This window comes from Arthrobacter sp. BF1 (genome assembly GCF_056680215.1).
In genome coordinates this window covers 227,868-680,045 of the sequence record NZ_CM155271.1, presented here as the reverse complement: position 1 = coordinate 680,045, position 452,178 = coordinate 227,868, and the positions used below count along the sequence as shown (strand labels likewise).

Genomic DNA, 452,178 nt, shown 5'->3' with positions numbered 1-452,178 from the left:
GCCTCAAGGCTTGGATAAAATCAAGGTTCAACGCTCAGTCGACCGATGCCCCGGCGTCCGTGGGGCCGACAGAGCCCCAGGCGAGCAGAGAGGCCAGCCATGGACTTCACCCAGTCCGCTGAACATCAACTCGACCCCTTTCCCCACTACGAACGAATGCGGGAAACTGCACCGGTCTTTTACGACGAACAATCGGGAAGTTGGCACGTCTTCCGGTACGACGACGTTCAGCGGGCACTGTCCGAATATGCAACATTCTCGTCCCACATGGGCGGTGACGATGCATCCGGTACCGGCCAGCTGTTCGCCTCGAGCCTGATCGCCACCGATCCCCCAAGGCACCGTCAGCTACGCTCCCTGGTCACCCAGGCGTTCACGCCCAAAGCCGTGGACGCGCTGGCTCCCCGCATCGCCGGGCTCACGGACGAGCTGCTGGAGGGGATCGCGACCCGCGGCAGCGCAGACCTGATTAAGGAACTGGCGTACCCGTTGCCGGTCATAGTGATCTCTGAACTCATGGGCATCCCCGCCCAGGACCGTGAGCGCTTCAAACACTGGTCCGATGTAATTGTCAGCCAAACACGGACCGGTTCTGCCAGTGAGGATCACTCCGCCACAAACACAGAGATGACGGAGTACTTCCTGGCCCTGATCGACCAACGAAGGAGCCGGCCCGGCAAGGATCTGATCAGCACCCTCCTGTCCGCGGAGATTGACGGCCAAAAACTGACGGTGCCCGAACTGCTCGGGTTTTGCGCTTTGCTGCTCGTCGCCGGCAATGAGACCACCACCAATCTGATCGGCAACGCCGTCCTGTGCCTGGCTGAGTCGCCGGGCACCCTGGACCGCCTCGTGAGGGAGCCAGCCCTGCTTCCCCAGACCATCGAAGAAGTGCTGCGCTTTCGGTCGCCGGTCCAGTCCATGTACCGGGTAACGGTCGCGGAGACAACCCTGGGAGGCGCCTTGGTTCCCGCCGGCGCACCGATCGTGGCTTGGATTGGCTCCGCCAACCGCGACGAGCGGCAGTTCCAACGGCCTGCTGAGTTCGACGTCGACCGCGGCCAGAACCGGCATCTGGCGTTCGGCCACGGCGTTCACTTTTGCCTCGGTGCGCCGTTGGCCCGGCTCGAAGCCCGGATCGCACTGGAGGCCCTGCTGTCCCGCTTGCCCGGGCTTTCGCTGGCCCGGGGAGCGCACCTGGAACGGATGGAAAGCACCATCATCTATGGGTTGAAGGCACTCCCGGTAAGTTGGCAGCCGGCCTGACCGGCCACGGACGGCAGGACTCAGAGGGCGGCGAACCTTCAGTTCGGTTCTGATAGGAAGCCAGCGAAAAACCCCTAGAAACCAAAGGTTCCAGGGGTTTTTCGCTGGTTAGGCTGTGTGCGCTAAGGAGCGCTGCTGGCTAGGACACGGCTTAGGGTTCCACCACGACGGCCGGCGAACCCTCGTTGAGCGGGTCGGCCCTGTTGGAGGGGGCCACCACTCCGAACTCGTAGCCCTCGGCCCGCAGGGCGTCGATGGTTTTGGCCAAGTAGGTCCACTGCGACGACGGGCAGGACAAGACGTCCTCGGCGTCGTGGAGCAGGATGATCGCGCCGGGTGCAGCCTCGGACATCACGTACTTTTGGACGCCAGCCGCGCCGGGGCATTCAAAGTCGCCGGGTTGGCCGATGTGCCAGCGCCAGAGAATTCCGCCGGTCATGCCGATGGTCTTGAGGTAGTTCAGAGAGTAGGAGGTGCTGTTGCCGAACGGGAAGCGCATGAGCTTGGGCGCCTCGCCGGTGGCGGCTTTGATGGCGTCGTTGGTGCGGTCGATCTGCTGCTTCTGATTGGACTGGCTAATTTCCGGGAAGTTGGCGTGATCCCAGGAATGGTTGCCGATCACGTGACCCTCAGCCTTGATCCGGCGGACAAGGTCAGGGTATTGCTGCGCGTGGGAGCCCTCGAGGAAGAACGTCGCCTTGACGCCTTTCTGCTTGAGGACGTCCAGGACGAACGCGGTGCGCTGGGCGGAGGGCCCGTCGTCGAAGGTCAGGCCAACCAGCGGCTTGTCGGCGGCCTGCGCCGCTACGGCGGGGCCACCGGCCAGCAAGGCGAAGGCCAGGCTCGCGGCGGCCAGGGCCGTTACGGCAAATTTGCTCTTGCTCATGATGCTCATCTTCCTTTCTTCAAGATGGTCCTCAACTTTGCTAGATGAGCACCTTGGGCGCCGCTGAGACGACGTAGACAGCAACTCTGTCGGCATGCCCGGCGGGGCATGGGCGGCGCAGGGCACCTGGGGACGTCAACCCCGAAGTCGGGGTTCCCAGGAGGGCTGCAGCGCTTTCAAGTTGCCGATCCTGTATGTTTATCTGGCTAACGGGTGGAAGCCCGTCGCCATCCCACAGTCGCACGCTTCCATCCAAGGGAAACCTCTGTGGGTACCCCTAACTTCCGGATTAGGTACCCGCTCTGGGTGATCCAGAACTGGAGAGTAGGGTCATCGGCGCACCAGTGCCGAATGACGAAGCATTCGGGTGTGCCCGCGGGCAAAATCGAGTACCGCCTACTCGTGCGTTCACCCTGGCCAGCCCGTAGCGTCCATTACATGTCCTGGGGGACGTTGATAGGTGTGTCGACGCTCGGGGGAAAATTATGGACGCCAATGCTTTACCGCTACTGGATCGGGCAGTTCTGCAAAAGCTGCGGGACGGGCTCAACGACGAAGACATCTGCAAACACTTCGTCCTCAACTTCATCGCGCTGTTGCCCGACAGGGCTGAAAAAGTGCGCCTCACCCTGACGACAGGAGATTTGAGGGGCGCACTGGACGCGGTCCTGAGCCTCAAGTCGTCCAGCCAAATGGTGGGCGCGGAACGCCTCGCAGAGTTTGCGACCGATCTGGAGCACTCCCTCCGCGTTGACACCCACCACGCTGAGCCGGCCAGGCTGTTGCCCCAGTTGGCGGCCGCCAACATCGCACGGATCACTAAATGCGGCCGACAGACCACGGACCTGCTGCAGAAGTACGTTGCGTAACCCGGCGACGACCCGCAGTGCGGTGCTGGAGCCGTTACCGCGCTGATCGACCCGTTTATGGTTTCGAGCTACTTCCTAAGGGCGCCACATGCATCCCCTGACCTTGATCTGTATCGTCCTTGGTGCGGCAGTACTCTGGGTGGTAATCATCTCCAGCCTGCTTGGCCTGCTCGGCCGTGCTGAACGCCGGTCAGGGCTGCGGGCTCCACATCGGAGTGCCCACGGCACCGGGAGGAGAAGCATGCACAGAGGCCCGGGAAGACTGAAGGTACGCCATCGAAGGCCTCGGCGGGTACCGGCGCGCCCCTGAAGCAGGGCGATGGTCAGGCATCAATCGGGGCTGGCGTCTGTGGAAGAGTGGCGGTATGAATCCAGCGTCCCCCGGGGCACGGTCCAGCCTCGTCTTCATCCACGGCGGCGGAGTGGGACCTTGGATGTGGGAGGTTCAGACAGCCTACTTCTCCCGTGATTACACCGTCCTTACCCCAACCCTTCCGGGGCATCACCTGCGCGGCCGAAGCTCCTTTACCTCGCACGCCGACGCAGCGGAGGCCGTTGCGCACGAGGTCGGACTCCAGGACCGCAGCCCCGTCACGGCGATTGGCTTTTCGTTGGGCGGACAGACAGCGATCCAATTGGCGGCGTCCCATCCCCACCATGTGGAACGCCTGGTGGTGGTCAGTTCCCTGATGAGCCCTTGGCGAGGTTCAGGTACCCTTGGCCTCATCGCGGCAGCCTCCGCCCCGTTGTCCCAAAACCGCCGCTTCGCCCGCGCCCAGGCAGCCCAACTCGAACTCCCCACAGCGAGGTTTGAGGACTATTACGCTCTGTCCAAGGCCATCTCCGCCTCAACGCTTCGCCGTTTGATTCAGGCCAATTTCTCGTTCGCGGTGCCTGAAAAAGTGCTGGATTCCACGCGGCCCGTATTGCTCATGGCCGGCAACAAGGAAGAGACCCGGCTCCTTCGCGGCATGGAATACTTCCAGTCTAAGTTCCGGAACAGCTCCCTCCAGATCCATGAGGGCGCTGGTCACGGAATGCCATTTGCCCAGTCCGAGCTGTTCAACACATCCCTCAACCGCTGGCTCGAAACTACTCGCACAGCCTGACCGCGCGGGCCGAGCCAAATGGACCCGGCCACGCTTACAAAGCAGTCTCAGCCGGCAGGGACCACAAGCTCTATGGACGGGACCTCCGACGGGCCGCCGCATTGGGCCGAGCCGCCCACGCGCTTCCACTCAAGGAGGGCCTCCTTCCCGGTCAGCACCTCTCCCGTGGCCGTCAGGGCCTTGGCCGTCACGTGGTCCGGGGAACTCAGGTTGACGGTGAACCGCCAAGTGTCAGCGTCGATCTGTTCAGCGTAGAAAGGCGCCATCGATGGCCGAGCCTCCGGCGTAACAGGAGCTGTGGGATCCAATGGCATGGTGGAGACAACACGTGGCGCTGCGGTCCCGGGCTCCGGGAACAGCTCTGAGCACGACCCATCGACGCACAACTGCACTGTTCCCACGCGGGAGACGTCGCCTGCCAGCTCCACCGTGACGGCGTTGACCCAACCGATCGCTGGACAGGCGTTTACGCAACCGGCCACCGGTAGACAAACCGCCGACAGCAGCACCGCCGGCCGCACAACGAGCCCCCACACTCTCCTCATGCGGCCAGTCTAGGCGGTGCGCATACCCCGGACGGCCGCGGGCTCCACCTATGATGGCGTGCATGGATGACAAGGCGCTCACAGCCATCGCGCTGGATCTGTACGCCCTGCCATTCGACGAGTTCATGGCAGCCAGGACAGCGGCAGCCAAGGCTGCCACCGGTTCCGGGAAGGAACTCCCCGCCGCCGTCAAGGCCCTGCCGAAACCCTCAGTGGCGGCTTGGGCCGTCAACATGATGGCGGTTCACGAGTCCGCGGTACTCGCGCAGCTCTCCGACCTCGGCCAGCGGATGCGCGCCGCGCAGTCCTCTTTGGATGCCGGTGCCCTCCGTGAACTGGCGCGGGCGCGCCGCGCCCTGCTCAGTGACGCCGTCGAGACAGCCCGTTCGGTCGCGGAACGCCACGGACGTGCCATCAGCGCAACCATCGCAACCGACGTCGAGCGGACTCTGGGTGCGCTGATCACGGACGAAGGGGCCGCCGCCGCCGTCCAAAGCGGGCTGCTGGTCCAGACACTGTCCGCCGACGGCGTGGACACCGTGGACCTTGACGGCGCCCTGGCAGTTCCCGGCGCAGTGCCGGCGCCACGCGTTGCCCCACCGCACACCACCTCCCCATCCGGTGCGGCTGCACCAAAGCAGGGAGAACAGAAGGACCGGACGACGGCGGCAGGTACCGCCCGTCAGCCTGCTGACCAGCCGCGCCTCAGGGCTGTCCGGGAGACCCCGCGGCCGGCGTCCCCTTCCGCTTTGGAGAAGGCCAAGGCCGTTTTGGCCAACGCTAAGGCAGCGGAGGAGGAGGCTGCCAGGCTCGCAACGGAACGGCGGGAGCAGCTGGCGGAAACGGAGGAAGAAGTCGCCGAGCTGACCCGCGAAACCCGGGACCTCCGTGAACGGCTCAAGACCGCCGAGGAACGGTTGGACAGTGCCCGGAAGTGGCTGTCCACTGCCACGGCCGAAGCAAAGCAGACGGCAAGGGCGGCCGAAAAAACACAGCGTTCAGCCGTGCTCGCCCAGGAGCGCGTACTCCGGCTGGGCAACACGCAGGACTGATGACCGGTGATTGTCAGACCCTGGTTGCAGACTGGATTTATGGAAAACAAACTCGCTCACGAATTTCACGTCACGTACTTCGACGCCGACTGTGGCCGGATTCGCCATGAAAGTTTCGACTCCCGGATGGAGGCCGAGCGTTTCGCCAGCCGGCACTGCGCCGGCGAGGAATCCTGGGCCGTCATCGACGAAATCGCCCTGGAACAGGTTCGCATCGCCGCCTGAGGCTTTCCGGCTCGCTCTAGCCGGAAAGAGTCTCCGGCCGGCCACCGGCGGCGTCCTCCGAGAGGCGGCGCTCGGCGTCGGCCACCTGCTCAAACACCGATTCCGCGCGGCGGCGCACTGAAGCTGCCCCCACCGGGACAGGCCCGACGGCGAGCCGCAGCATGGCGGCAGCCTCGGCAGTGGTGGCCAGCGAGTTGCCTGCTTTGGACAGCGACCGGTGGACACCGGCCAGCGCCCCCGGAATGTCGAGCCCGTCGCTGGGCGACCGCCGCTGGGCCTCCACGCAGACCACGCGCACACGTTCCAGAAGCCCGGTCAGCTCATTGGCGATCTCCACCAGTTCGGCGTAAAGCCGATCGTCTTCCACACCCTCAAGCACCTGGTGATAGCGGTCCAGTCCCCGGTGGAAGCGGTCGTGAGCGCGGCGCCACAGGCCCTTGCCGAGCTCGGCGTCATCCTTGCGCCCTTGGCGGGCGGCCGTAAAGAATCCCACGAAGAACCTAGAGGTACTGTCCGGGGCCGTGGTCAGGGTCCTCCGGCTGGCCCGGCGTGGCTGCGCCGGGTCGCTGCCCTGCCGTGGCCCGCTGCGGCTCCCCGTTCTCCCCGATGACTACGCCCGGGGCAATCATGGTGCCCGGCGGCAACTGCTTCAGCTGCATCTGCGCAACGGCATGCTCGCGCGCGGCGTGCTGGGCAGCGATGGCTGTCTGGATGCCGTGGAAGAGGCCCTCCAGCCACCCCACCAGCTGGGCCTGGGCGATCCGGAGCTCGGCGTCCGACGGCGTGGCATCATCCGGGAAGGGAAGGCTGATCCGTTCCAGCTCCGCCACCAGCTCCGGGGCCAGCCCGTCCTCCAGTTCCTTGATGGAACGCTCGTGGATCTCCGCCAGGCGGCCGCGTGCGGCGTCGTCCAGCGGGGCTGACTTAACTTCTTCCAGGAGCTGCCGGATCATGGTGCCGATCCGCATCACTTTCGCAGGCTCGTCCACCAGGTCCTGCAGGTTGCTGCCCTTGGCTCCAGCCTTCGTGCCGGCAGCCGCCGGGCCGGTGGGGACCGGCCCGTCAGCGGCTGGCCCGGCCGGGCCGCCGTTGTCGAGGGTAGTGCCCTCAACCGGGATGTCGTCAGGCTGAGTGTCGTTCGGATCGCTCATGCGTTCATACTCTCACGCGCCGGTGCCGCCCGGTCCAGTCGATGACGCCGCAGGGCAGGCGCCGAAGCCGGCCAGCCGGAGATGGCTGGCCGGCTTCAACGGGCGGGCGGGATTCAACTGGCCGGCCGGTTTCAGCAGCACCGGCCCTGCGGGTTGGCGTCCTGACGGTCCGTGTGGTCCCGCCAAAACTCGCGCTCCGTCAGGGGCGGCTCCTGGTGTCCGGACGCACGGTAGTGCTCGAGGTACTTGGCGTACGCATCCGCCCCGAGTACGCCGCCCAGGTACCGGGCAAAGCCCCGGAATCCGGTGGCGACTGCGGCCAGGCCGGCGTTCATCAGTTGTGACCCGCCCTTTCAAACCGGAGCTCGGCCGGCAGCTTGTTCCATTCGGCCTGCAGTTCCTTTTCGGCCGGTGTGGGAATCAGCCCGGCCGGAGCGAAGACGCGGGACGGACGTGCCGGGTCCTCGTTGTCCTCGTTGGGGATGCCGGCCTGCTGGTTCCGGAAGGCCCGGATGGTTGCTACAACGGCCATGGCGATCACGATGATGCTCAGCACCACGAAGATCACCGACAGCCAGCCCTGGATGGCGGTGTTGCGCACCACTGCTTCCATGGCGGCAACACTCTTGGCCGTACCGAACTCCGTCTTGCCGTCAGCGAGTGCCTTGCTGAACGCCGCGTTGTTGGCGAAATAGCCGACGGCGGGCGTGGACGAGAAGATCTTCTGGTAGCTCGCGGTGATGGTCACCACCGCCGCAAACGCGAGCGGCACCGCAACGATCCACAGGTACTTGAACGATCCGCGCTTGGCCACAATGGCCAGGCACACAGACAGCGCAATGGCCGCCAGCAGCTGGTTGGCGATACCGAACAGCGGGAACAGCGTATTGATTCCGCCGAGGGGGTCCGTCACGCCCATCAGGAGCACCAGCCCCCAAGCGGCTACCATGACGGCGGTGCACAGCCACGCACCGGGACGCCATGAGTGCTCCTTGAACTTCGGGGCAAAGTTACCGATGGAATCCTGCAGCATAAAGCGCGCCACCCGCGTTCCGGCGTCGACTGCGGTGAGGATGAACAGCGCCTCGAACATGATGGCGAAGTGGTACCAGAACGCCATCATTGCCGTGCCGCCGACGAACTGCTGCATGATGTGGGCGAGGCCCACCGCAAGGGTGGGTGCGCCGCCGGTGCGGGAGACGATGCTTTCTTCGCCGACGTTCTTTGCCGTCTCGGCAAGCAACTCCGGGCCGATGTTCACGCCGGACAGTCCAAGGCTGTTGACCCAAGCGGCCGCTGTTTCCACCGTTCCGCCGGTGAGCGCGGCGGGCGAGTTCATGGCGAAATAGAGCCCGCGGTCAATGGAGATGGCCGCAACCAGGGCCATGATGGCCACAAAGGACTCCATGAGCATGCCGCCGTAGCCGATGAAGCGCGTCTGCCGTTCCTTTTCCACCAGCTTGGGCGTGGTGCCGGACGAAATCAGGGCATGGAAACCGGACAGGGCACCGCAGGCGATGGTGACAAACAGGAAGGGGAACAACGCACCGGGGAAAACAGGCCCGTTGTCCCGGCTTGCGAACTCACTGAAGGCCGGGACAGTGATCTCCGGGCGGACCACAATGATGGCCAGCGCGAGCATCACGATCACGCCGATCTTCATGAACGTGGACAGGTAGTCGCGCGGTGCCAGCAGCAGCCAGACCGGAAGGATGGCGGCGATAAATCCGTACACAATGAGTCCCCAGGCAATGGTGACCTTGTCCAGGGTGAAGAACGCGGCACCCCATTCGGTATTGGCCACCAGGCCACCGCCAATGATGGCAGCCATCAGCAGCACAAAGCCGATCAGGGATACTTCCATGATCTTGCCGGGGCGGAGGAACCGGAGGTAAACGCCCATAAAAAGGGCGATCGGGATAGTCATGCCCACCGAGAAGACACCCCAGGGGCTTTCCGCCAGGGCGTTGACCACCACAAGCGCCAGGATGGCGACGATGATGACCATGATCAGAAGTGTGGCTATCAGAGCGGCCGTGCCGCCGATGACGCCGAGCTCTTCGCGGGCCATCTGGCCCAGGGAGCGGCCGCCGCGGCGCATGGAGAAGAACAGGACCACGTAGTCCTGCACCGCACCGGCCAGGACAACGCCGATGATGATCCAGATTGTGCCGGGAAGGTAGCCCATCTGGGCGGCGAGGATAGGACCGACCAGCGGGCCGGCTCCGGCAATGGCGGCAAAGTGGTGGCCGAACAGGACGTTGCGGTCCGTCCGGACATAGTCTTTTCCGTCAGCCTTGTACTCAGCCGGTGTGGCGCGGCGGTCATCGGGTTTGGTGATGTACTGCTCGATCACCTTGGAGTAGAAGCGGTAACCGATCAGATAGGTGCAGACCGAGGCGAACACGAACCAGATGGCGTTGACGGTCTCGCCACGGATGATGGCCACCATGAACCAGGCCACACCACCGAGCAGTGCGATGGCTGCCCAGAGTGCGATCTTCGCCGGCGTCCATTTCCTGTCTTCAGCCTCGGCGACTGCCGCGTCCACCGCGGTGGGCGGAAGTTCTGAATTGGCGGTCAGCGGTCCGCCCCGTTTCCCTGAACCTACTGGTTCCTCAGGCCTGGTGGCCATGTCTCCTCCTCGAGAATTCCTGCTTCTATCGGTTGCTCCAAGGCACCCTACCAACGCGGCATTGCCGCGAAGGCGGCCCCATGCCAGCGCCGTGTGTCCGTGCGGTGAACGGCAGGCTGGAGGCGCTCAGTGACAGACCTCTTGCCTCTTACCGTAGGCCTGCCCCTGCCATTGCAAAAGACCCAACTCTGTAACGGAATGCGGCCGCCGTCCGCCGCGGCAGTCGCTCAGGTTCCCGCTTCGCGGCGTGCCACCGGCAGCTTCGCGCGCGTAAACAGCCAGGCCAGGGCGGCGGCGGTCAGCGGCACCGCCACCAACAGGGCAACCAGTTGCAGCCAGGGCACGACGGCGGTACGCGCCATCCCCGTGGCGGTCACCAGCAGGAGGGCCGGGATGGTCCCGGCAACGCTTCCAAGCACGGTTCCGAGGCCTGCGGTCATCAGCGCCTGGGAACCCGCGAGCGCCTTGCGCAACCGCGGGGCGGCGCCCACGCCGGCAAGCGTCACGTGGTCCTTGCGCGAATCGGCCATGGACAGTCCCGTGGTGATGCCGGCGGCGCTGAGGGTGATCAGCGCCCCCAGGCCCACGATGGACCAGAGGATCAGTGAGGCGTCCCGCTCGGCGCCGCGCTCGACATTCATCGACCCGAACCTGTCCGCATAGAGGCCGGCGATGGCCGCGGAGACTTTATCGGTCCGGGCAGCATCAGGGTAGGCGCTGAGCTGGACCAGCAGGGCGCCGTCGTCCACCCGCATGCCGGCCGCAGCAGCAGCTTCCGGAGACAGTATCCCGTAGTACGGAACATCGACCTCAGGTTCCAGCACCGCCGCAGCCACCTCCGTCCGCCCTGTCTCCTGATAGCCCTGGAAGGCTCCGGTAGCGGGGTTGCCGGGCACGGGGTTACGCACATCCTGCGCCACCACGGACACGCGCCCGTCGCGGACGAACACCGGATTGCTCACCACCATCCCGCCGGCTGCCAGCACGTCACGCGCTTCTGCGGTGGGCGACGTGCCGAACAGCCTTTCCACGTCCTCCGCCGTTCCGACAACGATGGAGTCCATGCGTCCCTGGTACTCATGCGGGCGCATCGGTCCATGGCAGCGCCAGTCATCCGGATCGAGGACGCGCTGGCCGGCGGTCACGGGGCACTGGTTGCCTTCAGGAGTGGCCAGTGAGTACTGCAGGCAGCTCGACGTCAGCGTCTGGGCAGGTCCCGCGTCAGCAACTTCGGGACGCATGTCGCAGTTCCGGATGGCAGCGGTGCGCAGCACCCGCGTCCATTCGACGGTGTCCACGGCGTTGTCCAGGGCGGACACCACGGCGGCCGGGTCAATCCGAACAGAATCCTGCTCGGTTCCGTCAGCCAAAGGAGGTTGCCACACGGACAGCGGCAGGATCGCCTGGTTCTTCAAGGCGGACCACTGGTGGTTCTGCTCGTCGTTCGCTTGCTGGCTGGCTGCCAGGACCATTCCGGCGCTGGCGAGGGTGGCGGCCGCAAGGACAGCGGCAACCGCCGGCACCGTCCGGCTGCGGTTACGCGATGAGTCCCGGGCCGCCATGCGCGCAGCCAGCGGGAGCCGTCCGGCCCTCCCCGCCAGAAGGACCACCAGCTTGCCGGTCAGCAGGGCCAGGGACGTTACCGCCAGTAAGGCGCCTCCCACCAGGAGCCAGGCGATGAGCGGCGTCCTTGAAGCAAAAACGTCAGGGTCTTCACTGGTCACGGCAACCCACGTGCCGCCCGCGAGCGCCGCAGCGGCCACGCCCAGCAGGACAACGCCCGCTACCGTGGATCCTTTGCCCGCCGGGGCCGGGGCCCGCCCGGATTTCAGCGCGCCCAGGACAGCCTGGCGTGCCACCTGCCGCGCCGGAGCCAACGCGGCCAGCAGGCAGGCGGCAAAGCCCATGGCCATGACCAGTACGGTCAGCAGCGCGTCAGGATGGAAGCCCGGGAAGCGGACCGACCCGTTCAGGCGCGCCACACCGACCACCACGGCGGCCGCAGCCAGTCCCACGGCAGCGCCGGCCGCCACGCCGATGCCGCCAAGCCACAGGCCTGCGGCCATCACCACCGAGCGGATGGTGGGGGCCTCGGCCCCCGTTGCTGCAAGGAGTGCCAACTCCCGGACTTGTCCTTTGGCCCCCACGGCGAACGCGGCTCCCGCCAGCAGTCCAACCTCCAGCAGTGCCAGGGCACCCAGGAGGGCCCCGCCCGCGTAAGCAGCCAACGGGATGGACATGTTCGGCTGGGCACCTTGGCTCTCCGGTGGGAGCTGGTCCACCGGCGGCGGATTCAACACCACGGACCGGGAGAGCACAGTGACTCCGACGGCGTTGGCTTCCAGGACCTGGTTCCAGGTGACAGGTTCCGATCCCACCAGGTAATACATCGTGGATTCAGCTGCCGGTGCGGTTGGTGCCGAGTTCTTCGGGCCCGGCGGACCCTGGATGACCGCGCGGCCCTGGCCGGGCTTGAGGTAGACGATGGGGTTGTTGTCCGAATACCCGGCACCGCGCAGCGTTCCGACCGCAGCGAACGTCCCGGCCGACGTCTGCAGCTCCTCTCCAAGTTCGAGCCCGAAGCGGTCCAACAGCCCCGGCGAGACGAGCATCTCGGCATCGTTCCCGGGCGCCCTGCCCTCCAGAAGGGTGTACTTTCCTTCGAAGGCCGGTGCCAGGGCGTCCACCGCCCGGCCCAGCACGCGCAGGTCCGCCGCACCCTGGGCGGCGGTGAGGTCGAGGGGGGCTTCGGTAAGCACCTCGTAGCCGGCCGGAAGGGCGTCCTGTGGATCACTCGGCGTGAAGCCCGGTTTGGTGTCCCAGTTGTCCGTGATGATGCGCAACTCCTCAACCGGGTCCTGGACCATGACCCCGTTTGTCATGGGCATGGGCCGGAACCGCGCCTGGGTGTTGCCGAGCTGGTACTGCACACGTTCAGCGGCAGTCTCCTGAGTGCTCTGGACCAGTGTGAGCGCGCCGGTCATGGCGGCAACGGGCAGCATGATGAGCAGGATGATCAGCAGTGAGCGCCCTTTATGAAGGCGGATATCGCGCCGCGCCATCCGCACCGCTACACGGAAAGCCTGCTGCCGCCCGCCAGGCGCCGGGGTGAGACGGAGCGCCACGTCAGGAACCGGCCTGCGCGAGCAGCACGGCGGGATCGTGCATGGCAGCTGCCTGGTCCACGATCCGGCCATCCCTGAGGAAAACCACCCGGTCGGCCCAGGCGGCATGACGGGCCTCATGGGTCACCAGCATCACGGCCGCCCCGGCATCGGCGCGTCCGCGGAGCACCTCCATCACGCCGTGGCCGGTGGTGGAATCCAGTGCTCCGGTGGGCTCGTCGGCCAGGATCAGCCGGCGGTCGCCCACGATTGCCCGGGCGATGGCCACCCGCTGCCGCTGTCCGCCGGACATCTGATCCATAAACCGGTCCGCCAGTTCCGGAATGCCTACTTGCCGCAGCGCGTCCAGGGCCTGGCGTTGTGCCTTCCGGGCTGCGGTCCCGTCCAACTCCAGCGGCAGCGCCACGTTTTCGGCGGCAGTCAGGGTGGGCACCAGGTTGAAGTCCTGGAAGACATAGCCGACGGCGCGGCGGCGCAGCCGTGCGAGCTCGTTAAGTCCCAGCCCGCCCAGGGGCGTCGACTCGACAAAGACGCCGCCCGACGTCGGCCGGTCCAATCCCCCGGCGAGCGCCAGGAGGGAGGATTTTCCGGAACCGGACGGTCCCATGACCGCGACGAACTCGCCAGCGCTGATGGTGAGGTCCACCTCGCGCAGCGCGGCGACCGCCGTCGTTCCTTCCCCGAATGTCCTGCTGACCTTGGCGAGCTCCAGGACCTGCAGCGGCCCCCGGACGTTCATCGCCGCGTCTCCGCAGTGAGCGGGGCAGCCTCTTCCGTGGTGACCCCGTTGGACGATTTACGTGTGATTCCCTGGCCGTTGGCGCCTTGGCCTGCGGCCTGCGCCTGCTGCACCATCCGCGCTTCGCACAGATCCAGCCAGCGGACCTCCGCTTCCGTCTGGAAGATGAGCGAATCGAGCACCAATAACCAGGCGGTGTCCGCCGCCCGCTGGGTGGCGGCCGTGTCCCGCCGGGACTTGGTGTAGTCCTGAAGCGCCCGGATGGAGGCCACCCGCTGGGCCTGGATGACGGCCTGCACATCCACGCCGGGCAGGGTCACCGCGAGCGCGAGTTTGATGGCGAGTTCGTTGCGGGGCGGGTTGGCGCGTTCCACGGGGGCGGCGAACCAGCCCTGCACCTCGGCTTTTCCGGCCGCGGTGATGCTGTAGACCACGTGGCCTTCGCCGTCGCCGCCGTCGTTGCTGACCAAGCCGTCACGTTCCAGGCGGTCCAGGGTGGTGTAGACCTGCCCGATGTTCAGCGGCCAGGTGGCTCCGGTGCGGTTCTCGAACTCAACCCGCAGCTGGTAGCCGTAACGCGGCTGGTCCTGCAGCAGGGCGAGGAGGCTGTGGCGGATGGACATGTGTCTCCTGGCGGGGGCATCAGCATCGGCAGGCACAAACCCCCAAGCGTTGTGCATACCGCGTATGGCTTGAGCCTAGTGCGGCCTGCCCGCTAAGGCAATACTCAGTATTTACCGCTTTTGAGTGGCTGGCACGCTACATCACCAGCAGGATCTTGCCCACGTGGTCGCCGCTGTCGAAGTACCGATGGGCCTCGCTAACCTGGTCCAACGGAAAGGTCTTGGCCACCAGCGGGCGGATCCTGCCGTCGGCGATCAGCGGCCATACGGACTCGCGGACAGCATTCATAATGGCGCCCTTCTCCTCGACCGGACGCGGTCGCAGCGCGGTGGCCACAACGGCAGCGCGCTTCCGCAGAAGCTGGCCGAGATCGAGCTCCCCCTTGACCCCGCCCTGCAGTCCAATGACCACCAGCCGGCCGTAGTCAGCGAGCGCATCAACGTTTTGCGCCAGGTACTTTGCCCCCACCACGTCGAGGATGACGTCCGCCCCCTTGCCGCCGTTCTGGCGGCGCAGGCTGTCGGGAAAGTCCTCCTCGGTGTAATTGATGGCGATGTCCGCGCCCAGGAAGGCCTTGGCCGTGCCTACTTTCTCATCCGTCCCCGCGGTGGCGGCCACCTTGGCGCCGAAGGCCTTAGCCAGCTGGATGGCCATGGTGCCGATTCCGCCGGTTGCGCCGTGGATCAGGACCGTTTCGCCCGCCTGCAGCTGGGCCGTCATGATCAGGTTTGAATACACCGTGGCTGCCACCTCCGGCAGGGATGCGGCGGTGACCAGATCAACGCCGTCGGGGATCCTCAGGACCTGCTCCGCAGGCGCGGCAACCTTTTCCGCGTAACCTCCGCCAGCCAGCAGGGCCACCACCTTGTCCCCCACCGAGAATGCTTTGGTGACGCCCGGTCCGAACCCCGCGATCCGGCCGGAAACTTCGAGCCCGGGGATCTCGGACGCGCCGGGCGGCGGCGGATAAAATCCCCTTCGCTGCTGCACGTCTGCCCGGTTCAGGCCTGCGGCGACGACGTCGATCAGCACTTCGCCCTGCCCGGGGACCGGATCGTCCACTTCGCGGACTTCCAGCACCTCCGGACCACCAGGTTCTGCAATGTAGACGGCTTTCATGGCCACTCCCGTTTTCTAGCTGATTCGTGCCCCGGAACCAGTCTGCACCGGACGCACGGCAGACTCTGTTTTGTTGCAGCCAACTGCCTATGAAACACTACTCGTTAGGGAAGGTTGTCCGAGCGGCCGAAGGAGCTAGTCTTGAAAACTAGTGTGCGGTAACCCCGTACCAAGAGTTCGAATCTCTTACCTTCCGCGATAGGAACCCCGGTTTGCCAGTAATGGCGGGCCGGGGTTCCGTCGTTTCCGGGCCATCGTGCCCCGGCAGCGCCCCACCATTGAAAGTGTCGGGGCCCCGGCATAGGGTCATTTCTGTTGCCACCCCTTCCAACGAAAGAGTCCACTATGCCTGCACCCGAGATCACCCCCGGCGCACCCTGCTGGATTGACCTGATGACGTCAGACATCGCCAAAGCCCGCCAGTTCTATGGCGGACTGTTCGGCTGGGAGTACCAGACCGGAGACGAGGAGACGTACGGCGGCTACACCACCGCCCGGAAGAACGGCAAGATGGTGGCCGGGCTGATGCAAAAGGACGCGGAACAGGCCGGGATGCCCGATATGTGGTCCACGTACCTCCGCTCGGATGACGCCGCGGCCACCGCCGAAGCTGTCACGGCCAACGGCGGCCAGGTTTACATGCCGCCCATGGATGTCCCGGAACAGGGTCACATGGCTATCTTCGGCGACGCCTCGGGCGCAGCGGTTGGCGTATGGCAGCCCCGCGAGATGAGGGGCTATGAACTGGTTGCGGAGCCTGGCGCTGCCGCGTGGCATGAGCTTCACACCAAGGACTACGACGCCGCCGTGAAGTTCTACCAAAACGTCTTCAAGTGGGAAACGGATGTCATGAGCGACACTCCGGACTTCAGGTACACCACCTTGGGCACGGGGGATTCTGCCAAGGCGGGCATTATGGACGCCTCCGGCTACCTGCCGGCGGAGGTACCGTCCAACTGGCAGGTTTACTTCAACGTGGAAGACACCGACGCCTCGATCGAGAAGGCCGTTTCATTGGGAGCCACGGTGCTTGACGGCCCCGAGGACTCGCCCTTCGGACGCCTGGCCATGCTGGCCGACCCCACGGGAGCGATCTTCAAAATCATTGCATAAGTAAATTTCCTGGAAAAAATGCCGACCGGGCAGCTCACATCAAGCTACCGGCCGGTATTCTTTGTGATGACCGACACCTGGGGGTGATCGGTCACCTTTTCAACCTTGCAACCCAACACAGCAAACAGCGCTACACGGGGAATCAACCTTGTGTTCATCCGGTGCTGTTTTGCTGTGCCGGACACCACCTGACCAGGAGCGGAGTCCGGTTTCCCTGTCCGTAGGACCAACCCGGGCACATTCCATCGGGTCCCCCATCCGGGGACACCCCTATGAAAGTAAGAGCGGATGCAAAACACACCTTGGAAATTAGCGCTGGGCACCGCGCTGTCGGTGGGGCTCGTCGCAGCCCCGCTGGCAACGCTGTCCGCCGCCGCGGAAGTCTCAGCAGAGGTCTCAGCTGCTGCAGGCACCTCCCCCGTTGTGATCAACGAGGCCTACCTCAGCGGCGGCAGCGCCGGTGCGGCCTACAAGAACAAGTTCATTGAGCTGTACAACACCTCTGACGCACCGGTCTCCCTGGACGGCTGGTCGGTCCAGTACCGTTCCGATACCGGCACGGCGGCCCCCACGGGAGTATCTCCCCTGACCGGATCCATCCCGGCCAAGGGACACTTCCTGATCAAGGGCGGCTCCAACAGCAGCACCTCACCGGCACCGGACCTGCCGTCAGCCGACGTCAATGCCAGTAGCTTCAACCCGTCAGGCACCAAAGGGACCGTTATCCTGGCCAAGCAGGCCACGGCCCTGACCGGCCTGGCCACCGGCTCCGTCATCGATGCGCCCGGCGTCGCGGACCTGCTCGGGTACGGCATCTCGAACACCTTCGAAACCAAAGCCGCCACGGCGCCGTCGGCCAACACCGACGTCAAAAGCCTGAACCGCACCAACTTCGCGGACAGCAACAACAACTCCGCGGACTTCACGCTCAGCCCCACCATCACGCCGCAGGGCTCCGGGCCGGTGGATCCCCCTGTCGATCCCCCTGTCGACCCGGGCACCCCCAGCCTGAAGACCATCGCTGAGATCCAGGGCACCGGCGTCGACAGCCCGCTGACCGGAGCCACCGTCACCACCACAGGCAAGGTCACGGCAGTCTTCCCCACAGGCGGCCTGAACGGCTACTACGTCCAGACCGCAGGCACCGGCGGTGACCTGACGGCCACCAACCATGCCGCCTCAGACGGCATCTTTGTTTACTCGCCCGCCACCGCGGCTTCCGTCCAAACCGGAGATTACGTCCAGGTCACCGGCGCCGTCAGCGAGTACTTCGGCATGACACAACTCAATGTCACCGCCGCCGCGGGTCTCACCAGGCTCACCGAGGCCGCCCCCGAGGTCAAGCCCACCGCCTTCGTTCTGCCGGCCAACGAGACCTTCCGGGAATCCCTCGAAGGAATGCTGCTGGCACCGCAGGGACCGTTCACCGTCACGGACAACTACTCGCTCAACCAGTACGGTGAGGTTGGCCTGGCCGGCGGGACCACCACCCTGGTCCAGCCCACCGCCGTCGCGCCCTACGGTTCGGCCGAGTACAACGCAGCCGTGGCGGACAACGCCGCCCGCGGCATCAAGCTCGACGACGGATCCAGCACCAACTTCCTCAAGGACGCCACCACCAAAGCCCAGGTGCTTCCGTACCTGACCGCCACGGACCCCGTCCGCGTCGGTTCTCCGGTGACGTTCAAGACAAACGTGGTGCTCGGCTACGGCAACGACTCCTGGAAGTTCCAGCCGCTGACCCACCTCACCGAGGCCAACAAAGAAACAGTCCAGCCGGCCAGCTTCGGCGCCACGCGCACCGACGCGCCGGCCAACGTGGGCGGCAACCTGAAGATCGCCTCCTTCAACGTGTTGAACTACTTCCCCACCACGGGCGATACGCTCACCGGGTGCAAGTTCTACACCGACCGCGCCGGCAATCCGATCACCGTCCAGAGCGGCTGCGACGCCCGCGGTGCGGCAAACGCGGAGAACCTCAAGCGCCAGCAGGACAAGATCGTCGCCGCCATCTCCAAGTCCGGCGCCGACATCGTGTCCCTCATGGAAGTTGAAAACTCCGCGCAGTTCGGCAAGAACCGTGACGACGCCCTCGCCAAACTGGTAGACGCCCTCAACGTTGAAACCCCCGGCATCTGGGACTACGTGCGCACACCCGCCAACGCTCCCCCGCTGGCCGATGAAGACATGATCCGCACCGCCTTCATTTTCAAAAAAGCCGGCGCGGAGCCGGTGGGTGAGTCAATCATCCTGAACGACACCACCGCCTTCGCCAGCGCCCGCAAGCCGCTCGCTCAGGCCTTCAAGCCCGTCGGCACAGCGGATGACAAGACGTTCATCGCCATCGCCAACCACTTCAAGTCCAAGGGTTCGCCTCCTCCGGCCAACCCAGGCGACACGGACAAGGGACAGGGCGCCTCCAACCTCGCCCGCACGGCCCAGGCGCAGTCCCTGCTGGCATTCTCCGACGAACTGCAGAAGTCCAAGGGCACCGACAAGGTGTTCCTGATCGGCGATTTCAACTCCTACGCACACGAAGACCCGATGAACGTCTTCCGTGCCGCCGGCTACGTCAACCAGGACGAAAAGGCCAAAAACGCCGACGGCTCCGCGAAGCACTCCTACCTCTTCGGCGGCCTGGTGGGCTCCCTGGACCACATCCTCGCCTCCCCGGCCGCCAATGCGGTGGTCACCGGCGCGGACATCTGGAACATCAACTCCGTGGAATCCGTGGCGCTGGAGTACAGCCGCTTCAACAACAACGTCACCAACTACTACGCACCGGACCAGTTCCGTGCCAGCGACCACGACCCCGTGGTGGTGGGCCTGGACCTTCCCACCACACCGGCAAGCGTTGACCTGAACTTCCTGGGCATCAACGATTTCCACGGCCGCATCGATGCCAACACCGTGCAGTTCGCGGGAACCATCGAGCAGCTGCGCGCCAAGGCAGCCCCCGGCGCAACTGCTTTCCTGTCCGCAGGCGACAATATTGGCGCCTCGCTGTTCGCCTCGGCAGTTGCCAAGGACCAGCCCACCATCGACGTCCTCAACGCCCTGGAGCTGAAAGCCTCCGCCGTGGGCAACCACGAGTTCGACGGCGGCTGGGCAGACCTGCGCGACCGCGTCATCGCGGGCGGCGCCAACGCGAAGTTCCCCTACCTGGGCGCGAACGTCTACGCCAAGGGCACCGAGAATCCGGTACTGCCGGAATACACCGTGCTGGACATGAACGGCGTCAAGGTTGCCGTCATCGGCACCGTCACCCAGGAGGTCCCCTCCCTGGTGAGCCCCGGGGGAATCGCCGACCTGGACTTTGGCGACCCGGTCGAGGCCATCAACCGTGCAGCCGCCAAGATCACGGCGGAGAACCTCGCCGATGTGATCATTGTTGAAAACCACGACGGCGCCGGTTCGGGAACGGCGGACGGCGCCACCCTGGAACAGGAACTCGCAGCCGGCGGCCCGTTCGCCAAGCTGGTCAACGAGACGTCCGCCGACGTGGACGCCATCTTCACCGGCCACACGCACAAGGAATACGCCTGGGATGCCCCGGTTCCGGGCCAGGCAGGCAAGACCCGCCCGATCGTCCAGACCGGAAGCTACGGCGAGAACGTCGGCCAGATCCAGCTGACAGTGGACACCGCCAGCAAAAACGTCATCGCCTACAAGGCCGGCAACGTCAAGCGCACCACTGACGCCGTTGGCACCCTGGTTGGCGCCTACCCACGGGTCGCTGCTGTCGATGCCATCGTCAAGAAGGCGCTGGCTGATGCCGCCGAGGTGGGCAACCAGCCGGTCGGTTCGGTCACCAAGGACATCACCACGGCGTTCACCCCGGATCCCGCGGGCGGTCCGGCCAAACGCGATGACCGCGGCAGCGAATCCACGCTGGGCAACCTCGTGGCCGACTCACTCGTGGACGCGCTGAAGGACACGAGCCTCGGGGGCGCCGAAATCGGCGTCGTCAACGCGGGCGGCCTCCGCAATGAGCTGTACTACGCCCCGGACGGCACCATCACCTATGCCGAGGCAAATGCAGTGCTGCCGTTCGTGAACAACCTGTGGACCACGTCGCTGACCGGTGCACAGTTCAAGAACCTGTTGGAGCAGCAGTGGCAGACCAATGCTGACGGGACGGTTGCCAGCCGCGCCTACCTGCAGTTGGGCCTGTCCAAGAACGTCAACTACACCTACGACGCAGCCCGCGCCGCCGGTGACCGGATCACCTCGATCCGGGTGGGCGGCACCCTGATCGACCCCGCGAAGTCCTACCGCGTGGGCACGTTCAGCTTCCTGGCCCAGGGTGGAGACAACTTCCGGATTTTCAAGGAAGGCGTCAACACCAAGGACTCCGGACTGATCGACCGCGACGCGTGGATCAAGTACCTGCAGGCGCAGAGCCCGGTTTCCCCGGACTTCGCCCGCCGCTCCGTAGCCACGGTTAACACCACGGCCGCCGAGGTCAAGTCCGGGGACGCCATCACGCTGACGGTCTCCAAACTGGACCTGACGTCGCTGGGCAGCCCGGTGAACACCTCGGTGCGCGCCGAGTTCACCGACGCCGCGGGAACGGTGACCGGGCTCGGCAGCGTGCCCGTGACCGCCGGCGCGGCCACCGTGGAACTGAAGGTTCCGGCTGGCGCGGCCGCGGGAACGGGCACCCTGGTGCTCACCGCCGTCGAGTCCGGCACAGTGGTCAGGACTGACGTCAAGGTCGCTGCGAGTGTCCCGGCGCAGCCGGTCTGCACGGCACCGGTCAAGCCCGGGCGGCCCGGCGACCTCGTAGGCCAGATGAACTATGGCCAGGCCATGTCTGCCTACCGCCACTGCCTGAAGGATCTGAAGGGCTAAACCTTCGAACTGAGAACCAACGCGGGGTCACTTCGCGCCCATTCCGGAGAGGAATTCGGGCGTAAAGTGACCCCGCGTTGGTTTAAGCCTCAGACGCCCAGGACGGCCTGCGCGATTTCGTCGGCGTCGCGGAGGGTCCGCTGACCGCTGGCATAGGCGGGTCCGCCGGGCTGCGCCGCTTCCGCGGCAATGGCCGTGCCCCACTGGGCGGCGGAAAGCTGAAGGCCCAGGACGTACAGCCCGTCAGTTACGGAGCCGTTGGCCGCAACGGGACGGTAGGGATGTGGCCTGACGTCCAGGCCGGTCGCCTCTACCGGCGCACCTTCCGCCGTCATCATCAGCCTGGGACGCACCATCCCGTCGTCGAGGAGCTGCTGCAGGAGCGGTGAATCGTTGGCAGCAACCCGGTTTGCGGGCGCCAGGGCCTCGACCATCGTTGTGGCCGTTACCGGCGGACTGCCAACCCACGGCGAGACGGCAGTGAACCGGCGTGCCCGGCGGTCCACGCTGAACCGGGGGTCGGGGCCCACAAAGCTGACCACTCCCGCGCGCGCCAGCGCGGCCAGCTGCTCGGCACGCAGGGCAGGGGGTCCGCTGGCCAGGCCCTCCACAAAGGACTCAAACCAGCCACGAAGGCCGGCGACCCAGGACTCATCGGTGATGCCGCCGTCGGCCACTGCCGTCTTCAGCACCGCGCGCCCGCGATGGAGCGCCCCGATAGCCATCTTGACCGGGTCCTCCTCACCGAGCGCAGAGCGGCGGGCGTCGTCCTGGAGGTAATCGACGACGGCGGCATCCAGTTCCGCACGGGATGCGAACGAACGGCCTGCCAGCGGGGAGGCAAGGCCCAGCAGGTCCAGCCGGTGACGCGGCCCGACATGAACGGCCAGCACGCTCTCCACGGCGTCTTCCCAGTTGGTTGAGCTGTGGGCGTGCGGCCGCATGGCCTCATCCAGGGCAGCCAGGAACGCCGGCGCATCCGGGACGGCGCCCGGCTGCGAGCGCACCAGGGTGGAGTAGTAGGCCCAGAGCGTGTCGCGGTGCAGGAGCGGCCAAAGGTCGTGATCGAACCCCGGGAGGATTCCGGCGGCTGCGAACCGTTCCAGCGCGGCCTCAGTAAGGTACCGCAACGTGACCGACGACGGGTAGTAGCCGTCCAGCGCGGCTTTGGCACGGTAGGGGGTACCCCTGCGGGAGGCGGCAACGATCAGGGGTTCCTTGCCTGAGGGCTGGTACTCAAGCCGGGCGCCGGCGTCGATGAACTTACCGCCCCGGCCCTCGGTGAGCTGGCCCATGGCGTCGAAGAAGTTCAGGCCCATGCCGCGGACCAGGACAGGTTCCCCGGCCGGAATCGCGGACCAGTCCACGTCGGCGGGCACGGCCGGCGGGAAGTACCGCAGGCCCAGCTGCCCGGCCGACGACTGGAGTTCACGCTGCTCGAGGTTGAGCCTGGACGGGATATGCCCGAGGGCGAGGACCACGGAGTCGACCGTGAGCGAACCGCCGGCGGCGAGCCCGACGTCGAACGGGCCGCTGTCCGCCGGCCCGGCGTCTGCCGTTCCCTCGCCCGGTCCCTTCGCGTTTTCCGCGGGGCGCACCGACACTGCGTCCGTTTCGTGGAAGCCGACGCTGACGCCGTCGGGCAGCCTTGTGAGCAGGTCCTCCACGGTGCAGCGCAGGTAGCGGCCGTAGAGTGCGCGGCTCGGAAAGTCACGGGATTCGAGGGCGGCCAGCTCGGCCAGCTCGTCCGGCGTCAGGGCGGGCGACGGGTCATTCTGCTGGTGGGCGCGCCAGCGGTCGAACGTGGTGCCGGCCAGGGGCGCGGCGAGCCGGGGTTCCTCAGGAATCACAGTCGGATAGAAAGACTGGGTGTTCATGAGGTACAGCCGGGACTGCCCGGGCTGCCAGACGTGCCCCGGGCCCGCCGGGTAAGGGTCAATGACGTCGATGTGGACGGGCACGGGCCCGGCCAGGGCGGCAGCATGGGCGAGCAGGCGCTCCAGAACGCTGGTACCCCGGGGACCTGCGCCGATGATGGCTACCCGGATGCTCGTCGATTTACCCACGGCATCCAGAGTATCCGCCTGAGCCCCGGCCCCTTGACTTGCTTGCTGGGCGAAGGGTTGTTTGGATGGGGCGCATGACCACCACAGCAGCTGATCAAGCGCCCGGTTCATCGTCCGCTTCCACCCCCTCACACCCCGGAACTACCTCCCCGGCGGTTGCCCCGGAGCCACCTGATGAGAACGTCTGGCTGGAGGAAATCTACGGAGAGGAACCGCTGGCCTGGGTCCGGGAGCAGAACGCCCGCACCGAGGACCTCCTGGAGGACGCGGACTACGCCGCCCTCGAGGGGAGCATTCTCGAAGTGCTGGACTCCACGGACCGGATCGCCATGGTGGGCAAGCGCGGCGAGTGGTACTACAACTTCTGGAAGGACCGGGCGAACCCGAAGGGGCTGTGGCGTCGCACCACGTGGGAGAGCTATCTGACCGATTCCCCCGAGTGGGATGTCCTGTTGGATGTGGACGCGCTGGCCGCCGCCGAAGACGTCGAGTGGGTGTTCCACGGGGCCACGTTCCTGCGCCCGGCTGAGGGGGAACGTTACCGCCAGGCACTGGTGGCGCTGTCCCCTGACGGCGGTGACGCCAACCGCTACCGCGAGTTCGACGTCGACACGCGCACCTTTGTGGACCCTGCCGCCGGCGGTTTTGACCTTCCGACGGCGAAGGGCAACGTCTCGTGGCTGGATGCGGACACCCTGTTGGTCGCCTCCACCGCCGAGGGGCTGCCCCGCACCGCTTCCTCCTATGCCCGGACGGCCGTCACCCTGCACCGCGGCGAAACCCTTGCTGCTGCGCCGCGTTTATTCGAGGTACCCGAAGACCACATGATGGCCGTGGTGGCGCACGATTCCACGCCCGGCTTCGAACGCACCTTCGCCGTGGACTACGCCGACTTCTACAACCGCAGCACCTTCGTCCGGTACGGCGACGAGTGGATCCGGATCGATGCCCCGACTGACGTGAACCTCAGCGTCCACCGCGAGTGGCTCCTGTTCAGGCCACAGCAGGACTGGGTCCTGGACGGTAAGACCTACCCCGCCGGCTCCTTGCTGGCTGCCCGGTTCGACGACTACCTCGCCGGGTCGCGGGAGCTGTTGGTGCTGTTCGCCCCGGACGCGCACACGTCGCTGCAGTCCTGGAGCTGGACGCGGAACTTCCTGCTGCTGAACCTCCTGCGCGACGTCTCGTCCGAAATCCGGGTGCTGGATCCTGCCGCGCCGTCCGCTTCCGGGCCCGCTGACGCTGATGGTTCTGCTTCTGCCGGTTCTGCTTCCGGCGCCTGGGCTTCCTCCCTGCTGGACGCCTGCCCGCCGCTGCACGACGTCAACGCCTACGCGGTGGACGATGAAGATGAAGGCCCGGCCGACGGCGGTGCGGGCGACGACTTCTGGCTGGTCGCCACCGGCTTCACCACGCCCAGCACCCTGATGCGCGGAACGCTGGAGCGGGCTGTTTCCGGGGGCGGCGGCGAGGCGGCCGCTGCTTCCGGAAGTGCCGGTGTGGTGAGCCGGCACGCCCAAGCGAAGGCGTCGCCGTCGTTCTTTGATGACGCCAGCTACGAAGTGCAGCAGCACTTCGCCGTGTCCGCGGACGGCACGCGCGTTCCCTACTTCCAGGTGGCCGCCCGCGGCCTGGTCCTGGATGGCCAGAACCCGACGCAGCTCTCCGGGTATGGCGGCTTTGAAGTCTCCCGCACCCCGGCCTACAGCGGGACCGTGGGCAGGGCCTGGCTGGAGCGGAGGACTACCACTACCGGCGCCGCAGGCGAGACGCAGCACTCCCGCGGCGGTGTCTATGTAGTGGCCAACATCCGCGGCGGCGGCGAATACGGACCGGGCTGGCACCGGGCCGCCTTGAAGGAGAACCGGCACCGGGCCTTCGAGGACTTCGCGGCCGTGGCCCGGCACCTCGTTTCCCGCGGCGTGACCTCGAGGGAGCGGCTTGGCTGTGTGGGCGGGTCCAACGGCGGGCTGCTGGTGGGCAACATGCTCACGAGTTACCCGGAGCTGTTTGGGGCAGTTTCCTGTGGCGTCCCGCTGTTGGACATGCGGCGCTACACCAAACTCTCCGCCGGGCACTCGTGGATCGCAGAATACGGTGACCCGGACGTGCCGGCGGAATGGGAGTACATCAGGACATTTTCGCCGTACCACTTGCTCAAGGACGGCGTGGAGTACCCCGAAACGTTCATCTGGACTGCCACGTCCGACGATAGGGTGGGCCCCGTCCAGGCCAGGAAGATGGCCGCCCGCATGGAGGCCATGGGCATCCGGAACGTCTGGTTCCACGAGGCGCTGGAGGGTGGCCACGCCGGCGCGTCGGATAACCGGCAGGCCGCCGCGCTCCAGGCGCGGAGCCAGCACTTCCTGTGGCGTGCCCTGGCTGGCGGCTGATGTCCGGGTTGTCGGTGCGCCGGGCAGTACCTGCAGACGTGGAACGGCTGGCCGACGTTCACATCCGCTGCTGGCAGGGGACGAACCGCGGCATGCTGTCCCGCCGGTCCACAGCAACGCGGGGTCACTTTACGCCCGATAACCAGCCTTTTATTGGCGTGGAGTGACCCCGCGGTGGCCGTTTTGCGCTCAGTGGCCGGTTCTGCGTATCCTTGGTGGGCTAGGAATAGCAATTGGAGACGTGCCAGAGCGGCCGAATGGGCTTCACTGCTAATGAAGTGTGGGGCACAACTCCACCGGGGGTTCAAATCCCCCCGTCTCCGCGTTTGGCCCCGGTCCTGGACCGGGGCCTTTTGCGTACCCAGACTCGTGCGCCTCCGCCCCCTCTCCCCCATGTAGGTAGCAGCACATGCTCTTATGAGCCGTCATTACGACATGTGCTGCTACCTACATGGGCCCGTGCGAGCCGACGGTGGCAGGATGGTGGAATGCCATTAAGCAGCGCCCCGACCGCCGAGACCGGCACAAGCCCCGCGTGGAATCCCCGGCTGGCGCTGTTGGTTGCCGCCACGTTCTTTATGGAATTCCTCGACGGCACCATCCTCACCACAGCCATCCCCAACATCGCAACCGACTTTGGCGTGCCCGCCGCCGACGTGAACATCACCATGACCGCTTACCTCATGACCGTGGCGATGGGAATCCCCTTGAGCGGTTGGCTCGCCGAACGGGTCGGTGCCCGGAAGGTCTTCTGCCTGGCGATCACTCTCTTTACCCTCGCGTCCCTGGCCTGCGCGCTGAGCCCCGACCTGACCGTGCTGACCATCAGCCGGATCGCGCAGGGCGCCGGCGGGGCCATGATGGTTCCGGTGGGTACGCTCCTGGTGCTCCGAGGCACACCCAAATCCGAACTGCTGCGGGCAACGGCCTTCCTGGTGTGGCCGGCACTGCTGGCACCGGTGCTCGCTCCGCTCGTGGGCGGCGCGCTGACCACGTATCTCTCCTGGCACTGGATCTTCCTCATCAACCTGCCGCTTGGGGCAGCCGCCTTCATCACGGCGCTGAAGATTGTGCCAGCCGTTTCCGGCGATCCACACCGCAGACTGGACTGGCTGGGGCTGGTCCTGACCACCGCGGGAGTGGGAGCCCTGGTAGTTGGCTTGGAGCTGGCAACGGCACATCCCGACGGTCCGTGGGCCGCAATCTCGGCTGTGGCCGGGCTGGCTGCCCTCGCCTGCGCGGTGCTGTGGATGCGACGAGCCAAACACCCGCTCTTTGATCTGTCGGTATTTCGTACCCGGACTTTTCGGGCGATGGCCACCGGCGGGTTTGTTTACCGCCTGACCATCAGCTCCGTTCCTTTCCTGCTGCCGCTGATGTTCCAGACCGGCTTCGGTTGGTCACCACTGCACGCGGGCATCATGGTGGCCGCTGTGTTCATCGGCAATATCGGCATCAAACCGGCCACCACGCCACTGATCCGCCGTTTTGGTTTCCGGGCCATGCTGGTCCTGGGCTCCTTGGCGTCCGCCGTGACCTTCGCGCTATGCGCCCTGCTTACCCCGGACACCCCACAGGCCCTGATCTTCGCCCTGCTGGTCTGCAGCGGGGCCTTCCGCTCCATCGGGTTCTCTGCGTACGCCTCTGTGCAGTATGCGGACATCGTGCCTGCCCAGCTCACGTCGGCCAACTCAGTGTCCGCGACGCTGGTTCAGCTGGCCGCCGGCTCCGGTATCGCCGTTGGGGCGCTGCTGATCCGCGTCTTTGACGGTGTGACGGTCTTTGATGCGGATGCGGCCGGTCCGTTCCGTGGTGCGTTCCTGACCATGGCGGTCCTCATGCTCTTCAGCACCGCAGACAGCCTGTCCCTGCACCGGCACGCCGGCGCAGAAGTAAGCCGTCCCGAGGTCAGCCCGCCTGACCAAGCACCAGCGGAAGAACAGCCCCCGCCCCGGCCTGGCGCAGGGCACGTCCGGCCACGGTGAGGCTCCACCGGCTGTCCACCAGATCGTCGATCAGCATCACGCCCTGGCCACGCAATGACGCCATGGCCGCCTCCAGCTCGGGCCCCACCACCAGCCGGTCCCAGACCCCCGCCAGCCGGTAGGCGCTGTTGCCGCCGCGGCTTCCCGTAGGTCCGCCGTGGCCAAGGGACAGCTCGCCAAGGTACGGCATCCGGCCGATTTCCGAGATCCCCTGCGCGAGGGACCGGACCAGTTCGGGCTTGCTCCGGGAGGGCATGCTGACGATCCCAGCCGGCCTGCCCGCACCGCTCCAGCCCGGGTTGCGGCTATCGCCGGTTGCCCATTCGCGCAGCACCTGGACACAGGCCTGCAGCAGGGCTGGATCCACCGGACGGTCCGGGGCCCCGGCGGCGAAAAGTTCCCGCAGCGCACCGCCCCAACCCAAGTCAGTCAGCCTCGCCAGGATGCGGCCGTTGGCCATTCCTTCGTCCGCCTTGATCTTGCCCTTGACCGGAACGCCCAGGCGATCCATGCCGCTGGGCCACTGCAGCCGCGCCTCCAGGACGCCGCCGGCCCGGCTCAGTGTCTGGCCTGCGGCAGCCGTGGCGTCAGCGGCAATGTCCGCCGGGAACCAACGGCCCGCGCAGTTGTCGCACCGCCCGCAGGCGTGCGCCGTCTCGTCGTCAAGGACCGACGTAATGTACTCCATCCGGCACCCCGCAGTGTCCTGGTAAATCACCATGGAGTCCTGCTCATCCACCCGGGCCTCCGCGATCCGGCTGTAGCGCTCGGCGTCATACACCCAAGGCATGCCCGTGGAACGCCATCCGCCGCCGACACGCTCCACCGCGCCATCCACGGCCAACACCTTCAACAGCAGCTCCAGCGGCGTGCGGCGGAGGTCAACGCGTGCTTCCAAGGCAACCGTGGACACCGCGGTGCCGGCCCCAGCCAGGGCGGTCAAAACGGCCGTGGCCTTCTCCTCCGACGGCATGGACGCAGTAGCGAAGTATTGCCAGATATCGCGGTCTTCGGAGCCGGGCAGCAAGAGCACATCGGCGTTCGCCGCGCCACGGCCCGCACGACCCACCTGCTGGTAATAGGCCACCGGGGAGGACGGTGCGCCAAGGTGAACCACGAAGCCCAGGTCCGGCTTGTCGAAGCCCATGCCGAGTGCCGACGTGGCCACCAGCGCCTTGACCTGGTTGTCCTTAAGCAGCTGCTCGGCACGCTCCCGGTCCGCGGGATCGGTCCGGCCTGTGTAGGCCTGTACCTCGTGGCCTGCTTCGGCGAGGAGCCGCGCCGTGTCCTCCGCAGCCGAAACGGTGAGCGTGTAGATGATCCCGCTGCCCGGCAGATCGGCGAGATGGGTCAGAAGCCAACCCAGGCGTTGACGCGAGTCCGGCAGGGCGAGGACGCCTAACCGGAGTGAATCCCGGCCCAGGGTGCCGCGGATGGTCAGGACACCGGCGCCGAGCTGTTCTTCGATGTCGTGGACCACGCGCGAGTTGGCCGTGGCCGTGGTGGCCAGGACAGGAACCGAGTCCGGCAGCTGGGTGATCAGATCCGCGATGCGCCGGTAATCCGGCCGGAAATCGTGGCCCCAGTCGGAGATGCAGTGGGCCTCGTCAATGACCAACAGGCCAGTGCGCCGGATGAGCTCCGGCAGTTGGTTCTCGCGGAAGGAGGGATTCGTAAGCCTTTCCGGCGATACCAGCAGGACGTCCACTTCGTCAGCGGCAAGCTGTTCCCGCACGGTGTCCCACTCCAGCTGGTTCGCCGAGTTGATGGCCACGGCGCGCACACCGGCGCGGGCGGCGGCGGCCACCTGGTCCCGCATCAGGGCAAGCAGCGGCGAAACGATGAGTGTTGGCCCGGCGCCACGGCGCCGGAGCAGCAGTGACGCCACGAAGTACACAGCCGATTTTCCCCAACCGGTGCGCTGGACCACCAAGGCCCTCCGGCCGCCGTCGACCAGTGCCTCAATCGCTTCAAACTGGCCGTCATGGAACGCTGCTTCCGGATGCCCCACGAGTTCCCGGAGGACCTCCAGTGCCTGGATCTTGGTGGTGGACGGCGAATCGGGGGAAGCGGAAAGAAGGGCGGCGTTCTGGGTATCGACCATTGATTCAGTATCCCAGCACCCACCGACGCCCAGATCCCCTGATTTCCTTATGTGGACAACACCACATGTCCGGATGCAGTGACGTGGAGCCCTGCCGTCACGTGGCCCGGCGCTCACTGGTCCTCAACAGGCACCTGTGCACTTCAACGTAAGATAAGACCCGTGACTAGCGAACAGACAAAGACTTTTGACCTCTCGGCATCCTTCAAGGCCTACGACGTCCGGGGCATCGTGGGCGAATCCATCACCGCCGAAATCGTCGAAGCCGTAGGTGCCGCGTTCGTCGATGTCCTCGAACTCGAAGGACAGACCGTCCTGGTGGGCGGCGACATGCGCCCCTCCTCCCCCGAGTTCGCCAAGGCCTTTGCCGACGGCGCCGCCACCCGGGGCGCCAACGTTCAGCTCCTTGACCTCATCTCCACCGATGAGCTCTACTACGCTTGCGGCTCCCTCAACGCGGCGGGTGCCACCTTTACCGCGAGCCACAACCCCGCCGAGTACAACGGCATCAAGATGGCCAAGGCCGGCGCACAGCCCATCTCCTCCGAATCGGGACTCAAGGAGATCCAGGCCCTCGCAGAGGAGTACCTGAACACCGGCCACATCCCTGCCGCCGCCACGCGCGGCCGGATCGGCGTGCACGATGTCCTGAAGGGCTACTCGGAGTATCTCCGCGGGCTGGTGGACCTGTCCGGCTCCCGTCCGCTCAAGGTTGTAGTGGATGCAGGCAACGGCATGGCCGGCCTCACCACCCCCGCGGTCCTGGGCGACGCCCTCCTGCCGAAGCTGCCGTTCGACATCATTCCCCTCTACTTTGAGCTGGACGGTTCGTTCCCCAACCACCCGGCGAACCCCCTGGAGCCGGAGAACCTCCGCGACCTGCAGGCCGCGGTCATCAAACACGGCGCCGATATCGGCCTGGCCTTCGACGGCGATGCTGACCGCTGCTTCGTCATCGACGAAAAGGGCGAACCCGTATCGCCGTCGGCCATTACCGGCATGGTGGCGCGCCGCGAAATCGCCCGCGCCCAGGCGCAGGGCGAGGTGACGCCCACCATCATCCACAACCTGCTCACCTCGCGCGCGGTGCCGGAACTGGTGGCGAACGACGGCGGCCGCGCAGTCCGCACCCGCGTGGGCCACTCCTTCATCAAGGCAGTCATGGCCGAGGAAGGTGCCGTCTTCGGCGGCGAGCACTCCGCGCACTTCTACTTCCGCGACTTCTGGAACGCAGACACCGGAATGCTGGCGGCAATGCACGTGCTTGCGGCGCTGGGCGAGCAGAACGGCCCGCTGTCCGAACTCGGCCGGGAGTACGAGCCCTACGTCTCCTCCGGTGAAATCAACTCCGAAATCGAGGACAAGGCCGGAGCCGTGGACCGGGTCAAGGCAGATTTTGCTGCTGAGGACATCATCGTGGACAGCATGGACGGAAGCACGTTCACGGCCAATGACGGAAGCTACTGGTTCAACCTGCGCCCGTCCAACACTGAGCCGTTCCTCCGGCTTAACGTGGAGGCCACGGACCGGCAGCTGATGGAACGCGTGCGCGACCGCGTGCTGGCCAATGTCCGGCGCTAAACCCCCGGCGCCCCGCGAAGCTGCCCACGAAGCCGCGGGCAGCCAGATGGCGCCGTCATGGCGGGATTCGGTTCCGGAGGCCAGCGCCGCAGATCTTGAGAACCTGATGGGCACCGGACTTGGCGCCGCCCAGGAACAGCTCCAGCGCAACGGCGGGTTCCTGCCGTTCGCGCTGGTGGTGGAGAACGACGGCGAGGTCCGGCTCATGGCCGTTACCCCGGCGGATGCCGCGGCAGGCTCGGACGGCGACTTCGACGCCGATGCAATGATCAGCGACCTCACTGAACTGCTCCGCCAACACCGGGCTGATTTCCGCGCCGCCGCGGTGGTCTGCGACATCACGCTGGTCGAGGAGGATTCGGACGCCATCCACGTTGCCGCGGAGCACCGCGACGGGTCGGTCTTCGCCGCCGTCCTCCCGTACGCTGCCACCCCGGCCAGCGGCGAATTGGACTTTGGCCAGCTCGCCGCCGACACCAACGAGCCCGCCATCTGGGTGGACTAGACCGCGGCGGATGGTCATGAAAATCAATGCCTTCGCCGACGTCAGCCTCCGGGCGCTGATGGTCCTGGCCGCTGCCCCGGAGGCCACCCTCCTCACCACGCAGAACATTGCCGATGCTGTGGCCACGCCTTACAACCATGTCAGCAAGGCCATGGCCAAGCTGCGGGCCCTTGGCCTGATCGACGTGGAACGGGGCAGGAGCGGCGGCTCGCGGCTCAGCTCGGCCGGCCGCCTGGTCACGGTGGGCCAGGTCCTGCGGGCGCTGAACACGCGCACCGACGCCGCCGACTGCGTGTCCCCAAACGGCAACTGCCCGCTGATTAATGAATGCAGGCTCCGCGCCGCCCTGGCCCGCGCCCGCGAGGCCTTCTACCGGGAACTGGACACGGTGGTCGTGGCCGATCTGCCCGGATCCAGGCAGATGGCCCCCGTCTTCCAGATGATCGGCCTGCGCCCCGGCCTCCAAACCGAGATCGTGCCCGCGCTGTAGCCGGCCTTCCATGGCTAGGCCCGGGGCCTCATTCCGGAGCAAACCGGCACATGACGCCCGATTTGATTTCACATTTCTACAGGGTGTAGAACTTGAGGTATCAATACAGGCATTTCAAATGCACGTATTATCTGACCGGGCGAAGGCCCCGGTCACCTATCTCAGGAGTACAAATGCTCTCGGACAAAGCCCGCCCCGTCATTGAGGCCACCCTGCCGCTGGTCGGTTCGCGGATCGGCGCCATCACCCCCAAGTTTTATGCCCGTCTGTTCGCTGCCCACCCCGAACTGCTCGACGGCCTGTTCAGCCGCTCCAATCAGCGCTCTGGCGACCAGCAACAGGCCCTCGCCGGAAGCATCGCCGCTTTCGCCACGCACCTGGTCAACAATCCGGGCACGCTGCCCGAAACCGTCCTCTCCAGGATCGCCCACCGGCACGCCTCCCTCGGCATCACCGAGCCCCAGTACCAGGTGGTCTATGAGCACCTCTTCGCAGCCCTTGCAGAGGACCTTGCGGAGGTCATCACGCCGGAAATCGCCGAGGCCTGGACCGAGGTGTACTGGCTGATGGCAGATGCCCTGATCAAGCTGGAAAAGGGCCTCTACGCCGCGCAGGCGAACGGCAAGATGTGGGCTCCCTGGCGGGTAGCCGCCAAGGCTGTGGCCGGCGCCGGCTCCATGACCTTCACGCTCGAACCCGCGGACGACACCCCCATCACCCCGGCACTGCCGGGCCAGTATGTCAGCGTCAAGGTGGTCCTGCCGGACGGCCTTCGGCAGGTGCGGCAGTACTCACTGTCCGGCGAGGCCGGTACCAGCCGCAGTTTCACCACCAAGCTTGACGACGGCGGCGAGGTCTCCCCCGTGCTCCACAACAGCGTTAAGGTGGGCGACGTCCTGGACATCTCCAACCCCTACGGCGAGATCACCCTCAAAGAGGGCGACGGCCCGGTGGTCTTGGCCTCGGCCGGCATTGGCTGCACTCCCACCGCATCCATCCTGCGCTCCCTCGCCGAAGCCGGTTCGGAGCGGCAAGTCCTGGTACTGCACGCGGAAAGCACCCTGGATAGTTGGGCGCTGCGCGGCCAGATGACGGACGACGTCGAACGCCTGGACGGTGCCGAGCTGCAGCTGTGGCTGGAGCAGCCGGTGGAGGGCACCAAGGAAGGCTTTATGTCCCTGCGCGAGGTGGATCTCCCGGCGAATGCCTCGCTCTACCTGTGCGGCCCGCTGCCTTTCATGAAGAACATTCGCAACGAGGCGATCAACGCGGGCATTCCGGCCACGTCCATCCACTACGAGGTCTTCGGCCCGGACATCTGGCTCGCCAGCTAAATCCATTGCTCCGTACGTGTCGCTTTGAGGGTTGAAAACGACGAGTACGGAGCACTCGATGACGACGGCGGCCCCGCACCTTATCGAAAAGGTGCGGGGGCGCCGTCGTTATGAATTTACAATTCCCAGCTAACGGCTAGTGAGCCGCCATGCGTTCCTTCAGGGCGTCGAGCTCGGCGCGCAGGGCCTCCGGAAGGGAGTCACCGAATTTCGCGTACCACTCCTCGATCGAGGCCAGCTCGGCATCCCACTCCTCGCGGTCGACGCGTACAGCATCTTCCACATGGGCGTGGGTGAGGTCCAGGCCGGTGAGGTCCAGCGAGTGGCCCGCCGGGACGAAACCGATGGGTGTTTCGATGGCGTCAGCCTTACCCTCGAGGCGCTCGATGGCCCACTTGAGAACGCGGGCATTGTCGCCAAAGCCCGGCCATGCGAAACCGCCGTCGGCCGTGCGGCGGAACCAGTTGACCAGGAAGATGTGCGGGAGACGCTCCGGGTTGGCTTTGCCCGAGACACTGATCCAGTGCTTCATGTAGTCGCCGGCGTCGTAGCCGATGAACGGCAGCATGGCCATCGGGTCGCGGCGGAGCACACCGACCTGGCCGGCAGCGGCAGCCGTGGTCTCCGAGGAGAGCGTGGAGCCCATGAAGATGCCGTTGGTCCAGCTGCGGGCCTGGGTGACCAGGGGAACCGTGGTCTTGCGTCGGCCGCCGAAGAGGATGGCCGAGAGCTCTACCCCGTCGGGGCTGTAGTACTCCTCAGCCAGCATGTCGATCTGTGAGATCGGCGTGCAGAAGCGTGAGTTCGGATGGGCGGCGGGCTGGTCCGAATCCGGGGTCCACGAGTTGCCCTGCCAATCCGTCAGGTGCGCGGGGACCTCGTCGGTCATGCCTTCCCACCACACGCCGCCGTCGTCCGTGAGGGCGACGTTGGTGAAGATGCTGTGGCCCTTGGCGATGGCGCGCATGGCGTTGGGGTTGGTCCCCCAGCCGGTGCCCGGTGCTACGCCGAAAAGGCCCGCCTCCGGGTTGGTGGCGCGCAGCTCGCCTTCCTTGCCGATCCGCATCCAGGTGATGTCGTCGCCCAGGGTTTCGACTTTCCAGCCTTCGATGGTGGGGTCCAGCAGAGCGAGGTTGGTCTTGCCGCAGGCGGAGGGGAAGGCCGCGGAGATGTAGTAGTTCTTCTTCTCCGGCGAGGTGAGCTTAAGGATGAGCATGTGCTCGGCCAGCCAGCCTTCGTCGCGGGCCATCACGGAAGCGATGCGCAGGGCGTAGCACTTCTTGCCCAGCAGTGCGTTTCCGCCGTAGCCGGAGCCAAAGGACCAGATGGAGCGCTCCTCGGGGAAGTGCACGATCCACTTGTCCGGGTTGCACGGCCATGGCACATCGGCCTGGCCCGCTTCGAGCGGCGCGCCCAAGGAGTGCAGGGCCGGTACAAAGAATGCGTTCGTCGAGGTGATCTTGTCCAGCACCTCGGTGCCGATGTTGGCCATGATGCGCATGGAAGCGACTACGTACGCACTGTCGGTGATCTCGACGCCGAACTTGGGATCCTCGGCGTCGAGGTGGCCCATCACGAACGGGATGACGTACATGGTGCGGCCGCGCATGGAGCCGGCGAAGAGTCCGCGCAGCTTCTGCTTCATCTCGGCCGGAGCCATCCAGTTGTTGGTGAAGCCGGCGTCGCGTTCCTTCTCGGAGCAGATGAAGGTCTGCTCCTCAACCCGGGCTACGTCGGCCGGATCAGAGAATGCCGCGAAGGAATTGGGGAAAGTCTCCGGGTTCAGCCGCGTCAGGGTGCCGGCCGCGACGAGCTCGTCGGTGAGACGAGTGTTCTCCTCCTCGGATCCGTCAACCCAGTAGATGCGGTCCGGCTGAGTAAGTTCTGCAACCTCGTCGACCCATGCCAGCAGTGCGGCATGCGTGGTGGGTGCTTTTTCAAGCAACGGTTTCTGCGCCAGATCGCCCATTACGGTTCCCTTCCTCGGGTTCATCGGTGTGTCCTAAATGTTATTGGCCGCCTCGGGGTCACTGGCGATGTCCGTTATGCACGTTTCTGCTCCTTTGGGATGGAAACCGCGCAAATTCAAGGAATACCTGTCCAAATCGATGGAATTAAGTGACAAAGGTCACGTAGACCGGTCTAGTCAGCTATATTACATGGCTCCCGATTTGGCACGAGGGCCCAGCCTCGCGTAAAGTAATTCGAGGTTCGGGGAGCGAGATACTCCGCGAAACAGAATATGCGCCCATAGCTCAGCTGGATAGAGCGTCTGTCTACGGAACAGAAGGCCGGGGGTTCGAATCCCTCTGGGCGCACAGAATAAAGGTCCGCACCGGTTCGCCGGCGCGGACCTTTTGCTTTAACGGCTTGGCAGCCCACCGGCCCTGCCCCACCGTCGGGGGCCGGGCGTAGGCTGGAGAAATGACGCCCCCAACCGTTGAACGGGAATTTGATGTCGTAATCATTGGCGCGGGCGCCGTGGGCGAAAACGTTGCGGACAGGGCAGTCCAGGGTGGACTCACCGTGGTGGTGATCGAGGCCGAACTGGTGGGCGGCGAATGTTCCTACTGGGCCTGCATGCCGTCCAAAGCGCTGCTCCGTTCAGGCACGGCCCTTCACGGTGCGCAGACCGTGCCAGGCGCGGAGGAAGCGGTCACCCGCACGCTGGACGCTGCGGCAGTACTCAAGCGCCGCGACTATTTCACCGCCAACTGGCAGGACGACGGCGCCGTGAAATGGCTGGACGACACCGGCATCGAACTCATCCGCGGTCGCGGCCGGCTCACCGGGCTCCGCGCGGTGGAAGTAGCCGGGCTGGATGGCAACACCTACCAGCTCAAGGCCCGTCACGCCGTTGTACTGGCCACCGGCTCCACCCCGAACAAACCGCCCATCAAAGGACTGGCAGAAGTGAAGGTCTGGGGCACCCGGGAGGCCACGTCGGCCAAGGAAATCCCGGAACGGCTGGCCGTCCTCGGCGGCGGCGTGGCCGGCGCCGAACTGGCCCAGGCCTTCGCCCGCCTGGGCGCGGAAGTGACGTTGGTGGCGAGGAGCGGGCTCCTGGGCAGCTTCCCGGCCGAAGCCAGCAGCCTCGTGGCCGCGGGACTTCGGGCGGACGGAGTGGAGATTCGCCTCGGCACGTCCACGGATAGCATCCACGAGAACGACGACGGCACCTTCACCCTGAGCCTGCGTGACCGGACAGCCGGCGAGCAGAGCACCGTGACAGCGGACAAGGTCCTGGTCTCCACCGGCAGGCATCCGGCCCTAGGAGGCCTGGGCCTGGAAAGCATGGGCTTCGAGGCCCAGGACGGGCAGCCGCTCCAGCTCGCCACCGACTCCACTGGCCTAGTCCAGGGCTTGGACGGAACGCAGTCCTGGCTCTACGCGGTGGGAGACGCCGCCGGCAAGAACTACTTCACCCACCAGGGCAAATACGAGGCCCGGGCCACCGGTGACGCCATTGCCGCCCGCGCCAAGGGCGAACTGGAGGGCGCTCCGGCAGCCTGGAGCCGCTACGCCCAGACGGCCAACCACCACGCCGTGCCCAGTGTGGTGTTCACCGATCCGGAGCTGGCCGCCGTCGGACGCACGGTGGAGCAGGCAAGGAAGGACGGCTACAACGCCTCGTCCGTGGAGCTGCCCATCGCGGTATCGGGGTCATCGCTGCACTCAGAGCACTACGCCGGCTGGGCGCAACTGGTGGTCGACGAGGATCGCGGGGTCATCTTGGGCGCCACTTTCGCGGGACCGGATGTGGGCGAACTGCTCCATGCCGCCACGATCGCCGTGGTGGGCGAGGTCCCGCTTGACCGGCTGTGGCATGCGGTGCCGTCATTTCCGACGATCAGCGAGGTATGGCTGCGGTTGCTGGAGAAGTACGGCCTGTAGCTTATTTGAACTGACCAGTCAGTTCGGTTAGGATGAGTGCAGACATACGTCGTCGAAAGGTCATCCTTGCTATTTGTCCAGCAGCTCCATGTGAAGGGGCGGCGCGACGATCTGCTCCCGCCCACCTCCCTGCGCGCCAGCCGGGGCGAGCTGCTCCTGGTGGCAGCGGATCGGCAGGACCAGCGGACCGCCCTCGCCCTGACCATCAGTGGCCGGATGAAGCCCAGCGGCGGCAAGATCACGTGGGCCGGCAACTCCCGCACCAGGGCCCTTCGCCTCGCCAGCGCACTGGTCGATTCCCCCGGCGTGAACGAACCGGAGCAGCACCTCAGCGTGCGCGACCTCGTGACCGAGGACCTCGCACTGGTCCCCCGGCGCTACCGCGGCGCGCTCCTCAGCAAACCCTGGCTCAAGGTCAACAGGTTTGAGGACATCGCGGATCTGTGGACCGAGCAGCTGCCCGCCGGCAAACGAATGGAGCTGCTAACGGCCTTGGCGCTGGCCAACCCGCACACGGATCTCCTGGTGGTCGACTCCCCGGACAGGCACAGCGCCAGCGCTGCGGACTGGCTGCCGCGGCTTGAAGCGCTGGCGTACGACGGCGGCCGGCCACTCGCCGTCGTCGCTACCGTCACTGCCCTCCCGGACTCGTGGACGGGACCGTCCGCCGTGATCGGCAACGCGGCCCTGCGGCCGGACGAAACCCCCGCCGCCCCGGCACCTGCCCTGGCTGACGACGAAACAGAAGCCCTTCTACGCGAAACCGAGGACGCCAAGTGACCGTGCTGCGGCTGGCCCGTTCCGAGCTCAAGCGGATGACCGGCGGGTTACTGCCGAAGCTGACCATCCTTGCCCTGATCATGGTGCCGCTCCTGTACGGCGCCGTGTACTTGTACGCCAACTGGAACCCCTACGGGAACCTGAACCAGATCGACGCAGCCCTGGTGGTGGAAGACGCCGGAGCCACATCGGGCGACGGCACCGAACTCCACGCCGGCGAGGACGTGGCCCGCGGGCTGGTCGACGGCCATGTCTTCAACTGGAAGCCGGTCAGCAGTGCCGCAGAGGCCGACGATGGCGTCAGCAGCGGCAAGTACGCGTTTGCACTGAAGATCCCCAGGGACTTCTCCACCAACCTGGTCTCACCGGGCAGCTTCGATTCAGCCAGCCAGGCGATGCTGAACGTCACCACCAACGATGCCAACAACTACCTGCTGAGCACCATCGTGGACAAGCTGACCACCTCGGTTCACAGCACCGTGGCCAAGGAGGTGGGCGAAGAAACCGCAAACCAGCTCCTCACGGGCTTCGGCACCATCCATGCACAGATGCTCAAGGCAGGAGACGGGGCCGGACAGCTGGCCGACGGCATCGCCACCCTCCGCGACGGGGCCACCACCCTGCACACAGGCACTACTGAACTCAGCACCGGGGCCGGGGAGCTCTACGCCGGACAACTGAAACTGCGTGACGGCGCCAACCAGCTGACCGACGGCGCCGGGAAGCTCAGCAGCGGCCTCACCCTCCTGAAGGACAAGACCGCCACTCTCCCCACGGATACCCAGACGCTGGCCAACGGGGCCGCGAGCGTGGCTGCAGGGAACGCGCAGCTGAACACCAAGGTCCAGAACGTCGTCACCCAACTCGATGCCGCGGACCAGGGCCTGCGGGCACGGGTGATCGAATCGAACACCCGCCTCATCGCCGCAGCAGTGATCACGCAGGAGCAGGCGAACAGCATTCTGGCCGATTTCGATGCCGCAGCCGCCTCCAGTCCGGTGGCCGCGGCGAAAGCCACCATCCAGACAGATGCCGCCCAGGTCCAGCAGCTGGCAGACGGCGCCACGGCCGTGAGTGTGGGCGCCGCCCAGCTCGCCGCGGCCACGCCGGCCTTGAAAGACGCCGTGGTACAGGCCTCGGCCGGCGCCGACCAGCTCCACACTGGCGCGGCTACGCTGGCCACCGGCCAGCAGACCGCGCTCGACGGTGCAGGCCGTTTGGCGGAGGGTGCCAAGGCGGTCGACGCCGGTGCGGGGCAGCTTGAGGCCGGTGCCGTTACGGCCGCTGACGGGTCGCGAACGCTCGCTACCGAGATTGCCCGGGGTGCGGGCCAGGTGCCCAACCCCGACGATGCGCAAAAGAACAGCCTCTCGCAGGTGATCGCCGATCCTGTTGCAGTCAGCAACGTCTCGCAGGCCAAAGCGGGCTCCTACGGTGCGGGGCTGGCGCCCTTCTTCCTCACCCTCGCACTGTGGATCGGCATCTTTATGCTGGTCCAGGCCATGCGGCCCATCACCCAGCGGGCCTTGGCGTCGAACGCCCCGTCCTGGAAAATCGCCGTGGGCGGCTGGCTTCCGTTCCTGGCCGTCTCCGCAGTCCAGGCCACGCTCCTGACCTTGGTGGTGGACCTGGCACTGGGCCTGAACCCGGCACATCCGGTCCTGATGTGGCTGTTCATGCTGGCCGCGGCGATGGCGTTCAGCGCCATCATCCAGGGCGTGGTGGCTTTGCTGGGGTCGCCCGGCAAGCTGGTGGTGCTGATCCTGTTGGTGCTGCAGCTCGTATCCTCGGGCGGAACGTTCCCGTGGCAGACCACCCCGCAGCCGCTGCACGTGGTGCACGAGGTCCTCCCGATGGGCTACGTGGTCACCGGCATGCGGCACCTCATCTATGGTGCGGACTTGTCCATGATTGTGCCCACTGTCCTGGGGCTGGTCGGCTACACGCTGCTGGGCGCCGCGATGTCCACCTTCGCGGTCCGGAAGCACAAATACTGGACGCTCAAGACGCTCAAGCCCGAGATCGCCGTATGAGCGCCGTGATGTCCGGCCATGGTGCGGCGGAGAAGAAACTCCGCCCGGCCCGGACCAACGCCACCCGGCAAAAGCTGTTCGACGCCTCCATGGAGCTGATCGGTGAGCGGGGTGCTGCCGGTGTGACCGTGGACGAGATCGCCGCCGCGGCGGGCGTTTCCAAAGGCACCGTCTATTACAACTTCGGCAGCAAGTCCGACCTGATCGCGCAGTTGCTGCGGCATGGCGTGGACATCTTGAAGGCGCGCCTGCTCAGCGCGTCCGGTGGTCCCGGCGCCGGCGGCGCCCCCGGCGCTGCGGGCGGCCCCGCCGTTGACCCCCTGGTGGCCATGGAGGCAATGATCGGGCAGGCCATGGACTTCATGGCTGACTACCCGTCCTTCGCGAGGCTGTGGGTCAGCGAGAACTGGCGCACTCCCAGCGTGTGGCGGGATACCTTTGCCGTGCTCAGGACCGAGCTCCTGACCGTCATCGGCGACGCGATCGAGTCCGTGGCGGCCGCCCACCCCGTCGACGGAACCATCTCGCGCGGCAGCCTGGAGACGGCAATCTTCGGTGCCTGCTTTGTGGTGGGCCTGGACCGGGTAACCTACAACCCGGAGCGGAGCCGTGACCAAAGCGTTGCAGCAATCATGGCGATCATGCGCGGCTACGTGCTGAAGTAACTCCACCCTCGGGGATGATTGATCCCATGCGCCACATGGGTATCAGCGGAAAGTTCGCCCTCATCACGGCTGTCGCCGCACTGGGCATGCTGGTGCTGACTGCCATCACGCTCGAGGAAGCCGTGATGGTCACGTTTTTGGGGCTCGTGGCCGTGGCCTACGTTGCCGCGGTGACCGAAGTCCTGCTGCGGCGCCGCCATGTTGCCCTGGTGGCCACGGGCGTGGGCAGCAGCCTGACCATCGCTTTCTCGCTGGCTTTCCTCAGCACCTGGGAGCTGGCCTTCGTGGATCAGTCGACCATCATAGGGACGCCGCTTCCCACCGACGATCCTGACAATTATTTCTTCTGGGCCGCCGCCTCAGCCGTCGCTACGGTGCTGGTCCTGTTTCTGGGCGTGGCCTGGCCCTCAGGACGTCGGCTCGGAGCCGGGAGCCGGGCGGCGGCCGGTGGTGGCCGGAAGCGCCCGCCGTCGCAGGGCCGGCCTGCAGCCCGGGGTGCGTCGGCCGGGCGCACGCCTGCACCCCGGAACACGGGTACCCGCAGCACCGGGGCAACCGCTCAGCGCGGCTCCGGCTCCCGCGCGCCTGCCCGGCTGCCGGCGGGGGCAGCCAAGCGGCCGTCGTCGTCCGCATCCCCGGCGCGCAAGCCGGCACCCAGACCGGCGCCGCTGGCGGCACCCACGTCCGGCGCCAAAACCACGTCCCGGCGCTGACGCGGCCTGCCTCCTCCGGTGAGTACCGCCGTCGCCACCCCGCCCAGGAGCAGTGCGCCGCCAGCCAGTTCGGCCGGCGTCGGCACCTCCGCCAGTACCAGCCACGCAGCGCTCATGCCAACCACGGGCACCAGCAGCGTGAAGGGAACAACGGCCGACGACGGGTAGCGGGCAAGCAGCCGGTTCCAGATTCCATACCCCACCAACGACCCGAAAATCGCCGTGTACAGCGCGCTGGCGATGGTGACCGGCTGCAGGTGGGCCAGCGTGCCGAGCACGGCGTCGGGCCCATCCACCAGGAGCGAAAGACCTGCAAGTGGCAACGGAACCACGGCCCCGGACCAGACCACCAGGCCCAGCCCTGAGGCTGCCTTGGCCTGGCGTGCGATGACGTTCCCGGCGGCCCAGGACAGCGCCGCGCCCAGCACAATGATCAGCGGCAGCAGGGGCGCCACGGCACTGCGGCCCACGGCCACCACGGCCAGCCCGGCGACGCCAAGAATCACGCCGAACAGCTGGCTGCGGCTGGGGCGCTCCCCCAGGAACCCGGCCGACAGGAGAACCGTCAGCAGCACCTGCGCCTGGAGCACCAGCGAGGCAAGGCCAGCCGGCATGCCAAGGGCCATGGCCAGATACAGGAGGCCAAACTGGCCGGCACTCATAAAGAGCCCGACGCCGATGATCGCCTTCCAGCTCACATCCGGCTTCCGGATAAAGAAGATCAAGGGGAAGACCACCAGGACGAACCGCATGGCGACAAACAGGAGCGGCGGCACCTCGCCGGCATCGGCATGCAAACCCATGTCGATCGCCACGAAGTTCACGCCCCAAAGGACGGCGACCAGCAGGGCCAGGAGGGAGTGTCGGAGGTTCACCGTCCAACTCTGCCAGACTCCAGCGCGTCAGTGGGCCCGGGGAACCTTGAATTTGGTGATCCGGGCGTCCTGGCCGTCGAGTTCGGCCCAGGACTTTTCAGTTTCCAGCACTGTCAGGGCGCTGGTGGGGTAGCGCGTGGCTGCATCCATGTAGGCGTCATGGTTTGAGTCCCGTGATGCCAGATGCATGGCGAGATCCTGGACGCCGGGCATGTGCGAGATGAGCATCAGCGTGGTGACGGTGTCCGGCACATGGTTGACCACGGTGAGCATGCGCAGCGCGGAGGCGGCATACAGGCCATCCTCAAGTTTCGGCGTCGGGGCCTTATCCCCCAACTCCGCGCATACCCACGTGCACGTCTGCCTGGTGCGCAGGGCGCTGGAGCACAGGATGAAGTCGGGCAGGATGCCGTGCTTGACCAGCCATCTACCGGCCAGCGGTGCCTCCCGGTGCCCGCGCTCCTCCAGCGGCCGTTCATGATCCGCAACCCCGCCGGGCCAGTCAGCCTTGGCATGGCGCATGATCACCAAGCGTTTGATGTGGTGGTCACTCATCCCCCAAGCCTAACGCCCAAAAACACCAGCCGCGGAGGCCAAAAAGTAGCCGCAAAGGCCAATACTCACGTGCGTCGCTAAGGCTAGATCGAGTATTCGGGAGCGGCCCAAACCACAACTTCGGGGTGCTCGTAGAAGCGGTAGCCCTGGCCCCGGACGGTGCGCACGGTGTTGGCGAGGCGGCCGAGCTTGGAGCGGAGGCGGCGGATGTGGACGTCGATGGTGCGCTCGTTGGGGACTTCCTCGGCGTTGCGCCACAGGCCTTCGAGCAGTTCATCGCGGCCAACGGTGCGGGTGCCGTTCTCGACGAGGTAGTTGAGGAGTTCGAATTCCTTGAAGGTCAGGTTCAGGGATTCGCCGTCGAGGTGGACTTCGCGGCGGGCCAGGTCGATGAGGACGCCGGAGGGGCGGGGCTCCGCGGCCTGCTGCAGCCGTGCAGTTTCGGTGCGTTTCTGGGCGTTGACGGTCGGGTCACCGAAGGTGGAACGGACGACGTCGAGCGCGGAACCGGGGGTGCCGGCCGGGGCCATGGCCACGGCAGCGTAGCTTTCGGCACCGGTCACGAGGGACTGTGCGTAGGCGCGGATTTCCTGGGCAAGCTTGGCGATGGAGGTCCCGGCAGCCGCCGCGGTTTCCTCGTCGATGCCCATGTAGAGGACGAATCCACGGGCAAGGTTGTCGTTCGCGGCAGGCCGGGCGGTGTTGTTCCCTGCTATGACCGGCGTCGGCGCGGTGAAAGGTGCAGATTCAGAGGGCTGCACGGCGCGGAGCTGGCCGTAGGAGTTGGGATTGTAGCCCTGGGGCACGTAGCCGGGAGCGGGAAACCCGGTTCCGCCGGCGGCCGGCGCGAACGCCTGGCGGGTACCAAACCCTTGACGGAGCCCGGAAGCCTGGCTGGGCTTACCTGCGTTACGGACGGAGATGTGGACGTATCCGGATGCAACTGACATGAATGCTTACCTCAATGTGAATGGCCGTCATTGCGGCTCGAGTGCTGGGTTCCCGCAAGGAGAAATCTGGGAGGGGGCGCCCGACTCTGGACTAGGGGAGGCGAATGCCTAAGAACTTCGTGGGGTCTGAAGGTCAGGCGTGCATTCGACAACAGCGCATGTCGGCAGCAACGGATGTGCTGGGCCAATATTCTGCGGCTGCAGGTGCTGTTGAGTTCTTGTTCACAATTCAAAGTGTGCAACGTAACAATGAAAACTTGCAAGTAACAAAGGCCCCATTCGTCCGCATTCTGAGACAAACGGACGAGAATGTGCCCCGTATCACAATTCGGCGAGTTGGCATCTGGGTTATTCAAATTCGCGGCTGGCGGCCTCACATGCGCCTGCGGAAGAATATTATTCGATAAGCTGGTCATTCCTGGAATCTGCGGAGACTTCATGCGCTTGACGTAGAATCAGCGCATCGACGGGGTTACGTTGTCCAATCACCCGGAAAATTTGTCTTAGGCGGGCACGATTTATCGAGCGCCGGCGCTCGTCTTGCCGGCCGGGGGTTTTCCGCCCGGCACGGTCAATAGTCAGGGGACGATTGTCCAGCTCGCTACGCTGAGAGTCACAGCTCGCACACAGGAACCACAAAGCGTGGGCTAACCGAAAGATCAGAGAGTTGTCCCATGGCCACTTCGCACTCCATGACCAACAACCTTCCGCAGCTGACCCACCCGGACGGCTCCCCTATCCGCGCCCTGGTGGTGGATGACGAACCGAGCCTTTCGGAGCTCATGAGCATGGGGCTGCGCATGGCCGGCTGGTCCGTTGCCGTGGCTGCGGACGGCCCGGAGGCCGTCAAGCTTGCCAAGGAGTTCCGCCCGGACGTCCTGGTGCTGGACGTCATGCTGCCAGGGTTCGACGGCGTTGAGCTGCTGGGCAGGATCCGCGCCTTTGCGCCTGAGGTGCCAGCCCTTTTCCTCACTGCCAAGGACGCTGTCCAGGACCGGATCGTCGGCCTGGCGGCCGGCGGGGATGATTACGTCACCAAGCCCTTCAGCATGGAAGAGGTGCTGCTGCGGTTGCACCGGCTGGTCCAGCGGTCCGGGGTGGCTGCCATGGACACGGCCGAGCTGGTGGTGGGCGATCTTGTCCTCAACGTCGATACGCGCGAAGTCACACGCGCCGGGGACGACCTGCAGCTCACGGCAACCCAGTTCGAGCTGCTCCGGTACCTGATGGAGAACCCCAAGCGCGTGATCAGCAAAGCCCAGATCCTGGACCGAGTGTGGAACTACGACTTCGGCGGCCAGGCGAACATCGTGGAACTCTACATTTCCTACCTGCGCAAAAAGGTGGACGCGGTGCACCCGCCCATGATCCATACCGTGCGGGGTGCCGGCTACGTCATCAAGCCCGCCGAATAGCGCGGCAGGCCATGTCCGCGCAACAAGTTACCCCGCATCCGGGCCGCAGCTGGCTGAAACCAGCCACCTGGCACCTGCGCACCCGCCTGATCCTGCTGGCCATGGCCCTGCTGGTGGCAATCTGCGGTGCGGTGGGACTGTTCAGTTATGCCTCGATGGATTCCTTTCTCACGAGGCAGCTGGATCAGCAGCTGAGCCAGGCAGCCAACCGCTCGAACGATCCCGGCCGGCCCCAGGGTGGAGGTGGCTTCAACGGTAGGGACCCGCTCGATGCCCGGGGGCAGAGCGTGGGAACACTCAATGCGCGCATCTTGAACGGCCAGATCAACAGCGGCGGTTACCTGGACTCGGACGCTACGCGCTCTGCGCTCAGCACGGAAGATAAGCAGGCCCTGCTCGCGCTGGCCCGAAACGGCAATCCTGTGGACCGCCAGCTGTCCAACGGGGATTACCGGATTGTGGCCGTGGAAACGGGCTTCGGTGACGTTTTGGTCACGGGACTTCCGTTGGATGCCAAGGAAAGCACCCTGGCGTCACTTGTATGGACCTTCGTGTTTGTTTCCCTTGGCGGGCTGTTGCTGATCGGTCTGGCGGGGACGGTGCTCATCCGGCGCACCATGCAGCCGCTGGAGCAGCTTTCCGAGGTTGCGACACGGGTGGCGCGGCTTCCGCTGGACGCCGGCGAGGTGGCACTGGCCGTGCGCGTCCCGCCGTCGAACGCCAACCCCGGAACCGAGGTGGGCAGCGTCGGCCATGCCCTGAATCTGATGTTGGACAACGTTTCCAGCGCACTTGAGGCGCGTCAACGAAGCGAAACCAAGGTGCGGCAGTTCGTCGCGGACGCCTCCCATGAACTGCGGACTCCCCTGACGGCCATCCGCGGCTACACGGAGCTGATGCGGATGACGGAGAACTTCACCCCGGACGGCAGGAAGTCGCTCGCGAGGGTGCAGAGCCAGTCCGAGCGCATGACCACACTCGTGGAGGATCTGCTCCTGCTGGCCCGGCTGGACGAGGGGCAAGCCCTGAAACTCGGCGAGGTTGACCTGACGCAGCTCGTGATCGAGGCGGTCAGCGATGAGAAGGTGATAGCCCCGGACCATAACTGGCATCTGGAACTCCCCGACGAGCCGCTCTCAGTCAACGGCGATGCGTCGAAGCTGCGCCAAGTGCTGGTCAACCTGCTTTCCAACGCGCGCAAGCACACGGCGCCGGGGACCACCGTGGTCACCAGCGTGCGGACGTCAGAGGACGGCCGCGCTGTGGTGACCGTGACGGACGACGGCGCGGGCATCCCACCCGAATTCGTAGACCACGCTTTCGCCCGCTTCGCCCGCGCAGACGCAGCCCGCAAAAGCACGGCGCCGGGTTCCGGCGCCGGGGCCGCAGAAGGCACCAGCGGCCTGGGCCTGTCCATCGTGCAGTCCATTGTTGAGGCGCACGGGGGCACAGTGGAGGTGACGTCGAAACCCGGCTGCACCCAGTTCGCGCTCCACCTCCCCACTGGAGTCGGCGCACCGCAAGCCAACACGCCGACGTCGTGATGCTCGTTACCAAAATGTGACTTAAGCGCCACGCTCCTGTACCGTCGATAGAGTGCGGATCCCGTTCGGGCCGCACATCCGGATGACGCCAAGCTCTGCCGCTTCCCGGATTCCCGATCGATCGAGGCAGAGGCGGGGGACCCAGAGTCCCGGACCCAAGTGTCCTTGGGGTGAAGCCAGCACGTGATGTTTCCGTGTGGCCGGATGCCCTCATCCGAACCCGACAGCTAACTCCGCAGGTGTGAGAGGCGATCCATCATGTCTGAATCCAAGGTAGAAACACGCCCGCATAACGGGTCAAACAAACTTCGCAACCGAATTCCCTCCCTGGGACAGCGCGTTGCCGTGCTCGGCACAGCGTGCGCCCTCCTGATCGGGCTGGGTGCAGCGGGCCAGGCGTCCGAATCCGGCAGCCTCACAGCGGTCAGCGACACCCAGAAAATGTCCACTGCCGAGATCGAGTCGCCACTGACGATGGAAAAGGCCGAGATGCAGGCCAAGTCTGTGCCGGCACCTGCGGCTCCTGAAATCAGCGTTGCCCCGCAGGCCGCCGAGCCCGCACCGGCCCCCGTTCCGGCACCGGCCCCCGCACCCGAGGCCGCACCGGCCCCCGCGCCGGAGCCTGCTCCTGTTGTGGCCGTCAACGACCCCGCCGGTGCCCAGGCCTACGCCGCCGGCCAGCTGGCCAGCTACGGCTGGGCCCCGGACCAGATGCAGTGCCTGCAGACGCTGTGGACCAAGGAATCCGACTGGACCACCACGGCGACCAACGCCAGCAGCGGTGCGTATGGCATCGTCCAATCGCTGCCCGCCGAGAAGATGGCGAGCGCCGGCGCGGACTACCTCACCAACTACCGCACGCAGATCAACTGGGGCCTGAATTACATCCAGGAGCGTTACCAGTCGCCGTGCGGCGCGCTGAACTTCCACCTGTCGAACAACTGGTACTAAACCCGGTTCTCCCCGGATCCGTACCGCAGCAGGCCCTGAGTCCCCCCGGTTCAGGGCCTGCTGCTGTGTCCGGATGAATTAGCTTTGGGACTCGCGGCCCGGAATGTACTGCACGGCCCACTTGTTTCCGTCGGGATCCGCAAAGTAGACAAAGTGGCCCCAGTCCTGGACATCCACGTCACTCACGTCCACCCCGTTGCTCTTGAGGTGGTGGTGGGCGGCCTGGATGTCGCTGACTACCATCTGCAGGCTGGGGGCGGTGCCCGGCGGGGCGTCATTGAGACCCTCGCCAATGCAGATCGAGCAGGCGGAGCCGGGCGGTGTCAGCTGGACAAAGCGGATCCCGTCGCCGGGCCGCTCGTCGTAGTCAGCGTTGAAGCCCACCTTGTTGACGTAGAAATCCTTGGCGCGGTCCACGTCGGATACAGGGACAAAGACAAGTTCGAGTTTCCAGTCCATTCGCACAGGCTAGCGGCGGGCTCCTGAATCCGGAAGGCCCCGTTGCCCTTGCGCCCGGGAATCTAACCGGCGATGCCGTAGAGGCGGTCTCCTGCATCGCCGAGTCCCGGCACAATGTATGACTTCTCGTTGAGCTTTTCGTCGATGGAGGCCAGGACAATGGTGACGTTGGCGTCAGCAAGTTCTTCTTCCAGCTTCGCCAGGCCTTCCGGCGCGGCCAGGAGGCAGATGCAGGTGACATCCGAGGCGCCGCGCTTAAAGAGGAATTTGATGGCTTCGCGCAGGGTGCCGCCGGTGGCCAGCATGGGGTCCAGGACAAAGATCTGCCGGTCGGTGAGGTCCTCCGGCAGGCGTTCGGCGTAGGTGATGATGTCCAGCGTTTCCTCGTCGCGGGCCATGCCCAGGAAACCCACCTCGGCTGTGGGGACCAGTTTGGTCATGCCCTCGAGCATGCCAAGGCCGGCGCGCAGGATGGGAACCACCAGCGGCGTGGGCTTGGTGAAGGCGGTGCCCACGGTGGTGCTAACCGGCGTTTCGATGGTCACATCCTGGGTGCGCACATCGCGGGTGGCCTCGTACGCGAGCAGTGTCACCAGCTCTTCCGTCAGCATCCGGAAGACCGGAGACGGGGTGTTTTTGTCCCGCAGGACGGTGAGCTTATGGGCGACCAGCGGGTGGTCCACAACAAGAGTGCGCATGGGTCAAAACTATCATCCGGGCAGGGCGGCCCTGCCCGGAATCAGCTGGGCTGATCGTCCCGGATGGCGTGGTGCTCGAATGTGGGTGCCGGACCGGCGTGCTCGCGTTTCCGGAGTACATGGAAAAGCCGATGGGCCAGGATCACTATTCCCACCCAGGCGAGCCCGAGGAACCAGCCGGCCATAACGTCGGTCATCCAGTGGTGGCCCAGGAAAACGCGGCTCAGGCCCATGGCGATGATGAAGACCACGCCGGCAGCGATGGCGGTGATGCGCGCCCAGGTCATCTCAAACTGGAGGCACATGATGTAGACAAGAACACCAATCACCACCGTGGTGTTGAGCGTGTGGCCGCTGGGGAACGAGGGCGACGTCTCGTACGGCGGGACCGCATCGGCGTGGTCCGGCCGAGTGCGGCCAACCAGGCGCTTGCCCACCGTCGTCGCCGTTGTGGAAACCGCCGCGGCACCGCCCACCAGGATGATGGGGCGCCAGGTCCGGCTCAGGAACGTGAGCCATGCCGTCAGGATGCTGGCCAGGATGGGCATGCCGATGCCCCCGCCGATATTGGTGAACGCCGTGACGCCCGCATCCAGCCCGGGGTTCCGCAGGCTCTCAGCCAACCCGAGCGCCGGCTGGTCCAAGGAGGTCAGTCCTGCGTCGTCCACCACACTGTCGTAGACCTCGGCACCGAGCAGCGCCATGATGACCACCAGCACGCCACCCACCAGCATGGTGATCCACAGGGCGGCGTACGGTTTGAACCATTGGCCTACACGGGCCCTGAATGTATTAACATCCACGAGTTCCTCCTGCGTCAGTGGGTGGCAAGGACGGATATCCCTCGAAACTATCATTGAGCCATGGCGCCCGGCGAAAAGAAACACAGCGAGTGGATGGGCCTTGCCCTCGACGAAGCCCGTCTGGCTCTGGCCACGGAGGACGTGCCCATCGGTGCAGTGGTCATAGGGCCCGACGGCGGCGTGCTGGGTTCGGGACGGAACCAGCGGGAAGAGCTGGGTGACCCCACCGCCCACGCGGAGGTGGTGGCCATCCGCCAGGCGGCCGGGAAGCTGCGTGCCCTCTCGAAGCGTGATGGCGGCGCCGGGGACGGCTGGCGGCTGGCAGACTGCACGCTCGTGGTCACTTTGGAGCCGTGTGCCATGTGCGCCGGCGCGGTGGTACTGGCCAGGATTCCGCGGGTGGTTTTCGGGGCCTGGGATGAGAAAGCCGGCGCGGCCGGTTCGGTGTTCGATGTCCTCCGCGAGCGCCGGCTCAATCATTGGGTGGAGGTCTACGGCGGCGTCAGGGAAGACGAGTGCGGGGCCCTGCTGAAGGATTTCTTCGCCGCCCACCGCGGCAAGCTATAGCTCACCGAGGATGGCCGCCACGTTCTGCGCTGTGGTGTCCCAGCCTGGCAAATTTTCCCGGGCCTCGAGCGCAGCGGTCTGCCAACCTGCACGGAGCGTGCGGTCCGACAACCACTCCCGGATGGCCGCCGCAAGAATCTCCGGCTCGCGGCTTTCACCGCCGGCAAGCACGACGGCGGTTCCCGGCAGGACCGGCCCGGCGCCCATCCCCAGCGCCTCCACGGCTCCGGTGGCGGCCCGGACGATGACCGGGATTCCGCGGGCCAGCGATTCCGTCACCACCAAACCGAACGCTTCGGCCCGTGACACAAGCACGCTCAGGTCCGCCAGGTTCCATTCATCCGCCAAAGCGTTTCCGGTGAGCTCGCCAGTTAGCCGGATCCTGCTGTCCAGTCCGTGCGAGCTGATCGCCGCCCGGACCTGCGCCGCGTAGGCGGGATCGGCGCTTTCCGTACCCACCAGTGATGCCGTCCACGCCAGATCCTGGAGCTTGGCGAGCGCTTCCACCACCAGCAGCTGGCACTTGTTGGGGAGCAGCGCGGCTACCGAGACGATGTGCGCGGGGTCCGAGCCGGCAGCCACTGGCGCGGAATCCGTACCGGGCAGGGCAACCCGGCTGGTCTCAATGCCGTGCCGTTCCCTGACGTGGTCCGCGGCCGACGTACTGCTGCAGATCACGCCGGCGGCTGCCTGCAGCGCCCGCCGTTCGCCGTCGACATGACCGGGGAACGGCATGTGGAGCAGGATCCAGGCGCCGTTCCCCGCGGCCGCGGCAGCCTCCAGTTCGGCAGGGGCGCCGCAGGCGATGAGCCCGTCCACCACCGTGACCGTGGCTGACTGGTTCCCCGCCCCTGGTTCGCCGAGGCCCAGCAGGCTGGCCAGCCGCCGTCGTTCACTGATGCCGGCGTCCGGCCAGTCCCCCTTCGCCGCGACCACCTTAACGTCGACGCCCAAAGCCCGCAACCCCTCGGTGAGGCGTGCGTTGTAGACGTTGCCGCCTGAGTTGTGGCTGACGTTGCCGGGGACCAGGAACCTGACGCGCACGGTCAGGCGGAGAAGTCGAGGGCGTACGTAGCCCAGGCGTCAGGGTTTTCGCGCAGGGTGACGTCGATGCCGGCCAGCTCGCGGCCGTCAGCATCGTCCTTGATCTTGCCCGCCACCGCCTGGGCGATGTATTCGGCCAGCGCCTCGGTGGTGCTGAGCTTGCCGGCGAAGTCCGGGTGCTCATCGAGGTTGGTGTAATTGAGTCCCGCCAGGACCCCTTCGATGATGCCGCCGGCGGCTCCGATGTCCAGCACAATCGCATCGTTGTTCAAAGCACGACGCCGGAACGTCACCTCCGCCACGAACGTGGCCCCGTGCAGGGCCTGGGCGGGGCCGAAGACCTCGCGCGGAAGGCTGTGGGCGATCATGAAGTGGCGGCGGATGGTCAGGCTGAACACGGGCTACGTCCTGTCTTTGGGTCTGGGCTACTGGATTCTTCAGCGTGGGGGTATTCGATCACGTGGCACAGGGCTTCGAGTTTTCCATTGGCGAGGCTCTGCACCACGTCCGGCAGGTCTGCGAAGGGCGACGCCCCGGTGAGGAAGGCGTCAAAAACAGGGTCCGCCAGGAGCGATACAGCCAGACTCAGGCGGTCGGCGGTGGTCCGCCGGTGCCTTCGCGCCCGGGCCACAACGCCCACCTGGCTGGCCCTGATGGAGAGCCGGCGGGCATGGAAGTCCTCCCCGAGCGGCAGGGTGACGTCGCGGTTGGCGTACCAGGACATTTCGATGACATCGGCCTCGTCGCCGGCCAGTTGCAGGCATCGTTCCAAGCCTTCCTGGGACGCGGAGCAGTGGAACACGATGTCGCAGTCCGCTTCGGCATCATCCGGGTGGGCGAATTCCACGCCCAGCTTGTCCGCCAGTTGCTTCCGTTTCGGGTCCAGATCCACGAGTTGCAGGCGGGCCAGCGGGAACGTGCGCAGGAGCGTGGCCACCATCCCGCCCACCAGCCCGGCACCCACGACGGCGATCCTGTCCCCCAGCCTCGGCCCGGCTTCCCAGAGTGCATTGATGGCTGTCTCCACGGTCCCGGTCAGCACGGCGCGGCGGGCGGGGACGCCGTCGGGAATTCTGGTCAGCGCGGCGGCGCCGATGACGTAACGGTCCTGATGCGGATTCAGGCAGAAGACCTTTTGGCCCTTCCAGTCATCGGGGCCCTGTTCAACGATGCCGACAGAAAGGTAGCCGAACTTCACCGGAGAGGGAAACGAGCCCTCCTGGTGTGGCGCGCGCATGGCCTCAGCCACCCGCGGCGGCACGGAGCAGGTGTGAACCACAATTTCCGTGCCTTTGCTGATGCCGGAGTAGAGGGTACGGACCAGCACTTCGCCGGGTCCCGGTGCGCGCAGCGGCTCGTCCCGGAGTTCACCCTGTTCCGGCCCGGTGGTCCAATAGGCCGTTGCCTGAGCTGCTTGAGGAGTCACTGCATCTGAAGTAGTCATCTTGCTTACGAACCTATCCGGTCTGACATGGGCGATGAAAGTCTGGTGCCAGCACGCGCAGGCACCGATCAGTTCCCGCCAGCGGACCGCCGGCCGTTTTGGGGATGTGCGCCTTGCTCCGGTACCCTAGTCAGGTTGGTGACGTGTCCGAGCGGCCGAAGGTGCAACACTCGAAATGTTGTTTGGTGTCAAAGCCAACGTGGGTTCAAATCCCACCGTCACCGCCAAGTGAGAAGGCGTCTACATCGTTGATAATCCAGCGAAGTAGGCGCCTTCGCTTTTTGTAATTTGGTCCCGTGAGGCAGTACGGCGCCCAGGTCCGGGCAATGAAGATCGAGCATAGGCCCCTGTTTTTCCTTCGACCTGAGACGTACCCTTGGCGGAACCCGAGCCTTGGACGGCGGGTTCTGAGGAAGTGGGAAGGGTGAACTTACGAGATGACACTCAAAGAAGAGTGGGATCGGCTTGATTCCAAGACGCGTCAGTGGCTTTTGAATAACCCGGGATGTGTGATGGTGCCTCGCACCGTCGCTGCAACGATTATGCGGAATTCCGCCGGGCACATTGAAGTCGACGGGCATGGCCAGATGAGCCTTTCCCGTGAGGACCTCGATTTCATTCGGGACAAGGGGACTGGCCGGGACGCGGAGCCGGTTAGCGAGGAATTCCGGTTCTTCGATGCGGCTCAACCCCGAGAGCACATTTAGACGGCCGGTGCGGCGCCAGCTGACGCAGCGGTCTGCGCCGTCTGACGTCGCATCCGGCCAGTGCCAAGATGGCTGATGGCCTACTTTTCCTCGTCACCCGAGGGGAAGTAGGCCTATCGCCATGCCTGGAAGCCACGGATGTTAGTGATCCCCCTCAGCAGCCGCCATCTTCTTGGCGTTCTTCTCGGCGTCCTTCTCGGCGCGCAGAGCCTCCGTCTCGTGTTGTTCCTCGGCCTTCTCCTTGTGGATGAGCTGTGCGAAGAGCTTCTCCATCTCCTTGGCCACGCCCGCGGCTGAAGCCGGGTTCTGCCCGGTCACCAGCCGGTCATCAACCACCACCATCTCCTCGAAGACACCAGCCGAGACGTGGGTGGCACCCTGTTCCTCAAGCCGGTCAGCCAAGAAGAACGGGATGACCTTGTCCTTCCCCGCGGCAATCTCCTCGTCATTGGTGAAGGCGGCCACCTTCCGGCCCTCGACGAGGCGAAGCCCGTTCTCCAATTCCACGTTCAGCAGCCCCGCCGGCCCGTGGCAGACCGCGCCCACCAATCCGCCGGCGTTGTAGACGCTGGCAACGAGGTTCTGCAGGCCTTCGCTGTCCGGGAAGTCCCACATGGTGCCGTGGCCACCGACGAGGTAGACGGCGTCGTACTGTCCGGGATCAACGACGTCGACGCGGGCAGTGTTGTATAGCCCGGCGCGCGTGGTTTCGTCCGTCGTGAAGGCGACCTGGATGGGATCTTCCGAGTCCACCTCATCACGCGGGGGCTGGCCGCCCTTGATGGATGCGAAGTCGACGAAATGCCCGGAATCCTTGAAGACCTTCCAGGGGTGTGCTGCCTCGGCCACGTTGTAGCCGGTCTTCTCTCCGGTATCGCCGATCTCGGAAACGCTGGTCAGTACCATGAGGATTTTCTTCATGAAGTTCTCCTATCGTCCGATTCCCACCCTACGCCAGCCCGATTCAGCAGACCTGGGCTCCACCTCACCCTCGCCCGTTGCCTTGATCCCCGTCAAACGAGGACGATGTGATCATGGCTCGCCGCACAGTGCCCTTCGGGGGCTCCTCGCCGCCTCCAGCGGATGCAGTTGTGCTCGACCTGCCTTTTCGAGGAAGTTGGCGGGTGGAGAACAGTCCCGCACGCCGTGTGCCGAGTCATGGCACCTACGCTTTCGGGACTTCCCACGCGATCGACTTCGTCGCAGTCAATGATGCCGGCAGGTCCGCGCCCCGCACGTGGCGCTCCCTCGTCGCTGCGGAACGCCCTGAAGTATTCATCGGCTTCGGGCAACCGATTCTCGCGCCCTTGTCAGGGACCGTGATCGCTGTCCTTGACGGCCAGCCGGATCATGACGGACGCCGCTCACAGCTGACCCTTGTGCCGTACATGCTGGGCCAGGCAGAACGGATCCGGGCCGGCGTTGCGGCCGTGGCTGGAAATCACGTCGTAATCGCCGCAGATACCGACGGCACCTTTGTGCTGCTCGCCCATCTGCGCCACGGCACAGTCCAGGTGCGCACGGGGCAGTCAGTGAAGGCGGGCGATCCCGTCGGCCAATGCGGTAACTCCGGCAACAGCACCGAGCCGCACGTGCATGTCCAGGTAACTGATTCGACTGACTGGCAACGGGCTCGCGGCGTGCCCCTTGCCTTCCGTGGCCGTGACGGGACAGTGTGGGTTCCCGGGGAGTCTGAAATCGTCAAGACCTGATCCGGGCGATTACCGCCGCATGAGGACGCTGGCCAGGATCGGTCCTCCGCTGTACGTCGAGGACCTCAAAACCTGCCCCGACGAGCCTGGCAGCCATGCCGTCAGTGGACCAGAAGTAGGCGGTGGTCACCGCATGGGGAAAGACTTCGCCGTCCGTGCCCTCAAAGAACCCCACGAGGAGAGTTCCGCCAGGAGCAAGGCAGCGTCCGGACTCCCCCAGGGCGGTCTGAAGATCCTCTGGCTGGAGGTGGATGAGGGAGTACCAGGCGAGGATCCCGCCGATCTGCCCGTCGTGGATCCCGAGGTCGGTGAATGACGCGACCCGGAACATCGTGTCCGGGAACCGGGCCTCGGCCGCCTGTATGAACGCGGGCACGAGGTCGACTCCCTCAACATCGGCGCCCAGCCTCGCCAGGAAATCGGTCCAATGCCCCGGGCCGCAGCCAGCGTCGATAACGCGCCCCCGTAGCGACTCCGCCCAACCCGCTATGAACCGCTGGTCTTGCTTGCTCGCCTGGTCAACCGATCCGAACAGCCCGATGTATTCCGGCGCGCGCTTGGTATAGGCATCACGGACCTCGGCCTCTGTCATCAGCTTCGAGCCTACGTGCCCGGTCCCGAAAGGGAACCGTTGACCGACTTCTCGGTGCGTACGTACTGTTGAGCACCACCATCCGCCCCGCGGAGCCACCCAGGAGAACACCATGCATGGTGAAGACAAAAGCGAAGTCCTCTGGCTGCCCGCACCCGAGGACCAGGACTATCCGAACGCGTCCAGCTACCTGTCCCTGCTTGGTGCGGACGACGTCGTCCGCTCTGTTGTTTCGGCGCTGCGGGACGCCCCGATCGAGCACCGCAAGGCCAAGGACATCCTTCGGGCAGCCCGGTTGGTGTTGCTGCCTCCGGACAACGCCCATGTGGCTTCGGACCTGAAGAAGATCAGGGACGGCAAACGGCTCTCACCCATCCTGATGGTCCGCGGCGACCTGGCCGCCGGCGTTCCCGCCCAGGTAGCGGACGGCTACCACCGGGTCTGCGCCAGCTACTACACGGATGAGAACACGGACATCCCGCTCAAACTTGCGTATCTTCCCCGGTAACGGCTGCCCGCAGCCACACCGCATTCGCGGGACGCCAGACAGAGACAGCCAGTCACAGAACGCCAGCAGAGGAGGCCCGTGTCATTCCTTCAGCTTTCGCTGATCGCCGCCGTCGCCCTCCTCGGCCCGCTGCTCGCGCTACCTCAAAAGTGGCACCTTCCCGTGGTGCTCGGGCAACTGCTGGCGGGGATAGCCATCGGACGGACAGGGCTGGGGCTGGTGGATCCCACGGACCCCACATTCACCTTCGTGGCCGACGTCGGATTCGCCCTCATCATGTTTGTTGCGGGCTCTCACGTTCCCGTCCGGGACAAGGCAATCCGCCCTGCCCTCGGCGCGGGCGCCCTTCGGGCAGGCATAGCCGCAGGGCTCGCCGCCGCCGTCGGAATCCTTATCGCCCTGCTTTTCGGCACCGGGCATGCACCCCTGTACGTGGTCCTGCTGGCGTCCTCGTCAGCAGCACTCGTGCTGCCCATCATCGACTCCCTGCGGCTGTCCGGGCCCAAGGTGCTGACCACCACGGCGCAGGTGGCCATCGCCGACATCGCCTGCATTGTGGCGCTTCCGCTCGCCGTCGACCCGCCAAACGCCGGGAGGGCGGCCGTCGGGGCCGCCGCCGTGGCCGGCTGCGCGGTGGTCCTTTACTTTGTCCTCCGCGCCCTGGAGACCAGCGGCACGCGGGCCCGGCTGCACGACGTCTCCGAGGACCGGAAGTTCGCCCTCGAACTGCGCATCCAGCTGGCCCTGCTGTTCGCGCTGGCAGGGCTTGCTGTAGCAGGGCACGTCTCCATCATGCTGGCCGGGTTTTCCTTCGGCCTGGTGGTCGCCGCCGTCGGCGAGCCGCGACGCCTGGCGCACCAACTATTTGCTGTCAGCGACGGATTTCTTGGGCCGGTGTTCTTCGTCTGGCTGGGCGCGTCACTGGATTTGCGTGCCTTGACGGGCAGCCCACGGATGATCCTGCTGGGGGTGTGTCTGGGCCTCGGGACGCTGCTGGTGCATGGAAGCCTGCGGCTCCTGGGCCAACCGCTGCCGCTGGCGATCCTGACGGCATCGCAACTCGGTGTCCCGGTGGCCGCGGCCACCATCGGATCACAATTGCACCTGCTGGAGCCCGGCGAAGCTTCGGCCATGATTCTGGGGGCGCTCATCAGCATCGGAGCCAGTGCCGCCGCCGGCTCCCAGGCGGCACGGGCGTTCGGGAAGGGCATGCCGCCAACTCCCCGTGGTGCAAGCCCGCACCCACCAAAGAACGCGCTGTAGCTCAGAGCTTGTCGGTCTTGTCATCTCCCCGGTGCCCGCCGCCGCGGAGGTTTTCCTGGACCTTCCCGAAGAGATCCTTGATGGTGGATTCGGTGTTTGTGAGCATGTCCGGCTGCAAATACACGTGCTGGCTGCCCGGGAGGCTGTAGCTGGACTGCAGGCCGCCGCTTCCTTCCACGCCGCGCAGGGCGATGGTGACTCCGCCTTCCTTCCGTGCGATGGCTGCGATCTTGCCGAAAACCAAAGTGAATTCGTCCGGTTCAAAGCTGACAGTTTGCCCAACATGGGTTCGGTTGAGTTCGCTGGCCAGAACGGCTTTCTCGTTGCCAGTCCCTGAGTAGTTCATGGTGTGTCTCCTGAGATTGTCGGCGACTTACGCGAGCAGTTTAGCCCGGCCCCCTGACGCGGTACATAGCCCCGCCTCCCACCGACAGGCGGGACGGGCTTGGGGCCCGGCGCGTGCCCTGCAAGACTGGACCCGAAGCCAGCAGCGACCTTCCAGGAGCACACATGACGCCGGAGCACCGCACCCCCTCTCACCGGAACCGCCTCACCGAACTGTTCGGCACGGAGATTCCGGTAGTCCTTGGCCCCTTCGGCGGGGTGTCCTCCGTGGAACTCACGGCAGCAGTGAGCGACGGCGGCGGGCTGGGTTCCTACGGCCTGTACGGCTTGAGTGCCGACGCCATCCGTGACACCGCCGCCCAGCTCAGGAAGGCGACCGCGAAGCCGTTCGCCCTCAACCTTTGGGTCCCCACCGGTGACGAAACAACATCACTGTCCCAAGCGGACTTCACCAACTACAGGGAAACCCTGAAGCCCTACTTCGAGGAAGTGGGCCTGCCCCTTCCGGAGATGCCCGACCGGTACATGCCCGACTACGACGAGCAGGTGACGGCCACGCTGGAGGCGGGTCCCGCCGTCGTCAGTTTTGTCTTTGGGGTGCCGGCTCCCGAACTCGTGGAGGAGGCCCACCGGCGCGGGATCGTGGTTGTGGGCACCGCCACCACCGTGGCCGAAGCCGTAGCACTGGAAGCCGGCGGCGTAGATGCCGTGGTGGCCAGCGGCATGGAATCCGGCGGCCACCGGGTCTCGTTCCTCAACCCCGCGGAAGAGTCGCTTATCGGCACCTTCGCGCTGGTCCCGCAGGTGGCGGACGCCGTCACGATTCCGGTGATCGCGGCGGGCGGCATCGTGGACCGCCGCGGCTACGCCGCCGCACGGGCGCTCGGCGCCGACGCGGTGCAGGTGGGCACAGCCTTCCTGGCCACCCGGGAATCCGCAGCCGTCCCCGCGTACCGCGCCATCCTGCACAGCCCTGCCGCGAGCGAAACCGTGCTGACGCGCGTCCTCAGCGGACGGCTGGCCCGCGGCATCCCCAACCGCATCATCCGCGAACTCTCCGCAGCCGCAGGAACCGCACCGTTCCCGGCCCAGAATTGGCTGACCGGCCGTTTCCGGCCCCAGGCGGCAGCACAGGGAAACACAGAGCTGATGTCGCTCTGGGCAGGCCAGGCCGCGCCCCTGATCCGCCACGAGTCCGCCGCTGACGTCCTGGCCGAACTTCTCGCCGGCAGCCCAGTTTTGTAAGCTCAATACGTCCGCGGAGATCCCGCGGGCAAACGCGGGGAACCGCGCCCTTGGACCGGAGGCACATCCTTGGCGAAAAAGACCGGCAGGTCCAAGACCAGAAGCAAGAACCAGCGGCACCTCAAGGCAGTGCCGCAGGCTCCCAAAATGCCGCTGCAGTTGGTCCTGAACCATCGGGCCGTTGATTCGATGGCTGTCGAGTTCATTCAGTGGCACGGGACCGAGTCCCCCGACCCGGCCGATGCCTTCGAATGCCTCGAACTGGTCAAACTCTTCCTGACGGCCCAGCACACAATCGAAGGTTCAAGCTCTGCCACGGAGATTCCCGGCAAAAGCGTTGAGCCCGCGGTGGGATCGGTCATTGCGGCGTTGGACCCGGAGCAAGCTGAGGACGCCCTGGACGACTTCTACTTCGCCCTGCACTCTTTCGCCCACTTCCTCAAGGTGACCGGCCGTTGGACAGGCACGGAAGACGCCTATGAGGAACTCCATTCGGTGCTGGGACGCGGCATCAGCGCAGCAGCCTCCAGTCTTCCGGACATCCTGGTCCCCCAGCTCAGCGAGGAGGAGCAGGACGCCGCATTCAACAGCATGCCCCTGATCAAGCGGGCGTCCTCCCTCCTGGACTGGCTGGGCACCGGCAAGGAAGTCACGGCCACCGGTGCCCTGCGGCTCAAGGACATCGAGGCGGCCGCTGCAGCGGTGGCGGTGCAGGCGAGTGGGAAACGCGGCGCGCGGACCGCCGGGTCCCGCGACGAGCTCAAGGTTTCCGGCCAGCCGGACGCGCCCCTTGAAGTGAGCACCATGTTCGACGTACCGGTGCTCCGTGAGATCTGGACGGCACTGGTCGGAGCCGGCCTCATCACACTCAGTTCCACCCGCGCCGTACCCGGCCCCGCAGCGACCGCCTGGAACAGCACGGCGGTGAAGGAACGGGTGGATATGCGTCGGATGCTTTCCGTGGTCCTTCTGGTCCGGGTCCTCAGCGATTCGGACGACGCCTGGGACCGGGAAGCTGTCTCCGAGACGCTGTGCACCATCTTGGCCTACGGAACGACAGATGATCCGGTGCCCGTGGCGCAGCTCGAGAGCCTGGCCGCGATGGACGCCGACGGACCCTTCCTCGATGACGCCGGCCTTGCCGATCCGGAGCTCGCCGAGAGCGGCCTGGAAGAGATCTATGCATCATTCGCAGCCCTGGAGGCACAGAACCGGCTCTCCCTGTTTGCTGAATTGGGGCTGGTGGAGGCCACGACCGACTACCGCATTCCCCCGGTGGCCGTCCAGTGCGTGGATCTGGCCTTGGGTTTCCTGAATCCCGCTGACGAACCAGCCGACGGCCCGGAGCCCGAGTCCAACGTCATCCCCCTGCCTGCCCCGTCCCAAAGAGGTGGTACGGGCAATCCCCGATAGAATCTGAACGTCGCCCCGCAGCACCTGCAGGGCCTGCCGCGCGCCGACGCCTCAATCGGCGCACCGACACAAGGGAGGTTCCAGTGCGCACTCATCATGCCCTGGCCCCCTTTCATTTCCTCCGCGCGGCGTCGCTCTCCACGGCGGCTCTCACCCTTGCGGCCGGGGCCCACGTGCTGGCCGGCGGCGGCGGGCTCCCCGCCCCGGGCATCCTGCTCGCCGTACTGGCTCTCTCAGTCCTGGCGGCCACCACGGCCACCCGGCTGAAGCTGAATTTCGCCGCGATGATCGCCCTGCTGGGAGCCGGACAGTTTGCCCTGCACGAAGTTTTTACGGTGTTCAGCACTCCCGTGCTTACTTCCCACCCGCCGGCAGCCGCCCACCACCTGTCCTCAGCGGCGATGCCCGCCCTCGACGCCGCCGCGCACGTCCACGCCCTGGCCAGCCCCACGAGCATCCTGATGCTTGCGACCCATGCACTGGCAACCGCCGCGTGTGCACTCCTGCTTGCCAAAGGTGAGGCCGCCCTCTGGGCCCTCGCAGCCTGGCTCAGGCCCCTCGGCCGGCTCCCCGAAGCAGTAACGCCCGACGCCGGCACCCCCCGGGCGGTGCCCCACCCCCCTGCGGTTCTCCCCCACCGCCCCTGGCGGAACCTCAGGCCGGACAGCCGACGCGGCCCGCCTTCCGCCGTCGTACTTCCCTGACCCGGCCCGAACCGGACTTCACCGGCCGGCGGGCCTTACCCCGTACTTCCGCATGCCTGAACCTGGCATGCGTCCGAAAGGCACACCCATGAACACCACCGCACTGCGCCGTACCCTCACCCCGGCAGCCGCCGTTGCCGGCGCCGCCGTCCTCCTGCTGACCGCCGCCACCGGCGCGTCCGCCCATGTAGGCGTCAGCCCGGACAAAACCGCGGCCAACTCCTATGCACTGCTGACCTTCGGCATCCCGCACGGTTGCGAAGAGTCGAGCACCACCAAGGTGGCCATCACGCTGCCGGCCGAACTCAACGACGCCCAGCCCACGGTCAACCCCAACTGGACCGTGGAAAAGGTGACTGAGCAGCTCGCGGAGCCCAAGAAACTGGCCGACGGTTCGTCCATCACCAAACGCACCAGCCAGATCGTCTACACGGCCAAGGCGCCGCTGGCGCACGAACTGCGGGACGCCCTGGTGCTCTCCGTGAAGCTGCCCGATGCGGCCGGCACCACGCTCTATTTCCCTACCCTGCAGAGCTGCGAGACGGGGCAGACTGACTGGTCGGAGATCGCCAAGGACGGCCAGGACCCGCACTCCCTGAGGGCGCCGGCACCGTCCATCACCGTCACCGAGGCGGCGGACGCCCACGCCGCGGCGTCCCATACAGCCTCGACTACTGGCGCCGGCACCGAGCAGGCGGCCGCCGTGGCGGACAGCGGTGCAGACGCCCGCAGCTGGGCAGGTCTCGCCGCCGGGCTGGGCGGACTGGTGCTGGGCGGTGTGGCTTTCGCACGCAGCAGCTCGAAGCGCAAGGCTGAGTCCGCTCCGTAATGTTGCGGAGTTTGGTGCCCGGATCATCACGATCCGGGCATCAAATCCTTCCGCCGCCCCGTGGCATCGTTGACTCGGGTCACGGCAACAACAAAGGTTATGGCATGACGTCTCAGCGCATTTCACAAGGGTTTTTGATTACGACGGCGGTCGCCGCGGCAGCACTGATGCTCACCGCGTGCGGTGCAGGCCAAGCGCAGCCGCAGGGATCATCGGCACCCGGCACCGACTCAGCCAGCCCCGCCCCGACCTCGGCGGCTCCGACCGCGTCCCAGTCGCCGACGTCGTTAGCGACCACTGGTTCGGCCGGCCCCTCACTCTGCAAGGCTGCCACCCTGTCCGCCGCCACCGACGCCACCGGCGGCGGGGCTGCCGGCAGCGTCTACATGAGCCTTACCCTGACCAACACTGGCACTGAGCCGTGCGTCCTGAAGGGATTCCCCGGGGTCTCCCTCGCTGCGGACGCCAACGGCGAGCCCATCGGTGCCCCGGCGAAACGCGACGAGTCAACGCCCGTTGCGGATGTCCTGCTGGCGCCCGGCCAGGGCGGCAAGGCCGTGCTCCGCTACACCCACGCAGAAAACTACCCGGACTGCACCCTGACGCCCGCGGCCGGCTACCGGATCTATCCGCCTGAGGACACTGCATCCCTCTTCCTGGCCCAGCCCACCCAGGCCTGCAGCAATGCAGCCATTGAGCTGCTGACCATCGGAGCGTTCCAGCCGGCCTAGGCTCTGGGCGTATCAGGCGGTGATAAGTACACTTGGCTTCCATGACGTCCCTCTGGCTGGACCGCGAAAAGACCTTCAGTTCTGACCCTTTCCAGGCCGGCACAAAGTACGACACCGTAGTGGCCGGCGCCGGGCTGACCGGCCTGGTCACGGCGTTGCTGCTTGCCCGGTCCGGGCAGCGGGTCCTGGTGCTGGAAGCCCGGTACCCGGGTGCCGTGACAACGGGGAACACCACGGCCAAGGTCAGCCTCCTGCAGGGAACCGTCCTGGGCTCGTTGTCCCGCCAGTATTCGGACAAACAGGTCCAGGCGTACGTCGAGGCGAACCGTGAGGGGCAGGCGTGGCTGCTGCGCTACCTCGACGAGAACGCCCTGCCGTACCAGCGCCGGGACGCCTACACTTATGCCACCACCGGTGACGGGGCCGAGCGGCTCCGCGAGGAACTGATCGCGGCAACCACGGCGGGACTCAACGTGGAGTACGTGCTCGACGCCGGCGTCCCCTTCCCCATCCAGGGCGCCCTGATGCTGGCAGGCCAGGCCCAGATCAATCCCATGGACGTTGTGGACGCCCTGCTGGTGGACGTCCGCGCCCGCGGCGGCCGCGTGGCGGGCGGGGTGCGGCTGCAGGATGTCACCGGGCGGGGCCCCTTGACGGTCCAAACGGATCAGGGCAGCGTCATGGCTGACCACGTTGTTCTGGCCACCGGGACACCGGTCCTGGACCGGGGCCTCTACTTCGCGAAACTGAAGCCGCACCGCTCCTACGCCGCAGCGTTTGAGCTGCCGCAGGGCCTGACGCCGCCGCCGGGAATGTACCTCTCCGCCGAAGAGCCCACGCATTCCCTCCGCGACTACGAAGCGGACGGCCGCAGGCTCCTGCTGGTGGGCGGGCACGGGCACCATGTGGGCCGGACGACGTCGGAAAAGGCCCACCTTTCGGGGCTGCTCGACTGGGCCGGCACCCACTTCCCCGGCGCCACGGCCACCCACACCTGGTCGGCCCAGGACTACCAGGCCACCAACCTCATGCCGTTCTTTGGCAAGCTGCCGCGGGGCCGGGGCAAAATCCTTTTCGGCACCGGCTATAACAAGTGGGGCATGACCAACGCCGTGGCGGTTGCACTCGGCATCTCGGCCGACATCCTGGGCGGAAAGCTCCCCTGGGCCGACACCATCCATCACCGCATCACATCGCCCGCCGGCGCCTACTCGGCCGTGGCCCTCAACGCCAAGGTGGCTGCCAACCTCGCCACCGGCTGGGTGAAGCTCGCCTCCGACGATGCGCCACCGCCCGACGGCGCGGGGACGGTGTACCGCGACGGTGCCCGTCCGGTGGCGGTCTCCACGGTCGGGGGAACCACGTGCAGGCTCTCCGCCGTCTGCACGCACCTTGGTGGGATTGTGCACTGGAACGACAGCGAACGGACGTGGGACTGCCCGCTCCATGGCTCCCGCTTCAGCAGCGACGGGCAGCTCCTGGAAGGCCCTGCCACCAAGAATCTTCCGCCGGCAGGGAGGGGTTGATTCGCTCTGAGGGAGGGCCCGGCAATCCTGTCGGTGGGGTAGGGCATGATGGAGGAATGCAGGAGCAGCAACCGCCGGTAGCGGGCCCGGGTGCCTTTACCGGCACTCCCATGGACCGGTTCAGCCGGCCCACCCGGGACTGGTTCCTCGGCGCCTTTGTGGAGCCAACGCCTGCCCAGGACGGCGCCTGGAATGCCATCTCGTCAGGTTCGCATGCCCTGGTGGTGGCGCCCACCGGCTCCGGAAAGACCCTCGCCGCTTTCCTGTGGGCCCTGGACCGGCTGCTGGTTTCGGCTCCTGCCCCTGAGCCTGAACTGCCCGGCCTGGAAACAGCCCCGGCCGCCAAAGGCAGGCCTGCCAAAGGAAGGCGGCCGCGGCCACCCAAACGCAAGACGCGTGTCCTGTACATCTCACCGTTGAAAGCCCTCGGGGTGGACGTTGAGCGGAACCTGCGCGCGCCGCTGATCGGCATCACCCAGACGGCCAAGCGTTTGGGGCTGCCTGCCCCGCTCATCACGGTGGGGGTCCGGTCCGGTGACACCACCGCGGCGGACCGCCGTTCGCTGCTGAGCAACCCGCCGGACATCCTGATCACCACGCCGGAATCGCTGTTCCTGATGCTCACATCGAAGGCAAGGGAAACCCTCACCGAGGTGGACACCATCATCGTTGACGAGGTCCATGCCGTCGCGGGCACCAAACGGGGAGCCCACCTGGCGGTGTCACTGGAACGGCTCGACGCCCTCCTGCCCAAGCCCGCCCAGCGGATCGGCCTGTCAGCAACGGTGGAGCCGCGGGAGCTCGTGGCCCAGTTCCTGGCGGGTTCCGCTCCGGTGGAAGTGGTGGCGCCTCCTTCGCGGAAGACCTGGGACCTGACCGTTTCCGTGCCGGTGGAGGACATGTCCGACCTTCAGGGCGCGGCGGGCGCCTTCGATTCCGGGCCGGCTTCGGGGCTGCAGCCGCAGGCCTCAATCTGGCCGCACGTCGAGGAAAAAATCGTTGACCTGGTCCTGGCCAACCAGTCCACCATCGTGTTTGCCAACTCGCGCCGCCTTGCTGAGCGGCTCACTGCACGCCTTAACGAGATCTACGCCGAACGTCAGCTCGTGGCAGCCGGGGGTGGTTGGGATTCGCCGGGCGCTGCTGCCGCTGACCATGGACCGTCCGGTCTCCCGGCCTCCACGGCAACGCCAGCCCACATGATGGCGCAGGCCGGCAGCACCGCGGGAGCCGATCCCCTGTTGGCCCGCGCCCACCACGGGTCAGTCTCCAAGGACCAGCGGGCCATGATCGAGGATGACCTGAAGTCCGGCCGGCTGCGCTGTGTGGTGGCCACCTCGTCCCTGGAGCTGGGCATCGACATGGGAGCCGTGGACCTCGTGGTGCAGGTGGAGTCCCCGCCGTCGGTGGCCAGCGGCCTGCAGCGCGTGGGCCGGGCAGGCCACCAGGTCGGCGAAATCTCCCAGGGTGTGCTCTTTCCCAAGCACCGTGCGGACCTGGTCCACACCGCCATCACGGTGGAGCGGATGCTCGAGGGAAAGATCGAGCGGCTTTTTGTCCCCGCCAATCCGTTGGACATCCTGGCCCAGCAGACCGTTGCCGCCACCGCCCTGGGCAGCATCGATGTGGAGGAATGGTTCGCCACGGTCCGGCGGTCAGCGCCGTTCGCCTCCCTCCCCCGTTCTGCCTTCGAGGCGACGCTCGATCTCCTGGCGGGGCGCTATCCCTCCGACGAGTTCGCCGAACTGCGGCCGCGGATCATCTGGGACCGCAATGCCGGCACCATCGAAGGCCGGCCCGGCGCCCAGCGGCTGGCCGTCACCTCCGGCGGGACCATCCCGGACCGGGGGCTGTTCGGCGTCTACATCATCGGCACCGAGGTTGAAGGCTCGGCCTCGCCTTCCGGTGACGGCAAAACGTCAACCCCCTCGCCGGCGAAAGGCGGGCGCCGCGTGGGTGAACTGGACGAAGAGATGGTCTACGAGTCCCGGGTTGGAGACATCTTCGCCCTCGGCGCCACCAGCTGGAAAATCGAGGACATCACCCACGACCGCGTCCTGGTCTCGCCCGCCTTCGGCCAGCCCGGCAAGCTTCCGTTCTGGAAAGGCGACTCGCTGGGCAGGCCGGTGGACCTGGGCCGCGCCCTGGGTGCGTTCGTCCGCGAACTCTCGGCGTCCGACGTCGGCCCTGCCACCGAGCGCTGTACGGCCAGCGGGCTGGACGCCTTCGCCGCGAACAACCTCATCCAGTACCTGAGCGAGCAGAAGCTTGCCACGGACGTTGTCCCCAGCGACACCACCCTGGTGGTGGAACGGTTCCACGATGAACTGGGCGACTGGCGGGTCATTCTCCACAGCCCGTTCGGCATGCCCGTGCACGCGCCGTGGGCACTGGCCGTTGGGCAGCGGCTCCACCAGCGGTATGGCCTGGACGGCTCCGCGATGGCTGCGGACGACGGCATTGTGCTGCGCGTCCCCATGATGGAAGACGAACCGCCCGGGGCCGAACTGTTCCTCTTCGATCCCGAGGAACTTGAGCAAATTGTCACCGCGGAAGTGGGCGGCAGCGCCCTGTTTGCCTCGAGATTCCGGGAGTGCGCCGCCCGTGCCCTGCTGCTGCCCCGCCAGACGCCGGGCAAGCGGCAGCCGCTGTGGCAGCAGCGCCAGCGGTCAGCACAACTGCTCGATGTCGCGCGGAAATATCCCACGTTTCCCATCGTGCTGGAGACTGTTCGCGAGTGCCTTCAGGACGTGTACGACCTCCCGGCGCTGAAGGACATCGCCGCCTCCGTGGAACGCCGCGAGCTGAGGATCGTCGAAACCACCACGCAGCAGCCGTCGCCGTTCGCCAAGTCCCTGCTGTTCGGGTACGTGGCGCAGTTCCTGTACGAAGGTGACTCGCCGCTTGCCGAACGCCGCGCGGCGGCCCTGGCACTGGACTCCACGTTGCTCAATGAGCTGCTCGGGCGGGTGGAACTCCGCGAACTGCTCGACGCGAAAGTCATCGACGCCACCGAACTCGAACTCCAGCGGCTTGCCCCGGACCGCCGCGCCCGCGGCATGGAAGGCGTGGCGGACCTGCTCCGGCTGCTCGGCCCGCTGACACCCGAGGAAGTCGCCGCCCGGCTGGACCCGGAAATTGAAGCAGCCGCAACCGCGGTGGTTGAACCAGCCCCGCTGGTTGAGCCCGCCCTGGAGGGGGAGGCTGGCCCGGAGGGTGAGGAAACCCCGGTCGTTGCGCCGGTCGAGACCCCGCATGCCGATACCGCCCTGGCCGCTACCCACCTCGCGGCACTGCAACGGGCCACACGCGCCATCAAGGTAAACATCGGCGGGGCTGAGCGCTATGCCGCCGTCGAGGACGCAGCCCGCCTCCGCGACGCCATTGGCGTGCCGCTGCCCATGGGCGTGCCGCTTGCTTTCATCGAACCCCTCGCTGACCCGCTCGGCGATCTCGTTTCCCGGTATGCCCGCACGCACGGACCGTTCACCGCGATGGAAGCCGCGGCACGGCTGGGCCTCGGCGTCGCCGTAGTCGGCACGGCGCTGAAGCGGCTCGCGGCCGACGGCCGTGTGGTGGAAGGCGAGTTCCGCCCGCACGTCACGCCGCCGGAAGCGCCCGCAGCCGGACCGGACAGCCGGTCAACGCCTGTCCTCCAAGAACAACGGCAGGAAATGCAACAACCGGCCACCACCAGCGAGTGGTGCGACGCCGAAGTGCTCCGGAAGCTCCGGCGTCGTTCGCTGGCCGCACTGCGCGCCGAGGTGGAACCGGTGGACACCGCCGCCTACGGGCGTTTCCTCCCCGCGTGGCAACACATCCGCATCCCCGGCTCCGGGCGCGGGCAGCCGTCCCTGCGCGGTCTGGATGGAATTGTCACCGCAATCGACCAGCTGTCCGGCGTGCCGATTCCCGCTTCGGCGTGGGAGCCGCTGGTGCTGGCGAGCCGGGTCTCGAACTACCAGCCCGCCATGCTGGACGAACTCATGGCCGCCGGAGAGGTCCTCTGGTCCGGGGCTGGCGCCCTCCCCGGCAATGATGGCTGGGTGAGCATGCATCTGGCCGATTCCGCCGACCTGACGCTGAACCCTGCCATCGAGTACGAGCCAGGGGACGCGCAACAGCGTTTGCTCGACCACCTTCGAAACAACGGCGGCGGCTATTTCTTCCGCCAACTGACGGACGTCGCAGGCGGCATGGACTCCGTCCTGAGCGACCAGGACGTGGTTTCGGCGTTGTGGGATCTGGCCTGGGCCGGCCGCATCACCGGCGACACGTTCGCGCCGGTCCGTGCCCTCATCGCCGGCGGCCATACCGCCCACCGGCAGGTGGCTCGGGCACCCCGGGCACGTGCACCGCGGCTGAGCAGGCTGGGCCGCTCCCACGGCACCGGCCTCTTGGGATCCTCGGGGTTGGGTTCGCCCGGCCTCGGCGGCGGGCGGTACGGCTCCTCGGGCGGAATTGCGGCCACCCCGCCGCTGGCCGCCGGACGGTGGTCGGCACTGCCCTTGCCTGAACTGGATGCCACCATCCATGCCCGAGCCACGGCGGAATTGCTGCTGGACCGCTACGGCGTGGTGACGCGGGGATCGGTGATGGCGGAGCAGATCCTGGGCGGTTTTGGCCTGATGTACAAAGTGCTGGCCCGGCTGGAAGAGGCCGGCCGCTGCCGGCGCGGGTACTTCATAGAGCACCTCGGTGCCGCCCAGTTCGCCGTCCCGGCCACCGTGGACAGGCTGCGCTCCTATTCCGAGGACAGCCAGCTGGCCAAGCCCGAACCTGTTGCCCTGGCACTTGCGGCCACCGACCCGGCCAACCCGTACGGTGCAGCCCTGGCCTGGCCGGCTCTCAACGAAGAAGCGGGTACCGGCCACCGGCCCGGCCGGAAAGCCGGTGCCCTGGTGGTCCTGGTGGACGGTGCCCTGATCCTTTATGTGGAGCGCGGCGGCAAGACCCTGCTGGCCTTCAGCGATGACGAAACCATCCTCGCAGCGGCCGGCACCGCGCTGGTGGGAGTGGTTACCCGCGGCGCCGTGGACAAGCTGATCATGGAAAAAGTCAACGGCCACGACCTTCTGGACACCGCCGTCGCCAAAGCGCTCGCTGCCGCCGGCGCCTACTCCACCCCCAAGGGGCTGAGGATCCGTGCCTGAGATTCGGGGCATGGAGTTCGGGGAAGCGAGGAGCCGTGCCTGAAGGGGATTCCGTCTGGCGGGCCGCCGCCCAGCTGCACCAGGCTCTGGCCGGGCAGACGCTCACCGCGTCCGATTTTCGCGTGCCACGCTTTGCCACCCTCAACCTCGCCGGCTGGACCGTGACCGAAGTTGTGCCCCGCGGGAAACACCTCCTCATGCGGGTAGAGGGACCTGATCAGCGTAAACTCACCATCCATTCACACCTGAAAATGGAAGGCACCTGGCAGGTCTATCCGTCCGGCGGACGGTGGCGCAAACCCGGCTTCACCGCACGGTGCGTGCTGCGGACGGCGGTGGCGGACGCCGTCGGCTTTTCCTTGGGAATTGTGGAGGTGGTCCGTACCGCTGATGAGGACAAGATCGTGGGTCATCTGGGGCCGGATCTGCTCGGCCCGGACTGGGACCTGGCCGAGGCCGAACACCGGATCCGTGCGGCGCCGGACGTGCCCATCGGCGTGGCCCTCCTGGACCAGCGCAACCTGGCGGGCATCGGCAACATCTACCGCTGCGAGGCCTGCTTCCTGTCCGGCGTGCACCCGGCGACGCCCGTCTCAGGTGTCCAGGACCTCCGGACCCTCATGACGGACGCCAAACAACTGCTGGAAGCAAACCTTGGCCCCGGACGCAGGGTCACCATCCTGAATCCCCGCGGGATGCCGGTGGGACGGATGGCTGGCCGGCCGGGCTACTGGGTCTACCGGCGCGAACACCAAGCCTGCCTCAAATGCGGCACCCTCATCCGGCGGGCGGTACTGGGAAAGCTCAACGGCGAGGAAGAACGGGATATCTATTTCTGCCCGAAGTGCCAGCCGCCGGTGGACCTGCCGCTGGCGGACCAGTCGCTGGTGGACAAGCCGCTGGTGGACTAGCCGCCGGTGGCCTGGGACCGAAGTGCGTCCCTTTCCCGGGGCTCGGGCGCCACCGCTTCCTCGACGGGAGCAGGCACCATGAACCATGGCAGCAGCAGTTGGACCAGCGGCCCAATGGCAAGGGCGTAGACCACGGTGCCCACACCCACGGAACCGCCCAGCAGCCACCCGATGCCGAGAACCACCACCTCAATCAGGGTGCGGGCGATCCGCACGGACCAGCCGGTCCGCCGCGCCAGTCCCGTCATCAGGCCGTCCCTGGGGCCGGGGCCGAACCGGGCGCCGATGTAACAGGCGGTCGCAATACCGTTGAGCACCACGGCCCCGACGAGCATCGCGATCTGGCCGCCCAGGTGGGAGAACGCGGGAATCAGCGCCAGCCCCACGTCGGCGAAGACCCCCACCAGGACTGCGTTGGCCAGCGTTCCGAAGCCGGGCTTCTGCCGCAGCGGGATCCACAGCAACAGCACCAGAAAACTCGCGATGATCACCACCACGCCGATGCTGAGCCCGGTCCTGCCCGCAACGCCCTGATGGAACACATCCCAAGGGTCAAGGCCCAAGGCGGCGCGGATGAACAGAGCCAGCGATATGCCATACATAGCCAGGCCGAAAAATAGCTGGAGGAGTCTGCGGGTCAACATAACGACAACCCTGCCAGAAAACTGGCCTTGAATTACATAGCCAGTTTGAGATACTGGCTTTATGTCCGCATCGCTCAACCCGTCCTCACTGGCACGACTCCTGGCCGAGTGGCATGTCGGAGCCGCGCCCGCCTACCGCGAGCTGGCCGACGTCGTCCGCCTCCTGGTCCTCGACGGCCGGGTGGCCCTGGACACGGCGCTGCCCAGCGAGCGCGCCCTCTCCGAGGTGCTGGGCGTCAGCCGAACCACCGTGACGGCCGCGTACGCCCTCCTCCGCGACGAGGGATTCCTCAGCAGCGGGCAGGGCTCGCGGGGCCGGACCCGGATTCCACGCCTAACGCCCGTGGGATCCTCTTTGCCCGGCCATCCGGCGTCGAACACTCCAGGCCGCCCGGCAATAACGCTCAGGCACGAAGCGGCCGAACGTGAATTTGCCGTACCCGGGCTCGCGGCCCCCGGGCTTGCCGCACCCGATGGACTGATCGACCTGGCCTACGCGTCGCTGACGGCCAGCGGCGAAGTGGTGCATCGGGCGTTCGCGGCAGCCCTCACCGAGCTGCCCGCCCTCCTGCCGGGTTTCGGCTACGATGCCATTGGCCTGCTCCCTTTGCGCGAGGCTGTGGCCGCGCGCTATACCGCTGCAGGTGCGCCCACCACGGCCGAACAGATCCTGGTGACGTCGGGAGCGCAACACGCGTTGAACATCATCATCCGGGCACTGGCCGGGAGGCAGGACAAGGTGCTGGTGGAACACCCCAGCTACCCGAATGCCTTGGATGCCATCCGGGCCGCGGGCTGCCGCGCCATCCCTGTCGCGTTCACTTCAGTGCCCGACGCCGGCGCCAACGCTGAGGGGTCCCCGGGCGGTTCGCCCGCTCCGGCGTGGGACATGCACGCCCTGCGCGCCGCCATGATGCAGCAGCGTCCCACGATGGCGTACGTTGTGCCGGACTTCCACAACCCCACCGGACAGCTGATGCCGGACAGCCAGCGCCGCCAGCTGGTCCGCATGGCAGGGGACGCCGGTACTGTCCTGGTTGTTGATGAGACGCTTCGGGCGCTGAACCTCGACGGCGGCATGACCACTCCCGTGGCTGCCTTCAGTCCTGCGGTGGTAACCATTGGCTCGCTCAGCAAATCCCACTGGGCCGGTCTCCGGACGGGCTGGATTCGCGCGTCGGAAACGATGATCCAGCGGTTTGCCGCGGCTCGTTCGTCCCTGGATTTGGGCGGGCCGGTCATGGAACAGCTGGCTGCAGCCCACTTGGTCCGCGCACTGGATGAACCGCTTCCCGCGCGGCTTGGCGCCCTCCGGGACAGCCGCGCCGCCCTGCTGGAACTGCTGGCCGAACACCTCCCGGAGTGGCAAACGGAACGCCCGGCCGGCGGCCTGTCCGTCTGGTGCAGGCTGCCGGCGCCTGTCAGCACCGCGCTGACGGTCATCGCCCCGGATTTTGGCATCAGGCTGGCCGCCGGCCCACGTTTTGGCGTCGGCGGCGCCTTCGAACGCTACCTCCGGGTGCCCTTCACCCTGCCGCCGGAACAGCTGGAGACAGCAGTCCTGGCTTTGCGCTCAGCCCAGGACAGGCTCCAGGCCGCCCCTCAGCTCCGCCGCACGCTAAAGAACGCCCCGGCCGTGGCCATCGCCTGATCCTGGACACGGAGAAGGTTTGGTGACACGAAGCCGCTTACGCGTAAACCTTCGCCAGGAACCCGCTCCATGCCTTGGCTGTGGCCTCCGAATCGCCGCTCCCGCTGAAATCGTGGACCGTCATGCCCACGGGTGCGCCAAAGGCGTTGCGGCCAAAGAACCGGTACATGGCATCGGCGGTCCGAAGCCCGAGGAAGTGCTCGTTGACAAAGTCCACCTCCCCGGACAGCCGCCCGACGCCGTCGACCTCCAGCTCCAGTGCTGAACCCTGCGCGGCAGAGTCCACACCGAGTGCCTTCTTCAGCCGGTCGAATCCGTCCGGCGTCTGCGACACCGCGGGTCCCTGGATGTCCGTAAACACCACCGGGTGGCCGTCGAAGTGCGCCAGGTACTGGCCGAGCGTGTGGAGGTAGAACTCGGTGTGCTTGCTGGCGCCGTCGTACTGCTCGTCCCAGTTGTCGGCAAAGATGCCGCTGTGGACGTAGTGCAGCCTGGCGCGGCCGCCGTCGAGCGGTTCAAGGACGTGCTCCAGCTGGTTGAACCAGCCGTCAGGACCATCCATCCGGGAGACCAGATGCGTGGGGTACTCCTGCACCGTTTTGACGTCCGGCCACTGGTCCCGTGGGGAACATCCAGGCCGGGGTGCCTTTGGTCACGGCCTCCCAGACACGCTCGGGAGTGCCCGGCAGTTCTGTATCGTAGACGATCTCAAATTCACGTTTGTCAGTCATTTTCCTGCTCCTTCGCTGAAAGGGTCTTGTTAGGGGTCTTGAGTACGGGGTGAAGCGCGACGACGAGCCGGTGCTTCCGCCCGCCGGCCGCCCGGGTGCCGCCAGATGGAGTGCCGCCCGCGCTCCCCCGCGGGGCGCCGCCGTCGTGATATTTGTCCACGAGCCGGGTCACCGCAACGCCGAGTTCCTCGGCAAACGCGGCCCGGTCGGCCGCTGTGCGGAAGGTGATCTCGCCGTCGATCGCGAACGTGGCGAGCTTTTGCCGGGCCGCGGCCGCGCCGGCAATCAGCTTGCCCACCTCCTGGACCATCCGGCCTGCGAGCGCCAGGAGCCAGAAGGCGGAGAATCGGTCCGAGAACCGGTGCGGGTCAGGCGCCACCGATGCGAGCGCAACCGGGGAAATCAGGTAGGAGGCCGCCGTCGCCTGGAGGACGCGTTCGGTGACGTTTCCCTTGCGCCGCTCCTCCACGAGTTCCACCAGCCCGTGCCGCTCGAGGGCTTTGAGGTGGTAGTTGACCTTCTGCCGCGGCAGGCCCACCTTGGCGGCAAGCTGCGTGGCCGACCCCGGCTCCGCCAATTCCCGGAGGATACGCGTGCGGATGGGGTCCAGCGACGCTTCCGCCGCGGCCGGATCCTCGATCACTTCGATGTCCAACATGCTTCAAGTATGCTTACCGACAATTTTTATTGTCAAGAACTTTTTTTGCGTCGGTTGTCCGAATCGTGCGAAAGGGGCACCCGGCGGCAGCAAAGTAGAATGGACCGGTGATGCAATCCCCCCTCCCCGTGCGCGACGGCGTCAACGCCACCCGTCTGCGCCTGCCGGACGAGGGGCCGTGGACCACCGCGATGGACTACATGATGCACCGCTGGGGCCACGTCGACCCGCAGGGCATCGAGGACAGGTTCGACGCCGGCGAGATCGTGGGCGAAGGCGGCGTCCCGCTGGACCGGGCCACAAAGCTCGATGACCATACTTTCATCTGGTACTACCGCACCCTGCCGCCGGAGACACGGATCCCGGTGGACATCAGAATCCTGCACCAGGACGAGCACCTGCTGGTGGTGGACAAGCCGCACTTCCTGCCCACCACCCCCGGCGGAACCTACATCCAGGAATCGGCCCTGGTCCGGCTGCGGAACCAGCTGAACCTGCCGGACCTGATTCCCATGCACCGCCTGGACCGTATGACCGCCGGCGTGCTGCTGCTGTCCACGAATCCGGAGACACGCGGCAATTACCAGGTGCTCTTCGAGAAGCGCCAGGTGCAGAAGGAATACGAGTGCGTTTCCGCCGCCGAGCCCGCGGCCGGGTACCCCGCCGTCGATTTCCCCGTGGTGGTGCGCAACCGGATGACCAAGTCCCGCAGTTACCTGCTGGCCGAAGTGATCGACGGCGAACCGAACGCGGAGACACGGATCGAACGGTTGGAAACGTTCGACCGTGATACCCGCCGGCTTGCGCGCTACCGGCTCGAACCGCACTCCGGGAAGACGCACCAGCTCAGGGTGCACATGGCGTCGCTGGGCCTTGGCATCGTCAACGACGCCTTCTACCCGGACCTGTTGGACAAGGCTCCGGACGACTACAGCAAACCGCTGCAGCTCCTGGCCCGCGGCATCCGTTTTGTGGACCCGATCAGCAGGCAGCCCGTCGAATACCGCAGCAGGCTGGAACTCAGCGAGGCTGCTCAAACACCGCGCTGAACGAATCCTCCATCTCGGAGCTGAACAGCACGAACTCCACCCGCTCAAGTGCGCTCTCGGGATGCGAAGCACCAAACCCGGTAACGGCGTCGTGCGCTGCCTCCGCCACCTGCCGCCCCACCCAGCCGTAAACGCCGCCACCCACCGCTGGAAAAGCGATGGATGAGGCCCGCAGCGAATCCGCCAGCCGCAGGCTCTCGCTGAAGCAGGAAACCAGCAACGCCCGGTTGGTCTGCCCCGCGCGCCGGTTCGGCCCCACGGTGTGGATGACCCAGCGGGCCGGGAGCCTGAACCCGGCAGTGGCTACGGCCGCACCCACCGCGAGACCGTGCGGCAGGTCGGCGGCGCGGAGTTCGCGGCACGCGGCCAAAAGCTCGGGCCCTGCCGCCCGGTGGATAGCTCCGTCCACCCCGCCGCCGCCCAGGAGCGAGGAGTTGGCAGCGTTGACGATCGCGTCCACGCTGCGGGTGGTGATATCGGACTGGAGGATGCTGATCCGCATGCGGCCAGTTTCCCACGTGCCTGCTCCCGAATAAATGGGTGGATGGTCCGTGGGCGTCAGCTCAGAGTCCCTGCATCACCGCAGCCGAGGCACGGAGCCAGGCCTCCCGCGTTTCCGGCTGCAGCGCTTGGTAACTGAGCGGTCCGCCGGACACAAGGGAGCTGTCATAGGGAACGTCCAGGACTTCCCTGGTGAGGCTCTCGAAGTGAGCGCGCGTGCGCTGATGAAGCTGCGCGTCGGTCTGCCGTGATGGTGCGGCGAGCAGGGTCACGGCGTTGCTGACCTTGTCCTGGTAGCCGCGTTCGCGCAATCCGTCCACCAGCCAGACGGCACTGGCCACGGTGTCTTCGCGCAGCGTGGAGACGATCACCAGCTCGTCCGCCGCAGCCACGGCTGCTTCCCAGTTGGAGGACCGCATGTTGTTGCCGGTGTCCACCATGATGATCCGGTAGAAACGGCGGAGGGCCGAGTGCAGCCGGTCGAACTCACGGCTGCCGATGGTGGCAGCCCCCGCCGCGTCCTCGTCCGAGGCCAGCACATCGAACTGCGCGGACCCCTGGTAGCGCACGAACCGGTCCAGATCCCCGATCCGCCCCAGGATGGGGTCCTCGAAACGGTCCACCTCCTGCAGGAGGTCAACGGCTGTGGCGGTGTGCCCGGCCATCGGCGCCCGCCACCCCAGCGTGCCGCGTGTCTCGTTGTTGTCCCAGGCGAGGGTGTAGCCACCGCGCTGGATGCCTAGCGTTGCCGCGAGAAGCAGCGTTGCGGTGGTCTTATGCGCACCGCCCTTCGGATTGACCACAACCACGGTCTTGGGGCCATCAAGCCGGCGCTGGACATCTTTGACAGCCTGCAGGTGGGCGCGTTCCCGGCGCCCGGGTGCGGGGCTGATTGAATTGCCGGTCAGCCGCCGGATGGCACCCTGCCAGCCGGCCTCGGCCAGGGCTGAGGGGGGCGTCGGCCTGTCCGCGAGGAAATCCTGCAGGGTGGGGACGGCGTCGTCGGTTTGGGGCCAGGGCAGGGCTCCCGGCAGGCCCCCGTGCACAGACCCGGGCAGAGACCCGTGCACAGACCCGGAAGCCTCCGCTGGGGCCGGAGCCTGAAAAGCCGGCGCGTGCAAAGCCGGAGCGTGAAAATGCGACGGCGAGCGCAGCGGAGCCGGGGGGACGTTGTTGTCGGGCATGGCCGCGGGAGGAACTGAAATAGCCATGACGGACCTTCCTTTCTGTAGTGGCTTCCCCATCTGTGGTGGCTTCCCTGCCCCGGGCTGCACCGCCCGGAGGTGCCGTGGCACCACGGACTCAGGCGCCGCCGTCGAACGCAACAGGCGCCTGCCGAGGCGCTGGCAGAGGACGAGCAGGCCGGACAGCAGCCGGTACAGCAGGATGGCCAGGCCGACTATCGGCAAGGACAACATGAGGATGGACAACATGGAGAGCGCCGCAGCGGGCGGATCGCCCATCTCAACGGCGGCCGCGGCGAGCCCCGCGTGGCGCCGGATGGCGGTGGCCGTCTGCTCGATGATCGCGGGCAGGCTAACCAGCATCCAGACGAGCGATAGGAGCAGGAGCGGCACTACGGTCACCACCCACACCGTGACGATGCGGCGGGCGAATGGGCGGAGCTGGGTGACGAGCGGATCCACTGGGCGGCCCGGGATGAGGCTGAGCAGGACCGGGCGGATCCGGTTGAACAGGTCGGGGACGCCGGCGATATCGGCCAGCACGAAGTAGCCGTCAAAACGCAGCGTGGGCACCAGTTGCTGGATCATCTGGAAGTGCATCAGACCGGCCGCGAGCAGGAAGAATCCCTGGTCTGTCAGGAGGTACGCTGCGCCCAAACCGATCAGGCAGAGGCAGTTGAAGTACAACCCGCCAAGGTCGGTACGGATCCGGCCTGCCCGGCCCAGGCGGTATGAGTCAGTGACGTTGGTGAAGAACGCGGGAAAGACAAGATAAACGCCGACGCCGATCACCCCGGGCCGCGCACCACCGTACCGGCACGCTGTGGCATGCCCCAGTTCGTGGACCACCGCCGCCAGTGTCAGGAGCGCAAAGACGCCCAGCAGCAGCGCCGGGGTGAGCAGTATCTGCTCCAGGGAAGCCATAAAGTCGCTCCTGGCAATGACCATGGCATCGAGCAACACCAGCGCAGCCAGCACGGTCACCACCACTGGACCCCAATACAGCGGCGCCAGGATCGCGGCCAAGGCGTTGACTGCCTTCTCCGGAAGAAGTGTGCCTTTCAGCCGCAGCGCCAGCAGGGGGTCGGCCCGCGGCGCGGCCACAGACTCGGCCGGATCGGCGGAGTCGTCCCTCACCAGCCCCATTGGCGCGAGTCTGGTGTCGATCAGGTGACGCAGCCCGCTCACACCCAGTTCGCGGCCGTAGGCATCGCTGATCTCGCGTGCCGCGTCGTCAAGGGATTTCTCCGCCGAGATGGAAACCATCACCAGGTGGAGCATCTCCGAAAGTTGGACGATCTGCCCGTCTCCACGCTGCAGCAGGTAGCTGTGGTCCTTAAGTCCGGAGCCTTCAACCGGCCCGAGAAAAACAATCCCGGGCGCCGGGACCCAGCGATGTAGAAACGCAGCATCAGGTGTTGCTGTCACTTTCCCCGCCAACTTGTCATGTTTCCCGGGAAGGGCTTAGCCACTAGGACCAGTGGGCATGCTCCGACATTGGAGCATGCCCACCCGGTTGCAAAGATCCTGCAGGCCTACTGCTGAGCTACGAACAGGGTCTGCCAGGCCTCCGAGTTCGCCACGGAACCAATTGAAGCCGCATTGACGGCCATCGAAAGATTCACAGCGACTATGGGAGCGACGTTGATGTCGAAGAACAGCGTTTCCCGAACGGGAAGCAGTTCCAAAACCTCGGCGTCGAGTTCCACCGGTGACAGCTCGTTTGATGCCGTCATAGCACCACACCTCTCCCCCAGGTAGCCCCAGGGTTCAGTTATCGAATATCAGGCGGACTAACCTTGGCTACTGGGTGACAAAGATTGTCTGAACCGCAGCGCTATTGGCCTGTGAGAGCAACGTGGTTGCATTCAGTGCCAGCGAGGTGTTGCTCGCTACTACGTTTGCGAAATTGGTGTCCAGCCACAGGGTCTCCCGCGAAGGCAACAGCTCCACGTGCTGGCTTTCCAGCTCCTGAATTGTGAGTTCCTTCTTCATATCAATCACCCCCTTTCGAAGTCTCCCGATCAGTCAACGCGTCCGGCCGTAGTGACCCCGTTACGGCCGCGTTATTTTTGCGTTATTTCGTGAAACTATGGCGTGCAACCATTTGACTTGGGCGCCCCATCATCTATGCCTAGGATGGTCATACCGGGCAGTAATGTCCTCGGATAATTGCGAATCGCAGACAACGAAAGCAGGGCGCCCGCTCATGGCGGACATTGAAGGCACCATGGTTATCCGCGCGTGGGCGGAGCCTGCCCAAAACAACCAGGTTCGTGCTCGTTTGATCTCCAGCCGCCCTGGGGACGAGCGGGAGGTGGTGGAAGCCGCGGCCGACGAGGACCAAATCCTTTCGGCAGTCCGGCGCTGGCTCGATTCACTGCGCCCGGAAGACCACTCCGCCGGCGCAGCGGACCCTGTCAGCAGCTAGTCCACCCTCGCAGCAACGGGGTCCTCCTGACCCCGCGCACCCACGTCTTGGCCAGCAGGCCGACGCGATGCCGGGCAGTTAAACCCGCCCTACCCCACTTGGCCATCCGCCCTACCCCCGTTACTAAAATCGCTTGACATGATTATGCCAAGTGCCACGATGGTAGCTGGGGGACGCGTGGAATCCGGCCGCTGGAGAGGGAAAAGCATGACGGTGGCTCTGGCACAGGATTGGCACTTGAGTCTACTGGGGGCTTGGCGGTTGCGCTGCGGCAGCAACGCAGTGACGGTAGCTACCCGTGAGCAACGGCTGATCGCCTGTGTGGGACTTCTCGGTTGCCGCCACCGCAGTTTCCTGGCGGGCCTGCTGTGGCCGAAGAGCAGCGAAACGCAGGCCGCCGGCAACCTCCGCACCACCGTCTGGTGCATTTCCCACTCTTTTCCGCACCTTCTCCATACCGGGGCAGACACACTGGAGTTGGAGGAATCGGTCCGCGTGGACGTCGCAGCACTGCAGCGGCTTGTTGCCAGGATGCACGCCCAGCCCTGGGTCCAGGTTCCCGACGGCTACCTGGACCACCTGAGCAGGGCCGAGCTGCTGCCCGGCTGGTATGACGACTGGGTGATCTTCGAACAGGAGCGCCTGCGGCAATTGCGCCTCAGCGCGCTGGAGCTCATGGCCCGGCAGCATCTGGCGGCCGACGAACCCTCCCGGGCCGTGATCGCCGCCATTTCAGCAGTGAGTATCGAACCCCTCAGGGAATCGGCGCATCTCCTGCTTGTCCAGGCCCATCTTGCCGCCGGGAACAGGGCGGCTGCGGTCCGCGCGTACACGATGTTCGCGGGCAGACTTGAAAGCGAACTCGGCGTTACGCCATCAGGCCAGTTGAGTGATCTCGTGGCGGCGTTCCGTCCGGCCATGCACTGACTCCAGTGCCGCCGCCCGAAGTGCGGTACTTTGTGGCCATGGACTTTGGCAACGCCGACAGCTGGGGTGCGGCGATTTACTTCTGGATCATCCCCGTGGTGCTCGGCGACGCCATCTTCCCGCCCATCCCGTCCGAGATGGTGGTGATCACCGGCGGCGCCCTCTCTGCGGACGGCCGGGCCAACGTGCTCCTCGTGGCTGCCCTGGCTGCGCTGGCGTCCTGGCTCGGCGACATGGTGGTGTTCCAGCTTTTCAAGCGCCGGCTCAGCCATGTGCTCGACCGGTGGCGCTGGGGCCGGAAAGTCCACCACGGCATCCATCAAGCAATCGCCAGGGCCGGCCGATCATCCACCTACGGGACCATCATCGGTGCCCGCTTCATCCCGGGCGGACGGCTGGCGACGTCGGCGGCAGCAGGAATCGCGGATGTCTCGGTTCGCGGTTTCAGCCTCTGCGCCGGACTCGGCGCGGTCCTCTGGGCCAGCTGGCTGGTGGGTCTTGGCTATTTCACGGGTTCGGCAACCAAGCTGCCGTTCTGGGCCAGCTCCCTCATCGGCGTTGCCGTGGGGCTGGTGATCGGCGCCGCCGTCGGCGTCATTGTCACCCGCCGCCGCGGCACCCGTTCCCCCGTGGATGAGCCAGCTCCGGGCGACTGACTTACAGGCAAGTGACCTGGGTGACTGATTTACAAGGGTGCCCAGCGGCCGCGGTTGCGGCGCAGCACCATCAGTGAGCCGGTCAGCGCAACGCGTTCGACGGCGTCGCGCATCATCGCTGCCGAGTCGCGCGCCTGCTGGTTCTCACCGTGGTATTCGGTGGGCTCCACGAGGAAGCGGAGGTTCAGCTGCGGGACGCCCCCGGCGAGCTCCAGCTGGTTGGCCTCCACATGGTGACGGGTCTCCAGGGCCTCCACGGCGGCGGCCATCACGGCTTCGGGCGGGTTGCCCGGTTTCAGGCCGGTGATCTTCAGGCGGGTCTGGAACGAAGGCATGCCGTCAACCCTATCCCGGGCGCCTCCTGCCGCCGCCCCGCGGTCCCCCGCGACTTGAAACGCTCTCTCACTTAATGCGGGAAATCCACCAACGCTCTCTCACTTTCCTGAGGAAAGTGAGAGAGCGTTGGGAAAAAACCCGCATTAAGTGAGAGAGCGTCCCGGGGGGGTGGGGGGTTAGCCGGTGTTGCGCAGGCCTGCTGCCACCCCGTTGACCGTGATCAGCATGGCCCGCTGGAGGCTTTCGTCGATCTCGGCGTTGCTCATGCTTTCGCCCTCTGCGCCTTGGACGCCATCGGCGCCCTGGGCGGCCCGGATACGGCGGAGGAGCTCCACCTGCAGGTAGCTGATAGGGTCCAGGTACTGGTCGCGGACTTCCAGCGAACGCTTGAGCGTGGGCTGCGCGTCCAGGAGCACGTTCTCGCCGGTAAGGTTCTGGATTTCCGTGACCGTGAGGTCGTACTCCTCGCGGATGGCGCGGAAGATGCGGTGCAGTTCCTCGGGTACCAGCGTGGCCACGTAGTAACCGGCGATGTCCAGGTCCGTTTTGGCCAGGGTCATTTCCACGTTGGAGAGCACGGACCGGAGGAAGTGCCACTGCTCCATCATCTCCACAAGCTGGGCGGAGTGGCCGGCTTCGCGGGCCGCCTTCAGGCCCGAGCCCACGCCGAACCAGCCCGGCACGATCTGCCTGGACTGGGTCCAGCCGAATACCCACGGGATGGCACGGAGGCCGCCGAGCCCGGCCCCGGAGTCCGGGCGCTTGGAGGGGCGGGAGCCAATATTCAGCGAACCCAGCTGCTCCACCGGGGTGGAAGCCAGGAAGTAGGCGGGCAGGTCAGGATCGTCAATGAGCTTCCGGTACCGGTCGAAAGCACCATCGGAAATGGTTTCCATGACGTGCCCGTAGCGCTCGCGCTGATCGTCAGAGGTCCGCGGATCACGGTGCAGCGCCGAGGCCTGAAGGACAGCCGCGAGCGAGAGCTCAAGGTTTTCCCGGGCCAGCTCCGGCAGCGAGTACTTGTCCGAGATGACCTCGCCCTGTTCGGTGAACTTGATCTCGCCTTCCAGCACGCCGTTCGGCTGGGCCATGATGGCGTCGTACGTGGGGCCCCCGCCGCGGCCCACGGAACCTCCGCGGCCATGGAACAACCGGACCCGGACGCCGTGCTTGGCCGCGACGTCCCGCAGGTTGCGCTGCGTTTTGTGGATCTCCCACTGGCTGGTCATCACCCCGGATTCCTTGTTGGAGTCCGAGTAGCCCAGCATGATTTCCTGGACGTCGCCGCGGAGCCTGACCAGGTCGCGGTAGGACGGGACGGACAGCAGCTGGTCCACGATCTCCGCCGAGGCGCGCAGCTCCTCCACGGTTTCCAGCAGTGGAGCGAAGCCGATCTTGGCGTACGGCGATTCGCCGAACAGGTTGATCAGGCCGGCTTCCCGGGCCAGGACCGCCGCGGCCAGGACGTCGTCCGCGCCGCGGGTCATGGAGATGATGTAGGTCTCGATGACGTCCGGACCGTACGTTCGCAGGGCGCGCCGGATTTCACGGAAGACGTCGTACGTTCCGTCCGCGACGCCGTCGAGCTTGATGGGGTGGCCGGACAGCGGACGGCGGGAGGCGAGCTCGGATCCCAGCACCTCGAAGCGCTCAGGACGGCTCAGTTCGGCGTAGCGCAGGCCCGGGCCGCCGATCCGGTCCATGAGCTGGCCCACGGCGTCGTGGTGGTGGTCCGCGTGCTCGCGGATGTCCAGGGTGGCCAGGTGCAGGCCGAACGATGCGACGGCGCGGCGGACGCGCGCCAGCGCGCCGTCAGCAACGAGCGACGCCGAGTGGTTGCGGAGGGACAGTTCCAGCAGTTCCAGATCGGCCATGAGTTCCGCCGTGGAGCGGTAATCGCGGCCGTGTTCGTGAGTGGAGTCAGCGACCACGCGCTTGCCCGTGTTGATGAGTTTCGCCTTGATGCACGTGAGCTTGAGGCGGTAAGGCTCCTGGGCGTTGAGCTCCAGGACGCGGCGGTCCAGGCCCGGGAGCTTCTCCAGATCCGCCTCGATCGAATCCAGCAGGCCCTGGTCCGCGCCGGACAAGGCCGTGGAGTTGGACAGGATGGAGATCAGCTCGTCCATCATGGCGATGCTGATGCGGACCGCGTGCTGGTTCTGGATCTGCAGGATTTCCCGGGTGACGGCTGCCGTGACGTTGGGGTTGCCGTCACGGTCGCCGCCGATCCAGGAACCGAACCGGATGGGGGCGTCCTGGGCCGCGAGGCTGACGCCGTGCTCCCCAAGCAATTCCGAGAAGTCGGACAGTATTTCCGGCATGGCGTCGGTGAGGATGCCGCCCAGGTAGTAGATCGCGTTGCGGGCCTCGTCCACAGGTGTGGGGCGCACCTGGCGCAACTCGTCGGTCTGCCACATCTGGTCGATGACTTCGGACAGCTGGCGGTCCTGCCGGCGGCGAGCCGACGTGCCTTCCTTGGTGGGCTGGGCCAGCACGTCGGAGAGCTTGCGGATTTTGTCCAGCACCGAACGGCGCGAAGCCTCGGTGGGGTGGGCGGTGAAGATGGGGCGGACATCCAGCCCGTTGACCACTTCCTGGAGCCTTTCGGGCCCGGCCTGGGCGGCGATTTCGGTTACGGCCTTGGCCAGCCAGCCGTCCTTTTCCTGCCTGGTCCGCAGGGTGCGGACCCGGTGGACCTGCTCGGCGGCGTTGGCGAGGTGGAAGAAGAAGGCGAAGGCACGCACCAGGTCGGTTGCCTGCTCAATGGGCAGGGAGCCCAGCAGTTCGCGGACCTGCTCGACGACGTCGTGCGCGCTCCAGGGGCCGGTGGCATCGGCGCCGCCGCGGGCGGCTTCCTTGGATTCCTTGGTGAGGAGGCGGACCTGCTCCACCAGGTCCAGGAGTTCGGGGCCGTGCTGGCGCACCAGGGATTCACCCAGCAGGGTGGAAACGCGCCGGACGTCAGCCCTCAGTTCTGAGGCGAGATCGGTTGTGGGATTCACTGCAGTGTTAGCCATGGAAACTGTCTTTCGAGGGTTCGGGACTTGGCTCGTACACTGCGCTGGATACTGTGAGCCGCGTTACTACCATTCGATGCTACCCGCACCCGATGACGAACCGGGAATCCGTCTCAGATGATGTCCGGGCGCTTGACTTCCGGTGCAGGACAGGCTTTCTTGGGCCCATCCGTCGTCCCGTCCGGCAGAGGTGCCGGCTGGTGGGCATCCCCCGCCGGTGGCCCTGCAGCGCTGATGACGATCCGTCCCCCATAGACCCCGTCCCGGTCAAAGCCCTTGCCGGATTCGGTGGACTCGTGGCGCTGCTGCTTCTGCTCTTCCCGGGCTGCGGCGGCCTCCTGCTTAGTGGGTGCCCCGGTGGCGGGATCGATCATGCTCAGCACACTCCCCAGCGTTCCCGTGGCCCCCTTGGAATTGACGCCCCGCTTCATCAGCGACATTCCTGCCAGCGTGAACCCTACGATCAAAGCAAGGCAAGCCACCACAGTCGCCACTGCTTCCACGTTCATGCTTCCGACGTTACTCTCCGGTGCGGAATGAACAACCGCCGGTCAGGGTTGAAGCGGACAACCAGGACCCTTACGGAGGAACCATGAGCACCGCCGCAGCCGCGCAGCTGGAACGCTGGCAGCGCTTCCGCACCAACCGGAACAAAGCCCTCGCCACCCGCCACGGCTGGCTGACCCTCACCTCCTTTCAGTGGCTGGAGTCCCGGCCCGCCGGCGTCGACCTCGCCCCCGGTTTGTGGTCAACGGACGGCACGACGGCGGCGCTCACCGCCGCGGCGGAGGACGGCCTGACGCTGGTGGAAACGGGCGAGGCCGTTGACGGGACCATCACTGCCACCCTCGCCGACGAGGAATCCCTCATGTGGGTGCAGTTCGGCGGCGACGACGGGCAGCAGGTAGTGGTGGAACTGGCCATGCGCGCGGACCGGTACGCCATCCGCACCCGGGATTCGGGCTCACCGGTGCTGACCGAGTTCGACGGCGTGCCCACCTTCGACTACAACCCGGACCTGGTGATCGAGGCGGCCTACGAGCCGTATCCCGCGCCCGTGGCCATCCCGATCGGAACTGCCAATCCCTTGGTGGACGGCGTGCATTATTCGGTGGGCGAAGTAGTTTTCCGGCTCCCCGGGATTAACCACGAATACAGGCTTCACGCCGAAGAGGAGAAGCTCGGCGCCCTGACCATCACCTTCCACGACGGGACCAACGGGGACTCGACGGACGAGTGGCGGAAGGTCTCCACACCCCGGCCGCGCACTGACGCCGCCGGGAAGGCAACCGTCGTGCTGGATTTCAACCGGGCCATCAACTACCCCAGCGCGTTCACGCCGTTCGGGACCTGCCCGATGCCGGTGAAGAACAACAGCCTGGACGCGAAGATCGAAGCCGGCGAAAAGCAGCCAACCCTCGCGGACTGAGCCTGTCCGGATAGCGACGGTCCCAACCGGGTCTCAACCGCCGCATCAGACGATCGCGGATACCCCCGTGACGGCCCGGCCCACGATGAGCGTGTTGATTTCGTAGGAGCCCTCGTACGTGAAAATGGCCTCGGCGTCGGCGAAAATCTTGGCCATCCGGTAGTCGGTCACAATGCCGTTGCCGCCCAGGATGGACCGGCCCAGCGCCACCGTCTCGCGCATCCGGGCGCTGGTATAGGACTTGGCGAGGGCCACCTGGGGCATGTCTGCAGCACCCTCGTCCTGCAGCTGGGCAAGCCGGGCCATCATGCCCATGCTGGCCACAGCGTTGCCCAGCATGGTGACCAGCTGCTGCTGGATGAGCTGGAACTTCGCCAGCGGCCGGCCGAACTGCTGGCGTTCGAGGGCGTACTGCCGGGCGACGTCGAACGCCGCAAGCTGCTGCCCCACGGCCTGCCACGCCACCATGATCCGCGAGCCGCGCAGGAGCTGGTTGGTGTCCTCGAAACTGTTGATGCCGGCGAAGCGGTCGGCCTCGGCGATCTGGACGTCCTTAAACACAATGTCGGCGTTCTGCACGGTCCGCAGCGCAATCTTGTTTTCAATCCGGCTCCGGCTCACCCCCGGCAGGGAAGCATCAACAATGAACCCCCGGACCCTGCCTTCCCCGCCGGGACCTGCGGATTCGTCCCTGGCCCACACGAGCATGTAGTCGCAGAACGTCCCGTTGCCGATCCAGCGCTTGGCGCCGTTGAGCACCCAGGCATCGCCGCCGTCGTCGAGATTTCCCGTGGCGCTGGAGATGCGCCGCGCGCGGGTTTCCATCCCGCCGGCAACATCGGAACCGTGGCCGGGCTCGGTGAGCGCGAAGGCGCCGGTAATGCGCAGGCTTGATGCGTCCGCAAGCAGCCGTTCCTTTTGGCCGGCCGAGCCGAACCCGTAGAGCGACTCCACGAACAGGTCATGGTGGACCAGGAAAAAAGTGGCGATCGACGTGTCCACGCGCGTCATCTCGGCGATGACCAGGCCCGCGAAGAGGTTGCTGTAGCCGCGCTGGGCCGGTGTGCTCAGCTCCAGCGCGGCGAGCTGGGGCAGGATGTGCGCAGGAAACTCCGCCTTGTTCCACCAGTCCGAGGCGTAGGGGGCGATCTCCGTGGCCAGGAACGCCCGCAGTTCGGCCAGCTTGGCCTGTTCCGTCGGATTGAGCAGGGACTCAAAAGCGAAAAAGTCGGCGGTGGGCAGCCCGTTCATTTCGGGCCCATCCGGATGGCGCCGTCGAGCCGGATGGTTTCGCCGTTGATCATGGCGTTGTCCACGATGTGGGCGACCAGGCTGGCGTATTCGGCCGGCCGGCCAAGGCGCGACGGGTGCGGGACCTGCCGACCCAGCGAATCCTGCGCGTCCTGCGGCAGCGTTGCCATCATGGGTGTTTCGAAGATGCCCGGGGCGATGGTCACCACGCGCACCAGCGAGCGCGCCAGCTCACGGGCCAGCGGCAGGGTCATCGCGGCGACGGCCCCCTTCGAGGCGGCGTAGGCCGGCTGGCCGATCTGTCCGTCGAAGGCCGCCACGGATGCGGTGTTCACGATAACGCCACGCTCCGGACCGCCCAGTTCCGTGTTGACCGGCTCCGTCTCTACCATTGCCGCGGCCGCAAGCCGAAGGACGTTGAACGTCCCGATAAGGTTCACCTGGATGACGCGGTTGAAGACGTCCAGCGGGAGGACTCCGTCACGGCCCAGCACCTTGCCCGGCGTGGCAATGCCCGCGCAGTTGACCACGATCCGGAGCGGCCCGACGTTCACGGCGGTATCGACGGCGGCCTGCACCTCCGCTTCGTTGGTAACGTCCGCGGGAACAAACACGGCCCGTGGCCCGGCGCCGCCGGTGCCACCACCCGCGCCGCCGGCGTTCAACTCTGCGGCGTAAGCCGCCCCGGCAGACGACGGCAGGTCGATCAGCACCACCGAGGCGCCGCCGTCGAACAGTCGCTTCGCGGTGGCAGCCCCCAGGCCGGATGCCCCGCCCGTTATCAGCGCGACCGTACCCTTGACGTCCATACATCCTCCTTGATGCGGCCCCGCAGGCGTGCCGGCGGCGAGTATTAGTTAGTGAATGTTAACTGAAATACCTGTGCGCCGCACCCTCACGCAGGCTCAGGCACCTCGCCGCCAGGATCCCGCCGCCAACGCCCGCTAGGGTGGACGCATGACTTCGCCGGACACCAGCCCAGCACCCGCAGACCGGACACCCACGGACGGGACTCCCACGGACTGGCAGGCCCGCGCGAACGAGGCCGCCCGCTCGGTGACCTCGCGCTTTGGCCAGCGGCTGCTGTTCCTGCCCGGAACCCACCTCGGGGCGGTCCGCTGGCCGTCAAACCGGCTTCAGAACCTTTTCCGCCCCTGGCACTACTGGTGGCAGGCGCACTACGTGGACTGCCTGGTGGACGCCGGACGCCGCGAACTGGGCAACGGAGCCACACCGGCGGCCAGGTTCAACGGCCCCACCAACCCGAGCGCCGGCAAACTCGCCTCCAGGCTGGTCACGGGCATCAGGCTGCGCAACGTCTTCACGTTCGTCAACAGCTACTTCGACGACATGGCCTGGCTGGCACTGGCCACCCTCCGCCTGCAGAACCTGGCGGAGGAGACGCAGAAACCGGGCAGCCGGCGCAATGCCCGGGTCCGCAAAACGCTGACCCAGCAGTTCGATTCCGCCTCCACCGACGACCTGGGCGGCGGGACCTTCTGGAGTAAAAAGCGGGACTTCAAGAACACTCCGGCCACCGCACCGGTGGCGCTCTACTATGCCCGGACCGGCCAGCAGGCCAAGGCACAGCGGCTGGTGGACTGGCTCAACACCGTCCTGTTTGACCAGGCGCAAGGCCTCTACGTTGACGGGGCACGCCTCAACGCGGCCGGCGAAATCACGGTGGAGAACGCCATCTACACGTACAACCAGGGGCCGGTCCTGGGAGCCCTGCTGGAGCTTGGCGGCGAGGAGAATCTCAGCCGGGCCGCCACCGTCATCAGGGCAGTGGACAAGCACCTGACGGTCCCGGCGCCTGCAGTAGTGCCCGGCAGCCCGCCGGACACCCGCACCAGCATCCTCCGTTGCGATGGAACGGGCGACGGCGGACTCTTCACCGGGATCCTCTGCCGTTACCTGGCGCTCGCCGCCCTCGATGCCAGGCTCCCGGCGGGCGCCCGGACCACTGCTGCCGAACTTGTCCACGCGACCGCGGAGGCGTTCTGGGCGGGCCGGCGCACCCAAGGCGGGCCCATCTTCTCCATCCACGCAGCGCAGCCGGCGGACGCAACCTACCCGGCGGGCGCCGCCGTCGAACTTTCCACCCAGCTCCAGGCATGGATGGTGCTGGAAGCCGCCGCCAGTCTCAGCCGGACTTCAGCTACCGGGGCAGCGCCGGCCGCACCCTGACCGGCGCCAGCTGGGCAACCACCAGGACGGCAGTGACGGCTCCGGCAGCCATAATCGCCGCGAGCACCACGATCTGGAAGCGGCCGGCTTCCAGGGGCGAAATCCCGCCGAAAATGGCACCCACGAAGGCCCCCGGGAGGGTGACCAGGCCCGTGGTCTTGGTCTGGTCAGTGGCCGGAATGAGGGCCGCGTGAACGGAGCGGCGGGCAAGGTCCAGGGTGGACCGCCGCCGTGTAGCGCCCAGCGCCAGCCAGCCCTCCACCTCCTCCCAACGATCATGGACCATCTCCGCGAACCGCCGGCCGGCCAGGACCGCCACCGTCATCGCGTTCCCGATCACAATTCCCCCAATGGCCAAGGCGTAGCGGGGACTGAAGTCGATGGCGCCGGTGGCGAAAATGATCAGCAGCGTGGCCGCGATGCCGGCGGCCATGGAGCCGCCCACCAGTCCGAGGCGGGGCCAGCTCCAGCCCACCCGCCGGGTGGCACTGACGGTCGCCACCGTGAACATCACCACGAGGCCAACAGCAACCCATAACGGACTGGTGATGACGCCACTGAGGACAAAACTGACGGCGGCGAGCTGTACCGCTCCCCTGAGGATCGCGAGCGCTGGAGAAAACGCGGACGGCGCCCGAAATGCCAGCAGCACGGAAACTGACAGCACCGTCAGCAGGCCTACGCCCGCCAGCGTGGGCAGGAAATCCGCGAGCTCGGGCATGAGGCCAGCATAGCCAGCGTGTCCGCCTCGTAACATTTCCCCTATTAGGTCACACAAAGCTTGCATAATTCACGGACGCGTCGGTACTCTTCATTTTTAGGTAAGCCTAACCTTGGCTGCCACGAACTGAGGTGCCGCCCGCAATGACCGCAAACTACCTGATTGGCCTCCGCGAAGGCCTCGAGGCGACCCTGATCGTGGTGCTGCTGATGGCGTACCTCGTCAAAAGCGGCCGCAGGCATCTCCTTCCGCGGATGTGGACGGGCGTCGGTTTCGCCGTCGCTGTTTCCTGTGCTTTCGGCGCCCTGCTCACCTACGGCCCGCGCGGCCTGACGTTCGAAGCCCAGGAGGCCATCGGCGGCAGCCTGTCCGTGCTGGCCGTAGGGCTTGTCACGTGGATGGTGTTCTGGATGGCCAGGACCGCCCGGACACTGGGCAGCGACCTCCGCTCGCGGGTGGACGTGCAGTCCGAGGGAACAGCCTGGGGGCTCGCGGCGGTGGCGGCTGTGGCTGTGGGCCGCGAGGGCCTCGAGACTGCGCTTTTCCTGTGGGCCGCTGCACAGTCCTCCGGTTCCTCCACCTCCCCGCTGCTGGGGGCCCTGCTGGGACTGGCGACGGCGGCCGTCCTGGGCTACCTGCTCCACCGGGGAGCCCTGAAGGTCAATCTCGGGAAGTTCTTTACCTGGAGCGGGGCGGCCCTGATCGTCATTGCCGGTGGTGTCCTGGCCTATGCGGTCCACGATTTCCAGGAGGCAGGCATCCTCCCCGGGCTCCACGCCCTGGCCTTCGACGCCTCGGCTGCCGTCCCGCCGTCGTCCTGGTACGGCACCCTGCTCAAGGGAACCCTGAACTTCTCCCCTGCCACCACGTGGTTCGAAGCCGCCGCGTGGCTGCTCTACGTTCCGCCCGTTATGTACTTCTATTTCCGTTCCAACCGGCGCGCCCACATGGTCACCCCGGACCGTGCCACGGCCTCCGCAGCAGTCTCGTAACTCCCCAACCCATCGCATCACTCCCCAAAGGACCCACCCGTGCCCAACCTCTCCCTGCCCTATTTCCCCAAGCGGACTTCGGGCTATGTTGCCCTCCTTGCCGCCGCCGTGCTGCCGCTGACCCTGGCCGCCTGCACCGACAACAACGCGGCGGCCGCAGGTCCCATCAAGGTCACCAGCACGGCCGACGCCTGCACGCTGTCCAGCCAGACCACCAACAGCGGCAACATCACTTTCGCCATCCAGAATGACGGCACCCAGGTCACCGAGTTCTACCTGCTGGCGGAGGACGGCCTGCGCATCGTCGCCGAGGTCGAAAACATCGGCCCCGGCCTGACCCGCAATCTCGTGGTGACGGCACCCGCCGGCAACTACACAACGGCGTGCAAACCGGGCATGCAGGGCGACGGAATCCGCGCCGGCTTCGAGGTCACCGAGTCCGGCGACAAGCCCGCGGTTGACACCAACCTCAAGTCGCTCACGGACCAGGGCACCGCCCAGTACGCGTCCTACGTCAAGGACCAGACCGAGCAACTCGTCACCGGCACCAAGGAGTTCGCCACGGCCTACGCCGCCGGAGACGCCGCCAAGGCCCGTGAACTCTACGCCGCAACCCGCATGCATTGGGAGCGGATCGAACCCGTGGCCGAGTCCTTCGGCGACCTCGATCCCAAGCTGGACGCCCGCGAAGCCGATCTCGCGCCGGGCGAGGAATGGACCGGCTGGCACCGGGCCGAAAAGGACCTCTTCCCGCCGGCCGGCTTCCCCGCGCTAACCGCACCCGAGCGCGAAGCACTGGCAGCCCAGCTGGTAACGGACACCGAGGACCTGGCCACCCGCACCCGGACCGTTGAACTGACGGCGGACAAGCTGGGCAACGGGGCCAAGGAACTCCTCGACGAGGTGGCAACCGGCAAGGTCACCGGCGAGGAAGAGATCTGGTCCCACACCGACCTTTGGGACTTCCAGGCGAACGTTGACGGCGCCCGGATCGCGTTCGAGAACCTCCGTCCCGTCCTGGACCAGAAGAACCCGGACCTCGCAAAGTCCTTGGACACGAAGTTTGCCGCCCTCCAGGCCGAACTAAAGCAGCACGCCCGCGGTGCAGGCTTCGTCTACTACGACGAACTGAGCCAGGACCAGGTCCAGAAGCTGGCAGCCCTCGTTGACGCCCTCGGTGAACCGCTGTCCCACCTCACCGCGGCTGTTGTGCTGTGACCGGTTGCCCGTTCGGGGGCGGTGCGCACGACGCCGGGGCAGCGGGTTCCGCTGCGGTGTCACCTTCTGATGCGGCCACCAAAGCCCCTGCCGCTGCCGCTCTGTCCAACCAGGAGGCTCCGGCGTCGCGCCTGTCGCGGCGGGGATTGCTCTCCCTGGCGGGCGTCGGAGGGGCGGGCGCCCTCGCCGGCCTCGCCGCCGGGCTGCTCAGCCAGGACACGCTGGCCGCCGTTGCGGCCCCGGCACCGGCGGGAACCGGCGATGTTGTGCCGTTTCACGGGGCAACCCAGGCCGGGATCACCACTGCCGCGCAGGACCGCCTGCATATGGCCGCCTTCGATGTCATCACGGAGGACCGCGCCGCCCTCATCCAGCTCCTCAAGGAGTGGACGGCCGCCGCCGAGGCAATGACCCAAGGCCGGGAAACAGGCACCACCGGGGCCGTGAACGGCGCGTACGACGCACCTCCTGAGGACACCGGTGAGGCCTTGGGCCTGAGCGCCGGGAAGCTCACCGTGACGTTCGGTTTCGGTGCCGGGCTCTTCGAGAAGGACGGCAAGGAACGGTTTGGCCTGGCCGGCCGCCGCCCGGAAGCCCTCATCGACCTGCCCCACTTCCCGGGCGATGACCTGCAGCCCAACCGCAGCGGCGGCGACATCATCGTCCAGGCCTGCGCCGACGATCCGCAGGTGGCCGTCCACGCCATCCGCAACCTGGCCCGCATCGGATTCGGCAGAGTGCGCGTCCGATGGTCCCAGCTCGGATTCGGCCGCACCTCCTCCACGTCCCGGGAGCAGCAGACCCCGCGAAACCTGTTCGGCTTCAAGGACGGAACCAACAACCTCAAGGCCGAAGACACCGCACTGCTTCAGGACCATGTCTGGGCCGGGGCAGGCTCCCGCCCCCAGGAGGCCTGGATGCAGGGCGGCAGCTACCTGGTGGCACGCCGGATCCGGATGCACATCGAGATCTGGGACCGCACGTCGCTGCGGGAGCAGGAACAGCTGATCGGGCGGAACAAGTCCGAGGGCGCCCCGCTCTCCGGCGGGAAGGAATTCACAGCACCGGATTTCGCCATCCAGGGAAAGGACGGCGAACCCCTGATGGGCATGGATTCACACGTCCGGCTTGCCCACGCCGACCAGAACGACGGCGTGCGGATGCTCCGCCGCGGCTACAACTACACCGACGGCTCCGACGGGCTGGGGCACCTCGACGCAGGGTTGTTCTTCATCGCCTTCGTCAGGGATCCGCGCACGCACTACGTCCCCATGCAGCTGACCATGGCAAAGCAGGACACGCTGGCCCTGGAATACCTCAAGCACACGGGGTCCGCCCTGGCCGCGGTTCCGCCGGGCATCCAGCCGGGCGGGTTCGTAGGCGAGGGCCTCTTCACCTGATGGGCGGCGTGGCATGAGCACCGCTGCTAGCTTCGAGCTGAAGTAATTAGGTCACGCAACAGTGTCGTAATGCATGTGATCCTGATCACTTAAGGCCCGCAGCGCTTGGAGTCTTAGGTTTGGCTAACCTACAGTTTCTCGAGTGAGCCACCGATCCCCCGGCTCCCCAAGACCCCCGGGTCAACAGACTTTTTCCCCAGAAAGTAGCCCTCAATGAAGATCCGCAACAGCGCGCTGGCAGGCATTGCAATCGCCGCCACCGCAGCCCTCGGTCTGACCGCCTGCGGCGGCTCCACCACCCCGGCCGCCACCGGCTCCGCGTCCGCTTCTTCCGGCGCCGCCTCCGGCGAAATCACCGTGTACAACGCCCAGCACGAAAGCCTCACCCAGGAATGGGTCGACGCTTTCACGGCTGAGACCGGCGTCAAGGTGACCATGCGCCAGGGTTCGGACACCGAGCTGTCCAACCAGATCGTCCAGGAGGGTGCAGCCTCGCCGGCTGACGTGTTCCTCACCGAAAACTCCCCCGCAATGGCGCAGGTGGAGAACGCCGGCCTGTTCGCCGACGTGGACAAGGCCACCATCGAGCAGGTGCCAGCGGAGTTCCGTCCGTCCACCGGCAAGTGGACCGGCATCGCCGCCCGCTCCACCGTCCTGGTTTACGACAAGACCAAGATCAGCGAAGACCAGCTGCCCAAGTCCATGCTTGATCTGGCCAAGCCCGAGTGGAAGGGCAAGTGGGCCGCTTCACCGTCCGGCGCCGACTTCCAGGCGATCGTCGCGGCGCTGGTGGAGCTCAAGGGCGAGGCCGCCGCTGAAGAGTGGCTCAAGGGCATGAAGGAAAACTTTAAGGCCTACAAGGGCAACAGCACCGCCATGAAGGCAGTAAATGCCGGCGAAATCGATGCCGCGCTGATCTACCACTACTACTACTACGGCGACCAGGCCAAGACCGGTGAGAACTCCAACAAGGTCACGCCCTACTACTTCAAGAACCAGGACCCGGGCGCGTTCGTCTCGGTGTCCGGCGGCGGTGTGCTGAAGACCTCCAAGAACGCAGCGGCGGCGCAGGCCTTCCTGAAGTTCGTCACCGGCAAGAAGGGCCAGGAAGTCCTCAAGAACGGCACCTCGTTCGAGTACGCCATCGCCTCCGACGTGCCGGCCAACGAAAAACTCGTTCCCATCGCGGACCTGCAGGCTCCCACCGTGGACCCCGCCAAGCTCAACTCCGCCAAGGTCACCGAGCTGATGACCAAGGCAGGACTCCTGTAATTCTGTGACTTCTGATCTATCGGCTCCCCCGAAAGCGGGGGGCACGACGACGGCGGGCCGGGGCAAGCGCCCCCGCCCGCCTCTCGGCGTTTCCACGGTGTCCATCCTGGCCGTCCTGATCGCCATGTTCTCCCTGATCCCGCTCGGGTACGTCGTCTACATGACGGCCGCAACCGGGTGGGACACCGCCGTCGAACTCATCTTCCGGCCACGGGTAGGCGAGCTGCTGCTCAATACGATCCTGCTGATGCTGATCACGGTCCCGCTCTGCATCATCCTCGGCGTTGGCGGTGCCTGGCTGGTGGAACGGACGCGGCTGGGTGGCCACAGGATCTGGGCGGTGCTGTTGGCAGCGCCGCTGGCCATTCCCGCGTTTGTGAACAGCTACGCCTGGGTATCGGCCGTGCCGTCCCTGGAAGGGCTTGGCTCCGGCGTCTTGATCGCCACGCTCTCCTACTTCCCGCTGGTCTACATCCCCGCGGCGGCCACGCTCAGCCGGCTGGATCCCGCCATCGAACAGTCCGCGGCGGCGTTGGGGCTGGGCAACTGGCGGGTCTTCTTCCGGGTGGTGCTCCCGCAGTTGCGCATCGCAATGACCGGCGGCGCACTGCTGGTGGCCCTGCACCTGCTGGCCGAATACGGCGCCTTCGCGATGATCCGCTTCGACACCTTCACCACGGCGATCATGATCCAGTACCAGTCCACCTTTAACGGTACGGCGGGCAACATGCTGGCCAGCGTGCTGGTGTTCTTTTGCCTGATCCTGCTGGTGGTGGAGGTCCGCGGCCGCGGCAGCGCCCGCTATGCCCGGATTGGCTCCGGCGCACAGGCCAAAGCCTTGCGCCTGCCCCTGCACGTCTACCAGTTGCCCGCCCAGCTCGCCCTCCTTGCCCTGACGGCGCTGGCTTTCGGTCTTCCGCTGTTCCTGGTCCTGCGGTGGGTAGCCGCGGGAGGTCCGGCGGTCTGGGCTGCGCACGAGTTCCTCCCCGCACTGCTGGCCACCCTGGGCTACGGCCTGGCAGGCGCCGTGGTGACCACCGTAGTGGCCTTTCCGATGGCCTTCCTGGCGGTGCGGCACCCCAGCTGGTTCAGCAAGTCTTTGGAACTCTCCAACTACGTCACCAGCTCCCTGCCGGGAATTGTGGTGGGCCTGGCGTTTGTCACGGTCAGCATCCGGTTGGTCCCCGGCATCTACCAGAGCGCCGGGGTGCTGGTGGCCGCCTACGTCCTGCTGTTCCTGCCGCGCGCGCTGGTAAACCTGCGCGCCGGTTTGTCCCAGGCCCCGAAGGAACTCGATGAAGCCGCGCAGGCCTTGGGCAAACCGCCGCTTCAGTCCTTCATCCGGGTGACGCTGCGGCTCACCGCCCCCGCCGCGGCCGGCGGCGCTGCGCTGGTGTTCCTGGCCATCGCCAACGAGCTGACGGCCACCCTCCTGCTCTCGCCCAACGGGACCCGGACGCTGGCCACCGAATTCTGGAGCAAGAGCAGCGAAATCGACTACGCCGGCGCGGCACCGTACGCCCTGCTGATGATCCTGCTCTCCGCCCCCATGACCTACCTCCTCTTCCAGCAGTCCAAGAAAGTGGCCGGACAGTGACCGAACAATCCCCCTCCCGCCTACCGGAACCGCGGATCGCGCCGTCCGTGGAGCCTTCCACCAACAGCCACCTGCAGATTACGGATGTCACCAAGAATTTTGGTTCCCAGGCTGTGCTGAAGGGCGTCAACCTGTCCGTGGCCAAGGGCGGCACCACCGCCATCGTGGGTCCTTCCGGCTCAGGCAAAACCACGCTGCTGCGGCTCATCGCGGGCTTCGAACACCCCGCCACAGGCAGCATCTCGCTGAACGGCATCAAGGTGGCGGGCGACGGCGTCTGGCTCCCCGCCCATAAGCGCCACGTCGGGTATGTTGCCCAGGACGGCGCCCTCTTCCCGCACCTCACGGTGGGCCAGAACGTGGCCTTCGGCCTGGACCCGGCCAAGCTGGCCGGCGGCCGGCAGGCAGTGGCCGGGCGGATCAGTGAACTGCTCGAGATGGTGTCCCTGGATCCGGCCATGGCCAAACGGCGCCCGCACCAACTTTCCGGCGGCCAGCAGCAGCGTGTTGCGCTGGCCCGGGCGCTGGCCCGTGAACCCGAACTGATGCTCCTGGACGAGCCGTTCTCCGCCCTGGATGCAGGCCTCCGGGTGGCGACGCGCCGGGCGGTGGCCAAAGTGCTGAGCGAAGCCGGCGTCACCACCATCCTGGTCACCCACGACCAGGCAGAAGCGCTGTCCTTCGCGGACCAGGTGGCTGTGATGCGCGGCGGCAAACTGGCCCAGATCGGCAACCCGTTTGTGGTGTACACCCGCCCCGCCGACCGCGCCACGGCCGAATTCCTGGGCGACGCCGTCATCCTCGACGCGTGGATGGAAGGGTCCCTGGCCACGTGCTCACTGGGCGGCATCCCCGTCCGCCGGCCGCCGTCCCAGGGACGCGTGCAGCTCATGTTGCGGCCCGAACAGATCCGCATCGCCGAGGATGGACCCATCCGCGGCGTGGTGGTGGACACCGACTACTTCGGCCCCGAAACCACCGTCCGGCTCAAACTCGCCGTGCCCCCGGAGCTGGCTGATGGCAGCGACCACCGCTACCCCGGTGGCGGCGAGGTCATCACCATCCGGCACTGGAACGCCTCCATCGCCCGGCCGGGCATGGAGCTCTGCCTGCGGGTGGTTGGCGAAGCGGTCGCGTTCCCCATGGAGGACTGACCCCAACTAGGTAGCACTAACTGTCGTTTTGAGCCCTGAAAACGACAGTTAGCGCGACTTACTTGGGCAGGGCGGCCTACTTGGGCGGGGCGGCAGGGCTCAGGCGGGCTTCCTCTTCTGCGGGTACGGCGTCTCGCCGCGGGCCAGCATTTCGACAAAACCGGCAATCTTCCGCTCCCGCATGGCTGCCTGTTTCACCGAATTCGTCCTATAGATCAGGGCATACCGGTTCACGGACGTGAGGACGTCAAACATGGCCTGAGCCGCCGGGACGGCGGCGATCGCCGCGGCCAGATCCGGCGGGACCTCTGCGGTTGCCTGCCCGCCATAGGCTTTCTCCCAGCGGCCGTCTGCCTTGGCACTTTCGACGGCGGCACGCCCCGCATCGGTCATCTTGCCTTCGGCTTCCAGCCGGGCAACATGCCCAACATTCCGTGCTGACCAGGGACTCTTGGGGGTGCGGCGGGTCATGCGCTGGCTGTAGCTCCCGGCGTCGCGCTTGATGACCTGGCCGTCAATCCACCCGAAGCAGAGCGCCTCATCGAGCGCGGCGTCGTAGTCGAGCCCGGTGACACCGCCGCCCTTCTTGTGGAGGACCAGCCACACCCCCGGGCTGTCGCGGTGGTTGGCTTCCAGCCACGTCCGCCACGCGGCCGCATCCGGCACCAGCAATTCCTCAAGTTCAATCGCCATGGCCCTATTCTGCACGGTGCCAGTGGTTTCAAGAGGTGGCATGATGGCGGTAGTTGCGCTGTCCCGGATTCGAGGAGAAACCCATGCTGCGTGTCAGGCCCGTCCATTTCACCTCCCGCCCGGAAAAGTGGGAAGAACTCCTGGTCGCCTTGGGCCTGGCAAAGACAGTTGATCAGGGCCCGTGGCGGGAGTTCGACGCCGGCTCCGGTCGGCTCGCCCTGCACACCACTGCGGAGGGGCCGGAGGACGGCACCACAGCCCTGGGCGTCGAGGTGGGCGACCTAACCGAGTTTGCCCGGCGCACCGGCCTGGCTGCGGAGGAGTCCGGGAAGACCACCGCGGAACTCATCACTGCGGACCACGGCGAGTCGTGCCGCATCACCGGCGTTGACGGCTTCAGCTTCCTGGCGGACAAGGCCGCCCACGGTGCGAACTGCGCTGACGCAGACCCTGCCCTAACGGTCGTCGGCGTCTGGTTCACCACCGATCCCGGCGCGGCCGCCATGACGCTGCAGGACATCGGTGCCAGGTTCCGTCCGGTTCCGGACGCCGATGAAACGGCGGACTTTACCGCGAAGAACGGCGGCGTGCTGATGGTCCGCCCTGCATCGGGCGGCCCCCGCTCAGGCCTGGGATTTGAGTACGACGGCGATCTTGGCGCCTTACGCGCCCGGCTCACGGCGGCGGGCATTGAGGTCACCGAAACGGAGGAGGCCTTCGGCCGGACCCTGCACGTGGCCAACCCGGACGCCCCCGGATCCGCCCAGCATGCCCCTCCTACTCTCTGGATCTCGCATAAGCCAGCTGACCGGTGACATCCCGGCGCCAAACGCGCCGGTTTACGCTGAGAGCTCACCCCTCGCCGGCCGGCACGTGTCGATGGGGTAGAACTTAACCATGAATGTTCGCACTCCTGACCCCAATCCCGGCTGGCTCTCCGAGGAAGACCTCTTCGAGGCCCGCGGGAGGCTTCCCATGATCTACGTGGAGGCCGTTCCGGTCAGGCTGGATCCCCTGGGGTTCGTGAACGAGGTTGGCACGCTGCTGCAGGCCGATGAAGACGGCAACATGATCCGGTCGCTGGTGTCCGGCCGGGTGATCTACCGGGAGACCATCCGTGGCGCGCTTCTGCGCCACATGGAGAAGGACCTGGGCCCGCTCGCGTTTCCGCAGCTCCCCATCAGCCCGGTGCCCTTCACGGTGGCCGAATACTTCCCCGCTCCGTCCCACACCGGCTTCACCGACGACCGCCAACACGCCGTGTCCTTGGCCTACGTCATCCCCGTGACAGGCGAATGCGAGCCCCGCCAGGACGCCTTGGAACTGACCTGGATGACCCCCGAGGAAGTGCTCAGCCCCGGCGTGCAGCTCGAATTCAGCGGCGGCCGCGGCGCCCTGGTCCGGCAGGCGCTGGCCTTTGCCGGAGTGGGCTTCTGACGCCCGCGGGATCCCCGGCGTCCCGGACTTGGCGCGCCCTGCTTTGTAGACTGTAGGGCGGACCGCAAGAGAATTTAAGGACCCACATGACCGAAACCCCAGCCGCACGACACTACAGCGAACAGCAGGCTGGATCTCTGACTTCCGGCGATCAGCTCCTCCTGCCCGATGGTTGGCGCACCGCCGAAATCCAGCGTGTGGAACTTGAGTCAGACGATTTTGGCGCGCCTGCCCTGGTCCTGGCAAACCTGACCGGCGGCGGCACCATCCGCATCGCGGCCGGCTCCACTGTCAGGATTCTGGACACCTCCGTCAGCAATGTCGCCGTTGAGGCGGCGGCCGACGGCGTCACCCTGCTTCCGGCGGCAGCGCAAGGTCCCGGAGGGGAAAGAACCTCAGCGGAAGCGCCCGGAGGCGCGGTGACTGACGAGGACACGCAAACGCACGGCGAGGAACAGCCCGGAAAGCAGCCCCCGGTAGCCGGGGAGGCCGCACCTGCAGCACCCGCCGTCGTCGTACCTCCCCAGCCTGCCATCCCGCCCGCGGTGAGTGGCCCCTCTGCGGGGGAGCTCGCGCGTATTCCGGAGCCGCAGGGCACCCCGGAGGCTGTGGTGGAGGCTGCCGCAGAAGCCCACCCGGACGCCGTGGGGGTGCTGCTGCTGGCGGACAAGCTGGCCAAGGGAATCAACTTCAAGTCCGGCAGCTGCCTGAAGGACCTCAGCGACCTCGCCCACGAACTGTTTGTCACACTCAAGGACCCTGAGGGCGCGCTGGCGGTAGCGGACCTGCTCAACGTCCTGCCGTTCGACGGCAACCCGGGCCGGTGGGCTTCGGTGGAGGCCTCCCTCGCACTGTCCAGCTACATCTGCCGTGAGGACCGGCAGGAAGACCGCGCCGAGGTCTACGAAAAGCTGCTGCGTACGCCGGAGAACCAGGAAACGGACCCCTTCAAGGCGCGCATGAACGCCAAAGTGCGCCAGCGTTCCCTGAACGAACCCAACCTGTACGACAAAGAGATTTTCCGCTCGATCGATAACTCCAACCACGAGGCCGAGCGGGAGTGGCGGCTGCTGCGCCTGGAGTCGCTGCTCTTCCTGCGTGCCCACGGCGGGTCCGAAACGATCGGCATCGGCGAACTGCAGCGCCGCATCAGCAACGAACTCGAAGCCGTCCGCGCCTGAACCAAATGCCCCCTAGCCCGGGGCTGCGCCGGCGCTGTACATTCGGGCTATGACGAACAATCTGAGCGTGGTCGTTAATGCTGATGCGCCGCAGGTCTGGATCATGCTGCGCGAACCCGCCAAGGTGGCCCAGTGGCACGGCTGGGAGGCTGACGAGCTGGAGGCCGAAATCAACCAGATCTACTTCGGCAAAGGCGTCGTCGAGGCCCCGGACCATACGAGCCTGACCACTAACGGCGGAGACGTCTTTGACCTCAAGCCGGTGTCCGGCGGGACGTTGGTCAGTGTCACCCGGTCGGCCCTGGACCACAATTCCGAGTGGGCCGCGTGGGACGAGGACATCACCCAGGGCTGGCTGACGTTCCTCCAGCAGTTGCGGTTCGCACTGGAACACCACCCGCACGGCAACCGGCGCACCCTGTTCTTCGAAGTCCCGGGCGGATCGGGTTCCGCGATCGAGAAGCTGGGGCTGTCCGATGTTCCCAAGCCCGGCGAACCGTACCAGCTGACGCTGGCCACCGGCGAGGAGCTCGCCGGCAAGGTCTGGTACCGCAGCAACCACCAGGTGGGGCTCACCGTCCACGGCTACGCCGAGCACGGGGACGGCCTGCTGATCGTGGCGGACCAGCCTGTCATCGAGGAGATCAGGCCCGACGGCGGCGCCATAGTGATTGCCTCGACCTATGACCTCGGTGCCCACAAACTGGACTCCATCCGCTCGTCGTGGGACGGCTGGCGGACTGAGAACTACCCCACACAGAAGGCGGCCCGCTGAGGGTTCGGCGCTCTTTGCTGGCACACTGGAACCGTGCCAGCCAACCCCGCCTTCGCCCTGCCCGCTGACTCCAAGCCCGCTGACTCCGTGGCCGCCACCGCTGGCGCAGCCTTTAGGGGTCAGTCCGCCGCAACTCAGTCCCAGTTCTCCTTCACCGTAGGCACCCGCCTGGCCGAAAGCTGTGCGCCGACGGCCGCCCAGCTCGCTGAGAACGGCGGCGAGTTCCTGGGCCGCACCGGCACCATCACCACCCCGCACGGCGAGATCCGCACCCCGGCCTTCATCGCCGTCGGAACCAAAGCCACCGTCAAGTCGGTGCTGCCCGAATCCATGGCGGAGCTCGGGGCGCAGGCGCTGCTGGCCAACGCCTACCACCTGTACCTCCAGCCGGGCGCGGACATCCTGGACGAGGCCGGCGGACTGGGCGCGTTTATGAACTGGTCCGGGCCCACGTTCACGGACTCCGGCGGATTCCAGGTGATGAGCCTGGGGTCCGGGTTCAAAAAGGTGATCGATATGAAATCGGTGGACCAGTCCGGCCCCGACGACGCCGTGGCCCCCGGCAAGGAACGCCTGGCCCACATTGACGACGACGGCGTCTGGTTCAAGTCCCACCTCAACGGCGACCGCCACCGGTTCTCCCCCGAAATCTCCATGCAGGTCCAGCACCAGATCGGCGCGGACATCATGTTCGCCTTCGACGAGCTGACCACCCTGCAGAACTCCCGCGGCTACCAGGAGGAATCGCTGGAACGGACGCGGCTCTGGGCGCTGCGGTGCCTGGACGAGCACTTCCGGCTGACCGCTTCCCGGGAGGGAAAGCCTTACCAGGCCCTGTTCGGCGTCATCCAGGGCGCCCAGTATGAGGACCTCCGCCGAAAAGCATGCCAGGACCTCGGCGCAATGAACTTCGACGGCTACGGCATCGGCGGGGCGCTGGAGAAGGAGAACCTGGGCACGATTGTTCGCTGGTGCAACGAGGAACTGCCGGAGGACAAGCCACGGCACCTCCTGGGCATCTCCGAGCCGGACGACATCTTCACCGCGATCGAGAACGGCGCTGACACCTTCGACTGTGTCTCCCCCACCCGGGTGGCCCGGAACTCCGCGTTTTACACGCCCACCGGCCGGTACAACCTCTCCGGCGCCAAGTACAAGCGCGACTTCGGTCCGCTGCAGGACGGCTGCGACTGCTACGCGTGCGCCAACTACTCGCGCGCCTACATCCACCATTTGTTCAAGGCCAAGGAGATGCTCTCCGCCACGCTGATCTCCATCCACAACGAACGCTTTGTGGTGAAGATGGTGGACGATGCCCGGCTGGCCATCGAGGCCGGCACCTTCTTCGAGTTCAAGGCCGAGACCCTGGCGCAGTACTACTCCTGAGCGCTGTTCCCGGTTGCCTCGGCTATCCTGACCAAATGCTCATTGAGATCCCGGCCGCAGCAGGCCCCGCCGAAGCCCTCGTCGCCCGCCCGTCCACCGGTACCGGCCCGTTCCCGGGCGTCATCCTGTACATGGACGCCTTCGGCCTGCGTCCGCGCATCGAGGACATGGCGCAGCGCATCGCCGACTGGGGCTACGTGGTCCTGGCGCCGAACGTTTTCTACCGGGACGGGACCGCGGCGGAACTCGCACCGGGCCTGGACATGACCACTCCGGAGGGCCGCGCCGCCGCCGGCAAGGCAGCGTTCCCGCGGGTTGGGCACCTCACCACTGACAAGGCGCTGCCGGACATTGATGCGTGGGTTGAGGCACTGGCAGCGCTCGACGGCGTCGCGGCGGGTCCGATCGGCACCTTCGGCTACTGCATGGGCGCCCGGCTCGCGGTGCGTACCGCCACCGCCCACCCGGAGGTGGTGGCCGCGTGCGGCGGCTTCCACGGCGGCGGGCTCGCGAGCGACGCCCCGGACAGCCCGCACCTGGGACTCTCCAACGCGAAGGCACGGTTCGTTTTCGGCCATGCCGACCACGACCAGAGCATGGATCCGGCCGCCGTCGCCCGCTTGGGGGCTGCGCTCGATGCTGCAGGGCTGGAGGCTTCCAACGGGGTCTATGCCGGAGCACCGCACGGCTACACGATGGCGGACACTTCCATGTTCCACGCCGAGGCCACAGAACGGCACTTCACCGAACTCCGCGCACTCCTCGACGGGACGCTGAAGGGCTAACGCCGCACCCCATCAGTTGCTCCCCGATGCGGCTAAAAGTACGACGCCGGGCGGCAGCTACGCGGCGCCGGTCACCGCGGCGTCCGTCACGTCAGCGCTCGGGACGCCGTAGCTCGGTTCGCGCCTCTTGATCCAGCCGATCACCAGGGACGTCACGGGAACAAACAGGAACTCCACGAGGGTCTTGTAGACAAAGCCGACCACCACGTAGTTCACAAACATGCCGAAGTCGGTGATGCCGATGACGGAGGCGGCGATGCTGCAGAAGATCAGGGTGTCCACGAACTCGCCAGCGCCCGAGGAACCCATCAGCCGTGCCCACAGGGACTTCTCCCCGGAACGGGCTTTCATCTTCACCAGGATCCAGGAGTTGATGGTCTGACCGGCCAGAAACGCCAGAAGTGACGCCAGGACAATCTGCGGAACCGGGCCCAGGGCACCCTCCAGGGCCGCCTGCTTGCTTGCGCCGAACTCGTCGTCGAAGCCGGGCAGGGCGATGATCACCCAGTAGCAGATTGAGGCGAACACGGAGAGTGCGAACGTGGTGAAAATGGCCTTGCGTGCCACCTTGAAGCCATAAACCTCGCTGATGACATCGCCCAGGATGTAGGCCAGCGGGAAAAGGAAGAAGCCGCCGTCGGTAATGATCGGGCCGATCGCCACCCCCTTGGCCGCACCAATGTTGGAGAGGATCAGCACCACGGCCATAAAGGCCAGCATGATGCCGAAGTACGGCGAGCCGATGGATGCGTATTTCGCGGCCGTGTGCGCGGGGTTCGCGGCGGGCAGGGCGTGCGGTCCGGAGGGGGAAGGCATGGGTGTCCGTTCATAGTGGTTCGCTCGGGTTTCCGCGGCACCTGAAGATTGTGCGGAACCGGCTGTATTAGCACTGTCACGCCATTCTCCCATCCGGAACAGACCCCGGGGGTTTTGAACACGTTCAGTTCCCGGTACACTTATTTCTGAACGCGTTCAAAACGAGGAATTAAGTGGCAGTCAAGAGCGAGCAGACCCGGCAGCATCTGGCGGATGTGGCATTGCGCATGTTCCGTGAGATTGGTTTCGAGAAAACCACCATGCGGGCCATCGCGGCCGAGGCCGGTGTCTCGGTGGGCAACGCGTACTACTACTTCGCCTCCAAGGACGACCTGGTCCAGGAGCTCTACGTCCAGGTGCAGGCCGAGCATGCGGCCAAGGCGGACGAGGCCCTCGAAGGCCTGAAGGACCTGGGCAGCAGGCTGAAGGCCACACTGCACGCCGGCCTGGACGTCATGGCGCCCTACCATCGTTTCGGCGCCGACTTCGTGGCCACAGCCATCCGGCCGACATCGCCCGTGAACCCTTTCGCGGGCGAATCGACGGCGGCCCGTGAAGCCTCGCTGAGCATCTTCCGGGCGGCGGTGGAAGGCGCCAGTCCGCCTGCGCCGAAGAAGCTGCGCGCAGATCTGCCGGAACTGCTGTGGCTGGGCTACATGGGGATCGCGTTGTTCTGGGTGTACGACACCTCGGAAGGCCAGCTCCGCACCCGGAAACTCGTGGACGGAGCCGTCCCGCTGATCGCCCGGGGACTCTCGCTCGCAAAGATTCCCGGCGTCAATAAGGTGCTGGACGATGTCCTCAGCCTGAGCCGCAGTATCCGCAACTGAACATCATGGGGGAACAAATGACCAAAACACACACCGTGGTCCTCGCCGGGGCTTCGGGCTTTATCGGCAGGTACCTCCGTGCGCGCTTCGAGCGGGACGGCTGGGCGGTGCGCACCATCGGCCGCCGAGTTACGACAGGCACGGCGACGGCGGCAGGCTGGAACGACGACGGCGCCCTTACCCGGGTGCTTGACGGCACCGATCTCCTGGTGAACCTCGCCGGACGGTCGGTCCACTGCAGCTACAACGCGCGGAACAAAGCGGCCATCCTCGATTCCCGCGTTGCCACCACCTCGGCGCTTGGCCGCGCCCTGGCACACTGCGAGGCGCCGCCGTCGTCCTGGCTCAACGCCAGCACCGGCACCATCTACAGGCATGCGGACGACCGGCCCCAAACAGAGTCCGACGGCGAACTCGGCAGCGGGTTTTCCGTGGACGTGGCGCGCGCCTGGGAAGCCGCACTGGCCGCGGCGGACACACCACGCACACGAAAAATTCCGCTGCGGATCGCCATTGTCCTGGGCCCGGGCGGCGGCGCATTGCGGCCAATTGCCACGCTGGCGCGGTTTGGCCTGGGCGGGCACATGGGTCGCGGCAACCAGAAGTTCAGCTGGATCCATGTGGAAGACCTATACCGTGCCGTCCGCTTCCTGCACGCACGGACTGACATTTCCGGCCCGGTGAATGTTGCGTCCCCTGATGTGGTGGACAACCGTGAACTGATGCACATGGTCCGGCGGGCCTATGGTGCCAGGCTGGGCATTCCCACACCAGCTTGGCTACTTCGTCTGGGTGCGGTCCTGATCCGTACCGAAACCGAACTGGTATTGAAGAGCCGGTGGGTGCAGCCGCAGAAGCTGATCGACGCCGGGTTCATCTTCCGGCAGCCCGAGTTGGGGCGCGCGCTGCTCACGATTGCCAAGGGAAGACCGTGAAACGTGTGCACCGCGTGACGTTCGGACCCGGAGCGTTCCTTCTGGGCGCCGGGATCACCGTGGCGCTCTTTGGTGTTCCGCTCGGGGCGACAGGCTACGTTTTCGGAACCGCCGCGGCGCTCCTTCTCGGTATGCCACTCGCCCTCGCCACCGGAATCCTGATGCGGCCAGTCCGTGACCAGTTGCAGCATGTTGTGGCCATCGCCGGGGCAGGGCTGGTCACCGGTTTCTGCACACTTCTGTTCCTGACAGGTGGCAGCTGGTCCAGCATGTGGGGTTTGATCCCCTGGACCGGCGCCTGCGCCGCCGTCGGACGCCTGGCGGTGTTCCGCCTCGTGACCACGCATGACGGCGTGGAGCCCGAGCTCGTGATTCGCGATTCAACGGCGGCCAACACCCGGCCGTAAGCCGGCGGCATGAGGCAACCTCGGCGGAAGCTACTGCGAGGCGTCAAAGCCTATGAGCAGCCGGCGCGAGGCAGTCTCCATGTGGGACCGCATGGATGCTGTGACCGCCGAAGAATCCCGAGCCTCCAAGGCGGCGTGAATTTCTGCGTGCTCCTTCAGGGCGGCGGCCGCATGCCCCTCGTCAGTCAGCGCCCGGTCCACCCAGATTCGCAGCAGCGAGCGGATGCTCTGCAACAGTTCCTGCAGCACCTGGTTTCCGGAGGCCTCGGCTATTTCACGGTGGAAGGCTGCGTCGGCCTCCACAAAGAGGGCCAAGTCGTCAAGGTTGTCGGCCATCGTGGCCAGGTTGCCCTTCATCCTATCCAGCGCCTCGTCCGTTATCCGCTCCGCGGCGAGCTGCGCGGCCTGAACCTCCAGCCCGCTGCGCAGTTCCACCAGTTCGCGGGTCCTGGGGGCGCCGAGCATCATCCCCCAGCTCAACGTGCGGGGCAACAGTTCCGAGATTCCGTCGCGCAAGTAGGTTCCGGAGCCCGGCCGGACCACGACAATGCCGAGGATCTCAAGGGCGGCGAGGGCCTCCCGCACCGCCGACCGGCCCACTCCCAGGGACGCGGCCAGCTGGCGTTCCGCCGGAAGCCTCGTTCCGGGCGCGATGTCTCCGCTGGTGAAGTACGCAAGCAGGCGCTCAGCCACTTCCGTCACGACGGAGCCTTGGCCCACAGAGCCGAGCGCTTCGCTGATCTTGGCCGCAGACAGGGCGGAGGGGTTCATGGACACACCCCAAGCGTAACAACGGATGCCGGCCTGTCCTCCGCGAAAACCAGAAGATGTCAACCGGTTGACCAATTTAGGTTTCGGTCTTATGGTGGAACTCACACGCTTTAGCCGCCGGTTGGTGCACGGATCCTTCCCGGCCTGAGAAATGCCCCCGACTTCCAGAGCCGGATACCGGGGATTCAACATCTAGGAGTCAACGTGGACACCACACAATCGGTGGTCGAAAAATCTGCAATCAGGAAAGTGGCGATCCGGCTTGTCCCGTTCGTCGCCCTGATGTTCTTCATCAACTATCTGGACCGGACCGCCATCTCATTTGCGGGCCCCAACGGCATGAACAACGACCTGGCCCTCTCGGCAGCCCAGTTCGGCTTCGCGTCCGGCGTCTTCTTCATCGGCTACATCCTGCTTGAGATTCCCAGCAACCTGGCCCTGCACAAGTTCGGTGCCCGCCGCTGGCTCGCCCGCATCATGGTCAGCTGGGGCATCGTCTCCCTGCTGTTCACGTGGGTTGGCAACGTGGAGCAGCTCTACATCCTCCGGTTCATCCTGGGTGTGGCTGAGGCCGGCTTCTTCCCCGGCGCCATCCTGTTCCTTAGCCTCTGGGTGCCCTCCCGCCACCGCAGCAAGATCCTTGCCCTGTTCTACCTGGCCCAGCCGCTGACCACCGTGATCGGCGCCCCGCTGGCTGGCCTCCTCATCCAGCAGCATGGCCTCTTCGGCCTGGAAGGCTGGCGTGTGATGTTCTTCGGCGTCGCCATCCCTGCCATCCTCATCGGTGTCATCGCCTGGTTCTACCTGGCAGACTCCCCCGCCAAGGCCAAGTGGCTGACCCAGGACGAGAAGACCTGGCTGACCGGTGCCCTTGAAAAGGAAAAGAAGGAAACCGCTGCCAGCAACAAGCACGTCAGTGTCCGCACCGTGTTCGGCAACGGCCGCGTGTGGATGCTCTCCGCAATTTACTTCGGCTTCATCTATGGCCTGTACGCGCTTGGCTTCTTCCTGCCCACCATCATCGCGGGCTTCGAAGGCATCTACGGAGCCAAGTTCGATGTCTTCCAGAAGGGCCTGATCACCGCTATCCCGTACCTGCCGGCCGCCTTCGCCCTCTACTTCTGGTCCAAGGATGCCACCAAGCGTGGCGTCAAGACCTGGCACATTGCCCTCCCAGCCCTCATCGGCGGCCTGAGCATCCCGCTGGCCCTGTTCGCAGGCTCCCCGGCGGCCACCATTGCCGTCATCACCATCACTGCAATGTCGATCTTCGCGGCTCTGCCCAACTTCTGGACGGTACCCACACAGTTCCTCACCGGCGCCGCAGCAGCCGCAGGCATCGCCCTGATCAACACGGTGGGCAACCTCGCAGGCTTCAGCGCCGGCTACGTCACTGGCTGGCTCAAGGACTGGACCGGCAGCTACACCGTCCCCATGTTCGTCGTCGGAGGGTTCATGCTCCTGTCCTGCCTCCTCATGGTGGTGCTGAGCCGTTCCGGCAAGGTGAGCGAAGGTGTACCGGCCGAGGCGCTAGACCCCTCCGGAGCCGGACACCACGCCGAACCGTAGGCAACACACCGCAACAGACCCGGTGGCGTCTCCCTCACCCGGGGACGCCACCGCCCCAACCCGCACGCCGACTCACGACTTCCCCCATTTAGGCCCAGGAGCTTCCCCATGACCCGCCTGTTCAACGAACCCGCAGCCTTCGCTGACGAAATGATTGAAGGCTTTGTCGCCTCCCACGGACGCTGGGTCAGGCGCGTTTCCGGCGGCGTTGTCCGCAACACCAAGAGCACGCCAGAGACGGTGGCACTGGTGATCGGCGGCGGCTCCGGCCACTACCCTGCGTTCGCCGGGTTGGTGGGCCAGGGCCTGGCCCACGGTGCAGCAATGGGCAACCTGTTCGCTTCCCCCTCAGCCCAGCAGGTCTACAACGTGGCCAAGGCGTCCAACAACGGGGCAGGGGTGCTGCTGGGCTATGGCAATTACGCCGGCGACGTCCTGCACTTCAACCAGGCCCAGGACCGTCTCCGCAGGGAAGGCATTGACTGTCGCAGCATCGCCGTCACTGACGACGTCTCCTCCGCACCGCCGGCCGAACGCGTCAAGCGCCGCGGCATTGCCGGGGACCTGACCGTCTTCAAAGTCGCCGCCGCTGCAGCCGAAGCAGGCTACTCCATGGACGCGGTAGTCGAGATCGCAGAACGGGCCAATGACCGCACCCGCTCGTTCGGCGTCGCTTTCACTGGCTGCACCCTGCCGGGTGCCGACCACCCACTGTTCACCGTCCCCGAGGGCCGGATGGCCGTGGGCATGGGCATCCATGGCGAACCCGGCATCAACGAAACGGACATCCCGACGGCGGATGAGCTCGCCGAACTGCTCGTGGCCAAGCTCCTCACCGAAGTCCCGGAGGGCCTTGAGTCGCCGGGCGACACCAACAAACGCGCCCGCGTGGTCCCGATCCTCAACGGCCTCGGCAGTGTGAAATACGAAGAGCTCTTCGTCGTTTACCGCCGGGTCGCCCAGCTCCTCGACGAAGCGGGCTTGGAAGCAGTAGACCCGCAGGTGGGAGAACTGGTCACAAGCTTTGACATGGCCGGTACGTCCCTCACCCTGTTCTGGCTGGACGACGAGCTCGAGACCCTCTGGCACGCCCCCGCCGACGCCCCGGCATTCCGCCGCGGCGCGGTGACCGCCACCGCACTGGAGGCAGGCGATGCCCCTGAAGAGGCCGACGTCGAACTTTTCATCCCGGACGCCACCACCGAATCCCGCGCCGGCGCCGCACAAATCCTGACCGCGCTGCGCGCGGCGAAGGCAGTAGTGGATGCCAACGCCGACGAGCTGGGCCGCATCGACGCGATCGCCGGCGACGGCGACCACGGCATTGGCATGGAGCGCGGAGTCGGCGCCGCCGTCGACGCGGCAACAGACGCCGTCGGACGTGGCGCCGGTGCCGCAACCACCCTGTACATCGCCGGGGATGCCTGGGCGGACAAAGCAGGCGGCACCTCCGGAGCACTCTGGGGAATGGCCCTGCGTGCCATCGGTGATGCACTCGGCAACACCTACCGGCCCGACGCCAACGCCGTTGCCACCGGTGTAGCCCAGGCGGCCGCCGCGATCATGGATTTCGGCAAGGCCAAACCAGGCGACAAGACCCTGGTGGACGTCCTGGTTCCGTTCCGGGACGCCCTGACCTCCGAAGTGGTCGCCGGGAAACCCCTCACCGAAGCCTGGGGAACAGCAGCCGTAAAGGCCCAGCAGTCCGCCGACGCCACGGCCCAGCTGCTCCCGCTGATGGGCCGGGCACGCCCGCACGCCGAAAAGAGCCTCGGCACCCCCGACGCCGGAGCCGTTTCCATGGCGCTGATCATCCAGGCAATCCACAACACCCTCGTCGAGAACACCACCCTGAAGGAGAAAGCATGAGCGCCAAACTGCGCCTGATCGTCGGTTCCGACGACGCCGGCTTCGAGTACAAGGAAGCCCTGAAGTCGGATTTGGAGGCCTCCGACCTGGTCGAGTCCGTCCAGGACGTCGGGGTGGATGCGGCCAGCCACACACCGTACCCGTCCATTGCCATCGCCGCTGCCGAACTGATCGCCGCCGGCAAGGCCGACCGCGCCCTGCTGGTCTGCGGGACCGGCCTCGGCGTGGCCATCGCAGCCAACAAGGTTCCCGGCATCCGGGCCGTTACCGCGCATGACAGCTACTCGGTTGAACGCTCCATCCTGAGCAACAACGTCCAGATTCTCACGTTCGGCCAACGCGTCGTTGGCCTGGAGCTCGCCCGCCGGCTCGCCAAAGAGTGGCTCACCTACACGTTCGACGAAACCTCCGCCTCCGCCGAAAAAGTCACCCTGATTAAGGACTATGAAGGTGTCACTTCCTGCTAAAAGCTCCGACCCTCAGCGCCCCCGTGCGGTGATCGGCGTGAGCCTGAAGATGTACTTCGGCTACCAGCGCTCGGTGGATTACTGCCGCGACGTGGCAGCCATCGCGTTCGCGCACCCGGCGGTCCAGTCCGGCGACATCGAACTCTTCGTCCTGCCCACCCTCCCGGTGCTGCCCGAAGCCGCCCGCATCCTGGGAACGGCGGGAGCAGCATCCGGCGCCCAGGATATCTTCTGGGAAGACGAAGGCCCTTTCACCGGTGAGGTCGGCGGCAGGACCGTGGCCGAGCTTGGCGGACGGTACGTCGAGGTGGGCCACGCAGAACGCCGCCGGATCTTCGGCGAGGATGACAGGGTCATCGGACTGAAGACGGCCGCCGCCTACCGCAACGGCCTCACCCCCGTCCTGTGCGTCGGGGAACTGCAGCAGGGCTCGGTGGAGGAGGCCATCGCCCGTTGCTCCGCGGAAATCGACGCCGCCCTCAACCGGGCCCAGTCGCTGGGACCCGCCGGCAGGACCATCGTGGCCTACGAGCCGCAGTGGGCCATCGGCGCCCCGGAACCCGCCACACCCGAGTACATCAGCGCCGTCATCACCGGGCTGGACGCGCACCTGCGCGCCCTCCCCGGCCAGGCGGACAGCCGGGTCATCTACGGCGGCAGCGCCGGGCCCGGGCTGATCACCGCGTTGGACTCCGCCGTCGCCGGCCTCTTCCTGGGCCGTTTCGCGCACGATCCCCAGGCCCTGAAGACCATCCTGGACGAGACCGCGGCACGGCTTGCCGGGAAGCGGGTGACGGTATGAGCACCCCCGGGCAGGGCAGGATCGGAGCGGGTTCAAGAATTGGATTGAGCAGCTACGCCTTCTTCTGGCAGCTATCGGACAAAGTCTCGGAACCGCTGAGCATCCACCATGCGCTCGAGCGGACCGCGGAACTCGGCGTGGACCTCTTCCAGGTCTGCGACTACGCGCCGCTCGAAACCATGACGGACTCCGAGCTGGAAGCCGTCCGGGCCACCGCGGACCGGCTGGGGATCTTCCTTGAGCTCGGCACCAAGGGCATCCGTCCGGAGCACCTGCGCAAGTTCCTGCACATCGCCGGCATCCTGGGCTCACCCCTGCTGCGGACCATGTTCAACGTCCCGGGCCACACCCCGACAGCGGAGGAAGCGGTGGGGATCTTCAAGGAAATCCTGCCGGAGTTCGAAGCCGCCGGCGTGAAGATCGCGGTGGAAACCTATGAACAGGTGCCCACCGCCCGGATCCTGGACGTGATCCGCGGGGTGGACAGCCCGTACCTCGGCATCTGCAGCGACCCGGCCAACACGGTCGCCGCGCTGGAGATGCCGCGTGAGGTGATTGACGCCGTCGCACCCTACGTCCTGAACATGCACATCAAGGACTTCGCCTTCACCCGAAAGGACGGGTGGGTCGGCTTCACGTACGCCGGTGCACCCCTAGGCGAAGGCCTGCTCGACTACGAGTACATGGTCAGCAAATTCCAGCCCCACCAAAAAAATATCAACCAGATCGTCGAACACTGGCTGCCTTGGCAGGACACCGAGGCGGAAACCATCCGGCTCGAAAACCAGTGGACCCAGCACAGCATCGAATTCCTAAGGAGCAAGTGAAATGTCAGCAGAAAATTTGACCGTCGCCGTTATCGGAGCCGGTGGCAAGATGGGAATGCGCGTTTCCCGGAACCTCCAGAAGAGCGCCCACACCGTCTTCTACAGCGAAAACTCCCCCGCCGGCCAGGAACGCATCCAGGCTGAAGGCCGCGATATCACCGCCACTGACGATGCAGTCAAGGGCGCGGACGTGGTCATCCTCGCCGTTCCGGACACTGTCCTGGGCGTCGTGTCCGAGGGCGTCGTCCCCCAGATGAAGGCCGGGGCCATCCTGCTGACCCTGGACCCCGCCGCTGCGTACGCCGGCCTGCTGGCAAAGCGCGACGACGTCGTCCAGGCAGTTGCCCACCCCTGCCACCCGTCCGTATTCCTGGAACGCACCACCAAGGAGGAATGGGCCGACACCTTCGGCGGCGAAGGCGCTCCCCAGAACGTGGTAGCGGCCATCGACGACGACGCTTCCGAGGAGACCAAGGCAGCCGCCGAGGCCGTTATCCGGGTCATCTATGCCCCCGTCATCGACGTCCACTGGGTCACCGTCAAGCAGCTCGCCATCCTCGAGCCCACGCTGGTGGAAACCGTGGCCTGCATGATCGGCACCCTCCTGAGCGAGGCCCTGCATGAGACCGTGCACACCGCCGGCGTTCCGGAAGAAGCCGCGAAGGCCATGCTGTTCGGCCACGTCCAGATCGCCCTCACCAACGCCCTGCGCGGCTCCAACCCGTTCTCCGAGGCGTGCGAAATCGCCATCCAGTACGGCAAGGACACCATCATCAAGGACGACTGGAAGAAGATCTTCGACGACTCCGAGCTGGACGGTGTCATCGCCAAGATGCTCAAGCTGGACGCCGTCAAGCGCTGACCTGCGGACGGGAGGCAGCGCTGAGCGTCGCTGCCTCCCGCCCCGTTCTGCAGTCATCCGCGAGGACTGAACCGCCGGAGCCCGGCAACGAGATGTGCAAGTTGCCCACTTCAACGACGGCCACATGCGTCTGGGTGACGCACCGGGCATCGGCGTAGAGTTCAACGAGGAAGCCGCCGCTTCCCTTGGACCTCAAATATCTGCCGATCAACCGGCGGCTCGACGGATCGGTGCATGACTGGTGAACAACGCAACCCTAAAACCTGCTGCGGCGTTTGACGTCGTGGTGATGGGCGAGATCCTCGTTGAGGTGGCCACCGACGTCGCGTTCGCGCACGGCGTGCCCGCGCAGCTTGGCATTTCCGGGGATGCCCTCAACGTTGCCGCCGCTGCGGCGGCGGCCGGCGCCCGTGTTGGCCTGCTGTCAGTCCTGACCGACGACGACCTCGGCAAGGCCATCGCCGCACGGGTTGTTGAGCTCGGCATTTCCCCCGCCCTGCTGAGATTCCGGGCCGGCCAGCAAGGCGTCTACCTGGTGCACTGCGACCCCAACGGGCAGCGCGAGTTCTCCTACGCCCGCACGGGCAGCGTCGGATCCAGTTTGGGCCCGGACGACGTCGACCCTGCAGTGTTTTCGGCTGCCGCGGCCGTGGTGGCTAGCGGCGTCGCGTGCGCCATTTCGCCATCCTCCCGGGCGGCGGTGGTGAAGGCCGCCGGGCTGGCCCAGCGTTTTGTGTTCGATCCGAATTTCCGCCCCCGGCTCACCTCCGAGGAGGACGCGACGGCGGCACTCCTCGAGCTCGCACCGCGCACCTTCCTGGTGACGCCGTCGTTTCCCGGCGAAACCTCCGCCCTCCTGGGCTGCACCACAGCGGCCGATGCCGCGGCGAAGCTTCGCGGCCTCGGCGCCGTCAACGTGGCCGTGACATGCGGAGCAGAAGGGATCCAGCTCGAAGGCGAAGGCCAGGACAGCATGTGGATCGACTCCATTCCTGCCCCCGCGGTGGTTGACCGGACCGGGGCCGGCGACGCGTTCGTGGGCACCCTGACCGCCCGGATGGTGCTGGGCGACACCCTTCCCGCGGCTGCCCGGTATGGTGCGGCGGCGGCGTCGCTGGTAGTGGGAGGCAAGGGCGGCACGGGCCTCATTCCCACCCTGGAGCAGACCCGCGCCCACGCAGGAATAACTGGTACCGCATCATCGACACCGACCGGCTGGACGGCCTGAGAAAAGAGATCACCCATGGCTGACGCAACCAGCGTCCTGCACGTTTCCCCCGTTATTCCCGTAGTCACCATCGCCGACCCGCGGCATGCGGTTCCCGTGGCCAGGTCGCTGGCCGACGGCGGGGTGCGGATCATCGAGCTCACGCTGCGGACCGATAGCGCACTCGAATCGCTGAAGCGCATCGCCAACGAGGTCCCGGACATCCTGGTGGGCGCCGGCACCATCCTCACACCCGCCCAGGCCCACGCCGCGGTGGGAGCCGGCGCGCAGTTCCTGGTGAGCCCCGGCGTGACGCCGGCCCTGCTCGACCACATGCTGGCCCTTGGCGTCCCGATCCTGCCCGGCGTGGCCACCGTGGGCGAGGTGATGGCCCTCCTGGAACGGGGCATCACGGCCATGAAGTTCTTCCCGGCAGGCCCTGCCGGCGGCCCGGACTATCTCGCCGCCATCGGAGCACCCATCCCGCAGGTGCAGTTCTGCCCCACGGGCGGCGTCAGTTTGAACTCCGCGCCCGGGTACCTGAAGCTGGCCAATGTCTCCTGCGTGGGTGGCAGCTGGCTCACCCCGCGCGCAGCCCTGGAAGGCAGCGACTGGGCGCAGATCACCAGGCTCGCACGCGAAGCTGCCGGGCTCAGCCGGGGCTAGCTCAACGGATGCGGCGCGGCCGGCCGGTAACGCACCGCACCGCAAAAAGCCATAGCGAAAGCCTCGGGCGGAAGCTAGAGTGGGAGCCGGTCCGGTCTTCACGTAGACGGACCAGAGCCGGGAGGGAGGTGTTTTTGATGATTGCCATTGCCGTGCGCCTTCGGCGCCTCGAAACCATCAAAATAACCACCCCCGTCTCCCGCTTCCGTACCGCATAGGGCACTGCCCGCGGAATGCCGCACCCTTGGGCCTTGCCCGGGAGTGGCCGGTGCCAGGAGACTCCTTCCCGAGGTATCACAGTGAAAAATTCTTCAGGCCCCGGCCTGGCCAGTCCTGTTACGTCCACGTCCGGCAGCGCCGGCCCAACCCTTTACGGCTACAACGCCGTGGTCGCACGGCACTTCACCGAAAACCCCTTACCTGTCTGTGGCGCGGATAATCACTGCGAGCCCGGCCGCTTGGTGCGGGTTGACCGCAGCCTGGTCCTGGTTGCCGTGGGCGCGGAACTCCTGCACCTTCCCTACCCGCTGGATGCCGGCGTGCCGGTGACGGGCGACTGGGTTTGGATAGGACCGAACCGCGCGGGTGACCGGCAGATTCTCGGCATACTGCCCAGGCGTTCGGAGCTCAGCCGGAAGCGCGCCTTCGAGGACTCGTCCGCCGCTCAGGTCCTGGCGGCCAACATGGACGTGATCGGCGTGGTGGTTCCGGTCGACCGCCCGCTCACGCACAACCGTCTCGAACGGACACTCGTCGCCGCCTGGGATTCAGGCGCCGTTCCCCTGTTGATTATCACGAAAGCCGACCTGGCGAACGTGGCGGACGACGTCGTCGGGGAGGTCATCCTGCAGGCAGCAGGAGTCGACGTGGTCACCACCTCCGCGGAGAACGGGGACGGGATCGATAACCTGTTGGCCCATCTGCCGCCGCGCAGCACGCTTGTCCTATTGGGGCCCTCCGGCGCAGGTAAATCCACCTTGATCAACGCCATTGTTGGCCACAACGTACAGCACACCGGCGACGTCCGCTCCGGTGACTTCAGGGGCAAACACACCACCACCTCCCGGGAGCTTGTCCCGCTGGCTGACGGCACCGTCCTCATGGACACTCCCGGAGTCCGCGGGTTCGGGCTTTTCGACGCCGACGACGGAATGGAGCAGATGTTCGGGGACGTGGAGGAGCTCGCCGGCCTCTGCCGGTTTTCCGATTGCGCCCATCAGCAGGAACCCGGGTGCGCCGTGCAGGCCGCCCTCTCTGACGGCACACTCGAGGACCGCCGCTGGAACAACTACCGGAAGCTCCACCGCGAATTGGCCGCGCTGGCCCGCCGCAAGGATGCCGCGGCCAGCCACGCCTACCAGCGTGAGTGGCACCAAAAGGTGGTCGGCGGAGGGAAATCCCAGCGTTCTGCAGAGCGTGCCAGATCAGAGCGGGAGGAGGAACAGCGGTCAAAGCGACGGCGGCGCTGAGCGACCCGGCGCCGGATGGCAGGATGGAACCATGACTCTTGCTTCAACCGCCGCCCAGTCCCCCGCCGCTGCTCCCGCCGTCGTCCTGACGATCGCGGGATCCGAAGCCACTGGCGGCGCCGGCGCCCAGGCCGACCTGAAGACGTTCCAGGAACTGGGAGTTTTCGGCATCGCCAACCTGACCTGCATCGTCTCCTTCGACCCGAAGGACAGCTGGAACCACCGGTTTGTGCCGGTGGACCAGCAGGTGATCGCGGACCAACTGGAGGCCACGACGGCGGCATACGGTGCCGCCGCCGTGGCACCTTCAGTGGCGGGCAGGCCCGTTCTGGACACCGTCAAGGTCGGCATGCTGGGCAGCCCCGCCACCATCGGCACCGTGGCAGCCGCCCTGCAGGCGGGCGCGTTCCGCAACGTGGTGCTGGACCCGGTGCTGATCTGCAAGGGCCAGGAGCCGGGCCATGCCCTGGACACTGACCAGGCTTTGAAGGCGCACATCCTGCCGCTTGCCACGTTCGTCACGCCCAACCACTTCGAAGCGGAATCTCTGTCCGGCCTGGTGATCACCGACGTCGAATCCCTGAAAGCCGCGGCCATCCGCATCCATGAGCTCAGCGGCGCCGCGGTGCTCGCCAAGGGCGGGGTGCGGCTGGCTGGCCCGGACGCCGTCGACGTCTACTACGACGGCGAGACCCTCGAGGTCCTCAGCGCACCGAAGGTGGGCGACGTGGCCGTTTCGGGCGCCGGCTGTTCGCTGGCCGCGGCAGTGACTGCCGAGCTGGCCAAGGGCGCCACCCCGCTGGAGGCTGCCCGGACCGCCAAGGACTTCGTCACCGCCGGGATCCGCAACAGGGTCGCCTCCGGCGCCCCGTTCGATGCCCTGTGGCAGGGCGGCCCCCGCTAACTCCCCCTCCTCACCCCAGCCTGACCTGCCCCCGGACGCTCTCTCACTTAATGCGGGGTTTTCAATGACGCTCTCTCACTTTCTTAGGGAAAGTGAGAGAGCGTCGTCGGTTTTCCTGCATTAAGTGAGAGAGCGTCCGGAGCAAACGGACGACGGCGGGCCGTTCCGCACCGTGCCGCACAGCGCCGCTACCGCGGGTCGGCGACCGTTCCCATAAACAGGGGCAGGCCGGTCTCCACGTGCACGATCTGGTAATGGAACGGCCGGTCGAAGTCGATGGTCCGCTCGGGCTGCGGCGGGGCGCTGGTGGCCATGCCGTTGATCTGGGTTACCGCGGCCGCGATGGTGCCCTTTTCGGCCACCGTGATGTTGGCTGCCTGGGCGGCCTGGGTGATCATCATTTGCGGCTGGATGTTGTTGAAGTCCTCCGTGGTGCCGAGCATCTTCTCCAGGCCCAGCGATTCGAAGACCTTGCGCAGGTCAAAACTGCTCCTGTGGTCCCACCGCGGCAGCTGGATCTGCACTGATGCGGGCCGGGCGGTATCAAAGGTGTCGGCGATTTCCGCGAGCTTGTGCGCGCCGAAGGCCGCAGAGGCGGGGCGGGGCGCGGCACCGGCAGTGTCTTCGGGCAGGACCAGCCGCATCACGAAACCGTCGGCATAGGGAAGGTCCACGCCCCGCCAGCCAGCACCTTCCGCATACTTCATCTGGAGTTCGTTATGCATGGCCGGCACGTCGATTTCCTCACCGGCGGCTGTTGTGAAGGCCAGGTCAGAGGTGTCGTTCGGGTCGAACGGTGCACGCCAGGCGGCGGCAAAGTACAGGGAATTGAGCAGGCTGAACGTGTTGTCCGGATCGTACTGTGCGGGGGCTTCCTTGATCCGGCCGCCGGTGTTCCGGTTCACCCAGGCATCAATGGCGGGCTTTGTTACGCCCTCATCGCTGAAATCCACGGGATACACGCCGGTGCCATGGTGCCGGGCCAAGGTATCCAGAAAGGGCTTCCCGGTGGGCACGTCCTTGTCCACGAACAGGCCGTTGGCAGCGTGCATGACCGGCTTTCGCGGCGGGTTGTCCTCGTCCACGGCGCCGGGATCACCGTCGAACATGTCAAGCGAGCGGAGAACCGCGTTCATGGCCTCATCGCGCTTCTCCGCGGGGAATCGCAGGACGCTGTCCAGCTCAGCCGCCGTCGCGCCGGACGCTCCCGCCCGCAGCATGGCCAGGGCAATCAGCAGGCTCCCGGGCGAGGACACCACGTTCCCGTTGGAGCCGTCGCCGCCGTCGGTCAGCATCGCCTCGCCGAGGACGAAGGAGGAAGCCCGGAAGGAGCGCACTTCAGCGGCGTAGGCCGCACGGTCCACCGAAACCCGTTCGACGCCGTCGGCCGTAAGCAGTTCCGGCGGGACCGGGACCGGGGCAGGGGCCGCGCACCCGGCCACTGCCAGGACCGCTCCGAGCGCCATCATCCGCTGTAAACGAAACACTTCAATTGCCTCCCGGGGCGCACAAAGGCGAATATCCGCCTTCTCCCAGTCAAACAGCGACGGCGGCGCGAGGCGATGCCGGCAGGGTCACGCTTTGCACTCGATTTGGTCTCGCGTTTTGCTCCCGCGCGGCGGGCCGGGACGGACCCGGCGCCAGAGCGGACCGGGCGCCGGGACTCGCCGAGCTTAGCGCCGCGGGATGTTCCGCAGATTGCTCCGGGCCATGCTGACCGCTTCACCGGCACCACGGTTCAGGACCACCTTGGACATGGCGGTGGCGAAACCCAGCATCTGGGTGCCGGAGACCTTCGGCGGAAGCGAGAGGGCCTGCGGATCCGTGATCAGTTCCACCAGCGACGGACCCGGATGGGCGAACGCTGCGCGGTAGGCCCCCTCGATCTGCGCCGGATCGGCGACCCGCACGGCGTGGAACCCCAGCGCACGCGCGACGCCGGCGTAATCGGCGTCGGGGACATCCACCCCGAAATCAGGCAGCCCGTCCACCAGCATCTCGAGCTTGACCATGCCCAGCGTGGAATTGTTGAAGACCACCACGTTGACCGGCAGCTTGTGGGCGGCCACCGTGATGAGCTCACCCAGCAGCATCGACAGGCCGCCGTCGCCCGACACGGAGACCACCTGACGGCCGGGGAAGGCCAACTGGGCGCCGATCGCGTGCGGCAGGGCGTTAGCCATGGAACCGTGCAGGTATGAGCCGATCAGCCGGCGGGTGCCGAGCGGGTTGATGTAGCGGGCCGTCCAGACGTTGCACATGCCGGTATCGGCGGTGAAGATGGCATCCTCGGCCGCCACCTGGTCCAGCAGGGACGCCGCGTATTCAGGATGGATGGGCTGCTTCTTCTCCACCTTGCGGGTGTAAGCACGGACCGATTTATTCATCAGCCTGTCGTGCTTCTTCAGCATCTGGTCAAGGAACCGGCGGCTCTTTTTCGGCTTCAGCAAGGGCATCAGCGCGGCGAGCGTGGGCAACACGTCGCCGTGAACAGCGACGTCGACGTCGGTCCGCCGGCCCAGCCTGTGGGCTGCACGGTCCACCTGGGCGGTGCGGGTCTCCGGCAGGAACTGGTCGTAGGGGAAGTCCGTCCCCAACAGGATGAGCAGGTCGGCGTCCTCAATCCCTTCGGCCGCCGCACCGTAGCCCAACAGGCCGGTCATGCCGACGTCGAAGGGGTTGTTGTACTGGACGAAGTCCTTGCCTCGGAGCGAGTGGCCGATGGGCGCGTTAATGAGTTCCGCGAGGGAGATCAGTTCGTCATGGGCGCCCTCGACGCCGGCCCCGGCGAAGATCGCCACCTTCCCGGCCTCGTTGATCGCGTCGGCCAGCTCCTGCACGCTGGCGGGGTCGGGCGTCAGCGTGGCGCGCCGGAACGTGGCCGGCAGCGGCGTTTCGGCGGTCGCTTCCAGCCCTGCGATATCACCGGGGAGCGTGACGACGGCGACTCCCCCGAGGCCGAAGGCGTGCTGGATGGCGCTGTGCATGACGCGCGGTGCCTGCTCGGCAGTGCTGACCATTTCCGAATAGACCGAGCATTCGTTGAAGAGCCGGTCCGGATGGGTTTCCTGGAAGAAGCTGCTGCCGATCTGCTTGCTGGGGATGTGCGAGGCGATGGCGAGCACGGGAGCACCGGACCGGTTCGCATCGTACAGGCCGTTGATCAGGTGCAGGTTGCCCGGCCCGCAGGACCCCGCGCAGACTGCCAGTTTCCCCGTCAGCTGGGCTTCGGCCGCGGCAGCGAATGCGGCGGCTTCCTCATGGCGGACATGGACCCAGTCGATCCCGCCCTCCTTGGAGCCTCCCGTTTTCCTCACCGCATCGACGATCGGGTTCAGGCTGTCGCCCACGATCCCGTAGATTCTCTGCACGCCGGCAGCCATGAGTTGTTCGATGAGCTGGCTGGCAAGTTCCTTGGCCATGGTGCACACTCCCGCGATCAGGTTGATGGGCTGACTGGTATGGCTGACTGGTCGATGAGCCGACAGAGCCAATATAGTCCCGCCGCCTGAACCCGCGTCAGGACCCGGCCCCCGGACGCTCTCTCACTTAGCGTGGAAAAACCCGGAACGCTCGCTCACTTTCCCTAAGAAAGTGAGCGAGCGTCCGGGCAAAACACGCATTAAGTGAGAGAGCGTCCGTGGCTAGTGAGGGCGCGTGGTGGACGTACGACGGCGGGTGGCCACCCGCCGTCGTACGTCACCCGGAACTCTCCCTCACCGGAGTAAGCGCTAGGCGCTGATGGAATCCTTGTCCTTGTCTTCATCTTTGGCCGGGCGGTTCCAGGCATGGCCCTGCTCGCGGTCAAGGTGGGTGGTCTTCTTGTTCTTCAGGGCGAAGATGTAGACCACCAGGGAGATGGCAATGGCCACGGTGACGTAGGTGAAGAACAGGTCCACGCGTTCGGCCTTCTGGAACGCCGCACCGATCAGCGGAACCGTGCCGCCGAACAGCGAGTTGGCGATCGCGTAACCCAGCCCGACGCCGAGGGCGCGGATGGAGGCGGGGAACAGCTCAGCCTTCACCAGGGCGTTGATGGAGGTGTAGCCGCCAACAACCAGGAGGCCGCCGAGCATCAGGAGGAACGCGGTGAACGAGTCCTTGGTGTTGGAGAGGGTGGAGAGCAGCGGCCAGGTGAAGAGGACACCGGTGATGCCGAACCAGAGCAGGAGCGGCTTACGGCCCACCTTGTCCGAAATGATGCCGTAAACGGGCTGGAGCAGCATGAAGATGAACAGCGCCCAGAAGTTGATCACGGAGGTATCGGTCTTGGCGATGCCGGACGTATCGTTCATGAACTTCAGGATGAAGTTGGTGTAGGTGTAGAACGCCACGGTGCCGCCGAGGGTGACACCGATACAGATGAGCAACGGCTTCCAGTACTGCGTGAACAGCAGCCGCATGGTGCCGGGCTGGGCCTCGCCAGCCGCAACGGGCGCCCTGGCGGCGAGGACCTGCTCTTCAGAAACAGTTTCCTCCATCGAACGCCGCAGCCACAGGACTACCAGGGCAGCCACGCCGCCGATGGCGAACGGGATACGCCAGCCCCATTCGGTGAGATCACTCTTGGGCATCACGTTCTGCAGGATGACGAGCACCAGCAGGGCCAGCATCTGGCCGCCGATCAGGGTCACGTACTGGAAGCTGGAGAAGAAGCCGCGGCGCTTGGACGTGGCAGCCTCGGACATGTAGGTGGCGCTGGTGCCGTACTCGCCGCCCACGGAGAAACCCTGGACCAGGCGGATGAAAATCAGCATCACCAGTGCCCAGACGCCCACCTGTTGGGTGGTGGGCAGCAGCGCGATGGCGAACGAGCCCGCGGACATCATTGTCACGCTGAGGGTCAGGGCGGCCTTGCGCCCCTTCCGGTCGGCGTAGCGGCCGAAGAACCAGGCACCGATGGGACGCATCAGGAACGACGTCGAGAAGACGGCCATCGCTTCAAGGCCGGCCTGGAGGTCGTCCTTGGAGTTGAAGAAGTGGGACTGGAAGTAGGCGGCGAAGACGGTGTAGACGTAGAGGTCGTACCACTCCACCAGGTTGCCCGCGGAGCCTTTGAGGATGTTGCTCACTGCCCGGCGGGTCTGGGCGGCCTCGCTCTGGACTTCGGTTTGCTGGGTGCTCATCGCTGAACCTTCCTAAGCTGCGGCGCCGCGGCTTCCTGGCTTAATTTCCTGCTTTCCATGGCAACGTTGCCCATGGTTCCTCCTCGACTTTGACGGTCCTCCGCACACGCCGAGGGCCTCATCCAAGTTATGCGTGATGCACGGCACAACCTACGTGGCAGGCCATTTCCTAACACTTCCTTAGGTTTCGCCCGGGGCTAGGGGTAATCTCCAAAGCGGGCAGATTTCGGGTGCCCAACTGTCAGAAAGAGGAACCGCGCCATGGAACTGCTGATCGTCGAGGACGACGACGCCATGGCATCCGCACTTGCCGCGGGGGTGGTCACTGCGGGCCACAATCCCACCCGGGTTGCCCGCGGGGCTGATGCGCTGCTGGTCCACCGGAAGTTCGGCGTGATCCTGCTGGACCTGGGACTCCCGGATATGGACGGCCTCGAGGTGCTGCGGAAGCTGCGCCAGGTCACCCCGGTGCCCATCCTGATCCTGACAGCGCGCGACGACGAACGCAGCGTGGTGCTCGGGCTGCGGTCAGGAGCGGACGACTATCTCGTCAAGCCTGTGAAGCTCGTTGAGCTGCTTGCGCGCATCGAAGCGGTCACCCGCCGCGCGGGCCGCCACTTCGACACACCGCAGCGGAACATCGTGTTGGAAGACCTGGAGATTGACCTCGAGCGGCGGGTGGCGACCCGTGGATCCGTCGAGTTGCCGCTGACTGCCACAGAGTTCGACCTGCTCGCCCTCCTGGCCGGCCACGCGGGTTCGGTGGTGACCAGGGAGCAGATCCTGGACGCCCTGTGGGGGGACGCCTTCGTGGCATCCTCCCGCGCCTTGGACGTGCACCTGACCGGGCTGCGGGCAAAGCTCCAGCTGCCCGGCTTCATCATCAATGTCCGCGGCGTGGGCTACCGGATCGAGGCGGGCTCCGCATGAAGCTGCGCGTGTTGGGCATCCTGAGCGTACTGTCCATCCTCATGGTGGTCCTCGGCTCAACCGCCATCCTGGCTTCGGTCAGCCGGGAGCTGACCCAGGAACTCCAGATCAAGCGGGTGACCGCGCTTAACCGGTTCGCGCAGGTGGCCTTCGACGCCGCCGCCGGCGAGGCGGCGGGGCTCCAAACAGAAATGGACAGATACTCCGAACTCTACGGCGAGGGGGTCCTGATCCGCCTCCAGGACGAGACGCTGCGGTCCGGTGGCCTCAGCGAGGAGAGGACCGACGCCGGTGAAGCACTGGCCCGGGCAAACCTGAACCTCAGCGACACCACACTTGCACCGCTTCAGCCGTTCGGGCCTGGCTCTGAGGTGATGTCCCGGCCCTTCGGCAGCGCCAGCCAGGTCCTGGGGGCGGTGGTCCTGGAGGTGAACCTGGACCCGGCCCGGCAACAATTGCGGGAACGGTGGCTGCTGGTGGGGTTGGCGGCGGCCGCGCTTGCGGCAGTGCTGCTGTTGGCTGCGGCCAGGGTGACTGCGTGGGTGCTGCGTCCGGTCCATCGGCTGAACTCCGCGGTGACCGAACTCGAGGCCACGGGCCGGACCGGCCAGCTTCCCGAGGCCGGCCCCCCGGAGTTGCGGGAACTAAACCGCTCCTTCAGCAGGATGGCCCGGACCGTCAGCAACAGCTTGGAATCCCAGCGGCAGCTGATCGCTGACACTTCGCACGAATTGCGCAACCCGGTGGGCGCCCTTCGGCTGAGGATTGACCTGCTCCAGCTGGAACTGCAGACAGCCCGCCAGAAAGAGGCGGCTGCCGGTGTCCTGGCCGAACTTGAACATGTGGAAGGTCTCCTGGAGGGTGTTCTGAGGCTTGCGGCGGCCGAGCACCGGGTGAGTGAAGACTCTGCCCGTAGTCCGGCGGGCGCTTCCCGCGGTCCGTTGGGCGGGACGCACGCGCTCCTCGATCCGTACCCGGTCCTCCAGGATGAGACGGAACGGGCAGAACCTGCAGCACGGCGCAGCGGAGCCTCAATTTTGCTGCATACCCCACCCGAGACGGCGCTGGACATTGTTTGCAACGCCGCGGAACTCGCCCAGATGGTGGCTGAACTGATCAACAACGCCGTCAAGTACGCGCCGGGTGCCCGCATCTCAGTTGGTGCCCGGCAGCGCGACGGCATGGTGATTATCGAAGTGGGCGACGACGGTCCCGGCCTTTCCGCCGACGAACGGGCAGCAGCCACTGGCCGCTTCTGGCGCTCGCCCCGGAACCGGGGGACCCGCGGGAGCGGCCTCGGCATGACCATCGTGGACAAGCTGGCAGCGGCCAACGGCGGCCGTCTGGTACTGGCCGCCGCCTCTCCGCACGGCCTGGTGGCCCGGCTTGAGTTTCCGACGGCGCCGGGGCAAGACGGGCGCGCAGCGCAGGACGCGGCAGCCGGGGACGCCGCCGCCGGGAAGGGGCAGGATGACTGACCTCGACCGGACCCGCATCCCTCCCCGGCGGGCCGCGCTCAAAGCCGGCCTCGCAGCCGGCCTGACCGGACTGCTGCTTCCGGGGCTCAACGCGTGCACCCCGGACGACCGTCCGGACGCTGTGACCGTGGCCGGCGGCGAACCGGGTGGCTTCTACCTGGAGTTCGCCGGGCTGCTGGCGGAGTCCCTGCAACGCCACGGTGTGGCGGGCCAGGCCACCGCGCTGACCACCGGCGGCAGCCTGGATAACCTCGAATTGCTCCTCTCCGGCAAGGCAACGTTCGCTGTCGCACTCTCTGACTCGGCGGCCCAGCGCGCAGCGGCAGGCGATGCAACCGCCGTCGGAATTTCCGCCGTCGGGAAGGTCTATGAGAACTATGTCCACTGCGTTGTCCGGCGGGACAGCGGCATCCTGGACATTGCCGGGCTGGCTGGCCGGACCGTGGCTGTCGGGGAGCCCGGGTCCGGGACGTCGCTGACCACTCCGCGGCTGCTGGAGGCTGCCGGGTTAAGCTCCAGCGCGACCGGAACGGGCCCCGCAGTCGCCGCCCCGGGCACCGTCACCGTGCTGAATTTAGGGCTCAACGAGGGCCTTGGGGCACTGCAGAACGGCTCTGTCGATGCGCTGTTCTGGTCAGGCGGCGTACCCACCGCGGCCATTGCGGCTGCCCACAAAGCCGCAGGCTTGGCACTGCTGGACCTCTCCGCGCTGCTTCCGGCGCTGCGGGCGAAACACGGCCTGTTCTACGACCGCGTATTGATCCCGGCCGGCGCCTACCCTGGCATTCCGGCGGTCTGGACGGTGGGGGTGGCGAATCTCCTCCTGTGCCGGAGCGACGCGGACGCCCGCACGGTGAAGAAGACCGTGGAGATCCTGGTGGGCCATGCGGAGGAACTGGTCCCGCGCTCCAGCCTGGGCGTCCAGTTCCTCAGTCCCGATTCGCTCATCAACACACCGGGACTTTCGCTCCACCCCGCTGCAGCCGCCGCCTACCGCGACCTCCACGGGTGATGGAACGCTCTCTCACTTAATACGGAAAACCCCGGATGCTCTCTCACTTTCTCCAAGAAAGTGAGCGAGCATCCGGGAAAAACCCACATTAAGTGAGCGAGCGTCCCAGGGGGTGAGGTACGACGGCGGGTGGGCGCCCGCCGTCGTCCGGTCACCGCACCCTCGAGGCAGCGAGTGCGAAAGCGTGGTTTCCAGTCACATTAACCCTGGTTGCGGATCATGGCGCGCTGTTGCCCCGTTGGTCCCTTAGGTGGCGCCAGAAGTAGCGCCGTTTCGTCCCGTTTCGCTTCCGTTGCGCAGTGCTGGCCAAGGCCCGGAGACCGTGCTTGAGTGGGTTCCACGGTCCCGGCCGGGCACCACAGAACAGCCCCCAGAACGCACCAGAACGAACAGGAGGACCCTATGCGGGAAGCAACTATCCGCACGAAACGCGACCATACCTCCGGTGCGGCCTGTTGCCGCACGGAACGAATGTGCAGCATACCCGTCACCGGCCGCAGCCCCCTGCGCGGCACCGCCAACTAGCCGCTGACAGCTGACCGGCGCGCAGCTGGTCCCAACGCTTTCCCTCACCGGCCCGCTCCACGGGCCAGCTCTGCTGCGCCCAAAATCCGCCCTCCCGCGCCACGCCCTCACACCCCCACGCCCCGCATCGAAAGGCCAATTATGTCCTTCGCTTCATCCTCGTCTCCGCTGTCCGCCAAAAGCGGGCAGGCCACCCTGACCCGGCGCCGCGCCCTGGGCGGTCTTTTGGCCCTGCCGGCGCTCGGGCTGCTGACTGCCTGCGGGGGAACCGCCACCGCAGGCAACCCGCCAGCCAGCCGGGCCCCGCTCGCACCGCTCGCCGCAGTTGTGCCTGCCGGGACCACCATCACCGTGGGCGATCCCAGTGTGAAGGTGGCCCTGGAGCTGTCCGGCCTGATCAAGGAACTGGACTTCAAGGTGGAATTCGCCAACATCTCCGGCGGCCCGCAGACCACCGAGGCCTTCCGGGCCAATGCCCTGGACGTGGGCTCAGTGGCGGACATCCCGCCGATCCACGCCACCTGGACGGGCCTGGACGTGCGCATCATCGCGAGCGCGTTCCGGCAGGACGCCGTGAACCACCCGCTGTATGAGCTCGGCGTCGCTCCCGGAGCAGGGATTTCCTCCCTGCAGGAGCTGCGTGGCAAGAAGGTCGCCTACAGCCCGGGCCAGGCTCAGGGCGCCCTGGTGCTGCGGATCCTGGAAAAGGCCGGGCTCACCCAGAAGGACGTGAAGCTGGTGGAACTGCCCAGCACCGGCGACGTCTATGCCACGGCCCTCGCCAGCAAGCAGGTGGATGCGGCACCTCTTGGCGGCGTGCAGATCAAGCGGTACCTGTCCAAGTACCAGGCCGACGGCGGCTCCACCCTGCGCCACGGCCTGCGCGATGACCCCAGCCACCTGTACTCCCCCGCCAAGGTCCTGGACGATCCGGCCAAGGCTGCGGCGCTGGCCGCCTACGTTGACGTGTGGGGCAGCGCCAAACGCTGGGTGGAGGACCACCCGGCGGAGTGGCTGGAAGGTTACTACGTCAAAGACCAGGGACTTTCACGCGAGGACGGCCAGTACCTGATCGATGCCGCCGGCAAGGCGGACGTTCCGCTGTCCTGGACCGAAGCCATCGAGCGGCACCAGCAGACGATTGACCTGCTGGCCAGGGAGCAGAAGAAGCCCGAACTCGTGGCGGCGGACCTCTACGACAACCGCTTCGAAGCCATTGCCGGCACATCCTTCGCCGCGGCCGGAAAGGCCGGCGCGTGAGCGCGGCAACCGCGGTGCGGCGCACCGCCGTCGCGCCCCGCCACGACCCTGCACTCGCGCACCCTCAGGATGTGCGGCCCACCGGCCGCAGGCTGGGACCCGGACGACGACGGCGGCTCGCCTGGCTGCTGGGCCCGTCGGCGCTGCTGCTGCTCTGGTCAGTCGCTTCGGCAACAGGGCTGCTGGACCCCCGCATCCTGTCCGAGCCCTGGACCGTGGTGGCCACCGCCGCTGAGCTGATCGCCGACGGCCGGCTCCAGGAAAACCTGGCCATCTCCGCCCAGCGCGCCGGCCTGGGGCTGTTCTTCGGCATCGTCGTCGGCGCGGTACTGGCCCTTCTGTCCGGGCTCAGCCGCGCAGGGGAGGCGCTCATCGACGGGCCGGTCCAGATCAAACGCGCCATTCCCGGCCTTGCCCTGATTCCGCTCCTGATCCTCTGGTTCGGGATCGACGAGACCATGAAGGTCCTCACCATCACCCTTGGCGTCTTCGTCCCCATCTACCTACAGACCCACGCCGCCCTGCGCGGAATTGACCTGCGCTACGTCGAACTCGCCCAGACCGTGGGCCTGAGCCGGGCCGGCTTCATCCGCCGCGTGGTCCTCCCCGGCGCCCTTCCCGGCTTCTTCCTGGGCCTCCGGTTCGCTGTCACCGGCGCCTGGGTGTCCCTGGTGGTGGTGGAGCAGATCAACTCCACCAGCGGCATCGGCTACATGATGGAGCTCGCCCGCACCTATGGCCAGACCAACATCATCGTCCTCGGGCTCGCCGTCTACGGCATCCTTGGCCTGCTCTCCGACGGCATTGTCCGCTTCATCGAACGAAAGGCCCTCTCATGGCAGCGCACCCTGGCGGGCTGACCGCCGTCGGCTCCTCCTCCGGCACCACCCCCCTCCTGGAGGCCACCGCTGTTTCCGCTGTTTCTGTTCGTGGACTAGTCCGTGGCTTCGGGCCGAAAGGCGTCCTGAACGGCGTGGACCTGGACATCGCCGCGGGCGAGTTCGTGGCGCTGCTGGGCCCAAGCGGCTGCGGCAAAAGCACCCTGCTGCGGGCGCTCGCCGGGCTGGACCACGACGTGAAAGGCAGCGGCGTCATCACCGTCCCGGACCGCGTATCGGTGGTCTTCCAGGACTCCCGGCTCCTGCCCTGGGACAGTGTCCTCGGCAACGTCACCCTGGGGCTGCGGGATCACGACGCCGATGCCAAGGCACGCAAGGCCCTCGCCGAAGTGGGGCTGGCAGGTAGGGAAAAGGCGTGGCCGCACGAGCTGTCCGGCGGCGAGCAGCAGCGCGTGGCGCTGGCCCGCTCCCTGGTCCGCGAACCGCAACTGCTGCTGGCCGACGAACCGTTCGGCGCCCTCGACGCACTGACCCGGATCAAGATGCACGGCCTGCTCCGCGACCTCGTGGCAGCACACCGGCCCGCCGTCCTGCTGGTGACCCACGACGTGGACGAGGCCATCGCCCTGGCCGACCGGATCGTGGTCCTGGACAACGGCCGCGTGGCCACCGTCCGCAAGGTGGCGCCGGAGATTGGTTCTGCCGCCGGAAGCATTACAGACGCCGCCGGCCACGAAGCCCTGCGCCGCGACCTGCTCACCGCCCTCGGCGTCGACGTCACCGTCGCCAGCCGCTGAACTTTCCACCGACCTAAGGAGCACCATGAGTTCCCCGAATGCCAGTTCCCCTGTTTCCGGTTCCACCGCTTCCAGTTCCACCCGGCGCACCCTCCACCTCAACGCCTTCCTGATGAGCACCGGCCATCACGAGGCATCATGGCGGCTGCCCGAAACTGATCCGCACTCCAGCACCAACGTGGAGCACTACAAGCAGCTGGCCCGCACCGCCGAACGCGGCAAGCTGGACTCCATCTTCTTCGCCGACTCGCCCGTGCTCTTCGGCGAAGTGGGCCGCCGCCCGGCCGGAAAGCTTGAGCCCACGGTGCTGCTGACGGCCATCGCCGGCGCCACGGAACACATCGGCCTGATCGCCACCGCCTCCACCACGTACAACGAGCCGTTCAACCTGGCACGCCGCTTCGCCTCCGTGGACTGGGTCAGCGGCGGCCGCGCCGGCTGGAACGTGGTCACCACCGCAGGGCCGGACGCGGCGCGCAACTTCGGCGTGGACGACCAGCCCGCCCACGCAACCCGGTACGAGCGTGCCGCCGAGTTCATCGAAGTGGCCCGGAAGCTGTGGGACAGCTGGGAAGACGGCGCCGTGCTCGCGGACAAGGCCGACGGCGTCTGGGCGGATTCCGAACGGATCCGCACTATCGACCACGAAGGAAAGCACTTCAAAGTCCGCGGCCCGCTCAACGTGCCCCGCTCACCGCAGGGGCACCCGCTGATCGTCCAGGCCGGGTCGTCCGAGGACGGCAAGGACCTCGCCGCCCGGTGCGCGAGACCCTCAAGGACGCTCAGGACTTCTACCGGGACCTCAAAAACCGGGCTGCCGCCGTCGGACGTGATCCGGAGTCCATCAAAATCCTGCCGGGCATCGTCCCGGTCATCGGGTCCACGGAGGAGGAGGCGCAGGCGCTGGAACGCGAACTGGACAGGCTGATCAAGCCTGAATACGCACGGATCCAGCTCGCCAAGACCCTGAGGGTGGCGCCGGAGGATCTGCCCTTGGACCGCCAGCTGCCGGACAACCTGCCCAGCGAGGATGAGATCGAGGGGGCCAAGAGCCGGTACACGCTGATCGTCCAGCTTGCCCGCCGGGAAAAGCTCACGGTCCGGGAACTGATCGGCCGTCTGGGCGGCGGCCGCGGCCACCGGACGTTCACGGGTACACCGGTCCAGGTGGCCGATGCCATCCAGGAATGGTTCGACGGCGGCGCCGCGGACGGCTTCAACATCATGCCGCCGGTGCTGCCCTCGGGACTGGAAACGTTTGTGGACCAGGTGGTGCCCATCCTGCAGGAGCGTGGGCTGCTCCGCACCGAATACACCGGCCGCACTCTGCGCGAGCACTACGGACTGGAACGCCCGGACAACCGTTACGCCGGCGACTCCGCCACCCGGCTGGCTTCGATCGGTTCGGCATTCTGACAGGCACCCGAAGCGGCTCTCTTGATGAACGCTCTCTCACTTAACGCAGGAAAACGACCGACGCTCTCTCACTTTCCCTAAGAAGGTGATAGAGCGTCGGTCAAAAACCCGCATTAAGTGAGAGAGCGTCCTGCCTGGGTCAGCTGCCCGAGTGCGCCTGCAGGAAGCTGTACACCTCGGTCTCGTCCACGCCGGGGAACGCGCCCGGCGGCATCGCCGCCAGCAGGTGCGAGTGGGCGCGGGCCGAGGGCCAGGCGTTGCCGGCCCATTCGGACGCCAACGACGCCGGTGGCCGCTTGCAGCAGTTCGGATCCGGACACGTGGACTTCTCCCGGGCCGTGGTCTCCCGGCCGCGGAACCACTTCACGTGCTGGTACGGCACCCCGATGGACAGCGAGAACTCGCCGTTAGCCGAACGCTCCGTCCGGGCCGTGCACCAGAACGTGCCGGACGGCGTGTCCGTGTACTGGCTGTACGCGCTGAACTTGTCCGGCACGTCGAACACCGCCCGCGACGTCCACGACTTGCACGAGGGCTGGCCTTCAATGGCGCCGGTATGGTCCATCGGGAACGTCACGCCGTCGTTCTCGTAGGCCTTGTAGATGATGCCGCTCTGGTGGGTCTTCTGGAAGTGGGTGGTGATGCCCAGGTGCTGCGTGGCCAGGTTGGTGAACCGGTGCGCTGCGGTCTCGTAGGACACGGCGAAGGCATCGCGGATGTCCTCCACGGCGATTTCCTTGGCCGTCTTGGCCTTCTGCAGGAAATCCACGGTGGCTTGCTCCGGCAACAACAGCGCGGCCGCGAAATAGTTGGTGGCCACCCGTTGGGCAAGAAAGTCGCCGTAGCTTTTGGGCGTCTCATGGCCCAAAACGTAGTGGCCCAGGGCCTGGAGGAGGACGGAGCGGGGATCGTGGTCCTGCCGCTGGCTCTGGGTGAGATAAATTCTGCGGTTCTTCAAATCGGTCACTGAACGGGTGGAATGCGGCAGATCACCCACATGGTGCAGGGTGAACCCGAGGCTCTCGGCAATGTCCGCGATCACGTGCTGACTCAGCGGCCCGGAGGTGTATCCGACGCCGGCGAGCACCTTCTGCGCCTCGGCTTCGTACTCCGGAAAATAGTTGCCGCGCTCCCTCATCATGGCACGCAGTTCACCGTTCGCCCGGCGGGCTTCTTCCGGCGTCGCCACCTGCTCGTTGAGCTTGCGTTCCAGCTCGTGCAGCAGACCCACCTGGGCCTCCAGCACATCGAGCGGAAGCCGCGAGCTGATGCGGATTTTGGGCAGATTCAGCGACTCGTAGAGAGGACCGCGCTGGTAGCGTTCCAGCTCGATTTCCAGGGCCGCGCGGCGGCTCGGCGGTTCGGCGCCCAGCAGCTGATCGATGCTCACGTTCAGGGCCACGGCCAGCCCCTGCAGCAGGCTCAGTTTGGGCTCCCGCTTGCCGTTCTCGATCAGGCTCAGCTGACTCGGCGCGGTCCCGACGGCGGCACTCAGGTCATCGAGGGTGAGGCCAGCCTGCTTGCGCAGGTGGCGCACACGGCGGCCGAGGCTGATGACGTCCAATTCCGGGGACGTGGTGGACGACGGCGGTGGCGCAATTTCGCGATTCCAGCTTCCAGGGGTCATTTCTTGAGAATACGCGAAGAAATGCATTTCTTTCCACCCTTTTCCTCTATTGAAGTGTTTGGAAGTGCGGAAAAGTAGTGAACACGGAAAGAAACACCGCGCCGGAGAAGCCGGTGGGAACCGCAAAGGCGCGGTTCCCACCTACCGAATCCGGAGCTCAATCAAGGAGATCAACGATGACTGCAGCATTTGAGCCCACCCAGCAGACGCCCGCACAGCAGGCCGCCGCACTGGAGCTCGAGTGGGCCGCCAACCCCCGCTGGGAAGGTGTGACCCGTGACTACAAGGCTTCCGACGTCGTCAAGCTCCGCGGCCGTGTCTCCGAAGAGCACACGCTGGCCCGCCGCGGTGCCGAGAAGCTCTGGAAGCAGCTCACCGAAGAACACAAGACCGGAGGGTACACCAACGCCCTGGGCGCCCTGACCGGCAACCAGGCCGTGCAGCAGGTCAAGGCCGGCCTCCGCGCCATCTACCTCTCCGGTTGGCAGGTCGCAGCGGACGCGAACAACTCCGGCCACACCTACCCGGACCAGTCCCTCTACCCGGCCAACTCGGTCCCCACCGTGGTGCGCCGCATCAACAACGCCCTCCTCCGCGCCGACCAGATCGAGTTCTCCGAAGGCGTCCAGACCGTCGAGGACTGGATGGTCCCGATTGTCGCCGACGCCGAGGCCGGCTTCGGCGGCCCGCTGAACGCCTACGAACTCATGAAATCCATGATCCAGGCCGGCGCTGCGGGCGTGCACTGGGAAGACCAGCTCGCCTCCGAGAAGAAGTGCGGCCACCTCGGCGGCAAGGTGCTGATCCCCACCCAGCAGCACGTCCGCACCCTGAACGCCGCCCGCCTGGCAGCTGATGTCGCGGGCACCCCGTCGGTGGTCATCGCCCGCACCGACGCCGAGGCAGCCACCCTGATCACCTCCGACGTCGATCCCCGCGACCAGGAATTCGTCACCGGCGAACGCACCCCGGAAGGTTTCTACAAGGTCCGCAACGGCATCGAACCCTGCATCGCCCGCGCCAAGGCCTACGCCCCGTACTCCGACCTGATCTGGATGGAGACGGGCACCCCGGACCTTGAGCTGGCGAAGAAGTTCGCCGAGGCCGTCAAGGCAGACTTCCCGGACCAGATGCTCTCCTACAACTGCTCGCCGTCGTTCAACTGGCGCAAGCACCTGGACGACGCCACCATCGCGAAGTTCCAGCGTGAACTTGGCGCCATGGGCTTCACGTTCCAGTTCATCACCCTGGCCGGCTTCCACGCCCTGAACTACTCGATGTTCGACCTTGCCCACGGCTACGCCCGTGAAGGCATGAGCGCCTACGTCGAACTCCAGGAAAAGGAATTCGCCTCCGAGTCCCGCGGCTACACCGCGACCAAGCACCAGCGCGAAGTCGGCACCGGCTACTTCGACGACATTGCTACCGCGCTCAACCCGAACGCATCCACCCTCGCATTGGTCGGATCGACCGAAGAGGGCCAGTTCCACTAACAAAACTTACGACGACGGCGGCCGGGGCGGCCGGCGAACCGGACGGTTCCCGTCCGGGTCACCGACCCCCGTTCCCGGCCACCGCCGTCGACCTTTCGCTTTTTGTCTTTAAGGAGACTGAAATGAACACCTTTACCGACAGCTTCACGATCAACGGAATTACACTCACCGCGCAGCCCATTTGCCGGCAGGACGAGGTTCTTACTCCGGATGCTTTGGAGTTTGTCGCAAGGCTGCACCGGGCCACGGCAGAGCGCCGGCAGGAACTGCTGCAGGCACGCCGGACCCGCCGAGCCGAGATCGCCGCAGGCCAGGACCCGCGCTTCCTCCGCGAGACCGAGGACATCCGCAACGATCCGTCGTGGCGCGTCGCTCCCCCGGCGCCCGGCCTCGAGGACCGCCGCGTGGAAATCACCGGCCCGGTAGACCAGAAGATGACCATCAACGCCCTGAACTCCGGCGCGAAGGTCTGGCTCGCGGACATGGAAGACTCCTCCACCCCTACCTGGCGCAACGTCATCAAGGGCCAGCTGAACCTCACCGACGCCCTGGAACGCCGGATCGATTTCACCTCCCCGGAGGGCAAGGAGTACAAACTCCGCCCCGCCGGCGAACTGCCCACCATCGTGGTCCGCCCCCGCGGCTGGCACCTGCCCGAGAAGCACATGATCATCGACGGCGCCCCCGTGGCCGGCGGGATCGTGGACTTCGGCCTGTTCTTCTTCCACAACGCCCGCCGCCTCCTGGCCCAGGGCAAGGGCCCGTACTTCTACCTGCCGAAGATCGAGAACCACCTCGAAGCACGCCTGTGGAACGACATCTTCATCCTTGCGCAGGACCTGCTCGGCATCCCGCAGGGCACCATCCGCGCCACCGTGCTGATCGAGACCATCACCGCCGCATTTGAAATGGAGGAAATCCTCTACGAACTGCGCGACCACGCCTCAGGCCTGAACGCCGGGCGCTGGGACTACATCTTCTCCCTGATCAAGAACTTCCGCACCCGCGGCCCCCGGTTCGTCCTGCCGGACCGCGCCCAGGTGACCATGACCCAGCCCTTCATGCGCGCCTACACCGAACAGCTGGTCCGTGCCTGCCACAAGCGCGGCGCCATGGCCATCGGCGGGATGGCCGCCGCCGTCCCCAACCGCAAGGACGAAGCCGCCAACGCCAACGCCTTCGAGAAGGTCCGTGCCGACAAGACCCGCGAGGCCAACGACGGCTTCGACGGTTCCTGGGTGGCCCACCCGGACCTGGTGCCCGTCTGCCGCGAAGTGTTCGACTCCATCCTCGGCGAGAAGCCCAACCAGCTGGACCGCACCCGCGAGGACGTCACCCCCGATGACCGCGCCCTGATCAACGTGGCCGCCACCGAAGGCACCATCACCGAACAGGGCATCCGCAACAACATCGAAGTAGGCATCCGCTACATCGAGTCCTGGCTCCGCGGAAACGGCGCCGTCGCCATCCACAACCTCATGGAGGACGCCGCCACCGCGGAAATCTCCCGCTCCCAGCTGTGGCAGTGGATGTTCGCGTCGGCCATCACCGACCACGGCGAAATCATCACCCACCACTGGATCGAGGAGCTGCTCGACGAGGAGTTCGCCCGCCTGGAACGCTTCGACGGCGACCGCTTCGAAGACGCCCGCGACATCTTCGAAGAAGTCACCCTCAGCCAGGACTTCCCGTCCTTCCTGACCCTCCCCGCCTACGCCCGCTACCTCACCGAAGCACGCGAAAAGGCAACCAAGGAGGAGCTCGCCGCGGCCTAAGCCGCACAGATTTCCGTCCGCCGGGCAGGCATGCCCTTCGCAACAGGCACCCCCGAGATCCGGGGAGCCGGCCCGGCGACGGAACACCCCTTGAGCAGGTCCGCCGCTGGGCCCCCTCACCCGGGTGCGCCCCTCGGACGCTCTCTCACTTAACGCAAGAAAACGGCCGACGCTCTCTCACTTTCCCTAAGAAAGTGAGAGAGCGTCGGCCGTTAAGCCGCATTAAGTGAGAGAGCGTTGGAGGGGGAGGGGAGAAGAACGACGGCGGCGGGGCCCGTCAGCGCCCTTTCGGCACCAGCCGCACGGAGGCGGTGGTGCAAACGAAGAAGATTAGCGTGGACCCCAGAACCAGCAGCAGCGCCGGCGTCCAGGACCCCGTGGTGTTGTGGACGAATCCCACGAGCGGCGGCGCCACGGCAGCAAAGCAGTAACCTAGCCCCTGAACCGTGGCGGACATACGGCCGGCCGATGCCTGGTCCTTGGCCAGTTTGATGATCGCAATGAAGATCAGAGTGATGCCGCCGCCCTGGGCAATGCCACCGGAAATGGACCACAGCCACCACAGGTCCGGCGCCAGCATCAGCCCGGCGGGCACCGCCGTCCACATGAGTCCCAAGGTGACCGCCACCGTCGTCGTACTGAAGTATTTGGCGGCGAAGGGAACGCCCAGGCCACCAACGATGGCGAAGATCTGGAACAGTGAGGACCCCGCGCCTGCGGCGGAGGCGGACATGTCCAGCTCATCGTTGAGGTAGCTCGGCAGCCATGCCGTCACCGCGTAGTAGGAGAACGCCTGCCCCGTGAAGCCTGCCGTCAGGCCGGCGGTGATCCAGCCGGACCCTTTGACTGCCGGATGCACTTCCCCGCCGTTTACGGTTGCGGCTGAAGGGACAAAGGCCGCGCGTGGCCCCACCGCCAGGGTCCAGAAAACAATGGCCACCACGGCCAGGATGCCCACGGAGGCGAGGGCTACGCGCCAGCCAGCCAGCTCGGCGAGCGGCGCCGTCACCATCGAGGTCAGGAACGAACCGATGTTCAACGCTGCCGTGTAAACGCCCATGGCTGTGCCCTGCCGCATTGGCGAAAAGTCCCGGCGGATGATCAGCGGCACGGCGATGTTACCTACAGTGATGGCCAGGCCGATGATGACCGTTCCAGCGATCACCATCGCCGCACCGCCGGCTGAACGCACAATCACGCCCGCCAGCACGCCAAGGATTGTGAGGGATACGGCGAATTCCGCACCAAATTTCCGGGCAGTCAGGGACGCCAGCGAGGCTGCCACGGCGAAACACAGCACCGGGATACTCGTCAGCAGTCCGAGGACGACGGGTGAGAACCCGAGTTCGGCCTGGATCACGTCCACCACCGGCGGGACGGCCACGAAAGGTCCGCGCAGGTTCAGTGCCAGGAGGCCGATGCAGGCGAGCAGGATCCATCCCTTGGGAACCTTGGCCAGGAACTGTCCGCTCATGACGCGACCGCGGGGTATAAAAATGATTTCATCACCCCCATTGCTATCACGACTCACCATCTTGGAGTTCTCGTCCAGATAATGCGCCCTAGAATGACGGGACCTGGCATTATCTGGACAAAAACTCGCGCAGCCCGCTTCTCCGGACGAAGGAACTTCACATGCAGCAACGGCTTGCCATCCTTGACGACTACCAGGACGTGGCGCACGGCTTCGCCGACTGGTCCTCCCTGCAACAGTCCGGCGTCTCCACATCCGTCTTCCGGGAGCCGTTCCAGTCGGAGGATGCCCTCGTGGCGGCGCTTGTTGGCTTCCAGATCGTCGTGGCCATGCGGGAGCGGACCCCCTTCCCGCGTTCGGCGCTCGAGCGGCTTCCCGGCCTGAAGCTCCTGGTGACCACCGGCATGGCCAACGCCGCCATCGACGTTGCCGCAGCCGAGGAACTCGGCATCACCGTCTGCGGCACCCCGGGCTCCCCCACCGCCGCCCCCGAGCTGACGTGGGCGCTGCTGCTGGCGCTGGCCCGGAACCTTCCGGCCGAGGAGCACTCGCTGCGGGCCGGCACGTGGCAAACATCGGTCGGGATGGAACTGTCGGGCAAGACCCTGGGCGTGGTGGGCCTGGGCAAGATCGGGCGCCGGATCGCTGCCTTCGGGCAGGCGTTCGGCATGGAAGTGCTTGCGTGGAGCGAGAACCTGACCGAGGAGACCGCCGCCGACGCCGGAGCCCGGAAGGTCAGTAAGGAGGACCTTTTCAGGAATTCCGACGTCGCCACCCTCCATCTGCGGCTGTCTCCCCGTTCCGAGGGGACAGTGGGTGAGCGGGAACTGCGGCTCCTTGGCCCTGAAGGGCTGTTGGTGAACACGTCCCGCGGTCCCCTTGTTGAGCAGGACGCCCTGGTGCGCGCACTGAACGACGGCTGGATCCGGGGAGCAGCATTGGATGTGTTTGACATCGAGCCCATCCATCCGGCCCATCCACTCCTCAGCACCCCCAACACCGTGCTCTCCCCGCACCTCGGATACGTCACGCAGGAAAGTTACCGTCAGTTCTACGGAGGCGCCTTTGAGGACGTCAGAGCCTGGCTCGAAGGTTCACCGGTGCGGGTGATGACGGCACCATGAACCACCGCTGAATCCGCTTAGCCGGCCGCCTGGATGGTGGACTCGATTGCTGCAGGCGACAACACGTAATGCGTCACCATCTGGCTCGCCCCGAAGATTGCCGCCTGGTCCCCGGCCACGGATAACGCAATGCGCAGGTGGGTGGTCGCCAAGGGCAGCGAGCGCCGGTACACCACCTCGCGGACCCCTGCCATCAGATGTTCCCCGGCCTGTCCCAGGCTGCCGCCGATGACAATGACTGAGGGATTGAGCAGGTTCACCGCCATGGCCAGGACGTCTCCCACGTCGCGTCCGGACTGGCGCAGTGCCTGGATGGCCTGCAGATTGCCGTCGCTGACCAGCCTCAGAACATCGCTGCCCTTACGGGCCGGTACACCGTGGCGTTCCAGCTCCGCAGCCACGGCCGGCCCGGACGCCAGAGCCTCCAGGCATCCGTAGTTTCCGCACCGGCACAGCACGTCGTCGCCCCGGGGCACCCGGACGTGGCCCAGGTCGCCGGCCGTTCCGTTGGCGCCGCGCTGCAGCTCACCATTGCTGATGATCCCGGCGCCGATACCGGTGGCAACCTTGATGAAGAGGAAATTCTCGTGATCGGGCCAGTGCGCCGTGCGTTCACCGAGCGCCATGATGTTCACGTCGTTGTCCACGAGCACCGGGACGGGCAGGGACCGCTGGACGTAGCGGACGACGTCGAACCCATCCCACCCGGGCATGATGGGCGGCTTCACGGGGCGGCCGGTGGCGTGCTCAACAGGGCCCGGCAATCCGATTCCCACGCCGGCCAGGTCCCTGAGGCTCCGCCCCGCCTCGGCCAGGACCGCCAGTCCTTCGGCAGCAACGGTGTCCAGCACCTTTTCCGGACCTGCGGCCACATCCTGCGCCAGCCGCCGTTCGGACAGGACGTTCCCGCCCAAGTCGGTGACAGCGACGATCACGTGCGTCGCACCGACGTCGACCGCCAAAACTGAGCGGGCGGCCGGGTTGAACGCAAAGCGCGACGGCGGCCTTCCGCCGCTGGAGCTCGCCTCGCCTGCGGGGCTCACCAGGCCGGATGAGATCAGCGCGTCGATACGCGCGGCCACCGTGGACCGCGCCAGCCCGGTGGTCAGTGCCAGTTCCGCGCGGGTGCGGGCTTTGCCGTCGCGGAGCAGTTGGAAAAGGTCGCCGGCACGGGAAAAACTCCCGGCGCCGTCGGGCGCGGTGTCGGAGCCGGCGGCCACGCCAGTCTCTTTCCCGGACATTGAACTCATGAATCAGTGATAGCACGAAGGGCTTCTGCGTGTCACGCCGCCGAAAGAATGTCAGCGACTTTCCAACTTTTGCTTGACGGCCGTCAAAAGTCCTTCTACCTTGTTTGTGAGCGGTGTCACTGAAGCAGGCACCAGCGGACCACGTTCCAGCTATTACAAAGAGGTAAGCCACTTGTCGAGCCAAGCAGAGGGATCATCGGCTCTCATCGGCGTCGGAATTCTCGGCGCGGGACCTGTCACCCAGGCCATCCACCTGCCGTCCCTCGCACGCTTGGGCCACCTTCTGGAAGTCCGCCACATCATGGACGTCGACCCCCTCGTGGCGGAAGCCGTGGCCGGTCGGGTGGGAGCGAACTTCAGCACCAGCATGGAGGAGCTCCTTGCCGACCCGGCAGTGGACGTCGTGGCCATCTGCAGCCCGCACCAGTTCCACGCCGCACAGGTGATTGCCGCCTGCCGGGCCGGGAAGAAAGCCGTGTTGTGTGAAAAGCCCTTCGCCATGAGCGGTGAGGAAGCCGCCAGCATTTCAGCCGTTTCGGCTGAAACCGGTGTTCCCATCATCGTTGGAGCCATGCACACCTTCGATCCAGGCTGGCTCGGGGCAGAAGAAGCATGGGGCGACCTGCCCGGCCAGGTACACACCGTCCGGTCGTCCATCGTCCTTCCGCCCAACCCCCGCTTCGAAGACTTCGCCACTGAGATCGTGGGCCGCGTTCCCGGGCAGGCCCGCGACGTGACCGACCCGGAGGTCATGAAGGCAATGCTGACCGGCGGCGTGATGGGGCTCGCCATCCACGACCTGCCGCTGGTCCGCCGTTTTACTCCTGATTTTGCGGCGGTGGAGGTCCTGCACGCCGAAATCGTCGCTCCGTTCGGCTACGTGATCTCGCTGCGGGCCGGGAACGTCGCCATCGAACTTCGCGCGGCGATGAACGGTACCTGGGAACCTGCCTGGGAGTTTGAGGCGATCGGCGACGACGCCGCCTTGAAAATCGACTTCACGCCGTCCTACGTCCACGCCGGCTCCGCAACAGCGCGCATCAGGACAGCCGGGAAAACTACCGTCCTGGGCCCGTTCGGCCACAACGGCTACGAGGGCGAGTGGCGCAAACTCGCCGAACTGGCCTCCGGAACCGGCACACCACCGTCCGCCGAGACCTTGATCCATGACCTTGAGTTCGCTCTGGCCATCGCCCAAGCGGCCGCAGGCCGGATCGAAACAGGCCGGATTGACTCGGACCCGGTCAACGAAGATCAGGAGATCAGCGCATGAACACGCAATTGTCCGTGGCCGCGGATCCCCAGGCTGATGTGGCCGGTGGGGTGTCCGCCGTCGTTGCTTCCCTTCCTGTCTCCTTTGGTCCGGCAGCAGAGGCACCCGAGGTCGTCGCCATTTCCGGCCATGCCGGCTGGACAGCCCGGGCCGTCGACGCGATCCTCAACGGAGCCAAAGGCGTGGTGGTGTCCAGCCCGCTAGCTGAGGACACCGCCGGGCTGAGCGCAGCCGCGGAGGCTGCAGAAGCAGTTGTGGTGCTCGACCGCCAGTGGGCCGGAAACGTGGCGCTGGACTCCGCCAATGAGAAAGTGCACGGCGTCATTGGCGCGGCCCTCGGCGATGCGGTCCTGCTCGACTCGGTGGCCATCGCCGCTCCGGGCACTGAGCCGCTGCACCTCCTCGCGGATCAGTTCGCCGTCCTGGTGCAATGCGGGATTGAGGTCCGCAACGTGCGGATGGTCCAGAGCAACGGGAACGGCTACACAGTGGCCGGCGTCGTCGCGGACGGCATTCCCGTGGCTCTGCAGGGCATCCTGACGGCCGCCCTCCCCGCCACCGCCAGCCTCACCATCCTGACATCGGCCGGCCGTGCCGACGTAAGACTGCCGGACCCCGCAGCAGCGTGGCCGGCCGAAGTCCGTGCGGTCACCGCCGAAGGGGTGACGACGCTTCCCACACTGTACGAATCGTCCCACCGAACCAGCTGGTCAAGGGCCCACGCGCACATAGCTGCCGGGACAGCGGCTGCCGACCTGGCCCAGTTCACCACAGTCTTGTCCCTTCTCAGCCAACTCAACCGATAGACAGCACTACAGCACCACCGCAGTTCCATTACCGCAAGTCACTATCCGCTCACTGTCGAGAGGGGCTCGGGCATTCGTTCCGCTCCGGGCCCTGAAAGGAAACCATCGTGTCTAACAAATCCTCCATCGCATCATCCCCCCTCTCCCGGAGGGGGTTCCTGGGCCTCACCGCAGCAGCGGCCTCGGTTCCCCTCCTGGCCGCCTGCGGCGGAGGCTCCGCGTCACAGGGCGGCGGTGGCAGCGCAGGTGGAACCGTCAAATTCTGGGACATGCCATGGGCCACCCCGGCCTATAACGACGCGGCCAAGGGTATCGCCGAGGGCTTCTCTGGCGCCAACGGCACCAAGGCCTCGTACCAGACCATTCAGTGGGCCAACTTCTACCAGACGTTTTCCTCGGCCATCGCGTCCAAGACCGGACCGGCAGTATCCACCGGCGGCGGCTTCCAGGCGTTCCAGTTCGAACAGCAGGGCCAGATCGCTTACGCCGACAAGGTGATCGAAAAGCTTAAGGCCAACGGCCAGTTCGACGACTTCCTGCCGGGCGTGCTGGATCCGTTCAAATCGAGCAAGGGCTACGTCGCGGTTCCGTGGCAGCTGGACATGCGCGTGTTCTGGTACAGGAAGTCCCTCTTCGAGAAGGCGAACGTTGCCCTGCCGAAGGACTGGCCCACCCTTCTGGAAGCAGGCAAGGCGCTGAAGAAGGTCGGCGCCTTCGGCTTCACCACCGGTGCAGGCACCGGCAACAACTACGCCAACCACTCGATGATCATGATGATGGTCAACAACGGCGGCGGCGTGTTCAACAAGGACGGCGAGCTGGACCTTCTCAACGACCGCAACGTCGAGGCCATGGAATTCGTCCTGGAACTGGTGTCCAACGGCATCGTGGATCCTGCCGCGGTCAGCTACACCACGGACAACATGTCCGCGCAGTGGAAAGACGGTAAAGCCGGCTACGGCCTGTTCCAGGTGAACGTCCCGCAACGCGTGGGCGACACGTCCGGCGACCTGCTGGTGGCAGACCCCATCACCGGCCCGCACGGAGACAAAGCAACCATCGTGTTCCCGAACAACATCATGATGTACACCAACACCCCCTCGCAGGACGCCTCTGAGGAGTTCCTGGTGTACTACCTGGGGCAGCTCAAGCAGCTGTGGCAGAAGAAGCTGATGTCCGCCTTGCCCGTCTTCAAGTCCATCACCGAGATCCCCGAGTTTGCGTCCGACCCCAATAACGTCAAGATCGTCAAGGAATGGCAGCCCATCGCGAAGACCTTCGCCTCCCAGGGCAACACCCTGAACGCCAACCTCGCAGCACTCGACGGCGGACAGGCGCTGAACCAGTTCAGCCAGTCCATCATCACCGGAAAGGCGGATGCCAAGACCGCGCTGCAGACGTTCCAGTCCAGCCTCGAATCCGTTCTGAAGAAGTAGAACGGAACCAGCCATGACCAGCACCGCTGCCCAGACCGGCCTCGCCCGGGCCCGCCGGGGGGTTGCCCCCGGCGGCCCCGGGACTGTTCCCGGAAAACGCAAGAGCAAGCTCTCCGCCCAGACCACCAGGACGTTCTTTTGGCTCCTGCTCCCCTCCGTGGTCCTGCTTGTCCTGATCCACGGCTACCCGCTGATCTACGCAGCCATCCAGGCCACGCATGACGGTAACCTGCTCCAGACCGGTAACTTCGTCGGCGCCGATAACTTCGCCACCGTGCTGGCCTCACCGGCTTTCTGGAAAGCCGCCCAGTTCACGCTGTGGTTCACCATCGTGGGCGTCTTCGGGTCCTGGCTGCTGGGTCTTGGCCTGGCGCTGCTCCTGCGCACCAGGATTCCTGCCGGGAATACCTTTAAGGTCCTGCTCCTGCTGCCATGGGTGGTGCCGATCGTAGTATCTTCCACCGCCTGGAACTGGCTGGTGGCCACCCCGGATAGCCTGATCCCCTCCCTCTTCCGCAATCTTGGCCTGGGTACCCCGCTGTTCCTGGCCGACCCCACCCTGGCCTCCATAACGGTCATGGCCTTCAAAGTCTGGGTCAGCTTCCCGTTCATGATGATGATGATCTCCGCGGCCCTGGCCTCAGTGGACACCACCGTCTACGAGGCGGCGAGCATGGACGGGGCCACCCGGTGGCAACAGTTCAGCCAGATCACCCTGCCGCTGATCGCACGTTCCACGTACATCAGCTGGATCCTGATGACCATCTTCTGCGTCAACGACTTCCCCACCATCTACCTGCTCACCGGCGGCGGACCCGTTAGCGCCACCACCTCCCTGGTGGTCCTGGCCTACCGGACCGTCTTCCAGGACTTCGCCACCGGCCCCGGCGTCGCCATCGCCTTCCTCATGACCATGACGCTCGTGGTCATCTCCGTCATCCTGTACCGCCAAATCCGAAAGTCGAGCGTCGAATAATGAGCGCAGTACTTCACGCCCACCCGGAAACCGGCCCCACGCTGGGCGTCGACGCCGGCCAACCCCGCAAAGTCCTCTCCGAAGCAGGCATGCGCGGCCGCTGGTGGCGGTTCGTCCTGATCCTGGCCATCACCGCCATCGTGCTTGTTCCCATCCTGGTTACCGTAGTCCTGGCATTCACGCCCGGACCCAACAGCACCGCAACCGGCCTGACGTTTGAAAACCTCGCCAACGTGTTCTCCAAGACCCTGGCCGCGACCTGGCTGCAGAACAGCCTCATCACCACCCTGTCCACCGTGGTGGTCTCCGTAGCAGTGGCCGCCCCGGCCGGCTACGTCCTCTCCCGAGGCCGCAGCAAGGCGGTGTCGGGTTACTCCCTGCTGCTGTTTGTGATGCAGTCCCTGCCGATCATCACCTCGGTGGTGCCGCTCTTTATCCTCTTCGCCGGTATGGGGCTGGTGGACAACCTGCTCGGGATCACCATCATCTACGTGGGGTCCACCATGACCGTGGCCACCTGGATGATGGCGGCCTACTTTGACTCAATCCCCATCAGCCTCGAAGAGGCTTCCTGGATTGACGGCTGTTCCGTGTTCGGTTCCTTCACGAAGGTGGTCCTGCGCAACTCACTTCCGGGCATCCTCTCCACGGCCATTTTCGCCTTCCTGCTGGCGTGGAACGACTACCTGGTGGCCATCGTGTTCCTGCGCTCGAACGAAATCTTCACCCTGCCCATGGGCGTGCAGTCCTTCTTCCAGCAGAACGCCACCGACTGGACCTCCGTTATGGCCCTCGCCGTGGTCATGATGCTCCCACCCATCATCGTCTTCGCCACGCTGAACAAATACTTCAGCGTCGGCGGCATCGGCGGATCCCTCGCCGGCCGCTAGCCACCCGCGTACCTTTATCTGAAACCCCGCAAAGGATTACAAAATGTCATACTCCCTCCAGCTGTACACCCTGCGTCACGCAATCCAGGAAGACCTGACCGGCACCATCCGGAAGGTCGCGGAGATCGGCTTCACCCAGGTTGAGCCCTACAACTTCGTGGCCACAGCAGCAGAACTCGGAGCGGCCCTGAAGGAAAACGGCCTGACAGCACCCTCCGGCCACGCACCCCTGCTCAGCCAGGACCAGGACCAGATCTTCGCCGCAGCCAAAGGCCTGGGCATCAGCACCGTCATCGATCCGTTCCTGCCGGCCGAGCACTGGCAGAAGGCCGAGGACATCCGGGCCACCGCCGCGAAACTCAACGAAGCAGCCAAGAAGGGTGCCGAGCATGGCATCCGCGTCGGCTACCACAACCACGCCTGGGAACTGGAGTCCATCATCGAGGGCCGCACGGCGCTGGAGTACTTCGCCGATCTGCTGGATCCCGAAGTGGTCCTCGAAGTGGACACCTACTGGGTCGCCGTGGGCGGCCAGGATCCGGTCGCGGTGCTGGACCGGCTGGGCGACAAAGTGAAGTTCATCCACATCAAGGACGGCCCGCTGAACACGGACACCAAAGCGCAGCTGCCGGCCGGCAAGGGCAAGGTAGCCGTTCTGGATGTCATCGCCGCTGCCAAGTCCCTCGAAGTGGGCGTCGTGGAGTTTGACGACTACGCCGGCGACATCTTCGAAGGCATCGCCGAGAGCCTCGCCTACCTGACCGCAAACACCGCCGAAGGGGCAAAAGCATGAGCCGCGAAGCAACCAATCGCCGCGGCCCGGTAGGCGTCGGCGTCATCGGCGCCGGGAACATCAGCAAGCAGTACCTGGCCAACCTCACGGTCTTCCCCGACCTGAAAGTCCACGTCATCGCCGATCTCTTCGAGGACGCCGCAGCGGCCCGCGCCAAGGAATACGGCATCCCGGAGTGGGGGCCGCCGGAGCTCGCGCTGAACCATCCCGACGTCGAAATCATCGTTAACCTCACCATCCCGGCCGCACACGTGGAGGTGGCAACTGCCGCCGTCAACGCCGGGAAGCATGTCTGGACGGAGAAGCCGTTCTCGCTGGACCGCGAATCCGGGCTGGGGCTGCTCAAGGCCGCCGACGCCGCAGGCATCCGGCTCGGTACCGCCCCGGACACCTTCCTCGGCGCGGGCCTGCAGACCGCCCGCAGGCTGATCGAACGCGGCGACATCGGCACCCCCCTGACGGCCATGACGACGTTCCAGACGCCGGGGCCGGAGTCTTGGCACCCCAACCCGGCCTTCCTCTTCCAGTACGGCGCCGGGCCCTTGTTCGATATGGGCCCCTACTACCTCACAGCACTGGTCCAGACGTTCGGCTCCGTGCGCCGGGTGGCTGCAGTGGGCTCCAAGGCGAAGGAAGTCCGGGTCATCGGTTCCGGTCCCAAACTGGGCGAGGAGTTTACGGTTGACGTGCCCACCCATGTGTCCGCGATGGCCCAGTTCGAGAACGGCGCGTCCTCGCACAGCGTCTTCAGCTTTGAGTCCCCGCGGCAGCGTATGGGCTTCGTGGAAATCACCGGCACCGAAGCCACCATTTCGCTCCCGGATCCGAACTATTTCGACGGCGACGTGCGGCTCTGGCGTGCGGGGGACGAAGAGTGGACGGTCATCCCTGCCACCGGCCCCACGAACGGCCGCGGCATGGGCGTGCTGGACATGGCGCGGGCCATCCGGGCCGGAGTTCCACACCGCGCCACGGGCAACCTTGCCTATCACGTGCTGGACACTATGGTGTCGATTTCCGAATCCGTGGAATCGGGCACCTTTGTCGACGTCGAAAGCTCCGCCCCAACGTCCCCGGCCCTCCCCGAGGACTGGGACCCCACAGCGGCAACTCTCTAGGACTCACATCATGAACTCCCCTGACAGCACAAATGGCACCACCCGGGACGGCCCGCCCCTCGGCTTGGCGATGATCGGCTACGCGTTCATGGGCAAGGCCCACTCGAACGCGTGGCGGGACGTCGCGTCCTTCTTCGACGTCCCGGCCTTCGAGCAGAAAGTGCTCGTGGGCCGGGACGCCGGGCAGGTCGCAGCGGCCGCCTCGAAATACGGCTGGGCGGAATCCGCGACGGACTGGCGCTCGGTCCTGGAGCGGGACGACATTCACATCGTGGACATCTGCGCCCCGGGCTGGATGCACGCCGAAATCGCCGTCGCCGCGCTCGAGGCCGGCAAGCACGTCCTCGTGGAAAAGCCGCTTGCAAACACCCTGGCCGAGGCCGAGGCGATGGCTGACGCCGCCCGGGCCGCCCGGGACCGCGGCGTCCAATCGATGATCGGCTTCAACTATCGGCGGGTGCCGGCCCTGGCCCTGGCCCGCGAGCTCATCGCCGAGGGCCGGCTGGGAACGGTCCGGCACGTCCGCGCCGCATACCTGCAGGACTGGCTGGTGGACGCCGACTCCCCCATGACGTGGCGGCTGAACAAGGAAACCGCCGGGTCCGGCGCCCTGGGCGACATCGCGTCCCACGCGATCGACCAGGTCATGTTCCTGCTGGGTGGTTCCGTCACCGAAGTCTCGGGCCGGCTGCACACCTTCGTGAACAGCCGCCCCGGAGCGGACGGCCCCGAAGAAGTAACGGTCGACGACGCCGCCTGGGCCACGTTGACCCTGGACTCCGGGGCCATCGCCTCCGTCGAGGTTTCGCGCATGGCCACCGGGCAGAAGAACAGCCTGAAACTGGAGATATACGGGGACAAGGGCTCACTCCTGTTCGACCTTGAAGCCATCAACGAACTCGGCTTCCTGGACGCCACCCTGCCCGTCCGGGAACAGGGTTTCCGGCGGATCCTGGTGAACGAGCCCGAGCATCCCTACATGGACGCGTGGTGGCCCCAGGGCCACGTGATCGGCTGGGAACACACCTTCACCCACGAAATCCGGGACTTCCTCGTCGCAATCGACGGCGGCACCCCGCCGTCGCCGTCGTTCGAAGAAGGCCTGGCCGTGCAACGGGTTCTGGCCGCGATCGAAGAGTCCGCCAACGCCAAGTCCTCCATTATCCAACTCAGCACCGTACAAATCCCCGCCACTGAAGGAGCCTGACATGCCCCGCCCGTACACCCTGTTCACCGGCCAGTGGGCCGACCTCCCGTTCGAGGAAGTCGCCAAGCTTGCTTCCGGCTGGGGCTACGACGGCCTCGAAATCGCCGTCTCCGGGGACCACCTGGACGCCTGGCGCTGGGACGAACCCGGCTACGTCGAGTCCAAACTTGCCGTCCTGGCGAAGTACAACCTGAAGGTCTGGGCCATCTCCAACCACCTGAAGGGCCAGGCGGTCTGCGATGACCCCATCGACTTCCGCCACGAAGCCATCGTCGGGTCGAAGGTGTGGGGCGACGGCGACCCCGAAGGCGTCCGCCAGCGCGCGGCCGAGGAAATGAAGCACACCGCCCGGCTCGCCAAAGCCCTCGGCGTGGACACCGTGGTCGGCTTCACCGGATCATCCATCTGGCAGTACGTCGCCATGTTCCCGCCCGTCCCCGAGAAAGTGATCGAGGCCGGCTACCAGGACTTCGCGGACCGCTGGAACCCCATCCTGGACGTCTTCGACGAATGCGGCGTACGCTTCGCCCACGAGGTCCACCCCTCCGAAATCGCCTACGACTACTGGACCACCGTCCGCACCCTGGAGGCGATCGGCCACCGCGAAGCGTTCGGCCTGAACTGGGACCCCTCCCACATGATGTGGCAGGGCCTCGATCCCGTCTCGTTCATCTGGGACTTCAAAGACCGGATTTACCACGTGGACTGCAAGGACACCAAGCTCCGCCAGACCGGCCGCAACACCGTCATGGGCTCGCACCTGCCCTGGGGTGACCCGCGCCGCGGCTGGGACTTCGTCTCCGCAGGACGCGGCGACGTGCCGTGGGAGTCCTCCTTCCGGGCGCTGGCCGCGATCGGTTACAACGGCCCCATTTCCGTCGAATGGGAGGACGCCGGCATGGACCGCCTCCACGGCGCCCCCGAAGCCCTCGCCGCTCTGAAGAAGTTCGACTTCCCGCCGTCGAACACCTCCTTCGACGCCGCCTTCAGCAGCAAAGACTAGGACCAGCCGACGTGATCCGCACCCTTCAACCAGGTCAACGCTGCGAGGTGTGGATCGCGTCGGTCACCGGCCAGGCCGAGCTGCTCTACAGCACCAACGATGTGCTTTTTGAAGCACCGAACTGGACCCTGGACGGCTCCTCACTCGTCCTCAACGGGGACGGAAAGCTGTGGACCCTGGACATAGCCGGCGGCGAGCCCACGGAGGTCCCACTCAACGGCGTCCCGGACCTCAACAATGACCACGTCCTCGCGCCCGATGGCAGGCACATTTTCCTGTCGGCCAACGACGGCCACATCTACCGTGCACCGCTCGGCGGCGGTCAAACGGAGAAAATCACGGCCGACGACGGGTCCTTCCATTTCCTGCACGGCGTCAGCCCGGACGGCCGGGAAATGGCGTACGTGGATATTGCCGCGGGCGACTTTACCCAGCCCGGTCGCCTCATGACCATAGCGTCCGACGGCGGGGCTCCCGCCGGAATCGACGTCGGCAGCGGGCACTGCGACGGGCCTGAATACTCGCCGGACGGCAAATGGCTCTACCTGAATACGGAGTCCTTCACCACGGCCCCGGGCCATGCCCAACTCGCCCGGGTCCGTGTGGACGGAACCGGGTTCGAACGGCTCCTCGACTCCGGGACCGTCGACTGGTTCCCGCACCTCTCCCCTGACGTCCGCCACGCCTGCTACCTTCAGTTCCCCGGCGGAACGGAAGGACACCCCGCAGACCTGCCGGTCGCCGTCGTCCTTGTTTCCACTGACGACTGGGCCCAACCGCTTCACACGTGGCCGCTCTTCGGCGGCCAAGGTACCCTCAACGTCAACAGCTGGTCGCCGGATTCCCGGCGCTTTGCGTTTGTGGCGTATCCGCTCACCGACCCCTCAAAGGACTAAGCCCATGGCTCCAGGCAACGGCACCGCAGGCGGCAACGGCACGTCCAACGGAAAAATCCGCTGGGGAATCCTCGGCACCGGATTCATCGCCGGACTGCAAACGCAGGACCTGCGGGAGCATGGGTTCACCGTGCAGGCGGTCGGCTCCCGTTCACTGGAATCGGCCAGGACGTTCGCCGAACAGCACGCAGTGGCAGCCGCGCATGGCAGCTACGAGTCGCTCGTTGCAGACCCCGCCGTGGACGTCGTTTACATCGCCACCCCGCACCCGTTCCACCATGCGAACGCCCTGCTCGCCCTCCATGCCGGGAAGCATGTGCTTGTGGAGAAGGCATTCACCATGAATGCCCGCGAAGCGCAGGAGGTCTTTGACCTGGCCGCTTCCAAGGGACTGGTGGCGCTGGAAGCCATGTGGAGCCGCTTCCTCCCGCACATGATCCGCTTGCGTGAAATCATCGCCGACGGCGCCATCGGCGATGTCCGGAAGGTCATCGCCAGCCACAACCAAAATCTTCCCAAGGATCCCGCGCACAGGCTCAACGATCCTGCCCTGGGCGGCGGAGCGTTGCTTGACCTCGGCGTTTATCCTGTCTCCTTGGCCATCGACATCCTGGGAGCTCCGGAGACCATCCGCGCCGGCGCCTCCATGACAGCAACGGGCGTAGACCGCCAAACCGCTGCCATCTTCGAGTATGCGACGGGGCAGCAGGCCATCATTGACTGTGAACTTGATGCCGCCGGCCCCAACCGTGCAGTGGTGATCGGGACGGACGGGTGGATCGACATCGAACACACCTGGTACAACCCCACGCCATTTACCGTTTTTGATGCGCAGGGCAACGTCCTGGAGCGGTTCGACCTGCCGGTGAGCGGCCGGGGCATGCAATACCAGGCAGCGGAGCTCGAACGCCTGATCGTGTCCGGTTCCACCGCCGGCAACATCCTGCCGCCGGGCCAGAGCGTGGCGGTGATGGCGGCGATGGACGAGATCCGGCGCCAGATCGGACTGAGCTACCAGGCTGACGCCGTGGCTGGTACAAAGTGACAGTCCTGGCAGGCGGCTAGAGTTTTCTGCATGACCCACACCATCCGCAAAGCTACAACGGACGACGCCGGACTCCTCGCCGAACTCGCTGCGGTCACCTTCCCGCTGGCGTGCCCGCCGTCGTCGTCGCCGGAGGATATCGCTGCACACCTGGCCAACACCCTGAGTGAGGATCACTTCCGCAGTTACCTTGCGGACCCGGACATCACCGTTTTGGTGATCGACGACGGCGGCAGCCTGCGCGGCTACAGCCTGCTCGTCAACCGGACGGCGGCGGACCCGGATGTTGCCTCCGCCCTGACGCTCCTCCCATCCGTGGAGCTCAGCAAATGCTATGTGCACCCCGGGCATCACGGGCTGGGCGCTGCGGCGGAACTCATGCACGCCAGCCTCACGGCAGCCACGGCGTCCGGCGCTGCCGGCGTCTGGCTGGGCGTCAACAGCCAGAACGCCCGGGCCGTCCGCTTCTACGAAAAGTCGGGCTTCCGCAAAGTGGGCAGCAAGTCCTTCCGGCTGGGGACCACCGTGGAGCACGACTTCGTGATGGAACGCGAGCTGCCTCAGTAGTCACCTGCCCAGTCTCCGGCTGCCTAGTCACCGGCCTGTCCACCCAGGCCTTCGTCTAAGGCCGGCCGGGGCTCGTTGAGCAGCTTCAGTTCGGGCGGAAGGCCGTCGATACTTCCTTCCTGCCGGTTTGCGCGGATGGAAATTCTGGCATGGCCCAGGCGCACGTTGTCGGCCCTGAACTCACCCTTTTCCTCGGCCAAAATCGGTGCCAGGTGCACAACACCGCGGGTGAAATCGGGGTCGAAGCGGAGCAGGATACGGGCAAGCTGGATGGGCGCCGCCGCAGCCCAGGCCTGCGGGGAACACGCCGTCGGATAGGGCACAGGTCCCGAGTATTCGCTCCGGTCGAAGCCGCAGAACAGTTCCGGCAGTTGACCGTCGAAATGGGCGGCGGCATCAAATAGCCCCCGCGCCACCCGCTTGGCCTCAGCCACATAGCCGTAGCGCATCAGCCCCGTGGCCGCGAGGGCGGAGTCGTGCGGCCACACCGATCCGTTGTGGTAGCTCACCGGGTTGTATGCGGCCATATCGGACGCGAGCGTCCGGATACCCCAGCCCGTGAACATCTTCGGCGACATCAGCCGCTCCACCACCTGCGGCGCTTTGTCCTCGTCCACGATGCCAACCCACAGGCAGTGGCCCATGTTCGAGGTACAGGAATCCACCGGTTTCTTGTCCTTGTCCAACGCCACGGCGAAGTAGCCCTTGTCCGGCAGCCAGAATTTCTCGTTGAACGCCTTCTTCAGCGACGCGGCCCGCTCAGCCCAACGGTGTTCCGTCGCAGCGTCCCCCGCGGAGCCCGCCAGCAGCGAGCGTGCGAGGTAGGCGGCATAGACGTAGCCCTGGACTTCGCAGAGCGCGATGGGAGCCTCCGCCATCCGCCCGTCGGCAAAATTAATGCCGTCCCAGGAATCCTTCCACCCCTGGTTCACCAATCCATGCGTGTTGGGCCGGAGGTATTCCACAAAGCCGTCACCGTCGCGGTCCCCGTACTCCTCAATCCATTCAAGGGCCCGGTCTGCATGCGGCAGCAGGGAATCGATGATGTCATCGGACAGCCCCCACCTGCTGAGCTCGCCCAGCACACTGACAAACAGCGGGGTGGCATCAGCAGTGCCGTAATACGCGGTTCCCCCCAGGGAGAGGCCGGCCGTCACACCAAGGCGTACCTCGTGCGGGATGCGTCCGGGCTCTTCCTCGGAATCGTTATCGACTTTCGAGCCCTGGAGTCCCGCCAGAGTCTGGAGGGTTCCGGCCGCCAAGGTCGAGTCCACCAGCAGTGCCATATAGGAGGAAAGCAGCGAATCCCGGCCGAAGAGCGCCATAAACCAGGGCGCGCCGGCGGCAACGGCAACACGGTCGGGGTGCTCGGCGTCGAAAATCCTCAACAGCCCCAGGTCGGTTTGACTCCGCTGCAGGGTAGCCTCGATGCTGCTGTCCGCGAGGGAAAGGCGGGGTACGTTTTCTTCCCACGCCCGGTGCCGCTGAACGCCCGCCCGGTGACGGGGCAAGCCCCCTTCAGTGAAGGGTTCATTCGGGGCGGCACCGTTGATAAGGGGAACCACAATGACGCTGGTGGACCACTTGCCGCGCGCTGGGATGTGCGCGTGGAACCGAAGGGCGTCGACGGTAACTTCGGCCCGCGCGGCCCGGATCGCCGATCCTCGACGCTGTCCGTTGCGGACGGCTTCGACCAGGAGTTCTGCGCCCATGACAGTCCGGGTCAGGCTGTCCTCATTGATCGGGCGGCCGCCCTTGACGTCGAAGAGATCGGCCTGGTCCGCGTCCACCAGAAGTTCGATGTCGCAGTCAACAGCTTCCGAAGAATAGTTCTCCAGGATGATGTCGTCCTGGAGCCCGGGTCCGATGTGGCGTTCCTGACGGACCACCAGTGGACTGTCGAAGCGGCCGTCCGGCCACCGTGCGCGGCCCACGAAGGTGGCCTCATAGGCGTCCGGCCGGTGCGCGACCAGAGGCTCACGGAGCGCACCGTTGATGCGCAGGATCCACCGGGATACCACTCGGGTGTCCTGATAGAACGCCCCGCTTGTTCCTCCTTCGGAGCTCATGTCACCACTGTGGGACGAGATGCAGAAGGAAGACCCTTCCACCAGGGTTACGGCGTCGGCCCCCCCGATATCTGCTTCCGTGTCGGCATTCCAGGCAGTCATGGCAGTGCTCCTTCCTGAGGGCCGCCGAATAGGAACCGGGCCCGGTTCCGGCGCCCGGACAATGCCCCCTTCAACGATTCTGGCGGACGTAGGAAATATCGGGAACCCTTGTCTCCCGGCTCTTTTCCACGAGTTTTGCGAACAGATCCAGATGGTTGAGCACCATCTTCTCCGTGCTGAACATCTTGATTGCCCTGTCCCTGCAGTGCGATCTGTCCAGCGAGGCAGCAAGCGGAAGAAACTTATGCAGCTCTTCCGTCGGAGCCAGGTAGCCCGTTTTGCCGTCATCCACGATTTCAGGAGCAGCGCCGATAGGCGTTCCCACCACCGGAGTGCCTGTCGAGAGTGATTCGATCATGACCAGACCGAATGGTTCGGGCCATTGAATGGGATTGAGGAACGCCATCGCCTCACCCATCAGGCGGTACTTGTCCGCGTCTCCAAGCTCGCCAAGGAACTCCTCGTTGGTGCCCAGGAGCGGCTCAACTACTGAGCGGAAGTACTCGAGCTCACCCGGCTCACGCATCTTGGCTGCAATGCGCAGCGGGATGCCCGCACTGCGCGCAATGTAAATGGCTTCAACCACGCCCTTGTCCGGGCACATTCTGCCGACAAAGCAGGCATAGCCTCCGCTCCCGGAGCCAACAGGCACTCCGGAGACGTCCATGCCATGGTGGATCACCCGCGTGATGGGCACGTCGGGGACCCTGGAGGCCTGGTCACGCGAGATGGAAATGATGGCTGTGTCGGCCGCCATCGCACGGTACAAATCTGCCGACGCCGGAATGAGGGGTCCGTGAATGGTGGTCACAACAGGGGCTCTGGATCTCCTCCGGCCAACCAGCGGCCCGGCAAGGGTGTGGTCATGGATAATGTCCGCATCGCCCAAGCCGTCATAGGCCCTGATGACGTGGCTCAGCTCCGAGAGTGCCATTCCCATTTCCGCTGGTTCGGAAGGCCGCATCCCTGGTACCAAACGGGCCGGGCAGGAGCTGTCCGACGCTGCGGCGAGCAAGACATCGTGCCCGGCCGCAAGGAAACCCCGGGCAAGGGAGTCAACAACCCGCTCGATTCCCCCGTATCCGGCTGGTGGAATGGGAATCCATGGCGCTGCAATAAGTCCTATCCGCATGCTTTCCTCCGTGAGGACACATGCCACGCCCCCAGAAATGGCGAGTGAAGTGAGTTCAAAAAAGGCCGTTGCTTAACCTGCTGTTCTGACTATGACCCTGCCCGGGGTCCCATTTCAACCCCCGACGTGACAAAGCAAACACCTGGTGCCGGGAATGCCCTCGGCCCGGAGGAGGTTGTGGCCAGCATGAAGATTGAGATCTGGTCAGACGTCGCGTGTCCCTGGTGCTACATCGGCAAACGCCGGTTTGAGGCTGCCTTGGCCGAGTTCCCGCACCGCGACTCCGTGGACGTGACATGGCGCAGCTACCAGCTGGATCCCAGCCTCCCGGAGCACTACGACGGCACCGAGATTGAGTACCTGAGCAGGATCAAGGGTATGCCGCAGGCGCAGGTTGCGCAGATGTTTGAGCACGTTTCGGAGCAGGCCAAGGGCGAAGGCCTTAATTACCGCTTCGACCAGGTGGTCGTAGCCAACAGCTTCACCGCCCACCGCCTGATCCACCTGGCTGCGGAGCACGGCCAGCAGGATGCTGCCAAGGAACGCCTCCTCAGCGAGCACTTTGAGCACGGCAAGGACATCGGCAGCCAAGAGTACCTCACGGAACTTGGCCTGGCGCTGGGTTTGGACGCCGGCGCGGTGGAGGAGTTGTTCACTACGGACAAGTACGCCGACGCCGTGCGCTTCGACTTCGAGGAAGCCCGCGCCTTGGGGATCACCGGTGTGCCGTTCTTCGTCATCGACCGCAAGTTCGGGCTTTCCGGCGCCCAGCCGGCGGAAACGTTCACTGCCGCGCTCACCCAGGCCTGGCAGGAGACCAACCCGCTGGTGCTCGTCAACGCCGCGGACGGCGAAGCCTGCGGCCCGGACGGCTGCGCCGTCTGACCGCCGTCCGTCGAGGCGGTGCCCCACTTTACTGACACATCGCGATAAAGTGTCTGCATGCCCAGGATTTCGGCGGCCACCAACGCCGCGCAACGCGCCGATACGCAGCGCCGGATCCTGACGGCCTTTGGTGAACTGCTCTTTACCCATGGCCTGCCCGGGCTGACCATGACTGACGTGGCACGGCATGCCGGCGTCGGGCGGACAGCGGTCTACAACTATTACGCCGATATTGAAGAGCTGCTGATCTCCTACGCCCTGGATGAGACCGAGCGGTTCCTCGCCGAGCTGCGGGACGCCCTTGCCGCGGTGGACAATCCGGTCGAGCGGCTGGCGCTGTACGTTCGCACCCAGGTGGAGGACCTCAGCCGCCGCCACCTCCCGCCCGGACCTGCCATGGCGGCGGTGCTGTCGCCGTCGTCCTTTGCCAAACTCGCCGACCACGTGGGTGAGCTGAGTGTCATGCTTCAGGGCATCCTGCGCGACGGCATGGCGCAGGGCTACCTGCCGGAGGCTGACATCGGGCAGCAGGCACAACTGATCCACGGGACCCTGTCCTCCAGTGCCGCCCGCGGCAGCAATGAACCCGCCGAGCTTGAGGCGCGTATCGCCAGGACTGTGCGGTTCATCCAGTTAGGCGCCGGAGCCAGGTTCGACTGCGACGGCGCGCCTCTGCGCATTCGCTAGGGTGTGGGAGTCGCTGACGGAATAACGGGCCACTTTGCGTCGTCGGCGATCCGGCGGCTCTCCCGCGGGCAACTGAGCGTCCCGGGCGTCTGGTCCACCCGGTCCGCAGCGGCCAGCTCTTTGTAGTCGCCGGCAACAATCACGTCCACGCTGGCGTCGGTCCGGCCGTCCTGGAAGTAGTCGGAGCCCGGCACGTGCCGCTGGACAGTGAACGCAGCAGACTGGCCGGCCGCTCCCGACACGACGGCGGCCACCCCGCGGTAGCCCGCCTCAGTGTTTGCGACATTCCCCACCACAAACTTCCTGGCCAGCAATTCATCCGCCACGGCACGGGCCAGCCCGGGCCGGCTGGTGGAGTTGAAGACGTTGAGGTTGATTTGTTCGGGCGGGGTGTAGTCGAAGGTGGCCGAGGGACACATGGCCCGGGGCTCGTCGCTGGCCGCCGTCGACGGTAGCTTCAAATGCCCGTTGATAATGGCGAGCGCCGTGATAATGGCGCCGGCAATAAGGCCCAGCAGCAGAACCAGCACCACGCCGTGCACAACCCTGCGGCGGAGGCGGACAGGATCGTCGGGATCGCCGGCGGCTTCAAAGGTGGCCCGCAGTTCCGGACCGGTGACAACGCGGTGACCGTGCAGGATCCGGGCATCCTTGGGTTTCCTAGCCATCTATCACCAGCACGCGGGCATGGATGGCGGTGCGCTGATGCAGCGCTGTCCGGACGGCGCGGTGCAGGCCGTCCTCCAAGTACAGGGTTCCCTGGTACTGCACCACATGGGGAAAAAGGTCGCCAAAAAACGTGGAGTCCTCCGCCAGGAGCGCCTCAAGGTCCAAGGTCCGTTTAGTGGTCACCAGTTCGTCCAGGCGGACGGGGCGCGGCGGCAGCGACGCCCACTGTTTGGGCGTGGTGTAACCATGGTCGGGGTACGGGCGTCCCTCGCCCACAGCTTTGAAGATCACCCTGCAACACTAGGCACCTTGGCGGCCCATGAGAAGAGCCCCGCCCGCGCCGTTCCAAGGTTGTAGCCAAACAGTGACCATCCGTCATCCGGCCGCCTGCTTTGGGCCACGCACAGGGAGGTGCACGCCTGGACACAGGCCGCCGGCTGACACAATGGAGCCATGACTGCATCCGATTTTCCCGCGAGCTCCTCCCCCGGCGTCCGCCTGCCAGCCACCCCGCCGCTTGCCCTGCTGCTGGACGTGGACGGCCCTGTGGCGAGCCCGGTGACCCGCGACGTGCAGCCCGGCATCATCGCCGACATGGTGGCGCTGGCCAGCGCGGGGATTCCTGTCATTTTCAACACCGGCCGCTCCGATACTTTTATCCGGCAGCAGGTCATGGAGCCCATGATCGCCGCCGGCATGCCGGCCGGAACCGTCATCCATGCCATCTGTGAGAAGGGCGCCGTCTGGTTCAGCTACACCGCCGCAGGCCCCGGCCCCATCCACGTTGACCACGAACTGGCCGTGCCCAAGGCCTATGGCGATGACGTCCGCAGGCTGGTGGCGGAGGACTATTCGGCCCACATGTTCTTCGACGAGACGAAGCGGGCCATGGTGTCCGTGGAGCAGCACATCGAGGTGCCCTCCGCCGATTACCTCGCCGAGCAGAAGCTCTTCGACGCGGACGCCATGGACCTGATGGGCCGCCACGGCCTGGGTGTGGTCCGCCTTGACCATCACGTACCGAATTCCGACGACGTTGTGGACTACCGCTTTGACCCCACCATCATTTCCACCGACATTGAGTCGGTGCGGCTGGGTAAGGACCTGGGAGCCAGCCGCGCCGTGGAAATGCTGGCAGCACAGGGCATCACGCCGCAGGCTTGGCGGACCATGGGCGATTCCCGCACCGACTACGCCATGGCGGACTGGCTGCATCACCATGACCACCCCGTGAAGCACGTTGACGTCCGCCCCGCGGACGGTGTTCCGGTCAAACCCTATGACGTGCTTACCGCACGGGACCTGGGGCTTGGCAACGATGTCATCCACGACGACGCCGGCGCGGCTTTCCTGCGCAGCTGGCGGGAGGCCGTGGGCAACTGAGCCCCTGCCGTGGTGGCATTACGCCCCGCCGTAACCGCGCGTTTTGAGGCTACCGCTATCATTCAGTTAAGAACGCATACCAGTTAACCGCGACGGAGACAACCATTACAGAAACACCCGTTACAGAAGCACCTGTCCAGGACGAGATCTATTACGGCGGGCAGGCGTCGGTAGAACCGCGCACGCATGCCGAGGTAACCTCTCCGGCAGCCGAGGCGCGGCTCAAGCACCGCGAGGACGTGGTCCGGCACAAAGGCAGGTACGCCCTCATTAACCACAACCGGACCCCCTACCAGGCCATGGTTGAGGACCTGCTGTTCCTGCGCAACGTGCTGGCCGGTGCGGGCCTGGACTACCTCCTGGTCCGTGGCAACAACGACCGCCCGGTCATCGCCCTGGACTGGAAGAACCGTAAGAAGCTGCGGGCCGCACTGGTGGAAGCCTGCCGCAACGAGCCCGTTTACTCCCTGACGGTTGACGCGAAGAAGAAATCATCGGTGCTTGTGGCCGACGGTGAGCTTTCCCGCAACCGGCAGGCGCGCATCTTCCGGATCTACCGTCCCCGGGTTGAGCCTGACGGCGGCTTCGAGTTCGGTTCCTCCGCCGGCGTCCAGATTGAACTCTGGAGCTTCGACGGCAACGAGATCACCCTGCCCATCGAGAACTCCCTCACCCGGCGGACCATGCTGGCGCAGGATGCGGTCCGCGGCACCGTGGAACGGTACGGCCACTCCTGGCCGACCATTGAGAACATGTTCGCGGACCATGCAAGCGACATCAGCTTCGACATCGATCTGGTGTTCTCCTGGGTGGATGGCAGTTCCCCTGAGTACATCGCAGCCCGCCGCGCCCAGCAGAAGGATGTGGTTCTCGGCGAAGGCGATGACCACGAAGCACGTTTCCGGCAAATCAACGAACTCAAGTACGCCCTGCGTTCGGTGTACATGTTCGCACCGTGGATCCGCCGTATTTTCATCGCCACGGACTCGCCCGCCCCTGAGTGGCTCGCTGAGCATCCATCGGTGACCATTGTCCGCAGTGAGGAGTTCTTTTCGGACCCGTCAGTGCTGCCCACGCACAATTCGCAGGCGGTGGAGTGCCAGCTGCACAACATCGAGGGCCTCTCGGAGCACTTCCTGTACTCCAATGACGACATGTTCTTTGGCCGGCCCGTGGGGCCTGATCTGTTCTTCACGCCGGGTGGCATCACCAAATTCATCGAAGCCGAGACACGGATCGGACTGGGCGATAACGACGCCGAGCGCAGCGGCTTCGAAAACGCCGCACGCGTCAACCGCAAGCTGCTCTGGGACCGCTTCGGCCGGATCACCACGAGGCACCTCGAGCACACTGCCGCGCCTCTGCGGCGCAGCGTGGTGTCCACCATGGAGCACGAGTTCCCGGAGGAGTTCCAGAAGACGGCGGCCAGCAGGTTCCGCGCCGCGGACAACATCTCGGTGACCAATTCGTTCTACCACTACTACGCCCTGCTCACCGGCCGTGCCGTCACCCAGACCGCGGCCAAGGTGCGCTACGTGGACACCACCATGCGGGCCGGACTGAACTACCTGCCCAAACTGCTGGCCAAGCGGAACATGGACTTCTTCTGCCTCAACGACGGCAGCTTCCCGGAGGTCCCGGCGGACGAGCGGGCCGAGCTGGTGACCGACTTCCTGGAGAAGTACTACCCCATCAAGGCGCCCTGGGAACTCTGAAGCCGGGGACTGCGGCCGCTAGGTAGCGTAGGGCAGGGAAACCCTGGCGGGAGACCCGACCTTTGCTTTCTCCGGGATGCTCATGCCGGCAGCCGCAAGCCGCTCGGCCGTCATTTGCGGCGTGACGTGTTCCCCCACGGTGGGGGTGCTGCCCAGCGGAACCACGGAGTGGACAATGGTGTGTTCGTAGACGTGCACCAGGTTGAAGGCCTGCGCACCGTCCCTTCCGCGGGTGCCGCCGACCGCCACATTGAGGTCCTGGGTGTAGCACGTGGCCGAGGCCACGGAGACAGGAATCCCCGCGAAGGTTGCAGTGGTTGAGTAGTGCAGGTGCCCGGCGAGGATGGTCCGGACGTCCGAGTTGCGGACCACAGCGGCCAGACCGGCCTGGTCCCGCAGCTCCACCAGCACGGAAAGGTCCAGAACGGATGGGACCGGTGGATGGTGGAGCGCCAGGATGGTGCCATCGGGGGCAGGCGTCTCCAGCTCGCGGGCCAGCCACTCCAACTGCGAGGCACTCAGCTCGCCATGGTGGTAGCCCGGGACCGACGTGTCCAGGGTGATGATGCGCAGGCCGTTGATGAAGTAGCTGTGGTCCACCGGTGAATCGCTGGCCGGTTGATCCAACAGGCCGGTCCGGAAATTGGCCCGGTTGTCGTGGTTTCCCATCGCCCAGATGACACGCGCGCCCAGGTCTTCGCACGCGGGATCAACGATTGCCCGCAGCTTTGCGTAGGCCTCAGAGTGGCCTTGGTCGGCCAGGTCGCCGGTGAAGATGACTGCCTCGGGCCGCGCGCCGGAGGCCCGGACTTCGTCGAAAAGCTGGATGAGCTTGGCTTCGCTGTCAACTGCGCCGTAGAGGGGGTCCGGGCCCCCCATCAGGTGGGGGTCGCTCAGGTGGAGAAGGAAGTGGCGTGGCCGGGGATGTTCGGCCTCGATGTGCTTCATTGCTGCCTCTGTGGTCGGTGGGAAACGGCGTTTCCCTTCTACCCTTCAGTAACTATTATCAAACCAGATTTTGGGTAAATTTTGAGTAAATTACCGCGGGCAAGTTGGAAAAAGATAAAGATTTACGCAACCGAAGGATCTGATGCGGCTTCCGGTCCATCAAATTCGGCCAAGGCCTGTTCGATTGCGTCGAGAACCTCGGGTGAGTCGGGTACGACCGTGGGGGCGAAGCGTGCCACCACTTCGCCCGCACGGTTAACCAGGAACTTCTCAAAGTTCCATTTCACCAGGCCGGGCAGCACACTGGTCTTGAACTTGGTCAGCTCGGCATAGAGCGGGTGCTGGTCCTTGCCCCGCACGTTGGCCTTGGCCGTCAGGGGAAACGACACACCGAAGTTCCGCTCGCAGAACTCGGCGATCTCGCTGTCGGTACCCGGCTCCTGGCCGGCGAACTGGTTGCACGGCACCCCGAGGATCTCGAAGCCCCGGTCCCGGAACTTCTCGTACAAGTTCTCGAGGCCGGCATACTGCGGTGTCAGTCCGCACTGCGACGCCACATTCACCACCATCACCACGTTTCCCTTGAACCGGCCGAAGTCGGTCCGGGTGCCGTCGTTGAGCGTGAGCGGGATGGTGTACAGAGAGGTCACAGCGCCGTCCTTGAAAGGTTGGTCATGCACATGATTCGTTGCCAACCATCAAGAGTACGGGGGCAGGCTGGGAGTTTTCTGTCAGGGTTTCGTGGGCGCGGGCTCCGGAGTTGCGGTTTGGGCCGTTGTTTCGGTCGACGCTGCGGTGGTGCCGGGCGGCGCCGCAGCAGCCGAGCCGGTGGTTGGTGCATCCGCCGGCCGCTCCGATTCGGAGGGAGCCCGCCCTGCCGGCGACGACTGCGTAACTGGGGCGGCGGGCGGTGGCGTCGCCGGTGCCGTCGTCGGCGCAGGTGACGAAGTCGCTGCGGGCGGTGGTGTGCTCGTTGCAGGCGCTGGAGTTTCCGACACCGGCGGCGGGGCCGCGGCGGGTGTTGTCGAGGCAGGCGGCGGTGTGCTGGCGGGAGGCGCTGAGGTCGAGGCAGGCGGCGGAGTACCCGACGCCGGCGGTGTAGTCGCCGCAGGCGCCGAAGTTTCCGCGGGCGTTGCGGTACCAGATGGAGTCGACTGCGTTGCGGTACCAGATGGAGTCGACGTTGCGGTTCCGGACGGCGTTGCCGTACCCGACGGAGTCGACGTTGCGGTTCCGGACGGCGTTGCAGTACCCGACGGCGACGACGTTGCCGTACCCGACGGCGACGACGTTGCCGTACCCGACGGCGACGACGTTGCCGTACCCGACGGCGACGACGTTGCCGTACCCGACGGCGACGACGTTGCCGTACCCGACGGTGACGGCGTGGCGGAGTCCTTCCGCGCCGTCGTCGGCTCGGTACGCGCCGCGGCCGGCGGCTCCGGCAATTCGTCTTCACCGTGGAGGACCGTGTGGCTGTTGTCTGCAGCAACGGGGATGGCCCACGGCAGGGCGGTGGCCGCGTCCGCGGCCTTGCCTTCGTAACTGACCATGGCGATGTCCGCCAGCGTGTCCACCTGGCGGATCGGCAGGAGCGTCCAGTCCAGCGGACTGGTGTGTACGCCGCGGAGGATGGTCTCAAAATGCAGGTGACACCCCGTGGACCAGCCGGTGGTGCCCACCCGTGCGATGACCTGGCCCACCTGGACGGAGTCACCCGTCCGGACGGCGATGGCCTCCAAGTGGTTGTAGGTGGTGATCAGCCCGTTGCCGTGATCAATTTCCACGCGGTTTCCACCACCCCAGGGATGCCAGCCAGCCGCCCTGACCACGCCGGAGTCGGCGGCATAGACCCTGGTGCCGCAGCTCGCAGCGAAGTCCTGGCCCAGGTGGAAGTCCCCTCCCCGCCCCGAGATGGGACTGATGCGGAACCCGAAGGGCGAGCTCGGCGCGAGTATTTCCAAAGGCGCCATCAGGGAGCCTTCAGGCGGGCGGCTCAACTGGGCGGAAGCCACGTTCAGCGGAGCCTTACCGTCCTTTGCGACCGTCCTGACGATGGTGCGGCCGAAGGGGACGAGCGCCCTGCCGTCCGTCAGGATCGCGGGAGTCAAGGCCTGTGCACCCACGTTGCCGGTGGCGGCACCCGCCACGGCGCTGCCGGGTTGGAGCACTGGTACCGCGGGCAGTCCAAGGGCGAGAGAAGCTGCAACAACGGCGGCGCCGGCGGCCAGGGCCCGCAGGGCAGTCGCACAGGCGCCTGGAGACTGCTTCTCCCGGCCGGAACCCCAATGATTTCCCACTAGCTGACTCCCGGTTGGCCCGTCAGACCCCAATCCAGACGGACTTTCAATCTTATGGGACCACAAAGCCCCCGGGCTTGTGAACCCCATATCGATAGCTGCAGGGCTATTTGTGGATCTGCGGGGATCCCTCCCTCACCCGGTCATCGGCAAGAATGGTGACATGCGCAATTTCCTTAGGGAATGGCAAGGCGAACTGAAGCGCGTCTTCACTGGAAGCGCGGACGCCCTGCCTGAGTGGGTTCCCCGGCTGGCGGACGGGAACGACGCCGGCTATCACCTTCCGGGCTCAGCTGTCTGGGCGGTGCACGGGTCCATGTCCCCTATCGTCGCCGGTATACGGGCGCTGCTCATGCAGTCGCTGCACCCCGCTGCTTTGGCCGGCATCCATGAGCACTCTGACTTCCGGGCAGATCCGCTTAGGAGGCTGGCCCGGACCATCCAATGGATCTTTACGGTCACCTATGGCTCCACAGCCGCCGCTGAACAGGCTTCGGCGAGGGTCCGCCGCCTGCACGTGCCTGTCCAAGGGAGCTACAGCGACCGGCACGGCTCTGTACATTCCTATTCGGCCAACGATCCCGAGCTGGCCCGCTGGGTGCACCTCGCGTTCGTTGACGCTTTCGTCACATCCCATAAGATCTGGGGCGGCACGATCCCCGGCGGCCCTGATGCGTATGTCCGCGAATGGGCACAGGCCGGACGGCTGATGGGAGTGGAGGATCCGCCGCTGACCGAAGCTGAGATGAGGCTGCAGCTGGACAGCTACTATCGCAACGGCGAGCTGCTGGCGGACAGCCGGGTTGCGGAGACCGTCGGGTTCATCCGCAACCCGCCACTGCACCCGCTGCTGCGGCCCGGCTACCAGATCATCTTCGCCGGCGCCGTCTACAGTCTGGAGCCGCAGTACCGCCAGATGCTGGGGCTGGAGGTTCCGCGGCTGGGCCCCGTTCCGCTCCCGGTGAGGCTGACGACGAAGGTGACCCTCGGCGTCGTACATCTCGCTCTGGGGCGCGGCCCCGGACCCAGCGAGCAGGCGGCCCGGTCGCGGCTCCGCCGGCTCGGCTATCAGGGCAGCTGACAGGCCGGGGAACGCAAAAATCCCGGTCCTGACAGGGTCAGAACCGGGTTTTTGACTGGCGGAGAATGGGGGATTTGAACCCCCGAGGGCGTTAACCCAACACGCGTTCCAGGCGTGCGCCATAGGCCGCTAGGCGAATTCTCCAGCTGCTTCTGAATCAAAAGCAGATACTAGACTACCTGAACTTTCCAGCATCGCCCAATTGGGCCCAATCAGCCTCCGAGAGCGCCCGTTAACGTCAAAATGGACGCCCCCAATGCGCCCATTCCTACGGAACACCGTTGAGCTGCCGGGTCCGGCCCTCCAGCCAGGCCCCGCAGCTCACAATCTTGAGATTGCCCCAATCGGTGTACATACCCATGATCTGCCCTGCTTGCCGGATAAGCAATGAAATTGCCCCTATTTTCGCCGGCCTCTTGGCAGGATGAAGCCATGACACAGCTGCACGCCTTGGTGGCGTATGTCCCGGAGCCTCACGCAGAGGCGCTGCTCCAGGCAATCGGCGCGGCCGGCGCAGGCAGGATCGGGAACTATTCGCATTGCTCCTTTGTGGCTCCGGGCATCGGCCGGTTCACCCCGCTTGCGGGTGCCGAGCCCTTCCTCGGTGCCGTGGGATCGAGCGAGCAGGTGCCTGAACTCCGGGTCGAGTGCGTTGTGGAGGAAGAGATGCTCGACGCTGTTGTGCTGGCCCTGCGCGCCGTCCACCCCTATGAGGAACCTGCGTTTATGACCTGGCCGGTCAATGGCTGGCGACGCTGAGCACGCCAGCCGGGAGAACCGCCAAAGCCGGCCCCCTGACGCCGGTTCGAGGCAAGCCAAAAGTTCGGGTAAAGTTGTCTGCGGCCCCTCATGTGGCGTCATCCTGTTGAACTCCCCCAGGACCGGAAGGTAGCAAGGGTAAACGGGCTCTGGCGGGTGCATGGGGGGTCTTTACTATTCCCCCACAGGGCGGCAGACTGTCGGCCCGGATTGGTAGGGTTTTCACGTGACTGTTACAACCACCGCCCTTTACCGCAGATACCGTCCAGACTCCTTCGCTGACGTTATCGGGCAGGAACATGTCACGGAGCCGCTGATGACGGCCCTGCGTAAAAACCGGGTCAATCACGCCTACCTCTTCTCCGGTCCGCGCGGCTGCGGCAAGACCACCTCCGCCCGCATCCTGGCCCGCTGCCTGAACTGTGCCCAGGGCCCCACGGACACGCCCTGCGGAACCTGCCCCAGCTGTGTTGAACTTGCCCGCGGCGGTTCAGGTTCCCTTGACGTCATCGAGATTGATGCCGCCAGCCATGGCGGTGTGGACGATGCCCGTGACCTCCGCGAACGCGCAACCTACGCCCCTGTCCGTGACCGCTACAAGATCTTCATCATCGATGAGGCCCACATGGTCACCCCGGCCGGCTTCAACGCGCTCCTGAAGATCGTCGAAGAGCCGCCGGAGCACATCAAGTTCATCTTCGCCACCACGGAGCCGGACAAAGTCATCGGCACCATCCGCTCCCGCACCCACCACTACCCGTTCCGGCTGGTACCGCCCGAGCCGCTGATGGCGTACCTGGAACTGCTGTGCAACCAGGAAAACGTGCCGGTGGCCCCGGGGGTGCTGTCCCTGGTGGTCAGAGCCGGCGGCGGTTCGGTCCGGGATTCCCTGTCCGTACTGGACCAGCTCATGGCCGGCGCCGGCGCCAACGGCCTTGACTACGAACTGGCCGTGGCCCTGCTCGGTTACACCCACGCGTCACTGCTCGATGACGTCGTGGAGGCCGTAGCCGCCTCCGACGCCGCCACCGTGTTCAAGGCGGTGGACCGCGTCATCCAGACCGGCCACGATCCCCGTCGTTTCGTCGAGGACCTGCTGGAACGCTTCCGCGACCTCATCATCGTCCAGGCCATGCCCGAAAGCGCCCAGGTGATCCTGCGCGGCATGCCGGCGGACCAGATCGCCCGGCTCCAGAACCAGGCGCACAACCTGGGTGCTGCCGAGCTTTCACGCGCCGCGGACGTCACCAATACAGCGTTGACCGAGATGACCGGCGCCACCTCGCCCCGGCTGCATCTTGAGCTTCTCTGCGCGCGCATCCTGCTCCCAAGTTCGGAACAGACTGAGCGCGGAATCGCTGCCCGGATCGACCGTGTGGAGCGCCGGCTGAACTACGCCGGGAACGACGACTCCGGGGCTGCCGTTCCGGCGGTCGCACCCGTTTCGGCAGGACGCGCTCCGGCGGTCCCGGCTTCGGCCCCCGCCCAAGTGCCTCCTGCTCAGGTTGCGCCGCCTGCGGCAGCGCCGCCGGCACCCGCGCCAGCGGCCCAGGTTCAGGCGGCACCTGTTCATGCGGCGCCGGCTCAAGCAGCACCAGCCCCAGTAGCACAGGTTCAAGCGTCCCCGGCTCCCGCGGCCGCCGCATCCCCGGCACAGCCGTCTGAACCGGCAGCCTCGCCTCCCGCCCCTGCCGGGCAGCAGTCAGTTGGGGCCGGCGATGCGCGGACACCGCTGACCCCGCCGCGTGTCAGCACCAACGACTGGCCGGTGGACGAGACCTCCGGAGCCCGTCCCCAGGCGGCTGCACAGGAGCGAGCAGTGGCGCAGGAGCAGCCTGCCCCCTCCGCGCCTCCGGCTCCCGCTGGCCCGGCCACGACAGGTGACGTTGAAGTCCTGCGCCGTGCCTGGCCCGAGGTCCTTCAGACACTGTCCAAGATCAAGCGCAGCACCTGGGCCTTGGTTGAACCGAACGCGCAGGTCGGCGCCTTCGACGGCCAGGTCCTGACACTCGCTTTCACCACAACTGGCTTGGCGGGCGCGTTCGGCCGGGCTGACCACTCCGAGAACCTCCGCCAGGCGATCCACAAAACCGTGGGCATCGACTGCCAGATCACGGCTGTTGCCGGGGGCGCCAACAGCTCAGCGAGCTCTGAGCCAAACCCAAAAGCACCCGTTAGCCCGCAACCCCCGCCAAGCTCGGCGGACGTCGCCTGGGGACTGGCCCCTGCAGGCAGCCTCGCCACGTCGCCTGCCGACGCTCCGGCCAATGCTCTTTCCCCGGTTGACGCGCCAGTCCGAACCCGCGCCGCTGCCGCCGCACCTGCACCTGCGGCGGCCCCCGTGCCCGCGCCCGCCGCTGCACCTGTCCCGGCCACTGCTGCAACGCCTGCCACTGAAGCAGCCCCCGCCGCGGCCGCCGAAGCTGCACGGGACTCAGCCGCCGCCCCCGCCGCGATGAGGGTAGCCCCGACGGCTGTTGAACCGGCCGCTGCACACAAATCCGCCGTCGAGCCGTTAGCGGACGAGCCTCACCGGGAGGTGGCGCCGTCCCGGCAGGAACAGCCGCGTCCCACCGAGCCCGACGCAGGCTCCTACGCCTACTCCGACGACGACTGGGGTCCCCCACGGGACGAGGACGCTCCTCCGCTGGAGGAAGAACCGCCCATGGATTGGGATCCGTCCGCTCCGGCGGAACCGCGACGCTCGCCGTCGCAACCGGGGCCTGCAGCGGCTCCGGCCAGCAAACGGCCGGCCCGCACTGGTAGCCGGGCGGATGCCGCGGGCGATTCGCCGTCCGCCGCCACTGTTGCTGGCGGAGTCGCTCCCGCGCCCGATACGTCCCACGACCCGTGGGGCCGCGCCGTCGAGCAGGCACCGGGCGTTTGGGTAATAGGCACAGAGCCCAACATTGGGAAGAGCCCGGCAACGTCAACGCCGGACGAAGCTGCTGCCACGCCTGCACCTGCCTACGAGCCCGCCACTGCCCAGATCCCCCAAGCTGCGGTCAGTACCCAGACTGCGGTCAGCACCCAGGCTACGGTCACCACGCAGTCCGAAGCAGACGCCAGCTGGGGACTCCCGTCGGCGTCGCCCAGCCGTCCCTTGGACTACTCTGCAGCCGATGGCAATGCTGTCGATATCAATGCAGACGACCTCAGTGCAGCCGGGAGCCAGGCTTCCCCGGGCAGCCTCCCGGCGGCTCATCCCCCCGCGACGGCTGCGGAGGAGCCTCACCGCCCTGGCGTTGGGGATCGCCCTGCCGTTGAGGGTGCCGCACCCGAACCCGGCGGCCCGGGGAGTCAGACTCCGGCGCCGGACCGGGAAGCGTCTGTCCCGGAACGGGCCGAGGTCCGCGAGTACGCCATGGCATCGGCGGCGCCGGCTGCGCCTGCGGCACCAGCTGTGGCCGTGGCTGGGGCACCCGCACCCTTGCAGCCTGCCCCGGCGACGTCCGCTTCGGCGGCCCAGACACGGCAAAGTCTTTACCAGCGGCTGTCCAACAGCCCCGAGGCCGAGGCCGGCCGCGCCAAGGCTCCGGCCCGCGCGGCAGCCGCGACCTACGTCCAGGACATCCCGAGCGCGGATGACGAAACCATCGAGGAATCGGGCGTCTTTGGGCGTGCCGCCGTCGAGCGTATTCTGGGCGGGAAGCTGATCGAGGAGCGCTCCCCGGACGGAACACCGATCGTTCCCCGTTTCTAGTCACCGGATTCCAGTCACCGGCGCCACCCGGGCACTCCACTCCATTCATCATCCAAGCCAAAAGAGGAAAACGTGTACGAAGGTGCAGTCCAAGAGCTGATCGACGAGCTCGGACGCCTTCCCGGCGTAGGACCCAAGTCGGCCCAACGGCTGGCGTTCCACATCCTCGAAGCCGACCCGCAGGATATGAAACGCCTCGTCGAGGCCATCACCACGGTGAAAGAGCGCGTGAAGTTCTGCACCGTGTGCGGGAACGTCACGGAGCAGGAACTGTGCAACATCTGCCGTGATCCGCGGCGTGACCCGTCCGTGATCTGTGTGGTGGAGGAATCCAAGGACGTTCTCGCGGTGGAGCGCACCCGTTCCTTCCGGGGCCGGTACCACGTACTGGGCGGGGCCATCAATCCCATCGCAGGGGTGGGACCCGAGCAGTTGCGGATCCGCGAACTCCTGACGCGGCTGAACGACGGTGCCATCCAGGAAGTCATCATCGCCACCGACCCCAACCTCGAGGGTGAAGCGACTGCGACATACCTTGCCCGCATGCTGAAGACAATCGGCATCGCCGTCACCCGGCTCGCCTCCGGCCTGCCTGTTGGCGGCGACCTTGAGTACGCCGACGAGGTCACCCTCGGCCGCGCCTTTGAGGGCCGGCGTAACGCGCTGACCTAGACCGGCCGCCGCTGGTGAGCCCGGTGGCCGGCGGCCAGCAATGTGCCGGCGGCCCCGAACTGGATGGCGAATCCAAGCAGCGCCAACGGCATCTCTGCGCCGGTCTTCTCCGCAGCTTCGCCTTCCAGACACGGAACCTGCGTGCCTTCGGCCGCGTTCTGCAGCTCGCCCGGCAACCAGTCCAAGGCGGTCTCGGGTTCCGCCTCGCCCGCGAGCAGCGCCAGGATCACCAGCGGATTGCTTGTTGCGATCCAGAAAATCCGCTCTGTGTGGTAGACCTCGGCGATGCCACGGACCTCCCGCGAGCACCGATAGGAAGTCACGCGGCCAAAGTCATCACGTTCGATGTTGATGGCAACCAAAACCGGCTCATAGGCCCGGACGGCAGGAAACAGCGCCACTACCGCACCGATGTTGCCCAGCAAGAGCAGTCCGGCAACGGCCCAGCCCAGGATCCTGCCGCGCTGGCCCCCGAACCAGCCGGCAGCTCCGGCGCCAATTCCGCTAAAGGCCACGGACTCCCCAACCATCAGCACAAAATCCACCCCGGCGACGGCCGGCGAGGAACCGGACCAGGACGCAAGCAGCACAAGGAACCCACCCGCCACTGCCGCGAAGATTACAGCGGTAGCACTGGCCCGAGCCCAGCCCGTGAGCGGACTGTCCACCAGCAGACCGTCCGGGTTGGCCTCGGCAGCCGCGGGCACGGCGCCGGCGCGCCGGGCGCCCCACCGGACAGCCAGCACACAGCACGCCAGAACCAATGCTGCGGCGGTCAGGATGTACGTCCAGCCGTGCGACTCGGGCGGCGGGTCACCGCCCGTGACCACCGCAATCACCAGCAGCACACCGGCGCCCCAGCACACGGCAATAACGGCGGCACTCCCCCACCAGAACCTCCGCGAGCGGACAGCCAGCACTGCTGCTTCCAGTGCGCTGCCCAAGAGGAAACGGGCCTGACCGCCACCGGACGGCGTCGGGTTCCCACCGGCGTCGTCCTCGTTCCCGAAGCGAGAGTTGCCGTTGCCGATGGGTTCGTACAGGGGTTGGTCGGAGGCCGGATTTTTCTCGTCAGCCACGTGGCGCCTCCACCCTGTTGGACAGGCCCCCAAACCGGTCGGTCACCGGCGGTCCGTCCGGCACTTCCAATCGTGATCCGCCGGGGCGGACCTGTCCAGTATCCGGCTCAGGCGATGCGCGTTCCCCGCGCAAGCCTATGAGCGGGGGTGCGCAGCGAGCGCCACCCCAGCCACATCAGCAGCCCTGCAAGGACAAGCTGCAGGCCCAACCCCAGAGGCCACAAAGGCGTGGACTGCGCCAGATACCGGGGCTTGGCTTCGCCGTTTGCACACGGGAACGTGCCTTCCGGCCCTGCCATGGCGTAGCGCGCACCCTGGCTGATGGACTCGATTGCCCCCACCGGTGATGACATACCGAAAGCATTCGGCGTCCGGACCGGGTACGGGATGGCATCGGCCACCACCACGTAGGGGTTCATGGCCAGCATCCACGCCACCCGATCGGTGTGCACGGCGGGTTGTGCCCGCAGAGGCCCGGAGCACGTGTATTCGGGTTCCATGGGTGCGGGCTGCTCCTCCAGCGGCACGTAAGGCGAGTAGCTGCGGTACTGTGCCTGGTTGGCCATGATGGTGCCCTGTGAGAGCCCGGTTCCCAGCCCGAAAGCAATGAGGGAGCCGAACACCAGTCCGGCCACGGCAAGGTACGTGACCACAATGGAGAACAGCGGGCGTCCTGCGAGCGCGGAGATTCCGACGCCGATGGCACTCACCACGCCCACTTCAACCGCCAGCATCAGCAGTGCCACCACAACGTGGCCGGGCGTCATGCCGCCAAGGGCGACGCCGATAATCAGGAAGGGCGTGCTGGCCACCAGGAATGCCAGGGCGGCTGCCCAGGCGGCGAAGAATTTGCCCCACAGGATCTGCCCGGGCCGGAGCAGGGTCACCTGCAGGATGGCAAGGGTGCCGCCGGCGCGGTCGCCGTTAACGGCGTTGGCAGACAGGGCAGGCGCCACCAGCAACGCGAACAGGAGGACGAAGGCCAGCACCACTTCGAAGATCATGGACCCTGGCCCTGTCTCCGGCGGCATGAAGCCTGAATAGGATCGCTGTGCTTCGCGTTGGGCATTCCAGGCGGCCCACGTCAGCCAAGTCACCAGCCCGGTCAGGATGAACCAGATGCCCAGCATGATGTACCAGCCGCGTGAACGGAGCCGCTGCTTGAGTTCCAGGACCACCACGTCCCAAATACCGCCGAGGTAGCCGGCGCCGCGGGCGGGGGCCGGTGGGCGCTGCGTTGATTCTGTCAGTTGGCTCATCGCCGCTCCCCCTCGAGGTTCATGTACGTCTCTTCCAAGGCACCCGAGGCGGGGGCGAATGACCTGACCGCGACGCCGGCGAGCACCAGGTCGCGCAGGAGGCGGGCGGCGTCGTCGTCGTTCATCAGCATCAGGCTGACGGCCGGCCGGCGGCCGTCCTCCACCCGGAACGTCAGGCCCAGTTCGGTGAGCTTCGCGGCGAGCGCTGCGCCGTCAGTCGCCGAAATGGCGTAACGCCGGCCGGCGGCGGCCGCCTCGTCGGTGGTTTGCTGCCGGATGGTGCGTCCGCGGTTAACAAACACGGCGGCGTCGGCGATTTCGTCAAGCTCGCTGAGCACGTGGGACGAAACCACAATGGCCTTTCCTTCCGCCGCAAGCTGCCGCAGCATCACGCGCAGCTCCACCCGTGATCCCGGGTCCAGGCCGGACGCCGGCTCGTCGAGGAGCAGAACGGACGGATCGTGGATGAGGGCGCGGGCCAGGCTCAGGCGCTGCTGCTGCCCCCGGGAGAGGACCCTGGCAGGCTGGTCGGCGAGGTCGCTCAGGCGGACGCGGTCCAGCATTTCCGCGACCCGCTGCGCCATCCCGGCCTTGGGCAACTGGTAGAAGCGTGCCATCTGGGTGAGGATCTCGCGGGCTGTCAGGGACTCCCACACGCCCAGCGTGTCCGGCATCCAACCGATCCGCCCCCGCACCTCGGCACGGTGGTGCTGAGGATCAAGCCCCTCCACCGTGATGGTGCCGGAATCCGGTGCCAGCAGTGAAGCCAGCATCAGCAACAACGTCGTTTTGCCGGCCCCGTTGGGCCCGATCAGGGCGGTAACTTTTCCAGCCGGAGCATGGAGATCCATATGCTCGACGGCGTGCACCTGCCCGAAGCTGCGGCTCACCGCCGTCGCCGTAATACCGCCGGCGTCAGGGCCCCCCGGCCGCGCCGGTAAGTCCATGTCGTCCTGATTTGCTGTCATTCCCCGAGCACCTGTCCCCCACGCCGTTGCATGCATACTGACTGTCTGAGACTACGCGCGGGGGTGCCGGCGCAGTATCCGCCGGAAGGCTGAGATTCGGTCACAATTCCCTGCCCGCGGCCCGCGGCGATAAACTGGCCTGAACACGTCACGCCGTCCAGCCGCAAATGGCCGTGCCTGACCTCCCGAACTCCGATTGATCCAGTGAAGGTACGCGCATGAGTACGCCCACGTCCGAAGTGCACGCAGCCACGCAGCAGGAGCCGCTGCCCGAAGGCGGTGCCGTCACCAAACAGCTCATCGTGCAGAAGTTCGGCGGCTCGTCCGTTTCGGATGCCGACGGCGTCAAGCGCGTCGCCAAGCGCGTGGTCGACGCGCAGCGGGCCGGCAACGAAGTGGTGGTCGTCGTCTCCGCGATGGGTGACACCACCGACGAGCTGCTGGACCTCGCCGGCCAGGTCACCGACTCCGCCCCCGCCCGCGAAATGGACATGCTCCTCTCCGCCGGTGAACGCATCTCCATGGCCCTTCTGGCCATGGCCATCAACAAACTGGGCGCCTCCGCCCAGTCCTTCACCGGTTCCCAGGCCGGCATGATCACGGACGGCATCCACGGCAAGGCGCGCATCATCGACGTCGATCCGCACCGCATCCGCACGTCCCTGGACAAGGGGCACATCGCCATCGTGGCCGGGTTCCAGGGAATGAGCCGCACCACCCACGAAATCACCACACTTGGCCGCGGCGGCTCGGACACCACTGCCGTGGCTTTGGCGGCAGCGCTGGAAGCCGACGTCTGCGAAATCTACACCGACGTGGACGGCATCTACACCGCCGACCCCCGGGTGGTTCATTCTGCCCGGAAGATCGACACAATCTCCAGCGAGGAAATGCTGGAGCTTGCCGCGTCCGGCGCAAAGATCCTGCATCTGCGCTGCGTCGAATACGCGCGTAGGTTCGGCGTGCCCCTGCATGTCAGGTCCTCATTCAGCCAGAACGAAGGCACCTGGGTCATCCCCAGCGCCGAAGACAAGATCACCACTCAAGAGGGAGTTGCCTTGGAGCAGCCAATCATCTCCGGCGTCGCACATGACCGTTCCGAAGCCAAGGTCACCGTTGTGGGCGTGCCGGATATCCCCGGCAAGGCCGCCGCCATCTTCCAGGTCATCGCCGATGCCCACTCGAACATCGACATGATCGTGCAGAACGTTTCCACGCATGGCACGGGCAAGACGGACATTTCCTTCACGCTGCCCATCGTTGAGGGCGCGGAAGCGCTGGCCGCACTCAAGGCCGCGCAGCCGGAGATCGGTTTCGAGAACATCGAGTACAACGAAAAGATCGGCAAGCTGTCCCTCATCGGAGCCGGCATGCGGTCCCACCCCGGCGTCTCCGCAACATTCTTCAAGGCCCTGTCCGACGCAGGGATCAACATCAACATGATCTCGACGTCAGAGATTCGGATCTCCGTGGTCACCCACGCCGACCTTCTCGATGACGCCGTCCGCGCGATCCACAAGGCCTTCGACCTGGACAGCGAAGACGAGGCAACCGTTTACGGCGGCACCGGCCGCTAGGGGTTAATTTTCTGCGGAATCATGAGGATGTTCTGGAGGCCGGTCTCGCCGGCCACCAGAACATTTCTTTTTTAAACGGAGGCGGGGGTCAGACCATTTTGTCCATGTCTTCGCGGCGAACCGCGTAGTGATGCCCCTCGGTGTCCGTTTCCACTACGAAGTGCGACAGATCCTCGTCAGAGGCTAGTTCGAACTCGTCATGTTTGTGGACCACGGGTGCATCCGAGTCAAGACGCGTTGCCGGTCCGAAGACAAAACGGAGCCTGTCGGTCACGTTCATAAAACCAGTGAGCGCGTGTCCCATAATTTCCACCCCCTTCCCGCAATACGGGCGAAGAGCTACTGACCCCTCATGGAGTCAGTGCCCTTATTTTACGCCCGGGACCCAAAAAAGGACCCGCAGGTGCCGGTCCGGACGGAGTGGCCGTGGAGGTCAGCGCAGGGACTGGTCGCCCGGGTTCCGGGGCACCACATACGTGCTGCCGTCCGGGCGGGTGACCGTTTCCCACTGCTGGGTTTCGCGCTCACGCTGGACCAGGAGAGCCCGGTTCTCTTCGGTCATGTCATGCACCAGGGAACTGCGGTTGGCCGGCCCGAGAATAACCCGGAGCTTGCCCATGGCACGCATAAACCGCTGGGACCCGTTCGCGTTGTCCGCCGAGTTGCCTTTGCCCATGGAAGTGAACCCTTCGATAGAACGAATTTCTGAGTCCAGTGTACGCTAATAATTAGGGCACTAACTATTGGAGGACTGTGATGACGGCCATTTCTGACGCCGCGCTCCATCAGGACAACGATCTCCTGCTGGAGCAGCAACTCTGCTTTGCACTCACCGTGGCATCCAGGAGCGTGGTAGGCGCCTACAAGCCGGTCCTGGACAAGCTGGGCCTGACGCACCCGCAGTATCTCGTGATGCTTTGCCTATGGGAGTCGGCCCCGCGGACACTGCGGAACATCAGTGAAGCCCTGGCCCAAGCACCGGCAACCATCTCACCGCTTCTTCGGCGGCTTGAGGAAGCGGGCTTCGTCACGCGCCAGCGGGTGGACGGGAATGAACGCAGCCTGGCAGTGGGCCTGACTCGCGCCGGCGCCGAGCTGCGGCAGCAGGCGCTGGCAGTCCCGGGCACCATGATGAACCGGTTGGGCCTGACCCGCGAACAGGTAGGTGAGCTGCACAGCTCGATGATGGCGCTCATCGCCGCTACGGGGGCAGATCACGCGGACGCCGGCAGCGCGTAAAATGGCAGCAACCTAGGAGGGTTCATGCCTTTGCGAACAGTACGGCCGTTCTTGGCGATTCTCGCCGTGGCCGGGCTCGCCGCGTGCACGGCGACGCCCGATAACCCCGCACCATCATCCGGCAGCCCGACGGCCAGTTCATCCGCCTCCCAAAGCGCGTCAAACACCCCGTCTCCGGACACCGAGACCACCGTTCCCGCGCCGTCCCCAACGGCACTCCCGGCCCCGACGGCGGGCCCCGGCGCCGGCAACGCGGAGCTTGCCATTATGGTGAAGCCGTCCGCTACCGAGCCGGCCGTCAACTACACCCTCGTCTGCCGTGACGGAGTCCCCGCCGCGGAAAGCAAACACCCCAGCGCTGATGCCGCCTGCGCCGCTCTGAAGAACAACGCAGCCCTCCTCAGCCCCGCCCCAAGGGACGCCAAACGTGTCTGCACCGAGCAGTACGGCGGGCCGCAGACCGCAACGGTGACCGGCATTGTGGACGACACCCCCGTGGAAGCCGCTTTCGCCCTGACCAACGGCTGCGAAATAGGAGCCTGGAAAGCAGCCGAGGACGTCCTGGGTACCACCGGTGGAGCAACTTAGCCTGCTAACGGCCGATGCTTTGCACTCCCGTGAAGAAGCGCACCAGCAACGCGTCCGCCGTTACTCCGATCCTTACCTTGCCCGCCGCTCGGCGGGACGGAAACACCCCGTGGAGGACTTCCTCTTCACCTACTACACCCAGAAACCCGGCCAGCTGCTGCGCTGGCACCCGGGCGCCGGCGTCGTACTCACCGGCGAAGGTGCGGCCGTCCGCAGCGGGTGGAAGCACTACAGAACGCTCGACGACGGCGAACTCGCCGCCGCCGGGCTGCCGGCGGGGAGCGTGGCGGTCACCTTTGATCGCGGCGCCTTCTTGGCCGACCGGCGTGAGGCAGTGGCGTTCGCAGACATCATCCTCCGCGGGACCGCTACCCGGCCGGCCCAGTTCGGCTGCTTCGGGTTGCACGAATGGGCCATGGTCTACCGCCAGGACAAATTCGACCTGCGCCACGAATACCTGCAGCTGAGACTGGGCTCCGCCGGCACGGACAAGGTGGTGGAGGACAACCGCATCCGCTGCTCGCACTTCGATGCCTTCCGGTTCTACACTCCTGACGCCACCGGACTCAACGAGCTGTCACCCAGCCGCGAAAACCAGCGGCACATGGAACAGCCGGGGTGCCTGCACGCCAACATGGACCTCTACAAGTGGGCCTACAAACTGCTGCCCGCACTGCCCAGCGAGCTGGTCATGGACTGCTTCGAACTGTCCTGGCGGATCCGGACCATGGACATGCAGGCCTCGCCCTATGACCTCGAAGAGTGGGGCTACCCACCCATAGCGATCGAAACGCCCGAGGGCAAAGCTGCCTACGTGGAGCACCAGCGGGCCTTCGCGGCGGAGGCCGCTCTACTCCGCGGGCGCCTGGCAGAGGCACTGGCCCCGCTCACCGGGACTGCAACGCCGTGACCGGCACATCGGCCCCTGACCCCACGGACGGCGTGGACCTGACTATCAGGCTCCGGGAGGAACCTGATGCCGGCGAGTACGTATTCCGCCTGGTGGCAGCGGGCGGCAGGGCCTTGGACAGCTCCACCCTGCCTGCACCCGAGGCCGCGCTGGAGGCAGTGGAGCGGTTCGGCGAGGACATCTTCTTCCCCAAACCCGGGCCGCCCAAACTTTGCACCCAGCAGTACGGCGGACCTCAGGTTGCGGAAGTCACCGGAGGCTTTCACGGACGCCAGGTGCGGACGGTTTTCCGGCGGACGGACGGCTGCGAGATCGCCCGCTGGAACACTCTGTCCGCGCTGCTTGGCGGGACACCCGAAACCGGGAAATCCGGTACAACCGGATCTTCCCGGACCTGAAGCGTCCCGGCCAGCAATGCTGACCGGGACGCCCTGATGGTGCTATTTGCTTCCTCTCCCCCGCCTCAGCCGGCCGGGATCCTATCCGCGGGCGCCATCAGCGGGGCGCCCGCCGGGGGTGCCGGTGTACCGGCACCAACCTGGACGTTGACCAGGGTTTTGATGCCGTTTTCACCCAGCTTGAGGCGGGACAGGTAGGAGCCCTCCGAGAGCTTCGTCCACTTCAGCGTTGCTGCCGTCGCTGTGCCGTTCGGTGCCACGATGGGGTTCGGCGTGACCGTAAGGTTCCCGGCGTCTCCCGAGAGGGCAGCCGCCTGGACCGTTGCCGTCGCGGCACCTTTGTCCGGTGTGGAGTAAAGGTTGGCCACGATGAAGTAGGTGCCCGCCTGCGGCGACTCGAGTTCAAGGAACTCACTAGCCGACGCCGTCGCCACCTGTGTGGCCACAAGCTTGCCTGAAGCATCCGGCGCGTAAACCACCATGTCCCAGTCGACGTCGTTCGTTGCCGCCTGGATACCGATGCGTGCGAAGGTGGCGCCCGCAGGAACCGTCACGCTCAGCAGCGCGTTGTGCGCGTCATTGGTTGGCGCGTACGCACCCGGTGTCCTGGAAACGGCGGTCTGGCTCATCGGAGCCAGACCCTCCACTGCCACGGCTAGGGGATCATCGGAGCCGGACACGAGGTCCAGGGTTCCGCTGCCAGTCCCGGTGGCAGAACTGAAGGAGAAGGACGGCGCGATCCGCGCATCAACAGGCCGCACCGCGATGGGTGAGGTGACGGTCCGCGGTCCCTTCCAGGTCAATGTGCCGGTGGTGAACTTACCAACGGGCCCGCTGACGTTGCGGATGGTGAGAGTTACTTCGCGGGTTTGGCCTGCCTTGGCGAAGTTCAACGCCTTGGGTTCAACGTTGACGCTGAAGCCGGGCAGCTCCACCTGCGGCCGGTACATACCCGGAACAAGCGCGGTCAGCTGACGTTTGACCTGCACTTCACCCACCAGGCTGCCCAACGCTATCGACGGCAGGTTCAGGTCCTGGGCGGCGACCGTCCCGGCCTGCGGTGCTCCCGTAGCTACACCCTGCCCGTTCAGGAAACCCAGCCAGTCCTTGATGCCCGCGTCGTAGACCAGGCCGGGATCGAGCACACGGAGGGAGTCGATGTGGCCGGCACCGCCGTCGAACGGGTTCCGGTTGGGAGTGCCGTCAGCGTTGACCAGCGGGTAGGCGGTGGTCATCATGGCGGATTTGACCGTCGCAGGGCTCCAGCGAGGCTGCTTGCTGAGCACCAGTGCGCCGAAACCGGCGATGTGCGGTGCTGCCATGGACGTGCCTGACATAAACCCGAACTGGGCGCCCTTGTTGCCGATGGTGGAAACGCCGGCAAGGACGTTGACGCCGGGGGCGGAAATGTCCGGCTTGAGCAGGTCGCCGCCGGAAGCCAGGGTGGGGCCTCGGGACGAGAACCCGGCCACCTGCGGTGCGGGAGGCAGCGGTTCGCCGGTCAGGTCGCCCTTGACGAGACTGACCGTCAGGGCGGTATTACCGGCGAGCTTGGACTTCAGTTCCAGGCTCTCCGGGGCATTGACGTGGACCGTGGGGATGACGTGGTTGTCGGCGTCTTCCGAGCTGTTGGTGAGGTTGACCAGGATCATGCCCACCCCGCCCTTGTTCTGGATCTCAAGGCTCTTGGCCGTCCGGTCCACTACGCCGCGGTCGCAGACTACGACCTTGCCGGTCACCTTGGCCGCATCGAGGGTGCCCGGGCCGCACAGGTTCGGGTTGGCTGCACCTGCGGCTGCAGCGTCTGCAGCGACAATCACGGGCTTGTCCGTGACTTCGGTTTTCATGATGGAGGCCCCGCGGTACAGGGTTCCGTCCGAAACTTTGACTGTTCCGAGCAGTTCGCTGGGGAAGGTGGACGCCGCCACCGTGGTCAGCCACGGCGATGCATGGTTGACGGTGGAGGCGCCCGGTCCGGAGTTGCCGGCGGAGGCGGCGATGAAGACGCCGGCCGCGGCAGCATTAAGGAAGGCCAGCGCCACGGGATCAGTGGTGCTGTCCGTATTGCCTGAGATGGAGTAGTTCAGGACATCAACGCCGTCCTTGATGGCGGCGTCGATGGCTTCGACGGATGCAGAGGTGTAGCAGCCGCCGGTGGCCGGATTGTCATCTTCCCAGCAGATCTTATAGACCGAAACCTTGGCAGCGGGTGCGACGCCGGAGCTCTTGCCAAAGCTCATACCGTCAAGCACCTGCTCAACATTGGCGTTGCCGGCCGCTGTGGTGGCCGTGTGCGTGCCGTGGCTGCCTACATCCACCGGGGAGATGAGTTCCTGGGGAGCACGGTTTGCCGGCTTCACGGACTGCAGGTAAGCGTCCGCGAAGTAGCGGGCACTGAGGACCTTGGAATTGCACAGCGTCCCGTCGAACGCCGCACCGGTGCCCACACCCTTCTGGCACTCGCCTACGAAGGTGGTGCCATCCGCCTTGAGCATGGCGATCCGGCCTTCGGGAGTGCGGTACGGCACGCCCATCTGTGCGGGGCCGCTCAGCGGCTGAACCTGCTCACCTTTCAGGAACGGATTATCCGGGGCATAGCCCGAATCGATCACACCAACCACCACCCCCTTGCCAGCGTTCTCCTCGCCGCCGAACCGGGTTTCCCAGGCACCTTCCTCGCCGGTCAGCTTCAGGAAGTCGTTGGTGGTGTAGTCGGGGGCATTTTCGACGTCGGGCTCAACCGCCAGTACTTGGGCGTCCTTGGAAAGTTCGGCTGCCTGCGCTGCCGTCAGTTCTGCCGTGAACCCGTTCAGGGCCGCCGTGAACTGTTTCGACGGCGTCACACCCTGTTGGGCGGCCACGTCCTGCTGGGTTTTGCGGAGGTGCGCGTCGTAGGCCTTGTAGTTAGGGCTGCCGGCGTCAAGCTTCCGGCCGTTCTGTGGCTTGGTAGACAGCAGGCCGGGGGTCTCCCCTTCATAGGCGGCCGCGGCCTTGGCTGCCATGACCACAATGTAGCGGCCATCCTTGAAGTCACTCGCCGCAGATTTCTGTGCGGATATTGCCGTGTTCAGCCCGGCGGGCGCCGCGGTAGCGGGGCTCATCGCCATCGAGGTGAGGAGCAGCGGCAAGCCAACGGCAAATGCCGTTGCTTTCCGGAGTCCCCTGCCCCGCATGGGGCGTTTTGCAGTTGGTTTCACGAGCGACTACACCTTTCACGAGGAACGGCCGGCCACGGTGCCGGTCTGGAACAGCTGGAACGGCATATCGCATTACAGGTTTTGTAATGCTGTGACCAGCCGTTACAAACAGTACAGACTGAGAGCTGAATATGACATAGAACACATCCGTGTTTTGGGTCAATCATCCAACTTTCAAGCCGATGCCGGAAGACCGCCCGGGATCGTCGTGGATCCCCGCACTATGAGGCGCGTTGGCAGGACCAGCGGTTGTCCGGACTGGGACTGCGCACCCCGGGCAAATGCCAACAAGTTGGTGACCGCGCTTGATCCGAGTGCGTACAGCGGAGCTTCCACGGTGGTCAGCGCTGGAGAAACGAGGCCTGTTTCATAGCTGTTGTCGAAGCCCACCACGCTGATCTCGTCCGGAACGCTGATGCCCCGCTGTTGGAGAGCGCGGATGAAGCCCATTGCCATCTGGTCGTTGTAGGCGATCACGGCGGAGCTCTGGTTCTGCAGCCATTCCGGGGCCGCGTCCTCGCCACCGCGGACCGTGGGCACGCCCGGGCCCAGACGGCGTACCCCCAGTTCCAACTCTGAGGCTGCCTCACGCAGGGAACGCCAGCGCATGCCATCGGCCCACGACGCTTCGGGACCCGCAAGGTAGGCGATGCTGTGGTGGCCCAGATCCCGCAGGTGCTCGGCTGCACGCCGTATTCCGCTGGCATTGTCCGAGACCACGCTGGGCACATCAGAGACGACCCGGTTCATCACGATGGTGGGTTTCTGCCTGGCAATCATCCGGATGGCGAGGTCCGGCATCCTGGAACTCGTTAGGACAATCCCGTCCACAACAGGCAGCAGCCGCTCAATGGCGAGGCGTTCCCGCCGTTCGGATTCCTGCGTGTGCGCCAGCAGCATCACGTAACCGTTTGCCGCCGCGGCAGCCTCCGCGCCGCGGGCAATTTCGGCAAACACAGGGTTACGCATGTCCGCAATGACGAGGGCAATCACTGACCGTTTTTCGCCGGCGGGGTGCAGGTTGCCGGCTACGTGGGTGGACCTGTAACCCACCTCTGCGGCGGCGGCAAAGATGCGCTCCGCAGTGCCGTGGCTGACGCGGCCGGGACGGGCAAAGGCCCGCGAAACTGTTGAGGGGGAAACCGCGGCGGCGCGCGCCACGTCGTAAATGGTGGGCAGGCTTCGGTCCAGCAAAGGTCCACCTTCTCTCATCTTTGAGAGTCGCGGAATACGACTTACCAGATCATGCAACCGGTTGCCTGGCTATGTCAACCAGTTTGACTCGTAAGTCACCTCTATTACCGCGGGAAACGCGTCCGGGACCGGCGCTCCTTCAGTTCGAGGGAACGCCGGCCCCGGGGCCGGTTGTGCGGGAGGTCAGTCCTTGTAGCTCAGACCGAAGCCGAACACGTAGTCATCGCCCACGCCGTTGGTGTACGCGTAGTCGAACTTTGCTACTTTCCTCCCGGGGTGCGGATGGTGATGGTCTGCTGTAAGGCGACGTTGTCCGAAGAGTTGCCGACGTACACGGTGTACTCGCCGTTCGGAGTAGCCCACTTGTCGGAAGCCTCGTCCCATACCGACAACGGGTGGTTGGAGGCACCGGGGTCGATGGTCACTGTGACGCGCTGCTTTTCGCCGGGATTCAGTGTGACCTTGTCGAACCCGACCAGCCGCTTGGGCGGCTGGTTCGCGGAAGCGGGGAGGCCCAGATAGACCTGGCCTACTTCGGCACCGGCAACGTCGCCGGTGTTCTCGATGAAGAAGGACACGTCAATCTTGTGGGTCCCGTCGGTCGTCTTCGGGGTCACCACCAGCTTCGAGATCTCGAAGTCGGTGTAGGACAGGCCGTGTCCAAAGGCAAACGTCGGCTTGACGTTGTTGGCGTCGTACCAGCGGTACCCCATTTCCAGGCCCTCGCTGTAGGTAGCAGTCAGCGGCAGGGGGCCGGCGCCGTCGGGGTCAATGCCCGGGAACTGGGCAGTCTTGGCAAATGCTGCTTCGCGTTCCTGGGTGGGAAAACTGATGGGCAATTTGCCGGACGGGTTTTCGATGCCAAACAGCAGGTTGGCGACTATGTTTCCGTCCTCCTGCGCCGGGTACCAGGCTTCGAGGACGGCCGGGACGGAGTCAAGCCACGGAAGGAGAACGGGCCCGCCGTTCTTGAGGACAACAACGGTATTGGGATTCGCCGCGACGACCGCCGCCACCAAGGCATCCTGGTTGACGCCGTCGCGGACGGGGAGGGCGAGTGACGTGCGGTCAACGCCTTCACGGGAGATGTCACCAACCATCACGACGGCGACGTCGGACTTGGCTGCCAGAGCCGCGGCGGCCACGATATCACTGGCGTTGTTGTAGGTTACCGTTGCGTCTGAACCGAGCGCGCCGAGTGCATTGTTCAGCCCCTGCTCGGGAGTCACCGTGTAGGGGGAGGTCACGACGATGGCGTCGGAGGGTCCCTGGGAATTGAATTTTGCGGCACCTGCGAAGGTTGGTGCCCCGATCAGGGCCACTGAGTTGAGTGCTTCCGCCTTCAGCGGCAGGGCGCGGTTGTCGTTCTTCAACAGCACGCTGCCCTGCTCACCGATGTCCTGGATCCGCTGTCCGTTGGTGGCGAAGTCGATGGGCGTCAGGGAGTTGATCGGGTCATCAAACTGCCCCAGTTCGAACATCACCGTGAAGCGGCGGTCGAGTTGCTGGTCAATGTCGGCTTCAACGAGATCGCCGGACGCGAGCGCCGCTTTGATGAGTTCGGGGGTGAACCAGCGCGGGCTGGCGAACTCAAGGTCGAGGCCCGCCTTAATCGCCGGTGCAGTGCTGTGGGTTGCGCCGCGATCCGACATGACGTAACCCTCGAAACCGAGGTCGTCCCGTAGCCAGTCCGTCAGCAGTTCCTTGTTTTCACAGGCATAAACACCGTTCAGGTGCGGATATGAGCACATCACGGATGCGAGGTTGGCTTCCTGGATGGTCATCTCGAACGGCAGCATGTAGAGCTCGTGCATGGTCCGGTCTTCCACGATGGTGTCCATGGTGTTGCGGCCGGTCTCCTGCTCGTTCGCGGCGAAGTGCTTGGCAACCGACTGGACCCCGTGCGCCTGCACCGCGTTCACTTGGGCGACGGCCATGACGCCGGCGAGGTAAGGGTCTTCGCCGAAGTACTCGAAATTGCGGCCGGCGTTGGCCACACGGCCCAGGTTGATTCCCGGCGTGAGCAACACGTTGTGGGCACTGGCGCGGGTTTCCTGGCCGATGATGTCTCCCCACGCCGTCGAAACGTCGGGATCGAAGGACGAGGCAACCGACAAGGCGCTGGTCAGGCCGGTGGAGGTGGGGGCAACGCGGCAGTCGCCGTTGCCGAATGGGCCGTTGGTCATGCGCAGGGTGGGAATGGCGAGTTCGGGAATCCCCTCCACGTGGCGTCCCTGCGCGGAAAACTCACAGTTGGGGATGTTGGTGTTGGCGACGGGCTTCATGGCGATTTGTTGGATCTTCTGGTCGAGGTTCATCGCATCGATCAGCAGGTCCGAACGCTGCTCGGCTGACAGCGCTCTGTTCATCCACGGCAGGTCCTCAGCGGTGGCGGCAGTCGGCACTGTTAACCCCAGCGCCAATGCCGCAACCACGCCCACGCGGAGGGTTCTGCTGACCCTCTTCTGTGTGCTCGTTTTCATGTCTCATATCTCCTTTGATTGGACACCGCGGGGCGCTTGCTGGGAGTTCCCGGGGCAACTCCATTGAGTCCGCTGGGCGTTCGCCCGGTCAAGGAGTTGCCATGTGTTGCCTCACCGGATTCCTGGTGCCCCAACCGAGGCAACGCAGAGGCCCCCGAGCGGCCGGACTTTTCAGGTCCAGCCCACTCGGGGGCCCGGTGCAGCGAATCAGTGTTGCTTTAGCCCTTGGGCGTTACCTGCAGCCGATCGAAGGAAACCTGCTTGCCGTCCTGGTCCAGCACCACCACGTCGTCTCGGCCGTTCCGCACATCGGAGGACAGGATGAACTCAACGGTGTTGTCCGTGGTGGGGAAGAGCCAGCCGACACGGTAGCTCTTTTTGTTCAGGTACACGTAGTACCACTGGCCATAGTCGAGGCCCTTCAGGGTGACTTTCTGGCCGTTGTGGTACTTGTCCAGCGTGCCCAGATCGAAGGGAGCCGTTTGCTCGTCGAGGTCCTGGACGGCCAGGACCGGATCCGTCCCCGGCTGCACCGGCTTCAGGTCCAGCACCACGTCGCCCCCGCTCACAGTGGTCGAGACAGATTTCGCGCCGTTCGACGCGGAGGCTTCGAACGCGACCGCGCCGAGCTTGCCCGCCGCAATGTCATCTGCAGTCAGGACGTGCTCGAGTGTTGCCGTCACGGTGCCGCCGATAGCCAGGGCATCCTGGCTGATCGAAGCATCCGGGGCGTTAAGTCCGGTCAGTGAGACGTTACCGGCGTTGCCCACGGTGTACGTATAGATAACAGTGTCGCCTGCGCTGGCGAAGCGGTCGCCGTCGACGTCGTTCCATTCCGAGGCGACGGTGCCCGCAAGCTGGGCGTCGCGGACCTTCAGGTCCACTTCGCCCCCGTTGACCGCATACGTTCTGGTGGTCTGGCCCGCGGCGCTGACATCCCACGTGGTCTTCGGGACGAAGAAGCCCTGCTCGAATTCCTCCGCCGTCACGGTGTGGCGGGGCGTCGCGCAGGTATAGCCCTGTCCGGCGGGCAATGCGCTGTAGCGGCAGTTCCCCGGCCCGTCGGGGACGAAGGGGCTGAAGTTGCCTGCGGTGGGGACCACCTTTTCCAGGAGCGGGCTTGTGTTGTTCACGGTGAAGGCATACGGGACCGTGTCACCTGCAGCGTACGGCTGGGTGGCAAGATCACGGCCGACGTCGGCACGCGCACCGTTGATGTCAGCGGCCAGCAGTCCGTCGCGCAAGGCCACGGCAGCGCCGGTAAACGGCACATTCTTGGTGAGCGACGGCGTCGCGCTGGCTGTGATGGCAAAGCTCGCTTCCGGCACGAAGTAGCCGCGGGCGATGTCTTCGGCCGTCAGCGTGTGCTTTGCGGTGGTGCAGTTGTAGCTGGCACCGGCGGCCAGGTTGTTGAAGCGGCAGTTCGGTGCCGTCGGCGGCAGGAAGCCGGAGTCGAAGGTACCGGAAACCGGGACGGCGTTGGCGGTGACATTCCCCGTGCTCTTGACGTTCAGCGAATAGCTCAGCACCTCACCCGCCTGGTACAGGCTGGTGACGACATCGCGGGTGGGTGCCGTTCCGGTAATGGTGAGGCCAACCTGTGGGGCCACCGGAACGGTGGCGATGAACGTGAACTGCGAAACCCGGCCATCCGCCGTCGTGAATGCAGCATTAAGGCTTTGCGGTCCGCTGGCGTTCGCCGGTGCCGTCAGGGCAACGGTGACCGTGGCCGAGGCGCCGGGCGCAACATCGGGCACGGGCACCGTGGTGGCGGTCCAGCCGGAGGGGGTGTAGACCGTCGCAGTCCCGCCGGAGAGGGTGGCTGCCTCCTGGTTGGTGACGGTGACCGCTACCTGCGACGTGGCACTGGGTGCAGTGGTGACGGCGGGGACGGACAGCGGTGCGCAGGCGTAGTTCAGCCAGGCATCGTCGAATTTCGCGAACTGGATGTTGTCCGTGTAGTTGCCCTCGTACAGGACGCCAAACTTGCCGTCCTCCAGCCGGGAAACGGTGCTGTAGGCAGAGAACCCGGAGCGGACGGTCCGCACGCCGGGCCAGGTGGCGCCGTCGTCGCAGGAGATGCGGGCTGAAACGTTTTCGCGCCCGGCCTTGGAGTTGGAGTTTGTGAAGATGAGCTTCTTGGCGTCCGCCGAGCCCTGCGCAGCGGAGGGGAACATGCGGGCGATGGCGCCGTTGTTGGCCGGGTCCGGCAGTTCGGTATCCTGGGTGACGGGACCATAGGTGGCACCGCCGTCGGTGGAGATGGCCACCTTGCGGTAGCCCTGGTTGGCGTTGTCCCGGGAGTTCAGCAGGACGCGGCCGTCTGAAAGTTCAACCGTTTTGTTCTCATCCATCCGGTCACCCACGTTCGCACCCTTGTGCCAGGTGGCGCCGTGATCGTCCGAGTAGACGCTGTAGGCCTGGATTTTGTTGGTGCCGTCTGCCTGGCGGACATCGCCCGCGTACTGCTGGATAAGCCTGCCCTTGTACTGACCGTATTTGAGTTGGATGCCTTCGCCGGAGGACGCGAAGTTGGAGCGCACATCGCCGGCGACCGGGCTGGTCTTGCTGGTCCCCGGCTTGGTGACGTTGGTGATGAGGCGCGGCTGGCTCCAGGTGATTCCGCCGTCCGCGGACTCGATGACGGCCGAGGAGATGACGGTGCGGTCGGCGTCGTCATTTCCGAACTGGCTACCGCCAAAACCCTGGTCCTTGGAGAAGACGAAGAACGCGAAGACTTTGCCGGCCTCGGCGTCGTAAACGTACGAGGGATCGCTGTAGCCGTACTTTGGAGTGCTGGCGTCGCCCACCCGACCTGCGGTGATGACCTGTACGCCTCCCCAGGTCTGGCCGCCGTCAGTGCTGCGGCGCTGCACGATCGAGTTGGCGTTAGGGGCATCCGCAGCACTGCCGGGACGCCCGTCCCACGCGGCGAGGACCACATTATTGCCCAAGTACGTCAAGGCCGGGATCCGGTAGAAGAAGTTTGCCGCCGTGCGATCGGCACCAATGTTGGCCTCGGTGAAACTGCCCGGGGCCGATGCCGGATCGTTCGGCGGGATGGGCGCGGCCTGCGCGGCAACACTGGATCCTGCCAGCAGCGCCAGCGCTACCAGCCCGGCTCCTGCCGTGTGGGAGAGGCGTCTGTGTCTGCTCCGTGGGGTGAAAAATCGCAAATCCATGTCCTTTCAAGGCGCCGCGCGTCGGCGGCGGAATCGGGAGAATTTAGCCATGCGGGCGGCGGGCCTCCAAGGGATACCACGTGCCACATACGACGTCCTATGACCCTAATGTGTAGAGCGTCACATGGCTAGAGTTTCCGGAAGCAGACCAAACGAGCGCCCCGGAGGCCACGCAAAAGCGGGCGCCCCGTTGAGGGACGCCCGCTTCAAGACTTATTTTGTTTTTGGTTCCGGGCAGCCTACTGCCTGGGAGTGCGCACCACGTCGCTGATCCACTGACGGGTCTTTTCGTCCACGGGTCCGGCTACCCGGTTTTCCCGGGCCGCCCTGTCGGCTTTGATCTTCTGCATGACCATGCGGCCCAACCCGGCGAATACGGCAACGGCCATCACAGGCAACAGTACGGATTTCGATTTTTCAGCCATCCCGCCATCCTAGTGACGCTGCTTCCGCGGGGCCAGAGCCGCCGTCGTTATTTACTCCCGGGCGGACCTCCCCAGGCGATGACAGTGACGGAGCCCACCGAATACGGGGTCCAGCGCTGCGGCCGGTAGAATGGGCTTGCAAGCTCGCGGAGCGCCCGTCCTCACTGTACGAGACACTGTTTGAAGACTGTTCAAAACAGCAGGTCCCCAACACTTCCGGAACGGCGTAAGACGGCACCACTCCGCTGCGCCCTTACCCAAAGCTCACGCACAGGAGTTGCCGGATGCCCCGGATCGTTGTTGACGTCATGCCCAAGCCCGAGATTCTGGACCCGCAGGGGAAGGCGATCGTAGGTGCGCTCCCCCGTCTCGGCTTCACCAGCTTTAGCTCTGTCCGCCAGGGCAAGCGCTTCGAACTGACGGTTGACGGCGAGGTGACCGACGCAATCCTGGCCCAGGCCCGCGAAGCCGCCGAGACCCTGCTGTCCAACCCCGTGATCGAAGACGTGGTCAACGTCGAGGTCGTCGAGGCCTGAGATGACTGAACTTCCCTTGATCGGCGAGGCAATCGCCGTGGCCGCCGAGCCCCGGCTCGCCGGGGCCAAGATCGGCGTCGTCACTTTCCCCGGGACCCTGGACGACCGCGACGCCGCCCGTGCAGTCCGGCTGGCCGGCGGCACCGCAGTGCCGCTCTGGCACGCCGACACCACCCTCGGTGACGTGGACGCCGTCGTAATTCCCGGTGGCTTCTCCTACGGTGACTACCTCCGCGCGGGCGCCATCGCCCGCTTCGCGCCGCTGATGTCCAAGATCATCGACGCCGCGAACTCCGACGCCAAGCTGCCCGTGCTGGGCATCTGCAACGGCTTCCAGATCCTCACCGAGTCGCACCTGCTGCCCGGCTCCATGATCAAAAACGACCACCTGAAGTTCATGTGCCGCGATCAGGTGCTGCGGGTGGAAAACAGCAACACCGCCTGGACCCTCGATTACGAGGCCGGCCAGGAAATCACGGTGCCGCTGAAGAACCAGGACGGCCAGTACATCGCGGACGACAAAGTCCTCGACGCGCTCGAAGCCGAAGGCCGTGTGGTCTTCCGCTACGTGGGCTTCAACCCCAACGGCTCACGCCGCGACATCGCCGGCATCTCCAACGCCGCCGGCAACGTGGTGGGCCTCATGCCGCACCCGGAGCACGCGGTTGAGGTTGGCTTCGGGCCGGAATCGCTGGATGGCATCGGAGGGTCCGACACCGACGGCCTCGGTTTCTTTACCTCCGTTTTGAACAAGATTGTGGGAGGCGCCAAGTGACCACGGAAACCGGCAAGAAGTTCAACATCGACACTGTCGAGAACGCTGCCAAGACGCCGGACACCGAACTGCCCTGGGCCGAACTGGGCCTGAAGCAGAACGAGTTCGATGAGGTAGTCAAGGTCCTGGGCCGCCGCCCCACCGGCGCAGAGCTGGCTATGTACTCCGTGATGTGGAGCGAGCACTGCTCTTACAAGTCCTCGAAGAACCACCTGCGCCAGTTCGGCGACAAGGTGACCGACGAGATGAAGAAGGACATGCTGGTGGGCATCGGCGAGAACGCCGGCGTCACCAACCTGGGCGACGGCTGGGCCGTGACGTTCAAGATCGAGTCCCACAACTCGCCGTCGTTCGTTGAGCCCTACCAGGGTGCGGCCACCGGTATCGGCGGCATTGTCCGCGACATCATCTCCATGGGCGCCCGCCCGGTAGCCGTGATGGACCCGCTGCGCTTCGGCGCCATCGACCACCCGGACACGGCCCGCGTGATGCACGGTGCCGTTGCCGGCATCGGCGGCTACGGCAACTCCCTCGGCCTGCCGAACATCGGCGGCGAAATGGTGTTTGACTCCATCTACCAGGGCAACCCGCTGGTCAACGCGCTGGCTGTTGGCGTTATGCGCCACGAGGACATCCGGCTCGCCAACGCGTCGGGCAAGGGCAACAAGGTGGTCCTCTTCGGTGCACGCACCGGCGGCGACGGCATTGGCGGCGCCTCGGTGCTGGCCTCGGAGTCCTTCGACGACACCAAGCCCTCCAAGCGCCCCGCCGTGCAGGTGGGCGACCCCTTCGCCGAGAAGGTCCTGATCGAGTGCTGCCTGGAGCTGTTCAAGGGCTCCCTGGTTGAGGGTATCCAGGACCTGGGTGCCGCAGGCATCTCCTGCGCCACGTCCGAACTGGCCTCCAACGGCGACGGCGGCATGCAGGTTGAGCTGACCTCCGTGCTGCTGCGCGATCCCACGCTGACCCCGGGCGAAATCCTGATGTCCGAGTCGCAGGAACGCATGATGGCCGTGGTTACGCCGGAGAACATCGAAGCGTTCGAAGCTGTCATGGACAAGTGGGCCGTGGAGTACTCCTGGCTCGGCGAGGTCACGGACACCGGCCGCCTCATCATCACTTGGGACGGCGTAGTCATCGTGGACGTTGACCCCCGCACGGTCGCCCACGACGGCCCGGTCTACGACCGCCCGTACGCCCGCCCCTCATGGCAGGACTCGGTCCAGGCCGATTCCTTCACCGGTTCCGTGCACGACGCCGGCCGCCCCTCCGCCCCCACGGAACTGGCCGCCGCCGTCACCGAGCTCGTGGCCTCACCGAACATGTGCAGCAAGGACTGGATCACCAACCAGTACGACCGGTACGTGGGTGGCAACACAGCTCTGGCCTTCCCGGACGATGCCGGCGTGGTCCGCGTTGACGAGGAGACAGGCCTGGGCGTGGCCCTGGCCACCGACGCCAACGGCCGCTACACCTACCTTGACCCGTACTACGGCGCACAGCTGGCCTTGGCCGAGGCCTACCGCAACGTGGCCACCTCCGGTGCTGTGCCGATGGCCGTCAGTGACTGCCTGAACTTCGGCTCCCCCGAGGACCCGGACGTCATGTGGCAGCTCGCCGAAGCCATCCGCGGCCTGTCCGACGCCTGCATGGAGCTGGGCATCCCGGTCACCGGCGGCAACGTCTCGCTCTACAACCAGACCGGAACCACCCCCATCCACCCCTCCCCCGTGGTGGCGGTCCTGGGCAAACTCGACGACGTCGCCCGCCGCACGCCGTCGGGCTGGCGTGAGGACGGGATGGCCATTTACCTGCTGGGTACAACAGCGGCTGAACTGGATGGTTCGGAGTGGGCCAACATGCGCGGCCACCTTGGCGGACTTCCGCCCAAGGTTGACCTCGCCGCCGAGCGCGCGCTGGGTGAAATCCTGATCAACGCCTCCCGCGACGGCATGGTGGACTCCGCGCACGACCTCTCCGAAGGCGGCCTCGCGGCAGCACTCGTGGAGTCCTCACTGCGCTACGGCGTGGGTGCCCGGATCGCCCTGCAGGACGTCCTGGACCGCGACGGAGTTGACCTGTTCACCGCACTGTTCTCCGAGTCCCAGGGCCGCGCAATTGTTGGCGTGCCCCGCTCCGAGGAAGTCCGTTTCAAGGACATGTGCACGGCCCGCGGCTTTGCCCACGTCCGGATCGGTGTGGTGGACGCCGCGAGCAACCAGCTGGAGATCAACGGCGTGGACACCATGTCCCTCGACGCCCTCCGCGAAGCCCACGAAGGGACGCTGCCGAAGTACTTCGGCTAACCCTCATTTCCCCCTCCATCGATTGCTCCGTAACCGCCCTTTTGAACCCCCAAAAACGGCAGTTACGGAGCAATTGATGCTTAATGGCCCCTGCGCCACCCAGCCTGGACCAAAGCTGAATGGACCTTGGCCACCGCAGGCTTGGCGTCGTTCAGCATGTGCCGCTTGGAAATGCGCACTTCAGTCCAGCCCACGGCGTGGTAGTTTTCGGAGCGGGCAATGTCCCGGACGATCTGCCCTTCGTCGCCGTGGTGTTCACCTTCGTATTCGATCCCGATCCGGTACCTCCGATACGACAGGCCCGGTTCGTGATGGCGGCTGCCTCCCTCACCGATGATCGGGAGGTTGAGCTCGGGTTCCGGGAGCCCGGCTCTAACGATCGCCAGGCGAAGCAATGTCTCCTGCGGTGAGTCCGAACCCACCCGGACGAGTTTGATGGCTTCCTTGGCCTTGCGCAGGCCCCGCTTTCCCTTGTGCCTGTCGATCATTCGCTGGAGATCTGCCAGGCTGCAGAGCGGCATGTCCCTGTCCTCAAACGCCGTCCTTGGCACGCGCACACAGCTGTCCCCCATGGCCACCAACTCATCCACCGTGAGCATTTCCGCCATGTCCAGCCAGGTTCGCTCAGGAGTGGTCACGGGCACGCCTTCAACTGTGGTGACCTCGTCGATGTAGAGCTTCATGCGGTGCACAATGACATGCGGCCTGTTCAGGTGTGCCGAGCCCTCAGGCCTGATGACGTGATACATCTCTGGAGTCCCCTTCTGCTGACGGCGCGGCAGCGTGAGCGTCTCCGCCGCAGTGAGGTGCGACGCCGCGCACCGCTCATTGACTTCAATGAAGGGCCGGACTCTGGCACTCAAGGGGAGCTCCGCCGTCGGGCTTTCCGACCGAATCCCCCTACCGAGGTGTTTCAGGGATCGGTGTCGCAGCCGCCTCGGTGACACTCCGGCACGCGTCGCCTCAGCCACTGTGAACGGGTGGTCCTGGAGTTCCGCCGGCAACGGGCGAGGGGTCTTCATGAACTCATCAGAACAGAAGACGGCTGGCGCTGCAGAAGTTATCCACAGGCCTCATCGGTTGCTCCATAACGGTCGTTTTCCCGGCTCAAAACGACAGCTACGGAGCAATCGATTGGGGGGTCAATCCTCGCTGTGGAGCTCCCGCTGCCGGGCGCTGAGCAGCTCAATCTCCGGGCGGGCGGCCACTAAGCGTTCGACGGCGGTGAGCACCTCCACAACGTGCGCCCGGTCAGCTGCCACCAGGCCGGCGCCCAGCTGCGAGCGCCGGTACTGATCGTGGTCCCCCACCTCGGCCACCGACACATCAAAGCGGCGCTTCAGCTCAGCGAGCAGCGGCCTGATGACGGAGCGTTTTTCCTTGAGGCTCTGGACATCTCCCAGGAGAATGTCGAATTCAATCCAGCCGATCCACATGCCGTAATCGTATCGACTGCTCCGTAACCGCCGCTTTGGGGACTCAAAAGGGCCGTTACGGAGCAATCGATGGGGGTCAGATGGTGAGTTCCCCCATCCGGTCCCAGCCGTCGCCGTCGAGCTGGCGGCTGATGATCCGCGGTGTTTCGGCCAAGGCCTGCGGCATGTCAGCCATGGCCTGTTTGAAATGGGCGCTGTTGACGTGGTCGCCGGCAGCATCGTCCTTGAAGGCTTCCACCAGGACAAACTCGTGGGGATCGTCCACGCTGCGGGACCAGTCGAACCAGAGGTTCCCGGGCTCCTCCCGGGTTGCCTTCGTGAAACTATCCACGAGGCCGAGCCAGCGCTCGGACCAGTCGGGCTTGACCTTGAACTTAACCACAATGAAGATCATGGGTTTCCTTCCGTTGATGTTGATTGATCTACTGAGCCGTGGCCATGGCGAGCTCACAGGCGAGGATGGCCTCGCGGGCGTGCTGCTGCTGAGCCGGGGTACCGGTCTGCTCGGCCCACTGCTCCGCCAGCTGGAACTCCACCAGTGCCTGCGTGAACCGGCCGGCAGCATGCAGCATCCAGCCCAAGCTGTTGTGCAGCCCGGCCATCCAGCGGCGGGTGTGCGGGTCATGGGCGGTGGAGGCGTATTCAAGGGCACTCCGGGTCCAGGCTTCCGCATGGGCGGAGTCCGCTGCGGCGAGCATGTGCAGCGCGTCCACCGCGAGGAATTCCTCACCGAGGTGGTCCCCCAGTTCAGCGGCCTGTTCAAACAGCGGCACGGCCATGGCCGCGTGGCCGCTGTTGTTCAGGACCCGTCCGCGCTCGAGCAGGACGCGGATGCCGACGGTGGGTTCGTCCTCGCCGCCAATCGTATCCAGCAAGGCATCGGCTTCCTCGTAGCGGCCCTGCAGGCCAATGGCCCGGCCAAGTTGCGTGGCGAGTTCGGCTTTTTCGTCGGTGTTGTAAGTGGGGTCGGCAAGGGCGTCCCGAAAACGCTGCTCGGACAGTCCGGGATCCTCAAAATTCCATAGGCGGTCAAGGGTCTCTTGCTCCAGCATGTACCTTCTCCTGATCAGCTTTCACCTGCGGCGAGTTGGCGTGCCCCTTCAACGTATCGCGAAGTTACGTGCCTCTGCGCTGCCCGGGTCACCAGGCCACCCGCACGGTAGAACCGGTTGGCCGGCACGCTGAACGCGGTGATCTTCAGGAATACCCGCCCGGTGTCATCGATCTCCACCTCAAACGCCTCTTCGCCGCGCGCCGGATGTCCGGGCAGTGTTCCGTAGCCGAACCCGGCAGACTGCGGGCGGTCGCCCGGCACGGGCCGCCGCACCCACACCACTTCGCAGGGTGCATTGATGCGGAAAGGCCCGACGCCGAAGCCGCTCACCACGCGCGTTCCGGGCCGGACGACGTCGGACTCGGCACGGACGCGCAGTCCCGATCGCCGCTGCAGTTCCCACGTCAGGATCCCCTGCGCCACACGCCGGTAAACTGCCAACCCGTCGCCCAGGTAAACCTGGGAGACCAGGCAGGGGTACCCCGCCGGCGGCCGGCCATTCTCGGTGGAGCCGACACCCGGATAATCGAGCCGGCCTCCGGCAAGACGATTCTCAGTCAACGGAGCCCTCCCTGGATCCTGTCAACCGTGCCCACCCGAGCTGCTCCTGCTGCTTCCTGCTCAGCGTGGCCACCACCAGGTCGTAGGAGTCCTCCACCATGTCCCGGACCATATCGTCAGGCAAGGCTCCGTCCAGCCGGACACCGTTCCAGTGCGTCTTGTTCATGTGCCAGGCGCCGGTGATTTCGGGGTGCGCGGTGCGCAGATGCTCGGCCAGGGCAGGCTCGCACTTCAGGCTTACGGACCAGTCGTCCGCGTCCATGGCGGATGCCGCGAACATCTTCGCTTCATGCCGGGCTCCCCCGGAAACGGCGGCACGGACCTTGAACACCGACGTTTCCGGGCCGAAGGGAAAATCCTCGAAGGCACCGGGAAAGCTCAGGCAAATCTCCCGGAGGGCAGCAGCGTCCATGCCACGAGCCTACAAAGCCCAACCCGGCGGTGCTAGTCTGCGAAGATGTCACCCGATCAGGCCACCATTCCAGTTCTCGACATGAGCGCCGCCCGCCAACCGTATGGTTCGTTCAGTCCGGAATTCATTGACCAATTGCGGGACGCCGCCCACAATGTGGGGTTCTTCCAGATCACCGGCTACGGGGCCGCGCCGGGCCAGGCCGAGGAACTCCTGGCCCTCATCAAACGCTTCTTCGACCTGCCCCTCGAAGAGCGGATGAAGCTGGACAACAGGCTTTCACCGCACTTCCGCGGCTATACCCGGATGGGCACCGAAGTCACCCAGGGCAGGGCCGATGCCCGCGAGCAGATCGACTACTCACCGGAACGCGAGCCCGTCCCGGACTACCCCGCAGACCAGCCCTACTGGCTGCTGCAGGGACACAACCTGTGGCCGGATGAAGCCCTGCCGGAGCTGAAGACAGCCGCCATGGCCTGGGCAGACCTGATGTCCAGCGTCGGGATGGAACTCCTGCGCGGCATCGCGGTCTCCCTCGGCCTGCCCGAGGAGCACTTCGACGAGCCCTTCGGTGATGAACCCGCCTGGATGGGCAAGCTGGTGCACTACGTCGGCGGCGTGGTGGAAGCCGCCGGCGATCAGGGTGTGGGTTCCCACGCCGACTACGGTTTTGTCACCCTGCTGCTGCAGGACGAGGTGGGCGGCCTGGAAGTGCTGCCGCCGGGGACCACAGAATGGGCCACCGTCGAGCCCCTACCCGGAGCGCTCGTGGTGAACCTTGGCGAGATGCTGGAGGTGGCCACCGAAGGCTATCTGGCCGCCACCATCCACCGGGTCAAGGCGCCGCCGCCCGGTGTGGACCGCTACTCCGTGCCGTTTTTCTGGTCCCCGCGGCTGGACGCCGTGATCGACCCCGTGCCCCTGCCGCCGGAGCTGAAGGCGCAGGCACGCGGGCTCTCGGACGACCCCACCAACCCGATGCTCGCCTCATTTGGCCTGAACATGCTCAAGGGCAGGATGCGCGCGCACCCGGACGTTACCGAACGCCACTACCCGGAGCTGATGCAGCGCTGACCGGGCCACCGCAGTGAGCAGCCGGGCACTTGGCGGCGCGCACCGCCAAGTGTCAGAGGTTGTATTTCCAGGCCTGCTGCGCAGGGCAGACGTTCATCACCACGTCCAGGCCGGCTGCCTTCGCCCGTTCGGCGGCGGCCTCGTCAATGACGCCCAGCTGAAGCCACACAGCCTTGGCGCCGGCGGAGATCGCCTGGTCAACCACCGCGCCGACCTTCTGCGAATTCACAAAGCAGTCGACGACGTCGATGGGCTGCTTTTCCGCCGGAATGTCCTGGAGGGAGCGGTACCCGGTTTCGCCGTGCACCGGGTCCCCGGGCAGGTTCACCGGAATGATCTCCATCCCCAGCCTGTCGCGGATGAAAAGTGACGTGTCATACGCCGCGCGCCACTCATTGGTGGTCAGGCCCACGATGGCCCACCGCCCTTTGTTTCGCATAAGGCGCTCTATGACTGCAGGATCGTTGGTGTGGCCCATGCCCCAAGCCTACGCCGGTTTCTGAAAGTGCCGATTGCCGAATTTTCTACCGGCGAAAGGCCTTCCCCGGTCATGTGAACGAACATTACGCGCGGTGAGTCGCTGATTTGGATTGTTTGTTCACGTCAGGTCTAGTGGGTAGTGACCATCCCGAGCGGCCGAGAGACCTGGATCGATGAAGCCGCAGCAACCCTGGTCAGTGTGGGCCCCCACGGCGCACGCTGATAGCAAGGAAAAAGCCTTGGGTACCCGGAACTGACCACTCCGCTAAGAGGCTGGACTCCGTAGGGTGCTACTGCCAGGACCGATGGAGTGATCCTATGACTGCAGTCCTGTCTTCCGAGCGTGCCGGCGCCCATGCCGGCACTTCCTCCGCACTTCCCGTGTCCTTCCGGGGCCTGCGCCGAACCTTCGGAACCGGCGACGCCGCCCACACCGTGCTGCAGGACGTCACTTTCGACGTTGCAGCAGGAGAGGTGCTGGCCATCCTGGGCCCGTCCGGCTGCGGCAAATCAACGCTGCTGCGCGCTGCTGCCGGGCTGGATTCACCCAGCGCCGGTTCCGTCGTCATCCAGGACACCCCTGTCCAGGGCATCGATCCCCGGTGCGCCTTTGCCTTCCAGGAACCAAGGCTGCTGCCTTGGCACACTCTGCAGGCCAACGTGGCCATCGGCCTGCCCAAGGGCTGCAGCGCCAAGGAAGGCAAAGCCAAGGTCTCCAGGCTGCTTGAGCTGGTGGGACTGGACAGCTTCGCCAAGCACCGCCCCCGCGAAGTGTCGGGCGGAATGGCCCAGCGGGCCTCCCTGGCGCGGGCGCTGGCACGAAACCCCGGCGTCCTGCTGCTTGATGAGCCCTTCGGCGCGCTGGATGCACTGACCCGCATCAAGATGCAGGACCTGCTCCTTGACGTCCATCAGGCAGAGCCCACCACGGTGCTCCTGGTCACGCATGACGTTGATGAGGCCCTGCAGCTGGCCGACCGGATCATCGTCCTGGGTGCAGCCGACGACGGCCAGGGGGCCACGATCGTGCGGACCGTCGACGTCCCCGGCGACCGGCCGCGGGACCGGGCCTCGGCAGAACTCGCCGCCTTGCGCGTCTCCCTCCTGGCCAGCCTGGGCGTGGACGGGCACTAACGCCCGCCACGGCAACCCCGGCAACGAACCACCCCCGTTAATCCACTGACGCAAGCTCCGACGTCGGGCGCTAACCCGCTGCGGCCGGACTTCCGTTACTCCGCATCACCAGCGCAAAGGAAAACAATGCAGCACGCACGCCCCCTCACCCGCCGTTCCCTCCTCGGGGCAGCCGCCGTAGTAGCCGTCTCGGCCATGGCGCTGACCGGCTGCGTTGCAGGTGAGGGCTCCTCCGGCCAGGCGGCGGCCACCGGCAGCACCTCGGGCGGCACGCTGAACATCGACTTCGCCACCTACAACCCGCTCAGCCTGGTCATCAAGAACCAGGGCTGGCTGGAAGCGTCCCTCAAGGATCAGGGCGTCACCGTCAACTGGATCCAGTCGGCGGGTTCGAACAAGGCCAACGAAGCACTGCGCTCGGGCGCCATCGACGTCGGGTCAACCGCAGGTTCCGCAGCCCTCCTGGCCCGTTCCAACGGTTCGCCGATCCGCACCATCAGCATCTATTCCCAGCCGGAATGGGCGGCCCTGGTTGCCCCCGCCGGTTCAAGCATCACGTCCGTGTCCGACCTCAAAGGCAAGTCCGTGGCCGCCACCAAAGGCACCGACCCGTACTTCTTCCTCCTGCAGGCCCTCGAACAGGCCGGCCTCAAGCCCGGCGATGTGACCGTCCAGAACCTGCAGCACGCCGATGGCCGCACCGCGCTGGAGAACGGCTCGGTCCAGGCGTGGTCCGGCCTCGACCCGATCATGGCCGGTGCCGAACAGAAGGGCGCCAAGCTCTTTTACCGGAACCTGGACTTCAACACCTACGGCTTCCTCAACGCCACGGAGTCCTTCCTCAAGGACAAGCCCGAACTGGCGCAGGCCGTTGTCAATGCCTACGAAAAGGCCCGCGCCTGGGCCGCAGCCAACCCCGACCAGACGGCCCACATCCTGGCCGATGTCGCCGGGCTGGACCTGGCCGTGGCCAAGACCGTCGTGCTGGAACGCAGCAACCTGAACGTAGACGCCGCGCCCGGAGAGGCGCAGCGCAAAGTACTGGAGAAGATCGGGCCCACCTTCGTGGAAACCGGCGACGTCAAAACCCAGCAGCAGATCGACGACGCCGTGGCCTCCCTTCTCGACGACTCGCTGGTGAAGAAGGCTGATCCGTCAGCCATTAAGGGTTCCTGATGAGCAATCCGGGAAACCCCTTCCTCACCGGCAACAGTGTTGCGGATGAGCGCGCTGCAGCCGCTACCGCAGCAACGGCAGACGCCGCCCAGACGGGTGCCGTTCCGGCACCCGCTCCGGCACCGGGATGGTCTCCCGCCGGAGTCCGTTTACGGAACTGGGCGCGTCTGCCCCTTGGCCTGATCATCCCGGCAATCCTGCTGGCGGCCTGGCAGGTGGCTTCCTCCACCGGCGTTTTCAGCGTGGTTCAGCTTCCTCCCCCGGCAATGGTGCTGGGGGCGGCGGGCGAGCTGCTGGGCCGCGGTGAACTGGGCACCCACATCGCCATCTCCACGCAGCGGGTGGTGATCGGGTTCCTGATTGGCGCCGCGCTGGGCCTGATTCTGGGTGCCACCGTGGGCCTGTCAAAGATTGCCGACGCCCTGCTGGCCCCCACCATCGGCGCCCTGCGTGCCGTCCCCTCGCTGGCCTGGGTGCCGCTGCTGATCCTCTGGCTGAAGATCGGCGAGGATTCCAAGGTCACGCTGATCATCATCGGCGCCTTCTTCCCGGTGTTCACCACCGTTTCCCTGGCGCTCCGCCACGTGGACCGGAACCTCGTGGAAGCCGCCCGGGCCTTCGGGCTCAAGGGGGTCCGGCTCCTGACCACCGTGCAGCTGCCCGCAGTGGTTCCCGCCGTATTTTCCGGGCTGCGCCTGGCACTGGCGCAGGCGTGGCTGTTCCTGGTAGCGGCGGAACTGATTGCCTCCTCCATGGGGCTCGGATTCCTGCTGATCGACTCACAAAACAACGGCCGCACCGACAGGCTTTTCCTCGCCATTGTGCTGCTGGCCGTAATCGGAAAACTGACGGACGCCCTCCTCGGCCTGGCAGAGAAATGGGCGGTAAAACGATGGGCCTGAGCACCGCAGAAGCCCTGCAGCACACGCACCCCACCACCGAGGCAGAGCGCATCGTGTTCTGGGAGGACGCTGCCCGGCGCCTCGAATGGGCCGAGCCGTGGCACACAGCCCACACCTTCGAGAAGGCTGTGCGCCTCAGCGGACCGGACGTCCCCGCCGCGGACGCCGAGTACTCCGTGCCCCGCATCGAATGGTTCGCCGGCGGCCGCCTGAACGTGGCCTACAACTGCGTGGACCGCCACGTGGAGGCAGGCCGGGGCGACAAGGTGGCCCTCTACTTTGAGGGCGAGCCCGGCGACCGCCGCGCCATCACCTATGCCGAACTCCAGCGCGAAGTGTCCAAGGCCGCCAACGCCCTCCTGGACCTCGGCATCACCAAGGGCGACCGCGTGGTCATCTACCTGCCGGTCATCCCCGAAACCATCATCATCACCCTTGCCGTGGCACGGATCGGCGCCATCCACTCCCTGGTCTTCGGCGGCTTCTCCGCCGAGGCGCTGAAATTCCGCGTCGAGGACACCCAGGCCAGGCTCCTGGTCACCACCGACGGCCAGTTCCGCCGCGGCGTCGCGGTGCCCGTCAAGGACAACGCCGACGCCGCCGTCAGCGGGGACAACGCCATCGAGCACGTCCTGGTGGTCAACCGCACCACCGCCGCCGGGGACCTGGGCAGCGTCCCCATGGCTGAAGGCCGCGACGTCTGGTGGCATGACGCCGTCGGGCAGGCATCCGACGTCCACGAACCCGAAGCGTTCGACGCCGAGACACCCCTGTTCATCATGTACACCTCCGGGACCACCGGTAAGCCCAAGGGCCTGGTCCACACGTCCGGCGGCTACCTCACCCAGGCCTCCTGGAGCTACGAACACCTGTTCAGCAACCCCGATCCGGCCCTCCGCGACGCGGATGTGCACTGGTGCACGGCCGACCTCGCCTGGGTCACCGCGCACACCTACGAGATCTACGGCCCGCTCTCCAACGGCGTCACCCAGGTGATCTTTGAAGGCACCCCGAACACACCGCACCCGGGCCGGCACTTCGAAATCATCGAGCGCTACGGCGTCACGCAGTACTACACGGCACCCACCCTGGTCCGCTCCCTGATGGGCTGGTTCCCGGACGGCGTACCGGACACCTATGACCTCTCCTCCATCCGCATGCTCGGGACCGTGGGCGAGGCCGTCAACCCCGAGGCATGGCGCTGGCTGCGGCAGAACGTCGGCGCCGGCACCGCCCCCGTGGTGGACACGTGGTGGCAGTCCGAGACCGGGGCCACCATCCTCTCCCCCGCCCCCACGGACACCGAGTTCAAGCCCGGCTGCGCGGCCCGCCCGCTGCCCGGGGTCAGCACCAGGATCGTGGACGACGCCGGCAATACAGTTCCGCCGGGCGTCCAGGGATTCATTGTGGTTGACGCCTTCGGGCCGTCCATCGCGCGGACCGTCTGGGGCAACCCCCAGCGCTACCTGGACTCCTACTGGCGCCAATACGCCGAACAGGGCTGGTTCCTGGCCGGCGACGGCGCCAAGTACGACGCCGACGGCGACATCTGGATCCTGGGCCGTGTGGACGACACCCTCAATGTGTCGGGCCACCTGCTGTCCACCATCGAGATCGAGTCCGCGCTGGTGTCCCACCCGGACGTGGTGGAGGCCGGCGTCTGTCCGGTGGCTGACGCCAAAACGGGCCACGCGATAGTCGCGTTTGTCGTCCTAAAACGCGGCGTTTCCCGCGAAGTTGCCACCGACCTCCGCAACCACGTCGCGAAGGCAATCGGCCCGATCGCCAAGCCGCGCGACGTCGTCGTGGTTCCCGATGTTCCCAAAACCCGCAGCGGCAAGATCATGCGCCGGCTGCTGACCCAACTCTTTGAGGGGACCGCCCTGGGCGACACCACCTCACTCCAGAACGAGCCGGCGATAGCCGGAATCCAGGACGTCCTGCGCGAGCGGACCCTAGCAAAGGAAAATTCATGAATGACATCAGCAACGTTGCCCGTCTTTCCGAGCCGCTGAAATTCGCCTACTGGGTGCCGAACGTTTCCGGCGGCCTGGTGGTTTCCACCATCGAACAGCGGACCAGCTGGGACTTCGCCTACAACAAGAAGCTGGCGCAGATCGCCGAGAACTCAGGCTTTGAGTACGCCCTGACGCAGACCCGCTACGCCGCCTCCTACGGTGCGGACAAGCAGCACGAGGCAACCTCGTTCAGCCTCGCCCTCCTGGCCGCCACCGAGCGGCTCAAGGTCATCTCGGCCGTCCACCCGGGCATGTGGCACCCCGGCGTGCTGGCCAAATACATCATCACCGCGGACCACATCTCCAACGGCCGCGCCGCCGTCAACATCGTCTCCGGCTGGCTCAAGAACGAGTTCACCAACTTCGGCCTCGAGTGGCTGGAGCACGACGAACGCTACGTCCGCACCGAGGAGTTCATCAGGGTCCTGCGCGGCCTCTGGACCGAACAGGAATACAGCCAGTCCGGCAAGTACTACAACATCACCGACTTCACGCTGAACCCGGCCCCGGTTGACGTCCCGGGCCGGCCCCACCCGGAGATCTTCTTCGGCGGCAACTCCACAGCGGCCCAGGCCACGGCCGGCCGGGTGGCTGACTGGTACTTCTCCAACGGCAAGGACCTGGAAGGGTTCAAGGAGAACATTGCCGGCGTTGTCGCCGCTGCCGGCGAGACCCGGCGCGGCACCGAGGGCGCCCTTGCGTCCCCGCGTTTCGGTTTGAACGGCTTCGTCATCGCCCGCGATTCCGAGAAGGAAGCCCGCGACACCCTCCGCGAGATCGTGGAGAAGGCGCACAAGCCCGCAGTCCAGGGCTTCCGCGACGCCGTTCAGGAAGCCGGCGCATCCACCAAGGACGGCAAGGGCATGTGGGCCGATTCCAGCTTCGAGGACCTGGTCCAGTACAACGACGGCTTCAAGACCCAGCTGATCGGCACCCCGGAGCAGATCGCCGAACGGATCGTCGAATACAAGAAGATCGGCGTTAACCTGTTCCTCACCGGTTACCTGCACTTCCAGGAGGAGGTGGCGGCGTTCGGCCAGGACATCCTGCCGATCGTCCGCGAACTCGAAGCCGACCTTGCCCGCAAGAACGGCACCGAGCTGGAACTCTCCGGCACGCCCGCCGCTGTTTCTGAAAAGGTGGCTGTCTAATGTCTGACCGCACATTCGGTTTCCGCACCCGCGCCCTGCACGCCGGCGGCACTCCCGACGCCGAGCACGGCGCCCGCGCGGTGCCCATCTACCAGACCACGTCCTTCGTGTTCAAGGACACCCAGGACGCCGCCAACCTGTTCGCACTGCAGAAGTACGGCAACATCTACTCCCGCATCGGCAACCCCACCGTGGCTGCGTTCGAAGAGCGCATCGCCTCGCTCGAGGGCGGCATCGGCGCGGTGGCAACATCCTCCGGCATGGCCGCAGAGTTCATCACCTTCGCCGCGCTGACCCAGTCGGGTGACCACATTGTGGCCGCGTCCCAGCTGTACGGCGGCACCGTCACCCAGCTTGATGTGACGCTGCGCCGCTTCGGCGTGGACACCACGTTCGTCCCCGGCACCGACCCTGCGGACTATGCCGCGGCGGTCCAGGAAAACACCAAGGCGATCTTCGTCGAGGTGGTGGCCAACCCGTCGTCGGAAGTCCAGGACCTGGAAGGGCTGGCAAAGGTAGCGCACGACGCCGGCATCCCCCTCGTGGTCGACGCCACCTTGAGCACGCCGTACCTTGTGCGGCCCATCGAGCACGGCGCCGACATCGTGATCCACTCGGCCACCAAATTCCTCGGCGGGCACGGCACCACCCTGGGCGGTGTCATCGTTGAGAGCGGCCGGTTCAATTGGGGCAACGGCAAGTTCCCCACGATGACCGAGCCCGTGGCCTCGTACGGCAACGTCTCCTGGTGGGGCAACTTCGGCGAGTACGGCTTCCTGACCAAGCTGCGCTGCGAGCAGCTGCGCGACATCGGCCCGGCACTGTCGCCGCTCTCGGCCTTCCAGCTGCTGCAGGGCGTGGAAACCCTGCCGCAGCGCCTGGACGAGCACCTGAAGAACGCGCAGGCCGTGGCCGAATGGCTCGAAGCCGATCCCCGCGTGGCGTACGTGAACTTCTCCGGCCTGCCCTCGCACCCGCATTTCGAGCGCGCGAAGAAGTACCTGCCGCTGGGTCCCGGCTCGGTGTTCTCCTTCGGCGTGAAGGGCGGCCGGGCTGCCGGGCAGAAGTTCATCGAATCCCTGCAGCTGGCCTCGCACCTGGCCAACGTGGGCGATTCCCGCACTTTGGTCATCCACCCGGGGTCCACCACCCACCAGCAGCTGAATCCGGTCCAGCTGGAGTCCGCGGGTGTCCCCGAGGACCTGGTCCGCATTTCCGTGGGTCTGGAGGACATCGACGATATCCTGTGGGACCTGGACCAGGCCCTGACCGAGGCCTCGTCGGCCGTGGCTTCGGCTGGCGCAGCCACTGAAGAATCCACCCTCGAAGCCGATTCCTGCACGATCGGAGCACGCGCATGAGCATCGAAACCCGTACCTGGGACGGCCCTTCCGCACCGGAACGCCTGAACCTGCTGCGCTCAGCCAAGTCGATTGCGATTGTGGGCGCCTCGGACAAGCCGTCGCGTGCCAGCTACTTCGTGGCCACGTACCTGCAGTCGTCCACGCGGTACAAGGTGTACTTCGTGAATCCCGTGGTCAAGGAGATTCTCGGTGAACCCACCTACGCCTCACTGGCCGATCTTCCCGAGAGCCCGGACATCGTGGATGTGTTCCGCAAACACGACGACCTCCCGGGTGTCCTGGACGAAGCCATCGCTGCCGGCGCCAAAACCCTCTGGCTTCAGCTGGGTTCCTGGCATGAAGCCGTGGCCGCAGATGCCGAGGCCGCCGGGCTCAACGTGGTGATGGACCGCTGCGTGAAGATCGAACACGCCCGGTTCCATGGCGGCCTGCACCTGGCCGGCTTCGACACCGGCGTCATCTCCTCCCGCCGGCAGCTTCTGTCCTGACGGGAGGGTCCGTTAGCGGTTGAACTTCTTCAGCCAGATGGAACCGGGGCCGGCATCGCTGGCCCCGGTTTTTTCTTTCGCTGACGGGTCCAGGATGGCTGAGGCAAGATTCCCGACGACGGCGGGTGCTTCGGTCACGGGCTTCCCGGTCTTTTCGAGCACGTCTGCCGGGGCATCGGCTGCGCCATGCGTGGGAGCGTCCAGGACGGCCTTGTTCTGGGGGGTACCAGGACCGGTGGCGCCTGCCGCGTTCCGTGACGCGCCGCCGTCGGCCGCAGCATTACCGGCACCTGGGTTTCCTGTGGCACCGTTGCCGGCCCCTGCGTTGCCTACACCCCGATTCGCCGAATCATGGTTGGTGCTCCGCCCGGCAGCGCCGTGTTCAGGGCGCCCGGGCAGATCAGGCTCATGCCCCGCCGATCCCTGCGCGGCTGAGCTGTGTCCGGCAGGTTGCGTTTCCGTACTCCCCGGATCGGCAGACGCCGATGCGTCCTCGGCAGCACGCTCCGCTGCAGGCGCCCCGGGCAGGTCGCCGGCGGCCCTGCTGCCGTTAGGAGTCCCCGCGATGGTCCAGGCAGGCACCCAGTCCTGCAACATCTGCTGGATGGAAGGGCTGGCATGCAGTTTCGGTCCGGAAGCCGTGGCTGCCACCCCTGAGACCCCCAGCCCCATCCCGGCGATGACGGCAAGGCCCACCGCAGCAGTCCGGTGCCTGCGGCGCAGCCGATGGCGGCCAAGCTGGGTGGTCTGCGCTGAGAGGAGCGCCGCCAGTTCAGGGCGGGGTTCAGGGACCGGCCCGGACGCTAAGGCGCCCAGCGAGAGCAAGGCGGCGCAAAGCGCCGGGTCGGTTTCGCCGGCATCGAGCAGCATGTCGTCCACGGTGCTCAGCAGGTGGCTGGTTTTGGCCGTCATTGTGCCACATACTCCTTCACTGCGGACTGCTCCCGCAGCCGGACCAAAGCGCGCCGCTGCAGTTGCTTCACGGCGCCGCTGCTCTTTCCCATGACCTCCGCGGACTGCTCGACGGTCAGGCCCGCCACCAGGCGGAGGGTGAGGACCTCGCGCTGCTCGTCCGGGAGGACCCTGAGGAGGTCCTGTACCTCCTGCGGGCCGACGCGCTCCATGACTGCATCTTCGGCAGATGACTCCTCGCGCGCGTCCAGGTCGGGTTCGAACGGAAGCTCAACGGGTGCACGGCGCCGGCGCCGGTGGTCGTCCACCATCCGGGCGTGGGCCACCGAGAAGACGAAGGTCCGCAGCCCGGCCACGCCACCGGTGACCGTTTCCAGCCGCGGCAGGACGGCGAGGAACACTTCCTGCATAACAGCCTCCGGATCTTCTACCCCGCGGGCTGTGAGGTAGCCCAGGACCTGTGCTGCGTAGGTTCGGTACACAATGCTGAAGAGCTCCGGTTCCCGTGCGCGCGCGCGCAAAGCATCGTCTGTCAGCGCATCGGTCACGGACGTTGGGCCTTCGTTGGGGGGGATGGTGTTCCCGCTAACTGTACCCTCCGGTAACCAGGCTGAACCGGAGCAATGCCTGCACCTGTGAGGAACAAAAGAGCCAGTCTGAAACCTGATGGGGGACAAGTTTCAGACCGGCGCTTCATAGGGGTAATCGTTCCGGGCCTGCCAAGGGTTACGCGCTGTCACAAAAAACTTTGAAAAGTTCCCTAGGCGCTGCTGCGCACCGCATTGAAGTGGGCAAAGGCGCGGACCCGGCTGACCGGCACCTGCTGTCGGTCACATGCAGACTCGGCTGCCGCAGAAGGTACGGCCACGGACCGGGCCGGAACGGGTGCAGATGCGGCGGTGCGCTGGCCGCGGTGGGCGGCGGAAAGGTCAGTAACCAGCCCGGTTCCCGCGCACTCACGGACGGCGGCGATTCCTGCGGCGACTGCGGGCTTGTCCTCGAAAGCCCCGGAGACGGCCATTACGGTGCCGTCGGGCGCCTTCAGCCTGAACCTGAAAAGCGAATCCGAGTCGAGAAAAACTTCGAAAATCCCAGCCATAACAAAATCCTTCCGGGTCGGCGGGGGTCCCTCCAAGTGGCGTCATTGTCACAAGGCAGGCCCGGACGCGTCGTTGCGTCATCATTTCCGCGGGTCTGGTCGAACGATCTGTTGATCCGTTCACCTTATGTTAAAAGTCTCGCGGCCGCGCCGGTTGCCTCACAAGACCGACGGGGTTAACCCTGTGTAAATTGCGTCCATCCACCGCACGCAGCCACGTCCTGCCCCCGCACAACGACGGCGGCGGACCACCCAAAGGGTGACCCGCCGCCGTCGGACGTTCCGGTGTGTTAGTCGTTGATAAGGTCGTGGACCACGATGGTCTGGTCGCGGTCCGGGCCGACGCCGATCGCGGAGAAGCGGGTGCCGGAGAGCTTTTCGAGGGCCAGCACGTAGTTGCGGGCATTCTCCGGGAGGTCCTCCAGGGTGCGTGCTCCGGTGATGTCCTCGGTCCAGCCGTCGAAGTACTCAAAAATGGGCACAGCGTGGTGGAACTCGGTCTGCGTCATGGGCATTTCATCGTGGCGGACGCCGTCCACGTCGTAGGCGACGCATACCGGGATCTGCTCGATACCCGTGAGGACGTCCAACTTGGTGACGAAGTAGTCAGTGAAGCCGTTGACGCGGGAAGCATGGCGGGCCAATACGGCGTCGTACCAGCCGCAGCGGCGGGGCCGGCCGGTGTTCACGCCGAACTCGCCGCCGGTCTTCTGCAGGTACAGCCCCATCTCGTCGAAGAGTTCCGTGGGGAACGGGCCGGCGCCAACGCGGGTGGTGTAGGCCTTAATAATGCCGATGGAGCGCGAGATGCGGGTGGGGCCGATGCCCGAGCCCACGGACGCGCCGCCTGCCGTCGGGTTGGAGGACGTCACGAACGGGTAGGTGCCGTGGTCCACGTCCAGGAATGTTGCCTGGCCGCCTTCCATCAGCACCACCTTGCCCTCGTCAAGGGCGTTGTTGAGGACCAGCGTGCTGTCAATGACCAGGGGGCGCAGGCGGTCGGCGAAGGAGAGGAAGTAGCTGACGATCTCCTCCACCACAACGCTGCGGCGGTTGTAGACCTTGACCAGGAGTTCGTTCTTCTGGCGCAGGGATCCTTCCACCTTCTGGCGGAGGATGGACTCGTCGAACACGTCCTGGACGCGGATGCCCAGGCGGGCCACCTTGTCCATGTAGGCAGGGCCGATGCCGCGGCCGGTGGTACCGATGGCACGGCTGCCAAGGAAACGCTCGGTCACCTTGTCAAGCACCTGGTGGTAGGGCGCAACCAGGTGGGCGTTGGCGGAAACGCGGAGCTTGGACGTGTCAGCGCCCCGGGCCTCCAAGCCATCAATCTCTTGGAAGAGTGCCTCGAGGTTCACCACGCAGCCGTTGCCGATGATCGGAACCGCGTTGGGGCTCAGGATGCCGGCCGGAAGGAGCTTGAGCTCATACTTCTCACCGCCTACGACGACGGTGTGCCCCGCGTTGTTTCCGCCGTTCGGCTTGACGACGTAATCAACACGGCCGCCCAGAAGATCGGTTGCCTTGCCTTTTCCTTCGTCGCCCCACTGGGCTCCTACGATCACGATTGCTGGCATGGGATCCTCCCCCATTCTTTCGGGCCGGTCCCGGAGGGATTACCAGGGCTCAGCGCCGTACATGAGAACGCCCCGAATGTTCTGGTGCTGTCCGCCGGGAGGCGACGCCAACGCAAGAGTTCCGGGGCCCTTACCACCCAAGTTTAGCCGATCACAGACTTTGTCCGCCCATGAGGCCGCCCGCGGCCCTTTGTGCACACCAAAGAACCACGGGCGGGCTTCCGGGAGGCGCTACTCGCCGTCCGCTTCCTCGCCCGGACGGGAGGTCTGGGTCTCCAGGCTGTCCCAGAAGGAGGTGTCGGCGTCGGCAATCGAACCGTCCGCGATGGCGGCCGCAGTGGCAGTCAGCGTGGTCACCGTCTGCTTGATCAGGTAACCGTTGCTGCGCAGCCCCAGGGCGTAGCCGTCCAGGTAATGATCAGACATGCCCCGCATTTCGAAGAGCAGGGTGGCGATCCCGTACTCCACTGCAATGCCGTTGCGGCTGATGGTTTCGGCGCTGCCGCCCACGTACTTCCCCAGGTGGCCCCAGCCGGTGGAGTCGACGTTGTCGAAGACGACGGCGCCCAGGTGCTTGGACTTCTCCACCACGGCTGGATCGGCGTTGGGAGTGGTGGGGTAAAGGATGGACCCGGAGACAAGCTTCCCGTCACGCTCGCTTCGCGTGCCCTGGTGGTGGAGGTCGATCATGTAGTCGATCTTGTACTTGCTCATCACGTTGTTGTGCAGGGCCTGCGTTTCGGGCTGCACCTTGGCCACATGGTCACGGTTCAGGTCCACTTCCTCGGCGTTGTACCGGGTCATGTTGCGGTCACCCTTGGCCAGGTAGTCGTCCAGCGGAAAGTTGACGTCTCCCATGGCACCGTCTGCGTTGAGCATGGGAACAATCAGGATGTTCACTCCGTCGAGGACGTCCCGCGATTTTCCGGTGCCGAGGTGCTTGACGAACTGCAGGGCGCCCTCAGTGGTGAGCTGCTCGTTGCCGTGCTGCTGGGTCAGATAGAGGATGGTGGGCTTGGCCGGGTCCGAGACGTATTTCACCAAGTGAATATCCCGGCCCTTGACAGTCTGGCCGATCACTTCAAGTTCCATGGCGGGCTGGCGGGCATCCTGATCCTTCAGGAAGGAGACCATCTCGGCATAGGTTGACAGCTTTGACGTGGTGATCTGGCCGTTGCCGTCATAGTTGGGCCCCTCGCCCACGGCGTTCGCCAGCGGGGCCGGAGCGGCTAAGGCCGCGAGCGCCAAGGCTCCTGAAACGGCTATGGTCCTCATGGTTGCCAAGGATTTCATCACAGTGCGTTACCTCTTTCGAGTGCAATTAGGGTGCGACGGCCGCGACGTTTTCGTTGCGGGCCGTGACAGCAGCCAAGCAAGCTATACGAAATATGTCAACGACCTTGACAGACGCTGCTGGGGCCCCTCCAACCGGAATCGAAAGCTCCCGGGCCGGCGTTTCGTTTCGCTGGGCTTGATAGACTGATGTAGATCGACTAGGAATCGGTCCACACCACATTTCAAACCATCCCGGATTTTCCGCGCCCTACCGCGCCCATTTCCGGGGTGGCGCAGCACCGAGCCCCGCAGGAGACTTTGCACTATATGACAGCCCTGGCCCCCGAATCTTTCCGTGAACAGCTCATGAGCCGCCGTTACGAGCCCAACGTCGCCGTCGTCAACGAGCTGTGCGATTCCCTGCAGAGCGTCAAGCCCCACACTGAAGTTCCTTACGTCGACCCCATGCACGACGTTGACGAGTGCCGCATTATCAGCCTCTATTCCAACATCGGCGAGGCGGACCCGTCCGGCTTCATCACCGCCGGCGACGATGACGCCGCCACCCGGATGCTGGGAATCCAGTGGAAGCTGGGCCTGCGCCCGGAATTCGTGATGCCGTGGAACGTCCACCCGTGGCACACCCCCGGCGAGGTCAACGGCAAGTTCACCCCGGACCAGATCTCCTCCGGCCTCAAGCCGCTGCTCAAGTTCCTGGCGCTGGTCCCCCGCGCCTCGGTGATCGTGGCACACGGCACCGAAGCCAACCGCCTCGCCAACCTCCTGCTGAAGACCGAGGTGCCCATGATCTGGCGCCGTGGCCTGAAGACCTACAAGGTCCGTTCCCTCAGCGGCCGTGCATTCGCGGGAACCCCCGCCCGCCAGGAGCAGTACCTCGAGGACATGCGCGTCGCCTACGCCGACGCCATGGCCCGCACCGGTCTGGCGAAGGCTGCCAGCTAGTCCCCACCCGCTTCCTCACCTCGCAAGCTCGGTCAGGGAACCCGGCGGGCGTGGGCCCACCACCCGCTCAACCTCCGGTACGACGGCGGGCGGTCACCTTTCTTCTGAAAGGTAACCGCCCGCCGTCGTAATTTAACCCGTTGCTACTTGCCTTCGATGGCTGCTTTCGCGGCCGGGTCCGAATCGTTCAGGAACTTCTCGATGCGCTCGGGCTCCTCGGCCTCACCGATGGCCGCAGACGCACGGCCCAGCGAGTACAGCGCGCGCAGGAAGCCGCGGTTGGGCTCGTGCTCCCACGGGATGGGACCCACGCCGCGCCAGCCGTTGCGGCGCAGCGAGTCCAGGCCCCGGTGGTAGCCAACGCGGGAGTAGGCGTAGGAGTCGATGGTGCGGCCCTCCGCCCACGCTTCCTCCGCCAGCACAGCCCACAACAGCGACGATGTGGGGTGCTTCTCCACCAGGTCCAGGGCTTCCGTGCCGGCATCCAGCTGCTGATAGACGTCAGTCTCGGCAGGCAGGAGCGTGGGCTCGGGGCCCATCAGGTTCTTACGGAACTCGTCGGACATATTTAGAACGTCTTTCCGGCTGAACCGAGCTGCTTGGTTGCCTCGACGACGCGGGCGGACAGGCCGGCCTCGGCGGAGGCGCCCCAGACGCGCGGATCGTAGAGCTTCTTGTTGCCCACTTCGCCGTCGACCTTCAGCACACCGTCGTAGTTCTTGAACATGTGGTCCACCACGGGACGCGTGTATGCGTACTGGGTGTCGGTGTCGATGTTCATCTTGATCACGCCGTAGGAGACGGCGTCGGCGATTTCCTGGTCGGAGGAGCCGGAGCCGCCGTGGAACACGAGGTCGAACGGGCTGTTTTTGCCGAGCTTGGCTCCTACCTGGGCCTGGATGTCCTTGAGGATCTCCGGACGCAGCTTAACACCGCCCGGCTTGTACACACCGTGCACGTTGCCGAAGGTCAGGGCAGTGATGTAGCGGCCGTTCTCGCCGGCGCCGAGGGCTTCGATGGTGGCCAGGGCGTCCTCGACCGTGGTGTACAGCTTGTCGTTGATGGCGTTTTCCACGCCATCTTCCTCGCCGCCCACAATGCCGATTTCAACTTCGAGGATCATCTTCGCGGCGGCGGTGCGCTCCAGCAGCTCGCGCGCGGTGCTCAGGTTCTCGTTGAGCGGCTCGTGCGATCCGTCCCACATGTGCGAGTTGAAGATCGGGTTGCGGCCGGCCTTGACCTCGGCCTCCGAAGCTGCCAGCAGCGGCAGGACAAAGCCGTCCAGCTTGTCCTTGGGGCAGTGGTCGGTGTGGAGTGCGATGTTGACGTTGTAGTTTTTCGCAACTTCGCGGGCGAACGCGGCAAAGCCGAGCGAACCGGCCACCATGTCCTTGGTGGCAGCGCCGGACCAGTACGCGGCACCGCCGGTGGAGACCTGGACGATGCCATCGGACTCAGCTTCGGCGAAGCCGCGCAGTGCGGCGTTCAGCGTCTGCGAGGAGGTGACATTGACGGCCGGGAATGCATAGCCGCCGGCCTTGGCACGGTCAATCATCTCGGAGTAGATCTCTGGGGTTGCAATGGGCATGCTGACTCCTATGCTGAGTTTTCGTCTATGGGTTGTGACCCTGGAGTAGACCTCTTACGGCTAGCCACCATCCTAGCCATTTCTCTGCAGCGGCAGTGTTTCGGGTCACGCGGGCCGGTAACACTTACGCGCCGAGAGTGCATTTGACGCTAGTGTCTGGCGCCACGACCAGCACGAAGTGCGCTCTGGGCGCGATAGGCCAGGGCACTGCGGACCTTGCCAACGACGCCTGGCCGGTCGCCCTTAAGATCGTTCTTCGAAATCCGGACCTCGTGCCATCCATGGCGGGCGGCCACCTCGGCCCGGACTATGTCCCTTTGATACTGGTCCTCGCGGGCATGGTGTTCACCGTCGTATTGCAGGGCGATCCGGTGATCGGGGTACGCCGCATCGGGCCAGAGAACCGGCAGCCCGGAATCACCGCGGACGACGTAGTTCAGAACCGGTTCGGGCAGTCCTGCCGTTAGAAGGGCTAGACGCATCCTGCTTTCGGGGACGGAGTCCGCACCCACACGGATCAGCTCCAGCGCCTCGCGTGCCTTCCGGATCCCCCGCAACCCCGGATGCCGAATAATCATGTCCCGCAACTCCTGAATTCTGCATATGGACTCGCGCGGGAACGGAAAATCCTCCCCGTGACTGTTCACCAGGTAGTCCCCCGCCACTACGAGATCGTCCACGGAGTTGCGCATGGAGGCCAGGTCGAGCCACGTCCTGGCCGGTGTGGTGAGGCGGACGCCGTCGTACTCCATGACCTCATCCGGTGTCAGCGTCAGGCGGTGCCCCGCTACGTTGGCCCTGCGTGGAGCGGCGAAACCGCGGCGCCTTGCCAGGTGGATACGCCAGTCGCCTTCCTGCGGAGCAGGGACCGGTATCCCCAGCACCCGCGCGGCTGAGCAGAGCGCGAGTATGGAGGCGTCATCCACCTCCGTGTAGGCTCGCAGAGCGTGAGCACCGGATGGCTGTGCGGTCAGCGGAACCCGTATCCCGCGGGACACCGGCAGGAGATCCTTTGCCCTGGTCCGGGTGCGTGTCACGCCAGCTTTGTCCGACGTCCGCAGGGCAAAGGCCACGCCCTTGAGATGGTCTGGCAACTCAGCTTTGCGCATGCCTAATTGTTGCCCCGGCGCGCTGCCTCGCAGGAGTTATCCACAGCCTTGCGCTCGTCGGGTGCACCGAAAGCGCACTTCGCGCTGGTGCAGGGCAACTCGACCAGCGCGAAGTGCACTCTCGGCGGGATCAGACCGTCTGGTTGAACACGTGCCGGCGGATCCAGGCGTGCATGGCGATGGCCGCCGCCGAGGCCGCGTTGATGGAACGGGTGGAACCGAACTGTTCGATGGAGAGGGTGGCTAGGGCGGCGGCGTGGACTTCAGGCGTCAGCCCCGGGCCCTCCTGGCCGAACACCAGCACGCAGTCCTTGGGAAGTTCGTAGGTTTCCAGGGGCACGGAATCCGGGAAGATGTCGATACCGATGATGGCGAGCCCCTCCCCCTGCGCCCATGCCACGAAATTCTCCACGGTGGGGTGGTGGCGAACGTGCTGGTAGCGGTCGGTGACCATGGCCCCGCGGCGGTTCCACCGGCGTCGTCCGATGATGTGGACTTCCTTGGCGAGGAACGCGTTGGCGGTGCGCACCACGGTGCCGATATTCATATCGTGCTGCCAGTTTTCGATGGCGATGTGGAAGTTGTGCCGCTTGGAATCGAGGTCCGCGACGATCGCGTCGTGCTTCCAGTACCGGTACTGGTCCACCACGTTCCGCCGGTCTCCGTCCGCCAGCAGTTCATGGTCCCAATGCTCGCCTTCGGGCAGCTCACCTTCCCAGGGGCCGACGCCGACCTCCGGCTTTGGCTGGTATTCCTCCTCGGGCGGTGGCACGGGCAGCGGCGGCGTTTGGGGGTGGTCAGTCACCCTCCAACTCTAGCCGGGGTCAGCCCGCCAGCTTCCAGCGGTTGGCGCGGTAGGAGTTGGCGATCTTCTCAAGCAGGTCCGGGTTCTGATCCCAGTAGGTGGCGTGTCCGCTGACGCCCATCATCTGGGGTGTGCCCCACGGGGTCACGCTGAAAAGGTTCACGGCCTGGATGGTCTCACCGCGGGCGTTGACACAGGTGAAGCCGATGACCACTGCCTCGGTCCGGCGGAACTCACGGATTTCCGGCGCGGTGGTTTCGAAGCTGCCGGCGCACTTGTGGCCCACAAGGTGCTGCGGCAATTCGACGGCGGGCATGGCCTTGAGCTTCGCTTCAATCTCCTGAATTGCTGCATGCACCTTCGCGGGCTCCTTACCGTACTTACCCTCTTCCGCTTCGGCGAAGAAGGCGTAGGCCAAGGCGATGCCGTCCCCGTCCCGCTCCTCGGTCCCCTGCGCCTTCTGCTGCATCGGGGTGCCGGTGATCGGGTCGGTAGTGATCCCGAAGGTGTCGTCACCGGTCCAGGCGGCGAGGTACTGGAAAGACGACTCACCGGTGACAAAGCGGCTGAACAGCGGGTCGCCCTCGGCAGGAATGTTCGCCGGCCCCTGCAGCTCGTCCCAGCCCGGCGGGAGCGGGAAGGCTCCGGCAGGCACATCGCCCGCGGTACTGCCCGACGTCGGCGCCTCCGCCGGTGTTGATTCTTCCGGCGCAGCGCTTTCCGCCGCCGCATCAGACGTTGCCACGGGAGCCAGGTTGTCCGCGGCCCGGGACTTCGCGAAGGTGGGGATCACCCAGGCAAACACCGCCACGAGGACCACGATCACGGCGGCGGCAATGATGCCGAGAACGATGAGCAGGTTCTTTTTGCTGTGCGGGGGCTGCGGCGCAGGCGGCTGCGCATACGGGCCCGGCTGCTGCTGACCCGGGTACTGCTGGCCGGGGTACTGCTGGCCGGCCGGTGGCGCCTGCGCGTACTGGGGGTGCAGCAGGTTGCCCGCTGCATCCCTTGGGGGGTGGCGGGGGCGCGCTGTGGTGGTTGCTCATGGCGGTCCCTTTCAGGTGCTGGCAGGCATCCAGCGGTCCCGCGGTGCCCGGTGATTTCTGACGTCGGGGACCAGCCGGCGCAGGCCGGCACCGTGAATCACCGCGGACATCCCCCGATCCGCAGCCGATGGGCACCGTAGTGCCGGCTTCGAGCCTAGCCGACGGGCCGGGCAGCCCGGGAACGGCGCCGCCCTGAGTTTCTCCTGCCGCGCGTGTTCCGGGTCCAAAGAATGACAGACTGGACCAGGAACAGCACACATCTTGTGGAGGTAAATGTGGCAGAGGCAGACCAGGCAGTGGGAAACCCGGCGGTTTACCGCAGCGGCCAGGAGATCGAATGCTGGCTGACGGACATGGACGGCGTCCTGGTCCACGAAAACCAGGCCGTCCCGGGCGCCGCGGAACTGATCCAGCGCTGGGTGGACACGTCCAAACGCTTCCTGGTGCTGACCAACAACTCCATCTTCACGCCGCGCGACCTGGCGGCCCGGCTCCGTGCCTCCGGTCTCGAGATTCCCGAGGAGAACATCTGGACGTCGGCGCTGGCCACGGCCCAGTTCCTCAAGGACCAGGTGCGTGGTTCCGGGTCCGGGAACCGCGCGTACACCATCGGGGAAGCAGGGCTGACGACGGCGCTGCATGAGGCAGGCTTCATCCTCACCGACCAGGACCCGGACTTCGTGGTGCTCGGCGAAACCCGCACCTACTCCTTCGAAGCGATCACCATGGCTATCCGCCTGATCCTGGCCGGGGCCCGCTTTATTGCCACCAACCCTGACGCCACCCAGCCGTCCAAGGACGGACCAATGCCCGCCACGGGTGCCATCGCCGCCCTGATCACCAAGGCCACCGGGCGGGAACCGTACATTGTTGGCAAGCCGAATCCCATGATGTTCCGTTCCGCGATGAACCAGATCGATGCCCACTCCGAAACCACCGCGATGATCGGCGACCGGATGGACACCGACATCATTGCCGGCATGGAGGCCGGGCTGCACACGGTGCTGGTGCTCACCGGCATTACCCAGCGCGGCGATATTGCCGCCTACCCGTTCCGGCCCAACCAGGTGCTGAATTCCGTGGCGGACCTGAAGAACCAGATCTAGAAGACGCTCACTTTCGAGCCGCCGCGGGGCAGCGGGAAGAACTGGTCCATCAGCTTGTCCACGATGGGCCGGTAGACGAGCGGACTCCAGCCCGGGCTCGCGTGCGCCGGCAGGGCACCCTCGGTCTGCAGGTCCATGGACACCATGTGGGGCGCGAAGGCGGTGGACCACGCGCTCCTGGCCGTCTGGTAGCTGACGGTGCGGTCCTTGGTGTTGCCGATATACGCCATCCGCGCACTGCCGAGCTGGTCCACGAAGCGGTTCCCGTCGAAGTGGTAAATGTACGCCGACTCGGACTGAATCAGCACACTGGACGGCGCGATCGGGGACAACTGCTCCATGCTCTGGTCAAAAATCTGCCGCCAGGTCCGCTCGTCCTTGTGCATGACGCGCTCCCCCAGTTCGTAGCTGCCCCTCAGCACCGACGGGACCCGGAAGCCGCGCTCGTAAAGGAACACAACGCCGTCGAACCAGCTCTCGTCCAGCACATCGCTCCGGCTGTAGGGAGTGGAGTCCAGCAAAATGAACTCCACGTCCACGCCGTGGAGTTCCCGGAGCCGCCCCGCCACCTGGGTGGCTACCATGCCGCCGAAGCTGTGGCCGTAGAAGTAGAGCCTGGTGAGGTTCCTGGCGCGGACGTGTTCAATGACCGCCATGACCACCTGGTCGATATCCAGCCCCTGGTTGGAATAGCCGACGGCGGCGAGCTGGCCCCGTTTGTTCAACGACCCCCGCAGGGCGTTTAGTATCCATTGCGCCTCTTCCCAGCTGGTCTTGAAGCCCGGAAACAGGAACCAGCTGGCATTCGGATAGTATGCGTCGGCGAAGTCGTCCGGGACCTGCAGGATTCTGTTGACCCGCCGCTCCGCCTGGACCCGGCGGGTCAAGAGCATATCCGCCACGAGCACGGTTGAGGCGCCCGCTCCTGCCAGGAACCCGCGCCGTGAAAACCTCTTGAGGGCAGCGGCATCGGCAAGCAGGCGGGCTTGTTGAGACCCTGGCTGCCCTGGCTGCTCCAGCGGTTCTGCTTCCTCCCTGTACGGCACATCTCTACCGTAGCCACAGGAGAAGCCGCCCCCGCAACCCGGCTTCTCCTTGGCTGGGCGGCGGGCGGGGAATCGGGCTGGAATCGGGCGGGGGGAATGGCGTCAGCTTGCGGCTTGCCGCTCCCCTGCCGGGTTCAGGATCTCACTGAGCGGGGTTCGCCGCAGAATTTCCTGGCCGATGTCGTTGTACCGGCCAAGCAGGTCCGGGCCACCCAAGGCCTCGGGGTCGTCAAGCAGAGTAAAGACTTCGTCGCTGGCGGCGAAGAGCTCCTCGTCGGAGTATTCCTCCAGTGGGCGGATGGCCAGCGGCACCAAAGCCGGCTCGCTGCCCCCTCGCCTGCCTGTTTCAACAGCGGCCGCAAGCTCGGCCGCAAGCACATCAGTGATTTCCCGTAGCGGAACTACGGTGTTGTCGGCCGGCTGTTCAGCGTCCACGCCGGTCAGTATCAACGAGACGCCGCCGCCGAGAGTGCCGGGTGCGCCTTCCATCGTGTTCAAGTCCGTGCGAAGACCCGCCAGGGCAGTTGATTCCACCCGGGCGGCATGGGAGAGGTCCACGCTGATGTGGGACTGGATCCCCATGCTGCGGAGTCTCTGGATCATGCGGACGAGGGCTGGGCGCGATGCTTGGTTGAGGTTGCCGAGGACGTCAATCCGGACGGTGTCGGTCAGTTCGTCGCGGCTGGTGGTGGCGTTTAAGCAAGCGGTGCCATTTGAGGGGTGCTCCATAGGTACTCCAAATAAAGGGGTGTCTACGGCCGACGGCTCAACCTCCGTAAGCGTAGCCGTCGGTTGAGTCCGGCACAAGCGCAGCGGGTGGGCGTGAGCCCGCCTTGCCCTGTCCTGGCTGCTGATAGTGGGTGCGGGTGCCGGCTCCGCCCACGGAGTCCACGAGTGCTTTGGCAATATCGCGCAGCTTGGTGTTGCTGTTGCTTGAGGCGTCCGTGAGGATTTGAACGGCGGCGTCCTGGCTGCAGCGGTTTTGCGCCATCACGACGCCGAGCGCGATATCGATGATGGTGCGGGACTCCAAGGTGGCACGGAGGTTGGTGGCGTTGTCGCTGTGGACTGCGTACCGGACCGCCAACCGCAGGGCCTGGGAGATCTCCCGGGTAAAGCCCCGGGCCTTGGCTGCGGCGCGTTCGTCGAATTTATGCGGGACATCCGAATACAGGTTCAGCGCAGCCTTTGCCTCGCCCTGAAGGTTAAAAGGCAGCGAAAGCACGGAACGCAGCCCATGGGACGCCACTGCGTCCGCGTAGGCCGGGCCCCACCGGTCCTCCTCGAAGAGGTCGGGTACGTTGACTTCGCGTTGTTCCTCGGCCGCGGTGAGGCAGGGCCCCTGCGCCAGCGAGTATTGGATTTCGTCCACGTCCCGGGCATCGTCGCTGCTCCAGCCGATGGTGGCCGCCTTGCGGTCACGGAGGAGGGTTATGCCGCACAGCGCGTCATCGCCGTCGCCCGCCATCTGGTGCGCCGAAAACCTGGCCAGCTCATTGAGGAACTCCTCAAAATCCGCACTTTCCAGGATAAGGTTCTGGACCCGTTCGGTGGTGTTAAAGGGTGATTCCGGTGTGAGCATGGTGCGCATTTCTCCAGGTGGTGCGAAAGGCCTGAGAATATGATACCGACCCCTCGGCTCCTGCGCCTGCGCCCAAGCCCGACTGTTAGGAAAGTCCCAACTCATCCTTGCCGAAGGCGAACAGGTACGGCACTCCGGTCTCGGCCTCGATCTTTTCCTTGGCTCCGGTGTCACGGTCAACGATGACCGCCACGGCCACCACGTTGCCGCCTGCCTTGCGGACGCCTTCGACGGCGGTCAGCGCGGACCCGCCGGTGGTGGACGTATCCTCAAGCACCAGGACTTTGCGCCCCTCGACGGACGGGCCCTCAACCTGTCGGCCCATGCCGTAGGACTTCTGAGCCTTGCGGACCACAAAGGCGTCCACGGGACGGCCGGCATCAACCCCCGCGTGCATCACCGCGGTTCCCACGGGGTCAGCACCCATGGTCAGGCCGCCGGCACACTCAAAGTCGATCCCGGCGTCGTCAGCCAATGCCAGCATGACCTGACCCACCAATTTGGACGCTTCGTGGTGCAGCGTGATGCGGCGCAGATCGATGTAGTAGTCCGCCTCGGCACCGCTGGAGAGGATGACTTTGCCGCGGACAACGGCAAGTTCCTTGATCAGTTCAAGGAGGCGGGCACGTGCAGCGGCGGCATCAAGAGGGGAAGTCATGGTATCCAGTTTAGTGGTTTCCGGGTTTGTGACGGCGCGACCCTCTGCCTCCCGCGGCCGAGCGCGGCGTGCAAAGGCCGGTGCATGTTCGGGCCGGGGTCCGAAGGCGATCATCCGGGGCAGGAGCCGACGCGCCAGCGGAACATTCCGGACCACAAAGAGCAGGAACGGCGGGACCCCTGTCCTCTTCCCGGCGAACAATGGAACGAAGACCGCCCGGTGCATGACGCGTTGGACGGTTTGCACAACAACGGTGGGCATCCTGCGCCGCCGTTGAACTGCCGCGAGGTCCCTGACGCTCACGTGCCCCTGGAGAAGCGCGGGAGCCAGCAGGGTCGCGGCCGCGACCGCGTCCTGGATGGCAAGGTTGATCCCCACGCCTCCGGCCGGGGACATAGCGTGGGCGGCGTCGCCGATGCACAGCAGCCCATCCACGTACCACTGCCTCAGCCGGTCCAGCCGCACATCCAGCCAGTGAAGATCCTCAACCGAACGGATCGAGTCCACGCGGTCGGCCAGGTCGGGACGCAGGCCGGCAACCCGTTCCCTGAACCGTTCCACCCCCTCAGCCCGGAGCCGCGCGTCCATTCCCTTCGGGCCGAGATACCCCATCTGGTAGTAGTCGTCACGGAACAGCGCAATCATGGCTTCCCCCTGCCGGAATGCGGGGACGATACCCGCCACCGCACCCTTTTCCGAGGCATGTCGCGGAAGCCTGAACCACCAGGTGTCGAAGGGCACGGGGTACTCCTTCGGCTGCAACCCGGCGTCCCGGCGCAACACGGAATGACGCCCGTCGGCGCCCACCACCAGGTCCGCGCCGAGCCCGCCTTCCCGGCCATCACGCGTCCGGTAGCGGACGCCGGTGACGCGGCCGCCGTCGAGCATTAACGACGTGGCTTCATGTTCCATCAGGAGCGTGAACGTGGGTTCGCGCGCAGCCTCCGTGGCCAGGAAGTTCAGGAAATCCCACTGCGGCATCATGGCGATGTAGTTGTACGGGGGCTTCAACGACGCGAAATCGCCGAAGGTGACCAGGCCCGCCCCCGGGACAGGTAAGGCAACGGTGCTTAGCCGGCTCTGCGGAAGTTTGCGGAACTCGTCGCCAAGGCCCAGCTCGTCAATCAGCCGGACCGTCGAGGCATGCACGGTGTCGCCGCGGAAATCCCTCAGGAAGTCGCCGTGTTTTTCCAGGACAGTGACGTTCACGCCCGCCCGGGCCAGCAACAGCCCCAGCATCATGCCCGCCGGGCCTCCCCCTACAACAGCGCACCCCGTTCGCTCCATGCCCTAACGCTACGCCGGACAAACAAAGGCCGCACTCGCAATTGATGCGCGTGCGGCTTTTGCTGGTGCAGTTATCCGGCTAGAGCCGGGTGTCGAACGAGTCGCAGAAGACGTTCTCGTTGAACGTGCCCTGGAACTCGGACTTGCCCATGATCTTCTCGATCGTGGCCCGGATGGCTTCCACGGAATCGGCGTGCGTGTGGATGGCGGTCTTGACCATCGGCACGTCGATGAGGTGGTTGGGCTGGTTCAGCGACACCAGCACCGTGGGAACCTCGGTGACGTACCACGGGATCTCGGCCGCCATGGGGGTGGACCACTTGATGCGGATGGCCGCTTCCTGGGCAAAACCCTTGACGTTGGCGAAGACGAACGCGGCGTCATACTTGTCCGCATAGTCGCCCGTGGCTTCCTCCGAGATGACGGACATGAAGTTGATGACGGTCTCCCCCGCAGCTTCACGCTGGGCGGCCGTCTTGAACAGGTGCACCTCGAAGCCGGCCTTTTCCAGCTCGTCCTTGACCTTGTCGAGGTAGGCCAGCGGGTCCGCCCGGGTGAAGTCCGAGTCGCCGGAGATCCCGTACAGGCGGATCCGTTTGTGCGTTTCCGGCGTGATGGGCAGGTTGTTTGCGGTGTCCTTGACCAGGGTGACGGTCTTGTCCGCTACCTCGGCGGCAACCGCACGGTGCTCCGCACTGCCGATCCTGGCCAGCGCCTCCGCCGGCGGAACCAGCCCGTCGCGTTCCTTGCGGTGCAGGCCAAGTGAGGCCTTGAGTGCCAGGATGCGGCGCAGGGCGTCGTGCAGGCGCTGCTCGGTAATGACGCCGGACTTGTAGCCGTCCAGCATGTACCCGAAATCCTCGGCCGGGTTGCGGAAGAACAGGAACATGTCGCAGCCCGCGGCAATGGTCGCAGGAACCAGGTCCCTGCGCTTCATGGCCTGGGTGAGCCCGATCATCTGCGAGGCATCCGTGAGGATCAGCCCGTTGAAGCCGAGCTCGCCGCGGAGCAGGTCCTGGAGCAGTTCCGGCGCCAGCGTGGCGGGCTTGATGTCCTTGTCCGCCAGGCCCGGCCGGAAGTGACGGGACAGCTCCGGGGCCCCGATGTGCCCGATCATGATCGACTGCACGCCGTGTCCGATCATTTCGCGGTACACGTGGCCGTAGGTTTTGTTCCACTCGTCGTAGCCAAAGGTGTTGTAGGAGGTGACCACGTGCTGGTCGCGCTCGTCCACACCGTCGCCGGGGAAGTGCTTCATGGCGCACGCGGTGGGTGACTCGCTGATGCCGTCGAAGTATCCCTTGGCGCGCTCCACCACGATCTCCGGCGTGTTGCCGAAGGACCGGGTGGAGATGACCGTGTTGCGCCAGTTGTAGTGGATGTCCACGATAGGCGCGAAGGCCCAGTTGCAGCCCAGCGCCGCGGTTTCGACGCCGGCCACCTGGCCCATCTTCCGTGCGATGGTCTTGTCCGGGTGCGACCCTGCCTGCAGGTGCGTGGACACAAACGTGCCGTCGTCGCAGCTTCCGGCGCCGCCCATTTCCGGGTTGGATGCCACCAGCAGCGGCACCTTGGACTTGGACTGTGCGTAACGGATGTGTTCCTGGACAGCGCCCGAGGGCCCCGGCCGGTAGCGCATGCCGCCCACGTGGAAGTTCTCCAGCACACCGTCGAGGTACTCCGGGGAGTAATCGTTGTTGTGGTTGATGAAGAGCTGGCCGATCTTCTCCTCAAGAGTCATCGATTCCAGGGTGGAATTCACCCAGTCAACCGCTGCGTCATCGAGGTTGAACGGCGCGGCCTTAAGGTCGACGTCGAACTGGCGGCCCGGGGTGCCGGCGGCACCGGAGGTGCCGCTCACGGAGGCACCGCCCACTGAGGCACCTGCCGGAGTTCCGCCGTCGGGCGCTGCAGTTGCCTTGGCGACGGCGTTCACGGCGGCGGAAATTCCCGCCAGCGCGTCCACCATCACCTGGGCCACCGGCCCGGCGATGTCCACCACGATGCCTGCCTCATCGGCTTCCAGCGGTTCGAGGGTGGCGAGCTGCGATTCCAGCAGCGCCGGCGGCATGAAGTGGCCGGAACGCCCTTCAGTCCGTGCCCTCAGAACCTCTTTGCTGCCGTGCAGGTGCAGGAACACCGTATCCGGCGCCTGGGCCCGGATGGCGTCGCGGTAGCTCCGGCGAAGTGCCGAGCAGGCCAGGACCAGGCCACCCTCGCCGGCTGCTGACAGTTTCGAACCCACCGTGGCGAGCCACGGCCAGCGGTCCTCGTCGGTCAGCGGCATGCCGGCGGCCATCTTGGCCACGTTGTCCACAGGGTGGAGGGAGTCGCCGTCGAGGAACGGTACACCGAGTTCGCGGGCCACGAGGTCACCGATGGTGGTCTTGCCGCAGCCGGAGACGCCCATCACGATGACGCGCGGACCAGCGGCCCCTCCTCCTGCGGAGGGCGAAGTAGCGATGTTCACCAGTGGTGCCTCACCAGTCATGGACAGTGCCGTCCACCAGGCGGTTGTACGGCAGGTAGGCCTGCTGGTACGGGTAGGCAGCGGCGGCCTCTTCGTTGAATTCGACGCCGATGCCGGGCTTGTCGCCCGGGTGCAGGTAGCCGTCCACGAACGTCATGGACTGCTCGAAGACCTCGTTGGTCTTGTCCGAGTGCTGCATGTATTCCTGGATGCCGTAGTTGTGGATAGCCAGGCCTACGTGCAGCTGGGCGGCGAAGCCCACCGGGGAGATGTCGGTGGGGCCGTGGAAGCCGGACTTGATCTGGTACTGGGCGGCGAAGTCCATGACCTTCTTCAGCGGGGAGATGCCGCCGAAGTGGGTGGAGGCTGCGCGGACGTAGTCGATCAGCTGTTCCTTGATGATGGTCTGGTAGTCGTACACGGTGTTGAAGATTTCACCGATGGCCAGCGGGGTGGTGGTGTGCTGGCGGACCAGGCGCAGGGCCTCCTGGTTTTCGGCCGGGGTGCAGTCCTCGAGCCAGAACAGGTCGTACGGTTCCAGCGCCTTGCCAAGCTTGGCCGCCTGGATGGGGGTCATGCGGTGGTGGCCGTCATGCAGCAGCGGCAGTTCCGGGCCGAACTCGTTGCGCACGGCTTCGAAGACGGTGGGCAGGTGACGGAGGTAGGCACGGGTGTCCCAGTCCTCTTCGACGGGGAACGCGCCGCGGCCGGCGGGCTCGTAGTCGTAGCGCTCACCGGAGGCCTGGGCCTGGGCAGCCACACCGTAGACGGCTTTGATGCCGGGGACGGCGGTCTGGATGCGGACTGACTTGTAGCCCAGTTCCAGGTGCTCGCGGACGGAATCGAACAGTGATTCGATATCCGCGCCGGAAGCGTGGCCGTAAGCGCGCAGGCCGTTGCGTGAAGCCCCGCCCAGCAGCTGGTAGACCGGCATGTTGGCCATCTTGCCCTTGATGTCCCACAGTGCCATGTCCACGGCGGCGATGGCAGCCATGGTGACCGGGCCGCGGCGCCAGTACGAGCTGCGGTACAGGAACTGCCAGGTGTCCTCGATCTTGTGCGGGTCCTTGCCGATCAGCAGCTGGGCAACATGCTCTTTGAGGTATGCGGCGACAGCCAGTTCGCGGCCATTGAGCGTGGCGTCACCGATGCCGGTGACGCCGTCGTCCGTTGTGATGCGCAGGGTCACAAAGTTCCGGGACGGGCTTGTCACGAACACTTCAGCGGCAATGATTTTCACGGCAGATCCTTTCGAGGACTTCAGGTCAGGTGGTGGTACTAAAGCTTTTGGCGCGAGGGCTTGCCGGCGCCAGCGGAAGTGCTGGCGTCGGCTGCGGGGGTGGTGCCGCCGGCGGTGGTGGCGTCGTGGCTGGCGTCAGCCGGGCTGCTGGCATACGCCGTTTTGGTGCGGCGGGCCTGGATCTCCTTGAGGATTTCCGCGTGCGTGGCATCTGTCAACTTGTACTTGGACATGACCAATACCGCAAGGAGCACCATGACGGCGGGGAGCGCGCCGGCTGCCACCTGGATACCGAAGATGGCGTCTGGAGTCTGCGCAACGCCGCCCGATTTGTAGCCGCCAAGAGCGAGGGCGTAGGCGGCAAGTGCGCCGCCTACAGCCTGGCCGGACTTACGGGTGAAGGAGAACAGCGCGTAGGTGATGCCCTCGGTGCGGACTCCGGTCTTCCACTCGCCGTATTCCACGGTGTCGGCTTCCAGGGCCCAGACCACGATGTTTACGGCGAGGACGCCGATCAGGCTGATGACGAGGCCTGAAAAACCAATCCAGACCTGGCTGGCAGGGGTGAAGAAGATGATCACGCCGCCTGCGATGGTGATCATCGAGGAGTAGATGTAGACGTTCTTCTTGCCGATGGTGCGGACCAGGCGGGACATAAAGGCCGCGAGCACGAAGGTCAATGCTAGCTGGACGATGGAGAGTACGGGGTAGAGATCCAAACGGCCGAGGACATCACGGAGGTAGTACAGCTGCACGGAAGTCAGGGCCAGGTACCCGGTGAGGAAGAAGAAAGAGCTCAGGCACAGCATCATCAGGGGCTTGTTGGTCTTGAGGGTCTCCATGCTCTGCTTGAGCGAGACGTTGGGGACACTGCGGTGGACGCGCTCCTTCGCAGTCAGGGCCGTGAAGAAGTACAGCGCCGTTCCGATCACCACGAAGACCAGGGTGATGGTGGTGAACATCTGCTGGAGGTCTGCGCCGGGCTTGATCAGCGGGGCCACAAAGATGCCTAGGGCGGAGCTCACGGTCAGGGCGCCGACAAGGCGGGCCGAGCCGAGCTTTGCGCGCTCGCCCGGATCCTGCGTCATGGCGCCGGCCAGCGAGCCATACGGAATGTTCACGAGGCTGTAGGCCAGGCCAAGGGCTGCGTAGGTGACGTAGGCGTACAGCAGCATCCCCGATTCACCGATCTGCGGAACGGAGAACACTGCCACGCTCAGCAGGAGCAGCGGGATGGAGCCGAACATGATGAAGGGACGGAACTTGCCGAAGCGCTTGCTGTAGGTCCGGTCAACGATCCGGCCGGCAAAGACGTCGGCGAAGGCGTCGAACAAGCGGACTACAAGCAGCAGGGTTCCGGCGGCAACTGCGGAGATACCGGCGACATCCGTGTAATACACCAGGAGGAACATGGTGGCAGTGGTGAAAGCGAGGTTGTTTGCGGCATCGCCGGCCCCGTAGCCGATGATGCTGAGCTTGTTTAGCTTTTTCATGATTGGGCTCCTTTACCCTTGCCGCCTTGGGGGCCGGCGAAATATTGAAATGCTATGAAGCGGTGAATCTTTGGCCATGCCTCAACCGGAAATCCACGTGGGACGGGAGTGCCGCCGCCTGTAACTCGTTGCTGTAATCCTAGTCACTTGGCAATAAAATGGCAAGCGGTTGCCATAGATTTCTGCCAATAATTAACGAAACCCCACGTCAGCGGAAACAGCGCTGCCCGGTCCAACTTCGTGGACCGGGCAGCGCTGTTTTACCTCTGTTGTACCGGGACGTCCGGCTAGGAGCGTGCCGCGAAAGTTCCGAGCAGGCCGGCAACCAGCGCCACCACGGCATCGTCCGCAGCCACAGCCGGATCAATCAGCGCCAGCAGCGCCCGTACACGCCCCGGGCCTTCGAGCTTGTTGGCCTCCGCCACCTCTGCCGCGAGCGGATCGTGGAACGTCTCGGCTGCTGCGCTGAAGTCCATCCAGGCGGCAATCATCAGTGCGGCAGCAGCTCCGGACTTGCCTTGGGCGCGTTCGGCCAGCAGGACCGGCACTGACCGCATGCGCAGCTTGGTACTGCCGTCCATGGCGATCTGGGCCAGGTGGTGGGCGATGCGTGCGTTGCTGAACCGGGCCAGCAGGGCGTCCCGGTACGCGGGGATCTGGAGGTCAGCGCCGCCGGCGGCCGCACCGGAGAGGTTGGCCTCGGCCTCGTCCCAGAAGCTTTCCACGGCGTTGCGGCACTCCGGGTCCGCCAGGGCTTCGGCCACGGTGGTGTGGCCGCGGAGCTGCCCGGCGTACGCCAGCAGGGAGTGCGCGCCGTTCAGGAGCCACAGCTTGCGGTTCTCGAAAGGTTCAATGTGGTCAACGAAGACCGCGCCGGCATCTTCCCAGCGCGGGCGACCGGCCGGGAAGTCACCACTGAGCACCCAGTTGGTGAAGGGTTCAGCAACAACCGGCGAGTTGTCGTGGTACCCGCAGGCGGCCTCGACGGCGGCGATGTCGGCTTCCGTGGTGCGCGGCGTGATGCGGTCCACGGACGTGCTGACAAAGCTCACGTTGGCCTCAACCCAGGCTGCGAGGTCCGCCTCCCAGGCCTGAGCCAGGCCGGTCACGGCGTTGCGCGCAACGGTGCCGTTGTTGGCTAGGTTGTCGCAGCAGACGACGGCGATCGGCCCGGCTCCGGCAGCCCGGCGGGCAGCGAGGGCAAAGACCAAACGGCCCAACGGCGTCGACGGGTTCCCGCTGCCTGAACCCAGCAGTGCAAGGTCCGAGGCGACGTCGGACGCTGCGGTGTCGAGCTGCCCGTCGGCACCCAGCCGGTACGCGGCTTCGGTGACAGTCAGCGTGACCATGGCGGTGGCGGGTGCGGCAACGAGTTCGGCGAGCCGCTGAACGTCCGCGCCGTCCACGGCTTCAACAATGCTCCCGACGACGGCGAACGAGTCGCCGCTGTCAGCGCGCTCCACGAGGGTGAAGAGTCCGTCCTGCTCGGCAAGTGCCACGGCAGCGTCCGGGCGGCGGCCGGTGAAGGCCGCGATGCCCCACTCCGCGGCGTCGCCCGCCTGGCCGGTGTACCACGCCTGGTGCGAGCGGTGGAAGGCGCCGAGTCCGAGGTGGACGATCCGGACCGGCGGCTTGGGTGCCGTGCGGAGCGTGCGGTTCAGCTGGGGAAGGGCGCCTGCGCCGGCAGTTTCGCTGGCCTGTGCGGGGCTTGTCTGTTCGGTGGTCACAGTTTGAAAACCCTTCGCGGGGACGAATCGACGATGTCCACGATGAGTTCGTGGGCACGTTCCTCACTGACACGGTGCTCGGCCACGAGGCGCGCCAGGAAGGAGGCCTCAATCCGGCGGGACGCGTCATGGCGGGCGGGGATGGAGCAGAAGGCGCGGGTGTCGTCGATGAAGCCCGAGGAACGGGAGAAGCCGGTGGTTTCTGTCACGGCGGAGCGGAACCGCAGCATCGCATCGGGGGCGTCAAGGAACCACCAGGGGGCGCCAAGGTAGACGGACGGGTAGAACCCGGCCAGCGGTGCCAGTTCGCGGGAGAACACCGTCTCGTCCATGGTGAAGAGCACCAGGTGGAAGTCCTTGGCCGTGCCGAAGTCCTGCAGCAGGTCACGGACGCCCTCGGTGTAGTTCACGGCGAACGGAATGTCGTGGCCTGTGTCGGCGCCGAAGGCTTCGAACGTAGGCGTGTGGTGGTTGCGGAAGGAGCCCGGGTGGATGGTCATGACCAGCCCGTCCTCCACCGACATGCGGCCCATCTGGTACATCATGTGGGCTTCAAAGGTGTTGCGGTCCTCTGCTGTGGCCTTGCCGGCCCGGGCGAGTTCGAAGATCCGCTCAGCCTCGGCACGGTCCAGCTTGAGTGTCGCGGGCGTGGCCACGCCGTGGTCGGCGGAGACTGCGCCGTGTTCCACGAAGTAGCGGCGGCGGTTCTCCAGGGCCGTGATGTAGGCGGCGTACCCGGTGGCGCCATCGCCGGCGGCGTCGATCAGGCGGTCCACGTTGGCACTCCAGGTGGGGTGCGCGACGTTCAGGTACTGGTCCGGGCGGAAGGTCGGCAGGACGCGGCCGTTGAATGTCGGGTCCTCGGCGATCGCCTTGTGGCTGGCGAGGTTGTCCAGGGGATCGTCCGTGGTGGCCAGGACCTCGATGTTGAAGTCCTTAAAGAGCTGGCGCGGACGGAAGCCGGGCTCAACGAGCTTGGCGGCGATGGCGTCATAGCTGGCGTCAGCGGACATCTCGCCGAGGTCTGCGCCCAGCTTGAAGACGCTGTCGAACTGGGTGCGGAGCCAGTAGCCCGACGCCGTGCCCTCGAAAAGCGGCCAGGCTTCCACGAAGGTGCGCCAGATGTCCCTGGACTCGGGGGTGGTGGCGCCGCCCGCGCGCAGCTTGTCAAGGGAGATGCCGTTGGCGTGGATCAGTCGCGTGACGTAGTGGTCCGGGCTGACCAGCAGCGCCGCCGGATCAGGAAAGGGCGTGTTGTTCTCGATGACAGCAGCGTCAACATGGCCATGCGGGGAGATAATGGGGAGGTCCTGGACGCGCTGGAGCAGGTCGCGCGCGATGCTGCGCGTTCCTGGGTCGGCGGGCAGGAGCCTATCTGGGTTGGCAGCAATCGACTGTGACATACGTCAATAATCCGGCTTGGTCCCCGTCTTTGTCAACCGGTTGCCAAAAATTGCCAGGCACCGGTGCGGGGCCCGTCCCGCGGCTGGTCAGGCGGACAGGATCCGTCCGCTGGAACCGCGGAGTACCAGCTCCGTCTCCACGCTCAGGGTGCCCGCCGGCTCGCCGCTTCCGTGCAGGAGATCCAGGAGCCGCGTAGCAGCGCCCGCCCCGCACTCCCCCAGCGGCGAACGCACGGTGGTAAGTGGCGGCGTCGTGAAGTCCGCACCGAAAATGTCGTCGAAGCCCACGATGCTGATCTGGTCCGGCACCCTCATGCCGGCGGCCTGGAGTTCCTGCATCAGCCCGATAGCGAGGAGGTCGTTGTAGGTCAGCACCGCTGTGGCACCGCTGGCGCGGACATCACGCGCAGTCTGCCGGCCGCCGTCGACCGTTGGTTTGGTGGACTCAAGCCGGACTGCCTCCAGCCGGGACCACTCGCAGGCTGCCTGCACTCCCTCCCAGCGCCGCTCGGACATCCACGATTCAGGCGGGCCCGCCACGTAGGCGATCCTCCGGTGGCCATTCCCGGCCAGGCTGCGGACCGCCTCGCTGAGCCCCTTGTGCACGTCCGGCACCACGCACGGCACCCCCTCCACTTCGCGGTTGATGACCACCACGGGTTTGTCCCGGGCCAGGGCCCGGATGTTGTCATCGTCCATGCGGGGGCTTGCCAGGATAAGGCCGTCTACGGTGGCCATCAAGCGGCGGGCGGCAGTCAGTTCCGTTGCCGGGGACTCGGCCGATTCGGCAAGGACCAGGGTGTAGTCGCGGTCCGTGGCGGTGGTTTCGGCGCCGCGGATTATGTCGAAGAAGGTGGGGTTGGTAATGTCCGCGACGATCAGGCCGAACGTGTTTGTCTTGCCGGTGGGAAGGGCGCGGGCGAACGGGTTGACGTGGTAATTCAGCTCGGCGGCCGCGTCCTCGATCAGCTTCTGCGTTTTGGGGCTGACCCGGCCGGGCTTGCTGAGCGCCCGCGAAACCGTGGAAGCGTTGACGCCGGCAATCCTCGCGATGTCGTAAATCGTGGCGTTGGATTTTCCGTCCCGGCCGTGCTTTTTGGCCGCGCCCGCAGGTGTGGCGGCATCCGGCGTCTTGGGTTCAGTCACCGCCCCATCCTAACGAGCAAACTGCCCAAGTAGGTCGCAGTTAATGCCGTTTTGAACGCTCATAACAGCATTAACTGCGACTCAGTTGGGCTAGGGGGCCGGCATGGTCAGGTCCGCTGCGGGAACTTGCCCTCTTCGGCGATGCGCTTATTGAGCTCTGCCAGGAATTCGTTCTCGTCGAAGTCCAGCCCAACTTCCTTGCCTGTCCAGGCGGAAAGGTGGATGGCGTTGGCCAGGCGCACCCCGTTGATGCCGTCCGAGCCCGGGGCCAGGAGCGGCGTGCCGTCGAGGATGTTGGCGGCAAAGTTCTCCAGGACGCCGGAGTGCTGCGCACCCCAGGCGGACTCGAACTCGATGACCTCGGTGGTGTAGTACTGTTCCGGGTTCAGCTCGCCCATAAAGAGCCGGCGGACATCGTCCATGTCCATGCCTTCACTGAGCTCGCGCTCGGGCTTGTGCAGGCGGGTCACGGTGGCGGTCTTGCTGCCCTCGACGACGATCTTGCCCTGGTCGCCCAGGATTTCGAAGCGGTCGGTGCCGGTCAGGTCGTGCGTGGCCGTGACAAAGACGCCGGTGGCGCCGTCGCCGTAATCCACCACTGCCGTCACTTCGTCCTCGACGGCGATATCGCGCCTGAAGCCGAACGCCACCTTCGCGTAAACCGACTTCGGGACGCCGCAGATCCACTGCCACAGGTCCAGCTGGTGCGGTGCCTGGTTGACCAGGACGCCGCCGCCCTCGCCGCCCCACGTGGCACGCCATTCGCTCGAGTTGTAGTAGCCCTGCGGCCGCCACCAGGTGGTGATGATCCAGTTTGTCCGGCGGATCTTGCCGATCTCGCCGCCCTCCACGATTTCTTTGAGCTTCTGGTACAGCGGGTTGTTGCGCTGGTTGAACATGATGCCGAAGGTCAGTTCCGGCTTGCCGGCAGCAAACTCGTTCAGTTCCTGGACCTGCTTGGTATAAACGCCTGCCGGCTTCTCCACCAGCGCGTGGATGTTGCGCTTGAGGGTCTCGATGCCCATCTCAGGGTGCAGGAAGTGCGGAACGCAGGTGACCACCGCATCAACGTCGCCGCTTTCCAGCATGGCGATGTAGTCCTCGTAGAACGGCGCGTCCGGGTACGTGGCAGCGGCCAGTTCCTTCTTCGCCGGATCGATGTCGCAGATGGCGCCGATCTCCATGTTGGGGACCAGACCGTCCGTGATGAACTTGGCGTAGGCGCCGCCCTGCTGGCCCAGGCCGATGATGCCGAGGCGTACTTTCTTGCTCACAGTAGTCTTCCTTCTTCGTTGGTTGAGCTTGTCGGAACCGCATGGCCGGGGGTGGCTAGAAGAGCTCGGCCTGTCCCAGCGCAACGAGGTTGTCGTAGGAGGTCTGCAGCGCTTCCCAGACGGTGCGGCCGTAGAGCTCGTCCTGTTCCACCAGCAGGTACTCGGCGCCGGCAGCCTGCGCGGCCGGGATGATGGAGGCGAAGTCCAGGTTGCCCTCGCCCACCTCGGCGAACTGGACAACGTTCTTGAATTCGGTCATGAAGCCGGCGAAGTCCCCGGAGTCCAGCAGCCCCAGGGAGGACTCCGGCATCATGCCGATCCGATAGTCCTTGAGGTGGACCATGGCCGTGCGGCCGGCGTACTTTTCCAGCGTGCGGACCGGGTCCAGGCCGCCGCGTTGTACCCAGTGCACGTCGATTTCCATGCCCATGGCCGGGGAGTTTTCCGCGATGATGTCCAGCATGTATTTGCCGTCGAACTTCGCGAATTCGATGTGGTGGTTGTGGTAATACAGGCTGAGGCCCTGCTCCTGGAGGCGTTCGGCGTAGTCATTGGCCTGCTTGGCGAAGTCAACCACAGCCCCAATTGAGGTCATCGCCGTAAATGGCAGCATGCCGATCCGCAGCAGCTTCGAGTCCAGGCGCTTGGCGTCATCAACGATCTTGTCGAAGTGCTCCGCCAGCGAATCGCCGGGGCGTCCCTTGGGGGTCTCCATCGCCACGGAAAGTGCTGCGATGTCCATGCCCAGTTCAGCCCGGGAACGGTCCAGTTCGGCCACGTTCTCCGGCGTCATCGGGATCTGGGAGATCTCGACGGCGTGGTAGCCGATTTCGCTGACCTTGCGGAGCGTTTCGAATGCCCCGGCTTCGGCGAAGCTGTCTTTCAGCATCATTGCCTGTACGCCAATTTTGGCTGATTTGGCCATGTTAGCCCTCCATCGTTGTTACGGTTCAGTTGGTTTCCGGCACGTGCCCTATGCGGGGACGCCAGCCTGTTCGGCCTGCTGCCGCTGTTCTTCCAGCAGGCGGTGGCGGTCGGCACGGCGCTTCTCCTGGCGGTCCGGATCCGGCACCGGGGAAGCGAGGAGCAAACGCTGAGTGTAGGGGTGCTCGGGGTCGCGCGTGACAACCTCTGCCGGCCCCTGCTCCACGATTTCTCCACGGTACATCACAGCCACACGGTGGCTGATGTGGCGGACCACGTCAAGGTCATGGGAGACAAACAGGTAGGAAACGCCGGTGTCTTTCTGGATCTGCAGGAAGAGGTCCAGCACGCGGGCCTGCGTGGACAGGTCCAAGGCACTGACCGGTTCGTCGCAGACGATGAGCTTGGGTGAGAGCGCCAGGGCCCGGGCGATGGCCACACGCTGGCGCTGGCCGCCGCTGAACTCTCGCGGCAGGCGGTGGATGGCGTCCGAAGGCAGGCCTACCTGGTCCAGGAGTTCCTTCACGCGCTTCTTGGCTGCCGTGGCCTCCATGCCTTGCACACCCAGGGGTTCCGCGAGGATTTCGCCGATCTCCAGCGCCGGGTTCAGGGATGTGTACGGGTCCTGGAAGACCACCTGCATGTCACGGCTCAGGACGCGCCGCTGCTTCCGGGTGGCATGGCTGATGTCCTGGCCTTCGAAGCTGATCTTGCCGCCGCTTACCGGCGCCAGGCCCAGGACCGCGCGGCCCAGGGTGGTCTTGCCCGAACCGGACTCCCCCACCAGGCCCAGGGTCTCGCCTTGGCCGATATGGATGTTGATGTCCGTCAGGGCACGGAATTTTTTGGCTCGGAAACCCTTGCCCGCGTAGTCCACCATGAGGTTTTCGACGCGCAGGAGTCCATCGCGTGCCGGGGCTGATTCCGCGGCGTACAGGGCTGCAGTTTCGGTCACAGTACATTCTCCTTCGCAGTTGACGGCGCAGTTGCAGAGGAACCGGCTGACACCAGCATGGTCATGGGTTCCTTGCCTTCGAGCATGGAAGCCAGCAGGGTCTGGGTATAGCGCTCCTTGGGTTCGCGCAGGATCTCCCGCGCGGGGCCTTCCTCCACCAGCCGTCCGTTCTGCATGACCACAACACGGTCGCAGAGGTCAGCCACCACGCCGAAGTTGTGGGTCACCAGGATGACGCCAACGCCGAGTCGGCGCTGGAGGTCCCGGATGAGGTCCAGCACGTCGGCCTGCACGGTCACGTCCAGGGCGGTGGTGGGTTCGTCAGCAATGATCAGGTCCGGTTCGCAGCTGATGGCACCGGCGATGAGCACACGCTGGGCCATGCCGCCGGAGACCTCGTGGGGGTAGGCCTTGAAGGTCCTCTCGGGGTTGACGATTCCGACGTCGGTGAGCAGCTTCATGGCCCGGGTGGTGGCCTCTGCCTTGGAGATTCCGAGGACCCGCACCATGGGGGTGACCAGCTGGTAGCCGATGGTGAAGGCCGGGTCCAGGTTGCTCATGGGTTCCTGGGGGATGTAGGAAATCCGCTTGCCGCGCAGTTTGGACAGCCGGCCCTGGTTCACTTTGTCGTCGCCGGGCGCCACGGTGTAGTTGCCGTCAAACTGGATGGCGCCGGCCACAATGCGTGCGGTGTCCGGCAGCAGGCCCAGGATCGAGAACGCAGTCTGGGACTTGCCCGAGCCGGACTCGCCCACTATGCCGAGGATTTCGCCGCGGTCCACGTGGAAGGAAACGTCGTCGACAACTTTCTTGACGGAACCGTCGGCCTGCGGGTAACCGACGCCGAGGTTGGTCACCTTGACGAGGTGGTGTTCGGTTCCGGCTTCGACGGCGGCAATGGTCTTGCGTGCTGCCTTGGCGGCGCTGGCGGCGGCCGCGTCCTTTGCCTCATGCGTTTTTTTCCTGCGGTTCTTGATCTTTTCGCCGTCTTCGAGGGCATCGCGGACAGCGTTTCCAAGCAGGACCAGGGCACCGATGGTCAATGCCATAGCGAACGCGGGCCAGAAGAGCAGGGACGGCGTGAGGTAGACGTTCTTGAAACCTTCGCTCAGCATCACACCCCAGGTTGCCTTGGCCGGATCGCCCAGCCCCAGGAACTCAAGGGCGGACTGGATGGCGATGGCAACGCCGGTGATTGCTGCGGTCTGGATAATGATCGGTGCGCGGACCACGGAGAAGATGTGGCGGGTGATGATCCTCAGATCGGACAGGCCGGAGACACGGGCGGCATCCACGTAGAGCTCGTTGCGGACCGACTGCACGGCAGAGCGCACCAGGCGGAAGTACGACGGGCTGATCAGGACGCCGAAGGCGATCATGGCAATCCAGACCGACGGGCCGAAGGCAGAACGGATGGTCATCAGCACGATCAAGCCCGGGAGGCTCATCAGGATGCCAACAACCCAGTTGGCCACAGCTTCGAACTTTCCGGCGTAGTAGCCGGCCACCAGGCCGGCGGGAAGGCCGATCACGATGGCGACGGCGGCGCAAAGCAGCGCTGAGAGCAGCGTCAGCTGCGCACCGAACAGCAAACGGCTCCACACGTCACGCCCGGAACTGTCCGTTCCGAGGATGTTCACGGAGTCGGGTGCGGCCAGGGTTTTGGAGATGTTGGCGAAGTTCTGGTCGAACGGTGCCAGGATATTCGCAAATGCAGCGAGCAGGACCACGACCAGGAGGATGACCAGTGCAACAATGCCCAACGGGTTCTTCAGGATCCGCTTGAAGGCTGAGGACCGGACGACGGTGCCGGTCTGGCCGGATTTTCCCGGAACGGGATGGCCTGCGGCCGGCGTCAGGGCTGAGGTTTCGACGGACTCGGTCACGAGACACGCACCTTCGGGTTAAGCCAGCCGTTGAGCAGGTCAACAATCAGGTTGACCACAATCACAACAGCGACGGTGTACATAACGACGCCCATGACCACCGGCTGGTCGCTCTGGATGGTAGCGGTGACAGCCATGGGGCCCATGCCGGGCAGGGCAAAGATCGACTCCAGGATGACCACGCCACCGAGCATGCCGATCAGTTGGAGGCTCAGCACAGTCAGACCGGCAGGAGCAGCGCTGCGGAGGACGTGCTTGAAAAGGACTTCCCGTTCACCGATTCCGCGGCTGCGGAGGGTGCGCACGTAATCGCGCTCGAGCTGCTTGATGACGGCGCTGCGGATCTGCTGCGCACCGCCGGTGACGCCGTTGATCAGCAGGGCGATGACCGGAAGGGTCAGCGACAGCACCCAGGCGGAAGCGTCGACGCCGGGTGCAATGGTACTCGTGGCCGGGAACAGGCCCATCTGGATGGCCAGGATGGTCACCAGGATGATGCCGATGACGAATCCGGGAATGGAGTCCCCAACGATGGCACCGATCTGGACAACGCGGTCCACCCACCCGCGCTTCACGGCTGCGGCTACACCAATGAGGGTGGCGATGATGGAGATGAGGATCATGGCCACCACCACCATGGTCATGGTCACGGGAATGCGGGTGGCCAGGGCGTTGGCAACGGGTTCGGAGGTGAACCATGAGGCGCCCAGGTTGCCGCCCAGGGCATCCATGAGCCAGCTGAAGTAACGCGTGATGATGGGCTGGTCGAGGCCCAACTCGGCTTCTTTGACGGCCAGTTGCTCCGGTGTTGCCTGGTCGCCCAGGATGTTCCGGGCGATGCTGCCGCTCGATACGTAGAGCAGGGAAAAGGTGAGGATCGAGACGGCGAGCAGGACTACTATTCCGCTGCCGAGGCGTTTCAGGATGAAAGGGATCATTGCTGGCTCCGTTGAACAGGCATGGTATTGAGTGCCCGGTCCGGCGGCCCGCCTGAGGCGGACCGCCGGACCTGCGCCGGTTTGTGGCTGCTAACCCGTCCCTAAGAGGCGGGCGAGTAGTTGTAGATCGACGGGACAGCCTGCTGGATCTGCGGCGTCACGGTGATCTTGGAGTTGTGGTAATACATCTGGTTCACCCGGAACAGGGGTGCGAACCAAGCCTGCTCAACCACGTACTTGTTGACTTCCTGGGCCAGCTTGGGAGCATCCTTGGCGCCATTCTGCACGGCGTCGATCTTGGCCTGGAGTTCGGGGCTGGTGTTCTTGAAGGGGTTGTAGAGCGCCTTGGTGGAAACGATCTGGTTGATGGCGACCCACGGCTCACCCTGGAACAGGGTGAAGTAGATGCTGCTGAACTTCTTCGCTGCGATATCCGAGGTGTAGGTGTTGGTGATTGCAGAACCGACGTTCAGCGTGATCCCAACGTCAGCGAGCTGCTGCTTGACGACGGCGAGCTGGGTTTCGAAGCCGGGAACCGAGGGGACATCCAGCGTGACTCCGGTCTCGTAGCCGGCCTCCTTCAGGAGCTGTTTGGCCTTGGCCGGATCGTAGGAGTAGTAGTTTTCGAGCTCTTCAGTCCAGGCGCCGCTCGCCTTGCCAAAAGGCTGCGAGGTCGGCGTGCCCTGGCCCAGCAGGACCTGATCCAGGATGGTCTTGCGGTCAAAGGCGTAGTTGATGGCCTGGCGGACCTTGACGTTGCCCAGCGCGGTGTTCGTGGCGCCATCGCGGTCCATCAGCAGCAGCCCCTGCCAGTCCACCTGGTTGGTAGTAAGCGTCATCTTGGCGCCCTCTGCCTGCTTGCCGGTCTTCGGGTCCAGCGGCGCACCGTCCACCTGACCGGAAACCAAAGCGTTGGTCCGGGCAGTCAAATCGGTCAGGGTTTTGAAGGTGACCTTCTGGAACTTCTGGAGGTCCTTGTTCCAATAGTCCTTGCGTGCGGTGAACACGGACTGGGAGTCCTTGACCGTGGCGGCCTTGTCCATCACGTACGGACCGGAGCCGACGGGCTCGGTCTTGATGGCTTCAGAACCCAATGCCTTGGGGCTGCCCATCAGGCCTGCGGCCTGGCTGAGGTAGAACTCCAACGAGGGATCCGGGGTGGAGAGGTTGAGCTCGATGGTGTCGGCATCAACCACTGCGACGTCGGTGACCGCCGTCAGCTGGGCCATCTGCGGGCCGTTGGCCGTCTTGAAGTGGTCCAGGTTTGCCTTGGCCGCTTCGGCGTCGAACTTGGCGCCATCGCTGAACGTCACGTCTGCGCGGAGGTCCACGGTGAGCTTGGTGTTGGTGTCGTTGTATTTCCACTGGGTGGCCAGCATGGGGCTGAGCTTGCCGTCCGGTTCCCGCAGGAGCAGGGAGTCATAGGCAGCCTGGTAGGGCTGGAGGATGTGGCCGACGTGGGCCTGTGCCGGGTCCCAGGAACGAATTTCCTGAACGGTGCCCAACGTCAGGGTGGTCGTCTTGGCTGCGGCCGGGTTGTTGGCGCCTGTGGCACCGCCACCGCACGCTGTCAGCGCTAAAGCTGCGCTGACGGTAATGGCGGCTGCTGCCGCCTTGGGACCTAACTTCATTGTTGGCTCCTGAATCTGTGGAACGTGAGGGATACGAATCCGATCGGTGTGGCCTGGGCCACACCGACCTTGCGAGATTCAGAGTACGCATGATTGCCAAGTTTGGCAACCGATTGTCAATAATGTTGCAGGATCTAGATTCACAGGTCTTTAGTGAAACGTTCTAACAGCCCACAATCGGTTGCTATCGTGGTTGCACCGGCTGGCGGTGAGCCGACTCAGGAGACCTTCTCCACCGCGTCGGGGTAGCTTTGGCGGTAGATTTCCTTCACGATCCGCAAGGACTTTTCCGCCTCTTCCGCGTCTATCCAGAAAGAGCCCGCGTCCCCGAGCCGGCTGTAAAAGTCGCTGATGAGCAGCTCGTGTGATACTCCCCAGTAGGCACGCCCGCCGGACTCCACCACCCGCTCGGGAACCACCTCCACACGGCCATCCGCGTAGGTCACGGTCAGGTCGCCGCGCAGGCTGAGCGTGGCCTTCTCCGTGACGATGTCCAACGTGACGGGCGCGTTGACGGCGTTAGCCAAGGTGGCGTAGAACGCGCTGCGGACACCGTTGGCGTGCTCTGCCACAAACTCGGCGGTGTCCTCCACCTCAATGGTTTCGCCCAGGAACCTGGTGGCTGCATTGCCGGAGAGGGATACGACGTCGCCCATCAGCCACTGCAGCAGGTCAACGGTGTGGATGGCCTGATTCATCATCAGCCCGCCGCCACCGCCCGACCAGGTGCCGCGCCAGGGCCGGCTGCGGTAGTAGTCGGCATCGCGGTGCCACATGACGGTGGCCGAGGCGCCCACCACTGCGCCCAGTTCGCCTGAGGACAGCAGTGAGTGCATGGCCTGGGCTGTGGAGTTGTAGCGGTTCTGGAAGCAGACGGCAATCTTGGCATCGCTAGCCTTGGCTGCCTCCACGAGCCGGCGGCCCTCGTCGAGGGTATGCGCCAGCGGCTTTTCCACGATCACATTAACGCCGCGGTCCAGGCAGTCAGCGGCAATCACGGCATGCGTGTTGTGCGGCGTGGTGATGTGCGCAACGTCCGGGCCGACGGCCTCGATGAGGCTGGCGTGGTCCGAGAACCCCGGAACACCGTAGACGGCCACGGCGGCGGCGAGGCGGCCGGGGTCCGTGTCACACACCCCGGCCAGCCGGGCGCCGTCGAGCTTTGCGATGGCTTCGAAGTGAACCGCCGAAACGTCCCCGCAGCCGATGACTGCGGCCTTGAGCCCCGTCACGAAAGCTCGATTCCATTCTTGGCTGCAAGCGTGGCGAAGGCCCGCGCCGCGACACCGAAGGCAACCGGCCCGGAGAAGCCGCCCAGCTCATGCTGGATGGCCAGGTGCGGCTCCAGCGAGGCGAAGCCCTTGTAACCGTCTGCTTTGAGGGCTGCGATGGTGGCATCGAGTTCGCCGTCGCCTTCGCCGGAGGGCACCACCTCGCCCGTGGCCATGATGGCGTCCTTGACCTGGAGATACTCGAGGTACGGCCGGAGCATGGCGTAGCCGTCGGTGTACGGCCGGACGCCCACCTGGACGAAGTTCGCGTTGTCCCATGCCACGCGCAGGGCCGGGGAATCGACCGATTCCATGATGTCCAGGACGCGCTGCGGCGTATCGCCATAGATATCCTTTTCATTTTCGTGCAGAAGCACGACGCCGGCGCTTTCAGCTTCGGCGGCGAGTGCCCGCATGCGGGTGATGACGTCGTCGCGGATTTCTTCCGGCGTCTGGGCTTCACTCCGGTAGAAGGAGAAGATGCGGATGTACTTCGTATCCAGGCCCTTGGCCACCGAGATGATCTGGCGCAGGCGCTCCACCTCGTGCTCCACCGGCAGTCCGATGTCCACCTTGCCGATGGGGCTTGCCACAGCGGAGACCTTCAGGCCCTTGGCGTCGAGGATTTCCTTGAGCTCGGCCACCTGCTGGGGGGTCAGTTCGGAGACGTTTACGCCCCAGGCGCTGCGGACCTCAATGTAGCTGGCGCCCAGGGCAAGCATGACGGCGGCCTGGACTGCCGGATCAGGATCTACCTCGTCGCCGAATCCGGAGAGCTGCCAGGCGGTGGGTGATGCTGCGCTGGATGTTGCGGTCACAGGGATCTCCTTAGGGTTTGCCGCGGCCGGACAGCCTGAGTGCCGCTCCCGCGCGGTGGTGACTTGCTTCGCAAAGTTCTGCACTAAGTCTAGACACCCGCACAGTTGATGACAACCGATTGCCAAATGTTGACATTCTGTGGCAATCTAGGAGCATCAGGGCTGTGGCTATCGTCACAGTGCCCGTGTTGTCCCGTTCAGAGAGGAACGCCATGGCGATGCAAGCAGCCGGAACAGAGCGTCCTGCCACCATCCACGACATCGCCGCAATGTGCGGGGTGGCCGCTTCCACTGTTTCACGCGCACTTTCCACCCCTGACCGGGTCAACATCCGCACGCGTGCCCGCATCGAAGCGGCGGCCGCGGAGCTGAACTACACGCCGAACAGCCAGGCGAAAGCCCTCAGCTCGGGACGCACGGGTGCAGTGGGCGTCCTGGTACCGGATATCACCAACCCTTTCTACTTCGACCTGATCAGGGGCACCCAGCTGCAGCTCAAAGCTGCCGGTTACACCCAGTTGCTCGTGGACACGGAAGAGTCGGACGAGGTGGAGGCCAGCAGCATGGAGCAGCTGCGCAAGAGCGCTGACGGCATCATTGTGACGGCATCCAGGCTCAGTGACGAGGCGCTGCTGGCGGCGGCCGCGAAGATTCCCATTGTCACCATCAACCGCGACGTAGCCGGGGTGCCCGCGGTGGTCATCGATACGCCCTCGGCCACCAGCCAGGCCCTGGACCATCTCATCTCCCTCGGCCACACCCGCATTGCCTACATGGCCGGTCCTCTCACATCACAGTCGAGCACCCTGCGCTGGAATGCGCTGGCCGCCGCCGCCGAGGACCGCGGGGTGGAGGTGCGCCGGCTCGGCCCCTTTGCCCCCAAGACACAATCCGGCGCGGCCGCCGCCGATGCCGCTGTGCATTCGGGCGTGACGGCATGCATCGCCTTCAACGACCTCATCGCCATCGGCATGCTTCAGCGGCTGCGCGAACGCGGCATCCGGGTCCCGGAGGACATGAGCGTGGTGGGCTGCGATGACATCTTCGGTGCGGACTTCTGCAATCCCCCACTGACCACCATGGCTTCCCCGATCGAGCAGGCAGGCCGCGTGTCGGTGTCCATGCTGCTGGCCCAGCTGAACCCGCTGGCCGGCGGCGGTAGCCGCAGCCGCTCCCTGATGCCCACGCACCTGACAGTGCGCGGCTCCACCGGACCGGCGGCTCCGCAGTCTTTGTGAAGCCGGCGCCGGGGACACGCCGCATATCTTCAGGGGACACAATTGAGCGTTGTTGACACCGCTGACTAGGCTGGATCACATGCGCGAACTCCAGGCCACCATCATTGAAGAAATGGGCGTGCAGCCCCGGATCGATCCTGAAGGGGAGGTGCGCAAGCGCGTGAGTTTCCTCAAGGAGTACCTCCGGGCCACCCACACCAAGGGCTTTGTGCTGGGCATCTCGGGCGGGCTGGATTCCTCCCTCGCCGGGCGCCTGGCGCAGCTGGCCGTGGAGGAGCTCGAGGCCGAGGGTGTGGAAGCGAACTTCGTTGCCGTCCGGCTGCCGTACGGCGTCCAGCACGACGAAGACGATGCGCAGGCCGCCCTCGACTTTATCCAGCCGAAAACCGAGTGGACCTTCAATATCTCCGCCGCCGTGGACGGCTTCGAGGACGAATTTGAGAAGACCGTCGGCGCCGAGATCTCGGACTTCCACAAGGGCAACACCAAGGCCCGCACCCGGATGATCGCCCAGTACGCGCTCGCCGGCGAACACAACTACCTGGTACTCGGCACAGATCACGGTGCCGAGTCAGTCACCGGGTTCTTCACCAAATTCGGCGACGGCGGCGCGGACATCCTGCCGCTGTTCGGCCTGAACAAACGCCAGAACCGCGAACTGCTGGCTGAGCTCGGCGCGCCCGCCCGCGTCTGGGAAAAGGTGCCCACCGCGGATCTTCTCGATGACAAGCCGGGCCGCACCGACGAGGACGAACTTGGCATCACCTACGACCAGATTGACGATTACCTCGAGGGCCGGGACATCCCGGAAGCCGCGGCCGAACTGATCGAACAGAAGTACCTGCGCACCCGCCACAAGCGCACCGTCCCGGTCACCATCTTCGATACCTGGTGGAAGTAGGCCACCGGCCCCTTCCATACCCTTGGAAGTCCTAGTATATTGCTGGTGAGGTGGGTCACGCACGGCCACCAAAGGCCCCGGCAATGTCAGGAGGAACCGTGGGAAGTCCGCTCCCCCGCGACCCGATCGCCGAAGCCCGGCAAAACTGGGAACGCCATGGCTGGGGCGATGTGGCCGCACCAATGGCCGCCATCACGGCCATTATGCGGACCCAGCAGATCCTGCTGGGCCGGATCGAAACTGTTCTCAAGCCGTTCGGGCTAACGTTTGCGCGCTACGAACTGTTGACCTTGCTGAGCTTCGCCCGCAGCGGCGCGCTGCCCATGAATAAGGCCAGCGCCCTGCTGCAGGTACATCCCACCTCGGTGACCAACGCCGTCGACCGGCTGGAACAGGCCGGCCTGGTGGGCCGCTCCCCGCACCCCACGGACGGACGTACCACCCTGATCGAGCTCACGTCCGGGGGCCGCACCATGGCCAAACGCGCGACGGCGGCGCTCAACGCCGAGGTGTTCGGCAAGTCCGGTTTCGCGGACGACGACGTCGACCACCTGCTCCGCGTCCTGGGCAACTTCCGCAAGGCCGCCGGCGACTTCACGGACTGAGGGCTTGGGCCCAGAAGAACCGTCAGCGGTGCTTGAATTCGGGCTGGCGCTTTTCGCTGAACGCGGCCATGCCTTCCTTCTGGTCGTCCGAGGCGAACAGGGAGTGGAAGACCCGGCGTTCGAACAGCACGCCCTGAGCCAGTCCAAGCTCAAAAGCCGCGTTCACCGCTTCCTTGGCCAGCATGGCGGCCGGTTTGGACTTGGACGCGATCACTTCGGCGGCCTTCAGGGCTTCCTCCACTACGGACGCGGCGGGCACCACGCGTGAGACGAGTCCCGCACGTTCTGCTTCCTGCGCATCCATCATGCGTCCGGTGAGGACCATGTCCATGGCCTTGGCCTTGCCTACAGCGTGAGTGAGCCGCTGCGAGCCGCCCATGCCGGGGATGACGCCGAGGTTGATCTCCGGCTGGCCAAACTTGGCGTTGTCTCCGGCGATGATGACATCGCACATCATCGCCAGCTCGCAGCCACCGCCCAGGGCGAAGCCGGACACCGCGGCCACCACCGGGATCCGCAGGCGGGTCAGGCTTTCCCATCCCCTAAACCAGTCCGCCGCGTACATCTCCATATAGCCCTTTGAGGACATTTCCTTGATGTCCGCACCCGCGGCGAAGGCCTTTTCCGAGCCGGTGATGACCACAGCGCCTACGGCCGGATCAGCGTCCATGCCGGTGACGGCGGCTACAACCTCCTCCATGGTGGCCTTGTTGAGGGCGTTGAGTGCTTGTGGCCGGTTGAGGGTCACCAGACCCACCCGGCCACGTTGTTCCACCAGAATGTTTTCGTACTGCTGCGCCAAGCCGTGCCCCTTAGGTCTGTCGATCGTAGAAGAATAAGTGCCGTCACCAACGCTACGTGGCGGACTTGTCCCGGATGTCAGTAATGATGCCCGAGAAATCCCGGCCAGCGCCGTCCCCGGCGGCGAACTCGTCGTAAATTCGTGACGCCAACGGACCCATTTCTGCTGCGACGCCGGTGCTTTCAAGCGCGTTGAGGGCGAGCCTCAGGTCCTTGGCCATCAGGGCGCCGGCGAATCCGGGCTGGTAGTCGCGGTTGGCCGGGCTGGTTGGCACGGGGCCGGGAACGGGACAGTTGGTGGTCAGCGCCCAGCACTGACCGGAGGCGTTGGCAGCGACGTCGAACAGCGCCTGGTGCGTCAGGCCAAGCTTTTCGCCCAGCACAAACGCCTCGCTGACGGCGATCATGGAGACGCCCAGGATCATGTTGTTGCAGACCTTCGCCGCCTGCCCCGCGCCGTGGTCGCCGCAGTGCACAATGCGTTTGCCCATCAGCTCCAGGACGGGCTTCACTGTCTCGAAGTCTGCAGGCAGGGCCCCCACCATAAACGTCAGCGTGCCCGCTTCTGCGCCCACCACACCACCGGAGACCGGCGCGTCCACCGAGCGGTGCCCGGCCTCCAGCGCGATCGCGGCGGCCTCGCGGGCCTCGTCCACGTTAATGGTGGAGCAGTCCAGGAACATGGTGTCCGGTGCCGCAACTGACAGCAGGCCGGGCGCCCCGTCCGCGCCGCGGTAGAGGTCCAGGACATGCTGCCCGCTCGGCAGCATAGTGAGTACCACGGCGGCGCCGGCCACCGCTTCCGCCGCGGAATCGGCCATGGGTACGCCGTGTTCCTTGGCTGCTTCAACGGCCGCCGGCACGGGATCGTAGCCCACCACCCTGTGCCCGGCCTTGATCAGGTTGGCTGCCATGGGACCGCCCATGTGGCCGAGGCCCAGGAAGGCGATGGTGCCGGAAGCTGCGCTGTCAGACATGGTCGGACTCCTTTGAGTGAAGGTTGAGCTCACGGTTGCCCAATGGCGCGAAGTAGTGCTCGACGTCGGCCGCAGTCACTTCGGCGAGGGACGCGGGCTTCCACAGCGGATTGCGGTCCTTGTCCACCACCTGGGCGCGGATGCCTTCGCGGAAGTCCGTCCCCTCCAGCGAGCGCAGCCCCACGCGGTATTCCTGTGCCAGCGCTTCCTCGAGCGAGAGCCCCCGCACGCGCCGCAGCGATTCGAGGGTGAGCTTGACGGCCGTAGGAGACTTGGTTTCGATGGTGGCGGCAGCGTCCGCCGCCTCCCCGCCGGCTGCCCGCAAACGCCGGAGAATCTCCTCGGCGTCGTCGGTGGCGTAGGCCGCATCGATCCACTCCCGCTGTTTTTCCAGCGCCGAGCCCGGCGGTTCCTGGACAAAACGCGCGACGGCGACTTCCGCCGTCGAGCTTTCCAGCGCTTCCGCGAGCGCGGGAAGGTTTTCGGACGGCACAAAGTGGTGCGCGAGCCCGAGGAACAGGGCGTCGGCCCCGGTCAGATGGGCGCCTGTCAGGGCAGCGTGGGTGCCGGACTCTCCCGGTGCGCGGGACAGCAGGAGTGTGCCGCCGACGTCGGGCACAAAGCCGATGGTTGTTTCCGGCATGCCGGTGCGGGTGCGTTCGGTGACAATACGGACCGAGCCGTGCGCGGAGATCCCCACGCCGCCGCCGAGCACCAGGCCGTCCATCAAGGCAACGTAAGGCTTGGGGTAGCGGGATATGAGTGCATTGAGCCGGTATTCGGTGGTCCAGAATTCCGGGGCCTGGCCTGTCCCCTCCACCATGTCCCGGTAGATGGCCACGATGTCACCGCCGGCGCACAGCCCCCGGTCTCCGGCGCCACGGACCAGGACCGTGGCCACGGCGTCATCGGCCGCCCACGCCGTGAGCTGCTCGAGGATGGCCGTGACCATGCCAAGGGTGAGTGCGTTGACGGCTTTGGGCCGGTTGAGGGTAACGACGCCCAGGTGTCCGCGGCGCTCGAAGAGGACGTCGGCGGTTTGCTCCGATCCGGGAGACCCAGTCATCAGCTGCCGGCCGGCATCACGAAGCTGGCGCCCTGGCGGATGCCGGAGGGCCAACGGGTGGTGACCGTCTTGGTCTTGGTGTAGAAACGGAACGCGTCGGCGCCGTGTTGGTTGAGGTCCCCGAAGCCGGAAGCCTTCCAGCCACCAAAGGTGTAATACGCGATGGGCACCGGGATGGGGACGTTGATGCCCACCATGCCCACCTCCACGCGGCTGGCGAAGTCGCGGGCGGCGTCCCCGTCGCGGGTGAAGATTGCCACGCCGTTGCCGAACTCGTGCTCGGAGCAGAGCCGCAGCGCTTCGTCATAGTCCGCCGCGCGGAGGACGCTCAGGACCGGGCCGAAGATCTCCTCCTTGTAGATCTTCATGTCCTTGGTGACGTTGTCGAAGAGCGTGGGGCCCACCCAGAAGCCGTCTTCGTAGCCGTCCACGGTGAGCCCGCGGCCGTCGGCCACCAAGGTTGCGCCTTCATCGACGCCGGACTGGATGTAGCCCTCGATCCTGTCCTTGGCGGACTGGGCCACTACCGGGCCGAAGTCCGAGTCCTTGTCCAGGCTGTGCCCCACCCTGAGGGCCTTGACGCGCTCGGTCAGCTTGGCCACCAGGGCATCGGCTGTTTCCTGGCCGACGGGGACGGCGACGGAGATGGCCATGCAGCGTTCGCCGGCGGAACCGTACCCGGCACCTATCAGGGCGTCGGCAGCCATCTCCAGATCGGCGTCGGGCATGATCACCATGTGGTTCTTCGCCCCGCCAAAGCACTGCGCGCGTTTGCCGTGCGCCGCCGCCGTGGCGTAGATGTACTGGGCAATCGGCGTGGAGCCCACGAAGCCGATGGCCTTCACCCGCGGGTCCTCAAGCAGCGCATCAACGGCTTCCTTGTCCCCGTTGACCACGTTGAAGACGCCGTCAGGAACGCCGGCTTCGCTGTACAGTTCAGCGAGCCGCAGCGGCACCGAAGGGTCTCGCTCCGACGGCTTAAGGATGAAGGCGTTGCCGGCGGCGAGCGCCGGACCGGACTTCCACAGCGGAATCATGGCCGGGAAGTTGAACGGGGTGATGCCCGCGACCACACCCAGCGGCTGGCGCAGGGAATGGACGTCGATACCCTGCCCGGCGTTGTCCGAGAACTCACCCTTGAGCAGGTGCGGGGCGTTGGCGGCAAATTCCACCACTTCGATGCCGCGCTGGATATCACCCTTGGCGTCCGGGAAGGTCTTGCCGTGCTCGGAGGACAGCAGCGTGGCCAGTTCGTCCATGTTCTCGTTGACGAGGTCCACGAACTTGAGCAGGATCCGGCCGCGGCGCTGCGGGTTCATGGCCGCCCATTCAACCTGGCCCTTCTCCGCGTTCGCGATGGCGTTGGCCACCTCTTCCTTGCTGGCCAGCGGCAGCCTCGCCTGCACCTGGCCGGTGCAGGGGTCAAAGACATCGCTGAACCTTCCGGATGTGCCGTCGACCCGCTGTCCGCCCACGTAGTGTGAAAGCTCGTGCACCATCGAACGCTCCTTTGCATGTGGTGATCCTGAACCCGAATCTACTCGGACTTCCTACTAATTTCTAGGGGGCGTTCGGGCCCGGTGAGCCAGACCTCAGACTGCGTGTACCGGCCTCTCTGCGGGCAGCTTGGCGCTCATCCGGTGGGCTTCCTCCATCAGCAGCTTGCCCAGGAACTCCTGCCGCTCCGGGCGGAACCGGGGCTCGATGCCGGTCAGCGACAGTGCACCCACCGGCCTGCCGTGTTGGTCGAACACGGCGGCTCCCATCCCGTAGCTGCCCTCGAGGACCAGGCCGGGATTCACGGCATAGCCCTGCAGCCGGGTCCGCTCAAGGTTGCTGCGGACCACATTCTCGCGGTGGCCCGTTGCGAAGGTTCCGGCATGTTGATCCCAGCCGGCCAGGATGGCGCCCTGTTCCTCGTCCGGCAGGAAGGCCATAATCGCGGTCCCGGCCGAGGCCACCCCGAGCGGAAAGCGGACTCCTTCATGCAGGACGAAGGAGCGCACCGGGAAGCTGCCTTCCTCGCGCAGGACGCAGACCGCCTCCTGGCCCCGGCGGATGGAGTAAAATGCACTCTCCCCCGTCTCCTCGGCCAGCCGGCGCAGGCTGGGCCGGGCGATGTCCTCAAACGGGAAGCGGGCAGCTGCCACGGATCCCAGCAGGAAAATCTCCGGGCCCAGGATCCAGTTGCCGCTGCCGGCATCGTGGTCCAGGAGCCCCTCGGCGGCAAGGGACGTCAGGAGCCGGTGGACCGTGGGGCGGGTCAGGCCGGATTCCCGGACCAGGCCGGCGAGGGAGCTGCCCTCCGGCTTCCTGCCGACCAGGCGCAGCAGTGACGCCACCCGCCCCACCACCTGCGTGCCTTGGACTGGATTCGCCATCTCGCCTCCTGCATCAAAAATTCCTCCACAATGTGGACACTTCCAAGCCTAGCGTCCACGCTGTGAAAGAACAGGGTTCTTGCAGCCATTGGCTCGTTGACCCGCTTCCCAGACCACCCTAGGCTCCTTCATCAGGCCCACTGTCCACAACGTGGATATCACCATGGCGCTCTGACCGCTCAATGACGAGGAGATGGAATGTCCAAACTTAGATCCAACGCCGCCGCTGTCCTGCAGGATCTGCTCCAGGACGGCATGACGCTCGCCGTCGGCGGTTTCGGGTTGAGCGGCATCCCCGCGGACCTGATCGAGGCCGTCCGCGATTCCGGGGTCCGCGAACTGACCGTTGTGTCCAACAACATGGGCGTGGACGGCAAAGGCCTGGGCATCCTGATCGAGGCCGGCCAGGTCCGCAAGGTCATCGCATCCTACGTCGGGGAAAACAAGCTCTTCGCCGAGCAGTACCTCGCTGGACAACTCGAAGTGGAGTTCACCCCGCAGGGCACGCTGGCCGAACGCCTCCGCGCCGGCGGCGCCGGCATTCCCGCCTTCTACACCAAGACCGGCGTGGGCACCCTGGTCGCCGAAGGCAAGCCGCTGGCGGAGTTCGACGGCGAAACGTACGTCCAGGAGCGCGCCATCCGCGCCGACGTCGCACTCGTCCACGCGCACACCGCCGACACGGACGGGAACCTGATCTACCGCTACACGGCCCGGAACTTCAACCCGGTAGTCGCCACTGCAGGTGCCGTCACCATCGCCGAAGCCGAAGTCATTCTCGCGCCGGGCCAGCTGGATCCCAACCACATCGTCACTCCGGGCGTCTACGTCCAGCACCTGGTTCAAGCCAGCGGCCGGGTGAAGGACATCGAGCAGCGCACCGTCCGCCCCCGCGCCGCAGCGCCGGTCCCCGCCTGACCATCCTCAAACGCGCCACCTGAACGGACCGCGCGCCGCACAAGGCGCGAACCACCACCAAGCACGCAAACTTTAGACCCAAGGAGAACCCCATGGCCTGGACCAGGGATGAGATGGCTGCCATCGCAGCCGAGGAACTGAACGACGGCGACTACGTGAACCTGGGCATCGGCATCCCCACGCTCGTGGCCAACAACCTCCCGCGCGGCGTCCGCGTGGTCCTGCAGAGCGAAAACGGCCTCCTCGGCATGGGCCCGTTCCCGTATGAAGGGGAGGAAGACGCCGACCTCATCAACGCCGGCAAACAGACGGTCACCGTGCTCGACGGCGGCAGCATCTTTGACTCCGCCACCTCCTTTGGGATGATCCGCGGCGGCCACGTCAAGGTCGCAATCCTGGGCGCCATGCAGGTCTCCGGCAACGGCGACCTCGCCAACTGGACCATCCCCGGCAAAATGGTCAAAGGCATGGGCGGTGCCATGGACCTCGTAGCCGGAACCCCGCGCGTGGTGGTCCTGACCGAACACAACGCCAAGGACAGCACTGCCAAGATCGTCACCGAGTGCACCCTGCCGCTCACCGGACTGAGTTGCGTGGACCGGATCATCAGCGACCTCGCTGTGTTTGATTTGGCTAAAACGGACGACGGCGGGAGGCAGCTTACGCTGACCCGCCTGGCACCCGGCGTCACCGTGGACGAGGTCCGGGAGAAGACCGAGGCTGCCTTCACGGTGGCCCTGGAGTCTGACCTGGACGAAACCGCACTCGAAGGAGCAAGGGCATGAGCCTCAAGGAACAGTTCGGTAAAGACGTCCTGCTCACAGGCTGGGGCCACAGCCGGTTCGGCAAACTGACGGACGAGACCCTCGAGTCCCTGATCGTCCAGGTGGCCACCGAGGCCATCAGCAACGCCGGCATCGAGCCCGGCCAGATCGACGAGATCTACCTGGGCCAGTTCAACTCCGGCATGATGCCGCTGGCCTTTCCGTCCTCCCTGGCACTGCAGGTCTCACCGGACCTGGCCAACGTGGCTGCCACCCGGGTGGAAAACGCCTGCGCCTCCGGCTCGGCAGCGTTCCAGCAGGGCACCAAGTCGCTGCTGGCAGGTACCGCCAAGACCGTCCTGGTGATCGGCGCCGAGAAGATGACCCACGCCGGCGCCGACGTGGTTGGTGCAGCCTTGTTGGGCGCCGACTACGACATGGCCGGGCAGACTTCCACCACCGGCTTCACGGGACTGTTCGCCGACGTCGCAAAGCACTACGAAAAACGCTACGGCCGCGGCGACGGCCAGCTGGGTGACGTGCTCGGCACCATCGCGGCGAAGAACCACCTCAATGGCGTGGACAACCCCTACGCCCAGCTCCGCAAGGACCTCGGCGAGGAATTCTGCCGCACGGTTTCGGACAAGAACCCCATGGTGGCCGATCCCCTGCGCCGCACCGACTGCTCCCCCGTATCCGACGGCGCCGCCGCGGTTGTGCTCTCCACCTCGCCAACAGGCGGGGCAACTGCGCCGGTGCGGCTCGCCGGCTTCGGCCACGCGAACGACTTCTTCCCGGCGGAACGCCGGGACCCCACGGCCTTCGCGGCCACGCGCATGTCCTGGCAGCGCGCACTGGCGATGGCCGGCGTCGGGCTTGAAGAGCTGGATTTCGCCGAAGTCCACGACTGCTTCACCATTGCCGAACTCCTGATGTACGAGGCCATGGGACTGACCGGACCTGGCCAAGGTGCCCGCGCCGTAACCGAAGGCTGGGTCTTCAAGGACGGCAAGCTGCCCATCAACGTCTCAGGCGGGCTCAAGGCCAAGGGGCACCCGGTCGGCGCCACTGGCGTTTCCCAGCACGTCATCGCCGCCATGCAGCTCAGCGGGACGGCCGGCGACATGCAGCTGGGCCGAGCCCGCCGGGCCGCGGTGCAGAACATGGGAGGCGTAGGCATCGCCAACTACGTCAGCGTCCTCGAGGCCGTCTAGCAAAGCAACGCGGGGTCAGACAATGCCCTTCCAGGTCGGATTATCGGGCCGGAGCTGACCCCGCGTTGCACTAGGGTGAGGTTAGCGGGCCCGGATCAGGTTGGCGATCTCTACAAAGCCCAGCCGGTCCGCATTTTCCAGTGCAGTGTGGCCTTCGGGGTCCCGGATGGTGGGGTCGCCGCCGGCATCGAGCAGCTGCCGCACCACGTCCTGCTGCCTGGGCCCGCCGTTGTTGAGCAGGATGGCCTCCTGCATGGCGGTCCAGCCGAGGTTGTTCACATGGTTGACCGGCACGCCGGCGGCAAGGAGGATGCGCACGGTCTCCACGTGGCCATGCTCGCTGGCCGGGATCAAGGCCGTGCCGCCGTAACGGTTGGTGCTGGCGACGTCCGCGCCGGCGGCCAGCGTCAGCCGAAGCACTTCGTTGAACCCCTCGGCACCGGCATAAAGGAACGCCGAATCCTGGATGGCATCCTTCGCGTTCACGCTGCCACCCCGGCCAATGAGTTCGCCCACCAGCGCCACGTTGTTGGCCTTCGCTGCGGCGATCAGGTCCTGGTCCAGCTGCGCCCGGGCTTCAACGGACAGGGGCACCTTGGTGGCTGTGGCCTGAGTCGTCGGGGTTGTGCCGGGTGTGGAGGAGGCAGGTGCGGTGGGCGTTGGGCCCGCCGGGGAGGTCGACGGCGGCGCCTCCGTCCGCTGCGGCTCTCCGGCGCCGGACTGGCACGCTGCCGTGCTGACAGCCACTACTCCCGCCGTCATGAGAATGGTGGCTATCCTGAGTGCCCGGGGCCGCTGGCTTCGCCTCATCATGCAGCCGAGCCTACTCGGCTGCGGGTGCCCCTGCCCGGCCGCTCGCGGCAGGGGGAATGGCGCGTAATCCAGACACTATTCAATAACAGGATTGATAGTTGATGACCGCAGCTATTGCACGGCCACCGCACACCCCCTAGGTTTGAGAGTGCGGACCACAGTTTCCGCGTCTGCCTGCCGTCCGAGCAGGACCAGAAAAGGGTTACAAAGGAAGTTAGCAATGGCAACAGGCACAGTTAAATGGTTCAACGCTGAAAAGGGCTTTGGCTTCATCGCTCCGGACGACGGATCCGCCGATGTTTTCGCGCACTACTCCGCAATCGCCAGCAGCGGTTACCGCTCCCTCGACGAGAACCAGAAAGTCGAATTCGATGTGACCCAAGGTCCCAAGGGCCCGCAGGCAGAGAACATTCGCCCGCTGTAAGGTTCTGATTAACTGCCCTGACCGTGCTGCGAAGCATGGCCAGGGCAGTTTTTTGTTAAGCGAATAGTGCTTACTAAAGTGAGCGCTTTAGCGATCCGTACTAAACGAACGCAGATTTCCCCGTGACGGCCCGGCCCACGATCAGCGAATTGATTTCGTAGCTGCCTTCATAGGTATAAAGGATTTCGGCGTCACCAAAAAGCTTGCCCATTTCATAGTCGGCGCTAATGCCGTTGCCGCCCAGCAGCGACCTTCCCATGGCTACTGAAGAACGCGCCAGCCGGGTGCAGGTGGATTTAGCCATGGCAGCCTGGGCCATCTCCAGTCTTCCGTCCGTTTGGATCCGGGCGAGCTGTGCCATCAGCGCCAGCGATGCGGAGGCGTTGCCCAGGATCTCCGCCAGTTGCTGCTGGACCAGCTGGAAGCGTGCCAGCTCCTTGCCGAATTGCCGGCGTTCCAAGGCGTAAGCCCGGGCGATGTCGAACGCGGCCAGCTGGATGCCGGCTCCCTGCCAGCCGACCCAGGCCCGGGAGTCCCGCAGGAGGTCGTTGGCTTTGGCGAAGTCCGTGGCCCCCGGGAGCAGGTTGCACTCGGGAATCCTGACGTTGTCCAGTGCGATGTCCGCGTTCTGCATGATCCGCAGGCCGATCTTGTTGGCAATCTTGGTGGCCCGGTACCCCGGACGGTCAGTCTCCACGATGAAGCCCTTGATCTGCCCGTCCGCCTGGTCCCGTGCCCAGACCAGCGCGAAGTCCGCTATGGTGCCCGAGCCGATCCAGCGTTTGGCACCGTTGATGACCCATTCGCCGCCCTCCAACCGCGCGGAGGTCTCCAGTCCGCCGGCAATGTCCGAGCCATGCTCCGGTTCCGTCAGGGCGAACGCACCCAGTTGGGTGAACGCTGCCAGCCCGGGCAGCCAGCGTTGCTTCTGCTCCTCGGAACCCAGAGCGTCGATCATGCCCACGATCAGTTCGTTGTGGATTCCCACCAGGGCAGAGAGCGAGACGTCCGCCCGGGCCACTTCGACGTACATGAGGCCCTTGAACAGCTTCGAGGTGCCGTCCGTCTGCAGTTGCCCCAGCCCGCGCTTGCCCAGTTCAGCCACCAGCCCGAAGGGGAATTCCTCGCGGTTCCAGTAATCGATGGACGCGGGCCGTACCGTGGACTGAAGAAACGCCCGGGTGTCCAAGTACCGCTCGCGTTCGGCGGCCGGCAGGAGGTCCACAATGTACATAAGGTCGGCATCGGGAAACGGCGGGAGGTCTGTCACATCAAGCTCACGTCCTGGTGGCTGCACGGCCTACGTCCCTTCAGTCTTCCAAACTCTTGGATGTCCTAGTATATTGCAAAGGGTTGGGTATTAGTGATGCGCATCACGTGGCGAAAGGTCTCTCCTTGTCAGTGACCGATGATTTCCGGGAAGCACGGGACCACCTGCTGGCACTCCGTTCCGACTACCACCGCGCCAGGCGTGAGTTCCGATGGCCACAGTTCACGGAGTTCAATTTTGCCCTCGACTGGTTTGATCAGATCGCTGCCGACCCTGCGAAGGCCAACAACCCCGCCCTCGTGATCGTGGAGCAGGACGGTTCGGCTACGCGCCGCAGTTTCGCCGACCTCGCCGCGCGGTCAAACCAGGTGGCCAACTGGTTGCAAAGCCAGGGCGTGCGCCGGGGCGACCGGATGATCGTGATGCTGGGCAACCAGGTGGAGCTGTGGGAGCTGATGCTAGCGGGGATCAAGCTCGGCATTGTCCTGATCCCCACCACCACGCTGATGGGCCCTGCGGACCTGACCGAACGTGTGGAGCGCGGCGAGGCGGGCTGGGCCGCCGTCGGACATTCCAACATCGGCAAGTTCGCTGGCGTTCCCGGCAACTACCGCCTCATTGAGATCGCCGAGCGCGGGAGAGGCGCACAAACAACAGGCACCAACACCGGCGCGCCCGGCGCCACCACAGCAGCGCTGCAGTATGCGGATTCTACGACGGCGCACGTCGCCTTCGAGGCCGGCGCCCCCACCAGGGCGGATGAGACACTCCTGCTCTACTTCACGTCCGGGACCACGTCCAAGGCCAAGCTGGTGGAGCACACGCATACGTCGTATCCGGTGGGGCATCTGTCCACGATGTATTGGATCGGCCTCGAACCGGGGGACGTCCACCTGAACGTCGCTTCCCCCGGTTGGGGCAAACACGCATGGTCCAACTTTTTTGCCCCGTGGATCGCGGAGGCGTGTGTTTTTGTCTACAACTATGAACGGTTTGATGCCCGTGCCCTGATGGAACAGATGGACCGTGAAGGCGTCACCAGCTTCTGCGCCCCGCCCACGGTGTGGCGCATGCTGATCCAGGCGGACCTGAAGCTCCTGAAGACACCGCCCGTCAAGGTGGTCTCGGCCGGTGAGCCGCTGAATGCCGAGGTGATCGACCAGGTGCAGCGCGCCTGGGGCCAGACGATCCGCGACGGCTTCGGGCAGACCGAAAGCACGGTCCAGGTGGCCAACACGCCGGGCCAGCCCGTAACCATCGGCGCCATGGGGCAGCCGCTCCCCGGCTACGACGTGGTGCTGGTGGACCCGAACACCGGGGAGGAAGCGGACGACGGCGAGCTGTGCCTCCGCCTTGACCACCGCCCCGTCGGCCTGATGAAGTCCTACTACGGCGACGCCGCGAAGACCGCGGATGCGTTCCGCGGTGGCTATTACCACACGGGCGACATGGCCAGCCGGGACAAACGGGGAACCATCACTTACGTGGGCCGGGACGATGACGTCTTCAAATCCTCGGACTACCGGCTCTCGCCGTTCGAACTGGAGAGCGTGCTCCTGGAGCACCCCGCCGTGGCCGAGGCGGCGGTAGTGCCGTCGCCGGATGCGCTCAAACTTTCCCTCCCGAAGGCTTACGTGGTTCTGGTGGCGGGCCTGGAGCCGGGGCCCGAGTTGGCGGAGGACATCCTGCGGTACTGCCGCGAGCACCTGGCACCGTTCAAGCGCATCCGCAGGCTCGAATTTGCGGCGCTGCCCAAGACCATCTCGGGCAAGATCCGCCGGGTGGAGCTGCGGCAACGCGAGGAATCCAGGCACGGCGCCGGTGCCAGGGAGCTGGCAGCGAAGGACGCGGTGAAGGCGGCTGCCGGCTTTGGAATCGAGTACTCCGACGCAGATTTCCCGGGGCTGAAGGGTTGAAGCGCCCGGGCTGAAGGGCTGAAGCTCGGGGGCTGAAGGGCCGCAGCTGCGGGAGCGGGCGGCGTGGCAGGGCTTTCCCCGCACCTGCACAGCCAAGGTAAGTTAGGGACTGTGAAGATTGCTACCTGGAATGTGAACTCCCTCCGTGCCCGCGCCGACCGTGTCGAGGCCTGGCTGCAGCGCAGCGACTGCGATGTCCTGGCCATCCAGGAAACCAAGTGCAAGGACGAGAACTTCCCGTGGGAGCTGTTCGAACGCATGGGTTACGAGGTGGCCCACTTCGGCGTCAACCAGTGGAACGGTGTGGCCATCGCGTCCCGGGTGGGCCTGGAAGACGTGGAGCGCACGTTCCTGGACCAGCCTCCGTTTGGCAAGGCCGGCAAGGACCCTGTACAGGAGGCCCGCGCCATGGCTGCCACCTGCGGCGGAGTCCGGATCTGGAGCCTGTATGTGCCCAACGGCCGCTCCCTTGATGACGAACACATGCCGTACAAGATCAAATGGCTCGAATCCCTCAAGGACCACGCCCACAGCCTGGTCACCGCTGACCCGGACGCCCAGGTGGCGCTGATGGGCGACTGGAACATTGCACCGTTCGACGACGACGTCTGGGACATCGACCTTTTCGTCAACAACAGGTACACCCACGTCAGCCCGCCGGAACGAGCTGCGTTCCACGCCTTCGAAGAGGCCGGGTTCAAGGACTTGGCGCGCCAGTACACGCCCGGGCCGGGCGTGTACACCTACTGGGATTACACCCAGCTGCGGTTCCCGAAGAAGGAGGGCATGCGCATCGACTTTGTGTTGGGCTCCCCCGCCCTGGCCGCCCGGGTCACGGGTGCCTCCATCGACCGCGAGGAACGCAAGGGCAAGGGCGCCTCGGACCACGCCCCCGTCATTGTGGAGCTGGCTGACTGATGGCCGCTGCCGGGGCCCTGGAAAGGAGACTGCAGTGACGGGAAGCCTCTACCGGGGCCAGGCCGGCCTGCCATTCTCCTCAACACTCCGGGTCTACGAACCGCTGGAAGCCTTCCCCGAAGGACAGCGGGAAGCCATCCGCGCCGCCGGCGCACGCACTGCCTCCCGGGCCGCCGTCGAAAACGCCGAGCTGCTGGCTTCGCTGGGCCGGATCACGCGCGCAGGCGGGGACCCTTTTCCGACCGGGCGGACGGACCTGGTCAGGGTGACCAGCGTGCCCGGCGTAACGCCTCACACTGCCCCGCAGGCAAGAGCTCCGCAGGAAGGGGCTCCGCAGGCAGAGACGTCCGACGCCGGTGCTGCCGCCGGCCCGGGTGCGGAGTCCCGTGAAACCAGTGCCGAGCGCGTGTTGCTCTACTGTCCGAGCCAACTGGTCCTGCGCGCCGGGCTCGCCGCGAACGCGCTAATGGAGGGGATCCACGGCCCGCTGGCTGAAATGCTGATTCCGGAGGAACAGCGGGACAAACACCAGGAGCGGATCGACCAGGTCAAAGCCCGTGACGGCAGCATCCGGGTGCATACGCGTGCCTCCACGTGGGGCATCCCGTTCAGCTGGTTCTCGCTGTTTGCCGAGGGCGATCACAAGGATGTGGTGGAATCCGGCGGTCGCATCCTCACTGTCCGGGTGTGGGCTCCCATCACTGAGGCCATGGAGCGGGCACGCTACGCGGTGGCAAACCTGGCCCTGGCCGCCCCCGACCTGGACATGCTGGACGATCTGGCCCAGCTAACCGAGTGGCTGGAAATGTTCCACGTCAATTCCATGGTGGAACTGGACTACGGTGCCGTGGCGGACAAGGTCTATCCTGACGAGTCCCCGATGGACATCCGGCTGGGCATCGAGTGCCTGGCTGAGGGTGACATGACAGGTGCCGCGGCGGCCTACCGGCGGCTCGCCTCCCGCTGGATTCCCATCCGCCAGCTCGCCCGCGCCTCCTGACCGGAGCTCCCCAAACCCTTCGCCGCGGTGCGCTGCCTTAGGAAGGGGGTGCCGCCGTCGTACGCCTGACGATGAGCTGGTGGGGCGCCACGGCGGAACGGACTGCCCCGGCCACACCGTTGAGTTCGTCGAGGAGCATCCTGGTAGCCAGTTCCGCCTGTTCATCCGGCCGCTGCCTCACCGTGGTGAGCCCCATGGCGTCGGCGAAATCGTGATCGTCGATGCCCACCACTGACAGATCCTCCGGCACGCGGACCCCTGCCCGGGTGGCTTCGAAGATGATGCCCATGGCCATCTCGTCGGAGGCGCAGAAGATGGCGGTGGGCTTGACGCCCGGCCGGGCCCAGAGCCGCGTGAACGCTTCCTGGCCGCTGCGGAGTGTGAAGTCTCCCCACTCATCCCATTCGGGCCGGACCGGCAGCCCCGCGGCGGCCATCACGTCCTTAAACGCTTGGATGCGCACACGGGGAACGTCGAAGTTGAGGTCGGTTTCGGCGTCGCCGTGCAAGAGTGCAATGTCCCGGTGCCCGAGGTCGATCAGGTGCCGGACCGCGGTGGATGACGCGGCATAATCGTCGATGCCGATGTAGGCGCACTCCTCCACGTGGCCGCCCACCACCACCAGCGGGATATCAATCTTCTGCAGGTGGTCGAGCTCATCGGGGGTCAGTGCCATACACAGGACCAGCAAAGCGTCGATCTGCTTATAGACCATGGTCTTGCTAAAGAGGCGTTCCCGGTTGCTGCCGTGGCCGCCCAGGTTGAAGAGCGACAGGTTGTACTGCCTGGCGTGAAGTTCGCGGTCCGCGCCTTCAATGGCTTTGGAAAAGAACCACCGGCTCACAAACGGAGCCAGGACGCCCATGGTCCGGGTGCGGCCGGTTGCCAATCCGGACGCGGACGAGGACGCCACGTAGCCCAGGGCCTCCGCCACTTCGAGGATCTTCTCCCGGGTGGCGGGTGAAACCCTGGGCAGCCCGCGCACCGCCCGGGACACCGTTGCTGTGGAAACTCCCGCGGCTGCAGCCACGTCTTCGATGGAGACGCCGCTGTGGCCGCCACGTTGCGACCTCTCCGTACTGCGTGCCACGGTATCCCCTCATGGACGAAACGCCTTGGCTCAGCCCTTGAGCCCGCCGGCGAGCAGCCCGCGGACAAAGTAGCGCTGCAGGCCAAAGAAGACGGCCAGCGGAGCGATGATTGAAACGAAGGCCGCCGCGGGGTTCAGGTAGTCCCTGCTGCCGCGGGTACCGGAGATCTCTGCCAGCCGTTGGGTGATCGGAGCAACGTCTGCCGTCCCGCCGGAGAACACCAGTGCAACCAGCAGGTCATTCCAGACCCACAGGAACTGGAAGATGGCGAGCGAGGCCAAGGCAGGCACTGACAGCGGCAGGATGATCCGCCAGAAAATCGTGGTGTGGCCGGCCCCGTCCACCTTGGCCGCCTCGATCACTTCGCCCGGGATTTCCGAGATGAAGTTGTGGAGGAGGAAGATGCCCAGGGGAAGCCCGAACATCGTGTGGGCAATCCAGAGCTGGGCATAGGATCCCGGCGGAATCTGCAGCACCTGGGTAAACAGGGTCAGCAGCGGGATCAACGCCATCTGCAGGGGGATGATCTGAAGGGCGAAGACAAAGATGAACGCAGCCTCGCGGCCTTTGAAATTGCCCCACGCGAAGATGTAGGCCGCCATGGAGGCAAGCACCAGGACAAAGACGGTTACCGGGATGACGATCGCTACGGAGTTGGCGAAGTACTGGGAAAGGTTAGCGGACTGCGATCCGGCAGCTGCCGTGACGTCCACGTAGTTCTTGAACGTGAAGTCCCAGTCGGAAAAGAAGTTCCACCAGCCGTCCGAACGCGGCCCCACCTGTTTGGCCGCCGGGCGGAAGGAGGACACCAGGAGGCCAAAGGTGGGCACCGTCCACACGGTTGCAATGATCACGGCGGCGGTGGTGGCCCACCGGGATGTGAGTTTGTTCTTGACGCGCCGCATGATGGGCGCGGAATCCTCCGGCGAAACAGGACGGCCTTTGGCTGGGCGTACCTGGGTCCGGGAAGAGTTGGCTGCCTCATCCGGCGCTGGCATGACTGTCATCGGATTTCCCTTTGCTGACGAAGTACGCGGGCGTTGTAGACCACGATGGGCAGGACCAGAAGGAAGAGGACCAGAGCGAGCGCTGCGCCCCTGCCCGGTTCCCCGGCACGGAACGCTTGGGTGTACATCTCATTGGCGATCACTGAGGTGTCGTAATTGCCCGCGGTCATGGTGCGGACAATGTCGAAGACCTTCAGGGTGGCGATGGTGATGGTTGTCAGCACCACCACCAACGCGCCGCGGATACCAGGGATAGTGACGTTCCTGAACTGTTGCCAAGGGTTGGCGCCGTCCAGGCGGGCCGCCTCCACGAGTTCCATCGGAACGCCCTTGATGGCTGCCGAAAGGATCACCATTGCGAACCCGGTCTGAATCCAGACCATCACGATGATGAGGAAGATGGTGTTTTCCGGAGCGTCCAGGAGGAACTGTTTGGGGTCCATGCCGAGGGCGACGCGTATTGCGTTGATCACGCCGGTCTGTTCGATGGAGGGACCCCGGTAGTCGTAAACCAGCTTCCAAATGATGCCGGCGCCCACAAATGAAATGGCCATGGGCATAAATACGAGGGCTTTGAGGACCTTTTCACCCCGGGCCTTGTCGATGAAGACCGCGTATGCCAGGCCGAACCCTGTGGAAAGCAACGGCACCAGTATGGTCCAAATGATGGTGTTGCGGAGCGTGGCCAGCGCCGCGGGCTGGGTAAACATCCAGACGAAGTTATCCACGCCGTTCGGCTGGCCGGAAGCATTGGTGAATGCCAGAAATGATGTCTGCACGGCCGGATAAACGAGGCCCACCAACATCAGGATTGCCGCCGGCGCAAGAAAACCAACGATCGTTACTTTGTCTTTGACTGATTTGGGAGCCCTGTCCACAATCAGCATGATCAGCCCGATCAGTGCGGCAAAAACCGCCAAAGCTATAAAAACTTGAAGAAACTTTCCTCCAAGAAATTCCATTGCCCAACCTCCGTGGTGTGCGTGGATCAGATAGTGCGGAATACACTGCGCCCTTGGGACTCAAGGTCCCAAGGGCGCAGTGTGAAGGTGGTCAGCCCTTCGGCCAGCTGCCTTCAATGCTGTCCGCCACCTGCTGCGAGGGGGTGCCGTTTATCCATGCAACGATGCCCTTCCAGAAGGAGTTGGATCCCACGGCGCCCGGCATCAGGTCAGAGCCATCGAAGCGGAATACCGTCTTAGGATCCTGGAGGAGGGCAATGGACTGTTTGTCGAGTTCGGTCTGAGCACTCGCCGGGTCCAGTCCCTTGTTCGCGCTGATCACGCCACCGAGCTTGACCCGGTTGTTGGCGAAGTCAGCGCTGGCCAGGTAAGCCTGGAAAGCCTGCACCTCGGGGGTGTCCTTATAAGCGCCCACCATTTCGCCGCCGCCGGTGATGGCCTGGCCCTTGCTGGCATCAATCGGAGGGGTCATGAACGCCCAGACGTCACCGTCGGGAGCCACTTTGGTCCCTTCCGGCCAGTTGGCGGCTTGGAAGTTGGCCTGGTGGTGCATGGCGCACTGTCCGTCGAGGACAGGCTGCCCCGCCTGCGCGAAGCCGGTGCTCAGGATTGAACGGACGTCGCCGAAGCCGCCGTTGACGAACTTGTCGTTCAGGAGGATCTCACCGGTCTTGTTCATGGCTTCCACGATCTTGGGATCATTGAACGGGATCTGGTGGCTCACCCACTGGTCATAAACCTCCGGCCCCTGGGCACGAAGGACGACGTCCTCCACCCAGTCAGTGCCTGGCCAGCCGGTCGCTTCACCGGATTCGAAGCCCGCACACCACGGCTTCATGGTGCCGTCGTCGGCGATTTTCTTGGACAGCGTCAGCATCTCGTCCCAGGTCTTGGGCACGTCCCAGCCCTTGTCCTTGAAGGTCTTCGGGGCGTACCAGACGTAGCCCTTGACGTTCGCGAGCATCGGAGCGGTGTAGAAGGTGCCGTTGACGGTGCCGTACTTCTTCCAGTCTGCGGACCAGTTCTTGTCCACCAGATCCGAGACAGCCTTCGGGGCCGGCTTCAGGTTGCCGGCCTTGGCCTGGTCGGCCATCAGGCCGGGCTGGGGGAAGATGGCGATGTCCGGCGCGTTTCCTGCCTTGGCCCGGACCCCGATCTGGGTCTCGAATTCCTTGCTGCCCTCGTACTTGATGGTTGCGCCGGTGCACTGCTCGAACGGTTTGAATGCAGCCTCGAGGTTCGTCGCTTCGATGTCGACAATGGTGGAGTAGACGGAGACGGTTTTCCCATCGTGCTTTCCGTAGCTCCCGTAGGCCGAGCAGTCAGTATTGCTGGTCTCCGCCCCACCACCCCCGGAACTGCTGCACGCCGTCAGGGCTAACGCCAGTGCTCCGGTTGCGGCAATCGGAAGCAGGTATTTGCGGTTATTCATTTGCTGATGACTCCTCGGTGAGTTCCAGAACAGGTGCGAGTGCATTTGCTGAAGACCATGGACGTGGTACGGCTCACACACTAACTAGGTTTTCTCGCGAAATGCAAGCGTTTACACCGCGTCGTGTCCGAAAGGAGATCTGGGGTTAAGAACCGGGCTTCCCGGGCGGCTGCAGCTGTCCCCGGCGCAGGATAACGCCTTCGGAACGAGGCCCTGCGGGTCGCCGGGGACCCGTGCCAGCTAACGGACGCGCTCGGCCCTGCTGAACCGTGTGCGGGCTCCGGCGCCGATGTGGATGAGGACGGGCGTGGGTTTGCCCACCACTGCGTCCAAGGCCGACACGAGGGCAGTGACTTCTGCCGCCAAGAGGTGCGGCGCGACGCCTTGGCGCGGTTGAAGCCTGATTTTCAGGGCCGGGCTACCGTGGACGTCGTAGGTGGCCACCGTGGCACCGGCAAGATCCGGCCGTTCCGCCAGGGCATGCTTCAGCGCTTGCTCGGCGACTCCCCCGCTGATCCGCACGTCTCCGGGAACGGCACCGGGATCGAATTCGGCCACCAGCAGGTTGCTGCGGCCCTTGCCCTGCTGGGCAATCCAGGCAACCATGAGGCCGATCAGGATCACCAGTGCGATGGCCATGATGATCCACAACCAGCTTTCAGGGCGGCCCGGAAAGCGGGTGCTGTCAAAGGCCTGGTTCAGCCCGCTCCAGGCCGCACCCGACCAGGCGTGCCACCACTTTCCCACCGCGGGAACGGTGGCCAGCAGGACCAGGAGGACGCCGATCGCCAGCAGTTTGAATCCAAGGATTCCGATCAGGATCCGGTTGAGAAGCGAGGGAGTGCTGGTCATGCGCCAATCACCCCTGCAGTGGAAATGTTGACGCGGACTTCCGGGAGTGGATCCAGCGACATCTCCCTGAGTTCATCTTCGACGGCGGCGAGCACCGCCTGCTCCGTCACCGGAATTCCCGAGGTGGGCCGGACATTCACCATGACCTGTCGCTGCGAAACCACCACCATGACCTGTTCCGGAGTGACATTGGCGGCAAGCCTGGCGCTGCGGGCCAGGGCCGACGCGATGACCTCGTCATCCACCACCACGGCGGTTGAGGAATCGCCACCGTTCAGTACGTGCCGCGCCCGTCTGCCGGGCAGTACGGCGTTGAGCAGAAAAAAGAGGCCCACCATCGCAACCACCGCACCCCCGGCCCCGATCAACAGCGGCGGCAGGCCGGCAGGCAGTGCAACGATGCGTTCAGCAGCCAACTGGGGTTCAATCAGCCAGGCCGGTTGCCCAATGGCGTGCACGGCCGATTCGAGCAGACCGTAGCCCGCGATCCCCATCACCAGCACGGCCGCCACCACGGACACCGCGGCCCGCGATGAATGCGTCTCCCGGTAAACCACCCTGCGGAGGTCCAACTGACGACCGGTTGGCGCGGGGGCGGCTTCCCCGGGGCTTGCCACGTCCTCATCTACCAGCTTGTGGCTCACTGGACCCTGCCTCCCTCGCTTGGCTTGACGCCACTGATCCGGATATCCACCCTGCTCAGTTGCGCGCCGCTCAGCACTGTGACGGTGGACAGGATCCTGCTTTTTGCCTCTACCGTCCTGTCCCAGATGGGTCCGCCGAACGCGGCGACCCTTCCCGCGTCCCGCAGCACGGCAGTCAGGGGCGGGATCCTGATGGGTGAGACAAGCGCCAGAGCCAGCAGGCCGTCGTCGTCCGACCAGTCCGCCCGCACATCGTGCGCTTCCACCCCGAGGGCCTCGGCGGCCGCTGCTTTGGCAAGGCTGGTCAGGGCCTGTGTGCTGATCCGGTTATGACCATTCAGCCCCTGTGCAGGAACGGAGGGTGCGGCTGCGGTCATGATGAGGAGCGCCGGCCGATGATTGCATCCAGGACGCCGCGCAGGTCCAGTTTCCCTTCTGCAGCGCGGCCCAGCAGGGCCCCGACGGCCATGAAGAGAAGCGAAATAAGGAAGCCCCACAGCCCGAACTGGAAGGACATAAATGCCACGAACGCACCGACGGCAATGCCCACTACGGTCAGGTTCACAGCAGCGCCTCCCTCTCTGTGGTCACGGGGGCCGCTGCCTTGGGCGGCGGCGCCACGTAAACATCGGTTATTTCGACATTCACTTCAATGACCTGCAGGCCAACAAGTTCCTCAACAGCGCGGTACACCGATGCCCGGACCTGGTCGGCAAGGGAGTGGAGTGGTGTGCCGTAGGAGGCTACGAGGCTGATGTCCACAGCCACCTGGGTTTCGCCCACCTCGGCACGGACACCAGCGGCGTGGTCCGAACTGCCAACGGCATCCCGGATGGCACCAAGCGCCCGTGATGGAACGGAGCCCAAGGAATAGACGCCGGGCACCGCACGGGCGGCAATGCCCGCGACTTTTGCCACGGCGGTTTCAGCGATCACTGTGCGGCCATGGCCGGGCACGGGCGACGTGCTGGCGAGCTGGCTGGCAGCAAGCTGCCCGGCATCAAGCTGACGCCCGGCCGCTACGGGTTGTGGGTTCTGGTATTCCATCAGGCACTTCCCCTTCTGTTGTTCCCAACCCTATCCCCTGGCCGTGACAACCCAGCGTTTTCACTAGCCCGGCTTAAAGACGAAAAGCACCAGTTCCGAAGAACTGATGCTTCCCAGTGGTGGCTCCGACCGGCGTCGATCCGGTGACCTTTCGATTTTCAGTCGAACGCTCTACCAACTGAGCTACAGAGCCTAGGTGACATGTCACCATGACCGCCGAAATCTCTTCCGACAACCAGAGCGACCCTGACGGGACTTGAACCCGCGACCTCCGCCGTGACAGGGCGGCGCGCTAACCAACTGCGCTACAGGGCCTTGCTTTTCTTGCTTCGCAGTATGCCTACCGCGTTTTTTCAAGGCTTCCAGCTTACCAGACATTTTTTGCCTGCCTGACCAGTTCCTTGCGTACCCCCAACGGGATTCGAACCCGTGCCGCCGCCGTGAAAGGGCGGTGTCCTAGGCCGCTAGACGATGGGGGCCAGAACCCGTTCGGAACAAAAGAAAAGGCTTTGAGCCGAAGCCCTCAGTCTTTGTCGTTTGCTGTTTCCCCGAACTGGACTCTAAAACTATAGGGCCTTGGACGGAATATTCCAAAATCGGGCTGCGAAGGCCTCACCGAAGCGGCCGGAACAGGCGAAGATGGACAGATGGATGCCGTCGCTGCGCTCAATGAGATCGCCTTTTGGCTGGAGCGCGAACGCGCGGCCACCTTCAAGGTCCAAGCTTTCCGGAAGGCGGCCGGGGTCATCGCCGCACTGGATCCGGCAGAGACGGCAGCACGGGCCCGTGACGGCAGGCTCAAGAGCATGAAGGGTATCGGGGACAGGACCTACCAGGTGGTCCGCCAGGCCGTGGATGGCGAAGTACCCGAATACCTCGCGGACCTGCGCCAGCGCGGCTCGGCGCCGCTCGCCGACGGCGGGGCTGAACTCCATTCCTCACTGCGCGGTGACCTCCACAGCCACAGCGACTGGTCCGACGGCGGATCCTCCATCCCGCTGATGGCTGCGGCCGCGAAGCTGCTGGGCCGCGAGTACCTGGCCCTCACCGACCACTCGCCCAACCTGACCATCGCCAACGGGCTCAGCGCGGAGCGCCTCACCGAGCAACTCGATGTGGTGGCAGGGCTCAACGCCGGAAATACGAACGAATTCCGGCTGCTGGCCGGCATCGAGGTGGACATCCTGGAATCCGGCGAGCTGGACCAGTCGCAGGAGATGCTGGACCGGCTGGACATCGTGGTGGCCAGTGTCCACTCGAAACTCCGCGCCGACCGGACCACCATGACGGAACGGATGCTCGCAGGCATCCGGGATCCGCACACCAATGTTTTGGGCCACTGCACCGGCCGCCTGGTGGAAGGATCACGGGGCACCCGGCCGCAGTCCGAGTTTGATGCCAAGGAGGTGTTCGCTGCCTGCGCCGAAAACAACGTCGCCGTGGAGATCAACTCGCGGCCTGAGCGGCAGGACCCGCCGGACAACCTCATCCAGCTGGCCCTGGACGCCGGCTGCCTGTTCTCCATCGACAGCGACGCCCACGCTCCCGGGCAGTTGGACTTCCTCCAGTACGGTGCGGCCCGCGCTGCCCTGAACGATGTTCCTGCTGAGCGGATTGTCACCACGTGGCCCTTGGCCCGGCTTCTGGAATGGGCGGCCAAGGCTTAGTGCGGGGAGCTACTTCACTGCGTCGGTAAGCTTCTGCCGGAAATCCTGTTTGGTGGTCAGTGTCAGCTTTTCCCCGTTGAGGAAGAACGTCGGAGTGCTGGTCACGCCCAGGGCCGTGCCGTCCGCAATGTCAGCGCGGATGCGTTCCTTCGTCGCGTCGGCTGCCACCGTGGCATCGAACGCCGCCAGGTCGAGGCCCAGTTCCTCGGCGAAGGTCCGGAACAGCGGTCCCTGCGACTCGCTTTTTCCATGCCACTGATCCTGGGTTTCAAACATCCTGGCGGACATCGCCTCAAACTTACCCTGCTGCGCGGCACCCTCCACGGCCAGCGCAGCCGTGCCGGAGTTCGGGTGCGAGGGCAGCGGGAAGTAGCGGTTGACGAAGGTGATCCTGTCGCCAAACTCCTGTTTCAGTTCCTCCACGAAGGGATGGACGGAGCGGCAGGCTTCGCATTCAAAGTCCAGGAACTCCACCAGCTGCGCCTTTTCAACCGCCGGGGTGGTGAGCCGGTGGCTGTCCGTCCGCACCAGCTGTTCGGCGCCTGCAGCACCCCCGCCGGCGGGAGGCGCCGGGGCCGGCGCGGGCTTGTTCAACGTCAGCACCGCGTACCAGGCGCCGCCTGCCACCACGATGACGCCGAGCAGGATCCAGATAACCAGGCGGATCCGTTTGGCAGGGTCCGGCACGGACCCGCGTGAAGTTGAAGCTGTAACCATAAAACGCATCCTAACCGAGACCGCCGTATCACCGGCCCCTTTTCGGGCCCGGGCTCATGGCAGGAACTCGACGAGACGTGACTGATTTCCGCCAGCCGCCGGCGCAGGCCCAGGGTTACATTGGCAGCATGGCTTCAACCTCCCCCACCGGCTCCACATCATCGGCAGCACTTCCCATGCGGCAGGGCGGCATCAGCGCCCGGGGCATCGCAGCGGTCCTGGTCACGGTGGTGCTGTGGGCGTCCGCATTCGTGGGCATCCGCGCGATCGGGCCAAACTTTTCCCCCGGTTCCCTGACCTTGGGCAGGTTGGCGGTTGCCGCCGTCGTACTCGGTGCGCTGGTTTTGCCGCAACTGACGAAGAGCAAGGTACTGCCGCGAGGCCGTGAATGGTGGCCCATCCTCGGCTACGGCGTGATGTGGTTCGGCGGCTACAACGTGGCGCTGAATGCTGCGGAGCACCTCCTGGATGCCGGCACGGCGGCCCTGCTGATCAACGTCAATCCCATCCTCGTGGCCATCATGGCGGGCTTCGTCCTCAAGGAAGGCTTCCCCCGCTGGCTGATCATCGGCAGCCTGGTGGCATTCGGCGGGGTGGCGCTGATCGCGCTCGGATCCGGCGCGGGTTCAGGCGGAGGGTCCGGTGAACGTTCGACGGCGGATGTCGGGGGCGTGCTGCTCTGCCTCCTTGCCGCGGTGCTCGCCGCCGTCAGTGTCATCATCCAGAAACCGGTGCTGCGGAAGATCCCCGCGGCCCAGGCCACCTGGTTCGGGATCATGGTGGGCGCCGTCTGCTGCCTGCCCTTTACCGGGCAGCTGGTGTCCGAACTGCAGGCCGCGCCGTTGTCCGCAACGCTCGGGCTGGCGTACCTCGGCGTCTTCCCCACTGCGATCGCGTTCACCACGTGGGCCTACGCGTTATCCCTCATTGAAGCCGGGAAGCTGGCAGCCACCACGTACCTGGTGCCCGGCACCACCATCCTCATCTCGTGGCTGGTCCTGAGCGAGGTACCCTCCGCCTGGGGCCTCGTGGGCGGGGTGGTCTGCCTCGTTGGGGTAGGCCTGACCCGCCGACGCTCCCGGAGTGCCATCCGCCCTTGAGCGCGGCCGGGCAGCCCCGAATTCCGCGCTACAGTCATGGACATGCCCGCCAATTTGCCGCCCGGACTGCCGATCATCCCGGAGGGCCCGCACGAGCCGCTTCCCTTCGAGATGTCCGCCGACGACTTCGAAACCGCTGTCACTGACGCCCTGGGCCTGATCCCGCCCAAGCTCGCGGCCGCCATGGACAACGTGGCTGTCTTTGTCGAAGACGACTACGTCCCCGGCCCTGGCGAAGACCCGGATACTGTCCTGCTGGGCCTCTACGAGGGCGTGCCTCTGACCGAGCGGGATTCCTGGTGGGACGCCGGCTCGCTGCCGGACCGGATCACCATCTTCCGCCAGCCCATCCTGGACATCTGCGTGTCCCGCGACGAGGTCATCCAAGAGGTGGCGGTGACGGTGGTGCACGAGATCGCCCATCACTTCGGCATCGATGACCACCGGCTGCACGAGCTTGGCTGGGACTAGCCTTGTAGGCATGGGACACGACCACAGCCACACACACGGGATCACGGCAACAGGCAGGCACCGCAAACGGCTCATCGCCGTCCTGGCCATCACCCTGACGGTCGTCCTGGTCCAGGTGGTGGGTGCGGCCCTGTCCGGTTCGCTGGCCCTGCTGGCCGACGCCGGCCACATGCTCTCCGACGCGGCCGGCGTGACCATCGCACTCCTGGCGGCCTGGATCGCGGGAAGGCCGGCCAGCGACCAGCGGACCTACGGGTACCAGCGAGCAGAGGTCCTTGCCGCCCTTGCCAACGCACTGATCCTTATTGTCATCTCTGTGGTCATCTTTTCCGAGGCCATCCGGCGGATCGGATCGGCGCCCGAGGTCCACACGGACATCATGCTCTTCGCAGCGATCCTGGGCGGGGTTGCCAATCTGGTATCGCTGCTGATCCTGCACGGCGCGCACCAGGACAGCCTGAATGTGCGCGGCGCCTATCTTGAAGTACTCGGGGACCTGCTGGGATCCGTCGCCGTTATTGTCGCGGCCCTGATCATCATGTTCACCGGATACCAGGCGGCGGATACCATCGCGTCAGTCCTTATTGCCCTGATGATCCTGCCGCGGGCCTGGAGCCTGCTTCGCGATGTGGTGGACGTGCTCCTGGAGGCCACTCCCAAAGGTGTGGAGGTGCAGATGATCCGCGAGCACATCCTCAGCGTCGACGGCGTGGTGGACGTCCATGACATCCATATCTGGACCATCACCTCCGGCGTGCCGGTGTTTTCCGCCCACGTGGTGGTGGAGGACGGCGTCCTGAACGCCCGCGGCGCCGACCAGGTCCTGGACAAGCTCACCGCCTGCCTCGGCAGCCACTTCGACACCGAACACTGCACGTTCCAGCTCGAGCCCGCGAGCCATTCCGAGCACGAGTCGCACCAGCACGCCTGAGGGCCGGCTGGCGACACGCCCGCTGCAGATGTGACGGAATCACACTGTTGTTGTTTATGTTATTGATGTGACTCTTGTTGCCAAAGTGCAGCATGTCACGTAGCCTCTGACTGCTGGGCGATTAGCAGAGGGGCCTTTTTGCGCCGCCACCAGACCTCGCTCCCCCAGCCTTACATCCTGCGAGGTTCTGCGAATGGGTTTGTCCGGGTCCGGCCTGAAGGCCATAGTGCTGTGTACCGCCGTCGTACTTTCCGGAACACTCGCCTTCCCGGCCCAGGCATCGCCCCCATCTCTGGCGCCTGCCATCCAGAGTCCGGCCTCACCAGACATTCCCTCTGCCGAGGACATCGCCGCAGCGAAGTCCAATGAAAGCGCGACGGCGGACCAGGTCACCACCATCGAACGCCTCCTGGCGGACGCTGCCGGCGCCCAGCAGGTCACCTTTGCCCTGACGATGCAGGCAAACAACTCTTACAGCGAGGCGCTGGTGGAACTCCAGGACCGCCGCAGCGCGGCGGACGTAGCCACCGCCCGGGCTGAGGTGGCCGTGCAGGCCCAGGAGAGGACCCGCAAACAGGTGGGCCAGCTCGCCGGCGACCTCTACCGCAACGGCGGCCTGAACCCGACACTCACCACCTTCGTCAGCGGCAACGGCGAAGCGCTCCAGCAGGCCGCAACGATGCAGGCCATTTCAGCCAGCCGCAGCCGGGCCTTCGAATCCGCTGAAACAGCGGCCGCCGCGGCGCAATCGCTCACCGCCGCAGCCCAGGACGCGAACAGGGCTGCCGACGACGCCGCCAAAACGGCCGAAACCCGGAAGGCCGACGCCGAAGGGGCCAACGCAGTCCAGGTCCAGGCAGTGGCCGAAGCGAGGGCACAACGGACCGTTCTGGTGGACCAGCTGGCGCAGCTGAGGAACACCACGGTCGCGCTGGAATCCGCCCGCGTGGACGAACTCGACCGGCAACGCGAAGAGGCCAGGCTCGCTGCCATCACGGCGGCTGCGGCACAGGCTGCACCGGGCCAGTCCGTCGGCGCTCCCGCCGCGCCGGGCGGCACCTCGCAGGGAGGGGCTGCACCCCAGGCCCCGGCCGCCCCCGCGCCGAATCCTGCTCCCGCGCCGGCCCCCGCACCCGGGCCGGCACCTGCACCCGTTCCAGCGCCTGCACCGGTTCCAGCTCCAGCTCCAGCACCAGCTCCTGCACCCGCACCCGCACCGAACCAGACACCCACGCCCGCGCCATCACCCGGCGGCTCGGTCGAGACTGCCATCTCAGTGGCGCTGTCAAAGGCAGGATCGCCCTATTTCTACCAGTACGGCGGCACCGGCCCGACTGGTTTTGACTGCTCGGGTCTGGTCCAGACTGCGTTCGCTGCGGCCGGCAAATACCTGCCCCGCACAGCCGCCCAGCAGTTCGCGGCCGCTCCGGTGCGTGTGCCCATTTCCGAAGCCCGGCGGGGCGACCTGCTGGTGTGGGGTTCGGCCCCGGGTTTTTATCACGTCGCCATCTACCTGGGCAACGGCCAGGTAGTGCAGGCGCTGAACCCGGATGAAGGCATCGGCGTCACCCAGCTGAGCCGGATGGCCGGGATGCAGCTCCACCCCTACGCCGCCCGCTACTGACGGGACCGGTCACCGCTTCCACTAGCAAATCTCAGGAAAGTACGTCCTTGGTGACGAACCGGGCGTAGGCGAGCGCCCCGAACACAGCCACATAGCCGGCCTGCAGCACGGCGTTGTTCGCGAAGGAATCCCACAGCACCGGCTGGCGCAGGACATCCGCGAAACCAAACCAGTAGTGGGTGAACAGCCACGGGTGCAGCCACTCAAGCTGTGGCAGCTGGTCCGCGATCTGGGACGCCACGGAGACCACCACAGTTGCCGCCATCGCCCCGACGGGAACCACCGTCAGGGTGGACAGGAACAGCCCGATCGCCGACAACCCGGCAAGGGATACCGCCAGATACGCCGCGATCAGGACAAGCCGCAGCGCTGCCTCCGGTGGCTGGACCACGTCGCCGGACAGCAGGGTAACCGGCCCGATCGGGAACAATGACGCTCCGATCGCCGCTCCGGCCAGGGCTACCGTTAGGGGAGCAGCAAGGCAAAAAGCCAGCGCGCCGGCGTACTTCACCAGCAGTAGCCGGACGCGGCCGGCAGGAGCTACCAGCAGGTACCGCAGGGTGCCCAGGCTCGCCTCGCCGGCGATGGTGTCGCCCGCCACCACGCCGATCGTGAGGGGCAGGAACAGCGGGACCGCAACGAGCATCGCAGTGACCGCCACAAACAGCCCGTTCTGCGTGATCCGGTCCAGGAAAGCCGGCCCGCGTCCGGGAGGAACCGCAGAGGAGAGCCTGACCGCGACGGCGATCAGCACTGGTATCGCGGCCAAGGCCGCCAGCATGGCCCAGGTCCGGCGACGGCGGAAAAGGGTGGTCAGTTCGGACGCCAGCAGGGACAGACCGGACGCGGCCGCCGGGAGATCTCCTGCGGCCGGTGCACTCGCCGCAACTGCAGCACTTCCACGCCTGCCGCGCCTGTCAGCACTCGCGATTTCACTGGGCAACGTCGAATCCCTCCCCCGTCAAGGCAACAAAACGCTCCTCGAGGCTTTCCCGCTCAACCGAAAAGCCACGGACCCGCACCCCCGCGGCCACCAGCCCGGCAACGATGTCTTCGGGGTGGGGCAAATCCGGCTCTGGGATGAGCTGTTGCGTGGTACCCGCGACAGTCGCCGCCCCTGCGGTGACCACTTCCCCGTCTGTCGCGGCGCTCCCCGCAGCACTGATTCCCGTCGCGGCGTCGCCCCGTTCCGGGTTCAGGCCCAACCGCAGCAAAACCTCACAGGCGGTGCCGGCGTCGGGCGTTAACAGGCGGATCCGCATTTCGCCGCCCCGGCGAAGCTCTTCCAGCGGCCCCTGGGCCACCAGCCGGCCTGCGCTCATGATCGCCGCGTGCGTGCAAATCTGTTCCACCTCGGCCAGCAGGTGGCTGGAGACGAAGACCGTGGCGCCGTCGGCGGCCAAGGAGCGGACCAGGCTGCGCACCTCACGCGTGCCCTGCGGGTCCAGGCCGTTCGTGGGCTCATCGAGCACCAGCAACTCGCGGGGGGACAGCAGCGCGTTGGCGATCCCCAGCCGCTGCTTCATGCCCAGCGAATAGGCGTGCACCCGCTTGCCGGCGGCATGCGAGAGCCCCACCCGCTCAAGCGCCGCCTTCACGCGCGCGGTCCTGGTGCCAGGCGTTGCATGCCGGCTGGCGGCGTCGAACCGGTGCAGGTTGGCGGTGCCGGACAGAAAGGGATAAAAGGCCGGCCCCTCCACCAACGCACCCACGCGCGGCAGCACCTCCTGCAGCCGCTGGGGCATCGGCTGCCCAAGTACGCTGACGGTTCCGGCCGAGACCGCGGCGAGGCCCAGCAGCATGCGGATGGTGGTGGTTTTGCCGGATCCGTTGGGCCCCAGGAACCCGAAGACGGCGCCCTGGGGTACGGCAAGGTCCACATTGTCCACCGCCAGCTGGCGGCCAAACCTTTTGGTGAGGCCCTGCGTTTCGATGGTCAGCCCGGCAGCCATGCTGCCGGCCGCGCTCACGCTGCGCCGGCGGCGGCTTGGAGCCGGTCCGCCGGAACCATCCCCACAAAGATCCTGCCGTCGTCGGTCAGCAGGACGTTGACCAGGGACGTGGACAGGAGCCGTCCGCCGGGTACGACGACGGCTGCCTGGGACAGGAGCGGATCCTTCAGCACTGTTTCGGACAGCTGAGCACCCTGACCGTCAGGTGCCGCCGGGAACCCCACCACCGTTTCCCAGCCCTCGCCGGTCACTGTGGGTTGAGGACCGTCATGGTGCCGCAGCTCAGCCGCATCACCCGGGACAGGGCCCGGGACGTGGTCCGGGGCCTGGTCCGGGGCGTTCATTCCGGGTTTCCCGGGCAGGGCGGGCATGGACGGCACGGGAGGCGCCGGCAATTCTTTGAGCGTGGCTCCCGGCGGGGCGGCGAAGTTGAACGTGCCATCCTCGGGGGCCGTGACGGACAGGCTGGTGAAACCTGCTTCGAAGGCGGGTTGCGCCTGGCCCCGGGCGGACACCGTCACCCTGAGCGGCATCCCGGTCTGGCCGTCGACGGCGATGACCACTTTCGCCAGCAGCGTCCCGTCGGTGCGCGGTGCCAGTTCCAGGCTGTAGGCGGACCGGCCGGCCACCTGTACGTCGGGGCCAACCGTCACCGCTGTGGAGCTGTCAACCTTGGCGAGGAACGTCGCGGCCAAGTCGTCCGGCGTGGGGAAGGCCCGTGTCGACTGGTCCGGAACGGACCCTTCCTGGCCGGACCCGTTCTGGCCGGGCTGGACGCCGGGGCCTTCCGGAACCTGCAGGGGAAGATCGCTCGCGACGGCCGGCAGCGTCAGGTGGGCAGCGGAATTGTCCTTGGAGTTATAGAACCAGACATCGTGGTCCCGCCGGATGACGTCGCGCTCAGCCAGCCGGTCCATCACCTGGACGCGCATCTTGGCGGGCCCGTCCATAAAAATGCGGGCAGTGTGCTCACCGGTCAGGAGTTCGATGATCGATGCCGGACCACCCGCTGAAGCGGGACCTGAGGTGGGGGCGCCGGCCGGCAGGTCCGGCAGGCCGAGCTCGGAGACCTGCTCAAGGGTGCCGGAGAACGTCTTGGTGCTATGTTGCCCCAGCAGGGTGAGGACGTCAGCCGGAGATTTCTGCGGCAACGGATCCCCCGCCCGCGCCGGAATGGATCCCGCCAGCACGCCGGCGGCGATCACAGCGGGTACAGCTGCGGCCGGCACCCAGCGCTTCCATGCGCGGTTCATGCCGGGCCCGTTTCATGGTTGGAGCCCATATGTTCAGGTTACGCCTGGGGGCGGCTGTGCACACCCCCGGCGGGACGGCACCGGAGGACGGCACCGGCGGTTACGACGGCACCACGGTTCCGGCGCCGCCGTCGACCGTTATCTGCTGACCTGTCGCAAGCCGCAGGGTGGCATCAGGGACGCCCACCACCGCAGGGATGCCGTACTCACGTGCCACGACGGCGCCGTGGGAGTTAGGCCCGCCCATCTCCATCACGAGGCCGCCCGCCGTGAGGAACAACGGGGTCCAGCCAGGGTCCGTGGACGGTGCCACCAGGATTTCCCCCGGTTCAAGATGTGCACCCACGGGATCCAGGATGACGCGGGCGGCTGCCGTGACCGTTCCCGCGGACGCCGGGCTGCCGGTCAGCGTTCCCGGCACCCCCGCCTGCCCGGAGGTGCCGGCCTGCGGCAGCGCCTCAGGTTCGGTGCCGTCCGAAAGCAGCACCCGGGGCACGTGCCGCCGGGCCAGCTCCAGGGCATAGGCCTCACGCCGCCCGGCCACCAGGCCGCGCAGGTCCATATTGCCTGTCCCCGGTTTCCCGCCCGGCCCGCCTTCCGCGACCTTGCGGAGCCCGGCCCTGGCTTCGTCCAGGTTCAGGAAGAAGACGTCGTCCGGCGAATCGAAGGAATCGGCCGCCGTGAGCGCCTGGCCGACCAGTGTCAGTTGTTTCCGTACTTCGGCCAGTGCCACCACCAGTTGGAACTTGGGCAGTTCACGCAGCCCGGCAAACAACCGCGCCCGTCGCAGCGCTGACTTGACCACAACACCCCGCAGCCGCCCGCGGCCGCGCGCCTCCGCCACCAGCCGCCGGATCTGGGCTTCGGCTTCCTCGGCGGCATTGCTGAACTGGACGTCCGGCGGCACAGCGTTGGAATCGAGCCGCAGATAGTTGGCCAGCACGCCAATGATGTGCGTGGGATCGTCGGACCAGCGCGGCATCCCGACGTCGATCTCGGCCACCGCGCGGTGCCCGTACTGATCCATGAACCGCGCCAGCCCGGCCTGAAGCACGGCGGGCAACTGGCCTGCCTTGAAATCCTCGGCCAGCCCGGCGGCCTTCCGGTCCGTCAGGGCGGTGCGGGATCCGCCGTCGTTCCTAATCACCTGGGCGAGGCGCCATAGTTCCAGGTCCATCTCGGTGGTCACATTATTGGGAAGCCCGCGCAGGACAATCTGCAGGTCATCCCACCGGTCGCCGCCCAGCAGCCTTCCTGCCAGTCCCAGCGCGGCGAAGCCCAGTGCCGGCAGGGGCAGGATGGACGGCACTACCGAAAAGAGGCGGGTGTCCAGCAGATGCTCAGCGTGGTCGAGCCGCTGCAGCGCAGTGGCACCGGCGGGCGCCTGAAGCGAGTCGCTGAACTCGCGCGCCTGCCGGTTGGCCCGCCGGAGCGCGGCGGCGGGCCGGAAGACTGCCCTGAGCAGCGTTTCCGGCACCCGGGCGCGCGCCGCGACGGGCACCACGTGGCGCAGGAGACCCAGCGGAGTCCGCCGGGTCACGGAAAACCGCGGGTCCTCGAAGACTTTCCGCAGCACGGTGGCCGAGCGCGCTTCCATCACGTCAAAGACGCTGGGAACGATTCGCCGGCCGGTGGTGCTGCGGACAACAGCAGTCAGGTCGAAGTAGATGCGCTGGCCCGCTTCGGCGTAGGGCGGCGGGCCGTCGTGGGGCCGGGGCACGTCAAAATGCGCGGCCCTGGCCACGGACGAGGCGATGAGCCGGAAAGCAGCCAGGCCCATCGGCGTGATGGGGCGGGTCAGGCCCTGGGCGAGGCTGAAGCAGAGGTACACGCGGGCGCCGGCCGTCCCCGGTCCCTTTGCCGTCGCAGCCCTCTCCGCTGCCCGCCGGGGAACCGGGAACAGGGTGGTGATGGGCCGCGCCTGCGTCAGCCACAGGCGCCCGCCGCCGTCGATGGCCCATTCGATGTCCTGCGGTGCACCGAAGTGCTGCTCCACGCGGGTACCAAGGGCGGCAAGTTCCGCTGCCTGCCGGTCCGTGAGGCACGCCGCGGCGCCGCCGTTACTGACTGCCACTGTGCGGGTACCGCCGCCGGAGAGCGGCCGGACCGCGATGCGTTTGTCCCCGAGACGCCGTTCCAGCACCCGCCCCGCCACCGGATCAACCACAAAATGATCCGGGTTAACGGCTCCGGATACCACAGCCTCCCCCAGGCCGGGACTCGCATCGATAACGGCCTCACTCCGGCGGCCGGTCACCGGATTCGCTGTGAACAGCACACCGGCGGCAGTTGCGTCCACCATGCGCTGGACCACCACGGCGAGGGCTACTGCAGCGGGATCGATCCCCCGGGTGGCCCGGTAGCTGACCGCGCGGTCAGTCCACAGCGAAGCCCAGCAGTCGCGCACCGCCTCCACAACGGCGGCAGCACCAACGACGTTCAGGTAAGTGTCCTGCTGCCCGGCGAAGCTCGCGGATGGAAGATCTTCGGCAGTGGCCGAGGACCGCACTGCCACCGGCACGTCGTTCCCGAGCGCCGCGTATGCGGCCTCGATGGCGGCTGCCATGTCCGGTGGAACCGGAGCTGCCCCGATGACATCCCGCGCCTGGCCGGCCAGCGCGGCCAAGGCGGGGAGGTCGCCGTCGGCGGTGGTTTTAAGGGCTTGGTGGACCGCGGCGAGCTGGCCGGCCATTCCCCCGGCGTGGCCGGCAGTTGCTTGGCGGTAGGCCGCTGTGGTGAGGCAGAAACCGTCCGGCACTGGCAGCCCGGCGGTCAACAGCTCCCCCAGGTTGGCGGCTTTGCCCCCGACCACGGGCACCATCGCAGCCGTGACAGCATTCAGCCCGAGGATGGGGGCGTCGCCGGCCACTTTTCCGCGTCCTTCTGCGAAGGCCGGTGGTCAGGCTGCGCCGGGGACCGGGCCGAATTTCGCCCTGTCAGCCAACCGGGGATCATCGCGGTCCGGCACCACCATGACGGGTCCCTTGGTGTGGTGCAGGACCCCGTCCGACGTGGAACCCAGCAGCATGCCGGTGAAACCACCCCGGCCGCGCGTGCCCACCACCACGAGTTCAGCATGCCTGCTGGCATCCACCAGGACATCAACGGCCGAGCCGTCCTTAACGTCGGACTCCACGGCAAGGTTCGGGAAGTGGCTCTTCAGCCACGCTTTCCCGGCCTCGAGCTGTTCACGGATGTCGTCAAACATGGCCTGCCGGTCGATCGGAGCCGGCACCCATGCAAGGGATCCGCTGAACTGCGGCACGGCACAGATGACGCGCAGGGTGGCCCCGAGCCGTTCAGCCTGGTCTGCGGCTTCCAGCACAGCCACCCGGGCCTGTTCGGACCCGTCCACGCCCACCACTACTACGTTCTCAACCCGCTTGTGGCCCTCCTTGGCCTGCTCGGCCCGGATGCGCTTATCGTCGGTGGTTTCGCCCAGCCGGTCTGAACAGACCAGGGGCACGGTGACCGTGGGGCACTTGGCGTGGGCGGGGAGGGCGCTGCTCACCGAGCCCAGCAGCCGGCCCACAAATCCGCCGCGGCCGCGTGTGCCGAACACCAGCAGTTCCGCCGTTTCCGACATCTCCAGCAGCACCCCCGACGCGTCGCCGTTCTCCACGGAGGCATCGACGTCGATGTTGTAGCCGGCAACCTTGGCCAGCGCCTGCTGGATGATGGCTTCCGCGCCCTCGCGGATCACCGAATCATCCACCGTGGCGTAGCCGCCGTCCAGCCCGGAGGCAGCGAAAATGGGCACTGAGTACGCGGTGACAATGTGCAGGGGCCGACGGCGGCGTTCGGCTTCCCGGGCTGCCCATACCAGGGCGCACTGGCCGTGGTCGGAGCCGTCTACGCCAACAACGATTCCCTCGGGAGCGGCGGAACTGGCCGCATTGTTCCGTTCCGGGTCCGGTTGCATCTCATGTGCGCCCATCGGGCCGCCTCCTCGCGGTACTGCCTTATATTCCGGCTGGTGTTCCGGCCATTCTGCCAGAAGCGGAGCACTCCTTCAGCACCGGCCGCCGGGACGTTGCCGCTGGTCAGGAACACACTGCCTCCGTTTATCACTATTCTCGGTCCATGGACACTTAGCAAGGGCGCCGGGGCCACTCGGGGACGGTTATCCACAGCCGATGGCAACCGGTTCGGCAACCGTATCCATCGTTAAGAAGAATGTTTCCAAATGGGCTATCCACGGACACCAATCTTCTGTAGTCTTCGAGGCACTGCCGGTCCGTTGATGCCCTCCGCAAGGATGCATCACGGGCCGCTGTTGCGGCCGGACTTTGGGGGTTACGGCACCGTGCGGGCAAGGGTGCCCGCATCAACCGAAGCCTTCAAGGAGGAGAACTGTAGTGTCAACCATGCCTGTGAGTGGCGGGACCGAGCGAACCACCACGGTGATCATTGGCACAGGGCTTTCCGGGCTCGCCGTCGGCGCAGAACTGCGGCGGCGCGGCGTGGACGCCATCGTGGTGGACGGACTGGACATCCTCGGCGCCGGGCAACCGGCCAACACCACTTCACTGCAGCGCTGCGACGCAGCGGACTCCGATTCACTCCGGGAACGCAACGAGATCCTCCGGCACCTGCGCAACTATGCCGCCAGCCATCATATGGACGTCCGCAACACCACGCGGGCCATTCAGCTGACCATGGTGGGCGGTGCGGCCGGCACCACCCGCGCGGCAGGCGCGTCCGCTGCGGAGCCGCCGGCCAGCCAGTGGGAGGTCCACACCCCCAACGGCATCCTGTTGGCGGACCACATCGTGCTGACACGCTGTGCACACAGCCAGCTGCGCCGCATGCTCAGCGACTTCGGCATCGCGGTTGGCCGCAACCTGGTGGCAGCCATGCGGACCATTGGCATCTACCTTGTAGGCGTGGGCGATCTGATTACGCCCTCCCCGAAGGAAGTGCTGCGACAGGCAAAAACCGTGGGCCAGGCCATCTCATCCAAGGTTTACCCGGAGGCCGGCCCGGACATCCTGGCGGGAAGTTTCGCCGTTTAGGGTTCTTCGGCGTCCTCGTCGTCGCTTCCGGCGGTAAGCCGGCGCTTGGCCAGGATGCCGATCGTCACGAGCAGCCCCAGTGCCACGGCGGCGAAGATTACGAGGCTCCACGGAAACGGTTCTGACGAATCAACGGCCGGTTCCGGCGCCGCTGTAATTCCCGGCTGGGCGGTGCCCATCCCTGGAACGCCCGCAGACGCCGCCGGGCCCGCACCCGCACCGGCCGTTGAAACGGGCGACGGCGATGCCTCCGCAGCGGCGGCCGTCGCCGTGAAGCCGAACGTCCCCTCAATGGGGTGGGAATCCGAACTCACCACCCGCCAGGCCACGGTGTAGGCCCCCGCCGGCGCGCCGGCCTTCAGCTTCTGTGACGCCACGTTGTCGACAATCTCGACCGCCCCGTCAGCCCACTCCGCGCCAGCGGAGTCCTTCACCGAAAACTGTGCGCCGATCCCCAGCGGGTTTTTGTTGAACGTGACGGAGACCTTCTCAGGCGGTGCTTCCAGGGTGGCGCCCTGTTCGGGGCTGCTGGACTCGGCGGCGTCGTGCGCCAAAGCGGGGCCGGAGAACCCCAGCAACGCGGCGGCGAAAACGAAGGTCCCGAGCAAGGCGCTCAGCAACTGGCGGCGGATGGATCGCATGGGTGGACTGCTCCCTTGGAAGATGGCTTCCTTCAAGCCTAGCCCGCGTGAGCGTCCCCCTGTCCTCCGACGTAGATGGCGAGGTGCTTGCCGGTGAGCGTGGACTTCGCGGCCACCAGCTCGGCGGGAGTGCCCTCGAAAACCACCTTGCCGCCGTCGTGCCCTGCGCCTGGACCCAGGTCGATGATCCAGTCAGCGTGCGCCATAACGGCCTGGTGGTGCTCAATGACGAGTACCGATTTGCCGGAGTCCACCAGACGGTCCAGGAGGCCCAGCAGGTTGGCGACGTCTGCCAGGTGCAGGCCTGTGGTCGGCTCGTCCAGGACGTAGACGTCGCCCTTCTCCGCCATCTGGGTGGCCAGCTTCACGCGCTGCCGCTCACCGCCGGAGAGCGTGGTGAGCGGCTGGCCGAGCGTGAGGTACCCGAGTCCCACGTCAACGAGCCGGCCCAGGATCTTGTGGGCGGCCGGGGTCCGGGCCTCCCCTTCGCTGAAGAACGCCTCAGCCTCCGTCATGGACAGGGACAGCACCTCGGCGATGTTGCGCCCGCCCAGCTTGTATTCCAGGACCGAGGCCTGGAAGCGGCGGCCCTCGCAGTCCTCGCACGTGGACTCGACAGTGGCCATCACGCCCAGTTCGGTGAAGATGACCCCCGCGCCGTTGCAGGTGGGGCAGGCGCCTTCGGAGTTGGAACTGAACAGGGCCGGCTTCACGCCGTTGGCCTTGGCGAACGCCTTGCGGATCGGCTCAAGCAGGCCCGTGTACGTTGCCGGGTTGCTGCGGCGCGAACCCTTGATGGCACCCTGATCGATCACCACCACACCTTCGCGGCCGGTCACCGAACCCTGGATCAGCGAACTCTTGCCCGAACCTGCCACGCCTGTCACGACGCAGAGCACGCCGAGCGGGACGTCGACGTCGACGTCCTGGAGGTTGTGGGTGGAGGCTCCCCGCACTTCGAGCGCACCCGAGGGCTGACGCACTGACTGCTTGACCGCGGCGCGGTCATCCAGGTGGCGTCCGGTGATGGTGTCGGTGGCCCGCAGGCCCTCCACGCTGCCCTCGAAGCAGACGCTGCCGCCCTCGGTGCCGGCGCCCGGGCCAAGGTCAACTACGTGATCCGCGATGGCGATGGTCTCGGGCTTGTGCTCAACAACCAGTACGGTGTTGCCCTTGTCGCGCAGCTGCAGCAGCAACTGGTTCATCCGCTCGATGTCATGCGGGTGGAGCCCGATGGTGGGCTCGTCGAAGACATAGGTGACGTCCGTGAGGGACGAACCCAGGTGCCTGATCATCTTGGTGCGCTGGGCCTCGCCGCCGGAAAGCGTGCCGGCGGGCCGGTCCAGGGAAAGGTAGCCCAGCCCGATCTCGGCGAACGAGTCGAGCAGGTGCTGCAGGCCTGTCAGGAGCGGCGCCACCGCCGGCTCCTTCAGGTCCCGGACCCAGCCCGCGAGGTCGGTAATCTGCATCTTGCAGAGGTCGGCGATGTTCTTGCCCAGGATCTTCGAGGACCTGGCCTCCGCACTGAGCCGCGTGCCCTCGCACTCGGGGCAGGCCTGGAAGGTGATGGCACGCTCCACGAAAGCCCTGATGTGGGGCTGCATGGCGTCAACGTCCTTGGAAAGCATGGACTTCTGGATCTTCGGGATAAGGCCCTCGTAGGTGAGGTTGATGCCCTCCACCTTGATCTTGGTGGGCTCCTTGTACAGGAGGTCGTGCATTTCTTTTTTGGTGTATTTCGCGATGGGCTTGTCCATGATGAAGCCGGCGCCGCTGAAGATGCGTCCATACCAGCCGTCCATGCTGTAGCCCGGGACGGTCAGGGCGCCCTCGGCGAGGGACTTCGTCTCGTCGTACAGCGCGGTGAGGTCGAAGTCGGAGACGGAACCCATGCCCTCGCAGCGAGGGCACATGCCGCCGAGGTAGACGGCGTTCTGCACCACGCTCTTTTCCACCCGGCCGCCGCTCTTCTCAGTGCTCATCACGCCGCTGGCTTTGCGCGTGGGGACGTTGAAGGAGAATGCCGTGGGCGGGCCCACCTTCGGGGTTCCCAGCCGGCTGAAGAGGATCCGGAGCATGGCATTCGCGTCCGTGGCGGTACCAACCGTGGAACGGGGGTTCGCACCCATGCGCTCCTGGTCAACGATGATCGCCGTGGTCAGGCCCTCAAGGCGGTCCACATCGGGCCGGGCGAGATTGGGCATGAACCCCTGCACAAAGGCACTGTATGTCTCGTTGATCATCCGCTGCGACTCGGCCGCGATGGTGGCAAACACGAGGGAACTCTTGCCCGAGCCGGACACACCGGTGAACACGGTGAGCCGCCGCTTGGGGATCTCAATGCTGATGTCCTTGAGGTTGTTCTCCCGGGCGCCCTGCACGCTGATCAGGTCATGGCTGTCGGCCACGTGCGCCGCGGGGAGCTGCTCGTCGGTGGTGGTGGCAGTGGTCATCGTGTCTCCATCGTTTGCACGCGCGTTGTGAAGTTCCTGACAGTCATTCTAGGCTCGGCCCGTCAGTGCGTGACTGCGCGTAGAGTCAGGGATGTGACGGGGCCAACGTTGTCCCGGGCGCCCGCCCGCCGCCCCTTAGGATTCAAGTACCCCACAACACTTTCCCCGGAGGACTAATGCTTAAGCAAGGCTCTGCCCTGGACCGGTACTTCATGATTTCCGCGCGAGGGTCCAACCTCTCCCGCGAGATCCGCGGCGGCTTTGCGACGTTCTTCGCCATGAGCTACATCGTGGTGCTGAACCCGCTGATCCTCTCCGGCCCCGATTCGAGCGGCAACACCCTTGGCTTCGCCGCCGTGGCTGCCGTGACGGCCTTTGTTGCCGGCATCCTCACCATCCTGATGGGCGCCTGGGGCAGGCACCCGTTCGCGCTGGCCACGGGCCTGGGCGTCAACGCGTTTGTGGCCGTCACGGTAGCCACCAACCCTGGCCTGACCTGGCCGGACATGATGGGCCTGGTGGTCCTTTCCGGCGTCACCATGCTGATCCTGGTCCTCACCGGCTTCCGGACCGCCGTCTTCAGAGCCGTTCCCGACGGGCTGAAGACCGCCATTGTGGTGGGCATCGGCTTGTTCATCGCCCTGATCGGGCTGGTCAACGCCGGCTTTGTGCGCCGTGTCCCGGACGTGGCCGGCACGACAGTCCCGGTGGGCCTGGGCTTCGACGGCAAGCTGCTGGGCTGGCCCACCGCCGTCTTCGTCTTCGGCCTGATCCTCACCATCGCCCTGGTGGTCCGCAAGGTCAAGGGCGCCATCCTGATCGGCATCATCACCTCCACTGTCCTTTCCGTGATCCTGGAACTGACCCTCCATATCGGCCCCAGCTTCGACGGCAAGAACCACAATCCGCAGGGCTGGTCCCTGGTGGCGCCGTCCTTCTCCGGCTGGGCCGCCCCCGACCTGTCCCTGATCGGCAAGGCGAACCCGTTCGGCGCGTTTGGGCACCTCGGTGTTGTGGCCGCAACACTGCTGGCCTTCGTGATCCTGCTCAGCATCTTCTTCGACGCCATGGGCACCATGGTGGGCCTGGCCACCGAGGCCGGCACCATCGACAAGGACGGCAACATCCCGGACGTTGACCGTGTGCTTCAGGTTGACGCACTGGGCGCCATCATCGGCGGCGGCGCGTCCGTCTCCTCCAACCAGATCTACGTTGAAGCCGGCGCCGGCATCGGCGAGGGCGCCCGAACGGGTGTAGCTTCCATCGTCACCGGCCTGCTGTTCCTGGTGGCCATGTTCGTCACCCCCCTGATCAACCTGGTCCCGTTCGAGGCCGTGGCTCCCGCCCTCGTGGTGGTCGGGTTCATGATGGTCTCGCAGGTGGGCAAGATCGACTGGCAGGACTGGGGCATCGCCATCCCGGCCTTCCTGACCTTCACCCTCATGCCGTTCACCTACTCGATCGCCAACGGCCTGGGTGCCGGTTTCATTGCGTTCGTCATCATCCGTACCGTCCAGGGCAGGGTCAAGGAAATCCACCCCTTGATGTGGGCCGTGGCCGCCGCCTTCCTGCTGTTCTTCGCCGTGGGACCCATCGAGGCCGCGCTGGGCATGAAGTAGTTTTCCGGGATTCCGGACAGCACAACGACGGCGCTGCTGGCTTTCGCGGCCGGGCTGCGGTGAGCTAGGGGAATGGTTTCTTCCGCGCCCTCCGTTGACGTTCCGCCGCAGCCCTGGACCGGGAGGTTCGACGGCGACGGCATCGAGCACCGCCGCTGGTGGCAGGCGGTTTCACCGTATGTGCCCGGAGATGTTCCCGGCGCCGAGCTGCCCGCCGGCTCCGTCCCCCCGCCCGCCGTGATCCTCGGGTTCGCCAGCGATGAAGGCGTCCGCCGCAACAAGGGCCGGACCGGAGCCGCCGCAGCCCCCGCAGCCATCCGGGCCGCGCTGGGTCCGCTGGCGTTCCACCTTGACCGCAGTGTGTCCGACGCCGGCGACGTCGTGGTCGCGGACGGCGCCCTGGAGGCTGGCCAGGCCCGCGCCGGGGAGGCTGTTGCGTCCCTGCTCGACGCCGGCAGGCTCACCATGGTGCTGGGCGGCGGGCACGAGACGGCCTACGCCAGCTATCTGGGGGTGGCAGCGTCCGAGGCAGTCCGCAGCGGCCGGCGGCTGGGGATCCTGAACCTGGACGCCCACTTCGACCTCCGCGCTGAACCCCTTCCCAGTTCCGGAACGCCGTTCCTCCAGATTGCCCACGCGGAAGCCGCCGCGGGGCGCGAATTCAGGTACGCCGTCGTCGGAATCTCTGAGCCGAACAACACCCGGGCGCTCTTTGCCACGGCAGACCAGCTGGGCGTGCAGTACTTGCCCGATGAGGACTGCACGCCCGCACGGGCACACGATTTCGTTGCGCAGTTCCTGGACAGCGTGGACGTGCTGTACCTGACCATCGACTTGGACGTCCTGCCGGCGTCCGTTGCCCCCGGCGTGAGCGCGCCGGCCGCCTATGGCGTTCCGCTGCCCGTGATCAGCGCCGTCTGCCGCCAGGTGGCCGCAAGCGGCAAGCTCCTGCACGTGGACGTGGCAGAACTGAACCCCGCGTTCGACATCGACGGCCGCACCGCCAAGGTTGCGGCCCGGCTGGTGAACACGCTGCTTCGCTAGGCACCCGCCAGGGCCCGTTTGGCTAAGCCTTCAGCAGGTAGCGCCGCTCGGGCCGGCCCACGCCGTACTTGAGCCGGACGTCCAGCACCCCTTCGTCGTTCAGGTACTCAAGGTACCGGCGGGCGCTGACCCGGGACGTGCCCAGCTGGACAGCAACTTCGTTGGCGGACAGGTCGCCGTCGGCCTCTTTCAGCGCGGCTTCCACAAGCTTCAGCGTCTCGATGCTGCAGCCCTTGGGCAGCGGCCGCCCGTCCTTGCCTGCAGCGCCGTCCAGCCCGAACACCCGGTTCACGTCCGACTGCTCCGCCACGTCCTTTGACGAGTCCAGGCCCTGGTAGGCGCTGCGGTAGTGCTCCAGCCGTTCCTGCAGGTCAGTCTGCGAGAAGGGCTTGATGAGGTAGTGCACAATCCCGCCGCGGAGGGCCTTGCGCACCGTGTCCACCTCGCGGGCGGCGCTGATCACGAGCACGTCCAGTTCCGGGGCCACTTCGCGCAGCCGGTGCATCAGGTCAAGGCCGTTGGCGTCCGGGAGATGGATGTCTAGCAGGACCAGGTCCGGCTGCAGCCGCGCGGTTTCGGTCACGGCCTGGGCTCCCGTATGGGCCGCGCCCACCACGGTGAACCCGGGCGTGCGCTGGATGAACCCCGCGTGGACCTTAGCCACCATGAAGTCGTCGTCAACAATCAGGACTTTGATCATGGTTCGGTTTTCTTTCTCTTCAGGACAGCCGTGAAGACCGCCCCCTTGTCATTGGCCACCGCCAGGTCGCCGCCGCTGCGCCTGCAGACCACCCGGGAAAGTGCCAGGCCGAAGCCCCTGCTGCCCGCGGGACCGGGTTCCTTGGTGGTAAAACCCTGCCGGAAGATCTCCGCTGTGTTCCCGGCAACGCCCGGACCGCTATCCCGGACGGTGACCGTAACACCGTCGGCCGTGTCCTCCACCAGCACGCGCACCGCCGGTTCCGGAAGCCCGGCGACGGCGTCGAACGCGTTGTCCACGAGGTTTCCGACGACGGTGGTCAGGTCGCGGGACAGCTCATCGTCGACGCGCTCCAGCCCGGACTCGGGGTCCAGTTGCAGCGTCACGCCGCGTTCGGTGGCGAGGCTGGACTTGGCAATCAGCAGGGCGGCGAGCGCCGGATCCTGGATGCGGCTCGTGACCTCGTCGTTCAGCCGGGTCCTGTCCAGGGTGACGCCGTTGACGAACTGGACCACGGAATCGTACTCGCCAATCTGGATGAGGCCGGAGATCACGTGCAGCTGGTTGGCGAATTCATGTGCTTGGGCGCGGAGGGTGTCGGTGGCCGTCCGGGTAGTGCCAAGCTCGCGCTCAAGGGCGGAGAGCTCCGTGCGGTCACGCAGCGTGGTGACCGAGCCGATATCCCGGCCACGGGACCGGATGGGGACGCGGTTCAGCACCACCAGACGGTCACCCACCAGCACCAGCCGGTCCGGCCCCGGCTGCTCGCGGGTCAGGACGTCCTCCAGGGCAGGCTCCACGGACAGGCTATGCAGCCTTTTCCCCACACAGTCAGCGGGGAGCCCGAGTAACGCGCGGGCACTGTCATTGACCACGGTGATGCGCTCGTGCGGGTCGAGGGCCACCACGCCTTCCTTCAGGCCATGCAGCATCGCCTCCCGATTCTCCACCAGGCCGGTAATCTCACTGGGTTCCATGCCAAGCGTCTGCCGCTTCACCCGGCGGGCCAGCAGCAGTGATCCGGCAATCCCCAGCACGCTCGCCACCCCCAGATAGGTGAGGAGGTTCGGCACGGCATCCCCCAGCCGTTCAAGCGTCGAGGGGTAGTTCCGGCTGATGGACGCGATGCCGATCATCTTCCCGTTGTCGTCCAGGACCGGCACATGTGCGGACAGGGACTGTGACCCCGCCCCGCCCACCGGGCCGGTCCAGGCACGGCCTTCCATGACCCTGCTGGCGCCGAGATCCAACGGGTGGGCCAGCAGATTCGGATCGGACGAAGCCACCACCGTGCGGTCGATCTGGGCGATCGCAACCTGCGAGGACCCCGAAACGGTGCGGACCGACTCCGCCACTGCCGCCAGGCTTGCGCTGCCCCGCGGTTCCGCCGACGGAAGCAGGGCGCGGACGGCCGGGTTATTACCCAGGGCCTCGGCGGCGGAAAGCGCCCGCCGTCCCTCGATCCGCTCAAACGTTGCAGCGGACTGCGCCAGCGATATCGCCACCACTGCCACCAGGACGGCCAGGACGATCAGCAACTGGAGCAGCAGGTACTGCCCTGCAAGGGACATTCCTCTTCGTCGAGTCACTGTAGGGTCTTTCTTCTGGCGAGGTGCGCTCCGGTTTAATCACGGCGCGGGCGGGGTACCGGAACTATACCCCCACCGTACCGGCACTCCGGCCTCAGTCCACGCCACGGGAGCGCCGGAAACGTCCACGTGAGAGGGCCGAAACGTGAACGCAATGAACTTAACTTTCTCTGCGTACACAAGAGTGATGCCGGTCACCCCTGCGCCTAGCATCGGATCACCAGTCAGTCTCGCTGAACAGTTTTATTGAGAAGAGGAATACCATGCGCCAGATCCGCGCATTGCGAATCGCCGCCGTCGCCGCCGGCATCGCCCTGATGGCCACCGGCTGCGGTGCCACCGGAAAGACCGCCACCGACTCCACGAGCTCCGGCTCCGCTGCCGGCCCGGTGACCGGGCTCCAGATCATGGTCCCCAACACCCCGGGCGGCGGCTACGACACCACCGCCCGGGTTGCCGCGAAGGTGCTCGACGACGAAAAGATCGCCACCAACACCGAAGTCTTCAACCTCGCCGGCGCCGGCGGCACTGTGGGCCTGGCCCGCGTGGTCAACGAAAAGGGCAACGGCGACCTCGCCATGCTCATGGGCCTGGGCGTGGTGGGCGCCAGCTACACCAACAAATCCCAGTCCAAACTGACGGACACCACCCCCCTGGCCAAGCTCATCGAAGAGCCCGGCGCGATCATGGTCAACAAGAACTCACCCTTCAAGACCATCGATGACCTGATCACCGCCTGGAAGGCTGACCCCGGCTCCATCAGCGTTGGCGGCGGCTCCTCCCCCGGCGGCCCCGACCACCTGCTGCCCATGCAGCTCGCCGGTGCCGTCGGAATCGACGCCACCAAGGTGAACTTTGTGTCCTACGACGGCGGCGGAGACCTTCTTCCGGCCATCCTCGGCAACAAGGTGGGCTTCGCAGCATCCGGCGCCGGCGAATACCTCAAGCAGATTGAGTCCGGCGAGGTCCGCGTCCTGGCCACCAGCGGCGAGAAGCGGCTCGACGGCGTGGACGCCCCCACGCTGAAGGAATCCAACATTGACCTGGTGTTCAGCAACTGGCGCGGTCTGGTTGCGCCTCCCGGAATCAGCGACGCCGACAAAGCCAAACTGATCGCCGCCGTGGAGAAGATGCACAGCAGCGCCGCATGGCAGGAAGCCCTTAAGACGCACAGCTGGACCGATGCCTTCATCACCGGCGACAAATTCGAGTCCTTCCTGAAAGAGCAGGACAAGCGGGTGGCCGACGTTCTCACGAAGCTTGGCTTGGCGTGAGTTCCTCCACCTCATTGGCTGCAAAGCTTAAAGGCCGCTCCGAGCTGGGGGTTGCCCTCCTGCTCGGGGCGGCCGGGGCCGTGGTCATCGCGGACGCCGTCCGCATCGTTACCCCGTACTCAAAGTCTGATCCCGTAGGACCCAAGACCCTGCCGTTCATCGTTGGCGGGCTGCTGCTGGTCTGCGCCGTCCTTCTCGCCATCAACGTCCTCCGCGGCGGCAAAGGCGAGGCAGAAGGCGGCGAGGACGTGGACCTGACCCACCCCGCCGACTGGAAAACCGTCCTGCCACTGGCCGGAGCCTTCATCGCCAACATCCTGCTGATCGACTGGGCAGGCTGGGTGATCTCGGGAACCGTCCTGTTCTGGGGCAGCGTCTGGGCTCTCGGCGGCCGGAACTACATCCGCGACGGCCTTATCTCAGTGGCCATGTCCCTCCTGACTTTTTACGGCTTCTACCTCGGCCTTGGCATAGCGCTGCCCGCCGGACTCCTGGAAGGGATTCTCTGATGGATGTCTTCTCCTCCCTCATGGACGGCTTTGCCACCGCCCTTACCCCCATGAATTTCCTCTACGCCGTCATCGGCGTAGTCCTGGGCACCGCCGTCGGCGTCCTCCCGGGCCTCGGCCCGGCCATGACCGTGGCACTGCTGCTTCCGGTCACCTACGCACTGGAACCCACCAGCGCCTTCATCATGTTCGCCGGCATCTACTACGGCGGCATGTACGGCGGCTCCACCACCTCCATCCTGCTTAATACGCCGGGTGAATCGTCATCGGTGGTCACCGCCATCGAAGGCAACAAGATGGCCAAAGCCGGCAGGGCCGCGCAGGCACTTGCGACGGCGGCCATCGGCTCGTTCGTGGCCGGCACCATCGGCACCACGCTCCTTGCGGTCTGCGCTCCCATCGTGGTGAAGTTCGCCATCAGCCTTGGCGCGCCGAGCTACTTCGCCATCATGATCCTGGCCCTGTTGGCGGTCACCGCCGTACTTGGCTCCTCACGCCTGCGGGGTTTCGCATCCCTGGGGCTTGGGCTCGCCATCGGTCTGGTGGGCCTGGACTCGGTCACGGGCCAGGCCCGGCTCACGTTCGGCGTGCCGCTCCTGGCGGATGGGCTGGACATCGTGGTGGTGGCAGTCGCCATCTTCGCCGTCGGCGAGGCGCTCTGGGTTGCAGCCCACCTGCGCCGGACACCAATGCAGATCATTCCGGTGGGTCAGCCCTGGATGGGCAAGGAAGACTGGAAGCGGTCCTGGAAGCCTTGGCTCCGTGGAACCGCCTTCGGCTTCCCGTTTGGAGCACTTCCGGCCGGCGGTGCGGAAATCCCCACCTTCCTCTCCTACGTCACGGAAAAGCGCCTCAGCAAGCACCCTGAAGAATTCGGCAAAGGCGCCATCGAGGGCGTGGCCGGGCCGGAAGCAGCCAACAACGCTGCGGCCGCCGGAACCCTGACCCCCATGCTGGCCCTGGGCCTGCCCACCAACGCCACAGCCGCAGTGATGCTGGCAGCCTTCACGCAGTACGGCATTCAGCCCGGTCCGCAGCTGTTCGAAAGCCAGGGACCTCTTGTCTGGGCCCTGATCGCGAGCCTCTTCATCGGTAACCTGCTGCTCCTGATCATCAACCTGCCGCTGGCTCCCCTGTGGGCGAAACTCCTGCAGATCCCGCGGCCCTACCTGTACGCCGGCATCCTGTTCTTCGCTACCCTGGGCGCCTACTCAGTGAACCTGCAGGCATTTGATCTGGTGCTCCTGCTGGCGCTCGGTGCGCTTGGGTTCATGATGCGGCGCTTCGGGCTCCCGGTTCTGCCGCTGATCCTGGGCGTCATCCTGGGCCCGCGCCTTGAAAAGCAGCTGCGCCAGACGCTGCAGCTGAGTGCCGGCGACCCTGCCGGACTCTGGAGCGAGCCGATCGCCGTCGTTATTTACATCATCGTGGCGATCATCCTGCTGTGGCCGCTGCTGCTCAAACTGATCCGCCGGAACCGTCCGGCACGCAGCTCACTGCTGCCCGCCAACTCCGGCGGAGCCGACTACAGCGACTGAACGGCCACCGATCCACCCGCCGAACCCTACCTACCCGCATTCAGCAGAACATAAGGAGCAATCATGACGATCGTGGTGGGATACGTCCCTACCCCTGAGGGCGAAGCGGCGCTGACCCAGGCCATCGAGGAGGCCAGGAAATCGAACGCCACGCTTCTGGTCATCAATTCCTCCAAGGGCGATGCCCTGGTGGATAACCGGTACGCGCAGGAAAACGAGATGCAGGGCATCGCGGAACGCCTGGCCTCGCACGGCATCGACCATGTCATCAAGCAGCCCGTCCGCGGCCACGACCCAGCAGCCGAGGTCCTGGACGCGGCCGAGGAGCACAACGCGGAACTGATTGTGATCGGCCTGCGCCGCCGGACGCCCGTGGGCAAACTGATCATGGGGAGCACGTCGCAGCGCATCCTGCTCGAGGCCGATTGTCCCGTCCTCGCCGTGAAGGCGGGCGCGGGCGGCTAAGTCCGGGGCTGAAGGCCAGCGCTCGCCCGCCCGCCCAAGACCGAAGCTTGTTCGCGAATCCGCGCCGTCAGGGCGGGGTTACGCGAACAAGCTTCGGTTTTTTGTTACGCTACCGCTTCAAAGAGCAGTCATCTGACATCTTCGGATCTGTTCGGTATACTTGAAGGTATGACTACAGCCCTATTGGAACGCCCCCTGACCGTCGTTGCGGCCGGCGAGGCCTCAGACACCCGGTCACTCGACCTGCAGTTTGCCACTGCCGAGGAGATGCACGAAGGACTGGACAACGCTGTTGCCACCCTCATCGAAACGGCCAAGGACGCTGCCTGCGGCATCCTTGTGACCCGGCTGCGTCCCGGGCGCTTTACTGTTGCCCTGGACGAGTCCGTCCCCTTCGGCGAGACCTACGAAGCCATCGCGGCCTAATCAACCCACAGCCAACAAAAAAGTCCCCGCCTCCCGGTTCCACCGGGCTGCAGGGACTTTTTTGCGTTCAGGGTCAGCTTCGCCGGACCTGCACGCCATCGGATTTCAGGAAGAGTTGCTCTTCTGCCGGCCCGGCGGGCACGAGCCACAACACATTCCCGCTCTGCGATACTTCTTCAACCTCGCCCGCCGCAATGACATGCGCGTGTTTGATGATTTCAACCCGGTCCCCGGCCTGGAATGTTCCCCAGTCCGAGACGATGGTCGAATGTGCGTTGCGTCTCGAAAGAACAGCCCCACGTGCTTTCATTTGAACTTCTACCCCTTTGTATACGTCCTGCCACAGCCTCGTTGATGTGACTTTTACTACACCTTCAGTTCTACTACATTTCCCGGACCGGAAATGTGCGTGTTGCACCATATTTCAGCTTTGGTCCGAAAAGTGAGCGGAGACCGAAGAATATTCCTCCTTACGCAAGAATCCCGACGGCGGCTTCGGCAGCGGCAATCAGGTCCCCGGAGGCCACCAGACGGTCAGCGGTTTCCAGTTCCGGAGACAGGAACCGGTCCGCGCCTGGGCCCTCGACGTGCTCGCGCAGGACACCGATAACAGCAGTACCCGCCGGGCCGGGGAGCAGTTCTCCGCCAGACAGCTGGATGCGGATATCGATGGCGCGTGCACTGGTGACCAGTTCGATCGCCAGGACACGGCGGAGGTTCTCCACAGCCTTGCGCAGCTTGCGGGCGGCATGCCAGCCCATGGACACGTGGTCTTCCTGCATCGCTGAGCTCGGAATTGAGTCCACCGACGCTGGGACCGCCAGCCGCTTGTTTTCAGAGACCAGCCCCGCCTGCGTGTACTGGGCAATCATCAAACCGGAGTCAACACCCGGGTCTGCAGCCAGGAAGGCAGGCAGTCCGTGCGAGCGGGCCGGGTCCAGCATGCGGTCGGTGCGGCGCTCGGCGATGGAACTCAGGTCCGCCACGGCGATGGCCAGGAAGTCGAGCACATAGGCCACCGGGGCGCCGTGGAAGTTGCCATTGGAGCTGACACGCCCGTCGGGCAGGACCACCGGATTGTCGATGGCGGCAGCAAGTTCGCGGGAAGCCACCAGCCTGGCGTAGTCCACGGTGTCCCGGACGGCGCCGGCAACCTGGGGTGCACAGCGCAGCGAATAGGCGTCCTGGACTTTGGAGTCGCCGACGCGGTGCGACGCCACGATGGGCGAACCGGACAGCACCCGCAGTATGTTGTCCGCGGACGCTGCCTGGCCGGGGTGCGGGCGCAGGGCCGCGTGCAGCTCCGGCAGGAACACCTGATCTGTACCGAGAAGTGCCTCGACGCTCATCGCCGCGGTGATATCCGCCGTCGTCAGCAGTTTGCGGATGTCCGCGATGGCCATCAGGAGCATGCCGAGCATGCCCTCGGTGCCGTTGACCAGCGCCAGCCCTTCCTTTTCGGCAAGCGTCACGGGCTCGATGCCGTGTTCGGCGAGCAGTACGGCGACAGGCTGTTCGCCGCGGCCGCCGTACGTCACGCCGTCGGGCCCTACGGCCTCCCCCTCTCCCATCAGCACGAGGGCGCAGTGTGACAGCGGGGCGAGGTCGCCTGAGCATCCCAGCGAACCGAACTCGCGGACCACAGGCGTGATGCCGGCGTTGAGCACGTCCACCATGGTCTGCAGGACAGCGGGGCGGACGCCCGTGCGGCCGGAGGCGAGCGTCTTGGCGCGCAGGAACATGATGCCGCGCACCACTTCGCGTTCCACGGCGGGGCCCATGCCGGCGGCGTGGCTGCGGATGAGCGACTTCTGCAGCTGGGTGCGCAGTTCGTTCGGGATGTGGCGGTTTGCCAGCGCGCCGAAGCCGGTGGAGATGCCGTAGGCGGGCGTCTCGCTGTGCGCCAGGCTGTCGATGTGGGCGCGGACTTTCGCGACGTTGTCGAGCGCGTCCTGGGCGATGGTCACCGTGGCGTTGTGGCGGGCGACGGCGACGACGTCCGCAGGCGTGACGCCGCTGGAGCCGAGGGTGACGGTGAGCGGTTCGTGGGTAATGGCGGTCATGATTCCTACTTCGTGTTTTCGTTCATCGGGATGCGGACGCCGCGTTCTTTGGCGACCTCGAGGGCGCGTTCGTAGCCTGCGTCCGCGTGGCGGATGACGCCCATGCCGGGGTCGTTGGTGAGGAGGCGTTCGAGCTTCTCCGCAGCCAGGTCGGTGCCGTCCGCGACCGAGACCTGGCCGGCGTGGATGGAGCGGCCGATACCAACGCCGCCGCCGTGGTGCAGTGATACCCAGGTGGCGCCGGAGGCGGTGTTAAGGAGTGCGTTCAGCATGGGCCAGTCGGCGATCGCATCGGAGCCGTCGGCCATGGACTCGGTTTCGCGGTACGGGGAAGCGACCGAACCGGAGTCGAGGTGGTCGCGGCCGATCACGATGGGGGCCTTGACTTTGCCTTCCTTGACGAGCCGGTTGAACAGCAGCCCGGCCTTGGCGCGTTCGCCGTAGCCCAGCCAGCAGATCCGGGCCGGCAGGCCTTCGAATTCGACGCGTTCCTGGGCCGCGTCGATCCAGCGGTGCAGGTGCTTGTTCTCCGGGAACAGTTCCTTGATGGCCTGATCGGTGACGCGGATATCTTCGGGGTCGCCGGAGAGCGCAACCCAGCGGAACGGGCCCAGTCCCTCGCAGAACAGCGGCCGGATGTAGGCGGGAACGAAGCCAGGGAATTCGAAGGCCCGGTTGTAGCCGCCCTTGCGTGCTTCGTCGCGGATGGAGTTGCCGTAGTCGAAGACCTCAGCGCCGGCATCCTGGAATTCCACCATCGCCTGGACGTGCCGTGCCATGGAGGCCTGGGCTTTCTTGGTGAAGCCCTCCGGGTCGGCCTCGGCTTCGCGGTGCCATTCCTCCACCGAGATGCCTTCCGGCAGGTAGCTCAGCGGATCGTGGGCGGAGGTCTGGTCCGTGACGATGTCCACCGTCAGTTCGCCGGCGTTGTGGCGGCGCAGGATCTCCGGGAACACCTCGGCGGCATTGCCCACGTAGCCCACGGACCAGCCGCGCCGCTCCTCCTTGGCCTTGAGCACCTTGGCGATGGCGGCGTCGAGATCGGTTTCCACCTCGTCGAGGTAGCGCTTGCCGGCGCGGCGGCGCAGGTGGCTTTCGTCGACGTCGACAATCAGGCACGCGCCATCGTTCAGGGTGACGGCGAGCGGCTGGGCGCCGCCCATGCCGCCGCAGCCGCCGGTGAGGGTTAGCGTGCCGGCGAGGGTGCCGTTCTCGTCGCCGGTCAGCTTGCGGGCGATCGCGGCGAAGGTTTCAAAGGTGCCCTGCAGGATGCCCTGCGTGCCGATGTAGATCCAGGACCCGGCGGTCATCTGGCCGTACATCATAAGGCCCTCGGCCTCAAGCCGCCGGAACTCGGGCCAGTTCGCCCAGTCGCCCACGAGGTTGGAATTGGCGAGGAGCACGCGCGGGGCCCACTCGTTGGTGCGGAAGACGCCGACTGGCTTGCCGGACTGGACCAGGAGGGTCTCGTCCTTTTCCATGGTTTCCAGGGTGCGGGTGATGGCGTCGAACGCTGCCCAGCTGCGGACGGCCCGGCCAGTGCCGCCGTAGACCACCAGATCATCCGGTCGTTCAGCGACCTCGGGGTCCAGGTTGTTCATGAGCATGCGCAGCGGGGCTTCCGTCTGCCAGCTCTTGGCGGTGAGCTTGGTGCCGCGGGCAGCTTTGACCGGGCGGGCACCGGTGGTGAAATCGGCGGGTGCCATGGGGGCTCCTTCTCGTGTTGGTGCTTTAGGGAAGAGGTTCTGTATCCACTAAAGCCGTTTGGCGGCGGCGCAAACAGAGCTTTGGGAGGGGTGGTGTCCGGGATTCCAGACGTGCCGGCCGCATCCAAGCTGGGCCCCCTCGTGCCCGGTGCGGCCGGTCTGGATGGCTTATTTGCCGGGCCGGCCGTGAATCCGGACCGAGAGCTCGTCCGCCACCTTCTGCACCCTGGCGGCGAGGGCGGGCCACTGATCCGCGGGCAGCTTGTCCTCGAGGAACGTGACGGCCACGGCCGCGGTAGGCCAGCCAACGTGATCGGTGACAGCGGCCGCGATGGAGCCGAAGCCGGGCGTCACTTCACCATGTTCGGTGGCGTAACCGCGCTGCCTGACCTGATCCAGATGCGAGGACAGCGCCGAGTACTTCATGATGGCGCCCTCCACCTCGTGGCGGGCGGTGAAGGCTGCGGCGTTCGGGTACAGCGCCCGGACCTGCGACTTCGGTAACGCCGCGAGGATGGCGCGCCCGCTAGCGGTGAGGTGGCTGGGAAGGCGGACACCGACGTCGGTCACTAGCGACGGGCGGTTCTTGGCCCGCTCCTCCACGATGTACAGCACGTCACGGCCATGAAGCACCGCCAGGTGGGCGCTCTCCCCGATCACATCCACCAGCGAAGCCAGCAGCGGCCGGCCCAGCCGTGACAGCGGCTCCTGCCGCGAATAGGCCGAGCTCAGCTCGAAGGCACTGATGCCGAGCCCGTACCGCTGCTCCTCGTGCAGATGGAGGACAAACCCGTTCGCCTCCATCACACCCAACAGGTGGTAAACGCTGGAACGGGGCAGTCCCAGCGATGTGGCAATGCTCGACGCCGCCATGGGACCGCGTTTCGATGCCAACAGCTTGAGGATGCGAAGGGTGTTCTCGGCAGCGGGGACTTTGGACGTCACCTTTGCTTCTGTGTCTGCCACTGGATTCTCCGATGTGTCGCCGTCGTCTTCGCCGGATGTCCGGGATACCGTACTTAAGCTTGCTTTCCACGCCTGAGCCCGTTGCGTCAGTGGACGCGTTCGGTGTCCGGTATACCAGACTATGCCGGGAGGGAGCCGGTGGGCGCACGCGTTCGAGCCGAACATGCAGGGCAGTTCGGTAGAGTGCCCGCTATGGACGAAAAAGGAACGCTGCACCACTACCTGCGCGTCCGGCGCGACAGCCTCCTCAGCAAGCTGGACGGGCTGAGTGAGTACGACGTCCGCCGGCCACTTACGCCCACCGGCACCAACCTGCTGGGGCTCGTTAAGCACGTGGCGAGTGTGGAGCTTGACTACTTCGGCGTGGTTTTCGGCCGTCCCAGCGGCCGGCACCTCCCCTGGCTTGACGACGGCGCAAGCCCCGACGCGGATCTGTGGGCGACCGCTGACGAGAGCCGGGAGGACATTGTTGAGCTGCACCACTTCGCCGCCGCGCACAGCGATGCCACCATCGAGGCCCTCCCACAGGAGGCCGCCGGCATGGTGCCCTGGTGGCCTGAGGAGCGGTGTCATGTCACCCTGCATCAGATTTTGGTCCATATGGTCGCGGAACGGGCCCACCACCTGGGTCACGCGGACATCCTGCGCGAACTCATCGACGGTACGGCCGGCCAGCGCCCAGGGGACCCCAACCTCACAGTGCGCAGCCCTGAAGAGTGGGGCGCGCACCGTGCCGCCATCGAAGCTGCAGCGAGGAAAGCATGAGCACCCAAGACGTTCCTGCGCAGATCGGGGATCTGCCCCCGATTGGCAGGCCTGCCAACAGTGCTCTCCTCCGTGCGGGCATCACTTCCTTGGCTGAGGTGGCCGAGCCGGGCCGCAGAGAATTGCTTGCCATGCACGGCGTTGGCCCGAAGGCCGTGCGGATTCTCGAAGCGGCCGCGACCGATCGCGGTCTCACCTTCGCTCCCTGAGGTCGGGCCCTGTCTAGGTGACTGAGTGCATCCCTGCGGTCGGAGGTGACGCCCAGTCCGGGCAGGACTCGCCATCCACCGGGTCTTCGGGTGGGGCGTCTCCATCCTGAGCAGCGCCAGATCGTTGGTAGGCGTTCTTCTGGTCTGCGTGCTTCTGATCTGCCCGTGCGTGGGCTGTCTGTTCTTTGACTGCCCGTTCCTGGTCCCTCCCAATACCCGCGTCGAATCCCTTCGGATATTTCAGTTGCTGTGGCCAGGTGGGTGGTTCCCAGTCGGGGTGTTCGCTGGCGTAGTGGCGGCCGGTGGGTGAGATCCAGCCGGGTGGTTCGGTTTTGGTGGCTTCGGTGGGTTTCCAGGGTGTGGTGTGTTTGAGCCGGTGGTGCTTGGGGCATGGTTGGCCGAGGTTGGCGATTCCGGTGGTTCCGCCTTGGTGCCAGGCGAGGAGGTGGTCGGCGTCGTTGTCCAGGGACTGGTTGCTGCAGCCCGGGAAGGGGCACTTGCCGTCCCGCATCCTGAGCCATTGGCGCATGGCTTTGGGGATCCGGTAGCTGTCCCGGCCGATTTCCAGGGGTGCCCCGTCGCGTGGGTCGGTCAGGACGCGATGGAAGGAATCCGCGCCGTCGGCGACGAGGGCGCGGGCCATGGAGGGAGGGATGGGCCCGTACCCGTCGAGGGTGGCGGGTCCTTCGGTCAGGCCCATCAGCGCGAACACCGGCACCGTGACCAGGACCTGGGCTTTTGGTGACGGGATGAGGTCAGCGTCCCCGCCCAGGAGCCAGGCCGCGGCGGTGTCGGCGCGGAGTTGGGTGAGTGTCCTGGCCTCGGTGGGGCCCTGCATTGCCCGGGCGGCGGAGGTGGTGCGGTCCCAGATCCCGGCTGCCTGATCGGCGGGGAGGTAGGCGGAGAGCCAGGCCATGCCGTCCCGGTCCGGGGAGTACTCGACCCGCCGGTCCGCGGCCCTCTTGGTGTGGCGTTTTTCGATGCTGTCCGGGTGGTGGCGTTCGCGCCAGGTGCGGGCTTTGGCGCGGAACCGGGACGGGATCATGTCCCCGGCCGGGCCGCGGGCGGGGTTGGGTGCGGCCGGGTCCAGGAAGTGCGCCTCCAACGCGTGCGCGCCGGCCGTGTCCAGGTTGAGGGTTTCGTCGACCATGACCCGGGCGTGCTGCCACGAAATCGACCCTGCCTCCAGAGCGGCAAGCGTCAACGGCAGAGCGGTGGTCAGGCGGTGTGCTTCGCCCAGCAGTGCGCTGCCGGTGCGTTCGCTGACCGTCAGGGCGCAGGCGACCTCGGCCACGGTGCTCATCTCCTGGGCGCTCTGCTCCTGCGGGGAGGTGACGGGGCCCGCGATCAGCCGGGCCGCCTCGTCGTAGCCGCCCGCGGCATGGACCTTCACGGCCGCGACCATGGCCTCCATCCCCGTCGTCCCGGCTAGCACGGTCAGGCACGCTTCAGCCTGCCAACGGGCCGGGTCCCCGAACGGGTCGGCCGGCGGATTCACGGTTGTCCCACGGAGCACACCGGCCATCCGGAGGGCGGCGGCCACGACGGCTTCCATAACCTCCGCCGCCCCTGTGTTGTCCATACCTCCAGCTTCCCGCGGGAGTCAGGCAAAAGCAGGGTGGCGGCTTGCCTATGTGGATAACTTTGCCCAATTAACACCACCGCAACCGCTCAGATTCTGACAACCACCTTGCCGCGCACCCCGCCGTCGTGGAGGTAGGCGATGGCGGCGGGGGCTTCCGCCAAAGCGTAAACCTTGTCAACGGCGGGTTTCACGCTGCCGCCTTCAAACAGCCTTGTCAGCGCTTCGAGGTCCTTGTAGTTCTCCTTCGTAACGAGCCCCTTGAACTTCTGGCCGGAAAACAGGGATGCCAGCGGCGCAGCCATCGCACGCTCAAATCCGCCGGTAATTCTCCCGCCGCCTTCGCCCCCGACGATCACCAGAGTCCCCTGCGGCGTGAGCGCCTTCCGGAGACTTGAGAGGCGCCGGTTGCCGGCGGTATCGATGATGACGTCATACACGACACCGCCCCGCGAAATATCGTCCCGGGTGTAATCAATGACGTGATCGGCACCGAGGGACCGGACCAGCTCTACCTTTCCTGTGCTGCAGACGCCGGTGACCTCGGCGCCGGAGTCCTTGGCGATCTGCACGGCGAAGGATCCCACTCCCCCGCCCGCGCCAATGACCAGCACCTTGTGTCCGGCGGCAACCTGCCCGGCGTCGCGGACGGCCTGCAACGCGGTGACAGCCGAGATAGGCGTAGCCGCGGTTTCCTCAAACGTCAGGTTCGCCGGCTTAGCGGCAAGCAGTGCCTCCTTCGCGCAGACGTATTCGGCGAACGACCCTTCACAGGTGCCAAACACTTCGTCGCCGGGCTTGAAGCGGGTCACGCCCTCGCCAACCGCTTCGACGACGCCGGCCACCTCCCTGCCCCGGACCGGCATCTTGGGCTTCTTCAGCCCGTAACCGAGGAGCCGGACCAAGTACGGCCGTCCGGTCATCAGGTGCCACACGCCCTGGTCGACGCCGGCCGCGCGGACTTTGATAAGCACCTCGCCGGGGCCCGGCGCTGGCTGGGGGATGTCCCCCAGCCTGAGCACGTCGGAATTCCCGTAAACGTCCTGAACGATAGCTTTCATGATGCTTCTCCTTCGTGGTGCGGGTACTGGAAGACGTCCTCGAGCGGGACACTGAGGACGTGGGCGATCTGGAAGGCCATCTCAAGGGACGGCGAATACCGCCCCTGCTCGATGGCAATAACGGTCTGGCGGGTGACGCCTACACGATCGGCAAGTTCGGCCTGGGTCATTTCGCCGCGTTCAAAGCGCAGGCGGCGGAGGGAATTGGTGACGCGGGTTGGCTTCACCATGGCTGGAACCCCCTGCGGTAGGCGACGATCTTGGCCACCGAACCCAGGACCGCGGACAGCACAAAGGCCAGATAGATGACGTTGGCAATCCAGAAGTGGCCCCACTCGGCCATCGCCATGAGCAGCGCGGCCACTCCCCCGACCACTAAAAAGGACTGGCCGATGTACTCACCGAACCGGTAGATCTCCCTGTCCCGCTGGTCCTTCTTTCCGGCGTCCCGGGGCGAGAGGATGCCTATCAGTGTGTGCAGCGCTATGGACGCCGCGATAGAGGCTCCAATGGTCCACAAAAGGGGCGCAACATAGGGGACCTTGGCAAGGGGCGTGGTCCCGGCGCGGCCAAGAATTATGGCCAGGTACACGCCGTAGGACGCGACGGCGGCCACCCCCATGATCCAGGCACTCTTCTCTTCGAAGGACATTTCCGCTCCCGCCGTAGCTGCCATCGCAAACAGCACCAGATGTAAAACAAAGCTGACATCTCCAAAGTAAAGAAAAGCTGACATGATGTCAAGAGTTTTGGACTATGCCTTTACGAAGAGCCTGCAGCAACCTGCCCAGTCTGAGATCGAAGACACCAAGCACCCGTGAGGCTCATCACGTCGGCCCCGAAAATGGTCTGCTGGTTAGCGATCCCCCTCCCAATGACGAGAAGGTATTTGTATGCAGCCAGCACCAAGCGCAGCCAAGCCAGACGCAAGCCAAGCGGAAAACCCCACGGAAGGCACCGCCGTCGGGCGCGTCCTGGGCGGTACCCTCAACCGCGGACTGAACGTCCGGCACATCCGCTTTATGGCACTCGGCTCGGCCATCGGCACGGGGCTGTTCTACGGCTCCGCCTCCGCCATCCAAAAGGCAGGCCCGGCGGTCCTTCTCGCCTACATCATCGGCGGCGCCGCGGTGTTCATGGTGATGCGTGCCCTCGGTGAGATGGCCGTGCGGCACCCCGTTTCCGGGTCCTTCGGCCAGTACGCCAGCCGCTATCTCGGGCCGCTGGCCGGATTCGTGACCGGCTGGACGTACGTCTTTGAGATGGCCATTGTGGCGATCGCCGACGTGACAGCCTTCAGCATCTATATGGGCTTCTGGTTCCCCGAGGTGGACCGCTGGATCTGGATCCTGGCCATTATCTTCTTCCTGGCGGCTCTCAACCTGCTCAGTGTAAAGGTGTTCGGGGAACTGGAGTTCTGGTTCTCGCTGATCAAGGTGGCGGCCATCATCGCCATGATTGCCGGCGGCGCGGCGATCATCGCCTTCGGCTTCCAGGCCGGCGGTTCCACCGTGGCGCCGGGGCTGGGCAACCTCGTGGAGCACGGCGGAATGTTCCCCAACGGCTTCGAAGGCCTCCTGGCCTCGTTCGCCGTGGTGATGTTCGCCTTCGGCGGGATCGAGACGCTCGGCATCACAGCGGGCGAGGCCGCGGATCCCAAGAAAGTCATCCCCAAGGCCGTCAATACCGTGCCCGTCCGCGTCCTGCTGTTCTACGTCCTGACCCTCGGCGTCCTGATGAGCCTCTTCCCGTGGAACGAGATCGGCACCAACGGCAGCCCCTTTGTACAGATTTTCAGCGGCCTGGGCATCCCAGCGGCACCGCACATCCTCAACGCGGTAGTGATCACTGCCGCCCTCTCCGCCATCAACAGCGATATCTTCGGCGCCGGCCGCATCCTCTTCGGACTGTCCGGGCAGGGCCACGCGCCGGCGGTATTCGGCAAGGTATCCCGCCATGGGGTGCCGTGGATGACCGTAGTCATGATGGCTGGCATCCTGCTGGTGGGCGTGGTCCTGAACGCGGTGATTCCCGAGGACGTGTTCATTGTGATCGCCTCGATTGCCACGTTCGCCACCGTCTGGGTGTGGGTCATGATCCTCGCCTCGCACGTGGCCATGAAGCGCGAGATCGCCCGGAAGGGCCTGCCGGCGTCGGAATTCCCCTCGCCATGGTGGCCCGCGGCGTCCATACTCACCATCGCGTTCATGGCGCTGGTCATCGCTGTCCTCGGCGCCTTCGAGGACACCCGTGTGGCACTCTACGTCGGTGCCGTGTGGCTGGGGCTGCTGGTCCTTGCCTACCGCCTTTGGGTCAAGGGGAACGGACGACGCCGGGCCGAACTGGTGGACGAAACCTCACCGCTGCCGGTGGTTGAGTCCGCCGGGCAGACAGGCCGGTAGCCGGCTCCCCCACCCCACCCCCTTTCCAACGCTCTCTCACTTAATACGGGTTAAAACCGAACGCTCTACCACTCTCTTGAGGAGAGTGATAGAGCGTTCGTGGATGTGCCACATTAAGTGAGAGAGCGTTCGCCCAAAGAGCGCATTAAGTGAGAGAGCGTTTGGGGGTTAGGCGGTGGCGAGCGCCGAACGGATGGCCGCCGGCATCGGTGTGGTGGGCCGGCCGATCAGCTGGCGGAGGTCAGAACCGCTGACAAGGAGGTCGCCCCGGGCGATGCCGAGGTCCGAGTCCGCCAGGATGGCAGCGAAGGCCTGCGGAACACCAAAGCCGGCCAGGAGACCGGCGTAGTCGCTGGCCGGAAGGTCCTGGTAAGCCGCCGCCTGGTTGGCTGCGGTGCTGATTTCCTGGGCCAGTTCCGCGAGCGTGAAGGCGTGGTCACCGCCGAGCTCGTAAACCTTGCCGGCCTGGTTGTCGGCGACGAGGACGGCGGCGGCAGCCTCGGCGTAGTCCAAGCGGGACGCGGCACTGACTTTGCCTTCGCCGGCGCTGCCGGCGAGGGCGCCCTGCGCGAGGGTTCCCTGCAGTTGCTCCGTATAGTTTTCGAGGTACCAGCCATTGCGGAGAAGGGCGAACGGAACTCCGGAGCCCTTGAGGAGGTCCTCGGTAGCCTGGTGCTCGGCGGCCAACTTCATGCCGGTGGTATCGGCGTTGGCGATGCTCGTGTAGGCGATGAGCTCCACACCCTCGGCCTTGGCGGCCTCGATGACGGTGCGGTGCTGCTCAACCCGCTGCCCCACCTCGCTGCCGGAAATCAGAAGGACTTTGGTGGCACCTTCGAGCGCCTTTGCCACCGAAGCGGCGTCGGCGTAGTCCATCGCCCGGACCTGCACACCGCGTGCTTCCAGGTCGGCAAGTTTCCCGATGGAACGGCCGGCGGCCACGATCTGCGTAGCCGGGACGTCGCGCGCCAGGAGGGCTTCAAGGACGTGGCGGCCAAGCTGTCCGGTTGCTCCGGTAATGACGATGCTCATGGGTGGTTCCTTTCACCATCTGCAAGGGGGTCACCGTGCACGACCAGCATTTTCGCCGAATGCTTCCCAATGGAAGGTACGCACTTTGAAGTAAGGTACTCACCTTTTGGTAAGTTGGAGGCATGGAAGCACAGACATTTCCGGGCCGCCTGCCCGCAGGCTTTGCCGACGGCGTGTTCCCGGCAGGGTGCCCCAGCCGGACGGTGCTGGACCACATCACCAGCAAATGGGGCGTGCTGATTCTGCTGGCGCTCTCAGAGGGTGAACAGCGCTGGAGCGAACTGCGGCGCCGGGCCGAAGGCATCAGCGAGAAGATGCTGGCCCAGACCCTGAAAACACTGGAGAGTGACGGTCTGGTGCTGCGTCATGCCCAGCCGGTCATTCCACCCCGCGTGGACTACAGCCTGACGGAACGCGGCTACGAACTGACGGCCCTGCTCGTACCACTCGTGGCCTGGGCCTATAACAACGCCGAGGAAATCCTGAAGACTCAGCGCTGACGAAGCCTGCCAAACTGGGATTCCGTGACTTCGGCAGTCCGCACAAGGGCCTGCCAAAATACCTAGGTACCAGCCCCTCAAAGACTCGAGTACATGTTACTGGTGTGACTGGTGTGAATAGCGCTTACCGTTCTTCTACGGTGCCAGCCAGGAACAGGAGGACCATCCTCTGCTGGGAGCTTTCCGGCTACCGCACCGCAGTGGGCGGCTCCACGCCCCTTCAAGGAGTGGTTCGCATGGTGAAAGCACAGGTCCAGGACATGGCCAGCATGGGCAGGCCCGTCAAACTTTCCACGCTCATCGTCCGCGCCTGGAGCCGGGCCCTCGCGGCATTTGGCCCGAGGCCGCCCTACCGGGTGGGCGATGCCGTGGTGGGCGATGACCCCTTCAACGGCCGGAACGAGGGGATCGTTATGTCCCACCGGGGGCCCTCAGTGGAGGTCGGCGCGGCGGCGGGTGTGTTCTACTACGACCACCGCCACCTGAGGCCGCAGGATTAGCTGCCTCAGATGGCGGTGGGCGCGGTGGACCGGGAACAAGCGGGCCGCACTGCAGGGAGGTACTGGTTAGCGCGCCGACCAGCCGCCGTCCATCGTGTAGCTGGCCCCTGTCACCATGCCGGCGTGATCGGACGCCAGCCAGGCCACCAGGGCAGCCACCTCGGCGGGCTCTACCAGGCGCTTGATGGCGGACTCGGTGAGCATGACCTTGGCCAGCACCTCGGATTCAGGGATCCCGTGCACCTTGGCCTGGTCAGTAATCTGTTTCTCCACCAGCGCCGTGCGGACATAGCCCGGGTTTACGCAGTTGGAGGTGACTCCATGCTCCCCGCCCTCAAGTGCCGTCACCTTGCTCAGCCCTTCCAGGCCGTGCTTGGCGGATACGTACGCACTTTTGAACGGGGAGGCACGGATTCCGTGCACCGAGGACAGGTTGATGACGCGCCCGAACCCATTGGCGTACATGTGCGGCAGGGCAGCCCGGATCAGCAGGAACGGCGCCTCCAGCATGAGGGCGATGATCCGGCGGAATTCCACGGGATCAAAATCCTCGATGGGACTAATCCGCTGGATCCCGGCATTGTTCACCAGGATGTCGCAGTCCAAACTCAGGGTGCCGAGCTTGTCCACGTCCAGCAGATCAACGGCCCAGGAGGTGCCGCCCACTTCGTCGGCGAGGGCGGCGGCTCCGGCGGCGTCGACGTCGGCAACCACCACCTTCGCCCCGCGGGCGGCGAGTTCCCGGACACACGCGGCACCAATCCCGCTGGCGCCGCCCGTGACAACTGCCTTGCGGCCGTTCAGTGTGTTTTCCATTCCAGATCCGGTTCCCATCGTGTGCGTTTCCATCAGGCGTCGCGGTTAGTGCTGCTCAAGCAGCTCAGCGTGAGCTGCTTGGGAGCAGACCCTCGCGGGCGGCGTCGGCCTTGTCCACATCCTCCAGCGCGATGCCCCTAGTCTCCTTCAGGCTCAGCACCGCTACCACGGTGATGCCGCAGGCCACCACCAGGTAGATGGCGGTAGGGACCCAGGAGCCGGTGTCCTTGAGCCACTGGGTGGCCAGCAGCGGGGCGAGTGAACCGGCGAAGATGGACGTGACCTGCGAGCCCAGCGAAACGCCAGAGTAGCGCATCCGGGTGGGGAAGAGCTCAGCCATAATGGCGGGCTGGCCTGCGTACATAAAGGCGTGCAGGCACAGGCCGATGGTCACGGCGAGGACAATCACCACGGCGTTGCGGGTGTCGAACATGGGGAAGGCGAAGAACGGCCATGCTGCACCGGTGATGGCACCGATGAGGTAGACGGGCTTGCGTCCCACCTTGTCCACGAGCCGGCCCACCTGCGGGATAACCAGGAAGTGGATGACGTGGGCGATCAGCAGCGCCAGCAGGAGCGATGAGGTGTCGTACTTGTGCACGCTCTTGAGGTAGACGATCGCGAAGCTGACCACCAGGTAGTACATGATGTTCTCGGCAAAGCGGAGTCCCATGGCCTGCAGGATGCCCTTGGGGTACTTGCGCACCACTTCGAAAACGCCGTAGCTGACGGCCTGTTCCTTCTCCACAAGGGCCTTGGCTTCGAGGAAGATGGGCGCTTCGGTGACGTGGGTCCGGATGTAGTAGCCAACGAACACAATCACGGCGGAGAGCCAGAAGGCTACACGCCAGCCCCAGCCGAGAAACGCCTCGGCGCTGAGGGTGGTGGACATAACGAAGAGTACGAGCGTTGCGAGCAGGTTGCCCACCGGTACCGCGGCCTGCGGCCAGCTGGACCAGAAGCCGCGGGCGTTGTTGGGGCTGTGCTCTGCTACCAGCAGCACGGCGCCGCCCCATTCACCGCCGAGCGCGAAGCCCTGGATGAAGCGCAGGGCAACCAGGAGGGCCGGGGCCGCGTAGCCGATGTCGGCGAAGCCCGGGAGGCAGCCCATGAGGAACGTTGCCACGCCGACGATCACGATGGTCAGCTGCAGGGTGGGCTTGCGGCCCAGCTTGTCACCGATCTGGCCGAACACGATGCCACCAAGCGGGCGGGCCACAAAGCCCACGGCGTAGGTGATGAATGCCTGGATGATGCCGTCCAGTTCGTTGCCCGTGGCGGGGAAGAAGTACTTCCCGAACACGAGGGTTGCCGCGGTGGCGTAGAGGAAGAATTCGTACCATTCCACCACGGTGCCCACCATTGAGGCGGCTACGATTTTTTTGAGGCCGGATCCCTTGGATGCGGGTCCGGCGGCATTGTCTGCCGAGCGCTGCTCTACGCTCATGAGTTTCTCCTTAGTGTCCACTTTGACACGTGCTGTGATCCACAGCACTAATGGCTCCATCGAGTATTACTGCACAAACTTGCGCATTCAATGGCCAATGCAGCACCGACTATGTGCACAATTGCAGATATGAACGCCAACCCCGATGACCTGCTGGTCCTGCTCGCGGTGTCCCGCTCTGCCAAATTTACGACGGCGGCGCAGGCTTTGGGCCTCAACCACACCACCGTCTCCCGCCGGATAGCCGCGCTTGAAAAAGTATTGGGTGGCCGGGTCCTTGCCAGGGCTGCGGGCGGTTGGGAACTGACGGAACTGGGCACGGAGGCGGTGCGCGTCGCCGAACAGGTGGAGGCAGCAGTGGGCGCGCTGGGTCCGGAGGGAAAGGCACCCGACCCGGTTGCCGGCGTCGTACGCATGACGGCCACCGACGGTTTCAGCGCGTACATCGCGGCGCCGGCCGTGGCCCGGCTGCGCAGGGACCATCCGGGTCTCGCGGTGGAAGTGGTGACCATGACCCGGCGGGCGCTGCAGCAGCGCTCCGGCCTGGACATCGAGGTGGTGGTGGGCGAACCCCAGGTCCACCGGGCCGAGGCCATCCGGCTGGGGGAATACATGCTGGGAATGTATGCCTCACTCGGCTATCTGGCTGAGCACGGAACCCCGGCAAGTGTGGCAGAACTGACGGAGCATCCGCTCGTCTATTTTGTGGACTCAATGCTTCAGGTGGACGACCTCGATGCACCCCGCCGGCTGGTTCCGGCCATGCGGGACGGCCTCACCTCCACCAACGTGTTTGTCCATGTGGAAGCCACCCGCGCCGGTGCCGGCATCGGGTTCCTGCCGTGCTTTATGGGCGATCTGCATGACGATCTGGTCCGGCTGCTCCCCGCCGACTTCGCCGAACTGCTCCCCTACTGGATGGTGCTGCGCCCGGACTCCATGCGCCGCCCGGCGGTGGCCGCCGTCGTCCAGGGATTGCGGGACCAGACTGCGGCGCACCGGGAGGCGCTGCTGGGCAGGGGCCGGCCCCCATCGACTGCTCCGTAACGGTCGTTTTCACGCCCCAAAACGACGTTTATGGAGCAATGGATGGGGTTGGCGGGTCGTGGCGTACCGGGGAGCCGGTGGCGAAGGCGCGGACCTGGGCATCGTCCCAGATGTGGGCCGGGACCGCGCCGCCCAGGAGCCGGCGGGCCAGTTGTGGGTCCCCGTCCAGCGGGGTGTCACTGCCGGCCATCACCATGTTGCCGTAGCGGCGGCCCTTGAGCATGGCGGGATCGGCGATGATGAGGGTGTGCTCGAACGCGGCCGCAATGGTGGCGGCGTCCTCGCGGGCATTTTTCAGGTCCGGAGCATCGCCGGAGTTCACCACATAGATGCCGCCGGGCGCGAGCACGCGTTTGATGTGCTCGGTGAACTCGGCCGTCGTGAGCGGACGCGGCGTCAGGGAACCGGCGAAGACGTCGCGGATGATGAAATCCCGGGTGTCCGCCGTAAGTGTCTCGGTGACCTCGCGGGCCTCGCCTACCCGCAGGCGGAGCAGCGGTGCTTTGGGAAGGTCGAACCAGCCGCGGACGTACTCGGCCAGCTTGCCGTCGAGCTCCACCACCACCTGCCGCGCGTCTGGGTACGCGGCGTGGAAGTACCGGGCCAGGGAACAGGCCCCGCCGCCCAGGTGCAGCCCGCGCACCCTGTGCTCCGCAGCCTTCGGCGGCCAGCGGGACTCGATGAGCGCCGCCATCCAGCGCATGTACTCGAAGTCGAGGAACAGCGGATCTGCGAGGTCGATGTGGGAGCTCATCACGCCGTTGATCTTCAGGAGCCAGCCGTTGGAGTTGTCCTGGTCGGCGATGAGCTCACAGTCGCCGGTGTCGATGTAGTAGACGCCCTCGACGGGACCGTCCGGGCGGGTGCCCTTGGGCACTTCGACGACGCCCGCCGTCGAACGCTGACCGCTGTTCCTGCCGCCTGACTTACCGCGCTTCGCCATTATCCGTGTGCCGCTTCAGTCATGCTTCAACCCTAGTTGTTCACCCCAAATCGGCGGCCTCGGACAGCGGTTCCGCCCCCGCCCCGTCGCGGATCCGCTGTACGACGGCGGTGGTGGAGCGCTCAGCGACGTAGTCCAGGATGGCGACGCGTCCGCCGTACTCCTCCACTGCCTCGGTTTCCGCCAGCATTTCCGGGGTGTAGTCACCGCCTTTGGCGTAGACATCCGGCTGAAGCTGCGTGATCAGCGGACTGGCTGTGGACGTATCGAAGATGGTCACGTAGTCCACACAGCTGAGGGCGGCGATCACCGCGGCCCGGTCGGCGCCGTTGTTGATGGGCCGGCCCGGGCCCTTGAGCCTGCGGACGGATTCGTCGCTGTTGAGCGCCACCACCAGCACGTCACCAAGCTGTTTGGCCTGGTTCAGGTAACGGGTGTGCCCGCTGTGCAGCACGTCAAAGCAGCCGTTGGTCAGCACGATCCGCTGGCCCTGGGCCCGGTGCGCAGCCACCTGGATGGCTAGTTCGTCGGCCCCAAGGGCCGTGTCAGCGAAACTCTCCAGATGCCGGCCAAGCTGGGCCGTGCTGCAAACGGACGTTCCGGGCTGGTGCACCACCACATCTGCCGCCGTCTGGGCAAGATCGAGGCTGGTGGTCAGGGGAAGGCCCACCGACCTGGCCAGGGTCAGGGCGGCAACAAAGGTATCGCCCGCGCCCGACGCCTGTTTCTCGGCTGCCGGCCGCGCCCACGTGCGGTGAGTGCCGCCGTCGGCCGCAAACAGCACTGTCCCGTCCTTATCCAAGGTCACCACCACCGACCGGGCTCCCGTTGCCGCGAGCAGCGCGTCACGGTGCCGCGTCACGGCCTCCACTCGGCCGGGGCCGTCCGGCAGGCGCAGGTCCAGCAGCCGGGCAGCTTCCTGGGCGTTGGGGGTGGCGAGGTCCGGCCGGAGCCCGGCCCAGGGGCGGGGATCGTGCGCATCCACCACGGTCAGGGGTCGGCCGCTGTCCGTGCCGCTGAAAGTCTCATCCTCCGCAGTCCCCGCCGGCGCTTCCGCCGCGAGCGCCGCCCCCGCCGTCAGGGCTTCCGCGAGGGCAGCCCGGACAGGGCCGGCCAGGACGCCGGTCCCGTAGTCGCACACCAGCACGGCGTCCTGATGTTCGACGGCGGTGCGCACCGAGGAGGCCAACGCGGCCAGCGCGTCGGCCGGGACAGCCTTGGCGGAGTCATCGATCCGCAGCATCACCTGGCCGCCGCTGCTGATCCTGATCTTGGTGGTGGTGACCATGTCCGGATGGGAATGCAGGTGCCTCACATCGATGCCCGCTGACTCGAGGTTCCGCCGAAGCGAGGCCCCGGCGTCGTCCGTCCCGATGATGCCGGCCACGGACACCCGGGCTCCGAGGGCTGCCAGGTTCATGGCGGTGTTCGCGGCGCCACCCGGTGCGAAGTCGCGGGTGGCGACGTCCACTACCGGCGCCGGTGCCTCGCGGCAGACCCGTTCGATGACGCCGCTCCACCAGCCGTCCAGCATCACGTCCCCGATCACCAGGATGGCGGGACGTTCGGCGGCAAGGCGGCGCGGCAGCCCGCCGGACAGGGCACGCTCGCTGGAAAGATCACCCGCGCCGGCCACCGACTCCGGAGTCATTGCAGGCTCCCGTTCCGGTCTTGGCGGCCGGTCCCTTCCCCCGCAGCCTGCTCCGGCACCGCCTGCTCGGGCACCTGTTCAGCCATCACCTGTTCGGCCGGCACCGGTTCGGGCAGCGGCTCGTCGGGCAGTTGAACTGCAAACGGTGGCGGAGCCGCCACGTGCACCACCTTCACCCGGGTGAATTCGTCCAGCAGTTCCGGGCCATAGCCGAAACCTTCGCCGCTGGCACCGCGGGGCTGGGCTGAGCCGCCCGGCGCGCCGCCGAACACCTCGTTGATTTTCACGGTGCCCACCGGAAGCGCCGCGATGGCTTTTTGGACGTGCGCGATGCTGCCCGTCAGGACCGTGGCGGCCAGCCCGTAACGGCCGTTGCCCGCAAGCTGCAGTCCGTCGTCGAACGTGGGGACAACCTGGACCGCGGCCACCGGGCCGAAAGTCTCCTCAGTCATCACCTGCATGCTGTCTGTGCAGCCGAGCAGCACCGTTGCCGGGTAGAAGGCGCCTGGCCCGTCGGGAAGGTCACCGCCTTCCACGGCATGAGCACCCTGCTCGCGGGCCTCCGACACCTGGGCATGGACGATGTCCCGGAGCGTGGTGTCCACCAGCGGAGCCACACTGCCGTTATTGTTCCGGAGCGCTGCTTCCGCTTCCAAGGCTGTACAGAACCGGGCCGCGATCGCTTCGTGGACGTAGATCCGTTCCACTGCGGTGCAGATCTGTCCGCTGTTACTGAAGGCGCCGATGGCAGCCTGCTCAGCAGCCCAGCCAGGATCCACGTCCCGGTCGACCACAAGGGGGTCGTTCCCGCCGTTCTCACGGATCACATGGGCTCCCGTCTGAGCCCCCGCGCCGGCAATCCGGCTCCCGGAGGCGCTGGACCCCACATGGGCAATGACGTCGACGGCGGCCCCGGTCAGGAGGGCGCCCACCCGGGCGCCGCCGGACACCGTGAGCAGCACGCCCGGCGGAAACGCTGCCGCCAGCACCTCCCCCAGGGCCTCGCCGAGGCGGGGACAGCGCTCACTCGGCTTGTGCAGCACGGTGTTTCCGGTGACCAAGGCGGCGCCGATGAGCCCGCAGGCCACGGCAACCGGATCGTTCCACGGGGTGAGGAGCACGGCCACGCCGCGGGGTTCGGCAACCGTGTAGTCAGAGGCGGACCTGTTGCCGAGCAGGCTGTGCCCGCGGTGCAGGGGGCCAATTTCGGCGTACTGCTCAAGGGTGGAGACCCCGGCCGCGATTCCGGCGAGAGCCTCCTCACGGGGGCGTCCGGTTTCGCTGCTGTTGAGGCCCGCCAGTTCCTCCGCCGCCGATTCCAGGGCCCGGGCCGCGCTGCGGAGACAGGCACCCCGCTCCGCCGGCGGAACGGTGGCCCATCCCATGGCCGCGCTCCGGGCTATCTCGACGGCGTCCGCCACCGCGCCGGGTTCGGCCTCGGGGACGGACCACCGGTACTCCCCCGTGCGGGGGTCGCTGATGCTCAGGCCGGAGCCGTTAGGGTGCAGGTCGGGGTTCGCTGTGGGCGTGGCGGTGGTATACATGGATCTCCTCCGTACGTACTTTCTCCTTGCGGTCCCGTACCCCCGGAACAGCGGTTTACACGCCGCTCCGGGACAGAATCCACGTATAGCCAACTGCGCCCCGCCTCCGTAGGGTGACACCACAGGCGGGAGCACCGGGCGTGCAAGCTCGCGGTACGTAAGAACTCAGCACGGGAGGGGCACTGCATGGGACAAACGGCTGAGGGCGTCGGACCGGTGTTGGGCAAGTTCGCCGGGGTTTCGCGGATCGCGCTGCTGCGCGGCGGCGGCCTCGGCGACCTGATGTTTGCCCTCCCGGCGGTGTCAGCGCTGAAAGCGGCCTATCCGGGCAGTACCGTCACGCTGCTGGGCACGCCTGTCCAGGAAGCCCTCGTCGCCGCCACCCACACCGCCGTGGATGATGTCATGGTGCTGCCCATTGCCGAGGGCGTGCGTCCCGGCCCGGCGGATCCGGCCGCCATGGCGGCGTTCTTCGGCGCCGCCCGGGAACGGCAGTTTGACCTCGCCGTACAGCTTCATGGCGGGGGGCGGTTCTCCAACCCGTTCCTGCTGGAGATCGAGGCCCGCCATACGGTGGGATCCGGCACGCCGGACGCCGCCGCGCTGGAGCGCACCCTGCCGTACACCTACTACCAGCACGAACCCACACGCGCCCTCGAAGTTGCCGGACTGGCAGGCGCCCCACCCGTCCTGCTGGAGGCCCGGGTTAACCCACGGCCACAGTTCGTGGCCCGGCTTCCGGCCGTGCTGGGTGCGGCGCTGCCGCCGGACGGCCGTCCCCTGCTGGTGCTGCACCCCGGCGCCAGCGACCCCCGGCGGCACTGGCCGGCGGAGAGTTTCGGGGCGGTCGCCAGGGCAGCGGCCGACGACGGCGCCCGGGTTTTGGTGGTCGGTGACCAGAGCGAAACGGAACTGGCGGGCGCCGTGGTGAATGCCGCCGTCGGGCGTTCCACCGGAGACGGCCAGGTGTCCTCGGTGGCCGGGATGCTGGGGCTCGGCGAACTGGCAGCCCTGCTCGCCCGGGCAGACGCGGTCCTGGCCAATGACAGCGGCCCGCGGCATCTTGCACAGGCGCTGGGCGCCCCCACCGTGGGGATCTATTGGGCCGGGAACGCCTTGACCGCGGGCCCGCTGGGCCGCGGCCGGCACCGGGTCCACCTCTCCTGGGTGACGAACTGCCCCGTGTGCGGGGCGGACGTCACGCAGGTTGGCTGGACGGCCCCGCGATGCCCGCACGACGATTCGCTGGTGGCCGGCATCCGGCCGGACGGCGTGTATGCGGATGTCAGGAGCCTGCTGGCGCTGTAAGTTCCGTGCAGCGGGCAACCTCCGGAAACGGGCCGCGTCACGGCCAGGAACCTTCCTCCGGATGGCAGATCAGCATCTCCCGGACCTCGCAGCCCGGCGGCTGGGACAGGACGAACAGGATGGCCTGGGCCACGTTGCCGGGGCTGTTCAGACGGGAATCGTCCTGCGGCTTGTACTGCTCCGTCCGGTCGTCGAAGAAGTGCGTGTTCATGCCGCCCGGAATCATGGCGGTCACGCCGATCTCCCCGCCGGTCTCCGCCGCCAGGGCGTGCGTGAAGCCGACCACGCCGAACTTGGAGGCACAGTAGGCCGTGGCATCAGCCACGGCCCGCTTGCCCAATGTGGAGGCCACTGTCACCACGCGGCCGTGCGAGGTCTTGAGGTAAGGCAAGGCGGCCCGGACCACCGATACGGTGCCCATCAGGTTAACGCCGATGACCTTTTCCCACTCGTCCGCGGCAATGTCCGCCAGTTTGCCGCAACGGTCGATCCCCGCCGCGGTAACCACAGCATCGAGCCCGCCGAGCGACTCTGCCGCCTCCCGGACGGTCTGCTCCACCGCGGCGCGGTCCGCAACGTCCACTTCGAAAGCTTTGACGCCGGACACGCTGCTGATGTCGCGGTCCAGCACCACGGGTGTCCCGCCTGCGTTGAGCACGGCATCGACGACGGCGGCGCCAAGTCCGGAGGCGCCTCCCGTGACCAGGACCCGGCCGGGCCAGGATGACTCAGTGTTCATGGTGTTCCTTCCACTGGGGATTGGTTTTGAGGATTGATCAGGTCGAGAGTCTGGTGGGGCCGTCAGCTGACTTTCGCGAGGGCCTCGGCCAGCAGGGTCGAGGAGCGGGCGGGGTGGTAGGGGACGGTGACACAGCGCCCGCCCCAGCTCTCCACCAGGTCGCTCTCGGGCAGCCGTTCACCTTTGTAGTCGCCGCCTTTGACCCAGATATCGGGACGCAGCCGTTCCAAGGCGGCTTCGGGGGTGTCCTCGTCAAAGATCATCACGGCGTCCACGCATTCCAGGGCGAGCAGCAGCTCTGCCCGGTCCTGCTCGATCATGATGGGACGCTGCTCACCCTTCAGTCGTCGTACGGAGGCATCCGAGTTCAGGCACACAACCAGGCAGTCACCCAGTTCCCGCGCAGCAACGAGCGACCTGACATGGCCGGCATGGAGCAAGTCGAAGCACCCGCCTGTAGCCACCACCTTTCCGCCGTTGTCCCGGACCCGGCGGACCAGGAGCAGGGGCTCCGCCGGCCGGCGCCGGAATTTGCCCGTACCTTGCCGGTCCGGCAGCGATGCCACGCCGCCGGCCGCCAGGAAATCGGCAGCCTCGTGGACCGCCAGGACTGCAGCGTCCTCGAGGTCGCGGCCTTCGAGCAGGTGGATGGCCACGCTGGCGGCCAGCCTGTCTCCGGCTCCGCAAGGGTCGGCCGCCTCTACCCGCGGCGCGAGGATGGGACGCGGCGTGCGGTCCCGTCCGAGCAGCAGCGTGGCGCCGCGTTCCCCTGTGGTGACCAAAACCGCGCGGCTGCGCCATTCATCCAGCAGGATGCCGGCCACCCCGCCTGCACCGTCGTCGGCGGGCTGCCCAAAGGGACCGCCTGTCCGGGTACCCGCCGCCTGATGCGCCTCCGAGAGGTTGGGTGTCACCACCGAAACACCGGGGACGGGGCGGGCGCCGGAGGGGTGCGGGTCCCAGATTATGGGCACTTCGTCAGCCATCCGTTCCAGCAGTTCCCTGAGTTGCGGGTTGGCGGCCAGGCCTCGGCCGTAATCCGCCACGATGATGGCGCCGGCCTTGGCCACCGCCCGAAGCATTGCCGGTGTGACGGCCGGGGCCTGGGGACGGCCGCAGGCCTCATCAAAACGGACCACTGCGTGGGTCCCTGCCCGGACACGGGTCTTGACAGGCGTCGGGGAGCCGCTTGGGCCGGCCACAACCTTCACCCCGGCGAGCGCAGCCTCCACGTGCCGCCCGGCGTCGTCATCCGCCAGCACGGTCACCAAGCTGACGGGCCAGCCGTCCTCCGCCAGCATCCGGGCGACCAGCCCGGCGCCGCCGGCGCGCCGCCTGATGCTCGAAACATCCACCACGGGGACGGGCGCATCCGGGCTGAGCCGGGTGGCTTCACCGGACAGGTCCACGTCCAGGATCACATCACCCACCACCACGATCCTCATGGCAGGCCCGTCCGCGAGGTCCGGCGGCCAACCTCCAACTCGAAAGCCCGGCAGAGTGCATGCAGGGCGATCAGGTGTCCTTCCTGGGCGTTGGCATTGATGGCGTCGATCAGGACCGCCTCATCACAGGCCGCGGCGAGCGGATTGGGTCCGGGCCCCGTGAGCGCCCAAGTGGTGATGCCAACGCGCCCGGCCGCTTCCACCGCACGCAGCAGGTTGGGGCTGTGGCCGCTGGTGGACAACAGGACCAGCACATCGCCGATGCGGCCGTGGGCGCGGACCTGGCGGGCGAACACCTCCTCGTAGCCGTAGTCGTTGGCGATGGCAGTCACCGCCGAGCTTTCCGCGTGCAGCGAGATGGCGGAGAACGGAACGCGCTCACCGTCGAACCTGCCCACCAGTTCCGCGGTAAGGTGTTGCGCCTCAGCCGCCGAGCCGCCGTTCCCTGCGGCGAGGAGCCGCTGGCCGCTGAGCAGCCGGTTCGCCAGTTCAACGCCCCAGGCGGCGAGCCGGCCGGACTGGCGGCGGAGCGAATCCAGCGCCGGAAGGACGTTGTCCAGATGGACCTGCACGGCGTCCATTGCGGCGGCATTCTCCACAGCCAGGCCCGGCAACGTTGGCGGAAACGCCGGGTCTTCGGCCACGGTTTGCAGATCCTGTTCGCGGAGGGACCATTGGGCAGTCACAGCGCGACTCCTTCCATCCGGGCCTGACCGGCGGGCATTCCTGCCACCGCCAGCTGGTATGCCTTTTCGGTTTCGGCGGCCACCCGGTCCCATGAATAACGGGAGCAGGCGCGCCGTTGCCCGGCGGCGCCCAGTTCGTCCCGCAGTTTGGGGTCTGGGAGCAAGCGGGCCAGAGCGGAGGCGATCGCTTCCGGGTCCCGCGGCGGTACATGGATCCCCGTGCCGCCGTCCACTACCGTGTCACGGAGGCCCCCGACGGCGGCAGCCACCACCGGGACCCCGCACGCCATCGCTTCCAACGGGACGATGCCGAACGGCTCATACCAGGGCGCGCACACCACGGCGTCCGCGCTGCGAAAAATTGCGGGCATCTCGGACCGGGGCACGTGCCCGAGCAGGGTAACTTTGTCCCGGACGCCGAGTTCCGCCGCCAGCGCCATCAGCCGCCGCACCTCCGGATCCGAGTCAAGCATTCCCGGATCGGCGCCGCCGCCCACGATCAGGAGTTCGACGTCGTCGCACCCCGCCGCGGCGAGGTGCGGAAGCGCGCGGATCACCAGGTCAACACCTTTGCGGGGCACCAGGCGCCCCACGGAGAGGATGCGGTGGCGGCGCGTCCGCGGGGCTGCCGGGCCGGTGGCCGTGAAGAGCCCCAGGTCCACGCCGCACGGTGCCAGGGACACCTTAGCGGTGTCAATGCCCATGGCCTTTAGCTCGAAAACCTCATCGGGGCAGGTGGCAATGATCCGATCAGCGGAGCGGCCCACGCCGGGTTCCAGCCAGCGGCGCTCGCGCGGGCTGGTGTCCTCGGCGCCCTGGTGGCGGCGTTTGACGGTGCCCAGCGCATGGAACGTCTGGACCACCGGGACCCGGAAGCCCGCGTCACGCCCGGCTGCATCAAGGGCCGCCAGCCCCGACATCCAGAAATGGCCGTGCACCACGTCCGGGGGCTGCTGGCCCCAGTCCCCGGCGATGCCGTCGGCCAGTGCCCCCATGAAGGGGAGCAGGTTATCCTTGGGAATCTGGCGGGCAGGCCCGGCGTCCACGTGCACAACCTCGAGCCCGGGGCCCACTGCCACCCGGCGGGGCAGTTGCGGCGCGTCACGCCTGGTGTAGACGGTAACGCTGTGGCCCCTTGCGGCCAGGGCCTCGGACAATGCCGCCACATGGACGTTCTGCCCGCCGGCATCCACTCCGCCCAGGGCCGCCAGCGGGCTCGCATGTTCTGAAACCATGGAAATTCTCATAGGGACTTCCTCTCTCGCGACGGAACAAGGAACTGCTCTTCCAGGAGTCCGTTGCCACCCGGGTGCCTGCTGGCCGCGCGCCGGGGTCGCAGCTCCGCAAGCACAACGTCCCAGTCAGCCAGGAACCTGCCCAGGCTGTAACGTGCCAGGGCCGCCTCCCGGGCGGCGACGCCCCGCCGTCGGGCCTCTTCCGGGTTGGCGAGGAGGCGTCCGGCGGCGCGGAGGAGTTCCCCGACGTCGGCGGACACTGCCCCTGCCTCGGGCGGGACCGCCCGGGGTGCTTCAGTGGTGGCGAGGGCGAGGACCGGCATGCCCAGGTGCATCGCCTCCAGGAGGGACAGGCCAAGGGATGTCCAGCGCATCGGGTGGACGTAAACCCGGCAGCGGGCCAGTTCGCGGTGGAGCTCCCTGGTTTTGAGGTCACCGCGGAGATGGAGCGGGGTGTTTTCGAACCCGGCGGCGGCCGCAAGGCCCTCCGTCTTCATCCCGAACACGTGGACCGGCGCCACGGCAGCGAACGCCGGCAACAGGTCTGTCCCGGTTACCCGGCCGCGGCGGACGGGCTCGTTTACCACCACGGCGAGCTCCGGCAGTTCGCCGGTGTAGAGCTGGCCGGGGTCCGGGATGCCGTGTTCCACCACCAGAGCCGGGGCCCGCCCGGTGTCCCAAGCCAACTTGTTGAAGTGCGTCACGTGAACCACCGGAATGGTGTCCTGATCGGCCAGCGGATGGCGACTGAAGGGGAAATTCCCTTTCGGCGTGTTGTGTTCAACGAACGCCGCCGGCAGGTCAGTGCCCGGACGCCGGCCCAAGCGGGCTGCAATCTCGTCGATTTCCTCCGGCCGCTGAAGAACCACGGCGTCGATCGCGTCGGCGTCGAGGTCCGCCAGTGCCACCTCCCGGACGGAGTCAGGCCAGTCCCTTCCCGCCCGGCCCAGGCCCCAGGGGCCGCCCTCGGGAAGTACGGGCAAGAGGTATTCGTGGCGGCCGCGGACGAAGGCGTCGGTCCACCCCCCGTGGACATGCCATAACAGGATCCTCATGAAGGGCGGTCCTTTCTGCGCGTGTTGAGCCGGGTGCTCGCGTGTGTGCTGAGCGAGGCCACGCCGCCGATCAGGCGTTCCACCGCCTGCATCACGTCTTCCGGGGATACCGAGTCAAGGCAAGGGTGCCCTGGGACGGGACAGATCCTCGCCCGCGTGAGGCGGCAGGCCGCGTTTTGGTCACCGAGCAGCTCCAAGGGGACGCCGTAGGGGGCCCACCGCACGGCAGGCACTACCGGGGAAAACAGGCAGACCACCGGGGTTCCCACGGCTGCGGCCAGATGGGCCGGTCCGGTGTTCCCGGTCACCACCGCGTCCGCCCCGGCCAGGACCCCGGCCAGGGTGCGAAGGTCGGTGCGTCCGCCGAGGTCTTTTGCTGATGGTCCTGCCACAGTGGCGGTTAGGGATGTTTCCGCGGAGCCTCCGGTCACCACCACGCGATGCCCTGCCCCCGCCAGGAGTTCGACGGCGGCCGCGTGATGGAGCGGTGGCCACGCCCTGGCCGGCACGGCTGCTCCGGGGTGGACCACGATGTACGGCCCTTCCCCCACGAGTTCCTTTACTTCCGGAACAGAATGCACCCGGAGTTTTCCATCGTCTCCGCGGGGCAGCGGGAACCCTGCTGCCCGGGCGATGCCCAGCGCCCGTTCCGCCTCGGGCTGGTCCTCCGGAATGTCCTCCCCCGGTCTGAGCCTGACATCCAGCAGGGAGCCCGCATAGTCGGTTGAGGCGCCGCTGATCCGTTCCACGCCGGCCAGCCGCAGCAGCAGTGCCAGGGGCAGCGGGGACTGATGGAAGGAGGTCAGGATGACGGCCTCCGTGATCCTGGAGTTCCGCACATAATCGATCAGCCGGCCGGCATGCGGTCCTGTCATCTGCGGCGCGGGGTTCATGATCCATGGGCTGTCCCAGCTGTAGACCTCCCCGACTCCGGGCAGCATGGACGCGGCCGCTTCGCCCTGCCGGCCGCAGAGCATCACCACGTGATTGGGCTGGCTCCCTTCCGGCTGCCGGCCGTTGGCCACGGCGCGCACCGCCGGGCCCGCCAGCAGGACATCGCCCAGGCTGTCCAGCCGGGCCACCAGCACGCGGCCTGTCATGGCCCCTCCCATAACAGGTCCACTGCCCCGGCCAAGTCCCGGGCCACCAGTTTCGCTTTTGTGATTTCCTCGGACCGCGTGACGGGAGTGGGCACCAGGATTCCCCTGGCTCCGGCGGCCTCGGCCGCCCGGACGTCGCTTCCAATGTCGCCAATCAGCGCTGCCTCAAACGGGTGGATCCCCAGTCGCCGACAGGCACTGTGCACCATGCCGGGGGCCGGTTTCCGGCACGGGCACCCGTCTGCGGGCCCGTGGGGGCACACCTCCCACACGTCAAAGGGGCCCAGGAGTTCCTCCACCCTGGCGTTGACGCTGGCCACTTCGGCCTCAGTTAGGATGCCCCTGGCCACGCCCGACTGATTACTGAGCACTCCTACCGCCAGACCCCGCTCACGAAGCGAATCCAGCACGCCTTTGGCTCCTGGCATGGCCCGGACCAGGCCCGGGTCCCCGTTGTAGGGCACGTCAACCACCAGGGTTCCGTCCCGGTCGAACAGGACAGCCCTGAGCTGCGGTGTTTCGGAACTTCCCATACGGACGTAGTTCCCCGGCAGGGCAGTTCCTAAACAAGCCACAACGCATTTCCCCGGAATAGACTCCTCGGAGGTGCCCCGACCACCGGGGCCGAAACGAGTGGCGCTCGAAGGGAAGGCAGTGTGATGGCGCGTCAGAACGAGGAAGACGGTGCCCGGCCTCAGCTCGTGGTGCTCCGCGCGCTGGGCCTCGGCGATCTCCTGGTCGCCGTTCCCGCCTTGCATGCCCTGCGAAGGGCCTTTCCACGTCATCGCCTGCTCTACGCGTCCCCCGAATGGCTGGCCGATGCCGTTGAGCTGGTGGGTGGCTATGAACTGCTGCCCGTCCGCGGACTGGCCGAGCCCCTTCCAATCCCGCAGGGAGGGGTTGACATCGCCGTCAACCTGCACGGCAAAGGTCCGCAAAGCACAACCCTCCTCCAGGCAGTCGGTCCCCGGGTCATCATGGCGCACCGCGGCGACGGTATCGACGGGCCCGACTGGGTGGAAGACCTTAACGAGCGCTCGCGGTGGACGCGCCTTTTGCAGTGGCACGGGATCGACGCCGACCCCCAGGATGTCGCATTGAGCCTCCCCACCGCCGCCGCGCAGCTTCCTGGTGCAACCGTGATCCATGTGGGGGCCGCATTTGCCAGCAGGCTGTGGCCAGCCGAGCGGTTTGCTGCGGTGGCCCGGCGGTTGTCGGAAAGTGGCCATCGGGTGGTTTTCACCGGAAGCGCCCGGGAACGGCAACGCGCACAGGAAATCTGCCGGCAGGCGGGACTGCCCGGCAGCGCGGTGCTGGCCGGCAGCCTGCAGCTGCGGGAGTTCGCGGCCTGCATCGGGGCTGCGAGGCTGGTCATCTCTGCGGACACCGGGGCAGCACACCTGGCCTCCGCGTACGCCCGGCCATCCATCGTGCTGTTCGGGCCGGTGGGTCCCCGGCGCTGGGGACCGCCTTCCGGCCCTCACCTGGCATTGACGCGGGAGGATCTGCGCCGTGGTGACCCGTTCGCGGAGAGCCCGGACCCTGCTCTGCTGGGCGTAACGGTGGACGATGTGCTCTCGGCTGCGGCCGAGTTGGCAACTGCGCCATGACCGCTGACCAGAGGCTGGCTGCTGTCCAATAGCCGGTGCTGCAGGTCCACCAGGACGCGCGCCAGGCGCCGCGAAACCTGCATCTGCGTCATGCCGAGCCGTTTGCCCAGTTCCACCTGCGTCTCCTCGCAGAAGTACCGGCGGTACAACAGTTCCCGGTCTGCAGGGTCCAGGTCCTGCATGGCCTCGCGAAGGCAGGAGAGCTCCTCTAGCCGGTCCAGGGGCATGTCGGCGCAGGCAAGCACCTCTGACGCGGGCAGCGCCCCACCGTGGGGAGGGACGGCGTCGAGTGAGTCAGGGTGGAGGCTGCTGGAAGCGTTGATGGCCTCCCGCACGTCACCAGCTTCCACTTCCAGGTTTTGGGCCAGTTCGGCGACTGTGGGATTACGCCCTAAGGACTGAGCCAGCTCTGACTCGGTGCGGAACAGCCTCGAGCGCAGATCCTGGATGTACCGCGGCGGCCGGACCATCCAGCTGCGGTCCCGCAGGTACCTTTTCAGTTCGCCGGTGATGGTGGGAGCAGCGTACGCGGGAAAACTTTCACCTTTGCCCCGGTCGAAGCCCTTTGCCGCCTTCACGAGGCCAAGGTAGGCGACCTGGTTGAGGTCCGCACGCTCGCGGCCCCGGGCTTCGAACCGTGCAGCGAGTGCTTCGGCAAGATCCAGATAATCCAGGACCAGCCCGTTCTCGAACGCTTCCCGGAGTCCTCCCCGTCTGGCAGTTGGGGGTCCGGCCGCGTCCTCAGGCGTCTGCTGCCATGACTGCCCCGGCAGCTGCTGCTGGGGCAGTTCCGATGTCACATCGCGGGAAAGACCCGGGGGCAACAGGGGGGATGGGGCGGTATTTTGGGCAAACGCAGAGAGGAGTTCGGGCATTGTCAGCATCCTCCGGGTGGTGGTCCGAAAGCCTGTGGCAAGACTTAGAAGTAGGAAATCATAAGCTTGCTTATAAAACAATGCCTCAGAGAGCATCCCGGCGGGCAGCTGGCTGGCGAACCCGCCAGCTGCCCTATGGGGACCGGAAACTAGTCCTGATTAATTCAGGAGCCTAGATTCCGGAACGCGGCGTGTCACCCTCGGTGCGTTCGCGGCGGCGCCGAAGCTCCTCAGCCTGCACGCCTTCGTCGCCTTCGACCCGCCGGGTGCCGTCTGCGGCGTTTTCGGTGTGAGGTTCAGCCCGCCGGATATCGCGGCCGGTATCCGCGCCTGAATCCCGGACTGAATTCGGGTCCCGACCAAAGTCCACATCCTGGTCCACGCGGGCATTCTGATCCCTGCGGGTATCCGCGTGTGCGTCCCGACGCATGCCCCGGCCCTGGTCCGCGTGGTCATTCTCGCGAACGTCCGGGTCAATTGCGTTGGCCTTTTCGGTATGCTTGGCCACCTCTTCGCGGAGGGAACGTGCATCACCGGATTTCTGCTCGGCTTCCTGCTTCAGCCGTGCGGCCTCCACCTGGGCCTGTTCCGCGTCAGCGCGGGCGCGGCTCGCCCGGGCTTCCTTTTCACGCGCGTCAAGCTCCACCGCCTCTGCCTTCCGTCGCATTTCAGCGGCCTTTTCGCGGTTCGCCTCGTCCCGCTTCTGCTCCATTGCCCGACGTCGACGGCCCGTCACCAGGAACACGACGAGAAGGACCACCACAACAACGCCAATAACAACCCAAATCCAGGGTGCGATGTCCAAGCTACCCACCTCTTTCCATTTGCTTCGACCGGGCCGCACCGCCGGGGTTGCCGGCGCCTCGGACCCGCTGATTCTGTTACTCGTTTGAAAATAAACAGCAAGGGTACTTATGTTCTATTAGTAACCATGCTTACTATTTTACGGCCAGCATGGCTGGTTCTTGATCAGCAACCGGCCTTCTTTGGAAAGAGAGAGCGAAGATGACAGAGAACCAACGGCCCGAGGACCCGGCGTTTACGGCGTCTCCCGGCCTTCCCGGCTCTACAGAAGAATCCAGCTTGACCGCAGAACGCAGCGCCAGCACGTTCCCCGCAGCTGCCACAACGGGCGCATTTTCGACGCCGCCCACAACACCGCCTGCCACCACCCCGCAGACGGACAGTGGCCTTGGCGGGTCACGCACCGACGCTGTCAAGGGCGAGGCGGCGGACGTTGCCCGGACCGCGGCGGACTCGGCCCAAAGCGTGGCTGAGACCGCCAAAACGGAAGCTGCTAATGTCGCCTCCGAAGCGAAGGCTAACGCGAAGGACCTTTTCTACCAGGCCCGCAGCGACCTCACCGACCAGGCTGGCGCGCAGCAGCAGAAGGTAGCCAACGGCCTCCGCTCAGTTTCGGACGAACTGCACGCCATGGCGCGTGCCTCGGACCAGCCAGGAGTGGCGACGGACCTTGTACGCCAGGCCGCGGAGCGTTCCTCCTCCGTTGCTGCCTGGCTTGACGGCCGGGATCCCGGCTCCCTGCTGAGCGAGGTCAAGAGCTTCGCGCGGCAGCGCCCCGGAACGTTCCTCCTCCTTGCCGCCGGCGCCGGAGTCCTCGCCGGACGGCTGGGCCGCAGCCTGCAGGCCGGTGCGCCGGAGTCAGCAACAGGCAGGTCCGGCGGTCAATACGGCGCGGCCGGGCAATACGGCGCCGGCCCGGGCGGCTACACACCGGCCGCTGGCGGCACAGTCCCGCCGCCGCCAGTCGGTCTGCCCGGTCCGGCCACAACAACGGCAGGGTTCGACGGCGGCGCACCGGGAAGCAGCTACGGCGACCTGCCGCGTCCCGCCAGTCCCTTGGATAGCCCCCAGGTCGCGGAGGAGCCGTGGTCGGGCAACCGGCTGGCGGACGATCCCCTGGGTGACCGGGAGCTCGCCGATGATCCGCTGACCACCGACCCCCTGACCCGGGACCGCTCCGCGGACGGCCAGACTGGCAGGCTGTGATGAGTAGCCAGATTCCGGAGCCGCCTCCCTCGGAGGCGCACGTGAAGGCGGATAACACCTCGTTGGGTGATCTGCTCGGGGAGGTCACCCGTGACCTGTCCACCCTGATGCGCCAGGAAGTCGAACTCGCCAAGGCCGAACTGAAAGACTCAGCCGGCAAGGCAGGCAAGGGCGGCGGCATGCTCGCCGGCGCCGGCGTCGCCGGACACTTCGTCCTGCTGTTCCTCTCCATCGCCCTCTGGTACGCCCTGGGCGAGCTGATGGGACTCGGCTGGTCCGCCGTCGTCGTTGCCCTCATCTGGGGCATCATCGCCGCCGTGCTGGCCTCCATCGGCCGCAAGGAACTCAAAGCAATCAAGGGCCTGCCCCAAACCAGCCAAACACTCTCAGAAATCCCCCCAACCCTGAAACCCGGTGAGGTAAAACGATGAGCGACAACCCGGACGCAATCCGTTCAGACATTGAAGCAACCCGCGCCCGCCTGGGCACCAACGTTGACGCCGTGGCCGACAAAGTCACCCCGTCCAACATCGTCCACCGCCAAACCGACAAAGTGAAGGAAGCGGTGTTCGGAGTGAAGGAGAAAGTCATGGGCACAAACGACACCACGCCCGCTTACACCAACGCCTATACGGGCCAGCGCGTGGGCCAGGGTACCGGGCACACTGCCGGGGAAACCCTTCACAACGCCACCGACGCCGTCTCGGCAAAGTTCAGCGACGCCGGCGCCGCGATCGGTGACGCCCCGCACCAGGTCAAAGCCAAAACCCAGGGCAGCCCCATGGCCGCAGGCCTGATCGCGTTCGGCGCCGGGCTGCTGCTCTCGGCCCTGATCCCCGCCAGCGAAAAGGAACGCGAAGCAGCAGACGCGCTCAAAACCGCCGCCGAACCCATGACCACCCAGCTGACCGAGGCCGCCAAAGACATGGCCGAAGGCCTGAAGGAACCAGCCCGCGAAGCCATGGACAACGTCAAGGCAACCGCCACCGACGCAGCCGAAAACGTCAAAGCCGAAGGCCAAATGGCCGCAGCCGACGTCAAAGACCGCGCCACCGACGCCAAGGACAACGTCCAAAACACGTGATGCGGGACAACTGGTTCAACCAGTTCTCTGCTTCAGTCAGCATTACAGACAGGCCGGCTCCGCCTCCCCGGCGGGGCCGGCCCGTTCCTTGCAAACCCGAAATGAGATGACACCCCAATGGCCACTCACGACGCATCCGAAACCAGCACCGCAAAAGCTGGCCAGGCTCCAGCACCGGATGATTCCCGCAAACCGGACAGCCCTACCGATGTCTCCAAGCCCTCGTGGAAGTACATCGCCAAGAAAACCCTCAGGGAGTTCACGAAGGACCAGTGCCCCGACCTGGCTGCGTCACTGACCTACTACTCAGTGCTTTCGATCTTCCCGGCGCTCTTGGCGCTCGTGTCCCTCCTCGGGATTTTCGGGGACCCGCAAAAGACCACCTCCGCCCTGCTCGACATCGTCCAGGGTTTCGCTCCGGGCCAGACCCTGGAGACGATCCGCCCGGTGGTCCAGGACCTTGCCAGCTCCTCAGCTGCCGGCCTGACGCTGATCCTCGGCCTCCTCACCGCTCTCTGGTCCGCCTCCGGCTACGTCGGTGCCTTCGGCCGGGCCATGAACAGGGTCTACGAAACCGATGAGGGCCGCCCCTTTGTGAAGCTGCGCGGCACCATGCTCGGTGTCACCATCGTCAATCTGCTGATCGTCGTCATCATCGCAGCGATGCTCGTGCTGAGCGGCCCTGTCGCAGAATCCGTCGGAAGCCTGATCGGTCTGGGCGGTGCGTTCGTGACCGTCTGGAACATCGCCAAGTGGCCGGTGATGCTGGTGTTGATCGTCGTGGCGATCGCCATCCTCTACTTCGCCACCCCCAACGTAAAGCAGCCGAAGTTCCGCTGGATGAGCATGGGTTCGGCCATCGCCCTGGTGGTGTTCCTGCTGGCCTCACTGGCCTTTGGCTTCTACGTGGCCAACTTCAGCAGCTACAACAAGACGTACGGCGCAATCGGCGGTGTGATTGTCGCGCTGCTGTGGCTGTGGATCCTGAACATGTCCCTGCTTTTTGGGGCCGAATTCGACGCCGAGATGGAGCGTGGACGGCAGCTCCAGGCCGGTATCGAGGCTGAGGAAACCATCCAGCTGCCGCCGCGGGATACCAAAAAGAGCGAGAAGCTCCAGAAACAGGAAGAAGAAGACGTCCGGCACGGCCGCGAACTGCGCGAAAAGTACAGCGCCGAGAACGGACAGGACGCGGAAGGCTCGAGCGAAGGCGGGCACTCAGGTCAGGACGGATCCGGAGACCAGGGAGGGCAACGGCACCGTGACAGGGTCCGGGACAAGGTGCGTGACCGTGCCGCCGGAAAGGACCCGGGACGCGAGGATCACTAGGTCGAGGCGCTGAACTGGGGCGGGACCTGGCCGGAAGGGCCGGGTCGGGCGTGAAAGGCCGGGACTAGGCAGAACCTCCAAGATGGGAGAAAATTGTGTTGTAGATCCTGTGGTTTCCCGGGCTGTCAGCCGTCCGGGGCGAAGCGGGGTCGGCGGCGAGGTGGCCTCTTCTGAGACCGAGGCCAGTCCCCCCAGTCGTCGTCGGCCCCCCGGATTTCCCTGCATTTCCCCTTCGACCGATTGCGACTGGTCCAGGTCAGCCGTTCAGCGCCGCCGCGGGTTCCCGCGTGAGTGACAGCAGATAGGCGCCGAACCCCTGCGGCGCCCGGGCATCGGTCCGGCCTGAAGTCCGGACCCGGATGGTGTCCGTGGACCACACTGCGGCACCGTTCTTACGAAGCCGCTCCACCAATGCCCGGTCCTCGTGCGAGCGTAGACGGGGAAACCCGCCCGCCAGCACGTAGGCAGAAGCCCTCACCCCCAGGTTGGCGCCATGCACGTGGGCATGGTTCTCACCTAGCTGGTGCCGGGCGTGCCAGCGCCTCAGGAGCTCGCTCTCCATGCCTTCCGGGTCAGGTTCCACTGTTCCCACGACTGCATCCGCACCGCGGCCGGCCAGTTCCACCTGGCGCAGCAGCCAGTTCTCGGGAACACAGGAATCGGCGTCGGTATTTGCCAGCCAGACTTCCGGCGAAGCGTACGGCAGGCCCTTTTCGTTGCTTCCCAGCAAAGCACCGCGGTTGCCTGCGCGCCGGCTTCCCCCGACGCTGCGGAACGTTACCTGCAAAGTACTGATGCGGCGGTCCACCGCGGCCTGGTGCGAGGCGACTGCCGCGGAACCGTCCGTGCAGCTGTCCAGCGTCACGAGAATAGACACGGCGGTGTTCGGGCTTTGCGCCTGCAGAGCGTCGGCCGCTGTACGTACGGCACCGAGGGCCCTGGGAAGGAGCCGCTCCTCGTTGTGGACCGGAATCACCACCGCTACCTGCCTGATGCGGTCCACGTCAGGCCCCCGAATTTCCGGAATCGGTAGGAGACACCAGCGTCTCCAGCACAAAATCGCGTTCCTGGTACAGTCCTGCGGTGCGCCAACGCAGCCGGTTCCGGGCCAGCGCATGGACCGAATCGCCGTCGAGCTCCCAGCCTGAAATCGGGTGCCGCCAATGGCACAGCAGCAGCGTGCCGTCCGGTGTCATGGATGATTGGATCCGCTCCAGAAGCTGATCAAGCTCCGACGACGCAAGGTAGTACCCCACCTCGGAGACCACCACTAGGTCATAGCAGCCCTCGGGCCACTCTCCGGGCAGAGTCAGTTGGCGGGTGGCGACGCCGGGAAAGGGCGCGAGGCGCTCGGCCGCAAGTTTCAGGGCTGTGCTGCTGGCGTCAACGGCCAGGAGGCTGGTGCACCTGCCGGCCAGCTCGGCGGTCAGGGTACCGATGGAGCACCCGATCTCCAGGCCCGACTGGTAACTTTCCCGGGGCAGCGCGGCGAGCGTCAGGCTGCGTTTTCGTCGCTCGTACCAACGGGTGGTGTACTCCCAGGGATCCCCGGACTCCGAGTGAACCTCATCGAAAATCCGTTGCGCGTCCACGCTCGTGTGCGGCGCAAAGGCCGGGGCAGACTCCCTGCCGGCCGCGCGTGGCGGGACGGCACGGTTCCATGCAAACGTTTCGAAAGGGCGCTGGAAATGCTTGAGGAAGCCGTCCGCAAGCAGCGCCTCGTCGCCAGCCAGTGCAGACAGTGGGCGCGTCTGGCTGGTGTGGGCGGCCATGGCTGCTGCCTTGCGTGCCTGCTGTTCAGGGTCGAGGGGAAGCCGTGCCCAAGTGCGCCAGGCCGGATCTTCCGGGGAGGCCCACAGCCAGTACCAGATGGGATACTCCAGCAGGGCATGCCCGTCTTCCAGGGCAACTTGCGCGGCCGCGTTGCCGAGGGCGTCGTGGTCGGCGTGGCCGTCCGCACGATACGGAGCCACGATTGCCAACTGCTGCGGCTGCCGTGAAGGCACGGGTTGGCCGGGCTGACCGTGCTCACCGGACTGCCGGTTGATGGTTTCCCTCAGCCGCGCGGCGATCTCCTGTTTCCGGTCCTTCAGGCCGCCATCGGGCAGCCCCAGGAAACGCCAGTGCCCGGCCAGCCCCAATATCTGCATCGCTGAGGCGAACTCCTCAATCCGCACGGCTGCGAGCTGTTCGGGTGTCATGGTGGTGGACTCAGGATGCGAGGCCTCACCGGCTGTGCAGAGCAGGACGTCGACGTCGGCGCCCGAAGCGTGCAGCAGCGACAGGAGGCCGCCCGCGCCGAGGCTTTCGTCGTCCGGGTGGGCGGCCAGCACAACAAACCGCATGGCACCGAAATCCTGCGCTCCAAGGGGAAGCTCGGCCAAAGCCGCCAGACCGCTGGCAGCCCAGTCCTCTTCGTCCGTGCCCGGGTCCGTGTGCGAGAAGGTCACCAAGGGTGTTCCCCTGCGAGCGTCAGTTTCCCCAACTGGGCGTCGTCCCGCATGGCATGGTGTTGGCGCACATACAGCGCCAGGTCCGCCATGCGCTTGGCATAGGGTTCGTCGAACGCCAACGGCCCGGGCCCCCGATTCGTGTTGATCAGGGAAAGCACACGCTCGACGGCGGCGGCTACCGTTCCGCGCACGCGCAACGCTTCGCTCCACGCACTGCGGCCGGCCGCCGGGGTGCCGTCCCCCGCGGCGGACAGGCCGCCGTCGTTGGACAGGGCGCCGCCGTTCGACAGGCCGCCGCCATTCGACAGGGCACCGCCGTCGATCAGACCCGCCACGCGCCCCAGGTACTCCATGGTGGAGGTAAGGATGCGGTCCGTCTCCCCCATCGCTGCCAGCGCGATCTGGTCAGGTTCCCGTCCCTTTCCGGCAGCGGCACTCAAGGATTCGCGGTAGTCCCTGGCCACGGCCACCGCTCCGCCCAGCCAGCAGGCGGCCACTCCCATGCCGCCCCAGGCAAACCCGGGGCGGCTGAAGTACCAGCCATCGCCACCGACGGGAACTGCCGGCACCTGACTGAAATGGACCGTGCCGCTGGGGATCTCCCGCAGGCCGCGCGCCACCCACACGGGCACTTCGCATGTCACACCGGAGTACCGGAGATCCACGGCAAAGGCGGCCCGGCCTCCACTTTCGGTGTGGGCGGTGACAATGGCACGGTCAAGCAGCGGCGCCAGCGAGCACCACGGTTTGGCGCCGCTCAGGAGGATGCCGCCGCCGTCGGCCTTTGCTTCCAGGCGGGCCCCCGGTCCTTCAGCGGCGAAAACTCCCCACAGGCCGGCGCGCTCGTTTGGCGGATGGCCGGCCTGGGCGAGGATGGCCTGCGCATCCAGATGGGGCTCGAAAATTCGGCCCGCGGCCACATCCACGCTGGCCACCGAAGCCAGCAACTCCCAGAGAAGGCCCGTCTGGCCGTGCCCCGGCTTCGGCCAGCTGTTTCCGGCGTTTCCTGCCAGTGTCAGCAGCGCCGGGACATCCCCGGCCGCGGACGATACCCCGTGGAGCAGGGCGCCGTACTGGGCGAGGTCGGTTTCAGCTGAAACCAGTCGGACGGGTCTGGGAAAGCTTCGCTGCTCAGGCACTCCCCGGGCGTGGCCGCGCAGGACTATTTCTCCACCGGTTCAGTGACGGCCGCCGAGGGTGTCATGGTTTCGGCGTTCACCATCCAGGCCAACTGCTCCAACCGCTCGATGGCCGCGTGGAGCAGGTCCGCGCTGGTGGGGTCTTCATCGTCCACCTCATCGTGGACATTCCGCATGGTCTTGACGGTCCGTTCCAGCCTGGCCGTCACCAGCTTGACGGCGTCCTTTGTGGAGATCAGTCCGCCCGGCAACTGGTCCAGGCGGGTGTCCGCAGCAATCGTCTTGCTTCGGCCGTCAGGAAGGGCGTGCAATGCCCGCATCCGTTCCGCCGTCTGGTCAGCGAAGAGGCGGGCACTGGCGATGATCTCGTCGAGTTGCAGGTGGAGGTCGCGGAAGTTGGTGCCCACAATGTTCCAGTGGGCCTGCTTGCCCTGCACATGGAGCTCCACCAGGTCCGTCAGGACCATCTGAAGGTTGCTGGCGAGGGTGGGTGACGCTTTCATCGAATCCTCCAAGGCGGGTGTCCGTTCCGGACCGGACTTCGGCCGGCGAGTAATTCTAAGCATACTTAGGAATAGCTTGTCAGCGGACTCTTGCCAGGGCGAACCCATCCCAGCCCTTGGACCCAACGGTTTGGAGCACGGTGGCATCGAGCTGCGGGTGTTTTCCCAGCAGCTCCAGTGCGCTGATGATCCCCGGGGCGTTGACGTCGTCGATGGATGGATCCAGGACGGCGCCCTCCCACACCGCGTTATCGAGCACAACAACGGTGCCGGGCCGGCCCAAGCGAACAGCCCACTCGAGGTAGTCGGCGTTGTGTTCCTTGTCCGCATCGATGAATACAAAGTCAAAGGGCTCCTGGCCCTCGGACTGAAGTGCCGCCAACGTATCGAGCGCTGCGCCCACCCGGATCTGAACCTTGTGGCCCAGTCCGGCGGCCTCCACGTTTGCCCTGGCAATGTCCGCATGTTTGGTGAGGTATTCGCACGTCACCAGCCTGCCGTCGTCGGGAAGTCCCTGGGCCATCCACATGCTGCTGAAGCCGGCCAGCGTCCCGATCTCCAGCACCCGCCGGGCGCCGGAAATCTGCACCAGGAGCTTGAGGAACTTGCCCGCATTGGGGGTCACCTCGATAGGCGGCATCCCGGCATCGACGGCGGAGCTTACAGCCCGCTGCAATGCGTCGTCCGGATGCACCACCGTTCCGGTGAGGAAATCCTCCACCGCCACCCAGCCCGGCTGGGTCTTATGCTCAAACATGGCCACAGTCTGGCATGCAGCCACGCACGGGTCTAGGAACCGTCTGAAAGAGCCTTATCGAGGCGCTCCACCTTGGCCTTGAGCTCGCCCGTGTAGCCAGGGCGGATATCGGCTTTGATGACCAGCGAGACTCGGCTGCCGAACTGCCCCACGGCTTCAGTGGCGCGCTTGACAACATCGAACACCTCGTCCCAGTCACCCTCGATGGTGGTGAACATCGAGTCGGTCTGATGCGGCAGGCCCGATTCCCTGACGACCTTCACAGCGGCCGCGACGGCGTCGTGGACTGATGCGTCGTGGGGGCGGGCTCCGCCGACGGGCGTACCGGACGGGGCAACAGAAAATGCAAGCAACATAGGACAAGTCTGTCATGCGGCCGGATGCTTGAATCGGCCGGAAGGCCGGGTGAACGTCACATAACCGGCTACCCTCCGGTAACCATGTTCGTGGCCTGTCGCGTTGCTAACCTGATCGAATGAGCATTGCTGTCGTCCGCAAGCCACTACGCGCAGACGCTGCCCGGAACGTGGACAAGATCATCCTGGCCGCGCGCCAGTGCTTCCGCGAGCACGGCCCGGACGTCCCCCTCCAGACCATCGCCGCCACGGCCGGGGTGGGGCCCGCCACGCTGTTCAGGAACTTCGCCGATAAGGAGGAGCTGGTCCTGGCCGCCCTCAACCGGCAGCTCCGGGAGACCGTGGACCCCGTCATTGCGGAGGCCGTAGCAGGCATGGATGCAGCGGCTGGGCTGCTCCGCGTCATCGAGGCGATCATGGCCGCGGCGAGTGCAGATGCGAACCTGCTGGGTGCCGTGGCAGGGCGCCGCGAACTCCTCACGGGGATCACGGGATCCTTGATGGAATCCATCGGCGTCCTCCTGGTCCGCGGCCAGGGACAAGGCACCCTCCGCTCGGACATTTCCCTGACGGACATGTTCCGTTTGCTCGCCATGCTGATCGGCGTAGTTGACACCATGGAACCCGGTTCGGATGCCTGGCGCCGCCCGGTGGCGCTCATCGAGGACGCCATCCGCACTGAAGGGACCCGGCGCCCCCTGCCTGCCTTCGTCCCCCTGCCCGCTTCGCAGCTCCAGGGTCCGCAGTTCAGCTGACAAGTTCAGCCGACCTGCAACCGGCATGGGCGCATGCTTCGGCACGCTGCCCTTATTTGTATCCGGCTGTCGGCATTGTGGGTCCCGAGCCGTTGGCCTAGACTCTAGATGGGTTACGCAGCCAGCCTCTGATCCACCAGAGGAGACAAAATGCACCACGTTCTTGGCACCCAACCGGTCAGCGCGATATGAACCGCGCGAAGCTTTCCCAGGTCATCAACGATCCCCGCGGCCCCGAAGAAGTCCTGCCCGCGCTGCCCGCGGAAGAGCTCGCGAATCTGCTGGACGCCTTGTACCAGAACCTCGACACCCCGGCGCCGGACCTCGGTGCACAGGTGTGGTATGAGCTGGCCGTCGAAGAAAGCGCCCGCCGCACGGCATCCCCGGAGGATGAGCAGTCCGCCTAAACGGCTTTGACTTGGTCTGCGACTGATCCGGACCCCAACTGACTCGGACCCGGCGGGCCCGCCGTTTGAAGCGAGCGCTGCGAATCACGTTCAGCCGGCGTGGCCCTCCGGGTCTTTTTTGCGGTTTACCCGCTTTGGGCCCTACCCCTCCATGGCAAGGTCGGGAAGCACCCTACCGGCCTCATAATCCTCGTCCGTCTCGTGGTCCTCCTCCGCCTTAGGCACCTCGCGGGGGTGGTGATGAGGGACGTGTTCCTTTGCCTCCCGCAGATGCTGCTGCAACTTCTCCTCTGCATCACGGCGACGCCGGGAAGTATCCCGCAACTCCCTGGTGGCCTCGGAGGCGCTCTTGTCATAGACGGGCCGGGACTTCGGTTCTGAAGCACGGTGATCAGCCCCGCCTTCGGCGTCCGGCCCCTGGTGCTCTGCCTGTTCGTTCATTTAAACTGGCTCCTCTCCGTCCGTGACTGCCAAGTCACAGCTAAACCTCGTCGGGGCATCAGTCGTTCGACGATGCTTCCCGATTGTTGAGCTCGGCCCGGACCGCAGCATGCAGGGCGGCCATGCCGGGCTCCTGAGTGACATCCAAGGCCAGTCTTATGCGTTCAGAGAGGATGTCAAGGTCCTCGGGCGGCAAGTCGGCGATGGAAGTGAACCGGGTGAAGAAGCGCTTGACCGGCAGGCCTGCGCGCCATCCGGCGGCCGTGGGGTGGCGGGGCTTGCCGGGTCTGGTGCGGGCTACGTGCAGGTTTATTTCCATGGTGGGCGCTCTCACGAGAAATCCATGGCCAACTGCATAGCCAGAATCATGCTACAGCGCTTGTGCCGCGCACCACTAGGTTTTGCGCTCAGTTCCACCCAATTAACCGGAGGAGGGCAGCGGTGGCAGCGCCCACGATTACCACAAGCAGGAACGGTGCCCGGAACGCTAGTGCAACGGCGGCAGCGGCGAGGGCCCCCAACCGTGCGTCGGCAGCCAGCGCCTGTCCGGAGGCCACTGTATTGACGATAGTCAGGGACGCAAGCAGGCCGATGGTCATGGTCCCGGCCACGCGGGACATCCGCGGGTCCTCCAGGAGCTTCGCGGGGACCAGGTAGCCCATCACCTTCCACGCATAGGCGAGGACGCACGCCAACAGCAGCCAGAACCAGAGATTCATGAGTCCGCCTCCCGGGTGGCGCCGTGGCCGTGATGCTCCTGGTAGGGATCCACATCCGGTTCGAGGCCTTCATCGCTGCGGCCGTGGCTGAACCAGCCGATCACCGCGGCCACCAGTGCCGCGATCAAGATGGGCACGCCGGCGGGAACGAACGGCACCGCGAGGACCGTGGCCAACGCGCACGCCACTGCGATCGCGGCCGGTTCCACCCCCTTGAGCCGCGGCCACAACAGGGCGAGGAAGGCGGCAACCGCCGCACCGTCAAGACCCCATTGCTTCGGGTCCCCCAGGCCGCTTCCAGCGAGGGCCCCGACGGCAGTAAAGAGGTTCCAGAGCACGTAGATGCCAATGCCTGCTGTCCAGAACCCGCGCCTCTGCTCAGCAGGATCGGTCTGGCCTGTGCTGGTGGCGGTCGACTCGTCAATGGTGACCTGCGCGGCAACATACCGCCGCCATCCCCTGGGTTGCAGGAGGGCATTCAGTTGCATTCCGTAGATACCGTTTCGCATACCCAGGAGCGTGGCTGCACTCATCGCCGCTATGCCGGACCCGCCGCCGGCCACCACGCCGATGAACGCGAACTGGGAACCGCCACTGAAGAGCAGGAGGCTCAGCGCCATGGTCTGCCAGAAATCGAGGCCGGACGTGACGGACAGGGCGCCGAAGGAAATACCGTAGAGGCCGGTGGCGATGCTGATGGACATGCCCACCCGGACCGCAGGGGAGGCGAGAAGCTTCACTGCGGCGGCCGGGCCGGGACGTTCCGCAGGCTCCAGGCCCACAGGATGAGCGGGAGCTGAAGGGGAAGCCTGACAGTATGTGCCGTGCGCTGCGCCGGCGAGCCCGTGGGGCCATAGGCGCGGCGGAGCGCGTCCACGTGGCCGGCCAGGAACACGGTGAACATTGCAGTCACAGCGGTGGCCGCCACCCGCCGGGTGCCCGGTATCAGGAGTACGACGGCGGCACCCGCCTCGAGCAGGCCGCTCACCGCGATCCATTCCTCCCGGGTCATCACCGCCAAAGGCCCTCCGCCGCCGTCGTCCCTTGTGTTCACCCGGGCAGCGCTGACCGCTCCCGCCTCCGGCGCCTCGCGGTTAGTGTCCGGAGCGTCGCGGCAGAGATAATCCGGGACCATCTGGGCGAAGAAGCGCGGCTCGCGGAAGTGCTTCATCGCGCTGGTCAGCAGCAGGGCACTCATGGCTGCTGCAGAGAGAGTTTGAACGGCCCGGCCGGACCAGCGTAATGGCATGGTTCCACTCAATCACAGCGGAACCTCCGCGACTAAAACAGGGTCGGCGGCGGAAGGGCAGCCCAGGCGTCAGGAGGGCATCGGAGCCTGCTGGCCGCTCGGCTGGAGCTGCGCCAGCACCCTGGCCGGTTTGTTGGTGGTGATCTCGTGAATGCCCAACCCTTGGCAGAGGGCAACATCGCGTTCGGTGTCCACGGTCCAGACGCGGAAGCGGCGGCCGGATTCCAGCCAGCGCTGGACGGTCCGGGCGTGTTCGCGGATGTACATGATCCCGGGCCCCGCGAGCCCGACCTCGCAGTCGTCCAGGATCCTCTCGCCTTCCAGCTGGGCCGCCTTCATCACGTTGGCGACGGCGGTGCCCGCCAGCGTCCCCAGGCTCAGTTCGTCCCGGATTTCGTCGACGTCGATGTCATCCACGAGTTGGCAGATGTGCGCGGCCGGTACCTTCTTCAACAAGTGCTTCACCGAGTCCGGGCTGAAGCTCATAAACGAGACACTGATGTTGTCCACGGCGGAGGTCGAGGGGTTCCACCCTTCACCCTGGAGCACCTCGAGCACGCGGTCCTCCAATTTCAGCTGATACGGGCTGGGGTGCTTTAGTTCGATGGCCAGTCCCATGGGCCGGCCGGCGACGCGGAGGATGTCCAGGAGTTCCGGCAGGGTCAGGAACTGCTCTGAGCGGGCACCGTATTTTTCCGGGATCCGGACGCCCTTCCACGACGAAAAGTCCAGTTGCCGCAGCTCTGCCAGCGTGCGGTCCGCCACGGGGCCGGTCCCATCCGATGTTCGGTCCAGATTGGCGTCATGCAGCAGGACGGCGTGCTGGTCGCGGGTGAGGTGGACGTCGCACTCCACGCCGTCGGCGCCGTCGGCAACGGCCTGGAGGTAGGCGGCGCGGGTGTGTTCGGCAAATGCGGCACTGGCGCCCCGGTGGGCATAAACCAGCGGGCGGTCCGGAACAGACTCGTCAAATGTCATGAGGACACGCTAGCGGACGGGACCCGGACGCACGGGACTAGGCTGGGCACATGCAGGTGAACTCTGAGCCAATTACGCGGCAGTCCCCACCCCAGCCCCCGGGCAAGGATCCGCTGGGGGCGAAGAACAGGGCCGCCGTCGTCGGTCAGCAACTGAGCCCCGGCGACGCCGAAAAGGCGGCAGCGCTGCGGAAGATGAAACTGGTGGCGCTGGGTCTCCTCATTGCCATGGCCATCATTTTTGTCTTCGCGTTCGCGCTGCAGAAGGAGTATCCGTGGCTGCAGTATGTCCGCGCCGCGGCGGAGGGCGGCATGGTGGGTGCGCTGGCCGACTGGTTCGCCGTCACCGCGCTGTTCAAGTACCCCATGGGCATCAAGATCCCGCACACCGCCATTATCCCGCGCCGCAAGGACCAGATCGGGGCGTCGCTGGGCGAGTTTGTGGAAACCAACTTCCTGTCCGAGCAGGTGGTCCAGGAGAAGCTCGCGTCGGTGGACGTGGCGCGGAAGGCCGGTGCGTGGCTGTCCGGTCCCGGCGGCGCCGAGCGCGTGGCCAAGGAGGGTGCCGCCGTCATCCGCGGCGCGTTCAAGGTATTGAACGACGACGACGTCCAGGCCGTGATCGAGTCAATGGTCCGCAAGCACCTGCTCACTCCGCCGTGGGGGCCTCCCGTGGGACGCCTGGCTGCGCGGATCTTCGCCGACGGCCATCACCACACCCTGGTGGACCTGCTGGTGGACCGGACCGTGGACTGGGTCCGGGACAACCATGAAACCGTCAGCCGGCTGGTCTCGGACCGGTCCCCGCAGTGGGTCCCGCAGTTCGTGGACGGGCTCGTGGGAGACAAGGTCTATCTGGAAATCCTCAAGTTCACCAAGGCTGTCCAGTCCGATCCGCAGCATCAGGTCCGGCAGTCAATCGACACCTACCTCACGTCCCTCGCGCAGGACCTGCAGCACGATCCCGTGATGATCGCCCGCGCCGAAGGTATCAAGGCGCAGGTGCTCGGCGACCCCGAGGTCCGGGAGTTGGCGTCCCGGACGTGGGGCACCATCAAGGCTGCGCTGCTCAGCGCCGTCGACGATCCGCACAGCGAACTGACCGTCAAGTTCAAGGCCGCGGTGCACGATTTCGGCACGCGCCTGGTGGTTGACCCCGAACTGGCCGGCAAGGTCAACGCCTGGATCGGCGACGCCGCCGGCTACCTGGTGCGGACGTACCGCTCGGACATCGCCGGCGTCATCACCGACACCGTGGCGCGGTGGGATGCGGAGGAAACCTCGCAGAAGATCGAACTCCAGGTGGGCAAGGACCTGCAGTTCATCCGGATCAACGGCACGGTGGTGGGTTCCCTTGCCGGGCTGGCCATCTTCAGCGCGGCGCACCTGATCTTCGGCTGACCTAGGCGAAGGACTCCAGTTCGACGCCGGCCGCTTCGAGCCCGGCCCGGACCGCGGTGGCCATCTCCACTGCTCCGGGGGTGTCGCCGTGGATGCACAGGGAATCAGGCCTGACCTGGACCACGGTTCCGTCCACGGCCACCACCTCCCCCTTTGTTGCCAGACGAACGGCGCGCTCCACGATTGAGTTGATGTCGTGCAGGACGGCACCTTCGTGCGACCGCGGCACGAGTGTGCCGTCACCCTGGTAGGCGCGGTCCACAAAGGCCTCCACAAAAACGGGGTGCCCGGCCTCCTTGGCCTGGATCAGGAGCTGCGAGCCCGGCAGCCCGAGAATAGGAAGGCCGGGATCGTAGGCCTGGATGGCGGCAACCACCGCGGAAGCCTGGTCCTCGTCGTGCACCAGGCGGTTGTAGAGGGCGCCGTGCGGCTTGACGTAATCCACAGAGGCACCCACCGCGTGTGCAACGCCGTCGAGCGCGCCCAGCTGGTACAGCACGTCACCGAACAGCTCATCGAAGGACATGTCCAGGGACCGGCGGCCGAAGCCGGCAAGGTCCCGGTATCCCACGTGCGCGCCCACGGTCACATCGAGCTCGAAGGCGGCGCGGCAGCTGTCGAGCATGGTGACGGGATCCCCTGCGTGGAAGCCGCAGGCCACGTTGGCGCTGGTCACCAGGGGGAACATTGCGGCGTCATCGCCCATGGTCCACGAGCCGAACGATTCGCCGAGGTCAGCGTTGAGATCCAAGGTTTTTGCCCTCCAGGGTGTTGTTGCCCGTGCTGTTGTTCTCCGCGGCTGCGGAGGTGGCTTTGAGCTCTCCCGGAATCGTATCCGGCATTGGGCCGAAAGCTTCCTTGGCGTTCGACGCCACCGCCCGGCCCATCATGAGGTTGCCGGCACCGCCCACCACCGCGCCGATGCCGAACGGAAGTGCCCGGCCTAGCAGCGCTGACCCCTGGCGCTTGAGCAGGTTCTTGAGGAAGGCCTTCTGGATCTTGCTCCGAATGGCGCCGAAACCCGTGGGCATGGACTTGGACAGTGCGTTTCCCCATGCCTTGGTTGCGCTGGTTCCCTTCCCCATGGCCTGCCCGCTGAGCGTTCCGAGCAGGGCAGTCCCTTCTTCGCCCAGCATGATGGCCATCACCATGGTGCTGGCCTTTTCGGGGTTGGTCAGCCGGATTCCGTGAAGTTCCGCCAGCGAGGTGGCGTAGAGCGCGGTGGCCTCGAGGAAGCCAACGGTGGCAGCGGCCGAAAGCCCCAGCGAGGCCACCGTTCCGACGCCGGGCACAACAGCCGTTGCCCCGACGAGGGCGCCGCCGCCGGTCACAGCCCGCAGGTAGTCCCGCTCCAGGATTTCCGCGAGCCTGGCTGCGCTGGCGCGGGGGTGTTTGCGCTGCAGCCGCCGGACGTAGGCGAGCACAAGCGGCCGTTGAATTTCAACCGCCCTCAGGAGCATGTTGTGGACGCCGGGTTTCGGCCTGCCTTCGGCGTCGAACACCGCGTTGTGGGCGGTTTCCTGCGCGATTCGTACTGCGGGATTGCTGCGCTTGGCCATGGTCACCTCTGCTTCTCTAGTACGTCTGTCCGCCGGCGGTCTTAGCTGCGGCACTGCCTTAACACTAAGGGTGCTTCACGCTATGTACCGTTCCTGCCGGGAGTTAGGCGCTGAAGCGTTACTGCCGGACTCCTCAGCCGAGCGCGTGGATGACGGGAATGCTCGCCGTCGGCGGTCCGCTGGGGAAGACCGTGGGCTCGGGGCACTCAAAAGGTTCCAAGGCCACGCGGACCGGTTCCGGACCAACGCGGAGAACCTGGCCGCGTACATCCACGTCCAGTTGCCCGCCGCTTTGGACGGTGAGGGTGAGCGCGCCGCCGTCGAGCTCCACCAGCAGCAGGCGCCCGCGGACTTTCAGGTGGAAGGTCAGCGCGTCCCATTCAGCCGGAAGGCGCGGATCGAAGAAAGGCATGTGGCCCTGGTCCCGGAGCCCGGCGAAGCCGCACACCAACGAACTCCACACCCCTCCGGTGGACGCAATGTGCACGCCGTCGATGGTGTTGCCGTGGGTGTCATCCAGGTCGATGAAAGCCGCGTTGGTGAAGTGCTCCAAAGCCGCTTCCGGATGCCCCACTTCGGCGGCCATGATCCCCTGGACGCAGGCTGAGAGGGTGGAATCGCCGGTGGTGATGGGGTCGTAGAAATCGAAGGCGCGGCGCTTTTCCTCGGCCGTGAAGTCCTGCCACTGGAGGAACATTGCCAGCACGGTGTCTGCCTGTTTCAGCACCTGGTGCCGGTAAATCACCAACGGGTGGAAGTGGAGCAGCAGCGGGTACTTCGACCGGGGTGTGGTCCAGTCCCAGGGCTCCAGAGTCATGAAGTCGTTATCCTGCGAGTAGACCTGCAGGTCTTCATCGAACGGCAGTTGCATGCGGTTGGCAGCCTGCACCCACAGTTGACGCTCGGCCTCTTCGATGGCCGGGTGTTCCACGGCGGCGGCGGCGCCCAGGTTAAAGCGGGCCATGACGTTGGTGTACAGGTTGTCGTTGACAACCGCCGTGTACTCGTCCGGGCCCGTGACACCGTGAATATGGAAGAGCCCGTCCTTGCCGAAGAAGCCCAGCGAGACCCACATGCGGGCCGTTTCGATCAGCAGTTCGGCACCCATGCCTTCGCGGAACGCCTCGTCGCCGCTGGCCCACATGTAGCGGCTCGTGGCAAAAGCGATGGCGGCGGCGATGTGGAATTGCGCCGTGCCGGCGGCGTAGTAGGCGCTGGCTTCGAGTCCGTTAATGGTGCGCCACGGGAACAGGGCGCCGTCCACGCTGAGCTCCTTGGCCCGGATTTTGGCGACCGGAAGCATCTGGTGCCGGAATTCCAGAACCTGACGGGCGGCGTCGGGGTTGGTGTAGGTGAGGTAGGGCAGGAGGTAGACCTCCTGGTCCCAGAAGTAATGCCCTTCGTAGCCCGAGCCGGTCACGCCCTTCGCCGGGATGCCCGCGACGTCGGCCCGTGCCGTTGCCTGTGCCAGCTGGAACAGGTTCCAGCGGATGGCCTGCTGGAGCTGGGGCTGGCCGCCCACCACAATGTCGGACGTGGCCCAGTACTCGCGGTAGTGCTCCCGGCTCTCGTCGAAGATGTCCTCCACAGGTCGGAGCCCGGCTTCGGCGGTTTCCGCGGCATCCCGCTCGGAGTCCTGGACGCCCGGGCCTGCGGCGTAGCTGACGCTCTTCTCGAGCCGGAACGGCTCGTCGGCCCGGACCGCCAGGACGTAACGGACGCTGCTGTCATCTTCGCCGGCCAGCGTTTCAAAGCACTGTTGGCCGGTAGAGGTCCAGTGGTCCACGGCCATCCCCACACGTTGCCCTGATTCCGCTGCCTGCCAGGACAGGCGGAGGGAGCCGTCGCCGCCGTCAATCCGGACCGGGAGCAGGACCCGGCCCGCGTGCCGGCCGGACCGGCGCGGGTCATGCGCCGAGTGGTCCTCCACAGGCTGGTCCTGGCGGTTGATGACGGACGACGTGACGTCGGCGGAAACTTCGCGGTCCGAGGCGACCTCCAGCGAAATGCCCAGGCTGCCGCGCGAGGCGAAGCCCACGGCACGCCGCTCGGTGGTGGTCACGGTGGCACCGGAGCGGCAGCGCCAGGTGACGCGGCACTCGTAGATGCCGGTGGCGAAGTCAACTGCCCGGCGGTAGTCCAGCACGTCCGATTCCGCGAGCGACAGGGTTTCGCCGTCGATGATCACGGTGAAGTTGTTCGCATCCGGGATGTAGATGATCCGCTGCCCGGTCCGGGCAAACCCGAACGCGTTCTCCGCATGCTTGATGTCCCAGATCTCATGCAGGCCGTTGATGAAGCTGCCCGGGAGTTCGGCATCGGCTGCCGCCCAGTGGGCACCGCGGATACCCAGGTGCCCGTTGCCCAGGGCAAAGAGCGTTTCCAGGGTGCCGGCATTGCCTGGCTGGTGGCGTGTTTCCACGAGCTGCCAGGGAGTGTCGGGGAACCGTTCACGGTCAGCGGTGATGAGAGCCATGCTGTTGCGATCCTTTTGGCGTGGTGCTGGTCTGGTGGTGCGCGTCCGGGTGCTTGCCCGGCCGGCGAGGCTGGTTAGAGGAGTTCCTGGAGATCGTTGACCACGCGGGTGGCCCCGGCGTCGAGCAGGGTCTCCCGGCCGGCGCCCCTGTCCACGCCGATCACGGAGTGGAAGCTGCCCGCGTGCCCGGCCTGGACGCCGGAGACCGCGTCCTCAACCACCACGCATTCTTCGCTGGGCAGGCCGAGCAGCTGCGCTGCGTAGGTGTACGTGGCCGGGCTCGGCTTACCGGGCAGGCCCTCGGCCGCGGCCACCACCCCGTCAACCACTATTTCGAAATGCCCGTTCAGGCCGGCGGCCTTCAGGACGGCAGGGGCGTTCCGGGATGAGGAGACGACGGCGACCTTCAGTCCGCGGGCCACGGCGGCCTCCAGGAAACGCACCGAACCCGCAAAAGGCTCGACGCCGGCGCTGACAATGTCATTGAATACCTGGTTCTTGCGGTTGCCGAGTCCCTGCACGGTGGCCTGGGCGGACTCCTCAGTTGAGGAGTTTTCTTCGCCTTCCGGGAGCACAATGCCTCGGGACGCCAGGAAGTCCCGGACGCCGTCGAACCGGGGCTTGCCATCGATGTGGTCGAAGTAGTCTTCCGCGCGGTAGCCAGGCACGCCGGGCCGGGACGCCAGGTAACCCTCGAAAAGTTCCTTCCACGCCTGTTCGTGGACGGTGGCCGTGGGCGTGAGTACGCCGTCGAGGTCGAACAGGATCGCAGAAGCGCTGGTCCACCCGGGGGTTTCGGTTTTTAGAACGTCAGTCATGCGCAATGTCCTTTCAGACGGCGGGCAGCCATGGGGCGTAACTCAGAAGGGCGGAAATCTACAAGCAGGTCAACACTGGGCGGGACTCCGCAAGTGAGCGGCGGTGCGCAAAGGCGGAGGGGGGAATCGCGGGCCACGGTGTCCGCTGGATCGAGCAGGAGCGGCTAAGGGCCATGGCATAAATCATGGCGGGCCGGTGGGCTGCTGCTAATCGTCTTCTTCCATGATGAGTGCCATGGTGCGGCCTGACAAGCTGGCCGCACGGGCAGCCCGGCATAAGACTTGCCCGCCACCGCGGAAAACTGAAGCTCAGCTGAGCACGTAGTGGCGCAGGAACGCGCTGACATCCACCATTTCGGTCTTGCTCATCGCATGGCCCATGCCGGGATACGTCCGTGCGGTCAGCTGGGTGTTCTTGTCCAGCCACTCGGCCGTGTACTCCGTGGCTTCCTCGTTGATCACCAGGTCCGCCCTGTCCCGGCCCCAGAAGAAGGGCGGCGGGGTCTCAAAGGAATCGGTCAGTGCAAGCAGTTCGTTGTCCAGCACAAACCCGGAAAGCCCAACTGTCGCCTTGTAGCTTTCGGGGTGCAGGCGCAGGAGGGTACTGGCCATGGCCATGCCCTGCGAGTAGCCCATCAGACTCACGCTGCTGTGGCGGCCCTTGACCGAGCCGATCCAGGTGTGGACGGCGTTCGTGGCGCTGATGACGTCGGCGAAATCGTTGGCCAGGAAATAGTCCAGCAGGAACCACCCATAATGGTCCCCGATCACCATGGGAGCCCGGAGTGCCGCACACGTGAACTCGGACGGCAGGTATTCGAACAGCCGCACCATCCGGGACTCATCCGTGCCGTAGCCGTGCATCAGGACGAGCAGCGGCGTGCCGTCCCGCTCAGCTTCAGGCTTGGACCAAACAACTGTCTCCATCGGACCAGCCTAGCGATCCAACCGAGCCATTCGACGCAGCGAACAACTCCAGGCGGCCCGCTGAACAGGCATGACACCACCACCGCGCCGCAGCGGCACAGTGCGTAGGTCATTGAATCGGGTAGGGCCGGGCTGTAGCGTGAGCGTGAGAGCACAGCATGCTTATCAGTTCGGCACCACATGTACTCGAACAACTAGGAGCAAGTCATGAGAATCGGTTCCGCCATCTTCCTTATTGCCCTCGGCGCCATCCTGGCCTGGGCCGTAGCTCCAGGCCTGATCCCCTTCGTAGACCAGGTTCTGATCGGGTACATCCTGATGGCCGTGGGTGTCATCGGGTTGATCGCCTCGCTCATCCTGGCCTCGCCGGGGCGTAGCCGCCGCGTCAGCGAAACCCGCTCGGTGGTTGACCCCAACACCGGCGAGCGCATCACGCGCAATGAAAGCCGCGACGGCGGACTGTAACTCCCGGACAAAACCCCTCTGGACTTCCATATCCAGCCACCCCCCGGACAGCAATGACCGGCCTGGAGCCCCGCGAGCCGGGCCCGACCCCGCAAGGGTCAGGCCCGGCTCTCGCGCTTTCCGCCTTTCTGTGTTTTTCTTGGCTTTCGTTGACAAACCAACAGAGACGAAGATAAAGTCAAGTAATTCAACATCACGTGATGCCAGTCACAGGAATTTCAGCACTTTACGCAACGGAGGGTACGTGTTCGCCGAGGAGCGCCAGCAGAAGATTGCCGAGCTTGTTACCGGCACCGGCAGGGTCAGCGTGACCATGCTGGCCGAGCGCTTCCGCATCACCACCGAAACCATCCGCCGCGACCTCGCCACCCTCGAAACAGCCGGTACCGTCCGCCGCGTCCATGGCGGCGCCGTGGCCGCGGACCGTTTCAGTACCTCCGAGGAAAGCATCAATGAACGGACCATCCAGCGGCCGGACCAGAAGCTGCGAATCGCGCAGGCAGCTCTGGCCCTGATCCCGCAGGGGAAGTCGGGAAGCATCCTGCTCGACGCCGGCTCCACCACCGAGGCGCTGGCCGACCTGCTCTCCCGGCGCCCCGCCGTCGTTCATTCCGGCGCAGCGGCTGCGGGCACGGCAACCAGCGCTGCTTCCGGCACGCCGCACGCCAACACGTCAGCGCCCGAACTCGTCGTCATTACCCACGCTGTCCCCATCGCCGCCAGGCTGGCCAGCGCACCCGGAATCGCACTGCAACTGCTGGGCGGCCGGGTGCGCGGCCTCACCCAGGCAGCCGTGGGGCAGGCCACCGTGGAATCCGCGCAGCGGCTGCGCCCGGACATCGCGTTCATCGGCACCAACGGCATCCACGCAAGCTTTGGCCTCAGCACCCCCGATCCTGAAGAAGCCGCCGTCAAGGCAGCCTTCGTACACTCGGCGCGCCGCATTGTGGTGCTGGCCGACTCCTCCAAGCTGGACGCGGAAACCCTGGTCCAGTTCGCCTCCCTGAAAGATCTGGACACTTTGATTACAGACAGCGAGCCCGGCCCGGAACTCACAGCCGCCCTGACCGACGCCGGCGTTGACGTGGTGATCGCATGATTGTCACCTTCACAGCCAACCCGAGCCTGGACCGCACGGTGGCCCTTCCCGGCCCGTTGGAACGCGGCGAAGTCCAGCGCGCGGTTTCGGTCAGCCAGGAATCCGGCGGCAAAGGCGTTAACGTGTCCCGGGCGCTGTGCGCCTCGGGCGTTGAGACAGTGGCTGTTCTTCCGGGGGCGGACAGCGATCCCGTCCTTGCGGGGCTTCGCCACGACAAGGTGCCGTTCGCTGCCCTCGCTATCGACGAGCCGCTGCGCACCAACGTTGCGCTCACCGAACCGGGCGGCGTGACCACCAAAATCAACGAACCGGGCCCGGTGCTGAGCGCAGAGGAACAGGAAGCCTTGATCAGCCTGCTCCTGGAACAAGCCCGCGGTGCCAGCTGGGTGGTCCTGGCAGGCTCCTTGCCGCCTGGGTTCCCGGCCGATTTCTATGCCACGGTGAGCCACCGATTGCGTTCCGCTGCCGACGGCGGCGGCCCGCTGATCGCCGTCGACTCCTCCGGCGCTCCGCTCGCCGCAGCCGTCGCTGATGCGTCGGCAGGCACGGTGTCCGGGAAACCGGACCTCTTAAAACCCAACGCCGAGGAACTGGCGGAACTGGCTGCAGCAGCCGGCTACGCCACGGCGTTAACCGCAGAGGAACTCGAAGCGGATCCGGAGGCCGCCGCAGCGGCCGCCGCCGCCGTCGTGCGTTCCGGTGTGGGTGCTGTACTGGCAACTCTCGGATCCAAGGGAGCTGTCCTGGTAACGGCCGACGGCGCGTGGCTCGCCACGCATCCGCCGGTCGCCGCGGTCAGTACGGTCGGTGCGGGCGATTCATCGCTGGCTGGCTATCTGCTCGCCCACGGTCTGGGCGCCGCCCCGGCCGATTGCCTCCGTCAGGCGGTGGCCCACGGTGCCGCCGCCGCCTCCCTGCCGGGTTCCACTGTCCCGGCAGTCCACCAAACCACCCCGGATGCCGTAACCATCACGGCCCTTCGAAAGGATTGACAGTGACTCAGCTCATCACCACCGAACTGGTCGAGCTCGACCAGAACCTGGGCACCTCGCCCGAGGATGTGATCCGGCACTTGGCCAGCAAAGTTGCTGCCACCGGCCGTGCCTCAGAAGTTGAAGGCCTCTTCGCCGACGCCTTCGCCCGTGAGCAGAAGACCGCCACAGGTATCCCCGGCGGCATCGCCATCCCGCACTGCCGGTCCGCAGCTGTAGTGGAGCCAACCCTTGCCATGGCCCGCCTCAACCCCAAGGTGGACTTCGGCGCCAAGGACGGCCCCGCCGACCTGGTCTTCTTCATCGCCGCCCCGGACGGTGCTGACCAGGAACACCTCAAGCTCCTTTCCAAGCTGGCCCGGTCGCTGATCAAAAAGGACTTCACGGCAGCGTTGCGTGCAGCGGCCACCCGTGAGGACATCGTGGATCTCGTGGACGGCGCGCTGGCCGACAAGCCGGCCGCCCACGCTGCCGCGGCACCCGCTGATGCTGTACCTGCGGCTGCGGGTGCTGCTTCCGGCGCCTCCGCCGCAGGTGCTACTGCCGTTTCAACAGGCTCAACCACCGGCGCCGCAGCAGGTCCGAGGCGCCTGGTAGCCGTTACGGCGTGCCCCACCGGCATTGCCCACACTTACATGGCTGCTGACTCGCTGGTTGCCGCCGCCGAGGAAATGGGCGTAGACCTGCAGGTGGAGACCCAGGGTTCCTCGGGCGCCAAGCCGCTGGACCCCGCTATCATTGCCGCCGCCGAAGCCGTGATCTTCGCGGTGGACGTGGATGTCCGCGGCAAGGAACGGTTCGCCGGCAAGCCCGTCATCAACGCGCCCGTCAAGCGCGGCATCGACGAGCCGGCCAAGATGGTCCAGGAAGCACTCGCCGCGGCCACCGATCCGCATGCCCGGCGCGTACCGCACTTCGGGGCGGAGGAACAAGCCGAGCAGGCTGCAGCTGAAAAGGGCGAGCACATCGGCCAGAAGCTGAAGCGGGCACTCCTCACCGGCGTCAGCTACATGATCCCGTTTGTGGCTGGCGGTGGCCTTCTGATTGCTTTGGGCTTCCTGCTGGCTGGTTTCGATATCGCCCTGGGGACGAAAGCCAACGATATCCTCGCAGCCAATACGCTCTTCAATCTCCCTGACGGGAACCTGGCCCTGTATCTCGGCGCGGTGCTGTTCAAGATCGGTGGCCTGTCGATGGGCTTCCTGGTCCCGGCGCTGGCAGGCTACATTGCCTACGCGATCGCCGACCGGCCCGGTATCGCACCGGGCTTCGTGGCCGGTGCGGTTTCCGGCTTCATGGGTGCCGGCTTCCTCGGCGGCATCGTCGGCGGCCTGCTGGCCGGCTACATCGCACACGTCATCGGCACCTGGCAGGTCCCGCGCTGGCTGCGCGGCCTGATGCCCGTGGTGATCATCCCGCTGCTGGCCTCCATCGTTGCCTCCGGCCTGATGTTCCTGGTCCTTGGCGGTCCGATCGCCGCCCTTACAACTGGCCTTAACACCTGGCTCTCGGGCATGACCGGCGCGTCCGCCGTCGTCCTGGGAATCATCCTGGGGCTCATGATGTGCTTCGACCTCGGTGGTCCAGTTAACAAGGTTGCCTACGCCTTCGCCGTAGCAGGACTCGGCGCAGGCAGTGCCGCCAACCAGGCCCCGTGGCAGATCATGGCCACCGTCATGGCCGCCGGTATGGTCCCGCCGCTTGCAATGGCCCTGGCCACCACGCTGGACAAGAAGCTCTTCAGCCTGGCTGAGCGCGAAAACGGCAAGGCGGCGTGGCTGCTGGGCGCATCGTTCATCTCCGAAGGCGCCATCCCGTTCGCCGCAGCCGACCCGCTGCGCGTCATCCCCGCCAGCATGGTGGGCGGCGCCCTCACGGGGGCCCTCTGCATGGCAACCGGCGTCACCTCGCAGGCACCCCACGGCGGCATCTTCGTGTTCTTCGCCATCGGCAACCTGGCGATGTTCGTTGTCTCGATCGTGGCCGGCACCGTGGTCAGCGCCTTGGCGGTCATCGCCCTCAAGCGCTGGGCGGTCCGTCAGCCGGAGCCCGCTGCTACCGTGGAATCAGTTCCCGCAACGGTCTGACCAGCCCTACCAAACCAAACCATGCACGGCGTTTCAACCGCAAAACGCCGAAAGATAAAGGAGCAACAATGTCAGAACGCACCGCAACCGTCGCCAGCCGCGTAGGCCTGCACGCCCGCCCCGCCGCCATCTTTGCCGAAGCCGCCGGCGAGTTCGACCTGGACATCACCATCGCCCGGGAAGGCGAGCCCATTGACGAGGCGATGGACGCCGCCAGCATCCTGTCCCTCATGAGCCTGGGCGCATCGCACGGCGACGTTGTGGTGCTGCGCGCGGAAGGTACCGGGGCGGACGATGCCCTGGAGCGTCTGGTCCAGATCCTGGAAACGGATCACGACGCCGAGTAGCGGCACCCGGTTCGATAACAGCGCGTGCCAGCGGCCGCCGTCGTACTTCTCTCCTGCGTGGGGAGACTACGACGGCGGCCGCTGGCTTTAAGCGCCCCCCGCCCAAGTAAGTAGCTCTAACTGTCGTTTTGGACGCTCAAAACGACAGTTAGAGCTACTTAGTTGGGGTCAGGCGCGCTCGGCGATCTTTTTGACGTCCGCCACGAGCATGTCCCACATGCCCCGCGAGTGCTCGGCCGCGTCTTCGCTGGCGTTATTGTCCTGCGAGAGGGTGAGCTTGGTTGCGCCGTCCTGGTCTTCGAGGGTCCACGTGAGGGTGTGGTAGTTCTCAGGTTTGTCCTCTTCGCCGCCCAGCGGGCTGAAATGCGTGTGGACCAACTTTTTGCCGGGTTCCACTTCGAGGATGGTCCCCTTGTCCTCGTATGGCTTGCCCTCCCACTCGCCACGCCAAAGAATGGGCCCGCCCACGGCCCAGTCGGTCACAAGGTCGGCCCCGAACATGAACTCCTTCACGGCGGCGGGGTCGGTGATGACGTCCCAGACCCGTCCGGCCGGCGCGTCAATGGTGGTGGCGGATGTTGCCACGTGGTAGCCCGTCATGCCCGCGCCTTCTTCGCGGTGAAGATCAGGTATTCCCATTCCATCTGCCACGCCGCATCGCCGTGAGCGTCACCGAACGAGTCGGCAAGCTCAGTGAGGGCTGTGTCCAAGGCTTTGACCTTCTCCTGGTCCTCACCGAGGAATTTGTAGACCGAAATGGTGGGACCGTAGTGCGACTTGAAATAGCGCAGGAAGTCCGCCGGCTGGTGGAAGCTGTGGATGGCCAGCATGCGCTTTTCCGTTTGGACGTCGGTGATCCTGTCGCCAAAGAGCTCACGAACATGGTCTTCGCTGCCCCACAGCGGGGGCGGCTGGGCCCCGGGCGGAGGCGGCGGTGCGAACGGCTTCATGGCGGCGAACATCTTTCCGATGAACCCCTCGGGCGTCCAGCTGAGCAGGCCGATGGTTCCGCCGGGTTTGCACACGCGCACGATTTGGGCTGCCCCGGCTTGGTGGTGCGGGGCAAACATCACGCCCAGGCAGGACGTCACCACATCAAATCGGTCGTCCTCAAAGGGCAGGGCTTCGGCGTCTGCTTCCACCCATTCCAGCTCAACGCCACGATCGGCTGCCTGGTGCCGCCCGGCGTCGAACATCTCCGGGGTGAGATCGCTGGCGATCACCTCGGCACCCATCATGGCTGCCGGGATGGCCGCGTTCCCCGCCCCTGCGGCCACGTCCAGTACACGCTGCTTGGGCCTGATCTTGCAGACATCCACAAGGATGGCCCCGAGGTCCTGGACCAGTTCGCTGGCCAGCGCGGGGTAGTCCCCCGATGCCCACATGGCCCGGTGCTTTTGTTTCAGCGCCCGGTCCGCCTCGTCTACGTCCGTTTTGTCATTCATTTCGGCGTCCCTCTCCATCTTCGTTGACAGGTTTGGAGTGACAGCACGCTGTTGGCACACGGCTGTGATGCGCCCATTGTGGCGGCAGTAAATCGTGAATGCAAGGAGACTTATCGTTTCCTTGTTTTTCCACAGCCCCGGAATTAGCGTGGAAGCCTGACCAGCAAAGACAGCGGTAACGGCTTCAAAGGCCTGCGGGCCCAGCGACCTGTGACTGTGCCCGGTGGCTGTGCCTGCCGCAATTCCGCACCCCTTGAGGAGGATGACATGCCAGCCAAGAAGAACCCCAGCCTGAAAGATCCCGAGCTCTACGAGGAACTGCGCGAAGACGGCGCGTCCAAGCAGAAGGCGGCACGCATCTCCAACGCGGCTGCGCAGAAAGGCCGCTCCGCAGTTGGCCGCAAGGGCGGCAAATCGGGCGACTACGAGGACTGGACAGTCCCGCAGCTCAAGGCCAAGGCCAAGGAAATTGGCCTCACCGGGTACTCGGCAAAAAAGAAGAGCGAACTCATCTCCGCGCTGCGGAACTCCTAGGGGGCGGCCATCACCGAAACGGCAGAACGCCCGCGAACCGAGCCCTCACCGCGCGCCCGCCCAGGAACCGTCTCAGGCACCCTTTCGCGCCCGCGTCGCCGTCGCCTTCGCCGCAGGCTTCGCGGCCGTGGATTTCGCCGTCGCGGACTTGGCTGTTGCCGATTTGGCGGCGGTAGTGGACTTGGCGGCGGTGGACTTGGCCGTAGTCGACTTGGCGGCGGTGGTCCTGGTACCGGCGGTCTTAGCTGCAGGTTTGGCGGGAGCCTTCCCCCGCGAGCCTTTGGCACTAACTTCAGTGCCGCCGTCGTCCGCCTCATCGCTTTCGGCCTCATCGTCAACGGACGCAGCCGCGGAACCACCGCCGCGCTTCCGGTCCAGGCTGCGCTTCAGCGCCTCCATCAGGTCGATGACCTCGCCCTTACCGCCTTCACCGGCTTCCGCGCCGAACGTTTCATCGGTATTGAGGGAATCGCCCTTCTCCAGCTTGGCGTCGATGAGCTTCCGGAGTTGCACCTGGTAGTCATCGGTGAAGTGCTCCGGCTCGAAGTCAGCGGCCATGGACTCCACCAGGGCCGCGGACATCTCGCGTTCCTGGGCGGAGATCCGGACGGACTCTTCCAAGGCGGGAAATTTAGCCTCGCGGACTTCGTCGGGCCACAGCAGGGACTGCAGGACCAGCACATCGTCCTTCATCCGCAGCGCCCCCAAGCGGGTCTTCTCGCGCAGGGCGAACTGGACGATGGCCACCCGGTCCGTGTCCTCCAGCGCGCGGCGCAACAGAACGTAGGCCTTGGGCGACTTGGAATCCGGCTCCAGGTAGTAGCTCTTCTCGAACATCATCGGTTCCAGCTGCTCGGACGGCACGAACTGGACCACCTCGATCTCGTGGCTGTTCTCCGCCGGGATGGATTTGAGCTCCTCCTTGGACAGGACCACGGTGCGGCCGTCGTCCTCATACGCCTTCTCAATGTCCGAGTAGTCGATGACCTTGCTGCAGACCTCGCACCGGCGCTGGTAGCGGATCCGGCCACCGTCGGCGTTGTGGACCTGGTGGAGGCTGATGTCGTGGTCCTCGGTGGCGCTGTAGACCTTCACGGGTACGTTGACCAGGCCGAACGCGATGGCACCTTTCCAGATGGCTCTCATCCCTCAAGTGAACATCACCGCAGGCCGGAGGTGAAGACCCATGGCCGGAGCTAAGGAACGTGTCCGGGTTGCGGGGCGGGAACTGACCCTCACCAACCTGGACAAAATCATCTACCCGGAGACCGGAACCACCAAGGCTGACGTCCTGGCCTACTACGCTGCCGTGGCCCACGTCCTGATCCCCGCGGCAGCCAACCGGCCCGCCACCCGCAAGCGCTGGGTCAACGGCGTGGGCACTGTGGCGAAGCCCGGCGAGGTGTTTTTCCAGAAAAATCTTGAGGATTCGGCGCCGGGCTGGCTCCCGCGTGCGGCCATCACACACAAGGAACGGACCATTTACTACCCACTGGTCAACGATGCGGCCACGCTGACGTGGTTTGGCCAGATCAACTCGCTGGAAATCCATGTGCCCCAGTGGCAGGTGAATTCCCACGGCAACCAACTGAATCCGGACCGCCTGGTGCTGGACCTGGACCCCGGCGACGGCGCAGGCCTGGCCGAATGCGTGGAAGTGGCCCTCCTGGCGCGCACCATCCTGCAGGACGTGGGCCTTGACCCCGTCCCGGTCACCAGCGGCAGCAAGGGCATCCACCTCTATGCCGCCCTTGACGGGGCCCAGACCTCCGACCGGATTTCCGAGTTTGCCCACGAACTGGCCCGCGCCCTGGAAGCGGACCACCCGGACCTGGCCGTGAGCGACATGAAGAAATCCCTGCGCAAGGGCAAGGTCCTGGTGGACTGGAGCCAGAACAGCGCGGCCAAAACAACCATCGTTCCGTACTCCCTGCGCGGCAGGCCCACGCCCATGGTCGCGGCGCCGCGGACCTGGCAGGAGATCAGCTCCCCCAAGCTCCAGCACCTCGACTACAGGGCCGTGATGCGCCGGGTGAAGGAAGGCAGGGACCCGTTCGCCGCCGTCGGGCACGGTGGCGCGCACCCTGGGGGCATCGAACAAGTAACGCACGACGGCGGCGCGCACCAGCGCTTGGCGAGGTACCGGTCGATGCGGGACCCTGATGCGACGCCCGAACCGTTCTCCGGTGCTTCAGGGAACGGCGACACCTTTGTGATTCAGGAGCACCACGCCAGCAGGCTCCACTTCGATTTCCGGCTGGAGCACGAGGGGGTGCTGGTCTCATGGGCCCTGCCGAAAGGCGTCCCGGAATCGGGCGGTAAAAACCACCTGGCGGTCCAAACCGAGGACCACCCCCTGGACTACGCCACCTTCGAAGGCACCATTCCGAAGGGCCAGTACGGCGCCGGCGAGGTCACCATCTGGGATCACGGCACCTACGAACTGGAAAAGTGGATCAACGGCAGGGAAGTTATCGCCACCCTGACGGGGTCAGAGGGGGGAGGGCTGGGCGGGACGAAGAAGTTCGCCCTGATCCACACCGGCCGGGGCCAGGGCAGGGACGCCGAGGGGCAGTGGCTGATCCACCTCATGGACAAGGACCACCACACGTTTCACCCCCGGAGATCTCCCGCCGAGGACTCGTCTGACACAGATGAGGCGGCAAGCGAGGACGCGGCCGAAGATGGTCCAGTAGAGAAGGAGCAGCAAGAACCGGCAGGCACGAAATCGAAATCGTCCGCGCCCCTGCGAGCAGAAGATTTCAGCCCCATGATGGCCACGGCCGGGACCGCCGCCGATCTGCAGGGCAGCGACTGGCGGTTCGAGCTCAAGTGGGACGGGGTCCGCGCCCTGATGGTGGCCGACGACGAGAAGGTCCGGATCATCAGCCGGAACGGGAACGATGTCACCGCAACCTACCCGGAACTGACAGAACGGTCCTGCTGGCCGGAGGGGCCGTTCGTTGCGGATGGTGAGATCTTCGCCGTCGGGCCTTCCGGAAAGCCTGACTTCGGTGTCCTTCAGGGGCGCATGAAGCTGACCCGCCCCGGCGACGTCGCCAAGGCACGCGCCGCCATTCCGGTCCGGCTGATGCTCTTTGACCTGCTGGCCCACGGTGACGAGGACCTTCGCCGGCTGCCGTTCGAAACGAGGCGGCAGCGTCTTGAGCAGTTCCACCGGCCTTCGGACTGCCCGGTGGAGCTTTCTCCGGTCCTGGAGGAAAAGATCGAGCACCTTCTGGAAAGCGCGCAGGAACTGGGGCTTGAGGGTGTCATGGCGAAGCGGACCGACAGCAGGTACGTCAGCGGGCAGCGGACCCGGACGTGGATCAAGATCAAGCTGGAGCAGACCCAGGAGGTGGTGGTGGGCGGCTGGCGGCCGGGCAAAGGCGGGCGGCAGAGTTCCGTGGGTTCGCTGCTGGTGGGCATCCCTGACGGCAAGACACTCCGGTACGTTGGCCGGGTAGGCACCGGGTTCAGCACCCGCGAACTGGAGGAGCTCAGGCAGAAAGTGGACAACCTCGCCCGTAAGACGTCACCGTTCGACGACGTCCCCCGCGAGGATGCCTCGGACGCCCACTGGGTCACACCGCGCCTGGTCGGCGAAGTGACGTTCGGCGAGTGGACGGGCAGTGGAAAGCTCAGGCATCCGGTGTGGCGTGGGTGGCGGCTGGACAAGAATGCCGAGGAAGTGGTGCCGGAGGCGTAGGCGCGGGTGGTGGTCCGGCGACGGGCAAGTTCCTTCAGGACACGGCAACGGCCTGGGGGACTCCCGTTTTCGGGTGTCCCCAGGCCGTCTGCGTTTCGGCTCATGATCTGCTGGCTGGCTCGTGTTTTGCGGGCCGCCAGGTCAGACGCGCGTCAGGATGAGTGCGGCATCTGCGGGCGGCCGGTGCGGTGAACGGCGGTGACGGCGGCCTCGTTGCCCACCTGGCCGTGGCCTGAACCACGTTCCTTGGGATGCCTGCGTTTACCGTTCCCGTCGGGCCAGTGCTGTTCGCCGGCCATTGCCGTGGTTACGGCGATGGTGGCCGGCCCAGGCATGGACTGCTCATCCATGGCTGCCGCGAGGTGATCCGCCACCTCAGGTTCAATCCTTGGTCCAGTATTTTGCTTAGCCATTTTTCTTCCTTTCCACAGACGAAGTGCCAGTGATATGAAGTGTTACCAGCGGACCTTCTTCTCGACCGGGCCCTGTTTGCCGCTGGCGTGCGTGGGCTTGTGGTTCTTACCGACGCTCTGCAATCCGGAATCGCCGCCCCGGGACTTGCTGGCGAGCATTGCCCGTTGCGCCTCGGTCAGCCCGGCCCGGATTCCCTTGGCATCGGGGCTGTCGGTCGAGGACTCCGACTGGTCGGATGCGTCTTGTTCGGTCATGAGGTGGAACCTTTCTGAGGAGGATCTGCTTGTCTGAGGAGATCAGCGAGGACGGGGCCAGTGTTAGGGCGAATGTTAGGGCGAATGTTAACAGGCCGCAGGGGTCCGCCTACTCAAAAATCAGTGTTCCCATGGGTCAACAATAGGCAGTTTGCGCCCTGGTTGTGAACCCCGCTTGGCTCCCTCGACGTTCGCGTGAAGCCACCGCCATACCCGTGGCGGCCGCCACATTCAGCGCCAAACCGGGCGCCAGAAGCCATGGGAAAGCGCCCGGAAGAAAAAGATTAGGTAACGGTCCCCCAGTTACGCCGGGATCCCAGTGCTGCCGCGGTGAAACCGGTGAAAAGAAATCTGCTAACACCGACTCAAAACGCCCCGAAACAAGCGATCCTACGGCATGAAACTCTCAATTGCCTCAAGATTCGCGTAAAATTGAAGGCCTGCCCAGAGCGGGGCAGCTACAAGTCGCAAGCAAATGACCTCCACAGGAGTCGCCCAAATGCCCACAGACCGAAGCACGACCGACTCTCCAGCAGGCGTTAACAGCGCCGGCGGAACCAACAATGCAGTAGTAACAAACGCACGACCTGCGAGTCCTTCAGGGCCACGCAAACCGAAGATCCTTGCACGGCGCCGGCTCAAAGAGTCCGACGTGAATGTCGTCAACCAGCCCATGCTGAAGAAAGCACTCGGCGGAACCATCGTGGGTAACACCATGGAGTGGTTCGACGTCGGCGTGTTCGGCTACCTGATTACCACCATGGGACCCGTTTTCCTCCCGGAGGCCGACAAATCCGTCCAGACGCTGTTCCTGCTGGGAACGTTCGCCGCCACCTTCATCGCCCGTCCACTCGGCGGCGTCGTGTTCGGCTGGCTCGGCGACAAGATCGGCCGGCAGAAAGTACTCGCCGCAACGCTGATGATTATGGCGGCGAGCACGTTCGCCGTCGGACTGCTGCCCGGATACGCGCAGATCGGCATCTGGGCCGCGGCGCTGCTGGTACTCCTAAAGCTCGTTCAGGGCTTCTCCACCGGTGGTGAATACGCCGGCGCCACAACCTTCGTCAGCGAATACGCGCCCGACAAGCGCCGTGGATTCTTTGCGAGCTTCCTGGACATGGGCAGCTACCTTGGCTTTGCCTTGGGTGCGGCGCTGGTTTCTGTCCTGCAGTTGACTCTTGGCCAGACAGTTATGGAGGAGTGGGGCTGGCGCATTCCTTTCCTGGTTGCAGGTCCGCTGGGCCTCATCGCCATCTACTTCCGGAACAAGATCGAGGAATCCCCTCAGTTCCAGGCCACTCTCGATGCGCAGGAAACCATTGGGCAGGCCAACGCCGCAGCTGACGTGGACAGTGCCAAGAGCCCGGTGGGAATCGTGAAGGCTTATTGGCGCTCGCTTATCGTCGCCATGATCCTTGTCGCCGCTGCCAACACTGCCGGCTACGCCTTGACGTCGTACATGCCGACGTATCTTACTGAGTCCAAGGGCTATGATCCTGTCCACGGGACGCTGCTGACCATCCCCGTGCTGGTCATCATGAGCCTCTGCATTCCCCTGACCGGGAAGCTGTCTGACCGGATCGGCCGCCGTCCCGTGCTGTGGATCGGCGCCATCAGCACCGTGGTGCTGGCCACCCCGGCCTTCCTGCTGATCGGCATCGGTGAAGTCTGGTCTACGCTGGCGGGCCTTGCCCTGATCGCCTTCCCGGTGACGTTCTATGTTGCGAACCTCGCCTCGGCGTTGCCCGCGCAGTTCCCGACAGCCAACAGGTACGGCGCCATGGGCATCGCCTACAACTTCGCGGTTGCCATCTTCGGCGGTACCACGCCGTTCATCGTGGCTGCGCTGATCAAGGCGACCGGCAACGACATGATGCCGGCCTACTACCTGATGGCCACGTCGGCTGTCGGGGCCGTGGCCATCTACTTCCTGAAGGAATCCGCCCAGCGTCCACTCCCGGGTTCCATGCCCAGCGTGGATACACAGGCGGAGGCCCGGGAGCTGGTTGCCACGCAGGACGAGAACCCGCTGATCGACCTGGACGATATGCCGTTTGAAACCCAGGACATCACCGATGCTTCGGCCGGGAAAGATTCCGCCGCCAAGCTTCCGGCCGGAGTCTAAGTAACACCCGGAACAACGGACCGGCCTGTTTCGGCCGGCTTGTAGCCCGCGCTCAAAGGCCCGTGCTGTGTGCTTTCCTTGGGGGAAGCACACAGGGCGGGCCTTAGCCGTGCCCGGGAGTTGGTGACGCCGGGAGATAATCGTGTGGAGGCTCCGGCTCCGGGGCAGAGACCAATGACAGGTGGTGTGCCCGCGTGAAGTCCGTCATGCGGCAGGTACACGCCCTGCACCGGCTTGAACCTGCGAACAACGACCACCTGGCAGCGCTTCGCGTGGCCACCAGCGTGGCCATTCCCTCACTCATCCTTCTGCTCCTGGGCCGCGCCGACCTGATCATCTACGCGGTGTTCGGCGCACTGACCGGGATGTATGGCCGGTCCGAGCCGCACCAGTTGAGGCTCCGCCACCAGTCCCAGGCAGCCCTGGTACTCGTCGGCGGGGTGGCAGTGGGCGTCTTCCTCTCCGTCAACCACCTCCATTCCTGGTGGCTGGTGGCCGTCGAGGCCGTGCTGGCAGGCGTCGGCTCGGTCTATTCGGACAGGGTGAAACTCAAACCAAACGGCCCGTTCTTCGGCATCCTTGCCCTGGGCGCCTGCGCCTCAGTCCCCCTGGCCGTCCCCTGGTATGTTGCCCTTGCCATCGCTGCGGGGGCCGCAGCCTTCTCCATGGCGGTGGGCTTCGGCGGCTGGATCCGTGGCCGTTCGTGGCAGCGCGGAGCCGCCCGCGATGTGGTGGTCCTGCGCGGCGCAGCAGGCCGGGCTGCCGCTGTGCACGCGGCTCGATACACGCTAGCGGTTGGCCTTGCCGGCACCATCGGGGTGCTCAGCGGCAGCGGCCATCCGCACTGGGCCATGGCTGCTGCTGCCGTGCCGCTCGCGGGAGCGGACTTCCCCAGCCGGGTGCGGCGAGGACTGCACCGCATAGTGGGGACCTTCCTCGGCCTGGCGGTCACCGCCGTCGTTCTTGTGCCCGAACCGTGGGCCCTCGCCCCCTTGTTCGCCGCCCATCAGGTGCTGGTCCTGGGCGTCCTGGTCATCCTTTTCCAGTTCACCACGGAGCTGTTCATGACCCGCCATTATGGGCTTGCCATGGTGTCATTCACACCGGTTATCCTGCTGATGACGCAGCTCGCGGCGCCGATCGATCCGACCGTGCTGATCCTGGAACGCGGCGTGGAAACCTTCGTGGGTGCGGTGGTGGGGATCCTGGTGGCGGTGGCCGTCCGGCAGCGAACGGTGCAACAACGTGCTGTTCGGTTCCCGCTACTTCGGCCTGCGCGCCGGTCCGGTGAGTAGCCGGTCCGGCAGCAGCCGCGCCGCAACCGCCACAGCCTTGTAACGCTTCGACGGGATGGAGACAGGCTTTCCGCGGAGGTTGGCCGCCAGGCCTTCGCGCACCACACGCTCCGCGGTCAGCCACGCCCAGGATGGTGCCACCGCCTTGTCCATGCCCATCCGCTCATGGAACTCGGTATGCGTCAGCCCCGGGCATACCGCCGTGACAGCGACGCCGCGCGCCGCGTAGGCCAGGTTGGCCCAGCGGCTAAAAACGAGCAGCCACGCCTTCGCCGCCGCGTACGTCCCCCGCGGCAGGAACGCCGCAATACTCGACACGTTGATGATCCGGCCGCTCCCCCGTTCCAGCATGCCTGGAAGCACGGCGTGGGTTAGTTCCAGTGCCGCCTCGCAATGCAGTCTGAGGTGCTGCTTCTCGTCCGCGATGCTGTTCTGTTCGAAGTCGCGCAGCAGGCCACTGCCCGCATTGTTCACCAGGATCCCCACCGGCCGAGTGGCGTCCGTCAGGCGTCCGACGACGGCGGCCACCCCGGCGTCGTCCGTCAGGTCTGCGGGCAGCACCTCCGCCGTGGTTCCGTAGCGCTGTTCCAGGTCCGCCGCTGTTTGCTCGAGGCGGTCCCGGTTCCTGGCCACGAGAACCAGATGGTGGCCCTGGGCCGCGAGTTGCCGGGCAAACTCGGCACCGAGACCGGCGCTGGCCCCGGTGACGAGGGCTGTTGTGGTGGCTGGTGTTGTCATTCGCCCAGACTAGCCGGACCGGGCCGGACCTTGCCGCCGCCAGGCGGGCGGGCGGGCGTTAGTCCTCAGGCCAGTCGATGTGCTGCTCGTAGCCCTCGTGCTGGCGGAGGTAGCCGGCGATAAACGGGCAATGCGGGATGATCCGTTTTCCCGATGCCACAACGTCGTCCAGGGCGAAGTGGGCGAGGACCTTGCCCAAGCCCTGGCCCTTGAACTCCTCGGCAGTCTCGGTGTGGCTGAAATCCACGTGTCCGGGCCGGTCCTCGAAGAAGGACTGGACGGCGATCTTCCCGCCCACTCTCAGCTCGTAACGGTGATGCCCATCGTCCCGGACCAGTGACACGGCCGGGCTGAACTCATCCTCTGTGGAAATCATGTTCTCAGTCATGGTTCGACATTGGCACTAGTTAGCCCCGCTGGCAATGGTCGCGCCTACCCCCCATGAGCCCGGACGGCACGCCTGGCAGCAACATCACCGGGGACACGATCCGGTACCCTCCCCAGCAGCAGGACGGCAAGAGCAAAGCAGGCCGCGCCGCCTCCAAGCAGTCCCAGCGTCAGGCCGTTGAACGCGGCGTCCGCCACGGGAATGAAAACGACGACGGCGGCCGTTACCACCGCGGGCGCGGGCCTGCCGCGGGTGTGGGCAGATGCCGTCGGACGATCCTCAAGGCGCCCGAACACTGCCAGCACGGGCAGCAGCACGGTGATCACGCCGAGGATGACCAGGGGCCGCGACCACCACCATTCGGCGGTCCCGGCCGCGGGTTTGGGAAAGTCCGTGAGGAGCAGCAGCCCGGACATGGCCGCCAGCAGCGGCAGGTGCCACAGGTACACCGTCATGGCACGGCGCCCGGCTGCCATGACTGTCGCCCGCACCCAGCCCACGTTCGACGCCCACTCGAGCCCTGGCCGGAAGAGTTGCAGTGCAGCGGCCTGCGACACGCCAAGCAGGAACAGGCAGAGATTCGGCGGGTTGAGGTTGACCAGCATGTTTCCGGTGTAGAGGCCCAGCCCGGTCACCGCGCCGAGCAGCAGATTTGCCGAGACGATGAGTCCGACCAAACCCGAGCGTGTGAGCCGAACGAAGTGACCGTCGGCCATCAGGAAGCCCATCTGCTGCACGGCGCACCAGAGGAACACCAGGTTTGCGTAGGCGAGAAGGGGCAAAGCGCCGCGGAAGCAGTCCACAGCAACAACCAGCGCAACCAAGACGGCCACAGTCAGCCAGGGGGCGCGCGCATGGAAGCAGGCCAGCAACGGGATATTCAGCTGGGCTGCAAGGTAGGCCGCGAGGAACCACAGCGGCATGCCTGCGCCGGTAACTATCAGCTGGACCACCTGCGGGGCCACGCCCACCAGGAGCGCGGCCCACAAGCCCAGGAACATGACGGCCAGGAGTGCAGCGGCCGGCCGGACCAGCCTCAGCAGCCGCGCCTGGGCAAACTCGAAACCATTGCCTCCGTTGGCCTTCATCCGCTGCCAGGACTGCAGGCCGGTGGTACCCCCGGTCACGAAAAACAGTGGCATCACCATAAAAATCCAGATGACCGGCACGAACCAGGGCTGGTCCCCCAGCGTATTTTCCGAGGTCACGGTGCCGTCCGCATGCAGGACCGGGCTGACCATCATGCAGTGGCCCACCACCACCAGGGCGAGGCAGACAAACCGGACAAGATCGATGCCCAGGTCGCGCTGGTGCGCCAGCCCGTGCAGGTGGGCGGATGGCCCTTGTTCCCTGACATCGCTCACGTGCAATCCCCTACGAGCGCTGAATGCCGTTGCCTTTTCCTATATTGTGCGCGCCGGGCGCGGTGACAGCCAGAAGGCGGGGGCGGCAGCAGGAAAGGGGCAGGTGGAACGGGGCGGCAACGGCGGTCCGGCTCAGCCCGCCGCCACTGCCAGCAACCCGAGCACGACGGCGAGCAACGGCGTCGTGCCCTGCAGAACCGCAGCGCGGAGGTACTTCCGCCCCGTGAGGGCAAGTACTGTGGCGGCCAGCAGCATGGAGCCGCAGCAGCTGAAGGTAAGGGTCCAGCCCACCACCTGCTGCGCGGATCCGCCCGCCCCGAACGTTACGCAGCCAACCCCGATGAAGGCGCCGAGGGCCAGGAACAGGTTGTAGAAGCCCTGGTTGTAGGCGAGTGGTTTGGTGGTTTCGGCGTCGGCCTGGGAATTGAGGCCAAAGCGCTTCCAGGTGGCCGGCTTGGTCCAGGTGATCGACTCCATGGTGAAGATGTAGACGTGCAGTGCCGCAGCAAGGAAAGCAAAAAGGAGGGAGGCCAGGATCATGTGCTGATCCTAGCCTCCCTCCCGCGCCGAACCGCTGGGCCCGCACAGAAACCTCAGCGGGTGAGCATCCCCAATGCCGCCCCCGCGAATATCTTGGCCGAGGTGTTCCAGTGGACCAGCAGGCCTTGGAGGTTTTCGCCGTCGGCCCGGTGCCCGGGCAGCTGTTCCTGGAGCGTGGAGAGCACGCCCGTTCGCAGCTCGGTATTGAAGTTGACCTTGCCCACGTTCATGGCGGCAGCCTTCACCAGCTCGTCCGCGGGAATCCCGGACGCGCCGTGGAGCACCAGCGGGATGTGGGTCCGCACGGCGATGTCCTGCAGAACGTCCCAGCGCAGCTGCGGCTCACCCTTGTATTTGCCGTGCACGTTCCCCACGGCGACGGCCAGCAGCTGGGCGCCGGTCCGGGCCACAAAATCCTCCACCTGGGCGGAGTCGGTCAGACCGGCAACTGCCACGCCGGCAGAGTCCGAGCCGAAGGCACGGTCCTCGTCGCCGGCCAGTCCGCCGAGTTCTGCTTCAAGCACGACGTCGGCACCCAGCAAGGCGCGCGCCTCGCGGACCAGCGCAATGTTGTCCTCATACGGCAGGGACGAACCGTCGGCGAGGACCGAATCCGCCCCCGCGGCGACGGCGTCGGCCATCACGTTCAGGTCCGTGGCGTGATCCAACTGGACGGCAACCGGAACGGAGGCTGCGTCCGCCAGGCCGCGGAGCGCGGCGATCAGCCGCAGGCCGTTGGGGGTGGCGGCCGTCTTGGGGGCGACCAGCAGGATGACGCCCCGGCCTGCGTCCTCGGCGGCGCCCACCACGGCAAGGGCTGTGGTGAAGTCGTAGCAGGTGAACGCCGGCACGGCCGAGCCCTGCTGGAGGGCTGTGGTGACCAGGTGGTCGAGTCGGGTGCGCATCAGACGCCCAGGCCTCCCACCAGGATCCAGGCCACGTAGGTCAGGAGGAAGCCTGCCACGCCCAGGACGGTGGTGAGGACGGTCCAGGTCTTGAGGCCGTCCGAAACGGTGAGGCCGTAGTAGCGCACCACGGTCCAGAAGCCGGCGTCGGTCACGTGGGACAGGCCCAAAGCGCCGAAGCCGATGGCGATCACGATCACGGCGATCTGAGCCGGCGAGTAGCCGCCTTCCATCACGGCGGAGGTCAGCAGGCCGGTGGTGGTGACGATGGCCACGGTCGCTGAACCTTGCGCTGCACGGAGCGCCAGCGAGATGACAAAGCCGAGCACGATGACCGGCAGGCCCAGGTGGTCCAGCGTCTGGGACAGTGCGGCGCCGATCCCCGAGGTCCGCAGGACCTCACCGAAGACACCGCCCGCTGCGACAACCATCAGGATCGAGGCGATGGGAGGCAGCGCGCCTTCGAAGATCTCGCCGGTTTCCTTCAGGGACCAGTTGCGGCGCACGGCCAGCAGGAAGAAGGACAGTGCCACGGCCACCAGGAGCGCGAAGAACGGGTTGCCGACGAATGCGGCGAGGCCGTACCAGGAGTTGTCCTTGGGGATGGTGAGCGTGCCCAGGGTACCAACGAGGATCTGCACGATCGGAGCGGCGATGAGGAAGATGATCAGGGCCGGGCGGGGCGGGGCGATGCCGGCGGCGCCGGGACCCTGATGGCCAACCTTGACCAGGGAGTCGGAGCCGTACTCGTCCACCTGGGCTTTGACGCCGGGAAGCAGTTCGTATTCCTTGCGGTTCATGATGCTGGCAACCCAGTAGGACAGGAAGCCGAGCGGGATGCAGATCAGCAGGGAGATCAGGGTGATGAGGCCGATGTCGGCCCCGAACACACCGGCGCCGGCCACGATGCCCGGGTGGGGCGGGACGGCGACGTGGATGGACAGCATGATGCCGGCCATGGGCAGGCCGAACTTGACCGGGTGCACGTTGGCGATCTTCGCGAAGGCATAGACGATCGGGACGAGCACAATGATGCCCACCTCGAAGAACACGGGGATGGCCACCAGGAACCCGACGGCGGTGAGGGCCACCGCGACGCGCTTGGCGCCGAGCTTCTCGGTGAAGTGCGCCGCGAGCGACTGGACGCCGCCGGAAACCTCGATCATCCGGCCCAGGACGGCGCCGAGCGCGATCAGCAGCGCAACTTTGCCCATGGTTCCGCCCACGCCGTTGGCGACGACGGTGAAGACGTCCTTGAACGGGATCTGGGACGCCACGGCCACGGCGATGCTCACCGTCAGCAGGGCCACGAAGGCCTGGATCTTGAAGCGGATGATCATCACCAGCAGGACGGCGATGCCAACGGCGGCGATGGTGAGGAGCAGTGGAGTACCCAGCTCCACTGCGGGTTTGATGGCTGGGGCGTCGGCCGCCCCCACCATCAGCGAGTTAATCAGGGGGTTCATTTCGGGTGTCTCCTTTGACAAGCCAGTCTTCCAGAGGACTGGCAAGATGGCGCTGGCTAGTTGTTAGGCGGGGGTGCGCTTGGTGGGGGCGACCACCTTGATGACGGCGGAATCGTCGGCTGCGGCAAGGCCCTGGGCCTGGCCCAGGAGGTAGAGCTGCTCGGCCGCGGCGGCAACGGGCGCTGCCAGGCCGGCGGCACGGGTGGCCTTGCCCACGATGCCCATGTCCTTGACGAAGATGTCCAGGCGGGACAGGACCTCGGCGCCTTCCTCGGTGTAGGCCTCGAGGATGCGGGGACCGCGGTTGGAGAGCATGAACGAACCGGCGGCGCCGGCCTCGAGGGCGGCGAGGGTTTTCGCCTGGTCCAGGCCGAGGGCGTCGGCGAGGGCCATGGCTTCGGCAGCTGCGGCGATGTGGACGCCGCAGAGGAGCTGGTTGACGGTCTTGAGGGCCTGGCCGTCCCCGGGCTTGTCGCCCACCACAGTCAGGGTGGAGGCGAGGAGTTCCAGTGCCGGGTTCGCCTTTTCACGGGCTTCGGGGGAAGCGCCCACCACGATCAGCAGGTCGCCTTCGCCGGCACGCTTGGGGCCGCCGGAGAGCGGCGCGTCCACGAGTTCGACGCCGTATTCGGCCAGCTTGGCCACGGTGGCGGGGATCGCTTCGGTACCCACGGTGCTGCCGAGGATCACGACGGCGCCCGGCTCCAGGACGGAGGCCACACCGTTCTCACCGAAGAGGACATCGTTGAGCTGTTCGCCGTTGCGGACCGCGAGGAGCAGGGCGTCGGCACCCTTGGCGGCTTCGCGGGCGGTAGCGAAGGTGGCGATGCCGGCTTCTTCGGCGAGCTTCAGGCGCGGCTCGGCGATGTCGAAGCCGTGGACGGTGAGCTCGCTGGCGAGCCGGGTGGCCATGGGCAGGCCCATGGCGCCGAGGCCCAGGACGGTGACGGTGTAGTTGCTGGTCATAGTGTTCTCCATTGAATTTTGGTGGTGGGCCCACGCCGGCGAGGGACCCGGCCCGAGCTTGCGAGGGTTGGGAGCCGGTGGGGACTAGAAGGTGTTGCTGAGCTTGCGCGTGACGTCGGCGAGGGACTGGTCGTCGCCCACGTTGCCTGCGAACACGATGTACGGGATGCCCTTGGCGGGGCCGTCCACCGGTTCCCAGAGCGAGACGATGCCCGGCAGCATGGGGCCGCGGACAATGGCATGCCGGATTTCCAGGCCGTGGGCGGCGACGTCGGAGGACGTGATGCCGCCCTTGGCGATGACGAACCGCGGCGGGAAAGTCTTCAGGGTCCGGTTGACCACAGCGACGACTGCGGCGGACACCGTGCGGGCGATCCGCAGGCTTTCGGCGGCGTCGTCAGTCTTGATGAGCAGTCGGCTCGTGTGGACGATAACGTCCCCGATGCGGAGTGCCTCCACCACGGTGTCCACCGTCTGGTTCAGGTAGCCGTCCGCAGCCGTTTCGGTTTCGGCAGCGAGCAGCTTCTCGACGTCGATCTCCACAATCCGCGCGGCGCTGTGCTGCTCGGTGAGGGCCTTCAGCTGGCGGGTGGTGACGCCCACGTGGGAGCCCACCACAATCAGGCCGCCCGCCTCGGAGGGCGTGTTGCCGGCGTAGGCCTCGGCACCGCTGAGCTCGGTACGGAGTTCCTGGCCGATCCGGGCACGTCCAAACGGCGGGCCCACACGGTACAGCAGCTTCTTGCCGCGGCGTTCGGCTTCCTCCAGGCCCAGGGACAGGGCGCGGAGGTCGTTTTCGGTGACGATGTCGGCCACGATCGGTGTGGAGTTCGTGGCGGGTTCGATGGCGTCGGCGATGGCCTTGGCGGTGATCTGCGGATCGGTGGAGGCGCGGATGATGTTCAGGTCCAGGACAATTACGGACTCTGCAGCGAAGCGGCCCTTCGACTTCTCTTCAACATACTTGGCCAGCTCGGAGTTGGCGTAGCCAAAGCTGGCGTCCTTGGCGAATTCGGTCTGCGCAGCGGGGGTAAGCGTGCCTGCGTCGTCGCCCGTACCGCGGGTGTAGTGCACGCCGCCGATGGTCACGCGGCCGGCGTCGGGGAACGCCGGAACCATCACGACGCCGTCGGTCGCTTCGCCGCTGACCTCGGCCACGGTGGCGGCGATGACGTCGGGCTCCAGGGGGTAGTGGCCCCGAAGGGTGGAGTCGCTGCGGCTCACGAAGCCCAGCCGCAGGCCGGAACCGGGCCCTGCGGTTGCTGACGCGGCGGCTACGGACCCGGCGGCGGCCAGGGCGTTGCGGACCACTTCCTCGTTCCGGACGGCCGCTTCGGCCGGGTCCAGGCTTCGGGTGTTTGTCAGCACGTAGACGGCAGGCTTGGCCTGCCCGAAGGCCCAGATGAAGTCCTCCACCTCCCAGCGGGTGAGCACCGGCAGGTCCGCAACGGACTGCGTACCGGTGGGGTCGTCGTCGAGCACTACCAGCATGCGGGGGCTCTCCGCATTGGAGGCGGCCACGGCGTCGGCAACAAGGCTGGCGGGAATCCGGACTTCGGCCGGGAAAGCGGCCAGGAGGTCTGCTTCAAGCGTCACTGTGCACTCCGTTGTGTGGGTATCTGTGTCTCAATGGGTAACTGTAAGATGTCTGACATCTAACATTTCAAATAGTGTGGCATAGGACATACAAACGCGCAAGTAGACTTGTCAGACATCTGGCGACGGTGTCAAGGGGGACAAATGGCACGGAAATCACTGGTGGGCGTTGTGGCCGACGAACTCCTGGACCGGATCATCGCCGGGGATTTCCCGCCCGGATCCAGTGTGCCCGGCGAGCTTGAGCTCAGCGCCAAGCACGAGGTCAGCCGCATGACCGTGCGTGAAGCCATGAAGACTCTTGAGGCGCAGCGGATCCTGAGTGTGGAACGCGGACGCGGCACCTTTGTGAACCCGCTGAACCGCTGGGCCTCGCTGGAAGCCGTGCTGCGCGCCGCCTCTGAGGGCCAGAACGAAGCTTCGGCCTCCGTGCAACTCATTGAGCTCCGCAGGATGCTGGAAACCGGAGCCTGCGAGCTGGCCGCGTCCCGGATCAGCAACGGGGACATCGAGGCACTCTTCGGCAACGTCGCGGCCATGCGGCTGGCTCATGACGTCAATGACGTGGCTGCGTTTGTCGAGGCCGACCTCGCTTTCCACGACCTCATCCTGCGCGCTTCGGAGAACGTTTTTGTGGCCGTCCTCTTTGAACCCCTGCAGCGCGTCCTGGAAAAACGCCGCGCGGAAACCTCGGCGGTTCGCACCATCCAGGAGCACGCGATCGGCCACCACCAGCTCATTGCCGAGGCCTTGGAATTACGCGATCCCGCCAAGGCCCGTGAAGCCATGGATTCCCATATGCAGCAAACTTTGGACGATCTCAGGAACCTGGTTCTCGAGGCACCCTGACCCTTTTGACAACGTTCCCGGCTCTGGCCACGCCCGGAAATCGCTACTAGGGTTCAAGGACGGCCCGCAACCGGGAAGCGAAGGCGATCACGAGGAGCGAAGTTGTCCAATCACACGTACAGCATTACTGAAATTGTCGGCACCTCCGAAGAAGGCGTTGACGCAGCAGTCCGCAACGGCATCGCCGAAGCCAGCAAGACGCTGCGCAATCTTGACTGGTTTGAAGTGAAGGAAATTCGCGGCCACCTCGAGGACGGCAAGATCGCCGACTGGCAGGTGCGGGTCAAGCTGGGCTTCCGCCACGAAGGCTAATCCCGCCTGCTCTTAACAGACGGCATTCCTGATGGCCGCGCCTTCAGCGCGGCCATCGGTGTTTAACCAGCGCGCGGCGAAGTGGCTGACGGCGGGCGGAAAAATGCATAGGCTCGTACCTGGAGCATTTCCGAAAACGGTTTCCGGGAGGCACAAGCTCCCGGAACCCTCTCTTGCAGCAACAAAGGAGTCACCTATGACTGACATCTCGCTGAATAACGGCGTCACCATTCCCCAGCTCGGCTTCGGCGTTTTCCAGGTGCCGCCGGAAGACACGCAGCGGATCGTCGAGGACGCCCTCGAAGCCGGCTACCGCCACATCGACACGGCGGCCGCGTACCGCAACGAGGCCGGCGTGGGCGCAGCCATTGCAGCCTCCGGAATTCCGCGCGAAGAACTTTTCATCACCACCAAACTCCGTAACGGCGACCAGGGACGGGCGCAGGAAGCCTTCCAGGACAGCCTCAAGGCGCTTGGCCTTGAATTCCTGGACCTCTACCTCATCCACTGGCCGGTTCCGTCGCAGGGGCTCTTTGTCCAGGCATGGAAGGAAATGGAACACCTGTACGCAGGTGAGCAGCTCCGTGCCATCGGTGTCTCCAACTTCCTTTCCGACCACCTGGACACGCTGCTCGAGTCCAGTGGCGTCGTTCCGGCCGTGAACCAGATCGAGCTTCACCCCAGCTACCAGCAGGCCGAGCTTGCCGCGAAGAGCCGTGCCCTCGGCATCGCAGTGGAGGCCTACAGCCCCTTGGGCCAGGGCGGTGACCTGAACGGAAACGCTGTTACCGCCGTCGCGCAGGCCCACCACGCCACCACCGCCCAGGTGGTCCTGGCGTGGCACCTCGCTGCCGGAACCATCGTCATTCCCAAGTCAGCTGACTCGGCACGCATGCGCGAGAACTTCGCTGCCACGTCCTTGGGACTGACCGACGACGAACTCGCCTCGATCACCGCCCTCGAGCGGGGCGCGCGCATCGGTTCCGATCCCGCCGTCGCAGCTTTCTCGCAGTTCTAGAACCGCTGACCGGGCCTGCCGGCGACCCCGGCAGGCCCGAGGGCGGAGCCTGGCGAAACCAATTCCGGACAGTAAGGATTCCCCGTGAAGTACACGCATCTTGGACGTTCCGGCCTCAAGGTGTCCCGGCTCTGCCTGGGCACCATGAATTTCGGCCCGCATACCGACGAACCCGACGCCCACAAGATCATGGATGCCGCCTCGGACACCGGCATCAACTTCTTTGACACGGCCAACGTCTACGGCGGAGCCGGGCACCGGGGCTGGACGGAGGAGATCATCGGGCGCTGGTTTGCCGGGGGTGGCGAGCGCCGGGAACGGACCGTCCTGGCCACCAAGCTTTACGGCACCATGACGGACCGTCCCAACGAGTCCAGGCTCTCGGCCCTGAATATCAGGCGCGCCTTGGATGCCAGCCTCAAGCGCCTGCAGACGGACTACATCGATGTCTACCAGTTCCACCACATCGACCGGGACACCCCGTGGGACGAAATCTGGCAGGCCATCGAGGTTGCCGTCCAGCAGGGCAAAATCCTCTACTCAGGCAGCAGCAACTTCGCCGGCTGGCACATCGCCCAGGCGCAGGAGGCCGCCCGCCGCCGGAACTACAACGGGCTGATCAGCGAGCAGTCCATCTACAACCTGCTCCGCCGCGACGTTGAACTGGAGGTCATTCCCGCCGCACAGCAATATGGGCTGGGGCTGATCCCGTGGTCCCCGCTCCAAGGCGGCCTACTCGGCGGGGTGCTGAAAAAGGAAAGCGCCGGCGTCCGGCGCTCGGAAGGGCGGGCGGCGGAGACGCTCAAGAGTCACAGAGAACAGATTCAGCAGTTCGAGGACTTCGCGGACGACTTGGGCCACGAACCCGGCGACATCGCACTCGCCTGGCTGCTCCACCAGCCCGCGGTCACCGCGCCGATCGTGGGTCCACGCACGCAGCAACAGCTCGACGCCGCCATCCGGGCTCTGGACGTCACACTCGACGACGCAGCACTCAAGAAACTCGACGTTATTTTCCCGGGCCATCGTCCGGCACCGGAAGACTACGCGTGGTGAATCTGCTGGGTCCCGAAGCCGACACCGTGGCACCACGGAACCTCCTCTTCCTGGGCGGCACCGGGGTGATCAGCGCAGCAGCGGCACAACGCGCCGTCGTCCTCGGGCACCGGGTGACCATTCTCAACCGCGGGCAATCCGCGAGGCCCGTGCCGGAGGGTGCCGAGGTGCTGTACGCGGACATCCAGGACGCGGCGGCCGTGCGGGACGTACTGGCGGGGAGGGAGTTCGACGCCGTCGCGGACTTTATTACCTTCACCCCGGATCAGGCGCGGGCCAACATACAGCAGTTCCGGGGCCGCACCGGCCAGTACGTGTTCATCAGTACGGCGTCGGCCTACCAGAAGCCGCCCACCCGGTTGCCGATTCTCGAATCCACACCGCTGAAAAACCCGTTCTGGCAGTATTCGCGGGACAAGATCGCCTGCGAGGACGTACTGTTCGAGGCGTACCGGTCGGACGATTTTCCGGTGACGGTGGTGCGCCCGTCCCACACCTATGACCGCACCAGGGTGGGCCTGGTGGGCGGCTGGACGGACATTCACCGCATGCGCACCGGCCAGCCGGTCATGGTGCATGGTGACGGCACCTCGCTCTGGACGGTGACTCACGCCCGGGACTTCGCCAAGGCGTTTGTGGGGCTGCTCGGCCGGCCGCAGGCGGTGGGCGAGAGTTACACCATCACCTCGGACGAGTACCTTCCTTGGAACCAGATCTACGGCCTGTTTGCGCGCGCGGCCGGGGTTTCCGACCCCGAATTGGTCCATATCGCGTCCGAAACCATTGCCGCGCACAGCGCCGGATACAGCCCCCAACTCGGGCCCAGCCTGCTCGGCGACCGGGCCCATTCGGTGGTGTTCGACAACAGCAAGATCAAAGCCCTGGTGCCGGGCTACACTGCCACCATTCCCTTCGCGGACGGAACCCGGGAGATCGTTAACTGGTACGACAGCCACCCTGAGCTGCAGGTGGTCGACCACGAATTCATGGCGCTGAGCGATCGGCTGATTCGGTGGGCGCGAAGCGCGGGCTAGGCTTCCTCAACCCACGCTGTCTTTCTCAACCCACTGGGCCCGCCATTCGGGCGCGTCGAAAGCCTCGCTCCAGTAGGCCGTCTCCTTAGCTATCTTGCCGTCCCGGAACTCGAAGATGAACACCGTTTCGTACTTCGGCCCGTTGTAGTCCAGGAGGGCTTCGGCCACCACCAGGTTCCCGCCACTCGTCAGGCGGCGCGGCGTGATGGTGGGCAGTTGGGGGAAGGCGCCATAGATCCCCCGCCGGTTTTCCGCGCCGCGCACAACTTCACCGGACTGCGGCCAGTGCATCACCGCGTCGTCGTGAAAAAGCTCGTCCATGACTTCTGTATGGCGCTCGTTGATGCACGCGATCAACCGGCTGACCACGTTTTCATTAGCGCTTGATTCACCCATTTTTGACCTGATTTCTGATCATTCCAGCGGACCGCCAATACTTGAATTGTCCTCCGGAAGTCCGCGCTTTGCCACGGTGACGCTGGGTTCGTCGGCGCAACAGCCAGGCGCCACGTTCTGTTGTGGCCCGATTCGATTCTATTGTTAGTCGATAACAACGCATTGAAAGTCGATAGGCAAGGAGATCCCATGGGAAAGCTGCTTACAGTCGCCCTGCGCACAATTCTGGCGCTGGTGCTCGCCGGTTCGCTGTTCGTCCAAGCGTGGATGGTGCCCCTGCTGTCCACCGACTTGGAGGAAGCCGGGACTGAGCCGGGGGTACGCATCCTGGCCCTGGCGATCGTGGTCCTGGGTATCGCCACGGTCCAAGTCACGCTGGTTTGCGTGTGGCGCCTCCTGGCGATGGTGCGGCGCGGAACGGTGTTCTCCCACGCCGCGTTCCGCTACGTTGACGTTATCTTCGGTGCGCTGGCAACCGCGTCAGTCCTCGTGTTCGCGCTTGCGGTGATGCTCGCCCCGGGCGACGCCGCGCCCGGCATAGTGCTGCTGATTTGCGGCGCGTCGCTGCTAATCGCAGGCGTTGCCCTGATTATCCTCGTCCTCCGGGCGCTCCTGGCCCAGGCAGTGGCCCGCGACGGCGAAGCCAACCAGTTGCGTGCTGAACTGGGCGAGGTCATCTGATGCCGATCGTCGTCGACATTGACGTCATGCTGGCGCGGCGCAAGATGCCTGTGGGCGAGCTGGCCGACCGGATTGGAATTACGCCGGCAAACCTTGCGGTACTGAAGAACGGCCGCGCCAAGGCCGTCCGGTTCACCACCCTGGAGGCGCTGTGCGAAGTCCTCGACTGCCAGCCCGGTGAACTGCTGCGATGGGAACCCGGCGAACCGCAAGACGCCACTGCCTGATTCGGGGCAGACTGGTGAAATGACTCTTTCACCGCTCATCACACTCAATGACGGCCACACCATCCCGCAACTGGGCCTCGGCACCTGGCCGCTGGACGACGACCAGGTGGCGACCGCCGTCGTACATGCCCTGGAAGCCGGATACCGGCACATCGATACCGCCGTGAAATACGGCAACGAGGAGGGCGTGGGGAACGGCATCCGAGCCAGCGGCATTGACCGCGGTGAACTGTTTGTTACCACCAAACTGGACGGCCAGTTCCAAGGCGAGGACCGGGCCGTAGCAGGGCTGGAAGGGTCCCTGACCCGCATGGGGCTGGATTATGTGGACCTCCTGCTCATCCACTGGCCACTCCCCGCGCGGGATGAGTTTGCCTCCACTTGGAAGACGTTCGAACGGCTGCAGGCCGAGGGGAAAGTCCGGTCGATCGGCGTTTCCAACTTCAAACCGGCCCATCTGGAGCGACTCTTCGCTGAGTCGGACGTAGTGCCAGCCGTGAACCAGATCCAGCTGAGCCCGGCCGTCACCCGGGCCGCGGATCGTGAGTTCAACGCTAAGCACGGAATCGTCACGGAGTCATACAGCCCACTGGGTGGTTCCGGAGCGAGCCTGCTGCGGGCTCCGATCTTGGCCCAACTGGGTGAAAAGTACGGCAAAACGCCCGCTCAAATGGTGTTGCGCTGGCATATTGAGCAGGGACTTGTAGTCATTCCAAAATCGGGCAATCCGGAGCGGATGAAGGAGAACCTGGAGATCTTCGACTTCGCCCTGGAGCCGCACGATCTAGCGGAATTTGCCGCCTTGGACGAGGGCCCCGGCGGCGGGAACGATTCCGACCAGACGGGGCACTGAGAGGCCCCCTAACCGGCCTCTTTTGGGGATCCGGAGTGGCGAAAAGAAACTAAGCATGATTACTATTGAGGCAGAGGGATGAAGCGTACCCGGGATCCGGGCACCTCCCTGACTTAGGAAGAAGGAACGACAAAAATGGGCTTCTTTGGATTTCTGATTCTTGGCCTTATTGCCGGTGCTATCGCTAAGGCGATCCTTCCCGGCCGACAGGGTGGCGGAATTTTCATCACACTGCTTCTCGGTGTCGTCGGAGCGTTCCTCGGCGGTTGGCTTGGTAGCCTGCTCTTCAACGCGCCGCTGCAGGAATTCTTCTCCATCCAGACCTGGCTGCTCGCGATCGTGGGCTCCATCATCGTGCTTCTTGTTTACGGCATGATCACGAAGCGCAGCGTTCGCAGCTAACTTCGTCACCGGTATGAAAACCGGCCCCGGGACACTTCCCTGGGCCGGTTTTCTTTCCTTCCGGCCAATCGCGCCGGAGACTGACACCTTCTCAACGGGCAGGAGTTCATTATGAAATCGAAACTTCTTTTGGGTATTGGCATCGCTGCAGGCTACGTCCTGGGATCGCGGTCCGGCCGGGCAGCGTACGACAAGCTGAAGTCCAGGGCCACGGGCATCTGGGACAGTAAGCCCGTCCAGGACAAGGTCAGTGCTGCCACGGAAGCCATCAAGGAAAAGGCTCCCGGGGTTGCGGACCAGCTCGGCGAGGCTGCGCGCAGGGCGGGCACCGTGATCGGGTCCGCCGTCCACCACGACGCGTCCAGCAATGGCAAAGCAAAAACGTCCGACGCCGGCGCCTCGCAAAGTGCGCCGGGCGCCGCCGGAGACCACGTCCCTGCCCACAGCACCCACCCGGAAACGGTGAACCTCGGGACCTCGGATGTTGAATCCGACCCCGCACTCAACGATAGCCAGGGCCAGGACTGGTCCGACGAGGGCGGCGCCACTCCCGCAGGCGCAGCCACGAACGTCGATCCCCGACGGGAATGATCCAACGTTTCCTTGAGGGTGCGTAACGGCCCCGGCCGCTGCGTGACATAAAGCCCTGCGGGAACTGTGCTAAAACTGATTGACCTTGCTGGCCGTCGCGATCCTTGGGGGACGCGGCGGCCGGTGGCGTCTCAGCTGATGGCAACCAAGGGGCCCACGTGGCCGGCCGGGATATTCGGGGGTACATATGAGCACTTCAGGCAACATCCCAGCCGCACCCGCGGGGTGGTACACCGATCCTGCCGGCACAGGACGGCTCCGCTGGTGGGACGGCTCCGCCTGGACCGACCAGTTCAGCACCCCCTCCCAGCAAGGCCCCTATGGCTGGCCCGGGGCTGCCAGCCCGTATGTAGGGTCCAGTCCCTACGCCGCGGCCGGTTACCCTGCGGTTCCTTATGCGAACGTACCCGTTGCCTTCGAGCGTCCCCTCCTCAGGCGCGACGCTCCGGTCTACAACCCGCTGATTTGGGTCATCACCCTGCTTCCGTTGTTGTCCACTGTTCTTGTGCTTCTCTGGAACCCGGAATTCAGGTTCATCGTCGTGGGCCGACAGCAGACTTTGGACCCGTGGTCGCTCTTCACTCCCACGTATTTCCTGATGCTCTTCTCGGGATTCCTCATCTACGCGGCTTCCGTGCTGCTGGCGTACTTCGACTCCCAACGGCTCAAGCGTGACGGCGTCGTGAGGCCGTTCCATTGGGCATGGAGCTTTCTCAGCGGCGCCGTTTACGTCATCGGGCGATCAGTGATTATGGCTAAAGTAGCCAGGGGCCGGGGGTTGGTACCCATCTGGGTAATGATCGGCGTCGTGATCCTCAACATCGTGGTGACAAACATCAAGATGTCCGCGCTGATGTCGACCATGATCGCGACCATTCCCGCCTGAGCAGGTGTTTGGCGGTCGAGGCAGCGGCTGTTGCCGCATGCCGCAACGCAGCAGTTCCTTCGATCTGGATTGCAGCAACCCGCGTCGGTAGAATTTAACTGCCTCGGAGCGGACACGATTCGGGTCCTGCACGGGGTTCCGGAAATGGAACGCATCATGCTCGACAACCTGCTTTGTAAGTTGAATATTGGGCACCACTGGCTCGCAGAATCCAAGCCTGACGGCACCTTCTACCGGCACTGCGCGAAGTGTGGGAAAGCTGATCTACACAGTGACCGATGGTCCGGGCGCGTTGCGCGGGGAGACCACCGCAGTGGCCCGAATAGCGGTCAGTTTATTCTGAGCAACCCGCCCGACTCCTAAAATGTCGTACCCTCGCGACAGAGTATTCCTATGGAGGCTTTGGCGGAGCGGCTTATAGGGAACGGCGGCAGTTCCATCGCGCTGACGTACGCTACGTCGCCGGTCACCGGGACTTCCGCTGGGCTGATGTCCGACGACGGCAATAATGTCGTACCCTCGCGGCAGAGTGTTCCCATGGAGGCTTTGGCGGAGCGGCTTGCGGGAAACGGCGGTAGTTCCTCCGTGCTGACGCACGCTGCGTCGCCGGTCACCGGGACTTCCGCTGGGCTGATGTCCGACGGCGCCAGTTCCTACGTGCCCGCGCCGGTGAGCCTGGCGACGGCGATCGCCGTGGTCCGCGCCGCGGTGGCCGCGGCTCCGGACCACCTTGCCATGGCCGGCTACGTCGAGGCCGCCGAGTACGCCGCCCAGATCGAGGAACTCTCCCGCTCCGTGGACTACGCCCAGATCCTCTCCGCAGAGGCCGTGGACCGCACCCGAACCGAAGCCATCACCCGCGCCGCGGCCACCCGGGCCACCAGAACCTGGACCACCGGCTGGGACAACGGCACCGAAACCCTGAACGAAACCGCCCCCGCCGAAACACACGCCGACTGGCCCGACACCAGTGCCAGCTCCGTGGCAGGGTCCCCGGCGGACGACGGCTGCAAAACCACCGCCGAGTTCCTCCGCCTGCGGCTGCGGATCGGGCTCGGCGAAGCCAAACGCCGCCTCCACCTCGCCCACGCCATCCTGCCCGAAACCACCCTCACCGGCGACCGGATCCCACCGGCCCGCGAACACCTCGCCGCAGCCTTCACCCCCGCCACCACCGCAGACCCCGGCACCGAAGACCCCACCGCACCTGCGTTCCCGGCCGGCTCCGGACCGGCGCTCTCCTCCCGGGCCGGGACCATCATCACCGCCACCCTGGACCGCCTCAAACACCACACCACACCACAGAACCTGGACCGGATCGAACACGACCTCACCCGCACCGCCGCGACCACCGACCCCGACTTCCTCGCCCGCCTCGCCCGCCGCTGGGCCGACACCCTCGACGCCGACGGCACCGAACCCACCGAAGAAGCCCTCCGCCACACCCAAGGCGCATTCATCCGCAAACCCCGCCACGGCCTGCACCACCTCGAAATCTTCGCCACCACCGACCAATACGAAATCTTCGCCACCATCATGAACGCCGCCACCAACCCCCGCACCCAACCCGGCAGCAGCGGCACCGGCGTGCGGCAGGACACCGGCGGATGGCCGGACAATGACCCGGACCTGGACCGCCGCACCCGGTCCCAGAAACAACTCGACGGCATCATCACCGCCTTCAAAGCCGCCCTCACCACCAACAAACTGCCCACCGCCGGCGGCAACCGCCCCCAAATCCTCGCCACCATCAACTACCAAGACCTCCTCCCCCACCTCCCCGCCGCCAACCAAAGCAGAACCGGCACAGGCACGGGCACCTTCGTCTTCAGCGGCCCCGTCACCGCAGCGACCATCCGCAAACTCGCCTGCGACGCCGACATCATCCCCGCCCTCCTGGGCACCCACGGCGAAATCCTGGACCTCGGCCGCAAAACCCGGCTCTTCACCCCCGCCCAACGCCTCGCCCTCACCGCCCGAGACCAAGGCTGCACCTTCCCCAACTGCACCATCCCCGCCCCCTGGTGCGAAGCCCACCACATCAGCTACTGGTCACACCACGGCCCCACCAACACAGAAAACGGCGCCCTCCTCTGCTCCCACCACCACCACCTCATCCACAAAGAACAATGGACCATCCACACCACCAACGGCGTCCCCTGGTTCACACCACCACGCCACATCGACCCCACCCAAAAACCCCAACAAAACCACTACTTCAAACCACCCCCACCACCCCAACGCGAATAGGCCTGGACGTTTCGCGGAAGCTGCATTCGGCCAAACCAGATGGTTCGCGGGCTTCCGCGGCGCCGGGAAACGGCCGATAGCTATGCAGCTACCGCCAGGAATCGATCAGAATCTGAGAGCTAACCAGCTCGGCCGACAACAACGGTGCCGTCGAGCTCGGCCGACCGGGCAGTCCGGACTGCGAACCCCGCCGCCGCCATGATCGATGCCGTGCGGTTAGCCTGCCGCCCACTCGTTTCGAGGAGGACATGCCCGCCGGCATGCAGCCACTCCCCGGCACCAGCAGCAATGCGGCGATGGAGATCGAGGCCGTCCACACCGCCGTCGAGCGACAACATCTGCTCATAATCACGTGCTTCGCGTGGCATGGTGGCAATCTCGGCTGTTGGGACATAAGGTGCATTCGCCGTCAGCACTGTGACCCGTCCTTTGATGGCCGGGGGGAGGGCATCGAAGAGATCGCCCTCGTGAACCACTCCACCCACCCGGCCAACGTTACGGCGCGCACACAGCACAGCGGCAGGATCAAAGTCCGCAGCATGCAGTTCAACCGCTGGCATCCGGGACGCGATCAGGGCACCCGCTGCGCCGGATCCGCAGCAAAGATCAACGACGACGGCGGGCCGCACTAGTGGCGTCGACACTCGTGCCCTGCCCCGGCGGACCGTGGGCTCCCCCACCGAGACCTTTGACAGCAGCGCGACAGCCTCGTTGACCAGCAACTCTGTGCGGCGGCGCGGAACAAAAACACCGGCGTCGAGCTCAATCCGCAGGCCCCCAAACTCTGCCCAGCCGAGAATGTGCTCAAGCGGATAGCCAGCAACGCGCCGCTCAACGGTGGCACTGACATCTGCGGGAGAGGACGCGGCGGCCACCAGCAGCCGGGCCTCCTCCTCAGCAAAGACGCACCCTGCGGAACGCAGGCGCTCGACGATCCCGGCAATGGAATCGGCGGTGCAATCGGCACTAGGATCAAAGCCCAGTCCGGAGCGTGACAACGCAAACCCCTTTCGGCATGCCGGCAGGAGCAAACAGCACACAGTCCGGTAACGTCGCCAGGTCTCGCAAGATAACCGCCACGAACCTCATGCTATGCGCTCATTGGCCTCTTGGCACAGGTCTCAAAAGACTGGATTCACGCTGTGCACGCGTTCATTCTGTGCACGCGCCCCGTCAATCACGACGGCGGTCCGGTCACTTACCGGTACCAACACGCCACGCACCTGCTGACTGCCGGCTAATCTGTTTCTGCCAGGTAGAGGAGCCCGGCCCAGGGGAAACAGATCAGCTCCCCCAGACTGGGCTCCTTGTCGGTTTGCTCGGGTGCGGCGTCGTCCCGCATGCCATGCGTTTGTCCGCTCATGGCTAGACCGAGGCCGGGGCGTGGGTGCCCGTCATCAGGGCCGCGAGGTCGTCCGGTTCCAGGAATGACGGCGGCGGTGGCGGACCCCAGCTGAAGAGGCCCTGGGCTCCGTGGAAGGTCTCCGGGGTCCAGATTTCGTCCTCGGGGATGCAGTCCATGTCGGAGTAGTACTCCGAGAAGTTTCCGGCGGGGTCTTTGAGATACCAGAAGAAGTTCGAGCCTGCATGGTGGCGGCCGAGGCCCCAAATGTGGCGTTCGGGGTTGTTTTCCAGCATTGCTTTCGCCCCGCGGCCGACGTCGTCGATGTCATCGACCTGCCAGGAGGTGTGGTGCAGGAAGTTCACGGGTGCGGCGAGGGCGAGGACGTTGTGGTGGTCAACGGAGCAGCGCATGAACGCGCCCTTATCGCCCACGTAGTCGCTGATTTTGAAGCCGATGCCTTCAGTGAAGAACTTCATCGTCGCCGCCAAGTCCACCGTGCCGATCACGGTATGGCCCAGTTTGCGCGGCTTGATCCGGGTTTCACGCACGACGCCGGGCGCCCGCCCTAGGCGGTCGGTCCGGCCTGGCCCGTTGTAGGGGGTGGCAGGGGTCCTTTCCTGGGCTATGCGGGGGGCAACGTGGATGCGGGCGGTGAACCCGGAGATGGGTTCCTGCGCGAGGAGTTCGGAGCCGTTGTGGCTGATCGGCACGCCGAGGCGGGTCATCTGCGCGGTGACTTTGGCGACGTCGTCGTAGTTGTCCACACCAACGCCGAGTTCCACGAGGCGCCGAGTCGGCGCGTGGACGATTTTAAGTTGCTCGCCGCCGTCGCGGGTTCCAAACGAGTTGTTGCCCAGCGGGTCCAGGCCGAATTCCTCGTAGTACGCGGCAGTTTCGGCGACGTTGGGGACGCCCATCACCACGCGGGTCAGACGGTGCAAAGACATGGGATTACTCCTTTGTATCCATGGATAAGGCTAAACGCTGATCTGGCGAGCGTCGCTGCTGCCCGGCTGAGGACCGGGCAGCAGCGACGGCTCACTAAACGGCCGCGACGAACGTCTGGGTGATTTCGCCGATGCCTTCGATGCGAGAGACGAGGGTTTCGCCGGGCTGGATAAAACGCTGCGGGCTCCGGCCAAGGCCCACGCCGGAGGGCGTGCCGGTGAAGATGATGTCGCCGGGGAGCAGCGTGACGGTCTGGGAAAGGCCCTGGATCAGGGCCGGAACGGAGAAGATCAGTTCGCTGGTGCGTCCCTTTTGGACTTCTTCACCGTCTAGGCTGCAGCCGATCGCCAGGTCATCCGGGTTGCTGAACTCCGCGGGGCTAACGAGCCACGGACCCACCGGAGCGAAACCCGGGAACGACTTGCCCAGTCCGAACTGCGGTGCCGGTCCCCGAAGTTGGGAAACGCGTTCAGACAGGTCCTGCCCGATCGAGAGACCGGCAACATACTCCCACGCATTAGCCGCAGAGACATTCGAGGCTTCCTTGCCGACGATGGCTACGAGCTCCACTTCCCAGTCCGTGTTTCCTCCCTCGGGCAGGACAACCTGGGTGTCCGGGCCAGTGAGGGAACTGACGAACTTGGTGAACACCGGTGGCAACTGGTCCGGTTCTTCGAACCCTGATTCCTTGGCGTGGGCGCTGTAGTTCAGCCCGATGGCAAAGATCTGGCGCGGCGCCGGGGAGGGGGACCCCAGCAGGGAACGGTCGATGGCCACATCGGCGGCGACACTGGTCAGGCCCTGCGCCCAGGCGGTGAATGCTTCAAATTCGGTGTAGATAGAGGTCAGGTCCGGGCCGAATCGGCCGTCGCTGGCGGTGTGGACGTCAATGCCGGCCTCATCGGAGGTCAGCAGGACGGCCCGGTTGTTGTGGTTTGCGATTCGCAAAATAACTCCTTGAAGTAAGTGGTGGTGTCGGCTCGGTGTGCCCCAGCCGGTCAGGACCCGAAGGTCACAGCAGTTCTGTTGCCAGCACCTGGCTGAGCGCGGACTTCAGAACGGCTTGGGCGTTGTCCGCGGCGCCGACTGAACGGAAGGCAACGTACCGGTCGGGCCGGACCAGAACCGCACCGGTCGGCGAGATCTCGCGGTGCTTGAGCCAGGCGGCCCGGACATCAACGTAGTCGCTGTCGAGCACACCCACGGTGGCTGCCTTGATGGGCAGGTTGTACTCGGCGGCGATCTTGTTCGCGGCCTCCACCCAGTCGCCGCCGTCTTCGCCGGCGATGAGCAGGAAATGCCCGCCATGGACCAGGGTACCCAGCGGGATCCGCTCACCTTCGCGTTCCACGAAAGCATGGGGCATCGGGTGGCCGGGCTTGGTGCTCGGCTCGTAGAGGCGTACCGGGTCCAGCGGGACGTACTCGGGGCTGCCGTCATGGACGACGGCCGTGGAGTCATACGTGTAGCCGAACTCCACGTTATGGTGGCGGAATTCCATGGTCTGCGAACCGATAGCCTTGTTCAGCGCGTGCCGCTTGTTGTGCGATTCGGGCAGGTCCTCCCACAGGGGACGGACTTCGGCCCAGTTCTGTTCCGGGGTGTTTTCAGGAGAGAGGTTCAGGGCCTTGTCGATGACGAAGTGGTTCATCGCGTTGGCAACGGCATTGTTGATGTTGTTCTGGTCCACCGGCTTACGCTCTGCCTCGTAGGTGTCCAGCAGCGAATCGCCGGCCTGTCCACGAAGGACCGACGCTACCTTCCAGCACAGGTTGTAGGCGTCATGTACTGCGGAGTTCAGTCCCAGCCCGCCTGTCGGGGGATGCCGGTGCGCGGCGTCCCCGAGAAAGAATACGGAGTCTGCCCGAAACTTGTCCGAGATAACGCCTTCCATGACCCACTGGCTGATGCTGTTGATCTCGGGGTCGAAGTCCGGGATGCCGAGCGTGCCCTTGAGGCGGTCCAGGACCTTTTCGCGCTGCATGGCCTCGGGGTCATCCGTGGCGTACTGCAGGTGGATGATCCATTCCTCGGAGGCAGGTCCCCAGTTATCCGGACCCATGGGAACGAGCACCCCGCTGGACCAGGAACCGCCAAAGTCAGGGTTAACCAGCCAGCGGATGAGGACCTCGTCGTCCTTAAGGTAAGAGGAAAGGTCTGCGGTGAAGTGCACGGTGACCATGCGCATCAGGTCACGCGGGCCGGACATGCCGACGCCCAGGATCTTGCCGACTGTCCGGCCGCCGTCGGCCGCAAACAGGTACTTTGCGCGGACCGTGAAGTCTGTGCCGTCGTCCTTGTTGTGGACGGTGGCCACGACGCCGTCCTCGTCCTGGACCAGGGCTGTCAGTTCGTGGTTGAAGCGGACGTTGCCCGGGTTCACGGACTCAGCATGTGCCCTGAGGACCGGTTCGAGCCGGATCTGCGGAAGGTTGCAGGTGCGGCGGGGGCTGGCTGCCACATAGTCGGGATCGGTATAGCCGCCGCCCCAGACCTCAAGGCGTCCCAGCTCACGGCCGTAGCCGTCGTGATCGCCGGTAATCCCCGCATACCAGCCTGTGGCCTTCATGTTCTTAGCCGGTGTGCTGCGCTTGTAGATCTCCGGGGCGACGCCGACTTCCGTGAAGATCTCCATGGTGCGCTGGTTCAGCACGTGGGCCTTGGGCAGGATCGAGGTGTTGGGGAACGCTGTCACCAGCAGCGACTCGATACCGAGGTTCGACAGCGTCATTGAGGCGGTGAGGCCGGCTCCGCCGCCGCCAACGATCAGGACAGGAACTTGTACATCCGTCATGGAATCTCCTAAGGACAGATACTGCGGGATATGGCCGTTTTTCTCGAATGGGGGCTGCGTTGCCATCCGGACTCGAGCGACCGATCTTGGGTGATCTGCAACACACACTGCCAGCTCTTCATCGACAAAGCAAGAAAATATCGATTTTATTTGAGTTAGGCGTTTTTCCTTATTTCGTCGGGTAAGGTGTTGTCATGAGCGCTACAGAGCCCAAGACCCATTCCGAAGGGGTGTATGCCTCCCTTCGGGCTGAACTGCTGGGCGGCGCCTTCCTTCCGGGCAGCAAACTTCGGCTTGCAGGCATAGGAACCCGGTACGGTGTGAGCCTTTCGGTTGTCCGGGAAGCCATGACGCGTCTTGCCGGCGAGGGCCTGGTACGGGCGCTCCCCCAACGCGGCTTCTGCGTGACTCCGCTGTCCGTGGCAGACCTGCTGGATCTAACCCGCGCCCGCGTCCTCATCGAAACTGCCGTGCTCCGCGAGTCCATCGGCCAAGGTGGCCTCGACTGGGAATCCGCTGTACTTGCAGCACATCACACCCTCCAAGGAACGCCATACACAACCCATGAAGGGCACCTGGGCGGAGACTGGTCTGTAGCCCACCATGCGTTCCACCGGGCCCTGCTTACCGGAGCCAAGAGCCCGCGGCTCGAGTCCATCGCCACGGAGCTGCGGGATTGTTCCCTGCTGTATCAGCACTGGTCCATTGACATTGCCCATGATCTGGACCGCGACGTCGCCGCAGAGCACCGGAACATCGCGGAGTTGGCGGTTGCCAGGGATGCCGACGGCGCCGTCAAGGCACTCACTGATCACATTGAGCGGACCACTGCAGCCCTCCTTGCCTATGCGGAATCGAATACTGAGCGGGGACGCACTGTCGGCATCTCGGCCTGACAGTCGTTTCAGTGTGATCACAGCTCCCAGGCTCGATCCCATTCTGAGTCCGGCCCCGGCGCTCAGCGAACTGCGTGCCCAAGACCGGTGACGAGCCGGCGGACGGCGTCCTCCGCAGTGGGTGGGACGCCGAAAAACTGCTGCTGAAGCGCCGTGTCCGCCACATATCGCCCGGTCTGGAACCAGTCGATCATGGCGGAAAGGTCCTTGGCCATCGGATTGACCGGCGCCAGCACGGTCCCTGCGGCCCTTAAGAAGCCAGTGGGAACGGAGCGGACGCGGATGGTCTTGCCGGTGAGCCGGCCTGCGATATCCGCAATGTCCTGCATGCTTACCGGCCTGTCCCAGCCGATGTCGATGCGCCGGCCCTCTACCCCCGGAACGTCAACGGCCGCGGCCAGATAACGGGCCAGATGCGCGGTGTGCACAAACGTCAGCGGTATCCGCGACGATCCGAACCAGCTCAGCCGCCCCTTGCTGATGGGGTCGCCGCCGAACCGGGTGATCTGGTCCAGGAACGCACCCGGGCGCAGGGCCACAAAGGGCACGCCGAGTTTCTCCAGCCGGTCCTCCGCAAGCTTCTTGTGCCAGAAGTGCGGCACCTGCGGCGTCTGGTCGCACGTGAGGATGCTGGTCAGGACGAACCGCCGGATCCCCGAGCGGCTGGCCGCCTCCACGAGGTTGGTGTTGCCCACGATGTCCGTCTCGCTGGTATCGCCCTTGCGGTGCCGAGTGTAGCCGGCCGCTGAGGTGATGACGGTGTCCGCGCCCTCCATGGCACGCGACAGCGACGCCGGATCCATCATGTCGCCGCGGGCAACCTGGGCGCCGGCCGCTTCGACGCGGGACGCATCCGAGCCCGGCCGCACCAGTGCCCGTACCTGTTTGCCCCGAGCGAGCAGCTCCGTGACAACCTGGCTGCCCAGCATGCCGGTACCGCCCACCACCAGGACTGGTCCGTCGCTCATCTGAGTCCTCCCGTGAACCGACTTCACCCCGTGAACCGGCCCAAGGGGTGTCCGGCCCGCTGCTCACATTGTCGCCCCCGCCCGGGGCAGCCCGCCAGCCCTACCCGAGTAAGGATTCCGACACAGCGGCCAGGAGCGAGTTGAACCTGGCGTTGCCGGGAAGGTCATCGATAAACACGGCCTTACCGGTCGGGTCGCCCAGCGGAACCTGCCAGTTCGGGTACAGCGCTTCCGTGGTGCCCGGCTGGTTCTGCACACGCCGCTCCCCCACCGCGTCAACCAGTGCGACGCCGAGCAACACCGACGGCGTCTGGGCGAGGAGGCGGTGCAGCGCCACTATGGTGCGCTCCTCACTCTCGTGGCTTCCGGTTCCGCCTTCAGGCAGCAGCCCGCGTTCGCGCAGCAAACCCATCATCTTCTCAAGCGTGGCCACATGCTCGGCCCGCTCTTCGGCTTCGGATCGTTCCAGCAGCCCCAGCCTGCTGCGGAGTGCCACATGGTCGCCCGCAAGGTAGCCGGCGGTGGGCGGCAGGTCATGGGTGTTGACACTGGCGAGCGCCTGCGTGCGGTACCGCTCCGGCGGCAGCGGGGAGTCGCCGTCGTTCTCGAACCAGAGGATGGACGTTCCCAGGATGCCGCGGGCAGCAAGGTAGTCACGCACCCACGGTTCGAAGGTTCCCAGGTCCTCGCCGATCACCACGGCTCCGGCGCGCTGGGCCTCCAGCGCCAGAATGCCGATCAGGGCGTCGTGGTCATACGTGACGTAGGCGCCGTCCCGCGGCGAGTTTCCGGCCGGCACCCACCAGAGGCGGAACAGTCCCAGGACGTGGTCCACCCGGATGCCGCCGGCGTGCCGGAGGACCGTGGAGAGCATGTTGCGGAAGGGTGCGTAGCCGGCCTCGGCCAAGCGGGACGGATGCCACGGCGGCTGGTTCCAGTCCTGGCCCTGCTGGTTGTACATGTCCGGCGGCGCCCCCACGCTGATCCCCGGCGCCAGCACATTGTGGAGCGTCCAGGCGTCGGCGCTGCTCAGGTCAACGCCCACGGCCAGATCATGCACTACTCCCAGCCGCATGCCTGCCCGGCGTGCGGCCTGCTGCGCGTATTCGAGCTGCTCGTCACAGATCCACTGCAGCCAGCGGTGGAACCCGATCCGGTCGGCAAGCTTGCCGCGCAGGGCTTCGGCCGCAACGGATCCGAGCGCACAGTCCGGATCGGTCCACAGCGGGTCCTCCGGTGCGAGGTCTTCCCGGATGGCGGACCAGAGAGCAAAATCGTCCAGGCCGGGACCGGAGCTCCGACAAAATTCGTCAAACGCTGCCTGCCGGGCCGGCGAGCGCCGCGCGTGGTACAGCAGCTCCAAGGCCTGGAGCTTGGCCGCGAACACGGCGTTCCGGTCCAGCCGCTCCCCGTCCGCATTCAGGCTCTGGACCTGTTCCTGGAGCCTTTCGATCGCGGCACGTTTGCGCGGCCTGAGGTAAGCAAGTTCCGGGATGGCTTCCACCCGGATGTACAGCGGGTTGAAAAAGCGCCGCGTGGACGGCGAGTACGGCGAGGGCTGGACCGGCGGGACGGGCTCCGCGGCGTGCAGGGGGTTGACCAGGACGTAGTCCGCGCCCCTTTCACCGCTCAGCGTCGCCAGGTCCGCGAGGTCCGCGAAGTCGCCGATGCCCCAGGACCGCTTCGACCGCACGGAGTACAGCTGCGTGGCCAGGCCCCAGCCGCGGCGCTCCACCAAGGAATCGGCGGTGGTGAGCCGCGCAGGAACCACCACCAGCGCACACTCGGCTGTGACGCCGTCGGACTCGGCATGCAGCGTGTGCCAGCCAAGCGGCAGCCCCTCCGGCACGGCGAACGTGGCCCGGCCCGTGGGCACGCCGTCCACGTCCTGCGGCGGGACCCAGACATCCTGCTGGACCGCCTCCACGGGCTCGCCCGCGGCAGCTTCCAGCAATACTGTGAGACGCGCGGTGGCACCGTCCGGGACGTGGACCGAAACCAGCGGGGACTCGCCCTGTTGAACCACGACGGCGGGCGGCAGCATCCGCCGCCACGGCGCCAGTTCGGCCTCGGCCAGGGCGGCTTCGATCAGTTCGTTCGTGTGGGCCCGGACGCCCAACGCAGCAAGGACTTTGACCACGGTTTCGGGAGCGACGCTTTGCGGCAGCCCGTCCCAGCCGTGGAATGAGGTGCCCACCCCGTGCGCATCGGCCAGGCGCTGGAGGAGGTCCTGGTCCACGTGCGCATGACCTGCTGCTTCACCGGCGCCTGGCGGAGCCGGGGTTCCGGAGAACTGAGCGTACTGCTGGTCTGGAGCCTTCATGGATGTCCGCCTCGTCTGGTGTGATGGGCCCGAACTTACATTGCGTCCTGTTCGACCGGGAGCTTCCGCGCTCCCGGACAACTGTCGGTACCGATTATTGCAGGAGGGCACGGTTTGCCCGGGTAGCTTGGCAGGCAGCGCCCTTTCCGGACCAACCTTCCGGGTCAGTGCGCTGATGTTCCCCGGACCCCAGGGCGCTTATGCCCGTCCCAGCGCCTACTCCCGGACTTTCTTAGCCGCTGCCTTCGCTGCCTGCTTGCTGGCCCGCACCTTGACGAGCGACTCCGGATCCACGATGTCTGCGACCGAGAGAAAGGCATCTTCCTGGCCATAATGCCCGGCCGCCTCTCGCCAACCCGGCGCGTTCAGCCCGCGTTGCTTGCCGAGGAGCGCAAGGAAGATCTTTGCCTTCTGTTCCCCGAAACCGGGCAGGGCCTGCAGGCGGCGCAGTACTTCCTTGCCGTCGGGACCATCCTGCGTCCAGATCCGCGTGGCGTCACCGTTCCAGTCGCGCTGTACCGTCTCAGCGAGGGCCTGGACCCGCGCCGCCATCGAGCCGGGGAACCGGTGGACTGCCGGCCTCTCCTTGAAGACCTCCACGAACGCCTCCGGCTCGTAGGCGGCTACGGCTGCCGGATCGATGGAGCCTATGCGTGACCGGATCTTCTCCGGCCCTGCGAAGGCTGATTCCATGGTCACCTGCTGGTCCAACAGCATCCCGGTCAGCAGCGCAAACGCGTCATCAGTGAGCAGTTGGTCGGCAGCGGCGTCCCCGGTGATATGCAGTTCCATGAGCCTTATCCTTCCATCCCCGGCTTCATGCGTCATGGGGCCGGCTCATGTTTACGTCACTGGTCCAAGCAGAAGCCGGCAAAACCAAGTACTACCTAATCTCAAATACGAGTACCGATTACGCGTTCGCCCGGGACCACGCCCCAACTACCTTCGATCTAGAGCCAAAGACTCGTTGTCTACTGGGTTGGATGTCTCACTAGGGGGTGTGAGAAGGAATGAATAAAAGACTTAGCAGCCACGTTTTCCCGCCCCTACGGGCCCGGGAAGTGAGCGGGGCCGGCGACGAGGAGGTCTTCGAGACCAAGGCCTCTCCCCCAGCCGTCGCCGGCCCTCTGACCGCCGCATTCCTGCCGCCCTCACTCTGGTCCTCCACCCTTCACGTGCACGGACAGCCGCTTGGCCGGTGCCATGAAAGCCGGCCTGGCGGGAGCCGGCCATGAAGTATTCAACATCCCAGGTTTCCGCGTCACACGCGCCTGCGGGCAGGCGCCCGGCGCAGCCGCGTCAGGCCCAGCAGCACGCGGCCGGGTATCCTGCACCGGTTCCAGGCCAGCCGCCGGCACCTTCCGGTGGAACGGCCAGCACCGGCCCCGACGGGTTCATTCCCGATTTGGCCACCGGAGCAACAACCCTCTCCGACTCGCTCGAAATCCTGACCCGGACAGCGTCCGCCACCCTCAGCAGGCTCATGGACTCCCCGGTGGAATGCGGCACGCTCCTCAACAGGGCAAAGAACGCCCCCGCCACCGCCGGCACCAACGTGGAGACTGCCAGGTTGGCCCGGCTGGAGCAGGAGGTGCGCGAAGGGCCACTGACGGAAGCACTCACCGGCAACGGCAACGGCATCGTGGCAATGAACCACGTTTCGTCCGATTTCCGCTGGTCGCGTTACCGGCCGCATCTTCAGGAGGCCGGATTCCACAGCGTTCTTGGAGTTCGGCTCCGGCTGGACGACGGCGCCACGGCGGCCCTCGCCTTCTTCGCCCCTACCGCCCAGGCCTTCCCGCTTCCTGTGATCGCCGGGGCCCACGGTTTCGCGGACCTCGCAGCGCGGGGCCTCAGGCTGGTTCTTGAGCTGCAATCCACCAGCACCAGGGCGTCGGACCTGCAGTCCGCGCTCGAAAGCCGGACCTCCATCGACATCGCCTGTGGAGTGATCATGGCGCAGAACAGGTGTTCCTACGACGAGGCGATTGCCATCATTGCCAAGGCGTCCAGCCACCGGAACCTCAAGCTGCGCAAGGTGGCGGAGGGTATTCTGGAGAAGTTGCCCGGCGGCGCGCCGCGCACCCACTTCGAACACTAAGGCAGCCGCTCGGCTCATGGGGGACAGCAATGGTTCAAGTCTGTGCGTTCGTGGCCGCGGCGGTCCTCGCCGCCCTGGCCATCTTCCAGCTGGCACTTATTGCGGGCGCTCCCCTTGGCCATCTGGCCTGGGGCGGCCAGCACAAGGTCCTTCCGCCCAAGCTAAGGCTGGGCAGCGCAGTCTCCATCGTCCTGTACGGAGTCTTCGCTTACATCGCCCTGGCGAAGGCCGGGCTTACGGCTCCGTTCGTCAATGAACCTTTTACGGACGTGACCGCCTGGGTCCTCACGGCCTACTTCGCTTTGGGTGTTGTGATGAACGGGATCTCGCGCAGCCTGCCCGAGCGCCTCACCATGACTCCGACGGCGCTTGCCCTCGCGCTGCTGTACCTCGTGCTGTCGCTCAGCTGAGCGCTTTAACTGCAGCAGGTCAGGGGCGTCATGCTCCTGACCTGCTGCGTGGGTGGGCCCTGTGGGGATCGAACCCACGACCCACGGATTAAAAGTCCGATGCTCTACCAACTGAGCTAAAGGCCCCAGCCGACCGTCAAGTGACCGATCAGCCCAGTCCATTTCTGGACGATAAATACTTTACCCCACGCGCGGGGCCGCTTTGACACGAAAGGCGCGCACCGACGTCGTACATCCCTTTTTCCGCAGGATTCGAGGGCCCCGGCCGCGTGCAACTGCTTCACGGAGCACTCGATTTCCCCGGCGACACAGGAGTAGCGTTGGGGCATGAGCGAGCAAGCAGGACCCAGTCACTACGGCGGCGCCAACCGGCATCACAAACCGAAGCCGTTCGCGCCCATCGACTTTGAGCCGTTCGCCGGAGGCCCGGACCCCGCCCGCGTCTCCGAAGCCGCTCACCTCGCCGCCCAGGCACTGGTGCGCCATGGACGCGACAGCGACGACCCCGTCATCACCGAGCGCCTGGTCAAGCTGACGGACGAACAGGGCCTGGAAGCCATCGCCGAGATGTGGGCCGAAAGTCCGGCGCGGTCCTTGCCCGGTGCACTGTGGCGGCTGTACGCGCTGCGCGCGGCCACCGTCCAGGACCCTGAGCGCATTTCCGTTTACTTCCGTGCGGGCAAGGACACTGCACAGGTCTCCAACGTGGTTGCGGGCGCTGCCGAGCCGCCGGGGGCCGATGAAATGCGGACCTTGGCGGACGCCATTCTCTCCGGCGCGTTCGACGGCGAGTTCGACGTCGCGCTGGAACGTTCCGCCGCTTTCTGTCGTGTGGTTGCGCTCGGGCAGGCGACCCTCGCTGACGGTGCCGAAATCGGAAATGAGGCCCACGCGAGCAAGCTCACGCGCAACTCGCATCAGCTCGTGAAGACCGCCGAGGACCTTGAACACGCAGCGAATGCCTGGCGTCTTGGCGAACTCGACTGAACCAGCAGGCCCGATCTGTCAATGTTGACTTGGGGCGGGCAACGTAGAACACTAAAACTGGTGCCGAGCCGCGAAACCCCCGGGCTTCAACATTTAGCCGCCTAGAGCGGCCTACCGCCGAGAGGCGTATCCGGTTCGGCACCATTTTTCTGCCTGTTTACAGTTACAGGCCGCCGGCTGACGGCCGGTAGACTCAAGACCAGTTGCAGGCCTGCGTCAAGTCACAGTGGGCGGCCCCAGTCCCAGTACAACGCCCGGAGACCGAACCCAACGTGAAGCTGCGCCTTTTCCCCCAGGAGCCCGCCGGGCTGGTCCTGTTGTCCCAAATGGCCCAGCAAATCGTGCATGCCAGCGCCACGATGGCCGAGATCCTGGGTGTTCCCGCCGGTGAGCACGCCAAACTCGTGGACGACATGCACAACCACGAGGCGAAATCCGCCGAGCTGCACTTCGCCCTCCTGACCCACATGCGCACGAGTTTCGTGAATCCACTCCCCCGCGAAGATATGTACGCCCTGTCCCGCTACCTCAACGAGGCCCTCGAAAAGCTGGACGGTGCCGCCGAACTCGTTTCCCTCTACAAGCTGGACCGGTTGCCCAAGCGCGCCGCAGACCAGCTGGAGGTCATCAGCAGGCAAGCCGAGCTCACCGTGGACGCCATGCGCCGGCTCAACAACCTCGATGATCTTGAGGACTACTGGATCGAGATCCTGAGGCTGGCCCAACGCGCAGAGCGGACGCACCGCGTCTGGGTGGCGGACATGATCCGGGACATGAAGTGGGCCCAGTATTCACGCAACCGCGATGTAGCCAACCAGCTGGTCGAAGTCACCAAAGACATGCGCCGCATCGCCACCCAGGTAGGCAGCATCATCGTCAAGGAATCCTGACGTGACAGCAGTGATATTCGGCGCCGTGGTCCTGCTGACCGCGGCGTTCGCCTTCCTCAACGGCTTCAGGGACGTCTCCACGGCGGTAGCCCTCGCCGTCCGGACCCGGGCCCTCACCCCAACGGTGGCTGTGCTGCTGGCTGCCTTCTTCAACCTGGTGGGCGCCCTGCTCAGCGCCAGCGTGGTGGTGGCCATCAGCCACACGTGGATTCATCTGCCGGCGGGGACCAGCGGCCTGAGCATCCTCCTGGCGGGTGTGGGCAGTGCCTGCGCCTGGGGCCTGCTGATGTGGTGGCGCGGCATCCCCGCGTCTTCCACGCACGCCCTGGTGGGCGGGCTGGCCGGCGCGGGGCTCGCCAGTCTCGCCGTGGGCGGGCTGGGCGTAGGGGGCGTTGACCGGTCCTTGCTGGTCCAGGTGATACTGCCGCTGCTGCTCTCGCCGATCGTCGCCTACGTGGGCGCCTACCTGCTGGTTTTCCCAACGAGTTGGGCAGCACGCCATGCCCAGCCCAATGTCATCAACCAGCGCTTCCGCCGCAGCCAGGCGATCGCGGCCGGCGCCGTCGCGTTCGGCCACGGGCTGCAGGACGGGCAGCGGGTGGGCGCCGTGCTGCTCCTGGCCCTTGCCGCGGCAGGTTATGCCGACGGCGACAGCATCCCCCTGTGGGTGGCGCTGTTGTCCGCCGTCATGATGACCATCGGGACCCTGTGCGGCGGCTGGCGGATCTCGTACACCCTCGCCTACAGGATCACCCGGATCGACCCGCTGCGGGGTTCCGTGTCCCAGACATTCAGCGCCGTCATGCTGCTCGTTGGGGCCATTGCGTTGCAGTGGCCCCTGTCTACGACCCACACCGTGACGGCCTCCGCGCTGGGCGCGGGCGAAAACCAGCACTTCTCGGTGACCAACCGGAAACTCGTCCTGCAGATCCTCGGGCTGTGGGTCATCACGCCGGTAGCGGCCGCTGCCGTGGCCTTTATCTTCGCCCTGGCGCTGTCACCGCTGTCCGGCGTTTAGACCAGCCTCACGCCCGGTTCTATCCGAAGCGGCCGGAAACGTAGTCTTCGGTGGCCTTCACCGTGGGGTTGCTGAAGATGTTCTGGGTGTTCCCGTATTCGATCAGCTTGCCCGGCTTGCCGGTACCGGCGATGTTGAAGAACGCTGTCTTGTCCGAGACGCGGGCGGCCTGCTGCATGTTGTGGGTCACGATCACCACGGTGTACTGGTCCTTGAGTTCATTGATGAGGTCCTCAATGGCCAGCGTGGAGATGGGGTCCAGTGCCGAACACGGCTCATCCATCAGGATCACCTGCGGCTGCACGGCGATGGCACGGGCAATGCAGAGTCGCTGCTGCTGGCCACCGGACAGGCCGGAACCTGGCTTCTCCAGCCGGTCCTTGACCTCGTTCCAAAGGTTGGCGCCCTGCAGCGAGCTTTCCACCAGTGCGTCGGCTTCACCCTTGGAGATCTTCTTGTTGTTCAGCTTCACGCCCGCCAGCACGTTATCCCGGATGGACATGGTGGGGAACGGGTTGGGCCGCTGGAAGACCATGCCAATCTGCGAACGGACGGTCACGGGGTCAACGCCGGGTCCGTAGAGATTGTCGCCGTCCAACAGGACTTCACCTTCAACGCGGGCGCCGGGCAACACTTCGTGCATGCGGTTAAGGGTGCGCAGGAACGTGGACTTGCCACAGCCTGAGGGACCGATGAAGGCCGTCACCGACTTGGCCTCGATGGCGATGCTGACATCCTCCACGGCGAGGAAATCGCCGTAGTACACGTTCAGGTCTTTGACGTCGATGCGCTTAGACATGATGTTCCTTCACTTGCTGGGGGTACGGATTGAAGTCTAGGGTTTGGTCGCGGGGACCGGAACGGCCTGCCGAAAAATTCTTCAGCGGCCCGTCTTGGGGGCAAAGATCCTGGCGATCAGGCGGGCACCCAGGTTCAGGATCATCACCAGAATGATCAGCACCAAGGCAGCGCCCCAGGCCCGCTGCGAGGACGGGTCAGGGTTGGCCGGCGACGTGGGGTTCAGGATCTGCGTGTAGATGAATGTTGGCAGCGAAGCCATCCAGCCGCCGAACACGTTGTTGTTGATGCTGGTGGCAAAACCTGCGGTGACCAGGATGGGGGCGGTCTCGCCGATGACGCGGGCGATTGCGAGGGTGACGCCGGACGCGATGCCGGAGATCGCCGTCGGAATGACCACCTTCACGATGGTGCGCCACTTCCGCACGCCCAGCGCATACGCCGCTTCGCGGAGTTCGTTGGGGACGATCTTCAGCATTTCCTCGCTGGAGCGCACCACCACGGGGATCATCAGCACGGAAAGGGCGACGGCCGCGACGGCGCCGGTTTTGGTGCCGGGCCCAACCACCGCAAAGAAGAAAGCGGCGGCGAACAGGCCGGCCACAATCGACGGTATGCCGGTCATCACGTCCACGAAGAAGGTGATGGCACGGGACAACCGCCCGTCGTTGCCGTACTCCACCAGATAAATTGCGGTCAGCAGGCCCACGGGCACGGAGATGAGGGTGGCGACGAGAGTGATCTGGACCGTGCCCACGAGCGCGTGGTAGATGCCGCCGATAACCGGGGCACCTTCTTCCACGGCCTTGTTGTCGTAGACACCCGTGACGCCGTTCATGGAGCTGGTGAGGAAACCGGGAGAGATCAGGCCGGGGATGCCGTTGACCAGCACGGTCCAGATGACGGAGATCAGCGGGAGGAGGGCGATCAGGAACGAACCCACCACCAGGCAGGTGGCCAGCTTGTCCTTGGCCTTCCGGGACCCTTCGACCATGGCGCTCCAGCTGACCAGGCCGACGGCGAAGAGCAGGGCCGAGACGATGCCCCAGCCGAAAGCGTTGAACCCGATCAGTGCCAGGATTGCGGCGCCGATAATGAGCGCGGCCGCCAGGACAACGTAGGGCGCGAATGCGGGCAGCTGGCCCTTGGTGAGGGCCGAGCGCTTGCTGCGCACCGGGGTGAGGGTGGAGGACATTTAGTTGGCTCCCGAGAATTCTTTGTGCCGGCTGATGATCCAGCGGGCGATCATGTTCACGGCAAGCGTGATGAGGAACAGGACCAGGCCGGCCGCGATCAGGGTGCTTACCTTGAGGCCGCTTGCTTCAGGGAAGTTCAGCGCGATTTCGGCAGCGATGGTCTGGTTGCCGGACGTGATCAGGCTTGCGGTCAGCGCTCCCGAAGAGAGCACCAGCGCCACGGCCATCGTCTCGCCGAGCGCGCGGCCCAGGCCAAGCATGACGGCGCTGATGATGCCCGGGCGGGCGAACGGCAGGACCGACATCTTGATCATTTCCCAGCGCGTGGCGCCGAGGGCCAGGGCGGCTTCCTCATGCAACTTGGGGGTCTGCAGGAAGATTTCACGGGTCAGGGACGTGATGATGGGCAGGACCATCACCGAGAGGACAATGCCCGCGGTGAGGATGGTCTTGCCGGTGGCCGAAGCCGGGCCCTGGAAGATAGGCAGCCAACCCATGTTCTCGGCCAGCCAGTTGTACGCCGGGGAGATTTCCTTGGCGAGGAACGCTGCACCCCAGGCGCCGTAGATCACCGACGGAATGGCTGCCAGGAGGTCAACTACGTAGCCCAGGCCGGTGGCGAGCCCGCGCGGCGCGAAGTGCGAGATGAACAGGGCCACGCCGATGGCGACGGGTGTTGCAATCACCAGTGCGATAACGGCGGCGATGAGCGTGCCAATCACAATCGGCCAAATGTAGGCGAAGAAGCCTTTTCCGCCCTGGATTTCTGCGGCCGGGGCAGTCAACGCCGGAATGGCCTGGACAACAAGGAACAAGGCCACGCCGAACAGGACGGCGAGGATGAGGCACCCGGCGGCAAGGGCGGCGCCGGAAAAAATCTTATCCCCGGCGCGGCCTGCGCCCTGGGAACTACTCAGGGGGGTGGCGGTCATTCCAGACCCTTCGGTTTGTGGGTGGTGCCAAAATCTAGCTTTCAAAGCCAAGTTCCCCACCCCGCCTTTCGGCGTGGCGGGGAACGTGGTTTTCAGGGACAGGTACTAGGACTTGACCTTGATGGATTCGATGGCCTTGGTGGCCTTCTCGGCGAGGGCCGAGGACAGCGGGGCGGACTTCGCAGAGTCAGCAGCTGCCTTCTGGCCGGCGTCGGAGACTACGTAGCTTTCGAAGGCCTTGACCAGGTCAACGGTTTCCTGCTTGGCGTAGGTGGTGCAAACAACGTGGTAGGAAACCAGGACGACCGGGTAGGCGCCCTTTGCGGTGGTCTTGCGGTCCAGCTTGATGGCGACGTCGTTGGCGGAGCGGCCTTCGACGGGCTTGCCGGCTTCAACAGCCTTGGCTGCGGCGTCGGCAGAAATCTTGACGAACTCCTCGCCAACCTTGATCGAAGCGGTGCCGAGCTTGCCGCCGACCGCGGAGTCATCCGCGTAGGTCACGGCGCCCGGGGTGTCGGTGACGGTCTTGACAACACCGGAGGTTCCCTTGGCGTTCTCGCCCTGAAGGGTTGCGGGCCATACGCCGGAAGCCTTGTCGGTCCAGACATCGGCAGCAGCAGCGGCCAGGTACTCGGTGAAGTTGGTGGTGGTGCCGGAATCGTCAGAGCGGTTGACCGGGGTGACCTTGGTGTCCGGGAGGGTGACGCCCGGGTTCAGGGCAGCGATGGCCGGGTCGTTCCAGGTAGCAATCTGGCCACGGAAGATCTTGGCCACGGTGGTGGCGTCGAGCTTCAGGTCGGTGACGCCGGGAAGGTTGAAGGCCACGGCGATCGGGGAAATGTAGACCGGGATGTTGATGGCACCTTCGGGGCCGCACTGGGCCTTGGAGCTGGCCAGCTCTTCATCCTTGAGGTAAGCGTCGGAGCCGGCAAACTGGGCCGAGCCGTCGATGATGGCCTTGCGGCCTGCGCCGGAGCCGTCCGGGGAGTACTGCACGGTCGCGCCGGAGTTGGCGGAAGCGAAGCCGGCCTTCCAGGCATCCATGGCTGCGCCGGTCGAGGAAGCGCCAATGCCGGTCAGCGTGCCGGTGACCTTGGGGCCGCTGGCGGACTGGGTGCCAGCCGGCGTGTTGCCGGTGGCGTTGTCTGAACCGCAGGCGGTGAGCGCGAGTGCGCCGGCCGCGATAACAGCAATAGCCGCGTGGCGGCCGAAACGGAGTGCCTTCACTAGATGTGTACCCCTTCCAGGGATATTCAGTAGCGGACAGGGCCGGAGTCGCCCTGCAGCGCGATGCGTACGTTTTGTACCTTCATCGAATTTAGGGGCGGCAGGTAACGGGATTGGCTGCCGAAAGTGAACAGAACGTTAACGGCAGTGACATTTTCCCTTACAACTGTAGCGTCACCATTGCGCAGGTCACACTTGCGGCCGTAGGGGCTACCCGGCAAATAGACTGAAGGGCATGGCCGCAACAGCAGGACTTTCAGCAAGCAGGCGATTCCTGCGTGGCCGGATCCGCACAGGCCTGATCCGGAGCCGGAATTCGCTGCTCCCCGCAGTCCAGATGACGGCGTGCGCAGTGGGTGCCTACGCCTTCGCCGAGTACGTACTGGGCCATTCCGGTCCACTTTTTGCGGCCACCTCATCACTGATCGCCCTGGGCTTCTCGCGTGATCCCCGCCTGCGTCGCGTCATGGAGGTGGGCCTGGGCTGCACCATCGGAATCGCCGTTGGTGATCTGCTCCTGCACTGGCTGGGCAGCGGAATCTGGCAGGCCGCCGTCGTACTTCTTTTCTCGATCCTGCTGGCTCGCTTCCTGGACAGCGGCACCATCTTCACCACCCAACTGGGGCTGCAGTCCCTGCTGGTGGTGCTGCTGCCGGCGCCCGCCGGCGGCCCTTTCACCCGGAGCCTGGATGCCGTGGTGGGCGGACTGTTCGCCCTGCTGGTGACTGTCCTGATCCCGAAGGACCCGCGCCGCGAGCCCCGCGACGATGTGCGGAAGATCCTGCACGAGCTCGCCGAGGTGCTCCGCGAGTGCGCGTCTGCCCTGACGGACAGTGATTCCACCCAGGCCTGGCATGCCCTGATCCGGGGCCGCAACTGCCAACCGTTGGTGGACCGCATGCGCCAATCGCTGCGTGCCTCCAACGAGGTGGCCACCCTGGCGCCCGCCTACCGCCGGCACCGGGACGAGCTGGACCGGCTGGACAGCTCCCTTGACTTCATTGACCTGGCGCTCCGCAACAGCCGTGTCTTCGCGCGGCGGTTGACCAGCGCCATCAACCATGCGGCACTGTCCGACGAGGCTACCGAGAACATCGCCGACGTTCTCGAAGAAACAGCGGCGGCGATTGATGAACTTTCCCTGGGCCTCGCTGAGACGCACGACGGCGTACGCCGCGCCCACCTGCGCACGGCAAGGCTGGAACTGAGCGAGATTGCGCTCCGCCTGCATCCGAAGCTGCTGGAGGTGCAGCGGCTGGAGGGTGAGACTGTGGTGATGCTGTTCCGGCCCCTGATGGTTGACCTCTTGGAAGCCACCGGCATGGACGCGCGCGAGGCCCGGGACGTGCTGCCCGGCCTGTAGACCGCCGGGTGGTTGGGCGGGCACGACGGGCAGGCGGGGAATGTCGGTGCCCGCAAGTAGGGTGGAACCCATGGCAACAAAGACCTCCCGCGCTTCCAAAGCGCCCGCGTATAAGTGCGCCGAATGCGGCTGGACCACGGTCAAGTGGGTGGGGCGCTGCGGCGAGTGCCAGGCGTGGGGCAGCGTTGAGGAAACCGGCGCGGCCGTAGCGCGTACGACGGCGGCGACTACAGTTCTGGAACCGGCGCGGCGGATCGCCGAGGTAGACGCCACCACCGCGGCGTTCCTGCCTACCGGCGTGGACGAGCTGGACCGCGTCCTGGGCGGTGGCCTGGTCCCTGGCGCCGTGATTCTGCTGGCTGGCGAGCCGGGTGTTGGCAAGTCCACGCTGCTGCTGGATGTCGCCGCGAAGTTCGCCCGGACTGCGCAGGACGTCCTGTACGTGACTGGCGAGGAGTCCGCCGCCCAGGTGAAGCTGCGCGCGGAGCGGATCGACGCCGTCGCGGATTCCCTGTACCTGTCAGCCGAAACGGACCTCGGCCAGGCACTGGGGCAGGTGGAAAAAATTGAGCCGCGCCTGCTGATTGTGGACTCGGTCCAGACCCTGAGCAGCGCGGACGTGGATGGCAGTGCGGGTGGAGTGTCGCAGGTCCGGGAAGTAGCGGCCTCCATCATCGCTGCGGCCAAGCGGCGCAACATGACCACTCTGCTGGTGGGCCATGTGACCAAGGACGGGTCCATTGCCGGGCCGCGGCTGCTCGAGCACCTGGTGGATGTGGTGTGCCAGTTCGAGGGCGAACGCCATTCCCGGCTCCGCATGCTGCGCGCGGTGAAGAACCGCTACGGACCCACGGACGATGTCGGCTGTTTTGACCTGAACGAAAACGGCATCGAGGGCCTGACTGACCCCAGCGGGCTGTTCGTCAGCCGCACCAAGGAACCCGTTTCCGGCACGTGCATCACCGTGACCATGGAAGGGCGGCGGCCGTTGCTGGCGGAAGTGCAGTCGCTCCTGGCGGAAAGCCCCAATTCGCAGCCACGGCGGGCCACCAGCGGCCTGGACAGCTCGCGGGTTTCCATGCTGCTCGCCGTCCTGCAGCAGCGCGCCGGTTGCCTGCTGCACAAGGACGACTCCTACGTGGCCACGGTGGGCGGCGTGAAGCTCAGCGAACCCGCCACTGACCTTGCCGTTGCGTTGGCAGTGGCGTCGGCCAAGGCCCGCAAGCCGCTGCCCATCAGGCTGATTGCCTTCGGGGAGGTGGGCCTGGCGGGCGAGGTGCGCCCCGTTCCCGGCATCAACCAGCGCATCCAGGAGGCCCACCGGCTGGGCTTTACCCACGCCGTGGTTCCGGCCAGCCACAACGGTCCCGGGCCTGTCCCGGCCGGATTTTCCGTCCGCGAGGTGGAGCACCTCACGGAGGCGCTGAGCCTGCTGATCGGTTAGCTGCCGGAAGGCCGGCCGGACCGGGCGGGGTCGGTTGCGGACCGGGCGGGGCCGGCTTCGTTGCTGTGGCCGGCCCTGCGGCCTCGGCGGATCCCATCCGGCCCTACGGCATCGGCATCTCCGACGGCTTGGAGTTCACGTGCACCGCCATGCCGGCACTGCAACCAGCTGGCGTGGCAACCACCCTATAAGTGCCGCCTCGAGCCAGAATACCGGCCGCGATCCCGCTCACCGCCTGATCCTCCCGCTTGATTGTCAGACCCCCTTGGCATGATGGATACATGAGGAACCGGGCAGTGGCGAAGGCATATGCGAACATCGCAGCGGCCGTTGCTGTGCTCACCGGCGTGGTGAGCGAACACGGTCCCGATGCACTCTCTGCAGAGGGCGATCCGCTGCGGGGATTTTCCGAGGATTGCCTGGATATTCTGACCGGGGCCGCGGCGGCCGATGCGCAGATGGCTGGTTTGAAAGCACTAACAGCCGTGAAATACGCGGACACTGCCCGGGCCGCAGCTCCTCCGGAGGCTTCGGTCCAGGCCCAGGAGATGGCAGTCACGGCGGAGGTTGCGTGTGCCCTGACGGTCGGTGACCGGGCGGCGGCTTCGTTCCTGGCCGTTTCCCACGCCCTGACCACTACCTTGCCGCTGACCTTGGCCGCCCTGCAGTCCGGAACCATCTCCTGGCAGCACGCCCGGGTCATGGCGGACGAAGCCACCACCCTTGACCGGGCCGGGGCCGCCGCGCTGGAAGCCCACTTTTTGGATCCGGACGCGCCTGACCCGGCCAGCGGTTGCCCCGCCGGGGAAATGCCGGCATCCCGGTTCCGTCACCGGGCCCGTACCTGGCGCGAACGCCACCACGCCGTGAGCATCGAAAAGCGCCACGCAAAGGGTGTCCTGGACCGGCGGGTTGAGTACGCCCCGGATCAGGACGGGATGGCCTGGCTCTCGGCCTATCTCCCCGCGGACCAGGCGGTCGCAATCTGGAACCGGACCACCGCCATGGCGCGGGGTCTTCAAGGCCCCGACGAGTCCCGGACCCTCACCCAACTCCGGGCCGAAGTATTCGCCACCGCCCTTCTTCGAGGCGGCAACCAAGGCAGCAGCGGAAACCAGGGCATTAACGGGAGCGCGGAAGGAAGCGATCCCGGGCGCGTCCCGCCGCCGCGGGCCGAAGTCCTGGTGACGGTCCCGGTGTTCTCCCTGCTCGGCGCCACCGAGGAACCGGCGATGCTGGACGGGTACGGCCCCATCCCGGCGTCGATGGCCCGGGACCTCGTGGCGAACGGCGCCGATTCGTTCTACCGCGTCCTGGTCGATCCGCGGGACGGGGCGCCGCTGGAGATCGGTCGCACCAGCTACCGGCTCACCAAGCCGATGCGGCAATGGCTGCGGCTGCGGGACGGCAAGTGCCCGTTCCCGGGCTGTTCCAACCAGTCTTTGGACAACGAAGCGGACCACCTCCTCGCCTGGCATAAGGGCGGAACCACCGGCATAGCGAATCTGGGCCAGCCGTGCTCCAAGCACCACCGCCTGAGGCATACCAGCGCCTGGCGGCCCACCCCTGCGACCAAAAACGAACCACCCGGCTGGATCTCACCCTCGGGAAGACGCTACAAAAGCGAACACCAGGACTGGGAACCACCGCACTGGCCCGATCAACCCGAACGGCAGGAAAAATCAAAGGGGAGCCGGTTCGTCAGCCACCCGGACTTCGCCCACCTCGGGCTCTCCCTGGGAGAAGAAGGCCTGGAGAACATCCTCCACGCCCGCGCCTGAGTGACTGGCCCGGCACCTCATGAGGAGTTAACCCGCCTGCATCGGACAACAACATGTCCGGATAGGTGACCAGTAGTGAGCGCCACCGGCGGTCTGCGAACGGGGATCAGCTCCCCGTAATCACCAGGGCAACGCTGTGTCCGCCGAAGCCGAAGGCGTTAACCAGGCCGGCGAGGGCGGTGCCCTGCGCCAGCGTGTGGGCGTTTTCCGTGACGATGTTCAGGTTCACTTCGGGATCCAGAGCCTCGATGTTGACCGTTCCCGGCAGCTGTCCGGTCTGCAGGGCCTGGACCACCACGACGGCGGCGAGCGCACCGGCACCGCCCAGCAGGTGGCCGGTGTGGCCCTTGGTCGAAGTCACGGGTACGTCCGCGCCGAAGATGGCGTGGATGGCCTGTGCCTCAAGCCGGTCCCCCACCGGGGTGGACGTGGCGTGGGCATGGACGAACCCGATGTCCGAGGCCTCCATGCCAGCCGAGGCCAGGGCTTTTTGCATGACCCGCTTCTGCATGGCCAGGTCCGCTGCCACGATGTCGTTGGCATCTGAGGTGATCGCCCCGCCTGCCACTGCGCCGAGGACGGCGGCGCCGCGCGCCCGGGCATGGGCTTCGCTCTCCAGCACCACAATGCCGGCGCCTTCTGCGAGCACAAAGCCGTCGCGGCCGCCGTCGAACGGGCGCGATGCCCGCTGCGGCTCATCGTTGCGCGTGGACAGGGCGCGGATCTGGGAAAAACCGGTGATCACCAGGTCGTTCACTGAAGCGTCCACACCGCCGGCAATCACGACGTCGGCCGCTCCGGACCTGATCATTTCGGCGCCCTGGACAATCGCTTCGGCGCCGGACGCGCAGGCGCTGACGGGGGTGCGCGCTCCGCCGCGGGCTCCAAGGTCGATGGAAACCCAGGCTGCCGGGCCGTTAACCATCAGCCGGGTGAGGGTGTGCGGCGATACCCGGCGCGGACCGCCGCTGGCGAGTGCCCGGTCCTGCTCAAGGGTGGAGCCGAGGCCGCCGTAGGCAGAGCCGATCACCACGGCAAACCGCTCGGGATCGACCTCCGGCGCCCCAGCCTGCTCCCACGCTTCACGTGCCGCCAGCAGCGCGAGTTGGCCGCACCGGTCCATCCGCTTCAGCTCACGCGTGGTGAGATGCTCCGAGAGGTCAGCCGTGACCTGCCCGGCCATCCGCACCGGCAGCTGTTCCGCCCAGTCCACGTCCAGCGCGGCGATTCCGGATTTCCCCGCCAGCAGGCCGGACCAGGTCTCGGCAACTGTGGAACCAAGGGGGTTGATGGCGCCTGCGCCGGTGATCAGCGCACGGGGTTGGTCTGCAGACATCTTTGTTCCTGGCTCTCGGGTTATTCAGGGGGCTCTGGTAGGTCTGCCGGCGCAGTTTTGGGTGAACCCGGCTACTTTGCGGGGTTGTGGGTGCCGATGGGCACCAGGGTCAGATCGGGGTGGTTCTTCTCGATCCGGCGGAGTGCCCAGACGTCGTTGAACAAGGCGAGGTATTCGCCGTCGGACCTCAACAGCACCTCGGCGCCGGGTACGTTCGCCAGCGTAGGCATGGCGTCCGCCGTCGAAATCCTGGCGAGGGAATAGGGCAAGCGCTCCAGCCGCATGGGCGCGCTGAAGTCGTGCGCCATGCGGTCCTCCACCACTTCGAACTGCATTGGCCCGACGGCGGCAAGCACCGGCGCCTGGTCGCCGCGGACGTCGGAGCGGAGCACCTGGATGACGCCCTCGTGTTCGAGCTGCTCGATGCCGCGGCGGAACTGCTTGAACTTGCTGGGGTCCTTGGACCGGGCCACCTGGAAGTGCTCGGGGGCGAACAGCGGGATGGCCGGGTACTCCACCGCGTCTTCAAGGAAGAGGCTGTCGCCCACGCGCAGCGAGGAGGCGTTGACCAGGCCCACGACGTCACCGGGGTAGGCCTCGTCGATGACTTCGCGTTCGCGGCCGAAGACCTGCTGGGCGTACTTGGTGGCGAAGGACTTCCCGGTCCGGGTCTGGGTGACCACCATGCCGCGTTCGAAGACGCCCGAGCAGACACGGATGAACGCCACATGGTCACGGTGGGCCTTGTTCATGCCGGCCTGGACCTTGAAAACGAAGCCGGAGAACGGCGATTCCACGGCGCGGGGGCTGCCGTCAACATCCGGGCGGGGTGCTGCAGGCGGTGCAAAATCCACCAGTGCGTCCAGGATTTCCTTTACGCCGAAGTTCAGGGCGGCGGAGCTGAAGAGGATGGGCGTGGCGGTGCCGGCGTGGAAAGCGTCGACGTCGAACTCGAGGTTGGACTCGATCACCAGGCCGGCTTCGTCCACGGCGTCGGACCAGTTGTTGCCCTGGCTTTCGGCGGCTTCCTCAGGCGTGAAGTACTCGGTCAGTGCGATGTTGGCGCCGGCGTTGTTGCGCTGGAACCGGGCGAAGCGGTCGTTGCGGAGATCCCAGACGCCGCGGAAGTCACCGGAGATGCCGACGGCCCAGGTCAACGGCATCGGCTGCAGGCCGGTCCGCTCGGTGAGCTCGTCCATGAGCGCCAGGGCGTCCAGGCCGGGCCGGTCCCACTTGTTGATCACGGTGATGATGGGCAGGTTGCGCGCCTTGCAGACCTCGAACAGCTTCATGGTCTGGGTTTCCAGGCCCTTGGCGGCGTCAACCAGCATCACTGCGCAGTCGACGGCGGCCAGGACGCGGTACGTATCTTCGGAGAAGTCGGCGTGGCCGGGGGTGTCCAGCAGGTTGATGACGGTGTCCCGGTAGGAGAACTGGAGCGCGGCCGAGCTGATGGAAATGCCGCGGTCCTTCTCCATCTGCATCCAGTCCGAGACCGTTTCCTTACGGTTGGCCTTGCCGCTGGAGGCGCCGGCGGTGCCGATCACCTTCGCGTGCAGCGCCAGTGCCTCCGTCAGCGTGGACTTGCCGGCGTCAGGGTGCGAAATAACAGCAAAGGTCCGACGCCGGGCCGCCTGTTTGTGAATCTCGTTGACCCGGGCGGGGCTAAGGACATCTTGGGACACGGTGCTACTTTCGCTGCGGTGGGGTTACCCCAAGGCGCTCGGCAGGCCTTAAGGGGAAGCATGGCTCTGGGAAAGCCAAGTTCCAGTTTATCGCAGCGGCGCCAGCCGGGCCCTATGGAGGGTGACGGACCCGGGATTCTGCGTATCCAACGCACCAGTCTCCGAAAGCTCAGACTCCCAGCCCGCCCTTCGGGTCCGCACACTCCCGGTCCTTGAACCGGGGGCAAAACGCTTTCCGGACAGCCGCCGTCAGACGCGCTCCTGAGGCACTTTCGCGCAAACCCCCACGGGGCACTTTAGGGCTTGTCCGTGCGGTTGTTGCCCATTCTTACCTCTATCATTGAGCTTGCGGGAAACTGAGTACTTTTGAACCTGTCGGCGGAGGCTAAATCCGCCGTTCCTGCGGGCGCCAGTCCGCACCTTTGAAGGGAACACCTATGGCGCGGAGCCCCGAAGAATCGCTCAAGGCGACTCTGGGCAGAGTGGCTCCGGGAACGCCGTTGCGGGACGGACTCGAAAGGATCCTCCGGGGACGCACCGGAGCACTCATTGTTCTGGGCATCGACCGGACCATCGAATCCATTTGCTCGGGCGGCTTCGACATCGGCATCGACTTCTCCCCCACAAGGCTCCGCGAGCTGGCCAAGATGGACGGGGCCATCATCTGCGACAAGGACGCCGGCAACATCCTGCGCGCCGCCGTTCAGTTGGTCCCGGACTCCAGCATCGAAACCCAGGAATCCGGCACCCGGCACCGCACTGCCGAACGCGTGGCCATCCAGACCGGCGTCCCCGTGATCTCCGTCAGCCAGTCCATGCAGATCATCGCGCTTTACGTCAACGGCCTCCGGCACGTCCTGGAGGGATCCGAAAAGGTACTGGCCCGCGCCAATCAGGCCCTTGCCACCCTGGAACGGTACCGCTCAAGGCTGGACCAGGTCACCAGCTCGCTGTCCGCACTGGAGATCGAGGCCATGGTGACCGTCCGTGACGTCGCCGTTACCCTGCAGCGCCAGGAGATGGTCCGCCGCATCTCCGAGGAAATCTCGCAGTACGTTCTGGAACTTGGTGAGGACGGCCGGCTACTCTCGCTCCAGCTGGATGAACTGACAGTGGGCCGCGGCCCGGGCAGCGACGTCATCATCCGCGATTACGCCAGCCCCGACGCTTCGGCCGCGGACATCGAGAAGGCCGTCAGCGCTCTGGTGAATCTGGGGCCGACCGAGCTGATCGACCTCGGCAAGATCTCCGGCATCGTCGGTTTTGCAGGCGGCGAAGCCAACCTCGACGCCGTGGTGCAGCCCCGCGGTTACCGGCTGCTTTCCGGCCTCAAGGCGGTCCCCAAGGCAGTGGCCGACCGCCTGGTGGACCACTTCGGCGGCCTGCAGTTCCTCATGGCCGCCACCATCGATGACCTGATGACGGTCGACGGGATCGGCGACCAGCGCGCCCGCACCGTCCGCGAAGGCCTGAGCCGGATGGCCGAAGCAAGCCTGCTGGACCGCTTTCTCTAGTACTCAATCGAAAGAAGCATCAGTTGAGCTGGAACACTGCCTTGGGGCTGGCCTTCGACCCGAGCTTGGCTGTGAAGATGTAGTAGGCGCCGCCGCCACCGGGCTTGGTCGCAATAGCCTGGCATCCTTCGAGCGTGCGGTTCTGCGCCCACTGGAAGTTGGCCGTCTCGCTGGCACCCGGTGCAAGGGTCTTGACGAGGTCTTCGCTCTTGGCCTGGCAGTCCTTCGACGAGAAGATCCGGTCCGCTCCGCTGGTCACCACGAACTCCATCTGGGACGTGCCGATGTTCACCTCACAGGGCATGGTGCCGCCGTTGGTCACCTTCAGGCTGAGCAGCGGCTTCTCGTCGGGCCCATAGGCCGGCTTGTCCGTCGACGCCGACACAGTGACCAGGTTCTGGTTACAGGTGGGAGTCGGCGTGGGCGTTGGTGTCGGGGCTGCGCTGGGGGCAGCCGACGGCGAATCGCTTGGAGCAGGTGCCGCGCCGGTGGCGTCCGGGGCGGCGGTTTCAGTGGAGGACGCCTGCTGCGTGCCATTGAAAGCACCTCCGACGGCGAACCCGCCAAACGTCAGGCCCAGCACAATCAGGAGGGCTATCCCTACGAACAGGCGACGACGGCGGTAAACGGCGGGGCTCGCCTTGCGGGGCGCGCCGGAACCCGCCCGGGAACCGGAAGCGGATGCCGTATTGCGCTGTGATGAATTGCCTTGCCTGCCCATCCTTCTAGGCTAGAGAACCGGCCCGTTTCTGCCCGCCCACCACGCCGTCACCCGGCCAACGCTAAGGTCACACTTTGCCGGCGGCTGCCTTGGGCAATCCTTGGCATGCGCCACCGCGCATCAGCTGCAGGGCACGAATCAACTACAGTGTGGGGATCGACGCTACAACCCTTTCCCCAGCCATGCCCGCGGGCGGCGCGCCCGAAACGACACCTGGCGCGCTGCGCCTCCAGGGACTGCACCGTCAGGTCACGGACTGGTTCGCGGAGACCGCGCGGGAGCTTCCCTGGCGCGAACCGGACTGCTCGGCATGGGGCGTCCTGGTGAGTGAGGTGATGCTGCAGCAGACGCCCGTAGTGCGGGTGCTGCCGGTCTGGCGGGAATGGCTGGAGCGGTGGCCCACCCCGGCAGGGCTTGCGGGTGAACCCGCCGGCGAGGCAGTCCGTTCATGGGGTCGGCTCGGCTACCCCCGCCGTGCGCTCCGCCTGCATGCGGCAGCCGCGGCCATCGTCCGCGATCACGGCGGCAAGGTCCCCGGCACGTTTCCCGAGCTGCTGGCCCTGCCCGGTGTGGGCAGTTACACGGCCGCGGCCGTTGCCGCCTTTGCCTACGGACGGCGGGAAACCGTGGTGGACACCAACATCCGGCGGGTTCATGCACGCCTCATTTCCGGCGTCGCACTCCCTGGCCCGTCCCTGAGTGCAACGGAGATGCGGCTCGCGGCGGAACTCCTGCCGGACGACGCCGGGACCTCCGTGCGCTGGAACGCTGCGGTCATGGAACTGGGGGCACTAGTGTGCACGGCGCGGGCGCCGAAGTGTGCGGCCTGCCCGGTGCGGGACTCCTGTGCCTGGCTGGCAGCCGGTGAGCCGCCGCCGTCGTACATCCCCAAGGGCCAGGCCTGGCACGGCACGGACCGCCAGGTCCGCGGCGCGGTGATGGCTGTGCTGCGGCTAGCGGACAGCCCTGTGCCGGCGGAAATGTTCCAGCAGGAGCCGGCAGACCTGGGGTTCGAGGCGGACGGTGTTGGTGTTCCACTGGCGGCGCTGCACCGGTTGAACTCTGCCCCCGAGCAGCTGGAACGTGCGCTGGCCGGACTCCTCGGCGACGGCCTGGCCGAGCTCCACGAGGGCGGCTACCGGCTGCCGGGGTAGGCACTTTAGGGCAGTCTCAAGCCGGATGGCATACTTTCTGGTGACTCGAACCGGGGGAAAATTATGAGATTCGTGCTGTACATCATTGCGGTGTTGTGGGTGGCGGGGGCCATTTTCGCGCTAATCCGTACGTTGCGGAAGACCAAGCGCCACGAGAAACTGATCGCCGGCTGGCCAAAGGTCCAGGCGACTGTCACCGGCAATGTGGGCGGCTGGAGCGGTGGCAGCGGCGGTTCATCCCGAAGTCGGCGTTTCTATCCCACCTATCAGTTCGCGGGCCCGAACGGGATTCTCTATGCCGGCGAATCGGAGGTGTCGTACCGTAACCAACAGGTGCCCGGAACGCTGGTGGAGGTGGCGTACAACCCCGCAAACCCCAACCAGTCGTTTCAGATGTCGTCGGATTCCAAGGCGATGCTCGGATGTCTGGTGCCGTTCTTCGCCCTGTTTTCCCTGCTGCTGTTCTGGGTTGCCGGCAACTTCCCGCTGGGCTGAGCCGTGGATTCCATCAAGCTGATCTTTGTTGTGCTGCCCGGGCTCTTCCTTGTCCTGGGCCTGATCCTCGCGGCCCTGTCCCTGGCGGCATCCTTCCGCCGGAAACGTTCCATGGCCGGCTGGTCTGAGGCCTCCGCGACCGTCACCGGCAACCTGCACGGCAAGGACGGCCCCGGAAGTAACGGCACGGACCGGTTTGCGCCGTCGTACCAATTCGACGACGCCGGAGGAAAACGCTGGCTGGGCCAGTCCGATATCTACAGCCAGGACCAGGCCATCATCGGCCAGCCCATCGCTGTTCGTTACAACCCGGCCAATCCGGCCGAGTCCACCCTGCCCGTGTTCTTCGTCGCCAGAACCCGGCTGGCCACAGGTCTCATTCTGGTGCTCTTTGGCGCTGGAGCCATAACAATGTTTGGCTCACTTTCCTGGTAGCCGTGCGGCCGCGGAGGGCCCGGTCCTACGCTGAAGTATGCGCAAGTCCGGGCTGCTTCTGGCAGTAATGACGACGGCGGTCCTCACCTCCTGCTACTACTACGAGGGCCCCACGCCGTGCCCGGCGATTGCGCAGGCGACCGTGGTCTCGGTGACTGTTCCAGCTTCCTATGTGCCGCACGTGGGAACGCTGCGGCTAAAAGCGTGCCAGGACGGTGCATGCAAGGAAGACGCAGTGGAACTCCGCCCCGGCTCCGTTTCTGTGGACCAGGGCTGCACCCCTGACGGCGTCTGCTCTGCCACGGCATCACCCGACGGGACGCTGATCGGCATGCTGTTCCTGGACTCACTCACCGAGGCTCGCATGGCGGTGACGGCCACCGGAACTTCCCGCGACGGCCACGCCTTGCCGGTGCGGATGGTGGACTTCCGGGCCCGTGGGGCCTTCCCGTATGGCGAACAGTGCGGGCGGTTTATCACCGCCTCTGTAGTGCTCGACGCCGAGGGGTTGCGGGAGGGACCGACGTAAGTCCCACCCTTTGGCGAGGAACAATCCGGGCATTCGATAGCGGTTGCGCAGGGTTTCCACGGGCCCGCCGGCACCTGCCATAGCGTGCTCTTGACTTCCTCAGGCAACACTTCTAGCGTCAGCCTTACTAACACAGCGAATGTTAGATTTCGAGTTCACAGGACGCCAGACGGGGGTTCCGATGCCACTATCAGATCGGGAGCGCAAGCAGCTGGAAGAGCTGGAGGCGGATCTGGCGGCGGACGATCCGCAGCTCGCACAAAGGCTCTCGTCGGGTTCCGTCAGGCTCAGGGCCAAGGCCTATTTCGGGTTGGCGCTATGCCTGATTGGGCTGATAGTGCTGATAACGGGAGTGAGCACACAACTCATCGTCGTCGGCGTCGGCGGCTTCCTCCTGATGGGTGCCGGCACATACCTGACCCTGGGCACGCACCCGTTGCGGCTTCGCTGACGCCACAAGGAAGTTTTAGCGCCGGGCTCTCCACGTCTACGGCTCGCCGAATCCAGCCTGCACCAAACCGCCAATGTAATTCAGTGCGCGCTCCGCGTCCGGTCCCCAGGCCTCGACGTGGAGCAAAGATCCCTTGCCGGCGGCAAGCGTCATGAGTGCAGTCATGGAGGCACCATCCACGCCGTTGATGGTGACATCGGCGTTCATGGATGACAGCCCGCCGGCAACTTTGGCTGCCGGGCGGGCATGCATGCCGGCCTGGTTGATGAGTTCAAAATCCCCGGTGAATTCCGGCCCGGACCCGGTCACCGGGCCTTCTGCGACTGAGCTGACCGGCGACGCCCCGGAGTCCCCCGATCCGTAAACGGCCTCAGCGGCCCGCTTGACGGCGAGCAGGTCGGCGCCGCCCTGGGCCGCTACGGCGGCAGCCACCAGGCCCTCCACCAGGGGCGCGTCCGCCAGGAGCACCGCGGAGGGGTCCTCCGCGAGTTCCTGCGCCGATTCCGCGGTCATCACTGCAGAGCCAAGATCGGTCAACACCACTACGCCGTCGCCGCCGGCGGCCTGGTCCAGGGCGGACATGACCTTCTCCAGGCTTGTTCCAATCCTGCCGTCCGAAGTGCCCCCGGCGGCGATCATCACAACGTCAGGCGCCATCTGCGCGGCAAGCTGCACGGCGCCGTCGGCGATCTTTTCACTATGTGAAACCACCACCAGGCGTACCGTCATGCAGCGGCCCCGACGGCGGCCCGGAGGATCAGGGCGCTGGAGGCGGCACCCGGGTCGCGGTGGCCGGCACTCCGCTCCCCCAGGTAGCTGGCGCGGCCTTTGCGTGCCACCATTGGGTCTGTCGCCACCGCGCCTGCTTCGGCGGCCTCGGCTGCGGCCACCAGCACGGCCAGGACGTTGCCCGTCGCGTCCGCGGCGGCAGCCGAGGCCGCCTCAGCGGCCGGGGTCCAGGCGTCCACCATGGTCTTGTCCCCGGACTCGGCTTTGCCCCTGGCCACGATGCCGTCGCGGGCGGCCACCAACGCAGTAGCGAGCGCCGCGGGATCAACTTCGAGGGCATCGCCGAAGGCAGTGGAGGCCCGCAGGAAGGCTGTACCGTAAAGCGGGCCGGCGGCGCCGCCCACCTTGGACATCAGGGTCATGGCCGTCAGCTTAAGGGCCGCGCCCGGTGTCTCCGGCGGCGTTTCTGCGAGTTTTTCAAGCACGGCCTGGAATCCACGGTCCATATTCTCGCCGTGGTCCGAGTCGCCTATCGGACGGTCCAGCTCAATGAGCCACACCCTGTTTTCGGCCATCGCCTCGGCGCACATCGTCAGCCATTTGACGGCCCACTTAACGTCCAGCAGCATCGTCAAACGCCCCACCGCAGCGCGGCCGTGTGCACGGGGGCGTCCCACAGCTGCGTCAGTTCGTCATCGAGCCGCAGCACCGAGATGGAGCAGCCCTGCATTTCCAATGCGGTGATGTAGTTTCCCACCAGTGAGCGTTCCACAGTGGCGCCGCGCTCCGCGAGCACCTGAACCGCGCGGCGGTAGACGATGTACAACTCACTCAGCGGAGTGCCACCCATTCCATTGACGAACAGCAGGACTTTCTCACCACTGGCAATGCCAAGGTCGCTGAGGACAGGCTCCAGCAGCCGGTCGGTAATGCCATCCGCATTCTCCATCGGGATCTTGTGCCGGCCGGGTTCGCCGTGGATCCCGATGCCGATTTCAATCTCGTTGTCCGCCAGCTCGAAACTCGGCGAGCCGGCATGCGGTACGGTACAGGCCGACAGCGCGACGCCCATGGTGCGGACATTGCTGTTGACGCGGTCGCCGATGGCCGCCACCGCATCCAGGCTGTCGCCCCGTTCAGCAGCGGCGCCGGCGATCTTCTCCACCAGGACAGTCCCGCCTACTCCGCGGCGTCCGGCCGTGTACAGCGAATCCTCCACGGCGACATCGTCGTTGACGAGGACTGTGCGGACCTCCACACCCTCGGCCTGCGCCAGTTCGGCGGCGGTTTCGAAGTTCAGGACGTCACCGGTGTAGTTCTTCACGATATGGACGACGCCGGCACCCGAGTTAACGGCGAGCGTCGCCGGAAGGATCTGGTCCGGCGTCGGTGAGGTGAACACCGCCCCCGGCACGGCGGCGTCGAGCATTCCCAGCCCAACATAACCGGCATGCAGCGGCTCATGCCCGCTGCCACCGCCGGAAAGGAGGCCGACTTTTCCCGACACAGGCGCGTCTTTGCGCGTGACGTATTTGGGATCGGCACTGACGGTGACGAGGTCGGCGTGGGCGAGGCCGAAGCCTTCCACAGACTCGTCGACGACGGAACGGGGATCATTGATGAGCTTTTTCATGGCAGAACTCCTGGGTGTGGGCTCGTGCTAGAGGATTGCACTTTGACCCTACTACCGCGGCATGTAACTCGGGTAGCCTCCGGCTTTCGCGGCATAGGTAAGGGACAGCCCCCAATGACTGTCCCTTACCGGCAGGCCCCAAACTGCGGCCCGCTCAGTTTATCCATCAACTCGACTAACGCCAAGGGTTAGCGCGGACATGACGCCGGACGACGACGGCGTCGGCGTATGCCGGTAGGTGCGCTGCGGCGGCGCGGCGGCCGGAAAGATGCCGTGCTTATGGCCTTTAGAGGAACTTGATCATGCGCGTGTTGCCCAGTGTGTTTGGCTTGACCCGCGCCAGGTCGAGGAATTCGGCGATGCCTTCGTCATGGGAGCGGAGAAGTTCGGAGTAGACCGCCGGGTCCACCGCCGACTGGTCCGCCATGACCTCAAAGCCGTGGCGTTTGAAGAAGTCAACTTCGAAGGTGAGGCAGAAGACGCGTGCCACGCCGAGCGCCCGCGCCTCCTCGAGCAGGCTTTCCACCAGTACGTGGCCCACGCCTTTGCCGCGCCACGAATCTGAGGCGGCAAGGGTGCGCACCTCGGCCAGATCTTCCCACATCACGTGCAGGGCGCCGCAGCCGATGACTTCACCGTCGGCCGATTCGGCGATCCGGAACTCCTGCAGGCTCTCGTAATAGGCAACCGTCTCCTTGGCCATCAGGATCCGCTGCTCTGCCAGGGGCGCCACCAGTCTCTTGATAGCGGATACATCGCTGGTACGGGCAGGACGGATGTCGAAGGAGTCAGTCACGCCTTCCATCCTACGAGGCGGAGCTGCGACAACCAGCTCGACGTGGCTGGCATCCCGGGCGAAGGGCTCGAGGCTCGGGGCTCGTGGGCTGGTTCGGCGCCGCCTCCCAGACATTTGCCGGCGCCTGCTCGTACCTCGCTCTGACGGCGCCTACACAAATGCCTGGCAGCCGGCACCTTGTGCGGCACTCACCGAGCGAAGGCGCCGGGGTCATTTGTGTAGCTTGCGTCAGAGCGACGAAGGAGCAGCAAGCGGCAAATGACTCCGGTGCCTTCGCGCCCCAGCCACCACGAAGCGCAGGTCACGGCACCCGACCCAGCCCCCTCTGCTGTTAACGCACGAAGCCCCGCCGCTCCTGGTGGAGTGGCGGGGCTTCGACTTGGAACTTTAGACGCTCGGGGCGATCTCCGGGATACGCGGCTTGGCGTTGCCGGCGAAGGTGAACTTGGCGTCGTCGCCGTCGCCGTCCACGTCCACCATGACGATGTCGCCGGCGTGGATCTCGCCGAACAGGATCTTCTCGGAGAGCTGGTCCTCGATCTCGCGCTGGATGGTGCGGCGCAGCGGCCGCGCACCCATGGCGGGATCGTAGCCGCGGGTTGCCAGGAGCACCTTGGCCGCGGGCGTGAGTTCGATGCCCATGTCCTTGTCCTTGAGGCGCTTCTCCAGTCGGCCGACGAACATGTCCACGATCTCGATGATCTCGTCCTGGGTGAGCTGCGGGAACACGACAACGTCATCCACACGGTTCAGGAACTCGGGGCGGAAGTGCTGCTTGAGTTCCTCCGTCACGCGGGCACGCATCCGGTTGTAGCCCGTCTGGGTGTCGGTGCCGGACTGGAAGCCGGTGGCGACACTCTTAGAGATGTCCCGGGTGCCCAGGTTGGTGGTCATGATGATCACGGTGTTCTTGAAGTCCACCACGCGGCCCTGGGAGTCGGTCAGGCGGCCGTCTTCGAGGATCTGCAGGAGCGAGTTGAAGAGGTCCGCGTGGGCCTTTTCCACTTCGTCGAACAGGACCACGGAGAACGGACGGCGGCGGACCTTCTCGGTGAGCTGGCCACCTTCCTCGTAACCGACATAGCCCGGAGGGGCACCAAAGAGCCGCGAAACCGTGTGCTTTTCGGAGTACTCGGACATGTCCAGCGTGATGAGGGCGTCCTCTTCACCGAACAGGAACTCGGCCAGCGCCTTCGCCAGTTCGGTCTTGCCGACACCCGTGGGGCCGGCGAAGATGAACGAGCCGCCGGGACGCTTGGGGTCCTTCAGGCCTGCGCGGGTGCGACGGATCGCCTGGGAGAGTGCCTTGATGGCCTCGTTCTGGCCGACCACGCGCTTGTGCAGTTCGTCTTCCATCTTCAGCAGGCGCGAAGACTCTTCCTCGGTCAGCTTGAACACGGGGATACCCGTGGAGTTCGCCAATACCTCGGCGATGAGATCCTCATCCACCTCGGAGATGTCGTCCATGCCGCCGGACTTCCAGTGGCGTTCCTTCTCGGCGCGCTCGGTAATGAGCTTCTGCTCCTTGTCCCGGAGCGACGCGGCGCCTTCGAAGTCCTGCGCGTCGATGGCGGACTCCTTCTCCATCTTCAGCTGGGCGATGCGCTCGTCCATGGCCTTCAGCTCCGGCGGGGCGGTCATCCGGCGGATGCGCAACCGGGCACCGGCCTCGTCGATCAGGTCGATGGCCTTGTCCGGCAGGAAGCGGTCCGAAATATAGCGCTCGGAGAGGCTGGCAGCCGAGGCGAGGGCGCCGTCGGTGATAGTGACACGGTGGTGTGCCTCGTAGCGGTCACGCAGGCCCTTGAGGATCTCGATCGCGTGTGCGACGGAGGGCTCCTTGACCTGGATCGGCTGGAAACGGCGTTCCAGCGCGGCGTCCTTCTCGATGTGCTTGCGGTACTCATCCAGCGTGGTGGCACCAATGGTCTGAAGTTCACCACGGGCCAGCATGGGCTTGAGGATGGACGCGGCGTCAATGGCACCCTCAGCAGCGCCGGCACCCACCAAGGTGTGGATCTCGTCGATGAAGAGGATGATGTCGCCGCGGGTGCGGATTTCCTTGAGGACCTTCTTCAGGCGCTCTTCGAAGTCACCGCGGTACCGGGAGCCTGCCACCAGGGACCCGAGGTCCAGGGTGTAGAGCTGCTTGTCCTTGATGGTCTCCGGGACGTCGCCGCGGACAATCGCCTGGGCGAGGCCTTCGACGACGGCGGTCTTGCCGACACCGGGCTCACCGATCAGGACGGGGTTGTTCTTGGTGCGGCGCGAAAGCACCTGCATCACGCGTTCCATTTCGGACTCGCGGCCGATCACCGGATCCAGCTTGTTCTCGCGCGCAGCCTGGGTCAGGTTGCGGCCGAACTGGTCCAGTACTACCGAACCGGCGGGGGTGCCTTCGGGCTGGCCGGCCCCGACGCCTGCGCCGGTGGTTTCCTTGCCCTGGTAGCCGGAGAGCAGCTGGATGACCTGCTGGCGGACCCGGTTGAGGTCAGCGCCGAGCTTGACGAGCACCTGGGCAGCAACACCCTCACCCTCGCGGATGAGGCCCAGCAGGATGTGCTCCGTGCCGATGTAGTTGTGGCCCAGCTGCAGCGCTTCGCGCAGGGAGAGCTCCAGCACCTTCTTGGCGCGGGGCGTGAAGGGAATGTGGCCTGACGGAGCCTGCTGGCCCTGGCCGATGATCTCCTGCACCTGCTCGCGGACGCCGTCCAGCGAAATGCTCAAGGACTCAAGAGCCTTGGCGGCAACGCCTTCACCCTCATGGATCAGCCCCAAGAGGATGTGTTCGGTACCAATATAGTTATGGTTCAGCATGCGTGCCTCTTCTTGGGCAAGCACAACGACGCGACGGGCACGGTCCGTAAATCGCTCAAACATTTCGCCACACTCCTAGCTACAACGTACTTTGATGCTACGTGCCCGATCCCGTCTTGTGGAGCGTGTTCGCCACAGGGGAAACCGTGATGTTTCTAAGGTGTCCTGAATCGCCGCAGCCAGCTGCCGGAGCCGGTATCTCTGGCGCCGTGCCAATGACGCGCGGGACACCCCGCCACTTCCCGCGAGAGACTCCGGCGGCACTTCACTCGTGGGTGACCGGGCTTGCCGGCGCCCTGCCGGTGTCGATTGCCCTTGCCTGCTACACCGCCACCCTCGTCATTACCGTGGGCGTGAATATACCCCTTAATATCAGGCTTGGAAGCGCTGCCAGCGCGCAACATGCCATAGCCGGTAGAAAGTTCTTCGAACGCCGGTGGACGCGTTGGAACATTTACCGCACCTGGCTGTCCCTTGCAGCATTGGTGGCCCTCTGCATAGCGTGGACCATGCTTTGACAGTCCTTTAGCCGCAGCATCGGCAATTTCAGCCAAGGGCGCGAGCCCGGTTATTCATTGGCAGCAAAGAACCCTGCCCCGCCGAGAGGCGAAACAGGGTTCTTGACATTCAAGGGGCGCAGTCCGCTAGGAATTGGCCTTTTGGTAGGCTTCCTGGATTTCAGCCTGAATTCTGCCGCGGCTGTTGACCGTGTAGCCGTTGTCCCGCGCCCACTGACGGATCTGGGCTGAATCATTGCCACGGCCCGTCACTGCAGCCTTGGCGCGGGTACTGCGCCCGGCCGAGGTTTTGCGGGCAGCAGCCACGAAGCGCTCCAGGCTCGAGCGGAGTTCGGCTGCATTCGCGGCCGACAGATCGATTTCGTAACTGGCCCCGTCAAGGCCAAACCGGACATTCTCGTCCGCGGATCCCCCATCCAGATCATCTACGAGGATGATGTTTACTTTCTGTGCCATTTAAAGACTTCCTCTTTGAGGTTCGGGATGTGCAGAAAAGCGGGATGTTTCTACAAAAAGTATGAACCTCATTATGGCACTACGTCAAAGTGACAAATGAGCACTGTGGATAATCACAGAAAGCACTGCGGGTTTATTTATCCGCAGCAGTATCCGGTCCGTCCAATGGCTTAACGGCACGCACATCCGCCTCGGCCTGCGCGCGTGCTTCCGCCTGCCGCTCGGATTTATCGGCATTGAAGATCGATTTCATGACGAACCAGAAGATCAGGCCCACCACTATTGAGGGCAGCAGTACAGCTACATATTCCATAATCAGTGCCCTTCGGGCTTCAGGAGCGGGAACAGGATGGTTTCACGGATCCCTGCTCCGGTGAAAAGCATGACCAGGCGGTCGATTCCCAGCCCGATTCCGCCCATGGGAGGGGCACCATATTCGAGGGCGCGCAGGAAGTCCTCATCCAATTGCATGGCCTCGTCATCACCTGCAGCCGCGTGCCGTGACTGCTCGGTCAGCCGCTCACGCTGGATGACTGGGTCAATGAGCTCGGAGAAGGCCGTGCCGCGTTCCATGCCGCCGATGATGAGATCCCAAGCCTCGATCAGCCGCCCGTCTTCGCGGTGCGGCCGGGCCAGCGGCTGGGCGGACGGTGGGTAATCGTAAACAAAGGTGGGGTTCAGGAGGGTGGGTTCCACGATTTCGCCGAACAGTTCAACGGCCAGTTTCTCGGCGTCCCATTTCGGATCCACCTTAACCTCGTGCTTCGTGGCGATCTCGCGCAGTACCTCAAGCGGAGTGTCCGGGGTGACTTCCTGGCCAACGGCGTCGGAAAGTCCCGGGTAGACCGAAACCCAGGCCCAGTCGCCGTCGAGGTTGATCTCCCCGGCTTCAGTCTGGAGGGTGCGTCCGGCACCCACGGCGTCGGCGGCGTCGAGGATGATTTCCTTGATGCGCTCCGCCATCACGAACTGGTCCGCCCAGGCTTCGTAGCACTCGAGGGTGGTGAACTCGGGGCTGTGCGTGGAGTCCACGCCCTCGTTCCGGAAGACGCGGCCCATGTCGTAGACACGGTCGATCCCGCCCACCACGGCACGCTTGAGGTACAGCTCGGTGGCGATGCGCAGGGTCATCTTCTGGTCGAACGCGTTCATGTGCGTCTCAAACGGGCGTGCCAGGGCACCGCCGTGGACCAGCTGCAGTATGGGGGTTTCCACCTCCACGTAGTTGTGCCGGTGGAGGCTTTCGCGGATGGAACGGGTGATCGACGCGCGGGTGTAGACCATTTCACGTGCTTCGTCGCGCACCATCAGGTCCACGTACCGCTGCCGGACACGGGTTTCCTCGTTCAGTTCCGCGTGCAGCACGGGCAGCGGACGCAGGGCCTTGGAGGCCATGGACCAGGACTCCGCCATCACGGACAGTTCGCCGCGGCGGGAGGAAATCACCTCACCCTTGATGAACACGTGGTCGCCGAGATCCACCAGGGCCTTCCAGTCCGCGAGCGCTTCCTCGCCCACATTGGCAAGGCTCAGCATGGCCTGGAGCCGGGTGCCCTTGCCGTCAAGGCCGCCCTCCTGCAGGGTGGCGAAGCAGAGCTTGCCGGTGTTACGCACAAACACAACTCGGCCCGTGACGCCCACAACGTCGCCGGTGGTTTCGTCCGCTTCGAGGTGCGCGTACTTTTCGCGGATCTCGGTCAGGGAGTGTGTGCGCTCAACACCCACCGGGTACGCCTCGGTGCCGCGCTCGATCAGCTTGCCGCGCTTCTCCATGCGGATGCGCATCTGCTCGCTGGCGTCGAGGGGCTCTGGGGCGTTTTTGGGGGTGGGGGTGTTTTGGGAAGTCACAATCCCCAAGTTTACCGGGAGTTCAGCCGGCCGGGTTCCGGCGGGTGCGCGGGCATAGACTCGGGCTGTGGAGTCCTGGAAACTAGAAACGGCGGACGGCGGACGCCTGGAGGTGCATTCGTTCCTCACCCCTGCGGAACTGGACCCGACGACGGCGGGGCCTCCCGGCGTCGTACTCGTCCACGGTACTTTGGTCACCGACGCCCTCTACCGCCCTTTTGCGCGGAAACTCAGCCTCCTGCTGGGCCGCCCAGTGCACTGTTACAACCGGCGCGGGCGCGCGGGCTCTTCGCCGCAGCCGGACGATTACTCGGCAGAAACCGAAGTCAGCGACCTCGCAGCGGTCATGGACAAGACGGGTTCTACGGATGTGGTGGCGCACAGCTACGGCGGTTTCGTGGCACTGCAGGCTGCCAGGACCCTGCCGATCGGCAGGCTGGTGACCTATGACGCGGCGGTATCGCTTTCCGGAAACCTCAGCCACCGGTGGCGGCCCGAGCTTGAGGACGCCGTGACCGCGGGCCAGTTGAACCATGCCTGGGCACACCTGGTCCAGGGCCTGGGTACCGCCGGGCCGCTGTCCTACCTGCCGCTGGGCGCGCTGCGGATGCTGAGCATCCTCTCGGCCAGGACAAACCTCGGGACGGAGATGCGCCTGTTGCTGCCTACAGCGGTGAAGGAAATGCGCGCCGTGCTCGACGCCGACGCCGATCTGGACGATTTCACTATGCTCACCACCCCCATCCTGATGCTCAGCGGCGGCTGGAGCCCGGCGTACTTCGCCGAGACCGGGCGGCAGCTGGCGTCCGCTGTGCCGTCCATCGAGTTCCGCGTGGTCCCCGGGCAGCTGCATGAGGGGCCCATCCGGCCCGGCAAGGGACTGGCCGTGCGGATTGCCCGGTTCCTCAATGCCAGCGACGGCCAGATCCAGAAGCTGGGACGGCGCCGGTAGCCGGGCGGGGACTCAGCCGGCGTTCAGCCGGGGCTCAGCCTCGTCCGCCTAGGATGGGAACCGTGAAAGAGCAGGAAGTCCCCACGCACGACGGCGGCACGCTGGCTTTGTACAGCTACGGCACCGAGGATGCGCCGGGAGAACGCCGCGTGGTGGTGATCGGCGGAGCCTTCCTGACCGCGCTCATTTACCGGCCGTTCTCCATGGCATTGGCGGACGGGCTGGGTGACGGGTGGGCCGTGGACGTTTACGACCGGCGCGGACGCGGCAAGTCCGCGGACCAGCCGGCCGATTACTCGATGGCCACGGAAATCGCGGACGTCCGCACCATCATGGAAGCCACCGGCGCCCGCAACCTGCTGGGCCACAGCCTGGGCGGCTCGGTGGCCCTGAACGCAGTGCAGGAGTTCGCGGGAACGCCCCATGAGCCGGACAAGCTTGCAGTTTACGACGCAGCCGTGAACATCGAAGGCAGCATCGACACCGCGTGGCTGGACGACTTTGAAGCTGCGGTCAACGACGGCAAGCTGGGGCATGCCATGGCCCACCTGAAAAAGGGAATGCAGCCGGCCACAGCATTGTCGAAAATTCCCGGGCCTGTCCTCGCCGGGCTCATGGCGTTGGTGTCCCGCACCAAGGTCAACAAAATGGCGCGGGAGCTGATGCCGACGGGCGTGGGTGAACTGCGGGCCGCCTATGACGAGGTCGATCACGCCCGGGACTTCGCCGTGCTGCCCGCCAACACACACTTCATGGCGGGCGGCAAGAGCCCGCGCTACTACAAGGTCACGGCCCAGCGACTTCACGCCGCAGTCCCTGGCAGCACCTTCGAGCTGTCCCCCAAGGGCTACCACGGCTCCATCCCGGCTGCAGTGAAGGAACTGGTCACCGACATCGCCGAGTACTTCAAGAGCTAAGGCATTACGCAGGTTGCTCGGCTAGGCTCGGATCATGACGCGCGAGAACATCAAGACCCCCGATGGCGGCACCCTGGAGCTCTTCACCACGGGTGCGGACCTGGCGTCCGCCGGCTCCGGCGTTGTTGTGGTTCAGGCTTCCATGGTGACCGCAGCCGACTACACCCGCTTTGCCCAAAAGCTCAGCGCCGCCCTTGGCCGGCCGGTGCACACCTTCAACCGCCGCGGCCGGGGTTCCTCCTCGCCCCAGGCCCTGGACTACACCCTGGATGCGGACATCCGGGACCTGGACGCCGTCATGAAACATACGTCCAGCACGGACGTGTTTGGCCACAGCTTCGGCGGCGCGGTGGCCCTGCACGCAGCGCGCACGCTGCCCGTGGAGCGCCTTGCTGTTTATGACCCTGCCGTGTCCGTGAACCACAGCGTCACGGCCGACTGGACCACGGAATATGAGCGCGCCACGGCCGCGGGGGACGATGACCGCGCATTGGCCGTCCTGACCAAGGGACTGGAAACCGGCGGCGCCTTCTCCCGGATGCCGCTGTCCATGCTGACCATCGCCAACAAGCTCACGGCAGGGACACACCTCGGCAAGCAGATGCGCGACATGATGCGCACGGGCGTCAGGGAAATCAAGGCAATCATCGCCGCGGACATGCCGGCCGAGCCGTTTCTGGAACTGCCCTTGGAGACCCTGATTGTGGTGGGCGAAAAGAGCCCGGCCTACTTCGGTGTGGCATGCGGCCAGATCCACGACATCCTCACCGGATCCAGCTACACCATCCTGCCCGGTTTCGGCCACGACGGCGTGATCAAGGCGCCGGACAAGCTCATCACCGAACTCAGCGACTTCTTCGCCGGCTGATAAGTGACTCCGCATCGGCTGGTCCTCGTCGGCGGCGCAGCCGCAGCCGCCGCGGCCACTCTGTCATGCTTGGTGACTCTTCACATCGCGAAAACCCTGGTCACCCCGGTGGGCCGGCATCGCGAACGCATCAGGATTGTGGATTCCGGCGCCGGCACGGTGACCCTCCGGGCCAACCGCGACACACTGACTTCCGGCATCTTTAGCCTTTACTGGGGCAATCGAAGCGGCCACGCCCGGATCGGTCAGGTCTTGTCCACCGATATGAAGAGGGGAACCGTCACCCGCCGGGTAGAGGCCATCTACGCAGGCCAGCTTGCGCCGGGCACGTCGGGATACTGGTCCGGGTATGTCTACCCGGACCCGGAAGAGGCCGGCCTCCCTTTCGGGGACGTCACCTTGCCGGGGCCCGCTCCCGCGTGGCTCGTTCCCGGCACAGATCCAAGTTCCTGGGTTATCCACCTCCACGGCCTCGGCGGACGCCGGGCAACAGGACTTCGCACGGCACCGTTCTTCCATCGCCACGGGCTCACCCAGCTGCTCATCTCCTTCCGCGGAGACGGTGACGCTGCCCCGACGGCAGACGGCAAACACCATCTTGGCGTCAGCGAGTTGGCGGACGTCGAAGCAGCCCTGGCCTTTGCGGCGCGGCAGGGAGCTACTTCCGTCATCCTGTCGGGATGGTCGATGGGCGCAAGCATGGCGCTCGCAGCAGCCCACACCTCCAAACACCGGCATCTGATCACAGGGCTGGTCCTGACCGCGCCGGTCCTCGACTGGCACCAGACACTGCTCTCCAACATGGCATCAGCGCGGCTGCCGGCTGCTCTGGCACGCGGAGCGTCGCGCGTCCTCGGCGGTCCCCTGCACAAGTTCGCCGGATTGCATCAGCCGCTGGACCTCGGAGCCCTGGCATTTACCGAGGTTGCGCCGCCGGTTCCCGTGATCATCCTCCATGGCGATGGCGATGCCAGTACGCCGATCCGTGTCAGCGAGGACTTCGCCAACCGCTTTCCCGCCCACGTGCGTCTGGTCAGGTTTCCCGCCTGCCGCCACACGCAGGAATGGAACAGCTGGCCCGGGCTCTGGGAAAACTCGGTGGCCGGCTGGCTGCGGGAACTTACCCCCAAGTAGGTAGCGCTATCTGTCGTTTTGAGGCCCCAAACGACAGATAGCGCTACCTAGTCGGGTTAGTGGGCGGCGTGACCCGGCGCGGCACCTTCCGTCTTGCGCATCATCGCGGAAAGTACGACGGCGGCAAGGGCTATGACGGTTGCCGTCAGGAAGGCGGCACTCATGCCCGCCACCAGCCCGGAGGACGCCGACACCACCGCGAAGATGGAGACGAGCAGCGCCGTGCCGGCGGCACCGGCGACCTGCTGCGAGGTGCTCATGATGGCCGAGCCGTGGGAGTAGAGGTGCGGTGGCAGCGGGTTCAGGCCGGTAGTGAACGCGGGCGTGAACAGCAGGGCCAGGCCGAAGCTCAGGAAGACGTGAAGGGTGACGATCCACCACACCGCAGTGCCGGCGTCGAGCATGGAGAACTGCCACAGGGTCACAACCATCAGGACGGAGCCCGTCACGGTAAGCGGCAGCGGACCCACCTTGTCGAACAGCCGCCCGATGAACGGGCCCAGCAGGCCCATCGCCAGGCCGCCCGGCAGCAGCGCGAGGCCGGTCTCCAGCGACCCCAGGCCGCGGATTTCCTGCAGGTAGAGCGGCAGCAAAATCACCCCGCCGAACAGCGCCATCATGGCAACCACCATCAGCAGCACTGAGACCGTGAACATGCGGAAGTTGAAGGCGCGCAGGTCCAGCAGCGGGGCATCCGCCTTCTGCAGCCTGAGCTGGCGGAGCACAAAGACAGCCAGGCTGGCCACACCGATAACCAGCGCGGCGATGGCGGCGGCGCTGGACCCGCCCTGGCCGCCCTGGCCGCCGCCGATCTGGCTCAGGCCGTACACCAGGCCGCCGAACGCGGGAACTGTTAGGAGTACCGAGAGGAAGTCGAGCTTGGTCTTCTCGGTTTCTCCCACGTTCGTCAGGTACTTCGCCCCGATGGCCAGGGCAACCAGTGCCACCGGCAGGACGAAGACAAACATAAAGCGCCACGTGAAATGCTCCAGGATCAGCCCGGAAACGGTGGGCCCCATGGCCGGCGCCACGGAGATCGCGATGCTGACGTTGCCCATGACGGCCCCGCGCCTGCCCAGCGGGACGAGCGTGAGGATGGTGGTCATCAGTAGCGGCAGCATGATGGCCGTGCCGCCGGCTTGGATGATGCGCGCCAGGAGCAGGATCTCAAACCCCGGTGCGACGGCTGCCAGCGCGGTGCCGCCGGCAAAAAGGCCCATGGCCAGCATAAAGACGGCACGGGTGGACAGGCTTTGCAGGATGAACCCGGTGGTGGGGATGACCACGGCCATGGTGAGCATAAAGCCGGTGGAAAGCCACTGCACGGTAGGCGCGTCCACGCCGAGGTCCACCATCAGCCGCTGCAGGGCAACGTTCATGATGGTCTCGTTCAGGATCACCACGAAGGTCGCCACAAGCAGGGTGGCAATGATGGTCACGGACTCCCGGGACAGTTTCTCCGGTGCGGAGGACTTCGACGCCGATGCCTGGCCGGTTTGGCCGGATTTGCCGGGCGGGCCCGGCTGGCCGGAGGCGGTCGAAGAGACTTCTGTAGACATGGGTGTTCCCTCAGGGAGTAAGAATGAAGTGGCGCGCGAGCATCGTCGCTGCAGATTCCAACACTGTACTCGCCGCGGCCATTCCTGTGCACGGGGTTTTTCTTTGCTGCGCGTAGGCTGTTTGGCGTGGACACCCGGAAACTGAAGTATTTCCTGGCCGTTGTTGACCATGACGGATTCAACCGGGCGGCGGAGCACCTGCTGATCGCCCAGCCGTCGCTCTCCCAGACCATCGCCAGCCTGGAAAAGGAACTCGGCGTCCCGCTCTTTCACCGCATCGGCCGCAGAGCTGTGCTCAGTGAGGCCGGCAAGGAACTGGTGGGGCCGGCCCGCTTGGTCATACGGGACCTGGACGCCGCACAGTCAGCCGTTCAGGCCTTGCGGGGCGTCCGCAGTGGAAAGCTCGACATCGTCACCATGCCGTCCCCCGGCATCGAACCGCTGACGTCCATGATCGCTGGCTTCACCAGGGTTCATCCTTCGGTCCGGCTCAACGTCAGCGCTGCCTTCACCGCGGAAGAAGTCATCGAATCGGTCCGCAGCGGAAGCACGGAAATCGGGTTGGCCGGATCCTCCACACCCATCAGGGTGCCCGGTGTCAACGTCCTGGATCTCGAGCGCCAGCCACTCATCCTGATCGTTAACCCGCAGGCGGACACCTTCCGCCCGGGGCCGGTCATCCAGCGCGAAGACCTGGGCGGTCACCGCCTGATCGCGAGCCAGCGCGGATCCCTCATGCGGTGGCTCGTCGACGACGCCCTGGCGCACGGCGTCAAGGTAGAGATCGTCGTCGAAGTGGCACACCGGACCTCCATCCTGCCCCTGGTGCTGGCCGGCGTCGGGCACGCCGTGATGCCCTCGTCCTGGGCGCCCACCGCCCACAAAGCCGGGCTCCGTACGCTGCTGATCGAACCGGTGTCCCACCTGGACGTGGCCATCCTGAGCCGGAAGGACGGCCTGACCCCCGCGGCGCAGGCCTTCCTAAAAGTAGCCGCCGAGCACGTCGAACAACATGCCGACGGCTGACCAGCGCCGCTCCGTTCGGTAGGTAAAACCTATTTAGTGGATCGGATCTTGGTCTTGGACGCTGCCTGCCCACCGGCCGTCTACTTGAAGAGGAAGAACAGTGTGACCCGGGTTACAGGCTCACTGCTAACAAACTCAACGAGGAGGTAGGCACATGAGCGCCACCCAGAAATTCAGCATCGCATCCATCCCCGCAGACGGCGTGGGCAAGGAAGTCGTTTCCGCCGGCCGCCGCGTTCTCGAAGCCCTTGCGGAGAACTCCAACGGCAAGTTCGCCTTCGACTGGACCGAGTTCCCCTGGGGCTGCGGCTATTACGAGAAGACCGGCCAGATGATGGACCCCAAGGGCCTGGAAGCGCTCAAGGACTTCGATGCCATCTACTTCGGCGCCGTCGGCTGGGAAAACGTCCCGGACCACATCAGCCTCTGGGGCCTGCGCCTGAACATCACGCAGAACTTCGACCAGTGGGCCAACATCCGCCCCGTGAAGTTCCTGCCCGGCATCCAGTCCCCGCTGCGGAAGGCAGACAACACCGAGCTTGACTGGGTGGTGGTCCGTGAGAACAGCGAAGGCGAATACGCCGGCCTGGGCGGCCGCAACCTCAGCGGCCGCGGCCCCGGCAACGAAGTGGCCCTGCAGACCGCGTTGTTCACCGAGAAGGGCTGCGAGCGCATCATGCGCTTCGCCTTCGACCTCGCCCGGACCCGCACGGTCAAAAAGGTCTCGTCGGTCACCAAGTCCAACGCCCAGCAGTACGGCATGGTCCTCTGGGACGAAGTCTTCAACCGCGTGGCGCTGGACTACCCGGACGTGCAGACCGAAAGCGTCCTGGTGGATGCCATGAGCGCCAAGTTCATCCTCAAGCCCGAAGAGCTCTCCGTGGTGGTCGCATCCAACCTGAACGCGGACATCCTCTCCGACCTGGGCTCAGCACTTGCCGGCAGCCTCGGCCTGGCGGCGAGCGCCAACCTGAACCCCGAGCGCCGCTTCCCGTCCATGTTCGAGCCCGTCCACGGCTCCGCTCCGGACATCGCCGGCCAGGGCATCAGCAACCCGATCGGCGCCATCGCCAGCGCCGCCCTCATGCTGGACCACTTCGGCCTGCACGAGGAGGCCCGCCGGGTGGAGGCAGCCATCGAGGCAGCCACCGGCTCCGGCCACCTGACCCGCGACGTCGGCGGCGACGCCAGGACGGACGACGTCACCGAGGCCATCATCAAGGCACTCACCCTCGCACCCGCCGCGGTCTGACCGCGGCGCCTGGCACCTTGAGGTGACGTACGACGGCGGCTTGCGGGCCGCCGTCGGACGCTCCCCTTCCACACTTCTTTACTCACCCCTCCAGCGATATTCCACAATGAGGTAGGAATCATGGATTACAGCACCACCACGGGACCGGCTGCAGCAGCGCCGGCCCGCAAGACACGTTGGTACCGGCAGCTTTACTTCTGGGTACTGACCGCCATTGTTGTCGGCATCCTGGTCGGCTGGCTCGCACCGACCGCGGGCATTGCCATGGAACCCATCGGCACCACCTTCGTGAACTCCATGAAGATGCTCATCGGGCCCATCGTGTTCCTGACCATCGTGGGCGGCATCGCCAGCGTCGCCGACCTGAAGAAAGTCGGCATGACGGGCCTGAAGGCCCTGACCTACTTCCAGGTGGGCACCATCTTCGCCCTGATCTTCGGACTTGTGGCCATCAACGTCTTCCGCCTTGGCGAAGGCCTGAACGTGGACGCCAGCACCATCAAAACCTCGGATTCCGCGGCCAAGCTGATCGACGCCGGCCAGCACCAGGAGTGGTGGCAGTTCCTCACCCACATCATCCCCAACAGTGTTGTGGGGCCCTTCGTCGAGGGTGACATCCTTCAGATCATCTTCATCGCCGTCGTCTTCGGCATCGCCCTGAACGCCATTGGCAAGGTGGGCGCCCCGGTCTTGGACGGCGTGCAGCGACTCACCGGTGTCATGTTCAAGATACTGGGCTTCATCATGAAGGCAGCCCCGCTGGGCGCCTTCGGCGCGATGGCCTTCGCGGTCGGCAAATACGGGGTGTCTTCCCTCACCAGCATGGGCGGGTTGATCGCCCTCTTCTACGTCACCTCAATCCTCTTTGTTGTGGTGGTCCTCGGTTCCGTGATGGCCTTCCTGAAGCTGAACATCTTCACCATGATCCGCCATCTCAAAGAGGAGTACATGCTCATCCTGGGCACCTCCACCGCCGAGCCCGCCCTGCCCGGCCTGATGCGCAAGCTCGAGCACGCCGGCGTCAAAAAAGAGACAGTGGGCCTGGTGGTTCCCACCGGCTACAGCTTCAATCTCGACGGCGCCGCTATCTACCTCTCCCTCGCCGCCCTCTACATCGCGCAGGCCACCAACACGCACCTGAGCATCGGCCAGCAACTCGGCCTGCTCGCGGTCATGCTGCTGACCTCGAAGGGCGCGGCCGGAGTGGCAGGCGGCGGCTTCATCGCCCTGACCGCTACCCTGACGACGCTGGGCACCATCCCCGCGGCCGGCATCATGCTCATCTTCGGCATCGACAAATTCATGTCCGAGTGCCGCGCCCTGGTGAACTTCACCGGCAACGCCGTGGCCACCCTCTTCATCGCCTGGTGGGACCGCACCCTGGACGCTGACCGAGCCCGCCGGGTCTTTGCCGGAGAACACGTGGAGCCCATGCCCGCCGAAGAAGGCCCGGCACCTGCGGGACCCGCCGTCGTCGAGCCTTCCATAACCCCTGACCGCCGCCCGGCCTACTCGGAATCCGTCTGACATGAACAACACCACCGCCCCGAAAAACGTCCGGACACTCATAGCACCCGATAAGTTCAAAGGCAGCCTCACCGCCGGTGAGGTGGCGGACGCCCTGGCCGCAGGACTTCGGTCGGCAACCGGCGCCGGGACGGTCCACTGCGAGCTCCTTCCACTTGCAGACGGAGGTGACGGCAGCGTGGACGCCGCCGTCGCCTCCGGTTTCGGCCGCCGCAGCTACACGGTGGCCGGACCCACGGGTCAGCCGGTCCAGGCGAGCATCGCGTTCGACGGCGTCACGGCAGTTGTGGAGGTGGCGAACACCTGCGGCCTGGGGCTCCTGCCCGGCGGCCGGCTCGAATCCATGGCAGCGTCCAGCCGGGGCTTCGGCGAAGCAGTCCTGTTTGCCCTCAGCCTCAACCCCGCCACCATAGTGCTGGCGCTCGGCGGCAGTGCCAGCACCGACGGCGGCATGGGGATGCTTACCGCCCTCGGGTTCACCTTTCGGGATGCCGACGGGCGGCAGCTGGATGGTTCCGGCAGCTCCCTGAGCCGGATCCACTCCGTCCAGCGGACAAAGTTCCCGGAGCAGGCAGGCACCGAACTGATCATCGCCAGTGACGTGCACAACCCGCTCCTGGGCCACCACGGCGCACCGGCCGTTTTTGGACCTCAGAAGGGGGCCGGGCCCGCTGAGATCCGGGCACTCGAGGAGGGCCTCACGCATTTTTTGGCCCGGCTGGCCGAGGCCGGGTTCCCGGTCGGCGGGCTTCCCGACGCCGCGACGCTGGCAGGCCGGGAGGGCGCCGGCAGCGCGGGCGGAATCGGCTTCGCGTGCCTGCTGCTCGGGGCACAGCAGGTTTCCGGGGCAGACTTCTTTCTGGACCTGCTGGATTTCAACAGCCGCAAGGACAGCTGCGACGTGGTGATCACCGGCGAGGGAAGCATCGACGAACAGACGCTGGCGGGAAAGCTGCCGGCCGCCGTCGCCCGCCGTTCCGGAGCCCGGCCGATCATCGCCGTGGCCGGACGCTCGCTGCTCCCGCGCGAGCGATGGTCCGACCTGGCGCTCACCAGCGTTTACACGCTCGCCGAGTACACGGACCAGGATTCTTCCAAGGATCCCGAACTGTCCGCAACTCTGCTCCGGCGGATCGGCCAGGACATCGGTGCCAGCCTTCTTTAGGCCGGCCCCAGCCTGGGCCCGGACCCGGTGAGCCGCCTCAACCGGAGCCGACGCAGAAGAAGCTGGCCGCCTCAGGCGGCCAGCTTCTTTTGGTGCTTGCGCACCTGGGGGCGCTTATCCATAACGTCTGCCCGGCGCCGTGGCTGGGCGGCGACCCGACCGCCGTCGGGCACCCTACTGTCAGCAGCCAGCCGGGCACCGTGCCCAATGACGGCACCGGCGCCAATGCGTGAATGGCTGCCGATGTGTACCCGGTTACCGATAATGGTCCCGTGGCCCACGTGTACGGCGTCGCCGATGGTGGTCTGCTCCCCCACCTGCACCTGGCGGTCGATCCAACTGCCATGCCCCACCCGGGTGCATGCTCCGATCCGCGCGTGCGGCTCAACGTACGTCAGGGGTCCAAGGCGGACCGAGTCCGCCACCACGGCCCCGCGGCCCACAAAACCGCCGCCATTCTCGTGCCGGTGGTAGTACACCACCGCCCCTGCATCGTCCTCAAACGATTCAACCTGCCTGGTCATCCCAAACCCTAATCATCATCAACAACGGGTGCTTCGCCCGCTTATGAGTGTTAACGGCGGGGGAAGCGGGCAGATTCCTCAGGCGGTCTGGCCGGCGTGCTGGCCTTCCGAGATTTCCTCCACAAGCTTGCTGTTGAAGGCGGGGAGGTCATCCGGGTTGCGGCTGGTCACCAGGCCCTGGTCCACCACCACTTCCTCGTCACTCCAGTTGGCGCCAGCGTTCTTCAGGTCGGTCTGCAGCGTATGGTAGGACGTCACGTTGCGGCCGCGGATCACGCCGGCATCGATGAGGAGCCACGGTCCATGGCAGATCGAAGCAACCGGCTTGTGCTGCTCGAAGAAGCTGCGCGTGAAGTTCTGCGCGTCCTTGTCCACCCGGAGATGATCGGCGTTTACCACGCCGCCGGGGAGCACCAGGGCGTCAAAGTCCGAGGCGTTGGCCTCTGCCACTGTGAGGTCGACGTTGAAGGTGTCGCCTTTGTCTGTCCCGTTATAGCCCTGCAGCCGTCCGCTGCTGGGAGCTACCAGGGTGGGTTCGCCGCCGGCGTCCTTGACTGCCTGCCACGGGCTGGTGAGCTCAATCTGCTCCACGCCGTCCGTCAGCAGGAAAGCTACCTTCTTGCCTGCGATGTTGTGTTCTGACATTTTTCCTCCTTCAGCGAGGCGGACCGGGCGCATTCCAGCGCTGGGTGACCGCTTCGAGAGTTGTGTGTCTGACAGCATCCAGCCTAGGAAAGCACTAGGTGATAAGCAAGCTGACTATTTGCTGGCGTGGTGCTCGATCAGCCAACCGGCCATCTGCTGGGCGCGTTTCGCAGCCTGCGTGTCCCCCTCGGAGGCGGAGACGATGGACCCCTTCATGAGGATGTGCCAGGACCGGGCGAAATCCTCCGGGCGGTCCAGACCGGCCTGCTCCGCGAGGGTCTGCACGTGACCCCGGATCCTGGACAGGTAGTCGATGCTGGCCCGGCCCAGTGGATGCGACGGACCCATTTCCAGCAAGATGTTAATGAAGGAGCAGGCTTCAAAGTCGTCCCGGCGGAACCACTCGCCGAAGACGTCGAAAATTGCCAGCAGCTGTTCCGTAGGCTTGGTGGCACGAAGCTTGGCCTGGCCAACGATGGCGTCCACAGTCCAGAGCTGGTCCCGTAGTTCCAGGAACGCCAAAACCAGTGCGTCCTTGGACGGGAAGTGCCGGTAGAACGTTGCCTTGGCCACGCCGGAGCGTTCGATCAGTTCGTTGACCCCGACATCCCGCACTCCGCGTCGGGAGAAGAGTTCGTAGCCCACGGCGAGGATTCGTTCCCGGGAATCGGCGGGACGAATCGCGGCCGCCGCAATGCTTTCCGCGGGCTGCAGTGCGGCTTCTCCATTGGAAATCATCGTGATATTTACTTTACTCCTAAGTGCAGACAGACCGGTCTTACTCCATGTAATGTTTTTCCAGACACAAATGCGTTGACGCCGACGGGAACCCTTCCAAGGCCCGTCGGCCTGGTGCAAGGAGGCCCCAATGTCAGCAGAGCGAGCATTCGAGTTTATCCCATGCAACGACCCCGATCCGTGGATTGAGTCCGCCGCCGCGACCGCTGAGATCCGCCAGTTCGCCCGCGAGTCAATACGATGGCAGGCGCAGGAAATCATTGATGAAGTCCTCAGCGGGACCGATCCCGGCGAAGAACTGGCCAGGGCAAGGCTTCGCCGTTGCGTGGCCCAGAATCCCGGGAGGCCCGAACGCGCCCTCCTCCAGCAGTTGATGGTCAACCGGGACCACCAAGGTGAATCAACTCTTTAAAGTGATGCCCGGCGCCCGCGCCCGCTGAAATGGCCCCCGTGCCCGCCGAAATACGGAACCGGGCTCACATCAGGAACTCAGCGGCGCATTGTCAATCAGCCGGACCGGCCCGACTTTGGCCGCGATGAGCGCCAGACCCTCCCCGCGGAACGGGACTTTCCGGCAGTTTTCGGCGAGCGTCTCGAGAGTCCGCGGGTCCACGACGTCGAAGTAGTCCAGTTCCACCAGGGGCTGGGATTCAACCAGCGCCCGGGCAGAGTCGAGGTCCAGGGGTTCGTGGGCATTTGCCCGCTCCTCCAGGAGACGCAGTGCCCGCGACAGAACCAGGGCTGCTTCCCGCTCCTCGTCGGAGAGGAAGCGATTTCGGCTGGACAGTGCGAGCCCCTCTGCGGAGCGCACGGTGGGGACTGCAACGACGTCCACCGGGAAGTCGAGGTCCGCCACCATCCGCCGCACCAGCGCCAGCTGCTGGGCATCTTTCTGCCCAAAGTACGCACGGTAGGCGGGCAGTCCGGCGCCGCCTCCCGTGACGAAGGCACCCGCGGCCGGCAGGCCGGTACCTGGGATGCCGTAGTGCAGCAGCTTGGCAACCACGGTGAGGGCGCCGTCGAAATGCCCTGGCCTGGAAGCGCCTTCCCATTTCTCCCCGAGGGTGCCGGCCGTGACGCGCACCAGCGGCTCGCCGCCGGGGTAGACCTCGTCCACCGAGGGCGCGAACACGAGATCCACGCCTTGTTCTTCGAGCAGGGCAACATCGGCTTCGAGCGTCCGCGGGTAGCGGTCCAGATCCACCGCATCGCCGAATTGCAGCGGGTTCACAAAGATGGTGGCCACCACAACGTCGTTCTGTTCGACGGCGGTCTTCGCCAACCGGGCGTGCCCTTCGTGGAGGGCGCCCATGGTGGGCACCAGGCCCTGGGACCTGCCCCCTCTTTCGGCCAGCAGGAGGGCACTCGCCGTCCGCAGCTCCGCCGCCGTTCGCACCACTTGGGCCACCATGTCAGTCTCCTTTTTCCAGGGCCGCACGGATGGCGCCCAGTTGATCCGTTTTGAGCAGCCCCCGGCTTTCTGCCCGCCGTGCAGTGGCACGGGCCATGGCGAGGTACGCCTCGAGCACATCGCCGTGCGCCCCGGCGTCGTACTCCCGCAACGCCTCGGCGTGGGCGGCCACGGTCCCCACGTCACCGCGGGCCACCGGGCCGGTCAGTGCCGACTCACCGGACGCCAGCGCGTTCTCCAGCGTGGCGCGCAGCAGTGGCCCCAGCATCCGGCCCGGCTCGTCCACGCCCACGTCCCGCAGCAGCTGCGAGGCCTGGGCCACGAGCGTAACCATGTGGTTCGAGCCATGGGCCAGGGCCGTGTGATAAAGTGTCCGGTCCGCCTCGGCGATGGCAACGGGCTCGGCGCCCATCTCCACCACCAGCGCCTGCGCGATGGGCAGCATCGCGGCGTCCGCGGTCACCCCGAAGGTGCAGTCAAGCAGGCGGGTCAGGTCCAGGCTCATGCCCGTGAACGTCATGGCGGGGTGCAGGGCCAGCGGGATGGCTCCGGCGGCCCTTACCGGGCGCAGTATCCCTACCCCGAACCGGCCCGAGGTGTGTGCCACCAACTGGCCGGGCTGCCAGGCCCCAAGTTTCGCGAGGCCGTCCACCAGGGCTGCCAGCGCGTCGTCGGGAACGGCCAAGAGCACCAGTTCTGAACGCTCCACAATGTCCTGGATCTCCAGGACCGGAACGCCGGGCAGCAGCGCCTCCGCGCGTTCGCGGCTGGCGTCGGACACAGCGGAAACCCCGACGACGGCGTGTTCCGCCCCGCGGAGAGCGGCACCGAGTACGGCACCCACCTTGCCGGCGCTGATGATTCCGACGCCAAGGCGACCCGGTTTAGCCACGGTTGGTGCTCTCCTGTTGGTTGATGGTTTCGATCCCCGGCTGCTCGGCCGCAACGGGCCCAGCCGTCGGCGGTGGGGCCACCTGCGCCAGCCATTGTTCGCTGGTCTGCCGTTTGCGGGCAAGCCGTGCGCGCGCGGACTGTTCATCAAAGAGGGTCCGCGCCTCGTCCAGGCCGGCCTGGGTCAGGCGAGGGGATACTGGCCCGGCAGTGGTGTGGAGGACCAGGTCCGCCAGCCGGAACCGCCGGGCGAGCGGGCCTTGATGCAGTGCCATCGACTGCGTTCGCTGGTGCGGGACCATCACCAGTTCCCGCCACCACCGGCCCGACCGGATCAGGAGGGCCGTCTCGGTGGCGGCGAAGCCGTTGCGGCGCCAGGCAAACGGTGCCAGGAACCGGCCGCGGCGCGGCGTGGTGACAAATCCGCCGTCGGAGTCCATTCCGCCGAGCCCCGCCGCGAAGATGCGTCCGGGCTCCGGCGTCCCCGGATCCGGCAGGACCAGTGCGAGCATGCTCATCACCTCGGGGAGCTTGCCGACGGGCAGCAGCGTGGTCCGTGCCGCTGACTCGCCGTTGCTGCCCGCCGCACCGTAGCCGGCAACATTGACTTGGATCCGGTACCAGCCGAAGATGCGCCAGAGCGGGGACTGGACCACTTTCAGCGCCTGGATCCGGCCCGGTGGGAGGGTCTGCGCCTGCGTGTCCAGCAGCCCGTAGCGGAGCCTGATGCCGTCCGGCGAAATGGCCGCGGTGAAGTTGTAGCCCTTGTTGAAGGAGCCCCAGTAGCTGGCGGCAAGCCCCAGCGCCGCCGGGATCAGGTAAAAGTAGAAGCTGCGGTTGTCCGTCACGGCGGACAGGATCACGGAGGCGATGCCGCCCAGCACCACACCGACGCTCTGCTCGCTGAGGAGCAGCGAACCAACAAGGCGCGACGGCGGCACGGACAGTACCGGAAATTCGGGCGCCTCGGGCGGGGCCGCCAGTGGCCGCGCCGGGTCAGGGAGCACCCCGGCGGCACGTGCCAGGATGGTGGCGCGGAGCTGCCGGGCATCGTCCATCCGAAGGTAGGCGAGCTTGACGGCGGATTCGCCGGCGTCGGCCACCTCGAACTTAAGTTCTGCCAGGCCGAAGATCCTGGCCAGCAGGGGCTGGACGATGTCGATGGCCTGGACGCGGTCCAGCCGGGCCTGCCGCTGCTGGCGGAAGAGGAAGCCGGAGTTGACCCTGACGTAGCCTTCGGACACCTGGTATTTGGTGAAGTACCAGGTCAGGATGAAGCCCAGGACGGCCAGCACCAGCATGATTCCGCCGCCGGCCACCAGCCAGGGCGCACGGCCGGCGAAGTCCTCCTCGATGAGGGGCCGGCCCTGCAGCAGCCGTTCGAAGGTGTCCCGCCCGAAGAAGAACCCGATGGCCGCCAGGGCCACCCAGCCGCGCACAAAAGGCGACGCCGGGTGCACCCGCAGCCACTCGCCGTCGGGCGCTACTTCGGGCTCGGGTGCAGGCGCCCCCGTCACAGCGGTGGGAGCATCCGGCGCTGCGTTGGAAACATCCATCGCAGCGGTGGAAATATCCGGCTCGCCGCGCTCCGGAAGGTCAGCGGTCACAGCCCTGCCAGCCTCGCTTCGCCCCGGGCGGCGAGCTGCTCGCGCAGGCGTGCCCCTTCTGCGGCGGGCAGGCCGGGGATGGTGGCGTTTGTGCCGGGCGAGGCGGTGTGGAGCTTCAGTGTGCACAGCCCCAGCCCGCGCTCTACGGGGCCCACCCCGATGTCCACGTACTGCATCCGGCCGTAGGGAACTGCCATGGTCCGCTGGAAGAAGATGCCGGCGCGGATCAGGAGGTCGTCATCCCGCTCGGCATAGCCGATGGCGCGCACCTGGCGCGGAATCAGCACCAGCCGCCAGACGGCCAGGACCAAGGTCACTGCCGGAACCGTGACGGCCAGCCACAGCGGTGGCCACCGCCACCACCCGAGCAGGACCAAGACGAGGGGCAGGCTGAGGACAATCACCGCGAGCACGTTGCCGATGGCCCACTCCACGATGCGGACGCTGACGTACTTTGGCGACACCCGCTGCCAGGTGATGCCCGTTGGATCAATCGCCTCTGTAGGCATATTCGCCCTCCCCCGCGGCTTCTCCGCGTACCCCGCGGCCTTTCTTGCCGTCGTCGGATGCGGCGTCACTGTCCTCGGGCGGGATCCGGCAGAATCGCTCCACCAGCAGGCCCACCACGATCATCACCAGGCCGCCGGCGGCCACGGCGATGGCCACCCACGTGATGCCCTGGTCGCTGCGCAGGTTCCAGATGCGGAGCTGGTCCAGGAAGATCCCGATGTGCCAGCCCAGCAGCACCGTGCCTGCGTAGGCGCAGGCCTGGGCGAGGATCAGCGTCCGCGCCGCGAGGATGGGGTCAAGGGCCTTTTTGCGTTTGGTGCTGTTGCGCCAGCGAAGGACCCGGATGCCAAGAATCAGCGTGATCACAACGATGACTGCCATGGTGGCCAGTGCGGTCGCCGGGAGCACGGGTGTGGCCATGCTGTATCGCGTGGTCACCACGGTGGCTGACCAGCCGGCAACGGTCAGGACCAGGCCGATCAGCAGGAGCCGTCCGGGGCTGATGGGTTTCACCGTTATTCCACCGCCCCGGCGGTAGGAACGCCGTCGTAGTCGCCGAAGCCGTCGAACGGCACGAGGTCGGCGAAGTCTGCGGCGCGGGCGGCCAACTCACTGATCCGTTCGCCGGCCAGCGTTGCCGCAGGGTCGATGAGGGACCAGGGATACAGGACAAAGGCGCGCTCGGCAGCACGGGGATGCGGCAGAGTCAGGTGCGGATCGTCGCTGGTGACATCGCCGTACGTGATGATGTCGACGTCGAGCGTCCTCGGACCCCAGCGCACGTCCCGCACACGGAGGTGCTTGTTTTCCACCGCATGGCAGTGCTCCAGGAGCGCCTCCGGGGACAGGATGGTTTCGACTGTCATGACCATGTTCAGGAAGTCCGGCTGCCCGGCCGGGCCGCCCACCGGCTTCGTCTGCACTACCGGGGATACGGCCAGCAGGCGCACCTCCGGCGGGTCGACGAGGTCCGCGACCGCCCCGGACAGGGTGTCGTTCCGTTCGCCCAGGTTGCTGCCGAGGGCCAGGACCGCTTTGGTGTAACCGGGGCTCATGGCCTCTCCCTGTGCACGCTGACGGCCACATCACCGAAGGGCACCTCTATGGGCGCCTGCGGTTTATGGACGGTGATGTCCACGGCCTCGATGCTGAACCGGTCCAAAAGGTCATCGGCAATCCTGACGGCCAGGGCCTCGATCAGGTTCAGCGGCTCCCCCGTGATCCAGTCCCTGATCCGCTCAGCCACTTCACCGTAATGCGCAGTGTCCCGGACGTCGTCGGATTTCGCGGCTTTGGCGAAGTCGAGATACAGGACAGCGTCCACCACAAAGGGCTGGCCCTCGCGGCGCTCAAAGTCGAACACGCCGTGATGGCCGACGGCGGTGACACCGCTCAGCGTAATCCTGTCCATGGGTCCCCCGGCCCTAGTGGGTGGTGCGGGCAGCCGCCACGCGTGTAGCAACCTTAACAGCGTCAAGGCTGGGCCCGACGTCGTGCACCCGGACGGCCCAGGCACCGCGGAAGGCGCTGATGGCGGTAATGGCCGCGGTGGCGGCGTCACGCTCCTCCGGGGCGGCGGATTTGCCGGCCACCGTGAGCAGGGTGCCCAGGAAGCGTTTGCGGGATGCAGCCACCAGGACCCGGTGCCCCAGGCTGTCCAGCTGGTCCAGGTTCTGCAGGAGCTCCCAGTTCTGGGCATCGTTCTTCGCGAAGCCCAGGCCCGGGTCAACGATGATCTGCTCCGGGCTGACGCCGGCGGCGAGGAGCTTGTCGCGCACACCGGCCAGTTCCGCCACCACTTCGCCGGCAACGTCCTTGTACTCGGCCAGCGAATTCATGGTGCGGGCGTCGCCGCGGCGGTGCGTCAGGACGTAGGGAGCCTTGGACGAGGCCACCAGTTCCGCCATTTCGGGCTCCATGGTGAGGCCGGAGACGTCGTTGATGATGGCGGCCCCGGCCTTCAGCGCGGCCGCCGCCGTGGACGTGTGCGTGGTGTCAATGGAAACCAGCGCACCGGCCTTGACCAGGGCCTCGATGACAGGGACCACCCGGCGCTGTTCTTCCTCCGGGCTGACATCCAAGGCGCCGGGGCGCGTCGATTCGCCGCCGACGTCGATGATGTCGGCGCCCGCGTAGAACATCCGCAGGCCGGCCGCGATGGCAGTGTCCGCCGTGGCGTGCTTGCCGCCGTCACTGAAGGAGTCGGGCGTAACATTCAGGATGCCCATGACCAGGGTGCGGTCGGTGGGCAGGTCTGCGAATTTCGCTGCCGGGCGCGGTTTACGCAGGATGGGCAGCGGGGACGTCGCGGGCCCGGTTCCCGGGGCTGCAGCTAGTGAGTCCATGGTTTGTTACTTACCTTCCGAGGATGAGGCTCATGGCTTCGGCACGGGTGGCCGGGTCATGGAGCTGCCCGCGTACCGCACTGGTGACGGTCTTCGCTCCGGGCTTGCGGACACCGCGCATGGACATGCACATGTGTTCACATTCAACAACAACAATCGCGCCACGCGGCTTGAGGTGGCTGACCATTGCTTCAACGATCTGGGTGGTGAGGCGCTCCTGCACCTGGGGGCGCCTCGCGTAGATGTCCACGAGGCGTGCCAGCTTGCTGAGGCCGGTAACTTTGCCTTCGTGCGAGGGGATGTAGCCCACGTGGGCAACCCCGTGGAACGGCACCAGGTGGTGTTCGCACGTGGAGTAGAACGGGATGTCCTTGACCAGGACCAGTTCCTCATGGTCCAGGTCAAAGGTGGTGGAGAGAACGTCCGCAGGGTCGTGGTGAAGGCCTGCAAACACCTCAGCGTAGGCTTTGGCCACCCGCCGGGGGGTGTCCACGAGCCCGCCGCGGTCAGGGTCCTCACCGATGGCCAGCAGGATCTCGCGGACGGCAGCTTCGATCCGCGGCCGGTCCACTTTCTCGTGCTTTGTGTGGTGGGATCCGCCCTCCGCCGGGTATCCGGCGGAGGAGGGCGCGTCGTCGTCGTCGATGTGGTTCACAGAAGAAAGCTTAGCCGCGCAGGGCGTCAGGCCCCGAGTCGGGAATGCCGCCCTGGAAGGGGGCATCCTCCGGGACACCCTGCGGGTGCGGGGGCAGGGCGTCAAGAGGCTCGTCCAGGCGGGCCTGTTTGGCTTCCTCCTGGGCTTCGCGCTCGGCCTTTTCCAGGCGGGACTCCACGGGTCCGGCCTGCTGGACCGGCCGGGATTCCTTGGACAGCCACACTTCGCGGAAGTCACGCAGACGGATGTCCGTGAAGATGTCAGCGATTTCTGCCTGGTTCAGGGTTTCCCGTTCCAGCAGCTCCAGGGCCAACTGGTCCAGGACGTCGCGGTTTTCGGTGAGGATCGCATAGGCCTCGTCATGCGCCTGGTCGATCAGGCGGCGCACTTCCTCATCCACAACGTAGGCGATCTGGTCCGAGTAGTTGCGCTCGTGGCCGGCATCGCGGCCCAGGAAGGGCTCGCCGCCGCCCTGGCCCAGGCGCACCGCACCGACCCGCTCGCTCATGCCGTACTCGGTAACCATTTTGCGGGCCGTGGAAGTGGCCTTTTCGATGTCATTGGAGGCGCCGGTGGAGGGATCGTGGAAGACGATTTCCTCGGCCACGCGGCCGCCCATGGCGTAGGCCATCTGGTCCAGGAGCTCGTTTCGGGTCACGGAGTACTTGTCGTTGTCCGGAACCACCATGGTGTAACCCAGGGCGCGGCCGCGGGGCAGGATGGTGATTTTGGTGACCGGTGCGGAGTTGCGCAACGCGGCTGCCACCAGCGCGTGTCCGCCTTCGTGGTAGGCCGTGATCTTGCGCTCGTGTTCCTTCATGACGCGGCTGCGCTTCTGCGGGCCGGCCATCACGCGGTCGATGGCCTCGTCCAGGGCGCGGTCGTCAATGAGGTTGGCGTTGGAGCGCGCAGTCAGCAGCGCGGCTTCGTTGAGAACGTTGGCCAGGTCAGCACCCGTATAGCCGGGGGTCTTCTTGGCCACGGCCTTCAGGTCAACGCCCGGGGCCATCGGTTTGCCCTTGGCGTGGACCTGCAGGATCTGGTCGCGGCCGATCATGTCCGGCGCGTCCACACCAATCTGACGGTCGAAGCGTCCGGGGCGCAGCAGTGCCGGGTCCAGGACATCCGGGCGGTTGGTCGCAGCGATCAGGATGACGTTGGTCTTGACGTCGAAGCCGTCCATCTCCACCAGCAGCTGGTTGAGGGTCTGCTCGCGTTCGTCATTGCCGCCGCCAATGCCGGCACCGCGGTGACGGCCGACGGCGTCGATCTCGTCCACGAAGATGATGGCGGGCGAGTTGGCCTTGGCCTGCTCGAAAAGGTCGCGGACGCGGGAGGCACCAACGCCGACAAACATTTCAACGAAGTCCGAGCCGGAGATGGAGAAGAACGGGACGCCTGCTTCGCCTGCGACGGCGCGGGCCAGGAGGGTCTTGCCGGTTCCGGGAGGGCCGTAAAGCAGCACACCCTTGGGGATCTTGGCGCCCACAGCCTGGAACTTGGCCGGTTCCTGCAGGAATTCCTTGATTTCCTGCAGTTCCTCCACGGCCTCGTCAGCGCCGGCGACATCCACAAAGGTCACCTGCGGCATGTCCTTGCTGACCATCTTGGCCTTGGACTTGCCGAACTGCATGATCTTTGAGCCGCCGCCCTGCATGCGGGTCATCAGGAACCAGAACAGTGCGCCGAGGAGGATGACGGGGATCAGGAGTGAGAGCAGACCGGAGAACCAGTTGCTCTCGATCGGCTGGTCCGTGTACCCGTTCGCCGGCTTGGAGTCGGTGACTGCCTTGACGACGTCCAGGGCGCGGGCGTCCACGTAGAAGAACTGAACGCTCTTGCCCTTGTCTTGTCCGTCGACGTTGTAGCTGTCCTTCAGGACCAGGTCAACACGGTTCTCGCCGTCGAAAATCTTTGCCTGCTCAACCTTGCCGCCATCGGCGAGGAGCTCAAGGCCCTTGTCAGTGTCGATCCGTGCCGCACCGCCGGGAGCCAGCGTTGCAAAGGCCACGAGGAGCATGGCGATCACAACGACGATCCAGATGCCCGGGCCCTTGAAGAAACTCTTAGCTTTCATCTGTTCGGGGGCTGGCCCCGTCCCTCCTGGTAGTGCTGCACGGCGAGTGGTCTACGCGCGTGTGGTGCTGCATCAGCTACTAGCTATACACCGTCCGGAGTAATTCACGCACGGTGCCGGCCAAAAGTTCCCTCTGGGCGTAGCAGCATCGTGCGGCGGCGCCACGGATCCGCGGAAAATCAGCGTGCAGGCGAGGCCTACACCTTTAAACGCCGCGAGACGGCACTTCACGGCAGTTTTCAGTCGCAGGACTGCCGTGAAGTGCCGTCTCGAGGACGGAAGAAAGGGTTACTCGTAGACGTGCGGGGCGAGCGTGCCCACGAAGTCCAGGTTGCGGTACTTTTCTGCGTAGTCCAGGCCGTAGCCCACCACGAATTCGTTGGGGATGTCGTAGCCGACGTACTTGACGTCGATTTGTACCTTGGCGGCCGTGGGCTTGCGGAAGGCCGTGCAGATCTCCACGGACGCGGTGCCGCGGGATTCGAGGTTGGTCTTGAGCCAGGACAGGGTCAGGCCCGAGTCGATGATGTCTTCAACGATCAGAACGTCCTTGCCCATCAGGTCCGTATCGAGGTCCTTAAGGATGCGGACCACACCGGAGGACTGGGTGCCGGAGCCGTAGGAGGACACTGCCATCCAGTCCATGGAAACGTGGCTGTGGAGCGCGCGGGCGAGGTCGGCCATGACCATCACAGCACCCTTGAGGACGCCGACGACGAGGATTTCACGGCCTTCGTAGTCCTTGTCGATCTGGGCAGCGAGCTCGGTGATCCGCTGCTGGATCTGTTCCTTGGTGTAGAGAACGTGCTTGAGGTCTGCCTGGACGTCGTTTGAATCCACCAATGGCTCCTGTGTAGATGCGGGGTGCGACTATTCTTGGGGCGGTTTTTGAGGCCGGAATACTAGCTTCCCACAGCGGGCGGCTTCGCGGGGAACGGGAGTGCCGCCGTCGGGGGCCGCCGCGGTCCTCGCCCGCTGGCCAACAACGCCCAGCTGCGCCAGGGACAGCCGGTACACGCTCACCCCGCCGGGGAGCTCCACCGGACCTGCCGAACCCTGCCGCCGCAGCAGCGCTTCAGCCGCCAAAAGGCGCTGATAGCTGGGTTGTTGACCCCCGACGTCGGCCGCTGCCTTCGCGATGACACGGAACCTGATCGCCGGGGAAAGTTCGCCGAGGGCGTCCTCGGGAAGGCTGATTTCGGGGCCGGACCGCTGCGCCAAACCTGCATATGTGCGTTCTGCCACGTCCTCCAAGTAGTCCGCGTCCAGCTGAAGGATGGACGCCGTCCTGGCAAGCGATTCAGCCACGCCAGGCCCGAGTTTTTCCTCCAGCAACGGCAGCACTTCCACCCGCGTCCGGGAGCGGGCGAAGGCCGGATCCGAATTGCTGGGATCGTGCCAGGGTTCCAGTTCCTCAACGCGGCAGATCTCCAGGGTGTCCTCGCGGCGCAGGCCCAGGAAAGGCCGGAGCAGCAGGCCGCGGGCAGGCCGCATTCCGGCCAGCGAGCGTGTGCCGGAGCCGCGGGCGAGGCCCAGGAGGACCTGTTCGGCCTGGTCGTCCAGCGTGTGGCCGAGCAGGATGGCGGCGGCGCCCTGTTCACTGGCTGTTGCCTCCAGGGCGGCGTGGCGGGCGTCCCGGGCGGCCGCCTCGGGGCCCATACCCGTGGGCGCCACATCAACGGTCCGGACCCCAACCGGGGAAAGCCCGAGTTCCTTGAGGGCCTGAGCCGTGGATATCGCCACCCGCGCCGAACCCTCCTGCAGCTGATGATCCACCACCACGGCACCCACCGTCAGCGGGTGCCGGTCAACGTGGCCGCGGCGGGCGAAGTAGGCTGCCACAGCGGCGAGCGCCAGGGAGTCCGGCCCGCCGCTGCAAGCTACAAGCACGTGCGCCGGATAGCCGGCCTCAGCCAGGGCGTTCTGGAGCATTTTGCGCGCTTTGCCGACGACGGGCGCAAGCCTGCCGGGACGCCGTCGGCCGCTTGCGTGGGGAGAATCCGGCACCTACAGACCCATCCGGTCAACCCACAGCCTGGACTCATGGATCTCAGGCTCGGTAGGGAGGTTGTCAGCCGATTCCCAGACCCTGTTGAAGCCTTCCATCCCGGCGACGGCCACAACCTCGCGGACAAACTTGGCGCCGTCGGAGTACTGACGCATCTTGGCATCCAGCCCCAGCAGGCTCCGGATGAATTTCTCGATGACGCCACGGTCCTTGCCGCGCTCGGTGAAGCGCTGCCGGATGGTCTTGACGGACGGGACAATGCTGGCGTCGACGGCGTCCATCACCACGTTCGCGTGGCCCTCCAGCAGGCTCATCACGGCCGTCAGGTGCGACAGGGACGCCTTTTCCTCGGGGTTCTGCAGCAGGTCCAGGATGGCGCCGCGGCCGGGGGTGTTGCCTGTGGCGGAGCGGTCCTTGAGGGAGCGGGCGGCGGCAGAGGCGCGCTCCATCAGGGAGTCGACGTTGCCCAGCAGGTGAACGCTAAGGTTGTCGATCTCGGAAAGCATGTGATGGCGGAGCCACGGTGCGGCGGCGAACTGCACGCGGTGGGTCTGCTCGTGGAGGCAGACCCAGAGCCTGAAATCCTCGGGCGCTACGTTGAGTTCCCGCTCCACGGAAACAATGTTCGGGGCCACGAGCAGCAGCCGGCCACCCGCCGGCGCCTTGGAGCCTTCGGCGAGCGCGGCGAAGGGATCGTACTGGCCAAGGACCTTGCTGGAGAGGAATGCGAGGACGGCGCCGAGCTGGCTGCCGGTGATGGCGCCGCTGACGCTGGCCGCGGCGGGGCTCACGGTGCCGTGCCGGCTTTCGAGCATCTTTTCCATGGCGGGCTTGAGCATCACGGCGAAACTCTGGGTGTTGGCCTTGGCCCAGTTCGCCCGGTCCACCACCAGGACAGAGGAGTCCCGGAGGTCCCGCGCTGCTTCGAGGCCGGTGATCTCGTGGACGTGCGGGACCGAAGCGTCCGCGAGGCGGCGCAGGCTGTCCACGGCCTCGTTGATTTCCGCCGCGCCGAGTGTTGGTCCGGCGGAAGCCAGCCGCGACGCAGTGGCTGCGGCCAGGTCCCAGTTGATTAGGGCCTGGGCCGGGTTGGATGATGCCGGTGCTGACGAATCACGTGCAGTGGACTCCATAGCCCCATCACATCACAGCCAACCGCGGATGGTCCTTAAGTTCGCTGACCGGCGAACGCGGGCTGGCATGATCGCGGAACGCTCTTGCGGGGTACGGCCGCTCCTGCCCTGCCTACCGGCAGCCGCAAGCGGCGAGTGCGGCCGCGGCCCGGTCCACGGCCTCCCGGTTCCCGGCCGCGCCGGGCGTCAGGCCATTGCCGATGAAAGAGAAGACCAGCAGGCGTCCGTCGGCGTCCACCACGTAGCCGCTGAGGGCGATGACCGAGTTCAAAGTCCCGGTTTTGGCCCGGACCAGGCCGGCGCCGCGGGACGTTGTGGCATCCTCGTAGCGGGCGTCCAGGGTCCCGGACAGCCCGGCCACCGGGAAACCATCCAACGCTGCCCGCAGCCGACGATCCGTTCCGGTGGTCATGGCCCGCACCACGTCGGCCAACTGGCTGGCGGAGGCCTGGTTTCCGATGGCCAGTCCGGACACGTCCGCGAAGCGCATGGTTGGGGTGGCGATGCCCAGTTCGGCGAGCTGTGCGCGGACGGCGGCCGTGGCGCCGTCCGTGCTTGCCGGCTCCCCCACCGCAGCGGCGGCCATCCGCCCGAGAACCTCCGCGAGGTAGTTGTCAGAGGACTCCAGCATCAGGCCCACCTGTTCGGCAACCGTGGCGGACTGCACCTCCGCCACGGGTAAGGGGGCACCGTTTGCGGTTTCGGGCGCACTGGAACGCCCGACGCCGGCCGCTACCGTTAGTCCCGCAGCGGCGCCTGCCGCCTTGAGCTGGGCGGCGAACGCCTCCGCAGCGGTCACCGCCGAGTCCTGCGGGCGTGGGCCCGTGGTGACGGCAGGGTTGTAGCGTGCCGAGTTCAGTGCAAGCGGGTACAGCGGCGCCACCTCGCCTGCGGCAACGTCCCCGTCTCCCCAGGCCGGGTTCAGGGCCGGTCCGCTGAACAGGGAATCGTCCACGAGGACCGTTAGCTCGCCGGTTGTTCCTTTTGCCTGGAGTGCTGCGACTGTGGCTGCGGCAAGGCTGGCCAGCCCCGCGTGGCCCATCACCTGGTCCGGCGCGGACTCGCCTGCACTGAGGAGCACATCGCCGCCGCCGGTGAGCACCACCTTATTGGCGTCGGATCCGGCCATGACCCGGGTGCTGAAGCGGTGGTCGGGCCCAAGCGCCCTCAGGGCGGCCACCGCTGTGAACAGTTTCATGTTGGAGGCGGGGACCCGGTTCTCCGAACCGCCACGGTCATAAAGGACATCGCCGGTGAGCGCATCCTGGACAAGCCCCGTGAAGCTGCCGTCGCCGTCGGACTTTAACAAGGAGTCCAGCTGCGCCGTGACAGCCGCCGGCAGCGGCACCGTCGCGGTGTCCGTGAGCGGGGACAGCCCCTGGCGGGCGGACAGTGTTACTGGCGGCAACTGCCAGGCCGGCGTGGCGGGAGCGGCGGCAGGCGGTTCCGGACCGATAAAGCCGGGGGCAACCACCACGGCCGCGGGAACGGCGAGCCCCAGCATCAGTGCTACGAGGACGGCCAGCGGCCACGCCTGCCGCGCACTACGGCCTGCGCGCCTCAGTACAGAGGGGAACGCGTCCTTTGACTCCGCCTCTAACCCTGCGGGGCGCGATGTTTCCTTCATGCTGCTGCTGGTCCTCAAGTCCTGAAATTTCCCCGCAAGTTCCTGAAACCTGGGCCTCTCGCTATATCCTCAATAATAGTCGGCGGCACCGACACTCCTTTGTGGTCCGTCTCTTGTGCCGCGAACCCCTGCAATTGCCGAGGAGAATTCCCATGAAGCATGACGTGACCATCGAGATCCCTAAGGGATCACGCGTCAAGTACGAAGTTGACCACGAGACCGGCCGCGTCCGTCTGGACCGCGTCCTCTTCACCTCCATGCAGTACCCCACGCACTACGGATTCTTCGAGAACACCCTGGGCGAAGACGGCGATCCGCTGGATGCATTGGTGCTCCTGCAGGACTTCGATCTGCACCCGGGCGTCATCGTCGAGTCCCGCCCCATCGGCGTTTTCAACATGACGGACGACGGCGGCGGCGACGCCAAGGTTCTGTGCGTCCCGGTTGACGCCCGCTTCGACCACATCCAGGAAGTCAGCGATGTCAGCGAATACCTGATCAAGGAGATCGAGCACTTCTTCACCCGCTACAAGGACCTGGAGCCGGGCAAGTGGGTCAAGGCTGAAGGCTGGGGCGACCGCGCCGCCGCCGAGGCCGAGCTGGAAGCATCCATCAAGCGTTACGTGCCTGCCGCCGGCCACTAATCCTCACCGCATTCAAGCAACGCGGGGTCACTTCGCGCTCAATCCACACCCGGAATTGAGCAGGAAGTGACCCCGCGTTGTGGTTTAACAGCGCAGGCGTTTCTGTGGAATCGTTGACCTGTGAGTTCAGAGCTTTCCTTTAGTCCCCCGTCTTTTGAACCCCCGTGCGGGCCCATCACAGGGTGGCGCGACGGTGAGGTGGTGCGCGCCACCGGCATCCCCTACGCCACCGCGGGCCGCTTCCAGCCCCCGGCGGCTGCGCCCGGCTGGACCACGCCTTTTGCCGCGACCACCCTTGCCCCGGCATGCCCCCAGGGTCCCGTCCCGTTCCTGGACGACGTCCTGGGCACCCGCTACGGCGAGCTTCCTGGCAGCGAGGACTGCCAACGCCTCTCGATCACCGTGCCGGCCGGTCTTTCCGAAGCTGAGCGCGTCCCGGTCATGGTGTGGCTGCACGGCGGCTCCTACACCTCAGGCTCCGGCGACCTGGCGATTTTCGATGCCACCTCCCTCGTGGCGGAGAACCGGGTCATCGTGGTCTCGGTAACGTACCGGCTTGGCTTGTTCGGATATCTGGCAACGGGAACCGGCCGGCCCGCAAACCTCGGCCTGCTGGACCAGTTGGAAGCGTTCCGCTGGGTGCAGCGGAACATCGCAGCCTTCGGCGGGGATCCGGCACGTGTCACCGCGTTCGGCCAGTCCGCTGGAGGCGACTCCGTGGCCCACCTGATGGCGACGCCGGAAGCACCATCGCTGTTCCAGCGGGCCATTATTCAGAGTGCGCCGCTGGGTATCACCCGCGGCCGGCACAAGATGAGCCGCGCCATGGGCATCGCAGCGGAAGCGGTCACCGAGGACACTCCTGCCATGGACGTCGTGGCCATCGAGGACCACGTGTCGCAGGTGTCGCGCAAGTACGGGCTGATGGCCGCCATGCCGTTCGGCACACAGTATGGGCACGCCCCGCTCCCGCCCGAACCGGAGATTGAGTCCGCCTGGAACGCGACCGCGCCGGGCATCGAGGTGCTGATCGGAAACACCTCTGATGAAGCCAGGCTGTTCCTGCCCCGCACCCCGTTCGTCGGCCAACTCCGCAAGGTACCCGGGCTGGGCAACGCGGGCGTCAAGGCCATCAACTGGGCGGTGACGGAGGCCGTGTACGGCAAGGCTGCCCGGAAGTTTGCCCGCCGTCATGCCCGTGCCGGCGGCAAGGCCTACACCTACGTACTCTCGTGGGGCGCTCCCGGGAACTTCTACGGCGCCGCCCACACCGTTGATCTGCCGTTGTTGTTCGGGAACCAGCAGACCTGGGCCGCTGCAGGGCTTTTGACGGGCGCCACGTGGGACGAGATCGACGCCGTGGGCCGTGAGGTGCGCCGGCTGTGGGCCACGTTTGCCCGCGGTGAGGACCTTGGGGAGGCGGGCGGCATTCCCGGGGCGCTTCAGTACCGGCTGGCTTCATGAGGACGCTCGGCGTCGACCTTGCCGCGGCCACCAAGAATACGGCCGTCGCTGTCCTGGAATGGGACGCCGGTACTGCCCGACTGGAGCACCTTGCCCTGGATGTTGGCGATCAGGAAATCGTGGAGTTGTTCGGCGCCAGTTCGATGACCGGAATCGACTGCCCCGTGGGCTGGCCGGACGCTTTCCTGCCGTTCCTGACAGGCCATCTGCATTTCGATGCGAGTCCGGTGCTTGCCCACGACGGCATTGAGGGCCGCCGCCTGCTGGCTTACCGGGACACTGACCGCTTCATCACCGCGCACACCGGCCTGATCCCGCTTAGCGTTTCAGCTGACAGGCTTGCCCACCCTGCGATGCGGTGCGCCGTGATCCAGGCCAAGATCGCCGCTGAGCACGGACCCCAGGCCAGGGACGGGTCCGGGCGGCTGGCGGAGGTCTACCCTGCGGCGTCCCTGAAACTATGGGGCCTCCTGGCCCGGGGCTACAAGGGCCGAGGTGCTCCCGAGACGGAACGCCTTGGCGAGATTCTGGACCATCTGAAAGTGGCGGCACCCTGGCTGGACCTCGCTGGCCAGGAGGACCGGCTGGCCGCATCCGACGACCTTTTTGACGCCGTGGTTGCCTCGCTGAGCGCCCGCGCGGTCGCTGTGGGCCAGTCCCTCCGCCCACTGGCTTCCTACGCGGAAGCGGCCCTGACCGAAGGCTGGATCCACGTTCCGTCCGGCGGGCTCGCCGGCCTCGGTGGTCCCTGAGCAACGCGGGGTCACTTTTAGTCCAATAAACCCCGATTATCGGGCGAAAAGTGACCCCGCGTTGGTCTGGCTCAGGCTTTTCGCGTCCAGTTCCGGATGTCCTCCGGGTCCTCGCCCTCGGTCCGGGTGTGTTGGCGGGCCTGCATGCGCCGGTCCTGGAGGTTCTGGCGCAGCAGCGAGTGCTGTTCCGCCAGACCCGGCACCCGGTCAATGGCATCAATGGCCAGCTGGAAGCGGTCGATACAGTTCAGCATGGCCATGTCGAACGGCGTGGTGGTGGTTCCTTCCTCCTTGTAGCCGCGGACGTGCAGGCCCTCCTGGTTGGTGCGCCGGTAGGCCAGCCGGTGGATCAGCGCCGGATAGCCGTGATAGGCGAAAATGATCGGCTTGTCCGGGGTGAAGATTCCGTCAAAGTCGCGCGATGTCAGGCCGTGCGGGTGCTCACTCGCATCCTGGAGCCGCATCAGGTCCACCACGTTGACCACGCGGACCTTCAGGCCGGGTGCCCCTTCTTTGAGGAGTTCCGCGGCGGCCACGGTCTCCACCGTAGGCACATCGCCGGCGCAGGCGAGCACCACGTCCGGCTCCTCCCCCGGCACTTCGGATCCCGCAAACTCCCAGATGCCAAGCCCCCGCCGGCAGTGGTTCTCGGCATCGGCCGGGCCCAGCCAGGTGGGAGACGGCTGCTTGCCACTGACCACGATGTTGACGTAATCCGTGGACGCCAGGCAGTGCTCCATAACCGAGAGCAGCGTGTTCACGTCCGGTGGCAGGTAGACCCGGATAACCTCGGCTTTTTTGTTCACAGCGTGGTCTATAAAACCCGGATCCTGGTGTGAGAAACCGTTGTGGTCCTGCTGCCACACATGTGAGGAGAGCAGGTAGTTCAGCGACGGCACAGGCTGGCGCCACGGAAGCTTCCGGTGCACCTTGAGCCATTTGGCATGCTGGTTGAACATCGAATCCACGATGTGGATGAAGGCCTCATAACAGCTGAACACCCCGTGCCGGCCGGTCAACAGGTAGCCCTCCAGCCAGCCCTGGCACAGGTGTTCGCTCAGCACCTCCAAGACCCGGCCTGACCGCGCGAGGTGCTCATCGACGTCGTCAATCCGGTACTGCCAGACCTTGTCGGTGACCTCATAGACATCCTGCAGCCGGTTGGATGCCGTTTCGTCGGGCCCGAAGAGGCGGAAGGTTTCCATGTTCAGCGAGATGACGTCGCGCATCCACGAGCCCAGCGTAGTCATGGGGCTGATCCGTTCGGTACCCGGCTGCTCAACCTCGACGGCGTGGGCCGAGTAAGCGGGCAACTTCAGCGGTTTGCGCAGCAGTCCGCCGTTGGCGTGCGGCGTGGCGCTCATCCGAAGGGTCCCGGACGGCGCATTCCTGGAGACGTCGGGCCGGAGCCGGCCGTCGGTGTCAAACAGTTCGTCGGGGCGGTACGACTGGAGCCACTCCTCCAGTTCTTTCAGGTGCCCGGCGTTGGTACGGACCTCCGATAAGGGGACCTGGTGGCTCCGCCACGTTCCCTCCACCTGTTTCCCGTCCACCGTCCGCGGCCCCGTCCAACCCTTGGGCGAGCGCAGCACAATCATCGGCCAGCGCGGTGCGGCGTCGGCCGCCCGCGAGTCTGCGGCAGCGCCGCCGTCGTCCGTCCCCTCACCAGCAGTCCCGCCGCGGCGGGCTTCCTGGATGGCGTGGATGGCGGCAACGCATTCGTCCACGGCGGCGGCGAAGTCGCGGTGTGCCTTCGCGGTGTCATCGGGGTCCGCGACGGTGACGAAGTACGGCTCATGGCCGTAGCCGCGGAGCAGCTGCTCCAACTGCCCCTCCGGCATGCGCGCCAGAATGGTGGGATTGGCGATCTTGTAGCCGTTCAGGTGCAGGATGGGCAGCACGGCGCCATCGTGAACCGGATCCAGGAAGTTGTGGGAGTGCCAACTCGCCGCGAGCGGCCCCGTTTCCGCTTCGCCGTCGCCAATCACGACGGCGGTGATCAGCTGGGGATTGTCGAATACGGACCCGTACGCGTGGGCGAGCGCGTACCCCAGTTCGCCGCCCTCACTGATGGAACCGGGCGTCTCCGGCGCGGCGTGGCTGGGGATGCCACCCGGGTAGGAGAACTGGCGGAACAGCTCCGCCACGCCCGCCTCATCCATGCCCACGGCCCCGTAGATTTCCGAGTACGTCCCCTCGAGCCACGCGTTCGCCACCACAGCCGGCCCACCGTGCCCGGGTCCGGCGATGAACAGCATCTCCTGTGAGTCCCTTCGGATAACACGGTTCAGGTGGGCGTACACGAAGTTCAGCCCCGGTGTGGTCCCCCAGTGCCCCAGCAGCCGGGACTTGGTGTGGTCCGCGGCGAGGGGCTGCCGGAGCAGCGGGTTGGCGCGGAGGTAGATCTGCCCCACGGAAAGATAGTTTGCGGCACGCCACCAGCGGTCCACGAGTTCCAGGTCGTCCTGCGTCACGTTGGTTTGAGCCGACTTGTCCTGTGTTAATTCATCCTGCGGGCTGCCGGTCATGACCGTCCTCACGTCGCTTCGCGCCGCCCATGGGCAGCCGTCCCTCCATCGCAACACCTATCGGTACTTGGCACAACCCGGACACACCCTTGACCTGCCGCAAGACCCCACGTTCACTTGCCCTCAGCCTGCTACCAGCGGGTAGTCTGTGTTTCACATGTTCACGTTGACCATCAACCAGACCGATAGCCGGCGCGACGGCGACCGCGTTCCTCAACTGTTGAAGGACCTGCGGCACATTCCCGCGCGCCTTGATTTTGACCGCTCGGTGGAAGACGAAGTCCAGGGCATTGTCGATTCCCCGCATCAGGCAGTGGAAGCGGCACTGATCGCCCTGCGTTGTGGCTCCTGGTACGTGGGCCTGGGTGTGGGGCCGGTCAATGAACCTCTGCCCAACCAGATCAAGGACGCCTCCGGGCACGGCCTGGTCTACGCCCGGCGCGCTGTGGACAGGCTCCGCAACGTCAAAGAACGCATTCCTGTTGCCGTGGAAGGGCCGCTCGCCGACCTTGCCCATGAAGCCGAATCAGTCCTCCGGCTCCTCGGCCACATCGTCAGGGACCGGTCCGGGGCCGAGTGGCGGGTCCTTGACCTGATGACCCCGGGCGTCCGCGGACAGCAGAAAGCCGTAGCCCACGAACTGGGGATCACCACGCAGGCCGTCAGCAAAGCCGTGGCCAGGGCTCAATGGACTGAGGAACACGCCGCCAGGCCGGCCGCCGCACGGTTGCTGTCGCTCATCCTTGAGGTGCGCTGAACGTCCACGTTGTTGATCCAGGGCGTTCACAGCGCGTCCGGCTTACTGCCTGAAGCAGCCCCTACGTAAGGAGGCTGAGCAACACGTGGGCGGCGCCGTCGTCGTACACGGAAGCGGTGACTTCGTCGGCAACGGCGATGACCTCGGCCGGGGCCTGGCCCATGGCCACACCCCGTCCCGCCCAGCCCAGCATTTCGATGTCGTTCCGGCCGTCGCCAATGGCCACGGTCCGGTGCGGCTCAGTCCCCAACTGGCCCCGGAGCCGTTCCAGTGCGCTGGCCTTGGTGACGCCGGCGGCGGCGATGTCAAGCCACGCCGTCCAGCCGACGGAGTACGTGACGCCGGCCAGGCCGATCTGCTCAATGGTCTCGGAGAACTCCTCCGGCGTGTTCTCGGTGCTGTACACCACCAGGCGGACTGCGGTGGAGTCCAGCAGGGTCTGAAAATCGACGCCGATCGCCTCAACGCCGAAGCTGGCGTCATGGAAGCGCTCGGTGGCGAGGAAGTTGCCGGCCTCGTCCTCCAGTGCGTACTTGGCGGTGGGCAGGCGTTCGCGGAGGGCCCGGAGAGCCGGGGCGGGATCGAAGGTGGACTTGTGGATGATTTCGTAGCCGTCGGCCAGGTCCGGATCCAACCGGACAGTCACGCCGCCGTTGCAGCAGACCGCGTAGCCGCTGCCGATGCCGATCTGTTCGATGATGGGCAGCGTGGCACTTAGGGAACGGCCGGTGGCGATCAGGACGTCGTGGCCGGCAGCCACCACGGCCTGCGCGGCTTCACGGACCGGGGCCGACATGTGGCCGTCGTGGTCCACCAGGGTGCCGTCCACGTCCAGGGCCACCATGAACTTGGTGATGGTGTTTTCGGTTGCGATCCGCTGGTCATCGGTGCCAGCGACTGTGGATTCAGTCAAAATAGTCATGCGTCCAGTGAACCAGAGACCCCGGGAACCGGCTAGGACGCAGGCCACAGCCCCCGGTGAACACAGGGTTAATACTCACAGGTTGTCCCCGGTGGCCGGCGTCCCAGGCAGAAATCCCCGCCGCGTGGACTAATCCCCCTGGCATTAGCCGGGGGATGGACCACGAGACGTGGATTTTAGGGAGCGGCGAGGAGCCCGCAGGCTAGAGGACCGGGAAGACTTCCAGGCCGCCGAGGTACTTCTGCAGGGCGGCGGGGACGTTGACCGAGCCGTCGGCGTTCTGGTGGTGCTCCAGGATGGCCACGATCCAGCGGGTGGTGGCCAGGGTGCCGTTGAGGGTGGCCACGGCGCGGGTGCCCTTGGTTACGCCTTCGTTGTTGATGACACGCTCACGGATATTCAGGCGGCGGGCCTGGAACGTGCTGCAGTTCGAGGTGGAGGTGAGCTCGCGGTAGGCGCCCTGGGTGGGAACCCAGGCTTCGCAGTCGAACTTCCGGGCGGCGGACATGCCGAGATCCCCGGCGGCGGTGTCGATGA

421 protein-coding genes, 9 tRNA genes, 1 other RNA gene, 5 pseudogenes and 1 riboswitch (1 of these 437 cut by a window edge) are annotated in these 452,178 nt (G+C 65.9%); of the genes and pseudogenes, 208 read left to right on the top strand and 228 right to left on the bottom strand.

The window, feature by feature from the left end:
• Nucleotides 1-99 precede the first annotated feature (99 nt).
• The gene (locus AC1MCD_RS03245) at nt 100-1,266 is read left to right on the top strand and encodes a cytochrome P450 (protein WP_498675813.1); all 1,167 of its coding nucleotides are present in this window, start codon (nt 100-102) and stop codon (nt 1,264-1,266) included.
• Nucleotides 1,267-1,417: 151 nt separating this feature from the next.
• Here the strand turns inward: AC1MCD_RS03245 and AC1MCD_RS03240 are convergent, their stop codons facing one another.
• On the bottom strand, nt 1,418-2,152 hold the full coding sequence (locus AC1MCD_RS03240) for a polysaccharide deacetylase family protein (protein WP_498675812.1): 735 nt from the start codon (nt 2,150-2,152) through the stop codon (nt 1,418-1,420).
• Nucleotides 2,153-2,637: 485 nt separating this feature from the next.
• Here AC1MCD_RS03240 and AC1MCD_RS03235 point away from each other — a divergent pair, with 485 nt between their 5' ends.
• Together AC1MCD_RS03235 and AC1MCD_RS03230 are read left to right on the top strand one after the other, a co-directional pair.
• Nucleotides 2,638-3,021, top strand: coding sequence for an Hpt domain-containing protein (locus AC1MCD_RS03235; RefSeq protein WP_498675810.1), 384 nt, complete (start codon nt 2,638-2,640; stop codon nt 3,019-3,021).
• Nucleotides 3,022-3,386: 365 nt separating this feature from the next.
• A complete protein-coding gene (locus tag AC1MCD_RS03230; protein WP_498675809.1) occupies nt 3,387-4,130 on the top strand; it encodes an alpha/beta fold hydrolase in 744 nt (247 codons plus the stop codon).
• Nucleotides 4,131-4,177: 47 nt separating this feature from the next.
• Here AC1MCD_RS03230 and AC1MCD_RS03225 read toward each other — a convergent pair whose 3' ends face one another.
• Entirely contained in the window at nt 4,178-4,396 is a 219-nt protein-coding gene (locus AC1MCD_RS03225; protein WP_498675808.1) for a hypothetical protein, read from the bottom strand.
• 341 nt (nt 4,397-4,737) lie between these two features.
• On the opposite strand from AC1MCD_RS03225, the gene AC1MCD_RS03220 reads away from it, so the two are divergent.
• Both AC1MCD_RS03220 and AC1MCD_RS03215 read left to right on the top strand, forming a co-directional pair.
• The gene (locus AC1MCD_RS03220; protein ID WP_498675806.1) at nt 4,738-5,727 is read left to right on the top strand and encodes a hypothetical protein; all 990 of its coding nucleotides are present in this window, start codon (nt 4,738-4,740) and stop codon (nt 5,725-5,727) included.
• A gap of 39 nt (nt 5,728-5,766) precedes the next feature.
• Nucleotides 5,767-5,952, top strand: coding sequence for a hypothetical protein (locus AC1MCD_RS03215; RefSeq protein ID WP_498675805.1), 186 nt, complete (start codon nt 5,767-5,769; stop codon nt 5,950-5,952).
• Between the two features lie 16 nt (nt 5,953-5,968).
• On the opposite strand, the gene AC1MCD_RS03210 is transcribed toward AC1MCD_RS03215, so the two are convergent.
• The 8 genes from AC1MCD_RS03210 to AC1MCD_RS03175 form a co-directional block, all read right to left on the bottom strand.
• Nucleotides 5,969-6,445, bottom strand: a complete 477-nt coding sequence (locus tag AC1MCD_RS03210) for a hypothetical protein (RefSeq protein WP_498675803.1) — start codon at nt 6,443-6,445, stop codon at nt 5,969-5,971.
• A gap of 7 nt (nt 6,446-6,452) precedes the next feature.
• On the bottom strand, nt 6,453-7,103 hold the full coding sequence (locus tag AC1MCD_RS03205) for a bacterial proteasome activator family protein (protein WP_498675802.1): 651 nt from the start codon (nt 7,101-7,103) through the stop codon (nt 6,453-6,455).
• 131 nt (nt 7,104-7,234) lie between these two features.
• A complete protein-coding gene (locus AC1MCD_RS03200) occupies nt 7,235-7,438 on the bottom strand; it encodes a YbdD/YjiX family protein (protein WP_498675800.1) in 204 nt (67 codons plus the stop codon).
• Nucleotides 7,438-9,738: a carbon starvation CstA family protein gene (locus tag AC1MCD_RS03195; protein ID WP_498675799.1), complete on the bottom strand. Its 2,301-nt coding sequence runs from the start codon at nt 9,736-9,738 to the stop codon at nt 7,438-7,440. Before AC1MCD_RS03195 ends, AC1MCD_RS03200 begins: the two co-directional genes overlap by 1 nt.
• Nucleotides 9,739-9,965: 227 nt before the next feature.
• Entirely contained in the window at nt 9,966-12,863 is a 2,898-nt protein-coding gene (locus tag AC1MCD_RS03190; protein WP_498675797.1) for an FtsX-like permease family protein, read from the bottom strand.
• A 1-nt stretch (nt 12,864) separates the two neighbouring features.
• Nucleotides 12,865-13,602: an ABC transporter ATP-binding protein gene (locus AC1MCD_RS03185; protein ID WP_498675795.1), complete on the bottom strand. Its 738-nt coding sequence runs from the start codon at nt 13,600-13,602 to the stop codon at nt 12,865-12,867.
• On the bottom strand, nt 13,599-14,225 hold the full coding sequence (locus AC1MCD_RS03180; protein ID WP_498675793.1) for a PadR family transcriptional regulator: 627 nt from the start codon (nt 14,223-14,225) through the stop codon (nt 13,599-13,601). Before AC1MCD_RS03180 ends, AC1MCD_RS03185 begins: the two co-directional genes overlap by 4 nt.
• Before the next feature lie 136 nt (nt 14,226-14,361).
• The gene (locus AC1MCD_RS03175) at nt 14,362-15,345 is read right to left on the bottom strand and encodes an NAD(P)H-quinone oxidoreductase (protein ID WP_498678142.1); all 984 of its coding nucleotides are present in this window, start codon (nt 15,343-15,345) and stop codon (nt 14,362-14,364) included.
• Between the two features lie 108 nt (nt 15,346-15,453).
• Between AC1MCD_RS03175 and AC1MCD_RS03170 the strand changes: the two genes are divergently transcribed.
• The 3 genes from AC1MCD_RS03170 (at nt 15,454) to AC1MCD_RS03160 (ending at nt 21,312) form a co-directional block, all read left to right on the top strand.
• Nucleotides 15,454-15,541: transfer RNA gene (locus tag AC1MCD_RS03170), tRNA-Ser, on the top strand.
• Nucleotides 15,542-15,690: 149 nt separating this feature from the next.
• Entirely contained in the window at nt 15,691-16,458 is a 768-nt protein-coding gene (locus tag AC1MCD_RS03165; RefSeq protein ID WP_498675791.1) for a VOC family protein, read from the top strand.
• 288 nt (nt 16,459-16,746) lie between these two features.
• On the top strand, nt 16,747-21,312 hold the full coding sequence (locus tag AC1MCD_RS03160; RefSeq protein WP_498675789.1) for an ExeM/NucH family extracellular endonuclease: 4,566 nt from the start codon (nt 16,747-16,749) through the stop codon (nt 21,310-21,312).
• An 89-nt stretch (nt 21,313-21,401) separates the two neighbouring features.
• On the opposite strand, the gene AC1MCD_RS03155 is transcribed toward AC1MCD_RS03160, so the two are convergent.
• Entirely contained in the window at nt 21,402-23,378 is a 1,977-nt protein-coding gene (locus tag AC1MCD_RS03155; protein ID WP_498675787.1) for an FAD/NAD(P)-binding protein, read from the bottom strand.
• Between the two features lie 74 nt (nt 23,379-23,452).
• On the opposite strand from AC1MCD_RS03155, the gene AC1MCD_RS03150 reads away from it, so the two are divergent.
• From AC1MCD_RS03150 to AC1MCD_RS03140, 3 genes are all read left to right on the top strand, one after another.
• Nucleotides 23,453-25,771, top strand: coding sequence for a prolyl oligopeptidase family serine peptidase (locus AC1MCD_RS03150; RefSeq protein WP_498675785.1), 2,319 nt, complete (start codon nt 23,453-23,455; stop codon nt 25,769-25,771).
• A 235-nt stretch (nt 25,772-26,006) separates the two neighbouring features.
• A tRNA-Ser gene (locus AC1MCD_RS03145) sits at nt 26,007-26,094 on the top strand.
• Between the two features lie 165 nt (nt 26,095-26,259).
• Nucleotides 26,260-27,756, top strand: a complete 1,497-nt coding sequence (locus AC1MCD_RS03140; protein WP_498675783.1) for an MFS transporter — start codon at nt 26,260-26,262, stop codon at nt 27,754-27,756.
• On the opposite strand, the gene AC1MCD_RS03135 is transcribed toward AC1MCD_RS03140, so the two are convergent.
• On the bottom strand, nt 27,680-29,860 hold the full coding sequence (locus AC1MCD_RS03135) for a RecQ family ATP-dependent DNA helicase (RefSeq protein ID WP_498675781.1): 2,181 nt from the start codon (nt 29,858-29,860) through the stop codon (nt 27,680-27,682). The two genes, AC1MCD_RS03140 and AC1MCD_RS03135, sit on opposite strands and share 77 nt — an antisense overlap.
• A 162-nt stretch (nt 29,861-30,022) precedes the next feature.
• On the opposite strand from AC1MCD_RS03135, the gene AC1MCD_RS03130 reads away from it, so the two are divergent.
• The 4 genes from AC1MCD_RS03130 (at nt 30,023) to AC1MCD_RS03115 (ending at nt 33,770) form a co-directional block, all read left to right on the top strand.
• Nucleotides 30,023-31,441, top strand: a complete 1,419-nt coding sequence (locus tag AC1MCD_RS03130) for a phosphomannomutase/phosphoglucomutase (protein ID WP_498675779.1) — start codon at nt 30,023-30,025, stop codon at nt 31,439-31,441.
• Between the two features lie 46 nt (nt 31,442-31,487).
• Nucleotides 31,488-31,946, top strand: coding sequence for a hypothetical protein (locus AC1MCD_RS03125; RefSeq protein WP_498678140.1), 459 nt, complete (start codon nt 31,488-31,490; stop codon nt 31,944-31,946).
• 16 nt (nt 31,947-31,962) lie between these two features.
• Nucleotides 31,963-32,436 carry an RrF2 family transcriptional regulator gene (locus AC1MCD_RS03120; RefSeq protein WP_498675777.1) on the top strand — a complete coding sequence of 158 codons (474 nt, stop codon included), beginning with the start codon at nt 31,963-31,965 and terminating at the stop codon, nt 32,434-32,436.
• A 173-nt stretch (nt 32,437-32,609) separates the two neighbouring features.
• Nucleotides 32,610-33,770, top strand: a complete 1,161-nt coding sequence (locus tag AC1MCD_RS03115; RefSeq protein WP_498675775.1) for a globin domain-containing protein — start codon at nt 32,610-32,612, stop codon at nt 33,768-33,770.
• A gap of 136 nt (nt 33,771-33,906) precedes the next feature.
• On the opposite strand, the gene AC1MCD_RS03110 is transcribed toward AC1MCD_RS03115, so the two are convergent.
• Nucleotides 33,907-35,739 carry a phosphoenolpyruvate carboxykinase (GTP) gene (locus AC1MCD_RS03110; RefSeq protein WP_498678138.1) on the bottom strand — a complete coding sequence of 611 codons (1,833 nt, stop codon included), beginning with the start codon at nt 35,737-35,739 and terminating at the stop codon, nt 33,907-33,909.
• A gap of 275 nt (nt 35,740-36,014) precedes the next feature.
• Here AC1MCD_RS03110 and AC1MCD_RS03105 point away from each other — a divergent pair.
• The 5 genes from AC1MCD_RS03105 to AC1MCD_RS03085 all read left to right on the top strand — a co-directional run bounded on the left by AC1MCD_RS03105 (nt 36,015) and on the right by AC1MCD_RS03085 (nt 41,142).
• Nucleotides 36,015-36,088: transfer RNA gene (locus tag AC1MCD_RS03105), tRNA-Arg, on the top strand.
• Nucleotides 36,089-36,194: 106 nt separating this feature from the next.
• Complete coding sequence (locus tag AC1MCD_RS03100) at nt 36,195-37,664, top strand: dihydrolipoyl dehydrogenase family protein (protein ID WP_498675773.1); 1,470 nt, start codon at nt 36,195-36,197, stop codon at nt 37,662-37,664.
• 66 nt (nt 37,665-37,730) lie between these two features.
• Nucleotides 37,731-38,444, top strand: a complete 714-nt coding sequence (locus AC1MCD_RS03095; protein ID WP_498678137.1) for an ABC transporter ATP-binding protein — start codon at nt 37,731-37,733, stop codon at nt 38,442-38,444.
• On the top strand, nt 38,441-40,477 hold the full coding sequence (locus AC1MCD_RS03090; protein ID WP_498675771.1) for a YhgE/Pip family protein: 2,037 nt from the start codon (nt 38,441-38,443) through the stop codon (nt 40,475-40,477). Before AC1MCD_RS03095 ends, AC1MCD_RS03090 begins: the two co-directional genes overlap by 4 nt.
• Nucleotides 40,474-41,142: a TetR/AcrR family transcriptional regulator gene (locus AC1MCD_RS03085; RefSeq protein ID WP_498675769.1), complete on the top strand. Its 669-nt coding sequence runs from the start codon at nt 40,474-40,476 to the stop codon at nt 41,140-41,142. Before AC1MCD_RS03090 ends, AC1MCD_RS03085 begins: the two co-directional genes overlap by 4 nt.
• A 559-nt stretch (nt 41,143-41,701) precedes the next feature.
• Here the strand turns inward: AC1MCD_RS03085 and AC1MCD_RS03080 are convergent.
• The 3 genes from AC1MCD_RS03080 to AC1MCD_RS03070 all read right to left on the bottom strand — a co-directional run bounded on the left by AC1MCD_RS03080 (nt 41,702) and on the right by AC1MCD_RS03070 (nt 44,235).
• Nucleotides 41,702-42,730: an EamA family transporter gene (locus AC1MCD_RS03080; protein WP_498675767.1), complete on the bottom strand. Its 1,029-nt coding sequence runs from the start codon at nt 42,728-42,730 to the stop codon at nt 41,702-41,704.
• A gap of 27 nt (nt 42,731-42,757) precedes the next feature.
• A complete protein-coding gene (locus tag AC1MCD_RS03075) occupies nt 42,758-43,285 on the bottom strand; it encodes a SixA phosphatase family protein (RefSeq protein ID WP_498675765.1) in 528 nt (175 codons plus the stop codon).
• Nucleotides 43,286-43,368: 83 nt separating this feature from the next.
• Nucleotides 43,369-44,235, bottom strand: coding sequence for a winged helix-turn-helix domain-containing protein (locus AC1MCD_RS03070; RefSeq protein ID WP_498675763.1), 867 nt, complete (start codon nt 44,233-44,235; stop codon nt 43,369-43,371).
• A gap of 104 nt (nt 44,236-44,339) precedes the next feature.
• Here AC1MCD_RS03070 and AC1MCD_RS03065 point away from each other — a divergent pair, with 104 nt between their 5' ends.
• From AC1MCD_RS03065 to AC1MCD_RS03050, 4 genes are all read left to right on the top strand, one after another.
• Nucleotides 44,340-44,642, top strand: coding sequence for a hypothetical protein (locus AC1MCD_RS03065; protein WP_498675761.1), 303 nt, complete (start codon nt 44,340-44,342; stop codon nt 44,640-44,642).
• Between the two features lie 267 nt (nt 44,643-44,909).
• Nucleotides 44,910-45,650 carry a response regulator transcription factor gene (locus AC1MCD_RS03060; RefSeq protein WP_498675759.1) on the top strand — a complete coding sequence of 247 codons (741 nt, stop codon included), beginning with the start codon at nt 44,910-44,912 and terminating at the stop codon, nt 45,648-45,650.
• An 11-nt stretch (nt 45,651-45,661) separates the two neighbouring features.
• Nucleotides 45,662-47,194, top strand: coding sequence for a sensor histidine kinase (locus AC1MCD_RS03055; protein ID WP_498675757.1), 1,533 nt, complete (start codon nt 45,662-45,664; stop codon nt 47,192-47,194).
• A gap of 93 nt (nt 47,195-47,287) precedes the next feature.
• A riboswitch (cyclic di-AMP (ydaO/yuaA leader) is annotated at nt 47,288-47,447 on the top strand.
• Between the two features lie 5 nt (nt 47,448-47,452).
• Nucleotides 47,453-48,145: an aggregation-promoting factor C-terminal-like domain-containing protein gene (locus tag AC1MCD_RS03050; protein ID WP_498675755.1), complete on the top strand. Its 693-nt coding sequence runs from the start codon at nt 47,453-47,455 to the stop codon at nt 48,143-48,145.
• A 78-nt stretch (nt 48,146-48,223) separates the two neighbouring features.
• Here the strand turns inward: AC1MCD_RS03050 and AC1MCD_RS03045 are convergent, their stop codons facing one another.
• The 3 genes from AC1MCD_RS03045 to AC1MCD_RS03035 all read right to left on the bottom strand — a co-directional run bounded on the left by AC1MCD_RS03045 (nt 48,224) and on the right by AC1MCD_RS03035 (nt 50,036).
• A complete protein-coding gene (locus tag AC1MCD_RS03045; protein WP_498675753.1) occupies nt 48,224-48,604 on the bottom strand; it encodes a VOC family protein in 381 nt (126 codons plus the stop codon).
• Between the two features lie 62 nt (nt 48,605-48,666).
• Nucleotides 48,667-49,302: a uracil phosphoribosyltransferase gene (gene upp, locus AC1MCD_RS03040; protein ID WP_498675751.1), complete on the bottom strand. Its 636-nt coding sequence runs from the start codon at nt 49,300-49,302 to the stop codon at nt 48,667-48,669.
• Between the two features lie 41 nt (nt 49,303-49,343).
• The gene (locus tag AC1MCD_RS03035) at nt 49,344-50,036 is read right to left on the bottom strand and encodes a phosphatase PAP2 family protein (protein ID WP_498678135.1); all 693 of its coding nucleotides are present in this window, start codon (nt 50,034-50,036) and stop codon (nt 49,344-49,346) included.
• 129 nt (nt 50,037-50,165) lie between these two features.
• Between AC1MCD_RS03035 and AC1MCD_RS03030 the strand changes: the two genes are divergently transcribed.
• Nucleotides 50,166-50,672 (top strand): nucleoside deaminase, encoded by a 507-nt coding sequence (locus tag AC1MCD_RS03030; protein WP_498675749.1) that lies wholly within the window; start codon nt 50,166-50,168, stop codon nt 50,670-50,672.
• Here the strand turns inward: AC1MCD_RS03030 and AC1MCD_RS03025 are convergent.
• The 3 genes from AC1MCD_RS03025 to AC1MCD_RS03015 are packed head-to-tail and all read right to left on the bottom strand — an operon-like array spanning nt 50,667 to nt 53,160.
• Nucleotides 50,667-51,716, bottom strand: a complete 1,050-nt coding sequence (locus AC1MCD_RS03025) for a glycosyltransferase family 4 protein (protein ID WP_498675747.1) — start codon at nt 51,714-51,716, stop codon at nt 50,667-50,669. The two genes, AC1MCD_RS03030 and AC1MCD_RS03025, sit on opposite strands and share 6 nt — an antisense overlap.
• A 2-nt stretch (nt 51,717-51,718) precedes the next feature.
• Nucleotides 51,719-52,114 carry a 6-pyruvoyl trahydropterin synthase family protein gene (locus AC1MCD_RS03020; protein ID WP_498675745.1) on the bottom strand — a complete coding sequence of 132 codons (396 nt, stop codon included), beginning with the start codon at nt 52,112-52,114 and terminating at the stop codon, nt 51,719-51,721.
• Nucleotides 52,102-53,160: a zinc-dependent alcohol dehydrogenase gene (locus AC1MCD_RS03015; protein ID WP_498675743.1), complete on the bottom strand. Its 1,059-nt coding sequence runs from the start codon at nt 53,158-53,160 to the stop codon at nt 52,102-52,104. Before AC1MCD_RS03015 ends, AC1MCD_RS03020 begins: the two co-directional genes overlap by 13 nt.
• Nucleotides 53,161-53,297: 137 nt before the next feature.
• Between AC1MCD_RS03015 and AC1MCD_RS03010 the strand changes: the two genes are divergently transcribed.
• Both AC1MCD_RS03010 and AC1MCD_RS03005 read left to right on the top strand, forming a co-directional pair.
• Nucleotides 53,298-53,387, top strand: a tRNA-Ser gene (locus tag AC1MCD_RS03010).
• Between the two features lie 210 nt (nt 53,388-53,597).
• Nucleotides 53,598-53,867, top strand: coding sequence for a hypothetical protein (locus tag AC1MCD_RS03005; protein ID WP_498675741.1), 270 nt, complete (start codon nt 53,598-53,600; stop codon nt 53,865-53,867).
• Nucleotides 53,868-54,008: 141 nt separating this feature from the next.
• On the opposite strand, the gene AC1MCD_RS03000 is transcribed toward AC1MCD_RS03005, so the two are convergent.
• The gene (locus AC1MCD_RS03000) at nt 54,009-54,788 is read right to left on the bottom strand and encodes a type 1 glutamine amidotransferase domain-containing protein (RefSeq protein WP_498675739.1); all 780 of its coding nucleotides are present in this window, start codon (nt 54,786-54,788) and stop codon (nt 54,009-54,011) included.
• Nucleotides 54,789-54,901: 113 nt separating this feature from the next.
• Here AC1MCD_RS03000 and AC1MCD_RS02995 point away from each other — a divergent pair, with 113 nt between their 5' ends.
• Nucleotides 54,902-55,579: a M23 family metallopeptidase gene (locus AC1MCD_RS02995; RefSeq protein WP_498675737.1), complete on the top strand. Its 678-nt coding sequence runs from the start codon at nt 54,902-54,904 to the stop codon at nt 55,577-55,579.
• On the opposite strand, the gene AC1MCD_RS02990 is transcribed toward AC1MCD_RS02995, so the two are convergent.
• On the bottom strand, nt 55,569-56,171 hold the full coding sequence (locus tag AC1MCD_RS02990) for a class I SAM-dependent methyltransferase (RefSeq protein ID WP_498675736.1): 603 nt from the start codon (nt 56,169-56,171) through the stop codon (nt 55,569-55,571). The genes AC1MCD_RS02995 and AC1MCD_RS02990 overlap by 11 nt on opposite strands.
• Nucleotides 56,172-56,283: 112 nt before the next feature.
• On the opposite strand from AC1MCD_RS02990, the gene AC1MCD_RS02985 reads away from it, so the two are divergent.
• Nucleotides 56,284-56,679, top strand: a complete 396-nt coding sequence (locus tag AC1MCD_RS02985) for a hypothetical protein (RefSeq protein ID WP_498675734.1) — start codon at nt 56,284-56,286, stop codon at nt 56,677-56,679.
• A 78-nt stretch (nt 56,680-56,757) separates the two neighbouring features.
• Nucleotides 56,758-57,942 (top strand): cation:proton antiporter, encoded by a 1,185-nt coding sequence (locus AC1MCD_RS02980; RefSeq protein WP_498675732.1) that lies wholly within the window; start codon nt 56,758-56,760, stop codon nt 57,940-57,942.
• 1 nt (nt 57,943) lies between these two features.
• Here the strand turns inward: AC1MCD_RS02980 and AC1MCD_RS02975 are convergent, their stop codons facing one another.
• A complete protein-coding gene (locus AC1MCD_RS02975; RefSeq protein WP_498675731.1) occupies nt 57,944-58,288 on the bottom strand; it encodes a hypothetical protein in 345 nt (114 codons plus the stop codon).
• A 164-nt stretch (nt 58,289-58,452) separates the two neighbouring features.
• On the opposite strand from AC1MCD_RS02975, the gene AC1MCD_RS02970 reads away from it, so the two are divergent.
• From AC1MCD_RS02970 to AC1MCD_RS02935, 8 genes are all read left to right on the top strand, one after another.
• A complete protein-coding gene (locus AC1MCD_RS02970) occupies nt 58,453-59,532 on the top strand; it encodes an NAD(P)H-dependent flavin oxidoreductase (RefSeq protein WP_498675729.1) in 1,080 nt (359 codons plus the stop codon).
• A gap of 69 nt (nt 59,533-59,601) precedes the next feature.
• A complete protein-coding gene (locus tag AC1MCD_RS02965) occupies nt 59,602-60,945 on the top strand; it encodes a hypothetical protein (RefSeq protein ID WP_498675727.1) in 1,344 nt (447 codons plus the stop codon).
• Nucleotides 60,946-61,028: 83 nt separating this feature from the next.
• The gene (locus tag AC1MCD_RS02960; protein WP_498675725.1) at nt 61,029-61,649 is read left to right on the top strand and encodes a hypothetical protein; all 621 of its coding nucleotides are present in this window, start codon (nt 61,029-61,031) and stop codon (nt 61,647-61,649) included.
• Between the two features lie 88 nt (nt 61,650-61,737).
• A complete protein-coding gene (locus tag AC1MCD_RS02955) occupies nt 61,738-62,478 on the top strand; it encodes a YcnI family copper-binding membrane protein (RefSeq protein WP_498675723.1) in 741 nt (246 codons plus the stop codon).
• 104 nt (nt 62,479-62,582) lie between these two features.
• Nucleotides 62,583-63,209, top strand: coding sequence for a DUF4232 domain-containing protein (locus AC1MCD_RS02950; RefSeq protein WP_498675721.1), 627 nt, complete (start codon nt 62,583-62,585; stop codon nt 63,207-63,209).
• Nucleotides 63,210-63,250: 41 nt separating this feature from the next.
• A complete protein-coding gene (locus AC1MCD_RS02945) occupies nt 63,251-64,735 on the top strand; it encodes an FAD-dependent oxidoreductase (RefSeq protein ID WP_498675720.1) in 1,485 nt (494 codons plus the stop codon).
• A 56-nt stretch (nt 64,736-64,791) separates the two neighbouring features.
• Nucleotides 64,792-69,888, top strand: a complete 5,097-nt coding sequence (locus tag AC1MCD_RS02940) for a DNA glycosylase AlkZ-like family protein (protein WP_498675719.1) — start codon at nt 64,792-64,794, stop codon at nt 69,886-69,888.
• 35 nt (nt 69,889-69,923) lie between these two features.
• Nucleotides 69,924-70,799 carry a DNA-formamidopyrimidine glycosylase family protein gene (locus tag AC1MCD_RS02935; protein ID WP_498675717.1) on the top strand — a complete coding sequence of 292 codons (876 nt, stop codon included), beginning with the start codon at nt 69,924-69,926 and terminating at the stop codon, nt 70,797-70,799.
• Here the strand turns inward: AC1MCD_RS02935 and yczE are convergent.
• A complete protein-coding gene (gene yczE, locus AC1MCD_RS02930; RefSeq protein WP_498675714.1) occupies nt 70,796-71,443 on the bottom strand; it encodes a membrane protein YczE in 648 nt (215 codons plus the stop codon). The genes AC1MCD_RS02935 and yczE overlap by 4 nt on opposite strands.
• A gap of 61 nt (nt 71,444-71,504) precedes the next feature.
• On the opposite strand from yczE, the gene yczR reads away from it, so the two are divergent.
• Nucleotides 71,505-73,094 carry a MocR-like transcription factor YczR gene (gene yczR, locus AC1MCD_RS02925; protein WP_498675713.1) on the top strand — a complete coding sequence of 530 codons (1,590 nt, stop codon included), beginning with the start codon at nt 71,505-71,507 and terminating at the stop codon, nt 73,092-73,094.
• 37 nt (nt 73,095-73,131) lie between these two features.
• On the opposite strand, the pseudogene AC1MCD_RS02920 reads toward yczR, so the two are convergent.
• A pseudogene (locus AC1MCD_RS02920) lies at nt 73,132-73,825 on the bottom strand (SRPBCC family protein).
• Nucleotides 73,818-74,483: a helix-turn-helix domain-containing protein gene (locus AC1MCD_RS02915; RefSeq protein ID WP_498675711.1), complete on the bottom strand. Its 666-nt coding sequence runs from the start codon at nt 74,481-74,483 to the stop codon at nt 73,818-73,820. Before AC1MCD_RS02915 ends, AC1MCD_RS02920 begins: the two are co-directional and overlap by 8 nt.
• A gap of 110 nt (nt 74,484-74,593) precedes the next feature.
• On the opposite strand from AC1MCD_RS02915, the gene AC1MCD_RS02910 reads away from it, so the two are divergent.
• Complete coding sequence (locus AC1MCD_RS02910; protein ID WP_498678133.1) at nt 74,594-75,532, top strand: RluA family pseudouridine synthase; 939 nt, start codon at nt 74,594-74,596, stop codon at nt 75,530-75,532.
• Here AC1MCD_RS02910 and AC1MCD_RS02905 read toward each other — a convergent pair.
• From AC1MCD_RS02905 to AC1MCD_RS02890, 4 genes are all read right to left on the bottom strand, one after another.
• Nucleotides 75,504-76,034, bottom strand: a complete 531-nt coding sequence (locus tag AC1MCD_RS02905; RefSeq protein WP_498675709.1) for an O-acetyl-ADP-ribose deacetylase — start codon at nt 76,032-76,034, stop codon at nt 75,504-75,506. The two genes, AC1MCD_RS02910 and AC1MCD_RS02905, sit on opposite strands and share 29 nt — an antisense overlap.
• Nucleotides 76,035-76,095: 61 nt before the next feature.
• A complete protein-coding gene (locus AC1MCD_RS02900) occupies nt 76,096-78,645 on the bottom strand; it encodes a MinD/ParA family ATP-binding protein (RefSeq protein ID WP_498675707.1) in 2,550 nt (849 codons plus the stop codon).
• A 107-nt stretch (nt 78,646-78,752) separates the two neighbouring features.
• Entirely contained in the window at nt 78,753-78,953 is a 201-nt protein-coding gene (locus tag AC1MCD_RS02895; RefSeq protein WP_190990287.1) for a hypothetical protein, read from the bottom strand.
• Nucleotides 78,954-79,020: 67 nt separating this feature from the next.
• A complete protein-coding gene (locus AC1MCD_RS02890; protein WP_498675705.1) occupies nt 79,021-79,212 on the bottom strand; it encodes a hypothetical protein in 192 nt (63 codons plus the stop codon).
• Nucleotides 79,213-79,426: 214 nt separating this feature from the next.
• Here AC1MCD_RS02890 and AC1MCD_RS02885 point away from each other — a divergent pair, with 214 nt between their 5' ends.
• The 3 genes from AC1MCD_RS02885 to AC1MCD_RS02875 all read left to right on the top strand — a co-directional run bounded on the left by AC1MCD_RS02885 (nt 79,427) and on the right by AC1MCD_RS02875 (nt 81,231).
• Nucleotides 79,427-79,648, top strand: coding sequence for a hypothetical protein (locus AC1MCD_RS02885; RefSeq protein ID WP_498675702.1), 222 nt, complete (start codon nt 79,427-79,429; stop codon nt 79,646-79,648).
• A gap of 282 nt (nt 79,649-79,930) precedes the next feature.
• Nucleotides 79,931-80,575: an AfsR/SARP family transcriptional regulator gene (locus AC1MCD_RS02880; RefSeq protein ID WP_498675700.1), complete on the top strand. Its 645-nt coding sequence runs from the start codon at nt 79,931-79,933 to the stop codon at nt 80,573-80,575.
• 38 nt (nt 80,576-80,613) lie between these two features.
• A complete protein-coding gene (locus AC1MCD_RS02875) occupies nt 80,614-81,231 on the top strand; it encodes a DedA family protein (RefSeq protein ID WP_498678130.1) in 618 nt (205 codons plus the stop codon).
• Nucleotides 81,232-81,260: 29 nt separating this feature from the next.
• Here AC1MCD_RS02875 and AC1MCD_RS02870 read toward each other — a convergent pair whose 3' ends face one another.
• From AC1MCD_RS02870 to AC1MCD_RS02860, 3 genes are all read right to left on the bottom strand, one after another.
• The gene (locus tag AC1MCD_RS02870) at nt 81,261-81,566 is read right to left on the bottom strand and encodes a hypothetical protein (protein ID WP_498675697.1); all 306 of its coding nucleotides are present in this window, start codon (nt 81,564-81,566) and stop codon (nt 81,261-81,263) included.
• A gap of 177 nt (nt 81,567-81,743) precedes the next feature.
• Nucleotides 81,744-84,584 (bottom strand): phosphoenolpyruvate carboxylase, encoded by a 2,841-nt coding sequence (gene ppc / locus AC1MCD_RS02865; protein WP_498675696.1) that lies wholly within the window; start codon nt 84,582-84,584, stop codon nt 81,744-81,746.
• Nucleotides 84,585-84,697: 113 nt separating this feature from the next.
• Nucleotides 84,698-85,093, bottom strand: coding sequence for a hypothetical protein (locus tag AC1MCD_RS02860; protein ID WP_498675695.1), 396 nt, complete (start codon nt 85,091-85,093; stop codon nt 84,698-84,700).
• Nucleotides 85,094-85,176: 83 nt separating this feature from the next.
• Between AC1MCD_RS02860 and AC1MCD_RS02855 the strand changes: the two genes are divergently transcribed.
• Complete coding sequence (locus AC1MCD_RS02855) at nt 85,177-86,013, top strand: DUF1684 domain-containing protein (protein ID WP_498675693.1); 837 nt, start codon at nt 85,177-85,179, stop codon at nt 86,011-86,013.
• A 45-nt stretch (nt 86,014-86,058) separates the two neighbouring features.
• Here AC1MCD_RS02855 and AC1MCD_RS02850 read toward each other — a convergent pair whose 3' ends face one another.
• The gene (locus AC1MCD_RS02850) at nt 86,059-87,264 is read right to left on the bottom strand and encodes an acyl-CoA dehydrogenase family protein (protein WP_498675692.1); all 1,206 of its coding nucleotides are present in this window, start codon (nt 87,262-87,264) and stop codon (nt 86,059-86,061) included.
• Nucleotides 87,261-88,073: an SDR family NAD(P)-dependent oxidoreductase gene (locus tag AC1MCD_RS02845; RefSeq protein ID WP_498675690.1), complete on the bottom strand. Its 813-nt coding sequence runs from the start codon at nt 88,071-88,073 to the stop codon at nt 87,261-87,263. Before AC1MCD_RS02845 ends, AC1MCD_RS02850 begins: the two co-directional genes overlap by 4 nt.
• A 148-nt stretch (nt 88,074-88,221) precedes the next feature.
• Between AC1MCD_RS02845 and AC1MCD_RS02840 the strand changes: the two genes are divergently transcribed.
• The gene (locus AC1MCD_RS02840) at nt 88,222-89,454 is read left to right on the top strand and encodes a glycoside hydrolase family 76 protein (protein WP_498675687.1); all 1,233 of its coding nucleotides are present in this window, start codon (nt 88,222-88,224) and stop codon (nt 89,452-89,454) included.
• Here AC1MCD_RS02840 and AC1MCD_RS02835 read toward each other — a convergent pair.
• Complete coding sequence (locus AC1MCD_RS02835; RefSeq protein WP_498675685.1) at nt 89,426-90,175, bottom strand: ABC transporter permease; 750 nt, start codon at nt 90,173-90,175, stop codon at nt 89,426-89,428. The two genes, AC1MCD_RS02840 and AC1MCD_RS02835, sit on opposite strands and share 29 nt — an antisense overlap.
• A 143-nt stretch (nt 90,176-90,318) precedes the next feature.
• Here AC1MCD_RS02835 and efeU point away from each other — a divergent pair, with 143 nt between their 5' ends.
• The 6 genes from efeU (at nt 90,319) to AC1MCD_RS02805 (ending at nt 97,808) form a co-directional block, all read left to right on the top strand.
• A complete protein-coding gene (gene efeU / locus AC1MCD_RS02830) occupies nt 90,319-91,167 on the top strand; it encodes an iron uptake transporter permease EfeU (RefSeq protein WP_498675683.1) in 849 nt (282 codons plus the stop codon).
• 39 nt (nt 91,168-91,206) lie between these two features.
• Complete coding sequence (efeO, locus tag AC1MCD_RS02825) at nt 91,207-92,385, top strand: iron uptake system protein EfeO (RefSeq protein ID WP_498675682.1); 1,179 nt, start codon at nt 91,207-91,209, stop codon at nt 92,383-92,385.
• 56 nt (nt 92,386-92,441) lie between these two features.
• Entirely contained in the window at nt 92,442-93,785 is a 1,344-nt protein-coding gene (gene efeB, locus AC1MCD_RS02820) for an iron uptake transporter deferrochelatase/peroxidase subunit (RefSeq protein WP_498675680.1), read from the top strand.
• Nucleotides 93,786-93,998: 213 nt separating this feature from the next.
• Complete coding sequence (locus AC1MCD_RS02815) at nt 93,999-95,057, top strand: iron ABC transporter substrate-binding protein (protein WP_498675679.1); 1,059 nt, start codon at nt 93,999-94,001, stop codon at nt 95,055-95,057.
• 4 nt (nt 95,058-95,061) lie between these two features.
• Nucleotides 95,062-96,654, top strand: a complete 1,593-nt coding sequence (locus tag AC1MCD_RS02810) for an ABC transporter permease (RefSeq protein WP_498675677.1) — start codon at nt 95,062-95,064, stop codon at nt 96,652-96,654.
• A complete protein-coding gene (locus AC1MCD_RS02805) occupies nt 96,651-97,808 on the top strand; it encodes an ABC transporter ATP-binding protein (protein WP_498675675.1) in 1,158 nt (385 codons plus the stop codon). The genes AC1MCD_RS02810 and AC1MCD_RS02805 overlap by 4 nt, the downstream gene beginning before the upstream one ends.
• 99 nt (nt 97,809-97,907) lie before the next feature.
• On the opposite strand, the gene AC1MCD_RS02800 is transcribed toward AC1MCD_RS02805, so the two are convergent.
• Nucleotides 97,908-98,501 (bottom strand): YdeI/OmpD-associated family protein, encoded by a 594-nt coding sequence (locus AC1MCD_RS02800; RefSeq protein WP_498675673.1) that lies wholly within the window; start codon nt 98,499-98,501, stop codon nt 97,908-97,910.
• Between the two features lie 83 nt (nt 98,502-98,584).
• Here AC1MCD_RS02800 and AC1MCD_RS02795 point away from each other — a divergent pair, with 83 nt between their 5' ends.
• The 6 genes from AC1MCD_RS02795 to AC1MCD_RS02770 all read left to right on the top strand — a co-directional run bounded on the left by AC1MCD_RS02795 (nt 98,585) and on the right by AC1MCD_RS02770 (nt 104,065).
• The gene (locus AC1MCD_RS02795) at nt 98,585-99,316 is read left to right on the top strand and encodes a VOC family protein (RefSeq protein ID WP_498675671.1); all 732 of its coding nucleotides are present in this window, start codon (nt 98,585-98,587) and stop codon (nt 99,314-99,316) included.
• A gap of 82 nt (nt 99,317-99,398) precedes the next feature.
• On the top strand, nt 99,399-99,938 hold the full coding sequence (locus tag AC1MCD_RS02790; protein ID WP_164202427.1) for an NUDIX hydrolase family protein: 540 nt from the start codon (nt 99,399-99,401) through the stop codon (nt 99,936-99,938).
• A gap of 86 nt (nt 99,939-100,024) precedes the next feature.
• Nucleotides 100,025-101,119, top strand: a complete 1,095-nt coding sequence (locus AC1MCD_RS02785) for a DUF6707 family protein (RefSeq protein ID WP_498675669.1) — start codon at nt 100,025-100,027, stop codon at nt 101,117-101,119.
• Nucleotides 101,120-101,168: 49 nt separating this feature from the next.
• Entirely contained in the window at nt 101,169-101,894 is a 726-nt protein-coding gene (locus tag AC1MCD_RS02780; RefSeq protein ID WP_498675667.1) for an SRPBCC family protein, read from the top strand.
• A 33-nt stretch (nt 101,895-101,927) separates the two neighbouring features.
• On the top strand, nt 101,928-103,280 hold the full coding sequence (gene tgt, locus AC1MCD_RS02775) for a tRNA guanosine(34) transglycosylase Tgt (protein ID WP_498675665.1): 1,353 nt from the start codon (nt 101,928-101,930) through the stop codon (nt 103,278-103,280).
• A gap of 35 nt (nt 103,281-103,315) precedes the next feature.
• Entirely contained in the window at nt 103,316-104,065 is a 750-nt protein-coding gene (locus tag AC1MCD_RS02770) for a dienelactone hydrolase family protein (protein WP_498675663.1), read from the top strand.
• Between the two features lie 57 nt (nt 104,066-104,122).
• On the opposite strand, the gene AC1MCD_RS02765 is transcribed toward AC1MCD_RS02770, so the two are convergent.
• A complete protein-coding gene (locus AC1MCD_RS02765; protein ID WP_498675660.1) occupies nt 104,123-104,881 on the bottom strand; it encodes a queuosine precursor transporter in 759 nt (252 codons plus the stop codon).
• Nucleotides 104,882-105,054: 173 nt separating this feature from the next.
• Here AC1MCD_RS02765 and AC1MCD_RS02760 point away from each other — a divergent pair, with 173 nt between their 5' ends.
• Genes AC1MCD_RS02760 through AC1MCD_RS02750 form a run of 3 tightly spaced genes read left to right on the top strand, consistent with a single transcriptional unit; the run spans nt 105,055 to nt 107,053 of the window.
• Nucleotides 105,055-105,711, top strand: coding sequence for a TetR/AcrR family transcriptional regulator (locus AC1MCD_RS02760; RefSeq protein WP_498675658.1), 657 nt, complete (start codon nt 105,055-105,057; stop codon nt 105,709-105,711).
• A gap of 17 nt (nt 105,712-105,728) precedes the next feature.
• A complete protein-coding gene (locus tag AC1MCD_RS02755) occupies nt 105,729-106,646 on the top strand; it encodes a TIGR01777 family oxidoreductase (protein ID WP_498675655.1) in 918 nt (305 codons plus the stop codon).
• Nucleotides 106,643-107,053 (top strand): hypothetical protein, encoded by a 411-nt coding sequence (locus tag AC1MCD_RS02750; RefSeq protein ID WP_498675653.1) that lies wholly within the window; start codon nt 106,643-106,645, stop codon nt 107,051-107,053. The genes AC1MCD_RS02755 and AC1MCD_RS02750 overlap by 4 nt, the downstream gene beginning before the upstream one ends.
• A 30-nt stretch (nt 107,054-107,083) precedes the next feature.
• Here the strand turns inward: AC1MCD_RS02750 and AC1MCD_RS02745 are convergent, their stop codons facing one another.
• Nucleotides 107,084-107,824, bottom strand: coding sequence for a FadR/GntR family transcriptional regulator (locus AC1MCD_RS02745; RefSeq protein ID WP_498678128.1), 741 nt, complete (start codon nt 107,822-107,824; stop codon nt 107,084-107,086).
• A 204-nt stretch (nt 107,825-108,028) separates the two neighbouring features.
• Between AC1MCD_RS02745 and AC1MCD_RS02740 the strand changes: the two genes are divergently transcribed.
• The 10 genes from AC1MCD_RS02740 to AC1MCD_RS02695 all read left to right on the top strand — a co-directional run bounded on the left by AC1MCD_RS02740 (nt 108,029) and on the right by AC1MCD_RS02695 (nt 118,466).
• Nucleotides 108,029-109,393 (top strand): MFS transporter, encoded by a 1,365-nt coding sequence (locus AC1MCD_RS02740; protein ID WP_498675651.1) that lies wholly within the window; start codon nt 108,029-108,031, stop codon nt 109,391-109,393.
• A 108-nt stretch (nt 109,394-109,501) separates the two neighbouring features.
• Nucleotides 109,502-111,262: a dihydroxyacetone kinase family protein gene (locus AC1MCD_RS02735; RefSeq protein ID WP_498675649.1), complete on the top strand. Its 1,761-nt coding sequence runs from the start codon at nt 109,502-109,504 to the stop codon at nt 111,260-111,262.
• Nucleotides 111,259-111,729 carry a ribose-5-phosphate isomerase gene (locus AC1MCD_RS02730; RefSeq protein WP_498675647.1) on the top strand — a complete coding sequence of 157 codons (471 nt, stop codon included), beginning with the start codon at nt 111,259-111,261 and terminating at the stop codon, nt 111,727-111,729. Before AC1MCD_RS02735 ends, AC1MCD_RS02730 begins: the two co-directional genes overlap by 4 nt.
• Entirely contained in the window at nt 111,713-112,531 is an 819-nt protein-coding gene (locus AC1MCD_RS02725) for a triose-phosphate isomerase family protein (protein ID WP_498675646.1), read from the top strand. Before AC1MCD_RS02730 ends, AC1MCD_RS02725 begins: the two co-directional genes overlap by 17 nt.
• Complete coding sequence (locus AC1MCD_RS02720; RefSeq protein WP_498675644.1) at nt 112,528-113,358, top strand: sugar phosphate isomerase/epimerase family protein; 831 nt, start codon at nt 112,528-112,530, stop codon at nt 113,356-113,358. Before AC1MCD_RS02725 ends, AC1MCD_RS02720 begins: the two co-directional genes overlap by 4 nt.
• Nucleotide 113,359: 1 nt before the next feature.
• Complete coding sequence (locus AC1MCD_RS02715) at nt 113,360-114,220, top strand: phosphogluconate dehydrogenase C-terminal domain-containing protein (protein ID WP_498675643.1); 861 nt, start codon at nt 113,360-113,362, stop codon at nt 114,218-114,220.
• Between the two features lie 241 nt (nt 114,221-114,461).
• The gene (locus tag AC1MCD_RS02710; RefSeq protein ID WP_498675641.1) at nt 114,462-115,448 is read left to right on the top strand and encodes a PfkB family carbohydrate kinase; all 987 of its coding nucleotides are present in this window, start codon (nt 114,462-114,464) and stop codon (nt 115,446-115,448) included.
• A 15-nt stretch (nt 115,449-115,463) separates the two neighbouring features.
• Nucleotides 115,464-116,093 carry a bifunctional 4-hydroxy-2-oxoglutarate aldolase/2-dehydro-3-deoxy-phosphogluconate aldolase gene (gene eda / locus AC1MCD_RS02705; protein WP_498675639.1) on the top strand — a complete coding sequence of 210 codons (630 nt, stop codon included), beginning with the start codon at nt 115,464-115,466 and terminating at the stop codon, nt 116,091-116,093.
• Between the two features lie 299 nt (nt 116,094-116,392).
• Nucleotides 116,393-117,562: a ribosome small subunit-dependent GTPase A gene (rsgA, locus tag AC1MCD_RS02700; RefSeq protein WP_498675636.1), complete on the top strand. Its 1,170-nt coding sequence runs from the start codon at nt 116,393-116,395 to the stop codon at nt 117,560-117,562.
• 31 nt (nt 117,563-117,593) lie between these two features.
• On the top strand, nt 117,594-118,466 hold the full coding sequence (locus AC1MCD_RS02695) for a hydroxymethylpyrimidine/phosphomethylpyrimidine kinase (RefSeq protein ID WP_498675634.1): 873 nt from the start codon (nt 117,594-117,596) through the stop codon (nt 118,464-118,466).
• Between the two features lie 188 nt (nt 118,467-118,654).
• Here the strand turns inward: AC1MCD_RS02695 and AC1MCD_RS02690 are convergent, their stop codons facing one another.
• From AC1MCD_RS02690 to AC1MCD_RS02680, 3 genes are all read right to left on the bottom strand, one after another.
• Nucleotides 118,655-119,935 carry a serpin family protein gene (locus tag AC1MCD_RS02690; RefSeq protein WP_498678126.1) on the bottom strand — a complete coding sequence of 427 codons (1,281 nt, stop codon included), beginning with the start codon at nt 119,933-119,935 and terminating at the stop codon, nt 118,655-118,657.
• A 204-nt stretch (nt 119,936-120,139) separates the two neighbouring features.
• Nucleotides 120,140-121,888, bottom strand: a complete 1,749-nt coding sequence (locus AC1MCD_RS02685) for a pyruvate dehydrogenase (protein WP_498675633.1) — start codon at nt 121,886-121,888, stop codon at nt 120,140-120,142.
• Between the two features lie 309 nt (nt 121,889-122,197).
• Entirely contained in the window at nt 122,198-123,592 is a 1,395-nt protein-coding gene (locus AC1MCD_RS02680) for an MFS transporter (protein ID WP_498675631.1), read from the bottom strand.
• Between the two features lie 261 nt (nt 123,593-123,853).
• On the opposite strand from AC1MCD_RS02680, the gene AC1MCD_RS02675 reads away from it, so the two are divergent.
• The 7 genes and pseudogenes from AC1MCD_RS02675 (at nt 123,854) to AC1MCD_RS02645 (ending at nt 131,849) form a co-directional block, all read left to right on the top strand.
• On the top strand, nt 123,854-124,522 hold the full coding sequence (locus tag AC1MCD_RS02675; protein ID WP_498675629.1) for a response regulator transcription factor: 669 nt from the start codon (nt 123,854-123,856) through the stop codon (nt 124,520-124,522).
• Nucleotides 124,519-126,000 (top strand): sensor histidine kinase, encoded by a 1,482-nt coding sequence (locus AC1MCD_RS02670; RefSeq protein ID WP_498675628.1) that lies wholly within the window; start codon nt 124,519-124,521, stop codon nt 125,998-126,000. Before AC1MCD_RS02675 ends, AC1MCD_RS02670 begins: the two co-directional genes overlap by 4 nt.
• The gene (locus AC1MCD_RS02665) at nt 125,993-127,012 is read left to right on the top strand and encodes a TAXI family TRAP transporter solute-binding subunit (protein WP_498675626.1); all 1,020 of its coding nucleotides are present in this window, start codon (nt 125,993-125,995) and stop codon (nt 127,010-127,012) included. Before AC1MCD_RS02670 ends, AC1MCD_RS02665 begins: the two co-directional genes overlap by 8 nt.
• 666 nt (nt 127,013-127,678) lie before the next feature.
• Nucleotides 127,679-128,797, top strand: coding sequence for an ABC transporter substrate-binding protein (locus tag AC1MCD_RS02660; protein ID WP_498675623.1), 1,119 nt, complete (start codon nt 127,679-127,681; stop codon nt 128,795-128,797).
• Entirely contained in the window at nt 128,794-129,657 is an 864-nt protein-coding gene (locus AC1MCD_RS02655; protein WP_498675621.1) for an ABC transporter permease, read from the top strand. Before AC1MCD_RS02660 ends, AC1MCD_RS02655 begins: the two co-directional genes overlap by 4 nt.
• Nucleotides 129,633-130,433: an ABC transporter ATP-binding protein gene (locus AC1MCD_RS02650; RefSeq protein WP_498675619.1), complete on the top strand. Its 801-nt coding sequence runs from the start codon at nt 129,633-129,635 to the stop codon at nt 130,431-130,433. The genes AC1MCD_RS02655 and AC1MCD_RS02650 overlap by 25 nt, the downstream gene beginning before the upstream one ends.
• A 25-nt stretch (nt 130,434-130,458) precedes the next feature.
• Nucleotides 130,459-131,849, top strand: a pseudogene (locus AC1MCD_RS02645) (LLM class flavin-dependent oxidoreductase).
• Nucleotides 131,850-131,988: 139 nt separating this feature from the next.
• Here the strand turns inward: AC1MCD_RS02645 and AC1MCD_RS02640 are convergent.
• A complete protein-coding gene (locus AC1MCD_RS02640) occupies nt 131,989-133,503 on the bottom strand; it encodes a helix-turn-helix domain-containing protein (protein ID WP_498675617.1) in 1,515 nt (504 codons plus the stop codon).
• 149 nt (nt 133,504-133,652) lie between these two features.
• Between AC1MCD_RS02640 and aceA the strand changes: the two genes are divergently transcribed.
• Entirely contained in the window at nt 133,653-134,969 is a 1,317-nt protein-coding gene (gene aceA, locus AC1MCD_RS02635) for an isocitrate lyase (protein ID WP_498675616.1), read from the top strand.
• A gap of 122 nt (nt 134,970-135,091) precedes the next feature.
• Complete coding sequence (gene aceB, locus AC1MCD_RS02630) at nt 135,092-136,744, top strand: malate synthase A (RefSeq protein WP_498675613.1); 1,653 nt, start codon at nt 135,092-135,094, stop codon at nt 136,742-136,744.
• 277 nt (nt 136,745-137,021) lie between these two features.
• On the opposite strand, the gene AC1MCD_RS02625 is transcribed toward aceB, so the two are convergent.
• Nucleotides 137,022-138,218, bottom strand: coding sequence for an MFS transporter (locus AC1MCD_RS02625; protein WP_498675611.1), 1,197 nt, complete (start codon nt 138,216-138,218; stop codon nt 137,022-137,024).
• A gap of 161 nt (nt 138,219-138,379) precedes the next feature.
• Here AC1MCD_RS02625 and AC1MCD_RS02620 point away from each other — a divergent pair, with 161 nt between their 5' ends.
• On the top strand, nt 138,380-139,342 hold the full coding sequence (locus tag AC1MCD_RS02620) for a D-2-hydroxyacid dehydrogenase family protein (RefSeq protein ID WP_498675609.1): 963 nt from the start codon (nt 138,380-138,382) through the stop codon (nt 139,340-139,342).
• Nucleotides 139,343-139,359: 17 nt separating this feature from the next.
• Here the strand turns inward: AC1MCD_RS02620 and AC1MCD_RS02615 are convergent, their stop codons facing one another.
• Nucleotides 139,360-140,592 carry an ROK family transcriptional regulator gene (locus tag AC1MCD_RS02615; protein ID WP_498675608.1) on the bottom strand — a complete coding sequence of 411 codons (1,233 nt, stop codon included), beginning with the start codon at nt 140,590-140,592 and terminating at the stop codon, nt 139,360-139,362.
• 172 nt (nt 140,593-140,764) lie between these two features.
• Here AC1MCD_RS02615 and AC1MCD_RS02610 point away from each other — a divergent pair, with 172 nt between their 5' ends.
• From AC1MCD_RS02610 to AC1MCD_RS02555, 12 genes are all read left to right on the top strand, one after another.
• Nucleotides 140,765-141,865: a Gfo/Idh/MocA family protein gene (locus tag AC1MCD_RS02610; RefSeq protein ID WP_498675606.1), complete on the top strand. Its 1,101-nt coding sequence runs from the start codon at nt 140,765-140,767 to the stop codon at nt 141,863-141,865.
• Complete coding sequence (locus AC1MCD_RS02605) at nt 141,862-142,671, top strand: hypothetical protein (protein ID WP_498675604.1); 810 nt, start codon at nt 141,862-141,864, stop codon at nt 142,669-142,671. Before AC1MCD_RS02610 ends, AC1MCD_RS02605 begins: the two co-directional genes overlap by 4 nt.
• Before the next feature lie 107 nt (nt 142,672-142,778).
• Nucleotides 142,779-144,107, top strand: a complete 1,329-nt coding sequence (locus AC1MCD_RS02600; RefSeq protein ID WP_498675603.1) for an ABC transporter substrate-binding protein — start codon at nt 142,779-142,781, stop codon at nt 144,105-144,107.
• Nucleotides 144,108-144,120: 13 nt separating this feature from the next.
• Entirely contained in the window at nt 144,121-145,083 is a 963-nt protein-coding gene (locus tag AC1MCD_RS02595; RefSeq protein ID WP_498675600.1) for a carbohydrate ABC transporter permease, read from the top strand.
• On the top strand, nt 145,083-145,973 hold the full coding sequence (locus AC1MCD_RS02590; RefSeq protein WP_498675598.1) for a carbohydrate ABC transporter permease: 891 nt from the start codon (nt 145,083-145,085) through the stop codon (nt 145,971-145,973). The genes AC1MCD_RS02595 and AC1MCD_RS02590 overlap by 1 nt, the downstream gene beginning before the upstream one ends.
• Nucleotides 145,974-146,016: 43 nt before the next feature.
• On the top strand, nt 146,017-146,766 hold the full coding sequence (locus AC1MCD_RS02585) for a sugar phosphate isomerase/epimerase family protein (RefSeq protein WP_498675595.1): 750 nt from the start codon (nt 146,017-146,019) through the stop codon (nt 146,764-146,766).
• A complete protein-coding gene (locus tag AC1MCD_RS02580) occupies nt 146,763-147,884 on the top strand; it encodes a Gfo/Idh/MocA family protein (RefSeq protein WP_498675593.1) in 1,122 nt (373 codons plus the stop codon). Before AC1MCD_RS02585 ends, AC1MCD_RS02580 begins: the two co-directional genes overlap by 4 nt.
• 10 nt (nt 147,885-147,894) lie before the next feature.
• Complete coding sequence (locus AC1MCD_RS02575) at nt 147,895-149,091, top strand: Gfo/Idh/MocA family protein (protein ID WP_498675591.1); 1,197 nt, start codon at nt 147,895-147,897, stop codon at nt 149,089-149,091.
• Nucleotide 149,092: 1 nt separating this feature from the next.
• On the top strand, nt 149,093-150,094 hold the full coding sequence (locus AC1MCD_RS02570) for a sugar phosphate isomerase/epimerase family protein (RefSeq protein WP_498675589.1): 1,002 nt from the start codon (nt 149,093-149,095) through the stop codon (nt 150,092-150,094).
• Nucleotides 150,095-150,105: 11 nt separating this feature from the next.
• Nucleotides 150,106-150,990 (top strand): TolB family protein, encoded by an 885-nt coding sequence (locus tag AC1MCD_RS02565; RefSeq protein WP_498675586.1) that lies wholly within the window; start codon nt 150,106-150,108, stop codon nt 150,988-150,990.
• 4 nt (nt 150,991-150,994) lie between these two features.
• Nucleotides 150,995-152,035 (top strand): Gfo/Idh/MocA family protein, encoded by a 1,041-nt coding sequence (locus tag AC1MCD_RS02560; RefSeq protein WP_498675584.1) that lies wholly within the window; start codon nt 150,995-150,997, stop codon nt 152,033-152,035.
• 30 nt (nt 152,036-152,065) lie between these two features.
• The gene (locus AC1MCD_RS02555) at nt 152,066-152,602 is read left to right on the top strand and encodes a GNAT family N-acetyltransferase (RefSeq protein ID WP_498675583.1); all 537 of its coding nucleotides are present in this window, start codon (nt 152,066-152,068) and stop codon (nt 152,600-152,602) included.
• 23 nt (nt 152,603-152,625) lie between these two features.
• On the opposite strand, the gene AC1MCD_RS02550 is transcribed toward AC1MCD_RS02555, so the two are convergent.
• Nucleotides 152,626-154,773 carry an amylo-alpha-1,6-glucosidase gene (locus AC1MCD_RS02550; RefSeq protein ID WP_498675581.1) on the bottom strand — a complete coding sequence of 716 codons (2,148 nt, stop codon included), beginning with the start codon at nt 154,771-154,773 and terminating at the stop codon, nt 152,626-152,628.
• Nucleotides 154,774-154,843: 70 nt separating this feature from the next.
• Nucleotides 154,844-155,905 (bottom strand): glycosyltransferase family 4 protein, encoded by a 1,062-nt coding sequence (locus tag AC1MCD_RS02545; RefSeq protein ID WP_498675579.1) that lies wholly within the window; start codon nt 155,903-155,905, stop codon nt 154,844-154,846.
• 186 nt (nt 155,906-156,091) lie between these two features.
• On the opposite strand from AC1MCD_RS02545, the gene AC1MCD_RS02540 reads away from it, so the two are divergent.
• Both AC1MCD_RS02540 and AC1MCD_RS02535 read left to right on the top strand, forming a co-directional pair.
• On the top strand, nt 156,092-156,790 hold the full coding sequence (locus AC1MCD_RS02540) for a DsbA family oxidoreductase (protein ID WP_498678124.1): 699 nt from the start codon (nt 156,092-156,094) through the stop codon (nt 156,788-156,790).
• 57 nt (nt 156,791-156,847) lie between these two features.
• Nucleotides 156,848-157,477, top strand: a complete 630-nt coding sequence (locus tag AC1MCD_RS02535) for a TetR/AcrR family transcriptional regulator (RefSeq protein ID WP_498675577.1) — start codon at nt 156,848-156,850, stop codon at nt 157,475-157,477.
• Here AC1MCD_RS02535 and AC1MCD_RS02530 read toward each other — a convergent pair.
• Together AC1MCD_RS02530 and AC1MCD_RS02525 are read right to left on the bottom strand one after the other, a co-directional pair.
• A complete protein-coding gene (locus AC1MCD_RS02530) occupies nt 157,474-158,145 on the bottom strand; it encodes a LytR C-terminal domain-containing protein (protein WP_498675575.1) in 672 nt (223 codons plus the stop codon). The genes AC1MCD_RS02535 and AC1MCD_RS02530 overlap by 4 nt on opposite strands.
• The gene (locus tag AC1MCD_RS02525; protein WP_190989455.1) at nt 158,138-158,437 is read right to left on the bottom strand and encodes a type II toxin-antitoxin system VapB family antitoxin; all 300 of its coding nucleotides are present in this window, start codon (nt 158,435-158,437) and stop codon (nt 158,138-158,140) included. Before AC1MCD_RS02525 ends, AC1MCD_RS02530 begins: the two co-directional genes overlap by 8 nt.
• A gap of 162 nt (nt 158,438-158,599) precedes the next feature.
• Here AC1MCD_RS02525 and AC1MCD_RS02520 point away from each other — a divergent pair, with 162 nt between their 5' ends.
• Nucleotides 158,600-159,529, top strand: a complete 930-nt coding sequence (locus tag AC1MCD_RS02520; RefSeq protein ID WP_498675572.1) for a Cof-type HAD-IIB family hydrolase — start codon at nt 158,600-158,602, stop codon at nt 159,527-159,529.
• 146 nt (nt 159,530-159,675) lie between these two features.
• Nucleotides 159,676-161,244, top strand: coding sequence for a stealth family protein (locus tag AC1MCD_RS02515; RefSeq protein ID WP_498678122.1), 1,569 nt, complete (start codon nt 159,676-159,678; stop codon nt 161,242-161,244).
• A gap of 18 nt (nt 161,245-161,262) precedes the next feature.
• Here the strand turns inward: AC1MCD_RS02515 and AC1MCD_RS02510 are convergent, their stop codons facing one another.
• Both AC1MCD_RS02510 and AC1MCD_RS02505 read right to left on the bottom strand, forming a co-directional pair.
• Nucleotides 161,263-162,192, bottom strand: coding sequence for a phosphodiesterase (locus AC1MCD_RS02510; protein WP_498675569.1), 930 nt, complete (start codon nt 162,190-162,192; stop codon nt 161,263-161,265).
• Nucleotides 162,193-162,314: 122 nt separating this feature from the next.
• Entirely contained in the window at nt 162,315-162,842 is a 528-nt protein-coding gene (locus tag AC1MCD_RS02505; protein WP_498675568.1) for a glutathione peroxidase, read from the bottom strand.
• Between the two features lie 91 nt (nt 162,843-162,933).
• Between AC1MCD_RS02505 and AC1MCD_RS02500 the strand changes: the two genes are divergently transcribed.
• Nucleotides 162,934-163,737 (top strand): hypothetical protein, encoded by an 804-nt coding sequence (locus AC1MCD_RS02500; protein ID WP_498678504.1) that lies wholly within the window; start codon nt 162,934-162,936, stop codon nt 163,735-163,737.
• A gap of 125 nt (nt 163,738-163,862) precedes the next feature.
• Here AC1MCD_RS02500 and AC1MCD_RS02495 read toward each other — a convergent pair.
• Nucleotides 163,863-164,165, bottom strand: a pseudogene (locus AC1MCD_RS02495) (M23 family metallopeptidase); the annotation flags it as partial.
• A 490-nt stretch (nt 164,166-164,655) separates the two neighbouring features.
• Here AC1MCD_RS02495 and AC1MCD_RS02490 point away from each other — a divergent pair.
• Nucleotides 164,656-165,573, top strand: coding sequence for an oxygenase MpaB family protein (locus tag AC1MCD_RS02490; protein WP_498675565.1), 918 nt, complete (start codon nt 164,656-164,658; stop codon nt 165,571-165,573).
• A gap of 56 nt (nt 165,574-165,629) precedes the next feature.
• On the opposite strand, the gene AC1MCD_RS02485 is transcribed toward AC1MCD_RS02490, so the two are convergent.
• Nucleotides 165,630-165,717, bottom strand: a tRNA-Ser gene (locus AC1MCD_RS02485).
• A 288-nt stretch (nt 165,718-166,005) separates the two neighbouring features.
• On the opposite strand from AC1MCD_RS02485, the gene AC1MCD_RS02480 reads away from it, so the two are divergent.
• From AC1MCD_RS02480 to recR, 4 genes are all read left to right on the top strand, one after another.
• Nucleotides 166,006-166,332, top strand: a complete 327-nt coding sequence (locus AC1MCD_RS02480) for a hypothetical protein (RefSeq protein WP_498675564.1) — start codon at nt 166,006-166,008, stop codon at nt 166,330-166,332.
• Nucleotides 166,333-166,411: 79 nt separating this feature from the next.
• An RNA gene (gene ffs, locus AC1MCD_RS02475) (signal recognition particle sRNA small type) lies at nt 166,412-166,508 on the top strand.
• 110 nt (nt 166,509-166,618) lie between these two features.
• On the top strand, nt 166,619-170,035 hold the full coding sequence (locus AC1MCD_RS02470) for a DNA polymerase III subunit gamma and tau (protein WP_498678502.1): 3,417 nt from the start codon (nt 166,619-166,621) through the stop codon (nt 170,033-170,035).
• 72 nt (nt 170,036-170,107) lie between these two features.
• Complete coding sequence (gene recR / locus AC1MCD_RS02465) at nt 170,108-170,707, top strand: recombination mediator RecR (RefSeq protein WP_164202505.1); 600 nt, start codon at nt 170,108-170,110, stop codon at nt 170,705-170,707.
• Here the strand turns inward: recR and AC1MCD_RS02460 are convergent.
• From AC1MCD_RS02460 to AC1MCD_RS02450, 3 genes are all read right to left on the bottom strand, one after another.
• Nucleotides 170,704-171,786 (bottom strand): hypothetical protein, encoded by a 1,083-nt coding sequence (locus tag AC1MCD_RS02460; protein WP_498675562.1) that lies wholly within the window; start codon nt 171,784-171,786, stop codon nt 170,704-170,706. The two genes, recR and AC1MCD_RS02460, sit on opposite strands and share 4 nt — an antisense overlap.
• Nucleotides 171,787-171,893: 107 nt before the next feature.
• Complete coding sequence (locus tag AC1MCD_RS02455; RefSeq protein WP_498675560.1) at nt 171,894-173,045, bottom strand: ABC transporter permease; 1,152 nt, start codon at nt 173,043-173,045, stop codon at nt 171,894-171,896.
• Entirely contained in the window at nt 173,042-174,013 is a 972-nt protein-coding gene (locus tag AC1MCD_RS02450) for an ABC transporter ATP-binding protein (RefSeq protein ID WP_498675557.1), read from the bottom strand. The genes AC1MCD_RS02455 and AC1MCD_RS02450 overlap by 4 nt, the downstream gene beginning before the upstream one ends.
• Before the next feature lie 218 nt (nt 174,014-174,231).
• On the opposite strand from AC1MCD_RS02450, the gene AC1MCD_RS02445 reads away from it, so the two are divergent.
• On the top strand, nt 174,232-175,590 hold the full coding sequence (locus AC1MCD_RS02445) for an aspartate kinase (protein ID WP_498675555.1): 1,359 nt from the start codon (nt 174,232-174,234) through the stop codon (nt 175,588-175,590).
• A gap of 88 nt (nt 175,591-175,678) precedes the next feature.
• On the opposite strand, the gene AC1MCD_RS02440 is transcribed toward AC1MCD_RS02445, so the two are convergent.
• Both AC1MCD_RS02440 and AC1MCD_RS02435 read right to left on the bottom strand, forming a co-directional pair.
• On the bottom strand, nt 175,679-175,894 hold the full coding sequence (locus AC1MCD_RS02440; protein ID WP_498675554.1) for a hypothetical protein: 216 nt from the start codon (nt 175,892-175,894) through the stop codon (nt 175,679-175,681).
• Between the two features lie 129 nt (nt 175,895-176,023).
• Complete coding sequence (locus tag AC1MCD_RS02435) at nt 176,024-176,266, bottom strand: hypothetical protein (protein ID WP_498675553.1); 243 nt, start codon at nt 176,264-176,266, stop codon at nt 176,024-176,026.
• An 80-nt stretch (nt 176,267-176,346) separates the two neighbouring features.
• Between AC1MCD_RS02435 and AC1MCD_RS02430 the strand changes: the two genes are divergently transcribed.
• The 4 genes from AC1MCD_RS02430 to AC1MCD_RS02415 are packed head-to-tail and all read left to right on the top strand — an operon-like array spanning nt 176,347 to nt 178,725.
• On the top strand, nt 176,347-176,829 hold the full coding sequence (locus tag AC1MCD_RS02430; RefSeq protein WP_498675551.1) for a MarR family winged helix-turn-helix transcriptional regulator: 483 nt from the start codon (nt 176,347-176,349) through the stop codon (nt 176,827-176,829).
• Between the two features lie 24 nt (nt 176,830-176,853).
• Entirely contained in the window at nt 176,854-177,417 is a 564-nt protein-coding gene (locus AC1MCD_RS02425; protein ID WP_498675550.1) for an SSI family serine proteinase inhibitor, read from the top strand.
• A complete protein-coding gene (locus AC1MCD_RS02420) occupies nt 177,404-178,327 on the top strand; it encodes a 3-methyladenine DNA glycosylase (RefSeq protein WP_498675548.1) in 924 nt (307 codons plus the stop codon). The genes AC1MCD_RS02425 and AC1MCD_RS02420 overlap by 14 nt, the downstream gene beginning before the upstream one ends.
• A complete protein-coding gene (locus tag AC1MCD_RS02415) occupies nt 178,324-178,725 on the top strand; it encodes a serine protease inhibitor (RefSeq protein WP_498675546.1) in 402 nt (133 codons plus the stop codon). Before AC1MCD_RS02420 ends, AC1MCD_RS02415 begins: the two co-directional genes overlap by 4 nt.
• A gap of 65 nt (nt 178,726-178,790) precedes the next feature.
• Here AC1MCD_RS02415 and AC1MCD_RS02410 read toward each other — a convergent pair whose 3' ends face one another.
• From AC1MCD_RS02410 to AC1MCD_RS02390, 5 genes are all read right to left on the bottom strand, one after another.
• Nucleotides 178,791-181,898, bottom strand: a complete 3,108-nt coding sequence (locus tag AC1MCD_RS02410; RefSeq protein WP_498678500.1) for a S8 family serine peptidase — start codon at nt 181,896-181,898, stop codon at nt 178,791-178,793.
• A gap of 198 nt (nt 181,899-182,096) precedes the next feature.
• Nucleotides 182,097-183,116 (bottom strand): LacI family DNA-binding transcriptional regulator, encoded by a 1,020-nt coding sequence (locus tag AC1MCD_RS02405; protein WP_498675543.1) that lies wholly within the window; start codon nt 183,114-183,116, stop codon nt 182,097-182,099.
• 260 nt (nt 183,117-183,376) lie between these two features.
• Nucleotides 183,377-185,599, bottom strand: coding sequence for a beta-glucosidase (locus AC1MCD_RS02400; protein ID WP_498675541.1), 2,223 nt, complete (start codon nt 185,597-185,599; stop codon nt 183,377-183,379).
• Nucleotides 185,600-185,817: 218 nt separating this feature from the next.
• Nucleotides 185,818-188,781, bottom strand: a complete 2,964-nt coding sequence (locus AC1MCD_RS02395) for an exo-alpha-sialidase (RefSeq protein WP_498675538.1) — start codon at nt 188,779-188,781, stop codon at nt 185,818-185,820.
• Between the two features lie 239 nt (nt 188,782-189,020).
• Complete coding sequence (locus AC1MCD_RS02390; protein WP_498675536.1) at nt 189,021-189,206, bottom strand: hypothetical protein; 186 nt, start codon at nt 189,204-189,206, stop codon at nt 189,021-189,023.
• Nucleotides 189,207-189,490: 284 nt separating this feature from the next.
• On the opposite strand from AC1MCD_RS02390, the gene purS reads away from it, so the two are divergent.
• The 3 genes from purS to purL are packed head-to-tail and all read left to right on the top strand — an operon-like array spanning nt 189,491 to nt 192,823.
• Entirely contained in the window at nt 189,491-189,742 is a 252-nt protein-coding gene (gene purS, locus AC1MCD_RS02385) for a phosphoribosylformylglycinamidine synthase subunit PurS (protein ID WP_056631212.1), read from the top strand.
• Between the two features lies 1 nt (nt 189,743).
• Entirely contained in the window at nt 189,744-190,517 is a 774-nt protein-coding gene (gene purQ / locus AC1MCD_RS02380; RefSeq protein WP_498675534.1) for a phosphoribosylformylglycinamidine synthase subunit PurQ, read from the top strand.
• Entirely contained in the window at nt 190,514-192,823 is a 2,310-nt protein-coding gene (gene purL, locus AC1MCD_RS02375) for a phosphoribosylformylglycinamidine synthase subunit PurL (RefSeq protein ID WP_498675533.1), read from the top strand. Before purQ ends, purL begins: the two co-directional genes overlap by 4 nt.
• 80 nt (nt 192,824-192,903) lie before the next feature.
• On the opposite strand, the gene AC1MCD_RS02370 is transcribed toward purL, so the two are convergent.
• From AC1MCD_RS02370 to AC1MCD_RS02345, 6 genes are all read right to left on the bottom strand, one after another.
• Entirely contained in the window at nt 192,904-193,686 is a 783-nt protein-coding gene (locus tag AC1MCD_RS02370; RefSeq protein ID WP_498675531.1) for a type IV toxin-antitoxin system AbiEi family antitoxin, read from the bottom strand.
• Between the two features lie 279 nt (nt 193,687-193,965).
• Nucleotides 193,966-194,259 (bottom strand): DUF503 domain-containing protein, encoded by a 294-nt coding sequence (locus AC1MCD_RS02365; protein WP_498675526.1) that lies wholly within the window; start codon nt 194,257-194,259, stop codon nt 193,966-193,968.
• A 76-nt stretch (nt 194,260-194,335) separates the two neighbouring features.
• Complete coding sequence (locus tag AC1MCD_RS02360; protein WP_498675524.1) at nt 194,336-194,653, bottom strand: putative quinol monooxygenase; 318 nt, start codon at nt 194,651-194,653, stop codon at nt 194,336-194,338.
• A 28-nt stretch (nt 194,654-194,681) separates the two neighbouring features.
• Nucleotides 194,682-195,311, bottom strand: coding sequence for a hypothetical protein (locus AC1MCD_RS02355; RefSeq protein WP_498675522.1), 630 nt, complete (start codon nt 195,309-195,311; stop codon nt 194,682-194,684).
• Nucleotides 195,312-195,325: 14 nt separating this feature from the next.
• A complete protein-coding gene (locus AC1MCD_RS02350) occupies nt 195,326-195,874 on the bottom strand; it encodes a DUF1990 domain-containing protein (RefSeq protein ID WP_498675518.1) in 549 nt (182 codons plus the stop codon).
• Nucleotides 195,867-196,286 carry an MmcQ/YjbR family DNA-binding protein gene (locus tag AC1MCD_RS02345; protein WP_498675516.1) on the bottom strand — a complete coding sequence of 140 codons (420 nt, stop codon included), beginning with the start codon at nt 196,284-196,286 and terminating at the stop codon, nt 195,867-195,869. The genes AC1MCD_RS02350 and AC1MCD_RS02345 overlap by 8 nt, the downstream gene beginning before the upstream one ends.
• A 45-nt stretch (nt 196,287-196,331) precedes the next feature.
• On the opposite strand from AC1MCD_RS02345, the gene AC1MCD_RS02340 reads away from it, so the two are divergent.
• A complete protein-coding gene (locus AC1MCD_RS02340; protein ID WP_498675514.1) occupies nt 196,332-197,360 on the top strand; it encodes an isopenicillin N synthase family dioxygenase in 1,029 nt (342 codons plus the stop codon).
• A gap of 52 nt (nt 197,361-197,412) precedes the next feature.
• Here AC1MCD_RS02340 and AC1MCD_RS02335 read toward each other — a convergent pair whose 3' ends face one another.
• Nucleotides 197,413-197,838, bottom strand: a complete 426-nt coding sequence (locus AC1MCD_RS02335) for a CoA-binding protein (RefSeq protein WP_498675512.1) — start codon at nt 197,836-197,838, stop codon at nt 197,413-197,415.
• Nucleotides 197,839-198,158: 320 nt separating this feature from the next.
• Between AC1MCD_RS02335 and AC1MCD_RS02330 the strand changes: the two genes are divergently transcribed.
• The 7 genes from AC1MCD_RS02330 to AC1MCD_RS02300 all read left to right on the top strand — a co-directional run bounded on the left by AC1MCD_RS02330 (nt 198,159) and on the right by AC1MCD_RS02300 (nt 206,073).
• The gene (locus AC1MCD_RS02330) at nt 198,159-198,974 is read left to right on the top strand and encodes an ABC transporter ATP-binding protein (protein WP_498675510.1); all 816 of its coding nucleotides are present in this window, start codon (nt 198,159-198,161) and stop codon (nt 198,972-198,974) included.
• Between the two features lie 126 nt (nt 198,975-199,100).
• Nucleotides 199,101-200,150, top strand: coding sequence for an aliphatic sulfonate ABC transporter substrate-binding protein (locus AC1MCD_RS02325; RefSeq protein WP_498675507.1), 1,050 nt, complete (start codon nt 199,101-199,103; stop codon nt 200,148-200,150).
• Nucleotides 200,150-201,052, top strand: coding sequence for an ABC transporter permease (locus AC1MCD_RS02320; protein WP_498675503.1), 903 nt, complete (start codon nt 200,150-200,152; stop codon nt 201,050-201,052). The genes AC1MCD_RS02325 and AC1MCD_RS02320 overlap by 1 nt, the downstream gene beginning before the upstream one ends.
• Nucleotides 201,028-203,028, top strand: coding sequence for an acetate--CoA ligase (gene acs, locus AC1MCD_RS02315; protein WP_498675501.1), 2,001 nt, complete (start codon nt 201,028-201,030; stop codon nt 203,026-203,028). The genes AC1MCD_RS02320 and acs overlap by 25 nt, the downstream gene beginning before the upstream one ends.
• Entirely contained in the window at nt 203,025-204,221 is a 1,197-nt protein-coding gene (gene sfnG / locus AC1MCD_RS02310; protein WP_498675499.1) for a dimethylsulfone monooxygenase SfnG, read from the top strand. Before acs ends, sfnG begins: the two co-directional genes overlap by 4 nt.
• Entirely contained in the window at nt 204,221-205,582 is a 1,362-nt protein-coding gene (locus AC1MCD_RS02305) for an O-acetylhomoserine aminocarboxypropyltransferase/cysteine synthase family protein (RefSeq protein WP_498675497.1), read from the top strand. Before sfnG ends, AC1MCD_RS02305 begins: the two co-directional genes overlap by 1 nt.
• The gene (locus AC1MCD_RS02300) at nt 205,579-206,073 is read left to right on the top strand and encodes a CoA-binding protein (RefSeq protein ID WP_498675495.1); all 495 of its coding nucleotides are present in this window, start codon (nt 205,579-205,581) and stop codon (nt 206,071-206,073) included. Before AC1MCD_RS02305 ends, AC1MCD_RS02300 begins: the two co-directional genes overlap by 4 nt.
• A 12-nt stretch (nt 206,074-206,085) precedes the next feature.
• On the opposite strand, the gene AC1MCD_RS02295 is transcribed toward AC1MCD_RS02300, so the two are convergent.
• The 5 genes from AC1MCD_RS02295 to AC1MCD_RS02275 all read right to left on the bottom strand — a co-directional run bounded on the left by AC1MCD_RS02295 (nt 206,086) and on the right by AC1MCD_RS02275 (nt 210,939).
• The gene (locus AC1MCD_RS02295; RefSeq protein WP_498675493.1) at nt 206,086-206,985 is read right to left on the bottom strand and encodes a hypothetical protein; all 900 of its coding nucleotides are present in this window, start codon (nt 206,983-206,985) and stop codon (nt 206,086-206,088) included.
• Nucleotides 206,982-207,533: an RNA polymerase sigma factor gene (locus AC1MCD_RS02290; RefSeq protein WP_498675491.1), complete on the bottom strand. Its 552-nt coding sequence runs from the start codon at nt 207,531-207,533 to the stop codon at nt 206,982-206,984. Before AC1MCD_RS02290 ends, AC1MCD_RS02295 begins: the two co-directional genes overlap by 4 nt.
• Nucleotides 207,534-207,745: 212 nt before the next feature.
• Nucleotides 207,746-208,084: a YegP family protein gene (locus tag AC1MCD_RS02285; RefSeq protein WP_498675489.1), complete on the bottom strand. Its 339-nt coding sequence runs from the start codon at nt 208,082-208,084 to the stop codon at nt 207,746-207,748.
• Between the two features lie 290 nt (nt 208,085-208,374).
• Nucleotides 208,375-209,664, bottom strand: coding sequence for an adenylosuccinate synthase (locus AC1MCD_RS02280; protein WP_190989501.1), 1,290 nt, complete (start codon nt 209,662-209,664; stop codon nt 208,375-208,377).
• Between the two features lie 231 nt (nt 209,665-209,895).
• Nucleotides 209,896-210,939 (bottom strand): M14 family zinc carboxypeptidase, encoded by a 1,044-nt coding sequence (locus AC1MCD_RS02275; RefSeq protein WP_498675488.1) that lies wholly within the window; start codon nt 210,937-210,939, stop codon nt 209,896-209,898.
• Between the two features lie 327 nt (nt 210,940-211,266).
• Here AC1MCD_RS02275 and AC1MCD_RS02270 point away from each other — a divergent pair, with 327 nt between their 5' ends.
• Nucleotides 211,267-211,902 carry a uracil-DNA glycosylase family protein gene (locus AC1MCD_RS02270; protein ID WP_498675486.1) on the top strand — a complete coding sequence of 212 codons (636 nt, stop codon included), beginning with the start codon at nt 211,267-211,269 and terminating at the stop codon, nt 211,900-211,902.
• Between the two features lie 143 nt (nt 211,903-212,045).
• Here AC1MCD_RS02270 and AC1MCD_RS02265 read toward each other — a convergent pair whose 3' ends face one another.
• The 5 genes from AC1MCD_RS02265 to AC1MCD_RS02245 all read right to left on the bottom strand — a co-directional run bounded on the left by AC1MCD_RS02265 (nt 212,046) and on the right by AC1MCD_RS02245 (nt 216,230).
• On the bottom strand, nt 212,046-212,468 hold the full coding sequence (locus AC1MCD_RS02265; protein ID WP_498675485.1) for a DUF3151 domain-containing protein: 423 nt from the start codon (nt 212,466-212,468) through the stop codon (nt 212,046-212,048).
• 2 nt (nt 212,469-212,470) lie between these two features.
• Nucleotides 212,471-213,490 (bottom strand): class II fructose-bisphosphate aldolase, encoded by a 1,020-nt coding sequence (fbaA, locus tag AC1MCD_RS02260; RefSeq protein WP_498675483.1) that lies wholly within the window; start codon nt 213,488-213,490, stop codon nt 212,471-212,473.
• 149 nt (nt 213,491-213,639) lie between these two features.
• Nucleotides 213,640-214,599, bottom strand: a complete 960-nt coding sequence (locus AC1MCD_RS02255) for a hypothetical protein (RefSeq protein ID WP_498675481.1) — start codon at nt 214,597-214,599, stop codon at nt 213,640-213,642.
• A 130-nt stretch (nt 214,600-214,729) separates the two neighbouring features.
• Nucleotides 214,730-215,404: a TrmH family RNA methyltransferase gene (locus AC1MCD_RS02250; RefSeq protein WP_498675479.1), complete on the bottom strand. Its 675-nt coding sequence runs from the start codon at nt 215,402-215,404 to the stop codon at nt 214,730-214,732.
• A gap of 19 nt (nt 215,405-215,423) precedes the next feature.
• The gene (locus AC1MCD_RS02245; RefSeq protein ID WP_498675477.1) at nt 215,424-216,230 is read right to left on the bottom strand and encodes a hypothetical protein; all 807 of its coding nucleotides are present in this window, start codon (nt 216,228-216,230) and stop codon (nt 215,424-215,426) included.
• A 483-nt stretch (nt 216,231-216,713) separates the two neighbouring features.
• Between AC1MCD_RS02245 and AC1MCD_RS02240 the strand changes: the two genes are divergently transcribed.
• Entirely contained in the window at nt 216,714-217,556 is an 843-nt protein-coding gene (locus tag AC1MCD_RS02240; protein ID WP_498678498.1) for an HAD-IIA family hydrolase, read from the top strand.
• Here AC1MCD_RS02240 and AC1MCD_RS02235 read toward each other — a convergent pair.
• The 19 genes and pseudogenes from AC1MCD_RS02235 to AC1MCD_RS02145 form a co-directional block, all read right to left on the bottom strand.
• Nucleotides 217,553-218,602, bottom strand: a complete 1,050-nt coding sequence (locus AC1MCD_RS02235; RefSeq protein ID WP_498675473.1) for an alpha/beta fold hydrolase — start codon at nt 218,600-218,602, stop codon at nt 217,553-217,555. The genes AC1MCD_RS02240 and AC1MCD_RS02235 overlap by 4 nt on opposite strands.
• A 102-nt stretch (nt 218,603-218,704) precedes the next feature.
• A complete protein-coding gene (locus AC1MCD_RS02230; protein ID WP_498675472.1) occupies nt 218,705-219,331 on the bottom strand; it encodes a hypothetical protein in 627 nt (208 codons plus the stop codon).
• Nucleotides 219,332-219,368: 37 nt separating this feature from the next.
• On the bottom strand, nt 219,369-220,184 hold the full coding sequence (locus AC1MCD_RS02225) for a GAF and ANTAR domain-containing protein (protein WP_498678496.1): 816 nt from the start codon (nt 220,182-220,184) through the stop codon (nt 219,369-219,371).
• An 85-nt stretch (nt 220,185-220,269) separates the two neighbouring features.
• Nucleotides 220,270-220,842 (bottom strand): orotate phosphoribosyltransferase, encoded by a 573-nt coding sequence (pyrE, locus tag AC1MCD_RS02220; RefSeq protein ID WP_498678495.1) that lies wholly within the window; start codon nt 220,840-220,842, stop codon nt 220,270-220,272.
• Nucleotides 220,843-220,965: 123 nt separating this feature from the next.
• A pseudogene (locus tag AC1MCD_RS02215) lies at nt 220,966-222,081 on the bottom strand (FAD-dependent oxidoreductase); the annotation flags it as partial.
• 127 nt (nt 222,082-222,208) lie between these two features.
• Nucleotides 222,209-224,539, bottom strand: coding sequence for a gluconokinase, GntK/IdnK-type (locus tag AC1MCD_RS02210; RefSeq protein WP_498678492.1), 2,331 nt, complete (start codon nt 224,537-224,539; stop codon nt 222,209-222,211).
• A 70-nt stretch (nt 224,540-224,609) separates the two neighbouring features.
• A complete protein-coding gene (gene manD / locus AC1MCD_RS02205) occupies nt 224,610-225,839 on the bottom strand; it encodes a D-mannonate dehydratase ManD (protein WP_108600586.1) in 1,230 nt (409 codons plus the stop codon).
• A 38-nt stretch (nt 225,840-225,877) separates the two neighbouring features.
• Nucleotides 225,878-227,332, bottom strand: a complete 1,455-nt coding sequence (gene uidB, locus AC1MCD_RS02200) for a glucuronide transporter (protein WP_498675468.1) — start codon at nt 227,330-227,332, stop codon at nt 225,878-225,880.
• Nucleotides 227,333-227,619: 287 nt separating this feature from the next.
• Complete coding sequence (locus tag AC1MCD_RS02195) at nt 227,620-229,059, bottom strand: mannitol dehydrogenase family protein (protein ID WP_498675466.1); 1,440 nt, start codon at nt 229,057-229,059, stop codon at nt 227,620-227,622.
• Nucleotides 229,056-230,462, bottom strand: a complete 1,407-nt coding sequence (uxaC, locus tag AC1MCD_RS02190) for a glucuronate isomerase (RefSeq protein ID WP_498675464.1) — start codon at nt 230,460-230,462, stop codon at nt 229,056-229,058. Before uxaC ends, AC1MCD_RS02195 begins: the two co-directional genes overlap by 4 nt.
• Before the next feature lie 87 nt (nt 230,463-230,549).
• Entirely contained in the window at nt 230,550-231,608 is a 1,059-nt protein-coding gene (locus AC1MCD_RS02185; RefSeq protein ID WP_498675462.1) for a LacI family DNA-binding transcriptional regulator, read from the bottom strand.
• A 107-nt stretch (nt 231,609-231,715) separates the two neighbouring features.
• Nucleotides 231,716-232,882 carry a Gfo/Idh/MocA family protein gene (locus AC1MCD_RS02180; protein WP_498675460.1) on the bottom strand — a complete coding sequence of 389 codons (1,167 nt, stop codon included), beginning with the start codon at nt 232,880-232,882 and terminating at the stop codon, nt 231,716-231,718.
• A gap of 55 nt (nt 232,883-232,937) precedes the next feature.
• On the bottom strand, nt 232,938-233,807 hold the full coding sequence (locus AC1MCD_RS02175; protein WP_498675458.1) for a sugar phosphate isomerase/epimerase family protein: 870 nt from the start codon (nt 233,805-233,807) through the stop codon (nt 232,938-232,940).
• Between the two features lie 48 nt (nt 233,808-233,855).
• Nucleotides 233,856-234,686, bottom strand: a complete 831-nt coding sequence (locus AC1MCD_RS02170) for an ATP-binding cassette domain-containing protein (RefSeq protein ID WP_498678489.1) — start codon at nt 234,684-234,686, stop codon at nt 233,856-233,858.
• A 71-nt stretch (nt 234,687-234,757) separates the two neighbouring features.
• Nucleotides 234,758-236,647: a dipeptide/oligopeptide/nickel ABC transporter permease/ATP-binding protein gene (locus AC1MCD_RS02165; RefSeq protein ID WP_498675455.1), complete on the bottom strand. Its 1,890-nt coding sequence runs from the start codon at nt 236,645-236,647 to the stop codon at nt 234,758-234,760.
• On the bottom strand, nt 236,644-237,585 hold the full coding sequence (locus AC1MCD_RS02160) for an ABC transporter permease (protein WP_498675453.1): 942 nt from the start codon (nt 237,583-237,585) through the stop codon (nt 236,644-236,646). The genes AC1MCD_RS02165 and AC1MCD_RS02160 overlap by 4 nt, the downstream gene beginning before the upstream one ends.
• Nucleotides 237,586-237,686: 101 nt before the next feature.
• A complete protein-coding gene (locus AC1MCD_RS02155; RefSeq protein ID WP_498675451.1) occupies nt 237,687-239,216 on the bottom strand; it encodes an ABC transporter substrate-binding protein in 1,530 nt (509 codons plus the stop codon).
• Between the two features lie 218 nt (nt 239,217-239,434).
• Nucleotides 239,435-240,448, bottom strand: coding sequence for a Gfo/Idh/MocA family protein (locus tag AC1MCD_RS02150; protein ID WP_498675449.1), 1,014 nt, complete (start codon nt 240,446-240,448; stop codon nt 239,435-239,437).
• The gene (locus AC1MCD_RS02145) at nt 240,445-241,305 is read right to left on the bottom strand and encodes a sugar phosphate isomerase/epimerase family protein (protein ID WP_498675447.1); all 861 of its coding nucleotides are present in this window, start codon (nt 241,303-241,305) and stop codon (nt 240,445-240,447) included. The genes AC1MCD_RS02150 and AC1MCD_RS02145 overlap by 4 nt, the downstream gene beginning before the upstream one ends.
• Before the next feature lie 218 nt (nt 241,306-241,523).
• On the opposite strand from AC1MCD_RS02145, the gene AC1MCD_RS02140 reads away from it, so the two are divergent.
• The 3 genes from AC1MCD_RS02140 (at nt 241,524) to AC1MCD_RS02130 (ending at nt 244,049) form a co-directional block, all read left to right on the top strand.
• Nucleotides 241,524-242,543: a LacI family DNA-binding transcriptional regulator gene (locus AC1MCD_RS02140; protein WP_498678487.1), complete on the top strand. Its 1,020-nt coding sequence runs from the start codon at nt 241,524-241,526 to the stop codon at nt 242,541-242,543.
• A gap of 79 nt (nt 242,544-242,622) precedes the next feature.
• Nucleotides 242,623-243,444, top strand: a complete 822-nt coding sequence (nadE, locus tag AC1MCD_RS02135) for an NAD(+) synthase (RefSeq protein WP_498675445.1) — start codon at nt 242,623-242,625, stop codon at nt 243,442-243,444.
• 98 nt (nt 243,445-243,542) lie between these two features.
• A complete protein-coding gene (locus tag AC1MCD_RS02130) occupies nt 243,543-244,049 on the top strand; it encodes a MarR family winged helix-turn-helix transcriptional regulator (protein ID WP_498675444.1) in 507 nt (168 codons plus the stop codon).
• Nucleotides 244,050-244,071: 22 nt separating this feature from the next.
• Here the strand turns inward: AC1MCD_RS02130 and AC1MCD_RS02125 are convergent, their stop codons facing one another.
• The 5 genes from AC1MCD_RS02125 to AC1MCD_RS02105 all read right to left on the bottom strand — a co-directional run bounded on the left by AC1MCD_RS02125 (nt 244,072) and on the right by AC1MCD_RS02105 (nt 249,274).
• Complete coding sequence (locus AC1MCD_RS02125; protein ID WP_498675443.1) at nt 244,072-244,851, bottom strand: enoyl-CoA hydratase; 780 nt, start codon at nt 244,849-244,851, stop codon at nt 244,072-244,074.
• A gap of 52 nt (nt 244,852-244,903) precedes the next feature.
• The gene (gene mmsB, locus AC1MCD_RS02120; RefSeq protein WP_498675441.1) at nt 244,904-245,827 is read right to left on the bottom strand and encodes a 3-hydroxyisobutyrate dehydrogenase; all 924 of its coding nucleotides are present in this window, start codon (nt 245,825-245,827) and stop codon (nt 244,904-244,906) included.
• Nucleotides 245,820-246,893 (bottom strand): enoyl-CoA hydratase/isomerase family protein, encoded by a 1,074-nt coding sequence (locus tag AC1MCD_RS02115; protein ID WP_498675439.1) that lies wholly within the window; start codon nt 246,891-246,893, stop codon nt 245,820-245,822. The genes mmsB and AC1MCD_RS02115 overlap by 8 nt, the downstream gene beginning before the upstream one ends.
• Nucleotides 246,893-248,392, bottom strand: coding sequence for a CoA-acylating methylmalonate-semialdehyde dehydrogenase (locus AC1MCD_RS02110; protein ID WP_498675437.1), 1,500 nt, complete (start codon nt 248,390-248,392; stop codon nt 246,893-246,895). Before AC1MCD_RS02110 ends, AC1MCD_RS02115 begins: the two co-directional genes overlap by 1 nt.
• 93 nt (nt 248,393-248,485) lie before the next feature.
• Nucleotides 248,486-249,274, bottom strand: a complete 789-nt coding sequence (locus AC1MCD_RS02105) for an IclR family transcriptional regulator (protein WP_498675433.1) — start codon at nt 249,272-249,274, stop codon at nt 248,486-248,488.
• A gap of 198 nt (nt 249,275-249,472) precedes the next feature.
• On the opposite strand from AC1MCD_RS02105, the gene AC1MCD_RS02100 reads away from it, so the two are divergent.
• The 3 genes from AC1MCD_RS02100 (at nt 249,473) to AC1MCD_RS02090 (ending at nt 252,170) form a co-directional block, all read left to right on the top strand.
• Nucleotides 249,473-250,192, top strand: a complete 720-nt coding sequence (locus AC1MCD_RS02100) for a CoA transferase subunit A (protein WP_498675429.1) — start codon at nt 249,473-249,475, stop codon at nt 250,190-250,192.
• A 92-nt stretch (nt 250,193-250,284) separates the two neighbouring features.
• Nucleotides 250,285-250,977: a CoA transferase subunit B gene (locus AC1MCD_RS02095; protein WP_498675425.1), complete on the top strand. Its 693-nt coding sequence runs from the start codon at nt 250,285-250,287 to the stop codon at nt 250,975-250,977.
• Nucleotides 250,974-252,170, top strand: a complete 1,197-nt coding sequence (locus tag AC1MCD_RS02090) for an acetyl-CoA acetyltransferase (RefSeq protein WP_498675423.1) — start codon at nt 250,974-250,976, stop codon at nt 252,168-252,170. The genes AC1MCD_RS02095 and AC1MCD_RS02090 overlap by 4 nt, the downstream gene beginning before the upstream one ends.
• Nucleotides 252,171-252,251: 81 nt before the next feature.
• Here the strand turns inward: AC1MCD_RS02090 and AC1MCD_RS02085 are convergent, their stop codons facing one another.
• On the bottom strand, nt 252,252-252,983 hold the full coding sequence (locus AC1MCD_RS02085; protein WP_498675421.1) for an ankyrin repeat domain-containing protein: 732 nt from the start codon (nt 252,981-252,983) through the stop codon (nt 252,252-252,254).
• A gap of 220 nt (nt 252,984-253,203) precedes the next feature.
• Here AC1MCD_RS02085 and AC1MCD_RS02080 point away from each other — a divergent pair, with 220 nt between their 5' ends.
• Nucleotides 253,204-253,407 (top strand): cold-shock protein, encoded by a 204-nt coding sequence (locus tag AC1MCD_RS02080; protein WP_013599688.1) that lies wholly within the window; start codon nt 253,204-253,206, stop codon nt 253,405-253,407.
• Between the two features lie 100 nt (nt 253,408-253,507).
• On the opposite strand, the gene AC1MCD_RS02075 is transcribed toward AC1MCD_RS02080, so the two are convergent.
• Nucleotides 253,508-254,641, bottom strand: coding sequence for an acyl-CoA dehydrogenase family protein (locus AC1MCD_RS02075; RefSeq protein WP_498678484.1), 1,134 nt, complete (start codon nt 254,639-254,641; stop codon nt 253,508-253,510).
• A gap of 161 nt (nt 254,642-254,802) precedes the next feature.
• Between AC1MCD_RS02075 and AC1MCD_RS02070 the strand changes: the two genes are divergently transcribed.
• From AC1MCD_RS02070 to AC1MCD_RS02060, 3 genes are all read left to right on the top strand, one after another.
• Nucleotides 254,803-256,593 carry an AMP-binding protein gene (locus AC1MCD_RS02070; RefSeq protein ID WP_498675418.1) on the top strand — a complete coding sequence of 597 codons (1,791 nt, stop codon included), beginning with the start codon at nt 254,803-254,805 and terminating at the stop codon, nt 256,591-256,593.
• 111 nt (nt 256,594-256,704) lie between these two features.
• On the top strand, nt 256,705-257,511 hold the full coding sequence (locus AC1MCD_RS02065) for an exodeoxyribonuclease III (protein WP_498675416.1): 807 nt from the start codon (nt 256,705-256,707) through the stop codon (nt 257,509-257,511).
• Between the two features lie 34 nt (nt 257,512-257,545).
• On the top strand, nt 257,546-258,511 hold the full coding sequence (locus tag AC1MCD_RS02060) for a DUF8083 family protein (RefSeq protein WP_498675414.1): 966 nt from the start codon (nt 257,546-257,548) through the stop codon (nt 258,509-258,511).
• A 37-nt stretch (nt 258,512-258,548) separates the two neighbouring features.
• Here the strand turns inward: AC1MCD_RS02060 and AC1MCD_RS02055 are convergent, their stop codons facing one another.
• From AC1MCD_RS02055 to AC1MCD_RS02000, 12 genes are all read right to left on the bottom strand, one after another.
• Entirely contained in the window at nt 258,549-259,601 is a 1,053-nt protein-coding gene (locus AC1MCD_RS02055) for a LacI family DNA-binding transcriptional regulator (protein ID WP_498675412.1), read from the bottom strand.
• Nucleotides 259,602-259,631: 30 nt separating this feature from the next.
• The gene (locus tag AC1MCD_RS02050; RefSeq protein WP_498675410.1) at nt 259,632-260,609 is read right to left on the bottom strand and encodes a carbohydrate ABC transporter permease; all 978 of its coding nucleotides are present in this window, start codon (nt 260,607-260,609) and stop codon (nt 259,632-259,634) included.
• Nucleotides 260,606-261,571: a carbohydrate ABC transporter permease gene (locus AC1MCD_RS02045; protein ID WP_498675407.1), complete on the bottom strand. Its 966-nt coding sequence runs from the start codon at nt 261,569-261,571 to the stop codon at nt 260,606-260,608. The genes AC1MCD_RS02050 and AC1MCD_RS02045 overlap by 4 nt, the downstream gene beginning before the upstream one ends.
• A gap of 91 nt (nt 261,572-261,662) precedes the next feature.
• Complete coding sequence (locus AC1MCD_RS02040) at nt 261,663-263,003, bottom strand: ABC transporter substrate-binding protein (protein WP_498675404.1); 1,341 nt, start codon at nt 263,001-263,003, stop codon at nt 261,663-261,665.
• Between the two features lie 240 nt (nt 263,004-263,243).
• A complete protein-coding gene (locus tag AC1MCD_RS02035; protein ID WP_498675401.1) occupies nt 263,244-263,855 on the bottom strand; it encodes a hypothetical protein in 612 nt (203 codons plus the stop codon).
• Nucleotides 263,852-264,427: a DUF6286 domain-containing protein gene (locus AC1MCD_RS02030; protein WP_498678481.1), complete on the bottom strand. Its 576-nt coding sequence runs from the start codon at nt 264,425-264,427 to the stop codon at nt 263,852-263,854. Before AC1MCD_RS02030 ends, AC1MCD_RS02035 begins: the two co-directional genes overlap by 4 nt.
• Nucleotides 264,428-264,495: 68 nt before the next feature.
• Nucleotides 264,496-264,876, bottom strand: coding sequence for a hypothetical protein (locus tag AC1MCD_RS02025; protein ID WP_498675400.1), 381 nt, complete (start codon nt 264,874-264,876; stop codon nt 264,496-264,498).
• Nucleotides 264,873-265,064, bottom strand: coding sequence for a hypothetical protein (locus AC1MCD_RS02020; protein WP_498675398.1), 192 nt, complete (start codon nt 265,062-265,064; stop codon nt 264,873-264,875). The genes AC1MCD_RS02025 and AC1MCD_RS02020 overlap by 4 nt, the downstream gene beginning before the upstream one ends.
• On the bottom strand, nt 265,061-265,546 hold the full coding sequence (locus AC1MCD_RS02015) for an Asp23/Gls24 family envelope stress response protein (RefSeq protein ID WP_498675396.1): 486 nt from the start codon (nt 265,544-265,546) through the stop codon (nt 265,061-265,063). Before AC1MCD_RS02015 ends, AC1MCD_RS02020 begins: the two co-directional genes overlap by 4 nt.
• Before the next feature lie 117 nt (nt 265,547-265,663).
• Nucleotides 265,664-265,739: transfer RNA gene (locus AC1MCD_RS02010), tRNA-Phe, on the bottom strand.
• 48 nt (nt 265,740-265,787) lie between these two features.
• Nucleotides 265,788-265,861, bottom strand: a tRNA-Asp gene (locus AC1MCD_RS02005).
• Nucleotides 265,862-265,952: 91 nt separating this feature from the next.
• A tRNA-Glu gene (locus AC1MCD_RS02000) sits at nt 265,953-266,025 on the bottom strand.
• A gap of 168 nt (nt 266,026-266,193) precedes the next feature.
• Between AC1MCD_RS02000 and AC1MCD_RS01995 the strand changes: the two genes are divergently transcribed.
• Nucleotides 266,194-267,213 (top strand): PHP domain-containing protein, encoded by a 1,020-nt coding sequence (locus AC1MCD_RS01995; protein WP_498675393.1) that lies wholly within the window; start codon nt 266,194-266,196, stop codon nt 267,211-267,213.
• 9 nt (nt 267,214-267,222) lie between these two features.
• Here AC1MCD_RS01995 and AC1MCD_RS01990 read toward each other — a convergent pair whose 3' ends face one another.
• Nucleotides 267,223-267,930, bottom strand: coding sequence for a DsbA family protein (locus tag AC1MCD_RS01990; RefSeq protein ID WP_498675392.1), 708 nt, complete (start codon nt 267,928-267,930; stop codon nt 267,223-267,225).
• A 176-nt stretch (nt 267,931-268,106) separates the two neighbouring features.
• Between AC1MCD_RS01990 and AC1MCD_RS01985 the strand changes: the two genes are divergently transcribed.
• From AC1MCD_RS01985 to AC1MCD_RS01970, 4 genes are all read left to right on the top strand, one after another.
• Nucleotides 268,107-269,030, top strand: a complete 924-nt coding sequence (locus tag AC1MCD_RS01985) for a DMT family transporter (protein WP_498678479.1) — start codon at nt 268,107-268,109, stop codon at nt 269,028-269,030.
• A gap of 42 nt (nt 269,031-269,072) precedes the next feature.
• Entirely contained in the window at nt 269,073-269,501 is a 429-nt protein-coding gene (locus tag AC1MCD_RS01980; RefSeq protein ID WP_498675389.1) for a metallopeptidase family protein, read from the top strand.
• A gap of 10 nt (nt 269,502-269,511) precedes the next feature.
• Nucleotides 269,512-270,432: a cation diffusion facilitator family transporter gene (locus AC1MCD_RS01975; RefSeq protein WP_498675387.1), complete on the top strand. Its 921-nt coding sequence runs from the start codon at nt 269,512-269,514 to the stop codon at nt 270,430-270,432.
• Nucleotides 270,433-270,625: 193 nt separating this feature from the next.
• On the top strand, nt 270,626-272,056 hold the full coding sequence (locus tag AC1MCD_RS01970; RefSeq protein WP_498675384.1) for a C40 family peptidase: 1,431 nt from the start codon (nt 270,626-270,628) through the stop codon (nt 272,054-272,056).
• Between the two features lie 31 nt (nt 272,057-272,087).
• On the opposite strand, the gene AC1MCD_RS01965 is transcribed toward AC1MCD_RS01970, so the two are convergent.
• The 5 genes from AC1MCD_RS01965 to AC1MCD_RS01945 all read right to left on the bottom strand — a co-directional run bounded on the left by AC1MCD_RS01965 (nt 272,088) and on the right by AC1MCD_RS01945 (nt 279,198).
• Nucleotides 272,088-272,894 (bottom strand): ABC transporter permease, encoded by an 807-nt coding sequence (locus AC1MCD_RS01965; RefSeq protein WP_498678477.1) that lies wholly within the window; start codon nt 272,892-272,894, stop codon nt 272,088-272,090.
• Nucleotides 272,895-272,988: 94 nt separating this feature from the next.
• Complete coding sequence (locus AC1MCD_RS01960; protein ID WP_498678476.1) at nt 272,989-274,008, bottom strand: ABC transporter ATP-binding protein; 1,020 nt, start codon at nt 274,006-274,008, stop codon at nt 272,989-272,991.
• A 14-nt stretch (nt 274,009-274,022) separates the two neighbouring features.
• Nucleotides 274,023-275,261, bottom strand: a complete 1,239-nt coding sequence (locus tag AC1MCD_RS01955; protein WP_498675382.1) for a LolA-like protein — start codon at nt 275,259-275,261, stop codon at nt 274,023-274,025.
• Nucleotides 275,262-275,361: 100 nt separating this feature from the next.
• Nucleotides 275,362-278,082, bottom strand: a complete 2,721-nt coding sequence (locus AC1MCD_RS01950; protein ID WP_498678475.1) for a PEP/pyruvate-binding domain-containing protein — start codon at nt 278,080-278,082, stop codon at nt 275,362-275,364.
• A gap of 78 nt (nt 278,083-278,160) precedes the next feature.
• Nucleotides 278,161-279,198 (bottom strand): universal stress protein, encoded by a 1,038-nt coding sequence (locus tag AC1MCD_RS01945; RefSeq protein ID WP_498675379.1) that lies wholly within the window; start codon nt 279,196-279,198, stop codon nt 278,161-278,163.
• Between the two features lie 430 nt (nt 279,199-279,628).
• On the opposite strand from AC1MCD_RS01945, the gene AC1MCD_RS01940 reads away from it, so the two are divergent.
• On the top strand, nt 279,629-280,276 hold the full coding sequence (locus AC1MCD_RS01940; protein WP_498678472.1) for an FAD-dependent oxidoreductase: 648 nt from the start codon (nt 279,629-279,631) through the stop codon (nt 280,274-280,276).
• Here AC1MCD_RS01940 and AC1MCD_RS01935 read toward each other — a convergent pair.
• Both AC1MCD_RS01935 and AC1MCD_RS01930 read right to left on the bottom strand, forming a co-directional pair.
• Nucleotides 280,273-280,917, bottom strand: coding sequence for a copper resistance CopC family protein (locus AC1MCD_RS01935; RefSeq protein WP_498675374.1), 645 nt, complete (start codon nt 280,915-280,917; stop codon nt 280,273-280,275). The two genes, AC1MCD_RS01940 and AC1MCD_RS01935, sit on opposite strands and share 4 nt — an antisense overlap.
• Before the next feature lie 38 nt (nt 280,918-280,955).
• On the bottom strand, nt 280,956-283,370 hold the full coding sequence (locus AC1MCD_RS01930) for an ATP-binding cassette domain-containing protein (protein ID WP_498675372.1): 2,415 nt from the start codon (nt 283,368-283,370) through the stop codon (nt 280,956-280,958).
• A 176-nt stretch (nt 283,371-283,546) separates the two neighbouring features.
• Here AC1MCD_RS01930 and AC1MCD_RS01925 point away from each other — a divergent pair, with 176 nt between their 5' ends.
• Nucleotides 283,547-284,989, top strand: coding sequence for an NCS2 family permease (locus tag AC1MCD_RS01925; RefSeq protein WP_498675368.1), 1,443 nt, complete (start codon nt 283,547-283,549; stop codon nt 284,987-284,989).
• Between the two features lie 72 nt (nt 284,990-285,061).
• Nucleotides 285,062-286,033, top strand: a complete 972-nt coding sequence (gene hutG / locus AC1MCD_RS01920) for a formimidoylglutamase (protein WP_498675366.1) — start codon at nt 285,062-285,064, stop codon at nt 286,031-286,033.
• 22 nt (nt 286,034-286,055) lie between these two features.
• On the opposite strand, the gene AC1MCD_RS01915 is transcribed toward hutG, so the two are convergent.
• On the bottom strand, nt 286,056-286,733 hold the full coding sequence (locus AC1MCD_RS01915) for a response regulator (protein WP_498675364.1): 678 nt from the start codon (nt 286,731-286,733) through the stop codon (nt 286,056-286,058).
• Nucleotides 286,730-288,304: a sensor histidine kinase gene (locus AC1MCD_RS01910; protein WP_498675361.1), complete on the bottom strand. Its 1,575-nt coding sequence runs from the start codon at nt 288,302-288,304 to the stop codon at nt 286,730-286,732. Before AC1MCD_RS01910 ends, AC1MCD_RS01915 begins: the two co-directional genes overlap by 4 nt.
• Nucleotides 288,305-288,585: 281 nt before the next feature.
• Between AC1MCD_RS01910 and AC1MCD_RS01905 the strand changes: the two genes are divergently transcribed.
• The 5 genes from AC1MCD_RS01905 (at nt 288,586) to AC1MCD_RS01885 (ending at nt 292,534) form a co-directional block, all read left to right on the top strand.
• Nucleotides 288,586-289,596 (top strand): Bug family tripartite tricarboxylate transporter substrate binding protein, encoded by a 1,011-nt coding sequence (locus tag AC1MCD_RS01905; RefSeq protein ID WP_498675359.1) that lies wholly within the window; start codon nt 288,586-288,588, stop codon nt 289,594-289,596.
• Nucleotides 289,593-290,105: a tripartite tricarboxylate transporter TctB family protein gene (locus AC1MCD_RS01900; RefSeq protein WP_498675357.1), complete on the top strand. Its 513-nt coding sequence runs from the start codon at nt 289,593-289,595 to the stop codon at nt 290,103-290,105. The genes AC1MCD_RS01905 and AC1MCD_RS01900 overlap by 4 nt, the downstream gene beginning before the upstream one ends.
• Entirely contained in the window at nt 290,105-291,643 is a 1,539-nt protein-coding gene (locus AC1MCD_RS01895) for a tripartite tricarboxylate transporter permease (RefSeq protein WP_498675355.1), read from the top strand. Before AC1MCD_RS01900 ends, AC1MCD_RS01895 begins: the two co-directional genes overlap by 1 nt.
• Before the next feature lie 63 nt (nt 291,644-291,706).
• On the top strand, nt 291,707-292,108 hold the full coding sequence (locus tag AC1MCD_RS01890; protein ID WP_498675353.1) for a universal stress protein: 402 nt from the start codon (nt 291,707-291,709) through the stop codon (nt 292,106-292,108).
• A gap of 168 nt (nt 292,109-292,276) precedes the next feature.
• Complete coding sequence (locus AC1MCD_RS01885) at nt 292,277-292,534, top strand: hypothetical protein (RefSeq protein ID WP_498675352.1); 258 nt, start codon at nt 292,277-292,279, stop codon at nt 292,532-292,534.
• 73 nt (nt 292,535-292,607) lie between these two features.
• Here the strand turns inward: AC1MCD_RS01885 and AC1MCD_RS01880 are convergent, their stop codons facing one another.
• From AC1MCD_RS01880 to AC1MCD_RS01865, 4 genes are all read right to left on the bottom strand, one after another.
• A complete protein-coding gene (locus tag AC1MCD_RS01880; protein WP_498675350.1) occupies nt 292,608-292,844 on the bottom strand; it encodes a hypothetical protein in 237 nt (78 codons plus the stop codon).
• A 160-nt stretch (nt 292,845-293,004) separates the two neighbouring features.
• On the bottom strand, nt 293,005-294,597 hold the full coding sequence (gene hutH / locus AC1MCD_RS01875) for a histidine ammonia-lyase (RefSeq protein ID WP_498675349.1): 1,593 nt from the start codon (nt 294,595-294,597) through the stop codon (nt 293,005-293,007).
• Nucleotides 294,598-294,602: 5 nt separating this feature from the next.
• Complete coding sequence (gene hutU, locus AC1MCD_RS01870) at nt 294,603-296,303, bottom strand: urocanate hydratase (RefSeq protein WP_498675347.1); 1,701 nt, start codon at nt 296,301-296,303, stop codon at nt 294,603-294,605.
• 168 nt (nt 296,304-296,471) lie between these two features.
• Nucleotides 296,472-297,269: an IclR family transcriptional regulator gene (locus tag AC1MCD_RS01865; protein ID WP_190989556.1), complete on the bottom strand. Its 798-nt coding sequence runs from the start codon at nt 297,267-297,269 to the stop codon at nt 296,472-296,474.
• A 192-nt stretch (nt 297,270-297,461) separates the two neighbouring features.
• On the opposite strand from AC1MCD_RS01865, the gene AC1MCD_RS01860 reads away from it, so the two are divergent.
• Together AC1MCD_RS01860 and AC1MCD_RS01855 are read left to right on the top strand one after the other, a co-directional pair.
• A complete protein-coding gene (locus tag AC1MCD_RS01860; protein ID WP_498675344.1) occupies nt 297,462-298,034 on the top strand; it encodes a DinB family protein in 573 nt (190 codons plus the stop codon).
• Nucleotides 298,031-298,243 (top strand): helix-hairpin-helix domain-containing protein, encoded by a 213-nt coding sequence (locus tag AC1MCD_RS01855; RefSeq protein WP_498675341.1) that lies wholly within the window; start codon nt 298,031-298,033, stop codon nt 298,241-298,243. The genes AC1MCD_RS01860 and AC1MCD_RS01855 overlap by 4 nt, the downstream gene beginning before the upstream one ends.
• 13 nt (nt 298,244-298,256) lie before the next feature.
• Here the strand turns inward: AC1MCD_RS01855 and AC1MCD_RS01850 are convergent, their stop codons facing one another.
• The 4 genes from AC1MCD_RS01850 to AC1MCD_RS01835 all read right to left on the bottom strand — a co-directional run bounded on the left by AC1MCD_RS01850 (nt 298,257) and on the right by AC1MCD_RS01835 (nt 301,622).
• The gene (locus AC1MCD_RS01850) at nt 298,257-299,825 is read right to left on the bottom strand and encodes an HNH endonuclease signature motif containing protein (RefSeq protein WP_498675339.1); all 1,569 of its coding nucleotides are present in this window, start codon (nt 299,823-299,825) and stop codon (nt 298,257-298,259) included.
• A gap of 89 nt (nt 299,826-299,914) precedes the next feature.
• The gene (locus tag AC1MCD_RS01845; RefSeq protein WP_498675338.1) at nt 299,915-300,886 is read right to left on the bottom strand and encodes an NAD(P)-dependent alcohol dehydrogenase; all 972 of its coding nucleotides are present in this window, start codon (nt 300,884-300,886) and stop codon (nt 299,915-299,917) included.
• Nucleotides 300,883-301,116, bottom strand: a complete 234-nt coding sequence (locus tag AC1MCD_RS01840) for a helix-turn-helix transcriptional regulator (protein WP_498675336.1) — start codon at nt 301,114-301,116, stop codon at nt 300,883-300,885. The genes AC1MCD_RS01845 and AC1MCD_RS01840 overlap by 4 nt, the downstream gene beginning before the upstream one ends.
• Nucleotides 301,110-301,622 carry a hypothetical protein gene (locus AC1MCD_RS01835; RefSeq protein ID WP_498675335.1) on the bottom strand — a complete coding sequence of 171 codons (513 nt, stop codon included), beginning with the start codon at nt 301,620-301,622 and terminating at the stop codon, nt 301,110-301,112. The genes AC1MCD_RS01840 and AC1MCD_RS01835 overlap by 7 nt, the downstream gene beginning before the upstream one ends.
• Nucleotides 301,623-301,779: 157 nt before the next feature.
• Here AC1MCD_RS01835 and AC1MCD_RS01830 point away from each other — a divergent pair, with 157 nt between their 5' ends.
• Complete coding sequence (locus tag AC1MCD_RS01830) at nt 301,780-303,288, top strand: amino acid permease (RefSeq protein WP_498675333.1); 1,509 nt, start codon at nt 301,780-301,782, stop codon at nt 303,286-303,288.
• A 168-nt stretch (nt 303,289-303,456) separates the two neighbouring features.
• Here the strand turns inward: AC1MCD_RS01830 and AC1MCD_RS01825 are convergent, their stop codons facing one another.
• Nucleotides 303,457-304,320: an SDR family oxidoreductase gene (locus AC1MCD_RS01825; protein WP_498675332.1), complete on the bottom strand. Its 864-nt coding sequence runs from the start codon at nt 304,318-304,320 to the stop codon at nt 303,457-303,459.
• 122 nt (nt 304,321-304,442) lie between these two features.
• Here AC1MCD_RS01825 and AC1MCD_RS01820 point away from each other — a divergent pair, with 122 nt between their 5' ends.
• Together AC1MCD_RS01820 and AC1MCD_RS01815 are read left to right on the top strand one after the other, a co-directional pair.
• Nucleotides 304,443-304,820, top strand: coding sequence for a winged helix-turn-helix transcriptional regulator (locus tag AC1MCD_RS01820; protein WP_498675331.1), 378 nt, complete (start codon nt 304,443-304,445; stop codon nt 304,818-304,820).
• Between the two features lie 236 nt (nt 304,821-305,056).
• Nucleotides 305,057-305,320, top strand: a complete 264-nt coding sequence (locus AC1MCD_RS01815; RefSeq protein WP_498675329.1) for a hypothetical protein — start codon at nt 305,057-305,059, stop codon at nt 305,318-305,320.
• A gap of 66 nt (nt 305,321-305,386) precedes the next feature.
• Here AC1MCD_RS01815 and AC1MCD_RS01810 read toward each other — a convergent pair whose 3' ends face one another.
• The gene (locus AC1MCD_RS01810; protein WP_498675326.1) at nt 305,387-306,136 is read right to left on the bottom strand and encodes a 3-hydroxybutyrate dehydrogenase; all 750 of its coding nucleotides are present in this window, start codon (nt 306,134-306,136) and stop codon (nt 305,387-305,389) included.
• 64 nt (nt 306,137-306,200) lie between these two features.
• Nucleotides 306,201-307,583 carry an MFS transporter gene (locus AC1MCD_RS01805; protein ID WP_498675324.1) on the bottom strand — a complete coding sequence of 461 codons (1,383 nt, stop codon included), beginning with the start codon at nt 307,581-307,583 and terminating at the stop codon, nt 306,201-306,203.
• A 129-nt stretch (nt 307,584-307,712) separates the two neighbouring features.
• Between AC1MCD_RS01805 and AC1MCD_RS01800 the strand changes: the two genes are divergently transcribed.
• Nucleotides 307,713-308,630, top strand: coding sequence for a LysR family transcriptional regulator (locus AC1MCD_RS01800; protein WP_498675323.1), 918 nt, complete (start codon nt 307,713-307,715; stop codon nt 308,628-308,630).
• A gap of 28 nt (nt 308,631-308,658) precedes the next feature.
• Here the strand turns inward: AC1MCD_RS01800 and AC1MCD_RS01795 are convergent, their stop codons facing one another.
• From AC1MCD_RS01795 to AC1MCD_RS01785, 3 genes are read right to left on the bottom strand one after another with little or no spacing between them, the layout of a single operon-like run.
• Complete coding sequence (locus tag AC1MCD_RS01795; protein ID WP_498675322.1) at nt 308,659-309,573, bottom strand: spermidine synthase; 915 nt, start codon at nt 309,571-309,573, stop codon at nt 308,659-308,661.
• Between the two features lie 40 nt (nt 309,574-309,613).
• A complete protein-coding gene (gene rfaE2 / locus AC1MCD_RS01790) occupies nt 309,614-311,224 on the bottom strand; it encodes a D-glycero-beta-D-manno-heptose 1-phosphate adenylyltransferase (RefSeq protein WP_498675321.1) in 1,611 nt (536 codons plus the stop codon).
• A complete protein-coding gene (locus tag AC1MCD_RS01785) occupies nt 311,221-312,768 on the bottom strand; it encodes an aldehyde dehydrogenase family protein (protein WP_498675320.1) in 1,548 nt (515 codons plus the stop codon). Before AC1MCD_RS01785 ends, rfaE2 (AC1MCD_RS01790) begins: the two co-directional genes overlap by 4 nt.
• 186 nt (nt 312,769-312,954) lie before the next feature.
• On the opposite strand from AC1MCD_RS01785, the gene AC1MCD_RS01780 reads away from it, so the two are divergent.
• Nucleotides 312,955-314,076 carry a glycosyltransferase family 9 protein gene (locus AC1MCD_RS01780; RefSeq protein ID WP_498675318.1) on the top strand — a complete coding sequence of 374 codons (1,122 nt, stop codon included), beginning with the start codon at nt 312,955-312,957 and terminating at the stop codon, nt 314,074-314,076.
• A 37-nt stretch (nt 314,077-314,113) separates the two neighbouring features.
• Here the strand turns inward: AC1MCD_RS01780 and AC1MCD_RS01775 are convergent, their stop codons facing one another.
• From AC1MCD_RS01775 to AC1MCD_RS01745, 7 genes are all read right to left on the bottom strand, one after another.
• Nucleotides 314,114-314,815, bottom strand: a complete 702-nt coding sequence (locus AC1MCD_RS01775) for an SDR family oxidoreductase (RefSeq protein WP_498675317.1) — start codon at nt 314,813-314,815, stop codon at nt 314,114-314,116.
• Nucleotides 314,816-314,877: 62 nt separating this feature from the next.
• Entirely contained in the window at nt 314,878-316,260 is a 1,383-nt protein-coding gene (gene rfaE2, locus AC1MCD_RS01770) for a D-glycero-beta-D-manno-heptose 1-phosphate adenylyltransferase (RefSeq protein ID WP_498675316.1), read from the bottom strand.
• A complete protein-coding gene (locus tag AC1MCD_RS01765) occupies nt 316,257-316,946 on the bottom strand; it encodes a D-sedoheptulose-7-phosphate isomerase (protein ID WP_498675314.1) in 690 nt (229 codons plus the stop codon). The genes rfaE2 (AC1MCD_RS01770) and AC1MCD_RS01765 overlap by 4 nt, the downstream gene beginning before the upstream one ends.
• Nucleotides 316,943-318,193: a glycosyltransferase gene (locus AC1MCD_RS01760; protein ID WP_498675313.1), complete on the bottom strand. Its 1,251-nt coding sequence runs from the start codon at nt 318,191-318,193 to the stop codon at nt 316,943-316,945. Before AC1MCD_RS01760 ends, AC1MCD_RS01765 begins: the two co-directional genes overlap by 4 nt.
• Nucleotides 318,190-319,236 (bottom strand): glycosyltransferase, encoded by a 1,047-nt coding sequence (locus tag AC1MCD_RS01755; RefSeq protein WP_498675311.1) that lies wholly within the window; start codon nt 319,234-319,236, stop codon nt 318,190-318,192. Before AC1MCD_RS01755 ends, AC1MCD_RS01760 begins: the two co-directional genes overlap by 4 nt.
• Complete coding sequence (locus AC1MCD_RS01750) at nt 319,233-320,336, bottom strand: glycosyltransferase family 9 protein (protein ID WP_498675310.1); 1,104 nt, start codon at nt 320,334-320,336, stop codon at nt 319,233-319,235. Before AC1MCD_RS01750 ends, AC1MCD_RS01755 begins: the two co-directional genes overlap by 4 nt.
• On the bottom strand, nt 320,333-320,869 hold the full coding sequence (locus AC1MCD_RS01745; protein ID WP_498675309.1) for a D-glycero-alpha-D-manno-heptose-1,7-bisphosphate 7-phosphatase: 537 nt from the start codon (nt 320,867-320,869) through the stop codon (nt 320,333-320,335). Before AC1MCD_RS01745 ends, AC1MCD_RS01750 begins: the two co-directional genes overlap by 4 nt.
• 126 nt (nt 320,870-320,995) lie before the next feature.
• On the opposite strand from AC1MCD_RS01745, the gene AC1MCD_RS01740 reads away from it, so the two are divergent.
• Nucleotides 320,996-321,946 (top strand): glycosyltransferase family 9 protein, encoded by a 951-nt coding sequence (locus AC1MCD_RS01740; protein ID WP_498675307.1) that lies wholly within the window; start codon nt 320,996-320,998, stop codon nt 321,944-321,946.
• Nucleotides 321,947-321,960: 14 nt separating this feature from the next.
• Here AC1MCD_RS01740 and AC1MCD_RS01735 read toward each other — a convergent pair.
• Together AC1MCD_RS01735 and AC1MCD_RS01730 are read right to left on the bottom strand one after the other, a co-directional pair.
• Nucleotides 321,961-322,821: pseudogene (locus tag AC1MCD_RS01735) on the bottom strand (sigma-70 family RNA polymerase sigma factor); the annotation flags it as partial.
• A gap of 172 nt (nt 322,822-322,993) precedes the next feature.
• Complete coding sequence (locus AC1MCD_RS01730; RefSeq protein WP_498675306.1) at nt 322,994-323,626, bottom strand: hypothetical protein; 633 nt, start codon at nt 323,624-323,626, stop codon at nt 322,994-322,996.
• Nucleotides 323,627-323,826: 200 nt separating this feature from the next.
• On the opposite strand from AC1MCD_RS01730, the gene AC1MCD_RS01725 reads away from it, so the two are divergent.
• The 4 genes from AC1MCD_RS01725 to AC1MCD_RS01710 all read left to right on the top strand — a co-directional run bounded on the left by AC1MCD_RS01725 (nt 323,827) and on the right by AC1MCD_RS01710 (nt 327,244).
• On the top strand, nt 323,827-324,831 hold the full coding sequence (locus AC1MCD_RS01725; RefSeq protein ID WP_498675305.1) for a hypothetical protein: 1,005 nt from the start codon (nt 323,827-323,829) through the stop codon (nt 324,829-324,831).
• Nucleotides 324,831-325,262 carry a phage holin family protein gene (locus tag AC1MCD_RS01720; RefSeq protein ID WP_498675304.1) on the top strand — a complete coding sequence of 144 codons (432 nt, stop codon included), beginning with the start codon at nt 324,831-324,833 and terminating at the stop codon, nt 325,260-325,262. Before AC1MCD_RS01725 ends, AC1MCD_RS01720 begins: the two co-directional genes overlap by 1 nt.
• Entirely contained in the window at nt 325,259-325,915 is a 657-nt protein-coding gene (locus AC1MCD_RS01715) for a DUF3618 domain-containing protein (RefSeq protein ID WP_498675303.1), read from the top strand. Before AC1MCD_RS01720 ends, AC1MCD_RS01715 begins: the two co-directional genes overlap by 4 nt.
• A 117-nt stretch (nt 325,916-326,032) precedes the next feature.
• Entirely contained in the window at nt 326,033-327,244 is a 1,212-nt protein-coding gene (locus tag AC1MCD_RS01710) for a YihY/virulence factor BrkB family protein (protein ID WP_498675302.1), read from the top strand.
• Between the two features lie 256 nt (nt 327,245-327,500).
• Here AC1MCD_RS01710 and AC1MCD_RS01705 read toward each other — a convergent pair whose 3' ends face one another.
• From AC1MCD_RS01705 to AC1MCD_RS01680, 6 genes are all read right to left on the bottom strand, one after another.
• On the bottom strand, nt 327,501-328,247 hold the full coding sequence (locus tag AC1MCD_RS01705; protein WP_498675300.1) for a glycosyltransferase family 2 protein: 747 nt from the start codon (nt 328,245-328,247) through the stop codon (nt 327,501-327,503).
• A 1-nt stretch (nt 328,248) separates the two neighbouring features.
• On the bottom strand, nt 328,249-329,697 hold the full coding sequence (locus AC1MCD_RS01700) for a PIG-L family deacetylase (protein WP_498675298.1): 1,449 nt from the start codon (nt 329,695-329,697) through the stop codon (nt 328,249-328,251).
• On the bottom strand, nt 329,691-330,836 hold the full coding sequence (locus tag AC1MCD_RS01695) for a hypothetical protein (protein ID WP_498675296.1): 1,146 nt from the start codon (nt 330,834-330,836) through the stop codon (nt 329,691-329,693). The genes AC1MCD_RS01700 and AC1MCD_RS01695 overlap by 7 nt, the downstream gene beginning before the upstream one ends.
• Nucleotides 330,837-330,859: 23 nt before the next feature.
• The gene (locus AC1MCD_RS01690; RefSeq protein WP_498675292.1) at nt 330,860-331,339 is read right to left on the bottom strand and encodes a Dps family protein; all 480 of its coding nucleotides are present in this window, start codon (nt 331,337-331,339) and stop codon (nt 330,860-330,862) included.
• Nucleotides 331,340-331,418: 79 nt separating this feature from the next.
• Nucleotides 331,419-332,096 (bottom strand): O-methyltransferase, encoded by a 678-nt coding sequence (locus AC1MCD_RS01685; RefSeq protein WP_498675289.1) that lies wholly within the window; start codon nt 332,094-332,096, stop codon nt 331,419-331,421.
• A 32-nt stretch (nt 332,097-332,128) separates the two neighbouring features.
• The gene (locus tag AC1MCD_RS01680) at nt 332,129-332,452 is read right to left on the bottom strand and encodes a thiamine-binding protein (RefSeq protein WP_498675288.1); all 324 of its coding nucleotides are present in this window, start codon (nt 332,450-332,452) and stop codon (nt 332,129-332,131) included.
• Between the two features lie 119 nt (nt 332,453-332,571).
• On the opposite strand from AC1MCD_RS01680, the gene AC1MCD_RS01675 reads away from it, so the two are divergent.
• On the top strand, nt 332,572-333,207 hold the full coding sequence (locus AC1MCD_RS01675) for a TetR/AcrR family transcriptional regulator (RefSeq protein WP_498675286.1): 636 nt from the start codon (nt 332,572-332,574) through the stop codon (nt 333,205-333,207).
• 188 nt (nt 333,208-333,395) lie between these two features.
• A complete protein-coding gene (locus AC1MCD_RS01670; RefSeq protein WP_498675284.1) occupies nt 333,396-333,614 on the top strand; it encodes a hypothetical protein in 219 nt (72 codons plus the stop codon).
• Between the two features lie 141 nt (nt 333,615-333,755).
• On the opposite strand, the gene AC1MCD_RS01665 is transcribed toward AC1MCD_RS01670, so the two are convergent.
• From AC1MCD_RS01665 to AC1MCD_RS01640, 6 genes are all read right to left on the bottom strand, one after another.
• A complete protein-coding gene (locus AC1MCD_RS01665) occupies nt 333,756-334,055 on the bottom strand; it encodes a hypothetical protein (protein ID WP_498675281.1) in 300 nt (99 codons plus the stop codon).
• A gap of 58 nt (nt 334,056-334,113) precedes the next feature.
• On the bottom strand, nt 334,114-334,389 hold the full coding sequence (locus AC1MCD_RS01660; protein WP_498675279.1) for a hypothetical protein: 276 nt from the start codon (nt 334,387-334,389) through the stop codon (nt 334,114-334,116).
• Between the two features lie 73 nt (nt 334,390-334,462).
• Nucleotides 334,463-334,774: an AzlD domain-containing protein gene (locus AC1MCD_RS01655; RefSeq protein WP_498675278.1), complete on the bottom strand. Its 312-nt coding sequence runs from the start codon at nt 334,772-334,774 to the stop codon at nt 334,463-334,465.
• Complete coding sequence (locus AC1MCD_RS01650; protein WP_498678471.1) at nt 334,771-335,514, bottom strand: AzlC family ABC transporter permease; 744 nt, start codon at nt 335,512-335,514, stop codon at nt 334,771-334,773. Before AC1MCD_RS01650 ends, AC1MCD_RS01655 begins: the two co-directional genes overlap by 4 nt.
• On the bottom strand, nt 335,511-336,023 hold the full coding sequence (locus AC1MCD_RS01645; RefSeq protein WP_498675277.1) for a DoxX family protein: 513 nt from the start codon (nt 336,021-336,023) through the stop codon (nt 335,511-335,513). Before AC1MCD_RS01645 ends, AC1MCD_RS01650 begins: the two co-directional genes overlap by 4 nt.
• Nucleotides 336,024-336,092: 69 nt before the next feature.
• The gene (locus AC1MCD_RS01640; RefSeq protein WP_498675275.1) at nt 336,093-337,001 is read right to left on the bottom strand and encodes a glycerophosphodiester phosphodiesterase; all 909 of its coding nucleotides are present in this window, start codon (nt 336,999-337,001) and stop codon (nt 336,093-336,095) included.
• A gap of 50 nt (nt 337,002-337,051) precedes the next feature.
• Between AC1MCD_RS01640 and AC1MCD_RS01635 the strand changes: the two genes are divergently transcribed.
• Nucleotides 337,052-338,401, top strand: coding sequence for a DUF445 domain-containing protein (locus tag AC1MCD_RS01635; protein ID WP_498675274.1), 1,350 nt, complete (start codon nt 337,052-337,054; stop codon nt 338,399-338,401).
• A 1-nt stretch (nt 338,402) separates the two neighbouring features.
• Here AC1MCD_RS01635 and AC1MCD_RS01630 read toward each other — a convergent pair whose 3' ends face one another.
• The 5 genes from AC1MCD_RS01630 to AC1MCD_RS01610 all read right to left on the bottom strand — a co-directional run bounded on the left by AC1MCD_RS01630 (nt 338,403) and on the right by AC1MCD_RS01610 (nt 344,181).
• Nucleotides 338,403-339,152: a LamB/YcsF family protein gene (locus AC1MCD_RS01630; protein WP_498675272.1), complete on the bottom strand. Its 750-nt coding sequence runs from the start codon at nt 339,150-339,152 to the stop codon at nt 338,403-338,405.
• Nucleotides 339,136-339,960, bottom strand: coding sequence for a hypothetical protein (locus tag AC1MCD_RS01625; RefSeq protein WP_498675270.1), 825 nt, complete (start codon nt 339,958-339,960; stop codon nt 339,136-339,138). The genes AC1MCD_RS01630 and AC1MCD_RS01625 overlap by 17 nt, the downstream gene beginning before the upstream one ends.
• A 133-nt stretch (nt 339,961-340,093) precedes the next feature.
• On the bottom strand, nt 340,094-342,436 hold the full coding sequence (locus tag AC1MCD_RS01620; RefSeq protein ID WP_498675269.1) for a glycoside hydrolase family 65 protein: 2,343 nt from the start codon (nt 342,434-342,436) through the stop codon (nt 340,094-340,096).
• 74 nt (nt 342,437-342,510) lie between these two features.
• A complete protein-coding gene (locus tag AC1MCD_RS01615; protein WP_498675267.1) occupies nt 342,511-343,254 on the bottom strand; it encodes an HAD family hydrolase in 744 nt (247 codons plus the stop codon).
• A gap of 309 nt (nt 343,255-343,563) precedes the next feature.
• Nucleotides 343,564-344,181 carry an alpha/beta hydrolase gene (locus AC1MCD_RS01610; protein WP_498675265.1) on the bottom strand — a complete coding sequence of 206 codons (618 nt, stop codon included), beginning with the start codon at nt 344,179-344,181 and terminating at the stop codon, nt 343,564-343,566.
• Between the two features lie 207 nt (nt 344,182-344,388).
• Between AC1MCD_RS01610 and AC1MCD_RS01605 the strand changes: the two genes are divergently transcribed.
• The 5 genes from AC1MCD_RS01605 (at nt 344,389) to AC1MCD_RS01585 (ending at nt 349,171) form a co-directional block, all read left to right on the top strand.
• On the top strand, nt 344,389-344,646 hold the full coding sequence (locus AC1MCD_RS01605) for a DUF6458 family protein (protein ID WP_275213941.1): 258 nt from the start codon (nt 344,389-344,391) through the stop codon (nt 344,644-344,646).
• A gap of 244 nt (nt 344,647-344,890) precedes the next feature.
• Complete coding sequence (locus AC1MCD_RS01600) at nt 344,891-345,745, top strand: DeoR/GlpR family DNA-binding transcription regulator (protein WP_498675262.1); 855 nt, start codon at nt 344,891-344,893, stop codon at nt 345,743-345,745.
• Nucleotides 345,742-346,737, top strand: coding sequence for a 1-phosphofructokinase family hexose kinase (locus tag AC1MCD_RS01595; RefSeq protein WP_498675261.1), 996 nt, complete (start codon nt 345,742-345,744; stop codon nt 346,735-346,737). The genes AC1MCD_RS01600 and AC1MCD_RS01595 overlap by 4 nt, the downstream gene beginning before the upstream one ends.
• A 2-nt stretch (nt 346,738-346,739) precedes the next feature.
• Nucleotides 346,740-348,824 carry a PTS fructose transporter subunit IIABC gene (locus tag AC1MCD_RS01590; protein ID WP_498675257.1) on the top strand — a complete coding sequence of 695 codons (2,085 nt, stop codon included), beginning with the start codon at nt 346,740-346,742 and terminating at the stop codon, nt 348,822-348,824.
• A 68-nt stretch (nt 348,825-348,892) separates the two neighbouring features.
• Nucleotides 348,893-349,171: an HPr family phosphocarrier protein gene (locus AC1MCD_RS01585; RefSeq protein WP_498675256.1), complete on the top strand. Its 279-nt coding sequence runs from the start codon at nt 348,893-348,895 to the stop codon at nt 349,169-349,171.
• 168 nt (nt 349,172-349,339) lie between these two features.
• Here AC1MCD_RS01585 and AC1MCD_RS01580 read toward each other — a convergent pair whose 3' ends face one another.
• Nucleotides 349,340-349,771 (bottom strand): SRPBCC domain-containing protein, encoded by a 432-nt coding sequence (locus AC1MCD_RS01580; protein WP_498675254.1) that lies wholly within the window; start codon nt 349,769-349,771, stop codon nt 349,340-349,342.
• Nucleotides 349,768-350,616, bottom strand: a complete 849-nt coding sequence (locus AC1MCD_RS01575) for a class I SAM-dependent methyltransferase (RefSeq protein ID WP_498675252.1) — start codon at nt 350,614-350,616, stop codon at nt 349,768-349,770. Before AC1MCD_RS01575 ends, AC1MCD_RS01580 begins: the two co-directional genes overlap by 4 nt.
• Nucleotides 350,617-350,883: 267 nt before the next feature.
• Between AC1MCD_RS01575 and AC1MCD_RS01570 the strand changes: the two genes are divergently transcribed.
• Nucleotides 350,884-351,150 (top strand): DUF7218 family protein, encoded by a 267-nt coding sequence (locus AC1MCD_RS01570; RefSeq protein ID WP_498675250.1) that lies wholly within the window; start codon nt 350,884-350,886, stop codon nt 351,148-351,150.
• A gap of 72 nt (nt 351,151-351,222) precedes the next feature.
• On the opposite strand, the gene ku is transcribed toward AC1MCD_RS01570, so the two are convergent.
• Nucleotides 351,223-352,296, bottom strand: coding sequence for a non-homologous end joining protein Ku (gene ku, locus AC1MCD_RS01565; RefSeq protein ID WP_498675247.1), 1,074 nt, complete (start codon nt 352,294-352,296; stop codon nt 351,223-351,225).
• Nucleotides 352,297-352,336: 40 nt separating this feature from the next.
• On the opposite strand from ku, the gene AC1MCD_RS01560 reads away from it, so the two are divergent.
• The gene (locus AC1MCD_RS01560) at nt 352,337-354,859 is read left to right on the top strand and encodes an ATP-dependent DNA ligase (RefSeq protein ID WP_498675246.1); all 2,523 of its coding nucleotides are present in this window, start codon (nt 352,337-352,339) and stop codon (nt 354,857-354,859) included.
• Nucleotides 354,860-355,011: 152 nt separating this feature from the next.
• On the opposite strand, the gene AC1MCD_RS01555 is transcribed toward AC1MCD_RS01560, so the two are convergent.
• Nucleotides 355,012-355,272 (bottom strand): hypothetical protein, encoded by a 261-nt coding sequence (locus tag AC1MCD_RS01555; RefSeq protein ID WP_498675244.1) that lies wholly within the window; start codon nt 355,270-355,272, stop codon nt 355,012-355,014.
• A 42-nt stretch (nt 355,273-355,314) separates the two neighbouring features.
• Complete coding sequence (locus tag AC1MCD_RS01550) at nt 355,315-355,527, bottom strand: hypothetical protein (RefSeq protein WP_498675242.1); 213 nt, start codon at nt 355,525-355,527, stop codon at nt 355,315-355,317.
• A 499-nt stretch (nt 355,528-356,026) separates the two neighbouring features.
• Between AC1MCD_RS01550 and AC1MCD_RS01545 the strand changes: the two genes are divergently transcribed.
• Together AC1MCD_RS01545 and AC1MCD_RS01540 are read left to right on the top strand one after the other, a co-directional pair.
• A complete protein-coding gene (locus tag AC1MCD_RS01545) occupies nt 356,027-357,652 on the top strand; it encodes an MFS transporter (protein ID WP_498675240.1) in 1,626 nt (541 codons plus the stop codon).
• A 194-nt stretch (nt 357,653-357,846) separates the two neighbouring features.
• On the top strand, nt 357,847-358,947 hold the full coding sequence (locus tag AC1MCD_RS01540; RefSeq protein WP_498675238.1) for an FUSC family protein: 1,101 nt from the start codon (nt 357,847-357,849) through the stop codon (nt 358,945-358,947).
• Here AC1MCD_RS01540 and AC1MCD_RS01535 read toward each other — a convergent pair.
• From AC1MCD_RS01535 to AC1MCD_RS01500, 8 genes are all read right to left on the bottom strand, one after another.
• Nucleotides 358,915-359,685 (bottom strand): SDR family NAD(P)-dependent oxidoreductase, encoded by a 771-nt coding sequence (locus tag AC1MCD_RS01535; protein ID WP_498675236.1) that lies wholly within the window; start codon nt 359,683-359,685, stop codon nt 358,915-358,917. The genes AC1MCD_RS01540 and AC1MCD_RS01535 overlap by 33 nt on opposite strands.
• Before the next feature lie 58 nt (nt 359,686-359,743).
• Nucleotides 359,744-360,073, bottom strand: coding sequence for a GNAT family N-acetyltransferase (locus tag AC1MCD_RS01530; protein WP_498675234.1), 330 nt, complete (start codon nt 360,071-360,073; stop codon nt 359,744-359,746).
• A gap of 44 nt (nt 360,074-360,117) precedes the next feature.
• Nucleotides 360,118-361,437, bottom strand: a complete 1,320-nt coding sequence (locus AC1MCD_RS01525) for an acyltransferase family protein (RefSeq protein ID WP_498675231.1) — start codon at nt 361,435-361,437, stop codon at nt 360,118-360,120.
• Between the two features lie 132 nt (nt 361,438-361,569).
• On the bottom strand, nt 361,570-361,977 hold the full coding sequence (locus AC1MCD_RS01520; protein WP_498675229.1) for a DUF1304 domain-containing protein: 408 nt from the start codon (nt 361,975-361,977) through the stop codon (nt 361,570-361,572).
• Between the two features lie 53 nt (nt 361,978-362,030).
• Nucleotides 362,031-362,882 carry a class II fructose-bisphosphate aldolase gene (locus AC1MCD_RS01515; protein ID WP_498675227.1) on the bottom strand — a complete coding sequence of 284 codons (852 nt, stop codon included), beginning with the start codon at nt 362,880-362,882 and terminating at the stop codon, nt 362,031-362,033.
• Nucleotides 362,882-364,348, bottom strand: coding sequence for a GntP family transporter (locus tag AC1MCD_RS01510; RefSeq protein ID WP_498675226.1), 1,467 nt, complete (start codon nt 364,346-364,348; stop codon nt 362,882-362,884). The genes AC1MCD_RS01515 and AC1MCD_RS01510 overlap by 1 nt, the downstream gene beginning before the upstream one ends.
• Before the next feature lie 63 nt (nt 364,349-364,411).
• Nucleotides 364,412-365,314: an NAD(P)-dependent oxidoreductase gene (locus AC1MCD_RS01505; RefSeq protein ID WP_498675224.1), complete on the bottom strand. Its 903-nt coding sequence runs from the start codon at nt 365,312-365,314 to the stop codon at nt 364,412-364,414.
• 84 nt (nt 365,315-365,398) lie between these two features.
• Nucleotides 365,399-366,910, bottom strand: a complete 1,512-nt coding sequence (locus AC1MCD_RS01500; RefSeq protein ID WP_498675221.1) for a four-carbon acid sugar kinase family protein — start codon at nt 366,908-366,910, stop codon at nt 365,399-365,401.
• Between the two features lie 144 nt (nt 366,911-367,054).
• On the opposite strand from AC1MCD_RS01500, the gene AC1MCD_RS01495 reads away from it, so the two are divergent.
• The 5 genes from AC1MCD_RS01495 to AC1MCD_RS01475 all read left to right on the top strand — a co-directional run bounded on the left by AC1MCD_RS01495 (nt 367,055) and on the right by AC1MCD_RS01475 (nt 371,179).
• Nucleotides 367,055-367,759 (top strand): FadR/GntR family transcriptional regulator, encoded by a 705-nt coding sequence (locus tag AC1MCD_RS01495; protein ID WP_498675218.1) that lies wholly within the window; start codon nt 367,055-367,057, stop codon nt 367,757-367,759.
• A gap of 102 nt (nt 367,760-367,861) precedes the next feature.
• Nucleotides 367,862-368,071: a dodecin gene (locus AC1MCD_RS01490; RefSeq protein WP_491349428.1), complete on the top strand. Its 210-nt coding sequence runs from the start codon at nt 367,862-367,864 to the stop codon at nt 368,069-368,071.
• 196 nt (nt 368,072-368,267) lie between these two features.
• The gene (locus AC1MCD_RS01485) at nt 368,268-369,089 is read left to right on the top strand and encodes an aldo/keto reductase (protein WP_498675216.1); all 822 of its coding nucleotides are present in this window, start codon (nt 368,268-368,270) and stop codon (nt 369,087-369,089) included.
• A gap of 84 nt (nt 369,090-369,173) precedes the next feature.
• Complete coding sequence (locus AC1MCD_RS01480; protein ID WP_498675214.1) at nt 369,174-370,145, top strand: aldo/keto reductase; 972 nt, start codon at nt 369,174-369,176, stop codon at nt 370,143-370,145.
• Nucleotides 370,142-371,179, top strand: coding sequence for an NAD-dependent epimerase/dehydratase family protein (locus AC1MCD_RS01475; protein ID WP_498675212.1), 1,038 nt, complete (start codon nt 370,142-370,144; stop codon nt 371,177-371,179). Before AC1MCD_RS01480 ends, AC1MCD_RS01475 begins: the two co-directional genes overlap by 4 nt.
• A gap of 6 nt (nt 371,180-371,185) precedes the next feature.
• On the opposite strand, the gene AC1MCD_RS01470 is transcribed toward AC1MCD_RS01475, so the two are convergent.
• Complete coding sequence (locus tag AC1MCD_RS01470; RefSeq protein WP_498675210.1) at nt 371,186-371,500, bottom strand: nuclear transport factor 2 family protein; 315 nt, start codon at nt 371,498-371,500, stop codon at nt 371,186-371,188.
• Nucleotides 371,501-371,764: 264 nt separating this feature from the next.
• On the opposite strand from AC1MCD_RS01470, the gene AC1MCD_RS01465 reads away from it, so the two are divergent.
• The 7 genes from AC1MCD_RS01465 (at nt 371,765) to AC1MCD_RS01435 (ending at nt 377,465) form a co-directional block, all read left to right on the top strand.
• Complete coding sequence (locus AC1MCD_RS01465) at nt 371,765-372,256, top strand: DUF2975 domain-containing protein (protein WP_498675207.1); 492 nt, start codon at nt 371,765-371,767, stop codon at nt 372,254-372,256.
• Nucleotides 372,256-372,483 (top strand): helix-turn-helix domain-containing protein, encoded by a 228-nt coding sequence (locus AC1MCD_RS01460; protein WP_498675204.1) that lies wholly within the window; start codon nt 372,256-372,258, stop codon nt 372,481-372,483. The genes AC1MCD_RS01465 and AC1MCD_RS01460 overlap by 1 nt, the downstream gene beginning before the upstream one ends.
• Nucleotides 372,484-372,502: 19 nt before the next feature.
• Nucleotides 372,503-373,336, top strand: coding sequence for an aldo/keto reductase (locus tag AC1MCD_RS01455; protein WP_498675202.1), 834 nt, complete (start codon nt 372,503-372,505; stop codon nt 373,334-373,336).
• A 135-nt stretch (nt 373,337-373,471) separates the two neighbouring features.
• On the top strand, nt 373,472-373,738 hold the full coding sequence (locus AC1MCD_RS01450) for a GlsB/YeaQ/YmgE family stress response membrane protein (RefSeq protein WP_498675198.1): 267 nt from the start codon (nt 373,472-373,474) through the stop codon (nt 373,736-373,738).
• A gap of 111 nt (nt 373,739-373,849) precedes the next feature.
• Nucleotides 373,850-374,329, top strand: a complete 480-nt coding sequence (locus AC1MCD_RS01445) for a hypothetical protein (protein ID WP_498675196.1) — start codon at nt 373,850-373,852, stop codon at nt 374,327-374,329.
• 187 nt (nt 374,330-374,516) lie between these two features.
• A complete protein-coding gene (locus tag AC1MCD_RS01440; RefSeq protein ID WP_498675194.1) occupies nt 374,517-375,215 on the top strand; it encodes a DUF2510 domain-containing protein in 699 nt (232 codons plus the stop codon).
• Nucleotides 375,216-375,608: 393 nt separating this feature from the next.
• Entirely contained in the window at nt 375,609-377,465 is a 1,857-nt protein-coding gene (locus AC1MCD_RS01435; RefSeq protein ID WP_498675192.1) for an HNH endonuclease signature motif containing protein, read from the top strand.
• A gap of 119 nt (nt 377,466-377,584) precedes the next feature.
• Here AC1MCD_RS01435 and AC1MCD_RS01430 read toward each other — a convergent pair whose 3' ends face one another.
• The 4 genes from AC1MCD_RS01430 to AC1MCD_RS01415 form a co-directional block, all read right to left on the bottom strand.
• Entirely contained in the window at nt 377,585-378,400 is an 816-nt protein-coding gene (locus AC1MCD_RS01430) for a putative protein N(5)-glutamine methyltransferase (RefSeq protein ID WP_498678469.1), read from the bottom strand.
• A gap of 430 nt (nt 378,401-378,830) precedes the next feature.
• Nucleotides 378,831-379,757: a VOC family protein gene (locus tag AC1MCD_RS01425; protein WP_498675190.1), complete on the bottom strand. Its 927-nt coding sequence runs from the start codon at nt 379,755-379,757 to the stop codon at nt 378,831-378,833.
• A gap of 94 nt (nt 379,758-379,851) precedes the next feature.
• The gene (locus AC1MCD_RS01420; RefSeq protein WP_498675188.1) at nt 379,852-380,706 is read right to left on the bottom strand and encodes a fumarylacetoacetate hydrolase family protein; all 855 of its coding nucleotides are present in this window, start codon (nt 380,704-380,706) and stop codon (nt 379,852-379,854) included.
• A 64-nt stretch (nt 380,707-380,770) separates the two neighbouring features.
• On the bottom strand, nt 380,771-382,552 hold the full coding sequence (locus AC1MCD_RS01415) for an FAD-dependent monooxygenase (RefSeq protein WP_498675185.1): 1,782 nt from the start codon (nt 382,550-382,552) through the stop codon (nt 380,771-380,773).
• Between the two features lie 194 nt (nt 382,553-382,746).
• On the opposite strand from AC1MCD_RS01415, the gene AC1MCD_RS01410 reads away from it, so the two are divergent.
• Nucleotides 382,747-383,448, top strand: a complete 702-nt coding sequence (locus tag AC1MCD_RS01410; protein WP_498675184.1) for a GntR family transcriptional regulator — start codon at nt 382,747-382,749, stop codon at nt 383,446-383,448.
• 62 nt (nt 383,449-383,510) lie between these two features.
• Here AC1MCD_RS01410 and AC1MCD_RS01405 read toward each other — a convergent pair whose 3' ends face one another.
• The 3 genes from AC1MCD_RS01405 to AC1MCD_RS01395 all read right to left on the bottom strand — a co-directional run bounded on the left by AC1MCD_RS01405 (nt 383,511) and on the right by AC1MCD_RS01395 (nt 387,531).
• Nucleotides 383,511-384,416, bottom strand: a complete 906-nt coding sequence (locus tag AC1MCD_RS01405; protein WP_498675181.1) for an SDR family oxidoreductase — start codon at nt 384,414-384,416, stop codon at nt 383,511-383,513.
• A gap of 100 nt (nt 384,417-384,516) precedes the next feature.
• Nucleotides 384,517-386,739 carry a 4-alpha-glucanotransferase gene (gene malQ, locus AC1MCD_RS01400; protein ID WP_498675177.1) on the bottom strand — a complete coding sequence of 741 codons (2,223 nt, stop codon included), beginning with the start codon at nt 386,737-386,739 and terminating at the stop codon, nt 384,517-384,519.
• Nucleotides 386,740-386,955: 216 nt separating this feature from the next.
• Nucleotides 386,956-387,531, bottom strand: coding sequence for an HhH-GPD-type base excision DNA repair protein (locus tag AC1MCD_RS01395; protein WP_498675175.1), 576 nt, complete (start codon nt 387,529-387,531; stop codon nt 386,956-386,958).
• A 439-nt stretch (nt 387,532-387,970) separates the two neighbouring features.
• Between AC1MCD_RS01395 and AC1MCD_RS01390 the strand changes: the two genes are divergently transcribed.
• Together AC1MCD_RS01390 and AC1MCD_RS01385 are read left to right on the top strand one after the other, a co-directional pair.
• Entirely contained in the window at nt 387,971-388,840 is an 870-nt protein-coding gene (locus tag AC1MCD_RS01390; protein ID WP_498675173.1) for an ANTAR domain-containing protein, read from the top strand.
• Nucleotides 388,841-388,869: 29 nt separating this feature from the next.
• Nucleotides 388,870-389,250 carry a hypothetical protein gene (locus tag AC1MCD_RS01385; RefSeq protein ID WP_498675170.1) on the top strand — a complete coding sequence of 127 codons (381 nt, stop codon included), beginning with the start codon at nt 388,870-388,872 and terminating at the stop codon, nt 389,248-389,250.
• 53 nt (nt 389,251-389,303) lie between these two features.
• On the opposite strand, the gene AC1MCD_RS01380 is transcribed toward AC1MCD_RS01385, so the two are convergent.
• A tRNA-Lys gene (locus tag AC1MCD_RS01380) sits at nt 389,304-389,376 on the bottom strand.
• A gap of 201 nt (nt 389,377-389,577) precedes the next feature.
• Between AC1MCD_RS01380 and AC1MCD_RS01375 the strand changes: the two genes are divergently transcribed.
• From AC1MCD_RS01375 to AC1MCD_RS01365, 3 genes are all read left to right on the top strand, one after another.
• Nucleotides 389,578-390,237 carry a hypothetical protein gene (locus AC1MCD_RS01375; protein ID WP_498675168.1) on the top strand — a complete coding sequence of 220 codons (660 nt, stop codon included), beginning with the start codon at nt 389,578-389,580 and terminating at the stop codon, nt 390,235-390,237.
• Nucleotides 390,238-390,509: 272 nt separating this feature from the next.
• Complete coding sequence (locus AC1MCD_RS01370; RefSeq protein WP_498675167.1) at nt 390,510-391,127, top strand: DUF47 domain-containing protein; 618 nt, start codon at nt 390,510-390,512, stop codon at nt 391,125-391,127.
• Between the two features lies 1 nt (nt 391,128).
• Nucleotides 391,129-392,145: an inorganic phosphate transporter gene (locus AC1MCD_RS01365; RefSeq protein ID WP_498675165.1), complete on the top strand. Its 1,017-nt coding sequence runs from the start codon at nt 391,129-391,131 to the stop codon at nt 392,143-392,145.
• Nucleotides 392,146-392,164: 19 nt separating this feature from the next.
• Here the strand turns inward: AC1MCD_RS01365 and pstB are convergent, their stop codons facing one another.
• The 4 genes from pstB to pstS all read right to left on the bottom strand — a co-directional run bounded on the left by pstB (nt 392,165) and on the right by pstS (nt 396,298).
• The gene (gene pstB / locus AC1MCD_RS01360) at nt 392,165-392,944 is read right to left on the bottom strand and encodes a phosphate ABC transporter ATP-binding protein PstB (RefSeq protein WP_498675164.1); all 780 of its coding nucleotides are present in this window, start codon (nt 392,942-392,944) and stop codon (nt 392,165-392,167) included.
• A gap of 81 nt (nt 392,945-393,025) precedes the next feature.
• Nucleotides 393,026-394,138, bottom strand: a complete 1,113-nt coding sequence (gene pstA, locus AC1MCD_RS01355) for a phosphate ABC transporter permease PstA (RefSeq protein WP_498675162.1) — start codon at nt 394,136-394,138, stop codon at nt 393,026-393,028.
• Nucleotides 394,139-395,071, bottom strand: coding sequence for a phosphate ABC transporter permease subunit PstC (gene pstC, locus AC1MCD_RS01350; protein ID WP_498675160.1), 933 nt, complete (start codon nt 395,069-395,071; stop codon nt 394,139-394,141).
• Nucleotides 395,072-395,176: 105 nt separating this feature from the next.
• Nucleotides 395,177-396,298: a phosphate ABC transporter substrate-binding protein PstS gene (pstS, locus tag AC1MCD_RS01345; protein ID WP_498675157.1), complete on the bottom strand. Its 1,122-nt coding sequence runs from the start codon at nt 396,296-396,298 to the stop codon at nt 395,177-395,179.
• A 235-nt stretch (nt 396,299-396,533) separates the two neighbouring features.
• Between pstS and AC1MCD_RS01340 the strand changes: the two genes are divergently transcribed.
• The 3 genes from AC1MCD_RS01340 (at nt 396,534) to AC1MCD_RS01330 (ending at nt 400,886) form a co-directional block, all read left to right on the top strand.
• Nucleotides 396,534-397,661 (top strand): FUSC family protein, encoded by a 1,128-nt coding sequence (locus tag AC1MCD_RS01340; protein ID WP_498675155.1) that lies wholly within the window; start codon nt 396,534-396,536, stop codon nt 397,659-397,661.
• 70 nt (nt 397,662-397,731) lie between these two features.
• Complete coding sequence (gene radA / locus AC1MCD_RS01335) at nt 397,732-399,105, top strand: DNA repair protein RadA (protein WP_190990177.1); 1,374 nt, start codon at nt 397,732-397,734, stop codon at nt 399,103-399,105.
• 281 nt (nt 399,106-399,386) lie between these two features.
• Nucleotides 399,387-400,886, top strand: coding sequence for an HNH endonuclease signature motif containing protein (locus tag AC1MCD_RS01330; RefSeq protein ID WP_498675151.1), 1,500 nt, complete (start codon nt 399,387-399,389; stop codon nt 400,884-400,886).
• A gap of 106 nt (nt 400,887-400,992) precedes the next feature.
• Here AC1MCD_RS01330 and AC1MCD_RS01325 read toward each other — a convergent pair whose 3' ends face one another.
• Nucleotides 400,993-402,222: a beta-ketoacyl-[acyl-carrier-protein] synthase family protein gene (locus AC1MCD_RS01325; RefSeq protein ID WP_498675148.1), complete on the bottom strand. Its 1,230-nt coding sequence runs from the start codon at nt 402,220-402,222 to the stop codon at nt 400,993-400,995.
• A gap of 71 nt (nt 402,223-402,293) precedes the next feature.
• Complete coding sequence (locus tag AC1MCD_RS01320; RefSeq protein ID WP_498675146.1) at nt 402,294-403,907, bottom strand: peptide chain release factor 3; 1,614 nt, start codon at nt 403,905-403,907, stop codon at nt 402,294-402,296.
• Nucleotides 403,908-404,344: 437 nt separating this feature from the next.
• Here AC1MCD_RS01320 and disA point away from each other — a divergent pair, with 437 nt between their 5' ends.
• Nucleotides 404,345-405,421, top strand: a complete 1,077-nt coding sequence (disA, locus tag AC1MCD_RS01315) for a DNA integrity scanning diadenylate cyclase DisA (RefSeq protein WP_498675144.1) — start codon at nt 404,345-404,347, stop codon at nt 405,419-405,421.
• Nucleotides 405,422-405,440: 19 nt separating this feature from the next.
• Here disA and AC1MCD_RS01310 read toward each other — a convergent pair whose 3' ends face one another.
• Nucleotides 405,441-406,142 (bottom strand): hypothetical protein, encoded by a 702-nt coding sequence (locus AC1MCD_RS01310; RefSeq protein WP_498675141.1) that lies wholly within the window; start codon nt 406,140-406,142, stop codon nt 405,441-405,443.
• Between the two features lie 182 nt (nt 406,143-406,324).
• Here AC1MCD_RS01310 and AC1MCD_RS01305 point away from each other — a divergent pair, with 182 nt between their 5' ends.
• The 5 genes from AC1MCD_RS01305 to AC1MCD_RS01285 all read left to right on the top strand — a co-directional run bounded on the left by AC1MCD_RS01305 (nt 406,325) and on the right by AC1MCD_RS01285 (nt 409,206).
• The gene (locus AC1MCD_RS01305) at nt 406,325-407,296 is read left to right on the top strand and encodes an A/G-specific adenine glycosylase (protein ID WP_498678467.1); all 972 of its coding nucleotides are present in this window, start codon (nt 406,325-406,327) and stop codon (nt 407,294-407,296) included.
• A 63-nt stretch (nt 407,297-407,359) separates the two neighbouring features.
• Nucleotides 407,360-407,791 (top strand): DUF3592 domain-containing protein, encoded by a 432-nt coding sequence (locus AC1MCD_RS01300; RefSeq protein WP_498675139.1) that lies wholly within the window; start codon nt 407,360-407,362, stop codon nt 407,789-407,791.
• A gap of 3 nt (nt 407,792-407,794) precedes the next feature.
• On the top strand, nt 407,795-408,226 hold the full coding sequence (locus AC1MCD_RS01295; RefSeq protein ID WP_498675138.1) for a DUF3592 domain-containing protein: 432 nt from the start codon (nt 407,795-407,797) through the stop codon (nt 408,224-408,226).
• A gap of 37 nt (nt 408,227-408,263) precedes the next feature.
• Nucleotides 408,264-408,755 (top strand): hypothetical protein, encoded by a 492-nt coding sequence (locus tag AC1MCD_RS01290; RefSeq protein WP_498675137.1) that lies wholly within the window; start codon nt 408,264-408,266, stop codon nt 408,753-408,755.
• 181 nt (nt 408,756-408,936) lie between these two features.
• A complete protein-coding gene (locus AC1MCD_RS01285; RefSeq protein WP_498675135.1) occupies nt 408,937-409,206 on the top strand; it encodes a DUF3040 domain-containing protein in 270 nt (89 codons plus the stop codon).
• 36 nt (nt 409,207-409,242) lie between these two features.
• Here the strand turns inward: AC1MCD_RS01285 and dhaM are convergent, their stop codons facing one another.
• The 5 genes from dhaM to AC1MCD_RS01260 all read right to left on the bottom strand — a co-directional run bounded on the left by dhaM (nt 409,243) and on the right by AC1MCD_RS01260 (nt 415,244).
• Complete coding sequence (dhaM, locus tag AC1MCD_RS01280; protein ID WP_498675132.1) at nt 409,243-409,935, bottom strand: dihydroxyacetone kinase phosphoryl donor subunit DhaM; 693 nt, start codon at nt 409,933-409,935, stop codon at nt 409,243-409,245.
• Nucleotides 409,932-410,564, bottom strand: a complete 633-nt coding sequence (dhaL, locus tag AC1MCD_RS01275; protein ID WP_498675131.1) for a dihydroxyacetone kinase subunit DhaL — start codon at nt 410,562-410,564, stop codon at nt 409,932-409,934. The genes dhaM and dhaL overlap by 4 nt, the downstream gene beginning before the upstream one ends.
• A gap of 2 nt (nt 410,565-410,566) precedes the next feature.
• Nucleotides 410,567-411,568, bottom strand: coding sequence for a dihydroxyacetone kinase subunit DhaK (gene dhaK / locus AC1MCD_RS01270; RefSeq protein WP_498675129.1), 1,002 nt, complete (start codon nt 411,566-411,568; stop codon nt 410,567-410,569).
• 286 nt (nt 411,569-411,854) lie between these two features.
• Nucleotides 411,855-412,373 carry an amino-acid N-acetyltransferase gene (locus AC1MCD_RS01265; RefSeq protein ID WP_498675128.1) on the bottom strand — a complete coding sequence of 173 codons (519 nt, stop codon included), beginning with the start codon at nt 412,371-412,373 and terminating at the stop codon, nt 411,855-411,857.
• A gap of 378 nt (nt 412,374-412,751) precedes the next feature.
• On the bottom strand, nt 412,752-415,244 hold the full coding sequence (locus AC1MCD_RS01260) for an ATP-dependent Clp protease ATP-binding subunit (RefSeq protein ID WP_498675126.1): 2,493 nt from the start codon (nt 415,242-415,244) through the stop codon (nt 412,752-412,754).
• 86 nt (nt 415,245-415,330) lie between these two features.
• Here AC1MCD_RS01260 and AC1MCD_RS01255 point away from each other — a divergent pair, with 86 nt between their 5' ends.
• Complete coding sequence (locus AC1MCD_RS01255) at nt 415,331-415,699, top strand: anthrone oxygenase family protein (RefSeq protein WP_498678466.1); 369 nt, start codon at nt 415,331-415,333, stop codon at nt 415,697-415,699.
• Nucleotides 415,700-415,825: 126 nt separating this feature from the next.
• On the opposite strand, the gene AC1MCD_RS01250 is transcribed toward AC1MCD_RS01255, so the two are convergent.
• The 3 genes from AC1MCD_RS01250 to lysS form a co-directional block, all read right to left on the bottom strand.
• A complete protein-coding gene (locus AC1MCD_RS01250) occupies nt 415,826-416,155 on the bottom strand; it encodes a histone-like nucleoid-structuring protein Lsr2 (protein ID WP_498675123.1) in 330 nt (109 codons plus the stop codon).
• A 133-nt stretch (nt 416,156-416,288) separates the two neighbouring features.
• A complete protein-coding gene (locus AC1MCD_RS01245; RefSeq protein WP_498675121.1) occupies nt 416,289-416,468 on the bottom strand; it encodes a hypothetical protein in 180 nt (59 codons plus the stop codon).
• Between the two features lie 2 nt (nt 416,469-416,470).
• Nucleotides 416,471-418,003, bottom strand: a complete 1,533-nt coding sequence (lysS, locus tag AC1MCD_RS01240; protein ID WP_498675119.1) for a lysine--tRNA ligase — start codon at nt 418,001-418,003, stop codon at nt 416,471-416,473.
• A gap of 67 nt (nt 418,004-418,070) precedes the next feature.
• On the opposite strand from lysS, the gene AC1MCD_RS01235 reads away from it, so the two are divergent.
• The 4 genes from AC1MCD_RS01235 to AC1MCD_RS01220 all read left to right on the top strand — a co-directional run bounded on the left by AC1MCD_RS01235 (nt 418,071) and on the right by AC1MCD_RS01220 (nt 421,874).
• A complete protein-coding gene (locus tag AC1MCD_RS01235; protein ID WP_498675118.1) occupies nt 418,071-418,955 on the top strand; it encodes an alpha/beta fold hydrolase in 885 nt (294 codons plus the stop codon).
• Nucleotides 418,956-419,017: 62 nt separating this feature from the next.
• Complete coding sequence (locus AC1MCD_RS01230; RefSeq protein ID WP_498675116.1) at nt 419,018-419,872, top strand: alpha/beta fold hydrolase; 855 nt, start codon at nt 419,018-419,020, stop codon at nt 419,870-419,872.
• A gap of 34 nt (nt 419,873-419,906) precedes the next feature.
• Entirely contained in the window at nt 419,907-420,740 is an 834-nt protein-coding gene (locus tag AC1MCD_RS01225) for an alpha/beta fold hydrolase (RefSeq protein ID WP_498675114.1), read from the top strand.
• Nucleotides 420,741-420,812: 72 nt separating this feature from the next.
• The gene (locus AC1MCD_RS01220; RefSeq protein WP_498675111.1) at nt 420,813-421,874 is read left to right on the top strand and encodes an alpha/beta hydrolase family protein; all 1,062 of its coding nucleotides are present in this window, start codon (nt 420,813-420,815) and stop codon (nt 421,872-421,874) included.
• 56 nt (nt 421,875-421,930) lie between these two features.
• Here AC1MCD_RS01220 and AC1MCD_RS01215 read toward each other — a convergent pair whose 3' ends face one another.
• Complete coding sequence (locus AC1MCD_RS01215; protein WP_498675108.1) at nt 421,931-423,433, bottom strand: MDR family MFS transporter; 1,503 nt, start codon at nt 423,431-423,433, stop codon at nt 421,931-421,933.
• 126 nt (nt 423,434-423,559) lie between these two features.
• Here AC1MCD_RS01215 and AC1MCD_RS01210 point away from each other — a divergent pair, with 126 nt between their 5' ends.
• From AC1MCD_RS01210 to AC1MCD_RS01195, 4 genes are all read left to right on the top strand, one after another.
• On the top strand, nt 423,560-424,459 hold the full coding sequence (locus tag AC1MCD_RS01210; protein WP_498675105.1) for a LysR family transcriptional regulator: 900 nt from the start codon (nt 423,560-423,562) through the stop codon (nt 424,457-424,459).
• A 154-nt stretch (nt 424,460-424,613) separates the two neighbouring features.
• On the top strand, nt 424,614-425,711 hold the full coding sequence (locus AC1MCD_RS01205) for a tartrate dehydrogenase (RefSeq protein WP_498675103.1): 1,098 nt from the start codon (nt 424,614-424,616) through the stop codon (nt 425,709-425,711).
• A gap of 120 nt (nt 425,712-425,831) precedes the next feature.
• Nucleotides 425,832-427,238: a C4-dicarboxylate transporter DctA gene (gene dctA, locus AC1MCD_RS01200; RefSeq protein ID WP_498675101.1), complete on the top strand. Its 1,407-nt coding sequence runs from the start codon at nt 425,832-425,834 to the stop codon at nt 427,236-427,238.
• Nucleotide 427,239: 1 nt separating this feature from the next.
• The gene (locus tag AC1MCD_RS01195) at nt 427,240-428,403 is read left to right on the top strand and encodes a glycerate kinase (RefSeq protein WP_498675099.1); all 1,164 of its coding nucleotides are present in this window, start codon (nt 427,240-427,242) and stop codon (nt 428,401-428,403) included.
• 71 nt (nt 428,404-428,474) lie between these two features.
• Here AC1MCD_RS01195 and AC1MCD_RS01190 read toward each other — a convergent pair whose 3' ends face one another.
• From AC1MCD_RS01190 to AC1MCD_RS01180, 3 genes are all read right to left on the bottom strand, one after another.
• A complete protein-coding gene (locus tag AC1MCD_RS01190; protein ID WP_498675097.1) occupies nt 428,475-428,927 on the bottom strand; it encodes a transferase in 453 nt (150 codons plus the stop codon).
• 78 nt (nt 428,928-429,005) lie between these two features.
• The gene (locus tag AC1MCD_RS01185; RefSeq protein ID WP_498675095.1) at nt 429,006-429,572 is read right to left on the bottom strand and encodes a type 1 glutamine amidotransferase domain-containing protein; all 567 of its coding nucleotides are present in this window, start codon (nt 429,570-429,572) and stop codon (nt 429,006-429,008) included.
• A gap of 114 nt (nt 429,573-429,686) precedes the next feature.
• Nucleotides 429,687-430,310 carry a TetR/AcrR family transcriptional regulator gene (locus AC1MCD_RS01180; RefSeq protein ID WP_498675093.1) on the bottom strand — a complete coding sequence of 208 codons (624 nt, stop codon included), beginning with the start codon at nt 430,308-430,310 and terminating at the stop codon, nt 429,687-429,689.
• Between the two features lie 130 nt (nt 430,311-430,440).
• On the opposite strand from AC1MCD_RS01180, the gene AC1MCD_RS01175 reads away from it, so the two are divergent.
• A complete protein-coding gene (locus AC1MCD_RS01175; protein ID WP_498675091.1) occupies nt 430,441-430,722 on the top strand; it encodes a hypothetical protein in 282 nt (93 codons plus the stop codon).
• Nucleotides 430,723-430,791: 69 nt separating this feature from the next.
• On the opposite strand, the gene AC1MCD_RS01170 is transcribed toward AC1MCD_RS01175, so the two are convergent.
• From AC1MCD_RS01170 to dacB, 14 genes are all read right to left on the bottom strand, one after another.
• A complete protein-coding gene (locus tag AC1MCD_RS01170; protein WP_498675089.1) occupies nt 430,792-431,721 on the bottom strand; it encodes a 4-phosphopantoate--beta-alanine ligase in 930 nt (309 codons plus the stop codon).
• A 1-nt stretch (nt 431,722) separates the two neighbouring features.
• Complete coding sequence (locus AC1MCD_RS01165) at nt 431,723-432,613, bottom strand: Rossmann-like and DUF2520 domain-containing protein (RefSeq protein WP_498675087.1); 891 nt, start codon at nt 432,611-432,613, stop codon at nt 431,723-431,725.
• Entirely contained in the window at nt 432,606-434,168 is a 1,563-nt protein-coding gene (locus AC1MCD_RS01160) for a PH domain-containing protein (RefSeq protein WP_498678464.1), read from the bottom strand. The genes AC1MCD_RS01165 and AC1MCD_RS01160 overlap by 8 nt, the downstream gene beginning before the upstream one ends.
• Nucleotides 434,169-434,215: 47 nt before the next feature.
• Nucleotides 434,216-434,728 (bottom strand): PH domain-containing protein, encoded by a 513-nt coding sequence (locus tag AC1MCD_RS01155; protein ID WP_498675086.1) that lies wholly within the window; start codon nt 434,726-434,728, stop codon nt 434,216-434,218.
• Entirely contained in the window at nt 434,709-435,242 is a 534-nt protein-coding gene (locus AC1MCD_RS01150; RefSeq protein ID WP_498675085.1) for a DUF3180 domain-containing protein, read from the bottom strand. Before AC1MCD_RS01150 ends, AC1MCD_RS01155 begins: the two co-directional genes overlap by 20 nt.
• A 2-nt stretch (nt 435,243-435,244) precedes the next feature.
• Nucleotides 435,245-435,784 (bottom strand): 2-amino-4-hydroxy-6-hydroxymethyldihydropteridine diphosphokinase, encoded by a 540-nt coding sequence (gene folK, locus AC1MCD_RS01145; RefSeq protein WP_498675083.1) that lies wholly within the window; start codon nt 435,782-435,784, stop codon nt 435,245-435,247.
• Nucleotides 435,781-436,140 (bottom strand): dihydroneopterin aldolase, encoded by a 360-nt coding sequence (gene folB, locus AC1MCD_RS01140; protein ID WP_498675081.1) that lies wholly within the window; start codon nt 436,138-436,140, stop codon nt 435,781-435,783. The genes folK and folB overlap by 4 nt, the downstream gene beginning before the upstream one ends.
• A 13-nt stretch (nt 436,141-436,153) precedes the next feature.
• Nucleotides 436,154-437,074, bottom strand: a complete 921-nt coding sequence (folP, locus tag AC1MCD_RS01135) for a dihydropteroate synthase (protein ID WP_498675079.1) — start codon at nt 437,072-437,074, stop codon at nt 436,154-436,156.
• A gap of 10 nt (nt 437,075-437,084) precedes the next feature.
• Entirely contained in the window at nt 437,085-437,729 is a 645-nt protein-coding gene (gene folE / locus AC1MCD_RS01130) for a GTP cyclohydrolase I FolE (RefSeq protein ID WP_498675076.1), read from the bottom strand.
• A 10-nt stretch (nt 437,730-437,739) separates the two neighbouring features.
• Nucleotides 437,740-439,806, bottom strand: a complete 2,067-nt coding sequence (gene ftsH / locus AC1MCD_RS01125) for an ATP-dependent zinc metalloprotease FtsH (RefSeq protein WP_498675073.1) — start codon at nt 439,804-439,806, stop codon at nt 437,740-437,742.
• A 288-nt stretch (nt 439,807-440,094) separates the two neighbouring features.
• Nucleotides 440,095-440,646 (bottom strand): hypoxanthine phosphoribosyltransferase, encoded by a 552-nt coding sequence (gene hpt / locus AC1MCD_RS01120; protein ID WP_498675071.1) that lies wholly within the window; start codon nt 440,644-440,646, stop codon nt 440,095-440,097.
• 30 nt (nt 440,647-440,676) lie between these two features.
• A complete protein-coding gene (gene tilS / locus AC1MCD_RS01115) occupies nt 440,677-441,738 on the bottom strand; it encodes a tRNA lysidine(34) synthetase TilS (protein WP_498675069.1) in 1,062 nt (353 codons plus the stop codon).
• A 75-nt stretch (nt 441,739-441,813) separates the two neighbouring features.
• The gene (locus tag AC1MCD_RS01110) at nt 441,814-442,947 is read right to left on the bottom strand and encodes a zinc-dependent metalloprotease (RefSeq protein ID WP_498675067.1); all 1,134 of its coding nucleotides are present in this window, start codon (nt 442,945-442,947) and stop codon (nt 441,814-441,816) included.
• Between the two features lie 112 nt (nt 442,948-443,059).
• The gene (gene dacB / locus AC1MCD_RS01105) at nt 443,060-444,451 is read right to left on the bottom strand and encodes a D-alanyl-D-alanine carboxypeptidase/D-alanyl-D-alanine endopeptidase (RefSeq protein ID WP_498678462.1); all 1,392 of its coding nucleotides are present in this window, start codon (nt 444,449-444,451) and stop codon (nt 443,060-443,062) included.
• Between the two features lie 275 nt (nt 444,452-444,726).
• Here dacB and AC1MCD_RS01100 point away from each other — a divergent pair, with 275 nt between their 5' ends.
• The 3 genes from AC1MCD_RS01100 to AC1MCD_RS01090 all read left to right on the top strand — a co-directional run bounded on the left by AC1MCD_RS01100 (nt 444,727) and on the right by AC1MCD_RS01090 (nt 447,434).
• Nucleotides 444,727-445,218 (top strand): inorganic diphosphatase, encoded by a 492-nt coding sequence (locus AC1MCD_RS01100; protein WP_167268354.1) that lies wholly within the window; start codon nt 444,727-444,729, stop codon nt 445,216-445,218.
• Between the two features lie 201 nt (nt 445,219-445,419).
• Entirely contained in the window at nt 445,420-446,682 is a 1,263-nt protein-coding gene (locus AC1MCD_RS01095; protein WP_498675063.1) for a carboxylesterase family protein, read from the top strand.
• Nucleotides 446,679-447,434: a DUF429 domain-containing protein gene (locus tag AC1MCD_RS01090; RefSeq protein ID WP_498675062.1), complete on the top strand. Its 756-nt coding sequence runs from the start codon at nt 446,679-446,681 to the stop codon at nt 447,432-447,434. The genes AC1MCD_RS01095 and AC1MCD_RS01090 overlap by 4 nt, the downstream gene beginning before the upstream one ends.
• A gap of 71 nt (nt 447,435-447,505) precedes the next feature.
• Here AC1MCD_RS01090 and AC1MCD_RS01085 read toward each other — a convergent pair whose 3' ends face one another.
• Complete coding sequence (locus tag AC1MCD_RS01085) at nt 447,506-449,962, bottom strand: phosphoketolase family protein (protein ID WP_498675059.1); 2,457 nt, start codon at nt 449,960-449,962, stop codon at nt 447,506-447,508.
• A 157-nt stretch (nt 449,963-450,119) separates the two neighbouring features.
• Here AC1MCD_RS01085 and AC1MCD_RS01080 point away from each other — a divergent pair, with 157 nt between their 5' ends.
• Nucleotides 450,120-450,719 (top strand): hypothetical protein, encoded by a 600-nt coding sequence (locus tag AC1MCD_RS01080; RefSeq protein ID WP_498675056.1) that lies wholly within the window; start codon nt 450,120-450,122, stop codon nt 450,717-450,719.
• Between the two features lie 61 nt (nt 450,720-450,780).
• On the opposite strand, the gene AC1MCD_RS01075 is transcribed toward AC1MCD_RS01080, so the two are convergent.
• Both AC1MCD_RS01075 and serS read right to left on the bottom strand, forming a co-directional pair.
• Nucleotides 450,781-451,641: an HAD family hydrolase gene (locus AC1MCD_RS01075; protein ID WP_498675054.1), complete on the bottom strand. Its 861-nt coding sequence runs from the start codon at nt 451,639-451,641 to the stop codon at nt 450,781-450,783.
• 202 nt (nt 451,642-451,843) lie between these two features.
• Nucleotides 451,844-452,178, bottom strand: partial view of a serine--tRNA ligase gene (serS, locus tag AC1MCD_RS01070; protein ID WP_498675053.1) — the final stretch only. The gene runs 946 nt beyond the window's last position; the window shows 335 of its 1,281 coding nt (coding positions 947-1,281); its start codon lies beyond the right edge, outside the window; its stop codon occupies nt 451,844-451,846.

Excerpts from the sequence above, each read along its gene's own strand:
- AC1MCD_RS02115 (WP_498675439.1), bottom strand. The coding sequence starts at position 246,893 with ATGACTGGGTCTCCCGGATCGGAGCAAACCGCCGACGTCCTCTTCGAG.
- AC1MCD_RS02870 (WP_498675697.1), bottom strand. The coding sequence starts at position 81,566 with ATGCCTTCGTTCCAGACCCGCCTGAAGATCACCGGCCTGAAACCGGGC.
- AC1MCD_RS01580 (WP_498675254.1), bottom strand. The coding sequence starts at position 349,771 with ATGACGGGCTACCACGTGGCAACATCCGCCACCACCATTGACGCGCCG.
- AC1MCD_RS01180 (WP_498675093.1), bottom strand. The coding sequence starts at position 430,310 with ATGATTTCCAATGGAGAAGCCGCACTGCAGCCCGCGGAAAGCATTGCG.
- AC1MCD_RS02785 (WP_498675669.1), top strand. The coding sequence starts at position 100,025 with ATGACCGAAACCCCAGCCGCACGACACTACAGCGAACAGCAGGCTGGA.
- AC1MCD_RS02490 (WP_498675565.1), top strand. The coding sequence starts at position 164,656 with ATGCGCAATTTCCTTAGGGAATGGCAAGGCGAACTGAAGCGCGTCTTC.
- AC1MCD_RS01720 (WP_498675304.1), top strand. The coding sequence starts at position 324,831 with ATGAGTAGCCAGATTCCGGAGCCGCCTCCCTCGGAGGCGCACGTGAAG.
- AC1MCD_RS03000 (WP_498675739.1), bottom strand. The coding sequence starts at position 54,788 with ATGAAGAAAATCCTCATGGTACTGACCAGCGTTTCCGAGATCGGCGAT.
- AC1MCD_RS01530 (WP_498675234.1), bottom strand. The coding sequence starts at position 360,073 with ATGACTGAGAACATGATTTCCACAGAGGATGAGTTCAGCCCGGCCGTG.
- AC1MCD_RS02745 (WP_498678128.1), bottom strand. The coding sequence starts at position 107,824 with ATGAACCCCTCCGCCCTGTCTGCGGCCAAGATCAGCGAAGCGCTCGGC.
- AC1MCD_RS03100 (WP_498675773.1), top strand. The coding sequence starts at position 36,195 with ATGACGCCCCCAACCGTTGAACGGGAATTTGATGTCGTAATCATTGGC.
- AC1MCD_RS01800 (WP_498675323.1), top strand. The coding sequence starts at position 307,713 with ATGAACGCCAACCCCGATGACCTGCTGGTCCTGCTCGCGGTGTCCCGC.
- AC1MCD_RS03240 (WP_498675812.1), bottom strand. The coding sequence starts at position 2,152 with ATGAGCAAGAGCAAATTTGCCGTAACGGCCCTGGCCGCCGCGAGCCTG.
- AC1MCD_RS02550 (WP_498675581.1), bottom strand. The coding sequence starts at position 154,773 with ATGACTGCCTGGAATGCCGACACGGAAGCAGATATCGGGGGGGCCGAC.
- AC1MCD_RS01895 (WP_498675355.1), top strand. The coding sequence starts at position 290,105 with ATGGATGTCTTCTCCTCCCTCATGGACGGCTTTGCCACCGCCCTTACC.
- AC1MCD_RS02455 (WP_498675560.1), bottom strand. The coding sequence starts at position 173,045 with ATGAGCCAACTGACAGAATCAACGCAGCGCCCACCGGCCCCCGCCCGC.
- AC1MCD_RS01910 (WP_498675361.1), bottom strand. The coding sequence starts at position 288,304 with ATGTCCCTTGCAGGGCAGTACCTGCTGCTCCAGTTGCTGATCGTCCTG.
- AC1MCD_RS01815 (WP_498675329.1), top strand. The coding sequence starts at position 305,057 with ATGGTGAAAGCACAGGTCCAGGACATGGCCAGCATGGGCAGGCCCGTC.
- AC1MCD_RS01710 (WP_498675302.1), top strand. The coding sequence starts at position 326,033 with ATGGCCACTCACGACGCATCCGAAACCAGCACCGCAAAAGCTGGCCAG.
- AC1MCD_RS02945 (WP_498675720.1), top strand. The coding sequence starts at position 63,251 with ATGACGTCCCTCTGGCTGGACCGCGAAAAGACCTTCAGTTCTGACCCT.
- AC1MCD_RS02985 (WP_498675734.1), top strand. The coding sequence starts at position 56,284 with ATGCATGGTGAAGACAAAAGCGAAGTCCTCTGGCTGCCCGCACCCGAG.
- AC1MCD_RS03160 (WP_498675789.1), top strand. The coding sequence starts at position 16,747 with ATGCAAAACACACCTTGGAAATTAGCGCTGGGCACCGCGCTGTCGGTG.
- AC1MCD_RS01245 (WP_498675121.1), bottom strand. The coding sequence starts at position 416,468 with ATGGAATATGTAGCTGTACTGCTGCCCTCAATAGTGGTGGGCCTGATC.
- AC1MCD_RS01645 (WP_498675277.1), bottom strand. The coding sequence starts at position 336,023 with ATGCCATTACGCTGGTCCGGCCGGGCCGTTCAAACTCTCTCTGCAGCA.
- AC1MCD_RS01750 (WP_498675310.1), bottom strand. The coding sequence starts at position 320,336 with ATGACAGGCCGCGTGCTGGTGGCCCGGCTGGACAGCCTGGGCGATGTC.
- AC1MCD_RS03220 (WP_498675806.1), top strand. The coding sequence starts at position 4,738 with ATGGATGACAAGGCGCTCACAGCCATCGCGCTGGATCTGTACGCCCTG.
- AC1MCD_RS03125 (WP_498678140.1), top strand. The coding sequence starts at position 31,488 with ATGGCGCCGTCATGGCGGGATTCGGTTCCGGAGGCCAGCGCCGCAGAT.
- folK (WP_498675083.1), bottom strand. The coding sequence starts at position 435,784 with ATGAGCCCCGGTTACACCAAAGCGGTCCTGGCCCTCGGCAGCAACCTG.
- AC1MCD_RS01975 (WP_498675387.1), top strand. The coding sequence starts at position 269,512 with ATGGGACACGACCACAGCCACACACACGGGATCACGGCAACAGGCAGG.
- AC1MCD_RS01545 (WP_498675240.1), top strand. The coding sequence starts at position 356,027 with ATGCCCACAGACCGAAGCACGACCGACTCTCCAGCAGGCGTTAACAGC.
- AC1MCD_RS02770 (WP_498675663.1), top strand. The coding sequence starts at position 103,316 with ATGCTCATTGAGATCCCGGCCGCAGCAGGCCCCGCCGAAGCCCTCGTC.
- pstB (WP_498675164.1), bottom strand. The coding sequence starts at position 392,944 with ATGTCTAAGCGCATCGACGTCAAAGACCTGAACGTGTACTACGGCGAT.
- AC1MCD_RS02395 (WP_498675538.1), bottom strand. The coding sequence starts at position 188,781 with ATGGATTTGCGATTTTTCACCCCACGGAGCAGACACAGACGCCTCTCC.
- malQ (WP_498675177.1), bottom strand. The coding sequence starts at position 386,739 with ATGAAGGCTCCAGACCAGCAGTACGCTCAGTTCTCCGGAACCCCGGCT.
- AC1MCD_RS02410 (WP_498678500.1), bottom strand. The coding sequence starts at position 181,898 with ATGCGGGGCAGGGGACTCCGGAAAGCAACGGCATTTGCCGTTGGCTTG.
- AC1MCD_RS03065 (WP_498675761.1), top strand. The coding sequence starts at position 44,340 with ATGCCTAAGAACTTCGTGGGGTCTGAAGGTCAGGCGTGCATTCGACAA.
- AC1MCD_RS01575 (WP_498675252.1), bottom strand. The coding sequence starts at position 350,616 with ATGAATGACAAAACGGACGTAGACGAGGCGGACCGGGCGCTGAAACAA.
- aceB (WP_498675613.1), top strand. The coding sequence starts at position 135,092 with ATGAACACCTTTACCGACAGCTTCACGATCAACGGAATTACACTCACC.
- AC1MCD_RS01495 (WP_498675218.1), top strand. The coding sequence starts at position 367,055 with ATGGCACGGAAATCACTGGTGGGCGTTGTGGCCGACGAACTCCTGGAC.
- AC1MCD_RS01990 (WP_498675392.1), bottom strand. The coding sequence starts at position 267,930 with ATGGTTACAGCTTCAACTTCACGCGGGTCCGTGCCGGACCCTGCCAAA.
- AC1MCD_RS01160 (WP_498678464.1), bottom strand. The coding sequence starts at position 434,168 with ATGGATGTTTCCAACGCAGCGCCGGATGCTCCCACCGCTGTGACGGGG.
- AC1MCD_RS02970 (WP_498675729.1), top strand. The coding sequence starts at position 58,453 with ATGACGCCGGAGCACCGCACCCCCTCTCACCGGAACCGCCTCACCGAA.
- AC1MCD_RS01265 (WP_498675128.1), bottom strand. The coding sequence starts at position 412,373 with ATGGAAGGCGTGACTGACTCCTTCGACATCCGTCCTGCCCGTACCAGC.
- AC1MCD_RS01485 (WP_498675216.1), top strand. The coding sequence starts at position 368,268 with ATGACTGACATCTCGCTGAATAACGGCGTCACCATTCCCCAGCTCGGC.
- AC1MCD_RS02285 (WP_498675489.1), bottom strand. The coding sequence starts at position 208,084 with ATGGCTGGGATTTTCGAAGTTTTTCTCGACTCGGATTCGCTTTTCAGG.
- AC1MCD_RS02665 (WP_498675626.1), top strand. The coding sequence starts at position 125,993 with ATGACTGACCTCGACCGGACCCGCATCCCTCCCCGGCGGGCCGCGCTC.
- AC1MCD_RS01755 (WP_498675311.1), bottom strand. The coding sequence starts at position 319,236 with ATGAGGATCCTGTTATGGCATGTCCACGGGGGGTGGACCGACGCCTTC.
- AC1MCD_RS01505 (WP_498675224.1), bottom strand. The coding sequence starts at position 365,314 with ATGACCAGCAACTACACCGTCACCGTCCTGGGCCTCGGCGCCATGGGC.
- uxaC (WP_498675464.1), bottom strand. The coding sequence starts at position 230,462 with ATGTCACAGTCGATTGCTGCCAACCCAGATAGGCTCCTGCCCGCCGAC.
- AC1MCD_RS01425 (WP_498675190.1), bottom strand. The coding sequence starts at position 379,757 with ATGTCTTTGCACCGTCTGACCCGCGTGGTGATGGGCGTCCCCAACGTC.
- AC1MCD_RS02815 (WP_498675679.1), top strand. The coding sequence starts at position 93,999 with ATGAAGATCCGCAACAGCGCGCTGGCAGGCATTGCAATCGCCGCCACC.
- AC1MCD_RS01305 (WP_498678467.1), top strand. The coding sequence starts at position 406,325 with ATGCCCGCGGGCGGCGCGCCCGAAACGACACCTGGCGCGCTGCGCCTC.
- AC1MCD_RS02790 (WP_164202427.1), top strand. The coding sequence starts at position 99,399 with ATGAATGTTCGCACTCCTGACCCCAATCCCGGCTGGCTCTCCGAGGAA.
- AC1MCD_RS01845 (WP_498675338.1), bottom strand. The coding sequence starts at position 300,886 with ATGAAAGCTATCGTTCAGGACGTTTACGGGAATTCCGACGTGCTCAGG.
- AC1MCD_RS02155 (WP_498675451.1), bottom strand. The coding sequence starts at position 239,216 with ATGAAGTTAGGTCCCAAGGCGGCAGCAGCCGCCATTACCGTCAGCGCA.
- AC1MCD_RS01170 (WP_498675089.1), bottom strand. The coding sequence starts at position 431,721 with ATGGTGGCCCAAGTGGTGCGAACGGCGGCGGAGCTGCGGACGGCGAGT.
- AC1MCD_RS03030 (WP_498675749.1), top strand. The coding sequence starts at position 50,166 with ATGGCGCCCGGCGAAAAGAAACACAGCGAGTGGATGGGCCTTGCCCTC.
- AC1MCD_RS01385 (WP_498675170.1), top strand. The coding sequence starts at position 388,870 with ATGGTTCAAGTCTGTGCGTTCGTGGCCGCGGCGGTCCTCGCCGCCCTG.
- AC1MCD_RS01100 (WP_167268354.1), top strand. The coding sequence starts at position 444,727 with ATGAAGCATGACGTGACCATCGAGATCCCTAAGGGATCACGCGTCAAG.
- hutU (WP_498675347.1), bottom strand. The coding sequence starts at position 296,303 with ATGGCACCCGCCGATTTCACCACCGGTGCCCGCCCGGTCAAAGCTGCC.
- AC1MCD_RS01905 (WP_498675359.1), top strand. The coding sequence starts at position 288,586 with ATGCGCCAGATCCGCGCATTGCGAATCGCCGCCGTCGCCGCCGGCATC.
- AC1MCD_RS02080 (WP_013599688.1), top strand. The coding sequence starts at position 253,204 with ATGGCAACAGGCACAGTTAAATGGTTCAACGCTGAAAAGGGCTTTGGC.
- AC1MCD_RS02585 (WP_498675595.1), top strand. The coding sequence starts at position 146,017 with ATGTCATACTCCCTCCAGCTGTACACCCTGCGTCACGCAATCCAGGAA.
- AC1MCD_RS02540 (WP_498678124.1), top strand. The coding sequence starts at position 156,092 with ATGAAGATTGAGATCTGGTCAGACGTCGCGTGTCCCTGGTGCTACATC.
- AC1MCD_RS02720 (WP_498675644.1), top strand. The coding sequence starts at position 112,528 with ATGAGCACCCCCGGGCAGGGCAGGATCGGAGCGGGTTCAAGAATTGGA.
- upp (WP_498675751.1), bottom strand. The coding sequence starts at position 49,302 with ATGCGCACTCTTGTTGTGGACCACCCGCTGGTCGCCCATAAGCTCACC.
- AC1MCD_RS02160 (WP_498675453.1), bottom strand. The coding sequence starts at position 237,585 with ATGATCCCTTTCATCCTGAAACGCCTCGGCAGCGGAATAGTAGTCCTG.
- AC1MCD_RS02035 (WP_498675401.1), bottom strand. The coding sequence starts at position 263,855 with ATGACCAGCACTCCCTCGCTTCTCAACCGGATCCTGATCGGAATCCTT.
- AC1MCD_RS01110 (WP_498675067.1), bottom strand. The coding sequence starts at position 442,947 with ATGGAGTCCACTGCACGTGATTCGTCAGCACCGGCATCATCCAACCCG.
- AC1MCD_RS02105 (WP_498675433.1), bottom strand. The coding sequence starts at position 249,274 with ATGGCGAATCCAGTCCAAGGCACGCAGGTGGTGGGGCGGGTGGCGTCA.
- AC1MCD_RS02280 (WP_190989501.1), bottom strand. The coding sequence starts at position 209,664 with ATGCCAGCAATCGTGATCGTAGGAGCCCAGTGGGGCGACGAAGGAAAA.
- AC1MCD_RS02140 (WP_498678487.1), top strand. The coding sequence starts at position 241,524 with ATGCAAGCAGCCGGAACAGAGCGTCCTGCCACCATCCACGACATCGCC.
- AC1MCD_RS03120 (WP_498675777.1), top strand. The coding sequence starts at position 31,963 with ATGAAAATCAATGCCTTCGCCGACGTCAGCCTCCGGGCGCTGATGGTC.
- AC1MCD_RS01795 (WP_498675322.1), bottom strand. The coding sequence starts at position 309,573 with ATGGCGAAGCGCGGTAAGTCAGGCGGCAGGAACAGCGGTCAGCGTTCG.
- AC1MCD_RS02535 (WP_498675577.1), top strand. The coding sequence starts at position 156,848 with ATGCCCAGGATTTCGGCGGCCACCAACGCCGCGCAACGCGCCGATACG.
- AC1MCD_RS02530 (WP_498675575.1), bottom strand. The coding sequence starts at position 158,145 with ATGGCTAGGAAACCCAAGGATGCCCGGATCCTGCACGGTCACCGCGTT.
- AC1MCD_RS01915 (WP_498675364.1), bottom strand. The coding sequence starts at position 286,733 with ATGATCAAAGTCCTGATTGTTGACGACGACTTCATGGTGGCTAAGGTC.
- AC1MCD_RS03050 (WP_498675755.1), top strand. The coding sequence starts at position 47,453 with ATGTCTGAATCCAAGGTAGAAACACGCCCGCATAACGGGTCAAACAAA.
- AC1MCD_RS01585 (WP_498675256.1), top strand. The coding sequence starts at position 348,893 with ATGTCAGAACGCACCGCAACCGTCGCCAGCCGCGTAGGCCTGCACGCC.
- AC1MCD_RS01690 (WP_498675292.1), bottom strand. The coding sequence starts at position 331,339 with ATGAAAGCGTCACCCACCCTCGCCAGCAACCTTCAGATGGTCCTGACG.
- AC1MCD_RS02895 (WP_190990287.1), bottom strand. The coding sequence starts at position 78,953 with ATGACGGCATCAAACGAGCTGTCACCGGTGGAACTCGACGCCGAGGTT.
- AC1MCD_RS01595 (WP_498675261.1), top strand. The coding sequence starts at position 345,742 with ATGATTGTCACCTTCACAGCCAACCCGAGCCTGGACCGCACGGTGGCC.
- AC1MCD_RS02885 (WP_498675702.1), top strand. The coding sequence starts at position 79,427 with ATGGCGGACATTGAAGGCACCATGGTTATCCGCGCGTGGGCGGAGCCT.
- AC1MCD_RS01450 (WP_498675198.1), top strand. The coding sequence starts at position 373,472 with ATGGGCTTCTTTGGATTTCTGATTCTTGGCCTTATTGCCGGTGCTATC.
- AC1MCD_RS02650 (WP_498675619.1), top strand. The coding sequence starts at position 129,633 with ATGGCAGCGCACCCTGGCGGGCTGACCGCCGTCGGCTCCTCCTCCGGC.
- AC1MCD_RS02800 (WP_498675673.1), bottom strand. The coding sequence starts at position 98,501 with ATGGCGATTGAACTTGAGGAATTGCTGGTGCCGGATGCGGCCGCGTGG.
- AC1MCD_RS01925 (WP_498675368.1), top strand. The coding sequence starts at position 283,547 with ATGCTTAAGCAAGGCTCTGCCCTGGACCGGTACTTCATGATTTCCGCG.
- AC1MCD_RS01550 (WP_498675242.1), bottom strand. The coding sequence starts at position 355,527 with ATGACCGAACAAGACGCATCCGACCAGTCGGAGTCCTCGACCGACAGC.
- AC1MCD_RS03140 (WP_498675783.1), top strand. The coding sequence starts at position 26,260 with ATGCCATTAAGCAGCGCCCCGACCGCCGAGACCGGCACAAGCCCCGCG.
- AC1MCD_RS02685 (WP_498675633.1), bottom strand. The coding sequence starts at position 121,888 with ATGGCCAAGGAACTTGCCAGCCAGCTCATCGAACAACTCATGGCTGCC.
- acs (WP_498675501.1), top strand. The coding sequence starts at position 201,028 with ATGGGCGGTAAAACGATGGGCCTGAGCACCGCAGAAGCCCTGCAGCAC.
- AC1MCD_RS01665 (WP_498675281.1), bottom strand. The coding sequence starts at position 334,055 with ATGAACGAACAGGCAGAGCACCAGGGGCCGGACGCCGAAGGCGGGGCT.
- hutH (WP_498675349.1), bottom strand. The coding sequence starts at position 294,597 with ATGACCGCCATTACCCACGAACCGCTCACCGTCACCCTCGGCTCCAGC.
- AC1MCD_RS01855 (WP_498675341.1), top strand. The coding sequence starts at position 298,031 with ATGAGCACCCAAGACGTTCCTGCGCAGATCGGGGATCTGCCCCCGATT.
- AC1MCD_RS02835 (WP_498675685.1), bottom strand. The coding sequence starts at position 90,175 with ATGCCCGAGCTCGCGGATTTCCTGCCCACGCTGGCGGGCGTAGGCCTG.
- AC1MCD_RS01410 (WP_498675184.1), top strand. The coding sequence starts at position 382,747 with ATGAGCGCTACAGAGCCCAAGACCCATTCCGAAGGGGTGTATGCCTCC.
- AC1MCD_RS02675 (WP_498675629.1), top strand. The coding sequence starts at position 123,854 with ATGGAACTGCTGATCGTCGAGGACGACGACGCCATGGCATCCGCACTT.
- AC1MCD_RS02305 (WP_498675497.1), top strand. The coding sequence starts at position 204,221 with ATGTCTGACCGCACATTCGGTTTCCGCACCCGCGCCCTGCACGCCGGC.
- AC1MCD_RS02255 (WP_498675481.1), bottom strand. The coding sequence starts at position 214,599 with ATGCGCAAAGCTGAGTTGCCAGACCATCTCAAGGGCGTGGCCTTTGCC.
- AC1MCD_RS02765 (WP_498675660.1), bottom strand. The coding sequence starts at position 104,881 with ATGCCTTCCCCCTCCGGACCGCACGCCCTGCCCGCCGCGAACCCCGCG.
- AC1MCD_RS01080 (WP_498675056.1), top strand. The coding sequence starts at position 450,120 with ATGTTCACGTTGACCATCAACCAGACCGATAGCCGGCGCGACGGCGAC.
- AC1MCD_RS03245 (WP_498675813.1), top strand. The coding sequence starts at position 100 with ATGGACTTCACCCAGTCCGCTGAACATCAACTCGACCCCTTTCCCCAC.
- AC1MCD_RS02950 (WP_498675721.1), top strand. The coding sequence starts at position 62,583 with ATGACGTCTCAGCGCATTTCACAAGGGTTTTTGATTACGACGGCGGTC.
- AC1MCD_RS01085 (WP_498675059.1), bottom strand. The coding sequence starts at position 449,962 with ATGACCGGCAGCCCGCAGGATGAATTAACACAGGACAAGTCGGCTCAA.
- AC1MCD_RS01985 (WP_498678479.1), top strand. The coding sequence starts at position 268,107 with ATGCGGCAGGGCGGCATCAGCGCCCGGGGCATCGCAGCGGTCCTGGTC.
- AC1MCD_RS02435 (WP_498675553.1), bottom strand. The coding sequence starts at position 176,266 with ATGGGCAAAGGCAACTCGGCGGACAACGCGAACGGGTCCCAGCGGTTT.
- AC1MCD_RS02670 (WP_498675628.1), top strand. The coding sequence starts at position 124,519 with ATGAAGCTGCGCGTGTTGGGCATCCTGAGCGTACTGTCCATCCTCATG.
- AC1MCD_RS01555 (WP_498675244.1), bottom strand. The coding sequence starts at position 355,272 with ATGGCTAAGCAAAATACTGGACCAAGGATTGAACCTGAGGTGGCGGAT.
- AC1MCD_RS01225 (WP_498675114.1), top strand. The coding sequence starts at position 419,907 with ATGACGCGCGAGAACATCAAGACCCCCGATGGCGGCACCCTGGAGCTC.
- AC1MCD_RS01740 (WP_498675307.1), top strand. The coding sequence starts at position 320,996 with ATGGCGCGTCAGAACGAGGAAGACGGTGCCCGGCCTCAGCTCGTGGTG.
- AC1MCD_RS01215 (WP_498675108.1), bottom strand. The coding sequence starts at position 423,433 with ATGTCTACAGAAGTCTCTTCGACCGCCTCCGGCCAGCCGGGCCCGCCC.
- AC1MCD_RS02045 (WP_498675407.1), bottom strand. The coding sequence starts at position 261,571 with ATGGAATTTCTTGGAGGAAAGTTTCTTCAAGTTTTTATAGCTTTGGCG.
- AC1MCD_RS02335 (WP_498675512.1), bottom strand. The coding sequence starts at position 197,838 with ATGGGCCACACCAACGATCCTGCAGTCATAGAGCGCCTTATGCGAAAC.
- AC1MCD_RS02050 (WP_498675410.1), bottom strand. The coding sequence starts at position 260,609 with ATGACAGTCATGCCAGCGCCGGATGAGGCAGCCAACTCTTCCCGGACC.
- yczE (WP_498675714.1), bottom strand. The coding sequence starts at position 71,443 with ATGTTGACCCGCAGACTCCTCCAGCTATTTTTCGGCCTGGCTATGTAT.
- AC1MCD_RS01670 (WP_498675284.1), top strand. The coding sequence starts at position 333,396 with ATGAACCGCGCGAAGCTTTCCCAGGTCATCAACGATCCCCGCGGCCCC.
- dctA (WP_498675101.1), top strand. The coding sequence starts at position 425,832 with ATGGATTACAGCACCACCACGGGACCGGCTGCAGCAGCGCCGGCCCGC.
- AC1MCD_RS03195 (WP_498675799.1), bottom strand. The coding sequence starts at position 9,738 with ATGGCCACCAGGCCTGAGGAACCAGTAGGTTCAGGGAAACGGGGCGGA.
- AC1MCD_RS02095 (WP_498675425.1), top strand. The coding sequence starts at position 250,285 with ATGGCCTGGACCAGGGATGAGATGGCTGCCATCGCAGCCGAGGAACTG.
- folP (WP_498675079.1), bottom strand. The coding sequence starts at position 437,074 with ATGGACTCACTAGCTGCAGCCCCGGGAACCGGGCCCGCGACGTCCCCG.
- AC1MCD_RS03215 (WP_498675805.1), top strand. The coding sequence starts at position 5,767 with ATGGAAAACAAACTCGCTCACGAATTTCACGTCACGTACTTCGACGCC.
- AC1MCD_RS01945 (WP_498675379.1), bottom strand. The coding sequence starts at position 279,198 with ATGGGCGCACATGAGATGCAACCGGACCCGGAACGGAACAATGCGGCC.
- AC1MCD_RS01460 (WP_498675204.1), top strand. The coding sequence starts at position 372,256 with ATGCCGATCGTCGTCGACATTGACGTCATGCTGGCGCGGCGCAAGATG.
- AC1MCD_RS01675 (WP_498675286.1), top strand. The coding sequence starts at position 332,572 with ATGAGCATTGCTGTCGTCCGCAAGCCACTACGCGCAGACGCTGCCCGG.
- AC1MCD_RS01825 (WP_498675332.1), bottom strand. The coding sequence starts at position 304,320 with ATGAGCATCGTCATTACCGGAGCAACCGGACAGCTTGGCCGCCACGTC.
- AC1MCD_RS01330 (WP_498675151.1), top strand. The coding sequence starts at position 399,387 with ATGAGGAACCGGGCAGTGGCGAAGGCATATGCGAACATCGCAGCGGCC.
- AC1MCD_RS01205 (WP_498675103.1), top strand. The coding sequence starts at position 424,614 with ATGAGCGCCACCCAGAAATTCAGCATCGCATCCATCCCCGCAGACGGC.
- AC1MCD_RS03225 (WP_498675808.1), bottom strand. The coding sequence starts at position 4,396 with ATGGCGCCTTTCTACGCTGAACAGATCGACGCTGACACTTGGCGGTTC.
- AC1MCD_RS02510 (WP_498675569.1), bottom strand. The coding sequence starts at position 162,192 with ATGAAGCACATCGAGGCCGAACATCCCCGGCCACGCCACTTCCTTCTC.
- AC1MCD_RS01935 (WP_498675374.1), bottom strand. The coding sequence starts at position 280,917 with ATGCGATCCATCCGCCGCCAGTTGCTGAGCGCCTTGCTCGGGACCTTC.
- AC1MCD_RS03205 (WP_498675802.1), bottom strand. The coding sequence starts at position 7,103 with ATGAGCGATCCGAACGACACTCAGCCTGACGACATCCCGGTTGAGGGC.
- AC1MCD_RS01940 (WP_498678472.1), top strand. The coding sequence starts at position 279,629 with ATGCCTGTGAGTGGCGGGACCGAGCGAACCACCACGGTGATCATTGGC.
- AC1MCD_RS01405 (WP_498675181.1), bottom strand. The coding sequence starts at position 384,416 with ATGAGCGACGGACCAGTCCTGGTGGTGGGCGGTACCGGCATGCTGGGC.
- AC1MCD_RS02640 (WP_498675617.1), bottom strand. The coding sequence starts at position 133,503 with ATGCATTTCTTCGCGTATTCTCAAGAAATGACCCCTGGAAGCTGGAAT.
- AC1MCD_RS02690 (WP_498678126.1), bottom strand. The coding sequence starts at position 119,935 with ATGATGGCGCTCGGAGCGGTCCTGGCAGTGGCCGGGTGCGCGGCCCCT.
- AC1MCD_RS02560 (WP_498675584.1), top strand. The coding sequence starts at position 150,995 with ATGGCTCCAGGCAACGGCACCGCAGGCGGCAACGGCACGTCCAACGGA.
- AC1MCD_RS02015 (WP_498675396.1), bottom strand. The coding sequence starts at position 265,546 with ATGGAATACCAGAACCCACAACCCGTAGCGGCCGGGCGTCAGCTTGAT.
- AC1MCD_RS03035 (WP_498678135.1), bottom strand. The coding sequence starts at position 50,036 with ATGCTGGTGGGTGGCGTGCTGGTGGTCATCATGGCGCTGCTCGGTGCC.
- rfaE2 (WP_498675321.1), bottom strand. The coding sequence starts at position 311,224 with ATGACTCCGGAGTCGGTGGCCGGCGCGGGTGATCTTTCCAGCGAGCGT.
- AC1MCD_RS01830 (WP_498675333.1), top strand. The coding sequence starts at position 301,780 with ATGCAGCCAGCACCAAGCGCAGCCAAGCCAGACGCAAGCCAAGCGGAA.
- AC1MCD_RS02915 (WP_498675711.1), bottom strand. The coding sequence starts at position 74,483 with ATGTTGGACATCGAAGTGATCGAGGATCCGGCCGCGGCGGAAGCGTCG.
- AC1MCD_RS02590 (WP_498675598.1), top strand. The coding sequence starts at position 145,083 with ATGAGCGCAGTACTTCACGCCCACCCGGAAACCGGCCCCACGCTGGGC.
- AC1MCD_RS01725 (WP_498675305.1), top strand. The coding sequence starts at position 323,827 with ATGACAGAGAACCAACGGCCCGAGGACCCGGCGTTTACGGCGTCTCCC.
- AC1MCD_RS02230 (WP_498675472.1), bottom strand. The coding sequence starts at position 219,331 with ATGGAGCACCCCTCAAATGGCACCGCTTGCTTAAACGCCACCACCAGC.
- AC1MCD_RS02320 (WP_498675503.1), top strand. The coding sequence starts at position 200,150 with ATGAGCAATCCGGGAAACCCCTTCCTCACCGGCAACAGTGTTGCGGAT.
- AC1MCD_RS02430 (WP_498675551.1), top strand. The coding sequence starts at position 176,347 with ATGACGGCCATTTCTGACGCCGCGCTCCATCAGGACAACGATCTCCTG.
- AC1MCD_RS02605 (WP_498675604.1), top strand. The coding sequence starts at position 141,862 with ATGAACACGCAATTGTCCGTGGCCGCGGATCCCCAGGCTGATGTGGCC.
- AC1MCD_RS02615 (WP_498675608.1), bottom strand. The coding sequence starts at position 140,592 with ATGAGTTCAATGTCCGGGAAAGAGACTGGCGTGGCCGCCGGCTCCGAC.
- AC1MCD_RS01535 (WP_498675236.1), bottom strand. The coding sequence starts at position 359,685 with ATGACAACACCAGCCACCACAACAGCCCTCGTCACCGGGGCCAGCGCC.
- AC1MCD_RS02400 (WP_498675541.1), bottom strand. The coding sequence starts at position 185,599 with ATGAAAACGAGCACACAGAAGAGGGTCAGCAGAACCCTCCGCGTGGGC.
- AC1MCD_RS01260 (WP_498675126.1), bottom strand. The coding sequence starts at position 415,244 with ATGTTTGAGCGATTTACGGACCGTGCCCGTCGCGTCGTTGTGCTTGCC.
- AC1MCD_RS01155 (WP_498675086.1), bottom strand. The coding sequence starts at position 434,728 with ATGCCTACAGAGGCGATTGATCCAACGGGCATCACCTGGCAGCGGGTG.
- AC1MCD_RS02360 (WP_498675524.1), bottom strand. The coding sequence starts at position 194,653 with ATGATCTTCATTGTGGTTAAGTTCAAGGTCAAGCCCGACTGGTCCGAG.
- pstA (WP_498675162.1), bottom strand. The coding sequence starts at position 394,138 with ATGTCCTCCACCCTCACCCCGGTGCGCAGCAAGCGCTCGGCCCTCACC.
- AC1MCD_RS02955 (WP_498675723.1), top strand. The coding sequence starts at position 61,738 with ATGAACACCACCGCACTGCGCCGTACCCTCACCCCGGCAGCCGCCGTT.
- AC1MCD_RS02905 (WP_498675709.1), bottom strand. The coding sequence starts at position 76,034 with ATGCGGATCAGCATCCTCCAGTCCGATATCACCACCCGCAGCGTGGAC.
- AC1MCD_RS02355 (WP_498675522.1), bottom strand. The coding sequence starts at position 195,311 with ATGCTGGAGCAAGAGACCCTTGACCGCCTATGGAATTTTGAGGATCCC.
- AC1MCD_RS02860 (WP_498675695.1), bottom strand. The coding sequence starts at position 85,093 with ATGAACGTGGAAGCAGTGGCGACTGTGGTGGCTTGCCTTGCTTTGATC.
- AC1MCD_RS01930 (WP_498675372.1), bottom strand. The coding sequence starts at position 283,370 with ATGACCACTGCCACCACCACCGACGAGCAGCTCCCCGCGGCGCACGTG.
- AC1MCD_RS01760 (WP_498675313.1), bottom strand. The coding sequence starts at position 318,193 with ATGAGAATTTCCATGGTTTCAGAACATGCGAGCCCGCTGGCGGCCCTG.
- AC1MCD_RS01435 (WP_498675192.1), top strand. The coding sequence starts at position 375,609 with ATGGAGGCTTTGGCGGAGCGGCTTATAGGGAACGGCGGCAGTTCCATC.
- AC1MCD_RS02390 (WP_498675536.1), bottom strand. The coding sequence starts at position 189,206 with ATGGCTGAAAAATCGAAATCCGTACTGTTGCCTGTGATGGCCGTTGCC.
- AC1MCD_RS01390 (WP_498675173.1), top strand. The coding sequence starts at position 387,971 with ATGAAGTATTCAACATCCCAGGTTTCCGCGTCACACGCGCCTGCGGGC.
- AC1MCD_RS01980 (WP_498675389.1), top strand. The coding sequence starts at position 269,073 with ATGCCCGCCAATTTGCCGCCCGGACTGCCGATCATCCCGGAGGGCCCG.
- AC1MCD_RS01290 (WP_498675137.1), top strand. The coding sequence starts at position 408,264 with ATGCGCAAGTCCGGGCTGCTTCTGGCAGTAATGACGACGGCGGTCCTC.
- folB (WP_498675081.1), bottom strand. The coding sequence starts at position 436,140 with ATGGACAGGATTACGCTGAGCGGTGTCACCGCCGTCGGCCATCACGGC.
- AC1MCD_RS02735 (WP_498675649.1), top strand. The coding sequence starts at position 109,502 with ATGACCCGCCTGTTCAACGAACCCGCAGCCTTCGCTGACGAAATGATT.
- AC1MCD_RS02330 (WP_498675510.1), top strand. The coding sequence starts at position 198,159 with ATGACTGCAGTCCTGTCTTCCGAGCGTGCCGGCGCCCATGCCGGCACT.
- AC1MCD_RS03230 (WP_498675809.1), top strand. The coding sequence starts at position 3,387 with ATGAATCCAGCGTCCCCCGGGGCACGGTCCAGCCTCGTCTTCATCCAC.
- rfaE2 (WP_498675316.1), bottom strand. The coding sequence starts at position 316,260 with ATGAGGATCGTGGTGGTGGGTGATGTGATCCTGGACGTGGACCTGTCC.
- AC1MCD_RS02890 (WP_498675705.1), bottom strand. The coding sequence starts at position 79,212 with ATGAAGAAGGAACTCACAATTCAGGAGCTGGAAAGCCAGCACGTGGAG.
- AC1MCD_RS01175 (WP_498675091.1), top strand. The coding sequence starts at position 430,441 with ATGTCAGCAGAGCGAGCATTCGAGTTTATCCCATGCAACGACCCCGAT.
- uidB (WP_498675468.1), bottom strand. The coding sequence starts at position 227,332 with ATGAAAAAGCTAAACAAGCTCAGCATCATCGGCTACGGGGCCGGCGAT.
- AC1MCD_RS01775 (WP_498675317.1), bottom strand. The coding sequence starts at position 314,815 with ATGAACACTGAGTCATCCTGGCCCGGCCGGGTCCTGGTCACGGGAGGC.
- dhaL (WP_498675131.1), bottom strand. The coding sequence starts at position 410,564 with ATGCTGCTGGACGTTAAGTGGGCCGTCAAATGGCTGACGATGTGCGCC.
- AC1MCD_RS01970 (WP_498675384.1), top strand. The coding sequence starts at position 270,626 with ATGGGTTTGTCCGGGTCCGGCCTGAAGGCCATAGTGCTGTGTACCGCC.
- AC1MCD_RS02780 (WP_498675667.1), top strand. The coding sequence starts at position 101,169 with ATGACGAACAATCTGAGCGTGGTCGTTAATGCTGATGCGCCGCAGGTC.
- AC1MCD_RS02850 (WP_498675692.1), bottom strand. The coding sequence starts at position 87,264 with ATGAACGGGCTGCCCACCGCCGACTTTTTCGCTTTTGAGTCCCTGCTC.
- ftsH (WP_498675073.1), bottom strand. The coding sequence starts at position 439,806 with ATGAAAGCTAAGAGTTTCTTCAAGGGCCCGGGCATCTGGATCGTCGTT.
- AC1MCD_RS01445 (WP_498675196.1), top strand. The coding sequence starts at position 373,850 with ATGAAATCGAAACTTCTTTTGGGTATTGGCATCGCTGCAGGCTACGTC.
- AC1MCD_RS02090 (WP_498675423.1), top strand. The coding sequence starts at position 250,974 with ATGAGCCTCAAGGAACAGTTCGGTAAAGACGTCCTGCTCACAGGCTGG.
- AC1MCD_RS03085 (WP_498675769.1), top strand. The coding sequence starts at position 40,474 with ATGAGCGCCGTGATGTCCGGCCATGGTGCGGCGGAGAAGAAACTCCGC.
- efeU (WP_498675683.1), top strand. The coding sequence starts at position 90,319 with ATGACCGCAAACTACCTGATTGGCCTCCGCGAAGGCCTCGAGGCGACC.
- AC1MCD_RS01625 (WP_498675270.1), bottom strand. The coding sequence starts at position 339,960 with ATGGCCAAGCGCAGCAATCCCGCAGTACGAATCGCGCAGGAAACCGCC.
- AC1MCD_RS02450 (WP_498675557.1), bottom strand. The coding sequence starts at position 174,013 with ATGACAGCAAATCAGGACGACATGGACTTACCGGCGCGGCCGGGGGGC.
- AC1MCD_RS02270 (WP_498675486.1), top strand. The coding sequence starts at position 211,267 with ATGACAGCCCTGGCCCCCGAATCTTTCCGTGAACAGCTCATGAGCCGC.
- mmsB (WP_498675441.1), bottom strand. The coding sequence starts at position 245,827 with ATGTCTGACAGCGCAGCTTCCGGCACCATCGCCTTCCTGGGCCTCGGC.
- AC1MCD_RS01615 (WP_498675267.1), bottom strand. The coding sequence starts at position 343,254 with ATGACTGACGTTCTAAAAACCGAAACCCCCGGGTGGACCAGCGCTTCT.
- AC1MCD_RS02625 (WP_498675611.1), bottom strand. The coding sequence starts at position 138,218 with ATGAGCGGACAGTTCCTGGCCAAGGTTCCCAAGGGATGGATCCTGCTC.
- AC1MCD_RS03165 (WP_498675791.1), top strand. The coding sequence starts at position 15,691 with ATGCCTGCACCCGAGATCACCCCCGGCGCACCCTGCTGGATTGACCTG.
- AC1MCD_RS01510 (WP_498675226.1), bottom strand. The coding sequence starts at position 364,348 with ATGAACCCCCTGATTAACTCGCTGATGGTGGGGGCGGCCGACGCCCCA.
- AC1MCD_RS01375 (WP_498675168.1), top strand. The coding sequence starts at position 389,578 with ATGAGCGAGCAAGCAGGACCCAGTCACTACGGCGGCGCCAACCGGCAT.
- AC1MCD_RS03150 (WP_498675785.1), top strand. The coding sequence starts at position 23,453 with ATGACCACCACAGCAGCTGATCAAGCGCCCGGTTCATCGTCCGCTTCC.
- AC1MCD_RS01635 (WP_498675274.1), top strand. The coding sequence starts at position 337,052 with ATGCAGGTGAACTCTGAGCCAATTACGCGGCAGTCCCCACCCCAGCCC.
- AC1MCD_RS02425 (WP_498675550.1), top strand. The coding sequence starts at position 176,854 with ATGCCTTTGCGAACAGTACGGCCGTTCTTGGCGATTCTCGCCGTGGCC.
- radA (WP_190990177.1), top strand. The coding sequence starts at position 397,732 with ATGGCAACAAAGACCTCCCGCGCTTCCAAAGCGCCCGCGTATAAGTGC.
- AC1MCD_RS01995 (WP_498675393.1), top strand. The coding sequence starts at position 266,194 with ATGGATGCCGTCGCTGCGCTCAATGAGATCGCCTTTTGGCTGGAGCGC.
- AC1MCD_RS02570 (WP_498675589.1), top strand. The coding sequence starts at position 149,093 with ATGCCCCGCCCGTACACCCTGTTCACCGGCCAGTGGGCCGACCTCCCG.
- AC1MCD_RS02225 (WP_498678496.1), bottom strand. The coding sequence starts at position 220,184 with ATGCTCACACCGGAATCACCCTTTAACACCACCGAACGGGTCCAGAAC.
- AC1MCD_RS03180 (WP_498675793.1), bottom strand. The coding sequence starts at position 14,225 with ATGTCCATCCGCCACAGCCTCCTCGCCCTGCTGCAGGACCAGCCGCGT.
- disA (WP_498675144.1), top strand. The coding sequence starts at position 404,345 with ATGGCGCGGAGCCCCGAAGAATCGCTCAAGGCGACTCTGGGCAGAGTG.
- AC1MCD_RS01605 (WP_275213941.1), top strand. The coding sequence starts at position 344,389 with ATGAGAATCGGTTCCGCCATCTTCCTTATTGCCCTCGGCGCCATCCTG.
- AC1MCD_RS02210 (WP_498678492.1), bottom strand. The coding sequence starts at position 224,539 with ATGGGCGTCTCCGGCTGCGGCAAGACCACCATCGGTGACCTCGTGGCC.
- eda (WP_498675639.1), top strand. The coding sequence starts at position 115,464 with ATGGCTGACGCAACCAGCGTCCTGCACGTTTCCCCCGTTATTCCCGTA.
- AC1MCD_RS02325 (WP_498675507.1), top strand. The coding sequence starts at position 199,101 with ATGCAGCACGCACGCCCCCTCACCCGCCGTTCCCTCCTCGGGGCAGCC.
- AC1MCD_RS01570 (WP_498675250.1), top strand. The coding sequence starts at position 350,884 with ATGCCAGCCAAGAAGAACCCCAGCCTGAAAGATCCCGAGCTCTACGAG.
- purS (WP_056631212.1), top strand. The coding sequence starts at position 189,491 with ATGCCCCGGATCGTTGTTGACGTCATGCCCAAGCCCGAGATTCTGGAC.
- dhaK (WP_498675129.1), bottom strand. The coding sequence starts at position 411,568 with ATGAAAAAGCTCATCAATGATCCCCGTTCCGTCGTCGACGAGTCTGTG.
- AC1MCD_RS02555 (WP_498675583.1), top strand. The coding sequence starts at position 152,066 with ATGACCCACACCATCCGCAAAGCTACAACGGACGACGCCGGACTCCTC.
- AC1MCD_RS02715 (WP_498675643.1), top strand. The coding sequence starts at position 113,360 with ATGTCAGCAGAAAATTTGACCGTCGCCGTTATCGGAGCCGGTGGCAAG.
- AC1MCD_RS02595 (WP_498675600.1), top strand. The coding sequence starts at position 144,121 with ATGACCAGCACCGCTGCCCAGACCGGCCTCGCCCGGGCCCGCCGGGGG.
- AC1MCD_RS01960 (WP_498678476.1), bottom strand. The coding sequence starts at position 274,008 with ATGGCTGCCGGGCTGACCATCGAAACGCAGGGCCTCACCAAAAGGTTT.
- AC1MCD_RS03115 (WP_498675775.1), top strand. The coding sequence starts at position 32,610 with ATGCTCTCGGACAAAGCCCGCCCCGTCATTGAGGCCACCCTGCCGCTG.
- AC1MCD_RS01745 (WP_498675309.1), bottom strand. The coding sequence starts at position 320,869 with ATGGGAAGTTCCGAAACACCGCAGCTCAGGGCTGTCCTGTTCGACCGG.
- AC1MCD_RS02175 (WP_498675458.1), bottom strand. The coding sequence starts at position 233,807 with ATGGCCAAATCAGCCAAAATTGGCGTACAGGCAATGATGCTGAAAGAC.
- AC1MCD_RS03110 (WP_498678138.1), bottom strand. The coding sequence starts at position 35,739 with ATGGGCGATCTGGCGCAGAAACCGTTGCTTGAAAAAGCACCCACCACG.
- AC1MCD_RS02660 (WP_498675623.1), top strand. The coding sequence starts at position 127,679 with ATGTCCTTCGCTTCATCCTCGTCTCCGCTGTCCGCCAAAAGCGGGCAG.
- AC1MCD_RS01715 (WP_498675303.1), top strand. The coding sequence starts at position 325,259 with ATGAGCGACAACCCGGACGCAATCCGTTCAGACATTGAAGCAACCCGC.
- AC1MCD_RS03045 (WP_498675753.1), bottom strand. The coding sequence starts at position 48,604 with ATGGACTGGAAACTCGAACTTGTCTTTGTCCCTGTATCCGACGTGGAC.
- AC1MCD_RS02680 (WP_498675631.1), bottom strand. The coding sequence starts at position 123,592 with ATGAGCACCCAGCAAACCGAAGTCCAGAGCGAGGCCGCCCAGACCCGC.
- AC1MCD_RS01840 (WP_498675336.1), bottom strand. The coding sequence starts at position 301,116 with ATGGTGAAGCCAACCCGCGTCACCAATTCCCTCCGCCGCCTGCGCTTT.
- AC1MCD_RS02300 (WP_498675495.1), top strand. The coding sequence starts at position 205,579 with ATGAGCATCGAAACCCGTACCTGGGACGGCCCTTCCGCACCGGAACGC.
- AC1MCD_RS01340 (WP_498675155.1), top strand. The coding sequence starts at position 396,534 with ATGGCCGCAACAGCAGGACTTTCAGCAAGCAGGCGATTCCTGCGTGGC.
- AC1MCD_RS03005 (WP_498675741.1), top strand. The coding sequence starts at position 53,598 with ATGACACTCAAAGAAGAGTGGGATCGGCTTGATTCCAAGACGCGTCAG.
- hutG (WP_498675366.1), top strand. The coding sequence starts at position 285,062 with ATGGTTTCTTCCGCGCCCTCCGTTGACGTTCCGCCGCAGCCCTGGACC.
- AC1MCD_RS01950 (WP_498678475.1), bottom strand. The coding sequence starts at position 278,082 with ATGGTGCCCGTGGTCGGGGGCAAAGCCGCCAACCTGGGGGAGCTGTTG.
- AC1MCD_RS01455 (WP_498675202.1), top strand. The coding sequence starts at position 372,503 with ATGACTCTTTCACCGCTCATCACACTCAATGACGGCCACACCATCCCG.
- tilS (WP_498675069.1), bottom strand. The coding sequence starts at position 441,738 with ATGCTCCAGAACGCCCTGGCTGAGGCCGGCTATCCGGCGCACGTGCTT.
- AC1MCD_RS01195 (WP_498675099.1), top strand. The coding sequence starts at position 427,240 with ATGAACAACACCACCGCCCCGAAAAACGTCCGGACACTCATAGCACCC.
- AC1MCD_RS01440 (WP_498675194.1), top strand. The coding sequence starts at position 374,517 with ATGAGCACTTCAGGCAACATCCCAGCCGCACCCGCGGGGTGGTACACC.
- AC1MCD_RS02075 (WP_498678484.1), bottom strand. The coding sequence starts at position 254,641 with ATGTACATTGTGGACCTCCTGCCGGCCGCCGAACGCGAGCGGTACTTG.
- AC1MCD_RS03200 (WP_498675800.1), bottom strand. The coding sequence starts at position 7,438 with ATGAACGCCGGCCTGGCCGCAGTCGCCACCGGATTCCGGGGCTTTGCC.
- AC1MCD_RS03060 (WP_498675759.1), top strand. The coding sequence starts at position 44,910 with ATGGCCACTTCGCACTCCATGACCAACAACCTTCCGCAGCTGACCCAC.
- AC1MCD_RS02365 (WP_498675526.1), bottom strand. The coding sequence starts at position 194,259 with ATGTGGATCGGCTGGATTGAATTCGACATTCTCCTGGGAGATGTCCAG.
- AC1MCD_RS01300 (WP_498675139.1), top strand. The coding sequence starts at position 407,360 with ATGAGATTCGTGCTGTACATCATTGCGGTGTTGTGGGTGGCGGGGGCC.
- aceA (WP_498675616.1), top strand. The coding sequence starts at position 133,653 with ATGACTGCAGCATTTGAGCCCACCCAGCAGACGCCCGCACAGCAGGCC.
- AC1MCD_RS02085 (WP_498675421.1), bottom strand. The coding sequence starts at position 252,983 with ATGATGAGGCGAAGCCAGCGGCCCCGGGCACTCAGGATAGCCACCATT.
- pyrE (WP_498678495.1), bottom strand. The coding sequence starts at position 220,842 with ATGACTTCCCCTCTTGATGCCGCCGCTGCACGTGCCCGCCTCCTTGAA.
- AC1MCD_RS02620 (WP_498675609.1), top strand. The coding sequence starts at position 138,380 with ATGCAGCAACGGCTTGCCATCCTTGACGACTACCAGGACGTGGCGCAC.
- AC1MCD_RS01680 (WP_498675288.1), bottom strand. The coding sequence starts at position 332,452 with ATGTTGCTTGCATTTTCTGTTGCCCCGTCCGGTACGCCCGTCGGCGGA.
- AC1MCD_RS01810 (WP_498675326.1), bottom strand. The coding sequence starts at position 306,136 with ATGGAAAACACACTGAACGGCCGCAAGGCAGTTGTCACGGGCGGCGCC.
- AC1MCD_RS02445 (WP_498675555.1), top strand. The coding sequence starts at position 174,232 with ATGAGTACGCCCACGTCCGAAGTGCACGCAGCCACGCAGCAGGAGCCG.
- AC1MCD_RS01075 (WP_498675054.1), bottom strand. The coding sequence starts at position 451,641 with ATGACTATTTTGACTGAATCCACAGTCGCTGGCACCGATGACCAGCGG.
- AC1MCD_RS03055 (WP_498675757.1), top strand. The coding sequence starts at position 45,662 with ATGTCCGCGCAACAAGTTACCCCGCATCCGGGCCGCAGCTGGCTGAAA.
- nadE (WP_498675445.1), top strand. The coding sequence starts at position 242,623 with ATGCGCGAACTCCAGGCCACCATCATTGAAGAAATGGGCGTGCAGCCC.
- AC1MCD_RS02845 (WP_498675690.1), bottom strand. The coding sequence starts at position 88,073 with ATGGACGTCAAGGGTACGGTCGCGCTGATAACGGGCGGGGCATCCGGC.
- AC1MCD_RS01885 (WP_498675352.1), top strand. The coding sequence starts at position 292,277 with ATGACTACAGCCCTATTGGAACGCCCCCTGACCGTCGTTGCGGCCGGC.
- AC1MCD_RS02990 (WP_498675736.1), bottom strand. The coding sequence starts at position 56,171 with ATGACAGAGGCCGAGGTCCGTGATGCCTATACCAAGCGCGCGCCGGAA.
- AC1MCD_RS01860 (WP_498675344.1), top strand. The coding sequence starts at position 297,462 with ATGGACGAAAAAGGAACGCTGCACCACTACCTGCGCGTCCGGCGCGAC.
- AC1MCD_RS02265 (WP_498675485.1), bottom strand. The coding sequence starts at position 212,468 with ATGTCCGACGAGTTCCGTAAGAACCTGATGGGCCCCGAGCCCACGCTC.
- AC1MCD_RS01325 (WP_498675148.1), bottom strand. The coding sequence starts at position 402,222 with ATGTCTGCAGACCAACCCCGTGCGCTGATCACCGGCGCAGGCGCCATC.
- AC1MCD_RS03135 (WP_498675781.1), bottom strand. The coding sequence starts at position 29,860 with ATGGTCGATACCCAGAACGCCGCCCTTCTTTCCGCTTCCCCCGATTCG.
- AC1MCD_RS01255 (WP_498678466.1), top strand. The coding sequence starts at position 415,331 with ATGTTTCTAAGGTGTCCTGAATCGCCGCAGCCAGCTGCCGGAGCCGGT.
- AC1MCD_RS02910 (WP_498678133.1), top strand. The coding sequence starts at position 74,594 with ATGCAATCCCCCCTCCCCGTGCGCGACGGCGTCAACGCCACCCGTCTG.
- AC1MCD_RS01610 (WP_498675265.1), bottom strand. The coding sequence starts at position 344,181 with ATGGAGACAGTTGTTTGGTCCAAGCCTGAAGCTGAGCGGGACGGCACG.
- AC1MCD_RS01785 (WP_498675320.1), bottom strand. The coding sequence starts at position 312,768 with ATGTATACCACCGCCACGCCCACAGCGAACCCCGACCTGCACCCTAAC.
- AC1MCD_RS02575 (WP_498675591.1), top strand. The coding sequence starts at position 147,895 with ATGAACTCCCCTGACAGCACAAATGGCACCACCCGGGACGGCCCGCCC.
- AC1MCD_RS02755 (WP_498675655.1), top strand. The coding sequence starts at position 105,729 with ATGACCAAAACACACACCGTGGTCCTCGCCGGGGCTTCGGGCTTTATC.
- dhaM (WP_498675132.1), bottom strand. The coding sequence starts at position 409,935 with ATGACGGTACGCCTGGTGGTGGTTTCACATAGTGAAAAGATCGCCGAC.
- AC1MCD_RS01465 (WP_498675207.1), top strand. The coding sequence starts at position 371,765 with ATGGGAAAGCTGCTTACAGTCGCCCTGCGCACAATTCTGGCGCTGGTG.
- fbaA (WP_498675483.1), bottom strand. The coding sequence starts at position 213,490 with ATGCCCATTGCAACCCCAGAGATCTACTCCGAGATGATTGACCGTGCC.
- AC1MCD_RS01655 (WP_498675278.1), bottom strand. The coding sequence starts at position 334,774 with ATGAATCTCTGGTTCTGGCTGCTGTTGGCGTGCGTCCTCGCCTATGCG.
- AC1MCD_RS01520 (WP_498675229.1), bottom strand. The coding sequence starts at position 361,977 with ATGATCCTGGCCTCCCTCCTTTTTGCTTTCCTTGCTGCGGCACTGCAC.
- AC1MCD_RS03185 (WP_498675795.1), bottom strand. The coding sequence starts at position 13,602 with ATGAACGTCCGGGGGCCGCTGCAGGTCCTGGAGCTCGCCAAGGTCAGC.
- AC1MCD_RS02940 (WP_498675719.1), top strand. The coding sequence starts at position 64,792 with ATGCAGGAGCAGCAACCGCCGGTAGCGGGCCCGGGTGCCTTTACCGGC.
- AC1MCD_RS01620 (WP_498675269.1), bottom strand. The coding sequence starts at position 342,436 with ATGGCTCTCATCACCGCTGACCGTGAACGGTTCCCCGACACTCCCTGG.
- AC1MCD_RS01835 (WP_498675335.1), bottom strand. The coding sequence starts at position 301,622 with ATGTCAGCTTTTCTTTACTTTGGAGATGTCAGCTTTGTTTTACATCTG.
- AC1MCD_RS02695 (WP_498675634.1), top strand. The coding sequence starts at position 117,594 with ATGACTCTTGCTTCAACCGCCGCCCAGTCCCCCGCCGCTGCTCCCGCC.
- AC1MCD_RS02340 (WP_498675514.1), top strand. The coding sequence starts at position 196,332 with ATGTCACCCGATCAGGCCACCATTCCAGTTCTCGACATGAGCGCCGCC.
- AC1MCD_RS01640 (WP_498675275.1), bottom strand. The coding sequence starts at position 337,001 with ATGACATTTGACGAGTCTGTTCCGGACCGCCCGCTGGTTTATGCCCAC.
- AC1MCD_RS02975 (WP_498675731.1), bottom strand. The coding sequence starts at position 58,288 with ATGAACTACTCAGGGACTGGCAACGAGAAAGCCGTTCTGGCCAGCGAA.
- ppc (WP_498675696.1), bottom strand. The coding sequence starts at position 84,584 with ATGGCTAACACTGCAGTGAATCCCACAACCGATCTCGCCTCAGAACTG.
- AC1MCD_RS02170 (WP_498678489.1), bottom strand. The coding sequence starts at position 234,686 with ATGGTGGACTACGCGGGCAAGGGTTTCCGAGCCAAAAAATTCCGTGCC.
- AC1MCD_RS02345 (WP_498675516.1), bottom strand. The coding sequence starts at position 196,286 with ATGGACGCTGCTGCCCTCCGGGAGATTTGCCTGAGCTTTCCCGGTGCC.
- AC1MCD_RS01820 (WP_498675331.1), top strand. The coding sequence starts at position 304,443 with ATGGAAGCACAGACATTTCCGGGCCGCCTGCCCGCAGGCTTTGCCGAC.
- AC1MCD_RS01415 (WP_498675185.1), bottom strand. The coding sequence starts at position 382,552 with ATGACGGATGTACAAGTTCCTGTCCTGATCGTTGGCGGCGGCGGAGCC.
- AC1MCD_RS02025 (WP_498675400.1), bottom strand. The coding sequence starts at position 264,876 with ATGACCGCAGCCGCACCCTCCGTTCCTGCACAGGGGCTGAATGGTCAT.
- AC1MCD_RS01190 (WP_498675097.1), bottom strand. The coding sequence starts at position 428,927 with ATGACCAGGCAGGTTGAATCGTTTGAGGACGATGCAGGGGCGGTGGTG.
- purQ (WP_498675534.1), top strand. The coding sequence starts at position 189,744 with ATGACTGAACTTCCCTTGATCGGCGAGGCAATCGCCGTGGCCGCCGAG.
- AC1MCD_RS01310 (WP_498675141.1), bottom strand. The coding sequence starts at position 406,142 with ATGGGCAGGCAAGGCAATTCATCACAGCGCAATACGGCATCCGCTTCC.
- AC1MCD_RS02875 (WP_498678130.1), top strand. The coding sequence starts at position 80,614 with ATGGACTTTGGCAACGCCGACAGCTGGGGTGCGGCGATTTACTTCTGG.
- AC1MCD_RS02855 (WP_498675693.1), top strand. The coding sequence starts at position 85,177 with ATGAGCACCGCCGCAGCCGCGCAGCTGGAACGCTGGCAGCGCTTCCGC.
- AC1MCD_RS02110 (WP_498675437.1), bottom strand. The coding sequence starts at position 248,392 with ATGGTGCACGAGCTTTCACACTACGTGGGCGGACAGCGGGTCGACGGC.
- AC1MCD_RS02100 (WP_498675429.1), top strand. The coding sequence starts at position 249,473 with ATGTCCAAACTTAGATCCAACGCCGCCGCTGTCCTGCAGGATCTGCTC.
- AC1MCD_RS01780 (WP_498675318.1), top strand. The coding sequence starts at position 312,955 with ATGGGACAAACGGCTGAGGGCGTCGGACCGGTGTTGGGCAAGTTCGCC.
- AC1MCD_RS01560 (WP_498675246.1), top strand. The coding sequence starts at position 352,337 with ATGGCCGGAGCTAAGGAACGTGTCCGGGTTGCGGGGCGGGAACTGACC.
- AC1MCD_RS01890 (WP_498675353.1), top strand. The coding sequence starts at position 291,707 with ATGACGATCGTGGTGGGATACGTCCCTACCCCTGAGGGCGAAGCGGCG.
- AC1MCD_RS02995 (WP_498675737.1), top strand. The coding sequence starts at position 54,902 with ATGGCTCGCCGCACAGTGCCCTTCGGGGGCTCCTCGCCGCCTCCAGCG.
- AC1MCD_RS01515 (WP_498675227.1), bottom strand. The coding sequence starts at position 362,882 with ATGCGCACCCGACTCGACCACCTGGTCACCACAGCCCTCCAGCAGGGC.
- AC1MCD_RS02480 (WP_498675564.1), top strand. The coding sequence starts at position 166,006 with ATGACACAGCTGCACGCCTTGGTGGCGTATGTCCCGGAGCCTCACGCA.
- AC1MCD_RS02545 (WP_498675579.1), bottom strand. The coding sequence starts at position 155,905 with ATGCGGATAGGACTTATTGCAGCGCCATGGATTCCCATTCCACCAGCC.
- AC1MCD_RS03075 (WP_498675765.1), bottom strand. The coding sequence starts at position 43,285 with ATGAGTGACCACCACATCAAACGCTTGGTGATCATGCGCCATGCCAAG.
- AC1MCD_RS01850 (WP_498675339.1), bottom strand. The coding sequence starts at position 299,825 with ATGGACAACACAGGGGCGGCGGAGGTTATGGAAGCCGTCGTGGCCGCC.
- yczR (WP_498675713.1), top strand. The coding sequence starts at position 71,505 with ATGTCCGCATCGCTCAACCCGTCCTCACTGGCACGACTCCTGGCCGAG.
- AC1MCD_RS02040 (WP_498675404.1), bottom strand. The coding sequence starts at position 263,003 with ATGAATAACCGCAAATACCTGCTTCCGATTGCCGCAACCGGAGCACTG.
- dacB (WP_498678462.1), bottom strand. The coding sequence starts at position 444,451 with ATGCTGGGGCTCGCCGTTCCCGCGGCCGTGGTGGTTGCCCCCGGCTTT.
- AC1MCD_RS03015 (WP_498675743.1), bottom strand. The coding sequence starts at position 53,160 with ATGACTACTTCAGATGCAGTGACTCCTCAAGCAGCTCAGGCAACGGCC.
- AC1MCD_RS01470 (WP_498675210.1), bottom strand. The coding sequence starts at position 371,500 with ATGGACGAGCTTTTTCACGACGACGCGGTGATGCACTGGCCGCAGTCC.
- AC1MCD_RS01805 (WP_498675324.1), bottom strand. The coding sequence starts at position 307,583 with ATGAGCGTAGAGCAGCGCTCGGCAGACAATGCCGCCGGACCCGCATCC.
- AC1MCD_RS02580 (WP_498675593.1), top strand. The coding sequence starts at position 146,763 with ATGAGCCGCGAAGCAACCAATCGCCGCGGCCCGGTAGGCGTCGGCGTC.
- AC1MCD_RS01880 (WP_498675350.1), bottom strand. The coding sequence starts at position 292,844 with ATGAAAGCACGTGGGGCTGTTCTTTCGAGACGCAACGCACATTCGACC.
- AC1MCD_RS01185 (WP_498675095.1), bottom strand. The coding sequence starts at position 429,572 with ATGTCAGAACACAACATCGCAGGCAAGAAGGTAGCTTTCCTGCTGACG.
- AC1MCD_RS01395 (WP_498675175.1), bottom strand. The coding sequence starts at position 387,531 with ATGGAACTGCATATCACCGGGGACGCCGCTGCCGACCAACTGCTCACT.
- sfnG (WP_498675499.1), top strand. The coding sequence starts at position 203,025 with ATGAATGACATCAGCAACGTTGCCCGTCTTTCCGAGCCGCTGAAATTC.
- pstC (WP_498675160.1), bottom strand. The coding sequence starts at position 395,071 with ATGACCGCCACCCCCCTGAGTAGTTCCCAGGGCGCAGGCCGCGCCGGG.
- AC1MCD_RS01090 (WP_498675062.1), top strand. The coding sequence starts at position 446,679 with ATGAGGACGCTCGGCGTCGACCTTGCCGCGGCCACCAAGAATACGGCC.
- AC1MCD_RS03235 (WP_498675810.1), top strand. The coding sequence starts at position 2,638 with ATGGACGCCAATGCTTTACCGCTACTGGATCGGGCAGTTCTGCAAAAG.
- AC1MCD_RS02840 (WP_498675687.1), top strand. The coding sequence starts at position 88,222 with ATGACTTCGCCGGACACCAGCCCAGCACCCGCAGACCGGACACCCACG.
- AC1MCD_RS01685 (WP_498675289.1), bottom strand. The coding sequence starts at position 332,096 with ATGTTTGAGCATAAGACCCAGCCGGGCTGGGTGGCGGTGGAGGATTTC.
- AC1MCD_RS03070 (WP_498675763.1), bottom strand. The coding sequence starts at position 44,235 with ATGTCAGTTGCATCCGGATACGTCCACATCTCCGTCCGTAACGCAGGT.
- AC1MCD_RS02730 (WP_498675647.1), top strand. The coding sequence starts at position 111,259 with ATGAGCGCCAAACTGCGCCTGATCGTCGGTTCCGACGACGCCGGCTTC.
- AC1MCD_RS02295 (WP_498675493.1), bottom strand. The coding sequence starts at position 206,985 with ATGACGGCCAAAACCAGCCACCTGCTGAGCACCGTGGACGACATGCTG.
- AC1MCD_RS02520 (WP_498675572.1), top strand. The coding sequence starts at position 158,600 with ATGACTGCATCCGATTTTCCCGCGAGCTCCTCCCCCGGCGTCCGCCTG.
- ku (WP_498675247.1), bottom strand. The coding sequence starts at position 352,296 with ATGAGAGCCATCTGGAAAGGTGCCATCGCGTTCGGCCTGGTCAACGTA.
- AC1MCD_RS03175 (WP_498678142.1), bottom strand. The coding sequence starts at position 15,345 with ATGAAAGCCGTCTACATTGCAGAACCTGGTGGTCCGGAGGTGCTGGAA.
- AC1MCD_RS01955 (WP_498675382.1), bottom strand. The coding sequence starts at position 275,261 with ATGAACCGCGCATGGAAGCGCTGGGTGCCGGCCGCAGCTGTACCCGCT.
- AC1MCD_RS02275 (WP_498675488.1), bottom strand. The coding sequence starts at position 210,939 with ATGAGGACCATAGCCGTTTCAGGAGCCTTGGCGCTCGCGGCCTTAGCC.
- AC1MCD_RS02440 (WP_498675554.1), bottom strand. The coding sequence starts at position 175,894 with ATGGGACACGCGCTCACTGGTTTTATGAACGTGACCGACAGGCTCCGT.
- AC1MCD_RS01250 (WP_498675123.1), bottom strand. The coding sequence starts at position 416,155 with ATGGCACAGAAAGTAAACATCATCCTCGTAGATGATCTGGATGGGGGA.
- AC1MCD_RS01285 (WP_498675135.1), top strand. The coding sequence starts at position 408,937 with ATGCCACTATCAGATCGGGAGCGCAAGCAGCTGGAAGAGCTGGAGGCG.
- AC1MCD_RS02795 (WP_498675671.1), top strand. The coding sequence starts at position 98,585 with ATGCTGCGTGTCAGGCCCGTCCATTTCACCTCCCGCCCGGAAAAGTGG.